Annotated in this window: 416 protein-coding genes, 19 tRNA genes, 3 rRNA genes, 1 other RNA gene, 17 pseudogenes, 3 riboswitches and 1 other annotated feature (2 of these 460 running past the window's edge); of the genes and pseudogenes, 362 read left to right on the plus strand and 94 right to left on the minus strand. The window is 39.0% G+C overall.

The window, feature by feature from the left end; all coding sequences use genetic code 11:
* From H7992_RS03570 to H7992_RS03670, 21 genes are all read left to right on the plus strand, one after another.
* Positions 1–1,767, plus strand: a 23S ribosomal RNA gene (locus H7992_RS03570) (it extends 1,165 nt beyond the left edge of the window).
* 146 nt (positions 1,768–1,913) lie between these two features.
* Positions 1,914–2,029, plus strand: a 5S ribosomal RNA gene (rrf, locus tag H7992_RS03575).
* 44 nt (positions 2,030–2,073) lie between these two features.
* Positions 2,074–2,148 (plus strand) — tRNA-Asn (locus tag H7992_RS03580).
* A 4-nt stretch (positions 2,149–2,152) separates the two neighbouring features.
* A tRNA-Ser gene (locus H7992_RS03585) sits at positions 2,153–2,244 on the plus strand.
* Between the two features lie 23 nt (positions 2,245–2,267).
* Positions 2,268–2,342, plus strand: a tRNA-Glu gene (locus H7992_RS03590).
* 165 nt (positions 2,343–2,507) lie between these two features.
* A tRNA-Val gene (locus H7992_RS03595) sits at positions 2,508–2,583 on the plus strand.
* Between the two features lie 68 nt (positions 2,584–2,651).
* Positions 2,652–2,726: transfer RNA gene (locus H7992_RS03600), tRNA-Met, on the plus strand.
* Between the two features lie 81 nt (positions 2,727–2,807).
* Positions 2,808–2,882, plus strand: a tRNA-Met gene (locus H7992_RS03605).
* Positions 2,883–2,885: 3 nt separating this feature from the next.
* Positions 2,886–2,961: transfer RNA gene (locus H7992_RS03610), tRNA-Asp, on the plus strand.
* A 59-nt stretch (positions 2,962–3,020) separates the two neighbouring features.
* Positions 3,021–3,096: transfer RNA gene (locus H7992_RS03615), tRNA-Phe, on the plus strand.
* Positions 3,097–3,109: 13 nt separating this feature from the next.
* A tRNA-Thr gene (locus H7992_RS03620) sits at positions 3,110–3,185 on the plus strand.
* A 13-nt stretch (positions 3,186–3,198) separates the two neighbouring features.
* Positions 3,199–3,283 (plus strand) — tRNA-Tyr (locus H7992_RS03625).
* A gap of 5 nt (positions 3,284–3,288) precedes the next feature.
* Positions 3,289–3,362: transfer RNA gene (locus H7992_RS03630), tRNA-Trp, on the plus strand.
* A gap of 27 nt (positions 3,363–3,389) precedes the next feature.
* A tRNA-His gene (locus H7992_RS03635) sits at positions 3,390–3,465 on the plus strand.
* A gap of 36 nt (positions 3,466–3,501) precedes the next feature.
* A tRNA-His gene (locus tag H7992_RS03640) sits at positions 3,502–3,577 on the plus strand.
* Between the two features lie 34 nt (positions 3,578–3,611).
* Positions 3,612–3,687, plus strand: a tRNA-His gene (locus tag H7992_RS03645).
* A gap of 10 nt (positions 3,688–3,697) precedes the next feature.
* Positions 3,698–3,769, plus strand: a tRNA-Gln gene (locus H7992_RS03650).
* 4 nt (positions 3,770–3,773) lie between these two features.
* Positions 3,774–3,848, plus strand: a tRNA-Gly gene (locus tag H7992_RS03655).
* 8 nt (positions 3,849–3,856) lie between these two features.
* A tRNA-Cys gene (locus tag H7992_RS03660) sits at positions 3,857–3,930 on the plus strand.
* A gap of 41 nt (positions 3,931–3,971) precedes the next feature.
* A tRNA-Leu gene (locus tag H7992_RS03665) sits at positions 3,972–4,052 on the plus strand.
* A gap of 178 nt (positions 4,053–4,230) precedes the next feature.
* Positions 4,231–4,683 carry an SRPBCC family protein gene (locus H7992_RS03670; protein ID WP_187046656.1) on the plus strand — a complete coding sequence of 151 codons (453 nt, stop codon included), beginning with the start codon at positions 4,231–4,233 and terminating at the stop codon, positions 4,681–4,683.
* Positions 4,684–5,016: 333 nt separating this feature from the next.
* On the opposite strand, the gene H7992_RS03675 is transcribed toward H7992_RS03670, so the two are convergent.
* Entirely contained in the window at positions 5,017–5,532 is a 516-nt protein-coding gene (locus H7992_RS03675) for a hypothetical protein (RefSeq protein WP_187046657.1), read from the minus strand.
* Positions 5,533–5,561: 29 nt separating this feature from the next.
* Entirely contained in the window at positions 5,562–6,254 is a 693-nt protein-coding gene (locus tag H7992_RS03680) for a B3/B4 domain-containing protein (protein WP_067205854.1), read from the minus strand.
* Between the two features lie 56 nt (positions 6,255–6,310).
* Here H7992_RS03680 and queG point away from each other — a divergent pair, with 56 nt between their 5' ends.
* The 3 genes from queG (at position 6,311) to H7992_RS03695 (ending at position 8,659) form a co-directional block, all read left to right on the plus strand.
* Positions 6,311–7,450: a tRNA epoxyqueuosine(34) reductase QueG gene (gene queG, locus H7992_RS03685; protein WP_187046658.1), complete on the plus strand. Its 1,140-nt coding sequence runs from the start codon at positions 6,311–6,313 to the stop codon at positions 7,448–7,450.
* Between the two features lie 117 nt (positions 7,451–7,567).
* Positions 7,568–8,041 carry a tRNA (uridine(34)/cytosine(34)/5-carboxymethylaminomethyluridine(34)-2'-O)-methyltransferase TrmL gene (gene trmL, locus H7992_RS03690; protein ID WP_067205859.1) on the plus strand — a complete coding sequence of 158 codons (474 nt, stop codon included), beginning with the start codon at positions 7,568–7,570 and terminating at the stop codon, positions 8,039–8,041.
* Between the two features lie 324 nt (positions 8,042–8,365).
* Positions 8,366–8,659, plus strand: coding sequence for a hypothetical protein (locus H7992_RS03695; protein WP_067205862.1), 294 nt, complete (start codon positions 8,366–8,368; stop codon positions 8,657–8,659).
* Between the two features lie 48 nt (positions 8,660–8,707).
* On the opposite strand, the gene H7992_RS03700 is transcribed toward H7992_RS03695, so the two are convergent.
* Positions 8,708–10,009: an NCS2 family permease gene (locus H7992_RS03700; protein ID WP_067205864.1), complete on the minus strand. Its 1,302-nt coding sequence runs from the start codon at positions 10,007–10,009 to the stop codon at positions 8,708–8,710.
* A 156-nt stretch (positions 10,010–10,165) separates the two neighbouring features.
* On the opposite strand from H7992_RS03700, the gene H7992_RS03705 reads away from it, so the two are divergent.
* Both H7992_RS03705 and H7992_RS03710 read left to right on the plus strand, forming a co-directional pair.
* The gene (locus H7992_RS03705; protein ID WP_255428573.1) at positions 10,166–10,990 is read left to right on the plus strand and encodes an aldo/keto reductase; all 825 of its coding nucleotides are present in this window, start codon (positions 10,166–10,168) and stop codon (positions 10,988–10,990) included.
* A 136-nt stretch (positions 10,991–11,126) separates the two neighbouring features.
* Positions 11,127–12,062, plus strand: a complete 936-nt coding sequence (locus H7992_RS03710) for a methyl-accepting chemotaxis protein (protein WP_067205870.1) — start codon at positions 11,127–11,129, stop codon at positions 12,060–12,062.
* A gap of 123 nt (positions 12,063–12,185) precedes the next feature.
* On the opposite strand, the gene H7992_RS03715 is transcribed toward H7992_RS03710, so the two are convergent.
* The 3 genes from H7992_RS03715 to H7992_RS03725 form a co-directional block, all read right to left on the minus strand.
* Positions 12,186–13,037: an RluA family pseudouridine synthase gene (locus H7992_RS03715; protein ID WP_187046659.1), complete on the minus strand. Its 852-nt coding sequence runs from the start codon at positions 13,035–13,037 to the stop codon at positions 12,186–12,188.
* Positions 13,038–13,152: 115 nt separating this feature from the next.
* Positions 13,153–13,632 carry a thioredoxin family protein gene (locus tag H7992_RS03720; protein WP_187046660.1) on the minus strand — a complete coding sequence of 160 codons (480 nt, stop codon included), beginning with the start codon at positions 13,630–13,632 and terminating at the stop codon, positions 13,153–13,155.
* Between the two features lies 1 nt (position 13,633).
* Entirely contained in the window at positions 13,634–14,059 is a 426-nt protein-coding gene (locus H7992_RS03725) for a disulfide oxidoreductase (RefSeq protein WP_187046661.1), read from the minus strand.
* Positions 14,060–14,192: 133 nt separating this feature from the next.
* Between H7992_RS03725 and H7992_RS03730 the strand changes: the two genes are divergently transcribed.
* The gene (locus H7992_RS03730; RefSeq protein WP_067205879.1) at positions 14,193–15,737 is read left to right on the plus strand and encodes a bifunctional GNAT family N-acetyltransferase/carbon-nitrogen hydrolase family protein; all 1,545 of its coding nucleotides are present in this window, start codon (positions 14,193–14,195) and stop codon (positions 15,735–15,737) included.
* A 278-nt stretch (positions 15,738–16,015) separates the two neighbouring features.
* Here the strand turns inward: H7992_RS03730 and rsgA are convergent, their stop codons facing one another.
* Positions 16,016–17,095 (minus strand): ribosome small subunit-dependent GTPase A, encoded by a 1,080-nt coding sequence (gene rsgA, locus H7992_RS03735; RefSeq protein WP_370569991.1) that lies wholly within the window; start codon positions 17,093–17,095, stop codon positions 16,016–16,018.
* Positions 17,096–17,450: 355 nt separating this feature from the next.
* The gene (locus H7992_RS03740) at positions 17,451–18,776 is read right to left on the minus strand and encodes a hemolysin family protein (protein ID WP_067213830.1); all 1,326 of its coding nucleotides are present in this window, start codon (positions 18,774–18,776) and stop codon (positions 17,451–17,453) included.
* A 1,309-nt stretch (positions 18,777–20,085) separates the two neighbouring features.
* Here H7992_RS03740 and H7992_RS03745 point away from each other — a divergent pair.
* The 4 genes from H7992_RS03745 (at position 20,086) to H7992_RS03760 (ending at position 25,389) form a co-directional block, all read left to right on the plus strand.
* Complete coding sequence (locus H7992_RS03745; protein ID WP_187046663.1) at positions 20,086–21,825, plus strand: ABC transporter ATP-binding protein; 1,740 nt, start codon at positions 20,086–20,088, stop codon at positions 21,823–21,825.
* A gap of 1 nt (position 21,826) precedes the next feature.
* Positions 21,827–23,584, plus strand: coding sequence for an ABC transporter ATP-binding protein (locus H7992_RS03750; RefSeq protein ID WP_067205885.1), 1,758 nt, complete (start codon positions 21,827–21,829; stop codon positions 23,582–23,584).
* Between the two features lie 223 nt (positions 23,585–23,807).
* A complete protein-coding gene (locus H7992_RS03755) occupies positions 23,808–25,091 on the plus strand; it encodes an MFS transporter (protein WP_255428575.1) in 1,284 nt (427 codons plus the stop codon).
* A gap of 61 nt (positions 25,092–25,152) precedes the next feature.
* Complete coding sequence (locus tag H7992_RS03760; RefSeq protein WP_187046664.1) at positions 25,153–25,389, plus strand: hypothetical protein; 237 nt, start codon at positions 25,153–25,155, stop codon at positions 25,387–25,389.
* 35 nt (positions 25,390–25,424) lie between these two features.
* Here H7992_RS03760 and H7992_RS03765 read toward each other — a convergent pair whose 3' ends face one another.
* Positions 25,425–25,577: a hypothetical protein gene (locus tag H7992_RS03765; RefSeq protein WP_156475954.1), complete on the minus strand. Its 153-nt coding sequence runs from the start codon at positions 25,575–25,577 to the stop codon at positions 25,425–25,427.
* A 53-nt stretch (positions 25,578–25,630) separates the two neighbouring features.
* Positions 25,631–25,834, minus strand: coding sequence for a YheE family protein (locus H7992_RS03770; protein WP_067205894.1), 204 nt, complete (start codon positions 25,832–25,834; stop codon positions 25,631–25,633).
* Between the two features lie 71 nt (positions 25,835–25,905).
* Here H7992_RS03770 and H7992_RS03775 point away from each other — a divergent pair, with 71 nt between their 5' ends.
* The 5 genes from H7992_RS03775 to H7992_RS03795 all read left to right on the plus strand — a co-directional run bounded on the left by H7992_RS03775 (position 25,906) and on the right by H7992_RS03795 (position 30,417).
* Positions 25,906–26,298 (plus strand): ferritin-like domain-containing protein, encoded by a 393-nt coding sequence (locus H7992_RS03775; RefSeq protein WP_067205897.1) that lies wholly within the window; start codon positions 25,906–25,908, stop codon positions 26,296–26,298.
* A 63-nt stretch (positions 26,299–26,361) separates the two neighbouring features.
* Positions 26,362–27,519, plus strand: coding sequence for a DUF445 domain-containing protein (locus H7992_RS03780; protein WP_335339515.1), 1,158 nt, complete (start codon positions 26,362–26,364; stop codon positions 27,517–27,519).
* A gap of 12 nt (positions 27,520–27,531) precedes the next feature.
* A complete protein-coding gene (locus tag H7992_RS03785; protein WP_067205901.1) occupies positions 27,532–27,879 on the plus strand; it encodes a YlbF/YmcA family competence regulator in 348 nt (115 codons plus the stop codon).
* A gap of 112 nt (positions 27,880–27,991) precedes the next feature.
* Positions 27,992–29,497, plus strand: a complete 1,506-nt coding sequence (locus tag H7992_RS03790) for a coproporphyrinogen III oxidase (protein ID WP_067205904.1) — start codon at positions 27,992–27,994, stop codon at positions 29,495–29,497.
* Between the two features lie 140 nt (positions 29,498–29,637).
* A complete protein-coding gene (locus tag H7992_RS03795; RefSeq protein WP_187046665.1) occupies positions 29,638–30,417 on the plus strand; it encodes an enoyl-CoA hydratase in 780 nt (259 codons plus the stop codon).
* A 306-nt stretch (positions 30,418–30,723) separates the two neighbouring features.
* On the opposite strand, the gene mgsA is transcribed toward H7992_RS03795, so the two are convergent.
* Together mgsA and H7992_RS03805 are read right to left on the minus strand one after the other, a co-directional pair.
* Complete coding sequence (mgsA, locus tag H7992_RS03800; RefSeq protein ID WP_067205909.1) at positions 30,724–31,128, minus strand: methylglyoxal synthase; 405 nt, start codon at positions 31,126–31,128, stop codon at positions 30,724–30,726.
* A gap of 99 nt (positions 31,129–31,227) precedes the next feature.
* Positions 31,228–31,413 (minus strand): YhzD family protein, encoded by a 186-nt coding sequence (locus tag H7992_RS03805; RefSeq protein ID WP_067205911.1) that lies wholly within the window; start codon positions 31,411–31,413, stop codon positions 31,228–31,230.
* A gap of 182 nt (positions 31,414–31,595) precedes the next feature.
* Here H7992_RS03805 and H7992_RS03810 point away from each other — a divergent pair, with 182 nt between their 5' ends.
* The 8 genes from H7992_RS03810 (at position 31,596) to yhaM (ending at position 40,488) form a co-directional block, all read left to right on the plus strand.
* On the plus strand, positions 31,596–31,793 hold the full coding sequence (locus tag H7992_RS03810; protein WP_067205914.1) for a helix-turn-helix transcriptional regulator: 198 nt from the start codon (positions 31,596–31,598) through the stop codon (positions 31,791–31,793).
* Positions 31,794–31,795: 2 nt separating this feature from the next.
* Positions 31,796–32,107 (plus strand): DUF2178 domain-containing protein, encoded by a 312-nt coding sequence (locus tag H7992_RS03815; protein ID WP_067205915.1) that lies wholly within the window; start codon positions 31,796–31,798, stop codon positions 32,105–32,107.
* 74 nt (positions 32,108–32,181) lie between these two features.
* Positions 32,182–33,081 (plus strand): ABC transporter ATP-binding protein, encoded by a 900-nt coding sequence (locus H7992_RS03820; RefSeq protein ID WP_187046666.1) that lies wholly within the window; start codon positions 32,182–32,184, stop codon positions 33,079–33,081.
* On the plus strand, positions 33,074–34,339 hold the full coding sequence (locus H7992_RS03825) for an ABC transporter permease (protein WP_067205921.1): 1,266 nt from the start codon (positions 33,074–33,076) through the stop codon (positions 34,337–34,339). Before H7992_RS03820 ends, H7992_RS03825 begins: the two co-directional genes overlap by 8 nt.
* A 330-nt stretch (positions 34,340–34,669) precedes the next feature.
* The gene (locus H7992_RS03830; RefSeq protein ID WP_187046667.1) at positions 34,670–35,089 is read left to right on the plus strand and encodes a hypothetical protein; all 420 of its coding nucleotides are present in this window, start codon (positions 34,670–34,672) and stop codon (positions 35,087–35,089) included.
* Between the two features lie 333 nt (positions 35,090–35,422).
* Positions 35,423–36,643, plus strand: a complete 1,221-nt coding sequence (locus tag H7992_RS03835; RefSeq protein ID WP_187046668.1) for a metallophosphoesterase family protein — start codon at positions 35,423–35,425, stop codon at positions 36,641–36,643.
* Between the two features lie 9 nt (positions 36,644–36,652).
* A complete protein-coding gene (locus tag H7992_RS03840) occupies positions 36,653–39,553 on the plus strand; it encodes an ATP-binding protein (RefSeq protein WP_187046669.1) in 2,901 nt (966 codons plus the stop codon).
* Entirely contained in the window at positions 39,550–40,488 is a 939-nt protein-coding gene (gene yhaM / locus H7992_RS03845) for a 3'-5' exoribonuclease YhaM (protein WP_187046670.1), read from the plus strand. The genes H7992_RS03840 and yhaM overlap by 4 nt, the downstream gene beginning before the upstream one ends.
* 909 nt (positions 40,489–41,397) lie before the next feature.
* On the opposite strand, the gene H7992_RS03850 is transcribed toward yhaM, so the two are convergent.
* Complete coding sequence (locus tag H7992_RS03850) at positions 41,398–42,309, minus strand: peptidylprolyl isomerase (protein WP_067205930.1); 912 nt, start codon at positions 42,307–42,309, stop codon at positions 41,398–41,400.
* 105 nt (positions 42,310–42,414) lie between these two features.
* Here H7992_RS03850 and H7992_RS03855 point away from each other — a divergent pair, with 105 nt between their 5' ends.
* Positions 42,415–42,555 carry a YjcZ family sporulation protein gene (locus H7992_RS03855; RefSeq protein ID WP_370569964.1) on the plus strand — a complete coding sequence of 47 codons (141 nt, stop codon included), beginning with the start codon at positions 42,415–42,417 and terminating at the stop codon, positions 42,553–42,555.
* A gap of 84 nt (positions 42,556–42,639) precedes the next feature.
* Here the strand turns inward: H7992_RS03855 and H7992_RS03860 are convergent, their stop codons facing one another.
* The 5 genes from H7992_RS03860 to H7992_RS03880 form a co-directional block, all read right to left on the minus strand.
* A complete protein-coding gene (locus tag H7992_RS03860) occupies positions 42,640–42,825 on the minus strand; it encodes a hypothetical protein (protein ID WP_067205932.1) in 186 nt (61 codons plus the stop codon).
* A 60-nt stretch (positions 42,826–42,885) separates the two neighbouring features.
* Positions 42,886–43,494 carry an HTH-type transcriptional regulator Hpr gene (locus H7992_RS03865; RefSeq protein WP_067205934.1) on the minus strand — a complete coding sequence of 203 codons (609 nt, stop codon included), beginning with the start codon at positions 43,492–43,494 and terminating at the stop codon, positions 42,886–42,888.
* A gap of 361 nt (positions 43,495–43,855) precedes the next feature.
* Entirely contained in the window at positions 43,856–44,218 is a 363-nt protein-coding gene (locus H7992_RS03870; RefSeq protein ID WP_067205937.1) for a YtxH domain-containing protein, read from the minus strand.
* A gap of 349 nt (positions 44,219–44,567) precedes the next feature.
* On the minus strand, positions 44,568–45,092 hold the full coding sequence (locus H7992_RS03875; protein WP_067205940.1) for a tryptophan transporter: 525 nt from the start codon (positions 45,090–45,092) through the stop codon (positions 44,568–44,570).
* Positions 45,093–45,205: 113 nt separating this feature from the next.
* Positions 45,206–45,631, minus strand: a complete 426-nt coding sequence (locus H7992_RS03880) for an HIT family protein (protein ID WP_187046671.1) — start codon at positions 45,629–45,631, stop codon at positions 45,206–45,208.
* Between the two features lie 312 nt (positions 45,632–45,943).
* On the opposite strand from H7992_RS03880, the gene H7992_RS03885 reads away from it, so the two are divergent.
* From H7992_RS03885 to H7992_RS03910, 6 genes are all read left to right on the plus strand, one after another.
* The gene (locus H7992_RS03885; RefSeq protein ID WP_067205945.1) at positions 45,944–46,693 is read left to right on the plus strand and encodes an ABC transporter ATP-binding protein; all 750 of its coding nucleotides are present in this window, start codon (positions 45,944–45,946) and stop codon (positions 46,691–46,693) included.
* Entirely contained in the window at positions 46,677–47,888 is a 1,212-nt protein-coding gene (locus H7992_RS03890) for an ABC transporter permease (protein WP_187046672.1), read from the plus strand. Before H7992_RS03885 ends, H7992_RS03890 begins: the two co-directional genes overlap by 17 nt.
* A 228-nt stretch (positions 47,889–48,116) precedes the next feature.
* On the plus strand, positions 48,117–48,353 hold the full coding sequence (locus H7992_RS03895) for an IDEAL domain-containing protein (RefSeq protein WP_067205951.1): 237 nt from the start codon (positions 48,117–48,119) through the stop codon (positions 48,351–48,353).
* A gap of 155 nt (positions 48,354–48,508) precedes the next feature.
* On the plus strand, positions 48,509–50,491 hold the full coding sequence (gene uvrB / locus H7992_RS03900) for an excinuclease ABC subunit UvrB (RefSeq protein WP_067205953.1): 1,983 nt from the start codon (positions 48,509–48,511) through the stop codon (positions 50,489–50,491).
* Positions 50,492–50,498: 7 nt separating this feature from the next.
* Entirely contained in the window at positions 50,499–53,372 is a 2,874-nt protein-coding gene (gene uvrA / locus H7992_RS03905; protein WP_067205956.1) for an excinuclease ABC subunit UvrA, read from the plus strand.
* Positions 53,373–53,553: 181 nt separating this feature from the next.
* Positions 53,554–54,759, plus strand: coding sequence for a DUF4097 family beta strand repeat-containing protein (locus H7992_RS03910; RefSeq protein WP_231885761.1), 1,206 nt, complete (start codon positions 53,554–53,556; stop codon positions 54,757–54,759).
* A 400-nt stretch (positions 54,760–55,159) separates the two neighbouring features.
* Here H7992_RS03910 and H7992_RS03915 read toward each other — a convergent pair whose 3' ends face one another.
* Positions 55,160–55,240 carry an N-acetylmuramoyl-L-alanine amidase gene (locus H7992_RS03915; protein WP_187047783.1) on the minus strand — a complete coding sequence of 27 codons (81 nt, stop codon included), beginning with the start codon at positions 55,238–55,240 and terminating at the stop codon, positions 55,160–55,162.
* A 253-nt stretch (positions 55,241–55,493) separates the two neighbouring features.
* On the opposite strand from H7992_RS03915, the gene hprK reads away from it, so the two are divergent.
* From hprK to H7992_RS03985, 15 genes are all read left to right on the plus strand, one after another.
* Positions 55,494–56,420: an HPr(Ser) kinase/phosphatase gene (gene hprK / locus H7992_RS03920; protein WP_067205961.1), complete on the plus strand. Its 927-nt coding sequence runs from the start codon at positions 55,494–55,496 to the stop codon at positions 56,418–56,420.
* 30 nt (positions 56,421–56,450) lie between these two features.
* Positions 56,451–57,260 carry a prolipoprotein diacylglyceryl transferase gene (gene lgt / locus H7992_RS03925; RefSeq protein WP_187046673.1) on the plus strand — a complete coding sequence of 270 codons (810 nt, stop codon included), beginning with the start codon at positions 56,451–56,453 and terminating at the stop codon, positions 57,258–57,260.
* A 15-nt stretch (positions 57,261–57,275) separates the two neighbouring features.
* On the plus strand, positions 57,276–58,220 hold the full coding sequence (locus tag H7992_RS03930; RefSeq protein WP_187046674.1) for a nucleoside recognition domain-containing protein: 945 nt from the start codon (positions 57,276–57,278) through the stop codon (positions 58,218–58,220).
* A complete protein-coding gene (ppaX, locus tag H7992_RS03935) occupies positions 58,213–58,866 on the plus strand; it encodes a pyrophosphatase PpaX (protein ID WP_187046675.1) in 654 nt (217 codons plus the stop codon). The genes H7992_RS03930 and ppaX overlap by 8 nt, the downstream gene beginning before the upstream one ends.
* Positions 58,863–59,387: an acyltransferase gene (locus H7992_RS03940; protein WP_067205970.1), complete on the plus strand. Its 525-nt coding sequence runs from the start codon at positions 58,863–58,865 to the stop codon at positions 59,385–59,387. Before ppaX ends, H7992_RS03940 begins: the two co-directional genes overlap by 4 nt.
* A gap of 85 nt (positions 59,388–59,472) precedes the next feature.
* On the plus strand, positions 59,473–60,993 hold the full coding sequence (locus tag H7992_RS03945) for a tetratricopeptide repeat protein (RefSeq protein WP_067205973.1): 1,521 nt from the start codon (positions 59,473–59,475) through the stop codon (positions 60,991–60,993).
* A gap of 415 nt (positions 60,994–61,408) precedes the next feature.
* A complete protein-coding gene (gene trxB, locus H7992_RS03950; RefSeq protein ID WP_067205976.1) occupies positions 61,409–62,359 on the plus strand; it encodes a thioredoxin-disulfide reductase in 951 nt (316 codons plus the stop codon).
* A 196-nt stretch (positions 62,360–62,555) separates the two neighbouring features.
* Positions 62,556–63,038: an NUDIX hydrolase gene (locus H7992_RS03955; RefSeq protein WP_067205979.1), complete on the plus strand. Its 483-nt coding sequence runs from the start codon at positions 62,556–62,558 to the stop codon at positions 63,036–63,038.
* Positions 63,035–63,925, plus strand: coding sequence for an RNase adapter RapZ (gene rapZ / locus H7992_RS03960; RefSeq protein WP_187046676.1), 891 nt, complete (start codon positions 63,035–63,037; stop codon positions 63,923–63,925). The genes H7992_RS03955 and rapZ overlap by 4 nt, the downstream gene beginning before the upstream one ends.
* 4 nt (positions 63,926–63,929) lie before the next feature.
* Positions 63,930–64,913 (plus strand): gluconeogenesis factor YvcK family protein, encoded by a 984-nt coding sequence (gene yvcK / locus H7992_RS03965; protein ID WP_187046677.1) that lies wholly within the window; start codon positions 63,930–63,932, stop codon positions 64,911–64,913.
* 25 nt (positions 64,914–64,938) lie between these two features.
* Entirely contained in the window at positions 64,939–65,886 is a 948-nt protein-coding gene (gene whiA / locus H7992_RS03970; RefSeq protein ID WP_149582292.1) for a DNA-binding protein WhiA, read from the plus strand.
* Positions 65,887–65,922: 36 nt separating this feature from the next.
* Positions 65,923–66,180, plus strand: coding sequence for an HPr family phosphocarrier protein (locus tag H7992_RS03975; protein ID WP_067205987.1), 258 nt, complete (start codon positions 65,923–65,925; stop codon positions 66,178–66,180).
* A 576-nt stretch (positions 66,181–66,756) separates the two neighbouring features.
* Positions 66,757–67,025: a binding site (T-box leader), on the plus strand.
* Positions 67,026–67,123: 98 nt separating this feature from the next.
* Positions 67,124–68,449, plus strand: a complete 1,326-nt coding sequence (gene lysS / locus H7992_RS03980) for a lysine--tRNA ligase (RefSeq protein WP_255428577.1) — start codon at positions 67,124–67,126, stop codon at positions 68,447–68,449.
* A complete protein-coding gene (locus H7992_RS24570) occupies positions 68,431–68,577 on the plus strand; it encodes an amino acid--tRNA ligase-related protein (RefSeq protein WP_255428578.1) in 147 nt (48 codons plus the stop codon). Before lysS ends, H7992_RS24570 begins: the two co-directional genes overlap by 19 nt.
* Before the next feature lie 957 nt (positions 68,578–69,534).
* A complete protein-coding gene (locus tag H7992_RS03985; RefSeq protein WP_187046678.1) occupies positions 69,535–70,665 on the plus strand; it encodes a serine hydrolase domain-containing protein in 1,131 nt (376 codons plus the stop codon).
* Positions 70,666–71,175: 510 nt separating this feature from the next.
* Here the strand turns inward: H7992_RS03985 and H7992_RS03990 are convergent.
* Complete coding sequence (locus H7992_RS03990; protein ID WP_187046679.1) at positions 71,176–71,445, minus strand: hypothetical protein; 270 nt, start codon at positions 71,443–71,445, stop codon at positions 71,176–71,178.
* 127 nt (positions 71,446–71,572) lie between these two features.
* A tRNA-Arg gene (locus H7992_RS03995) sits at positions 71,573–71,644 on the minus strand.
* Between the two features lie 190 nt (positions 71,645–71,834).
* Here H7992_RS03995 and clpP point away from each other — a divergent pair.
* The 15 genes from clpP to ssrA all read left to right on the plus strand — a co-directional run bounded on the left by clpP (position 71,835) and on the right by ssrA (position 86,778).
* Positions 71,835–72,455, plus strand: a complete 621-nt coding sequence (gene clpP, locus H7992_RS04000; RefSeq protein WP_067206000.1) for an ATP-dependent Clp endopeptidase proteolytic subunit ClpP — start codon at positions 71,835–71,837, stop codon at positions 72,453–72,455.
* A 179-nt stretch (positions 72,456–72,634) separates the two neighbouring features.
* Entirely contained in the window at positions 72,635–73,213 is a 579-nt protein-coding gene (locus H7992_RS04005; RefSeq protein ID WP_187046680.1) for a LemA family protein, read from the plus strand.
* Positions 73,210–74,010 (plus strand): TPM domain-containing protein, encoded by an 801-nt coding sequence (locus tag H7992_RS04010; RefSeq protein WP_187046681.1) that lies wholly within the window; start codon positions 73,210–73,212, stop codon positions 74,008–74,010. Before H7992_RS04005 ends, H7992_RS04010 begins: the two co-directional genes overlap by 4 nt.
* 95 nt (positions 74,011–74,105) lie before the next feature.
* Entirely contained in the window at positions 74,106–74,333 is a 228-nt protein-coding gene (locus H7992_RS04015; protein WP_255428579.1) for a glutaredoxin family protein, read from the plus strand.
* Positions 74,334–74,469: 136 nt separating this feature from the next.
* Entirely contained in the window at positions 74,470–75,504 is a 1,035-nt protein-coding gene (locus H7992_RS04020) for a sugar-binding transcriptional regulator (RefSeq protein ID WP_082786484.1), read from the plus strand.
* A 118-nt stretch (positions 75,505–75,622) separates the two neighbouring features.
* Complete coding sequence (gene gap, locus H7992_RS04025; RefSeq protein WP_067206007.1) at positions 75,623–76,630, plus strand: type I glyceraldehyde-3-phosphate dehydrogenase; 1,008 nt, start codon at positions 75,623–75,625, stop codon at positions 76,628–76,630.
* Between the two features lie 117 nt (positions 76,631–76,747).
* Positions 76,748–77,929 carry a phosphoglycerate kinase gene (gene pgk / locus H7992_RS04030; protein WP_187047784.1) on the plus strand — a complete coding sequence of 394 codons (1,182 nt, stop codon included), beginning with the start codon at positions 76,748–76,750 and terminating at the stop codon, positions 77,927–77,929.
* Between the two features lie 15 nt (positions 77,930–77,944).
* The gene (gene tpiA, locus H7992_RS04035; RefSeq protein WP_187046683.1) at positions 77,945–78,706 is read left to right on the plus strand and encodes a triose-phosphate isomerase; all 762 of its coding nucleotides are present in this window, start codon (positions 77,945–77,947) and stop codon (positions 78,704–78,706) included.
* The gene (gpmI, locus tag H7992_RS04040) at positions 78,699–80,225 is read left to right on the plus strand and encodes a 2,3-bisphosphoglycerate-independent phosphoglycerate mutase (RefSeq protein ID WP_067206019.1); all 1,527 of its coding nucleotides are present in this window, start codon (positions 78,699–78,701) and stop codon (positions 80,223–80,225) included. The genes tpiA and gpmI overlap by 8 nt, the downstream gene beginning before the upstream one ends.
* Before the next feature lie 15 nt (positions 80,226–80,240).
* A complete protein-coding gene (gene eno, locus H7992_RS04045) occupies positions 80,241–81,536 on the plus strand; it encodes a phosphopyruvate hydratase (RefSeq protein WP_187046684.1) in 1,296 nt (431 codons plus the stop codon).
* Positions 81,537–81,711: 175 nt separating this feature from the next.
* On the plus strand, positions 81,712–81,939 hold the full coding sequence (gene secG, locus H7992_RS04050; protein ID WP_067206024.1) for a preprotein translocase subunit SecG: 228 nt from the start codon (positions 81,712–81,714) through the stop codon (positions 81,937–81,939).
* A gap of 656 nt (positions 81,940–82,595) precedes the next feature.
* Complete coding sequence (locus H7992_RS04055; RefSeq protein WP_067206026.1) at positions 82,596–83,342, plus strand: alpha/beta hydrolase; 747 nt, start codon at positions 82,596–82,598, stop codon at positions 83,340–83,342.
* A 92-nt stretch (positions 83,343–83,434) separates the two neighbouring features.
* Positions 83,435–85,717, plus strand: a complete 2,283-nt coding sequence (gene rnr / locus H7992_RS04060) for a ribonuclease R (protein ID WP_231885816.1) — start codon at positions 83,435–83,437, stop codon at positions 85,715–85,717.
* A gap of 152 nt (positions 85,718–85,869) precedes the next feature.
* Positions 85,870–86,337: an SsrA-binding protein SmpB gene (gene smpB / locus H7992_RS04065; protein WP_067206031.1), complete on the plus strand. Its 468-nt coding sequence runs from the start codon at positions 85,870–85,872 to the stop codon at positions 86,335–86,337.
* Positions 86,338–86,417: 80 nt separating this feature from the next.
* Positions 86,418–86,778: a transfer-messenger RNA gene (ssrA, locus tag H7992_RS04070) on the plus strand.
* A 123-nt stretch (positions 86,779–86,901) separates the two neighbouring features.
* Here the strand turns inward: ssrA and H7992_RS04075 are convergent.
* Both H7992_RS04075 and H7992_RS04080 read right to left on the minus strand, forming a co-directional pair.
* Positions 86,902–88,074, minus strand: a complete 1,173-nt coding sequence (locus H7992_RS04075; protein WP_187046685.1) for a site-specific integrase — start codon at positions 88,072–88,074, stop codon at positions 86,902–86,904.
* 105 nt (positions 88,075–88,179) lie between these two features.
* On the minus strand, positions 88,180–88,440 hold the full coding sequence (locus H7992_RS04080; RefSeq protein ID WP_187046686.1) for a helix-turn-helix domain-containing protein: 261 nt from the start codon (positions 88,438–88,440) through the stop codon (positions 88,180–88,182).
* Positions 88,441–89,671: 1,231 nt separating this feature from the next.
* On the opposite strand from H7992_RS04080, the gene H7992_RS04085 reads away from it, so the two are divergent.
* The 8 genes and pseudogenes from H7992_RS04085 to H7992_RS04120 all read left to right on the plus strand — a co-directional run bounded on the left by H7992_RS04085 (position 89,672) and on the right by H7992_RS04120 (position 101,848).
* Positions 89,672–90,010, plus strand: a complete 339-nt coding sequence (locus H7992_RS04085) for a helix-turn-helix domain-containing protein (RefSeq protein ID WP_187046687.1) — start codon at positions 89,672–89,674, stop codon at positions 90,008–90,010.
* 108 nt (positions 90,011–90,118) lie between these two features.
* Positions 90,119–91,156, plus strand: coding sequence for a hypothetical protein (locus H7992_RS04090; RefSeq protein WP_187046688.1), 1,038 nt, complete (start codon positions 90,119–90,121; stop codon positions 91,154–91,156).
* Positions 91,157–91,917: 761 nt separating this feature from the next.
* Complete coding sequence (locus H7992_RS04095) at positions 91,918–92,955, plus strand: TIR domain-containing protein (protein ID WP_187046689.1); 1,038 nt, start codon at positions 91,918–91,920, stop codon at positions 92,953–92,955.
* A 277-nt stretch (positions 92,956–93,232) separates the two neighbouring features.
* Positions 93,233–96,018: pseudogene (locus H7992_RS04100) on the plus strand (DNA methyltransferase).
* Complete coding sequence (locus H7992_RS04105) at positions 96,015–97,970, plus strand: DEAD/DEAH box helicase (protein ID WP_187046690.1); 1,956 nt, start codon at positions 96,015–96,017, stop codon at positions 97,968–97,970. Before H7992_RS04100 ends, H7992_RS04105 begins: the two are co-directional and overlap by 4 nt.
* Entirely contained in the window at positions 97,957–99,111 is a 1,155-nt protein-coding gene (locus tag H7992_RS04110; protein WP_187046691.1) for a GIY-YIG nuclease family protein, read from the plus strand. The genes H7992_RS04105 and H7992_RS04110 overlap by 14 nt, the downstream gene beginning before the upstream one ends.
* A 247-nt stretch (positions 99,112–99,358) precedes the next feature.
* The gene (locus H7992_RS04115; RefSeq protein ID WP_187047785.1) at positions 99,359–99,664 is read left to right on the plus strand and encodes a hypothetical protein; all 306 of its coding nucleotides are present in this window, start codon (positions 99,359–99,361) and stop codon (positions 99,662–99,664) included.
* Between the two features lie 1,191 nt (positions 99,665–100,855).
* Positions 100,856–101,848 (plus strand): DUF3592 domain-containing protein, encoded by a 993-nt coding sequence (locus tag H7992_RS04120; RefSeq protein WP_187046692.1) that lies wholly within the window; start codon positions 100,856–100,858, stop codon positions 101,846–101,848.
* 243 nt (positions 101,849–102,091) lie between these two features.
* On the opposite strand, the gene H7992_RS04125 is transcribed toward H7992_RS04120, so the two are convergent.
* The gene (locus tag H7992_RS04125) at positions 102,092–102,280 is read right to left on the minus strand and encodes a hypothetical protein (RefSeq protein WP_187046693.1); all 189 of its coding nucleotides are present in this window, start codon (positions 102,278–102,280) and stop codon (positions 102,092–102,094) included.
* A 480-nt stretch (positions 102,281–102,760) separates the two neighbouring features.
* Here H7992_RS04125 and H7992_RS04130 point away from each other — a divergent pair, with 480 nt between their 5' ends.
* The 8 genes from H7992_RS04130 to H7992_RS24580 all read left to right on the plus strand — a co-directional run bounded on the left by H7992_RS04130 (position 102,761) and on the right by H7992_RS24580 (position 108,590).
* Positions 102,761–103,000: a hypothetical protein gene (locus H7992_RS04130; protein ID WP_187046694.1), complete on the plus strand. Its 240-nt coding sequence runs from the start codon at positions 102,761–102,763 to the stop codon at positions 102,998–103,000.
* Between the two features lie 277 nt (positions 103,001–103,277).
* A complete protein-coding gene (locus tag H7992_RS04135; protein WP_187046695.1) occupies positions 103,278–103,673 on the plus strand; it encodes a DUF4181 domain-containing protein in 396 nt (131 codons plus the stop codon).
* Positions 103,674–104,016: 343 nt separating this feature from the next.
* Positions 104,017–104,592, plus strand: coding sequence for a TetR/AcrR family transcriptional regulator (locus H7992_RS04140; protein WP_187046696.1), 576 nt, complete (start codon positions 104,017–104,019; stop codon positions 104,590–104,592).
* 113 nt (positions 104,593–104,705) lie between these two features.
* Entirely contained in the window at positions 104,706–105,551 is an 846-nt protein-coding gene (locus H7992_RS04145) for an alpha/beta fold hydrolase (protein WP_187046697.1), read from the plus strand.
* A gap of 92 nt (positions 105,552–105,643) precedes the next feature.
* Positions 105,644–106,705: an alkene reductase gene (locus tag H7992_RS04150; RefSeq protein ID WP_187046698.1), complete on the plus strand. Its 1,062-nt coding sequence runs from the start codon at positions 105,644–105,646 to the stop codon at positions 106,703–106,705.
* Between the two features lie 98 nt (positions 106,706–106,803).
* On the plus strand, positions 106,804–107,802 hold the full coding sequence (locus H7992_RS04155) for an NADP-dependent oxidoreductase (RefSeq protein ID WP_187046699.1): 999 nt from the start codon (positions 106,804–106,806) through the stop codon (positions 107,800–107,802).
* Positions 107,803–107,922: 120 nt separating this feature from the next.
* Positions 107,923–108,366 (plus strand): PaaI family thioesterase, encoded by a 444-nt coding sequence (locus H7992_RS04160; RefSeq protein WP_187046700.1) that lies wholly within the window; start codon positions 107,923–107,925, stop codon positions 108,364–108,366.
* 89 nt (positions 108,367–108,455) lie between these two features.
* Entirely contained in the window at positions 108,456–108,590 is a 135-nt protein-coding gene (locus tag H7992_RS24580) for a hypothetical protein (RefSeq protein WP_255428582.1), read from the plus strand.
* Between the two features lie 202 nt (positions 108,591–108,792).
* Here the strand turns inward: H7992_RS24580 and H7992_RS04165 are convergent, their stop codons facing one another.
* A complete protein-coding gene (locus H7992_RS04165; protein ID WP_187046701.1) occupies positions 108,793–109,338 on the minus strand; it encodes a cysteine hydrolase family protein in 546 nt (181 codons plus the stop codon).
* 121 nt (positions 109,339–109,459) lie between these two features.
* On the opposite strand from H7992_RS04165, the gene H7992_RS04170 reads away from it, so the two are divergent.
* Positions 109,460–109,900, plus strand: a complete 441-nt coding sequence (locus H7992_RS04170; RefSeq protein WP_187046702.1) for an Lrp/AsnC family transcriptional regulator — start codon at positions 109,460–109,462, stop codon at positions 109,898–109,900.
* Positions 109,901–110,162: 262 nt separating this feature from the next.
* Here H7992_RS04170 and H7992_RS04175 read toward each other — a convergent pair whose 3' ends face one another.
* The 3 genes from H7992_RS04175 to H7992_RS04185 all read right to left on the minus strand — a co-directional run bounded on the left by H7992_RS04175 (position 110,163) and on the right by H7992_RS04185 (position 112,502).
* Positions 110,163–111,344: an MFS transporter gene (locus H7992_RS04175; protein ID WP_187046703.1), complete on the minus strand. Its 1,182-nt coding sequence runs from the start codon at positions 111,342–111,344 to the stop codon at positions 110,163–110,165.
* A gap of 40 nt (positions 111,345–111,384) precedes the next feature.
* Positions 111,385–111,837, minus strand: coding sequence for a MarR family winged helix-turn-helix transcriptional regulator (locus H7992_RS04180; RefSeq protein ID WP_187046704.1), 453 nt, complete (start codon positions 111,835–111,837; stop codon positions 111,385–111,387).
* Positions 111,838–112,166: 329 nt separating this feature from the next.
* Positions 112,167–112,502 carry a winged helix-turn-helix transcriptional regulator gene (locus H7992_RS04185; RefSeq protein WP_255428583.1) on the minus strand — a complete coding sequence of 112 codons (336 nt, stop codon included), beginning with the start codon at positions 112,500–112,502 and terminating at the stop codon, positions 112,167–112,169.
* A 211-nt stretch (positions 112,503–112,713) separates the two neighbouring features.
* Here H7992_RS04185 and H7992_RS04190 point away from each other — a divergent pair, with 211 nt between their 5' ends.
* The 12 genes and pseudogenes from H7992_RS04190 (at position 112,714) to H7992_RS04245 (ending at position 123,697) form a co-directional block, all read left to right on the plus strand.
* Positions 112,714–113,580, plus strand: a complete 867-nt coding sequence (locus tag H7992_RS04190; protein WP_187046705.1) for an SIR2 family NAD-dependent protein deacylase — start codon at positions 112,714–112,716, stop codon at positions 113,578–113,580.
* Between the two features lie 36 nt (positions 113,581–113,616).
* Positions 113,617–114,489, plus strand: a complete 873-nt coding sequence (locus H7992_RS04195; RefSeq protein ID WP_187046706.1) for an SIR2 family NAD-dependent protein deacylase — start codon at positions 113,617–113,619, stop codon at positions 114,487–114,489.
* Between the two features lie 85 nt (positions 114,490–114,574).
* Positions 114,575–115,420: an SIR2 family NAD-dependent protein deacylase gene (locus H7992_RS04200; protein ID WP_187046707.1), complete on the plus strand. Its 846-nt coding sequence runs from the start codon at positions 114,575–114,577 to the stop codon at positions 115,418–115,420.
* A 39-nt stretch (positions 115,421–115,459) separates the two neighbouring features.
* Positions 115,460–116,038, plus strand: coding sequence for an HD domain-containing protein (locus H7992_RS04205; RefSeq protein WP_187046708.1), 579 nt, complete (start codon positions 115,460–115,462; stop codon positions 116,036–116,038).
* A gap of 60 nt (positions 116,039–116,098) precedes the next feature.
* On the plus strand, positions 116,099–117,562 hold the full coding sequence (locus H7992_RS04210) for a nicotinate phosphoribosyltransferase (protein ID WP_187046709.1): 1,464 nt from the start codon (positions 116,099–116,101) through the stop codon (positions 117,560–117,562).
* Positions 117,563–117,603: 41 nt separating this feature from the next.
* On the plus strand, positions 117,604–118,146 hold the full coding sequence (locus H7992_RS04215; protein ID WP_187046710.1) for a cysteine hydrolase family protein: 543 nt from the start codon (positions 117,604–117,606) through the stop codon (positions 118,144–118,146).
* A 30-nt stretch (positions 118,147–118,176) separates the two neighbouring features.
* On the plus strand, positions 118,177–118,395 hold the full coding sequence (locus H7992_RS04220; protein ID WP_187046711.1) for a DUF896 domain-containing protein: 219 nt from the start codon (positions 118,177–118,179) through the stop codon (positions 118,393–118,395).
* A gap of 371 nt (positions 118,396–118,766) precedes the next feature.
* Positions 118,767–119,540, plus strand: a complete 774-nt coding sequence (locus H7992_RS04225) for an MBL fold metallo-hydrolase (protein ID WP_187047787.1) — start codon at positions 118,767–118,769, stop codon at positions 119,538–119,540.
* Positions 119,541–119,909: 369 nt separating this feature from the next.
* A pseudogene (gene mnmA / locus H7992_RS04230) lies at positions 119,910–121,024 on the plus strand (tRNA 2-thiouridine(34) synthase MnmA).
* A gap of 221 nt (positions 121,025–121,245) precedes the next feature.
* A complete protein-coding gene (locus H7992_RS04235; RefSeq protein WP_187046712.1) occupies positions 121,246–121,965 on the plus strand; it encodes a cytochrome c biogenesis CcdA family protein in 720 nt (239 codons plus the stop codon).
* A 533-nt stretch (positions 121,966–122,498) separates the two neighbouring features.
* Positions 122,499–122,840, plus strand: a complete 342-nt coding sequence (locus tag H7992_RS04240) for a transposase (protein WP_187045315.1) — start codon at positions 122,499–122,501, stop codon at positions 122,838–122,840.
* A gap of 5 nt (positions 122,841–122,845) precedes the next feature.
* Positions 122,846–123,697, plus strand: a complete 852-nt coding sequence (locus H7992_RS04245) for an IS3 family transposase (RefSeq protein ID WP_187045316.1) — start codon at positions 122,846–122,848, stop codon at positions 123,695–123,697.
* 282 nt (positions 123,698–123,979) lie between these two features.
* Here the strand turns inward: H7992_RS04245 and H7992_RS04250 are convergent, their stop codons facing one another.
* Complete coding sequence (locus H7992_RS04250) at positions 123,980–124,645, minus strand: hypothetical protein (protein WP_187046713.1); 666 nt, start codon at positions 124,643–124,645, stop codon at positions 123,980–123,982.
* 94 nt (positions 124,646–124,739) lie between these two features.
* On the opposite strand from H7992_RS04250, the gene H7992_RS04255 reads away from it, so the two are divergent.
* On the plus strand, positions 124,740–125,072 hold the full coding sequence (locus H7992_RS04255) for an SDR family oxidoreductase (protein ID WP_187046714.1): 333 nt from the start codon (positions 124,740–124,742) through the stop codon (positions 125,070–125,072).
* A 458-nt stretch (positions 125,073–125,530) separates the two neighbouring features.
* Here H7992_RS04255 and H7992_RS04260 read toward each other — a convergent pair whose 3' ends face one another.
* The gene (locus H7992_RS04260; protein ID WP_187046715.1) at positions 125,531–125,761 is read right to left on the minus strand and encodes a hypothetical protein; all 231 of its coding nucleotides are present in this window, start codon (positions 125,759–125,761) and stop codon (positions 125,531–125,533) included.
* A 316-nt stretch (positions 125,762–126,077) separates the two neighbouring features.
* Here H7992_RS04260 and H7992_RS04270 point away from each other — a divergent pair.
* The 10 genes and pseudogenes from H7992_RS04270 (at position 126,078) to H7992_RS04315 (ending at position 134,035) form a co-directional block, all read left to right on the plus strand.
* A pseudogene (locus tag H7992_RS04270) lies at positions 126,078–126,687 on the plus strand (ribonuclease YeeF family protein).
* Positions 126,688–126,734: 47 nt separating this feature from the next.
* Positions 126,735–127,880, plus strand: a complete 1,146-nt coding sequence (locus tag H7992_RS24585; protein WP_255428585.1) for a hypothetical protein — start codon at positions 126,735–126,737, stop codon at positions 127,878–127,880.
* Between the two features lie 6 nt (positions 127,881–127,886).
* Positions 127,887–128,585, plus strand: coding sequence for an SMI1/KNR4 family protein (locus H7992_RS04280; RefSeq protein WP_067206123.1), 699 nt, complete (start codon positions 127,887–127,889; stop codon positions 128,583–128,585).
* A gap of 378 nt (positions 128,586–128,963) precedes the next feature.
* Positions 128,964–129,167: an HNH/ENDO VII family nuclease gene (locus H7992_RS04285; RefSeq protein ID WP_067206126.1), complete on the plus strand. Its 204-nt coding sequence runs from the start codon at positions 128,964–128,966 to the stop codon at positions 129,165–129,167.
* Positions 129,164–129,607 (plus strand): SMI1/KNR4 family protein, encoded by a 444-nt coding sequence (locus tag H7992_RS04290; RefSeq protein WP_067206129.1) that lies wholly within the window; start codon positions 129,164–129,166, stop codon positions 129,605–129,607. The genes H7992_RS04285 and H7992_RS04290 overlap by 4 nt, the downstream gene beginning before the upstream one ends.
* 957 nt (positions 129,608–130,564) lie before the next feature.
* A complete protein-coding gene (locus H7992_RS04295) occupies positions 130,565–131,524 on the plus strand; it encodes a T7SS effector LXG polymorphic toxin (RefSeq protein ID WP_187046718.1) in 960 nt (319 codons plus the stop codon).
* Complete coding sequence (locus tag H7992_RS04300) at positions 131,505–132,053, plus strand: DNA/RNA non-specific endonuclease (RefSeq protein WP_187046719.1); 549 nt, start codon at positions 131,505–131,507, stop codon at positions 132,051–132,053. The genes H7992_RS04295 and H7992_RS04300 overlap by 20 nt, the downstream gene beginning before the upstream one ends.
* A 5-nt stretch (positions 132,054–132,058) precedes the next feature.
* On the plus strand, positions 132,059–132,538 hold the full coding sequence (locus H7992_RS04305; protein ID WP_067206134.1) for an immunity protein YezG family protein: 480 nt from the start codon (positions 132,059–132,061) through the stop codon (positions 132,536–132,538).
* Between the two features lie 203 nt (positions 132,539–132,741).
* A complete protein-coding gene (locus tag H7992_RS24590; RefSeq protein ID WP_231885766.1) occupies positions 132,742–133,608 on the plus strand; it encodes a hypothetical protein in 867 nt (288 codons plus the stop codon).
* 1 nt (position 133,609) lies between these two features.
* Positions 133,610–134,035, plus strand: a complete 426-nt coding sequence (locus H7992_RS04315; protein WP_187046720.1) for an SMI1/KNR4 family protein — start codon at positions 133,610–133,612, stop codon at positions 134,033–134,035.
* Between the two features lie 412 nt (positions 134,036–134,447).
* Here H7992_RS04315 and H7992_RS04320 read toward each other — a convergent pair whose 3' ends face one another.
* On the minus strand, positions 134,448–135,299 hold the full coding sequence (locus H7992_RS04320) for an IS3 family transposase (RefSeq protein WP_187045316.1): 852 nt from the start codon (positions 135,297–135,299) through the stop codon (positions 134,448–134,450).
* Positions 135,300–135,304: 5 nt separating this feature from the next.
* Entirely contained in the window at positions 135,305–135,646 is a 342-nt protein-coding gene (locus H7992_RS04325; RefSeq protein ID WP_187045315.1) for a transposase, read from the minus strand.
* 282 nt (positions 135,647–135,928) lie between these two features.
* Here H7992_RS04325 and H7992_RS04330 point away from each other — a divergent pair, with 282 nt between their 5' ends.
* From H7992_RS04330 to H7992_RS25005, 5 genes are all read left to right on the plus strand, one after another.
* Entirely contained in the window at positions 135,929–136,654 is a 726-nt protein-coding gene (locus tag H7992_RS04330) for a 3'-5' exonuclease (protein WP_187046721.1), read from the plus strand.
* A 322-nt stretch (positions 136,655–136,976) separates the two neighbouring features.
* The gene (locus H7992_RS04335) at positions 136,977–137,225 is read left to right on the plus strand and encodes an NUDIX hydrolase N-terminal domain-containing protein (RefSeq protein WP_067206142.1); all 249 of its coding nucleotides are present in this window, start codon (positions 136,977–136,979) and stop codon (positions 137,223–137,225) included.
* 169 nt (positions 137,226–137,394) lie between these two features.
* A complete protein-coding gene (locus tag H7992_RS04340; protein WP_187046722.1) occupies positions 137,395–138,132 on the plus strand; it encodes a hypothetical protein in 738 nt (245 codons plus the stop codon).
* Positions 138,133–138,667: 535 nt separating this feature from the next.
* Complete coding sequence (locus tag H7992_RS04345) at positions 138,668–139,099, plus strand: hypothetical protein (protein ID WP_187046723.1); 432 nt, start codon at positions 138,668–138,670, stop codon at positions 139,097–139,099.
* A gap of 223 nt (positions 139,100–139,322) precedes the next feature.
* A complete protein-coding gene (locus H7992_RS25005) occupies positions 139,323–139,436 on the plus strand; it encodes a DUF3953 domain-containing protein (RefSeq protein WP_370569992.1) in 114 nt (37 codons plus the stop codon).
* Between the two features lie 205 nt (positions 139,437–139,641).
* On the opposite strand, the gene H7992_RS04355 is transcribed toward H7992_RS25005, so the two are convergent.
* Positions 139,642–139,806, minus strand: a complete 165-nt coding sequence (locus tag H7992_RS04355; RefSeq protein ID WP_187046725.1) for a DUF6440 family protein — start codon at positions 139,804–139,806, stop codon at positions 139,642–139,644.
* A gap of 201 nt (positions 139,807–140,007) precedes the next feature.
* Here H7992_RS04355 and H7992_RS04360 point away from each other — a divergent pair, with 201 nt between their 5' ends.
* Positions 140,008–140,541, plus strand: a complete 534-nt coding sequence (locus tag H7992_RS04360; protein ID WP_255428586.1) for an SRPBCC family protein — start codon at positions 140,008–140,010, stop codon at positions 140,539–140,541.
* A gap of 66 nt (positions 140,542–140,607) precedes the next feature.
* Here the strand turns inward: H7992_RS04360 and H7992_RS04365 are convergent, their stop codons facing one another.
* The gene (locus H7992_RS04365; protein ID WP_187046726.1) at positions 140,608–140,862 is read right to left on the minus strand and encodes a hypothetical protein; all 255 of its coding nucleotides are present in this window, start codon (positions 140,860–140,862) and stop codon (positions 140,608–140,610) included.
* 622 nt (positions 140,863–141,484) lie between these two features.
* On the opposite strand from H7992_RS04365, the gene H7992_RS04370 reads away from it, so the two are divergent.
* The 9 genes from H7992_RS04370 to H7992_RS04405 all read left to right on the plus strand — a co-directional run bounded on the left by H7992_RS04370 (position 141,485) and on the right by H7992_RS04405 (position 153,912).
* Positions 141,485–142,723, plus strand: coding sequence for an ABC transporter substrate-binding protein (locus tag H7992_RS04370; RefSeq protein WP_187046727.1), 1,239 nt, complete (start codon positions 141,485–141,487; stop codon positions 142,721–142,723).
* Positions 142,724–142,800: 77 nt separating this feature from the next.
* The gene (locus H7992_RS04375) at positions 142,801–143,745 is read left to right on the plus strand and encodes a carbohydrate ABC transporter permease (protein ID WP_187046728.1); all 945 of its coding nucleotides are present in this window, start codon (positions 142,801–142,803) and stop codon (positions 143,743–143,745) included.
* Positions 143,742–144,563, plus strand: coding sequence for a carbohydrate ABC transporter permease (locus tag H7992_RS04380; protein ID WP_187046729.1), 822 nt, complete (start codon positions 143,742–143,744; stop codon positions 144,561–144,563). Before H7992_RS04375 ends, H7992_RS04380 begins: the two co-directional genes overlap by 4 nt.
* 44 nt (positions 144,564–144,607) lie before the next feature.
* Positions 144,608–147,664 carry a glycoside hydrolase family 2 TIM barrel-domain containing protein gene (locus H7992_RS04385; protein ID WP_187046730.1) on the plus strand — a complete coding sequence of 1,019 codons (3,057 nt, stop codon included), beginning with the start codon at positions 144,608–144,610 and terminating at the stop codon, positions 147,662–147,664.
* Between the two features lie 244 nt (positions 147,665–147,908).
* Positions 147,909–149,573 (plus strand): amylo-alpha-1,6-glucosidase, encoded by a 1,665-nt coding sequence (locus H7992_RS04390; protein WP_187046731.1) that lies wholly within the window; start codon positions 147,909–147,911, stop codon positions 149,571–149,573.
* Positions 149,574–149,585: 12 nt separating this feature from the next.
* Entirely contained in the window at positions 149,586–150,467 is an 882-nt protein-coding gene (locus H7992_RS04395) for a DMT family transporter (RefSeq protein WP_187046732.1), read from the plus strand.
* 114 nt (positions 150,468–150,581) lie between these two features.
* Positions 150,582–151,580, plus strand: a complete 999-nt coding sequence (locus H7992_RS04400; RefSeq protein ID WP_187046733.1) for a LacI family DNA-binding transcriptional regulator — start codon at positions 150,582–150,584, stop codon at positions 151,578–151,580.
* 806 nt (positions 151,581–152,386) lie between these two features.
* Entirely contained in the window at positions 152,387–152,515 is a 129-nt protein-coding gene (locus H7992_RS24595; protein ID WP_255428587.1) for a hypothetical protein, read from the plus strand.
* Positions 152,516–152,946: 431 nt separating this feature from the next.
* Positions 152,947–153,912, plus strand: a complete 966-nt coding sequence (locus H7992_RS04405; protein ID WP_187046734.1) for an aromatic acid exporter family protein — start codon at positions 152,947–152,949, stop codon at positions 153,910–153,912.
* A gap of 348 nt (positions 153,913–154,260) precedes the next feature.
* Here the strand turns inward: H7992_RS04405 and H7992_RS04410 are convergent, their stop codons facing one another.
* Together H7992_RS04410 and H7992_RS04415 are read right to left on the minus strand one after the other, a co-directional pair.
* Entirely contained in the window at positions 154,261–154,626 is a 366-nt protein-coding gene (locus H7992_RS04410) for an SLAP domain-containing protein (RefSeq protein WP_187046735.1), read from the minus strand.
* 84 nt (positions 154,627–154,710) lie between these two features.
* Positions 154,711–155,682, minus strand: coding sequence for a tRNA dihydrouridine synthase (locus tag H7992_RS04415; protein ID WP_067206162.1), 972 nt, complete (start codon positions 155,680–155,682; stop codon positions 154,711–154,713).
* Positions 155,683–156,009: 327 nt separating this feature from the next.
* On the opposite strand from H7992_RS04415, the gene H7992_RS04420 reads away from it, so the two are divergent.
* The 6 genes from H7992_RS04420 (at position 156,010) to H7992_RS04445 (ending at position 158,752) form a co-directional block, all read left to right on the plus strand.
* The gene (locus tag H7992_RS04420) at positions 156,010–156,186 is read left to right on the plus strand and encodes a hypothetical protein (RefSeq protein ID WP_187046736.1); all 177 of its coding nucleotides are present in this window, start codon (positions 156,010–156,012) and stop codon (positions 156,184–156,186) included.
* Between the two features lie 185 nt (positions 156,187–156,371).
* On the plus strand, positions 156,372–156,653 hold the full coding sequence (locus tag H7992_RS04425) for a hypothetical protein (RefSeq protein WP_187046737.1): 282 nt from the start codon (positions 156,372–156,374) through the stop codon (positions 156,651–156,653).
* A 291-nt stretch (positions 156,654–156,944) separates the two neighbouring features.
* Positions 156,945–157,310 (plus strand): ArsR/SmtB family transcription factor, encoded by a 366-nt coding sequence (locus tag H7992_RS04430; RefSeq protein WP_231885767.1) that lies wholly within the window; start codon positions 156,945–156,947, stop codon positions 157,308–157,310.
* 20 nt (positions 157,311–157,330) lie between these two features.
* Positions 157,331–157,828: an SRPBCC family protein gene (locus tag H7992_RS04435; protein WP_067206166.1), complete on the plus strand. Its 498-nt coding sequence runs from the start codon at positions 157,331–157,333 to the stop codon at positions 157,826–157,828.
* A 70-nt stretch (positions 157,829–157,898) separates the two neighbouring features.
* Positions 157,899–158,297 (plus strand): VOC family protein, encoded by a 399-nt coding sequence (locus H7992_RS04440; RefSeq protein WP_067206169.1) that lies wholly within the window; start codon positions 157,899–157,901, stop codon positions 158,295–158,297.
* A gap of 104 nt (positions 158,298–158,401) precedes the next feature.
* The gene (locus tag H7992_RS04445; protein WP_067206172.1) at positions 158,402–158,752 is read left to right on the plus strand and encodes a DUF2200 domain-containing protein; all 351 of its coding nucleotides are present in this window, start codon (positions 158,402–158,404) and stop codon (positions 158,750–158,752) included.
* 142 nt (positions 158,753–158,894) lie between these two features.
* Here H7992_RS04445 and H7992_RS04450 read toward each other — a convergent pair whose 3' ends face one another.
* Positions 158,895–159,464 (minus strand): dihydrofolate reductase family protein, encoded by a 570-nt coding sequence (locus H7992_RS04450; RefSeq protein ID WP_187046738.1) that lies wholly within the window; start codon positions 159,462–159,464, stop codon positions 158,895–158,897.
* 261 nt (positions 159,465–159,725) lie between these two features.
* Here H7992_RS04450 and H7992_RS04455 point away from each other — a divergent pair, with 261 nt between their 5' ends.
* The 8 genes and pseudogenes from H7992_RS04455 (at position 159,726) to H7992_RS25015 (ending at position 167,288) form a co-directional block, all read left to right on the plus strand.
* Positions 159,726–159,902 carry a hypothetical protein gene (locus tag H7992_RS04455; protein ID WP_187046739.1) on the plus strand — a complete coding sequence of 59 codons (177 nt, stop codon included), beginning with the start codon at positions 159,726–159,728 and terminating at the stop codon, positions 159,900–159,902.
* A 106-nt stretch (positions 159,903–160,008) separates the two neighbouring features.
* Positions 160,009–161,487, plus strand: coding sequence for an S-layer homology domain-containing protein (locus H7992_RS04460; RefSeq protein ID WP_187046740.1), 1,479 nt, complete (start codon positions 160,009–160,011; stop codon positions 161,485–161,487).
* Between the two features lie 1,091 nt (positions 161,488–162,578).
* A complete protein-coding gene (locus H7992_RS25010) occupies positions 162,579–162,725 on the plus strand; it encodes a DUF4181 domain-containing protein (protein WP_082786491.1) in 147 nt (48 codons plus the stop codon).
* Between the two features lie 422 nt (positions 162,726–163,147).
* Positions 163,148–163,495 (plus strand): cell division protein FtsK, encoded by a 348-nt coding sequence (locus H7992_RS04470; protein ID WP_187046741.1) that lies wholly within the window; start codon positions 163,148–163,150, stop codon positions 163,493–163,495.
* 290 nt (positions 163,496–163,785) lie between these two features.
* A pseudogene (locus H7992_RS04475) lies at positions 163,786–164,614 on the plus strand (GNAT family N-acetyltransferase).
* A gap of 94 nt (positions 164,615–164,708) precedes the next feature.
* Positions 164,709–165,140 (plus strand): NUDIX hydrolase, encoded by a 432-nt coding sequence (locus tag H7992_RS04480; RefSeq protein WP_187046742.1) that lies wholly within the window; start codon positions 164,709–164,711, stop codon positions 165,138–165,140.
* A 783-nt stretch (positions 165,141–165,923) separates the two neighbouring features.
* A complete protein-coding gene (locus tag H7992_RS04485; protein WP_187046743.1) occupies positions 165,924–166,964 on the plus strand; it encodes an alpha/beta fold hydrolase in 1,041 nt (346 codons plus the stop codon).
* A gap of 186 nt (positions 166,965–167,150) precedes the next feature.
* Positions 167,151–167,288, plus strand: coding sequence for a hypothetical protein (locus H7992_RS25015; protein WP_187046744.1), 138 nt, complete (start codon positions 167,151–167,153; stop codon positions 167,286–167,288).
* A gap of 12 nt (positions 167,289–167,300) precedes the next feature.
* Here H7992_RS25015 and H7992_RS04495 read toward each other — a convergent pair whose 3' ends face one another.
* Positions 167,301–168,086, minus strand: coding sequence for a hypothetical protein (locus tag H7992_RS04495; RefSeq protein ID WP_255428588.1), 786 nt, complete (start codon positions 168,084–168,086; stop codon positions 167,301–167,303).
* A 216-nt stretch (positions 168,087–168,302) separates the two neighbouring features.
* On the opposite strand from H7992_RS04495, the gene H7992_RS04500 reads away from it, so the two are divergent.
* Together H7992_RS04500 and H7992_RS04505 are read left to right on the plus strand one after the other, a co-directional pair.
* Positions 168,303–168,650, plus strand: coding sequence for a VOC family protein (locus H7992_RS04500; RefSeq protein WP_187046745.1), 348 nt, complete (start codon positions 168,303–168,305; stop codon positions 168,648–168,650).
* Positions 168,651–168,799: 149 nt separating this feature from the next.
* Positions 168,800–169,615, plus strand: a complete 816-nt coding sequence (locus H7992_RS04505) for a lipid II flippase Amj family protein (protein WP_187046746.1) — start codon at positions 168,800–168,802, stop codon at positions 169,613–169,615.
* Between the two features lie 287 nt (positions 169,616–169,902).
* Here H7992_RS04505 and H7992_RS04510 read toward each other — a convergent pair.
* A protein-coding gene (locus tag H7992_RS04510) for an IS3 family transposase (protein WP_187046747.1) occupies positions 169,903–171,050 on the minus strand; the annotation gives its coding sequence in 2 pieces (ribosomal slippage) (positions 169,903–170,804 and positions 170,804–171,050; 1,149 coding nt in all).
* A gap of 613 nt (positions 171,051–171,663) precedes the next feature.
* On the opposite strand from H7992_RS04510, the gene H7992_RS04515 reads away from it, so the two are divergent.
* Positions 171,664–172,248, plus strand: a complete 585-nt coding sequence (locus tag H7992_RS04515; protein WP_187046748.1) for a hypothetical protein — start codon at positions 171,664–171,666, stop codon at positions 172,246–172,248.
* A 419-nt stretch (positions 172,249–172,667) separates the two neighbouring features.
* Here H7992_RS04515 and H7992_RS04520 read toward each other — a convergent pair whose 3' ends face one another.
* Complete coding sequence (locus H7992_RS04520) at positions 172,668–173,210, minus strand: tetratricopeptide repeat protein (protein WP_187046749.1); 543 nt, start codon at positions 173,208–173,210, stop codon at positions 172,668–172,670.
* A gap of 662 nt (positions 173,211–173,872) precedes the next feature.
* On the opposite strand from H7992_RS04520, the gene H7992_RS04525 reads away from it, so the two are divergent.
* Positions 173,873–174,367 (plus strand): hypothetical protein, encoded by a 495-nt coding sequence (locus H7992_RS04525; protein WP_187046750.1) that lies wholly within the window; start codon positions 173,873–173,875, stop codon positions 174,365–174,367.
* A gap of 594 nt (positions 174,368–174,961) precedes the next feature.
* Here the strand turns inward: H7992_RS04525 and H7992_RS04530 are convergent.
* Together H7992_RS04530 and H7992_RS04535 are read right to left on the minus strand one after the other, a co-directional pair.
* Positions 174,962–175,942, minus strand: a complete 981-nt coding sequence (locus H7992_RS04530; RefSeq protein WP_187046751.1) for an iron-siderophore ABC transporter substrate-binding protein — start codon at positions 175,940–175,942, stop codon at positions 174,962–174,964.
* Between the two features lie 509 nt (positions 175,943–176,451).
* Positions 176,452–177,876 carry a purple acid phosphatase family protein gene (locus H7992_RS04535; protein ID WP_187046752.1) on the minus strand — a complete coding sequence of 475 codons (1,425 nt, stop codon included), beginning with the start codon at positions 177,874–177,876 and terminating at the stop codon, positions 176,452–176,454.
* A gap of 621 nt (positions 177,877–178,497) precedes the next feature.
* Between H7992_RS04535 and H7992_RS04540 the strand changes: the two genes are divergently transcribed.
* Both H7992_RS04540 and H7992_RS04545 read left to right on the plus strand, forming a co-directional pair.
* On the plus strand, positions 178,498–179,139 hold the full coding sequence (locus tag H7992_RS04540) for a YfbR-like 5'-deoxynucleotidase (protein WP_067206211.1): 642 nt from the start codon (positions 178,498–178,500) through the stop codon (positions 179,137–179,139).
* 203 nt (positions 179,140–179,342) lie between these two features.
* Positions 179,343–179,852, plus strand: a complete 510-nt coding sequence (locus H7992_RS04545; RefSeq protein ID WP_187046753.1) for a YfiT family bacillithiol transferase — start codon at positions 179,343–179,345, stop codon at positions 179,850–179,852.
* Positions 179,853–180,101: 249 nt separating this feature from the next.
* Here H7992_RS04545 and H7992_RS04550 read toward each other — a convergent pair whose 3' ends face one another.
* The gene (locus H7992_RS04550; protein ID WP_187046754.1) at positions 180,102–182,129 is read right to left on the minus strand and encodes a carbohydrate-binding domain-containing protein; all 2,028 of its coding nucleotides are present in this window, start codon (positions 182,127–182,129) and stop codon (positions 180,102–180,104) included.
* Positions 182,130–182,419: 290 nt separating this feature from the next.
* On the opposite strand from H7992_RS04550, the gene H7992_RS04555 reads away from it, so the two are divergent.
* From H7992_RS04555 to H7992_RS04570, 4 genes are all read left to right on the plus strand, one after another.
* Entirely contained in the window at positions 182,420–183,106 is a 687-nt protein-coding gene (locus H7992_RS04555; protein WP_187046755.1) for a response regulator transcription factor, read from the plus strand.
* Positions 183,099–184,397 carry a sensor histidine kinase gene (locus H7992_RS04560; protein ID WP_187046756.1) on the plus strand — a complete coding sequence of 433 codons (1,299 nt, stop codon included), beginning with the start codon at positions 183,099–183,101 and terminating at the stop codon, positions 184,395–184,397. The genes H7992_RS04555 and H7992_RS04560 overlap by 8 nt, the downstream gene beginning before the upstream one ends.
* A gap of 115 nt (positions 184,398–184,512) precedes the next feature.
* Positions 184,513–185,322 carry a polyphosphate polymerase domain-containing protein gene (locus tag H7992_RS04565; protein WP_187046757.1) on the plus strand — a complete coding sequence of 270 codons (810 nt, stop codon included), beginning with the start codon at positions 184,513–184,515 and terminating at the stop codon, positions 185,320–185,322.
* On the plus strand, positions 185,291–185,977 hold the full coding sequence (locus H7992_RS04570) for a DUF4956 domain-containing protein (protein WP_255428591.1): 687 nt from the start codon (positions 185,291–185,293) through the stop codon (positions 185,975–185,977). Before H7992_RS04565 ends, H7992_RS04570 begins: the two co-directional genes overlap by 32 nt.
* Before the next feature lie 537 nt (positions 185,978–186,514).
* Here the strand turns inward: H7992_RS04570 and H7992_RS04575 are convergent.
* Positions 186,515–188,899: a polyprenyl synthetase family protein gene (locus tag H7992_RS04575; protein ID WP_187046758.1), complete on the minus strand. Its 2,385-nt coding sequence runs from the start codon at positions 188,897–188,899 to the stop codon at positions 186,515–186,517.
* Positions 188,900–189,250: 351 nt separating this feature from the next.
* On the opposite strand from H7992_RS04575, the gene H7992_RS04580 reads away from it, so the two are divergent.
* Positions 189,251–189,886 (plus strand): general stress protein, encoded by a 636-nt coding sequence (locus H7992_RS04580; protein WP_187046759.1) that lies wholly within the window; start codon positions 189,251–189,253, stop codon positions 189,884–189,886.
* Positions 189,887–190,011: 125 nt separating this feature from the next.
* Positions 190,012–190,509: an LURP-one-related/scramblase family protein gene (locus H7992_RS04585; RefSeq protein ID WP_187046760.1), complete on the plus strand. Its 498-nt coding sequence runs from the start codon at positions 190,012–190,014 to the stop codon at positions 190,507–190,509.
* Positions 190,510–190,550: 41 nt separating this feature from the next.
* Here H7992_RS04585 and H7992_RS04590 read toward each other — a convergent pair whose 3' ends face one another.
* The 3 genes from H7992_RS04590 to H7992_RS04600 form a co-directional block, all read right to left on the minus strand.
* Positions 190,551–190,961, minus strand: coding sequence for a hypothetical protein (locus tag H7992_RS04590; RefSeq protein WP_187046761.1), 411 nt, complete (start codon positions 190,959–190,961; stop codon positions 190,551–190,553).
* Between the two features lie 224 nt (positions 190,962–191,185).
* Positions 191,186–191,878, minus strand: coding sequence for a hypothetical protein (locus tag H7992_RS04595; RefSeq protein ID WP_187046762.1), 693 nt, complete (start codon positions 191,876–191,878; stop codon positions 191,186–191,188).
* A 210-nt stretch (positions 191,879–192,088) separates the two neighbouring features.
* Positions 192,089–192,523, minus strand: coding sequence for an SMI1/KNR4 family protein (locus tag H7992_RS04600; protein ID WP_187046763.1), 435 nt, complete (start codon positions 192,521–192,523; stop codon positions 192,089–192,091).
* A 752-nt stretch (positions 192,524–193,275) separates the two neighbouring features.
* Here H7992_RS04600 and sstT point away from each other — a divergent pair.
* The 8 genes from sstT (at position 193,276) to H7992_RS04640 (ending at position 201,755) form a co-directional block, all read left to right on the plus strand.
* Complete coding sequence (gene sstT / locus H7992_RS04605) at positions 193,276–194,508, plus strand: serine/threonine transporter SstT (RefSeq protein ID WP_187046764.1); 1,233 nt, start codon at positions 193,276–193,278, stop codon at positions 194,506–194,508.
* A gap of 188 nt (positions 194,509–194,696) precedes the next feature.
* Complete coding sequence (locus tag H7992_RS04610; protein WP_187046765.1) at positions 194,697–195,617, plus strand: HNH endonuclease; 921 nt, start codon at positions 194,697–194,699, stop codon at positions 195,615–195,617.
* 567 nt (positions 195,618–196,184) lie between these two features.
* Entirely contained in the window at positions 196,185–196,916 is a 732-nt protein-coding gene (locus tag H7992_RS04615; RefSeq protein ID WP_187046766.1) for a class I SAM-dependent methyltransferase, read from the plus strand.
* A gap of 380 nt (positions 196,917–197,296) precedes the next feature.
* On the plus strand, positions 197,297–198,106 hold the full coding sequence (locus H7992_RS04620; RefSeq protein ID WP_187046767.1) for a MerR family transcriptional regulator: 810 nt from the start codon (positions 197,297–197,299) through the stop codon (positions 198,104–198,106).
* Between the two features lie 122 nt (positions 198,107–198,228).
* The gene (locus tag H7992_RS04625) at positions 198,229–198,996 is read left to right on the plus strand and encodes a CPBP family intramembrane glutamic endopeptidase (RefSeq protein ID WP_255428665.1); all 768 of its coding nucleotides are present in this window, start codon (positions 198,229–198,231) and stop codon (positions 198,994–198,996) included.
* A gap of 550 nt (positions 198,997–199,546) precedes the next feature.
* On the plus strand, positions 199,547–199,849 hold the full coding sequence (locus tag H7992_RS04630; protein WP_067213845.1) for an ArsR/SmtB family transcription factor: 303 nt from the start codon (positions 199,547–199,549) through the stop codon (positions 199,847–199,849).
* 159 nt (positions 199,850–200,008) lie between these two features.
* A complete protein-coding gene (locus H7992_RS04635) occupies positions 200,009–201,022 on the plus strand; it encodes a zinc-dependent alcohol dehydrogenase family protein (protein WP_187046769.1) in 1,014 nt (337 codons plus the stop codon).
* Between the two features lie 175 nt (positions 201,023–201,197).
* Positions 201,198–201,755 (plus strand): NUDIX hydrolase, encoded by a 558-nt coding sequence (locus tag H7992_RS04640; protein WP_067206256.1) that lies wholly within the window; start codon positions 201,198–201,200, stop codon positions 201,753–201,755.
* A 464-nt stretch (positions 201,756–202,219) separates the two neighbouring features.
* On the opposite strand, the gene H7992_RS04645 is transcribed toward H7992_RS04640, so the two are convergent.
* Positions 202,220–202,474 carry a hypothetical protein gene (locus tag H7992_RS04645; protein ID WP_067206259.1) on the minus strand — a complete coding sequence of 85 codons (255 nt, stop codon included), beginning with the start codon at positions 202,472–202,474 and terminating at the stop codon, positions 202,220–202,222.
* A 387-nt stretch (positions 202,475–202,861) separates the two neighbouring features.
* Between H7992_RS04645 and H7992_RS04650 the strand changes: the two genes are divergently transcribed.
* The 8 genes from H7992_RS04650 to H7992_RS04685 all read left to right on the plus strand — a co-directional run bounded on the left by H7992_RS04650 (position 202,862) and on the right by H7992_RS04685 (position 209,818).
* Positions 202,862–203,176: a hypothetical protein gene (locus H7992_RS04650; RefSeq protein WP_067206261.1), complete on the plus strand. Its 315-nt coding sequence runs from the start codon at positions 202,862–202,864 to the stop codon at positions 203,174–203,176.
* A gap of 357 nt (positions 203,177–203,533) precedes the next feature.
* Positions 203,534–203,983, plus strand: a complete 450-nt coding sequence (locus H7992_RS04655) for an NUDIX domain-containing protein (RefSeq protein ID WP_255428592.1) — start codon at positions 203,534–203,536, stop codon at positions 203,981–203,983.
* Positions 203,984–204,543: 560 nt separating this feature from the next.
* Entirely contained in the window at positions 204,544–206,040 is a 1,497-nt protein-coding gene (locus H7992_RS04660) for a hypothetical protein (protein WP_187046770.1), read from the plus strand.
* Between the two features lie 218 nt (positions 206,041–206,258).
* Positions 206,259–206,600: a hypothetical protein gene (locus H7992_RS04665; protein ID WP_067206265.1), complete on the plus strand. Its 342-nt coding sequence runs from the start codon at positions 206,259–206,261 to the stop codon at positions 206,598–206,600.
* A 476-nt stretch (positions 206,601–207,076) separates the two neighbouring features.
* On the plus strand, positions 207,077–207,556 hold the full coding sequence (locus H7992_RS04670) for a hypothetical protein (protein WP_187046771.1): 480 nt from the start codon (positions 207,077–207,079) through the stop codon (positions 207,554–207,556).
* 75 nt (positions 207,557–207,631) lie between these two features.
* Entirely contained in the window at positions 207,632–208,012 is a 381-nt protein-coding gene (locus H7992_RS04675) for a hypothetical protein (protein WP_187046772.1), read from the plus strand.
* A gap of 260 nt (positions 208,013–208,272) precedes the next feature.
* The gene (locus H7992_RS04680) at positions 208,273–208,710 is read left to right on the plus strand and encodes a hypothetical protein (RefSeq protein ID WP_067206270.1); all 438 of its coding nucleotides are present in this window, start codon (positions 208,273–208,275) and stop codon (positions 208,708–208,710) included.
* A gap of 97 nt (positions 208,711–208,807) precedes the next feature.
* A complete protein-coding gene (locus tag H7992_RS04685; protein WP_370569993.1) occupies positions 208,808–209,818 on the plus strand; it encodes a serine hydrolase domain-containing protein in 1,011 nt (336 codons plus the stop codon).
* 65 nt (positions 209,819–209,883) lie between these two features.
* Here H7992_RS04685 and H7992_RS04690 read toward each other — a convergent pair whose 3' ends face one another.
* The 3 genes from H7992_RS04690 to H7992_RS24600 all read right to left on the minus strand — a co-directional run bounded on the left by H7992_RS04690 (position 209,884) and on the right by H7992_RS24600 (position 213,435).
* Positions 209,884–210,582 carry a ZIP family metal transporter gene (locus tag H7992_RS04690; RefSeq protein ID WP_187046773.1) on the minus strand — a complete coding sequence of 233 codons (699 nt, stop codon included), beginning with the start codon at positions 210,580–210,582 and terminating at the stop codon, positions 209,884–209,886.
* Positions 210,583–210,754: 172 nt separating this feature from the next.
* Positions 210,755–212,269 (minus strand): glycine betaine uptake BCCT transporter, encoded by a 1,515-nt coding sequence (locus H7992_RS04695; RefSeq protein ID WP_067213849.1) that lies wholly within the window; start codon positions 212,267–212,269, stop codon positions 210,755–210,757.
* Positions 212,270–212,472: 203 nt separating this feature from the next.
* Positions 212,473–213,435 (minus strand): hypothetical protein, encoded by a 963-nt coding sequence (locus H7992_RS24600; RefSeq protein WP_255428594.1) that lies wholly within the window; start codon positions 213,433–213,435, stop codon positions 212,473–212,475.
* A gap of 1,014 nt (positions 213,436–214,449) precedes the next feature.
* Between H7992_RS24600 and hutU the strand changes: the two genes are divergently transcribed.
* Genes hutU through hutH form a run of 3 tightly spaced genes read left to right on the plus strand, consistent with a single transcriptional unit; the run spans position 214,450 to position 218,884 of the window.
* On the plus strand, positions 214,450–216,126 hold the full coding sequence (gene hutU, locus H7992_RS04705) for a urocanate hydratase (RefSeq protein WP_187046774.1): 1,677 nt from the start codon (positions 214,450–214,452) through the stop codon (positions 216,124–216,126).
* Positions 216,123–217,382, plus strand: coding sequence for an imidazolonepropionase (gene hutI, locus H7992_RS04710; RefSeq protein WP_187046775.1), 1,260 nt, complete (start codon positions 216,123–216,125; stop codon positions 217,380–217,382). Before hutU ends, hutI begins: the two co-directional genes overlap by 4 nt.
* A 26-nt stretch (positions 217,383–217,408) precedes the next feature.
* Positions 217,409–218,884 (plus strand): histidine ammonia-lyase, encoded by a 1,476-nt coding sequence (hutH, locus tag H7992_RS04715; RefSeq protein ID WP_187046776.1) that lies wholly within the window; start codon positions 217,409–217,411, stop codon positions 218,882–218,884.
* 103 nt (positions 218,885–218,987) lie between these two features.
* Here hutH and H7992_RS04720 read toward each other — a convergent pair whose 3' ends face one another.
* Entirely contained in the window at positions 218,988–220,226 is a 1,239-nt protein-coding gene (locus tag H7992_RS04720) for an NAD(P)/FAD-dependent oxidoreductase (protein WP_187046777.1), read from the minus strand.
* Between the two features lie 117 nt (positions 220,227–220,343).
* Here H7992_RS04720 and H7992_RS04725 point away from each other — a divergent pair, with 117 nt between their 5' ends.
* A complete protein-coding gene (locus H7992_RS04725; RefSeq protein WP_187046778.1) occupies positions 220,344–221,231 on the plus strand; it encodes a 5'-3' exonuclease in 888 nt (295 codons plus the stop codon).
* 371 nt (positions 221,232–221,602) lie between these two features.
* On the opposite strand, the pseudogene H7992_RS04730 reads toward H7992_RS04725, so the two are convergent.
* The 6 genes and pseudogenes from H7992_RS04730 to H7992_RS04760 all read right to left on the minus strand — a co-directional run.
* Positions 221,603–221,892 (minus strand): annotated as a pseudogene (locus H7992_RS04730) (transposase); the annotation flags it as partial.
* A 252-nt stretch (positions 221,893–222,144) separates the two neighbouring features.
* Complete coding sequence (locus H7992_RS04740; RefSeq protein ID WP_231885772.1) at positions 222,145–223,554, minus strand: sensor histidine kinase; 1,410 nt, start codon at positions 223,552–223,554, stop codon at positions 222,145–222,147.
* A gap of 46 nt (positions 223,555–223,600) precedes the next feature.
* A complete protein-coding gene (locus tag H7992_RS04745; RefSeq protein ID WP_187046780.1) occupies positions 223,601–223,810 on the minus strand; it encodes a hypothetical protein in 210 nt (69 codons plus the stop codon).
* A gap of 775 nt (positions 223,811–224,585) precedes the next feature.
* Positions 224,586–225,098, minus strand: a complete 513-nt coding sequence (locus H7992_RS04750) for a C39 family peptidase (protein ID WP_187046781.1) — start codon at positions 225,096–225,098, stop codon at positions 224,586–224,588.
* A 683-nt stretch (positions 225,099–225,781) separates the two neighbouring features.
* On the minus strand, positions 225,782–226,246 hold the full coding sequence (locus H7992_RS04755) for an STAS domain-containing protein (protein ID WP_187046782.1): 465 nt from the start codon (positions 226,244–226,246) through the stop codon (positions 225,782–225,784).
* Positions 226,247–226,361: 115 nt separating this feature from the next.
* Positions 226,362–226,682, minus strand: a complete 321-nt coding sequence (locus H7992_RS04760) for a thioredoxin family protein (protein ID WP_187046783.1) — start codon at positions 226,680–226,682, stop codon at positions 226,362–226,364.
* Positions 226,683–226,897: 215 nt separating this feature from the next.
* Here H7992_RS04760 and H7992_RS04765 point away from each other — a divergent pair, with 215 nt between their 5' ends.
* From H7992_RS04765 to H7992_RS04775, 3 genes are all read left to right on the plus strand, one after another.
* Entirely contained in the window at positions 226,898–229,282 is a 2,385-nt protein-coding gene (locus H7992_RS04765; protein WP_187046784.1) for a 3-hydroxyacyl-CoA dehydrogenase/enoyl-CoA hydratase family protein, read from the plus strand.
* A gap of 32 nt (positions 229,283–229,314) precedes the next feature.
* Positions 229,315–230,490, plus strand: coding sequence for an acetyl-CoA C-acetyltransferase (locus H7992_RS04770; protein ID WP_067206302.1), 1,176 nt, complete (start codon positions 229,315–229,317; stop codon positions 230,488–230,490).
* A 278-nt stretch (positions 230,491–230,768) separates the two neighbouring features.
* On the plus strand, positions 230,769–232,556 hold the full coding sequence (locus H7992_RS04775) for an acyl-CoA dehydrogenase family protein (RefSeq protein WP_187046785.1): 1,788 nt from the start codon (positions 230,769–230,771) through the stop codon (positions 232,554–232,556).
* Between the two features lie 27 nt (positions 232,557–232,583).
* On the opposite strand, the gene H7992_RS04780 is transcribed toward H7992_RS04775, so the two are convergent.
* Positions 232,584–232,730 carry a hypothetical protein gene (locus H7992_RS04780; RefSeq protein ID WP_187046786.1) on the minus strand — a complete coding sequence of 49 codons (147 nt, stop codon included), beginning with the start codon at positions 232,728–232,730 and terminating at the stop codon, positions 232,584–232,586.
* A gap of 525 nt (positions 232,731–233,255) precedes the next feature.
* On the opposite strand from H7992_RS04780, the gene H7992_RS04785 reads away from it, so the two are divergent.
* The 14 genes from H7992_RS04785 (at position 233,256) to sufB (ending at position 245,523) form a co-directional block, all read left to right on the plus strand.
* Positions 233,256–233,615, plus strand: a complete 360-nt coding sequence (locus H7992_RS04785) for an arsenate reductase family protein (protein WP_067206307.1) — start codon at positions 233,256–233,258, stop codon at positions 233,613–233,615.
* A gap of 75 nt (positions 233,616–233,690) precedes the next feature.
* Positions 233,691–234,074, plus strand: a complete 384-nt coding sequence (gcvH, locus tag H7992_RS04790) for a glycine cleavage system protein GcvH (RefSeq protein WP_067206310.1) — start codon at positions 233,691–233,693, stop codon at positions 234,072–234,074.
* Between the two features lie 74 nt (positions 234,075–234,148).
* Positions 234,149–234,490, plus strand: coding sequence for a toprim domain-containing protein (locus tag H7992_RS04795; protein ID WP_067206312.1), 342 nt, complete (start codon positions 234,149–234,151; stop codon positions 234,488–234,490).
* Between the two features lie 14 nt (positions 234,491–234,504).
* A complete protein-coding gene (locus tag H7992_RS04800; RefSeq protein ID WP_067206314.1) occupies positions 234,505–234,804 on the plus strand; it encodes a thioredoxin family protein in 300 nt (99 codons plus the stop codon).
* 54 nt (positions 234,805–234,858) lie between these two features.
* Positions 234,859–234,964, plus strand: a riboswitch (SAM riboswitch).
* Positions 234,965–235,188: 224 nt separating this feature from the next.
* Positions 235,189–236,214, plus strand: coding sequence for a methionine ABC transporter ATP-binding protein (locus H7992_RS04805; protein ID WP_067206317.1), 1,026 nt, complete (start codon positions 235,189–235,191; stop codon positions 236,212–236,214).
* Positions 236,207–236,875 (plus strand): methionine ABC transporter permease, encoded by a 669-nt coding sequence (locus H7992_RS04810; protein WP_067206320.1) that lies wholly within the window; start codon positions 236,207–236,209, stop codon positions 236,873–236,875. Before H7992_RS04805 ends, H7992_RS04810 begins: the two co-directional genes overlap by 8 nt.
* 69 nt (positions 236,876–236,944) lie before the next feature.
* The gene (locus H7992_RS04815) at positions 236,945–237,805 is read left to right on the plus strand and encodes a MetQ/NlpA family ABC transporter substrate-binding protein (protein WP_067206323.1); all 861 of its coding nucleotides are present in this window, start codon (positions 236,945–236,947) and stop codon (positions 237,803–237,805) included.
* Positions 237,806–237,879: 74 nt separating this feature from the next.
* A complete protein-coding gene (locus H7992_RS04820; protein ID WP_067206326.1) occupies positions 237,880–238,716 on the plus strand; it encodes a MetQ/NlpA family ABC transporter substrate-binding protein in 837 nt (278 codons plus the stop codon).
* A 149-nt stretch (positions 238,717–238,865) separates the two neighbouring features.
* The gene (locus H7992_RS04825) at positions 238,866–240,089 is read left to right on the plus strand and encodes a dicarboxylate/amino acid:cation symporter (protein ID WP_067206328.1); all 1,224 of its coding nucleotides are present in this window, start codon (positions 238,866–238,868) and stop codon (positions 240,087–240,089) included.
* Positions 240,090–240,337: 248 nt separating this feature from the next.
* Positions 240,338–241,117, plus strand: coding sequence for a Fe-S cluster assembly ATPase SufC (sufC, locus tag H7992_RS04830; protein WP_067206330.1), 780 nt, complete (start codon positions 240,338–240,340; stop codon positions 241,115–241,117).
* 19 nt (positions 241,118–241,136) lie between these two features.
* On the plus strand, positions 241,137–242,444 hold the full coding sequence (gene sufD, locus H7992_RS04835; protein WP_187046788.1) for a Fe-S cluster assembly protein SufD: 1,308 nt from the start codon (positions 241,137–241,139) through the stop codon (positions 242,442–242,444).
* Positions 242,444–243,673, plus strand: a complete 1,230-nt coding sequence (locus tag H7992_RS04840; RefSeq protein WP_067206336.1) for a cysteine desulfurase — start codon at positions 242,444–242,446, stop codon at positions 243,671–243,673. The genes sufD and H7992_RS04840 overlap by 1 nt, the downstream gene beginning before the upstream one ends.
* Positions 243,663–244,103, plus strand: coding sequence for a Fe-S cluster assembly sulfur transfer protein SufU (sufU, locus tag H7992_RS04845; protein ID WP_067206339.1), 441 nt, complete (start codon positions 243,663–243,665; stop codon positions 244,101–244,103). The genes H7992_RS04840 and sufU overlap by 11 nt, the downstream gene beginning before the upstream one ends.
* A gap of 22 nt (positions 244,104–244,125) precedes the next feature.
* The gene (sufB, locus tag H7992_RS04850; RefSeq protein WP_067206342.1) at positions 244,126–245,523 is read left to right on the plus strand and encodes a Fe-S cluster assembly protein SufB; all 1,398 of its coding nucleotides are present in this window, start codon (positions 244,126–244,128) and stop codon (positions 245,521–245,523) included.
* 81 nt (positions 245,524–245,604) lie between these two features.
* Here sufB and H7992_RS04855 read toward each other — a convergent pair whose 3' ends face one another.
* Positions 245,605–246,774 carry a tyrosine-type recombinase/integrase gene (locus tag H7992_RS04855; protein ID WP_187046789.1) on the minus strand — a complete coding sequence of 390 codons (1,170 nt, stop codon included), beginning with the start codon at positions 246,772–246,774 and terminating at the stop codon, positions 245,605–245,607.
* A 99-nt stretch (positions 246,775–246,873) separates the two neighbouring features.
* Positions 246,874–247,362, minus strand: a complete 489-nt coding sequence (locus tag H7992_RS04860) for a helix-turn-helix domain-containing protein (protein WP_187046790.1) — start codon at positions 247,360–247,362, stop codon at positions 246,874–246,876.
* 138 nt (positions 247,363–247,500) lie between these two features.
* Between H7992_RS04860 and H7992_RS04865 the strand changes: the two genes are divergently transcribed.
* From H7992_RS04865 to H7992_RS04950, 18 genes and pseudogenes are all read left to right on the plus strand, one after another.
* A complete protein-coding gene (locus tag H7992_RS04865; protein ID WP_187046791.1) occupies positions 247,501–247,674 on the plus strand; it encodes a hypothetical protein in 174 nt (57 codons plus the stop codon).
* Between the two features lie 40 nt (positions 247,675–247,714).
* Positions 247,715–247,981 (plus strand): group-specific protein, encoded by a 267-nt coding sequence (locus H7992_RS04870; RefSeq protein WP_187046792.1) that lies wholly within the window; start codon positions 247,715–247,717, stop codon positions 247,979–247,981.
* A 129-nt stretch (positions 247,982–248,110) separates the two neighbouring features.
* Positions 248,111–248,344, plus strand: a complete 234-nt coding sequence (locus H7992_RS04875; RefSeq protein WP_187046793.1) for a hypothetical protein — start codon at positions 248,111–248,113, stop codon at positions 248,342–248,344.
* 267 nt (positions 248,345–248,611) lie between these two features.
* On the plus strand, positions 248,612–249,130 hold the full coding sequence (locus H7992_RS04880) for a hypothetical protein (RefSeq protein ID WP_187046794.1): 519 nt from the start codon (positions 248,612–248,614) through the stop codon (positions 249,128–249,130).
* Positions 249,131–249,229: 99 nt separating this feature from the next.
* Positions 249,230–249,568: a hypothetical protein gene (locus H7992_RS04885; RefSeq protein WP_187046795.1), complete on the plus strand. Its 339-nt coding sequence runs from the start codon at positions 249,230–249,232 to the stop codon at positions 249,566–249,568.
* Between the two features lie 19 nt (positions 249,569–249,587).
* Positions 249,588–250,169: a Rha family transcriptional regulator gene (locus H7992_RS04890; RefSeq protein WP_187046796.1), complete on the plus strand. Its 582-nt coding sequence runs from the start codon at positions 249,588–249,590 to the stop codon at positions 250,167–250,169.
* A gap of 31 nt (positions 250,170–250,200) precedes the next feature.
* Complete coding sequence (locus tag H7992_RS04895) at positions 250,201–250,353, plus strand: hypothetical protein (RefSeq protein ID WP_187046797.1); 153 nt, start codon at positions 250,201–250,203, stop codon at positions 250,351–250,353.
* 125 nt (positions 250,354–250,478) lie between these two features.
* The gene (locus tag H7992_RS04900) at positions 250,479–250,829 is read left to right on the plus strand and encodes a hypothetical protein (protein ID WP_187046798.1); all 351 of its coding nucleotides are present in this window, start codon (positions 250,479–250,481) and stop codon (positions 250,827–250,829) included.
* Between the two features lie 302 nt (positions 250,830–251,131).
* On the plus strand, positions 251,132–252,124 hold the full coding sequence (locus tag H7992_RS04905; protein WP_187046799.1) for a hypothetical protein: 993 nt from the start codon (positions 251,132–251,134) through the stop codon (positions 252,122–252,124).
* A gap of 78 nt (positions 252,125–252,202) precedes the next feature.
* The gene (locus H7992_RS04910; protein WP_187046800.1) at positions 252,203–252,361 is read left to right on the plus strand and encodes a hypothetical protein; all 159 of its coding nucleotides are present in this window, start codon (positions 252,203–252,205) and stop codon (positions 252,359–252,361) included.
* A gap of 451 nt (positions 252,362–252,812) precedes the next feature.
* A complete protein-coding gene (locus H7992_RS04915) occupies positions 252,813–253,307 on the plus strand; it encodes an ArpU family phage packaging/lysis transcriptional regulator (RefSeq protein ID WP_187046801.1) in 495 nt (164 codons plus the stop codon).
* Between the two features lie 807 nt (positions 253,308–254,114).
* Positions 254,115–255,020, plus strand: coding sequence for a DNA cytosine methyltransferase (locus H7992_RS04920; protein ID WP_187046802.1), 906 nt, complete (start codon positions 254,115–254,117; stop codon positions 255,018–255,020).
* 1,245 nt (positions 255,021–256,265) lie between these two features.
* Positions 256,266–258,251 carry a group II intron reverse transcriptase/maturase gene (ltrA, locus tag H7992_RS04925; protein ID WP_187046803.1) on the plus strand — a complete coding sequence of 662 codons (1,986 nt, stop codon included), beginning with the start codon at positions 256,266–256,268 and terminating at the stop codon, positions 258,249–258,251.
* A gap of 571 nt (positions 258,252–258,822) precedes the next feature.
* Positions 258,823–258,933: riboswitch (cyclic di-GMP riboswitch) on the plus strand.
* Between the two features lie 203 nt (positions 258,934–259,136).
* Positions 259,137–261,188, plus strand: coding sequence for a methyl-accepting chemotaxis protein (locus tag H7992_RS04930; protein ID WP_187046804.1), 2,052 nt, complete (start codon positions 259,137–259,139; stop codon positions 261,186–261,188).
* Positions 261,189–261,369: 181 nt separating this feature from the next.
* A pseudogene (locus H7992_RS24605) lies at positions 261,370–262,851 on the plus strand (amidase); the annotation flags it as partial.
* A gap of 81 nt (positions 262,852–262,932) precedes the next feature.
* Positions 262,933–263,418, plus strand: coding sequence for an S-layer homology domain-containing protein (locus H7992_RS24610; RefSeq protein ID WP_255428666.1), 486 nt, complete (start codon positions 262,933–262,935; stop codon positions 263,416–263,418).
* A 566-nt stretch (positions 263,419–263,984) separates the two neighbouring features.
* Positions 263,985–264,170, plus strand: coding sequence for a hypothetical protein (locus tag H7992_RS04945; protein ID WP_187046807.1), 186 nt, complete (start codon positions 263,985–263,987; stop codon positions 264,168–264,170).
* A gap of 159 nt (positions 264,171–264,329) precedes the next feature.
* A complete protein-coding gene (locus tag H7992_RS04950; RefSeq protein WP_187046808.1) occupies positions 264,330–264,482 on the plus strand; it encodes a hypothetical protein in 153 nt (50 codons plus the stop codon).
* Between the two features lie 14 nt (positions 264,483–264,496).
* Here H7992_RS04950 and H7992_RS04955 read toward each other — a convergent pair whose 3' ends face one another.
* Entirely contained in the window at positions 264,497–264,706 is a 210-nt protein-coding gene (locus H7992_RS04955) for a helix-turn-helix domain-containing protein (RefSeq protein WP_187046809.1), read from the minus strand.
* A 272-nt stretch (positions 264,707–264,978) separates the two neighbouring features.
* Here H7992_RS04955 and H7992_RS04960 point away from each other — a divergent pair, with 272 nt between their 5' ends.
* From H7992_RS04960 to H7992_RS05150, 39 genes are all read left to right on the plus strand, one after another.
* Positions 264,979–266,049: an S-layer homology domain-containing protein gene (locus H7992_RS04960; RefSeq protein WP_187046810.1), complete on the plus strand. Its 1,071-nt coding sequence runs from the start codon at positions 264,979–264,981 to the stop codon at positions 266,047–266,049.
* Positions 266,050–266,125: 76 nt separating this feature from the next.
* Positions 266,126–267,412 (plus strand): hypothetical protein, encoded by a 1,287-nt coding sequence (locus H7992_RS04965; protein ID WP_187046811.1) that lies wholly within the window; start codon positions 266,126–266,128, stop codon positions 267,410–267,412.
* Positions 267,413–267,626: 214 nt separating this feature from the next.
* Positions 267,627–270,611 (plus strand): RHS repeat domain-containing protein, encoded by a 2,985-nt coding sequence (locus tag H7992_RS04970; RefSeq protein ID WP_187046812.1) that lies wholly within the window; start codon positions 267,627–267,629, stop codon positions 270,609–270,611.
* 348 nt (positions 270,612–270,959) lie between these two features.
* The gene (locus H7992_RS04975) at positions 270,960–271,778 is read left to right on the plus strand and encodes a hypothetical protein (protein ID WP_187046813.1); all 819 of its coding nucleotides are present in this window, start codon (positions 270,960–270,962) and stop codon (positions 271,776–271,778) included.
* A 290-nt stretch (positions 271,779–272,068) separates the two neighbouring features.
* Entirely contained in the window at positions 272,069–272,245 is a 177-nt protein-coding gene (locus H7992_RS04980) for a hypothetical protein (protein WP_187046814.1), read from the plus strand.
* A 60-nt stretch (positions 272,246–272,305) separates the two neighbouring features.
* Complete coding sequence (locus H7992_RS04985; RefSeq protein WP_187046815.1) at positions 272,306–272,500, plus strand: hypothetical protein; 195 nt, start codon at positions 272,306–272,308, stop codon at positions 272,498–272,500.
* 3 nt (positions 272,501–272,503) lie between these two features.
* Positions 272,504–272,740: a pilin gene (locus tag H7992_RS04990; protein ID WP_187046816.1), complete on the plus strand. Its 237-nt coding sequence runs from the start codon at positions 272,504–272,506 to the stop codon at positions 272,738–272,740.
* A gap of 91 nt (positions 272,741–272,831) precedes the next feature.
* The gene (locus H7992_RS04995) at positions 272,832–273,812 is read left to right on the plus strand and encodes a hypothetical protein (RefSeq protein WP_187046817.1); all 981 of its coding nucleotides are present in this window, start codon (positions 272,832–272,834) and stop codon (positions 273,810–273,812) included.
* Positions 273,799–274,827, plus strand: a complete 1,029-nt coding sequence (locus tag H7992_RS05000) for a toprim domain-containing protein (RefSeq protein ID WP_255428667.1) — start codon at positions 273,799–273,801, stop codon at positions 274,825–274,827. The genes H7992_RS04995 and H7992_RS05000 overlap by 14 nt, the downstream gene beginning before the upstream one ends.
* Positions 274,828–274,922: 95 nt before the next feature.
* Positions 274,923–275,345, plus strand: a complete 423-nt coding sequence (locus H7992_RS05005; RefSeq protein WP_187046819.1) for a hypothetical protein — start codon at positions 274,923–274,925, stop codon at positions 275,343–275,345.
* Positions 275,346–275,427: 82 nt separating this feature from the next.
* Positions 275,428–276,240, plus strand: a complete 813-nt coding sequence (locus H7992_RS05010; protein ID WP_187046820.1) for a DUF6612 family protein — start codon at positions 275,428–275,430, stop codon at positions 276,238–276,240.
* A gap of 106 nt (positions 276,241–276,346) precedes the next feature.
* Entirely contained in the window at positions 276,347–276,694 is a 348-nt protein-coding gene (locus tag H7992_RS05015) for a hypothetical protein (RefSeq protein ID WP_187046821.1), read from the plus strand.
* A 23-nt stretch (positions 276,695–276,717) separates the two neighbouring features.
* Positions 276,718–276,897 (plus strand): hypothetical protein, encoded by a 180-nt coding sequence (locus H7992_RS05020; RefSeq protein ID WP_187046822.1) that lies wholly within the window; start codon positions 276,718–276,720, stop codon positions 276,895–276,897.
* Positions 276,898–279,153 (plus strand): VirD4-like conjugal transfer protein, CD1115 family, encoded by a 2,256-nt coding sequence (locus H7992_RS05025; RefSeq protein WP_187046823.1) that lies wholly within the window; start codon positions 276,898–276,900, stop codon positions 279,151–279,153. It begins immediately after the preceding gene.
* A 1-nt stretch (position 279,154) separates the two neighbouring features.
* Positions 279,155–279,859 carry a flagellar assembly protein FlaJ gene (locus tag H7992_RS05030; RefSeq protein WP_187046824.1) on the plus strand — a complete coding sequence of 235 codons (705 nt, stop codon included), beginning with the start codon at positions 279,155–279,157 and terminating at the stop codon, positions 279,857–279,859.
* Positions 279,860–279,898: 39 nt separating this feature from the next.
* Positions 279,899–280,135: a YdbC family protein gene (locus H7992_RS05035; RefSeq protein ID WP_187046825.1), complete on the plus strand. Its 237-nt coding sequence runs from the start codon at positions 279,899–279,901 to the stop codon at positions 280,133–280,135.
* 22 nt (positions 280,136–280,157) lie between these two features.
* The gene (locus H7992_RS05040) at positions 280,158–281,276 is read left to right on the plus strand and encodes an ATPase, T2SS/T4P/T4SS family (RefSeq protein WP_187046826.1); all 1,119 of its coding nucleotides are present in this window, start codon (positions 280,158–280,160) and stop codon (positions 281,274–281,276) included.
* Positions 281,273–282,016: a hypothetical protein gene (locus H7992_RS05045; RefSeq protein WP_187046827.1), complete on the plus strand. Its 744-nt coding sequence runs from the start codon at positions 281,273–281,275 to the stop codon at positions 282,014–282,016. The genes H7992_RS05040 and H7992_RS05045 overlap by 4 nt, the downstream gene beginning before the upstream one ends.
* 77 nt (positions 282,017–282,093) lie before the next feature.
* Positions 282,094–284,877, plus strand: coding sequence for a pLS20_p028 family conjugation system transmembrane protein (locus H7992_RS05050; RefSeq protein ID WP_187046828.1), 2,784 nt, complete (start codon positions 282,094–282,096; stop codon positions 284,875–284,877).
* Positions 284,874–285,212, plus strand: a complete 339-nt coding sequence (locus H7992_RS05055) for a DUF5592 family protein (protein WP_187046829.1) — start codon at positions 284,874–284,876, stop codon at positions 285,210–285,212. Before H7992_RS05050 ends, H7992_RS05055 begins: the two co-directional genes overlap by 4 nt.
* The gene (locus H7992_RS05060; protein ID WP_255428595.1) at positions 285,209–285,889 is read left to right on the plus strand and encodes a TraC-like domain-containing protein; all 681 of its coding nucleotides are present in this window, start codon (positions 285,209–285,211) and stop codon (positions 285,887–285,889) included. Before H7992_RS05055 ends, H7992_RS05060 begins: the two co-directional genes overlap by 4 nt.
* Positions 285,890–285,904: 15 nt before the next feature.
* Positions 285,905–287,857, plus strand: a complete 1,953-nt coding sequence (locus H7992_RS05065) for a VirB4 family type IV secretion system protein (RefSeq protein WP_222618003.1) — start codon at positions 285,905–285,907, stop codon at positions 287,855–287,857.
* A gap of 1 nt (position 287,858) precedes the next feature.
* Positions 287,859–288,527, plus strand: a complete 669-nt coding sequence (locus tag H7992_RS05070; protein ID WP_187046830.1) for a hypothetical protein — start codon at positions 287,859–287,861, stop codon at positions 288,525–288,527.
* On the plus strand, positions 288,524–289,606 hold the full coding sequence (locus H7992_RS05075) for a peptidoglycan DD-metalloendopeptidase family protein (protein ID WP_255428596.1): 1,083 nt from the start codon (positions 288,524–288,526) through the stop codon (positions 289,604–289,606). Before H7992_RS05070 ends, H7992_RS05075 begins: the two co-directional genes overlap by 4 nt.
* A gap of 25 nt (positions 289,607–289,631) precedes the next feature.
* Positions 289,632–290,615, plus strand: coding sequence for a hypothetical protein (locus tag H7992_RS05080; protein ID WP_187046831.1), 984 nt, complete (start codon positions 289,632–289,634; stop codon positions 290,613–290,615).
* Positions 290,616–290,830: 215 nt separating this feature from the next.
* Positions 290,831–291,208 (plus strand): hypothetical protein, encoded by a 378-nt coding sequence (locus H7992_RS05085; protein ID WP_187046832.1) that lies wholly within the window; start codon positions 290,831–290,833, stop codon positions 291,206–291,208.
* Entirely contained in the window at positions 291,208–291,540 is a 333-nt protein-coding gene (locus H7992_RS05090; RefSeq protein WP_187046833.1) for a hypothetical protein, read from the plus strand. Before H7992_RS05085 ends, H7992_RS05090 begins: the two co-directional genes overlap by 1 nt.
* The gene (locus tag H7992_RS05095; RefSeq protein ID WP_187046834.1) at positions 291,533–291,991 is read left to right on the plus strand and encodes a hypothetical protein; all 459 of its coding nucleotides are present in this window, start codon (positions 291,533–291,535) and stop codon (positions 291,989–291,991) included. The genes H7992_RS05090 and H7992_RS05095 overlap by 8 nt, the downstream gene beginning before the upstream one ends.
* 15 nt (positions 291,992–292,006) lie before the next feature.
* On the plus strand, positions 292,007–293,263 hold the full coding sequence (mobP2, locus tag H7992_RS05100) for a MobP2 family relaxase (RefSeq protein ID WP_187046835.1): 1,257 nt from the start codon (positions 292,007–292,009) through the stop codon (positions 293,261–293,263).
* 325 nt (positions 293,264–293,588) lie between these two features.
* Positions 293,589–293,951 (plus strand): hypothetical protein, encoded by a 363-nt coding sequence (locus tag H7992_RS05105; RefSeq protein WP_187046836.1) that lies wholly within the window; start codon positions 293,589–293,591, stop codon positions 293,949–293,951.
* A gap of 631 nt (positions 293,952–294,582) precedes the next feature.
* The gene (locus tag H7992_RS05110) at positions 294,583–294,984 is read left to right on the plus strand and encodes an O-methyltransferase (RefSeq protein ID WP_187046837.1); all 402 of its coding nucleotides are present in this window, start codon (positions 294,583–294,585) and stop codon (positions 294,982–294,984) included.
* Positions 294,985–296,484: 1,500 nt separating this feature from the next.
* Positions 296,485–297,711 (plus strand): MFS transporter, encoded by a 1,227-nt coding sequence (locus H7992_RS05115; protein ID WP_187046838.1) that lies wholly within the window; start codon positions 296,485–296,487, stop codon positions 297,709–297,711.
* A 34-nt stretch (positions 297,712–297,745) separates the two neighbouring features.
* Positions 297,746–298,972: an ATP-grasp domain-containing protein gene (locus tag H7992_RS05120; protein WP_187046839.1), complete on the plus strand. Its 1,227-nt coding sequence runs from the start codon at positions 297,746–297,748 to the stop codon at positions 298,970–298,972.
* A 7-nt stretch (positions 298,973–298,979) separates the two neighbouring features.
* A complete protein-coding gene (locus H7992_RS05125) occupies positions 298,980–300,119 on the plus strand; it encodes a Rossmann-fold NAD(P)-binding domain-containing protein (RefSeq protein WP_187046840.1) in 1,140 nt (379 codons plus the stop codon).
* A 10-nt stretch (positions 300,120–300,129) separates the two neighbouring features.
* Positions 300,130–301,377, plus strand: a complete 1,248-nt coding sequence (locus H7992_RS05130; protein ID WP_187046841.1) for an ATP-grasp domain-containing protein — start codon at positions 300,130–300,132, stop codon at positions 301,375–301,377.
* A complete protein-coding gene (locus H7992_RS05135; protein WP_187046842.1) occupies positions 301,364–302,554 on the plus strand; it encodes an ATP-grasp domain-containing protein in 1,191 nt (396 codons plus the stop codon). The genes H7992_RS05130 and H7992_RS05135 overlap by 14 nt, the downstream gene beginning before the upstream one ends.
* Positions 302,551–304,077, plus strand: coding sequence for a pyridoxal phosphate-dependent aminotransferase (locus H7992_RS05140; protein ID WP_187046843.1), 1,527 nt, complete (start codon positions 302,551–302,553; stop codon positions 304,075–304,077). The genes H7992_RS05135 and H7992_RS05140 overlap by 4 nt, the downstream gene beginning before the upstream one ends.
* Positions 304,058–304,729, plus strand: coding sequence for an HAD family hydrolase (locus H7992_RS05145; RefSeq protein ID WP_187046844.1), 672 nt, complete (start codon positions 304,058–304,060; stop codon positions 304,727–304,729). Before H7992_RS05140 ends, H7992_RS05145 begins: the two co-directional genes overlap by 20 nt.
* 160 nt (positions 304,730–304,889) lie before the next feature.
* Positions 304,890–305,756, plus strand: a complete 867-nt coding sequence (locus tag H7992_RS05150; protein WP_187046845.1) for a GNAT family N-acetyltransferase — start codon at positions 304,890–304,892, stop codon at positions 305,754–305,756.
* 1,097 nt (positions 305,757–306,853) lie between these two features.
* Here the strand turns inward: H7992_RS05150 and H7992_RS05155 are convergent.
* Together H7992_RS05155 and H7992_RS05160 are read right to left on the minus strand one after the other, a co-directional pair.
* Entirely contained in the window at positions 306,854–307,150 is a 297-nt protein-coding gene (locus H7992_RS05155) for a hypothetical protein (protein ID WP_187046846.1), read from the minus strand.
* A gap of 470 nt (positions 307,151–307,620) precedes the next feature.
* Positions 307,621–308,768, minus strand: a protein-coding gene (locus H7992_RS05160; protein ID WP_187046747.1) for an IS3 family transposase whose coding sequence is annotated in 2 segments (ribosomal slippage) — positions 307,621–308,522 and positions 308,522–308,768 — 1,149 coding nt in all. Because the reading frame shifts where the segments join, the coding sequence is not laid out codon by codon here.
* A 158-nt stretch (positions 308,769–308,926) separates the two neighbouring features.
* Here H7992_RS05160 and H7992_RS05165 point away from each other — a divergent pair.
* The 4 genes from H7992_RS05165 to H7992_RS05180 all read left to right on the plus strand — a co-directional run bounded on the left by H7992_RS05165 (position 308,927) and on the right by H7992_RS05180 (position 310,937).
* Positions 308,927–309,208, plus strand: a complete 282-nt coding sequence (locus tag H7992_RS05165) for a hypothetical protein (protein ID WP_187046847.1) — start codon at positions 308,927–308,929, stop codon at positions 309,206–309,208.
* 3 nt (positions 309,209–309,211) lie between these two features.
* Complete coding sequence (locus tag H7992_RS05170) at positions 309,212–309,847, plus strand: ArdC family protein (protein ID WP_187046848.1); 636 nt, start codon at positions 309,212–309,214, stop codon at positions 309,845–309,847.
* A 93-nt stretch (positions 309,848–309,940) separates the two neighbouring features.
* The gene (locus H7992_RS05175; protein ID WP_187046849.1) at positions 309,941–310,306 is read left to right on the plus strand and encodes a hypothetical protein; all 366 of its coding nucleotides are present in this window, start codon (positions 309,941–309,943) and stop codon (positions 310,304–310,306) included.
* Between the two features lie 220 nt (positions 310,307–310,526).
* The gene (locus tag H7992_RS05180) at positions 310,527–310,937 is read left to right on the plus strand and encodes an N-acetylmuramoyl-L-alanine amidase family protein (RefSeq protein ID WP_187046850.1); all 411 of its coding nucleotides are present in this window, start codon (positions 310,527–310,529) and stop codon (positions 310,935–310,937) included.
* Between the two features lie 506 nt (positions 310,938–311,443).
* Here H7992_RS05180 and H7992_RS05185 read toward each other — a convergent pair.
* Positions 311,444–314,050: a heavy metal translocating P-type ATPase gene (locus H7992_RS05185; protein WP_187046851.1), complete on the minus strand. Its 2,607-nt coding sequence runs from the start codon at positions 314,048–314,050 to the stop codon at positions 311,444–311,446.
* A 13-nt stretch (positions 314,051–314,063) separates the two neighbouring features.
* Positions 314,064–314,384, minus strand: coding sequence for an ArsR/SmtB family transcription factor (locus H7992_RS05190; protein ID WP_187046852.1), 321 nt, complete (start codon positions 314,382–314,384; stop codon positions 314,064–314,066).
* A 271-nt stretch (positions 314,385–314,655) separates the two neighbouring features.
* On the opposite strand from H7992_RS05190, the gene H7992_RS05195 reads away from it, so the two are divergent.
* Genes H7992_RS05195 through H7992_RS24615 form a run of 4 tightly spaced genes read left to right on the plus strand, consistent with a single transcriptional unit; the run spans position 314,656 to position 316,009 of the window.
* Positions 314,656–315,021, plus strand: coding sequence for a copper resistance CopC family protein (locus tag H7992_RS05195; RefSeq protein ID WP_187046853.1), 366 nt, complete (start codon positions 314,656–314,658; stop codon positions 315,019–315,021).
* A 16-nt stretch (positions 315,022–315,037) separates the two neighbouring features.
* Positions 315,038–315,607, plus strand: coding sequence for a metal ABC transporter ATP-binding protein (locus H7992_RS05200; protein WP_255428597.1), 570 nt, complete (start codon positions 315,038–315,040; stop codon positions 315,605–315,607).
* The gene (locus H7992_RS05205; protein WP_255428668.1) at positions 315,550–315,861 is read left to right on the plus strand and encodes a metal ABC transporter permease; all 312 of its coding nucleotides are present in this window, start codon (positions 315,550–315,552) and stop codon (positions 315,859–315,861) included. The genes H7992_RS05200 and H7992_RS05205 overlap by 58 nt, the downstream gene beginning before the upstream one ends.
* Positions 315,862–315,892: 31 nt before the next feature.
* Positions 315,893–316,009: a metal ABC transporter permease gene (locus H7992_RS24615; protein WP_255428669.1), complete on the plus strand. Its 117-nt coding sequence runs from the start codon at positions 315,893–315,895 to the stop codon at positions 316,007–316,009.
* A 403-nt stretch (positions 316,010–316,412) separates the two neighbouring features.
* Here H7992_RS24615 and H7992_RS05210 read toward each other — a convergent pair whose 3' ends face one another.
* Positions 316,413–317,762 carry a PepSY-associated TM helix domain-containing protein gene (locus H7992_RS05210; protein WP_187046855.1) on the minus strand — a complete coding sequence of 450 codons (1,350 nt, stop codon included), beginning with the start codon at positions 317,760–317,762 and terminating at the stop codon, positions 316,413–316,415.
* A gap of 586 nt (positions 317,763–318,348) precedes the next feature.
* Complete coding sequence (locus tag H7992_RS05215) at positions 318,349–318,933, minus strand: SCO family protein (RefSeq protein ID WP_255428598.1); 585 nt, start codon at positions 318,931–318,933, stop codon at positions 318,349–318,351.
* A 1,316-nt stretch (positions 318,934–320,249) separates the two neighbouring features.
* Here H7992_RS05215 and H7992_RS05220 point away from each other — a divergent pair.
* The 4 genes from H7992_RS05220 to H7992_RS05235 are packed head-to-tail and all read left to right on the plus strand — an operon-like array spanning position 320,250 to position 324,448.
* Complete coding sequence (locus H7992_RS05220; RefSeq protein ID WP_187046857.1) at positions 320,250–321,848, plus strand: spore germination protein; 1,599 nt, start codon at positions 320,250–320,252, stop codon at positions 321,846–321,848.
* Between the two features lie 29 nt (positions 321,849–321,877).
* Positions 321,878–323,077: a Ger(x)C family spore germination protein gene (locus H7992_RS05225; RefSeq protein ID WP_187046858.1), complete on the plus strand. Its 1,200-nt coding sequence runs from the start codon at positions 321,878–321,880 to the stop codon at positions 323,075–323,077.
* A gap of 5 nt (positions 323,078–323,082) precedes the next feature.
* On the plus strand, positions 323,083–323,316 hold the full coding sequence (locus H7992_RS05230; RefSeq protein ID WP_187046859.1) for a hypothetical protein: 234 nt from the start codon (positions 323,083–323,085) through the stop codon (positions 323,314–323,316).
* Positions 323,317–323,362: 46 nt separating this feature from the next.
* A complete protein-coding gene (locus H7992_RS05235) occupies positions 323,363–324,448 on the plus strand; it encodes a GerAB/ArcD/ProY family transporter (RefSeq protein ID WP_187046860.1) in 1,086 nt (361 codons plus the stop codon).
* Positions 324,449–324,573: 125 nt separating this feature from the next.
* Here H7992_RS05235 and H7992_RS05240 read toward each other — a convergent pair whose 3' ends face one another.
* The gene (locus H7992_RS05240; RefSeq protein ID WP_187046861.1) at positions 324,574–325,296 is read right to left on the minus strand and encodes an SDR family NAD(P)-dependent oxidoreductase; all 723 of its coding nucleotides are present in this window, start codon (positions 325,294–325,296) and stop codon (positions 324,574–324,576) included.
* 355 nt (positions 325,297–325,651) lie between these two features.
* On the opposite strand from H7992_RS05240, the gene H7992_RS05245 reads away from it, so the two are divergent.
* Positions 325,652–326,437, plus strand: coding sequence for a PhzF family phenazine biosynthesis protein (locus tag H7992_RS05245; protein ID WP_187046862.1), 786 nt, complete (start codon positions 325,652–325,654; stop codon positions 326,435–326,437).
* A gap of 325 nt (positions 326,438–326,762) precedes the next feature.
* Here H7992_RS05245 and H7992_RS05250 read toward each other — a convergent pair.
* Positions 326,763–327,293, minus strand: a pseudogene (locus H7992_RS05250) (transposase); the annotation flags it as partial.
* Between the two features lie 146 nt (positions 327,294–327,439).
* Between H7992_RS05250 and istA the strand changes: the two are divergent.
* Together istA and istB are read left to right on the plus strand one after the other, a co-directional pair.
* Positions 327,440–328,894 (plus strand): IS21 family transposase, encoded by a 1,455-nt coding sequence (gene istA, locus H7992_RS05255; RefSeq protein WP_187046863.1) that lies wholly within the window; start codon positions 327,440–327,442, stop codon positions 328,892–328,894.
* Positions 328,891–329,616 carry an IS21-like element helper ATPase IstB gene (gene istB, locus H7992_RS05260; protein WP_255428599.1) on the plus strand — a complete coding sequence of 242 codons (726 nt, stop codon included), beginning with the start codon at positions 328,891–328,893 and terminating at the stop codon, positions 329,614–329,616. The genes istA and istB overlap by 4 nt, the downstream gene beginning before the upstream one ends.
* Before the next feature lie 69 nt (positions 329,617–329,685).
* On the opposite strand, the pseudogene H7992_RS05265 reads toward istB, so the two are convergent.
* Positions 329,686–330,375, minus strand: a pseudogene (locus H7992_RS05265) (transposase); the annotation flags it as partial.
* 522 nt (positions 330,376–330,897) lie between these two features.
* On the opposite strand from H7992_RS05265, the gene H7992_RS05270 reads away from it, so the two are divergent.
* Entirely contained in the window at positions 330,898–331,944 is a 1,047-nt protein-coding gene (locus H7992_RS05270) for a flavin-containing monooxygenase (protein WP_187046864.1), read from the plus strand.
* Positions 331,945–331,966: 22 nt separating this feature from the next.
* Here the strand turns inward: H7992_RS05270 and H7992_RS05275 are convergent, their stop codons facing one another.
* Positions 331,967–332,221 (minus strand): DUF2545 family protein, encoded by a 255-nt coding sequence (locus H7992_RS05275; RefSeq protein ID WP_187046865.1) that lies wholly within the window; start codon positions 332,219–332,221, stop codon positions 331,967–331,969.
* 668 nt (positions 332,222–332,889) lie between these two features.
* Positions 332,890–333,495 carry a hypothetical protein gene (locus H7992_RS05280; RefSeq protein WP_187046866.1) on the minus strand — a complete coding sequence of 202 codons (606 nt, stop codon included), beginning with the start codon at positions 333,493–333,495 and terminating at the stop codon, positions 332,890–332,892.
* 100 nt (positions 333,496–333,595) lie between these two features.
* Between H7992_RS05280 and H7992_RS05285 the strand changes: the two genes are divergently transcribed.
* Positions 333,596–333,982 carry a hypothetical protein gene (locus H7992_RS05285; protein WP_187046867.1) on the plus strand — a complete coding sequence of 129 codons (387 nt, stop codon included), beginning with the start codon at positions 333,596–333,598 and terminating at the stop codon, positions 333,980–333,982.
* A gap of 68 nt (positions 333,983–334,050) precedes the next feature.
* Here H7992_RS05285 and H7992_RS24490 read toward each other — a convergent pair whose 3' ends face one another.
* Complete coding sequence (locus H7992_RS24490) at positions 334,051–334,308, minus strand: hypothetical protein (RefSeq protein WP_222618004.1); 258 nt, start codon at positions 334,306–334,308, stop codon at positions 334,051–334,053.
* Between the two features lie 877 nt (positions 334,309–335,185).
* Between H7992_RS24490 and H7992_RS25020 the strand changes: the two genes are divergently transcribed.
* The 14 genes and pseudogenes from H7992_RS25020 (at position 335,186) to H7992_RS05355 (ending at position 345,582) form a co-directional block, all read left to right on the plus strand.
* Positions 335,186–335,287, plus strand: coding sequence for a DUF3885 domain-containing protein (locus tag H7992_RS25020; RefSeq protein ID WP_187046868.1), 102 nt, complete (start codon positions 335,186–335,188; stop codon positions 335,285–335,287).
* Positions 335,288–335,502: 215 nt separating this feature from the next.
* Positions 335,503–335,826, plus strand: coding sequence for a PadR family transcriptional regulator (locus tag H7992_RS05300; protein WP_187046869.1), 324 nt, complete (start codon positions 335,503–335,505; stop codon positions 335,824–335,826).
* Positions 335,819–336,379, plus strand: a complete 561-nt coding sequence (locus tag H7992_RS05305) for a DUF1700 domain-containing protein (protein WP_187046870.1) — start codon at positions 335,819–335,821, stop codon at positions 336,377–336,379. Before H7992_RS05300 ends, H7992_RS05305 begins: the two co-directional genes overlap by 8 nt.
* Positions 336,372–337,235 (plus strand): DUF4097 family beta strand repeat-containing protein, encoded by an 864-nt coding sequence (locus H7992_RS05310; RefSeq protein ID WP_187046871.1) that lies wholly within the window; start codon positions 336,372–336,374, stop codon positions 337,233–337,235. Before H7992_RS05305 ends, H7992_RS05310 begins: the two co-directional genes overlap by 8 nt.
* A 62-nt stretch (positions 337,236–337,297) precedes the next feature.
* Positions 337,298–337,912 carry a DedA family protein gene (locus H7992_RS05315; protein WP_187046872.1) on the plus strand — a complete coding sequence of 205 codons (615 nt, stop codon included), beginning with the start codon at positions 337,298–337,300 and terminating at the stop codon, positions 337,910–337,912.
* Positions 337,913–337,932: 20 nt separating this feature from the next.
* On the plus strand, positions 337,933–338,466 hold the full coding sequence (gene pssA, locus H7992_RS05320; protein WP_187046873.1) for a CDP-diacylglycerol--serine O-phosphatidyltransferase: 534 nt from the start codon (positions 337,933–337,935) through the stop codon (positions 338,464–338,466).
* A complete protein-coding gene (locus H7992_RS05325; protein WP_187046874.1) occupies positions 338,457–338,945 on the plus strand; it encodes a DedA family protein in 489 nt (162 codons plus the stop codon). Before pssA ends, H7992_RS05325 begins: the two co-directional genes overlap by 10 nt.
* A 219-nt stretch (positions 338,946–339,164) precedes the next feature.
* Positions 339,165–339,266 (plus strand): annotated as a pseudogene (locus H7992_RS24620) (spermidine acetyltransferase); the annotation flags it as partial.
* 548 nt (positions 339,267–339,814) lie between these two features.
* On the plus strand, positions 339,815–339,985 hold the full coding sequence (locus tag H7992_RS05330) for a hypothetical protein (protein ID WP_187048041.1): 171 nt from the start codon (positions 339,815–339,817) through the stop codon (positions 339,983–339,985).
* Positions 339,986–340,130: 145 nt separating this feature from the next.
* Positions 340,131–340,589 (plus strand): annotated as a pseudogene (locus H7992_RS05335) (reverse transcriptase domain-containing protein); the annotation flags it as partial.
* 575 nt (positions 340,590–341,164) lie between these two features.
* Positions 341,165–341,839, plus strand: coding sequence for a response regulator transcription factor (locus H7992_RS05340; RefSeq protein WP_187046875.1), 675 nt, complete (start codon positions 341,165–341,167; stop codon positions 341,837–341,839).
* On the plus strand, positions 341,836–343,203 hold the full coding sequence (locus H7992_RS05345) for a sensor histidine kinase (RefSeq protein ID WP_187046876.1): 1,368 nt from the start codon (positions 341,836–341,838) through the stop codon (positions 343,201–343,203). Before H7992_RS05340 ends, H7992_RS05345 begins: the two co-directional genes overlap by 4 nt.
* A 314-nt stretch (positions 343,204–343,517) precedes the next feature.
* Positions 343,518–344,468 (plus strand): alpha/beta hydrolase, encoded by a 951-nt coding sequence (locus tag H7992_RS05350; RefSeq protein WP_187047797.1) that lies wholly within the window; start codon positions 343,518–343,520, stop codon positions 344,466–344,468.
* A gap of 172 nt (positions 344,469–344,640) precedes the next feature.
* Positions 344,641–345,582 carry an alpha/beta hydrolase gene (locus tag H7992_RS05355; protein ID WP_187047798.1) on the plus strand — a complete coding sequence of 314 codons (942 nt, stop codon included), beginning with the start codon at positions 344,641–344,643 and terminating at the stop codon, positions 345,580–345,582.
* Between the two features lie 332 nt (positions 345,583–345,914).
* Here H7992_RS05355 and H7992_RS05360 read toward each other — a convergent pair whose 3' ends face one another.
* Positions 345,915–346,766 (minus strand): GNAT family N-acetyltransferase, encoded by an 852-nt coding sequence (locus tag H7992_RS05360; protein WP_187046877.1) that lies wholly within the window; start codon positions 346,764–346,766, stop codon positions 345,915–345,917.
* Positions 346,767–347,397: 631 nt separating this feature from the next.
* Here H7992_RS05360 and H7992_RS05365 point away from each other — a divergent pair.
* The 53 genes and pseudogenes from H7992_RS05365 (at position 347,398) to H7992_RS05625 (ending at position 405,305) form a co-directional block, all read left to right on the plus strand.
* Positions 347,398–348,066: a helix-turn-helix transcriptional regulator gene (locus H7992_RS05365; protein ID WP_187046878.1), complete on the plus strand. Its 669-nt coding sequence runs from the start codon at positions 347,398–347,400 to the stop codon at positions 348,064–348,066.
* Positions 348,067–348,236: 170 nt separating this feature from the next.
* Complete coding sequence (locus H7992_RS05370; protein ID WP_187046879.1) at positions 348,237–348,860, plus strand: superoxide dismutase; 624 nt, start codon at positions 348,237–348,239, stop codon at positions 348,858–348,860.
* A 100-nt stretch (positions 348,861–348,960) separates the two neighbouring features.
* Positions 348,961–349,464, plus strand: a complete 504-nt coding sequence (locus tag H7992_RS05375) for a YwhD family protein (protein ID WP_187047799.1) — start codon at positions 348,961–348,963, stop codon at positions 349,462–349,464.
* 4 nt (positions 349,465–349,468) lie between these two features.
* Positions 349,469–349,975: a flavin reductase family protein gene (locus H7992_RS05380; protein WP_255428600.1), complete on the plus strand. Its 507-nt coding sequence runs from the start codon at positions 349,469–349,471 to the stop codon at positions 349,973–349,975.
* Between the two features lie 270 nt (positions 349,976–350,245).
* Positions 350,246–350,503, plus strand: a complete 258-nt coding sequence (locus H7992_RS25025; RefSeq protein WP_187046880.1) for a DUF1189 family protein — start codon at positions 350,246–350,248, stop codon at positions 350,501–350,503.
* A gap of 19 nt (positions 350,504–350,522) precedes the next feature.
* Positions 350,523–350,762 (plus strand): ferredoxin family protein, encoded by a 240-nt coding sequence (locus tag H7992_RS05390; protein ID WP_187046881.1) that lies wholly within the window; start codon positions 350,523–350,525, stop codon positions 350,760–350,762.
* Positions 350,763–350,796: 34 nt separating this feature from the next.
* Entirely contained in the window at positions 350,797–351,090 is a 294-nt protein-coding gene (locus H7992_RS05395; protein ID WP_187046882.1) for a HesB/YadR/YfhF family protein, read from the plus strand.
* 39 nt (positions 351,091–351,129) lie between these two features.
* Entirely contained in the window at positions 351,130–352,113 is a 984-nt protein-coding gene (locus tag H7992_RS05400) for an NAD(P)/FAD-dependent oxidoreductase (protein ID WP_187046883.1), read from the plus strand.
* A gap of 366 nt (positions 352,114–352,479) precedes the next feature.
* Positions 352,480–352,847 (plus strand): annotated as a pseudogene (locus tag H7992_RS05405) (cupin domain-containing protein).
* An 842-nt stretch (positions 352,848–353,689) separates the two neighbouring features.
* Complete coding sequence (locus H7992_RS05410; protein WP_187046884.1) at positions 353,690–354,484, plus strand: ABC transporter ATP-binding protein; 795 nt, start codon at positions 353,690–353,692, stop codon at positions 354,482–354,484.
* 93 nt (positions 354,485–354,577) lie between these two features.
* A pseudogene (locus tag H7992_RS05415) lies at positions 354,578–355,629 on the plus strand (FecCD family ABC transporter permease).
* Positions 355,630–355,637: 8 nt separating this feature from the next.
* Positions 355,638–356,645, plus strand: coding sequence for a FecCD family ABC transporter permease (locus H7992_RS05420; RefSeq protein ID WP_187047801.1), 1,008 nt, complete (start codon positions 355,638–355,640; stop codon positions 356,643–356,645).
* A 207-nt stretch (positions 356,646–356,852) separates the two neighbouring features.
* Positions 356,853–357,815, plus strand: a complete 963-nt coding sequence (locus H7992_RS05425) for an ABC transporter substrate-binding protein (RefSeq protein ID WP_187046885.1) — start codon at positions 356,853–356,855, stop codon at positions 357,813–357,815.
* Positions 357,816–357,865: 50 nt separating this feature from the next.
* On the plus strand, positions 357,866–359,581 hold the full coding sequence (locus tag H7992_RS05430) for an ABC transporter ATP-binding protein (protein WP_187046886.1): 1,716 nt from the start codon (positions 357,866–357,868) through the stop codon (positions 359,579–359,581).
* A 26-nt stretch (positions 359,582–359,607) separates the two neighbouring features.
* Positions 359,608–360,666 (plus strand): NAD(P)/FAD-dependent oxidoreductase, encoded by a 1,059-nt coding sequence (locus H7992_RS05435; protein WP_187046887.1) that lies wholly within the window; start codon positions 359,608–359,610, stop codon positions 360,664–360,666.
* A gap of 97 nt (positions 360,667–360,763) precedes the next feature.
* Complete coding sequence (locus H7992_RS05440; protein WP_187046888.1) at positions 360,764–361,771, plus strand: ABC transporter substrate-binding protein; 1,008 nt, start codon at positions 360,764–360,766, stop codon at positions 361,769–361,771.
* Between the two features lie 230 nt (positions 361,772–362,001).
* Positions 362,002–362,253: pseudogene (locus tag H7992_RS05445) on the plus strand (thioredoxin reductase); the annotation flags it as partial.
* 103 nt (positions 362,254–362,356) lie between these two features.
* A complete protein-coding gene (locus H7992_RS05450; RefSeq protein ID WP_187046889.1) occupies positions 362,357–363,319 on the plus strand; it encodes an ABC transporter substrate-binding protein in 963 nt (320 codons plus the stop codon).
* 165 nt (positions 363,320–363,484) lie between these two features.
* Entirely contained in the window at positions 363,485–364,573 is a 1,089-nt protein-coding gene (locus H7992_RS05455) for a hypothetical protein (RefSeq protein ID WP_187046890.1), read from the plus strand.
* On the plus strand, positions 364,521–364,916 hold the full coding sequence (locus tag H7992_RS05460) for a hypothetical protein (protein WP_187046891.1): 396 nt from the start codon (positions 364,521–364,523) through the stop codon (positions 364,914–364,916). Before H7992_RS05455 ends, H7992_RS05460 begins: the two co-directional genes overlap by 53 nt.
* A 240-nt stretch (positions 364,917–365,156) precedes the next feature.
* Positions 365,157–365,546 carry a GNAT family N-acetyltransferase gene (locus H7992_RS05465; protein ID WP_370569967.1) on the plus strand — a complete coding sequence of 130 codons (390 nt, stop codon included), beginning with the start codon at positions 365,157–365,159 and terminating at the stop codon, positions 365,544–365,546.
* 47 nt (positions 365,547–365,593) lie between these two features.
* A pseudogene (locus tag H7992_RS05470) lies at positions 365,594–365,994 on the plus strand (cytidine deaminase).
* 271 nt (positions 365,995–366,265) lie between these two features.
* Positions 366,266–366,709 (plus strand): annotated as a pseudogene (locus H7992_RS05475) (ASCH domain-containing protein).
* Between the two features lie 1,845 nt (positions 366,710–368,554).
* Entirely contained in the window at positions 368,555–369,124 is a 570-nt protein-coding gene (locus H7992_RS05480) for a recombinase family protein (protein WP_187046892.1), read from the plus strand.
* 403 nt (positions 369,125–369,527) lie between these two features.
* Complete coding sequence (locus tag H7992_RS05485) at positions 369,528–371,936, plus strand: ATP-binding protein (protein ID WP_187046893.1); 2,409 nt, start codon at positions 369,528–369,530, stop codon at positions 371,934–371,936.
* 12 nt (positions 371,937–371,948) lie between these two features.
* The gene (locus tag H7992_RS05490) at positions 371,949–372,647 is read left to right on the plus strand and encodes a sensor histidine kinase (protein WP_187046894.1); all 699 of its coding nucleotides are present in this window, start codon (positions 371,949–371,951) and stop codon (positions 372,645–372,647) included.
* Positions 372,628–373,713 (plus strand): BTAD domain-containing protein, encoded by a 1,086-nt coding sequence (locus H7992_RS05495; RefSeq protein ID WP_187046895.1) that lies wholly within the window; start codon positions 372,628–372,630, stop codon positions 373,711–373,713. Before H7992_RS05490 ends, H7992_RS05495 begins: the two co-directional genes overlap by 20 nt.
* 243 nt (positions 373,714–373,956) lie before the next feature.
* Positions 373,957–374,559 (plus strand): class D sortase, encoded by a 603-nt coding sequence (locus tag H7992_RS05500; RefSeq protein WP_187046896.1) that lies wholly within the window; start codon positions 373,957–373,959, stop codon positions 374,557–374,559.
* Positions 374,560–374,571: 12 nt separating this feature from the next.
* A complete protein-coding gene (locus H7992_RS05505; protein WP_187046897.1) occupies positions 374,572–379,464 on the plus strand; it encodes an LPXTG cell wall anchor domain-containing protein in 4,893 nt (1,630 codons plus the stop codon).
* Positions 379,465–379,604: 140 nt separating this feature from the next.
* Positions 379,605–380,911 (plus strand): annotated as a pseudogene (locus H7992_RS05510) (IS3 family transposase); the annotation flags it as partial.
* Between the two features lie 422 nt (positions 380,912–381,333).
* Positions 381,334–381,906: pseudogene (locus tag H7992_RS05515) on the plus strand (transposase family protein); the annotation flags it as partial.
* Between the two features lie 210 nt (positions 381,907–382,116).
* A complete protein-coding gene (locus H7992_RS05520; RefSeq protein WP_187046899.1) occupies positions 382,117–384,138 on the plus strand; it encodes a PAS domain S-box protein in 2,022 nt (673 codons plus the stop codon).
* A 103-nt stretch (positions 384,139–384,241) separates the two neighbouring features.
* Positions 384,242–384,910: a vWA domain-containing protein gene (locus tag H7992_RS05525; RefSeq protein ID WP_187046900.1), complete on the plus strand. Its 669-nt coding sequence runs from the start codon at positions 384,242–384,244 to the stop codon at positions 384,908–384,910.
* Positions 384,911–384,968: 58 nt separating this feature from the next.
* Entirely contained in the window at positions 384,969–385,772 is an 804-nt protein-coding gene (locus tag H7992_RS05530) for a hypothetical protein (protein ID WP_187046901.1), read from the plus strand.
* Complete coding sequence (locus H7992_RS05535) at positions 385,769–387,004, plus strand: glycosyltransferase family 2 protein (RefSeq protein WP_187046902.1); 1,236 nt, start codon at positions 385,769–385,771, stop codon at positions 387,002–387,004. Before H7992_RS05530 ends, H7992_RS05535 begins: the two co-directional genes overlap by 4 nt.
* Complete coding sequence (locus tag H7992_RS05540) at positions 387,001–387,969, plus strand: hypothetical protein (protein WP_187046903.1); 969 nt, start codon at positions 387,001–387,003, stop codon at positions 387,967–387,969. Before H7992_RS05535 ends, H7992_RS05540 begins: the two co-directional genes overlap by 4 nt.
* A 390-nt stretch (positions 387,970–388,359) precedes the next feature.
* Positions 388,360–388,545, plus strand: a complete 186-nt coding sequence (locus tag H7992_RS05545; protein WP_187046904.1) for a hypothetical protein — start codon at positions 388,360–388,362, stop codon at positions 388,543–388,545.
* Positions 388,542–389,102, plus strand: coding sequence for a vWA domain-containing protein (locus H7992_RS05550; RefSeq protein ID WP_187046905.1), 561 nt, complete (start codon positions 388,542–388,544; stop codon positions 389,100–389,102). The genes H7992_RS05545 and H7992_RS05550 overlap by 4 nt, the downstream gene beginning before the upstream one ends.
* A gap of 378 nt (positions 389,103–389,480) precedes the next feature.
* Positions 389,481–389,975: a transposase gene (locus H7992_RS05555; RefSeq protein ID WP_187046906.1), complete on the plus strand. Its 495-nt coding sequence runs from the start codon at positions 389,481–389,483 to the stop codon at positions 389,973–389,975.
* A 1,166-nt stretch (positions 389,976–391,141) separates the two neighbouring features.
* The gene (locus H7992_RS05560) at positions 391,142–392,005 is read left to right on the plus strand and encodes a DUF72 domain-containing protein (protein ID WP_187046907.1); all 864 of its coding nucleotides are present in this window, start codon (positions 391,142–391,144) and stop codon (positions 392,003–392,005) included.
* The gene (locus tag H7992_RS05565) at positions 392,005–392,829 is read left to right on the plus strand and encodes a sulfite exporter TauE/SafE family protein (RefSeq protein WP_067206346.1); all 825 of its coding nucleotides are present in this window, start codon (positions 392,005–392,007) and stop codon (positions 392,827–392,829) included. The genes H7992_RS05560 and H7992_RS05565 overlap by 1 nt, the downstream gene beginning before the upstream one ends.
* Positions 392,830–392,832: 3 nt before the next feature.
* A complete protein-coding gene (locus tag H7992_RS05570) occupies positions 392,833–394,209 on the plus strand; it encodes a bifunctional metallophosphatase/5'-nucleotidase (RefSeq protein ID WP_067206348.1) in 1,377 nt (458 codons plus the stop codon).
* A gap of 41 nt (positions 394,210–394,250) precedes the next feature.
* Entirely contained in the window at positions 394,251–395,012 is a 762-nt protein-coding gene (gene yunB / locus H7992_RS05575) for a sporulation protein YunB (RefSeq protein ID WP_187046908.1), read from the plus strand.
* Positions 395,013–395,067: 55 nt separating this feature from the next.
* Positions 395,068–395,249: riboswitch (Lysine riboswitch) on the plus strand.
* A 143-nt stretch (positions 395,250–395,392) separates the two neighbouring features.
* Positions 395,393–396,964 carry a Na+/H+ antiporter NhaC family protein gene (locus H7992_RS05580; protein ID WP_187046909.1) on the plus strand — a complete coding sequence of 524 codons (1,572 nt, stop codon included), beginning with the start codon at positions 395,393–395,395 and terminating at the stop codon, positions 396,962–396,964.
* A gap of 399 nt (positions 396,965–397,363) precedes the next feature.
* Positions 397,364–398,557: an ABC transporter substrate-binding protein gene (locus tag H7992_RS05585; protein WP_187046910.1), complete on the plus strand. Its 1,194-nt coding sequence runs from the start codon at positions 397,364–397,366 to the stop codon at positions 398,555–398,557.
* A 133-nt stretch (positions 398,558–398,690) separates the two neighbouring features.
* Complete coding sequence (locus H7992_RS05590) at positions 398,691–399,566, plus strand: branched-chain amino acid ABC transporter permease (RefSeq protein ID WP_067206357.1); 876 nt, start codon at positions 398,691–398,693, stop codon at positions 399,564–399,566.
* Positions 399,567–399,579: 13 nt separating this feature from the next.
* Positions 399,580–400,530, plus strand: a complete 951-nt coding sequence (locus H7992_RS05595) for a branched-chain amino acid ABC transporter permease (RefSeq protein ID WP_067206360.1) — start codon at positions 399,580–399,582, stop codon at positions 400,528–400,530.
* Positions 400,520–401,299: an ABC transporter ATP-binding protein gene (locus tag H7992_RS05600; RefSeq protein WP_067206363.1), complete on the plus strand. Its 780-nt coding sequence runs from the start codon at positions 400,520–400,522 to the stop codon at positions 401,297–401,299. Before H7992_RS05595 ends, H7992_RS05600 begins: the two co-directional genes overlap by 11 nt.
* A gap of 2 nt (positions 401,300–401,301) precedes the next feature.
* Complete coding sequence (locus H7992_RS05605) at positions 401,302–402,009, plus strand: ABC transporter ATP-binding protein (protein WP_067213852.1); 708 nt, start codon at positions 401,302–401,304, stop codon at positions 402,007–402,009.
* 142 nt (positions 402,010–402,151) lie between these two features.
* The gene (gene lipA, locus H7992_RS05610) at positions 402,152–403,111 is read left to right on the plus strand and encodes a lipoyl synthase (RefSeq protein WP_067206365.1); all 960 of its coding nucleotides are present in this window, start codon (positions 402,152–402,154) and stop codon (positions 403,109–403,111) included.
* Between the two features lie 18 nt (positions 403,112–403,129).
* On the plus strand, positions 403,130–403,441 hold the full coding sequence (locus H7992_RS05615; protein WP_187046911.1) for a YutD family protein: 312 nt from the start codon (positions 403,130–403,132) through the stop codon (positions 403,439–403,441).
* A gap of 647 nt (positions 403,442–404,088) precedes the next feature.
* Positions 404,089–404,538 carry a DUF86 domain-containing protein gene (locus tag H7992_RS05620; protein ID WP_067206369.1) on the plus strand — a complete coding sequence of 150 codons (450 nt, stop codon included), beginning with the start codon at positions 404,089–404,091 and terminating at the stop codon, positions 404,536–404,538.
* 2 nt (positions 404,539–404,540) lie between these two features.
* Positions 404,541–405,305 (plus strand): TIGR01457 family HAD-type hydrolase, encoded by a 765-nt coding sequence (locus H7992_RS05625; RefSeq protein WP_187046912.1) that lies wholly within the window; start codon positions 404,541–404,543, stop codon positions 405,303–405,305.
* Positions 405,306–405,344: 39 nt separating this feature from the next.
* Here H7992_RS05625 and H7992_RS05630 read toward each other — a convergent pair whose 3' ends face one another.
* Positions 405,345–405,581, minus strand: coding sequence for a YuzB family protein (locus H7992_RS05630; RefSeq protein WP_067206374.1), 237 nt, complete (start codon positions 405,579–405,581; stop codon positions 405,345–405,347).
* A gap of 332 nt (positions 405,582–405,913) precedes the next feature.
* Here H7992_RS05630 and H7992_RS05635 point away from each other — a divergent pair, with 332 nt between their 5' ends.
* Positions 405,914–406,981 (plus strand): NAD(P)/FAD-dependent oxidoreductase, encoded by a 1,068-nt coding sequence (locus tag H7992_RS05635; RefSeq protein ID WP_187046913.1) that lies wholly within the window; start codon positions 405,914–405,916, stop codon positions 406,979–406,981.
* Between the two features lie 378 nt (positions 406,982–407,359).
* Here H7992_RS05635 and H7992_RS05640 read toward each other — a convergent pair whose 3' ends face one another.
* Positions 407,360–407,689 (minus strand): YuzD family protein, encoded by a 330-nt coding sequence (locus H7992_RS05640; protein ID WP_187046914.1) that lies wholly within the window; start codon positions 407,687–407,689, stop codon positions 407,360–407,362.
* An 85-nt stretch (positions 407,690–407,774) separates the two neighbouring features.
* On the opposite strand from H7992_RS05640, the gene H7992_RS05645 reads away from it, so the two are divergent.
* Positions 407,775–408,011, plus strand: a complete 237-nt coding sequence (locus tag H7992_RS05645; RefSeq protein WP_187046915.1) for a NifU family protein — start codon at positions 407,775–407,777, stop codon at positions 408,009–408,011.
* Positions 408,012–408,048: 37 nt separating this feature from the next.
* Here the strand turns inward: H7992_RS05645 and H7992_RS05650 are convergent, their stop codons facing one another.
* Positions 408,049–408,726 (minus strand): DUF2225 domain-containing protein, encoded by a 678-nt coding sequence (locus tag H7992_RS05650; RefSeq protein ID WP_187046916.1) that lies wholly within the window; start codon positions 408,724–408,726, stop codon positions 408,049–408,051.
* 130 nt (positions 408,727–408,856) lie between these two features.
* Between H7992_RS05650 and H7992_RS05655 the strand changes: the two genes are divergently transcribed.
* From H7992_RS05655 to H7992_RS05670, 4 genes are all read left to right on the plus strand, one after another.
* Positions 408,857–409,219, plus strand: coding sequence for a HesB/IscA family protein (locus H7992_RS05655; RefSeq protein WP_067206387.1), 363 nt, complete (start codon positions 408,857–408,859; stop codon positions 409,217–409,219).
* Positions 409,220–409,470: 251 nt separating this feature from the next.
* Positions 409,471–410,688: an NAD(P)/FAD-dependent oxidoreductase gene (locus H7992_RS05660; RefSeq protein ID WP_067206389.1), complete on the plus strand. Its 1,218-nt coding sequence runs from the start codon at positions 409,471–409,473 to the stop codon at positions 410,686–410,688.
* A gap of 362 nt (positions 410,689–411,050) precedes the next feature.
* A complete protein-coding gene (locus H7992_RS05665) occupies positions 411,051–411,548 on the plus strand; it encodes an NUDIX domain-containing protein (RefSeq protein ID WP_067206392.1) in 498 nt (165 codons plus the stop codon).
* Positions 411,549–411,694: 146 nt separating this feature from the next.
* On the plus strand, positions 411,695–411,982 hold the full coding sequence (locus H7992_RS05670) for a YuiB family protein (RefSeq protein WP_067213853.1): 288 nt from the start codon (positions 411,695–411,697) through the stop codon (positions 411,980–411,982).
* A gap of 49 nt (positions 411,983–412,031) precedes the next feature.
* Here the strand turns inward: H7992_RS05670 and H7992_RS05675 are convergent, their stop codons facing one another.
* Positions 412,032–412,508: a divergent PAP2 family protein gene (locus H7992_RS05675; RefSeq protein WP_187046917.1), complete on the minus strand. Its 477-nt coding sequence runs from the start codon at positions 412,506–412,508 to the stop codon at positions 412,032–412,034.
* Positions 412,509–412,665: 157 nt separating this feature from the next.
* On the opposite strand from H7992_RS05675, the gene H7992_RS05680 reads away from it, so the two are divergent.
* Both H7992_RS05680 and H7992_RS05685 read left to right on the plus strand, forming a co-directional pair.
* On the plus strand, positions 412,666–414,177 hold the full coding sequence (locus tag H7992_RS05680; RefSeq protein ID WP_187046918.1) for a leucyl aminopeptidase: 1,512 nt from the start codon (positions 412,666–412,668) through the stop codon (positions 414,175–414,177).
* 63 nt (positions 414,178–414,240) lie between these two features.
* Positions 414,241–414,516, plus strand: a complete 276-nt coding sequence (locus H7992_RS05685; protein ID WP_187046919.1) for a hypothetical protein — start codon at positions 414,241–414,243, stop codon at positions 414,514–414,516.
* 185 nt (positions 414,517–414,701) lie between these two features.
* Here the strand turns inward: H7992_RS05685 and mnhG are convergent, their stop codons facing one another.
* The 7 genes from mnhG to H7992_RS05720 are packed head-to-tail and all read right to left on the minus strand — an operon-like array spanning position 414,702 to position 420,475.
* Entirely contained in the window at positions 414,702–415,085 is a 384-nt protein-coding gene (gene mnhG, locus H7992_RS05690; protein ID WP_067206403.1) for a monovalent cation/H(+) antiporter subunit G, read from the minus strand.
* Positions 415,069–415,350 (minus strand): Na(+)/H(+) antiporter subunit F1, encoded by a 282-nt coding sequence (locus H7992_RS05695; RefSeq protein ID WP_067206405.1) that lies wholly within the window; start codon positions 415,348–415,350, stop codon positions 415,069–415,071. The genes mnhG and H7992_RS05695 overlap by 17 nt, the downstream gene beginning before the upstream one ends.
* A complete protein-coding gene (locus H7992_RS05700) occupies positions 415,347–415,826 on the minus strand; it encodes a Na+/H+ antiporter subunit E (protein WP_067206407.1) in 480 nt (159 codons plus the stop codon). Before H7992_RS05700 ends, H7992_RS05695 begins: the two co-directional genes overlap by 4 nt.
* Positions 415,827–415,833: 7 nt before the next feature.
* Positions 415,834–417,321: a Na+/H+ antiporter subunit D gene (locus H7992_RS05705; protein WP_187046920.1), complete on the minus strand. Its 1,488-nt coding sequence runs from the start codon at positions 417,319–417,321 to the stop codon at positions 415,834–415,836.
* Positions 417,314–417,655, minus strand: a complete 342-nt coding sequence (locus H7992_RS05710) for a Na(+)/H(+) antiporter subunit C (RefSeq protein WP_067206413.1) — start codon at positions 417,653–417,655, stop codon at positions 417,314–417,316. Before H7992_RS05710 ends, H7992_RS05705 begins: the two co-directional genes overlap by 8 nt.
* Positions 417,655–418,077: a Na(+)/H(+) antiporter subunit B gene (locus H7992_RS05715; RefSeq protein WP_067206416.1), complete on the minus strand. Its 423-nt coding sequence runs from the start codon at positions 418,075–418,077 to the stop codon at positions 417,655–417,657. Before H7992_RS05715 ends, H7992_RS05710 begins: the two co-directional genes overlap by 1 nt.
* Entirely contained in the window at positions 418,064–420,475 is a 2,412-nt protein-coding gene (locus H7992_RS05720; protein WP_187046921.1) for a Na+/H+ antiporter subunit A, read from the minus strand. Before H7992_RS05720 ends, H7992_RS05715 begins: the two co-directional genes overlap by 14 nt.
* 394 nt (positions 420,476–420,869) lie before the next feature.
* On the opposite strand from H7992_RS05720, the gene H7992_RS05725 reads away from it, so the two are divergent.
* A complete protein-coding gene (locus H7992_RS05725) occupies positions 420,870–421,445 on the plus strand; it encodes a YufK family protein (RefSeq protein WP_067206421.1) in 576 nt (191 codons plus the stop codon).
* A gap of 12 nt (positions 421,446–421,457) precedes the next feature.
* Here the strand turns inward: H7992_RS05725 and H7992_RS05730 are convergent, their stop codons facing one another.
* Together H7992_RS05730 and H7992_RS05735 are read right to left on the minus strand one after the other, a co-directional pair.
* Positions 421,458–423,311 carry a transglycosylase domain-containing protein gene (locus tag H7992_RS05730; RefSeq protein ID WP_187046922.1) on the minus strand — a complete coding sequence of 618 codons (1,854 nt, stop codon included), beginning with the start codon at positions 423,309–423,311 and terminating at the stop codon, positions 421,458–421,460.
* Between the two features lie 76 nt (positions 423,312–423,387).
* Positions 423,388–424,620 carry an MFS transporter gene (locus H7992_RS05735; RefSeq protein WP_067206427.1) on the minus strand — a complete coding sequence of 411 codons (1,233 nt, stop codon included), beginning with the start codon at positions 424,618–424,620 and terminating at the stop codon, positions 423,388–423,390.
* A 129-nt stretch (positions 424,621–424,749) separates the two neighbouring features.
* On the opposite strand from H7992_RS05735, the gene H7992_RS05740 reads away from it, so the two are divergent.
* Both H7992_RS05740 and H7992_RS05745 read left to right on the plus strand, forming a co-directional pair.
* Positions 424,750–425,499, plus strand: a complete 750-nt coding sequence (locus tag H7992_RS05740) for a peptidylprolyl isomerase (RefSeq protein ID WP_269465605.1) — start codon at positions 424,750–424,752, stop codon at positions 425,497–425,499.
* Positions 425,500–425,542: 43 nt separating this feature from the next.
* Complete coding sequence (locus tag H7992_RS05745; protein ID WP_231885773.1) at positions 425,543–425,761, plus strand: hypothetical protein; 219 nt, start codon at positions 425,543–425,545, stop codon at positions 425,759–425,761.
* An 86-nt stretch (positions 425,762–425,847) separates the two neighbouring features.
* Here H7992_RS05745 and H7992_RS05750 read toward each other — a convergent pair whose 3' ends face one another.
* Complete coding sequence (locus H7992_RS05750; protein WP_187046923.1) at positions 425,848–427,023, minus strand: MalY/PatB family protein; 1,176 nt, start codon at positions 427,021–427,023, stop codon at positions 425,848–425,850.
* A 75-nt stretch (positions 427,024–427,098) separates the two neighbouring features.
* Between H7992_RS05750 and H7992_RS05755 the strand changes: the two genes are divergently transcribed.
* Positions 427,099–427,359 carry a DUF1871 family protein gene (locus H7992_RS05755; protein WP_187046924.1) on the plus strand — a complete coding sequence of 87 codons (261 nt, stop codon included), beginning with the start codon at positions 427,099–427,101 and terminating at the stop codon, positions 427,357–427,359.
* A gap of 502 nt (positions 427,360–427,861) precedes the next feature.
* On the opposite strand, the gene H7992_RS05760 is transcribed toward H7992_RS05755, so the two are convergent.
* Positions 427,862–429,184 carry a sodium-dependent transporter gene (locus tag H7992_RS05760; protein WP_187046925.1) on the minus strand — a complete coding sequence of 441 codons (1,323 nt, stop codon included), beginning with the start codon at positions 429,182–429,184 and terminating at the stop codon, positions 427,862–427,864.
* Between the two features lie 152 nt (positions 429,185–429,336).
* Here H7992_RS05760 and H7992_RS05765 point away from each other — a divergent pair, with 152 nt between their 5' ends.
* From H7992_RS05765 to yugI, 4 genes are all read left to right on the plus strand, one after another.
* Positions 429,337–431,082, plus strand: a complete 1,746-nt coding sequence (locus H7992_RS05765; protein WP_187046926.1) for an RNA polymerase sigma factor — start codon at positions 429,337–429,339, stop codon at positions 431,080–431,082.
* Positions 431,072–431,284 carry a hypothetical protein gene (locus H7992_RS05770; protein ID WP_187046927.1) on the plus strand — a complete coding sequence of 71 codons (213 nt, stop codon included), beginning with the start codon at positions 431,072–431,074 and terminating at the stop codon, positions 431,282–431,284. Before H7992_RS05765 ends, H7992_RS05770 begins: the two co-directional genes overlap by 11 nt.
* 227 nt (positions 431,285–431,511) lie before the next feature.
* Positions 431,512–433,680: an RNA polymerase sigma factor gene (locus H7992_RS05775; protein ID WP_187046928.1), complete on the plus strand. Its 2,169-nt coding sequence runs from the start codon at positions 431,512–431,514 to the stop codon at positions 433,678–433,680.
* A 113-nt stretch (positions 433,681–433,793) separates the two neighbouring features.
* The gene (gene yugI, locus H7992_RS05780) at positions 433,794–434,168 is read left to right on the plus strand and encodes a S1 domain-containing post-transcriptional regulator GSP13 (protein WP_187046929.1); all 375 of its coding nucleotides are present in this window, start codon (positions 433,794–433,796) and stop codon (positions 434,166–434,168) included.
* Positions 434,169–434,273: 105 nt separating this feature from the next.
* On the opposite strand, the gene H7992_RS05785 is transcribed toward yugI, so the two are convergent.
* Positions 434,274–435,590 (minus strand): AAA-type ATPase lid domain-containing protein, encoded by a 1,317-nt coding sequence (locus tag H7992_RS05785; RefSeq protein ID WP_354314875.1) that lies wholly within the window; start codon positions 435,588–435,590, stop codon positions 434,274–434,276.
* A 133-nt stretch (positions 435,591–435,723) separates the two neighbouring features.
* Here H7992_RS05785 and pruA point away from each other — a divergent pair, with 133 nt between their 5' ends.
* The 3 genes from pruA (at position 435,724) to H7992_RS05800 (ending at position 440,155) form a co-directional block, all read left to right on the plus strand.
* Complete coding sequence (pruA, locus tag H7992_RS05790; protein ID WP_187046931.1) at positions 435,724–437,268, plus strand: L-glutamate gamma-semialdehyde dehydrogenase; 1,545 nt, start codon at positions 435,724–435,726, stop codon at positions 437,266–437,268.
* Positions 437,269–437,637: 369 nt separating this feature from the next.
* On the plus strand, positions 437,638–438,831 hold the full coding sequence (locus H7992_RS05795) for an ornithine--oxo-acid transaminase (protein ID WP_067206454.1): 1,194 nt from the start codon (positions 437,638–437,640) through the stop codon (positions 438,829–438,831).
* A gap of 79 nt (positions 438,832–438,910) precedes the next feature.
* The gene (locus H7992_RS05800; RefSeq protein WP_067206457.1) at positions 438,911–440,155 is read left to right on the plus strand and encodes a Glu/Leu/Phe/Val family dehydrogenase; all 1,245 of its coding nucleotides are present in this window, start codon (positions 438,911–438,913) and stop codon (positions 440,153–440,155) included.
* 43 nt (positions 440,156–440,198) lie between these two features.
* Here the strand turns inward: H7992_RS05800 and H7992_RS05805 are convergent, their stop codons facing one another.
* On the minus strand, positions 440,199–440,435 hold the full coding sequence (locus H7992_RS05805) for a DUF378 domain-containing protein (RefSeq protein WP_067206459.1): 237 nt from the start codon (positions 440,433–440,435) through the stop codon (positions 440,199–440,201).
* Between the two features lie 118 nt (positions 440,436–440,553).
* Between H7992_RS05805 and H7992_RS05810 the strand changes: the two genes are divergently transcribed.
* Entirely contained in the window at positions 440,554–441,717 is a 1,164-nt protein-coding gene (locus H7992_RS05810) for an iron-containing alcohol dehydrogenase (protein WP_187046932.1), read from the plus strand.
* A 48-nt stretch (positions 441,718–441,765) separates the two neighbouring features.
* Here H7992_RS05810 and H7992_RS05815 read toward each other — a convergent pair whose 3' ends face one another.
* Together H7992_RS05815 and H7992_RS05820 are read right to left on the minus strand one after the other, a co-directional pair.
* Positions 441,766–442,776: a cation diffusion facilitator family transporter gene (locus H7992_RS05815; protein WP_067206465.1), complete on the minus strand. Its 1,011-nt coding sequence runs from the start codon at positions 442,774–442,776 to the stop codon at positions 441,766–441,768.
* A 12-nt stretch (positions 442,777–442,788) separates the two neighbouring features.
* Positions 442,789–443,511, minus strand: a complete 723-nt coding sequence (locus H7992_RS05820; RefSeq protein WP_067206468.1) for an MgtC/SapB family protein — start codon at positions 443,509–443,511, stop codon at positions 442,789–442,791.
* Between the two features lie 114 nt (positions 443,512–443,625).
* Here H7992_RS05820 and H7992_RS05825 point away from each other — a divergent pair, with 114 nt between their 5' ends.
* On the plus strand, positions 443,626–444,528 hold the full coding sequence (locus H7992_RS05825; protein WP_067206471.1) for a DMT family transporter: 903 nt from the start codon (positions 443,626–443,628) through the stop codon (positions 444,526–444,528).
* Between the two features lie 396 nt (positions 444,529–444,924).
* Positions 444,925–445,000 (plus strand): 16S ribosomal RNA (locus tag H7992_RS05830) (it continues 1,476 nt past the right edge of the window).

A 445,000-nucleotide genomic window follows, 5' to 3' on the forward strand; every position in this document is an offset into this window, starting at 1 on the left:
GCGCCGAAAATGTACCGGGGCTAAACGAATCACCGAAACTGTGGATTGACATCTTAGATGTCAGTGGTAGGAGAGCGTTCCAAGGGCGTCGAAGCTAGACCGTAAGGACTGGTGGAGCGCTTGGAAGTGAGAATGCCGGTATGAGTAGCGAAAGAAGGGTGAGAATCCCTTCCACCGAATGCCCAAGGTTTCCTGAGGAAGGCTCGTCCGCTCAGGGTTAGTCAGGACCTAAGTTGAGGCCGAAAGGCGTAGACGATGGACAACAGGTTGATATTCCTGTACCACCTCCCCGCCGTTTGAGCAATGGGGTGACGCAGTAGGATAGGGTGAGCGCGCTGTTGGTTATGCGCGTCTAAGCAGTGAGGTGTGGAATGAGGCAAATCCCGTTCCTATAACATTGAGCTGTTACAGCAAGGGGATTTATCCCTGAGTCCCTGATTTCACGCTGCCAAGAAAAGCCTCTAGCGAGGCGGGAGGTGCCTGTACCGCAAACCGACACAGGTAGGCGAGGAGAGAATCCTAAGGTGATCGAGAGAACTCTCGTTAAGGAACTCGGCAAAATGACCCCGTAACTTCGGGAGAAGGGGTGCTCTGGTAGGGTGTTAAAGCCCGAGAGAGCCGCAGTGAATAGGCCCAGGCGACTGTTTAGCAAAAACACAGGTCTCTGCAAAACCGCAAGGTGAAGTATAGGGGCTGACGCCTGCCCGGTGCTGGAAGGTTAAGAGGAGAGGTCAGCGCAAGCGAAGCTTCGAATTGAAGCCCCAGTAAACGGCGGCCGTAACTATAACGGTCCTAAGGTAGCGAAATTCCTTGTCGGGTAAGTTCCGACCCGCACGAAAGGCGTAACGATCTGGGCACTGTCTCAACGAGAGACTCGGTGAAATTATAATACCTGTGAAGATGCAGGTTACCCGCGACAGGACGGAAAGACCCCGTGGAGCTTTACTGTAACCTGATATTGAATTCCGGTGCAGCCTGTACAGGATAGGTAGGAGCCTTGGATTCCGGAGCGCTAGCTTCGGATGAGGCGTTGGTGGGATACTACCCTGGCTGTATTGGACTTCTAACCCATGCCCCTTATCGGGGCAGGAGACAGTGTCAGGCGGGCAGTTTGACTGGGGCGGTCGCCTCCTAAAGAGTAACGGAGGCGCCCAAAGGTTCCCTCAGAATGGTTGGACATCATTCGTAGAGTGCAAAGGCATAAGGGAGCTTGACTGCGAGACCTACAAGTCGAGCAGGGTCGAAAGACGGGCTTAGTGATCCGGTGGTTCCGCATGGAAGGGCCATCGCTCAACGGATAAAAGCTACCCCGGGGATAACAGGCTTATCTCCCCCAAGAGTCCACATCGACGGGGAGGTTTGGCACCTCGATGTCGGCTCATCGCATCCTGGGGCTGTAGTCGGTCCCAAGGGTTGGGCTGTTCGCCCATTAAAGCGGTACGCGAGCTGGGTTCAGAACGTCGTGAGACAGTTCGGTCCCTATCCGTCGCGGGCGCAGGAAATTTGAGAGGAGCTGTCCTTAGTACGAGAGGACCGGGATGGACATACCTCTGGTGTACCAGTTGTCTTGCCAAAGGCATCGCTGGGTAGCTATGTATGGACGGGATAAATGCTGAAAGCATCTAAGCATGAAGCCCCCCTCGAGATGAGATTTCCCATTACGCAAGTAAGTAAGATCCCTCAAAGAAGATGAGGTTGATAGGTCTGGGGTGGAAGCACGGCGACGTGTGGAGCTGACGGATACTAATCGATCGAGGACTTAACCAATTTTGAAAAGGGCTTGATTACCCTGATTCTGTGTAGCACAATGTCTGTTTTATTCAGTTTTGAGCGAACAAAATTAATTATTTTGTAAAAACGCTTGCAAGTAACAACAAGACATGATATAATTAGTCTTGTCTTGTGGAAAATAGTTCAGTGACGATTGCGAAGAGGTCACACCCGTTCCCATACCGAACACGGAAGTTAAGCTCTTCAGCGCCGATGGTAGTTGGGGGTTTCCCCCTGTGAGAGTAGGACGTCGCTGGTCTGTTAGTCCAAAAGAAGATACTTAATGTATGTTCTTAATATTATTCCGCAGTAGCTCAGTGGTAGAGCAATCGGCTGTTAACCGATCGGTCGTAGGTTCGAGTCCTACCTGCGGAGCCATTTAGGAGAGCTGTCCGAGTGGCCGAAGGAGCATGATTGGAAATCATGTAAGCGGCTAACGCTGTTTCAAGGGTTCAAATCCCTTGCTCTCCGCCAGATTCATATAAATGATAAATTAAGGCCCCTTGGTCAAGCGGTTAAGACACCGCCCTTTCACGGCGGTATCACGGGTTCGAATCCCGTAGGGGTCACCATAACTTTTCAGAAATTCATCATTAAGCACGTTGACTTTAATTCAGTAATTCGAGCATAGCATACTCTCGTTGAAATTGGGAGAAGCAAGGAGCGTACATTAGTACGTGACTGACTGAGCGAATGAAGCTGACAAAGAGATGCGCCGCTTATCGCAATTTTACCCAGGAGGATTAGCTCAGCTGGGAGAGCACCTGCCTTACAAGCAGGGGGTCGGCGGTTCGAGCCCGTCATCCTCCACCATTAATTTCTTTAAGCAGATTCACCGCTTGAATAAAATTCCATATATTTAATTATATAAATACTATTGTCGCGGGGTGGAGAAGTGGTATCTCGTCGGGCTCATAACCCGAAGGTCGCAGGTTCAAATCCTGCCCCCGCAACCAAATTTTATCATGATGCAGCAGATCATATAGCTGACATGTAAATGATTAGCTCATTATCAAATGAATACATTATATTGTTGTCGCGGGGTGGAGAAGTGGTATCTCGTCGGGCTCATAACCCGAAGGTCGCAGGTTCAAATCCTGCCCCCGCAACCAAATGGTCCCGTGGTGTAGCGGTTAACATGCCTGCCTGTCACGCAGGAGATCGCCGGTTCGATCCCGGTCGGGACCGCCATTTTTATTTTTCCTATAAGGTTTAGAATAAGCTAATATCTTAATGTAAACCAAATATGTGGCTCAGTAGCTCAGTCGGTAGAGCAAAGGACTGAAAATCCTTGTGTCGGCGGTTCGATTCCGTCCTGAGCCACCATTTTAATATTTGTGCCGGAGTAGCTCAACTGGTAGAGCAACTGACTTGTAATCAGTAGGTTGAGGGTTCAAGTCCTTTCTCCGGCACCATTTACACCTATATGGTGGGGTAGCGAAGTGGCTAAACGCGGCGGACTGTAAATCCGCTCCCTACGGGTTCGGCGGTTCGAATCCGCCCCCCACCACCAGTTTTAGGGGCATAGTTTAACGGTAGAATAGAGGTCTCCAAAACCTTTGATGTGGGTTCGATTCCTACTGCCCCTGCCATTTTTTTTAGTATAATCTAATATTATGGCGATTGTGGTGAAGTGGTTAACACATCGGATTGTGGTTCCGACACTCGAGGGTTCGATTCCCTTCAGTCGCCCCATTTATCTATCCAATTAAAACAAACTTATATATCATGGCGATTGTGGTGAAGTGGTTAACACATCGGATTGTGGTTCCGACATTCGAGGGTTCGATTCCCTTCAGTCGCCCCATTTTATATTCAATTAAAACAAACTAGATATCATGGCGATTGTGGTGAAGTGGTTAACACATCGGATTGTGGTTCCGACACTCGAGGGTTCGATTCCCTTCAGTCGCCCCATTTATCTTTTTGGGGTATAGCCAAGCGGTAAGGCAACGGACTTTGACTCCGTCACTCGTTGGTTCGAATCCAGCTACCCCAGTTTCGCGGAAGTAGTTCAGTGGTAGAATACGACCTTGCCAAGGTCGGGGTCGCGGGTTCGAATCCCGTCTTCCGCTCCATCATCTACGGCGGCATAGCCAAGCGGTAAGGCATGGGTCTGCAACACCCTTACCACCGGTTCGATTCCGGTTGCCGCCTCCAATTTTCTTATGTATCGTTGTTCGTAAACTAAATAGTGTTATGCCCGAGTGGTGGAATGGCAGACACGTCGCACTCAAAATGCGATGCCGTAAGGCGTGCCGGTTCAAGTCCGGCCTCGGGTATCAGATGAAAAACACAACTTCGGTTGTGTTTTTTTGTGTTTAATTTCTACTATATAAGTTGACTTAACTGAGCGAACGTGGGCTTTGGCTACCCCTAGCACTTTAAAGAATTCAATGTAATTTAATTCTTTATTTCAATATATATTTAGATAAAAGAATAGAGAGTAGGGGAAACATTATGCCATTAATTGAACACCAGGAGTTCATTCAAGCCTCGGTAGAACGTTGCTTTGATCTTGCACGAGACGTGGATATTCATACCCGTACAACAGAGGGGACGAAAGAGAAGGCTGTCGGTGGGGTGACAACAGGTTTATTGCTGGCCGGGGATATTGTTACATGGGAGGCCGTTCATTTCGGTATAAGACAAAGACTAACTGCCAAAGTAACGGTGATGGATATACCGTATATGTTTGAAGACATAATGGTGAAAGGAGCATTCCAATCTTTTCACCATATTCATGAGTTTATTGAGAAGGATAATGGCACTCTGATGATTGACAGATTTCAATATAGATCACCCTGTGGAGTGATTGGTGTTATTGCGGATAAGTTGTTTTTGGAAAGCTATATGAGAAACTTTATTGTGAGTCGAGCAAGAGCTCTGAAGCATATTGCAGAAAATGAGTAAGAGGCATTTCATCAGGAAAAGTCGACTTGATAAACTTGGTGGCACAAGTTTTCTAGAGAGTGGAACCTGGACGTTACTAATCGATTGTGAGAAAACACAGCGCTTCAAAAATGGGTAGTAAACAAAATCGCTCCTTACCGCCGAAGCGTAAGGAGCGATTTTCATAGAGGGGATCCGATGACACTAGTTTGGGTTGTCCATTGCAATTGCCTTGGTTGGTCATTGGGGATTGGTCACAAAGTAAATGGTGACAGGTTATTGGTTTGCCTGCAATTTAAATTGGATTGATCCCTACTCTATGCCCTGGAGAGGAGTCTCACCTTTCCAAGGGCATTAAAAGTACTTCGTATCATCAAATTTCAAGACAATCGAATAGTTTTTTGCATTAATAGAATTAGATAACTTATGTGCATCCTTTTCTGTTTGCAATGATTTCACCCGATAATCCTCAGGATCGAATAAAGCAACACGGTATACGACCGTACCTTCAGAGTAGCCGTATTGAATCTCTTCTTTTTCTGCCATAGAGAGTTCTTTGTAAAAGCGGGCTTTTGCACGCAATTGTATGGCAAGTTCAATCGCTTCGACAATCGCAAGTTGTTGCCCTTGGAACTCGATTTCATTATCGATATTGGCACGATACATGAGACGGTCGAGCACTCGACTATCTAAACGGACTTCATCCAATTCTATTTCTACGATTTTAAGGCTACGTGGTCCTTGATCAGGGGTGTTGCCTTTTTCTACATTCGTAAAGGCTACGCGTCTCATTTCATCTTCAAGCTCATGAATTCGTTTTGTTAAAACACTTTTTAATTTTACAGCTTCAGCGAGTGTTATGTTGCTCACTTGTTCATTCCCCCCATTTAGAAACATTGTCAGTCAACTATAATGGAAGTTTGTCCCTCGTGCAAAACATATGAACGAACATCTCCACCACTAAGACTAGTAAACATGTTCCCACATGCTGTTGTCAGTTCAAACGCTTCAGTAGCATCCATGGACGGGCGTAGGAAGAAGATATGTAACGCGTCTGTCGTATCTTCTGTTACAGCGCTACGTATAGAATCGACATATGGACTACCGAATGGGCTATAATCATCTTTTAACAGTAGAATGTTTTGTAATGAATTAAAACGACCATTCAATCCATCATATCCATCCTCTTCTGTCCCTGAAGTAACGACTATATCGCCGACAATTTTTTCGAGGTCATAGATGCCTACTGGAATTTCGTGCTGCAAGGAAAAGAAGTTATTCAAGTCGACAGCATTGTGGAATGGATCGATGTAGTTTTGCTTCTTAATCCGGCGCATAAGTGCTTCTGTAGAATGACGGTATCGATTAGGGTCTGCGCCAAGTGCTTTCCACACAGTACGCCATTCTTTAATGCCAGGGAATTCGGGGACGGACTTGTTCTCCAGCTCAAAGAAAAGTTGCTCTTGGAATAATTGCAATTTTCCTTTTAGCATTTGAGGCGATTCTGACACTGTAATTTTGGTATAATGGTTAATGCCCAATTTTAATCCGGGTACGGCACCTAAAAGCTTCATATCCATTTCAATAATCAATGACTTCACCCTTTATATAGTTTAATTCAATAGTAGCATAGTGGAGGCGATACAGTGTGAATGCTGTTCAGTTGCAACAGTCAGTGAGGGACTATGCGGAGTCAATCGGCATCGACAAAATTGGTTTTACAACAGCTGCACCATTTCGTGAGTTGAAAAACCGCTTGAAGCGGCAGCAAGAACTAGGCTATCAGTCGGGTTTTGAAGAAAAGGATTTAGATAAACGGACAGAACCTGCTCTTTTGCTTGATCAAGCAGAAAGCATTATTGCAATTGCTGTAGCTTATCCATCCAAAATGGCAGATTCTCCGAGAGGAAAAAAAGGTGAGCGACGGGGCATTTTTTGTCGTGCATCGTGGGGGACAGATTATCATACGGTCCTTCGTGAGAAGCTGAGACTGCTTGAGGAATTTATACTGGAACATGCACCTGAGGCAAAGGTTCGCTCGATGGTAGATACGGGTGAGCTTGCAGACCGCGCTGTTGCAGAACGGGCGGGGATTGGATGGTCGGCAAAAAACTGTTCAATAATTACGCCGGAATTCGGTTCGTATGTGTACCTGGGTGAAATGATTACCAATATCCCTTTTGCGCCGGACGTTCCAATGGAAGATGAATGTGGGGATTGCACACTTTGTCTTGACGTATGTCCAACTGGTGCATTGATTCAGGGAGGCCAATTAAATGCGCAGCGTTGTATTGCTTTCCTTACACAGTCGAAAAAGCCAATTCCGGAAGAATTTCGTGCGGAGTTTGGTAATCGGATATACGGGTGTGATACATGTCAAACGGTATGTCCGAAAAATAAAGGAAAGCATAATTTGCATCAGCAAGCATTCCAAGCAGACCCTGAACTGGCGAAGCCGCTTCTTCAACCAGTGCTCAGGCTGTCGAATCGAGAATTTAAAGAGAAATTTGGACATGTATCAGGATCTTGGCGCGGAAAAAATCCGATTCAGCGAAATGCAATTATTGCACTCGCACATTTCAAGGAGGAGTCTGCGGTACCAGAATTGATCAGTATGTTAGAGAACGATCCGAGACCCGTCATTCGTGGTACGATTGCATGGGCACTTGGTCGAATTGGTTTGGAAGAAGGATATGTAGCGATTAAGGAAGCATTATCGAAAGAGGAAGATCCGGAAGTGCGTGCTGAATTAGAAAAGGCAGCGGATACTTATATATTAAAGAAATGAATGCCTATATAAACTAAACGAAGGCTCCTTACAAGAGGCAGCAGAAGTAAATTCAATGGGGTTCTATATTTCAACAAATCTATAGTAAGAAAAAGTTTAATTGGAGGAATCACTGAGATGGCCATACACGTAGCGTTATTTGAACCACAAATCCCTGCAAACACAGGGAATATTGCAAGGACATGCGCAGGAACAGGAGCGAAACTTCATCTTGTGAAACCGCTTGGATTTTCGACGGATGACAAAATGTTGAAACGTGCGGGGCTCGATTACTGGGAGCACGTCGATATTACATATCATGAAGGAATTCGTGAGCTATTCGCGGCGAATCCCGATGCTGTTTTTTACTTTTTGACAAAACACGGTGAAAGGACTCATACTGCATTCGATTATTCTGATGGAGCAACAGATATATTTTTCGTCTTCGGTAAAGAGACGAGCGGACTTCCTGAAGAAATTTTAGAGGAGAATAAAGAACGGTGTCTACGAATCCCGATGAACGACAACATTCGGTCGCTTAATTTATCGAACACGGCGGCGATACTTATATATGAAGCGCTTAGGCAACAATCTTATCCAGGATTGGTATAAAAAAACGGGGCAGCCTGAAGGCATGTCCCGTTTTACTTATTGTTATTTTTTTAGGCCAGGTATCTTAACCTTGCCCGGTTTATCATCGTATCCGCCTGTGAAAATTGCAGATAGGAATGCAAAGCAAACACCTATAATTAGAATTACTGTCATGATAGGTACCTCCTGTAAATTCATTAGTAGCTTCGTTAAGTATACCCTATTTTAAATGGAATTGAAACGACCGTCAGGAAAAATTGTGACAGAGCCAAGAAAAATGAAACTTTTTGTCGGCTTGTCCGTATATAACATAACGACTTAAATAATATGGAGGTAGAATATAGTATGAAAAATTACTCGACAGGAATGAAATGGATCACGGCAATTGCAGAAGGTTTTCTTGCAATTCCAATCATTGGAGGAGTTTTTGTTATAAGCTCCGGATATTCAGTGCTGGGTGTCATGTTCGTTTTACATGCAATTACGTTACTGCTTTCAATTCGGGACATGCAGGGTAAGGCAGCACCCATCCTAGGTCTCGTAACGAGCATAGTGAGTGCTATTCCGTTCATTGGCTGGTTCATGCACCTACTAACTGCAGGAGCGCTCGTAATGTCAGCTATCACTTCTAGACGCTAAATCAATATGTAAAAAATACCCTTCCGAATACTAACGGAAGGGTATTTTTTAATGTGGTAAATAGAGCAGCTGATAGGTGAACAGTACTGCGAAAATATATAACAGGATAGGAACTTGTTTTCCTTTCCCTTTCACAACTTTCAATAGCGGGTATGTGATGAAACCAAGAGCGATTCCTGTCGCAATGCTCGATGTGAGTGGCATTGTTAGAATAACGAGGAATGCTGGGAATGCTTCATCGAATGAATCCCAATCAATATCTTTCACTGCGCCAATCATCAAGCTTCCGACGATAATCAAAGCAGGAGCTGTGATTGCAGATACACCAGACAATGTACTGACGAGTGGACCGAAAAATGCCGCGACAAGGAAGAGGATAGAGACAGTCAGTGATGTCAATCCTGTCCGGCCACCTACTGCAACACCAGATGAAGATTCGATGTACGCCGTTGTTGGGCTCGTACCGAACATCGATCCGAATGTTGTTGCAACAGAATCTGCAAGTAATGCATGACGTGCACGTGGCAGCTTATTGCCTTTCATAAGGCCAGCCTGTTTTGCAACGCCAATCATCGTGCCGGTGGTATCGAACAAGGTAACGATGAGAAAGGCAAAAACCACCCCATACAAACCATGTGAAATGACGTCACCGAATGCAGTAATCGGATTCCAAACAAGAATCCCTTCCGGCAATTGAGGCATTTTCCATAAGGCACCTTCAAATTTGAGCTGACCCGTAAAGACTGCGACAATTCCGGTTAGAACCATTCCAATGAAAATCGAACCATAGATATTCAAAGTCATAAGAATAACCGTCACGAGAAGGCCGAACAAAGCGAGTAGAACGGGCGGAGACGTAAGGTCGCCAAGCTTAACAAGGTTCGCCTCATGTGGAGCGACGAGTCCAGAAAGACGCAAGCCGATAAAGGCGATGAATAACCCTATCCCAGCTGTAATCCCGAGCTTTAGACTCTCAGGAATTGATTCAATTAATTTTTCACGGAAAGAAGTCAAGGACAACAGAACAAATATTAATCCAGCTATGAATACTGCAGAAAAAGCAGTCATGTAGTCGAGTTGACCATCAGATGCGAGAACAACCGATGTAAAATAAGCATTCAATCCCATTCCTGGTGCAATTGCAATTGGATAATTGGCGAAAAGTGCCATCCAAAGTGTACCGATAACCGCAGCGATAATTGTCGCAATGAATACTTGCTCAAATGGTACGCCGGCGTCAGCAAGAATAATCGGATTGACGATGACAATATAGGCCATTGTCAAAAAAGTTGTCATACCTGCCAATACTTCCGTTTTCACAGTGGTATTATGTTTTTTTAAATGAAACAATGTAAATCTCCTTTCAGAATACGAACGAAATGAAGTACATTTACAATAATATTCGTTTTTACGTTAAAATTCAACTCTGAAATGCAATCAGGTAATTCGTAATATTCGAATGCCGCTTGTACAATTAAAGAATAAGTTTCGAAAGGGGAAATTCAAATGACAAAACGATTCAACGGAACACTTGAGCTAGCAAATGGTGTGAAAATGCCACAATTAGGACTTGGCGTCTATAAGATGACGGATCCGGGTCAGACTGTCGAAGCAATTACATACGCAATAGAAACAGGATATCGCGCAATTGACACAGCGGCAATCTATGAGAATGAAAGGGAAACGGGGGAAGCGGTCCGTCACTCTGGTGTTCCAAGGGAAGAGCTGTTCATCACATCGAAGGTATGGAATACTGATCAGGGCTATGACGGGACACTCCGCGCATTCGAGACTTCATTGAAGAAACTAGGCTTAGATTATTTGAATCTATATTTGACACATTGGCCTGTGTCAGAAAAATATGTCGACACTTATAAAGCGATTGAACGGTTGTATGACGAAAAACTGATCCGTACAACAGGTGTCTCCAATCATCATGCCCATCATCTTGAAAAAATCCTTGTAAAAGCAAATGTTGCGCCAATGGTGAACCAGATTGAACTCCATCCGTATCTAACACAGGAACCGCTCCGTGCGTTTTGCGAAGAGAATGGAATTGCTGTGACGTCTTGGTCACCGCTTGCACGTGGGAAGCTACTTGCAGAACCAACGCTTCTTACTATCGGCGAACAGTACGGTAAAACACCTGCGCAAGTTATTATCAGATGGCATTTGCAAAATAATCTCATCGTTATTCCAAAGTCGGTGACACCTGAACGTATAAGTGAAAATAATGAAGTTGCCGATTTTGAACTGTCATCTGAAGAAATGGCATCGATTAACGCACTTAATCGCGATGAGCGGACGGGAACCAATCCGGATTCATACTAATTTCATTAGCGTGCCTGATATGTGTCATAAGTCTTAATTCTATTCATAGTATTGCAACTTTTAGCACAAATACTACATTCAAAATGAGGTATTTTATGGTATGATGAAAAAAAGGGTGTAGGAGGAATTGATTACCATGTTCAGAAGCAAGAAAAAGGGTATCGAGGATGATCGTCTTCAACTAGAAATTGACCGTTTGAAGTTGGCGTATTCAGATAAAGAACAACAGGATCAAGGACGTTTAACTGACTTAAAAAGCGAGCTGAATGCTGCTGTTAATCAGCATGAAAAAGTAAACGCGCAACATAACGTATTAGGTGAAGCAGTTAGTCAGATTGAGACAAGGTTTGAAAACGTAGGTGAACTAAGCGAAAGAACTTCGGAAAAGTCACAGGACTTGTTTGAAAAAGGTCGTTCACTTGAAGAACAATCACATAGCATGGTTAAAGAAGCATCAGAAGGAACGAAAGAGGTAAAGGCGACAGCCGATGTAATCAAAGATTTGGGAATCCAAATTCAAGCTTCCGAACAGAACATGACGAACTTAAGCGCTAGATCAGTTGAGATACAGTCAATTGTCGGCGTCATTGAAGATATTGCAGCGCAGACAAATTTGCTTGCATTGAATGCGTCAATCGAGGCGGCACGGGCTGGAGAATCCGGAAAAGGGTTCGCGGTCGTTGCCCAAGAAGTAAGGAAACTTGCAGAAAGCACGTCGGATAGTACGGCAAACATCCAAACATTAACTTCTTCACTTCGCAATGAAATCGAGCAAGCGCTTGCCGCTACAAGGAAAAGTGCTGAGCTCGTTGAAAAAGGAGTCGAAGTAAGTTTGGCAACTGCATTAAAAATTGAAAGCATCCTAAGCACGATTGAGGTAAGCCAAGGTGACATTGGTGCTATTCAAGAAATGATTGAAGAACAGAAAAAACTGTCCGAAGAAGTGAAACATGAACTTCACGGTGCGAAAAGTTTATTCTCACAAGCACATAATCTAATTGTGGAACATATTGAAGATGCAAAAGAAGTTGATGAGCGTCTTGAGAATGGAATCCGTCAACTAGCGTTTTAATTTGATTCTGCAGGAGCGAACTTAAGGGTACCCTAGACTAAAATTGCCGCGTTCTGAGGATGTCACAAACTAAGTGCAATTGATTAAAAAAATGCCATGGAGAAATACTCTCCATGGCATTTTTTAGATATTTTTCATTTCAATAAGCGTCTGTTCTTCTGTAAATGGATGGATGAACGATAACGCAGTTGCAGTTAACCGATAATGACCGTCTTCCGTTTCACTGCCGTCATATAGTGTATCGCCTGTAACTGGGTATCCAATATGCGATAAATGTACGCGGATTTGGTGTGTCCGACCTGTTTCAAGATCAGCCTCTACAATGGAAGTCTCTTCTTTACGTTCAATAAGTCGGAAGTTTGTAACAGCAGCTTGTCCAGACATTGAAACAATTCGTTTGGCTGGATGATGGCGGTCTTTTCCAATCGGAAGTCTAATGGAACCTTTAGGTCGTTTCAAGTAACCGTCAACTTCTGCCGTGTATTTCCGCGAGATGTCGTTATTCTCAATCATACGGTCGAAGAGTGCCTTCGCAATTGGATGCTTCGCAACGAGAACAACACCGGAAGTTCCTTTATCAAGACGATGGATATGTTCGGCATAATCCCCGCCATTGTTTTTAACATATGCCATGACAGCATTCATCAGTGTACCTTTGTCCCTTGGACCATCGGGATGTGTTGTCATGCCAGCAGGTTTAACAGCTGCCAGGATATGCTCGTCTTCAAAAAGTACGGTAAGTTCAACTTGTTCATCAGCAATATACGTGGAAGCTGCATCAGGGAAAGTAAACACCAATTCCGTACCTTCCGCGAGAGGTAAGCGCCAGTCGTCTACGGGTTCGCCGTTCGAATCTAGTACACTCTTGGCCATACGCATAAGGTGGACCGTCTTTTTACCGCCTTGCCATTTATCTTTGAGCAAATATTCAACCGTCATATTGTCTTCTTGTGTTTTATAATGAAATAAAGCCATTTAAATCATTCCTTCCAGTCGTGGGCCTACAGGATGTAGGTCATGAAGCGTGAGGGATTGTACTTCATCCCTCCTAGTTGCCGCAGGACGCAGCGAACTTAGACTTCGTTCCATATTATTTGCCTTCGAATTCATTGAAAAATGCACGGATATTTTCCTCGGGTTGTGCGCCGAGCATACGTCCGACTTCTTTACCATCTTTGTAGTGGACGAGGGCTGGCCAACGTTCAATTTTATAGTCTGTATCCATTCCGGCTTTATCACCAAATTCCATCATGTTATATTGCAGTACGTTGACATCCATCTCTTTTGCAATTGGCATCAAAACAGGTGTCATTTCCATGCAAAATTGACATTCAGGGTGGAAATAATAGGCCGTTACTGATTCACCGGCCTCGATTTTTTTGAACAGAGTATCTGGCAAGACGATGTTGCTGTAGTTTTCATTGCCGATCAAATCGATTGTTGGTTTTTTAAGATTATCCGTTCCATATGGATTGTCTTTCATTTTTGCTTGGTCCGCTTTGTTCGATAATACGACAATGAGGATGAAGACCGCGACAATAGCACCGCCAATGATTAATAATTTTTTCAAGTTACTTCGACTCCTTCTGCCATTTCATCATGAAAAGGCTTGTAATAAAGATGATTAAAAATGCCGTAAGCGCCAAGAAGGGAATGGTAATAAATCCAAGATAGTTGATGTACTGTCCGGTGCAAGATACATTCCCGCAAACCGGTGCGTTATTGCCCAAAAAAGTCAGCTTTTGAATTCCATAATGATAGAGGGAGATACTTCCACCAACAATCGAGAAAACAGCTAGAGTCAAGGCAATTCGTGCGTTTTTTTGGAACAGGGCGACACCTGAAATGAGTACGATTGGATACATCAGAATCCGCTGGTACCAACAGAGCGTACAGGGCTCATATCCGCGTACTTCCGAAAAGTATAACGAACCGAGCGTTGCGACAAATGAAACTGTCCAAATAATAATGAGACTGTTTTCTAGTCGTTTTTGCATACAATCATCTCCTGCTTGGTAAACTACATACACATTTGATTATAGGGTGTCGTATTAAACAAGTAAAACATTATTAACTGTAGGGGCAACTGCGGTATAATGGAGAGATACAGGTTGGGAAGAGGTGTTTCGGATGAGTGAAGAATTTGATTTGTCTGAGTTTGAAATAAGTATGGTTATTCGTCAGATGAAATTTGAGGATATAACGAGGCTTTTAAGTATGCAGGAATTATGTTTCCCTGGTATGGAACCATGGGAAGAGGGGCATCTAAAGAGTCATTTAGAAAATTTTCCGGAAGGACAGATGGTTGCTGAATTGGATGGGGAAATCATCGGTTCATGCTCCAGTCTAATCATCAATTTCGATGAGTATGACGACCGCCATACATGGGATGATGTCACTGATGAAGGTTACATAACAAACCATAATCCCGACGGTTATAATATGTACGGCATCGAAGTTATGGTGCATCCTGGCTACCGCCGTATGAAGGTCGGACAGCGTTTGTATGAAGCACGTAAAGAACTTGCGAGAGAGCTCAATTTGAAGTCGATTATCCTAGGTGGTCGGATCCCGAACTACCATAAATTTGCCGAAGAAATGTCGCCGCGTGAATATGTAGATTCTGTGTCGCGCCATAAAATCTATGATCCTGTACTGACGTTCCAACTGATGAATGACTTTACGTTGATGAGGGTTAATCCAAACTATCTACCGGACGATAAAGCATCGAAGAAATATGCAACACTTATGGAATGGAATAACGTTGATTATAAACCGCTGACGAAGCGTCATTTCAAGACAAGTTATCCAGTACGTATTTGCGTTGTCCAATACTTGATGCGCAAGATTTCATCATTCGACGACATGGCTCATCAGTGTGAATATTTCGTTGACGTCGCGTCTGATGCCAACTCCGATTTCGTCGTCTTCCCGGAAATATTCACGACTCAGCTTATGTCATTTATGGATGAAATATCGCCGAGCCAAGCAGTACGTAAAATGACTGAATATACGCCGCAATATATTGAGATGTTCATGAATCTTGCAGTCCGTTATAACGTGAATATCATTGGTGGATCTCACTTTGTCGAGGAAGAGGATGAAGAAATCTACAATATTTCGTATTTGTTCCGTCGTGATGGGTCAATCGAAAAACAATATAAGATTCACATTACGCCAAATGAACGAAAATGGTGGGGAATTAGTGCAGGAGATGCGGTTCGCGTCTTCGATACAGACTGTGGGAAAATCGCCATCCAAATTTGTTATGATATCGAATTCCCCGAATTGGCACGTATTGCAACAGATATGGGTGCCAATATTATCTTCACACCATTTTGTACAGAAGATAGACAAGGGTATCTGCGCGTCCGTTATTGTGCCCAAGCCCGAGCGATTGAAAATCAGATTTACACTGTTATTTCTGGCACGGTCGGAAACTTGCCACAGACGGCAAATATGGATATCCAATATGCACAATCAGCTATATTCGCTCCATCCGATTTCGAGTTTGCTCGGGATGGCATCGTAGGAGAAACGAATGCAAATTTAGAAATGGTACTTATTGGAGACGTCGACCTCGAGATATTACGTCGCCAGCGTCAGGACGGTACCGTGAAGCAACTAAAAGATCGTCGTCATGATGTGTACCATATCGAGTATAAAAAGGATTGAAAGCAAAAATGCCACGCATACCGGTAAACCCGGTGTACGTGGCTGTTTTTTGTAACGCAAAAAGTAGTTTCCGACTTACTAGGAATTCCATGGCGGTGATAAACTCGTTTAAGACGGTGATAAACGGGTCCATGGCGGTGATAAACCTCCCGATGACGGTGATAAAGCAAATCAACGCGGTGATAACAATCAATATACATATCAAAAAAAGGGCTGTTCTTGTTAGTCGATAATTTATCGACTAACAGATCAGCCCTTCTCATATAGTGACTCTTTACTTATTTCTTCTTCGAAGGATGATTGCGCATACTTTTTGTTATCTTTTTCCACTTATTCCGTTCTTCGGATCGAGCGGCGGCATCCATTTTTCGTTCAAGGAATGCCAACTCTTTTTGGAGTTTCAGATAGCTCGCATAGCGGTCTTCAGGTAAAGCACCTGTAGCAAGTGCTTCCTGTACTGCACATCCGGGTTCATTGTTATGCTGACAGTCATTGAACTTGCATGAATTGGTGAATGCTTCCACGTCTTTAAAACCTGAATCCAGGCTCTCGCTGTTGTCCCACAGCTGAAACTCTCTCATCCCTGGCGTATCAATCAATACACCGCCGCCAGGAATCTTAACGAGTTCACGATGGGTCGTCGTATGCCGGCCCTTATCGTCATCATCACGGATATCTTGAACGAACATCGTTTCACCGCCGTAAATGGCGTTTGTAAGAGAGGATTTCCCTACACCTGAAGAACCTAATAAGGCCGCTGTTTTTCCACCATCTAACAGTGCGGTCAATTCGTCAATTCCTTCACCGGTAACATTGCTCACGGCGAAAACATCAGCGCCCATAGCTATATTCCGTGCTTCTTCAATGTAGTGGGAAGGGTCATCACATACGTCTTTCTTTGTTAATACGACGACGGGACTTGCGCCTGAATCATAGGCGGCAACCAGATAACGCTCGAGTCGTCTAGCATTAAAGTCTTTATTCATCGACATGACCAAGAAAACGATATCGATATTTACTGCGATAATTTGTTCGGAAATCATTGTGCCAGCGGATTTTCTGGAGAACAGAGATGTTCTCGGTAATATGTCATGGATAATACCACGTTCTTCACCAGGCATTTTTTCCACTGCGACCCAATCACCGACAGCTGGAAAGTCTCGTCGCTCATCGGCTTCGTACTGCATCGCACCCGAACAGACAGATAGCCATTCACCTTCAGCTGTGACAACCCGATACATTCTTTTATGCTCGAGTGTGACACGCCCAGGCGTACATTTTTTCATTTTTAATCCGTCTTTTATATCATCCCAGTTCGTTTCATGGGATAAATTCCAACCGTACTCGTTTAAATTAATCAATTTATATTCCTCCTGTTATGTGCGTACTAGAAAAGCGCAAGGCGCCTGTAGCTAGACAATAAAAAAGCCGTGGGTCCTTTGATCGGACACCACGGCTTTCACGCGCATAACAGAATAAGCATGCTTATTATAAAAGCACGGCAGGTGAAAGTATGGGTCCGATCAAATTAGCAATAGGTACAATGATAATAGCCATAAAACTTCACCTGCTTTCTGTAAGTTGAATTAATAATAACAAGACGCAAGAAGAAAGTCAATACAGACTTTTCAGGTCATTTGAAATATAGCTGAGAAGGTGGGAGCATATCGTATCGGACAAAAAAAGCGTCCTCCATAGGGAAGACGCTTTTAGTTAGGATTCCATTGACAATTCTGAAGTGCTGTCAGTGGAGTCCTGTTCATATTTGATGACTTCTAGGTAGAGAATATGATGACCATCCACATCTTTCACCATGAATTCAAACCCTTGTTCAATAATTTTTTCACCTTGGATTGCTTCGAAGCGTTGGGTCATGATCCAGCCGCCGATTGTATCGATGTCCTCTTCGTTAATGGAAATACCGAGAATGTCATTTACATTTTCGATGCGCATCTTCGCGTCTAAAATGTAATGGTTTTCCCCGAGAATTTGAATTTCTGGTACTTCATTCATATCGAATTCGTCTTGAATATCACCGACGATTTCTTCTAAAATATCTTCGATAGTTACAAGGCCTGAAGTTCCACCATATTCATCCATTAGAATCGCCATATGAATGCGTTCTCGTTGGATTTTGAGTAGAAGGTCGGCGATTGGTATCGATTCGATGACATGTATAATCGGTTGCATATAATTAACAATTGGTTGATGGCCAGCTGTGTCTGGTTCCTTAATGAATGCTGTCAATAGGTTTTTCATGTTGACCAGACCAATAATATGGTCTTTATCGCCATCCGTGACAGGGTAGCGTGTATATTGTTCAACACCCATCACATCGAATACTTCACGTAATGTCATATCTTTTTCGATTGATATCATTTCTGTCCGAGGGGCCATGATTTCATTGGCAATCCGGTCATCAAATTCGAAAATCTTATTGACATATTTATATTCGGCTTGGTTAATCTCGCCGCTTTTTAAACTATCTGATAAAATCATTCGAAGTTCTTCTTCTGTATGAGCGACTTCTGATTCAGAAATCGATTTATAGCCAAGCAGTCCAACGAAGAAACGTGCAGAACCATTCATACCTTTAATAACAGGGTACATGAGGCGATAAAATAAAATAAGCGGTTTTGCAAATAACAATGTAATGGCTTCCGCTTTTTGAATCGCGATCGTTTTAGGAGCCAATTCACCTATAACAACATGCAAAAATGTTACCGATGTGAATGCGATAATGAATGAAAGAATACTGGAAGTACTAGCTGTTAAATCGAAATAAGAGAAAATCGGTTTTAACATTAGTTTTACAGTTGGTTCCCCGAGCATCCCGAGTCCGAGAGCAGTTATCGTAATCCCCAATTGGCAAGCGGACAAATATTCGTCCAGATTACTAATTACCTTTCTCGCAATTACGGCACGCTGGTTACCCTCCGCAACCAGTTGGTCAATCCGTGTTGATCTAATCTTCACAATTGCAAATTCACTCGCAACAAAAAATGCGGTGAGAGCGATCAAGACAGCAAATGCTGTCAATCGTATGGCAATATCCAAATAATTACTTTGTTCCGAACCCAAATGAGGGGGAGAACAAAGTGTACACCTCCTATAGTGGTAAAATCCTTAGTTAACTCTATGATAATTTATTTTCAAGAAAAAAACAAATAGATACTCTTGTCTTACGTATATTTGCTGGTAAGGCGGTATAGCAGGACTTCTGAAAAAGGATAAGAAAAAGTTCATAGAAGTTGTTCAAGCCTCAATGAAATTCGGGGTGTGGATTGTAGAACGCTTGACGCTTTGGGGATGCCTGCGCTAGGGTGTTCATTATCGAGGAAAATATGATTTTGAGATGTATATGCCGAGATTATACTGTGATTACTAGTTGATACTATATAAATTGAAATAAAGAATTCCATTGAACCGCTGCGACGCTCGGGGATGCCTCCCGCCCTAAGCCAAGCAGCTTCGCCGCCAGTCTTATGGCTTCGGCTACCCCTGTTAAGGCGCCTTCGCTCAGTATATATACCAGATTCAACATATATAATTATCTGGGATGAAATGCGCTTTCTCAAATAGACCATCCAGCGAAGGCGCGACTTCGTGGTAGCCGGAGCGATAAGACTGAAAGTGGTCTTCTTTCTGGCTTATCGCGGGAGGCATCCACAAAGCGTCGAAGCGGTATTGGTAGGAGTTCTATTTCACTCCAATTATTGGGACCTTCTCAGTGGCCTACCAAAAGCTCTTGTAAAGCGCATACGCTGTATTCATTTGTTTAACATCTATAGTAGCTGTTATTCATTACGTATTTCTCTGTTGGTGTCATATTCAATTTAACTCATTCATATATTTATCCAATATTAACGAACAGTAAGATTCTCACTGACTTGAGGATTACATCATAGAAAATGGTTGAAGTAATTCTGTTTTCGAAAAGTATTGACAACTCTGAAATGGAAATGATAACCTACAAGTAGTTAGTTACTCGAAATAGAAAGGGAGGTACGGAAAATGAAAAAAGTATACGTGTTCCAAAACAACAACAATAAAATGAAACCGTACCTATCCGTGTTTTAGTTTTTAACACTAAATAAACCCGGACCGGCGCGCTTTGCCGTTCCTTTTATGAGCACACGCTTATCTTAAGAAGCGTGTGCTCTTTTTTTGTTTTAATCTAAAGAGAAATTAGTGTTTCCACGCATTGCGTGTTGCATAAAGTTGGACTAACTAATAGGAAAAGGAGTGTTGACGATGTTAATGATCAAACAACAAAGGAAAATATTGAAAAAGGAATCTCTCGAAAGCGGATAGCTGTAAGAGAATAGGGAAGAAGGTTGATTGAATTATGTTTTCAGTGCTATTTAAATTAAAATGGTTTTTTAAAGAAAATCGTAAGAGGTACACAGTTGCGCTTATTCTGCTGATGGTGACGAATATTCTTGTTGTTATTCCACCTTGGCTAATCGGGCAGGCAATTGACTCGATCTATACACAGACGTTGACAGCAAGATTACTTGTTATATTTATTGGTTCTATGTTTTTAATTATGCTTTTCAATTATGCAAGTAACTATGTTTGGCAATACCAATTATTTGGCGGGGCTTATGTAATCGAACGGCAATTACGGGGAAAGCTTATGCATCATTTTCTGAAAATGACCCCCACGTTTTATGAGAAAAATAAAACAGGCGATCTGATGGCCCGTTCTACAAATGACTTACGGGCAATATCTGAGACGGCAGGTTTCGGCATCATGACGCTTGTCGATTCGACGCTCTATTTACTGACGCTAGTCTTGACGATGGGCTTTCTCGTTTCGTGGAAATTGACGCTTGTGGCGATTTTACCGCTTCCGATTTTGGCGTTTATCATGCAGGTTTTAGGAAAGAAAATTCACGAAAGATATATGACGGCACAGCAGGCGTTCGGTGATTTGAATGATAACGTCTTGGAAGCAGTCGCGGGTGTAAGGGTTGTTCGTGCATACGTCCAGGAACGTGCATCTGAAAAAGGGTTTGCTGATATGACGGAAGATGTCTATCAGAAAAACATGCACGTCGAGAAGATTGACGCGCTGTTCATGCCAATTTCGAAAGTACTGACAGGTCTGACGTATATGATTGGGCTCGGTTACGGGGCCTACCTTGTATCCATTGGTGATATGACGCTAGGGAATCTCGTTACCTTTAATGTCTATCTTGGGATGATTGTTTGGCCGATGTTTGCAATCGGTGAATTGATTAACGTTTTACAACGCGGAAATGCGTCACTCGACCGGGTGACAGAGACGCTTGATTATGAGGAAGATGTGAAGGATCCTAAACATCCCGTGAATGTTGAACAACCTAATAGTGTAGGTTTCCAGGATGTTACTTTCACTTATCCGACGTCGCATTCGGTCAACTTGGATGCTATTAAGCTCCATTTGAAACGTGGCGATACGCTTGGGATAGTTGGAAAAACCGGTAGTGGAAAGACGACATTCGTCAAACAGCTACTGCGTGAATATCCATCCGGAGAAGGGGAAATCGTCTTCTCGGGAGTACCAATGCAGTCAATGACAAAAGATCAGGTAAGGGATTGGATTGGTTACGTCCCGCAAGATCACGTTCTGTTTTCACGGTCAGTCAGGGATAATATCTTATTCGGACGACCCGATGCAACCGAAGCGGACATTGCGGAAACGATTCGTCTGTCCTATTTTGAAAAAGATCTTGAAATGCTTCCTGAAGGACTTGAGACACTTGTCGGAGAGAAGGGTGTTGCATTATCCGGAGGGCAGAAACAGCGAATATCCATTGCACGAGCACTTGTGAAAAATCCGGAGATTCTTATTTTAGATGACTCGCTTTCTGCGGTCGATGCGAAAACGGAAGCGAAAATCATAGAAAATATTCAAACGGAACGTTCTGGAAAAACGACAATTATTACAACACACCGACTGTCTGCTATTCAGCATGCAGACTGGATTATCGTACTTGACGATGGGCGTGTTATTGAAGAGGGAACACATGAGGACTTACTTGGAATGAACGGCTGGTACAAAGAACAATTCGACCGCCAACAGATTGGGGAGGTTGAATAATATGGGTACCGGTAGACGCTTACTCCATTACGCACTTGACTATAAAAAATTATTACTGACAGGTATTATTCTTCTCGCGTTCGCAGTCGCTGCGGATCTAATGGGACCAATGATTGCCAAGAAAATCATTGATGACCACATTGCAGGGGCTACTGGCGGGGGCATGGATTTCGCTCCGATTGCCAAGCTGCTTGCCATCTTTTTCGGGCTCGCCGTGGTAACTGCGATACTGAGGTATTTCCAGTATTTATTGATGCAACAGGCGGCAAATCGTATCATACAGAAAATGCGTAATGATCTGTACGAACATATTCAGACATTGCCAATCCGCTATTTTGATAATTTGCCTGCTGGGAAAGTTGTTGCAAGAATTACAAATGACACGGAAGCGATCCGTAACTTATATGTGACGGTCGTTTCACAGTTCGCAATTAGCGGAATGTACATTACAGGAATCTTCATTGCAATGTTCATTTTGGATCCTAAAATGGGTGCTATCACGTTATTTGTCTTACCAATACTTTATATTTGGATGAAGGCATACAGAAAATTCGCTTCGAAGGTTAACCATATCATCCGCGGAAAAGTGAGTGACATGAATGCGATGATTAATGAATCAATCAATGGCATGACAATCATTCAAGCATTTCGTCGTGAAAAGCAGATGGAAGAGGAATTCCGTGACTTGAATGATGAACACTTCCGCTATCAGAACAAACTGCTAAAAGTGGAGGCGGCGACTTCACATAACCTTGTCGACGTAATCCGGTCATTGACCTTTGTGTTCTTTATCTGGTATTTTGGCGGTGCTTCGATCTCCACAGAAAGTTTCATTTCAGTTGGGATGCTCTATGCTTTCGTAGACTATATTACACGGTTGTTCAACCCGGTGACGGGCATTGTAAACCAGTTCGCACGTCTCGAGCATTCACTTGTGGCGGCAGAGCGTGTCTTCAAATTATTGGACCGTGAAGGGGAGCCGGTAAGCGACGACAAAATCGCCCGTTACCAGGGAAATGTCCGCTTTGAGAATGTCTGGTTCGCTTATAAGGATGAAGAATATGTCTTAAAGGATCTTTCATTCGGAGCAAAGCAGGGAGAAACGGTCGCACTTGTCGGCCATACTGGATCGGGAAAAAGTTCAATCATGAATTTACTGTTCCGCTTCTATGACGCTTCGAAAGGGAAGATTACGATTGACGGACTAAACATCAGTGACATGCCACGTCAGACTATTCGTGATCATATGGGTATTGTTCTGCAAGACCCTTACTTGTTTAGTGGGACAGTCGAGTCGAACATTAGCTTAGGTGACTCACGCATTACACGCGAAAAAGTGCAACATTCGCTAGATGCAGTCGGTGGGGAACTGGTATTGAAACATTTGCCAGGCGGAATTGACGAGCCAGTTGTGGAAAAAGGGAGTACGCTCTCTTCTGGACAGCGCCAGCTTATTTCATTCGCACGGGCGCTTGCGTTCGATCCTGCCATTCTTATTCTGGATGAAGCGACGTCCAACATCGACACGGAAACAGAGGAAATCATCCAACATGCGATGGACGTACTGAAAAAAGGGCGTACAACGTTCATCATTGCCCATAGACTCTCTACTATTAAGAACGCGGATCGTATTTTAGTGTTAGATCGCGGGGAGATTGTTGAACAAGGCTCACATGATGAGTTGCTTATGCTTGGTGGGCAATATGCTCAAATGTATAAATTGCAGGCGGGAACTTCTGGTACTCCGAAAGTTGAATGACAAGGATATGACGAAGGGGACTTCCGTGTAAGTGGGAAGTTCCTTTTTTCTTTGTGATTAAGCTCCAAGTGACTGCTTTATTGTTGCCCGTACTACCCGGTGTGTGGTCCAGCTGTTGCCACAATTTGAAGGGTACAAATGGTGTCAATAACTGGCACGATGCATTTGAGTTGTTGAAAAACTATTCTGAAAGACGTATCTTTAGAGTAACGAAGTATCTCGTATGGAAAGTTGGAGTAGCATGGGGAAATGGTATGCGGATTGGAAGTTGAAAATATCTTCATTCAATAAAAACGTCAGGCTGTTCATGCTAGCGAACGTGCTCATCCAGATCGGGATGGGTGTATTCATGGTCATGTACAATCTCTATATAAAAGAGTTAGGAATGCCTGAAACTATCAACGGAAAAGTCATTTCTATGACGGCGTTGGCTTCGGCAATTATGCTCGTTCCAGCCGGATTTCTAAGTGATAAATTCGGTCGGAAATGGATGATTGTCGGCGGTGCAATTTTCGGAGGAATGACATTGTTTTACCGAAGTGTCGCTGTTGCTGAAACGCCAATTATTTACGCAGCATTTCTGACGGGGTTATTCATGGCATTCGTGCAAGTTTCGGGTGTGCCATTTCTCGCTGAAAACTCAAAGCCCGCCGAACGGGTCCATATGTTTAGTATCCACTTCGCCCTCATGACGGTTGCGAATGTTATCGGCAGTTTGCTTGGGGGCGTTATCGCTGACGTACTAGAAGTCCTCTTGGCTCTCGATGCAGCTGATGCGATTCGTTGGGCGCTTCTAACGGGGGCAACCATTTTTATAATTGGTTTACTTCCCTTATTTAAACTTCAAAACAAGCCACCTAAACCGGTGCAAGTGAAGAAAACGTCCGTTGAACCTGTGGACGAAGAGATTGAGAAAGTCGACAGCAGCTTCAGACGGAATATCATTCTGATTTTCCATTTCTCATTTGCGAGTTTGCTGATTGGTTTTGGTTCAGGTCTTGTTGTGCCGTACTTGAATTTATATTTCTCAAACCGATTTGATGCCTCAAATGCATACATTGGTCTTATTTTATCACTTGGATCTGCGATGACGGCGGTAGCTATGCTTATTGGTCCGGCATTAGTGAAAAAGGTTGGGAAAGTGAAAGCACTTATCCTATTCCAAATGCTGTCTATTCCATTTTTACTATTAACGGCCTATACGACATCCCTGTTGTTAGCATCACTCGGATTCCTTATGCGCCAGGCACTCATGAATGCGGGGAATCCGATTCAAAGTGCTATTGCAATGGAAATTGTTGCGGATAAATACAAAGGGCTTGCTAACTCAGTGAACCAAACTGTATTTAATATTGGATGGGCAGCGATGGGGCCTGTAGCAGCGGGGCTTGTTATTGCAAGTGGTTCGTATTGGGGCTATGCCTATGCATTCACAATCACAGCAGGACTCTATGTTGTTTCCTCGACGTACTATTACTTCATTTTTGGCAGAAGAAATTTGTCGTAGGAATAGGGTGTCAGAAAAATCTGGTTCATTAGTGGTATAATAAATAAAAAGGGGTGTTCTTATGGGCATTACCATTATAGCTGTTGTTGCCATTGTATTGGGACTCGGAGGTATGGTGTTGATTGGTTTTGCAATCTACAAGACACTTTTTAATAAGAAGAAGTCAGGAAATATGTTTACGCCTTTTACGCCTTATGACGATATGACGAGGGGAACAAATGACACGAACAGTAATAAGTACTTGGAAGAAGATACAAGGCACGCGGTTGGCATAGAGGAAACGAGAAATGTAGAATAACAAAACTCCCTGCATACAATATGCAGGGAGTTTTGTTATTCACCGCGTCTGGCTTGTGTTTCTTTCCAGGCATTTTGTTCTTCTGGTACTCGACTCTTATCTTCAAAGACATTTTCAGTTTTCTGATCTTGTACTTTTAACTGTTCCTTTTCTTTACGCAACTCTTCAGGGGATTTTTCTTTATTCATACTGCGCCTCCTTAATACGTCATGGAGGACAGTATTCCCGAAGTTTTCACGAATCAATCATAGACGTGAAAAATCATCAATTCATGAATCATTTTTTTCAAATTGTCTTCTTCAGGAGGCGTTTCTCCTGTCCAAACAATGACACCCTCAGGTAAATAGTCACCGGTATACCTCGTATTGCGGAAGAAAAATGAGAATGTCCAACCCGGTAATTGTGTATTGTCAAACATCGGTTTAAAACTGAAATGTTGTAGCATGTAAATAACTCCTCTCATAAGACGCTACCCGACCGCATAATATCAAGAAAAGAAAGCGAAAGGGTGCTGACTTGTTTGTTGATAAATTAAAGCAGGCCATCGAGGATGAGTACAAAGATTATTATTTTTATAAATCAATGCACGACATGACCAATGATCCGCTTTGGCAAGACTTCCTCAGACATATGTATGAAGATGAAAAAAGCCATTATGAAATGTTTCAACAGCTCTATTATATGATGACGGGGACATTTGTACCAAATCCAAAGAGACCGTTGCCTTGTTATAACTTAAAAGAGTGTGTTCAGCGGGCATTGGTGAGTGAGCTTGAAGCGGTTGAAATGTATAAGGAAATGCTACTAACCGTTCCTTTTCAACAGGCCTACAATCCATTTTTCATCGCAATGCATGATGAAATGGAACACGCTATTCGCATGTCGACAATGTACAACGCACTAAGATAAGTCTTTGAATTTTTCCGTTCGGTTTAGTTCTGCTATAATTAGGACTTAACGATACGGAAAAAGGTGAAGCATTTGGGTATTTTATGGACATTGTTATTCATGGCTTTTATTGGTGCATTAATCGGGGGACTTACAAATCATCTGGCGATTAAAATGCTGTTCAGGCCACATGAAGCGAAATATATTGGGAAATGGCGTTTGCCATTCACGCCGGGATTGATACCGAAACGGCGCGATGAACTGGCAGTGCAACTCGGTAAGACGGTGACGAATTATTTATTAACACCGGAAACGTTCAGAAAGAAATTATTGACGCCTGACATGGAGAAGAAAGCAGAGGATTTCCTCCAACAAAAACTTGAGCAGCATATCCTTCTCTCTGATAAAACATTGAATGACTGGCTTAATACTGCCGGCGCGATGAATGTTGCAGAGAAAGCAGAGCGGAAAGTGTTGGAAGTACTCGATGCCCAGCTTAACGCCGTTCGTGTAAAAATGACGACGGGATCGGTAGAAGAGGTGCTACCGCAAAAGTGGCGGGTAGAAGCTGCAGGGCGCATTCCAGCCATAACAACCTATATTCTAGGAAGGTCGGAAACCTACTTCGAATCAGATGAAGGAAAAGCAATGTTCCATAAAATGATTGATGATTTCCTAGCATCAAAAGGTACACTTGGAAGTATGGTAAATATGTTTTTTGGAGAATCAGAATCGCTTGTTGTAAAAGTACAGCGTGAAGCATTGAAGTTTGTCGCAGCACAAGGGACGTACGATCTTGTGAACACAATTATACTTAATGAATGGGAAAAGCTTCAAAAACGTCCCGTTGAAGAACTTCTCTCAGGATTTGATTGGGATGGGTTGTTCAATTCAGTCCGATCTTATGCAGAAAAAGAACTTGTACTGGAAGCTCGCTTGAATAAGACGATACAGGATTATTGGCCTGCAGGGGCGGAATGGACAGCTGTTAATCTGACGCCGGCGCTGACTAGCTTTGCATTCGAACAGGCAGAAAAACAAATGGAGATATCGCTCCACAAACTTAAATTAGATGATATGGTTAGAGAGCAAGTCGATGCGTTTCCAGTTGCAATACTGGAAGATCTAGTGCTCGGCATTTCAAGACGCGAATTCAAGATGATCACCGTACTTGGAGCATTTCTCGGCGGTTTGATTGGAATCGTTCAAGGCCTTATTGTCTTGGCAACAAATTTATCCTAGGGGGAACAATACATGACAGTGAATATTTACGATGATTTAAACAAATTGGAAGCAACATTCCGAAAAACTGCAGAGTTTTTAGAAGTACAGCAAGCGGTAGAAGAAGTGAAGGTGGATGACGATGCACTAGCGTTGTTCAAAAACTTCCGTAAAATCCAATTGAGCCTTCAGGAAAAACAGATGCAAGGTGAAGAGCCAGTAGCTGAAGAGCTTGAGTATGCTCAAAAGACTGCACAACTTGCGCAGCAAAATCCTAAGATTATGAAAATGCTTGAAGCAGAAATGAAATTGAGTGGCTTGATTGAAGAAGTAAACCGTGTACTGATGAAACCAGTACAACAATTATACGAATCCATCTAAAAACCGGCCTAGGCCGGTTTTTCTTCTTTCACTCCGTAAATTTGCTATAATGATTTTATGTTTATCTAGAGAAAAAACTTCGGTTTTATAAATAGAAAGTTGGGTACTTACAATGCAAAAAATCATCATGAAAGAAAACTACGAACAGGGTTGGATTAGGATGTTTACGCATCTAGCAAACCTTTTCTTTGAACAATCGAAAATAGTCGATGAAGATGAAGAGGGTGCGATACTGGCAAATTTGACGTTGGAACGGACGCTTGATGGACAACTTGTCGGAAAGGCAATCCTTACATGGGACGGTGTGGAATATTCTGCTGAGTTTTCTGAGATAGAAGAGACGGACGATGATAAAGCGATTACCCGCCAGTTAAAGCGGATTTATTCACACGTTTTCCTTGAAACGCTTGAACAAGCAACAGGGATGCATCAATCGTGGGGAATTCTGACAGGGATTCGCCCGATGAAACTGTACCATAAATATCGCCACGAAGGACACAGTACGGAAGAGGCCCAGCAATTGTTAATGAATCGCCATCGGCTCTCGAGCGAAAAAAGCGAACTTCTAGCAAAAATAGCGAATGTGCAGTTGCGAACGGTGCCTGATTTACACGAATTAAAAAATGAAGTAAGTATTTATATAGGCATTCCATTTTGTCCGACGAAATGTGCGTATTGCACATTCCCAGCCTATGCGATTAATCGAAAAAATGGACGAGTCGAAACATTCCTAGACGGATTGCATGAAGAAATCCGAGAAATGGGAAAATGGCTGACAGAGCGAGACATGGCCATTACGACGATTTACTTCGGTGGAGGAACTCCGACATCTATAGAAGCGGAAGAAATGGATGCGCTATATGAAACGATGTATGCTTCATTCCCTAATATGGATAAAGTCAGAGAAGTAACGGTAGAGGCAGGTCGTCCTGATACGATTACGCCCGCTAAAATCGAAGTTCTGAAAAAATGGGGTATTGACCGGATAAGCGTCAATCCGCAATCCTATACAGATGAGACACTAAAAGCAATCGGTCGTCACCATACTGTTCAAGAAACAGTCGATAAGTTCTGGTTGTCACGCGATATGGGCATGAAGAATATTAATATGGATCTCATCATCGGTTTGCCAAATGAAGGAATGGAAGAATTCAAGCATTCACTTGCAGAGACTGAAAAAATGCAACCTGAATCGCTGACAGTTCATACATTGTCATTCAAACGGGCATCTGAAATGACTCGTAATAAAGACAAATACAAAGTTGCTAATCGTGAAACAGTCGAGCAGATGATGAAACTCGGAGAAGAGTGGAACGCTGCAAATGGCTATGAACCGTACTATTTATACCGTCAAAAGAACATTTTAGGCAACTTGGAAAACGTCGGGTACGCAAAGCCTGGTGAAGAAAGTATCTATAACATCGTTATTATGGAAGAGGTACAGACGATCATTGGAGTAGGTTGTGGGGCTTCAAGTAAGTTCATTGACCCTGAAACGGGGAAAATTACGCAGTTCTATAATCCGAAAGATCCGGCAGCTTATATTCTGACGTATGAGGATTCAATCGTGAAGAAGCTCGCTCATCTTGACGCGATTTTTCCAGAGATGGTTAAGTAGAAAAGCGCAAGTGCCTTGATAGACCCTACTCTAGGTAGAAAAACGTATACTTTCTTAGCTCTTAAATAAAGGGTTTACTGAAAAAACACCGAATCTAAGAAGTGAATGGTAATTCATTTCTTACGAAGGGGTGTTTTTTTATGTATACAACTGTCGAATTAAAAAAAGAGGGACGCCTTGCGCATCTTACGTTGAATAGGCCTGCGTCGATGAACGCGATGGATAGTGTCATGATGAAGGAACTAGCAGATGTTTTCGAGGAATTGAAAAGCGATGTGTCAGTTCAAGTTTTGGTAATCCAAGGGGCCGGTCGTGCATTTTCTGCGGGTGGGGATATTAAAGCGATGTTAAATCCGGATAGCCCAATGGATATTGGTAGCGTAATGGTAGACGTGTCACGTCTTGCGAAGGCACTTTATACATTACCGCAAGTTACGATTGCGGTCGTCCATGGTGCGGCGGCAGGACTTGGATTTAGCCTTGTACTTGGCTGCGATTATATTATTGCGGAAGAGGATAGTAAACTTGCGATGAACTTTATCGGCATTGGTCTAATTCCGGACGGAGCAGGTCATTTCTTCTTGAAAGAACGCGTAGGTGTGCCTCAAGCGAAAAGCCTTATTTGGTCAGGTAAAGTGATGAATGGTCAAGAAGCACTTGAAAAAGGGCTAATCGATGAAGTGACTGCGCAAGGTACTGGTGCTGAACGCGGCGAAGCGTTTGCTCATAAACTGCTTGCGTCGCCGATTGCAGCAATGATTGCATCGAAAAATATTCTGCACGCGCAAAAAACGAAAGAACTTGAAAGCGTATTGGCAATGGAAAGCGAAGCACAAGTGGCAATGCGGAAAACAGCAGATCACCTAGAAGGTATTCAGGCATTTGTAGGAAAACGTAAGCCAGAATTTATAGGAAAATGATTTTTATGTAATATGGACACTGTTTTAGGGGTGAGTTTTTACACCATCCTGAATCAGTGTCTTTTCTTGTACTAGACATTTTGTGCGATTAACATGTGGCGGTCATAACACGGCTGATGCCGGTCATAATGGAAGTCGTGGCGAGCATAACAGTGCTCATGGCGGTCATAAGGAAGAAAGGAAATCAACAATTTGATCCAGCGCTTGCAGTCTGAATCAGCCTGCGTAATTAAAAAAGTACCAAGCATGCATCCGTTGAATAAAAGGATCAGTGCTTGGTACTTTTTATTTTATTTTGAAATGAACTTACTTATATTTATCAAGCATTTCACGCCACGAAAAGTACCCTTTTTCAACAGCGCGAAGTAACAGCTCAGCCGTTGCAATATTCGTAGCGAGTGGGATGCCATAGACATCACAAAGGCGTAATAACGCACTGACGTCGGGTTCATGTGGTTGAGCAGTTAGTGGGTCACGGAAAAACAAGATTAAGTCCAGCTCGCCAGTTGCAATCATTGCACCAATTTGCTGATCACCACCCAAAGGTCCCGAATTAAGTCGGGTTACAGATAAATTGGTTTCGTCCATAATTCTTTTTCCCGTTGTACCGGTAGCAAATAATGTGTATTGCGAAAAGATATATTCGTAGGCAATTGTGAAATTGACCATTTCATTTTTCTTTTCGTCATGGGCAATTAATGCGATTTTCATTTCTCAACACCCTGTCTATTTGTATGATGGAAATGCTTTGTTTCTGTTTAGGATTACATAATAAGTGAAGGGAAGTAAACATCTGAAGTGCAATTTTATTTAGGAATGGAACAATATTAACTTACCTGCCGGAGATGCAAGGCGATGTGTCTTTTCAAGAAGACCCTTATCCTCAAGCATTACTTGGCCTTTTTCTTTTGCTGCTTCGTCCGTTTCAGCTGTGAATGTATCTTCTGTAATTAATTCCCCCGTTGGTTCAAAAGCTGTTAGTTTATATGTTCTCACATAATTCACCCTTTCCACTCTATTTCATTCATTATACTATGAAAAATTCTAAAAGGAAATTTGTAAAGGTTACTTGACATCTCGAGTATGGTAAAGTAACCTTTACGTAAAGCAACCTTTACAATAGTCGGTGTCTAGACTCCGGGTGCCCTGCGCTTTTCGTATGAAAGGGGAGCATTGAAATGAATAACTTGATAAAGGAAATGCGGACTGCGATGGGGCTAACGCAAGATGATCTGTCGGAGAAACTGGAAGTTTCGAGACAGACGATTATTTCCCTCGAAAAAGGTAGATATAACCCATCACTGACATTAGCGTTCAAACTTGCGAAGTTATTCAATTGTCGCATTGAAGATATTTTTACACCAGAGGAGGATTGAAAATGTACGAAGGGTTTAATATATGGGTATTTCTTGCAGGGCTGCCGCTTGCTGTAGTCATTATTTTCATTACTATGTTAATAAATCGGAAAAGGGGAAAGAAAGAACGATGGTTTGACGAACGATATAGAACGATTCATCAACATGCCCGTTCAATTTCGTGGTGTGCGACAACCGTTGCGATACTCATTGCTTGGGCAGTTATCATTATTGTTGAAGGACCGCAACTTGCATTTTTCATTCTAACGGGAATCTGGGTAGTGCACATGGCGTCGTATGCTATTGGTACAGCAATCGCCAGTAGTAAAAACTGAAAAACTAAAAAAGTGAAACTTCAGAGTGCTAGATACGTATAGTTAATATTGGGTAAAACGAAAGGGGTAATCGAATGTCATTGCTACTTGAAAATGTAACGAAACGATTTGGAGATTTCACGGCGGTTGATGATTTGACGCTGTCTGTTGGTAAAGGCACGATGTACGGGTTTCTTGGAGCAAACGGTGCAGGTAAGACGACGACATTTCGGATGATTCTTGGTCTATTAAATGCGAATGAAGGACGGATTACGTGGAATGGGAAACCGATTTCTTACGCTACAAGTCCTGAGATTGGTTATTTACCGGAGGAACGCGGCCTTTATCCGAAAATGAAGGTGGAAGAGCAACTGATTTTTCTAGCACAATTACGTGGTATGACAAAGTCGGATGCCAAGACAGCTATGAATAAATGGCTGGAACGAATGGAAATCACTCACTATGCCAATAAAAAAGTGGAAGAACTATCAAAAGGAAATCAACAAAAAATCCAAGTAATTGCATCTCTCATGCATAATCCGCAATTGTTAATTCTAGATGAACCATTTTCAGGGTTGGATCCAGTAAACGTTGAAATGCTGAAAGAGGCGATAATTCAATTTCGTAATGAGGGAGCAACTATTGTATTCTCGAGCCATCGCATGGATCATGTCGAAGAATTGTGTGAGCAACTTAGTATCATCGATAAAGGTAAGCAAATCGTGAGCGGGACACTCCGCGATGTGAAGCGGTCATATGGCAAGCAGAACGTACGCATAAATTCAGACAATGATTTAGCACATCTGAATGCGATTGCAGGTGTTACATCTGTCCATAAGTCGGTTGAAGGGGCACTCTACCAGGTCGAATCTGAACAAGTGGCCAATGATTTGTTGATGGCCGCATTAAAGTCGGGCCCGATTCGCCATTTTGGGATTGAGGAACCTTCGCTACAAGACATTTTCATCGAAAAGGTGGGGAAACAGCATGCGTGAATTCATGATCATTTTTAAACAGGCATTTACGACAAAAGCGAAAACGAAATCGTTCATTATAACAACATCCATCATGATTGCGGCGGTTTTCCTTTTTGCTAACATGGAAAAAATCATTGATACCGTTAAAGGTGCCACGGGCGGAGATAAAGATTCGGCGGAAGTGCTGCAAGTACTCGATGAAAGCGGTGTTCTTGCGGAGCGGTTGAAAATGCAACTAGAGTCAAATGAATCAGGTATTAAGGTAGAACTGTCCAGTAAATCGGAAAATGCGCTTACAGAACAAGTGAAAGAGGGAGAAATCGATTCGTTCGTGACGCTTGGACTTGATGACACAAATACAATTCAAGCGAACTACATCTCGATGAGTGCCATGGACTTTTCTCTTCCAATGATGCTAGAAGAAGCACTTAAGTCGATTCAAACGGAAATGAAAGCGGAGGAGCTCTCACTGTCTGGTGAGCAAGTACAGACACTATTCGCACCTATCCAATTTGAACAGCAATCTGTATCTCCGTCAGCGAAATCACAAGAAGAATTGAGCCAGGCACGTGGTCTCGTCTATGTACTCATGTTTCTTATTTACTTTGCAGTCATCGTATATTCAAGTATGATCGCGACAGAAGTTGCGGCGGAAAAATCATCGCGTGTGATGGAAATTCTTATCTCAAGCGTATCACCAGTTAAACATATGTTTGCAAAAGTACTTGGCATTGGATCGCTTGGTCTTTTGCAAATGGTATTATTGGGTCTGGCAGGATATATTGCATTGAAAACAACAGGTTCTGAAATGGCAGATGGCTTCTTTTCCGTCTTCGGCTTTTCGAATATGAATGTGGGAACGCTTGTCTATGCGCTAGTTTTCTTCCTGTTGGGCTATTTCCTCTTCGCGACGCTGGCAGCTCTTCTTGGCTCACTTGTCAGCCGCACGGAAGATGTACAGCAGATTATCATGCCAATGACGTTGCTGATCGTGGCAGGGTTCATGATTGCGGCAACTGGGCTCGGAAATCCTGAAATGGCCTATATAAAATATGCTTCGTTTTTCCCGTTCTTTGCGCCACTCGTCATGTTCTTGCGCGTTGGTATGTTGGAGTTACCAGTATGGGAACCGCTATTGTCAATTGCGATTATGCTTGTGACAATTTTCCTTTTGGGCTTCTTCGGAGCACGTGTTTACCGCGGTGGTGTTCTCATGTACGGACCGTCTCGTTCGTTGAAAGATATAAAAAAAGCAATCCAGCTCGGAAAAGAATAAGTAAAATATAGAAAGACTCTGATTAATTCGTAACGGGTTCGGTACATGGGTGAAAACGTTAAAAAGCATGGCATATGGGGACGCAATTCGCACATGAATTGTTGTCCCCATTTTTGTTGTTGTATCAACGTTTAAGGAGGATATCGATAGTAAATCGCATTAAAATTGGTTGGTGGTATTGTTTCCTTGGAAACAATTTTGAAATAATTGTAAACGTCGAAGAGAACAAGGTATTTTGTGCTAAAATAGATTATAAGAGGACGGCTTAATAGACAAATGAGCCAAAAAAATGATTGTTTTATTAAAATTATTTGAAGGGATTGTGAAAAGTTGAGAAGACTTTTAGTCCTAATCTTAGTGATCGGTAGCATTTCGTCTGGGTGTAGTAATGATGAAGTATCTTTTTCAGAAGTAAGTATAGATAAAGTGAAAAAGGATGTAAAAGATTTTATTTTGCATATAGAAACTTCCGAAAGTAATAAGGGTAATGGCATTTATATGTTCAATGATTCAGAAAAAAATCACTATCTGTATCTTAATCAAGACTTTTTGGAAAGCAAAAATGGTTTTGGGAGTTTGGATATCAAGGTCGATGATAATTCTTGGAACTTATATTTAAGCGAAGGTTCTGAAGTAACGGAGTTAGTAGACGAATATAAATTATACAAAATAAAGTTGAATGAGGAATATGAATACATGAAAGTATTTAAAAATGGTGAGGAAACATATTTTCAGACAATAGGTGCATAAAAGAATTAAAGCAACTCTTGTACTAAACTAGACACGATTCTAGCATAAAGGCACTGCTCGTATTCAATAAATGGGTGCGATTGTGAAACAAGTGATATGAAATTTATATTAGGAAATACGGTAAGTAAAAAACGCACAGGCTTAATAGTCTGAGCGTTTTCTTTTGCTTTTTCTATTGTTAATTCATATATATAACATATGCTAAATCGGTTGTTATTTGACTAGTTATTGTCGATTTTCTCCCCATCAACCGAACCCGTTAATTAAATCGCAGAGTCTTTTTATTTATGCTAAAATAAGAACAAGTATTCGTTTAGTGAAGGAGGGACTAACTTGTCAACAATCCGATTTATCCACACAGCCGATTTGCATCTCGACAGCCCGTTCAAAGGCGTGACTGGCTTACCAACAGATCGCCTGAATAATTTACGTGACAGTACCTTTGCAGCATTTACTAAGTTGATTGAGCACGCAGTCAAAACGAAACCGGATTTCATGTTAATCGCGGGTGATATTTACGATGGGGAAGATCGGAGTTTGCGTACGCAGATGAAGTTTCGGGAAGGGATGGTGCAGTTGGATGCGGCCGGCATTCCGGTATTCATTTCACACGGCAATCACGATCATCTTAGTGGAAGGTGGACTCGATTTGACTTGCCGTCGAATGTATATGTTTTCGATGAGCATGTTGAAACAGTGCGTCTGACCGTGGATGGTCAAGAAGTGTTGATTTCTGGGTTTAGTTATAAGGAAAGGCATATCCGTGATAAAGTGATTGACCGTTATCCTCTAGCTGAAGATCAGGATGTGATACATATCGGGATGTTGCACGGTAGCTTGGCGGGTGATGAAACACATGCCGTTTATGCGCCATTCACTAAAAATGAGTTGCTAGCTAAGCGGTATGATTACTGGGCGCTCGGGCATATCCATGTGAGGCAACAGCTGCATGAAACGCCTCCAATCGTTTATCCGGGAAATTTACAGGGGCGTCATCGCAATGAGCGTGGTACAAAGGGATTCTATGAAGTTGAACTCTCGAAAACAACAGCATCTCTTCATTTCATCCCGGCATCAGCAATTGTCTTTGATAGACTCGAATTGCCTTGTGCAGGAATGAGTCATGCGAATGAGTGGCTGACGGCATGTTCGGAAGTGCTAGAGTCATTTAAAGAGCACAATGGCGCGGGAATTGTGGAGCTGTTGCTGACTGATATCGATCGTGAAGCTGCGAATCTATTCAGTCAATCGCCGGAGGGAGAATGGTTGGAGGTCCTGCGTGATTATGTGGGTGAAAGCGAACCCTATGTCTGGGTGCAGAAGATTACATTTGCGAGTCAGTTGAATCCATCTATGGCATCAAGTGCACTGATGCAATCAGTTGCTGGGATGATTGATGGTTGGACGACGGAAGACTGGAAGGATGTTTTAAAAGATGTTTACCAGCATGCGCGTGGCGTCAAATATCTGGATGTTTTGACTGAAGATGAAATAGATGAAGTGAAAGCCGGAGCAACAGCATTGTTGGCGGCGGAAATGTCAGGAATGGAATGAGGTGTTTACATGAAAATTGAAAAACTAAACATTTATGGATTTGGAAAACATGAAAATGTCACGGTGGATTTTGGACAAGGGATCTCTGTAGTTTATGGATTGAATGAAGCTGGGAAAACGACTATTCAGCAATTCATCCTGCATATCTTATTTGGATTTCCACCAAAAAATAATGCGCTTTTACGCTACGAACCGAAATCGGGCGGCAAGTACGGTGGGCAAGTTCATCTTATAGATGAAACATATGGGAAATGCATCGTCGAACGGAACCGTGGAAAATCTGCTGGTGATGTTACCGTCTATTTCGAAGATGGAACGAAGGGCGGAGAAGAGCAATTGAACACGCTACTTCGCCAGTATGACCGTGCTTCATTCGAATCCATTTTTTCATTCTCTTTGTTACAGTTGCAGGGATTTGAAAAAATGGATGAAGACGAATTAAGCAGGACACTTCTTGCTTCGGGGACTACTGGTGTTGACTCTTTGTTACAGCTTGGAAATCGAATGGAAAAAGAACTGGGGGATTTGTTCAAAAAGTCGGGAAGAATTCCGGAGATGAACGTCAAGATCATGGAACTTCGGGAATTGGAAATAGAGTTGAAAGAAGAGCAGGAAAAAGTGGGAGAATATGCACCCTCGATTGAACGAATACGGGAAATCGATGACTTGCTTACAGAGTTGCGAGGACAGGAAGCGGAACTTATGCAAGAATCACAGAAGCTCGCTCTCGTGCGACAGCTACTCCCCCTTCATCAAAAGAAACAAGCATTGGATGCAAGACTATCGCAATTAAGTGAAATAAACTTTCCCACAGATGGTATCAGGCGCTATGAAATGCTTGCGGGGAAGTTAACGGAAGCCGAAGTTACTAAACGACGATTGGAAGAAGAATTAGCAGAGCTAATGACACGAATGCCTGAACAGCACGAATTTGAGCGCATTGCTGAACTTGAAATTTTACTGGCGAAAGAAACAGAGTGGCATAGATGGCAAACAGCGGTTACTTTTGAAGAAGAAAACGTGAGTCAGCTAACTAGTTCAAAGAGACGTCTGCTTGATAGACTTGGTGTCAAAGGGCTTGAAGCGGAAAATACTATTTTGGAGGCAGATGTTTCAATCCAAAAGGAAGAACAGATGCACAAAATTATTCAAGAACTTACTGAAGGCGATCAGCAAATTGGCTTTGTGAATCGCCAACTCATCCAAGTGGAAAATGAGTTAGGTGATACGGAAACTGAAATTGGTGGAATTGAACGCACTGCACCTGCCGTAGAGGAATTAGAACGTGTACTGCAGTGGCCGAAAATTCGTCAGCAACTTGCTGAAGCGAAAGCCTATATTTCACTAAGCAGAAGACCGGTTGAACAGAAATCACTGATGATACCTGCACTTCTTGTCGTACTTGCTGTCGCGTTCATCGTTTTCGGTTTCATCCAAAAAGAATGGTTCATAATTATAGCTGGTGTTATTGTTATAGGATTAGGTATTCTAATTTATTCGAAAAAACAGCATCAAACGCCCGATTCAGCAAAACTGAAGCAGATGGAAAAAATCATTGCCGCATATGATGGAAATGAGCATCAAATGGAAGAACTGACAGACCGAATTGGCATGTACAAGCGCAAGAAAGAAGATTTACAAGAAGCGTTTATGGTACTTGAAAGGAAATTTCAATCGTTGACATCCGAGCTTGAAAATACCTATAGCAATAGACGGAAAACCGAATTTGAGCTGGTCGAATTTTTAGGACTTTATGGTTTCGATGAAATACCTTCAACCGGGATTATCCCGGAATTATTCCGTATGATTCGAGAAGTTCAGGAAGTTACTAGAGAGTTGAATGATGCCTTGTTACGGCGACAAACGATTCAACAACAGATTGCTGAAAGGGTAGCAGAAGCTGAAAAAATAGTGCGGAAATTTGCACCACAAGAAACAGTTTATGAGATGCTGAGAAGGGAATTCATTCACCTAAATGAACAGGCAGAAACAATCAGGTCATTGACAGTTGCTTTGGAACGCAAAGAATCAGCGCTGAAAGAGACATCCAGCCTTGTAAACTCGTTGCTGGAAAAAGTGCAGGCTCTGCTTGCTGAAGCAGCAGTAGAAACGGAAGAGGCCTTTTACGCTGCATACAATAGCCACCAGGAAGCGTTTCGTTTAAAGGGGCAACTTGAGGATGTCAATGCTCAATTAGCATCATATGGCCCTCTTGAATTGCCTGATGGCGTTGTGGATGAAGAGTTGCGAAAAAAAGTGAATGATATTAGCGGAACACTATCGTCGATTAGCGAGAGGCTAAATGTCTTAATCAATGACAAGGCGGCGCTTGTTAACAAAACGGAACGACTACTGACAGATGAAAATTACGGTCGTAAACTGCAACACTTCGAAATGAAAAAATCGGAGCTCGCAGATCTCGTAAAAAAATGGTCTGAGCGCAAAGCGATTACTGAAGCAATCAGAAGAACAATGTCGGAGTTGAAAGAAAAGAAATTGCCAGAAGTACTTGAAGCGGCAGAAAAAATGTTCTGTGAACTGACGGGTGGGAATTATGAATCACTGAGTGTAACGGAGACGGGTCATTTCGAAGTAGTAGCGAAAAATGGAATGCGTTATCCCATTGTAGAGCTGAGCCAGGCTACAAAAGAGCAAGCCTATATTTCGCTTAGATTGGCGCTTGCGGCATCTATAATGAATACGGCACCTTTTCCATTAATGTTGGACGATCCATTCGTTCACTTTGACGAAGAGCGACTTTCGCGTATGATTGAACTACTAGACAATCTACAAAACAAGCATCAGTTCATTTATTTTACATGCCACGAAGCGATGAAGGATAAATGGCAGGGGGCAACAATACTAAACGTTTCCGATATCGGAAGCGAACAGGGAGCGATGGTCTTATGAAGAAAATTGCAGAATATAATGCAGGCGAGCCGTTTGATCTTTTCATGCTAATTAAGCAATCAACAAAAGGAGTTACCACACAAGGTAAACCGTTTATGACGCTTATTTTGCAGGATAAAAGTGGGGATATTGAAGCGAAGTTATGGGATACAACAGATGAACACGCGAAAACATATGCCGCAGCATCGATTGTCAAAGTTGGCGGGGAAGTACATGAATACCGTGGGAAAAATCAGTTGCGCATTAAAAGTATACGTCCCGTAAAAGAGGATGAAGGGGTGGCGATTGCCGACCTAGTTCCGTCATCGGCAACAAGTAAAGAAGTGCTATACGAAGAGCTGATGCAGTATTTCTTTGAAATGCAAAATCCACAAATCCAACGAATTACGCGTCATTTATTGAAAAAGCATCAGACAGCTTTCATGACGTACCCTGCTGCGACAAGAAATCACCATGATTATGTATCGGGTCTTATTGATCATGTTGTTTCCATGCTGAAACTTGGAAAATCGTTAGCAGATCTGTATCCGTCACTCAATAAGGATTTATTGTACGCGGGAATTATTTTGCATGATGTTGGGAAAGTAATTGAACTTTCAGGTCCAATTGCAACTCAATACACGATTGAGGGGAATCTGCTAGGTCATATTACGATTATGGTCAATGAAATTTCAAAAGCGGCTGACGAACTTGAAATTACAAGTGAAGAAGTTATGCTGTTGCAACATATGGTTTTATCTCACCACGGTAAGGAAGAATGGGGAAGCCCGAAACGTCCAATGCTGAAAGAAGCGGAAATTCTTCATTACATCGATAATATTGATGCGAAGATGAATATGCTGGACCGTGCACTTGGCAAGACGGCTCCTGGTGAGTTCACTGAAAGAATTTTCCCGCTGGATAACAGGTCATTTTATAAACCATCAATTGACTAACCAGTAAATAACGCAATCAACCACAAGGCGCTCCGAGTACAGTTGTTTTAGATCACTTTGGATTAAACGGCTCCTACACAATTACCGTGATATCTTAATCTATAGGGATGCGACTTTGTCGTATCCCTATAGATTTTTTCGGTAATCGTATGGTGGTCATTCATCCGTCGCCCTTCTAAGACACAAGTACACGAAGTGCTAAAGCTTTTTGGGATGAAAGAATAGTTGGTTCTTATCTGGGTAAAGGCCGCCAAAGATACAATTTTGGCGGCTCACTCCTTCTTTATGGTTTTTTCTTTTTTATTGTCTAAGAGGTTATAAAATCTCGTACCGTGGATGAGTTAGAACATTGAGATTTTACGTCCAGACACTAGTACTTTAGATCTTTTAAGGAAGTGTCAATTTCTACAGGATATCACATGTTGCCAAGCCTGATTTTGCTAAGAGTAAGTAAGGAACGCATTGTAAAAAATGCAAGCGTGCCCGAAATTGTATCTTCGGGCACTTATACCTTCTGTGAAAAGTCATCTATTCTTATTTTCCAAGGAATCGTAATTTTCACTAGAACGTTGTAGGTACGCGACAGGCAACTAATCGCAACAGAATTATCGAAAAGGGGGTGGCTAGAAGTGACGAAGTCACTTCTAGCCACCCTTGTCCCACGATAAAAATGTAGTGATTAGTTTAGCCGAAAGCGAGCCGGAAACGAACTAGTCCAAATGAAGACTTTTACGCCTACCTTACCAGTATCTTATGCAAGAAAATGGTTACTCAAGAGACGTGGAACAACATATATTGAACTAGCAAACACTTCCGAAGGTCAGGCGTCTTTCGGAGGTGTTTGTTTGTACGTTTAAATACCCCAATAAAAAAAGACCCCTGAAAAGGAGTCTTGAATTGTTATTAGTATTACTTAGTTTCTTTTTCTGTTTCTGCTTCTTTTTCTACTTTAGGTTCTTCCAAGAATACATCAAGTGCTGATTTCAAATCTTTATCTTCAACTTTTACATCAGCATCTTTCATTAGCTTAGATACTTTCGGGATAATTGTACTTGGATCTGCTTTCTCAAGTTGTATTTCTTTAGTGAGTTTTTCTTTCTCTTCTTTAGTCATTTCCTTAGCTTCGATGTCACGTTTTTCTGTAACTTTAATAATGTGGAACCCGTGTTCCGATTGGACCGGCTCACTGATTGTGTTCACTTCAAGTGCATATGCAGCATCCCAGAATTCTTTGACCATTTTACCGTAGCCAAACCACCCAAGATCCCCACCGGATTCTTTTGCAGCCGGTTCAGTCGAATTCTTTTTCGCTACTTCAGCAAAATCAGCTCCGCCTTCAAGTTCCTTTTTGACTTTAAGTGCAGTCTCTTCATCCGCAACTAGGACGTGTTTGGCATTCAATTCTGTAGCCATCATTTTAACGCGCTCTTCGATTTCCTTATCTGTTACTTCAACGCCATCAGTAAGAGCCGCTTCTTGTAACATGTTGATACGAAGGATTTTTTTCAAGCTCTTCTCAGTGTGACCTTGTTGAGCGATATAAGCATCGAAACCTTCACCTAATTGTTCTTTCATTTCATTGATTGCTGTATCAACTTGCTTATCAGAGATTTTATATTTTGCATCTAATACTTTTTCAAGGACGAGTAGTTGTAATGTTTGTTCACCTTGAGCATCCTTCATTTCGTTATAAAGTTCACTTTGTGTTACATTTCCGGCTTTTGATTTGACAAGAACTTCATCACCGGCATTCTTGTCGCTGCACGCTGAAAGTGCAAGTACAGATGCGGCCATTGTAAGTGCTAAAATAGTTTTTTTCATTTTGAAATCTCCCCTAACTTTTATGTGCAACAGTAGACACTATACCATAAAAACGTATCTAAAACAAAAAGGTTCCCCTAGAATATACTGCCTACAACGAGCCAATTGTTTTGCATAGGATACATAGAGAGAGGGGGTGCTCCTATGAGCGGATATGACCAAGGTTCCCATGGTACTTCGGGATTTGCGTTGATTGTTGTTTTGTTCATTTTATTAATCATTGTCGGTGCAGCCTTCCTGAATTAATTCCAGAAAAGCTCAAGGCGTTAGGCGCTGAGGGTATCGATAATGGAAAAAGTCCATTTCCCGTAAAAAAGGGAATGGACTTTTTTATACTTGTAACAGAATCTCGACGTAAAATGACACGATTAAAATGGTTACAAGAACGTTAACGGTTGTGTATATTTTCTGTTGCTTCTCTTCAGGGATTTCCTTAGATTCGCATAGTGCATACGTCATTTTATTGATTTGAAACAGATATAATAACGAGAACAGAATTGTAATAATAAGGATCAAATCTATTCCTCCTCTTTAACTTCCCAAGGCAATCATAGCAGAAGTCCTTCTAAAATGAAATTAATTTTCCTCTGCGCTAAATACTGGGTTTTTAAGTTCTTCGTTACTTTTCGTATGATTAATAGCCATCATTTCACCGGTGGAGTCATCATATGATTCTTTGATTTTCTCAAAGCCGCGCTCAAATATTTCCATAAAATCTTCCCCATAAATATTTCGGACAACGGACATTACTTCGAGGAATTCTGGGAACTTTCCGTAAAGGTCTTTAATAGGGAGTGATCCCTCTAAAATATCATGTTTAGAATCATAGTAGTTCATGTTCATCTCGAGTATCAGTTTTTCCCCTTCTTCTGTAACTTCAACATATGTATTTCTTCTGTCATCATCTTTTTTATAAAACCGTAAATAATTACGTTCTTCTAGCTTCTTCGAAAAGTTGAAAGCTGTCGAAACATGCATGACTCCAAATTTAGCGATGTCAGAAATGGTTGCGCCTTGAAGATGGTAAGAAATCCATAAAATATGATGCTCATTAATATTCAAGTCATAAGGTTTTATCCACTGCTGCCAATCTTTTTCTACTGCTTTCCAAAGAGCTTTAGACATCTGTGCAACCCTTTGACTGAAAATCATTGCTTCTTTCGGAGAGTACTTTTGCTCTGACATTGGAAACACCTTCTTTCTATATTTTCCCGCTTCTTTTATTATAGCAGGAAAGCAAAGAAGAGAAAAGTAAAAATTGTGAAAAAGCTTTCGGTTCAATAATAATATTTGGGGAAATGGGTATGAAAATAAGGAATGCGGCCGTATCCACTAGTTAAAACCTATATAATGTAGGTCTCTCGTGGAGGGTTGACTGCATTCCTTACTGGTGGATAGTATTTACTTTTAACTTTTAACTTTTAACTTTTAACTTGAATTAGCATTCAACCCCAGCTTTTATAAGTGGGAACAAATTCCCTGCTGGTCCAAGCCTCCGAGGGATATTACAAATTTTGGACGTAATTACGCCGAGGCATAATTGACATTACTTTTGCTGTTTTGCGAAGTTCTGCTCAAGCTCTTCAATAGCGGTTTGGATTGCTGCAATTTCTTTTTCCATGCGTTCCCGATTAGATTCCGTTGATTGTTGCCACTGATCTACTGAACCTTTAATTCCATCAATTGCTGTTGGAACTGTTTCTTTTGCTTCTTTCGTAAGGTGGGAAATGGACTCTTTTAAATCATCGACTTTTACTTTTACATCTTTGAACAAAAATTTCATGTCGCTTGAAGCATCCCTGACGGATGTCCGAAGTTGACTTCCCGATTGGGGAGTCGAATACAATACCGTAACAGCAGCTGCAACTGAACCTGCTGCGAGTCCGATGAAAAATGTAGATGCTTTCATTGTATAATACACTCCTTCCTGTTATGAATAGTATTCCTTACTCTAGTTTTATTAAAACATTTAAAAAGTGCCTGAGCAATAAAAACAAGCGCAAGTGACCTGTTTAGACGCTACTTTATATTTTAAACTACATGTGTTGAGTAACCAGTAAATGACTGCTTACTCCTTCTCTATAGCATTTCCTTTTCGAATTGGGGGCAGTGTCACTTTCAATATAGCGTAGCACTGTTACTTGTATGATCTTTTCTTTAGTAAAAGCGGAGGGGTGCCCGAAATTTCATCTTCGGGTATATTATACAGGCGACAAAAAAAGCTCTCCTCGTGGAGACGGAAAGCTTTCGCTAAAATTTCAATTGGAAAATGCAGTTTTAAATGAGGAGCGTTTGACCAAGCCCTTAACAATCGGGTATATCAAGAAAAATGCAATTCCGTTCATCGCAACAGCTGGAAGTACAACCCCCAAGAACAAACCACCGAACGGTAAATCTACTCCAAGAATGAAAATGGCGATTGAAAGGAAGATGCTTCCTGACAATACAGTTCCAATACCTGCGACAACAGTGGAAGCAATCAAGTTACCTGTAACTTTTTTTAGTGAGATAATAATTGCGTAGATTACGAATGCGGTAATGAACTTATCAATTACATTGGGGATGAATCCGCCAGGGAAATTTGAAAAAATACCTGATATAATACCTGTTGTTCCAGCAAGTAACAAAACATTGCGTACTTCAGGGAACAGGAATATGCTGATAAACATCATTGTCAGCATGAAATCCGGTTTCATTCCTCCAGCAATCGGGGGAATAATCAGGTAAAGTGCAGCACCTACAGCAGTCAATAAAGACATTAACACAAGACTTTTCGTTTTCATTTCTAATCTCTCCTCGGCTCATCTAGTATTTTGTGTTTTTCCTGTCGTATCCTCATGATCGACAGCGAAAAACTTATTATGAATCATACACGGTATTCAGATAATTCACAAGCTTATTTTTGTAATTTCATTCGAATTCCAGCTGCAACTTCCTGAATTCGTCCCATACTTGTTTCAGATTCCTTCGTTTCAAACGTAAGTTGGAAGCCGTCAGTTTCATCATAGCGAGGGATGAGGTGTAGGTGTGAATGAAAAACGGCTTGTCCCGCATATGCGCCATTGTTTTGTAGTAAATTCATTCCAGCTGGTTTGAATTCATCTTTTATGGCATTGGCGATTTTGGGTACGACGGAAAATAGTTGTGCCGCTTCTTCAGCAGTTAAATCATAGATATTTTCACGATGTGTTTTCGGGATGAGAAGGACATGCCCTTTCGTTACAGGTACAATATCCATGAAGGCAAGAACGTGCTCATCTTCATAAACTTTAACGCTAGGGATCGTACCTTCAATGATTTTACAAAAAATACATTCAGTCATTTTCAACACTCCTGTTCATATTTTCATGAATGGGACAAGTGTAGCATAATTTTAGATATAGGTTGAAATATTGAATACGGTAAACTAGCGTAGGAGCCTTACAGGGGGAGACGAAGGCAGTCTAAGTTCGCGACGTCGTGTCGCAACAAGGAGGGATGTAGGTCAATCCCTCCCTCCCCACTGCATGACCTGCATCCTACAGGTCCAAGCTTTATTCGATTGCAATCATTTAATACTATATCGGTTGATTATGAAGGAAAAAGCTTTTTGTAGCGTTTTTTGCTAAAATGAATGAAAGAATGGAGGATGGATATGGAAATTCTTGAATTACAAGACGTAACAGGCGGTTATACACGTAAACCTGTTCTGTATGATTTGTCATTTAACATCGGACAAGGTGAGTTAGTAGGTTTGATTGGACTAAATGGGGCGGGAAAAAGTACAACCATTAAACATATCATTGGATTAATGAATCCTCATAAAGGAGAAATTCGTGTCAACGGGGTGACATTCAGTGAGGATCCCGAAAAGTATAGAAAAGCGTTTACTTATATACCGGAAACGCCGATACTTTACGAAGAATTGACGCTTAGGGAACATCTTGAACTGACAGCAATGGCATATGACCTTGATAAAGAAGTGTTTGAAGCGCGGTCCGATGAGTTACTCCGGGAATTCCGGATGGAGAAACGCCTAAATTGGTTCCCAGCGCATTTTTCAAAAGGGATGCGTCAAAAAGTAATGATCATGTGTGCTTTCCTCGTTAATCCATCTTTATATATTATTGATGAACCATTTGTGGGTCTCGATCCAATCGGCATCAAATCACTTTTAGAGCAGATGACGCAGAGAACAGAAAATGGGGCTTCCATTCTCATGTCAACGCATGTATTGGCAACTGCGGAAAAATATTGCGACAGGATCATCTTGCTGCACGAAGGACGGGTGCGAGCAGAAGGAACGATGGATGACTTGAGAAATGCATTCGGACGTCCTGGCGCGTCACTGGACGACTTGTATATCGCGATGACAGAGGAAACTGACAATGAACAATTTGCGTGAAATATGGGGATCCCGGTTCGTCCATTATATAACCGAGCTTCAAAAGTATTTGAAGTATGTATTTACAGGCCATTTGGCAATTGTCCTTGTCTTCACAATTGGGGCGGGGGGCTATACGTATAGCGAATGGTTGAAGGAAGTGCCAGCAGAATTCCCAGCGGCGTTGCTTACGGCTCTTATACTTGGATTAGCGCTCGCCTTTTCACCGCCAGTGACGCTATTGAAACCTGCCGACACGGTTTATTTCCTACCACTGGAACAAAAGCTTATTACGTATATGAAACGGGCTTTGAGTTGGAGCTTCTATTCACAATTGCCAGTACCATTTATTTTATATATTGTGGCGTTGCCGTTACTTTCAGCTACAGGGACCGGTTCGAAGATGGAGTACATCGTTATCGCAATTTTGATACTAGTCATTAAGCGAGTATTCATTGAATCGGAATATAATTTCAGACATGTATTGGATGGAAAAGGGATCTTGCTAGATAGGACCGTCCGATTTTTATTGGCGGGAACCATAATTTATGCAGGTCTTGAAGGAAGTCCAATTATACTTCTGATTATTGGTGTACTCATTGTACTGTACAACTTCTATTGGCGAAAAAAGAGAATGCTAAAACCATTCCCTTACGATCATTTCATATCACTCGAACAGAATCGGATGATGCGTTTTTACCGTTTTGCCAATTACTTCACAGACGTCCCGCATTTGAAAGGATCCATTAGTAGAAGGGCGTGGCTCGGTTTTGCGATGGGATCCCCGAATTACGGTAAGCCTGTAGCACAACCGTATTTAATAAGACGTACATTTATACGCACGGATGATATTTTTTGGTTATGGGTAAGGCTCACTGCTTTATCGGCGCTTGGAGCGATTTTTATCCCATTTCCGATTGTCGTATTTATTTTCGCAGGAGCGCTTGCATTTGCCTCTGCCGTACAACTTATCCACGCATTGCGGGCAGGGGACGATTTTCGGATGGATATGCTGTTTCCTGAAAAGGAAGACACCCGTCCCGATGCAATTAAAAGGATCGTTCGTACAGTCCAATGGATTCAGGCGGCAGTAGTTACATGCGCTGCACTGTATCTTTATGGGGTTTCTGTAACACCTCTTCTTGTCGGGGCTGTCATTCTCATCATCTCTGAGGCTACTATCAGATTGACTGTAGAGAAAAAAGAATATGATTAAGAAAAGTCGCCCCGTTTGCAATCAATTGCAGACGGGGCGTTTGTTTGTAGAAAAGGAAGTATGAATTTCTCGACATGGAACAGTGTCTAGACTCGGGGGGGCTTAACGGCGCCTTACGCTTTTCTATAATAAATTATGACTAAATTTAAAAATAGAATATTCCAATAAACCTTGCAACTTATCTCTGAAATTAGATATACTAAATAAAAGGCATCAGGGGTGATAGGGATGGAGAACAATTATTCATATGCCGAGTTTTTAAAAGCTGTAGGGAAAAACAGTACTTCGCTCCAAGCGGAAAAACTGCTGAATGAAATTTATTTAGATCTTTTTTTGAAACATATACACAGAGAGCAGACAAAGAGTAGGTTCATGGGATTGATTGACCTTGCGCTTGACAGTAGGGATGAAAGCGCATTCCTACTGTATTCCAAAAGACTGGGCAAACTTGAAGAGAATGATTGAAAAATGCAAGGACGCTACATGTTGAGTAGACATGCAGCGTTTTTTTGTGTGTTTATAAAAGTGAAAATTAGTGAAAAAACGTACGTTCGCTTTTTACTCGTCAAAAGATGGGTAAAGTGATAAGATAGATGTAACTGATAGAGGAGGTTTTTCCGATGGTCGGAAAATTCAATTTGCAAGCCCCTTATACACCACAAGGCGATCAGCCGTCTGCAATCGCACAACTATTAGAAGGACATAACCGAGGTGAGAAGCACCAAACTTTGCTCGGTGCAACCGGGACTGGAAAAACATTTACCGTGTCGAATGTCTTGACGGAGATTAACAAACCGACTCTCGTTATCGCTCACAACAAAACGTTAGCGGGTCAATTATATAGTGAATTTAAAGAGTTTTTTCCTGACAATGCAGTCGAATACTTTGTCAGTTTCTATGATTATTATCAGCCAGAAGCGTATATCGCGCATACTGACACCTTCATTGAAAAAGACTCAAGCATCAATGATGAAATTGATAAATTACGTCACTCTGCAACATCTTCCTTATTTGAAAGGAATGACGTACTCATTGTTGCATCTGTCTCTTGCATTTATGGTCTAGGTTCCCCAGAAGAATACAGCGCACATGTTGTTTCTCTTCGTCCAGGTATGGAAATCGGACGCAATGAACTGCTTCGCAGATTTGTAGATATTCAATACGAACGCAATGACGTAAGTTTCACTCGAGGTACGTTCCGGGTACGCGGCGATGTTGTTGAACTTTTGCCAGCATCCCAGGATGAACATTGCTTACGTATCGAGTTTTTCGGTGATGAAATCGAACGAATTCGCGAAGTGGATTCACTGACAGGCGAAATCCTCGGTGAACGTGAACACGTTGCCATATTCCCCGCATCTCACTTTGTTACTGGTGAAGAAAAAATGGTGAAAGCAATTGAAAACATTGAAATTGAACTGGAAGAACGTTTGAAAGAGTTTCGTGCCCAGGACAAATTATTGGAAGCGCAACGTCTTGAACAACGGACACGCTATGATCTTGAAATGATGCGGGAAATGGGCTTCTGTTCGGGTATTGAAAACTATTCCCGTCATTTAACACTTCGTCCTGCAGGAGCGATACCGTATACATTGCTTGACTATTTCCCAGATGATTTCCTCATTATTGTAGATGAAAGTCATGTCTCATTGCCACAAATCCGTGGTATGTATAACGGTGACCAGGCACGGAAAAATGTCCTTGTTGACCATGGTTTCCGTTTGCCTTCAGCACTCGACAACAGACCGCTTACATTCCAAGAATTCGAAAACCATGTCCACGAGGCGATTTATGTTTCTGCGACACCAGGTCCTTACGAAATTGAGCATACTCCTGAGATGATTCAACAGATTATCCGCCCGACTGGTCTACTAGATCCGACAATTGAAATACGTCCGATTGAAGGACAGATTGATGATTTGATAGGTCAAATAAGAGAACGGACTAAAAACAATGAACGTGTTCTAATTACGACGTTAACAAAGAAAATGTCCGAAGATTTGACCGATTACTTGAAGGAAATTGGTATAAAAGTTCAATACCTTCATTCTGACATTAAAACACTTGAACGAATTGAAACGTTAAGAGAACTGCGAATAGGCACATATGATGTCCTTGTGGGCATTAACCTCTTAAGAGAAGGGATAGACATTCCTGAAGTATCGCTTGTTGTAATCTTGGATGCTGATAAAGAAGGGTTTCTACGTTCTGAGCGAGCGCTTATTCAGACGATGGGTCGTGCTGCCCGTAATTCCAATGGACATGTCATTTTATATGCAGATCGAATGACGGACTCCATGGCGAAAGCAATTGGGGAAACGGAGCGACGTCGGGACATTCAACGAAAATATAATGAAAAACATGGCATAACACCGACGACAATCAAAAAGGAAATCCGTGATGTGATTCGTGCAACAGCAGTATCAGAAGAAGCTATTTCCTATTTAGAAAAAGTAACACAAGGTAAGAAGTTGACAAAAGACGAAAAAACAAAGCTGCTTGTAACCTTGGAAAAAGAGATGAAAGAGGCAGCGAAAGCACTCGACTTCGAACGTGCTGCTGAATTAAGGGATACAATCATGGAATTGAAGGCTGAAAGGTAGGGTTTTTATGAAGAATAAAGAAATCATCATACAAGGCGCACGAGCGAATAATTTGAAAAATATTAACATAAATATCCCTCGTGACAAATTGGTCGTCATGACAGGACTTTCGGGGTCAGGGAAGTCCTCCCTCGCTTTCGATACAATTTACGCGGAAGGGCAGCGAAGGTACGTTGAATCATTATCTTCTTATGCACGACAGTTTTTAGGTCAGATGGACAAGCCGGATGTGGATGTCATTGAAGGGCTATCACCGGCAATTTCAATTGATCAAAAGACGACGAGCCGCAATCCCCGCTCGACCGTAGGAACTGCAACGGAAATATACGACTATCTACGTCTTCTTTATGCACGTGTTGGCAAACCAATCTGCCCGATTCACGGAACGGAAATTTCGTCCCAAACGATTGAGCAAATGGTTGACCGCCTTATGAAATTACCAGAACGTGCGCGTATTCAAGTTCTGGCACCGATTGTTTCAGGTCGTAAAGGAACACATGTGAAATTAATCGAAGATATTAAGAAGCAAGGGTATGTACGAATTCGAGTCAACGGTGAAATTATAGATCTTGACGACAATATTGAATTGAACAAAAACAAGAAGCATACGATTGAGGTTGTCATCGACCGGATTGTTATGAAGGAAGACATTGCGCCACGTCTGAGCGACTCTCTTGAATCGGCTCTACGTCTCGCGGATGGTACTGTTTTGGTTGACGTCATGGACGGGGAAGAAATCCTGTTCAGTGAACACCATGCTTGTCCATTATGCGGTTTTTCAATTGGCGAACTTGAACCAAGAATGTTTTCGTTCAACAGTCCGTTTGGCGCTTGTCAGGAATGTGATGGACTGGGGACAAAGCAAGAAGTCGACCCGGAATTAATCGTGCCAGATCCAACGCTGTCGTTAAAAGATCATGCAATTGCGCCATGGGAGCCGACAAGCTCTCAATACTATCCGGAACTTTTAAAAACTGTCGCGAATCATTTTGGCATATCAATGGATGTACCGGTAAATGAATTGCCAGACGATGAACTTGATAAAATATTAAATGGCTCGAAAGATGAAAAAATTCGATTCCGTTACACAAATGAATTTGGTGGAACGCGGGATAGCAATATTTACTTTGAAGGTGTTTTGGCAAATGTAGAGCGCCGCTTTAAAGAAACTTCTTCAGATTATATCCGTGAACAGATGGAGAAGTATATGTCACAGCGGCCATGTCCTACTTGCGCTGGCTACCGGTTGAAGGAAGAGTCACTTGCGGTAAAAGTGAATGGCGTCCATATCGGAAAAGTGACGGAATTGTCCATTACTGAAGCAGACCAGTTTTTCAAAAACCTTGTTCTATCTGAAAAAGATACACAAATTGCAAAGCTTATATTGCGTGAAATTGAAGAACGTCTCGGATTCCTAATTAATGTTGGACTCGATTATTTGTCGTTATCGAGGGCGGCAGGAACGCTATCCGGCGGAGAAGCTCAGCGAATTCGATTGGCAACGCAAATTGGTTCAAGGCTGACAGGCGTTCTTTATATTTTAGATGAACCATCAATTGGACTTCATCAACGAGATAATGATCGGCTTATCGGTACATTGAAAAGTATGCGCGACATCGGCAATACACTGATTGTTGTTGAGCATGATGAAGATACGATGATGGCTGCCGATTATTTAATTGATATCGGACCCGGCGCTGGTGTTGCTGGGGGGGAAATCGTTTCTGCAGGAACGCCTGAAAAAGTTATGAATGACCCTAACTCACTGACGGGTCAATATTTGAGTGGTAAGAAATTTATCCCGCTTCCATTGGAAAGACGTAAACTGGATGGACGAAAAATCGTCATTAAAGGTGCATCTGAAAATAACTTAAAAAATGTAAATGTAGATATTCCGCTTGGACAATTCATCGCCGTAACGGGTGTTTCAGGATCAGGGAAAAGTACGCTAATCAATCAAGTTCTTTATAAAGTACTCGCACAGAAATTGAATCGTTCTAAGCAGAAACCGGGACAATATAAATCTGCTATAGGTCTTGAAGAGCTTGAAAAGGTCATTGAAATCGACCAGTCTCCAATTGGACGGACGCCTAGATCCAATCCTGCTACTTATACAGGCATGTTTGATGATGTACGGGATATGTTTGCTTCTACGAACGAAGCTAAAGTCCGCGGTTATAAAAAAGGTCGTTTCAGCTTTAACGTTAAGGGTGGTCGTTGTGAAGCCTGCCGTGGCGATGGAATCATTAAAATCGAAATGCACTTTTTACCGGACGTCTATGTACCTTGTGAAGTTTGTCATGGGAAACGATATAATAGAGAGACACTGGAAGTTACCTATAAAGGGAAAAACATTGCGGACGTACTCGCTATGACAGTCGATGATGCACTCGTGTTTTTTGAAAATATACCGAAAATTAGCCGTAAGCTTCAGACGATTGTCGATGTAGGGTTAGGTTATATTAATCTAGGCCAGCCGGCAACAACATTATCAGGTGGGGAAGCACAACGGGTGAAACTTGCTTCTGAGCTGCACAAACGCTCCAATGGAAAGTCGTTTTATATTCTTGACGAACCGACGACGGGTCTTCATGTCCACGATATTGCCAAACTACTTATCGTATTGCAGCGCCTTGTCGATACAGGGAATACGGTACTCGTTATCGAACATAACCTGGATGTCATTAAAACCGTCGATTACATTATCGATATAGGTCCTGAGGGTGGTGATAAAGGCGGGAAAATTATCGCGACAGGTACTCCGGAAAAAGTCGCGGAATCGACAGTTTCCTATACAGGTTATTATTTAAAACCGGTACTTGAGCGAGAACGAAAACGAATGGACATGATGATTGAAGATGCAGAAAAGGTTTCGAAATGAAACCTTTTCCACATCCATTCGTATATATAGTATGTTGAACAAATGAATACCTATATAAACTGAGCGAAGGCGCCTTATAAGGGGAGCAGTAGCGAATTTAATGGGATTCTTTATTTCAACCTTTAATAGTTAGTCATAAAATAACGGAGAAATCCGGAACACCACAATACTAGGAGGCGTAATGATGCAAAATGAACGGAAACGGATTTTAGCAATGCTGGAAAACGGTACGATCACGACCGAGGAAGCATTGACACTTCTAGAAACATTAGGGAAAACTGGTCAAGTGGAAAAAAGCCCAGAAGCTAAACAGACCACTGTAAAGGCACAAGAATTGGAAAAACAATATAGTGAACCAAAACAGCAAGAAAAAGTAGATCCATTCGAAAAGGCTGAGCCTATTATCGAAGACAAGGATCAAGATCAGCCTTCTATGGATGAATTCCTTGAAGATTTGACTAAAGATTTTACCAACGTCGGCGATAGATTCATGCAATTCATGCAGAGCGCTGTTCAAAAAGTGAAATCATTCGAATTTGATTCTCCATTTGGCAATACGGTTACGTTTGACCATACAATAACTAAGCCAGCAACCGAAATCGACGAAGTTATCATTGATATCGACAATGGAAAAGTGACAATCCATACTGGTGAAACAGAAGAAATACGAGCAGATTTCACGGTGAAAACCTACAATAGTGAGTCAGAAGAAAAAGCGAAAAAAGATTTTCTTGAAAAGTTATTGTTTGTTAATGACGAAGGGAAAATTAGAATTTCAAGCGATTTGAAAATGGTTCAAGTAAATGTTGAATTATTCATCCCGAAAAAGGATTACGCGAGAATTTCCGCACGTTTGCTGAACGGCTCATTTAAAATGAAAGATGCCACCGCTGAAAAGGTAAAAGTGAAGACTGCAAACGGGAAAATCGAGATTGCTGGCTTGACGTTCAAAAATGGTGAATTTGAAACTGTGAATGGCTCAATCGGTCTAAACGATGTGACTGCTACTACAATTGAAGCAGAAACACTCAACGGCCGTGTGTACATCGATGGCGCTGTGAAAGATGTGGAGGCACAATCTTTAAACGGACATGTTGTGGTTACAACGACAGATCTTGCAGCTGAAAAAATCGAAGCAAAAACAATGAGCGGTACAGTTGAAATTTACATTCCAATAGGAGTCGCTCTATCAGGTGAAATTGCATCCAATATGGGTCGGTTGGACTTAAAGCTTGAAGATGTCGATCGAACTGTCGAGCAGGAACAATTGCTACATCGGACAATTCGTTTTAAAAAGGATGTAGAAGGAAATCCATCTCCGTTACACATTTTTGGTGAAGCGAAAACGGGTTCTGTTCTCGTTTGTTATAACGCGAAAAAAGAATAAAGAAATAAAAAGGACTGTTGCTACACCGATTTCGGTGTAGCAACAGTCCTTTTTAATTGAAATGAAATTGCCGATTATATATTCGGGACTACCTATTTGGAGTTAACTAGGTGGTATACCTCAATAGTATAATGAACAAATCTAGCGAAGGAGCGACAAGCGTGAGGCCATCACCAAGCGATAAAGCGGTATTGGAAGAACATTCTATTTGATAAGTGCTGATTATAGAGCCATTAAATCGGGAAAAGAACTCTGTCGGTTTTGATAGTTACCACGACAATTGCTTTCTCCCTATCAAAAAATATTTATTCTCTTGATAAATATAAGTTGATAGTGCGTGAGCAATTGCCCTTGCACACTGAGGTCTATATACTTTCTTCATTAATAACGCGGCTTCTTCTCAATTTGTCATGAATGCGCACTCAATAAGTATCGCAGGCGTCGGGGTTTCACGTAGGACAGCGTAGTTCGCTTTCTTCACGCCGCGGTCTGTTCGATTACAAGCTGTAAAAGCGGAATTCCCGCATTAGTCCATCTGTTTAGTGTGTTCCCGCTGTCTTGGGACCGTGCCCTGCATCAATCATTATTGTCGTCAAAATCTTCCCCTCCTTATCCTCTATATATGGAAAAAGAGTTTAGAGGTGGACAGTTTCGGCACTAAATCATTTCATTTGAAAAAGAGCATGGTAAAATAGGCTATAGACGTTTGGAATATATAGAAAAGGGGCGAGTTAATGTCTTATGTAACAGTAAAGGACGCACAAGAAAAACTTTTTCTTGAACTATGCGCAGGCGAAGCCGGCATCGAGCGTGAGATACATACGAGTGATATTTCAAGACCAGGCCTTGAAATGGCTGGTTATTTCAATTACTACCTAGCGGATCGTGTTCAACTATTGGGCAAGACAGAGCTATCATTTTTCGCGAACTTAACCGAAGCAGAACGGATAGATCGGATGAAAAGACTCTGTTCAGAAACTACGCCGGCCATCATTGTGGCACATGAAATGGAAGTGCCGGTTGAATTGATTGAGGCTGCTGAAAATCAAGGCATTCCTGTCTTGAAAACGGATGTTCCAACGACGCGATTTTCGGGTATGCTGACGAATTATCTAAGTGGCAGACTTGCACCAATGACAGCCATTCATGGAGTGCTTGTAGATGTTTATGGAATAGGGATACTGATCACGGGTAAGAGTGGTGTAGGTAAAAGTGAAACAGCGCTTGAACTTGTGAAAAGGGGCCATCGACTTGTGGCTGATGACCTTGTGGAAATTAGACAGGTAGCAAAAAATGTGTTGATTGGAAATGCACCAAAACTACTTGAACATATGCTTGAAATCCGTGGAGTCGGGATTGTAGATATGATGACATTGTTCGGAGCCAGCGCCGTGAAGAGCGATAAACGAATTTTAATTATCGTCGATCTTGAATTTTGGGATCAGGACAAGATTTATGACCGGCTTGGTATTGATGAAGAAAAGATGAAAATTATGGATTCAGAATTGACGAAGCTGACTGTGCCGGTAAGACCTGGGCGTAACTTGTCCGTTATTATTGAAGTTGCGGCAATGGATTATCGAATGAAAAAACTTGGAGTCAATGCAGCAGAGGAGTTTACGAAAAAACTTGCTGATGAAATTAAAGTGAATCGAAAGTAAATGATTGATAGAGAAAGGATAGGTTAATACATGTTTAATGTACTGGCAATAAACCCGATTGCATTTTCGCTAGGTTCGCTTGAAGTCAGGTGGTATGGGATTTTAATTGCGCTGGGGATTGTCCTCGCATTCATTGTTGTTCAAAAGGAAATGGTTAAGCGCGGGATGCATCCGGACTTTTTGACGGATCTGCTCATTTGGGCCGTTCCAATCGCGATTGTTAGTGCGCGAATCTACTATGTTATTTTCTCGTGGGATTATTATAAAGACAATCCGGGACAAATTATTCAAATTTGGCAAGGCGGCATCGCTATCCATGGTGCATTAATTGGTGCCTTCATTACGACATACTTCTTCACGAAAAAGAGAGGTATTTCATTCTGGAAAGTGGTCGATATCGCAGCAGCTGGACTGCTGATTGGTCAAATTATCGGTCGTTGGGGCAATTTCATGAATCAGGAAGCGCACGGAGGTCCTGTTTCGGAAAAGTTCCTTGAAACAACGATTATTCCTGATTGGATTATGAACCAAATGACGATTGAAGGCGTGACGTATCATCCGACATTCCTTTATGAATCTATGTGGAATATTGTGGGACTTATCATCATTATCTTGTTGCGCAAGGTGAATTTGAAGCGCGGCGAAATGTTTCTATTTTACCTTGTCTGGTATTCTGCTGGACGCTTCTTCATTGAGGGGATGCGAACAGACAGCTTATATGTCCTCGGTGAACTTCGGGCGGCGCAGCTAGTATCGGTTATCACAATCATTGTTGCTATCGCGGTATTCATAGTAAGAAGATACGTTCAAAAAGTAAATGTGAAGTATCAAGATAAATAAGAAGGAGTTTGGGGAATGGGGACGCTTCAAAATGGATTAAAGGCAGGACTTCGGACAACGTGGACGCTGGGGAAAATCATCTTTCCAATCACAGTACTCGTCGTCATTTTACAGCATACACCTGTGTTGCCGTGGCTTATTAAACTTGTTGCACCGTTTATGGGGATATTCGGTCTTAGTGGAGAAGCTGCAATCCCGTTAGTGCTTGGTAATGCACTCAATTTATATGCGGGAATTGCAGGGATTTTATCGTTGGAAATGACTGTGAAGGAAGTATTCATCATCGCCATCATGTTGTCATTTTCACATAATCTATTCATTGAAACAGGCGTTGCACTGAAAGTCGGCGTGAAGTTATGGATTGTGCTCGTGGTACGTTTTGGGCTTGCAGCGATGTCAGGTATTATCATTAACTTGATGTGGCAAGGCGGAGGAGAGACAGCACGTTACGGAATGACTCCGAAAGTTACGGATATACCAGATGGTTGGGTAGAAATTGGACTGTTAGGTGTTCAGAAAGCGTCATTTGGAGTTCTTCAGCTTGCCATAATTGTTATTCCACTTATGATTATTGTTCAGTTCTTGAAAGATCGTAATTATTTGCAGAAATTTTCGGAGAAACTGGCACCCTTCACGAAAGTAATTGGCGTACAATCCAATGCGTCGATGACACTTGTTGCCGGTTTGGTTATCGGTCTCGCTTATGGTGCTGGCGTTATGATACAGGCCGTACAAGAGGATGGTGTGAGCAAGAAGGACGCAACACTGGCATTCATCTTTCTAGTCGCCTGTCATGCAGTTATAGAAGATACACTGATTTTTATCCCACTAGGCATTCCGATTCTGCCATTACTGATTATCCGGGTCGTAACAGCTTTCGTGTTGACGATCATTGTCGCATATGTCTGGAAACGGGCTGAACAACAGAAAAAAAAGGAGGTTCCGGTTGCAGATGGCTAAACCAATTACTACACTACTATTTGATTTTGACGGAACATTACTGGATACGAATGAATTGATCATCCAGACATTCCAATATGTCCTTGGTAATCATTACCCGGGGAAATATGAACGAATCGATATACTACCGTTTTTAGGGCCAACATTGTATGAATCATTCGATTCGGTTGAACCTGAAAAGACGGAGCAACTGATTGAAGAATATAGAGCATGGAATAAATCAATGCATGACGAACTTTCAATTGAGTTTGACGGTGTATCTGAAACGATGAGGTTGTTGAAGGCAGCGGGCATGAAAATGGCGATTGTCTCGACCAAGAGAAAAGATATGATTATGAGAGGGTTAGAACTCCTTGATGTGGAAGGGGTTTTTGACGAAGTCATTGCAATGGATGATGTAACGAAAACGAAGCCTGATCCAGAACCGATTTTACTAGCACTCGAACGATTGGGAGCCAACGCGGATGAAGCCCTTATGATCGGGGATAACTACCATGACATAGTTGGTGGGCAAAATGCAGGGGTCCGTACAGCGGGTGTCGCATGGTCGGCAAAAGGGGAAGCCTTTTTACAAACATTCAACCCAGATTACATGTTGCAGCATATTTCGGAACTACTCCAATTGGTTAAAGGCGAAAAAGATTGAGACGTACTGAAAGGTATCCCGCACGAGAGGGAGCAAATTCACTTTGGCATATTTACAAGACGGTTCCTTTTTTCAAAGTTGCAAAAAACTTTGCTGTTATCCAATTATCGAGGTACACACCTTTCATCCCGATGAAGAACTTTTTGTTCCGCACATTTTTGAAAATGGAAGTTGGGAATAAGACATCTTTCGCCCTTATGGTGATGCCTGATGTCATGTTCCCCGAGAGGATAAAAGTCGGTGACAATTCAATCATTGGCTTCAATACGACAATCCTTGCACATGAATACTTAATAGATGAGTATCGTATAGGAGATGTCATTATTGGAAAGAACGTATTAATTGGAGCAAATACGACAATTCTTCCCGGAGTGGAAATTGGAGATGGGGCAATTATTTCTGCTGCTTCTCTCGTAAACCGTGATATCCCACCAGGTGTGTTTGCTGGTGGCAATCCGGTTAAGATCATCTTTACACTGGAGCAGATGATTGAGCGACAACAAAAAAATGAAAACGGATAGTGCCGATGTATCTTATGGTATAATGGGGGACAATACGAGAAGGAACGTGCTTTGCGTTCCTTCTTATTTTTTCGGGGGAATATGATTGGATAAACTACGTAACAAGCATGATAAAAAAATTATTTCGTTCATTCCAGACGGTGAATTTTATTATAATAAAGCGATTCAGGCGATGCAACGCGATCGTTTTGAAGATGCACAGCGGTATTTGAAAAGAGCATCAGAGCTTAGTCCTGAAGATTGGAAAATCCTCATGGAATATGGCGTGCTCGTCATGGAAGAGGGACGTTTTGAGGAAGCGCATGAACTGCTAATGACTGCAAACTCATTCGCACCTTCGGAAGAGGAAATTATATTCTATTTGGCAGAAGTGCATGCCCATCTTGGTATGCTGCGGGATGCAAAAATGTATGCGGAAAAATATATATTAATTGATCCTGATGGTCCATTTGCTGATGATTCAATGGAAATTATTGATTTCGCAGAACAGGAAGAGTCATTTAATGATGATGAGATGCCGGACGGTGAAGTATTCTTTTTACAGGAAAAGGCACGCCGACTTATGGAGTCAGGTGAATTCAAGGCGGCCGTGGAATTACTTGAGTCGATTATTGTCGATTATCCGGAGTTTTGGGCCGCTTATAATAATTTAGCTCTGGCTTATTTTTATATCGGGGAAAACGAGCGAGCTAGTAAGTTACTTCATGATGTTTTAAATCGTAATAAAGGAAATATCCATGCACTTTGTAATCTGGCGGTCTTTTATTATTACGAAAAGAAGGAAGAGGAATTGGAGTCTCTACTTGCTTTGCTTGTGAAAATTAAACCGTATCAATTTGAAAATCGCTATAAACTCGGCGCGACGTTTGCGCTTATTGGCAGACATAAAGAAGCTTATAATTGGCTCAGAAGTCTACAAAAGAGAGGGTTTGAAGGGGACACAGGCTACTACTTCTGGCTGTCCCATTCCGCTTATTTCTCTGGACATGAAAAAGTGGCACGAGAAGCATATGCAAAGCTGATTGAACTGGATCCATCGAAGGCTGGTTACGAGCCGTGGAATGGTGTCCAAGAGATTATCACGTCAGATTCACTTGAGCAGGATAGGGAGTTTTTACTAAGTAAAATTGCCAATACCTACAGAAGTGAAAGGATGTTTGGTTTTTATCTTCTTGGAAAGTCAGGTCATAAGCAGGAAATTATCTCACATCCATCTTATATTGAAATGGAAAAACTGAGTGACTACGAGCGGCTTTTTCTGGCAAGTGGTCTCGATTATGAATTCATGCCGGAAACCAACTTTGATAAGTCATTTATGCGAGCGCTTGAAACGACCGACTTACTTTACAACAAATATTGTCCGCTCGATAAACAAGCATCTCATCTGTTTCAAATGTGGTTCACACTTTGCGAAACTGCATTAAGTCGTTCTTATTTGTTTAGAAACCCGGCGGCACTTGCAGCTGCAGCAGATTATATGTTCCAGTCATCCCGTTATCCGGATGTAACCAAAACAGCGATTGCAAAGGAATTCGGTATCTCAGTTCCGACACTGACAAAGTATGTCGGAGAATTGATTGAGTATTTACCACAGTTTGATGCCTAATGTCCTACGCTTGTCTTATTATATATGTTGACATAAAGAATCCTCTCAACAACGCTCGGCGCTTGGGGATGCCTCTCGCAATAAGCCAGACAGAAAACCGCTGTCAGTCTTATTGCTTCGGCTACCCCTATGAGGCGCCTTCGTTGGAGATTATATAGAATCATTAGTTCGACATATATTGGTAAGAGAGTATACATTTTTTTGACTTAGAATAGTGTCTAGCTCCAGGCGCCAACTCCTCGGGACATAAGTCAGTCAGTCAGGCTATTCGGCAAAGAACGCCGCTTAGCCCGCCCGTCTTATGCCTGTCGGGGCTGGACGGCGCCTTACGCTTTTCTTGTAAGCAGAAAAGTTGAATGGAACTTACGTATCCTATACGATTTGGTGTGTAAATGTTGTAGAGGAGGAAATTCACATGACAACTGAAAAAATTTATGATGTCATTATTATTGGTGCCGGCCCTGCGGGGATGACGGCTGCTGTCTATACATCTCGTGGGAACCTTTCAACGTTAATGCTTGAACGGGGAATTCCAGGCGGTCAAATGGCTAATACGGAAGAAATTGAAAACTACCCAGGATTCGAACATATATTAGGTCCGGACCTTTCTACAAAAATGTTTGATCACGCGCGTAAGTTTGGTGCTGAATATGCTTATGGCGATGTTACAGATGTTATTGATGGAGAAAGTTACAAGACGATAGTCGTCGGGGATAAAGAGTATAAAGCCCGTGCGATTATTATTACGACAGGTGCTGAATACAAAAAAATGGGTATTCCCGGAGAAGCTGAACTTACAGGCCGTGGCGTAAGCTATTGTGCGGTTTGTGATGGAGCATTCTTCCGTAAGAAAGAGCTCGTTGTTGTAGGCGGTGGCGATTCTGCCGTAGAAGAGGGAACTTATTTGACACGGTTTGCAGATAAGGTGACAATTGTTCATCGCCGCGGTGAATTACGTGCACAAAAAATTCTTCAAGACCGTGCATTTGCAAACGACAAGATTGAATTCATCTGGAATTCATCTGTGAAAGAAGTAAATGCTAGAGAAGGAAAAGTTGGTTCCGTGACACTTGTTTCAACTGTCGATGGTTCTGAAAGGGTATTTGAAGCGGATGGCATGTTCGTTTATATCGGAATGGACCCGTTAACTGCTCCATTTGCTAAACTTGGTATTCTTGACGAAAATGGTTACGTTGCAACAAACGAAATCATGGAAACATCTGTACCTGGTATTTATGCTGCAGGGGATGTTCGTGAAAAATTATTGCGTCAAGTTGTAACGGCTACTGGAGACGGTAGTATTGCTGCGCAGGCTGTCCAGAAATACGTTGAGGAATTGATGGAGAAATTAGGCGCAAAAGCTTAATGTAACCTTAATGTAGCTGTAACAGAAATGCAATGTCTAAAGGGTATAGTAAAAGTATCAATTGACCCCCCTTTTGATAAAGTAAATTTTGAAAGGCAATTTATCGGTTTATCCGATGGGTTGCCTTTTTTTTGTCGTTTTACAACGGTTCGATGTATAATGATACTATGCGTTTATAAAAAGTGGGGTTAGACAAATGCAGAGAATCGTAAATTTACTTGTAGTAAAAGATAATCATGTATTACTGTTAAAAAAACCTCGTCGCGGGTGGTATGTAGCCCCTGGTGGAAAGATGGATCCGGGTGAATCGGTTTACGAAACAGCCGTCAGAGAATTCACGGAAGAAACCGGTGCTGTACCGATTAGCCCATTGTTAAAAGGCGTCTACACAATGATGATTACAGATGAAACTGGGGAGACTGTGAAAAACGAATGGATGCTCCACACATTCATTGCTTTTGACTTAGTGGGTAAACCGTTTGAAACGACAATTGAAGGAGTATTGGAATGGCATCCTGTTGAAAGCTTAGAGACACTTCCGATGGCAGAAGGGGATCGAACCAATTTACTGTTTGCAGTATCTCAGAGTGGGATACAGTATGGAACGTTCTTTTATACCGAAGAATTTAAACTCTTGAAAGAGGAAATCCAAAATTCTGTGGAAGGTGATGGACAATGACTGAAATAGGGAAGCCAAGCAGCGATATTGAAATAGTTATTATTACGGGGATGTCGGGTGCAGGTAAGACGGTTGCAGTGCAGAGCTTTGAAGATCTTGGATTTTATTGCATCGATAATTTGCCTCCAGAGCTATTAGTTATGTTTCTGAATTTGATGATGAAATCGGAAAATCAAATGAAACGGATAGCCGCTGTAATGGATACGCGTGGAGGTGACCTATTTGATTCGCTCATTGGTGCTCTGGATGACCTTTTGGAAATGCAGGGTGTATCATCACGAATATTATTCCTTGATGCAGACGATGAGACGCTTGTTCGACGCTATAAGGAATCGAGAAGGTCACATCCATTATCGGCAGGCGGATTGCCTCTAGCAGGTATAAAGAAAGAGCGCCTGCTGTTGTCTGAGATGAAAGGCCGTGCACGCTCGATTTTCAACACATCAAGTTTAAAACCAAGGGCATTGAGAGAAAAAATAATGGCTGAGTTCTCCTCTAAGGATGATCTTGGTTTTACACTAAACTTCCTCTCTTTCGGTTTTAAGCATGGCATGCCAATTGATGCAGATGTCGTGTTTGACGTGCGTTTCCTACCCAATCCTTTCTATATTGAGGATTTGAAACCGAAGACGGGACTCGAGAAAGAAGTCTATGACTATGTACTGAAATGGAAAGATACTCAAATCCTTATTGAAAAACTCACGGACTTATTCAAGTTCTTAATTCCACAATATAAAAATGAAGGAAAATCACAAGTTGTGATTGCATTCGGCTGTACAGGAGGTCAACACCGCTCTGTAACACTCGCTGAATTTTTCGGAAGCCGGTTCAAAGACGAGTACCGGACACTCATCACCCATAGGGATATTGAAAAAAGAAAGGATTGACGCTATGCTGAAATCCGGGAACTTGAAGAAAGTCGTTGTGTTAGGCGGCGGAACTGGTTTATCCACTTTGCTACGCGGATTGAAAAATTACCCTGTCGATTTGACTGCGGTCGTTACAGTAGCTGATGATGGCGGCAGTTCGGGCAGACTTCTTGACGAATATGACATACCACCTCCGGGTGATATTCGTAAAGTGATGGCAGCGCTTTCAGATGTTGAGCCATTAATCGAAGAAATGTTTGAATACCGCTTTGCTACTTCAGAGGATTTGAAAGGTCATTCACTCGGCAATCTTATGCTGGCTGCTATGACGGATATCACAGGTGATTTCGCACGAGCAGTCGAACAAATGAGCAGGGTACTAAACATAAAAGGGAAAGTATTACCAGCCGCTAATCAGCGGATCACATTGCACGCAGAACTCGAAGACGGTACAATCGTGACGGGTGAATCGAAAATACCGGTTTACGAACGTAAAATTCGCAAAGTGTATTTATCACCACAAGAAGTTGAACCGTTACCTGAAACAATAGAGGCAATCAATTCTGCTGACCTGATCATTATTGGCCCAGGCAGCCTATATACAAGCATCTTGCCCGCACTGCTTGTCCAATCAATTCGTAAAGCGGTCTTGTCATGTAAGGCAAAAAAGGTGTATATTAACAACTTGACGACGCAAGCAGGAGAAACACACCGCTATACAGCTTCGGAGCATGTGCAGGCATTGTATGATCATGCGGGTGAACCTTTCATCGACACGGTTTTGTTGAACGGCACAGAATTTTCTACGTTGCAGGGTGGAAAAGAATGGACGGGGCCTCCCTGGCCTGTCGAAAACGATTTGGAAACGCTTCAACAACTTGTACCAAATATCGTAGTAAAAGACATTTGCTTATTATTAAATGGAACAATCATACATGATTCCGAAAAAGTAGCTAAATGGCTTATAGAATATATGGAAAATGGGATCGAAACGGAACAGACGTGATCGTCGCCGAGAAAGGGGAAGAATCATGTCTTTTGCTTCAGAAACAAAAAAGGAAATGACACAGATAGAAGCGGATGACTGTTGTATAAAGGCGGAAGTAGCGGCGTTCATAAGGATGAATGGTGCACTTTCCTTTTCTAATAAACAGTTAAGTTTGGACGTACAAACTGAAAATGCAGCGATTGCCAGACGCCTGTATACGAATTTAAAACGGTTGTATCCTTATAAAGTAGAGTTGCTTGTTCGAAAAAAGATGCGCTTGAAAAAGAATAACGTTTACATTTGCCGAATTCGAGGTGGAGCAAAAGCTCTTTTGGAAGAACTTCTAATCCTGACGGGAACATTTCAATTTAAAAATGAAATCTCAAAGGAATTGGTTAAAAAGAGATGCTGTCAACGCGCTTATCTACGGGGGGCTTTTCTGGCAGGGGGTTCCGTGAATAACCCGGAAACATCTTCCTATCACCTTGAAATATTTTCGATATATAAAGAACATAGTGAAGACTTAGTCGATTTGATGAACAAATACCATTTGAATGCGAAGTCGATTGAACGGAAAAAAGGGTATATTGCTTATTTGAAAGAAGCTGAAAAAATATCGGATTTCCTTAGTATTGTCGGCGCGCACGTGAGCTTAATGAAGTTTGAAGATGTACGAATTATACGCGATATGCGAAATAGTGTGAACAGGCTTGTGAATTGTGAAACCGCGAATATGAATAAAACAATTGGTGCAGCACAGCGCCAAGTTGAAAATATAAAGTTTATTGAAAGTACGATTGGACTTGCTGAATTACCAGATAGATTACAAGAAATCGCAAGGCTTCGGGTCGACAATCAGGATATTACGTTGAAGGAACTTGGAGAACTGGTTTCGGGTGGAATGGTAAGTAAATCAGGTGTGAACCATCGCTTAAGAAAAATCGAAGAAATTGCGGAAAATCTTCGCAATGGGGGAATCGGTAGTCGGTAAATCCGCTGTCGAACCAAGAGAGGAGCTGGCGCTGTCATGGCAGAACGAATAGTTGAAGTGAAGTTGAAATCAGGATTGCAAGCAAGGCAAGCAGCACTTTTTGTCCAAGAGGCAAATAGGTTTTTGTCCGATGTATTTTTGAAAAAAGAAGAACGCCAAGTAAATGCTAAAAGTATAATGGGGATCATGAGCCTAGCCATCGCGCGCGGCACGACTGTTACGTTGATTGCAGAAGGAATTGACGAAGAACAGGCTCTAGAATCACTCGCAGTTCTTGTTGAAAATGGCAATTAAATAAAACGATCACCGTTAGCGCTGTCAAACGACAAGTGGTAACGGTTTTTTTATGGAGACTGGATTGTATTAGTCATGAGGATACGACTTGAAGTCATGGTAGCTTGGTGAATTGTAAGGGGAAGGTCGGGAACTATCATGGCATCCCGACAAACTGTGAGGGCAAGGTCGAACTGTCATGGCATACCGGTAAACTGTAAGGGCAAAGTCGGCAACTGTCATGGCATCGCGGTAAACTGTGAGGGCAAGGTCGAACTGTCATGGCATTACTTCAAACTGTAAGGGCAAAGTCGACAACTGTCATGGCAACACGGTAAACTGCGAGGGCAAGGTCGAACTGTCATGGCATCCCGACAAACTGTGAGGGGAAAGTCGGGAACTGTCATGGGATCCCAGCAAACTGTGAGGGCAAGATCAAACTGTCATGGCATACCGGTAAACTGTAAGGGGAAAGTCGGGAACTGTCATGGCATCGCGTCAAACTGTGAGAGCAAGACCGAACTGTCACTGCAACCCATCAAATAGAAATTGACTATTCCATTTAATTATGCTAAATTATTTTCAATCAATATATAATGTACGGCTATGAAGAGAAGAGTAATTTTGATTAATTATTTTCAGAGAGCTCCGGTAGGTGGGAAGGAGTAATAATGATCTTAATGAAAAAAAGTCTTGGAGCTTCGCACGAATCTAAGAGCATTCTTAGTGATACTGCGACGGGATCTCCCGTTAAAGAGATAGGGTATAATCAATTATTAGAAAATTGACGTACTCGAAGAGGTTGATATGGCGACATATCAATAAACTGAGGTGGTACCGCGGAGCTATAAACTCCCGTCCTCAAGACAAATGTCTTGGGGGTGGGAGTTTTTTTGTTGTTTGGAAATTTAAATCCATAACATAAAAAGCCTTATAAACAAACTAAAAGAATGGAGTGAAAAGAATGAGCAATGAACAAATAGCTTTAAGAATAGAGAAATTAGAGACTTTAAAATCGCAAGGGATTTCAGTATATCCTGAAAGGTTTTCTACAAATAATGAAATTTATGCAGCTGCTCAACTCGAAGACGGAACTTCTGGGGTCCGAGTTGCTGGAAGAATAATGAGCATTAGAAATTTCAGTAAATTAAGTTTCATTACTATTTCAAACATACAAGGAAGCTTACAACTTCTGTTGAAAAAGGATGAGATTGGTGAGGAACCTTATAATCAGTTTCACAATTTATTGGATATGGGAGATTTTATCGGTGTGGAAGGATGTATGTATACGACTAAAACGAATGAGAAAACACTTCGTATCGAAAGTTATGTGTTTCTTGGGAAGGCGTTACGGACTCTTCCAGAAAAATGGCACGGTTTAAGCAATGTTGAACTTCGATATAGACAGCGTTATTTAGATTTAATGGTGACAAAAGACACACAAAGTCGCTTACTAGCTAGAACCAAAATGGTACGTGCCATTCGCAGGTTCTTTGAGGACCAGGAATTTTTAGAAGTAGAAACACCAGTTTTACAGCATACTTCCTCGGGGGCGTTAGCTAAGCCTTTTAGGACCTATCATAACTCTTTAGATACAGAACTAAATTTACGTATTGCACCGGAAACCTATTTAAAAAGGTTAATTGTAGGTGGATTTACCAAAGTTTTTGAATTTGCAAAGTGTTTTAGGAACGAGGGGATTAGTCCTCAACATCTTCAAGAATTTACAATGGTTGAAGGGTATGCGGCATATTGGAATTATGAGGATACAATGAAATTAATGCGTAATATGGTTCTGTTTGTCCTGGATCAAATCTTTAATACGACTACCATTACCATCCAGGGTCAAACAATAAACTTTTCACTAGAATGGGACATTGTCTCTTTCAGGGATTTAATCTTAAAAGACACAGGGATTGATATAAATCTTTTTCCTGATGTTAAGGATTTATATCAAGAAACATTGAGGGTTAATATGGATTTGGAACATCCTGATATTGAATCTTTAGGGAGAGGTAATTTTATTGATCTTCTTTACAAAAAAATGTGTCGGCCACAACTAGTTAAACCGACATTTCTAATCCGACATCCTATTGATTTATCCCCACTAGCTAGGGCCAATGATCAAAACCCTGCTCTTACAGACCGTTTCCAATTAGTGGTGAATGGTGCGGAAATAATAAATGCCTATTCAGAGTTGGTTGACCCACTTGAACAAAGAAGAAGACTCAAGCTCATCTTAAAAGTAACGGAGATTTGGAAGCTATGGAGATGGATGAGGATTATCTAACAGCTATGGAATATGGAATGCCACCCATTTCTGGTTGGGGATTTGGAATTGAACGATTATTAATGGTACTAACGGATAGTGATACGATTAAAGACTGTGTTTTATTTCCATTAAATAAAAAACTATAGTCAATCCTTAATAATATTGAACAATAAAGTTATTAAGATACAGTTCCTTGTTTCACTAACTGGCACTTTACTTGAAGATCATTGAGCTGATAAAAAGGTATATTTGGAAGGATGCAGAAATAGTTACCGTAAGGGGAGGTAGCTTGGATGAAGAATATTTCTAAGAGCATTTTTATCATCTGTTTAATGTTGATGTTAGTTTCTTGTGAAAACAATAGTGGTCTTATATTCAAGTGAAGGTGTAAATTGGAGTGGCGAACTAATTACTGAATATAGTTTTTGGGGAAAAGAGATTCAGAGTATAAGGATTACCTATAAAGGTGAAAATCCTGAACAGCTAAACATACCTAATTTTATGTAGAAAGTACTGATTTCTTGGGTTGGGGTATAGGCGATATAAAATTAGATGAAAAAGGGATTTATTATAGTGGGGATGTTATCGAACTGGAAACTAAAACTCCTTCTTCGTCTAAGATAATATTAACTTTAGAAGGCGAAGAGTTTGAAACTATAACATTAAGTTCAAGTTCATAAAACATAGTTCTATTTTATTGAGTAATGGAGTCAAGCACTTCCGTGAAGTGACGTTATTTTAACCTGGTGTGTACAGCATATACAAGCCGACTAATGAAAGGATTTTTTATATGAGACGATGGGGGAAATATATAACTTTAGCTTTTTTGGTATTTCTTTTCAGTTATCTTAGAAGTGTTTTTGAATTACCTAAAAATATTTATTTTATTTTTGGAGTTCCTCTACTTTTTGGAGGGGTATTATTAACCCTTTATTTGTTTGAAAAAGGTAATAAAAACAAACAATGATTTTTGTTCAACTAACGATCCAGGATAATTGAACAATAAGCTGATAATTATGTTTTACTTGAAATATTAAATATCATTTGTTTAACGGATAGAATCGGAAGGGATACTTAGTATTTATTTAAGAAATGGAGAAATAATGGAGACATTAACTAATAGAATTAAAAAGATAGATAATATGATAAATGATATTATGGGAGAACATACAGTAGGCATGAGTGTGTCAATCGTAAAAGAAGATAGAGTGATCTTTTCCAAAGGATTTGGTTATTCTCAACTTGAACCAGTTAAAAAGCCGATTGATGAGGACACCATCATGAGTATACAGAGTGTAACAAAGAACTTTGTTGCAACCTGTATCTTGCAACTGGCTGAAAAAGGATTAATTAATCTTGATGTACCACTTGTTGTTTACTTACCATATTTTAGAACACAAGACAAACAATTGAGTGACCAAATCACAGTAAAACATATACTAAGTCATACGGCTGGATTTCCGTCCGATTTAGGCATTGCAAATTTAATTGCTCCCAATGTGATGGAAGTTTATTCAGACACCCCAACTGAGTGGAGTGAAGCTTTAGCTCATTACGATTTGTCAGAACAGGAGATAGCAAGCATACAATCTAGAGAGGATATCACTCGGTGGTTTCGTAAAGTAGACCTAGAATATCTTCCAGGAGAGGGTTGGAATTATTGTACCGACGCCTTTGTTATTCTTGGTGATCTAATCGAAAAAGTGACCGGGGAAAATTGGGAGTTTCATCTGAGGAATAATGTACTAACACCGTTGCATATGAAGCGGACTACATGGGATTCCCAAGCCGTTATTGAGGATAGCAACTATGCTAAATATTATTTAGGGTTTGAAAAAAATGAAACTCCCTATCCAATGAACCCGGTTGCGGCACCCATAGGTTTTCTATATTCAACAGCAAATGAATTAGCTTCATATATGTTGTTTCACTTGAACTTTTCATCACCTGCTAATCTAGAGCTGTACAGTAAAAAACAAATGCAAAAACCAGTAAGTCTCGTATCAAAACCTTGGAATAATGAAGATAATACGATTTATTATGGAATAGGCTGGTTTATAGAAAAATATAAGGGGCAAACAATTATAGAACATGGGGGAGGTCAATTAGCAGTACGAGCGTTACTTTCGTTAGTACCGGAAGAAAGAATGGGTGTAGCTGTATTGTTAAACTTTGATAGTACTATCCATCGTCTAGTTAGTCGTAGAATTATCGATATTCTGTTAGATATATAGTAAGGATGATTTTACAAGTATCAAAGGTGGATTTGAATATGATTATTATACAAATCAGCTGCCTTTACTTGGCAGCTTTTCTTATTGAGTAATGGAGTTTATTACTTCCGTGAACGGGTGTTATGTCTACTGAGGTGCATGTAGCATACACCCTTGCTTATTTATTTTATTCAAGATAGGAAAGAACGATTTTTCGCTTCACTCAAAACCGGAGAAAAACCAAAAAAAGAGCATTTGAGTTTTATTAAAGGTCAAGAGTTAAAGTGAAAACTTATAAATGACAATATCTCTATAGAATGTGCAACGTTACATAGAAAATGAAGCGGACCATTTGTTTGTAATTAAAGACAACGAGAAAGTTAATTTAGTTATTCGAAAAATTGTTCATATTGCTGAAAGTTATTAAACTAATGGATTCGTTAGGCGAAGAAGAATACTTCAAAAAAGGACCGTAAATGGTCTTTCTTATTAATGAATCATCAACAATATTATTTAACTTCTATATCACAATTATGCTTCCATGTGAAAAATTATGCGGATGAATACTTTTTTTCTTTTGGCTAGTCGTTCTTCATACTGTTTGCTTCCGTACATTTGTTTACCCCACGCTCGCATTGCATAAGATGAAATTGTCCATTCCGACAAACCTTTCGCCATGTTGAATCGGTGGAATTCGTCAATGACTGATTGGATCGATAGAATTGTTTGCGGCTTGGCTAGATTGGTAACCCTTAGAATGTCGTTTAATAGCGCTGAATCAATTTGGTTTCGTTTTTTCATATTCTCATCACCCGGTCAATTATTTCTGCGGATGACTGTAACCGGTGCGTTTTGAATTCGTGGTGATTGGGAATAGAAAATACCCGCCATTGAATGAACAATGACGGGTAAAATTGTTGTAATCATATGCCCTCGGCGAGAATCGAACTCACATCTTAAGCTTCGGAGGCTCACGTGCTATCCGTTGCACCACGAGGGCGTTACAAATCGGCTATCTTTTGCAGCAGACTAGACTTATTATACTGGTGTAGCTCAATGAATGCAATGCTTATTTTGAAAGCGTTATATTTGACCTTCGTTGACCATACTATGTATGATAAAGTTACAGTTGAAACGAAGTTATGTTTCAATAGGTAGACAACACTATCCAGCTTGAAGGAGGAAATAGAATGAATCTAATACCTACAGTAATTGAACAGACTAGCCGCGGTGAGCGTGCTTACGACATCTATTCACGTCTATTGAAAGACCGTATCATCATGCTTGGAAGTGGAATCGATGACAACGTTGCGAACTCTATCGTTGCTCAACTCCTATTTTTAGAAGCAGAAGATCCGGATAAAGATATTTCCATCTACATTAATAGCCCCGGGGGAAGCGTCACTGCTGGTATGGCGATTTTTGACACAATGCAATTCATCAAACCTGACATCCAAACAATTTGTATGGGGATGGCTGCATCTATGGGATCGTTCCTACTAGCGGCGGGTACTAAAGGGAAACGTTATGCGCTTCCTAACGCAGAAGTAATGATTCACCAACCATTAGGTGGAGCACAAGGGCAAGCAACAGAAATTGAAATTGCTGCAAAACATATCCTTTTCACTCGTGAAAAACTAAACTTGATTCTTGCTGAGCGTACTGGCCAATCGGTTGAAGTAATTGCGAGAGATACGGACCGCGACAACTTCATGACAGCTGAACGTGCGAAAGAGTATGGTTTAATTGACCATATTATTACACGCAGTGACATGAAAGACGGAGCTAAAACTAAACCTGAATCTAAATAAGTTCTACAAAAGTCGGCTTTCCATTATGGGAAGCCGTTTTTTTGTGGCTATAAAAAAACGTTGCCTTAGAATAAATGAAACCTTTTCAATAGTCATACTGTATATACTACTGTAGAAAAAGTTTCGACACGGTGTTCGAGAGGGTAAATGAAAGTAACTAACTCGTGAGGAGTGTTAACATGAAAAAAGTTTTAGGACCAATTGCGGTAATCGTAATCATACTTGCAGTTTTGGCTATGATACTGGTTCCAAGTTATAACAAATTCGTTAATTTAGAAGAAGATGTGGACCAGGCGTATGCACAAGTTGAAAATCAACTACAACGGAGGCTCGATCTGATACCGAACTTGGTAAGCACGGTTAAAGGTTTCGCGAGCCATGAAAAAGAGATTATCAGTGACATTGCAGATTCCCGTGCAAGACTTGCCGGAGCAAATGGGCCCGCAGAACAAGCGGATGCAAACGCTGACTTAGCGGGTGCGCTTAGTCGTCTTCTTGTCGTCGTTGAGAATTATCCTGATTTAAAAGCAAATGAAAATTTCACTAAGCTGATGGATGAACTGGCCGGAACTGAAAACCGTCTGGGCGTTGCGCGTAAGGATTATAACGACGTAGTCGCCAATTACAATAGGCAAGTGAAAAGATTCCCAGGAAAAATCGTTGCATCCATTTTCGGATATGATGAAAAGGAATACTTTAAAGCCGATGCAGCTGCAAATGAAGTGCCGAATGTCGATTTTGGAGATGACAAGGAATGATTAGAAAAGCTGTCCGCATACTGGTGACGGCATGTCTGATTGTTTTTACATCGTTAAACTCAGCAGTGTTTTCGGCTGATGCTGCTGTTCCGGTCGTTCAAGATACTGCGAATGTGTTGTCCGCTGAACAGAAATCGGAACTTGAGCAATATGGGATTCAATTAAATAATGCTACGACAGCGGAACTTGCGGTATTGATTCTCCCGAGCATAGGCGATAAGCCAGTTGAGGAATATTCAGTAGAGAAGCTTAGGGAATTTAAATTAGGCAATAAGGAAAAAAATAACGGAGCTTTGCTAGTCGTTACAACGGAGAAAAATTCCGATGGTAAACGACATTTCGAACTATCGGTCGGGTATGGATTAGAGGGTGCCCTTCCGGACGGAAAAGTCGGACGTATAATGGATGAAGTAGCTGTTCCATATTTGAATAAGCAACAGCCTGACATGGCGATCATGGAAGCATATAAATCATTCTACAATGAAATCGCAGCTGAATATGGATGGGATGGCGCGGATGTGCCCGTCACAACTATAGATTCCGACTCAAGTGATGGGGGATTCGGTATTCCATTCCCCGTCATCCTTTTCATCATTATTTACATTGTCTTCCGTGTCATCAGTAATAGAGGAGGCCGAGGAGGCGGAGGCGGTTCGGGCGGACGGCGTAGCGGAGGGCCAATTTTCTTCCCTGGTTCTTTTGGGGGCAGAAGTGGTGGCGGTAGTTCCGGCGGCGGTTTTGGTGGTTTCGGTGGCGGTGGTTCCGGCGGTGGTGGCGGAGCAGGCCGAAGCTGGTAAAGAATAATGGGCGGTATGCACAGGCAACATCCTGTGCATACCACCTGTTATTCATTTATACTAAAGGTATTATAAAAGTAATGAGGTGCATTAAAGTGCATGTGACATTTTACACAAAACCAGGTTGTCACCTTTGTGATGAAGCTGAATTAATGATGAAACTTGTCCAAGAGGATTTCCCGCTGACGTGGACGATAGTAGATATAGAAACTGATGATGAAAGTCATGAGAAATATATGTTTTTGATTCCTGTCATTGAAAAAGATGGCGATGTGATGCTTTACGGGTCAATTGGCTACGCTGATATCATTGATTTATTCTGATAATTAATGCTGTATTGTTTGTAAAGTCGAATGAAAAGAGCTATAATGAAGTTAGAAATATTTTTTTGCTTTATGTGGGACGCTATTCAGTATGTAGGGTCGTTAAATGTCCCTATGGTAAAGAGGAGGGCAGCCATTGGACGTTTTGATGGATGCACAGAGTAAACTCGTACCAGAAATGATGGAGTTAATGCAGCAAAGATATCGGATATTAAAGCTTGTAAAAATGGCTGGTCCAATTGGAAGGCGTCCACTCGGTCAGATGGCTGGTTTATCGGAGCGGGAAACGCGAACCATGATGGATACGCTAAGGGGTCAAAATCTGATTACTATTGCAAAAGACGGAGCTTCAATCACCACTGAAGGATTGACTGTCTTACTTGCTCTTGAGTCTTCAATGGAAGACTGGTCGGGCCGTACGTCAATTGCAAAGAGACTAATGGAATTCCTTGGCATTCAATCAGTCAAAGTTGTTGCAGGTAACTGCGATACCGATACCGCTTCGAAAAGCTTACTTGGTATGGAGGCAGCGAAACAATTTTCTTCTAAAATTGACGAGGGCAAAGTAGTCGCCGTCACTGGAGGAAGTACAATTGCATCGATTCCACTTCATATCGAAAAGTTTAGCGGTACCAATAATCTGCTATTCATCGCTGCAAGAGGCGGTGTAGGAGATGATATTGGTTTGCAAGCGAATGTCATTGCGGCCTCTTTCGCCTCGGCATGTGGAGGTACGTATAGTACATTTTATTATCCAGAGTCGTTAAGCGAAGAAGCCCATGAAGCGTTCCGAAAAGAACCTTCCGTCTTGAAAATGCTTGAACTTTATGACACAACAGATTGTGTTCTGCATGGAGTAGGCGACGCGCAAACAATGGCAATTATGCGTAATTCGCCTACAGAAGAGCGAGATATGATTCAAGACAATGGAGCTAAAGGCGAAGCATTCGGTTATTATTTTGACCAGGATGGTAACGTTGTCCACAGATTACGGACAATCGGTATCCAAACTGGCCATCTCGAGAAGATTCCGCTTATCATTTCAGTCGCAGGCGGCAGCAGTAAAGCTGAAGCTATCTTGGCTTATATGGCAAGTGCGCCTAAACAAACGATTTTAGTAACTGATGAAGGTGCAGCAACTGAAATGCTGAAAATACTCGTCAATAAATAAACGCATAAATGACTAAGACGGGTATTTTCAGGGAATAGGTTTAGATGGGCTTTGTGTAAATGTAGCTATAAGAAATTTTTTAACTATAAACTAAAAAAACAACATGGAGGAATATATTATGACTTTGAAACTTGCGATTAACGGATTTGGACGGATTGGACGTAAAGTATTCCGCGAAGCTTTGAAACAAGAGGAAATTGAAATTGTAGCAGTGAACGATTTGACGGATGCAGCAATGCTTGCACATCTTTTGAAGTATGACTCTGTACATGGCGTATTTGACGCGGAAGTCAGTTTTGATAATGACACGCTAATTGTCGATGGCAAAAGAGTGAAAGTATATGCAGAAAAAGATCCAGCAGCGCTACCATGGGGCACACTTGGGGTTGACGTTGTAGTTGATTCGACAGGCGTATTTACGGACAGAGCTGGACTGAACAAACACCTTGAAGCGGGTGCGAAAAAAGTTATCTTGTCATCACCGGCAAAAGGCGATATCACGACACTTGTAATGGGTGTTAACCACGAGTCATACGATCCGGCAAATGATAACATCGTATCGAATGCATCATGTACGACAAACTGTCTTGCTCCAGTTGTAAAAGTACTTCACAACGAATTCGGTATAAAACGCGGTCTAATGACAACAATTCACTCGTACACAAATGACCAACGCATTTTGGATTTACCGCATTCGGATTACAGACGTGCTCGTGCAGCTGCAGAAAACATGATTCCAACGACTACTGGCGCAGCTTCAGCTGTAACGAAAGTTATTCCTGAATTGAAAGGTAAACTTGACGGTATGGCTGTCCGCGTTCCAACACCAAACGTTTCACTCGTTGACTTTGTCGCTGAACTTGAGAAAGATGTGACAATTGCTGATGTGAACAATGCATTGAAAAACGCGTCTGAAAATGAGCTGAAAGGTTTCTTGGCTTATAATGAACTCCCACTAGTTTCTAAAGATTATAACGGAAATACTTCATCATCTACTGTAGATGGTCTTTCAACGATGGTCCTTGAAGACAACATGGTGAAAGTAATTACTTGGTATGACAACGAATCAGCTTATTCTGCACGTTGTGTGGACTTGGCACTTTATATGTTTGGTAAAGGTCTATAATTCAGTTAAATATAGCCATAAACAATAAAACCCCTTATAATGTAGTTGGGTAAGAGGAGCGGGGGTTACCCCGTTCCTCATTTTTTTTTAGTATATATGGAGGTGGGCGTTTTCATGGTGTCGAAAAAGACGATGAAAGATATGCAGCTTGAAGGGAAACGCGTTTTTTGCCGGGTAGATTTCAATGTACCTATGGAAGATGGGAATGTAACGGATGATACAAGGATCCGTGCAGCAATTCCGACCATCAATTATATGGTAGCTCAGGGTGCGAAAGTTATTCTCGCGAGTCATTTAGGACGTCCAAAAGGCGAAGTGAATGAAGACATGCGGCTTACTGCTGCAGGCGAAAAACTTGCGGAATTGATTGGCAAGCCGGTAACAAAGCTCGATTCATCCATTGGAAAAGAAGTGGAAGAAACCATTTCGACAATGAAAAACGGCGATATCATTCTGCTTGAAAATGTTAGGTTCCATGCTGGAGAAGAAAAGAATGATGCAGGACTAGCGAAGCAATTTGCGGAACTCGCTGATGTTTTCGTCAATGATGCATTCGGTGCTGCACACCGTGCACATGCTTCTACTGCGGGCATAGCGCAACATATTCCGGCTGTATCTGGCCTCCTTCTTGAAAAAGAATTGGATATTCTCAGTAAGGCATTATCAGAGCCTGACCGTCCGTTCACAGCAATTATTGGCGGAGCCAAAGTGAAAGACAAAATTGGCGTCATCGATCATCTATTAGACAAAGTGGATAATTTGATTATCGGCGGCGGATTATCATATACGTTTGCAAAAGCACAAGGCCATGAAATAGGAGATTCGCTCCTTGAGGAAGATAAAATCGACCTGGCGAACTCATTTATTCAGAAAGCCAAAGAAAAAGGCGTTAATTTATACTTACCAATCGACGTTGTTATAGCGGATGCGTTTTCAAAAGATGCAGAGACAAAAAACGTGAATATCGATTCCATACCAGAAGGATGGATGGGTCTGGATATTGGACCAAAAACAGCTGAACTTTACGCAGACGTTATTAAAGAGTCGAACTTAATCATTTGGAACGGGCCTATGGGTGTGTTTGAAATGGAGCCGTTCGCGGGTGGCACACAACGAGTTGCAAAAGCGATGGCTGAAACAAAAGCATATACAGTTATTGGTGGGGGCGATTCAGCCGCTGCTGTCGAAAAGTTCGGCGTAGGAGATAAAATGGATCACATTTCAACTGGTGGAGGCGCTTCTCTTGAATTCATGGAGGGAAAAGACCTACCGGGCCTCACTGCACTGAACGATAAATGATCGGGGGGAAACATTTTGCGAAAACGAATAATTGCGGGTAACTGGAAAATGTACAAGTCTCTTGAAGAAGCGAAAAGTTTCGCGATAGAAGTGCAAGAAAAAGCAGCAGCTTCAGAAAAAATGGAAGCGGTTATCTGTCCACCCGCTTTATACCTTTCAGAACTTGTACAAATTACAAAAGGTTCAGCAGTAGGTATTGGTGCACAAACGATGCATGACGTAAAAGAAGGTGCTTTCACGGGCGAAATCAGTCCAGCGATGCTGTCAGAAATCGGCGTTGGCTATGTTGTCCTGGGTCATTCTGAGCGTCGTCAATACTTCAACGAAACAGATGAATCCGTCAACAAGAAAGTCCATGCTGCATTTGACTACAAGCTTACGCCAATCGTCTGTGTGGGAGAATCACTTGAAGATCGGGAAAGTGGACAAACAGTTGAATTAGTAGCGGGACAAGTGAAAAAAGCATTCGAAGGCGTCAGCGCTGATTTAGCGGCACAAGCAGTCATAGCTTATGAGCCAATCTGGGCTATCGGTACAGGTAAAACAGCAACTGCACAAGATGCCAATGAAGTATGTGGAGCAATCCGTACGACAATCGGCGAATTATATAATGAAACAGTTGCAGACCAAATTCGTATTCAATATGGCGGTAGCGTTAAACCGGACAATATTGAAGAACTTCTCACAATGGAACATATCGATGGCGCACTTGTCGGCGGCGCAAGTTTGGATCCTGCATCATTCTTGAAATTGCTAGAGGCTGGAGCACATGAGTAAAAGTCCGGTAGCGCTTATCATTTTGGATGGCTTTGGCCTTCGTGATGACAAGCTAGGAAATGCAGTTGCACAGGCGAACAAGCCGAATTACGATCTATTATGGAACAACTTCCCGCATTCAACGCTGACAGCTTGTGGGGAGGCGGTAGGTCTTCCTGAAGGACAGATGGGTAACTCTGAAGTAGGGCATCTGAATATTGGAGCTGGTCGCGTCGTCTATCAAAGTTTGACTCGTATTAATAAGTCAATCAGGGAAGCTGACTTTTTCGATAACGAAACGCTTTTGAGAGCAGTTACACACGCGAAGGAAAACGGCTCAGCACTCCATCTGATGGGGTTACTATCCGACGGTGGTGTACATAGCCATTATGAGCATCTATTCGCGCTTCTTCGCCTAGCGAAGTTGAATGGACTTGATAAAGTATTTGTCCATGCCTTCCTGGATGGTCGTGATGTGAGCCCACAATCTTCTCTTGATTACATTGAAAAGACTGAAACATTCATGCAAGAGTTGGGTGTTGGCAAGTTTGCAAGTATTTCAGGACGGTATTATGCGATGGATCGTGATAAGCGCTGGGAGCGTTTGGAAAAGGTCTACCGTGCAATTGTTGAAGGCGCTGCTTTAACGGCAGCTACGCCGACTGCAGGCGTACTAGCGTCGTATAAGCAAGGCGTTCATGATGAATTCGTTGTACCTTTCCTTATTGAAGAACTTGGTAAACCGGTTGCGACGGTTGAAGATGGGGATGCGGTTGTATTCTTTAATTTCCGTCCAGACCGTGCCATTCAGCTTTCACGCGCCTTAACAGATTCTACTTTTGATGAATTTGAAACAGGAACGAAAAGATATAAAGATTTGAAGTTTGTGACGTTCACACATTATAGTGACGACATTGTTGCAGATGTCGCTTATAGTAGTGACAACTTGGAAAACACTCTTGGAGAAGTTATCGCCCGCAACGGTTTGACACAACTGCGCATTGCAGAAACCGAGAAGTTTCCACATGTCACTTTTTTCATGAGTGGCGGACGAGAAGACAAGTTCATAGGTGAAGAACGAATCTTGATAGCTTCACCGAAAGTTGCAACGTATGACTTGCAACCGGAGATGAGTGCTTACCAAGTGACGGAATCGCTTATTGAAGGAATTGAGGCGAATCGTTTTGATGCAATTATTCTCAATTTCGCAAATCCCGACATGGTCGGGCATAGTGGAATGCTGGAACCAACCATCAAAGCGATTGAGACGGTTGATATATGCCTTGGCAAAATTATCGACGCAATCCATGCTAAAGGCGGTACGGCAATCGTAACGGCTGATCATGGAAATGCTGATGAAGTAACTACGCAAGACGGGGCTCCGATGACGGCGCACACAACGAATCCGGTTCCGGTTATCGTTACGAAGGCGGGAATTAGTTTGCGCGAAGGCGGTAAACTCGCAGACTTGGCACCAACAATGCTAAAATTGTTACAAGTAGAACAACCGGTAGAAATGACCGGCACACCATTATTTTAAAAAGGGGAGAATGACATGCCAATCATTACACTTATCCAAGCGAGAGAAGTACTTGATTCACGTGGAAATCCAACAGTAGAGGTTGAAGTATTTACGGAAAGCGGTGCATTTGGTCGGGCAATCGTTCCATCTGGCGCTTCAACAGGCGAATATGAAGCAGTAGAACTACGTGACGGTGATCCGGATCGCTACTTGGGCAAGGGTGTTCTTCAAGCGGTTGACCATGTTAATGAAGTTATTTCGGCGGAATTGGAAGATGCTTTTTCAGTTCTTGATCAAGTGACGATTGACAAAGCGTTGATTGAAATTGATGGTACTGCCAACAAAGGTAAATTGGGCGCAAATGCAATTCTTGGCGTATCGATAGCTGTCGCACATGCTGCTTCTGATTATCTTGATATTCCCCTTTATCAATATCTAGGTGGCATTAACGCAAAACAATTGCCAGTGCCAATGATGAACATTCTAAACGGTGGCGAGCATGCGGATAACAACGTGGATATTCAAGAGTTTATGGTAATGCCAGTCGGCGCTACTTCATTCCACGAAGGTCTTCGTATGGGCGCGGAAATTTTCCATACCCTTAAAACTGTTCTACAGGCAAAAGGCTTGAATACATCAGTGGGTGATGAAGGCGGATTCGCTCCGAACTTATCTTCCAATGAAGAAGCTTTGTCTATTATCCTTGAAGCAATCGAAAAAGCAGGCTACAAACCAGGCGAGGAAGTTCTCCTTGCAATGGACGTTGCAGCATCTGAGTTTTTCAATAAAGAAGATGGTACGTACAATCTTGCTGGCGAAGGTATCGTAAAAACATCGGCAGAAATGGTTGATTGGTATGAAGAGCTTTGCAGTAAGTATCCAATCATCTCTATCGAAGATGGTTTGGATGAAAATGACTGGGCGGGTCATAAACTATTGACGGACCGCTTAGGCAAAAAAATTCAACTTGTCGGAGATGACTTGTTCGTAACGAACACAGAAAAACTGGCACGAGGAATTGAAGAGGGTATTGGTAACTCAATCCTTATCAAAGTGAACCAAATCGGTACATTGACGGAAACGTTTGATGCGATTGAAATGGCGAAGCGCGCTGGCTATACGGCAGTTATTTCCCACCGTTCAGGTGAATCAGAAGATACGACAATTGCTGATATCGCAGTTGCAACAAACGCTGGACAAATCAAAACGGGTGCACCATCTCGTACGGACCGCGTTGCGAAATACAACCAATTGCTTCGTATTGAAGATCAGCTAGATGATACTGCTGAGTATCTTGGTGTTAAAACGTTTTATAACTTGAAGAAATAATGATTGCTAAAAACCCGCTTCGGCGGGTTTTTCTTTGGTTTTTAATAGATTGAGTGGAAACTCACTGAGTGACTATGAGAACTTCTGTCTTAAAATTAGAACAATAGGTTGTAACACCAGTCTGTTTTTGGTAAAATAGAACTGTTGTGAAGTTCGAATCGGGAGGTGGAACAAAATGCATACTTTGCTGATGACACTGCTCGTAATCGTAGCACTATCATTGATCGTAGTCGTATTATTGCAATCTGGGAAAAGCGCAGGTCTATCAGGAGCCATCTCTGGCGGAGCCGAACAACTTTTCGGAAAACAAAAAGCACGTGGACTTGACCTCGTACTTCAACGGGTCACTGTTGTACTTGCCGTTTTGTTTATCGTATTGGCAATCGTCATTATGAAAGTATAATCTTAAATAGACCATTATCGCCTGACCTTCCGACTGGTCGGGCGTTTTTTATTAAAAGTAGGGAAGTATAAGTTTTCTACTGGGGTCGTTGTCTAGACTCCAGGCGCCAGCCGCTTGGTCATAAGCAATCCAGCTATGTGGCAAAGAGCGCCACGTCGCTGGATCGACTTATGCCTGTCGCGTCAAGCGGGCGCCTTGCGCTTTTCTTAGTGTCCAGACTCCAGGCGCCTAGCCCCTCGAGTCGCTTCAGTCCTTAAGTTAAAGGCAAAGAGCGCCTTTATCTTAAGGCCCTCCAGCGCTTTTCGGGTCTACCGAGGCGCCTTGCACTTTTCTTAGTGTCTAGCTCCAGGCGCCAACTCCTCGGGACATAAGTCAGTCAGACTATTCGGCAAAGAACGCCGCTTAGCCCGCCCGTCTTATGCCTGTCGGAGCTGAACGGCGCCTTGCACTTTTCTTAGTGTCTAGACTCCAGGCGCCAGCCGCTCAAGTCAAAAGCAATCCAGCTATGTGGCAAAGAGCGCCACGTCGCCGGATCGACTTATGCCTGTCGCGGGCCTACAGGATGTAGGTCATGCAGATGTTGCCACAGGAAGTGGCGTACTTAAGCTGCTATCCTTTTTTGGCGCCTTGCACTTTTCTTAGAAAGGATGATCTAAATGAGAATTGCACAACCGAAACCATTCTTTTTCGAAAGAGGGAAGCGTGCAGTTTTACTGCTACATGGATTTACAGGTACCTCAGCGGACGTACGGATGTTGGGACGGTTTCTTGAAAAGGAAGGCTACACCTCGCTTGCACCCCATTACAAAGGCCACGGTGTTCCCCCAGAAGAATTGATCCACACAGGTCCCGAAGAGTGGTGGGAAGATGTTCTTACGGGTTATAATCAATTAAAGGAAGCTGGATACGATGAGATTGCAGTTGCTGGATTGTCATTAGGAGGCGTATTTTCGCTCAAATTAGGGTATAACAAGCCAGTGAAGGGTATTGTTACAATGTGCGCGCCAATGTCGATGAGAACAACTGACATTATGTATGAAGGTGTCCTTAAATATGCACGGGAGTATAAGAAGTTTGAAGGGAAAGCCGAAGAAGACATCGAAAGAGATATAGAGGCATTACGTGCGCAAAATATGCCTTCTCTCGAAGAACTTCGTGCACTTGTCTATGATGTACGAGATCATATCGATCACATCTATGCACCGCTATTTGTTGTGCAGGCCACAAACGATGATGTTATCGATACCGATTCCGCAAACGTTATTTATGACAATACCGAATCAGACATAAAAAATATTAAATGGTATGAACAATCGGGACATGTCATTACACTCGGACCCGAAAAAGTGAAACTTCATGAAGATATTTTGAAATTCTTGGAATCATTGGACTGGAATGAGTGAAAGATAAGACCAATGACCATACTATAGACTTATAAGGAGTGATGCAATTGGATAGCTTAGAACAAGACATACAGCAAAAATTGCTGTCTTTAATGAAAGAAGAATCGTATAAGCCGCTAACCGTACAGGAAATTCAGGAAGTATTGGGATTTGAACAGGCGGCGGAGTTTAAGGAACTAGTGAAAATGCTTGTTGACCTTGAACAAAAAGGGCAAATTATTCGCTCGAAATCGAACCGTTATGGCGTGCCAGAAGGCATGAACCTCCTTCGTGGAAAATTCATCGGGCATGCAAAAGGATTTGGTTTTGTGGCACCGGATGTAGAAGGAATGGATGATGTATTCATACCACCACATGAAGTAAATGGCGCGATGAACGGAGATACTGTCCTCATACGTGTCGTTAATGCCACATCAGGCGGTAGACGTGAAGGGGCAATTACACGTGTCGTGGAACGCAAAACAACAAAGGTAGTGGGCATGTACCAGAACAATAAAGGCTTCGGTTTCGTTGTTCCTGATGATAAAAAATTACCAATGGACGTTTTCATCGGTAAAGGAGATTCACTTGATGCGGTTGACGGTCACAAAGTCGTTGTTGAAATAACAGACTGGCCTGTAGACGGGAAATCAGCAACAGGTATGGTGACACAAATCCTTGGTCACAGAAATGATCCTGGCGTGGACATCTTGTCTATTATTCATAAGCATGGAATTGAAGTTGACTTTCCGCAAGCAGTACTAGACCAGGCAAATAAAATACCTGAAGAAGTTCAAGAAGAAGATTTGTTCAAACGTCGTGATCTCCGTGAAGAACTTTCGATTACAATTGATGGCGCGGATGCCAAAGACCTTGACGATGCCATTTCAGTTGTGAAAAACGACAATGGTAGCTATATATTATCTGTTCATATTTCGGATGTCAGTTATTATGTGACGGAGAATTCTGCAATGGGTGATGACGCTTATGACCGTGGAACAAGCGTGTACTTGACGGATAGAGTTATCCCAATGTTACCGCATAGATTATCGAACGGAATCTGTTCATTGAATCCAGGTGTCGATAGGCTTACGTTATCTTGTACAATGACGATAGATCGCAACGGGAAAGTCGTCGAGCACGAAATATTTGAGAGTGTTATTCGCTCGAAAGAACGTATGACTTATAATGAAGTTTATAAAATCATCGAAGAAAAAGACGAAGAACTTTCAGAGAAATATGCACATGTTGTTCCTATGATTAACCATATGGCAGACCTCGCGGCTATTTTGAAACAGAAGCGAGAAGATCGTGGAGCCATTGATTTCAATTTCAAGGAATCGAAAATCCTTGTTGATGAAAAAGGATGGCCAACGGATGTTGTCATTATGGAGCGTACTGTATCAGAACGCCTGATAGAAGAATTCATGCTTGCTGCGAACGAAACAATCGCGGAACATTTCCACTGGCTTAAAGTACCGTTCATTTACCGAATTCACGAAGATCCGAAAGCTGAGAAATTACAACGTTTCTTCGAATTTCTAACGAACTTTGGTGTTGTTGTAAAAGGAACGGGTAATAAGGTCCATCCAAAAGCGTTGCAGGAAATCGTAGAATCAATTGAGGGACTACCTGAAGAAACAGTTATTTCGACAATGCTCCTGCGTTCAATGCAACAGGCGAAGTATTTAGATCAAAGTCTGGGTCACTTTGGTTTATCCACAGAATTCTATACTCATTTCACGGCACCAATCCGCCGCTTCCCAGATTTGATTGTCCACCGTTTGATCCGGACATATCTAATTGAAAAAGACATGTCGACACAGACACTTGCGCATTGGAGTGCGATATTAGCTGATATTGCAGAGCATACATCTGAACGGGAACGTCGTGCAGTTGAAGCAGAACGTGATACAGAGTCACTGAAAAAAGCTCAATTTATGCTCGACAAAATTGGCGAAGAATTCGAAGGCGTTATTTCATCGGTTACAAACTTTGGTTTGTTTGTCGAACTGGAAAACACAATCGAAGGACTTGTTCACGTTAGTCATATGACAGATGATTATTATCGATTTGACGACAGACAAATGATGATGATTGGTGAACGTTCTGGCAAACAATACAGACTCGGCGACGAAGTAACCGTGAAAGTGATTGCTGTGAAGCCTGAAGAATCGACAATCGATTTTGAAATCGTTGGCATGAAACAAGACTTCCGTCGTACACGTAAAGAAACTCCGAAAGTCATCCATGCAAAGAAAAAGGATGGCGACAATAAATCCGGAGATAAATCAAAAGATAAAAAGAAAACAGGCACATATAGTAAAAAGAAAAAGTTCTATGAAGGCGCAGCGAAAAAAGCGGGTACTAAACCTAAGCCTAAAAAGAAAAAGTAAAGAAGGAGCGGTCTAGGCCGCTCCGCAGTTTTGCTTCCGGCTGTATTGTCACAAACTTTGAAAGGTTGCTTACCTGCGTCCAGCAGGCACAAGCGCTATTCAAAATTTGTATGCAATTACGCCGGGGCGTAATTGATTAAGGGGTGAAAGAAATGGCGAAAGGCCAGGGGAAGGTAGTCGCCGTTAATAAAAAGGCGAATCATGATTTTGCAATCGAAGAAACAATTGAGGCAGGTATTGTTCTACAAGGTACTGAAATCAAAGCAATCCGTACTAGTAAAGTTCAACTGCGAGATGCGTTTATAAGAATCCGCAATAACGAAGCGTGGATTACCAATATGCACATTAGCCCATATGACCACGGGAATCAGTTCAATCATGATCCGGTGCGTTCTAGAAAGTTACTTCTTCATAAAAAACAGATTAGCAAATTGATTGGACAAACGAAAGAACAGGGATCTGCGATTGTACCGATTAAGATGTATTTAAAAGACGGCTTTGCAAAAGTGTTAATTGGTGTTGGGAAAGGTAAGAAAGATTACGACAAACGCCAAGATCTGAAGAAAAAAGATGCGAAGCGTGAAATCGATCGTGCACTTAGAGATAGGCAGAAGTATTGAAAATTTAGTGGAAATGTGATATACTAATTTGTGTTCAAGTAGTTCAGAAGCCTTTAAATAGGTTCTCCTGACATCCCTTTGGGGACGTTACGGATTCGACAGGGGTCGTCTTAGCTTGAGTTGCGCGTCGGAGGGCTCGGCTCCGTCAGAAACGGCACCTTATAATAACAGGCAAAACTAACAACAACCTAGCATTCGCAGCGTAAGCTGTTGAATCTGCCTTACATTTCCATCGCCCATGTGGCATTTGTAGGGCTCAACCTTTAGTGGGATACGACGGCTGTTGCCTCTTGAGGCAGTCGGAAGAGACTTCCAAGATAGCGTACATGACGCCCTGATTGCCGGCATAATGCCACGCGAATCCAAATAGACAATCTACACGCGTAGATGCTTAAGTGTTAGAGCCTCTGGACGCGGGTTCGACTCCCGCCGTCTCCATATTACGATTTCATTGAGTTTCAATGAATGTCAAAGCCCTTGTATATCAAGGGTTTTTTCTTTTGCACTGTTTCATATGATTTCACATAATATCAATAGAACGTAGTCAAAAACGTAGTCATCCATCTACATTTCAATATAGTTGGCGAACTTCAGTATTGCTTCTTCTTTCGCCTTTTTCGTAACGTGTGTGTAGATGTTCATCGTCGTTTGTACATCACTATGTCCTAAGCGGTCTTGCACTTGCTTCAAACTAACACCCGCTTCAAATAACAATGAACAATGTGTATGACGTAAACCATGTGTTGTGATAGTGCCAAGGTTAAATTTCTTCTGCACATGCAAAATCCACTTACGAGTTTTTGTAGGCTGCATGTATTCGTTGTGCTCATTGCTAAATATAAGTTGCTTCGGTTGCAACGTATTAAAGCCCAGTTTCAAATAATCTTGCTTCTGCTTTTTCTTCCACACATTTAAAATAGCCAACGTCTTGTCGTCCATATCGATTGTACGAGCAAGACCTGTTTTCGTAGATTTCACATATAGCTGATTAGCTTTACCTCGTGCAAGGGCTTTGCTAATACGTAGCTGCATTGTTGAGAAGTCCAGGTCATTCCACGTAAGAGCTAACGCTTCACCTTTACGCATACCACTGAAAGCGAGTAATCGGAATAGGGCGTATGCTTTGTAGTTACTTTCTTGTCCTAAGCATGATAAGAACTCAATAAGTTGCTCACGAGTGTAGAAGTTCTCCGCCTCATCTTCATCATTCACAATAGTCTTCTTACAGGCAGTGGCGGGCATATCTACGTGTGCAAAAGGATTTGTTTGTATATAGCCACGTTTAATCGCAAAGTTTAACACCTTCGCAGCATACGCTTTTACCATGCGGAACTTCTTTAACTTCGCCGCCCATTCATCCACATGCATCTGACATACATCGACATGTATCTTTTCGATTTTATAAGCACCCATTGCAGGAAGAATATGGTTTTTGAAGATGCCTGTTGTTTTTACAAATGTGCTTTCCTCAACAGTCTTTTCATATTGCTTTACCCATAAGTTGTAAATTTCATGATACGTTTCGGGACGTTCTTGTTGGTACGTACCATTTGCAACAGCTAGCTTAATACGAGCTAACGCTAATTCCGCTTCCTTACGTGTTTTAAAGCCCCGCCTCTTTGTGCGCTTCTGTTTCCCTGTTAGTGGATCAACACCTAAATATGCTGGGAACTCGTATCGTAAATCACCGTTTTCAAGCTTGTAGCTGTTAATTGGTGATACTTTTTTCTTTACCATAATAAGTCCTCCTGAATCAGTGGCGGGGGCAATTGATTTAAGAGAGGATTTACCTCTAGTGATATTATAACCAAGTCTAAAGATAAATTCTCTCCTAAACTATTTTTAATAACTGTAACTTTCTAAAAACTTATCTATCTCTTTTCGCGATACCCTTTTAACTCCATCTATCTCGCAAACCTTTAAACCCATTTCACGAAATTTCATAAATGTGTTATATGAAACGTCAGCATATTTGGCAGCGTCTTTGAGTGTCATCCATTCATTTTTCACAAAAGCATGTTTGGTAGAAAGTAGTGCTTTATTTAGTGTGTTTACAATCAATTCTTCGATATTAGTTTCTGTGTTGTTAATAGTTGAATTCATTTTAATCTCTCCTTGGAAATAAATTTGATTTGCTGTATCCTTTTATGGGCTAAGTGTCTTTAGAATCGGTGTTGATTTTTTGAAAATAGTATATGTAGTAGCTCGTTTTTCGAAAGGAAGAAAAAGTGAGCAACAAAAAAGCAACCAATAGAGCTTGCAGTATAAGATCAGTTAAATAATCCAGACGAAATTACTTGTTCGTGAAAGATTATTTAATGGTACAACATCACTCTTGAAAACCTGTGTGAAAGTTTTCAGTAAGTTCAGTTGTCTATATCTCTTATACGCAATGCTATATCAGTTGCGTCTTTATCATTAAGTGAGTGAATGCGAGACGAATCAAGTGCGTCATCTCTTAGATTAACTGTAAGTGAATGGGACTCGAAATGTCAACTTGAAATTTAATTACCAGAGTGTGAAAATTATTGCTTCTACTTATATGCCAAAAAGTTTTTTCGTTTCTCAAAGCAATTAGGCAAATATACGAAAAAGGGCTTGCAAATTTCAGGGAATGTGTTTAATATGAAAAATACACAAGCGCTACTAAAAAATTGTGTCCAAAAAAACATACACTACACTTAAGATAAAACGCTATTCGGCGTCAAGTAACTGAACAGGTAAGATACTTTCTCCATTTCATTAGAGAAGGTCCCTTCCTGTTTTCTTGACACTGGATAGCGTTATTTTTTTTATTACATTTGAATTGGAGGAATAATAATGTCGACTTACTAAGCTATAAATCCAGTAGCAAACATGAAACCTATTACAGATCCGTGTAAATCAGATATAAGGATAAGTCGCTCTTTATACGACCGCCTAAATAGCTAGATTTGATGAACGAATATATCGAACTACAAGAAAATCAGCTGCAACAAAGCTATAACTTCTTTGAACGAATAATGGAGATATGTATGCATTATAAAGTAGGAAATAGCTTCCAACTAGGTGTCGGTTTAGAAAATGACACTGATTATTAAAAACGGGCAAAACGTGATGAAGTCAAGGGTTCTTTTACACAGCGAAAATCCCTTTAGATTGGCGTCCCATGGCTACTAGCATAGTACTAGCGTACTTCACTATTTTTGTGCTGTATGTGCATTGAATATGAATTAGTGCGTAATGTAATAGTTTTGGCTACAATTATGTAAAAAACGCAACGAACTATAGTGTTTATAGCACCCTAGTATGTGTAATATGTCTTTTAAGGACATAACATAACAGGAGGTTCGATATGCAGTTCAATCATTATAAACTTAAAGCCGTTCGTTGCTTAAAGGGCTACAGCGTAGAAGAGATTGCAAGAAGGACAGGAATTGATGTATATGCTTATTGGCGTATAGAAAGTGGTAAAACTCAATTGAAGGTACAACATTTTTTGAAGATTGCTAGAGCTTTGGATGAACCAATCACTTACTTTGTTGAAGAAAATGAATTGATTACTGATGTAATGGATCGCATTATCGATTTGCACGTCTTATTAGACCGTTTGGATGATGATGGAAAAGATGATTACTCGACTTTAATACAAGCCTTAGAAGCTGTTTCTGCTAAGAAGTTGCAGAAAATATAATTTCTTCTAGCGTTCTATTATGTATATATGAATTTTTGGATTGTAATAGGAATTTAAAATAAGTACGTAATACGCCGGGGAAAAGTAGAGAGAGGAGGGGGATCTTAGATGCTTGATACATTTGAAATTGCATTAGAAGCAGGTTATTCAACTGTTAAGCTATTAGAGGAAGCATTAGAAGTGGATATCAAGTTCACTAATAACTTCTATAGGCTCATTAATCCACTTGAACAGCCTGGTATGAGAGCCATCAATATAACGAAACAACAGAACAGCCAAAAGTACAGGATTGCGATTGAAGTGAATCCTAGGGAGTTGTTAATAGAAGAAGAAAGCATCGACTTGTTTCTCTGTAACAAAGAGAACGTAGAGGTCCTGTATCGAAAACTAGAAGAAGAACTTACTTACATTCATAGATACTTCTCACTAACAAATGGAAAGTGGTGTCTATCTCGTATTGACTATGCAATGCAGTTCCGTACACCTTATGTGGAGCTGTACACAACACTTGAAAGTAAAGGACCGATTCGTTATCACTATGAAGGATTACAGAAGCCAGGAAGCACCTACAATAAGTGCAAGAGCTCAACGATCAATGCTTATAATAAAGACGATCAGCTTTCTAAAACGAATAGTTCAACACAATTAAAAACAGCAGCTAAGAACTTGTATCGCTTTGAGTGTCAATGTTTAAAAACAAACTACTTAAGGAAGAAGTTCGACATTTATTATAACGACTTGTTTGGCTTGTTCCGTGAAGATATAGCACTTTCTGTTTTAAAAGCACAGCACCAACGCCACATTAAGACAGGTGACTATTACAGTTATGATGAAGCTGAGAAGCAAATCAGGGAAATGAAAGGTAAACAGCAACGAACAAAAAAGAAAGTACTTGAAGTCTTGAGATTTATTGAAGCTGCTGGTTCTCTTCCTAGTGCATTACAAGCAATTCGAAATGATGGTGATAGTGTACCAGAACAATTCAGAGGAGCATATAGCGAGCGTAGCTATGAAATACTTAAGGACAAGTTTAACGCGCTTATCAGGGAGCAGCTTTGCAAAGAAGGTATCAATCCAATACTATTGCCAAATGGTTGCGGATTTACGACTTTACCAAATACGTACGCAGAGCTATTTACAGCTTAACTTGACATCCATGAGCCCGAAGGGAGTAGTGAAATGACTACCCCGGGGCTCTTTTTATTATGAATACTGGGATAATACAATACTAGGTAGGGCTAGAAAATATATTTAATTTCATTTACTACAGAAATTTATAAATTGTGAATAACATAACATTACACACTATCGCTCCAGTGTAATAACAATACTTGTTAAAATTTTTTTATGAGTAAAACTCCCTCCTATAATTGAAGGAATATTCTTCTCTCTAATAGTGTAAGAGTGTTTTAGAGCGTGGGAGATAAAGAGTCATATCACTCATTAAAAGAGCGTTTTAATGAGTTTATACGCCATCCTCTATGTAAAGTGGGTATTAATTCGATCTTGCTATCTGAACACTGTAGTACATCATACACTCCTATACTGAGCTGTCGGAAGCTAAGTATTCTATAGGTCCTGGGATTTGAAATGACTACACTGGGGCTACTTTAATTTGAAATGATGAAAAATATGCTACTAAGTAGCTCGGGCATTTTCAGCATATATGAACTGCATCAGAGAATTCACATGAATTAGTGAACGATTTGACTAATATGTGAAGTACTTATTAATACACTAAGACGACTGATTATACGCGAAAGCTAATCAATTAAGGAATTTACCTCATTCGGCTGAGGCTGATGGAGATTTATAGCGCTTTGGAACATTAAGATTGTTTAGGCTGTGTCAGGCCTTTGTCTAGTGACTTCGCATAATCTAATAACAAAATAAAAGGTGGAGTTAAATTGGTGGAAATATATTTCGCAGGACCAATAAATGCTAGATATTGGAGAAATGATGTTTTAGGATTTAACCCTTTAGAAGGTTTGAATAAGGACCTATATGCTGATGGCTATAAATATGCAGGACCTAAAATAGCTGTAAAAATAAGTGAGCGTGTAAAAAGGCATGATGACTTAGTGTTTTTTGATGATGGTACATTAGATATAAAAGAAGAGTTATTTGAACGCTGCATAAGAGACATAGACAGTGCAGATGGAGTTTTTGCTTGGATTGATAATGAGAATAGACATGGCACATTAGCAGAAATAATGTACGCTTTTTCAAAAGGATTATACATCTATGTAGTAATATCTCCCTCTGTAGAAACTGAGGAACTATGGTTTCCTCTCGAAGCTGCAGATGTAGTAGTAACGACGAATAATATTAGATCGGCATGGCAGGGTTTTATAGAAAATAGCCCGTTCAAAGAAAGATTGGAGATTACAGAAAAGCAAGTGTATCTATTATCATTAGAACTTTCTAAACATAAACTTGAGTTGATACCAGATAGTTTTAATAAATATGAAGCGAGAAAGTTAATTGGTGCTTTAGTGAGTTCATCAAGTGGGTTGGACAAAATGTTATTACAACATATTGAAGATAAGAAAGTGCGCTATAAGAATTCTAATGCTGTTAATGAAATTAAAAAAATGAAAATTGAACCGAGAACCCAGAGACTGCTTACTCCGGAGCAAGCTGAAATAGAACGACTAACTATAGAACGGATAAGGAAAGAGAATATGGAAAGAGCTGAGCAATCTAGAGTGAAAAAAGAAAAAAAAGCGGCTGCTCTACGCTATAACTTAAAACATATAGGATTACAGAAACTTGTTTGTGAAGGATTAGGTGAACGTATAACAGAGAAGCTATTACTTAAAGCCATAGAAACGTTGAAAATTCGCCGCAACTCCAAATATTATAATGCAAGAAAACAATGTTATACAGATGAAGCTGTTGTGCCATTAGTTGCGTATTTCAAAGAACAAAAAAGTGGAAAGTAGACACAACGAAGTTGACTTGTATCGCTTCGAATATCAATGCTTAAATCTGTACTATGCAATCGTCAAGTTAGTATAGCGGTTAAATTTGAAAACTGCCGTATGGTAGTGAAAGGGAGAATGTGCGATAAGAAAGATTGGCTGTTGCCACAGGCAGGGGGCACGGGTAGGTCTAAGCTGTTGCTAAGCTAATCAATCACTAATTACTGCTTACTACTTTAGCCGCCGCTACTTTGCTATAATAGTATCAATACTAGCTGAGTAAAGGACTGTAGGCCAAATGCCAAAAAAATATTTATTATCTATCACGGAAATCGAAGATAAAGCTAAAAAAATTATTGAAAATTTAAATGAAGAGACTTTTATTGAAGAGTTTTTAGGGCTTTTTGATATTCCTAAAACAAGTATCACACGTGCAAGATCAAGTGAAGGCGATTTTTTGATACGAAATAAAGTTCGTTATCGAAAGGTTGAAAATAATCCACTACGCGCTATTGATGAAATCGAGCAAGAAATTGTATCTCAAAATCAAAAGCCTCGCTATCTCATCACAACTGATTTTGAAATGCTTTATGCAAAAGATACAAAAACAAATGATTCGCTTGCTATTAACTTTAAAGACTTACCCACTTCTGCTGATTTTTTCCTTGCATGGAACGACATTGAGAAAGCAGATTACCAAAATGAAAGTCCAGCAGATATTAAAGCTGCTAAGCGTTTCACAAAACTCTATGATGAGTTGGTCAAAATCAATCCTGAGCTTGCAAAAGAGGAAGCTGACGGCAAATCATTTAACCTTTTTCTGATCCGCTCTCTATTCTTGTACTTCTCTGAAGATACAGAAATTATCACTAGAGGTTCTTTTACTAATATCCTTAAAACAAGGACTGAAACCGATGGAAGTAATCTAAACTCAGTCATCAAAGATTTATTTTCAATTTTAGATATTCCTGAAAACCAAAGACATGACATGCCTGAATGGTTGAAAGAATTTCCATATGTAAATGGAAAACTTTTCAAAGAACCGCATCACGACTTAAACTTCAGCACTTTTACTCGAAAACTACTCATCGAAGCAGGCGAATTGCTCAAATGGAATGAAATCAATCCCGATATATTGGGAGCAATGATTCAAACTGTTGCTAACAAAGAAGAACGTCAAGTCTCAGGCATGCACTACACGAGTGTGCCAAATATCATGAAAGTGATTAAACCACTATTTTTAGATAATCTTCAAGCAGAGTACCAAAGGCTTTCTGACCGTTCAGATGATTACAAAGAACGCGAGATTACCGAAAAAAAAAGACGTGAACAACAACGAGATATTATAAAACAACTGGATAGCTTACTTGAACGAATGAGTAAAATTAAGTTCTTAGACCCTGCCTGTGGTTCTGGTAATTTTTTGATTATTACTTACAAAGAACTTCGCAGACTTGAAATCCAAATCCTTGTTAAAATCCGTGAAATTCAGGAAGCCTTAAATGAAAAGAATGTTTATCAAGGAGAATTGCTCAAGCGATCTAAGATAAGACTCAACCAATTCTCAGGTATTGAGCTTGATGATTTTGCACATGAGGTAGCTAGACTTTCTCTTTATATTGCTGAACATCAAATGAATGTAGAAATGATTGAATCTCTTGCGGACTATCAACCTAGAATCCTTCCACTTCAAGAATCAGGGAATATCGTACACGGTAATGCCTTACGTGTGGATTGGAATCAATTTGTTCCTCATGAGACTAATGATGAAGTTTATATTATGGGGAATCCACCTTATATTGGTGCAAAACTTCAAAGTAAAATCCAGAAAAAAGATTTAGAAATCGCAATTAGCCCAGTTTTAAATTATAAGAAACTAGATTATATTTCCGGCTGGTTTTATAAAGCAACAAAATATATTTTTGAGAAAAATGCTCAATATGCTTTTGTAACGACAAACTCGATAAACCAAGGCGAACAAGTGAGCCGGCTTTGGATTGAGTTGTTAAAATATGGTGAAATTCCATTTGCTTATCAATCATTCAAATGGGGAAATAGTGCTGCACATAACGCTGGAGTAACCGTTGCAATTATCGGATTCTCAAACAAAAATGAAAATCAAAAAGTACTTTATATTGATGAGGTTGCAAGTTATGGTACCAATATCAATCCATATTTAGCATTCGGAAACAATGTTATAGTTGCAAACTCAAATAGTAATTTTGCTCACTTCCCTCAAATGGTCATGGGAAATATGCCAAGAAGCAAATACCTAATTTTCAAGCGAGAAGAAAAGGATAGTTAGTTGACAAACACCCTGAAACTGCTCGTTTTTTTAACAAATATATTGGTTCAGAAGGTTATATTAAAGGTGAATATCGTTATACTCTCTGGTTAGAAGAAAAAGATTATCTTACGCTAAAAACTATTCCAGAGTTTGCTCAAATTTTTAAACAAGTTTCTGCGGAACGCTCAGGAGAAAAGTCAGCAGAATCTACAAAAGAATATGCAAAGAAACCATGGCTATTTGTTCAACGAGGAGAATGGGATAATGCAAATGAAGCTGGAAAAATTAAAGGAAAGCAAGCATTAATTGCACCAAGTGTATCATCAGAAGAACGTGATTATGTCCCAATGGGATTTATTGGTTCAGACACAATTATTTCTAATCTCGCTATGGTAATCTACGACGCCCCAATTTGGCTCCTAGGCATCCTAGAATCTCGCATGCATATGACTTGGCTCCGCGCAGTTGGTGGAAGACTGAAAACGGATTATCGCTATTCAGTAGGTATGGTTTACAATACTTTCCCAATTCCCACGCTTTCAACAAATCGTAAAAATGTCCTTGAAGAAGCCGTTTTAGAGATGCTGGATGTCCGTGAGGAAGAAGGTGGTACACTTGCTGAGCTTTACGGTGGTGCGAATAAACTAATGAACGCACGATTACGCGAAGCACACGAAAAGATTGACGGCATTGTGGAGCGTGCTTATAAGCAAGACCCTTTCAAATCCGATGAGGAACGATTGAGTGTATTGCTGAAACTTTATCAAGAAATGGTAAGTGAGGAGGAGAAAAAATGACATCAAATATTTTTGAAATTAATTATAATGGTACTGGACAAAGCCAAAATACAAACGCATTAGGGATGCGTGAGATGCAAGCACGTGTCTATGAGAAACGTGCCTCACAATATCTATTAGTTAAAGCTCCCCCTGCATCAGGGAAATCACGCGCTTTGATGTTTATAGCTTTAGATAAGCTTACAAATCAAGGCATAAAAAAAGTAATTATTGCAGTTCCAGAACGCTCAATTGGAAAATCATTTCAAACTGCGGAACTAGTAAAATTCGGATTTTCCGCTGATTGGGTTATTAATCCGAAAAATAATCTCACGGATCGTGGAACAAGCGAAAGTAAAGTGTCGCAGTTTGTTAATTTTATTCGTTCGACAAATTCAGAAGATAATATCATGGTTTGTACCCACGCGACTTTACGATTTGCTTTTGAGAAATTGAATCATTCGGACTTCGACGATGTTTTACTTGCCATTGATGAGTTTCATCATGTATCACAAGATGAAAATTCTGTACTAGGTAATGCGATACGTAATATTATGGGAAATTCTTCTGCTCATATCGTTGCGATGACTGGCTCCTACTTTCGCGGTGATTCAGTCCCGATTTTAGAGGCTACTGACGAGCAAAAGTTTGATAAGGTAACTTATACTTATTATGAACAACTTGAAGGATATAAATATCTAAAGAGTTTTGCGATGGGTTATAGCTTCTATCGAGGTCGATATACTGATGCACTCTCAGAAGTTTTAGATACCGCGAAAAAGACAATTATTCATATTCCGAGTCCAAATTCTGGTGAATCGACAAAAGCGAAATATGATGAGGTCGATCGTATTCTTGATGAACTTGGAGAGGTACAGTTCAATTCAGAAACTGGTCTCTATTTCGTAACAGAGTCATCGGGGCATATTTTAAAAGTAGCGGATTTAGTGACTGAGGATGGTGTGGAAGGCCGAGAAAATGTTGGACGTGGGAAAGCACAAGAATATATCCGAAATATGTCTGAACTTGATGACTTGGATATTATCATTGCGCTTGGTATGGCAAAAGAGGGATTTGACTGGCCTTTCGCAGAATATGCTCTAACAATTGGTTATCGTAATTCATTAACTGAAGTTGTGCAAATTATTGGGCGCGTGACTCGTGATAGTTCAAATAAAACTCATGCACAATTTACCAATTTAATTGCTCAACCAGATGCTCAAGATGATGAGGTCATGTTTGCGGTTAATAATGTCATGAAGGCAATCACTGCAAGTCTTTTGATGGAATCTGTATTAGCCCCAAACTTTAACTTTAAGCGTAAAGATAATGATGACCAAAAATCAAAAGGAGCAGATATTTTCATCAAAGGCTTAAAAGAGCCAAGTACTGAGCGTTCAAAAAGTATTATTCAAAACGATTTGAATGATTTGAAAGCAACTATTTTACAAGACAGTCAAATTCAGCAAGCTATTGCTGCTGGCGTCGATGCAAAAGTGATTAATAAACAACTTATACCGCGTGTGATAATGAATAGCTATCCTGATTTGTCAAATGATGAGACTGAGGAAGTTCGACAGCACTTAGTTGCACAAGCTGTCATTCAGTCTGCGGAACGTGAAGAAGGAACAGGCGGAAATCAATTTCTTAGAATGGCAAATAAGTTTATAAATATTGATGAAATTGCCATTGATTTGATTGATGAAGTGAATCCTTTCCAGCGTGCTTATGAGGTTATTTCAAAGGAAATTGATGCACCAACTTTACGCTTTATTCAAGATTATATGGATGGTATAAAATTTACTTTTTCTGAAGATGAATTGGTTATGTTGTATCCTCAAATTGTTCAGTTTAAAAGTGAAAATGGTAGAATTCCAGTTAAGTCTAGTTCAGACCAATACGAACAAAGATTAGCTTATGCATTATTACGTTTGGAGCAACTAAGGAGAGAGAGACGAGATGGACAAGCTTAATCTTGATGATATTTTTTCAGACCCAATTTTTGATGAACTAATAGCCGAAACTCCTAATAAACAAGTTAAGCGAACTGACTCGGAATTTGAAAAATTTCAAGAGATTATCGGATGGATAAAAAATCATAATGGAAAAGAACCAGAAAAATCTCGGGATATGACCGAAAGAAAATTATTTTCCAGACTTAAAGGCTATCGTGACAAGCCAGAAATGATAAAGAAGCTCGCTGAGATTGATGAACTAAACTTGCTTGATAGCCCAAATACAGTTTTAGAAAATCCGATAAAAAATCCCGAGTCTCTTGATGATATTCTTAATGATGACACACTTTTCGAGAAAAAAGATAAAGTTGATTCACTACTTGATTTGTCGAGATATAAGAGAACAATTAGTGCGGCTGATAAATACAGCGTTCGGAAACGTGCTAGCCATTTCGAACAATACGAGCCTCTATTTAAGTTTGTTCAAAAAGAAATCGCAAATGGCACTCGAAGAATAATTCCTGTTGATAGCGAAAACAACATTATACCAGGTAAATTTTATATTGATAATGGGATTCTTCTTTATGTTCTATCCGTAGGTAATTATTATGAAGATAAACATGGTTATCGTAACGCAAAGCTTCATCTTATTTATGAAAATGGAACTGAAAACAAAGGGATTTTACTGAGATCATTTGCATCAAATCTCTTTGATAAGACCCGTCATGGTCGAATGGTAACCGAAGTAATGAGTGATGTTATGGGAGAAACAACCGTTGAAGAAAGAGCTGCTGAATATCTGACTACTGGATATATTTATGTAGTCAGATCTCTTAGCTCAAATCCTGAAATATCAAAATATCAAAATCTTTATAAGATTGGTTTTGCTGGTGGAGGTGTTGAAAAACGCATTGCTAATGCTGAAAATGAAGCTACTTATCTATATGCATCTGTAAAAATTGTTGCGACATGGGAAGTTCAAAACTTTAGTGCTCAGAAACTAGAAACAGTAATTCATCATAGATTTGAAGATAAGCAATTACAAATTTCTGTTCCAACAGCAAATGGAAAAATTGAAAATCCTAAAGAATGGTATTTAGTTTCTTTGGATGAAATTGAAGCAAGCATAAATGAGATTATTGTGAAATTGAATAGTTAATTCAAATTTATGATAGTTGTTAAAGCATCTTTGCCATAATGGTGATGATGCTTTTTATATGTATTTATTTAGCTTTTTTAGTATAGAAAATGGGGAAATTGAATAATATTGTAGAAAAACAAGGAATCCAAACAAATATTGACCCAGATTCCATTGCAAAAAAATACAAAGAAAATAAAGAAATTCGGCGGGTAAGGAAGGCGTTCGACTAATAGAAGAACTGATTACGGAAAAAAAGAATTTTTCAATGGAGACTACATTATCGGGCCACCTTTCCTTGCGACAAATGCGCTCTGCAAAGGAAAATGGATTTAGGGTAATTATCTACTACATGGGTGTCGAAAAAATAGCTATTAACCTTAATCGAATTCGTCAGCGTGTTGAACAGGGCGGGTATAATATTCCGCAGGAGGATGTACTACGCAGAGAAAGTCGATCCTTAAATAATTTTTTGAAAACTATCCCAATAGCTGATGAAATATACTTGGTTGACAACACATATATGCAGGCTGCTATTGTAGCCTGCATTCGCAATACAAATTATAAGGAATAAGATGCCTCAATGGGTTCATCATATACTGAAAGAAATTGATCTGTTGCCATTTGATAAAGAAATTGACTAGTAGATAGATATAGGCGTCGATTCAATGAAAAGTGATTCTTTTATCGGTTAGCTTGTAGCTAGAAATTTAGCTTTAGAATACAGTCTTTTGAATAACATGGATTACTCAAACTCTGTGTGTATTAAATAAAAAACTGCCCCCGCAACACGAATTTTTATCGAACGTAGTCAAAAGCGTAGTCAAACGTTTTTTATAGCAGCTATAAACCCTTACAAACACCGGTATTATAGCCTTTCTAGGAATGGTTGGTTCGACTCCCGCCGTCTCCATAGAGATATGGCTGATAATGTAGTCGTATTAACGGTTTTAGAGAGTAGGGATATTGAACGGGAGGTAAATTCCTGTGCAATATCCCTATTTTTATTGCTTAGGAAAAGAAACACATTTTGTGGCACGTTAATTTGTTAATAATAAACTGGGTGACAAAGTTGAATGGGGCAACTCTGACATAATGGGTATGAAGGCTTCGGAGCATTAATTAATGTGTTTTATGTAACGAGTTATGAAGCTTAGCTTGTTGAAGAATGGAGTGCGTGAAATGTATTTAAAGAAAAGAAGGTTCGCGCTATTGATGGTTATTACTACTGCGTTGTTTTTAACAGCTTGTGGAGGCGGAGACGTGAAGCACTGAAAATGCAACGAAAACAGACACTTCAAAAGTAAATGAAGCTGGAGAAAATGAATTTATACTGATAAGTAAGGGTTTTGAAAAGTATCCAGTTTGGTTCATAGCGAATCAAGATCTATGAAGAGATAGTCGTATTGATGAAGTGTTTGTTTTTAAAGATGGGGATGTAACAACATACTCTGGCTACACAACGCTAACAATTGAAGAAAATGAACGAACTAAAGGATGAAGAAATCATTCAACATGCAAGTGAGGGTGCTACTTCAATAGTGAACGGAACTATTCTCTGAATATCATTCTAGACGGTTATGGTCATGACACTAAAGAAGTAGAACTTCTTGTAAAGGATGATTCTATAGTGCAGAAATTTTGAAACAACCATACGGTGAATTTTAAGTAGACCTGCCATCAGAGCATTTGCTGGTAGTTTTTTTATGCTTGTATTTTAACGTCTGTTTGATATGGTGGTGGAAGGATGGTTATGGAGGAAATTATGACAAACATCAAAGAATTAGCTGGGCTTCTAGTTTTGGGCTTATTTTTCAGCCTTTTCACTTGGGTAATGATCGATTCTTATCTGGATGAGTACGATTTAGCTTCAATTCGATCAGCAGAAGCGACAGTCATTGAAAAAACAGCAAGCAAAGGGTTATTCACCCCTCCTACCTATTTTGTTTGGGTCGAATTTGCTGGCGGAGAAGAGATTAAATATCGCAACCGTGTTTCCAAAAGTCAGATAGAGAACATTGAAATTGGCGATACGATTAATGGTTATTTGACAGGTGCTACAACCTTTTCGACACTGCGCGATATACTCATTAATGGCCTCTATTACTTGATTGCTATTTTTGTTTTTGCGTTTATAGCTTTCTGTTTACTCGTGGCCTTTTTCTTATCCATTCCTGCATTGGAGCGCTTAGAAGAGAAGATATCTTCTGAGCGATTTAAAAAAAGGAAAAGAATGAGGAAAAAGAAACGAAAGAAAAAAGTAGATTCGAGACAAAGGGCTTGGAGAAATGCAGGTATTGTCATTGCAATTTTTCTTTTCATTGCCAAAAGTTTTGTAGTGAACCTGATTCGAACAGTGCAGCCATTCGGAAAGACAAAAACGGAAGCTACAGTCGTTGACCGATTCGAGTATACGACTTATCGGAAATACGAAGACTCAATTCGGGATTTAACCATCTCTTATAAAGATCATACGGGCAGAACTTTTGAAATGGCCAAAGACGTAACGCGACACACCTATCGGCAATATGGCATAGGAGACAAACTACCAATTAGCTATCGAAATGCCGATCCGTATGATGTGTTTGTTCGAGGGAATTCTATATGGGATTACCTTCTGTTATTTACATACTGGGAATTGTCTGTTTATATTGGTTTGATTGCTGTGAGTGCATTCTCTATTTGGGCTTTTCTTGATGATCATAAAGGGAAAAAAAGGTTTTGGCAAAAGTTTAATAGGAAGGTCGATAGATTTTAGCGTAGTGGATAGTCAACATTTGCAAGTATATTTACTTAAATATGTAAGTCTTTAGAGGCAGGTTCGACTCCCGCTGTCTACATATTTGATGTCACAGCAACGTTTAAGCGATGTGTGGCATCATTATGGCAACAACATATATAACAAAGACGATTTCATCTTTTGATGTGGTCGTTTTTTGTTTTGGAAATTTTGCGGTACCTGGCACTCGTTTTGTTTCCCGTTTTGAAATGCGATAAAATCTTATATACCATTCACTCGATACGCCATTTTACTAATGCTTGTTAAGCCTGCTGCCGTGTCTTCAACGGATGTATGGAAATCTTCATCAATCCATATCGTTAAGTACCCGATTGTTCCGAATGCTGTAAAGGTTGAAAGTGCTTCATTTTTAAAGCTTACTTGGAGCGTCTCGTATAAATGTTTATACAAGCGAGTTATAAATAATCTATCAAGGATTCTTCCCTTATAAAAATCTGGATTTTGATGAATATGCTCACAAATTCAGTGAGTGCTGCCTGTGCACTGTTAAATTCATACACGATTCAGAATCAATTCGAATTGTGTGATGCACAGGCAGACAAAACTTTACATCAATGGACAAGCCAAAATGTTAACTGGCAATAGAGATGAATATTGACGAAAGACTCAGTTTTCGTCTGCGCTTTTCATAAGGAAGCTCCTTTCTGTAGAGTAGATAACTGATTAGTCGTCAGTTTCATTTTACAGAAGGAGCCCTTTTTTCGTATTAATTTAACTTTATTTCTGATTCCAATCCTTTTTTACGTTATTTTACTGCTATGCAACGCTAGTGGGCAACTGGTACTCTTGTAGAAGGGGAGTCAATCCGCAACTCTTTTCCCACCAAACAATAAAAGAACATTTCATTTAAAAATGAGAGGATGAGTAAAAATGGATAATTCACAAGAGAGAATCTGTAAGTTTCTAACTCAAAACAAGTTAAAATTCATCAGTGAAGATCAAGTAGCTAAAAAGTTCGGATACAAGAACATACTGACTTTTTACATTGGGAAAGAAGGATGGTCAGCCTATGGTATTGATGGAAGAGACTTTAAAGGTCGAAACCATCAAACATCTAAGGTTGGATTTCTTATTACTGAGTATAAAGAATTTGAGGATGGTGTATATTAAAAAGCTGAATTTATGGGAGGGGAAAGAGTTATCTAATAGAAAATAAAAGCAATATTTTACAGCGATAATAGCACTTTGTGACACCCGTTTAACCCCTATAATGGGCTTTAGCAAGTTCATATATTGGGGTAGGCGGTACGGGGCTATTTCCCTTACAATTATTCCTGAACCATTGCCATATTGAGTAAGTGCTGCCTGTGTACGTTGCAATAATATAGTTAGTGGTAGAAGTAGAAGGAATTTAGAATGGAGTTGATTTTAAATGGGGTACCCTGGAATGCCACCCGGGTTTTGGATAGAACTTATTAAAATACTATCAGTTGTTATTTTACTGGTTGGCGTTATTCCAGCTGTTTTTCGTTATAGAATGGGTGCAAGTAAAAAGAAATGGTTTTCATATAATCATATAAATGAATTTCATAAAAAAGTCGATTGGACACTCCGTATAGTTTTTGCGATTTCTCTTATAATTAGTGGAATCCTTTTTATTAGTCAGCCCTTTATAACATATATAGTACTTGGGTTTTTCACACTAACTCAAATCGGTGTTCAAGCATATATAGAATGGAGATTTTCGGATAACAGAAAAGACTTTCAGGTATCACTAATCCAGCTTACCTTAACTTTTATTACCTTACTTGGATTCGTCTTCTGGTTAAAATATTTTTCATAGGAACAGTTACTTTAAGTAGATTTAATAAAGCAAACGAACGCGATTGTTGGCTAAATACTTTTTTGAAAGGGGAGCTTTGGCTATTCTTTTTTTGTGTTGTTTGCGGGTTCCCTTAGTTAGTGCTGCCTGTGAACGGTGCAATTCAGACACGATTCAGAATTAATTCGAATTGTGTGATGCACAGGCAGACAAAACTTGGAGTTTAATTTATTCTATGTTTTTTCTTATTCTTTACTAATCGTTCTAGAAATGATATTCTAAAAGAAGTTAAATTAGTTGCAGTTAAATGTCCTATAATTAGAATGTTCATTCTTGTTAAGGTGCTCGTATTTAGGGAGGAATTATGGCTAGAAGTAAAGAGTTTGATGTAAATCAAGTATTAAGAAAAGCCATGGAGCTTTTTTGGCAACAAGGGTATGAAAAAACATCTATGCAAGAGCTAGTAGACTATATGGGCATTCATCGCAGAAGCATCTACGATACGTTTGGCGACAAACGTACATTGTTTTTGAGTGCCTTATCTCACTATGAAGAGTTAATTACTAGTGAAACGAAGAAGAGAGTAGTTTCAAAATTACTGGTAAAACAAGGGATACGAGAAGTGTTTAACATGATAATTTACCCAAATCTTAATTTGCCAAAAGGATGTTTGTCTGTAAATGCAGCTGTTGAATTATCTTTGCTTGACGAGGAAATTGCAACAAAGATTGCAGAAATGTTTACAAAGACAGAAGCTCTCTTTTATGAGCTGCTGAAACATGGGCAGAAAAACGGAGAAATATCTAAGAATCATGATCCTGAAGTATTGTCTCTTTTTCTTCATAATTCACTTGTAGGGTTACGCGTATTAGTGAAGATTGAGGCTGATAAAAAGAAATTAGAAAGCATTGTTGACATGACACTTTCAGTGTTAGACTAACTTTCTTTTTTTTTACTTTTCTAGAACGAACATTCTAGAAGTGCAGATGAAATTGAAACTAATTTATAATCTATCAAATCAATCCGAACTCACCGTTCGAAAGGGGAAAAATGATGTCAAAATTTACAATTCCAACTGAATCAAGTTATATCGAAGCTGGAGGGATCCGATTTGCCTATAGAAAGTTCGGCCAAGAAACAGGAATTCCGCTAGTTTTCTTCATTCACTTCCGCGGAACAATGGAAAATTGGGATCCTAATATGATTGGTGTTTTAGCTGAAAGTCGACCTATTATTCTTTTTGATAATGCTGGTGTCGGTGAATCCAGTGGTGAAACTCCGACTACTGTAGCTGAGATGGCAAAGGATGCAGCGACTTTCATTAAAGCACTTGGCTTAGAGAGAGTCGATATCCTTGGTTTTTCAATTGGCGGATTTGTTGCACAGGAGTTAGTATTGCAGCAGCCAAATATGGTACGACGCATCGTCTTGGCGGGAACTGGTCCACAATCTGGTGTCAATGATCCTAGAAAAGACGTGTATGAAGCGATGACTCAAGTTGGTGGAGATGAAAATGATGCTCTGGAGAATTTCTTGCTCCTATTTTACGGTCCGACCGAAACGAGTCGGACGGCTGGAATATCTTCATATAAACGAATCTTGAGCCAGAAAAAAGTGGAAAGTTCACCTCAAGTGCTCGATGCGCAATTACAGGCAATCTCCCAATGGACTGAGCGGGATCCTGAACAGAAATACGACTGGTTGCAGAAGATTACGCAAGCGGTACTCGTGACTAATGGGGTTAAAGACGTCATGGTTCCGACCGAAAACAGTTATATTCTTACGGAAAACTTACCTAATGCCCAACTCATTATTTATCCAGACTCCGGACATGGACATCTATTCCAGTACCCAGAACAGTTTGCTGGACATGTAAAGCTATTTCTTGATTCTAAGTAATTAAGGGGGGAGAAGACAATTAGTCATAGATAATCAATTATTACTAACCACTTTATGCTTAGACTATATGACAACAAAAAAGGAGAATGAAAATGAAAAAAATATTTGAAGAGGTTCGTATTGGAGACGTTATATTGAAAAATCGCCTAGGTATGTCACCAATGACGAGAAATAGAGCTTTACCTGATGGTACCCCAGGCGAGTTAGCGGCTGAATATTATGGTCAACGTGCTTCTTTTGGTTTAATCATAAGTGAAGGTACACAACCTTCAAATGATGGTCAAGGGTACTTAAATACACCTGGGATTTATACACCATCTCACATAGAAGGTTGGAAGAAAATAACGAGTCGTGTACACAATGAAGGTGGCAGCATATTCATTCAGCTCATGCATGTAGGGCGTGTTTCACATCCTGACAATACACCACATCATCGACAAGCAGTTGCACCTTCTGCTATTGCACCTGGCACAGAAATGTTTACAGGTGAGGGGATGAAAGATATCCCGACGCCTAGGGAATTAGGTCAAAATGAGCTAAAAGAAGTCATTCAAGAATTTCGTACAGCCGCAGCCGCAGCAATTGAAGCTGGAGCTGATGGAGTCGAAATTCACGGGGCAAATGGGTATCTAATTCAACAGTTCCTTAGTGAGAACTCAAATCATCGTCAAGATGCCTATGGTGGTTCAATTGAAAACCGGGCTCGATTTGCAATTGAAGTAACTAAAGCAGTCATTGATGAAATTGGTGCAGAAAAAACGGGAATTCGGTTCTCGCCTCAAGGGACATTGAACGGAATTGAGGAAGGTGATACAAATATTGAGATGTATCGATATTTAATAGGGGAATTAAATAAGCTTGATTTGGCTTATCTTCATATTATGCACTTTGGCAATGAACCCTTATTACAAGAAATACGTCAATTGTGGACACAACCACTAGTGGTAAATAGAGCGGGACGTCCACTTGAACAACTTACTGTGGACTTGGATAATGGTCTAGCAGATGTCGCAACAGTAGGGATTTGGGCACTAGCTAATCCGGACTTCATTGAGCGTATAAAGAAAAACGCTCCCCTAAATGAACCGGATGTAACTAAGCTCTATGCTGGTGGTGCACAGGGTTATACAGATTATCCTAACATGGAAGAATAAAAATCTCAATAGCAGTAAGAATAAGTGAAATGATGAATGGCGTACAACTAAAAATTGTACGCCATTAGATTTTTAAGTGGAAAGGAAGCTAGAAAAGTATGAAAGCTGCTCAAATGCAGAAATACTCAAAAGGAATTCAAGTGGAAATAAATAATGTGGAAATACCGGAAATCGATAATAACGAGGTGCTTGTTAAAGTAAAAGCAGCAGGTGTAAATCCATTAGATATTCTGATTTTAAATGGCAGTGTCCGAATGATTGCTGATTATGAGTTTCCACTAACATTAGGCAATGAACTATCTGGTGTTATAGAGGCGGTTGGTAAAGATGTTGTTGATTTTCAGGTTGGCGACAAAATTTATTCGAGATTGCCGGTGAATAAAATAGGAGCTTTTGCTGAATATGTGGCGGTCAAAGATGATGCTATAGCTAAAATGCCTGAAAATCTATCCTTTATAGAAGCGGCTGCGGTCCCCCTTACTGCTTTAACAGCTTATCAAGCATTGAAGGATTTACTCCATGTTCAGCCTAATACAAAGCTATTTATTCCTGGAGGAACCGGTGGCTTTGGTGCTATGGCAATTCCCATTGCTAAATCAATGGGGTTATATGTGATTACAAGTGGCAGTGAAAGAGGTCGATCACGTACACTGTCGATTGGGGCAGGTCAATATATAAATTATAAGGAAGAAAACTATGCTGAGGTTCTATCCAATATAGATTACGTTATAGATACCTTAGGTACAACTGAAATAAAAACGGAACTTGGTATTTTAAAACCTCATGGAAAATTAGTATCATTGAAGGCTACACCCAATTATCGCTTTGCCGTTGAAAATAACCTTCCAATGTGGAAAAGAATGTTGTTTGGTTTAGCGGGTGCTCGTTTAGACCGTTTAGCAGCAAAAGATAAAAAAGAATATCACTTTTTATTTGTGCAAGCCAATGGAAGACAGTTACAAGAGATTACTAGTCTTATTGAAAATGAGGATATTACGGCTTCAATTGATTCAACTTATAAATTTGTCGACATTAATCAGGCATTACATAAAGTTTCTACTGGCCACTCGCAAGGGAAAGTTATTGTAACTTTCTAAGGGAAGGGGCGAATTTGATATCTATCAGCTCATCATTTACCCAGACGATGGACATCTTCACCTGCGTCGTTGAAAAATACGCTTAAAAATTTAAAATTTATTATTTAGGAGACGTGGATAATGAATCACTTAGAAAACTTAAAGAAAATGATGACGGGTGAAATACCTGAACCCCCAGTTGCACAAGTACTTGGTTTTAAGGTGGTAGATGTTGAAGAAGGTAGAGTTGTTATAGAAATAGAAGCTTCTGAAAGATTGCATAATCCGATGGGCACGCTGCATGGTGGGATACTTTGTGATATAGCTGATGCTGCGATGGGATATGCTTTTGCTAGTACGCTTGCTGAAGATGAACTTTTTACAACAATGGAAATTAAATTAAATTTCCTTAAACCTATTTATGAATCGAAACTTCGAGCTGAGGGAAAATTAATTAAAAAAGGCGCCACAGTTGGACTACTGGAATGTCATGTATATGATGAAAATGGAAGTCTTGTTGCTCATTCAACTAGTACGTGTATGATTTTAAAAGGAAATTCTAAACAAAAAAGAGTGAAGAAATGAAGTTTTGAATGAATAGAGAATTTAACTCTTTTTTCACGAATCGTTTATGTATACAAATAAAACGAAGATTAAATTCACGAAGGGATCTGGTGAAGAAAATGAATAATTTTCTAGCAATGGTATTAGATAAAGTAAATGATCAAACAAAGTTAGAATTCAAACAATTAAGTATGGATGATCTTCCAGAAGGGGAAGTAACCTGGATTTCAGGATTTGATCAGTAATTTACCCTTAAAAAGTTAAATTAGATGTGGTAGTAAAGGAAGCCATTACTGTATACATCACAATAAATACGTAAAACTTCGTATAGTTATCCGACTAATATCCGATGACCGTTTCTGTAAAACGAAAAAGTTAAAAGGCGTTTGGGAATAAGCGCATTCCCAAATGCCTTTTACATTTATTTGTTCTTTAAGATTGTGTTTCTTATTGCAGGAAATCCTCAGTCGAAGTTACAGCGCAATACATACCGTTAAGTGCGCCGACAAATGCATAATGAACCTGTTCTGCTGGAACGGCCTTACCTTCATAAGATAAGTCCCTTGTCGCACATGCATCTTCAATAAGAGTTGTTTCATAGCCTAAATCCACTGCAGCTCTAACTGTTGCATCAATACACATATGAGTCATCATACCGACAACCACTACCTTTGTTATTCCTTTTTCTTTTAATTTGCTTTCCAAATCAGTCTTTAAAAAACTATTAGGGAAATGTTTGATAATAATGCTTTCGTTTTCCAAAGGTTGAACAGTTTCATGTATTTCAGCACCTTCCGTATCTGGAAGGAAAAATCCTAATGCTGGATCAGCTGCGATATGCTGAACATGGAAAATGTTTTCATTGTTGTTCTGTCTAAACGATTCAAGAACTTTCGCAGCATTAGCGGCCGCTTTATCTGGATTAACTAATTCCATCTTTCCATTTGGGAAATAGTCATTTTGAATATCTACAATAATTAGAGCTGTGCTCATTATTCTCCACCTCATTTACAGTATTTTGATACACTATAATCATAACTCGTATATTGATTTGTATCGATAAGTTGATGAAACACTTTTGTCTCAAAAAATTTCACGGTGAAAGGAATGTATTATGGAACTTGATAACATTGATTTTCAGATCCTTCAATTATTATCCAATAATTCACGTATTCAATGGAAAGACTTAGGTGAACAAATTCATATGACGGGACAAGCAGTAGGGAATCGTATTAAAAAACTTGAGGAAAGTGGTGTAATTAAAGCTTACACTCTACTAGTTGATGAAATGAAATTAGGATTTTCTTATACAGGGTTTGTAATTATTTATATGAAATCAGCAAACCATGATTCATTTATACGTTTTATTAATAATCAAAATGTGGTAGTTGAAGCTCACCGAGTATCGGGAGAAGGCTGTTACCATTTAAAAGTAAAGGTAGATTTACATGAAACGTTAAATGCATTTTTAGATAAAATTTTAGAATTTGGGAACTATAAACTATATCTTTCAATTAATGAAATCAAGCATACGCATCCAATCAATGCTAAATAAGTTGGTTATTTATCTCGGATAGGGTCGTAGTAAACTTTCACAATTTCTAGTGGTGAGCTTCGTTTTATTTTATCTAAGGACTCATGCAAGTTGAAAAAAGCAACTGAGAGTAACGGATTACTCAAGGTTGCTTACAATTTACTTGTTATTAGATTCGAAGCGTTTATAAGGGAGTATAGCGACAATGCCCAAAATAGGTCCAATCGCTAAGAGTGTAACTACCCATTCCCAGCTAAAGATTTTTTGGGAAATAGGCATTAGTTTAATCGAGTTGAGGCTTCTTTAATTTTGTACTTGAAATAACAAACGCGATGACAAGCACAACTGCGGCAAATGCATACGGCATATCGATGTTGATATCAAATAAAATACCGCCAATAATCGGTCCTATTATGATGCCTAAGCTAGTGTAAGCAGAGTTCATTCCCGCAATATACCCCTGGTTTTCCCCAGCGATTTTTGATAAAAAGGATGTCACAGCAGGGCGTAAAATGTCACCAGAGAAAAACACAATGCTCGTAATGACAATCATCGTCCAGTAACCGTCTATTAAAATCGTAATAAAGATAAAAATAGCGGAAGATAGTAAGGTTAAATTAATCAGCATTCGTTCACCAATTACGTTGACCATCTTATCAAAGAATAAAATTTGAGCGACAACCCCAGCGATTGAGCCGACTGTAATAATGATCGAAATATCACGGACCGTAAAGCCAAGCTTTTCGTCGACGAATAAGCTAAACATCATTTCATAAACGGCAAGTCCAAACGCTAGTACGAACACGACCAGTAGTGGTGTGAAGTACTGTGGCTGAAAAGATTTTTTAAACTCCTGAATAAACGCTGGTCGTACAGCGGATGCCCGATTTTTTTGTAGCTGCTCTGTTGAAATCGAATCGTCTAATACAAGGGAAATAACAATGGCAGTAATCAATGAAATGGCAGCAGCAAAGAAGAACGGTGCGCGTATCCCAAACTCTGCAATAAATCCGCCAATTCCTGGTCCAATTATAAATCCTAAACTAATCGCAGCCGATTGGTAACCTAACGCTTTTGCACGATTTGCTAGCGTCGTTTTATCGGCAATATACGTAACAACGGCGGGCATAATAAAGGCGGCACCTACACCGCCAAGTAGACGGCTCACAAATAATAGCCACGTTTCATTTGAAAAGCCAAACAGTGCCTCTGAAAATGAAAATAACAAAAGACCGATGACCATCATTTTTTTACGGCCGATTGAATCGACCCATGCACCTGTAAAAGGGGAAGCCAGAAACTGCGCAAGGGCCATCGCGGCGAACAAGTAACCGACAACGGCACCACTTAATCTTAGGTCCTTCGCAATCGATGGCATAACTGGTGCGGCAAGTCCCATCCCCACAAAAGCAATAAATAAACTAGATAATGCAAGTGCAATAGACACTTTCTCTTTTCGATTCATAATTGATTACCTCTATTTAATGGTCAAACAATTCACGGTCCTATTTGTTGGAGGATGAAATGGATGCATTCACTTTCTTCATTGTTTGCAATACATTTTGCAATTGTTCTAAATCGATGTCAGCGAAGTGCTCCATCATAAATTCTTTATCTGCTTCTTCGCTTAATGCCTGATAAGCGAGACCTTCCTTTGCTAGTACGATGAAAAACTCGCGATGATTAGTTGGATTGGCCTCACGTTTGATGAAATTTTGTGCTTCGAGCTTCGATAATACTTGGCTCACAGCACTTTTAGAAATCGCGAATTTCTTGGCGATTTCATTTGCTGTGATACGTGGATTGTCCTTCACAAAAAATAAAATCGTATCTTGCTGTGTTGTTAAATTGTAAGCATTGAACTTTTGCGCGTTTTTATTGTATAAAAGATAATTTAAGTAATATTCACTCAAAACGACAGTAAGGTCTTTTAACATTATTTGATAATTTGCAAGCATAATATCCTCCTTTTACTTCGGTTAAGTAAACTGAACTTAACTGACGAAATGTATCATATATGTTAAAGAACTTTTTGTCAATAATTTTTTCATTCCACATAAAACGTATAGAAGGTTCATTTGGTTATATGAAAAATATAAAAATAGCTTGTAATAAACCAAAAACGAAAGATAAATGCCAAGCACTACTTACGGGAATGGAATTCACCAAAAGTCAGTGGAAATAATCCAAATAAAAATGGTTCCAATCATCAAATACTGATGATTGGAACCATTTTTTCTTTGACTCTTCAGGATTAACCTTGCAATATACCAGGGATTTCACGCTCTTATATTTCCTTATTATGATCTCCCCATTGGCACATCGTCTGGATAATAGGCCAAAGCGTTTGCCCCTTTTCAGTCAGGCTATACTCAACCTTTGGAGGAATTTGTGGATATTCCTCACGATGGACTATACCATCAGCTACCATATCCTTAAGTGTAGAACTGAGCGTTTTATAAGTTATTTTCCCCATCATACGCTGAAGTTCATTATAACGAACTGGACCATTTTTTGATAAATTGTAAATAATTAGCAGCTTCCATTTTCCGTTAATAATAGAAAGTGTGTAGCCGAAAGAGGTTTCTTCGTTGTCAGCAACAATCATTTTAGAATTATTCATATCTACACTATCCTCCTGGATAGTATGCGTCATAAAAGTGCATACTTGTTTGTTGGTTCATATCAACTATATAATATATTTAGATTCAAGTAAAGGAATGCTTTACAGGCAAAACATGTATTGAACCTCTCGCACTTTAAATTTGTTTTTGAGGGAAAACTATATATGCGTGAATGTCTACAAAGAAAATCAATAGGAGGACAAATATAGTATGTTAACACAACAATATCAAGACAACTTAGACACACTACTTCAGAAAATCGAAGAAGCTGAGGCGGTTGTGGTTGGTGGCGCTGCTGGGATGTCTGCTGCCGCCGGGTACAACTGGTATCAGACAGATGAAATCTTTCTGAAGTATTTTGGAGAATTTGCCGGTAAGTATGGGATTGAAAGTATTTTTTATGGTTTTTATCACCATTTTGCAACAAGAGAAGAACGCTGGGCTTATATTGCTACTCTTAACAAGTTTGTCTATGATGCCGAAGCCGGAAAGCCCTACCTTGATTTATTGCAACTGCTACAAGACAAAAATTTTTTCGTTCTAACAACGAATCAAGATACTCAGTTTTCAAAAGTTTTTCCTGAAGAGAAAGTGTCTGCGATTCAAGGAGATTGGCGTTACTATCAATGTAGCAACCGTTGTCACGATCATGTTTATTTTAATAAAAAGCAAGTTGAGGAAATGTACGCAAACATAGAGGGAACTAGAATTCCCACAGAGTTGATACCTACTTGTTCAGAATGCGGGAAGGATATGGAACCGTGGGTGCGATCCCGTGTTTTTCTGGAAGGAAGCCATTTCAGAAGCGAATTAATGAAATTTCAAGCATACCTTATGAAAAATAAATATAATAAGATCTTATTTTTGGAATTGGGCGTAGGGACGATGACACCGATGTTTATTAAAGAACCATTTTGGGAGATGACTCATAGTTTGCCGAATGCATACTATATCAGCATCAATCCTAAAGATGCGGTGGTTCCTAGAGAGATAAGCGAAAAAGGACTCGCAATTAACGAAGATATTGCCCGAGTGCTTGAAGATGCCCTGAACGAGAAGGCGAAAGTAGTTCAATGATAGAAAAGCAAAAAATACTAAGGAGGACAAAAAAATATGTTAACACAACAATATCAAGACAATATAGCAACATTACGGGAAAAAATTGAAGAAGCTGAGGCAATTGTGGTAGGTGGCGCTGCTGGGATGTCTGAGGCGATCGGACACAGTTTTTATCATACTGATGAAAATTTTCTGAAGCATTTTGGGGAATTTGCAGATAAGTATGGTATTAAAAACCTTTTTGAGGGCTTTTATTACCGTTTTTCTACAAGTGAGGAACGCTGGGCTTTTCTTGCTACTGAAATCAAGTTTTTACATGATGCCGAAGCTGGTCGCCCTTACCTTGATTTATTGCAACTCCTTCAAGGAAAAAACTATTTCGTTGTTACAACGAATCAAGACGCACAGTTTTCCAAGACTTTCCCCGATGAGAAAGTTTCCCCAATTCAAGGGGATATGCGTTATTTTCAATGTGGCTCCCGTTGCCATGATCAGGTTTATTTTAATAAAGAGCAGGTTGAGAACATGTATGCAAACATAGATGGAACCAGAATCCCAACAGAGTTAATTCCAGTATGTCCAAAATGCGGACAGGAAATGGAACCATGGGTGCGCTCTTATGTATTTCTTGAAGGAAGCTCTTACCAAAGTGAATTAAGAAAATACAATGAGTTTCTTATAAAAAACAAAGATAAAAAGATTCTCTTTCTGGAATTAGGCGTTGGAACAATGACACCAATGTTTATTAAAGAGCCGTTTTGGAACATGACTTACAGTTTTCCGGATGCCTACTATATTACAATAAATCCTAAAGATGCGGTCGTTCCTCAAGAGTTAAGTGAAAAAGGACTTGCCATTAAAGAAGATATTGCACGTGTCTTACAAGATGCTTTGAGCGGGAAGGAAAAAAGAGATTCGGCTATTTGATAAGTAGGGAGCAATTCGACTACGCATTACACGAATTCATTAAGTAAAATAGATTCATCAAAATTTTATATAAATGGAGGATCATATGAAAGAGAACTATCAAGACGTTTTAAGCAAAATCAAGAATGCGGACAGTGTTCTAATTGGCGCAAGTAACGGCCTCGCCATTTCTGGAGGTACTAATATTTTTGCTGAGGATTCGTCCTTCATAGAACATTTTGGCGATTTTCGTAAGAAATATGGTTTTCGTAGCATCCTACAGGGAGCTTTTTATCCATATCCTTCTGAGGAAGAGAAGTGGGCATTTTTCAGCCGTATGTACGCCTACTTTTTAAACAACAAGGAAGCTAGTCCTGTTATGAAAAACCTTTATGAACTGGTGAAGGATAAAAATTATTTTGTGGTTACTTCTAATACAGATTCTCATTTTAAACTGACAGGATTTCCAAAGGAACGCCTTTTCGAACTAGAGGGCAATAGTCGGTATTTGCAATGTTCTCATGGTTGCCATCATCAAATTTACCAAGGTGACGAAATATTGAGTGAAATGGCCCGGAACCAAGAAAACGGAAAAGTTCCTTCAAGCCTTATTCCTAAATGTCTAGAATGTGGTGGTCCAATGCAAGTCCATGTAGAAGTCGATCGCAATTTTCTAAGAGGTGATGCATGGCAAGCCAGCTTTCAAGCTTATCAGGATTTTATCGATAATGCTCATGGCAAAAAAATAGTCTTACTGGAATTAGGCGTAGGTGCAAGAAATCAATTGATTAAAGCCCCATTTATGAATATAGCTAACTCAGAAGAAAATGCTACCTATATTACCTTTAATAAGGGGAGAGAGCTTTATATTCCAGATCTCATTGCTGATAAATCCATTGGTATCGACGGTGATATTGCGGAAGTGTTAGAGCAATTAGTTCAACTGAAATAAGCTGATTTACCTTAGTAGAAAAGAGAGGGAGAATGACTAATGTTTCTGTCAACTATTCTGGATAAACCTGTCTGCCAACCAATCAAAAAGCCTTATGAACGATGGTATACATTCATGGAGAAAAATGTAGAGTTTTGGCTGCCGGATAGTGAATGGCATACGAAAGCCCATTGCGCCCGCGTTCTGTTACTGGCCCTCCTCATCGGCCATCAAAAAGGTCTGAGTGAGGAGGAAAAGGACGCGCTGGGTATGGCGGCTGTTTTCCATGACTCTCGACGCCACGATGATGGGATTGATAAAGGACATGGTAGTCGTGCGGCAGCGTATTACAAAGAGTATTGCCGTGAGCACGGTTTGTCCTACGATGCACAAACCTACTACATTACCTATTACCATGACCAGGATGATTCGCTAGGTTTGTCAGAGATTGCGAAGTCTTCCGATTTAAGTGAACAGGCTGTGCTGCTGTATCAGATTTTCAAGGATGCTGACGCACTGGATCGCTTCCGTCTGGGTCCTGATGGTTTGGATGAGAATTTTCTTCGGACCGAAGAAGCACGTCAACTTGTTGACTTTGCAAAAGATCTCTTACAGAAAAGTAATGAAACTAATGCATAAAAAAGTCTATTTATCGTAAGCAGGTCCGAGCGCATTTTGTTAGGTTAGGAGGTAAGTGTAATGAACAAGTATATAGATGATAGCTTCGCCCTTCACACGGACTTGTACCAAATCAATATGGCGAAAGCTTATTGGGATGATATGATTCATACCAAAAAAGCTGTATTTGAATTGTATTTTCGGAAATTGCCGTTTGGAAATGGCTATGCGCTTTTTGCTGGATTGGAACGAATCATTGATTATCTCCAAGCATTTCATTTTTCTGATAGCGATTTAGATTATTTAATAGAACTTGGCTATCAGGAGGACTATGTTGACTTCTTGCGAACTATACGTTTTACAGGAACTGTTCGTGCCATGAAAGAAGGGGAAGTTGTATTTGGCAACGAGCCCATTCTTCGTATCGAAGCACCGTTAGTTGAAGCGCAACTTATCGAGACGGCCTTGTTAAATATCGTGAACTATCAAACGCTCATCGCAACCAAAGCTTCTCGGATTAAACAAGTCGCGGGTGACCAACCCGTTTCAGAGTTTGGTACACGACGCGCACATGAATTTGATGCTGCATTATGGGGGACAAGAGCTGCTTATATTGGTGGATTCTCTAGCACAAGCAATGTTCGGGCAGGAAAACGATTTGGTCTTCCTGTTACAGGAACACATGCCCATTCCTTTGTTCAAGCGTATCAAGATGAATACACTGCTTTCCATAAATATGCGAAAAGTCACAAAAATTGTGTCTTCTTAGTGGATACCTATGACACGCTAAAATCAGGAGTTCCTACAGCAATCCAAGTCGCCAAAGAACTAGGCGACAACATAAATTTTGTAGGCATTCGCTTAGATAGTGGAGATTTGGCTTACCTTTCCAAAGAAGCAAGAAAGTTATTAGATCAAGCAGGATTTGTTGACACTAAAATTTATGCTTCGAATGACCTTGATGAATATACCATTATGAGCTTACACGCACAAGGAGCGAAAATCGATGCATGGGGAGTTGGTACCAAAGCCATCACCGCCTACGATCAACCAGCTTTAGGTGCTGTGTACAAACTGGTCTCGATTGAAGATGACAACGGCCAGATGCGTGACACGATTAAAATTTCTGCAAGCCCTGAAAAAGTCACAACACCAGGATTAAAAAAGGTATACCGTATTATCAATAATCTGACGAAAAAATCAGAGGGAGATTATATCGCCTTAGCCAACGAACAACCTGAAAAAGAAGCCAAACTTCACATGTTTCATCCTGTGCATACCTACATTGGAAATTTCGTCACCAATTTTACGGCAAAAGACTTGCACGAAGATATTTTCGATAATGGCACGCTTGTCTATGAATGTCCGTCAATTCACCAGATTCAATCGTATGCTGGGCAACAACTAAATCTTTTATGGGACGAATATAAACGTTCATTAAATCCAGCGGAATATCCTGTAGATTTAAGTCGGGCTTGTTGGGATAACAAAATGAAAAACATAGAGCAAGCAAAAAAACATAAACGAAAAGCTGTACTCGTATGAGGAGAGAAAATATGAGGAATTTATTTTGGAGTTGAATTAAAATGGCAAATGAAGCTCTATTAATTGTTGATATGAGTAATGATTTTGTAGCTGATAATGGAACATTAACTGTTGGTAAAACAGCACAAGAAATAGTGGCCTATATTAAGGATTTGGCAACAAGTTTTTTAGAAGAGGGAAATGTAGTTGTCGTATCAATGGATGCACACCAACCAAATGACCCGCATTTTGAATTATGGCCACCACATAATATTGTAGGTACAGAAGGGCAACAATTGTACGGAGATTTATATGATTGGTTTCAAAACAATAAAGATAATGAAAGTTTAATTTATACGCCTAAAACGAACTATAATGCATTCTTTCAAACAAATTTGGCTGAAACGTTAAGAAGTTTAGGCGTAGAAAAGGTCCATACTGTTGGGGTAACGACGGATATTTGTGACTTTTTAACAGTTGCAGGAGCAGACGCAGAAGGATTCAAAACAGTCATTCATAAAAGAGGGGTAGCAACATTTACTGATCTGGGAGAAACAATGGTAAACCATACGAAACGTTGCTTCCATACTCAAGTTATTGAATAAATACAAAATCAATTAGGACGGTGAAAAAACATGTTGGACTTGTTACCACGAATTAATGAATTAGCGAAAAAGCAGCGTGAAGAAGGGTTAACAAATGTAGAAAAAGCCGAGCAGCAAGTGCTTCGTGAAGATTATTTAGGTGCTATACGCGGGCAAGTTCTCCATACTTTCTCAGGAATGAAGATAGTGGATTCGCTTTTAAATGATGTAACACCTGAAAAGATTCGCGAATTAAAAACAAAAGATTAAAAGTGAAAAAATGGGACATGCCGCCGCGATAAGGGCTGTTTTGCCAGGTTCCCATTGTATCGGGTACAAGTCCCCCCTCTGTTGCTGTATGTGTACTAGTAATCCGGACTTGACGATTCAAGTTGTTGGTGGTTTTATTATTCGGCCGATGCCGAACACAAAAGACGAGACAATTTGTTTCATTATGTTGTGTATTTAAATGGAAAATAATTATTAAATTTAAGAAATGAGGTTTTATTAAAATGAAGAAATTTAAAAAGACATCTATGCTTTCAATGACGGCGCTTCTGATGAGCGCATTATTAGCTGCTTGCGGTAGCCCTCAGGAGAGCCAACCTGAGCAAAATACTTCTCAACAACAAGAACAGGAAATGACTATCCAACAAATCCGAAATGCTACATTAACTGTAGAATACGGTGGGCAAAAGTTCTTGATTGATCCGATGTTTTCCAAAAAAGGCGAATTCGATCCTTTCCTTCCTGCCGAAAGAGATGATCGAAATCCAATCGTTGAATTACCAATGTCCGTTGATGAGATTCTTGATGGTGTAGATGCTGTCATCATTACTCATACACATGAGGATCACTTTGACCAAGCAGCAAAAGAACAGCTGCCTAAAGACATTAAGATGATTATGCAAGATGAACAGGATGCTGAATTAGCCAAAGAATTAGGATTCACGAATATTGAAGTCATGGAAGAAGAAGTAGGTATAGACTTTAATGGAGTTGAACTTACTGAAGTTGATGGTCGACACGGACATGGAGAAACGGCAAAGCTCATGGGAAACGTTATGGGGATTGTCTTCCAACACACGGATGAAAAAACATTGTATGTAGCTGGTGATACCGTCTGGTATGAAAAAGTACAAGAGATTATCGATACCTACAAACCAGAAGTTATTATGCTAAACGGTGGCGAAAACCAATTTGTTGAAGATGGCCCTGTTGGCCCTCTTATTATGGGGAAAGAAGACATATATGAAGTATACAAGGCTGCTCCTGAAGCCGACATCATTGTTAGCCACATGGAAGCAGTTAACCATTGGGGATTGTCCAGAGAAGAATTAAAGAACTTTATCAACGAAAAAGGAATCAAGTCTAATGTATTAGTTCCAGACGATGGAGAATCTTACTCATTTTAAGGTGGAAATTGAAAAACGTGTAGTGAATTTTAATTTACAATACAAGAGACCCATGAAGGGTCTCTTGTATTATTCTTACTAAAAATATTTTGTTGTTAAACTACATTATTCAAATCTCTTTTTCAGACAGGTGGGTAAGAGTTTGAAGTTATCGCTCACTGTTTACTCCGACGTGCGGCTTTCACTGCATACGGCGTTCCAACTAATTCAATTCAATTCAATTCTATTCTATGTACTTGTAGAATTGAATTTTGTTTTCTTCAGAAATCAAAAGGAATGATAATGGATAGTGTAATTCTTTTTCTCCACTAGCAGCAGAAATTACGATTGATGATAGAAAGTTTTTATAAAAAGATAGGAGGAATACAAATGGAGAAAGCACCAAAAGACACACGTGTCGTAGTAGGAATGTCAGGCGGAGTCGATTCTTCTGTTGCTGCGCTGCTTCTAAAAGAGCAAGGCTATGACGTAATCGGGATGTTCATGAAGAACTGGGACGATACAGACGAATTTGGTGTTTGTACGGCTACAGAAGACTACGAAGATGTTATCCGCGTCTGCAATCAACTGGATATCCCCTATTATGCCGTGAATTTTGAAAAGCAGTATTGGGACAAGGTTTTCACCTATTTCTTAGAAGAATATAAGACGGGAAGAACGCCAAATCCCGATGTGATCTGCAATAAAGAAATCAAGTTCAAGGCATTTTTAGATCATGCCATGAGCATTGGAGCCGATTATGTCGCTACAGGACATTATGCACGTGTGGTCAGAGAAAATGGAAAAGTTCACATGTTGAGAGGGAAAGATGAAAATAAGGATCAGACATATTTCCTTAATCAATTAACTGAGGAGCAGTTAAGTAAGGTGTTATTCCCAATAGGTGATATGGAAAAACCAGAAGTAAGGGAAATAGCAACCAAAGCTCATTTGGTGACCGCATCCAAAAAAGATAGCACAGGCATTTGCTTTATTGGTGAACGAAATTTTAAAGAGTTCTTGAGTGGGTATTTGCCTGCTCAAAAGGGGAATATGGAGAAATTCGACGGGAAAGTTGTCGGACAGCATGATGGAACTATTACTATACAATTGGACAGAGGCATGGATTGGGGATCGGAGGAAACGGCGATCCTTGGTTTGTAATTGGAAAGGATATTGAAAGGAATGTACTATATGTTGGACAAGGCTTCAACCATGAATTGCTATACTCAGACAGTATCATTACTGATAATGTAAGCTGGATTTCAAAGGAATCTATACCTGATACATTTGAATGTACTGCAAAATTCCGCTATCGCCAACCGGACAATAAAGTAACGGTAGAACGCTTGGATGATTCGCAATTTAAAGTCACTTTCCACGAACCGATTCGTGCCATAACGCCTGGACAAGCAGTTGTCTTCTATCAAGGAGAAGAATGCCTCGGTGGAGGAACCATTAACCAAGTATATCGTGACGACAAACAACTAACATATGTTGGCTAAAAAGGGCACTGAAAAAGTTCTTTTTTATAGTAAGAACTAGTTGATTGTAGTGAAGAGCGGCGACTCCAGCGGGAACAGCGCGAGCTGAAGACCCCGCAGGAACGCAGTGACGAGGAGGCTGAAGCCGTGCCCGCGGAAAGCGTCCGCTCGGAACGGAAATCAACGAGATTGAAGGAAATCGGTCTTTTTCAGTGCCTTCGGCTAAAATGGAGGGATCGTTGATGGCGGACATTTCTATTTTACTTGCATTCGGTGCAGGTGCACTAACTTTCATATCGCCTTGTGTATTTCCACTTTATCCTGCATTTTTATCGTACATTACAGGAATGAGTGTAGCTGAAATACAACTGGGTGAATTAAAAGGACAGCGCAAAGCAATTTTGCATACAATTTTCTTCTTATGTGGATTTTCAATCATTTATTTAGTATTTGGTTTTGGAACAGTAGGAAGTGCAACTCTCTTAGAGACGTGGTATTTTCAATATGGAGATGTAATTCGACAAATTGGTGCTATTTTAATGGTGCTCTTTGGATTGATTACGATTGGGTTACTCCAACCAAAATTTTTGATGAAGGAACATAAACTGCATATTCAAAACAAACCAGCTGGTTATTTAGGTTCAGTCGTAATTGGATTTGCTTTTGCAGTAGGATGGACACCTTGTATGGGTCCAATTTTAGCAGCTACATTAGCACTTGTAGGTGCAAATCCATCACAGGGTCTATGGTATATGGCAGCTTATGTGTTAGGTTTTAGTATTCCTTTTCTTTTAATGGCATTCTTCATTACTAAATTTACTTGGGTAAAAAAATACAGTGGCCCTGTAATGAAAATTGGCGGAGGAATTATGATAGGTATGGGAATTATTCTGTTTTTTGATAAACTTACACTTATCAATTCATTAGTAGAACCGATATTCGGAGATTTTCAAGGATTTTAACCTATCGAGAAATAAAAGTGTGTTAATTGAATGGAAGCGTCAAATAAAGTCCAACTGTTAACCCGGGGCATGGGCTAAATCGTGCGGGAATGAGCTATTGAAACATGAAATGATTAAATTCACAACAGGGTTTGTAAAATCACTGGCATAAAATTAGCATACTATATGATATAAAACGAATATTTTTTGCAATCTTGAAGTCGTGCTCCATCGTGAGTACGGCTTCTTTTCCTATGGACGGATAGAGGTTAGAATACGTGTAGAGATCGTTGCTACGTCGATATGCTACCATAGATATGATGATCCCTTTTAATTGACGCTGTGCAATAAACAATAATGAACAACTCACCAAATTGTATAAAAATATAGGAAGATTAGATATTGATGTAAAATCCTAATCCACTCCTTATAAATATGTAATTGTAGTGAATTGCCGTAATAGTATCGTGTACAGTGGTCGCCCCCCTTAAAACGGACAAAATAGGGTATAGAATATACAAAGCCTTATTATTCTATTTAAAGGAGAGGTTATTATGTATATCCGGAAAAAGTTAAAAAAGCGTCGTTCAACATTTGAAACAAAATTATATGCGGTTACACAAGTGATAGAGTTCAACCGAAACAAAAGGCTTGTTGCCGAAGAAATTGGCTTCAGTGTAAATTCAGTAATTAATTGGGTCAAAACCTTTGAACAGCACGGTGAGACTGGTCTTCAATCGAAAAACCCAGACTTACTATCAGATGATAGGATTGAATTAGAACGCCTACGTTGCTTTGAGACGAAATATTATCAACAACAAGAGGAGATTGAAATTCTAAAAAAGTTCCAGGTCTTTCTCAAGGAGAACGAAAACAAAAGTCATATGATGCCATAACTTCTTTGAGAAAGGAATATTCGGTTGAAAGACTTTGCAAGACACTTGGTGTATCAAAAAGTGGGTATTATGATTACATGAAGCGCCCACAACAAGGACCATCAGAACGCGATCTTCGAGATATTAAAGCTATAAAACGAACGTATAATAAGAGCAAAGGTACTTATGGTTGTAAACATATTGCAGGAGAACTTAAAGAAAGAGGCCATATTATAAACCATAAACGCGTGGCCAGATTAATGCATGAATTGAATTTAGCATCTAAGATAAGAAAGGCAAGAATCACTAGAGAAACAAGAACAAACCTTGTTGGCCATGTTTATCCAAATATATTAAATCGAAATTTTGATGTAGATTCTCCGAATCTAAAATGGGTTATGGACCTCACCGAAATCAAAGCAGAGGGCGCAAAACTGTTCATTTCAGCTATTGTTGATTTGTTCAATCGAGAACTAATTGCGCTGGCTGTTGGTTCCAGGCCGATTTATGAGCTAGTGGAAGCTACTATTCATATGGCAATGAACGAACGTGATCTTCAGTCAATGAAAGGCATTCTCTTCCATACCGATCAAGGAAGTGTCTTTACATCACTTCAGCACCATAAGAAATCAAAGGAACTTGGCTTTACGCCAAGTATGTCGAGAAAAGCAAACTGTTGGGACAACGCGGTCATTGAAAGTATCTTTTCTCACTTCAAAACCGAATTTGATTTTCATTATCCTTTGAATAATTATGCACAGGCTAAAATCGACTTACTGGCCTTCCGCAACTACTTTAACGATGAGAGAAGCCAAAAACGTTTAGGGTATAAGACACCTAAAGCCTTCTTGGAAGCGCACTTGTTACCTCAAAGCTAGTATTTAACTGCGTCCGATATATAGGGGGCAAACCACAGGTACCTAAAATTAAATCGCTACAATACAGTATTCTTTTTCCTTTTCTTCTCGCGTTAGACGGTTCCAATGACTTCCGTTCTTCCCCTGAATATGATTACATGATAGTGTAACCATTGTTTTCAGCTCCTCCTATTTGGTGGGGATCGTATATCGGGAGTTCTGTGATTGGCACTTCTCCAATACCCTGAAAACAATGGTTTTTTCATTCGCCAACTAGCTAGTAACATAATAGGTACGCGAAATTCAAACATGTAGCTGTTTTGTTATCAATCTTCGTTTAGTCCAAATCAATGTAAATATCAAAATTAGCTCAAATGCGTTCGTCACTGCTCCACTATCTATATTTATAGGTATAGCACTTCCAATAGTCATAACAACGGCACCTATAAAGAAAACTGGCCATTTCGTTTTTTTCCATAAGATCGCACTTGCCACAATGAGAATTAGTGTAACTAATAACACCATAATAGGGGGGCCTGTCGCTTCTTCTACATTTGAATAGCTGATGGCTCCGTATTCTTTCACTACTTCAAGTTCCAACCCCATCACTTCTATCGAAAATTCTAATACGATTAAGCCAACTGTATAAAGAATACCTAAGATGACTAGCCACTTTTTCTTTGCCCATTCAATTCCACTTTCCCGTAACGTACCAATCGAATACATAACGAGTAAGGGTGTTAGTAAAGCATGTAAGCAAAAACGAGAGAAGTTTAAGCTTTCTAGTAACCCTCCTTCACCAATCCACTTACCTGTTGGCAGTAGCAAGTTATCATAAATAAGCGGCAATATTACTATATAAATAACACTAGTCCATCTTGCTAAATCTTGTTTTCTAATGCCGTATAATCCCCAAATCAATAATATCGCATATAAAGCAGCATAAAGAAAATATAAAAACGTGTCCATTTAATCCACCTCCTTTCTAATCCATTCCCAAAGTCCAATAGTTATAACCAGCAAATTTAATAAGGGTACCCTACCCACAAGCGTTTCGTAAGCTATGGGCCGTGCCGAAAAAGAAGAAAGCGATATGATGGCCGTATTACTTGCACATACACCCTTACGTCGAGAAGGCGAAGCTGAAGAAATCGTTAAAGTTGTAGGTTTCTTAACAAGTGATGCGGCATCTTACGTAACAGGTATCAATAAATCAAAAAGCAGGCATGCCAGCGCATGTCTGCTTTTTACGATGTATGAGATCCGTCCGGATGAACTTCCATGGCGGCCGGTATATACTACTGAAATCAATAAAGCAGCTCTGGCTCAGACTAAGAGAGGGGATGCAGATTTTGGGGTACACGTTACTCATTCAATCAAAGATAAAAAAGCCTAATCCCTCCGTATCTTAGACGAGGAATTAGGCTTATCATTTTCAACAATAGCACCCGATGATTGAATAAGTATGTTCATCACCTATTTTCTTTTTTGTCCCTATTGGTGAAAAATGTAGACATCAAAACTATAAAAACAGGCAATATACTCCATAAAAAGAATCCCCAATTATGTGTAATTAAAGATAATACTAAGAAAAAAGCAAGTGCTACAATTGAAATGTAAACCGTACGTGCTTGATATTTATTCAACATACACACCCCTTTTTGAGTATTGGAAATATTTTTCGTGAAATATAACATACATTCTCCATTAAATGGTCCTATTACTGCACAAATTTATTTCGTTATCGTGCACGTTTTTGAGAAACTCCTGCGTTATTCAACAAAATGACTCTATTACTAATTCGGTGCAGTACCTCATTCTAGAAAAGAGCCTATTTATCGAACAAGTTGAAACTTACTTTTTAGGCATAGCGTATGTCGCAGAAATACCATTGATTTCCTCGATTTTCTTAAATATTTCATTAAGAACTTCTAATGCTCTTTCATTTGATTCATACTTCCCTAAATCTTTACTCCATTCGTCTAAAGACGAACCGCTAACAAAACCTTTTATTTTTTTCCCGTTTACAGTAACTTCTTTTACATTTATCAAACTGTGCTTATCTTGTGTAGAAATCCATAACATAGAAAAACTCATCCCCTTCGTTCGAATTTATCCAAATTATACCACAATTTAGCCCGATTATTGAAGACAGTTCTTCTTGAAATTCAATCAAACGAGTACAATAAGTATGTAAGCGCCTATTTGACGCTTACGGGACAAGTCACTCATTCAATCATGAAAGTTCACACAAACTTGTTTGTTCCATTAATGATCGCGTGAATCCGCTTTGAATAGATATGAACAATAACTCCATCTTTTTTAAACGCTTAATGAGGCAATGCCTATGAAAATATTGGCTGTAGATTTATTTCAGGATGGGCTACAGTGCAACATTACTATGTTGGACAGGTTAAGCGGTGAGATGGAAGCGATCCACCATGCAGTGGAGGGTCTAGTTCAGATGGAGGAACAATTTAAAGGAGCCGGGGGTAATGCCACCCGTTCCTTTTACCAGGAATGTCATTTACCATTTCTTTTCCGAACAGTTCAAACAAGTGCTTCAGCAGATGGAGGCAGCACTTCATTCACTCGAACCTGATTCATCTGGGTATATAGAAGAACAATTCCTTGAGGGAGAGCTAGAACAGGGCATTACGCTTATTGGTCATCTCACGGATAGTTTGACGGATGAGGCAAACAGTATCATGGATCAGGTGAGTGATATTGTAGGACTGCCCCACTTAGATGATAGCGGAGTGCAGGAGGGAGTCATTCGTTCTAAGAGAAAACGTGATGATACCAACTCACAACTTTATGAATTTGATGCAACTCAGACTACTACACTACATCCCATTGAACAAGATTTGCAGACGATGAACACGTGGCTTACGGATATGGAGGGACTGTTCCAAGCAGGAGTAAAGGACATCAGCTTCGTGCCGAGCCGATGGAATGTTCTGACATTTAGAAGTGAATTTGAACAGAACTGTTCCCAAAAGTGTACTTAAATCCAAATGACTTATGGGTAAAGGAACATCAACAGCTGATTGGTACGATGATTACTCCAGCGACTTTTCAAACCCTTGAAGGGAAAAAAGTGAACACTGTCGAAGAGAATCTGGATGAAAATATAAAATACCATATGTATGAAAATGGTTTACTCATTAAAGAGTATGTTGTTGGCCAAACAGTTTACTATGAAGTTGTTTCCCAAGTTGACTATAAGGAAGAAGAGACCGTTAAAGTCGATAAACCGAAAGAAAACAAATTACTTGATTCTTTTCAGTTTGGGTTAGATTTAGCAGGGCTTATACCTGTTGTTGGTGAAGTAGCAGATGGCGTAAATGGTGTTATCTATACGGCAAGAGGGGATGCATTAAATGCGGCCCTTTCTTTTGGAGCGATGATTCCAGTTGCTGGCTGGGCAAGTACGGGTGGGAAATTAGCCTTAAAAGGAAACGATTTAAATCAAGTAAGAAAAGTGGTAAGTACAGAGAAGGTGGCGTCCATCTATTCCCCAATCTACCAAGATGTCGTCAACAGTCCATTAGGAAAAACTCAAAATCAACTAGATATCTTAACTAATACTCATTACCAATTGGGTAAGCCAAATGCCCTTGCATTCAATATGCCATTTCCAAAAACAGATATTCCTACGAGTATCAAAGGTGGAGATGTCGATGTTAAGGTTGAAGTGAAGAATGTGGATGTTGGGGCTAAGGGTACGGATAAAAACATTACGCAAGGTGCAAGATATGGGGAAAGGAAAATTTCCGATGAGACATATGCTAAATTAAGAAGAGCATCGCCATCTTCTAAAATACAAAAAGAAGTTAATAAAAATATTGATGATATTATTGGAACTGAGGATTTTGCTTTACCCGGAAAAATAATTGAAAAAAAACTGCATGCAGATCATATTGTTTCTCTAGAGAAAATAGCTCGTTTGGAAGGTTTTGAGACATTGACTTACCAACAACAGAAGGAAATTGCCAATTTTGTAGAGAATTTTAAAGGTCTTAGTGAAGCAGCTAATACATCTAAAGGTTCAAAATCATTTGCAGATTGGAACATCTACAAAAAAGAAAACATTTTGGTGAATCCTGTATTTAGGGAAAAAATGATATTAAAAGAAAAAGAACTAGAAATTGAGATACAAAAGATGACAGATGAATTTAATAGGATAAATAAAAAGGAGTGAATTCGGGTGGATAAGTTATCTTCATTAAAACAATACAGAAAAAGTATAGAGTTTGTATCTAACAAAAACTTACTCAATATAGAAAAGGAAAATATGCCTGAAAAATGGATAGAGATATTTAAAGAAACAGATAAAGCTAGAAAGAAAGATAAATTAATAGCTTTATGGAATGATGTGTGTGAAAAAGAATTGAGCAATACTATATCATACTTGAAAGAGAATTTATTAGAATTTGAACTAATTGTAGATAATGGACAATATGCAGTACTATACAGCGTAAAGAGTGAAAATGACGAAATTCTTTATTACGAAGGTGGTATACCGACCAGTTCTATTTATATTTCAGAAATGCAACAAGATTGGTCAAATGTTCCAGAATCTATTAAGAGGTTCTATGAAAAGTTACACAATGGGTTTTATTATCTGCCAAGTAGAGCTATGGGACTAGTACCAGTGGAAAGCAGTACTCATTTTGAGGATTATGAATGGGGAATACTTGAAGAATTAGATGAACCATTAGGAATTAATATGGCTACAACATATGGTTTTTTTGAAAACGGCATGGGAGGATATGTTGCTATAGATTTAAACAACTGTATCGATGATGTAGCGACATTATGGTTTACCAATGATAAGCCTGAATATAATGTGGATTTCTGGGATATTGTAGATGAATGGATTGTAATAGGGCTTCAAGATAATTAAAAAAACATGCAAATAATTAGAAATAGCAATATTCTATTAGTCTACCACTCACAAAGTAATCTTACTGAGGTTAGTCAAAATCTATAACTCATGTAGATTGTACCAAAGAATACTTGGGTTATGAAAAATAAATATGATAACTGGCGATATGACATTTGAAACATACGAAATATTGTTGCAGGGAACTAGCCAAAAACTTACGTAATTAAACAAGCTCGTGGGTTTACAGATAGAATTAGTAATGAATTACTTTATATAGCTAACCATAAAGCACCTGATTGCCTTTTAGGCAACAGGTGTTGTTTTTTGTGAGCAATTTAAGGATAAAACAATGAATGAGACCAGCTTGAAATTCAGAACCCATGAAGGGTACTGTTAATGGTAACTGAACAAAAAGTTGAGGGACCAATAATTGAGATGCCTAGTAGATACCATGATCTAGGAAACAAAAGACAGCATCCATTTGGAAATAAGGGAGGAGTTGGCGGCGGAGAGGCTAGGCAGGAATTCAATAAATGGCGTAAAGAATATTGGAAAGTAAGATATGCCAATGAAATGATTAAAAGGGGGATAATTGAATGAAAATAGAATTGTTAAATGCGATTGATGAAGAGTTTGAAATGTGCCCTGAAGCCTTTGGTGGGCCCGTTAATATAGAGGAAGTAATACAAGCTGAAGATGAACTCAAAGTAAAATCACCAGAGGATTTTAAAATGTTTCTTTTGAGATATGGTTCGGAAGCAGTTGGTGAAGCAATTGTTTTAGGATTGAGAGAGGCGGAATTTTTTGCTACACCATCATTTGTAGAGAAATCTCTACAGTTTAGAAATATTCTTCCCGAAGGGCATGAGAGTTTTATTGTTATTGGAATAGACGGTGTAGGAAATTCGGTAGGTTTTAATTCTTCTAATACAGAAATTATTACATTTGACTTTGATTTTGGTGGAAAAGAAATAATAGCAAGAAGTTTTGAAGAATATTTAGAAAAAGCGATTCGAGAAGATTTGAATATACATTTTTAATCAAGAGTTTATAAAAATGTTCTATTGGAAAGTATTATGAAAAAATAAATTGTGCGGATGAAAGCAATAAATTAAGTGAGATGACATTTTTAACATACGAATTATTATTACTGGTAACAAGACAAAAATTTACGAAATTAAATAGGCTTGTTGGTTTAATAATGAATTACTTTATATAGCCAACTTTAAAACACTTGATTGCCTTTTAGGCAACATGTGTTTTTGTTTTTTTGTGAGAAGTTTAAACTTTGGACGGCATGGATGATGCTTTACTGAAATTCATAGCACATGAAGGTTGTACCATTATGAAGTAGTGTTGTAATACTTAGGCATTTCGAAAAGTACGATAATTAGACGAGATGACATTTTACATATCCAATATCGATGTAGATTTAATAGTGCGACAACTGAATTTTCATGCCAGGACTCGAATTAGATTTCCCAATCGTTTCTTTGGGTGAAGATTTAGCAAGGAAGGACGAAGAATGGTCGTCTGAAAATTAGTGAAATCCAAAAGCGAAGGATGTGCATCTCCTTCAAATCAATAGTTACCGCGTACTTTTGACGAGGGGAGGGACGGTATGATAATTTATATACCGCAAGATCCGCAATAGGATGAAGACATATACGCTTTTTGAAATGATTGGCTTAGAAGTGATGTGAACTACTTTGTAGCAGTTGGGTGTTAGAAATGCCAAGGTAACTATGTAAGGGAAAACTTGATTGTTCGAACTTTCATGTTTGTTTGACGCACAGGCACCTCGATTTAAAGCTCGTAGTCTATAATCATCTTTTGCAACATGATCCAATAAGATTTTTTCAATAAATCTTTTAAACCATAGTTCAGATTCAGATGATAGTTCTTCTGAGTAACTGATTTTTACTACTCGATATTGTTCGTTCATTTAGTTCCCTCCAGTCTTATTTTTGTATTCATCTTTGACTGGAAGGGAACAAGTGCAAGAGGGAGTCATTCGTTTTAAGAGGAAACGTGATGATACCATCTCTCAACTTTATGAATTTGATGAAACTCAGACTACCGCACTACATCCCATTGAACAAGATTTGCAGACGATGAACACGTGGCTTACGGATATGGAAGGACTGTTCCAAGCAGGAGTAAAGGACATAAACTTCGTCCCGAGCCAATGGAATCTTCTGACGTTTAGAAGTGAAATTAGAACGGAACTGTTCCCAAAAGTGTACTTAAATCCAAATGACTTATGGGTAAAGGAACATCAACAGCTGATTGGTACGATGATTACTACAGCGACTTTTCAAACCCTTGAAGGGAAAAAAGTGAATACTGTCGAAGAGAATCTGGATGAAAATATAAAATACCATATGTATGAAAATGGTTTACTCATTAAAGAGTATGTTGTAGGCCAAACAGTTTTCTATGAAGTTGTTTCCAAAGTTGACTATAAGGAAGAAGAGACCGTTAAAGTCGACAAACCTAAAGAAAACAAATTACTTGATTCTTTCCAGTTTGGATTAGATTTAGCAGGGCTTATACCTGTTGTTGGTGAAGTCGCAGATGGCGTAAATGGTGTTATCTATACGGCAAGAGGGGATGCATTAAATGCGGCCCTTTCTTTTGGAGCGATGATTCTAGTTGCTGGCTGGGCAAGTACGGGTGGGAAATTAGCCTTAAAAGGAAACGATTTAAATCAAGTAAGAAAAGTGGTAAGTACAGAGAAGATGGCGTCCATCTATTCGCCAATTTACCAAGATGTCGTCAACAGTCCATTAGGAAAAACTCAAAATCAACTAGATCTCTTAACTAATACTCATTACCAATTGGGTACGCCAAATGCCCTTGCATTCAATATGCAATTCCCAAAAACAGATATTCCTACGAGTATCAAAGTTGGAGATGTTAAGGTTGAAGTGAAGAATGATGGATGTTGGGGCTAAGGGTACGGGAAAAGGTATAGTCAACGAAGTTAAAGAAATTGACTTCGGAAAGCACATAATAAAAGGTGAAAATGGTAAGAAACAACTACTCCCAAATACTAAGTATGTAACCAATAATAACTACAAATATACTACTGATGAACTTGGAAGTATAGTAAATGTAAATGCTCCTGAACTTGTATTGAAAAAGGCTGATAGAAATAAATATGCCCAGGCAAATGTAGGGGGAAAAGACAGATTACCAGATGATGATGGCGGACATTTAATAGGAGCACAATTTAATGGTCCTCCTGATATTGATAATCTTGTACCACAAAATAGTCAAATTAATAGGAGGGGTGGAGTTTGGTACGAAATGGAGACTGAGTGGGCCAATGCATTGAAAGAGATACCACCGAAGAAAGTTTCTATTAGCATTGATCCAATCTATTCTAATAATTCAATGCGACCTGATTCCTTTATGGTCGAATATGAAATTGAAGGACAATTCCCAGTGATTCGTGAGATTGCAAATAAATCAGGAGGCTGATATTGATGAGTTTTGAAATAGAATTAAACAAGTTATATAATAAAATTGCACAACAGGTTAATGATATGATTCCAACTGAATGGGATAATTTCTATTTTAATGGTGAAGTTAAGGAGAGAGAAGGAGGAGTTTTCTTCTTTTTTACACCCCAAGGTGAGGAGCAACACGTTTATTCACATTATATTCCAAAATTATATAGTATAGATAAGAGGGCTTATAATAAAGAACTACATAAATTATTGCAACTAACTGTTGAACTTCAAAAAGTTTTTATTGATAACGACCAAGAACCTTGGTTTTCAGTGACATTATTAATAAATGATACAGGAAAATTAAATGTACATTTTGATTATACAAATTGGCATGAAAGTGAATTTGGCCCAACAGCTAGAATTAAGTATTTTGAATATAAATATGTAAGCCAAAACAAAGAACAGCCAGATTTAGATTTAATAGAGAGAATGAAGGAATTTGAAAAAAAGTAAACAATAAAGCACTTGATTGCCTTTTAATAGGCGACAAGTGCTTCTTTATATTTTTATACTTATTGTAATTAAGTGGGCGTTAATCCGAGACCTAGTACTTTTCACAGCTCTATAATAAATTCGTCTTCTACTGAAAGTGACTTCTTACTCCAAGGAAAACAAAGTACTAGATACTTTTCAGTTTGTCTTAGATATTGCCGGGCTTGTGTGAAGTAGCAGATGGCGTAAATGGAGTTATCTATGCTGCGAGAGGGGATACATTAAATGCAACCCATTCTTTGGGAGCGATGATTCCCTTCGCTGACTGGGCAAGTGCGGGTGTGAAATTAACCGGAAAAGCACAAGATCTAAATCAAGTAAGTAAAGTGGTAAGTACAGAGAAGATGGAGTCCATCTATTCTCCAATTTACAAAGATGTCGTCAACAGTCCGCTGGGCAAAACTCAAAATCAACTAGATCTCTTAACTAATACTCATTACCAATTGGGTACGCCAAATGCCTTTACATTCAATACGCCATTCGCAAAAACGGATATTCCTACGAGTATCAAAAATGGAGCTACCGATGTTAAGGTTGAAGTAAAGAATGTGGATATCGTGACTAAGGGTACGGGTAAAGAAACTTATCAATATCTAAAGGACTATAAGAATAATAAATATTTTACTCGAAGTGTAGAGTATAATGCAGGTAAAGATGGCACAGGGTTTACTTATAAGGTATATCAAAGAGGAGATATTAATTGGGATATGGTCCGAACACAAGGTGCTAAAAAAGGTCGCGGATTAACAAATGCTGAAGCATCTGCGAAATACGGACTTGCTCCTATTCTTGATGATGCAAGTAGTGTTGCAACGTTACATCATTCACAACAAAAAGGTATTGGGCCATTATATGAAGCTTCAACTAGGTACCATAATATCAGTAATGCTAAAAGAGCTCCACTACATCCTTATAAAGGAAAGTTAAACCCATTTTATCCAATGGATGAGACAACTAGAGGAGCATTTCAAAAAGTAGATTCTATTAATTATTTGAAAATACGAGGAGAAGAGACACTAGGAGGAAAATAATATGAGTTTGCCTGAGAGACTAGATGAAGTTCTAGGAGAAGAAATATATAAACGTGAAGATAGCAATCTAGTACAAGATGCTTTAATAAGGCTAGGTGTAAACGTATCAGATACTTTCCAAGAATTTTATATCCAGTATGCAGGATCTTTTTGGGAAGAGCATGTACCCTTTGAATTATTAGATATAGCAGATGAAGAAAATAATATTGAATCATACACACTCATTTCTAGAAAAGAACATGGTTTTCCGAAGCAGTATCTGGTTTTAAGTGAAATGTCAGCAAATGCTGTATTAGTGCTGGATACTGTAACAGATAAAATTTATATAGTTAATTTTGAGGGTGGAGATGAACTGCTTTTAAAAGGAGAGCTAAAGGAAACTTGGTCATCGTTTTTTGATTTCTTGAAGGCATATTTTAATTGTTAATTGTGGATCAATAAAAGATACTGAAATTGTAGGTTTTTAAAACGGAGAGGTGATAATTGCCTATAGTGCAACTGGATTTAGTTATTCAATTGGAACAAAGATGGGTCTAGGAACCTCAGTATCAGGTTTATTGTTTTCGGCAGTAGGTTGTTTTAACAACGATAGCAAGTGTTTTAGAAAGGGAAAAGTGTTGGTGAAGAGTTGACGAACATAAAAATTAGAAGTGCGACAAACGTTTTTTGCATTTTAAATGCCATCTCCTTTACCGTAGGTTACTATACTTAAAAATACATATTGTGAGGTGGGAAAATATAGCTTTAGCTATTATTATTACACTATCGTTAGTACTTGGAGCGGCGGTAAATTTCAGATACCTGTGGTTTGCCCCCTATATATCGGACGCAGTTAAATACTAGCTTTGAGGTAACAAGTGCGCTTCCAAGAAGGCTTTAGGTGTCTTATACCCTAAACGTTTTTGGCTTCTCTCATCGTTAAAGTAGTTGCGGAAGGCCAGTAAGTCGATTTTAGCCTGTGCATAATTATTCAAAGGATAATGAAAATCAAATTCGGTTTTGAAGTGAGAAAAGATACTTTCAATGACCGCGTTGTCCCAACAGTTTGCTTTTCTCGACATACTTGGCGTAAAGCCAAGTTCCTTTGATTTCTTATGGTGCTGAAGTGATGTAAAGACACTTCCTTGATCGGTATGGAAGAGAATGCCTTTCATTGACTGAAGATCACGTTCGTTCATTGCCATATGAATAGTAGCTTCCACTAGCTCATAAATCGGCCTGGAACCAACAGCCAGCGCAATTAGTTCTCGATTGAACAAATCAACAATAGCTGAAATGAACAGTTTTGCGCCCTCTGCTTTGATTTCGGTGAGGTCCATAACCCATTTTAGATTCGGAGAATCTACATCAAAATTTCGATTTAATATATTTGGATAAACATGGCCAACAAGGTTTGTTCTTGTTTCTCTAGTGATTCTTGCCTTTCTTATCTTAGATGCTAAATTCAATTCATGCATTAATCTGGCCACGCGTTTATGGTTTATAATATGGCCTCTTTCTTTAAGTTCTCCTGCAATATGTTTACAACCATAAGTACCTTTGCTCTTATTATACGTTCGTTTTATAGCTTTAATATCTCGAAGATCGCGTTCTGATGGTCCTTGTTGTGGGCGCTTCATGTAATCATAATACCCACTTTTTGATACACCAAGTGTCTTGCAAAGTCTTTCAACCGAATATTCCTTTCTCAAAGAAGTTATGGCATCATATGACTTTTGTTTTCGTTCTCCTTGAGAAAGACCTGGAACTTTTTTAGAATTTCAATCTCCTCTTGTTGTTGATAATATTTCGTCTCAAAGCAACGTAGGCGTTCTAATTCAATCCTATCATCTGATAGTAAGTCTGGGTTTTTCGATTGAAGACCAGTCTCACCGTGCTGTTCAAAGGTTTTGACCCAATTAATTACTGAATTTACACTGAAGCCAATTTCTTCGGCAACAAGCCTTTTGTTTCGGTTGAACTCTATCACTTGTGTAACCGCATATAATTTTGTTTCAAATGTTGAACGACGCTTTTTTAACTTTTTCCGGATATACATAATAACCTCTCCTTTAAATAGAATAATAAGGCTTTGTATATTCTATACCCTATTTTGTCCGTTTTAAGGGGGGCGACCACTGCGCACGAAGCTATTCCGATAATTCACTACAATTATATATTTAGTAACTGGAGATTAGATAAGTGCATGATAATCTAATCTCCATTGTTTTTTTATGCAAGTATGTGAATTGTTTGTTATTTATTAGTTGCACAGTGTACCTAACATTATATCTGGAAAAGAGATATGCTTGTTACAAGCTAAAATGAAAGAGGTATTATCATGCAATATATAGTTTTCGATTTAGAGGCAACGATGTCACAGTATATAATTGAAATTGGCGCTGCCAAAGTCTCGGATGTCGAAGGTGAATTAAAAATCATTGATAGGTTTCAGTCTTACGTAAAACCCCCACAAATGGATTTACTTGATAAGAGAACATTGAAATTTGTAGGGCTAACTACTGATCAGTTCATTGATTCACCGAACATGGTAGAGGTAATGCAAAGATTTTGTAAGTGGATAGGCGAGGAAGATTACTATCTATGTAGTTGGAGCAATAGCGACCTTCGACTCCTTGTCAATCACTATGCGAAGGAAAGATATGATTTATCGTGGGTAAAAAACTTTAATGATATACAAAGACCTATATGTGTGGATGTTTTTCAAGAAAACAGACAAATTTCACTGAAAGAAGCATTAACGATGAGTGGAATTGAACAAGATGGAGAACTTCACTCTGCTGGTGATGATGCGGTTAACACAGCAAAACTTCTTGTGAAAAATATAAAAGATATCGTAGCCACTACATCTGAAGATCCGTTTGCTCAAATAATTTGCGCTCTGTATAAGAATTGTTTCATATGTGGTAAAACTACAAGGCATAATGACCTTCACTTGAATGAAAAAGGCAAGAAGACTAATAGATGTAATACTTGTTGGGAAAGAATAAACGAAGAAAATCTAGCGAAAGAGTTAGAGGGAAAAGCCAATATCAAAGTACAATAAATCGGGTGCCTGTGCGCCACACAGATACAAGCAATTCACACCTCTGAATTAATATAAAAAAAAGCAGACGTTCTACAATTTTCCTGATTTATACTATATTATAATACAATTATAGTGAATTAACTAATTAGTTCTGCGCACAGTTACCTGAGAAATTCAAGATCTCCGTATATTGTCGGATTATACGAATAGTTTAAAGGGCTGAGATCTATAAAATTCAGCTCATTTTTTATGAGGCGCTTAATTACAAGAAAAGTTTGCAACTTTAGAAATGAGTGAATCGTCTAGATAACGGATCAAACAACGAAAGCAGGTGCACTTCATGGGTTATCAATGGTTGGGATGGGCACAACTCATTCAAGCCTTATCGCAATCCAGCTTAGCCTTTTTAAGTAATATTTACGATATCGAACGCTACGAAGAATTACGCATGATTTGTGCAGAAATCAAGGAAGAGCGTACGGGATTAGACATGCAGGAAATCAAGGATTTATTCATGAATGACACAGGCTATCAAACGCCTAAAGTGGATGTTCGTGGGGATAGTTTTCAAGTGATGAAAGTGTTATGAGTAGCCTTCCTAACGATTTTTATAAAGATGTTGATGGTCATATGAGTGAGTTGGAAGAGTATGATGTTGTTTACCTTCTGAAAACAGAGTTTAAATAAGGGTTTTAGACAATTATGGATATAGTGATGGAATGCTATCCTTTAAAATACATTTTTGCGAGGTGAAAGATATGGCTCTAGCTATTATTATTACACTATCGTTAGTACTTGGAGCAGCGGTAGTATTGATTTGTGGGAAAGGGAATTTCAAGGGGATGATTGCTCTGTTACTTATGTTATGGGCAGGCGATTTCTTGTTTCTGTATGCAAAATTTGTAGTGGGTGACCCCTTCTTAACGTCAATTATTTATTTACCTGCGATGATTTTGGTGGGAATTCCCGTAATTGGGTTGATTATTATTGTTGTGAAAAGTAATGGAGGAAAAGATAGTGAGAAAATAGTTCGTGCGATTGTATTTTCCATAACGATGACAATTATCATTGTTTTTGTACCGTCATTAAAATCAGAGGGTAAATTCAAATTATATCAAAACGATTTTTATGCCGTTTCAGATGCGGTTTTTCAAGCGTACGACGATGGTAAAGTATCAGTTGGAGATCATTTTTCTTCATGGTCATCTAACACAAGCGATTTAGAAAACACGGATTCTGTTTTTTCTAGCAATGAAATTGTGAAGAAAATGGAAAAATTAAAACAGTCCGCTGGCGTATATGGTTATGATTTTGTAGATAAAGATGTCATCTATTTCAGTTTCGGTGCTGTTTTCCAATCAATTAGCGGAATTGCGATCAGTAGGAACGGTAAAGATCTTTCCACAAATGAAACACTGGAATCGCAACCCTATGATGGTGTTCCTACGTATAGGTATATAATGGATGGTGTCTATCATTTTACCGATGGGTTATAAGTAGTTATTTCTTTGGTAAATACTTATTCGTTCTAATAAAAGTACGAGGGGGTTTTTGTATGGAATTTTTAGGATTGTTCTAGGGGCATTATTGGGAACAAGTGGTTACGTGTGTCAGTTGACGTATATGAAAAATTTACACGAAGGAAAGGATATAAAAAATCCAAGGTTATTAGGCATTCTATCTATATTTTTTGCCCTTGTAATCGTCATGATGTTTATTGTATTTGGGTTGATGTGATTTAGTGATAAGATAGTTATTAAACTGGTGATTATTGTAAGACCCAAACAAAATATATTCTATTTATACTTAAAAAAATTTCAGGTACCTGTGTGCGAAACTATTGTAGTAATTAATTTAAATTACATATTTATGAACTGAAGATTAGATAGGTACATGATAACCTAATCTCTATTGATTTTTTAAGAAATTGTGTGAGTTGTTACTTGTTTTTTATTGCGCAGGTACCATACACTCAGGCAGTTTTTATCCTATTAAACTATCGGACAGATTAGTTCAATAAGAAGTAGAATATTGGAGAATTTCACTAATAAATTGATTGTGGGGATCTACTTGATTATTAGAAAACTTTTTTCGGGATTAATTGCTGGTATTTTGCTCATGTTAATTTATTTTCTATTAGAACAGTCTGGATTTGTCCTCTTAATAGGTGTTTATCTCTTACCCATTCTTTTGATTTATGGAGTGCTATCATCTATTCTTTCTGATTTCGTTACAAAAAGACTAAGAGGATTGCTCAGAGGAAGTTTGGCGCTATTCATTCATTTATTCTTTGCTGCTTCGTTTGTTTTAATGCCAATCTTAGAAATGGAAAGGAGATTTAATCGCTTAGTTTTAATTACCGCTCTTTTATCATCAAGTCTATTTTGGTGTATAGATGAGTTCCTTAGGTCTAAAAGAGCTAAAGATATATGCGAAAAGATAGATGAATTAGAAATTTATTGAATATCCATTTTAACATTCAACAAACGCGGCAGTTTAGCTTAAAAAGGTATCTATTGAAGTTGATAGATTATCAGTGGAGGTATAAAAAATGGAAGAAAGAAATTTTGATACATTAAAGTTATTTCAAATGTTTTTTGCAATCCTTTTTATGTTACTTATTATTTATGGTAAGGTTACGGGAAAATATAACTTATTACCGTTGACGTTAATACTTATGAGTGTAATGTTCCTTATAATAGGAATACGAGAATACAAAAAAACACAGAGTTTAATGTGGGGGATCTTCTATTTATGCACTTCGTTATTCATTTTATTCGTTGGAGTTAAGGCATTATGATTAATTTAATAGAAGTAAAGTTCAACTAACTGGTATTTTGGTGTAACAACAGTAATGCTTTTCTTATTGTGCTAGCGGAGCTTTAGTTCAATAAGAAAAATTGGAACATTTATTCGTTTAAACGTATTAAAGTAAAAGGGCAGGCTAGTTTAAGTGTTCCCCCTATAAGCTGTTAGAAGAATCCAAAGAAACTTTTATTTAGATATTAATCAATCACTATTTTCCCATCTTTATCTAGTAAAGGAGTCATTCCACTCAATCCCAAACCACTTGTCATGAGATAATTTACACCTGTTTCAGTATCCACTACAATTTTAATAATGCCTCCGCTTAGATGTTCTTTTAATTTCACTTTAAATCTTTTTTTCATTTTTACATACCCCTTCCAATATTTATCATTTTACATGAAGTTATTAATAGGTACCATTTTGTACTCAGCAGATGTAGGTATCATTTAAAAAATTATATATAATGTCCATCTTGGGCTCACCTAAAAAGGAAACCTTCAATTTTAAGGTTTCCTTACTCATTATTTAACTTATTAAACTTCTTTTTCGGAAGGGGATTAAATGTGGATCAATACAGTAAAAATGCTATTATGTTAGTAGTAGATTCACATTATAAATACATAAAGAAGGAAGTAGTGAAATGTATGGCAATTGCATCGCATTCTGTAATCATTCCAGCACCTGTAGAGAACGTATGGGAATACGTTAGTCAAATTGAAAACTGGGCAATATTGGTTCCTGCCTATAAGGAGCATGAACAAATCGATGAACAAAAGTCGGTTTGGACATTCGAAGGGAATATTAAAGGATTTAAAAAGGCTGTAAAAATGGAGTTAAACATCACTGAATTTCATGAGCCAACGATGATTCGGTTCGAGTTAAAAGGGTTAACGGACAACTTTACAGGTAGTGGCCAGTTTACTGCTGATGAAACGGCTGGGCAAACAACGATGACAGGGACAGTTGAAGTAAATGCAGGCGGCTTAACAGGCGCTGTGTTGACACCTGTTATTAAAATGGTGTTGCCGAAAGTGACAACACGCTTAACGGAGAAAATTGCACGCCAAGTTAAACAGGAAAAGTTGTCGGTTCGGTAAAGAAGGTTTTACTTATTGAGGTGACAGGCAATCATGCAATCGTGAAAGTTTGAACAAACATGTTTGTTAGAGTGCCCGTACTTTTATATAAAAGAGGTATTGTAGGAGAAGTTGAAGTGTGTGGTGCGCAGGAACTACCACAATTCGAAGGGCGTGAATTGTGTGGAAACCAGGCATCAAACTACCGTAATCAAGCACATTATTCCAGCCACTCATTTTCACTTTAATCCAGTGAAATAGCTGAAGTAATGTGCCTATTCTTTTGCGACCTGTTAAATCAAGTACGGCGATTCCACTAATAGTGCTACGATCTTTCTCCATAAGCCAAACAATTGCGTCGGCAGTATTATGGCTGAAGCTCCACCAGATCCTTCACAATTCCGGCATTTTTTTTACAACTTTGGGGTAACTGAGATTTTATTTGGCGGTCCTATTGGTATTGGCACGATATTGATAGCACTGTTTTTGTGGCAAATGATTCATTACACCTTACCGAAATGCAGAAGATTTTTGCTGAAAATCATTGATGAACAAGAAATAAAAGTTTTGCTTTAGTATTTCTTCTAAGCACGGGCTACTCTGCCGTGCTTTTTTTGTTGCCTTTCAAAGGTTTATTGTGTGTAAAGAACGGGTGGACTAGCTATTTTAGTAAAACTGAATATCGATAGACATTTTGAAACGCTGAGTGTCACTCTTTTTCTGTTGATTAAGTAGAAAAACCCATACTTTAAATGAGATGGTTGATTTTCGGGAGGGATTTTAACGCTAGTGATCATACATAAAAAAACAGTATCTATTATACGGATACTGTTTCTTTATGAAATAACGGACACTTTAACCTGTCCTTAGAATCGTTTATTTTACTAAAAATGATGAAAAAATAGTTTACTTTTAGTAAAACACAGAATATAATGAAAGTGTTCAAAAAAAAGGGGGGTATATTATGAAGTTTATAAAGTTTAAATCTGTTTTCTTTTTACTTATTGCAGTTATGTTGCTTTTAGTGGGGTGTAGTTCATCAGCTGGCGAAAAAAGCGGTACCACGAAAGATGGTAAAGTTAAACTCCGTTTCGCCACTTGGGACGTTGGCGATGACGTTACCCTGCAGCAAGATATGATTGACAAATTCAATGAGTCACAAGACGATATCAAAGTTGTTTTAGAGTCTTATGGAAGTGAATATGATACAAAAATCACAGCTGGTATGGGGGCAAATGATGCTCCAGACATTATGTATATGTGGAACTACCCGCAATATAAGGATGCGTTAGAACCACTCGACTCCTATCTTGAAAAAGAAGGTGCTGAGTACAAAGACAATTTCTATGAAACACTGTGGAACTATAATTCAGCAAATGGAGAAATTCTGGGATTACCAGTTGGTTATACGACACATGTTGTTTACTACAACAAAGCATTATTTGATGAAGCGGGTGTCGAATATCCAAAATCGGGTTGGTCTTGGGAGGATCTTCAAGACACAGCTAAGAAAGTAGCAAACAAGGATTCAAAAGTAAGCGGTTTCGCGTTCTCAGGAAAACCGGATCCATACGATTTCGAAATGTTCCTATGGAGCAATGGGACATCTTATGTGGATAAAGAAGGGAATTTGAAAGGTAACTTAAACTCAGAGAAATCAGTAGAAGTATTTGAGATGTTCCAGAACATGGCGAAAGATGGCTATGCTATTACGACAGAAGGCTCTGGAACAACAGAAATGAAATCTGGTAAAGTTGCAATGTTCGTCTACGGGGCATGGGGATTAACGCCGTTAAAAGAAGCGGGCATTGACTACGGTGTCGTAGAATTACCAGCATTTAAAAGTGGGAAAAGCGTCAGTATCTTAAGTTCTTCTGGTATCTCAATCTCTAAAAACTCAAAACATAAAGATGAAGCATTCGAATTTATCAAATTCTGGACAAATGAAGATGCGAATAAGGAAAGAATTGGTTTTGAACTACCTGTTTTGAAATCAGTCGTAGAAAGTGAACAACTTGAACAAGATGAAGTGAAAAGTGTGTTCTATTCTATGCTTGAACAGAGTGATGGCTATACGCCAGCATCTTTCATCGTTGAAGACTGGAGTAAAGTATCCGAGAATTTGCAATATACGTTTGAATCGATGTTAAATCCAAGTACATTAATGAACCCGAAAGAGGCATTAAATAGTGCTGTAGAGTAAAAATATTAATCTTTAATGCGGTAAAGCACTTTTTAAGTGCTTTACCCTATTTTCTAATCTGATGATGGGGGCATTTTATGCGAAATACAACAACGAAGAAAACGAAAAGCTATCAGTTAGTAAATAGAAAAGTGCCCTATTTATTTATTTTACCGTGGATCATTGGTTTTTTGGTATTCACCCTGGGACCACTGATTCTCTCGTTAATTATGAGCTTTTATAATTGGCCAATTACAAGTGAACCAACATTTGTGGGGATCGATAACTACAAAACAATGTTCACTGCAGATCCGCAGTTTTATAAATCTATAATTATTACCCTTAAATTTGCTGCAATATTTGTACCCTTAAACTTAGCTATTGCATTAATTTTAGCACTTCTCATTACTCAACCATTAAAAGGAATGAAATTTTTCCGTACGATTTTCTACTTACCTGCGGTTGTTTCAGGTGTTGCCATTTCGATTATTTGGGGTTGGATTTTTAACTCAGAGTACGGAATTTTAAATTACTTACTATCGTTTCTTGGCATTGAAGGTCCAAGATGGCTTGTAGATCCGAAGTGGGCACTTCTCACAATTGTCATTGCGAGTGCTTGGGGCGTCGGAATTATGATGCTAATCTTTTATACCAATATAAAAGGGATCCCAGCTGAATTATATGAGGCGGCAGCGATTGACGGTGCTGGTCCGTTCCGTCAGTTTTTCAGTATTACGATTCCTAGTATTACGCCGACCATTCTGTTTAACGTCATTACATCAGTCATCGGAGCACTGCAGCAGCTGACCTTGGTCTTACTGTTAACTGGTGGTGGCCCCTTAAAGTCCACCTATTTCTATGGTTTGTACGTGTATAACAACGCTTTCAAACACCATCAACTGGGATATGCAAGTGCAAACGCATGGTTCATGTTCATCGTGATATTAGTCTTAACAATGTTAATCTTTAAGACATCATCTGCATGGGTGTTCTACGAAAATGAAGTGAAAAAAGAAGGGAAGAAAGGGAGGAGAAAAAAATGAAAATATCAAAAGGATATAAAATCATCATGTACAGCCTTCTAGGACTATTTTCACTTTACTTCGTATTACCATTTGTGTGGGTAATCCTTTCTGCATTAAAAACAGAAACCGAAGTGTTTAGCTATCCTCCAAAGATTTTTCCAGAAGTACTTCAGTGGAAAAATTTTGTTGATGCTTGGACTAGTCAACCATTCGGCGTCTATTTAAAGAACTCCGTCATCGTTACAGTGATGACAACGATAGGTCAGCTACTATCCTGTTCATTAATTGCCTATGGATTTGCTAGATTTGATTTTAAATTTAAAAACACTCTTTTCGTCTTGATGCTTGCGACAATGATGATTCCTTGGGACGTCACAATGATTCCGTTATATATGGAATTCAAAATGTTTGGTTGGATTAACACATTAAAGCCATTGATTGTCCCATCATTTTTTGGATCGGCATACTATATCTTTTTGTTAAGACAATTCCTTATGAGTATACCGAAGGATCTTGAAAATGCAGCAAGAATCGATGGTGCAAATGAATTCCAAATCTTCTATAAAATATTCATACCTGTTATGAAAGCTCCACTGATCTTAATCGCGGTGCTCAATATGTTATCAGTATGGAATGACTACCTGGGTCCATTAATCTATCTTCAAGATCAATCGAAATATACATTAGCACTAGGATTAGCAGCATTTAAAGGAGTTCATGATCTTCAAATTCTACCAATTATGTCGATTACTTTAGTCATGATCGTTCCACCAGTTGTGATATTCCTATTTGCGCAGAAGTACATTGTTGAAGGAATCAGTGGTTCTGTTAAGTAAGAAATACTGAAATACCAATATAGTATTATATGGGGGAAGATAATATGCGTCGCGAAATGAAGAGATGGGAAGATATCAGGATAATGGGTATCAATAGACTTCCCGCTCATGCTGATTTTTATAGATATGAATCGAAAGAAAATGCACAAACATTTACGAAGGAAAATAGTATAGGCTATACATTACTAGATGGCGTATGGAAGTTCTTATTTTTAAATGCACCTGAGCTTTCACCGAAAGGCTTTGAAAAAGAGGACTTTAGCATCGATAGTTTAGACGATATGGAAGTTCCTTCAAGTTGGCAAATCAAGGGCTATGGCAACATGCATTACACAGATGTTTTATATCCGTTTGCTATCAATCCACCGTTTGTACCACAGGAAAATCCAACGGGCATCTATTTTAGAGATCTTGTTGTTTCTGACTTAGCAGATGATGAAGCACTTATTTTAAAATTCAATGGCGTGGATTCTGCATTTGATTTATATGTCAATGGACAGCATGCTGGTTTTAGTAAAGTTTCAAGATTACCGTCTGAATTCGATATCACAGAATTCGTGAAAGTTGGCAGTAATCGTCTCACTGTTAGAGTCTATCAATTTTCTGATGGAACTTATATAGAAGACCAGGATATGTGGTGGCTGTCTGGTATTTTTAGAAGTGTTGAACTGTTTAAAATCAACAAAGAGACACTTTGGGATGTCCATGTTGAAACACTTCCCGATGAAAACTATGAGAATTTCGCATTAAAAATAGGCGGAGCATTTTTAACAGACCAGGTAAAAGATGTAGTAGCTACGCTTTACCATCATGACAAACAAGTTGACCAGTTTGACATGGAAGTCGTTGACGGGAAATTCGAAGTAAGTAAAGTTCAGGAAAAACCGCTTCTATGGAATGCAGAGGAACCAAACCTCTATACACTTCACCTCGAGTATAACTTGTTAGGTGAAAAGGAGGTTGTGCCACTGCGCATAGGGTTCCGTGCCATTGAGGTGAATGACAATGAAATCCGTGTCAACGGAAAACGCGTTTTCTTTAATGGTGTGAATCGCCACGACGCACATGCGAAGACTGGTAGAACAGTCAACTACGAGGATATGCTTCAGGATATTAAAATGATGAAACAGTTCAATATCAATGCTGTTCGTACAGCGCATTATCCAAATAATGATGTATTCTATGATTTGTGTGATGAATATGGTCTTTACGTCATTGACGAAGCAGATCTTGAATGTCATGGTTTTGAAAATACCGGAAATTACAATTGGATTTCTGACAACGAACTATGGGAAAAGCAATATGTAGATCGAGCAGTACGTATGGTACAAAGAGACCGTAACCATCCAAGTATCATCATGTGGTCACTCGGAAATGAATCAGGTGCTGGAAGAAACTTTACGGCTATGTACAATGCCATCAAGACGATTGATTCTACTAGATTAGTTCATTATGAGGGAGACAGAAATGCTGCATACAGTGATGTGTACACAACGATGTACACTCGCTTAAACAAACTCGAAGAAATCGGTAAGGATTCAGAAGGCAAGAAGCCTCATATTTTATGTGAATATGGACATGCAATGGGGACTGGCCCTGGAGGCTTAACGGAATATCAACAACTGATGAGAAAATATCCTAGATTGCAAGGTGGCTTCATCTGGGAATGGTGTGACCATGGAATTGAAACGACAAACGACAAAGGTGAAATCGTTTATTTATATGGCGGAGATTACGGCGACTTCCCGACAAACACCAACTTCTGTATTGATGGGCTTGTGTTCCCGGATAGAACGCCGTCACCAGGACTTTGGGAATATAAAAAAGTAATTGAACCAATTGTCACGGAGGAAGTAAAACTAGCTGAAGGTGAAATTCGTATTAACAATCTATACGATTTTAGAAACTTAAGCGGAGTAACCCTGCGTATTGAAGTAAAATCAATTGGTACACTGATTGAATCACATGACATGCAGTTACCAAGTATCGGAGCACATGAATCGTTGGCTATTACGCTTCCAGTAGATATAGTAAAAGCTGCCCAGCATGACGATGTTCGGATCTACTTAAGCTATCTGGAGACTGAAGATACTCTCTATGCGGGTAAAAATCATGAGATTACAAAAGAAAGCTTCTTATTAGCATCTACAAAAATTGAAAAAGAAGTGCGGTCTATCACTTCAGCAGGATCTGACTTTGTCATTAAGGATGAAGGTGCTCTACTGATAGTTGAAAACGACCAGTTCGAGGCTGTTTTCTCAACTGTGTATGGCACACTGGAATCGTTCAAATCTGAAGGGGAAGAAATTATTAACAAAGGACCTGAAGTAACCCTTTGGAGAGCGATTATCGACAATGATATGTACAAAAAGGATGACTGGGTCAATAAGTACTTCCTTAAAAATACCAAAGAACAATTAGCAGAAGTGACGTACGAAGTGACAGCAGATTTCGCGGATGTCAAAATCACGAAGTACTTATCTACTGTCAATCAAGCATGGGGCTTCCATCTGACATATCACTATCGTCTGACGAAAGATGGTGCCTTGAATATTGATTTGCAAGGTGAAAAAGTATTACGAGGTCATGAAATTCCAGAAATGCTGCCACGCATCGGCGTAACGATGCATTTGAACGAGGATTACAACAAAGTTAGCTGGTATGGTCGCGGTGATTCTGAATCGTACCAGGATACAAAACGCAGCCAACCAATTGGTTTATATAATAAAACCATTCAAGACATGCATACCGATTATGTATACCCGCAGGAAAATGGTTCACGGTGTGATAGTTCTTTCTTAGCTGTAGCAAACGATAAGCAAGCATACTTGATTAATTTTAAAGAAACGTATGATTTTACAATCCATGATTACGAAACAAGTGCGCTTGAAGAGGCCAAACACCGCGGTAATATTAAGAAGTCACCATTTACAGTGCTGACTATTGATTACAAGCAAAGTGGTGTGGGAAGTAATAGTTGCGGTGAGGAGCAGTTACCTCCATACAGAACAGTGATTGAGGACTTCAATCTTCAATTTGAACTTAGAAAAATAGACAAGAGCAGCCTAGTGGAAGAGAGTAAATTTTTCGCGGTTCAGTAAGAAGTATGCAGGGGAAACCCTGCTTCTTATTTCGATCAATTACGCCTCGGTGAAACTGCGTCCAGATTTTTTCGAGCTAGAGGACTATAGGAAGTAGGTCATGCAGTCGTTGCGACAGGACGTCGCGCACTTAGACTGCCTTCTTAAGCTCCTCTGAAAATCTGTGACATCCGGCTTCCATCCCGCCACTTATAGAAGTGGTGGACTTCTGCTGATTCAAGTTAAACAAAAGGAGCGAAATTCCATGAAATTAAATATTAAAGAAATCCCTTTTTCTCGATTTGGTTCTTACTTTTGTGTATCAAAGGAATTGGATACAAACGAAGTTTATATACGTGATGTTCATGGCGGAGATGATGCGCCATCAAAATTATTTAAATTGGATTTGTTACAGGATGGAGTTGAACAAGAATTTGACATCGCCGCTACAGAAACGTGCTTGCGCTTTTTTCTAGTAAAAGATACAGAGAAATATGCAGAAATCAATATTCCGGAAGAAGATGAACTTCATATTGAGTCAAATGGGGTTGAAGTTCGTTTACAAGCTAGTAAAGTGAAGTACGATACCCTTCACGAATATAAGGATGGCATGTATGAATATCATATCTATCCGAAGGAATTAAAGCTGATGATTAGCAAGCTTTCAGGCGAGATGTCTGTTGACGCACCGTGGAATGTGATTGGCAATGATTATATTGACATTCGTATAAGTAATGGCCACTTCGTCATCGAAAGCTATCGCACTGTGTTTAAACCGAAAGAGTATGCAAGCTTTCAAGCAGGAAAAGAAAAGGTTGAGCATCTCTATCAGGAGTGGGTAGAAAATAATACCGAGAAAAATGAAGTATACCAAGCTTCAATTGATCGTGCGGCGTATATTACTTGGTCAAGCATCGTTCACCCGGATGGACTATTAAAAAATTATGCCATGTATATGTCAAAACTTTGGATGTATAACATCTGGTCTTGGGACAATTGCTTTAACGCATTACATATAGGTGCGAAGTATCCGGAGCTATCCTATTCTCAGCTGAAGATCTTTATGGACGCGCAGGACGAATCAGGCGTATATCCAGACTTTGTGAATGATAAGTTTGTGTCTTATAACTGTATTAAACCACCGGTCTTCGCATACGCTTATGAAAAATTAATGGAAGTGAATGACTACTTTAAGGAAGAAAGTCGTCTAAGAGAAGTGTATGAATCTACTAAAAAAGTAATGCTTTACTTCGATTTATACCGAACGTACGAAGGGAGACTTCCACATTATAAGCATGGTAATGACTCGGGTTGGGATAATTCCTCCTTGTTCCATAGTGGAATGCCGGTAGAGGCACCAGATCTCACTAGTTTTTTAATTAGAACGTATGATATTTTAACGAAATTTGCTGGTCTTCTTGGCGAAGAGGAAGAAGCAAAGCAATTTACTGGAAAAGCAGACACACTTTTCTCCTTATTAATGGAGCGCCTTCATGATGAAGATGGCTTCTTTGGTCGTGTTGGTAAGGATGCTAAGAAAATTGACACACGCTCCAGTCTAATTTTACGTTTACCGGTTTTAATCGGATATCGCTTAGAAAAACAAATCATGGACCAACTTGTAGATGACCTTGTGGAAAACTTTGAAACGAAATATGGATTTGCAACGGAAATGCCATCAAGTCCATTATATAAGGAAGATGGTTATTGGCTTGGACCGATTTGGGCCCCTGTTACTTATCTTTTTATTGATTCATTAAAGAGTTTTGGCTACGGTGAGGTTGGAGAAAGAATTAAAGAAAAATATCTAAATCTCACGCTTGTTGGCGGTATGGCAGAAAACTTTGATCCGCATAGCGGAAAAGGGCTCGTCGATACTTCCTTTACGTGGACATCAAGTGTGTTCCTATCGTTAATCGAAAGTAAGTAGGTGGAGGATACAATGCGGAAATATATTGGAGAACTAGGGCTCGCGGTTGTCGCCGTTATTTGGGGAAGTGGGTTTGTTGCAAGTGCAGTGTCACTCGAGCACTTTACACCATATCAAATACTTGCAATCCGTTTCCTTATTGGTATTATTTTGTTAAGTCTTGTCTTTTTTAAGAAACTAAAGAATATTAAAAAGAGTACAATTATAAAAGGTTCCATCATTGGAATTTTTTTATACTTGGCATTTGCTCTACAAACGGTTGGATTGGTATATACGACGCCTTCGAAAAATGCTTTTTTAACCGCTGTCAATGTAGTCATTGTACCATTTATTGCGTTTTTCATTTTTAAACGAAAAATGGACAAGTTTGAGTTGTTTGGTGCATTACTTGCGATCATTGGCATCGGTGTGTTATCACTACAGCTTTCGGGTGGCATTAATTTTGGGGATGTACTTACATTATTATGTGCAGTAGCGTTTGCGTTCCATATTTTTTACACAGCGCAGTTTGTAAAGAACGAAGACCCCGTACTATTAACAGTGGTTCAAATGGCAGCTGCAACAGTGTTAGGATTTATTGTAGTCCTTTTCAAAGGAGAAACGAATTTTGTAGCAAATTTTGAAGGAGTATCGGCTGTTTTATATTTGGGTGTATTCTCCACCACGATTGCTTTTTTACTGCAAACAGTCGCTCAAAAGTTCACAAGCGAAACAAAGGCGGCAATCATTTTATCGACAGAGGCATTCTGGGGGATGGTTTTCTCCGTCATTATTTTAAGCGAGGTTTTAACCGCCAAAATGGCTATCGGAGCGATACTAATCCTTGTAGCTATTATTATTTCGGAAACAAAGCTGAAATTCCTCAAAAAAAATTACCGTAAAGAAGCAGTGTAGCAAAAGTGTTTACGAAGAACGGCTTTTGCGAACCAAAGCAAAGTGTTGAAAGCAAGTCGGCATAAGTTGGAATTAATTTATATATAGAAGTAAAAAACAAAGTAGGTATAAAAAATGGCGACGATTAAAGATATAGCATACTTAGCGCAGGTTTCTATGGCAACGGTTTCTCGAGTGTTAAATTATGATGAAACACTTAATGTGACCCCAGAGACAAGAAGACGAGTTTTCGAAGCAGCAGAGGAATTAAACTATGTTAACACCTCAAAACAGAAAAAGGCGAAAAAGAAAGGGAACATTGGGCTCTACTATTCGTATTCGCTTGAAGAGGAATTGGTTGATACGTATTATCTTTCGATTCGGGTAGCACTAGAAAAAAAGCTTAAGAGTATGGGAATGGACTATTTTAAAATCACCAAAGATGACACTAAAAGAAGTCTTCCGAAATTAGACGGAATCATCTGTCTGGGGACTTTTAAAAAAGTAGATATTGAATTGATAAAAAGCTTTGATAAACCGTCTGTGTTTGTAGATGCAAACCCCGATGAAGATTGTTTTGACGCAGTAGTGATTAATTTTAATTCGGCAACGAAAAATGCGCTCAACTATTTAGTAGATTTAGGTCATAAAAATATTGGTTTTATCGGTGGCATAGAGACTGATATGTTTGGTAATCGATTCAAGGACTTACGGCAGGACGTCTTTGAAGCCTATTTAAAGGAAAAAGGAATTTACAAAGAGGAATTCGTTAAAATTGGAGGCTACAATCCAAAAGATGGCTACCAGATTTTAAAGGAAATGCTTAGTCAAAATGAAAAACCAACAGCTTTATTTGTTGCAAATGATTCAATTGCAATCGGGTGCTACAAAGCGGCCTATGAACTGGGTGTTAAAATCCCAGAGGATCTCAGTATCGTTGGTTTCAATGATGTTTCATCTGCGCAATACATGGTTCCACCGCTTACCACAGTTAAGCTGTACACAGAAATTATGGGAGAATCCGCAGTCGACTTGCTGCTAGAGCGGATCGCAACGAAACGGGAAATATGTAAGAAAATAACGATTCACACGAAGCTGATTGAAAGAGACAGTGCAACGAAAGTGAAGAAATAATCCAGAGAATCACGAGACATAAGTTTCGTGATTTTTTATTGTATTTTTTAAAAAATTTAGTAATGGTGTCATCAAACAATTAATGAAATGGACAAAGGTGGATTTGTACATTCACTTACTCTTTTTTTAGTAGTAGAACAGCGCATGACAAAACAATAGAATCTGGAAGACCGTGGAAATGTGAGAAAGACTATGAGGAGTGAAGATTCATGGCAGTTTTTATATTGATGTTGAAGGAGTTTGAGGACGAAGATAGGGTAGTATATCTATATGGAACAAATGAGAATTCGATGGGACAAATTGAATATGATAAAAAAAATAGGGTTATAAATCAGTTTTGTCCAATAAATTCATAGGAGTTTGCTGATGATTTCTTCTTTAAGCGGTCAGGAAGACGTATTTCAAGAATGATTATTAAAGAGAATGAGAACCTTGTTGATTGAATCACTATAGAATCTTGAGAATTGCTAATGATTTTGTGATTTTTTTTCGAATTTATATTGCAAGAAATATAGTATAGCATTTGAACCTTGATTGGCTATATGCCTTTCAAGGTTTTTTAATAATCATTTGATTTATATTTACACACGAAAACTCAAGAATAATCTAACGAATAGTCAACAGGTCAAGAAACTGAAAAAGACAATGAAGAAAACAGTGCTGGAAGCCAAAGGGATCAATGGAAAAGAAACTGCCTCTGACAAGGCAAATCAATGGGCTGCCTTGTCGTCAAAAAATACACTTAAGACGGATTTGGCGCAACATACAGTAGCTATGGCAGGCCTTCCTGTGATGACGGGTGGTGAATGGTCATCCCTACAACGATGCTTGGCACGCTGTTAGCTAGTGAAGATCGGATTGAGTTTAGCTATATATTTGTGGATGGACCGAATCTGCTTTATGAACTAGGTGTTTTATCATTTTCTTACACGTAAATTTATGGAAGACTGATTGCCACCGTGAATGGAGACCTTAATACCAATGAAGAACAAGTAAACGGGTTCATACCGAGAGCAAGGAGCAAAGTGCAGAAGAAGTCGCTCAACTAATTTTGAAAATACCCTAAGCTCGGACATTCTCGATAAAGACATCTACATCGAGACGACAGAAGGTGCGAATATCCTTCTTAATGCGTCAGATAGATATCACGATTCATTAGCAACGTGTTAAACTATAGGCAGATGAATTTCGAGGTATAGTCCAAAAAATATTCTTAGAATACACTATAAATGGATTGATATTCATCAAAGCTGATGCCATCCTGTTATGGTGTCTATGCTTGTACATATATGTGAATTAACGCGTATATTTGTAAAAACAGGAAACCTGCAAGGATTTACAGAGAAAATAATAGGATGGTGCTTCCATGATTGGTATGGGCTATCGGACGATAAAGACTGCTGTAGGAGCAGGGCTGGCCATTTGGATTGCGAGTTTATTGGATTTGGAATTTGCAACATTTGCAGGAATTATTGTTATTATGTGTATCGAGAAAACGAAGAAAAAGACATTAATTACAATGAAGGATAAATTCTTGGCCTCTCTTTTATCTTTGATTCTTGGTGCATTGTTTTTTGAAGTATTAGGTTATAATCCCATTGTTTTTTCCTTATTTATTTTATTATTTGTTCCAATCCTTGTAAGAGCTCACATCCAGGCTGGTTTTGTCACAAGTATGGTTGTCGTATTACATGTTTATACGGTAAAGGATGCTACCTGGGCTCTGTTTCTGAATGAGCTCTATATTATTTTCATCGGTATGGGAATTGCTCTTCTCGTCAATAGTTTCATGCCAAATTTCAAGCGAGATATTGAAAACTTTAAGAAGGAGATTGAACAAAAGTTTGAAATTATTCTCTTTGAATTCTCTGCCCATTTAAGGGATAGTATGCGGAAGTGGGATGGGAAAGAGATTCTTGAGGTAGAAGATTTGATTAATCAATCTAAAAGCATTGCCATTCAAGATGTAGAAAATCGTCTGCTGCGAAAACAAAATATAGATTATTATTATCTGGAAATGCGAGAGGATCAACTGGAACTTCTAAAACATATGATGAAAATCGTTGCTATTTTCTCTTCATTCAGCCTAGACGTTAAACAGAAAGAAATGTTTGCAGAGTTCTTGGAGAACTTAAGTCGAAACGTTCATTCGGGAGATACAACGGACATTTCATTAAATGAGTTAGAGGAATTAAATGCCTTAATTCGCGAGATGGAGTTGCCGAAGACAAGAGAAGAATTTGAAATACGGGCGAATCTATTTTATTTGATTTTTGAAATGAAAAACTACTTAAACATAAAGAAAAAACTTTTTGCAAAAAGAATTCGATAGTGGAAAGTGCCTGTGAGAGGATATTCATCACGATTTCATAAAATAAACGGCGGATATCGATTATATAACGCTCTGTCGATATCCTCTGGATTTTTAATTGCAAGTAAGTGTTGTTGCCATACATTCATGAGGTATTGGTTCGCCCCGCGCCGTCTGCATAGTTTGTTTCATTGATTTTCAATTAACGTCAAAACCCTTGATTCAGCAAGGCTTTTGACGTTTTTTATATCATACAATATCATTGAGTATTTTAAAAATAGTAGCACAAACCATGTCCGTGGTTTGTGCTACTAGTGTAAATTTGTTTAGCTTTTATTTTAAGTGCTGACTAATAGACACCACTTTGTTTTAATTCCAAATCATATATTGCGGGTCTGCATTTGTTTCATTCGTTTCTGAAAATATAAACGTCCATGGCATAGAAGTATTGCCGGCAATTTCACAAGGTAAGCTAAACGTAGCATTGGTCCGTTGTATGCCTTGTTCATAATAGGAAATGACTGTATTGTGTAAGCGGAGATTTATGTCCTCAAAATTGTGAATGAGTACGGCAATCAGCTGTTCACCTTTATGATTGCGAGCGTTCCATAAAAATAACAAATGGACACCGCCTTGTAGTTGTTTTGTTTGTTGTTGGAAATGATGAGTAATTTTTTCGCGATCAGCAGGGGCAATTGTTTTGTCCCATGCAGGTTCAAAATAGAGCTTTTGCATCGTCATCGCCTCCAGTTACTCTTCCAATGTATTTAGTTAGTATTATTTGGGACGCGGAACCTATCTCCGTGTCTCGTGCTTGACTTAGTCTAATTCTAAAACTGGCTGTACTAAACGACGGACTTCATCCGTTGAATTTGTATTCATTAATTGGTTTCTTAATTCAGCTGCGCCTTCAAATCCTCGAATATAGATTTTGAAAAAGCGATGAAGTTGCTTAAATGAACGAGGTTCGATTTCGTTTGAATATTTATCGTGAAGATCCAAATGTAAAAGTAATAAAGTGAGAAACTCTTTCACACTATGTTCTTTAGGTTCTTTTTCGAAAGCAAATGGATTGGTGAAAATGCCGCGGCCAATCATGACACCATCAACGCCGTATTGTTCCACTAATTTTAATCCTGTTGCGCGATCAGGAATATCTCCGTTAATGGTTAACAACGTATTTGGAGCAATTTCATCGCGTAGTTTTTTGATTTCAGGGATTAGTTCCCAGTGTGCATCTACTTTACTCATCTCTTTTTTTGTACGAAGGTGAATGGAAAGATTCGCAATATCTTGTTTCAATACATGTCCTAACCAATCGAGCCACTCGTCAACATTTGTGTAACCCAACCTTGTTTTAACACTAACTGGTAATCCACCTGCTTTTGCTGCTTGAATAATTTCTGCTGCAACTTCAGGATGTCGTATTAATCCAGCACCCTTACCATTGGCTGCGACGTTTTGTACGGGGCATCCCATGTTTAAATCGATACCTTTAAACCCTAGTTTTTTCATATCAATACTCATCTGTTCAAAAAATGCTGGTTTATTGCCCCAAATATGAGCGACAATCGGTTGCTCATCTGCTGTAAACGTTAACCTACCACGTACACTGTCTCTTCCTTCAGGGTGACAATAACTTTCTGTATTTGTGAATTCCGTGAAAAATACGTCGGGTTTTGCTGCTTCACTAATGACGTGGCGAAACACCACGTCTGTGACATCTTCCATTGGTGCTAATATAAAAAACGGCTTCGGTAAATCAAGCCAAAAATTATCTTCGTTATTCATTCTATATCCTCCTGTTGCAACAAATAAAAACCATATTTATCGATTGCATAATCCTTTGCCCATTATACATATTATCATTTCTTGTAGTTGGATGCACTGATACACTTCCCAAATATGAACCCAAAAGAGAAGTCGTTTTTCGCACGGTATTGTATATGGGAGATATTTCAAATGGTGTCATAGTGTACCGGGCATGCTAATTGAAAAAAACTGCGATGCAGAGGGGGATTTTATCACAGAAACAACCAAAAAATAACTATGATATAATTATTTGTAAAAGAAAGTGTCGATTCACTAAGGGTGCAATTAAAAATATAGGAGGACAGTATGATCAAGCAGGCTTTAGTTTATAGTGTGTCGTTTTTTATATTCCCAACAGTTTTACAATTTTTATTCAAACCAGAGATAAACTGGGTAGACAATATTGGACTTTCTATTTTTGCATTCTTTGGTTATATTTTCATCGAATGGATGATCAAATCAGCAAAGAAAGATAATAAATAGAATATCTCGCTATCTTGCAATTGGGCGCGATAACTGGATAATAACTGGGACATCTAGAATTGGCCCAGATTATAAATGGAAATCAGGAGATCAGAAAGGGTACTGATATGAGACTAATTCAGTTTGTATATATAGTGTTACTATGGGGGCTACCCATTCTGTTTGCGTGGCGTTCTTTCAACAAAATGGAAGAAGAGAAACGGCGCGTGGTTATAAAAGAAATTAAAGAACCTTTATTTATTTTTGGAGCTGCACCTATAACTATTGGTTTGCTTGTGTTTTTTACTGGTTCTGTTTCGGCACCGGGAATAAAAGTCTTACAACATTCGGGAATGGGTTTAGTGTTCCTTGGTTGGTGTGTAGCGTGGGTGGAGGAATTGGTAAACAGAAATAAAAGTACGTTGAAAAGTATTGCTATGATTGCCATGGGGATATTCGGAATGGTCGCTTATATTTATCTGTATTAAACAAACGGCACGATTGTTGGGGAAAGCTTTCTCACATTTATATAGAAAGATAATTGGAGTTTATGAAGAGATGTATGTATGGTATTGGACCAAAATTTTGGTTAGGGATACTGTTTATATTGGCTATAGTGAAAGGTACCAGGTTCTCGTTCAATTCTGAATTGCTTAAGAACCTGGCACTCGACACTGTGAAGGAACCAAAATGCATAACACTTTATTAAAAGGGTAATAATTTTGATAAGGTAGAATGTATTATATTGAAATCATTTAACTAAATGGTTGAATGTGAAAGTGGGAACTGATATATTAAACTACATGGTTAACCATAATGAAAATCAATTAAATGAAATATTTCATGCTTTAGCTGATCCAACAAGAAGAGAAATCATTCATATGATGGCTCAAAAAGAAAGAACAGTTTCAGAGTTAGCAGAGCCTTTTGATATGTCTTTAGCAGCTATTTCTAAACATATAAAGGTTCTTGAACGAGCAAATTTAGTAGAAAGGAACATAACCGGACGAACGCATATATGTAGCATAAATGCAGAGTCACTGTCTCGAGCTTCTGAATGGCTCCGTTTTTATGAAAAATTTTGGAGTAATCGTTTTGATATTCTGGAAAGTGAGTTATTGAAAGCCAAGAATAGAGAACACTAAATCATGGGAAGGGGAATTTTATGAACAACATCTCAACAAGAACATTAATAATGAAAAGAGAATTCAATGTAAAACGTGAAAGGGTTTTCGACGCATGGCTGAACCCAGAAATGATGAGAAAATGGTTTTTTACATTGGAAGGCACGAATAAGGTGACACGAAATAATCCTCAAGTAGGCGGTACTTGGGAAATTGTTGACCATCGGGAAGGACAAGATTACCGTGCGATTGGGGAATATCTCGAAATTGATCCTCCGAAAAAAATTGCGTTTACTTTTAAGATGCCACAATTTAGCGAATTAGAAGATACGATTACAGTTGAACTACAAGAACTCCAGCAAGGCTGTGAGATGACGTTCACACAAGTGATCCATGTTTCTCAAGAAGAGAATTGGACAGAGTCAGATGTAGAAAAAGCTCTTGGCGAAACGCATGATGGCTCTGAACATGGCTGGAATTATATGTTTATGGGACTTAAAGAATTAGTTGAGACAGGGAAAGTCAGCTATACAGGTTAAAAACCGTTTGAGTAATTAGTTGAAATAGGGAGGCAACATTACAATTTATGTGAAGAAGGGGAAGTTAAATATGAAAAACGTAACACCATTTTTAATGTTTCAAGGCGGTATTGCAGAAGAAGCTATGAAATACTACATATCACTCATCGAGGATTCAGAAATTAAAAGCATTGCTCGATACGGGGCTGAAGGACCTGGTAAAGAAGGTACAGTTATACATGCTGTATTCTCGTTAAAGGGGCAGGAGTTCATGTGTATCGACAGTCATGTTGACCATGAGTTTTCGTTTACCCCGTCTTTTTCTATCTATCTTACTTGTGAGACCGAAGAAGAAATTGACAGCCTTTACGATAAAATGATGCAAAATGGCACAGCACTCATGCCTATCAATAACTATGGGTTCAGCAAAAAATTCGGATGGCTGAATGACCAATTTGGCATATCCTGGCAGTTGAACTTGCCAGAGTAATCTGGTTGCCAATGGAGTGTGAGATATTTTACAAACGGGCGCTTATCTCGAATAAAGATCAGCGCTCTTTTTCATTTATAGAAATCATTTAGGGAGGATGTATCATGGCGAAACATCAGATTTATACAATGAGTGTCGCAAGAGTCTATCCCTGTTATGTTACGAAGGCGGAGAAAAAAGGACGTACGAAAACAGAAGTCGACGAAATCATCCGTTGGTTGACAGGGTATAGCCAGGAAGAGTTTGAAGCGCAGCTAAAAAATCAGCCAGACATTGAGACCTTCTTTGCAGAAGCTCCCCAACTGAATCCTTCGCGGGCTTTGATCGAAGGTGTGGTCTGCGGTGTCCGAGTGGAGTACATCGAAGAACCAACTATGCGGGAAATTCGCTATTTGGATAAGCTGATTGATGAGTTAGCAAATGGCAAAACGATGGAGAAAATTTTGCGGACATAATAATTGAATATGAAGAAACACTTGTTGCATTGGAATAAAATTTAATTAATAGTATCCCGAAAAAACTCATTCTGGGGAAAATAAAAAGAATCCATTTTGAAAAAAATGATCAAAATGGATTTTTTCCTTATGAAATAGATTATTAATTTCTATTCAAATGATAGATTAGTTGAACAACGCCGGAGGAGAAAGTTCTTGTATTAATCAATTTTAAATTCAACCTCTGTTTTATATCAATAAACAACGGTCTTCCTTCTCCCAAAACAACAGGATGTACAGATAATCTAAATTCATCAACAAGTCCTAAATCGATAAAAGTTGTAATAAGACTTGCTCCACCGTATAACCAGATATCTTCACCGGGTTTATTCTTTAATTTGTTTATTTCCCTTGGTATATTTTCATTTATGAATATTGCTTTATTATCAATCCCTGTTTGTGTTCTGGAAAACACATATTTCTCTTTACTGTGAACCAATTCCCACATTTCTTTTTCAGTATTAGTATCTTCATTTTTTGGAGTATATTGTCCCCATAAGTCGTAACTTTTTCTTCCATATAAAATAGTATCAATTTGATTTAGGAAATCATTAAACCCCATATCAGGATCCATGACACACCAATCAACTTCCCCATTTTTCCCTTCAATAAAACCATCTAAAGTAACTGCTAAATCTAAAATTATTTTTCTTGTTCTTACGTTATTGGACATAATTTTTCCTCCCTTAATTGCTCAACTTTCTGCCCGGTTGCTGAATTTCGTTATGTTATTTTCAACATATATATTCCTACTAAGCCAACAGATGCTTATATACAGTATACAAAGAAGTAGTGCTTAACGCTTGCAAAGTTAAGCACTACTTCTTTTTTATGTTTAAAAACAGCTTATATTCAGTGATGATCTACAGTATTTATAGTTTTTATAAGTAAGGTTTTCTAAAATAAATTATTATCAGTTCTTGAGGTGATGTTGATGAAAGTTCAAGAAGTTTTAATTGATAATATAAAAAGAAATGTGCTAATTGGTGAAAAAATAGACTGGTATTTCCTGGAGTTATATACCTTAAGAACCTTGATGAGTAAGCGTCAAATATGCGCTTACTCTATTTTGGCGATACTTAATTACACCAGTGATATGTTAGATGAATAGAGTGAACGAATACATAGTACCACAATCTAGTCTGAAAGGCAGTCGTTTTAGACGGCAGCCTCCTATACAATGAAAACTACTTACAGGACTGAAAGGATATGAGCAAATGAAGAAGAAACTACTTATTCTATTCTGTGCACTATTGTTGGTATATAGCCTGCCTTTATCCGGCACGTTCGCTGCAAGCACAGAGCGATTTTCAGATGTACCGTCATCAAAGCATTTTGCAGAAGCTGTTTATGATCTGGCAGAACGCAATATTATCGGAGGCTATCCGGACGGCACATATAGACCCGGCAATTCTATCACGAGAGGACAGGCGGCCGCAATCATCGCAAAAATGATTAAATTGGACACTTCGAATGCAAAGAATCCGGGGTTTAAAGACGTCTCGAAAGCGAACGGCTACTACAAAGCCATCGCAGCTATGGCAGAAAAAAGCATCATCAGCGGCTATGGAGATGGACGTTTCGGTCCGAACGATCCTATTACGCGGGCACAGATGGCTTCGATACTTGTCAAAGCGTTCGATCTGCCACGCTATGACTTCACGTCGTATAAAAGTCCATTCGAGGATGTTAAACGAGGGGCAGGTCATGATCCGAACATTCTTATCATCTATAGACTCGGCATCACGACAGGAACGTCTACTGACAGATTCAGCCCGAACGAGTCCATCACAAGAGGACAAGCGGCTAAAATGCTGAAGGCTACAGAGGAAGCAAAGTCGCCGATTGTTACGTTGCGGGCTAGCGACTACCAATGGGAAGAATTTAAAATGTACGATTCCAATCATGAGGATTACGGTTTGTTCAATGCGGTTGTAGGACGCGATACAGCAAATAGCTATACTGCGGATAAAATCCATTTAGTCCCGCTCCAAGAAGGGACGGGAACATTTAGTGTCGCTTTAGTGTATACGGGAAATCCGGATAAGAAATACTACCAAAAGTATTATGTGCACATCAAAGAAGTGGATGGCGAGCTGAAGTTGACACTGGAAGAGACAGACGATTTTCTAACTACACCAGCTATAATCAGTGTTAAAAAACAAGTCCAGAACGTTTCGCTCTCCACAATGGACGGAAAGAAGCTGTCTGACAATGTGGATTTCAGAAAATGTCTTTCGACCAATCGCTCTGTTTGCCGCGATACCGATCAGACCGATACTGAGGGTAAGTATAATAATATCCGCATTCCGATCGATAAGCCAGGTCTATATATTGCCACTGTCCATTTCGCTGGCGGAGAAGAAGTAAGGTACGGGATCGAAGCGATAAGTTCTGCTCCGAACTTTTACTATAACCTCCAAGTATTGGAGGAGAAGCCGACTGCGTCAGTAGATTTGGGAGCGACATACAACATAGGAAAGCATATACTACCGAAAGATGCTGAGCAAATTGCCACGGTCACAAGAGACGCGGGAACCAACTTGTTCCATGCAGTAGCAAAGAAAACAGGCTCCTTCGATATTAAGCTACCAGACCACAAAAAGACTGATCTTATAAATATCGGTGTACGTGTTCAGGAATTGGGTCCCATTATTCATGTCGAGATATATGAATCGATCGACACGTATATGTGATTAAATGAGGACTACTAAAAAAGCAGACATGCTCAGCATGTCTGCTTTTCGTAATGCGTGTTACCGGTCCGGCTGAAAGTTCACTGCTACCATCAGTACATACTGCACTGAAATTAACAAAACAGTTCTACCACAAACTAAGGGAGGACATACAGATGAACATGGATGAAATAAAGGGACTTTAGAAAACGGACTTACTATTGACAAATATTCCACTACTAGGCTTATTTTACGGTTTAATTCCTCTAGAGTCTTTTCCCATGGCTCTAATAAATAGTGTTGGATAAGTTGATGAAATTCTCATGCAGTATTTTTAGATTGCTTTTCGACGCGCATGATTTCAACCAATCCTACCGTAATTAAAGCAATGAAAAGCAATGAAAAGCTGGTTCTAGATCCCTTTAGGTGAGTGGCTGAACAGATGATCTAGCTCGATATACCAACGACTTTTATACATGTCCAGTATCTATTTCTCAGTCAATTCCAATCGACTGGTTAGCAGGCTATATATGGAATCTTCCTTGTCCGTAAACTTAAACAGTCGCAGTATTTCCGGGCGAGTTAGTATGGAGACAAGGTCAAAGCACGTGACAGAATCCAGCTCCATTTCGATTAAGGTAGCCAGTTTAGCGCGGATTCTTTGTTCAATTTCCTCACAACTTCTCCAACGGAATATAGTTGCAAGAATCATGGATTTGACTAATGTGTATTCAGATAACTTGTCATAGACATAATTGACTAATGGACACGCCAATACGCCTCGGGGCAATATAGATTAGTATTGACGAAAGACTATGTCTTAGTCTACACATTACACATTACACATTACATATGAAATACTCCTTCATTTATAGTGTAGGGAACTGATATTGTTGTCAGTATCTATTCTACAGAAGGAGCTTTTTACTGTATACTCGTATAGATTACTATACTTATAAAGGTTGTAATTACTTTTATTTACTGTCGAGCAATGCTATCGGGGACTTGAAATTACCATGTCAATGAAAAACAATCGAAAATAGGTAGGAAAATTAGAATTACCTTCATAGTCCTCATCATTATCGTTTATTATTAATATCTCCAGATTACCAATGGATTCGATTTGGTTTTTTGAAACGTGGTTTTTGCTGTTAATACTTAGTATTTGGACAGAATTAGCTAGAACAGTTATGGAGTGGAAATATGCAGAAAATCGAAATTCCTACAAATTAACAGTTTTTCATTTTATATTGGACTAATTTTTTCGGAAGAGTATAAACAAAGGAGTATATCCTAACTTAACTTACAGGGAGAAATCCTTGGATAAAGGTTAGTGCCAACATTGAACAATCGGGCGCGATTATTGAAAACGTAGTTTGAAAACACTAAGCAACCGAACAACCAGAATCGAACGGGTGCCTGGCACTTCAAGGAGGCTTCAAATTGAGAAGAAAAAGAACGTTAGGGTTAATTGTAATCATATGCTTAGTTTTGATGACGTTGATTTTTCCGTATTCTTTTTTTAGTATATATAAGCCAATTGCCTTTAAACCGGATCCTATCTTTTTTAAGGACTATCGAAATGAACTGAAAGAGTTAAGGAATGTCAATGAACAAAACGAGTGCAAAAGATTGTAATTAAATGATAGAGGCTGGATTAACGGGAAAGTAGGTGCGATTTATGAAGGCATTTAAAAAAATTATCGAATTCCTAAATAGAATGAAAGTCATCGACATATGGGGGGACAGAAACGAGGGCTTATCCAATGATGATAAAGAATATATAGACAGAAAAAAATCTCAAAATCCTTATGGGCTTATAGGAATGATATTGGGTGGAATTGCATTCACATTTGGACCTCAGTATGGTTTTATTCCTGTTATTACCCTTATCTTTTGCATAGTTACCTTTTTTACATTTGATAAAGAAAAAGAAGATAATCCTTGGCCATTTTACGTAGGTATAATGCTCTCATTGATCGGCTTAATCATGGTTATTACTGGGGAAGTACACGATCTGATAATTTAATATCTTTTCTTGAAAGGCTTCATCCTCATAGGACATGCCTATCTCATTTCTGTATATTTACTGGCTAACTATGGATTAGCAGCTTATTAAATGAACGGGCGTGATTATTGAATAGAACATCTTCGGCGATGGGGCTGCCCTAAAGCGAACCGTATAAAGCAAATGGGCCATATTGTTGAAGAACAGGTAGATTGTAAAGTGAAGGGATGTACTTAAACAAACAAAGAAGGATTGTTAAAAAAGAAAAGGTTCCTGAATTAGTTAATTTCCGGCAGATAAGGAGGTAAGTAATGATATCAGAATTAAAAAAGTCAGAATTTTTTAAGTGCAGATATATGTTATATGAGCAAGGTCAATTAGAAGCTAAAGCAGTCGTCGAAGGGATAAATCCAGGTCGTATTTTTGTAGATGATATTGAATCTCCTGCTTCGGGACTTATTTGGTTAGGTAATAATGACGGTTTTTTCTTTATTGGAGATGAAAGAAACGAAGGGTTCAATACCGAATTAAATCATTTTATTGATACAGTAATCATTCTAGAAGCAAAGAAGGTGGGATTAACTTGGTTTGAAGGGATTGGTAATCATAATAAGTGGATGAGACTATTATAAAGGTGTTTGAAAACCGCAATTTAGGAAGTTGGAATCAGAGGGTTTATACTTTACAAAAAAAGATTATAAAGGCAACTTCGAACTTACTATTGAAGAAGGATATAAAATTGTGAAAATTAGTAAAACACTTTTTAAAAACAGTGATAAATCAATTGAAAATATTGAGTTTTTACATTCCAAAATAGTAGAGTTCTGGTCTTCACCCGAAAGGTTCTTTAATGAAGGCTTTGGATACGGTATAGTTTGTAAAAGTAAAATTGTTAGCGTCTGTTTTTCGGTTTTTGTAGTTGATAATGTACATGGTGTTGATATTGAAACCTTGGAAGAGCATCAAGGTAAAAAGTTAGCACAAAAAGTAGCCATTGCTTTTGTAAAAGATTGTTTGGAAAATAATCTTGTTCCTTATTGGGATTGTATGGAATCTAACAAACCTTCAATTGCGGTCGCAAAGAGTATAGGATTCAGAAATGTATTTAACTATATAGGTTATGAATTTAAGTTTGAGTAATTTATACTTCAATTGAATAGAGCAGTTACTGGAGGAAGAATTATTGAACTGATGGAGATGAAAAGTTAACTAACACAAAAGAGGGGGCAACGTTTTGGGACAAAACACATCACATATTTACACACCATCTAAGCACTTTGTTTCAGCTGCAACGATTGTACTCAACGATCAAAAGGAAATTCTGCTAATTAAAGGACCAAAGAGAGGTTGGGAAATGCCAGGTGGAATAGTCGAGGAAGGTGAGTCTCTGAAGGATGCTGCAATTAGGGAAACTAAAGAGGAGTCAGGTATTGATATTGAAGTTCTTAAATTCTGCGGAATATTTCAAAACGTGGATAAGTTAATTTGTAATACACTCTTTTTAGCTAAGCCGATTGGTGGTAAATTAACAACTTCGCCAGAAAGTTTAGAAGTGGGATTCTTCCCTATTGAGCAAGTTCTGGAAATGGTGACTTTTGGGAACTTCGGACAAAGAATAGAACACTGTCTTGATAACAGTATTCAACCATTTTGTGTAGAGTTTTAGGTCCTATGGAAATTAGTAATAACGGTATTGCTCATTAAAATTACGCTGTTAGTTGAACAAGACGAGTACGATAATCTTCCACAATCGGGTACGAAGGTTGAGTAAAAATCAATTGAGTGGGGTGATTACTATAGCAAATATAATTCGTGAAACTGGATTTAAAAGATCAATTATTTTTTTTATATTCGCTGTAGCAAAATAAGAAATGTATTTAAGGCAGAGGAAGTAGGAACATCTCTTATTAAAAAAGTTCTAGAGACTATAAAGATTTACACCATTTTAATTTCACCGTTAATTATTATGGCTGCATTTTCAGAAACTTACATTGCAGATATAATATTTAGCCTGTTTGAATAGCGAAATTCAAAAAATGGACGCGATTCTGGGTGCAAAACGTTCCTGGCTCAAATGAAATGTGGTCACACAATTTCGGTAAAGGTTAGACAGTTATAGTGTTCTAAAACTGAAGGGGGATGTCGAGGAGTCGAATGAAGAGGTAACGCTCTGAAAGGCTCCTCTTGCGTCGAGTAGCACACTGATTGGTAAGATATTGCGTGGTATAAGCTAGGCTATTAGCGGCGAAAACTGGTGATAAATTCAAAGGCTTACCAATCATTCTAATTAACTCTGTTCAATCAACTACAAATTACTCTTTATTAAATTATGGCACCTTTTTGCAAAAGAAATTCAAAAATAATCAATATCCATCACATTTATTAAGAGCATGTTTTGTTCAATCGTATATTGGGATGGTGTTAAATAGAAGGGAATAAACTAAATTAGATGAAACGTATAAAGAAATTAATGAAATATATTGCAATCACTATCGTAACAGTACTCGTAATAGCGCTCTTCTTTCCTACATGGACACCCAATATAAAAGGAGATAACAGTATAAGTACATTAGAACAAGTAGAGATAAATGGAAGTGGTCACGAAATTATGATACGTGGCAACGATAAGGATAATCCTGTCATCATTGTCGTACATGGAGGACCTGGGGCTCCGGAAATACCATATGCCACTAAATACGCAGACTTATTGGAAGCCAATTTCACAATTGTTAATTACGATCAAAGGGCAAGTGGAAAATCATATCACTTTTTTGAGGACTATTCTACTCTTTCAACAGACTTATTGGTAGATGATTTATTAGCTTTGACCGAATATATATCAGAACGGCTTGAAAAAGAAAAGGTTATACTGATGGGGCATTCTTCTGGTACATACATTGGAATACAAGCTGCTTATAGATCCCCCGAAAAATATGAAGCATATATTGGGATTGGGCAAATGGGTGAAACAAAGGAAAGTGAGATTGAAAGTTTAAAATACTCTATTAGCCAGGCCCAAAAGGATGGTAATGCGGATGATGTTTTAGATTTACAAGGACTCACCGAGCAAATTAAAAATGGCGATACGGTTACACCAAGAAACTATGTTATGAAATACGGCGGGGCTGTTAGACTCATTGATAACCCCGATGGTGATAATATAGGTGTTTTATTGAGCAGCGAGTATAACTTATTGGACGTTATTCGTTACAACTATGGTATGGGGTATTCCCAAGAAAAGTTGTTAAGTGATCTATTAGAAAATCCAATACCTACCATTGTAACAAAACTTGAAATTCCTTTGTATTTCGTCATGGGTAAATACGATTATATGACTTCCTCTAATGCAGCAAAGAAGTATTTTGATATGATTGAAGCCGAACATAAGGAATTTATTTCTTTCGAGAAATCAGCACATTATCCACAATTTGAAGAGAAAGAAAAATTTAATGAATGGATGTTAGATACATTCATCAATAAAAATAAGTAATGCGTCATTTTACTTACTTTGAAAGGAAGATTGTTGTCAAAACTTGTACTTAAGCTATAAAAATCAGATTACCGGTAGGCGAATTTCCGTTAAAGAGTGCGAAAATCGAATAGATTTTCTTAAGGCAATGGGACTGTTCTAAAGGATACCAGACATGGAGAGACTATATGGAATCCACAAAAAAGGATGCAAGGTTGGAGCGACTCTGAGTTAACAAAGAGTGGAGGTAAAAGTGCGATAGCGTTAGAGGAAAAGTTAAGGAGATTGATTTTATTGCAATCTATTTTAGTCCGAGTAAAAGAACAGCCTTATCAACTTACATGATAAGGCAATGGTTCACTGTTTTTTAGATTTTTCACGTTCATTTTTTTGTTTTAGCTTTAACCAAAAATCGGGTGGTTGATAACTAATTAAAGAATAATCGAGTTCGGCTCCATTAGTTGCTAACTGAACTAACAAATATTTCTCCTTATTACTCGGGTATATATCTGCTGTTTTAATGTTTATAACCTCAACTCCTGTTCGTTTAGGTGTCCCAACAACAACAACTTGATTTCCTTTTGTATAAACATCTGTGATATTTGTTTGGAACACAACTATATACAGATCAAGGTCTGTTTCATTTGTAGCAGTATTAAAAGCAATACCTACATCCTGTTGAAAATTTAATTCAGCTGAAATACCAATGGCATAAAAAGGGAATATCCGGTGGAGAGAATAGTGTATTCGAGAAGGAATATAGCTCCATCTTCCACCCCAATATGTGCTATGCCAGTTTTCTTCATATATTGGTCTAATATAGTTCGGTTCGCTTTTAATTACTTTAAAAGGGATTTTTGTTCCTTCTTTTAACACTTGTGAAATAGGGATGACATCAGTAGGGAAATGCACCTCTGTTCCTTTTTCGAATGGAAAAGGTGAATCAAGAATTGTGGTAGGCTCGGGTGGTTCGAGACTATCTAAACGTTGTTCCAATTCGTGAATTCGTTCCTGTTCATTTTTATCACTATTCGGTTGCGAGAAAGATAACTCCATCGATTTTGTATTTATGGACTTACTGTAAACAAATAAGCTTAAAATAATTGAAAAACAAACAATATAACCAATCCTTGTTTTTAACATATTCTAATCACCTCACCATATTATCTGCTCTTACGAGGGAGTTATGCGTAAGATTAGTTATTAAAAAAACGGGGGCTTTACTTCATTTAGGGGCTAAACACCCTTTTCAATTCAACTACAGGGGCAGTATAGTAGAAAAAGGAACTATAATTTAAATCTCGTATATCTAATGTAATCGGTTAGCTAAAATTTGATGACAGACAGGAGTTAGAGACGATGATTAAAGGTTTCGGAGGAATATTTTGGAGAACTAATAATCTTGAAATTGTGAAAAAATGGTACAGTGAAGTGTTGAAAATTGAAATAGACAATTGGAATGGGGCTGTGATAAAACCCCAATTAGGAAATGAGACTATCTTTTCATTCTTTACGGAGAATGACAGTTATTTTCCAACAGAACAACAAGTGATGTTAAATTTCCAAGTACATGATCTAAACGAGACTATAAAGCATCTTGAACATATTGGTGTACCTCTTGTTAAGAAAAAAGAGGTTAGTGAATTTGGAAAGTTCATTTGGATTAAAGGTCCTGAAGGTCGACTGATCGAGCTTTGGGAGAAGTAGCGGGTTGTAATCATTAACTAGTAAGCTAACGGGTGCGCTTCTACAACAAGTAGAGGCGCATTTTTACTAACTGGGCAGTTGAGTTAAACAAGAAATTTGATTATGTGGTATTATTAGGTAATTGTAAAAGCTGAAGTAGGGGAATTTATTTGGAATTTATTTCAGAAAAGTTATTGTTTATATTTTTGTTTATTTTTGTAATTCACTCAATAGAAACCCTCGCTTATGCTGTTAGGTTATCGGGTGCAAGGGTAAGATTGATTGCATCTGCTCTATCTCTATTTAATTTAATGGTTATTATTTCAAGACTAGCTAATATGATGCAGCAGCCTTTTACAGGAAGCCTTATAGATACTGCACCTACTGAAAATACTTTAGAATTTGTAGAAAGCCAATATAGAATACTAATAAGCGCTTCAACATTTGGGACATTAGTTGGTATCCTTTTATTACCCACTTTTATTGCCATATTTTCAAGAGCTATAATCCATTTATCAGAAGAAAGAGGTTCAATTCCAAGTTTAGTTAAAAAGGGAATATCCTTTGAATATATAAAGCGTGGGATAAAACATTTTAGTTTACCTAAGCTAAGTTATTTGAAAGAGATTAGGATAAAAGAAATTCCTCTAAAATTATTTTTTGTAAATATGATAATCACTGCAATATATACCATTGGGGTACTATCTGCTTTGTACGCATCATTATTGGCACCAGATAGAGCTTCAACAGCCATTATGGCATCTGGACTCATAAATGGTGTTGCGACTATTCTTCTTGTAATATTTATTGACCCCAAAATTTCTGTTCTTGCTGACGATGTAGTTAATCAAAGGGGAAGCTACTTTACACTAAAGAGCATTTCTTTAATGATGATTGCTTCAAGATTATTTGGAACTCTACTTGCGCAGGTATTATTTATACCCGGTGCTAAATATGTAGCATGGTTTACAAAATTTATGATTTAATAATTATCGAGGTTGTTCAACTAACAGGGGGGTTACTGTAACAAGATTCAATAAGAAAAGTCGATTCCTCAATATATAGGAATTCGACTTTTTTGTTGTAATTCAATTATTGTACAAACTTTACAAAATGCTGACTAACATCCTTTCTGTCTATTCAGTTGGCGTTGTAGGACGTACGGCAGCCCTTTCGTCATTCAACTGAAGAAAAGTATGTACTCCAGCCGTTGCAACGGTGTACCCCCTATTAAAAAATAGCCCTGTTCAACTTATGGTATGTCAACACTAAATCAAACGATATTATTAAGGGCTGTTTTTTTATAAGCAACCGGACTTAGGTAGCCTAATGTACTGTGCGAACGGATATTATTATACCAATTGACATAATCGAAAAGCTCAAGTGACAGCTGGTTAAGGGTTTGATAGTGTGCTCCGTTGATCAATTCTGTTTTTAAAATCTTAAATGTTGCCTCTGCCACCGCATTATCATAAGGATTCCCTTTATGGCTGAGTGATCTTTTAATTTTGTATCCACTTAATAATTCATCGATCCCAACGTTTTTAAATTCAGAACCGCGATCTGTATGAAATAAGTTCACGTTTCCCAATGGGTATTTAACAGAATCGAAGGCACGCTGAACTAAAGCAGCGTCTTTTTGTGCTCCGACGCTCCACCCGACAATTTCACGATTGTATAGATCGATTAAGAAACAAACGTAACTCCAACGGTATCCTACTTTTACGTATGTTAAGTCGCTGACTAACACGGACATCTCTTTGTCCACTTCAAATTCTCGATTTAATACGTTTCGAACGGATTCTTCATTTGGTCTTGTTACCATTGGTTTATAGGAAGGTTTGGCGTATTTTGATTGAAGTCCAAGTTCGCTCATCAATCTTCCAATTCGGCGTCTCGAGATTGTAAGGCCTTCTGTCTCTTTATCTAGTTCTATTTTTAGTTTCCGAGTACCATAAACGTGTCGGTTTTCATTGAAAACCTTAGCGATCTTTTCTTTTAATACGCGTTCTTCTTCCTGCTTTACTTGTTCTTTTTGAGCGGATACTTCAGTGTCATAATAGAAGGTGCTACGCGCAATTTTCAGGACTTTACACATTGCTGATACCGAATAGGTGTGACGGTTTTGTTGAATCACATCTATTTTCGTCCCATGATCAGCGCTGCTTGCTTTAAAATATCTACTTCCATTTCTAGTTGCTTATTTCTCTTCCGTAAGGCAATCAATTCTTGTTCCTCTGGAGATTGATTATCTTTCTCTAAGAAAGAACCAGACTGCCTGAATTGTGTAATCCACCTATCAAGAGCAGATGCGGTTAATTCATATTCTTTGACAATATCTTGTCGGCTTTTCCCATTTTCATATAGGGCTACCACTTGTTTTTTGAAATCTGTAGAAAATGTTCTTCTTTTTACGGACATAGTAGATCTCCTCACTTCTTGTGTATTATTCTACTAGACCTTAATTTAATTGTCCAACTAAGTGTAACCTATCCACTTATGAGAGAGTAACTGTTTAGTTTGAATTGGTGAAACTTTCCAGTCGCAATGAACGTATTAGTAGTAGAAAGATACCTTATTCAAGTAACGGACAGTTCAGTTAAAGATAAAAGGGGTGAGGTATATGAGTGACCGATTTGAACTAAGTTTTAAAAACAAGGTAGTTAGAATGTGGTTGATTATTATGGTGCCAGCTGTAATAGCAGAAATATTAATTATGCAATTTACTGTAATTCCAGTATTTCCTTCAATATCTTGGACAATCTTTTTTATTTGGCTTTATTTTTATAAGAGGAAACAGAAGAAAGAGCATTCCGTTTCCTCGTGATTTTATTTTAAAAGGATTGGTTAGGTCCTATTTTTATTAACCTAACGGTGGCTTTAGTTCAACAACAGGAGCTCCTTAGCGAGCTCTTTTTCCTTCTTAACTTACGGGACAGTTTAGTTGAACAAGCAGGTTATATTTAGATTGGTGTCGAAGTACTTTATTTAGGATGAAGAAATAATAGTATGCATACGGAGTAGGTGATAATAAATGACTTTCTTATATTTTATAGTTGGCTACTGTGCTTTATATTTAGTGATTTGGTTACATGAAGTTGGACATGGGGTCGTATATGCAAAATATAAATGCAAAGACAATCCTTTTAAAGTTCATGTGCCATTCTATTTATTCTTCTCTACTCCCCAGCCTATTGATGAAAAAAAGGCACAAACTCTAACTAGTAAACAGTATTTTAATGTTGGTATAGCGGGAATAATAGTGAATCTTCTTATTGGTATCCCTATATCCTTCCTTTTCCTAAACATTGAGCTTAATAACTCTATTTTAATTTTCTTTTTTTATTCTTTTGCCTTATTTCATTTAGTGGAGGCTGCAAGTTACTTGACAATTAGCAATATTTTTCTTGCAAGTGATATGATAACTGTACAAAACTACAAACCAAAATTAAGAATACCCTTATTTTTAATAGGAATATTCTTAGTTGTCCTAATCACTTTCATGCTAATCAAAAGTCCTGATAGTTGGAAACTGGGATACATTATTTCAATTATAATCATGATTTCATGCATGGGATTAGGAAGAATGGTCTTTAGCCGAAGAACACGGACTGCGTAGGTAACTCGTGTTCTTATTGCACTAACGGAATGCTTTAGTTGAAGAGTTGACTACCTTTACAAGACACTTTTTTCTTGTTGCGTATTGGAGTTAACTACTTCTGTGATTCGGTGTTATGTTTACCTGGTATGCATAGCGCATGCAAGGTCATTCAGCGAGCGAATCGATGGTTCGCGTATGAAGATAATTATATTCTTGTTCAACAAACGGGACATTTTGTGGAATAGTGGTTTGAATTCGATACGTTTGTTGAAAACAACCCTTATAAAACTTTTGTATACATAAAAAAACGCAGTAGGAATTCATTCATGAATTGCACTGCGTTTTAATTTAATTATTTTAAAATAAGTTATTTAACAATCTAAAAGAGAACGAATTAGATTCAAATCAGAACATCTAGTCTTAATAATTTTCAATCATCACCAGGTTTCATCAAGGTGATCAGCATAGTACGAAATCCCTCTTTTGAAGTATTGAAGATTTTCATCAGACGTTGTTTCCATCAAATTAGTCAGAACAATTTCCATTGCCTGTTTATAGTTTTTTGAATTGTACAGAGCCATTGAGTAAAAAATTTGAAGGCCGCGGTGTTCAGGAAACACTGTCACACCTCGACGTAAAGTTTCAACTGCTTCTTGATAGTAACCCAAAGCACGGTAGGTACTGCCAAGACCGAGTAAACATCTTTGAAGATCTGGTCCTGCGAGACCTTGCTCGAGAGCCTTTACATAATAGGGGATAGCTTCCTTGCCTAATCCAGAATTATCATGAGCAATTCCCGCCTGATAGTTGACTTCAGCATGATCTGGATAGGTAGCAACCATTTCTAAAAGGAGAGTACGTGCTTCCTTCAGAATGTCTTGGTCTTGCTTAGCACGCCCATCTTCACGCAATTCAATAGCTTTGTCTAAAAGTAAACGCAAATTTGTTTTATCCGTATTATTTACTATTTTATCATTCATTTTTTTAACTCCCTCAAATGTAGTACTGCAAATGGCAAAGTGACGATATAATCACAATACTCGCGGGGAATTTATTAATTTTGAAAGTGGTTTTGTAAAAACAGTATCATTGTCCTTTAATCCTCCTTAGAAATCAAGAATGAACATTAGGTTCTTTTTTATAGTAATGTTTATGCTGATATATGTCAAATAGCTTTTAGAATAATCAGTCATTTTGAAAGTGACAATAAAAACCGTCAAGTAATAGGAATTTAAGAAATAGTAGATCCTGGCCATTATCCTTTGAATGATTTAGATCAGTTGATTTTTATTAAAGGGCTTCCCTCGAATAGTATATTGTTTCGCAAACGGGTGCGATTTGTGGCATAAGCGTCGCTGTTCTTATTAAACTAATAAGTGTTTTAGTAGAAATTCGGCTGTTTTTCATGGCAGCTTTTCTTATTGAGATAGTGGAATAAAATACTGTCGTGAACTGGCGTTATGTCAACTTGGTGTGTATGGCGTATACAAGCCCTTTCATCGACCTACTTCGCCAGCCATAGTATCCAATACTCGTTCTGTCCACATTTTCATCCCCTGTGGTGTAGCGCTGATTTTGCGCTACATATATGACTAACGGGGCTGTTTGGGTTTAATTTACAAAGGAAGGTAAGGTGGGGAAAATGGAGTGGAAGAGTTTTAAACCTGTACAAGGGTATTGTTTGGCTGGAATTTGGTCAAATCAACTGGTTGTTAATCAAAGAGGAAATGAATGGGATTATAGTTTTGGAGATCTAATATTAAATATAAAAAAAGATTTTAAAACGGATGAATCCTGGTACTGGAGATTATTTGGGTCCGAAAATGAAGAGGGGGATGACTTACTAATTATAGAAGAACAGGAAACACCTGAACCCCTCGAATACTTTTACGAAGCTGAATTATCGAAACAACCTATGATAATAGGTTCTAAAATATCTTTAGATCATTCCCTCATTAAGAAGGTAAGTGGTTATGGATTCAAAGATGGCGATTATGAAATCTTAACGACTCTTATTTTTGAACTTGAGAAATTATACGTTACATTTAAAATATCAGGTCCTATCGTAACTGCAAATATAAGTGAAACGGAAATTGAAAAATTGGGAGATTTATTTTTTCTTCTTGAACTTCCATGAAAGTGGAAATACTCTAATTATTAACAATAGCGCATAAGAAAAAAGGTCGAAAAAGATTGGTTCAAACTCTAATGATAATAGTCAAAACAAAGAGAGATACAAGGTCATGATAGAATATATAACCTTTTAGAGGAAGGTCAAGAATATTTCGTTTTATACAAGATACAAAAAAGAATATCAATCTGATTATACATATACTTTTGGACAATTAGGTTTGCCTGAGGGTGCTCAGTTAGTTGGAAATGGCATAATTGATTAAAATATAGCTGTTTAAAATTCCTTGTTCAACCTGCAAAAAGTCTCCCTTTTATGTAAAAAGGGAGACTTTTTTTAACTATTGGAGGTGTCATAAATAGACCGGAAAATGGGACAGGATTGGAGCTATTGATGATTCTCTTGATTTGTTTAAGGTACGTGGATCTGATAAAACCCAAAATTGTTTTAGTATGAGTTACTTTTTTATTTTGAGTCTTATTCCTGGATGACTTACATACAATCACGATACCTCCTTCGCATTCAAAGGACTGTAAGGTGATGTGAATGTCTAAGGAAAGCGTACTGTCGCACCTTTTTCTTTAGCTTGGTAATTCTCTATCACTCGACGTTTGTTAACTCTTGAACGATCAAATTCAAAGAGTTTTCCTTAATCAGCGGATAATCACTGATGGTCCAATGGGGCACATTGTAGACCTGTCCTGATTTCACAGCGGTGAGGTTTTTCCAGACAGAAGTAGCGGCATACGTCTCTAGATCCGTTTGCGCTTCCAGATCTTCTTCAGAGTTGCCTACTTCTAGGAAAAGATGATCTGGATTAAAAGAAGGCAGTGATTCCAGCGAAATTTGTTCTGCCTTATCAATACTTTCGATTCCGGGAGCAGGGGTGAGTTCCAACCCCGAGAACAGAATTTCCGCAAAGCCATGATTCGGTCCATATAATCGGATGACTTTCGGTTGAATGCGTAAATACATGAACGTTTCACCAGGTTTCACATGTGTAGCGATGAGTTTTCGGGCTTCGTCCAATTTTTGTTCATATTGCTCGATCCATTGCTGCGCTTCCTCTTCCTTTTGCAAGACTACACCCATTTTAATAAGTCCTGTTCGCCAATCATCAGAATTTTCGAGGATCACTGTCGGAGCGATTTTACTCAGATCATCGTTAATCTTGGAATCCCGGGATATGATTAGATCCGGTGCCATTTCCACTAGAGCTTCTAAATTAGCAGAGTCACCAAGCGGAATGACGCCGGACAATGCATCGCTGTCCAAATAAGGAAGCTCTAGAGACCCTATGTATGTAGTGGAAGCATACGGCTTTATGCCAAGTGCCAGCATTTGATCGGCCAGTCTGTAATCGAGTACAACAATTTTCTCCGGCTTTCCTACAATAGTGGTTTGACCGGCGGCATGTTCAATGATCCGCTGCTGTGGCGCGGATGCCGCTTCTTGAATAGTGTCTACTGAGTTTTCTGCTTTGGGAGAGGTACAGCCCGAGAGTAAAAAGAACAGAAGCAGCAAGGATAGGATGATTGGCAATCGTGAACTTGATGAACGATCTAGGTTGTTTTCGTACATGTTAATATAAGTAACCTCCATTATGATTAATTAAGTTTGTCTACTTGATAATGATAATCACTATCAATTATTTAGTCAAGAAGAGATTATCCTGAGTAAGATAAATACAGGCCATTTTTAAGCTCTATAAACGGGCGTTATGTCTACTAGGGGTGCATGTAGCACCCTACTTGAATTAAAGAAGTGGATATATTAAGTGTGTTTAAAAAACTTACCGATCTAACACAATCTAACTATGTAGATTCACAAAAACAGCTTCATCCCTTGTGTATCAAGGGATGAAGCTGTTTTTTTAGCCGTTTACTAAAAAGCAGTTACGTTAATGAAAGAATTTGTTGTAGAAATCAAGACTTAATATAGCAAGCAAGAAAAAAAGGTCGGTGTTTACACACAGAAACTGTTCGTAAAATTGTACTTTTACGAACAGTTTCATATTGCATGTTTAAAAGGATGCTATTAATATAGATTGCTATTTACTTTTTCAATGTCCTTTTGTACTGAAAGGGCTATTATTTCTTGATAATCCCAAATTGATCGACAATGTAAGGTTCTGCATTATTTTTGCTTTGATCGATCTCGTAAGTTATTGCAGTCAATTTGTCTTTATTAATAGTGATACCGACGAAGTTTTGAATTTGGCCGCGTACTGGACGGCGGTTATCGTTCGGATCTGGACCATAGATAGCTGCATGATTCTCATCTGCCACTTCAAAGAGATTATAGTAAGCTGATCCAAGTTCGGGCGCTTGATTTTTGTAATACACTTTTGGTCCAGCTGTAGCAGGTATCAAATAAATCGTACCATCTGGATTTACGGTATATTCTACGGTTTGTCCTTTTTTAGTCCAAATAATTTTTTCGGTTTCTGAAGCCGTACCATCACTCTTGATAGGCTTAGTACGTGCATAGATATGGTCATGTCCTTGAAGAACAAAGTCGATGTCTAGTTCCGCCATGAGTGGTGCCACCTGATTTCTCACACCGTTTGGATCTAGGATATCATCATCTGTTGCATGGTTAGATGTCGTGTAAGGACCCTTGTGAATATTGACAATAACCCACTTAGCTCCATCAGCTTTGGCTGCCTTCACATCATCTTTCAACCATTCAATTTGCTCTTCTGAAAAATTGGCGTATTTTTCGGAGTCTTCGTTGCTATTAAGTACGACAAAGTGAGCGTTACTATAATCGTAAGAATAATAAGCACCTGTCTCAGTTGCAGAATTTTCAGGTGTATCAAAGTTAAAATGATCGATAAAAGCAAAATTTTCATCCTCGTGATTCCCTGCGGATGGTGCAAACGTCGTGTTTAGCAAACTTTCCTGTGAATGTCCTAGAAGCCAATCCCATTGTTCCTCTTTGACTCCATCGTCAACTAAGTCGCCATTGTGAACAATGAACTCAGCATTAGGGACAGTATCTAGAGCCTTAGAGATAGTCTGGGATGAAAGAATTGCTTCATCTTCTGTTTTAGCCTGGGTATCAGCCAAATCAATAAATGTAAAAGTTCCATCTTTTGGAGATGTCTTAAATGAACCCATTTCACTCCAGTTATTGAGTTCTTCATCTCCAACACGGAAGTAGTATTCAGCATCTGCTTTAAGCCCAGTTGCTTCAGCTTTGTGTACATACTCTTTCTTGGAATTAGTAGAGAGGGAAGCAGTACCTGAAAATTTCAAGGCTTTATTAAAATCAGGTTTCTTCGCTCCTTTCCTTTTCACTACCTGCAAATCACTATTCTTGTAATCTAGTGATGTATACCAAGTGAGTCCCTTAGAATTGGTCGTATCCCCTTTAAATGTGACAGTTACCTTGCTGACTTCAGTATGATTTGGACTATCTGTTGCAAAAGAGAGCGTACTGCCAACTCCGCCCACTATGGATAAAGCTAGGGCAACTGAGATGATTTTTTTTTTGATTTTCAAGAAGATCATCCTCCAATTATATTGTAATAGTCCATCCTCATGGACAGTAATTTCACTATAACATTTTAATATATAAGGTTTGTTAACCCTATATATTGATAGTGTAAAGAATTGTTAATACTATTTTATTTGTTAATCCGGAATAATAGTGGGGTAACTGAATAAAAACTACGTCCTTCAGATTCGGGCCAGATAGTCGAAGAAAAAAGGGAATTAGAAGGTTCCTATTGAAAGTTAAAGGGTTAGATAGTCCTTTTAAAATACTGAGAAGGAGTGAAGATTCTGAAAAAATGGCAATAATAATCAAAAATAGAAGTTGGTCTTTTTGTATTTGTAAAAAGGAAACAATCCAGATGCCCCAGTTAATCATAATAGTGAGAAGTAGCAGTACAGACTACCGAAGCACGTCAATTTGACTAAATTGACCGATTAAATTCTTTGTTGTATGTTGTTAATCCCTTTCCTGCATAATTTAGTTAGAATTAGGGAAAGTAATTATAGACAGTGCTTAAAGTGAACATAGCTCTGTTTTTTTAAAAAAACGTGTTATTCTAGTCGTAAATATGAACGTCTGTGTGACTATTTTTTTTATACGAAAGCCCTGAAAAATATAGAAAGGTGATGAGTAGGATGGGTGTACATCAATATTTTAAAAGTTTATCTGATTTAGAACAAATTATTCGTTGTCCAGGAAAGTTCAAATATCAGGAGCATTCCGTCGCCAGTCATTCATTTAAGGTGACAAAAATTGCGCAATTTCTTGGAACAGTCGAAGAGGAATCTGGGCAGAAAGTGGATTGGAGAATCTTGTATGAAAAAGCATTGAACCATGATTACGCGGAACTTTTTACAGGAGATATTAAGACGCCTGTAAAATATGCATCGAAAGAGTTGAAGCAACTCTTCAGTGAAGTAGAGGAAGAAATGACAAGAAAGTTTGTAGAAAAGGAACTTCCAATTGAGTTTCAAGCCATTTATTTGGAACGACTTAAAGAAGGTAAAGATGAGACATTGGAGGGGCGCATTTTATCTGTGGCTGATAAAGTTGATTTGCTTTATGAAGCATTTGGTGAGATTCAAAAGGATAATCCAGAACCATTGTTTTTAGAGATATACGAAGAAGCATTAAGGACAATACTGCTGTTTCAAGATATGAACTGTGTAGAATACTTCCTAGAACATATTCTTACGGATATGCTTAGTGAACGATTTACTGAACATGGGGAGTTAACGGGCATTGCAATGCGGATAATTGAAGAACACGGAGGTTGATAAAATACATAAAAATGTCCAGTTCTAAAGCAAACTAACGTACAAGGCTAAACTTCCACAAACGGGCCATTTTCTTGAATAACACTGACAACGGTTTTCTGTCTGGCTTAATTGCGGGAGGCATCCCCAAGCGATGTTGAGAGGATTCTTTATGTCAACATATATAGAAAGAGAAATAACGAATTTGGAAAAGGGGATTGAAAATGGATGTAAGATTTCCAATTGGAGAATTACAAGTTCCTGAAAAAGGTACAGTAGAAAATAGTCAAGAATGGCTAAAGGAAATCGAAACTTACACGATTCGATTAAGAGAAACTGTTGATCCATTATGTGATGATGAGTTAAGCAGAACATATCGGGATGGTAGCTGGACAGTTCGTCAACTTGTTCATCACATTGCAGACTCTCAGTTGAACATGTATCAACGTTTGAAGCTGGCTTTAACAGATGAGAATCCAACAGTACCAGATTTTGATCAAGAAAAGTGGGCCATTCAACCGGATACAAAGCTTCCAATAGAAAGTTCGATTAAAATGTTAGAAGGTATAAATGAGCGCATCGTATCTTTAGGATATAGTTTAACTGAAGAGCAATTAAATCGAGCTTTTACACACCAGAAGAACGGTGAAATAACAGTTGCAACAAAAGTTGCAAAATTAGCTTGGCACGAAGAGCACCACTTAGCCCATATAAAAATTGCATTATCAAAATAATACAAGATGTATGGAATTGGCTTATCAAACTCCGGTAAACCATTTTTATGTAACGATGTTAATTAGCCTGTTAATTCACATACCAATTAAGCATGAAATAACTGTAAACATTGCTATAACAATAAAAAGAAGGGACTAAAACCATCGCGGTTTTGAGTCCCTTTTCTATTGTTTCTAAATGGTTTGGACCTCTGAAGAGAACCCTTTAATTTATTTTATAGAACTTTTTATATTTCCTTTTCCTCTATTTCATTTTCCTTCTGGCTCCATACCCTCGGGAGCTTTCATCCCTTCTGATGGCTCCATCATCCCTTCTGGTCGTTCCATACCTTCGGGAGCTTCCATCCCTTCCGGTGGTACCATATCCCCGTGCGCTCCCTTACCACCTGGACCTCCCATACCGCCAGGACCAGAAGTTTTTGCAGTGGTGATTCCAGATTCATCAAGCCATGTTACGGTGTCGGAAATTGTGAACTCCACAACTTTCGTGCCGCCTTGATAGTCACCATCTTCAAAAAGACCATCACTTTCTTTACCAGACGTTGTCCCTTCTGAGTAAAGGGTGTAGGAAGCATCTTTCGTTAGTTTTGGCAAACTAATGACGACCGATTGATAGTCTTTTGCGGGCGCAAATGTCACAATCTCATTTCCTTCGCTATCTTCTAGATGCAGTTTGGTTCCTGCAGATTGTGTCTCCGGATAAGTCATCAAGATCGTATGCTGTGATGAGTCTTCTGAAGTGGCCATCGCCATACCAGAACTTCCAGTAGCGATGAGAACTCCGCCACTTATTTCAAAGTCTTCGTCATAATCCAAAGCACCATTGCCATTATTCGTAGGTCCATTAACGATCACGGTACCGCCTGTCATGGATATGGAACCATTTGAATCGAGTCCATCACCGGCTGCATCGACATAAACATAGCCACCATTTATTGAAAGCAGAGGATCTTTCGCTTGTTCAGTAGTCGTGTCAGAATTATCGTCGGCTTCGCTAATGTTAATGCCATCATCAGTTGCTTTAACATGAATTTTCCCGTCCAAGATTGTGATTGAATTACTTTCTATCCCTTCATTACTCTTCGTGATGTCGATGTTCCCGCCTTTGATCAGAATGGACGTATCTGCATGAATGCCGTCATCGCCGGTAGCCATTTTCAAATCGCCACCAGTTATGGTGATCGAGTTGTCGCTGTGTATCGCATCATCTAATGAATCCAGTTGAAAGCTTCCCCCGCCAATTGCCACTTCTTCATTTGCCTTAAGCCCTTTGCCACTAGATGTCTCAGAGCTAGCGTCAGTTGTGCTTGTTTCCGTTTCTCCAGGGGTAGGCCGACCCATTTCAGCATTTGCTATTTTTTCAGGACTGCCGCCGCCAGATGAAATGTTGAACTCTCCGTCTGCGATTAGAAGTGAAGTCTCAGCCTGAATGCCATCATCAGCTGCCTTGATATCGAAACTGCCTCCTTCAATGGCGATGACCCCTTTTGAAGCATCTGTGTCATTCGTGGACTTCATGCCGTCGCCACTCGCTTCGATACGGATATTGCCATCTTTAACAGCGAGGAGGTCTTTTCCCTTTAATCCATCATCAGCTGAATTAATTTGGATTGTTCCTCCTGTAATTTTCAATTCGTCTTTACTGGTGATTCCGTCGTTGTAATTGCCTTGCACGATTAGTTTCCCACTGCCGTTAATGGTGAGATCGTCTTTGCTGAACAACGCTGCATTCGGCTCATCTTCCTCTGAATTCTCATAAACATATTTTGCTCCGTCAGATAACACGTTTTCAGTTCCTTCTTCTAATGAAACAATCGTTTTTTCTGCTTGTTTCACGTAGATTGCTGAAGTAGAGGAAGAATGGATTTCCGCACCATTCAAAACGAGCCGAACGATGCCATCGTCTTCTGTGTCCACAATGATTTGCCCGTCATCCAGCTTTCCTTGGATTGCATACACGCCTGAAGTATTTATCGTGATGATGCTCTTGTCGATGACGACTCCGCCATCACCTTCAAAGCTGGCACCACTTCCATTCAACTGAATAGACGTTGCGTTTTCCCAATCCTGGTAAAAATCTTCATCGGAATAGCTTACATACTCGCTAATAACACTAGCTATTTCTTGATCCCCAATCGTACTTAAGCTTTCACCTTTTGCAGTAGACGCATTATTGGTACTTACCTTTTCTGAATCATTGCTGCAAGCAAACAAAGATGCGGTGAACATAAGAGAGGCGGCTACCTTCATAAATTTAGAATTTTGTTTTTTCATCATAAGCTCCTTCTTGCAAATGAAATTTCATCCGTTTTTCAGATGATGTTTTGCTAAGAACCCTATTATTTAGGATGAACCTTAAACAAAGCTTAAAAAAGGAAATGCGAAATTAAAGTTTGCTTTTATTTCAGTTGGACCTATAATCTATCGTAACGATATCAATCACGCCTCGGCGTGATTGCGTCCAGATTTTGAAGGCATATCTAGCATTCATCTCACCACTTATAGAAGTGGGGGACTTCTGTTGAATTAAGTTAAAACGTTGATAAATGATACAAGGGGGGCACTATATGAAATTACTAATCATTGAAGATGACAAGTATCTCTCTGAATCAATATGTGAAACAACAAAGGAAATGTTCGATACCGAGCAGGCTTTCGATGGAGAGGAAGGACTGTTTCTTGCACAGCAAAATATTTTTGATGTAATTATTTTAGATATTATGCTTCCGTATATGAACGGTTATGAGGTATTAGAAAATTTGAGAAAGCAAAATATCACGACTCCTGTCATTATGCTGACAGCCAAAGATGGAATTGATGACAAGATTAAGGGTTTTAAAATGGGAGCAGACGACTATTTAGTGAAACCTTTCCATCGAGAAGAACTATTAGTTCGGCTAGAGGCAATGATAAGGAGATCAGGAGGTTTATTAAAGGAAAATATTCTAACTTTTAAGGAACTACATTTGAATATCAAAAATAAAACTGTGGAAATTAATGGGAAAACACTTAAATTGAATGGAAAACAATTTGATTTACTGGAGTATTTGATGAACAATAAAAACGCTATTTTGACTAAGGAACAGATTTTTGATCGAATTTGGGGATTTGAGTCTGATACTTCTACAACAGTTGTAGAGGTGTACGCCAGTAATTTACGAAAAAGTCTCAAGAAGTTTGGTTATGATCAATACATCAAAACCTTCCGTGGGCTAGGTTATATGCTGGAAGACCATGGTGAAGGGAATGTTTAATAAACTAATTTTCAAGAAACAGCAGCTAAAATTTATGATTTTCAACTTGATTGCTTTTACTGTGATTTTCACGATCTTTAGTATTATCATTTTCGGCCAAGTTCAAAATACATTATTTTCGAAGACAGACGAGGAACTGTTATCATTTAAAGAAATGATGATAGATAACAATCCAAAGGGGTTACGGCTGCCTCTTAAAGATGGAGACTTAGATCAGCCTGTGCCGGATGAAGAAAGACGGAAAAATGCACCAAATCCCAGGGTGATTGTCATGCATTGGGATAACGCAGGAAATATACGTAATGAAAATGAAATCGGAACCTTATTTTATGAAAACTATCTAACCGATTATAAGCTGGATAAAACAACTATGGACAAAATTACAATGACGAAAATCAGTGAACTGTATCACTTTAGATATATTCTTTTTGAATACCATAATGATGAGGATGAAATTGCCTATACACAACTGATGATCAACGTGGATGCTGAACAAACCATCATTTCCAACTTTGAGAAACTGTTCATTATCTGGTCGGTCATCTTCATCGTCCTCTCTATTTCTGCAAGTTTCATCTTATCTAAAAAGATGATGAAACCAATTATTCATTCTTGGAATAAGCAGGCGGAGTTTGTTGAAAATGCTTCACATGAACTCAGGACGCCTTTGACGATTATTCAAAATAAGCTGGAGCTTCTCCTAACAGCACCGCAAGAAAGAATTTCAGATAGGTTTGAAAATATAGCCCTAAGCTTGTCTGAAACAAGGCGTTTGTCCAAACTCACTTCGGATTTATTGACCTTGGCAAGAGCAGATTCGGCAGAAACACAGATTATGAAGCAATCCATTCATATCGATACATTCATCCGAAGCGTATGTACGCCTTATAAGGAAATTGCTGAGTCGCAGGATAAGCATTTTTCACTAAATTGTCAAAGCCCTTTTACTATAGAAGCAGATGAAACTCGGCTGCATCAACTGATAGTAATTTTAGTGGACAATGCTTTAAAATATACGAGCGAAAACGATAGTATTCGTGTGAAAACATATGGCGAGGATCAGAAAGTTGTAATTGAAGTGAGCGATACGGGGATCGGGATCAAAGAAGAAAATATCCAATATATTTTCGATCGCTTTTACCGAGAAGACAAAGCCCGAACTAGGGAAACTGGAGGCATGGGCTTAGGATTGTCCATCGCCCAGTGGATCGTATCGATGCACAATGGAACGATTCATGTGATAAGTAACCAGAATAAAGGAACCACTTTTATAGTCAAACTTCCAAAGTAAGAGATCACATCATCGTGATCTCTTTTTTTGTGTTGTTAAATTGTTTTAAGGTTTGTTTAAGGTTCTTCTTTTAGTATTTAGTTCATAGAGCGACAGCAAAAAGGAGTAGATAGATATGGCGATCGAAATCTTCAGTCGGAAAGAGCAAAAGTATTTAATCACTCGCCGCCAATACGAAGAACTTGTGGAACGGATTGGACCAGAGATGCGAAATGATAAGAATGGCGTCGATGGAAAATATTCAGTCACTAGCCTGTACTTTGACAATGCGGAGAAAGGCATTTATTTTGAGACCAAAAACAAACTAAAATACCGCCAGAAATTACGTTTACGCGTATACGACGATGCAAATCTTAAAAGCGTGGCATTTTTTGAAGTGAAGCAGAAACATAAGAAAGTCGTCAATAAAAGACGGATGCTTTTGCCGCTAGGGGAGGCGTATCGCTATTTAGAGGAAGACGGTCAAGCGGGCTTGGATCACTACAAAACGTCCAATTCGCAAGTCATGAAGGAAATTGATTACTTCCGTAAGTTCTATCAGTTACGTCCCGAAATGGTCGTATCGTATAGCCGTCACGCATTGCACGGTATTCATGATTCAGAACTGCGAATTACCTTCGATTTCGACTTACGTTGCCGTAAAGAAGATCTGCATATCGAGAATGGTTCGTACGGAACGCATTTCATCGATCCAGATCTCGTCGTGTTAGAAGTGAAAGTCGATCACAGTGTGCCGCTTTGGCTAACACGTATTTTACAGGAGCTTCAGTGTGAGCAGCGCAGTGCATCAAAGTTTTGTACCAGTATGGAACTGCTGAGTGGAGATGTATTACCGCAGGTAGGATACTTTGAACCGAAAGAATTGGAAAAACAACTAACAGGAGGAATAGAAAATGGATCAGATCACGAACTTGTTTTCATCTAATGGATTGGAGGGAGCCACTCCGACCATGTGGATGAGTATTACCGCGATGGCACTTGCTGCGGTCCTCAGTTTAATCATTACGAAAGTGTATCAAATTACATTTACAGGAGAGCGCTATTCACAAGCGTTCGTCCATACAATCATTATGATGAGTGTTGTCGTGTCAGTTGTTATGAACGTAGTAAGCGGAAATGCCGGTGTGGCGTTTGGTTTATTCGCCGTATTCTCCCTCATCCGCTTCCGAAGTGCCGTGACGAACGCCAAGGATATCGCCTACATCTTTTTCGGATTATGTGTCGGGATGACAGCAGGACTGTTTCAATTCCCTCTGGCCATTGCATTGACGTTATTCTCCAGTCTGATTTTCTATATACTATACAAAGTGGACTATGGAAAAGGGAAAGATATGCAAATCCTTAAAGTAACTGTCCCTGAAAATCTAAATCACGAAAATTTATTCGACGATATCTTGAATGAAAAAACCGAATACTTCCAACTTCGACAAGTTGAAACAACGAACTTGGGGACGATGATTCTCTATACATTTGCCATCCGAAGCAAGACCGATACAAAAGATCAGGACTTGCTGAATGAAATTCGTGTACGCAACGCGAATTTGAAAGTATCCCTATCTTATCTTGAGATGCGAGACTGAACTGTAAGACCGAATTATGAAAAAAGCCGTCTACTACGATTTTTAAAAATCGAGGAGACGGCTTTTTTTTCTTGCTGTACTTTAATGTTTATAGTTTGGCCACAGCAGGTAATGATCAAAACCTTAAGGGACAATTCTCCCCCTCCATGTTAAAGACTTGGAAGCTTTGGTTGGACACTTTGCCGAGTTCGTTGGACAGCTATGGGCTTTGGTTGTAGACTTCGAAGAGTTTGTTGGAAACCTCGTTGTTAGTAGGACACTTTGAAGCTTTGGTAGGACACTTGGCCGAGTTCGTTGGATAGCTCTGGGCTTTGGTTGTAGATTTCGAAGAGTTTGTTGGAAACCTCGTTGTTAGTAGGGCTCTTTGAAGCTTTGGTAGGACACTTTGCCAAGTTCGTTGGACAGCTCAGGGCTTTGGTTGTAGACTTCGAAGAGTTTGATGGAAACCTCGTTGTTGGTAGGACACTCGGCTGAGTTCGTTGGACAGCTCAGGGCTTTGGTTGAAGACTTCGAAGAGTTTGTTGGAAACCAACAAACTCAACGGTCTCGGTTCACGAGATAATTCAATAAATGCTTCAAAAAAGTCGTATTACGTGGTATTTCTTGTAACGTTTCCATTGCAAAACAATAATGTTCCCACATCGCTTTTCTGGCACCGATAGCACCTAGGATTGATACAAATGTCGTATTGTTGTTTTCAGCATCTTTTCCAATGGGTTTCCCGAGTACGTTCTGATCTCCTTCCACATCAAGCAGATCATCCTTAATCTGAAATGCAATGCCGGCATGACGGGAGAATCTTTTCAAAGCTTCCATTTCCAACTCCGTTGCATGGGCCAGAATTGCAGGCATTATAAGAGAAGCTTCAAATGCGATTCCGGTCTTATAAAAGCACATCGTATTCAATTGTTCCAGCGTCAATTGTTTCCCTCTGGAATCCAAGTCCATCGCCTGTCCTCTACACATATCCCCTACAATTTGGGACGAATATCGAATCAAGCGTAGCACCGTTTTTGGATCGTACTGGTCAAGAGATGTTTGTTCTTCAACCGCTTTTTGGGTCAGGAAAAGTCCAGTTAATTCAGCTGTGGCAACGTCATACACCTGATGTAAGGTTGGACGCCCTCTACGCTTGGGCGCATTATCTTGGGATGGCATATCATCAAAAATGAGGGATGCCGTATGCATATATTCCAATGATCTCAGAAGCGGGACGATTGATGACTTATCCAATCCATATTCGTTCACACCCATGACCCAAGTCATGATTGGCCTTAGTCGCTTTCCATCACTTTTCAGACTGTAATTTGCCGCATCGATTATCGGTTCACTCATCGAAGAGGTATTTCCTATTTCGGAAATAGATAATACGTCGTTGATCTGGTCACGTACAGTTTCGATTGTATCTAAAAAGGCTTCCTGCTCTTTCCGTTCACTTTTCAGATTCGTAATCATATGATCTCGAAGCAGTTTATCAAAGAAATCCACATCATCCGCTTTTCGAACCATACGTTGGAGGACTTTGTTGAATGTAGGATTTCCCGAAGCAAATAACTTCATAACTTCGTTGTATTTATTAGTGCCCATTCGTTTTTTAAATCGTTTCAGCCCGTTTATGGCACGATCGAGTATCACCTCACGCGTCTTGCTATCAGAGCGATAGACATTATGGATCAAATTATAGATGACTGTCCAGTACAATTCAAAGGGATTTATGAGGTCCGAGCGCTTATCGTGATATTTCAAATAATAGGTATAGGGTGTTACTCTTTCTTCATTTAAGTCATCAAACATATCCGCAAAATCATCCGCTAGCTGGTTGTAAATGCCATATAAAAATGTTCGGTTATGGAAGCCCTCATCCTCAGGAGCACTTATGACTGAACGGGTAATCAAACGTGAAGAAGAGGATTTTAAAATGACAGGTATATAAAGTTCTTCATTGGTGTAATTGGCATTGGATAGATCCTTTACACGATCCACTTCCTGGGAATTGAAAAACACATAAGACTGCTCGAAAAAACTATTTCTTGTCTCTGGTCGTTGAAGGCTCTTAATATACTCAAAGGCATCTCGGAGTTCCGAATGGGCAAATCTGATGAATTCCGCGTTTTTTCCAGTCCACTGATCCAATTCAGGAACAGATCCTGTGATAAGTGTGGACCGTATTAAATCGGAATATCGTTTTTTCTCTTGATTTGATAAAACACCGGCATCCAGAAGGTCGTCAATGAATGGATACGTCAGACCATAGGAATACCCCAGCCTAATCGCTTCTTCGAGCTTCCGGGTACGTTCTTCAGGCGTAATCTCAGCGTCCATCTCTTCAACCACATGCAGGATGACCCCGGCTATGATTTTGATAAGTTTCCGCTTGGCTTCCTCAGCATCCATCCCCTCTGGAATATGGGATGATACAGTCTTTAATTTATCCATCACCCAGATCATGGTGGATTCAACGCCTTCCTTCTGGGCAAGCCGATACATCCCAGCCATAGTAAACATCTCCAATTTACTTCCAGGGTTTTTCGGATTGGAATCAATTAGGTGATTTTTTAAACTATCAACTGTACGTTGAACCCTGGTCTGTGTGTCAGGTGAGTCCAAGGCTTTACCCAAATCTCGCATGTAAATATAGGAAATGCTCCGATCCAAATAATTATCTAGTTTACCTGTGTAATCCAGCCATTGGATATAAGTGTGATACCCTTCTGAACCAGTTTTTCCCTTTCCACGCGAAAAAATAGATAATAACGGGAAAGGATGAATATGGTTCTGTTTCCAAGACTGTATATCTTTTATCAAAACAGGGGCAACCATGTTTTGCACGAGCTGTTCAGAAAGTGATTTAAAATAATGAGCAGCCTCCTGCTCAGCCAACCGATAGCATGCATCGGCATTTTTTAGTAACTTCTCATTCATACTAATCAATACCTCTACTTTAAGTTTTCATATATATGTATGCAATATTGATCAAATCAATGTTAATAATCTAAACACTATCCCAAACTTTTCACAAAAACTAAATTTATTTTATTCAAAATAACATTTTCATCATAAGAAAGCTATACACAGCCTCTAACAACCCTACGATTTACCATTGCTCCTTACTCAATTTCTCTATCCAACACTAACACTTTTTTATTGAATATTTCAGCTGGGGGCTTTTCATGATGATATATTACTGAATTTTTGTTGAACAACTCCCGGCTTTTGATGGAACCATGGTCATGGTAAGCGTAAAATAATAAAAATCTTAGGAGGCAAATTGATATGGCTTACAAAAAGTTTGTAGGCACATTCCAAAATGAAACTGAGGTTTTGAATAAGATCGACGAGTTAAAAACACAGGGGTATTCTGATAATGATATTTACATTGTGAGAAATGATGCGGATGTGATCGGTTTTTTATACCGTTACAATTACTATAATAAAGAAACAGATATGCCGGGCCTATTAGAAATAAATATCGCAACTGTACAAGACCTGTTTCAGTTGGCCCATCGGACTTTTTGGGCAATTGCCGAGGGGGAAGTGAAAGTGGAGGAAGATTCCGAATTACTGGATGCCATCGACTATGACGACGAGGCAATTTCGAAAATGGTTGCACGAAATCAGTTAAGTATTGGCAAGATTAAGCTGTACGTCATTGAAACTAGAGAGCCAGAACTATTCGCATTTTATTACAGTGCGAATGTTTTGGAAGCGCACGCACTCCATCAGGACATGTTCCGAGAGACGCCAAAACGAATGACCAATGCCTCCCATTTAATGCCGAAGCTTTTTCATTTCGATGAAATGGATGCTGCGAATATATTATACTTCCACCGTAACAAAGTTGTCGCATATCCGAATCATTTAGGACATGCTAGGGCGGGGGAGCGGGTGTTGGCACGGATGCGGGCTTGAGTAGAGTAGCAAGACTATATGTTTTCCCCATATATTTATGGAGAAAGTGAAACGCATTGTCATCCGATACGTAGTAGAGAGAACGGGTTTTACTGAAAAGGGGTTTCTAGTACAGGGGGGATTACATGAGACAGTTGTATATTAAGCAAAAGGTATTTAGTTTGAGCGGCAAGTTTTCGGTGAAGGATCAAGAAGAGAATGAAGTGTATTTCGTAGAAGGAAGCTTTATGCAAATACCGAAGACGTTTTCGATTATGGATGTGGCTTGTCAAGAAGTGGCGATGATCACGAAAAAAACGTTTAGTTTTCTACCGACTTTTTTTGTCGAAGTACATGGCCAAGAAATGGTAACGATAAAGAAGGAATTTTCTTTTTTAAAAGCACGGTATTCAATTGACGCGGCAGGGATAGAAGTACAGGGGAATTGGTGGGATATGGATTTCGAAGTATACCGAAATGAGGAACTGATTGGTGCTGTCAGCAAAAAGTGGTTCACATGGGGCGATAGCTACCAGTTGATAATTGTAGAGGATGAGATGGAACCACTTCTCGTGTCGCTTGTTGTGGCGATTGACTGCGCAAAAGCAGCCCAGTCTGCTACGGCGGCTGGGGGTGGGGCGTGACCAGACCAGACCAGACCAGACCAGTAAAGTGTCAATATCAGCTATTTTTTAATAATTAATAGATCATTCTTTGGTGTCAGCATACCGTTCTTTTCGTAATAATTACCTACTTTTCTTGAAAGTACCACCGTTTTTATAGCATGGTTTCCCTTAGCAAATACGAGTAGAAAAATATCTTCTCTAAAATCAATTCCATTGATACTACCCTTAAATTCAACATTCAATGATTCTTCTATGACATCTACTGTTGTATATGGTCCATAGACTGATGCCTTCTCCCAGTCAAAATCAGTTAAAGTAGACAGTGAGATTTCTGTTGTACCACTTTCCGCCTGCTCTAAAATCTTTCTAGCGAGCATGGGATCTTCACTAGCCCTATTAACAAAAAACAAACTAAGTATTAAAGAAGTTAATGCAGCTCCACCAATTAATAAAATCCATTTTCTTAACATAAATTACACCCCTATTAAACTGTGACTTTCTTATTTACAAAAACTACGGCAAGGTAAATAAAAAGAAGATATTCAACGAGATAGATTGACCGTAACAGCAGACGACCGGATAAGCTCAATCGCTTCACCTTTGAGCTACTATCGATCCCCTTTGCTAATACTGCCTAATAGCAACGAAAAGCCTTTATAAAACGTAACATCCCATAAATATTCAAGTCATATTGTTATTTAAATATAAATTTTCTCTTACCATTGTCATTCTGCAATTCAAATAATGTTGGTTTACTAACGAAGCGCTCTAGAAGCTCATAGGCCCTATAATCCGTTATTTCATCAGGAATAGTAATACCGCTAAATGACGTAGAAGAAATTAATGCATGAAAATCATATCTGAACTCGTAATCACCTGTATAAGCCATCGCCAACTTACCTTTCCAATCAATTTGATAAGACTGGCCTTCTTCCTTAGTAAACTTAATAATATGATAGGCTGTCGCATCGTGACCGAGCAAATAAACATCAAATGCAGTCAAATCTAGATTCAAGTTTTCCTGTTCATCCTTGGATAGGAAGTCAATTTCATATGCCTTCCCATCTAGTGTCTCTAGGTCAAATGGTGCCTCATCACTTCCTACATGAAAACCTTTATAATCCCATTCTTGAGATGACATAGTACAACTATGATAGTTGTTCCATACAATCTTAGCGTGCCAATCGTCTACTTCTTCATCGTCATTCTCATCTAAATCTAAATCTTCCTCATAATAATCTGCAGTTTCCAAATGTAAATCGAAATACAATCCCGTTCTTTCTTTCAATACTTCCTCTTCTTCATATTTGAAATGTGCACTCCACTTAAAGTTGATTATTCGATGACCATTAGGCCAAGGATTGTCTACAAAATAAATTCGATCCATAATTATAGGCTCCCTTTTCATCGTAATTAGTCTATCCTACCTTGTCTCCTTCTTATTAAACTACCTTGCCATGTAAGTTGAATAATTAATTTCACCACATAAATCCAATCCACTTATTGAACTATTCTGCTCTTTTAGTTGAATAAGAAAAGGGTGCTTAACCCCTAATTGAAGCAAAACACCCGTTTGGTTAAGAACGAAACCTCCTATTTATATAGAAATTTCGGAAGTAATCCAACCTTTTATAAAATCTTCTAACGAAGAAGCAATCCAAGTTCGGCTATCATCCTCATGATTCCATACATATATGTCCTCTTTTTGAATACTCCCATTTAATATGGCAAAACCGAACAAATCCCCATTTCCCCCATCAGAAAAAAACATTAAATTATCAAATGGCATATAAATATCTTTATAATCATCAAAATTTCTAAAAAACAAGTTGTCTTCTATTATTTTTCCAGTTGACCAAATCAAAGGACAATCAAATTTGTCAAATACTCCATTTGTTTCATTTAATAGGTCTAATAATTTTTTTGGTAATTCAATATTTAATTCTTTTTTAATAAGAGTTATTTCAGAATTGGTTGCTGGGGCTTTGAAATGATATTCTTTCGATATTTTCTCAATGTAATTCTTCCACATAATTTAATCCCTGCCCCCTTTAAAGTTTTCTAACATTCAATAATTCACCACTGTTCATATGTTATCCTTGTTGAACTATCGTGCCGCGTTAGTTGAACAACGGGCATATCAGTTCATGATACAGTATAACTTATTTACAAATATTGGTGTAGGGAAGTGAGTAAGCCTAGCCAGTTTGTTTACCTGTTATTTCAACGAGACGAGCAGGTTTAAGTGTCTTAGAATCATTTATGATGAACTACACGTAGAACCTGTACAGATTGCTCTTATCGAATGAGATGTCATAGAGTAGCGTTAAATAGGTTAAGTGGGTGAGATTTCAAAGATTCGATACTCGAAATATTATTTGATCTGGTTATTAATCGTATTTTTGAGAGTTATAATGGCTTTCTTTTTTACTGTCCTAGGCGGGCCCAATTCCCACCATATCCATAAAAACATTCGTGAAATTGAATGTAATTTATGGGATTTAAAGCAATAATTACTGAAGGAAATTCAGTGATTGTTGTTTTTTTGTTTTCATTATGTACCTACACTGTCCATATGATCCAAAATCTTTGACTAGCGCCCAAACGATTTTAATAGTAAACCACAAAAAGTATTCTAATATAATGCACAATTCTAAAAAGGATGTGTTAAAATAAAGTTTCAGTCTACTTCAAGGTGAAATAAGTACATTTTGCCTCAACGTGGAGAAGTGATTGTGCATTTTTTATAATACGAGTTTAAAGAAAAATCTGGAGGATAGTATAATGAAAAATTTATTTGTTAAATGGAATCAAATAAGTCTAGTAAAAAGGATAGTTATTGGTATTATTGCCGGTCTTATTTTAGCTTTAATCGTTCCTACTGCAGCAAGTTGGGTATCCATTTTCGGTTCTTTATTTGTCGGTGCATTAAAGGCAGTGGCACCAGTCTTAGTATTATTCTTAGTGATGCACGCAATTTCCGTGCATAAAAGCGGTACGAAAACGAATATGAAAGCGATTCTTGGGCTTTATGCGATTGGTACACTCCTAGCAGGGGCTGTCGCTGTCGCTGTGAGTTTTATGTTCCCGGTTACACTAACATTGACAACAGGAGCAGAAGGGCTTTCTCCACCAGAAGGTATTGTTGAAGTTCTTGAAACATTACTCTTTAACATAGTTGCGAATCCAGTTAATGCATTACTCAATGCTAACTATTTAGGTATTTTAATGTGGGCAGTTGTTCTTGGACTTGCATTGAAAAATGCCAATCAAAATACAAAAGACGTGTTAGGTAGTTTTTCAGATGCAATTACTAAAGTCGTGCAATGGGTGATCAATTTAGCACCGCTTGGTATTATGGGGCTTGTTTTTGATGCTATTGTAACAACTGGCTTTTCTGCTTTACTTGTATACGGTAAATTAGTTTTAATTTTAGTTGGATGTATGTTGTTTATCGCACTTGTAGTGAATCCGTTAATCGTATATGTCTATATACGCAGAAATCCTTATCCAATTGTTTTCAAGGTTTTAAAAGACAGTGGTATCACGGCATTCTTTACACGCAGTTCAGCTGCAAATATTCCTGTAAATATGAAGTTATGTGAAGAACTTGGCTTAGATGAGGATACTTATGCAGTATCAATTCCTCTAGGTGCTACTATTAATATGGCAGGTGCAGCCGTTACAATTGCTGTACTAACTCTCGCAACAGTCCATACGCTTGGGATTGAAGTTGATTTTGTGACTGCACTTCTTCTTACTGTTGTTGCGGCTGTGTCTGCAGCAGGTGCATCAGGTGTTGCAGGCGGATCACTTTTGCTTATCCCGCTAGCGTGTAGTTTATTTGGAGTTCCAAATGATATTGCTATGCAAGTGGTTGGCGTAGGCTTTATCATCGGTGTTGTTCAAGATTCTTGTGAAACTGCACTGAATTCATCTTCTGACGTACTGTTCACAGCTACAGCTGAATATGCTAAGGAACGTAAAGAGGGTAAAGTAGTTACTGTGAAGTCTTAAGAATTACGATGAAAAATTAAAAGCCACGATTACCGAAGATGATTCGGCGATCGTGGCTTTTGGTTGTGCAGAAATCATTTTTTTACTCATTCAGGTCAATTTGAAACTACAATAAGCAGCCTAAAGGAAAAAAACAGCTATAATGAGTATAGAGCTAGTTGAATTGCGATTTAGGGAGTGTTCCATACATGCAAAGTTTCGTTGTGATGCAAGGTCAGACATATCAAGAAGAAAAAGAATTAGGAATCATTTGGTCACTGCAACAAGACAGTAGTGGGAAAGAACGTCATTCACGGCTACGAATGATAGAGGTAAATGAAGGGGATCGCATATTTCATTATGTAAAAGGAAATATTGTGGCGATTAGTGTTGCTAAAACAGGATGCTTGATAGCGAGTAATCCGTCAACTATGCAAAATCAAGAACGTTTGATTGATGATGGGTATTTAGTGGAATTGGACTATCATGAACTTGAAGTACCTGTGAATGTACTCTCGAAATTTGATGACATTTTGCCGCTTCTGCCAATTAAGTATTCACCATTTCAAACAGATGCAAATGGTAATCAAGGGTATTTATATCCTTGCAATGAGGAATTAGCAATAAAGTTAATAGAATTAATTGGCGACCTTAATATTTATCAAGTAGATGAAGAGCAGCTCGAATTAGCAATTGGTACGGTGCTTCAAACAGAGCGTAACACATTCATTCCCATGATTGCTGAAACAGAATCGGAATTGAAAACAAAGATTCGTTTAGGGCAACAAAAGTTTAGGGAAGGTTTACTACCACTCTGGGATCACAAATGTGTTCTTTGTGAGATTGAGTTACCTGCACTGCTTCGCGCAAGCTACTCTAAGCCATGGAAAGACGGTACGAGTTTTGAAAGAGTGGATCCTTATAATGGTGTCCTTCTATGTTGTAATCATGATGCGCTCTATGAGAATGGATTTATCGCATTCGATGGACAAGGTAGATTGCATATTTCATCACAGATTTCGGAAGAGGATTATGAAAAGTACAGTATGCATTCAAAAATGAAAATCGCCCGAACTGAGGAGAACAAGCCTTATTTCAAGTGGCATAAAAAAAATCTATTTAAAAAATAAGATAGTGTAGAAGCTATGGCTGTCACTTTTGGCGTCATTTTGCACATCCAACTTTACAACCAATTATTAAAGAACGATTCGAATCTGGCTAGTAAAAATGCGCCTGCACATTGTTCGACAATCGTGTCCCTTAACGGCAGACTGTTTACTTTTCTATATCCGATAAGAACAAAAAAATTAACTTTCATTCTTATTTATTTGCGTTCTTTACGATTTTTAAAGTCCTTCGATATCCGAGAAATAATAAAAGAACAAGTGTATATAAGTACACCACAAATCGAATAGATAGCTGTTAATTTGGTCGTTATTGGAAAAAACACTATGAGCATTATAATGCCATTCTACGTTAGCGTATCCTAACCAAATGCAGCTCTTTGTTCTTCTGGAACTAACGCGGCAGGTGAGTTCAATAAGGAATCGTTATAGCGAAATTTTTTATATAAATTTTATTGAAAAGTAAATAACTGGCTAATTGTCAATTCTAGAAAACAACTGATAGAATAAATTAATTTGTGTATGTGGCGATGATTCGCCCGACATCTCAAGTTTTAGAGGGGAGACGTTTCGATGGAATTTAAAGGACCTAGCGTCTACGATCAAACCGATTTTTTGAAAAATTACATGATTAGAAGAAGTAGAAACGATAGTCCAAATAATGCAATTGAAGGACCAATTATCTATGAGTTAATTGGGATTTTTCAAGATAGTAGCGTCTTAGATTTAGGGTGTGGTGATGCATCGCTTGGAAAAGAACTCTTACATTTAGGAGCAAAAAACTACACAGGAGTAGAAGGTTCGAAACAAATGGTGGAAGTGGCACGCTCTAACATACTTCAACAAAACGGGACAATACACTTTGAAACAATGGAATCTTATGATTATCCAAAAGAAGCATTTGATCTTGTGACATCTCGATTTGCAATCCATTATGTTTCAGACATTAATCGCCTGTTTCGAGATGTTCATAAAACACTTAAAGAAAACGGGAGATTTGCTTTTAGTATCCAGCATCCACTTACAACTTCGTCTTTTGCTAGTAAGCAATCTGGAGATAAACGCGGTAATTGGATTGTCGATGACTACTTCCATGAGGGGGAAAGAAAAGAGCCTTGGATTGACCAAATAGTGGTTAAGTATCATCGAACAATCGAAAATTATTTTATAGCACTTAAACAAGCTGGATTTTCAGTTCTAGATTTACGCGAGGGTACACCAAAGCGTGAACATTTTAGTAGTGAAGATGAATTTTTTAGAAGACAACGAATTCCTATTGTACTGGCTTTTTCTTGTGTGAAGTAAAATAGATATCCTAATACTGAATGTTGAACTAACAGGTGCTTTACTTCATTAATGAGTAAAGCTTTTTTTTATTCAACTAACTGGGCAGGTTAGTTGAACAAGAATAAAAAGAAAACCTACTTATAGTTTTTTAAAAGATTATTCATTTAATACGAAGTTTGATTATATAAATAAAGATTTATTATTTTTTAAAAATGATTAAAGTTATCTCCCCTCTAAAGGATGGCTTAGAGGGGAGATAAACTTTAATTGAATATTTATGTTAACATAATTATGAAGATTGAGAATAAATATTCGATCATATTAATAAGGTCCGTGATTGTATAGTAATTATTTAAAATTACTCACTGAATATTATATCTTTAGGAGGTCAATATGAAATGGAAAGGAATACTTATAGAACAAGTCAATTATTTGAAATTCTGGGTGTATCAAGAGATGCACTTAGGTATTACGAGAAACAAGGAATTGTAAAACCAAACCATGATGAATCAAATAATTATCGACAGTATAATGATTATGATATATATACATTATTGGTAGCGGATTTTTATATAAAGAGAAACTTATCGATGAAAGAAGTTAGAAAACTACAAGAAGGAAGAGCAATAGAAGAACTGGAAACTTTATTAGAAGTAAAAGCCGAACAATTAGAAGAAACCATACGAAATAAAAAATTCATGCTTCAAAAAATAAAAGAAACAAAAGTATTCTGTGAGGAATTAAAAGAACACTTAAACCAATACTCCATAAGGAAATTCCCAACCTATGAAGTAATTGATGAGTTTTCTGACTTTTATTCCTTTCTGGAGTATCCTGCTTTATTGCAAAATATGGATATGATGAAGGATGATATTCTTAGCAAAATCATGAGGAAATTTACTTTTGATGAAAACGGGTTTCTAGATTCCAAGATGTATATTGTTGAAAAGCATGAAACAATACATAAGGAAAATATCGGATGTTATTTACAATATTCTAAATGCATCTATACAATTGTTGAGGATGGCAGGTATCAAAATGGAAATAGTGATATTAAATATAAAGTTTTTGAATCTACTGTGGAATGGGGAAACGAACAAGGACTTAAACCAAAAGGGGTTGCTTTTGTTAATACTCGTCTTATTACATATCTTGATAACAAAGAACGAGCCTTCTTAGAAATATATGTTCCTGTTGAAGAAGAGTAAAATACTTTTTATTGATATTGACCTGGGGGTAACACCATAGTTTATCTTTATAACCAATGGAACAAGTGCAAACTGTTCTATTGGTTATTTATATAAATAGGAGGGTGTTTGGTTTGAGTGGAATGGTAAAAAAATATATTATATGGACCTATGTCATGTTCTTTGTATTTCTTCTTGTCATAGGGCTGACGATGTTTTTTTTAAAGTCTCAGCTCGTAGTAGATATATTAATCGTGCTATCATCATGGACGTCTACATTTGTCTTCGTAACAATGTTCCGTAAAATCTATCCCCAATGGAACCTATGGAACTTTATAAAAAGCCAATTTAGGGAAAGAATCAGAATATCGACTGTATTGTGTATCGTTCTTATTCAATTTTTGCTTTTAATTGGTAGTTTATTAATGACAAACAAAGTATGGAATGTGCCCGTATATGAACAATTTACTGCTTCATGGACTTCACTTCTTATCTTATTTGGCTACAATTTAATTCTTGGACCACTCGGGGAAGAATTAGGGTGGAGGGGATTTGTATTAAATGATTTGCAAAAAAGATTCAGTCCATTAAAATCAGCCATTATCGTTGGATTGGCTTGGGGCTTCTGGCATACACCGTTATGGCTTATGTCAGGATACTCAGGATTACAATTGGTGCAATATATCATTTATTTCTTGTGTGGCATTGTTGCTGTATCAATCATCATAACTGCATTTTATAACTTGAATCATAATCTCATTATTCCTATTATGATTCACCAACTTTTCAATTATTTTTTGGTCATTCAAGTTGGAAACGTACTTAATATTCTTACAGTTACCTCTGTAATATATTTAATAGTGGCTATAGTTTTAGTTTTAGTTAATTATAAAAAGTGCTTATTGAGGTAATTAAATGGAGCATCTGGTTTGTGCAAAGTTTGTATCGAAAAAATAGTACACTAAAAGTAAAGTAAGTTTTTTTATGTAGACCTCCTTCAACTAACAGGGGCTTTAGTTGAAGAAGGGACTGCCTCTACATAGTAGTTTTTTTCTAAAGTATTTAATATTACTTCACTAAAATATTTCCAACATATTTAGCCGTTCCAAAATCAGCAGTAAGATTTACCTCAATTAAATGGTCACCTTTTTCATTTGGGTAATTAAAAGTTTGACCATTAAACATTAATAGTTCTTCTTCACCAGCCTTAACTGCTACTTGTAGTTCTTTTGCTAATTCTAAACTGTCTGCTGTTTTTATCGTACTTCTTTTACCTAGCTTATATCGATTTGTAAATAGTCTCTTTTATTAAGAAAGGGGGACTTTTTAAATTATTGGAGGTGTCATAAATAGACCGATAAAAGGTCAGGAACGGTTTTGGGGGGAGATAGATTTCAACCTATAGAGATATTAATGTTTATTAAATTGACAAATTGGTTTTTGTCGATGTATAATGTGAACATGGATAAGATAAATATTTTTAAATCACTTTCAAATGATGCTCGGCTGCAAATCCTAGAATGGCTTAAAGATCCTTCGGATCATTTTGAACCACAGGATGGGATTGATTTAGTTGAAGTTGGTGTTTGCGTTAGTCAAATAACAAATAAGTTAAACATGACTCAATCTACTGCTTCCCAATACTTGTCAACCTTACAAAAAGCGGGTTTAATTGAGGCCACAAGGTTAGGTAAATGGACTTATTACAAAAGGGATGAGGAAGCAATAAGAAACCTTGGTATATTCATTCAAACAGAACTATAACAATAACCAAATTCCGTTATGAATTTGGTTATTGTTATCACTTACACATCGACAATTCGGGATATGTATTTCTGTGTTGCGAGTCGTTTAGACTAATAAGTGGTTATAAATAATATTCTTATTGCAAATATATATTTAAGGAAAGAGGAAAAGATGAATATGAAAGCATGGAAAAAGCAAGGCGTAGGATTGGAAAACTTAAAATTAGTAGATGTGGATATTCCGAAACCAGGTCCTAAACAACTGTTGGTACGTGTGAAGGCTGTATCCCTCAATTTCCGGGATAAATCAATTATGGATGGTGATTATTTACCAGACTTAATGAGTAAACCTTTCACACCCGTATCGGATGCAGCTGGAGTTGTAATCGGTGTGGGTTCAGAGGTAACAAAATTTAATGAAGGTGACCGGGTGGTTTCCCATCTTTACACAAAATGGACTGATGGAGCACCAACCGAGGACTATGGCCCAACTGCAGTGGGTGGACCTAATGATGGTGGTCTTGCGGAATATATGCTCCTAGACGAAGACGCAGCGGTAATGACACCTTCTAATATGACAGATGAAGAAGCGTCTACACTTCCGATTGCAGCCTTAACAGTTTGGTTTTCTTTAGTTGAATATGGAAAAATAAAAGCCGGCGATACAGTACTTATTCTTGGTACGGGGGGAGTATCAATCTATGCGATTCAAATCGCTTCTGCACTAGGGGCAAGAGTTATTGTCACAACTAGCAGTGACGAAAAGGGCGAACGAGTAAGGGCTCTAGGAGCAAAAGAAGTTATAAACTATGTGAAAACACCGGATTGGGAAAAAGAAGTATTAAAGCTCACGGATGGTAAGGGAGCTCAGCATATTTTAGAAGTTGTTGGTGGAGATAGTATTAACCGTTCCATTGATGCTCTTGCACAACAAGGAAATATCTATGTCATTGGGTTCCTGAAGAGTATGATGGCAGAAGTAAATTTGTTTTCATTGTTGTCCAAACAAGCGCGTATACAAGGTATCTTTGTGGGGCATCGGAAAGCTTTCGATGAAATGAACAAAGCATTTAATGAACTGAACATTAAACCCGTGATTGACACAGTTTATCCCTTTTCTGATGCAATCCAAGCCTATGAGCATCTGGGTCGTGGAGCATTCGGTAAAATCGTAATCAAAGTATCTGAATGAGGAAGCATATATTCAAACTTTATATTGGTTTATAGCCCGACTATTTATCTTAATTTATTTCAATCAAAAAGTAACAACGCTAAATAAATATAAAAGTCCTTGGAGCATAGTATCCTCGGGCTTTTGTTATTTATCTGAAAAAAATAGTTATGACGAATTATATGGAGGTTTTTATATGGGAATGAATTATTGCTCGAACTGTGGAGAAGTGTTAGAAATACGTGTCATTAATGATGAAGAGTATAAAGCATGTTCAAGCTGTTCATTTATTCATTGGGGAAATTACAGTGTAAGTGTTGGAGCTTTAGTCATAAAAGAGGAAAAAATGTTACTCGTTCGCCGTAAAGATAATCCTGGGAAAGGGAAATGGACAAACCCCGGTGGTTATATTGGTCAAACAGAACTTATTGAACAAAGTGTCATACGTGAAGTATTAGAAGAAACAGGTGTAACTACAAAAGTGAAATCGATCGTAATGTTGGGGGATTATCCAGGTCGAGTACATAATATTTATATTGGATTTTTGATGGAATATTTAGAAGGGCAGCCACAACCAGATGAAGTTGAAGTAGATGGTGCAGGCTTTTTCTCATTGGAGGAAATGGAATCAATGAATGTTGCTGATATGACTCGTGGACTGGTACGAATCGCTTTTGATCATCAAACGATTGGATTAAAATTGAACCCCTTACCAAAAACAGAATTTAATGGCTACACGTTTTTTAATGTATAACACTAATTATAGGAAGGATTCGGATTCCGAACGATTTATTGAAATAAAACATCGGTATAAGTGTATTCAAAAAAACTTGCGAATCTAACACAATAGAACTATGTTAGATTCATAAAGACAGCCTCAGCTCTTGCTACATAGGGGATGAAGCTGTTTTTTAGTCATCCATTTTTTTCGGTGCTCATTTGAATCTAACTTAACGCATTTTAGAATTAACTTAAGTTAGATTGGGGGGGCGTTAAAATGCGTGAGGTGAGGCATTAAAATGAAGGTTGCTCATTTTATAGCTATGTTGTGCCACAATTTCGCCTGATAGCTTAACAAGTTATACATTTCCAATAATTTTTCATCTCTGGAAGATCATACATTCGTTTGTTCTAATTTGTTGTAAATGTTTCTTGCCTTATGAGGTATCCTCCCTGTTCCAGTTTCCGTCTTACTTCCTGATGCAATATCTTTTTAAATTATTTCTCCTTCTTCCTGTTCAATTTTATGAGATTTACTTCGAGAACATTATTAAGTTCATCAGGACCATACGCTGTTACAATTACTCTTTCCTCTACTAGTTCAGCGCGGTGATCTGTCAAGTAGTCTCTTAATAGTTTCGTAGCTGGTTCCGCATCCATATATTCTTTTTCTATTTCCGTTATTTCATTGCAAGCTGTAAGCCATAGTAAAAGCAGGTTTACAAACAACGATTTAGAATAGATTGAGTTCATCTATCTTACCCCTCCTGAATACCGAATACTAAATCAAATAGCCCGATTATTGAATTGTCAAAGTTCGTCTTGTCTACGTAATTAAATCGAATTTTTTACAAAATTTGTTCAATATTGGCAAGGCTGGTACATTAACTATAATAGGATTTATTTTCCGGAAATACCGCCCGTATTGGGTGCGACAGTCTGTGATGCCACAGTGGTCGTTGGAGTATAACTAACGGATAGGGTTCTATGGCACCATAGTTCATCGACCTTCTTCGCAAGCCGTAGTATCCAATAACAGTTCTGCACATATTTTCAACTTCTGTGGTGTAGCGCTGATTTTGCGCTACATGTATGGCGGTTAGTTGAAGAAAAGTGTCAAATGACCGGGGGTTCTCAAGGATGAACAAATTAGGAAAAGTGCTTCAATGGTTAGGTTTTATTCTTATTGCTTTAGGACCGTTTTTTGACTTAGAAGATACGTATGCAAACTACCTTCCTATACTTATGATAAGTGGTTCAACTCTTGCTCTGTTAGGGAGTCTGCTGAGTAAGCCAAAGAAGTTAGAGATTTTGGCAATTTGTTTAGGCATTTTGTCTTTAATAGCTTATTTTTATTTAGATCAACGGTTGATATACAAAATTTTAATCATAACAATTCTTGTGTTAGTTGTAGTACATGGCATTTTGGATAAGAAAAATCATCATTTAAAATGAATAACCTAGGAACTCAGTATTATAAAAGTCTGAATTACCGGTCTTATCGAAGTGGCGGGGAAGACTAAAGGGGTAGTTCAGTTGAAGAAGGCTTATTGAAATGATCAAATTTTTTATGAAAAAGGTGAACCGGAATTTCCTATCTCTATATAGAAGGGATTTCGGTTTTACCTGTAGATCAGGTACCTGTTAAGTAATAATAATGTTATTCCATTGAAGGGCCATTATATGTAGTAGGATTTTTGATCGTATAATGCTCTTTTAGTTTAAAAAATAATTGTAGAATTAGAGAGGATGGTATTATTGGAAGTCCGACAAATGGCTACTGCATTCTTAATTCATCAAGGAAGTGTACTAATGATGAAAAAGAAAAAAAGTAAAATCTTTAATTTTGAATTTTGGGGTGGAATTGGAGGTCATATGGAATCCGATGAACTTAATTCTCCAATGACGGCAAGTTACAGGGAAATTGAAGAAGAGACAGGATTTAAAAAGGATGACATCAAAAATTTCAGGCTTGAATACATACTGCTTGAGAAGAATAGCGGGGAAATACGTCAGCAATATGTCTACTTTGGAGAAACAAAGCATATGAACTTTATTCCTTCAGACGAAGGGGAATTATTTTGGGTTCCTAAGAATGAATTATCAGGTTTATACACCTCAAAAGTTATCAGTTCAACTATTGAACACTATTTGAATAACATAACTAATACCGATGATATATTTGTTGGAACGATGATGACTAGCAATGAATTTAATCCCAAAATTCAATGGTCAACTATCAAAGAGACCGTTGATTTTTAATTTTTTTATCCTAACTAGTTATACAGAAACTTGTTTTTTTTAACTACTGAAGTCTTATTTTCAATAGTTCAACATAAAGGATCTCCCGTAAAAGGGAGTTTTTTTAATGGAAGAAAGAAGGGCCTGGATTTTCATTATCAGGCCATTTTATTGAAAATCAAAAGAAATTAATAGGATGATAATTATGAAAGAGGTTCATTCGGAAAGCATTCACTTACAAGAGAGCTGTCATCTTATTAAGCAAACGGGTGCGTTAGCGGAGCGAGTCTATAACTGCTCATGCGGTTCTGTGCTTAATAGAGACTATAACTCTACCTAATAAATTTTTGATTTAGTTAGTTAGTCAGATTAACTAGTTCAATAATTTTTAAAGACATATGCTATCCAGACAGGTTGATTATTATTTTTCAACTTGATCATTATTTAGAAAGGAGGTACAAAAATGAGTAATTGGAAATGTGAATATTGTCATTACAAAAGTGAAAATCTTGAAAAATTTTGCAGACGATGCGATGCTCGGTATCCATGGATAGTTAACACTGACGCTGACGCAACTGCTGATGCTGACGCAACTGCTGATGCCGACGCAACTGGTGACTCCGACGCAACCGCTGATGCCGACGCAACAGCTGATGCCGATGCAACTGGTGACGCCGATGCAACTGGTGATGCCGATGCAACCGCTGATGCCGACGCAACAGCTGATGCCGACGCAACAGCTGATGCCGACGCAACAGCTGATGCTGACGCAACAGCTGATGCAACAGCTGATGCCGACGCAACTGCTGATGCTGACGCAACTGCTGATGCCGATGCAACTGGTGACGCCGATGCAACTGGTGATGCCGATGCAACCGCCGATGCCGATGCAACTGGTGATGCCGATGCAACTGGTGATGCCGATGCAACTGGAGACGCCGATGCAACTGGTGATGCTGATGCAACTGGTGATGCCGATGCAACCGCCGATGCCGATGCAACCGCCGATGCCGATGCAACTGGTGACGCCGACGCAACTGGTGACGCCGACGCAACTGGTGACGCCGATGCAACTGGTGACGCCGATGCAACCGCCGATGCCGACGCAACTGCTGATGCCGACGCAACTGCCGATGCCGATGCAACTGGTGATGCCGATGCAACTGGTGATGCCGATGCAACTGGTGACGCCGATGCAACCGCCGATGCCGACGCAACAGCTGATGCTGACGCAACAGCTGATGCCGATGCAACTGGTGACGCCGATGCAACTGGTGACGCCGACGCAACTGGTGATGCCGATGCAACTGGTGACGCCGATGCAACTGGTGATGCCGACGCAACTGGTGATGCCGATGCAACCGCCGATGCCGATGCAACTGGTGATGCCGACGCAACTGGTGATGCCGATGCAACCGCCGATGCCGATGCAACTGGAGACGCCGATGCAACTGGTGACGCCGATGCAACTGGTGACGCCGATGCAACTGGTGACGCCGATGCAACCGCCGATGCCGATGCAACTGGAGACGCCGATGCAACTGGAGACGCCGATGCAACTGGAGACGCCGACGCAACCGCCGATGCCGATGCAACTGGAGACGCCGATGCAACTGGAGACGCTGATGCAACTGGTGATGCCGACGCAACTGGAGACGCCGATGCAACTGGTGATGCTGATGCAACCGCCGATGCCGATGCAACTGGTGATGCCGATGCAACTGGAGACGCCGATGCAACTGGTGATGCCGATGCAACTGGTGACGCCGACGCAACTGGAGACGCCGATGCAACTGGAGACGCCGATGCAACTGGAGACGCCGATGCAACTGGAGACGCCGACGCAACTGGAGACGCCGATGCAACTGGAGACGCTGATGCAACTGGAGACGCTGATGCAACTGGTGATGCCGATGCAACCGCATCTGGTGATGCAACTGCGACTGGAGACGCCGATGCGACTGGTGATGCCGATGCAACTGGAGACGCTGATGCAACTGGTGATGCTGACTCAACTGCTACCGCAAACGCTGGAAACAATACCTTTACAAATGGAAACAATACCGTTATCAACGTAACCGATAATAGTGCTGGATTTATGGCTATGACTCTATCTAATCTTATTATGATGGAAAGCTTAATGGGTAACCAGAATTCAGACAATATAGAACCTCTAGTTTCTAAATTCACTAATATAATGAATGAGTTATTACAAAGTGAATATAGTAATCGCAAAGCTATCCTTGACGCTATTAATTCTCTCAAAAAAGAATAGAAAAGAATCGGAGGAGGCTACATGACAAAAACAAATGTCTCACGCTGTATGATTTCTACGGAGGAAGATAGCGATAACCTATATGTAAAAGTTAAAAATAAGAACCAAGAACTTAGTCGTCAATTCACCATAAATGCATACAGTAAAAATTCACCGACAAAGGAATTATTACCTGTTTATGTCGATAATCAACCTGCACATATAGATACCCTAGATCCTGATGCAGAAAAAGTCTATAGAATAGACGTGTCAAATGTAAAGGGGCAGGTTATTTTCGAGATTATCCAAAAAATGGGCAGCTCAAGTATTAAGGTTTCCAAAAACAGCAAAAACCCCTTTTCGGTAGAATTACACATTAAATAAAAATAGCTTGGATTTTCGTGGCAACTAAATCCACCTAAATAAAATGATAGACATAATTTTGATCTGAGAATATTTTTCTTGAAATATAATTTCTTCAACTAACAAGTTACTTTAGTTAAACAATCGGCTGCCTTTACAGGGCAGCTTTTTCTTAATGAAATTAAATATTTCCTAAAACGGGCATTGCGTCTACTAGATCTGCTTGAAAAAGTTATGAATCAAACACAATATAAATATGTTAGATTTGCGAAAAGTCCCTCTTTCATTTACATAGGAAGACTTTTATCTATTGCATGTGTCATAACTTATTGAGTAATGAAGTTAAATATTTCCATGAACGGATTTTAAGTTGATCTGGATTGGAGATGTATAAGGTTTGATCTCATGGAGACAATCCTTTACCTTCTACTTCAACTAACGCAGCAAGTTAACTGAAAGGGTTAACCATATTAAGATAATTAAAGGGTGCGAAGGAAATGACAAAAGAAAATATTAATGTTGATTTCACTATGAACACATTTGATACAAGTAAAATGGACATGTGGACTAAAGAACAGTGGAAGGAATGGGTTGGGGATCAAGAGGATAATATAGGAATTCAACTATTGTTGATTAATGATACTAAGTTTTATTTGAAAGTAATGGGGATTTATTATAACGAAGAAACAGGAGACATGTTTTTTGGTTTTGATACACAAAATAAACTTGATCGAGACATAAATATTCAATTCGGCAAATGGGAAATAGATGAAAGTATTAATGATTTATCCCATGAAAAGCCCCAGTATATGGAGAAATACTCTGAAATAAGAGGTTTTCAAAGGTTTGTGAAGCGTACATATTTGGAAAGTTGGGATACGATAACAATAGAAATAAGTATTCTCGACGCAGAAACAAACTTAAGTATTAGAGAATTTAAATTTAAAATAGAAAAGCATTTAATCCAGGTTTTTTAGTAAAGTATCGTAGGATTGCCATGGGTAATTCTAATTGATTTTTCATACAACGCGGCAGTATATAGGAGGAAGTGAATGACAATATCTATTCACGATGGTGTGTTAATTGGGTACTCAGTAAATTTTCTTGAAAATGAATTGCTATTAGATATCGAAACGGTGGCAGATGAAATTGTAACAGTTACATTCGAGGATTACTTAGCACATTATTTCGATCATGTAATGGCGGGAAGTATTTTATTTGATATTGAAGAAGTAGATTTGAATACATTTTTCGTAGGGAACAGAGAACAATTTGAGTCCCATAAATTATATGCTTGGCCGATTTGCTACGATGATACGAATGAACTCGAAAAATACTTACAAAAGAATAATTATAAATGCTATGTGATTAGTGCGTCACTAGGATTAAGTGGTTATGTATTTGCAAAAACGCTTAAAAGTAAAAGGAAATGATAAGTTGGAGGAGAAAAAAGTTTGTGAAGTATTCTACTAAACTCCCATGAAAATAAAAAAACAGCCCCATTCTTCAGAGAATATAGGCAAGGCTGGTGCAATAAGCAAGGGAGGATTAATCGCCCGTAAGCGCTACTCGTATTGGGTGCGACAGTCTGTGATGCATCATGGTCGTTGGAGTTAGCCTAACAGGTAGGGTTGTTTAATAAGAATGAAAAGTTAAGGTGCATTGTAAAGTGAAGTGAGGCTGATGAATAAAAATGAAAGAATGTTGTTTTAAAATTAATTTATCTTTAGAAGAAGCTAAAAAAAAATATTGTAGTTGGATGAATGAAGAGATTGAATTTGAGTTGGATGAGTACGGGGATTGTGTTGATAAATCAGTACACATTTCTGAAACTGAAGATGGATGGACATATTTTGTGGACTTTGAAGGAGGAGCATTCTTTGGTTTATCGAATCAGGCATGGACGAAACTGGCAAATGGTAGATCTGTTATCTATGCTTACTATGATGAAGATTTAAATGCAGAACTTATAGTAATAAAAAATGGTACGTTAATAAGAGAGTTTTCACTTTATGAAGATGAACCAGATGCTAATGTGAATTTGGGAGCATTTGAATATGAAGAACATTCACCAATAGTAGATTGGAAAGATGTAGTTACTTTTCTTGAAAAAGAATTCACACTTAATTAATAGGTGCTTATTGTAACTAACGGGGTAGGTTCGTTTAACATGGTTTAATCTATTTTTTGTTGAATTTGACAAAAGAAAGGAGGACACAAAGTTGGATATTAGATATCAAAAATTAATCTCATGGGTTGAAGATATAAAGGAGCTAAATCACTGCTCCGCATCGGCATTGCTTATACTTAAGGATGATGAAATGGTACTAGAGCATTACAGTGGAAGCCACTCTAATAGAGAAGGTTCATTGCCTATAACGCAATTTTCACAGTTTAATGTTGCATCGGCGAGAAAAAGTTATTTAGGGCTAGCTGTTGCATATGCAATCCATGAAGGTAAAATTAAAAGTCTTGATGATTATGCAGTAAATTACTTTGAAGAATTTGATAAAGAATTACTTGGTAGAACAACCATTAGAAATTTAATTACGCATTCTCATGGTTTAAATGAGGACGAGTATGGAATGGTTTATAGAGAGTTTGACCCAGGTCAAGGGTGGGCGTATAGAGGGATTAATGTATTAATGATGACACAATTAATTAAACAACTATACAACCAAAGTGTTTCTGAATTGTTACACGAAAGAATCTTTTTACCTTTAGGTTATAAGGAAACAGCTTGGCAAACAAAAGAAAATGAAAATTTAGTTAAAGTTATTGTTAATCCTAACGAAGAGGCAACATCTAAACTGGGCAATTCAAATGATGGAACTGAGTCTAACCTTTATGTCTCTGCTCGAGAATTTGCACATTGGGGCAATCTTCATTTAAGAAAAGGAAATATAAATGGAGAACAAGTTGTTCCAAAAGAAGTAATTGAAATTGCAACACAAGTTCAAAGCCCTACATATAAAAATGCAGAAACCCCATTGAATGGTGCGTTTTGGTTTGTTCAAGGAACTCCGTCATTAAAAAGCGAGATTGGAGACCGAGTGCCTAAAGGTGCTTTTCAAATAATAGGGGTAACAGGTCCAACTTTATTAGTAATACCTGAATATAATGTTGTTGTTGCAAAGATGTATAACAAAAGATATAACTATGAAGGAATTGACGGGAAAAATTATCTCTATTATTTAAGAGAATTTAGTAATTTAGTAGCTGATATATTTTCTGAATAATTTCTCATTTAACTAACAGGTGCTTAAGTGAAGAGTCGGCTATCTTTCATCCATATTGCCTAAAATTATAACAACAGATGAAATAGAGTACTTAGTAAATAACCCGTAAAAATATAGGTGATAAAAGATCTTGGAGGTACCAGCTTTAGATTATGCAGGATGAATTCACTAATGCTTGTAGTTGCAATGAGGCCAATGGAGATCCCCATTAGAACACCTTGCTCTTTGGTAGACAGATTTACGTAATGCCCGATCCAGATGAATAGGCTAAAGCATAGCGATAAGCTGAGGAAACCTAAAAATAACTTCCATGGCTTTTTCCTTTGCGAAAGAAAAGCAGTTGTAAGTGCAAAACCTTCCGGAAGATGATGCAGAATTACAGAAGCTGTAATTGTGATGCCGACTATTGAACTCTCCATTAAGCTGCCAATGGTCATACTTAGCGGGATTGTATGGATGAGTATGGCAAGCATGAGCAAGTAAACGGAAGGACTTTGACCAGCAGATGGGTGGAATAAATTGCGAAGCACTAGAAAAAATAGGTATCCAATGAATACCCCCAGTATGATACCGAAAGACTTATACATCTTCAATGCGCTTGGAATGATATCAAGTGCCAGTAATCCTACTAAAAATCCACCGCATAGGAGTGATAATCCTGCGGTTGAATTGTGGAATAGTTTAGATACTAGCCAAGCAATTCCACCTCCGAAGCTTACACTTAAAAAAAGAAAACTGCCAAGTAATATTGCACTCACTTTCATCACCTACCCATTATAATTCGTAAAACCTCTCTACGAAATATATGCAGATTGCTCGCATCTATGAAGTACAACTTTCAAAGCAATAATGTGGGAGAGGCATTTAAATAAGTTGGAGAACATAAAAAGAAAAGCCAAGGTTGAGCACACGGCTCAGTCTTGGCTTTTCAAATTACTATTTCCTCTTCTTCGAATAAGGTCTCACCATCAGTCCCATCTCCGTTCGTTCTTTATCAAGAGCCTTATAAAACGAAATCATCATTAAAATGATGACGAAGGAGAAGGGGAATGCAGCAATAACCAATGCATTCTGCAGTGCGGTTAGCCCGTTGGCAGAGAGCAGAATGATGGAAACTGCTGCTTGTGCAACACCCCATGTCAGTTTCACAATATTTGGCGGATTAAGCGATCCGTAAGTTGACTGCATTCCGAGCACGAATGTGGCAGAATCTGCGGATGTGATGAAAAAGATGGCAATGAGGATAATTGCTAAAATCGATAGAAACATTGACATTGGCATCCCATTGAAAATGGCGAAAAGTGTCTCTTCTGTTTTCAATCCAGATAAGTCAGTTCCTTTCATTTGTACATCCATTGCCGTGGCACCGAAAACGGAAAACCAGAAAAAGCTAAGCAATGTGGGGAGCATCAAGACACCAACTAAGAATTCCCGGATGGTTCTTCCACGTGATACGCGGGCAATGAAGATACCAACAAATGGGGACCATGAAATCCACCACGCCCAATAAAAAATAGTCCAACCATTAATCCACGTACGATTGGCATCATCAAGCGGTGCTGCCCGGAAACTCATACGGGGTAAGTTTTGCAAGTAAAGACCGATTGTATCGGTAAATGTATTGAAGATTAACATAGTAGGTCCAAGTATGATAACAAGTATCAGTAAGATGACCGCAAGTACCATATTGATATTAGATAAATATTTAATTCCTTTACCTATACCTGACCAAGCAGAAGCAACAAATAAAATTGTTACGATAATGATGATGATAATTTGAACGGTAAAATTGATGGGGATATCGAATACATAAGATAATCCGCCGTTGATTTGAATAGCTCCAAACCCTAGAGTCGTTGCAACCCCTACTACCGTCGCGAAGATAGCGAGTAGATTGACCAATGTGCCTAAAGGACCGTTCATCCGATCTCCAAAAAGGGGCTTCAAAGTTGAGGAAATCAATCCAGGTTCCCCTTTACGGAATTGGAAATACGCAAGTGACATGGCAACTACAGCGTAAATCGCCCATGCATGAATACCCCAATGGAAAAATGTGAAGCGCATCGATTCACGAAAAGCAGCGTCGGTTCCTGGCAGTTCAGTTGCGGGGTCTATAGCAAAATGGGATAAAGGTTCGGCTGCTCCCCAAAAGACAAGTCCAATCCCCATTCCTGCTGAAAACAGCATTGCGAACCAGCTCATTCGAGAATACTCAGGCTTCTCATCAGGTTTTCCGAGCGTAATCTGCCCAATTGGACTGACGATAAAGAACAGGCAGAACAGTACAATTCCAGTGACAACGAGTAAATAATACCAGCCGAATGATGAAGTTATGAAGTTTTTCATATTCTCTGTTACGTTTTCGAAGCTTTCAGGTGCAAATGCTCCGAATAAAACTATCAAACCTATTAGACCGACCGAAATCCAAAAAACACCTGATACCTTTTTCATCAAATCACCTATTTTTCTTATAAGATAATGGTACACATCATTTAGACTAATCTTGTCCATTATTCTTCATTACCATGCACGCACCTCTAATTACATTCCCTCTCTCTGTCATTGTTAAACAGATAAGCTCAATAAAAAACGATTCCATCGGTGATGGAATCGTTTTTTTCATTAAGTGAGCATAGATAATAGAAAGTAGCTAATTAAAAACAGGAGAACTTGTCGATTCGATTAAGGTCGATCCCCATGTATTCCCATCTTCTTTGCCTATTACGCCATCTGTAACCGGCGACAGAAGTACGTCCGACAAAGACTGGGAAAAACCAAAAACCTTGTCTTCTGGATAGCCAGACATAGGTATAGCGGTAGAGACAACCACGGATTGCACCTGGATCTACTGCAAACAACTGGGTACTTGGATAAGCTGGTATGGTATTTGGTGGCGGAGATGATGGGGCTTGTTGTCCGCCCGGTTGTCCTTGGCCCGGTGGTCGTCCTGGAGGACCAAATCCCGGCATTCCTGGTCCCGGTGGCCATCCTGGAGGACCAAATCCAGGACTACCTTGGCCCGGCGGTCGTCCTGGAGGACCAAATCCGGGCATTCCTGGCCCAGGTGGTCGTCCCGGCGGACCAAATCCGGGCATTCCTTGGCCCGGCGGCCGTCCTGGCGGTGCAAACCCCTGCATGTCGTGTCCTGAGTGGAAAGCAACCATTTCCTGTTCAGGCATCCCGTAACCTGACATCTCTTGCTCTGGAGAAAAAGCTTGCATGTCGTAGCCCTGTGCCTCTTGCCCTGGAGAAAAAGCTTGCATGTCGTAGCCCTGTGCCTCTTGCCCTGGAGAAAAAGCTTGCATGTCATAACCTTGCATCTCTTGCTCAGGAGAGAAAGCTTGCATGTCGTAGCCCTGTACCTCTTGCCCTGGAGAGAAAGCTTGCATGTCATAACCTTGCATCTCTTGCCCTGGAGAGAAAGCTTGCATATCGTGTCCAGACATCCCTTGCCCAGATGAAAAACCTTGCATCCCCTGTCCGGACATTCCCATACCTGGTGACCAGCTATCATTCGCATACCCAGACGTATCTTGCGCCCGGTTTGCTTCATATCCTTCAGGTAATTTAGGGTACCATTGCTGTTCCCCTTGACCACCTGGTTGCATGTTGACCATTCGTTCACTCCTTCCAAGCGATTCTCTTTATCCTATGCGACGATGGGTGAAAGGGAATGGACTTTTTTTTTCGGAAGGTTTTTTAGTTTCGCCGGACTAATCTGACAAAGGGAATGGGGGTGGGTTTGGACTGACTTGGAATTGGTGGGAAAAGAGATTGCGGGAAATGATAATGCTTACTATAGATGTTGACCAAATGAATCCGGCGTTTGGGCTTTACAAGGGCTTTCCAGAGGTCGCTGAAAAGTTCTGATACTTGGAATGAAATAGAATTCCTACCAATACCGCTTCGCCGCTTTGTGGATGCCTCCCGCGATAAGCCAGAAAGAAGACCACTTGGAAGGGATTGAACTGCATCCTTCCTTAGTCTTATCGCTACGGCTACCACGAAGACGCGCCTTCGCTGGATGGTCTATTTGAGAAAGCGCATTTCATTAGCTGTGATCAAATTCGCAACCTGGAGTGCGTCTTTCTTGAATATAGCAAGCAACTGCAATTTTCACTTGAACGTTGTAGGTACGCGACAAGACGACCAAGGAGGAATGAACTGCAATTCCTCCCCAATTGGTAAAACTGTCGTGATTAGTTTAGCCGAAAGCGAGCCGAAAACGTACTGGTCCAAATGAAAATTTTTGCGCCTACCTTATTAGTATCTTTTGAAAGAAAATGGTTAATCAACAGACGTGTTTTGTCGATATAGAATTGTCGCTGTTGTAGAGTATCCAACTCCTGTTGCACGGTGCGTGCTATGGATTACTCAGTTTATCAAAGCCACTCCAACTATATATCCGGTACTACCTACTTGGAATTAACTAGGTTGCATACCTCGCTAGTTTAACGAAAAAGCGGTGTTAGAAGAACATTCTATTTATTAAGTGCCGACAATATAGTAACTTCACTGCTTTATCTCACTACAATAGCACCCTATTAGCACGGACTAAATTTTCTGAATACCGAACAATAAAGCGCTTTCATCGTGTACGATACTAGTAGAATAGTAAGGAGGGGTTCATAGTGGGGAAAGCATCTGAAAAGGTTATTCGTTACCGTGGGACTGAGTTGAACACGAAGGGGTGGCAGCAGGAGGCGGCGCTTCGTATGCTGATGAATAACTTAGACGCGGAAGTGGCTGAGCATCCGGATGACCTTGTTGTTTACGGTGGCATTGGAAAGGCGGCACGAAATTGGGAGTCGTTTGACGCAATTGTCCGCTCGTTGAAAGAACTTGAAAATGATGAAACATTACTTGTGCAATCGGGGAAACCAGTTGCGATATTCAAGTCACATACAGACGCACCAAAAGTATTGATTGCGAACTCGAATCTAGTCCCGGCCTATGCCAACTGGGAACATTTCCATGAGCTCGATAAAAAAGGACTTATGATGTACGGACAAATGACGGCGGGAAGCTGGATTTATATCGGTTCACAAGGAATCGTGCAAGGGACATACGAAACGTTTGCGGAACTGGCGAAACAGCATTTTGGAGAGTCGCTGAAAGGCACGATTACACTAACTGCTGGGCTCGGGGGGATGGGGGCTGCACAGCCGCTAGCGGTAACGATGGCCGGGGGAGTCTGTATCGGTATCGAAGTAGATGAAACGCGAATTGATCGCCGAATTGAAACACGCTATACCGATGTGAAAACAGATTCACTTGAAGAGGCGATCCGTCTTGCTGAAGAAGCAAAAAAAGAGGGCCGTGCACTGTCAATCGGTCTGTTAGGTAATGCGTCGGAAGTGCTTCCTGCGATGCTTGCGATTGGATTTATCCCAGATGTGTTAACTGATCAGACATCTGCACATGATCCGTTAAACGGTTATATTCCATCTGGAATGTCACTAGAGGAAGCCGCGAAACTGCGAGCGGAAAATCCGGAGGCGTATATCAAACGGTCGAAAGCATCGATGGCAAAACATGTCGAAGCAATGCTAGACATGATGGATAAAGGTGCGATTACGTTCGACTACGGTAACAACATTCGTCAGGTGGCGAAAGATGAAGGCGTAACTCGTGCATTCGATTTCCCAGGATTTGTTCCCGCCTATATCCGTCCACAGTTTTGTGAAGGAAAAGGGCCATTCCGCTGGGTTGCTCTATCAGGAGATCCTGAAGATATTTATAAAACAGATGAAGTTATTTTACGTGAATTTGGTGATAACAAACATTTGTGCAACTGGATTCGAATGGCGCAAGATAAAATTCAGTTTCAAGGACTGCCGTCACGGATTTGCTGGCTAGGGTACGGAGAACGTGCCCGCTTTGGAAAAATCATTAATGATATGGTCGCTTCGGGCGAATTAAAAGCACCGATTGTCATTGGGCGAGATCATCTCGACTCGGGATCAGTTGCATCGCCAAACCGTGAGACGGAAGCGATGAAAGACGGTTCGGATGCAGTAGCTGACTGGCCGCTGTTGAATGCAATGATTAACGCAGTCGGCGGAGCTACTTGGGTTTCCATTCATCATGGGGGCGGCGTTGGGATGGGTTACTCCGTTCACGCAGGTATGGTTATTGTCGCGGATGGAACCAAAGAAGCAGAAGCTCGAATCGAACGTGTATTAACGACAGATCCAGGAATGGGTATCGTCCGTCATGTTGATGCGGGCTATGAACTTGCCGAAAAAACGGCGCGGGAAAAAGGGGTCAACATTCCGATGATGGCAAAAGAGGCGATTGAAGAATGACAAAAATTATATGGATTAAACATGCAGCGCAACTTGCGACGTTAGCCCAAGCTGGTACAGCCCCGCGAATAAAAGAAGCGATGAATGATTTATCAATTATAGAAGACGGCAGTATCTGGATAGAAGATGGGATCATAAGAGCAGTCGGCACGACTCAACAATTAGAAGAGCAGTTCAAAGACCGCGCCCATGAAGCGGAAATCACAGACGCAACTGGTCATCTCGTTACGCCAGGCATCGTCGATCCGCATACACATGTCGCCTATGGTGGCAGTCGCGAACGTGAATTTGAAATGCGACTTGAAGGCGCGACCTATATGGAAATTATGAATGCAGGTGGCGGTATTCATGCGACAACAAAAATGACTCGTGAAGCAACTGAAGATGAACTTGTTGAGCAGACGAAGAAACGCCTTGATTCGTTTCTGAAACACGGCGTCACAACTGTCGAGGGGAAAAGTGGGTACGGCTTAGATTTGGCAACGGAACTAAAACAGCTCCGTGTCATGAAACGCTTGCAGCAAGAACATGCGATTGACCTTGTGCCAACGTTCATGGGTGCACATGCAGTGCCGACAGAATTCAAAGGACGGGAAGACGAGTATATAGATCTTGTCGTCAATGAAATGCTTCCTGCCGTTGCCAATGAAAAGCTAGCAGTCTTCAATGATGTATTTTGTGAAGTCGGTGTTTTCACACCTGAACAATCACAACGGATTTTAGAAGCAGGGAAAAAGTATGGTCTGATACCAAAAATCCATGCGGATGAAATTGAACCCTATGGCGGCGCGGAACTGGCGGCGAAAGTTGGAGCGATTTCAGCAGAGCATTTATTGAAAGCGTCTGATGAAGGAATTAAAGCGATGGCAGATTCCGGAACAATCGCTTGTTTATTGCCAGCAACCGCGTTATATCTTAGGGAGCAAGCAGCACAAGGGCGCAAGATGATTGACGCTGGCGTACCGGTCGCGATATCGACAGATTGTAATCCCGGATCTTCACCGACGACATCGATGCCACTTGTTATGAACTTAGCGTGTATATCGATGCGACTAACACCGGCAGAAGCGCTTACTGCCGCGACGTATAACGCGGCTTGTGCAATCCAAATGGCAGATAAAACAGGATCATTGGAAATAGGTAAACAAGGGGATGTCGTTCTATGGGACATTTCAAACTACCAAGAACTTCAATACTTGTTCGGGGTGAACCATGTTAAGTCCGTCTGGAAAAAAGGTGTAAAAGTCGTTGGATGATTAATATTAATTAAAGGATGGTTGTCATGATTGAATTAACAGGATCGTCACTAAATCTGGCTCAAATGAACGACATCATATATAAAAAAATCGGGGTTTCATTGAACGATGAAGCCTTGGAACGTGTTAATAAAAGCCGGGCTGCGGTTGAGAAAATTGTTAGTGAAGACCGGACCGTATACGGGATTAATACGGGGTTTGGTAAGTTCAGCGACGTTAAAATCGATGAAAAGGATACGAAAGCATTGCAATTACACTTGATCCGATCGCATTCATGCGGCGTTGGAGAAGCGTTTCCTGAAAACGTTTCGCGTGCGATGGTGGTACTACGTCTGAATGCGCTTTTAAAAGGTTTCTCCGGAATCCGTGCAGAAGTGCTAGAACGGTTTGCTTATATGGTGAATAATCGCATTCACCCGGTCATTCCACAGCAAGGTTCACTTGGTGCATCAGGTGATCTGGCGCCATTGTCTCATCTCGCGCTTGTTTTACTTGGCGAAGGATTTGTCTGGCAAGACGGCTTGCACGTTCCAGCTGCAACTATTTGGAATGAGCATGGCATGTCGCCAATTGTGCTCGAAGCGAAAGAGGGGCTAGCGCTCATTAACGGGACGCAAGCAATGACTGCGCAAGGCGTTGTCAATTATTTGGAGGCAGAATCACTTGCGTATGCTAGCGAGTGGGTTGCTGCAATGACAATGGAAGCGCTCTATGGAATTACGGACGCATTTCATCCGGCGATTCACGAAGCGCGCGGTTATCCGGAACAAGTGGATGTGGCGGCGAGGATGCTGGATTGGTTGAAAGGGAGTCGTCTGACAACCATTCAAGGCGAAAAACGTGTCCAAGACGCTTATTCAATTCGTTGTATTCCACAAGTGCACGGCGCGAGCTGGCAAGTACTTGGTTATGTAAAAGAGAAGCTAGAGATTGAGATGAATGCCGCGACGGATAATCCACTTATTTTCGATGATGGCGATACGGTTGTATCTGGCGGTAACTTCCATGGTCAACCGATTGCGTTTGCGATGGACTTCTTGAAGCTGGGCGTAGCAGAACTTGCAAGTATTTCCGAACGTCGTATTGAACGGCTCGTTAATCCACAATTGAATGAAGGATTGCCGCCGTTCCTGAGTCCAGAACCTGGGTTACAATCGGGTGCAATGATTTTACAATATTCAGCAGCCAGCCTTGTTTCTGAGAATAAAACACTTGCACACCCAGCGTCCGTTGACTCGATTCCATCTTCTGGCAACCAGGAAGATCATGTATCAATGGGAACAATCGGTGCCAGGCATGCACATGCCATCATAAAAAATGCGAGAAATGTACTCGCAATTGAAGCGCTTTGCGCACTGACAGGCTGTTCCATTAGAGGGGCAGAACAAATGGCACCAAAAACCCGTGTCAAGTTCGATCAATTGCTGGAAATCGTGCGACCAATTGAAGAAGATCGTATTTTTACGCCGGATATTGAAAAGCTTGCTCAATTTCTAGTCTGATAACTAGCAAAAAACCGAAGCGGATTTTAGGAGGCTTCGGTTTTTTGTATTGTCTCTCTTTGAGAACTTTGAACTTTTTACTCGTTATCATCATGTTCATTGGTCAGGCAATTCCGCTTCTTCCACCAGCTAAAGCGGTTGCGGAGCGTTCGAGTTGAACGATATGCGCATCAGAATTGGCTTTGCCCGTCATAATATCAGCGAGAATTTTTGAACCAAGCATACTGTAAACAGTTCCATTACCTCCATAGCCAAGTAGATAATAATGATTTCTTTTTGATGGATGCTCTCCGATGAATGGTAAGTTGTCCAGAGATTCTCCAAATGTTGCACAATAAGCGTAGTCAATTTCAATCGGAAGTTCGGGGAAAAGTTCTTGCAGCTGTTTTTTTAAGATTGCACCGTGCTTCATAATCGATTCATTTGAAAGAGGGGCTTGGGGTTTGTCCTCGTCGAGCCCGCCTACAATGATTCGGTTGTCCTCCGTTGTCCGCATATAGAGATACGGACGCTTTGATTCCCAAATGAGCGCATTTTTATGCCAAATCGGAGAATCGTCAATTGGCTCAGTGACAATGACGTACGAACGGTTAATGTCGACACCAATTCGTTTTCCTACAGGAAGGGTCTCGTATCCAGTTGTAAAAAGAACATTATCCGCATAAAATTCCCCGGCAGATGTGGAAATGTGCAACAGTCCATTTTCGTCGTTTATGTCCGTCACTTCTGTAAATTCGAAGAGATGGACGCCCATTGATTCGACCAATTGTAATAGTCCGTTGACGAATTTGTAAGGGTTCACTTCAGCATCACCGTATGTCACGATTGCTCCCGGTTTCGAAAACGGCAGATGCTTGCAGATTTCTACCTCGTCCCAAAAATCGCAAGGAAATCCATAATGCGTTAATGTATCATATTCTTTCCTAATGCGTTTTAAATCATTTTCGTCACTTGCATAATAAATGCTTGGCCGACTGATGAAATCAGGGTTAAGCGGCAGTCGTTCAGCTGTCTTTTTTAGGTTTTCCATTGCTTCCAAGCATAACTGATAAAAACGTACAGCATCCTTTTCTCCAATTTGTTCGATTAATTCATGGAGCATGATGTCATTTGAATATTGAAGCAATCCCGTATTTGCCATTGTGCTGCCAGTAGCCATCTGCCGCTTGTCTAGCACTGCGATCGAATGACCTTTGTCAGCCAATGCAAGTGCCGAAAGAGCTCCCGACATCCCTCCACCTACAATAATGACATCATAATGTGACGCGATTTCTACTTTTTTTCGTTCGGGGGGAATTGGCATCGTTCCTGGCCAATACAATGAACCTTCGTGAATATGCATACTTACAACCTCCTCTATGAAATCTATTATTCTTTACCCCAAAACTACTGATTGAAAGCATGTTATCATTGATGAAGTTCTACTAATAAAGTTTGGCAGATGGAGGAAGAAGATTAAATGACTATAGAAGAAAAACCACATATTTTAATAATCGACGGAATGGCACTCTTATTCCGCTCCTTTTTTGCAACTTCGGCGATGGGGCATTATTTCCCGAATGACGCTGGAATTCCGACGAATGCAGTGCAGGGGTTTGCCCGTCATACTATGACAGCGACCTCGATATTCAAACCTACACATATGGCGGTTTGTTGGGATATGGGCGCGCAAACGTTCCGCAATGACTTATTTGAAGGATATAAAGAAAACCGGCCTGCACCGGCGCCGGAGCTCGTACCGCAGTTTGATATGGCAAGAAGTGTTTCTGAATTAATTGGTTGGAAAAACTACGGAGTGCCAGGCATGGAAGCAGACGATCTGATTGGTTCATTCGTTCAGGCTTGGGAGGGGAAAGCGGAGATTACAATCGTGACTGGCGATAAAGATATGTTGCAGTTGCTTAGACCGGGTGTCCGTATTGCATTTACGAAAAAAGGTTTTAATGTTTACGATATTTACACAGAGGAACGTTTCATTGAAGAGTATGGAATTACCCCTATCCAGTTTATTGACACAAAAGCATTCACTGGGGATACAAGTGACGGCTATCCTGGAGTGAGAGGCATCGGACCAAAAACTGCACTTAAACTCATTAAAGAATATGGATCGGTGGAAGGCGTGATTCAATCATTGCATGAGTTGACGCCGGCAATACGCAAGAAAATCGAGGAAGAGATGGACATGCTCTTATTATCCAAAAAACTTGCAGAAATCCATTGTGAATTAAAAATGGATGATCCAATCGAAACCCTGAAAATACCTGTTTATGATGGAGTTGTAAGGGAACTGATAGATAGAGAAGGTTATTCCATGATTGTTAGACAAGCGGATTCGCTATTGCTATAAATATACGAGGGGGATGCGTGTGAAAAAAGTTTACAATATATGCGCATAAAAATCGCGGCGGAAGCCAAGAAAATAGTTCAAGCTTGGGCTACTTGTCCGAGGGCATTTCTACAAAGAAAGGCGAAGTGTCGACCCACTGAAGGAATTTCACCATGGTGCAAAAGCGAACGCGATTTGTTTGAGCATTGCAGAAACGGTTAAAAGCAAGGGCATCGAATTCTATGAGGATGTTAAGAAAAATTTAACGGTTCTAAGTATTCAACAAATTATGAGGTTTTAGTTCAGTACTTGCCCTCAACGAAAAACATTAAAGCCACTTGTAGCACTAAATAAAATAGCCGTCTATACGATTAAAAAAATCGTATAGACGGCTATTTGTCATGCGTACCGTGATATGCTTTGTTTTGTTTTAACTTGGGACGTGGCAATCTGTTGGTAGGGTCTTTGGCGAGCAGTTGATCAAGCGCTTTGGAACCCGTTAGATTGATTACAGGCAACTGTTCAAATACGTAGGTTACGTAAATCAACGGATTTAAGTGATTTTCTTTGGCAGCTTCCACGATACTATAGGCGATTGCTTTTGCGTCTTTCTTCGATTGAGAGAAAAGCAATTTTTTCGACCAATCACGAAGGGCTTAATTGCTCGTTCACTTCGATTATTATGCGGCCATCCTGTTAAAAGCACACTAATCCGTGCCAAAAGAGAAGTAACTAAAGGATTACTTTAGTTTAAGAAATGGAGCTAAATACTTCCGTGAATTGGTGTTATGTCTACACATTGAATACGGAATACATATGAATAATCATTCGAATTAAGAAAGCACAAAATAAGAAAATTAGTAGCATAAACCAGCGAGATAAATGAAAAAACTCCCCACAACTAGTAGTAGGGAGTTTACAATTTCATTCAAATTTACTTTAGAGGGATTCCCACAAGGGCTATAGTCTCTAAATCATTTATTGAATCAATTGAGATTTCCCCATTATATCTATTCACAACTTCCTTCACTATAAATAAACCTTGCCCTCTTATCTTTCCTTGTTCTGCATTTTTTGTTGAATATCCTTGTTTAAAAATATGTTCATTGTCACTAATTTTAGGTCCAGTATTCGTTATCTTAAATAGATACTGCGTAACATCCGTTTGACAGCTAATTGTTATTTTACGTTCAGCTACAGGTAATGCAACTGTTGCATCAATTGCATTATCAATTAAATTCGACAGTATTATGATTAAATCTGTTGTTTTTATTTTATCGAATGCATCATGAGAAACCGTAAAATTCATATCAATATGATAATTTTGTGCAGCCAGTTTCTTTGTTTGCAGTAAGATTGATAGACCAGGATGATCTATATTTAATTTTAGACTTTCTAGCGCCAGAACTTCTTTTGACAAAGATGATATGTATTGCTGAGCTTGCTTAGATTCCCCTAGTTGAAGTAGTCCGTGTAAAACCTGAATATGATTGGTGAAATCATGTCTTAAAGAAGATATGGAAGTGATTAACGTTTTAAGTTCAGCTTGGTATGTATCTTCTGTATAGCCGACTTCCTTTGCCACTTCTTGTTGATACCATCTTTGCAAAAATAAAAAAGATCCGATTACGACCAAAATAAAGGCACCATTAAAGACGAAGAGAAGGATATTATTTTTCAGTACTGTCCCTTTAATATAATCAAGTGTATCAACACTAATATCGATACCTAAGTATCCCATGACAATTCCTGCTTCATCCTTTATAGGCACTCCAACAGAAAGAAAAGTGCCATAAACGGCATCCTCAATTACATCTGTAATATAGGTATTTCCTTCAAAGGCTATTTTGACCTGCTTTTCGGGCACTGTACCAACCGATCCAATGCTATAGCTCTCTTCTAATTCCTTGGGTAATCCGCCTATCATTGAGTTCGATACTATTGGATTATCGATTTTCAGTGTATACACAAATAATGCACCCAGTTTTTCTCTTGCATCAACTAGGTAGTTTGTTAATTCCCAATAATAGTCGTTTTTCGCAGGATTATTCAAAAATTTCTGATACGTTTCTTTGTCTATCGCAGACGCAATGGATTCTGCTGCTGCAAGACTTTGATTGGCGATTGACTCTTCAACTGTCTTTTTTATCTTCACATAAGAGGTGAAGACATTTAAACTTGTAAACAACAATAACAAGATAGCAGATAATACTAAAATAAGTTTAATTTTACTATTTTTCATAAAAATTAGTACTTCCTCATCTGTTTTAATTGAAAAGCATAGATTATCCGAATCTACTATAAAATATTCTTTTGCCAATGAAATTAAAAATTCGCTTTTCACAAATAGCATTACTATCATATTTTCTTGAAGACATTCCTTGTTTAACCTACTGTAATAGAATCACGAAATCTAATAAGGTCAGTCGCTTCTCATTAGGTTCGATGTTTGTTGAAGGTACTATGATATCGCTATTTAGTTCTTCACTTTCATAAGTGTAGTCATTTGTGGCAGTAATAATGACTTTATATAAACCACTCGTGACATTTGAAACAATGATGTAAAAGTCGTTTTGATTTTCATTATTTGTTGGACTCACTTCAAAAGCTGCTGATAAATGTTCAATGATAGTTTTTTAGGTGAATTGACTTGTCCCTCGACTAATGCGGAATAATTCACTATTAAAATAGAAACGATTAATAGAATTGTTACTATAATTACCACCTTTTTTCATCATAACCATCATCACTATAAGATTATTATAGCAATTTTTGGGGTATTTACCTAATCGTACTATACAAATTGATGTTTTTCTTATTGAGTAACAAAGCTAAATACTGCCGAGAACGGGTGTTATGTCTACTAGGGGGGATGCAGCATTCGAACTGGAATTAGAGCACTTTCAAATCTAACACAATACTTCATATTTATATTTACAATTTCTTTAGATGCGTTAAACCTATTAACTATTTAAGGTCGTCAATGAATCAATATATTTCTGAATTTAACAATTAAATACATGATAAATAGTGCATTATGTGAAATAATGTCAGGATAGTGTTGTAGTAACTCATGATCAGTTGGTTAACTAATTTAAAAAAGGTGGGAACTATATATGTTAAACAAATGAATACGACGTATACGCTTTACAAGGGCTTTTGGGAGGCCACTGAAAAAGACCTAGTAATTAGAATGAATTAGGATTCCCACTAATGCCGCTTCGCCGCTTTGTGGATGCCTCCCGCAACCATAAAACGCTCGTACAGCTAGGATCAAAAGTTTGGCCACGCTGAAGCAGACTTTAGCGTATATAGAAAAATGAAAAAATCCTTATCCGAGTCGGAAACTGATTCGGGTAGGGATTTTTGGATTTACTATTCAGTAGGCTCAATCTTTATAAAAGATAAAATTGACCTATTCATCTTATATGAAATATGCCGGACCTGGCTATCCCGGTTTCTTCCCCCGTTGTCATGAATAAAGAGAAAAATATCGTCAGTTGTCTCTTCATAGCCTATGACAGGTACCCAATGATAGTCGAATCCATACTTGCCGCGCCAACGAAATGTAAACCATTTATCAAATTTTGCAGCGACGGGCCGGCCGTTGTCGAGTTGTCTTTTCACTTCATCAATAGTGCACCCCGCAACTGTCCATTCTACTCCAAGCACTTTGCGCATATTTCGGATGAAGCGGTATTTGAATAAACCAATTTTTGTGCTACCTAGGAGACGATATAATTCATTTGTTGTGTAAGGGCACCCCTGTGGAAAAAGATGTTGAGTCATTACAAATGCTGTTACCGGTCCGCATGCTGATGATCGAATCGATTGTTCAACATCCTCATCAAATTGGGATTTTCCTTTGACGTTCAATATAGTTTTCATTCATCTACCTCCAGAAAAAAAGAGCTCTACCTAGCGTGAGATCACTGAAAAAGTTCTAATACTTAGAACTAATTAGAATTCCTGCCAATACCGCTTCGCCGCTTTGTGGATGCCTCCCGCGATAAGCCAGAAAGAAGACCGCTGGGAGGGATTGAACTGCATCCCTCCTTAGTCTTATCGCTCCGGCTACCACGAAGACGCGCCTTCGCAGGATTAACTATGTGCGAAAGAGCATTTCATTAGCTGTGATGAAATCTGCAACCTAGAGTGCATCTTTCTTGACTATAAGTAGTATCAACTAGAAATCACATTAAAGTCTCGGTATATAAATCTCAAAATCACATTTCTCTCGATAATGAATACCCTAGCGCAGGCGCGGCAAAGGGGTCGCCGAAGCCGTAAGACTGGATGCGAAGCGCTAATCCAGGCTTAGGGCGAGAGGCATCCCCAAAGCGCCAAGCGATCTACAATCCAAAAACCGAATAACATCTCTCTCATTAATTGAGCGCCACGGCAGATTCAATAGGATTCTGTAATTCAACATATATAGTTAGTAGATTATCACCGTAGCTCTCACGGTGATAACACGAAAGTTTGTACGTTGAAATACTTATTGCAATACAGTATAGTCTTCCTGGTAGCAAGTGAAGGTATTCAAATTTGGTAGAAAAAAACTCACTTCATTAAAACAATTGAAGTGAGTTTCCTGTTTCTTTAAGTAATACTGCTAATGAAGTTCTGAAGTTTACGTAGGTTTCAATTTCCAAGTGGATGCCGGCAGATACGATTTCTCTGACAATCCTCGGATTAAAACCGACAAAAATTGGACGTACCCCCATCAGTTTTAATGTGTTATTCAGTTGATTGATTTCAAGAGTAAGTATATTAAAATCATATTCCTCAACGTCTTTGAGACCTACCCCGGTGAAATCGAATACTGCACACACCGTACTTCTATGAATTCCAACATAATCGAGAACGCGGGTGCGGATCAAATTAAAGCGATCCTGACCGGTGTGACCCGAAATCGGGACGAGAATCGTATTTTCGACGATTGAAGGAATGATTGGTGCTGATGTTTCAAGTATAATCTTTTCATAGGAAGCAATTTTAGCTTTAAGCAGTTGGATTTCATTCTCGTAGTCCACTAATACACACCCCGTTATCATTTTTTTTAGTATACTTCATCTAGATAAAAGGTGCACCGAAAATGAAAAAACGGATAGACATAAGTCCATCCGTTTAGGTAAAGCTTCTATACAGTTACGCTTTTACGCCTTCAAGGAAATCCGTCACTTGTGATGGCGATTTTGCATTTGCACTATGCAGATGCGCTTGCTTTTCACCGTTTTGGAAAATCAGTAAACTAGGAATTCCCATGACGTCATACTTATCAGCGATTTCCGGCAGTACGTCACGGTCGACATCATACCATGTGTATTCATCATATTTCTCGACGATTGGATCAATAAACATATCCATACGTCTGCAGTCAGGGCACCATCCTGCCTGGAATTTTACAAGTGCTTTAGAATCGCCGACAATAATTTCATTAAATTGTTCAACTGTTGTAATTGGTTTCATAATATATATTGACCTCCTTTATATGGACAGTGTACAACGTAATCACTTTAGTCGGGTAATGATATGTTTCAGATAGGAAGTTGAAAAAATTTAGATTTAAATATTGCGAAAACTAGCAATATGTTCTACACTGAGAGATATAGAAACGGTTTCTATTTTTTTTGCCCATTAAATGAATGAGTGTTCATTCAAACGAAAAAAGGGAGGCTTCGCAAGTGACTTATCAAATTAAAAAAGCGGCAGTTTTAGGTTCAGGCGTTATGGGTTCGGGTATTGCAGCTCATCTCGCTAATATAGGAATTCCAGTTTTACTTTTGGATATCGTTCCTGGAAAGTTAACTGAAGAGGAAGCTACAAAAGGGCTTACGCTTGAAGATGGCATCGTACGAAATAAAATTGCGGCAGGTGCTTTGCAGAAATTAGTGAAACAAAAACCTGCACCCCTAACGAAGAAAAGTAATCTGTCCCTTATTGAAGCAGGGAATTTCGAAGATGATCTGGATAAATTAAAAGAAGTTGACTGGATTATTGAAGTGATTGTTGAAAATCTTGATGTTAAAAAAGGTTTGTATGAAAAAATAGATGCAGTTCGTAAACCAGGTACAATCATCACTTCAAATACATCGGGTATTAGTATTGAAGCGATGGCGGCAGGACGTTCGGAAGATTTCCAAAAACATTTCATGGGCACACATTTTTTCAATCCACCGCGTTACTTGAAATTACTTGAGATTATTCCAGCGAGCACAACGGCTCCGGAAGTTATAGAGTTTATGACCCGTTTTGGTGAAGATACGCTTGGTAAGGGAGTTGTCATTGCAAAAGATACGCCGAACTTCATCGCGAACCGAATCGGTACATATGGCCTTCTTATCACATTACGCGAGATGGAGAAACGCGGCTATTCGATTGGAGAAGTTGACTCGGTGACGGGTACCTTGATTGGCCGTCCGACATCGGCAACATTCCGTACGCTTGACGTTGTTGGACTAGATACGTTCATGCATGTGGCGAAAAACGTTTACGACAAGACGGAAGGCGAAGAGCAAAAAGTGTTTGAATTGCCGCCATTCATGAAGAAAATGATTGATAATGGCTGGATTGGTGCCAAGGCAAAACAAGGATTTTATCTGAAAAAAGGTAAAGAGATTCTTGAACTAGATACAGAGACATTTGAATATAGTCTAGCTAAAAAATTGAAAACACCTTCTATTGAAATGGCTAAACAACAAAAAGGACTTGCTAATAGAGTGAAAACGCTCGTCTATGCGGATGATCGCACTGGTGAAATCTTGTGGAATATCCTGTCACCAACATTGCTTTATTCTGCAGAACTAAACGGTGAAATTGCAGATGATATCGTTGCAATCGACAATGCCATGAAATGGGGCTTCGGATGGCAGCAAGGACCATTTGAAATCTGGGATGCAATCGGCGTAGCAAAATCTGTTGAGAAGATGAAAGATGAAGGCGGGAAAGTTCCAGCATTCGTTCAAAGTTTGCTCGACAAAGGCTATGAAACTTTCTATAAAGAAGAAGACAATGAACTTTACTTCTTCGATGGAGAAGATTACAAGCTTGTTCCTGTTAATGAAAAAGTAATTGACTTGAAGCGCTATAAGCAAAAACATGGCGTTATCAAAAAGAATTCAGGTGCTAGTTTAATCGACCTTGGCGATGGAGTGGCACTTCTTGAATTCCATTCACAATCGAATTCAATTGGTCCTGACATCATTCAAATGATCAACTTCGCCGTTGATGAAGTTGAGAAAAATTTCAAAGGGCTTGTCATTGGAAATCAAGGCAAAAATTTCTGTGTAGGTGCAAACCTTGGAATGATTCTAATGGAAGCGCAGGATGACAATATCTTTGAACTTGATTTCACTGTTCGCTCATTCCAAAACGCCATGATGAAAATCAAGTATTCCTCAAAACCTGTTGTTGCAGCGCCATTTGCAATGACGCTTGGGGGAGGGACTGAGGTTTGTCTACCGGCAGCTCATATTCAAGCTTCAATGGAAACGTATATGGGACTTGTTGAAGTCGGCGTTGGTTTGATACCGGGTGGTGGCGGAAACGTAGGACTTTATACGAAACATTTAAAAGGATTGCCAAAGGGCGTTCACATTGACTATCAATTTGTTGCCAATAAAGTTTTCGAATCAATCGCGACTGCAAAAGTGTCTACTTCAGGAGACGAAGCATGTGAAAATAACTTCCTCGATTTCGCAGATGGTATTAGTGTCAATGCAGATCACTTAATCTATGATGCGAAACAGGCAGCTATTGCATTGTTTGACATGGGTTATAAAGCACCTAAACGTGAGAAATTCCCTGTTACAGGTGATTCGGGTTATGCAACGATGCTTCTCGGGGCAGAGGGCATGTTCCTATCTGGCTTTATCAGCGAGCATGATCTGAAAATCGCGAAGAAGCTGGCGTTTGTTTTATCCGGCGGAAAAGTACCATACGGAACACTTGTTGACGAACAATATATGTTGGACCTTGAACGTGAAGCTTTCCTTAGCCTTGTGGCGGAACCAAAATCACAACAGCGTATGCAACACATGCTCGTAAAAGGTAAACCGTTACGTAACTGATTTAAAGTGCATAGCAAAGAGGAGGAAATTCAATGCGTGAAGCAGTACTAGTAGCCGGTGCACGGACACCGGTGGGAAAAGCGGGTAGAGGTTCTCTTGTAACCGTACGCCCGGATGACTTAGGGGCACTTGTAATTAAAGAAACGTTGAAACGTGCTGGGGGCTATGATGGCCCAATTGATGACTTAATTATTGGTTGTGCGATGCCTGAAGCTGAACAAGGGATGAACGTTGCGCGAAATATTGGTGCACTTGCAGGTCTTCCTGATACGACGCCTGCAATTACGGTAAACCGATTCTGTTCATCAGGTCTTCAATCAATTGCTTATGCAGCTGAACGCATCATGCTCGGTCACTCGCAAGCAATTATTGCAGGCGGCGTCGAGTCAATGAGTATGGTACCGATGATGGGGAATACAATCCGACCGAATGCTCACTTAGCAGAAACGGCTCCACAATATTATATGGGAATGGGTCACACTGCTGAGCAAGTTGCAGTAAAATACGGTATCACGCGTGAAGAACAGGATGAATTTGCTGTGCTGTCTCACAAAAAAGCAGGTGCAGCGATTGCAGCTGGAAAATTCGATGATGAAATCGTGCCAGTCGAAGTCGTAAAGCGTTCTGTAGATGATAACGGAAAATATAGTGAGAAGAATTTCACATTTAAAATGGACGAAGGAGTCCGTCACGGAACAAGCGTAGAGGGATTAGCGAAATTGCGTCCGGCATTCTCCGTAACAGGTACTGTTACGGCAGGTAACTCGTCACAAACATCAGACGGAGCAGGCGCAGTACTTGTGATGGACCGCGAAGTGGCAGAAGCGCAAGGCTTGAAGCCAATCGCGAAATTCCTGTCATTTGCTGTAGGCGGCGTGCCACCTGAAGTGATGGGAATCGGCCCAATTGTAGCCATTCCAAAAGCACTTAAAATTGCAGGGCTTTCTATTGAGGATATCGATGTATGGGAGTTAAACGAAGCGTTCGCGTCTCAGTCACTTCAAGTTATCCGTCATCTAGGCCTTGATATAGATAAGGTGAATTTCAACGGCGGAGCAATCTCCCTCGGGCATCCACTCGGAGCAACAGGATCTATCTTAACAATTCGTATGATGAGTGAATTAAAACGTCAAGGTAAACAGTTCGGAGTCGTTACAATGTGTATCGGCGGCGGAATGGGCGCAGCCGGCGTGTTTGAGCTTTTGTAAACACTATATATTCGGCACCACTTATTTAGAATTAACTAGGTGATATACCTCACCAGTATAACGAACAATTCTAGCGAAGGAGCGACAAGTGTGAGCCGAAGCAATCAGACCGACAATGCTCTTCTGGCGGGCTTATTGCGTGAGGCCATCACCAAGCGACAAAGCGGTGTAGGAAGAACATTCTATTTATTAAGTGCTGACTATCTAGTAAACAAACCAGTGAATTTTATATTAATAGTGGACATATAAACCCTTAAGATTAAAAGGAGGAAACAACATTGACTGAATTAAAAACAAACGAACTGATTAAAGGTGGAGCTTTTCTAACGGAAGACATTGAAGCAAACCGTGTATTTACGCCTGAAGATTTTACTGATGAACAGAAAATGATTGCGAAAACAGCAGAAGACTACGTGAAAAATGAAGTTCAACCTGTTGTCGAAAATCTTGAAAACCATGAATTCGAGCACTCTGTAAGACTACTGAAAACTGCGGGGGATCTTGGACTTCTAGGAGCGGATGTACCAGAAGAATATGGTGGTCTTGGACTCGACAAAATTGCGTCTGCACTTATCTCTGAAAAGATGTCCGTAGCAGGCGGATTCTCGATTACTCATGGCGCACACGTTGGTATCGGAACCCTACCAATCGTACTTTTCGGAAATGAAGAACAAAAGAAAAAGTACTTGCCAAACTCTGTATCAGGTGACAAAATCTCTGCATATGCACTAACTGAGCCAGGCTCTGGTTCTGATGCATTGGGTGCGAAAACAAATGCGAAATTGAATGCTGCTGGAACACACTACATCTTAAATGGTGAAAAACAGTGGATTACGAACGCAGGATTTGCAGATATTTTTGTTGTTTACGCGAAAATCGATGGCGATAAGTTCTCTGCTTTTATTGTTGAAAAAGAATTCCCAGGTGTATCTGTCGGAGCCGAAGAGAAAAAGATGGGTATCAAATCTTCATCTACTCGTACGCTAATCTTACAAGACGCAGTAGTACCAGTTGAAAATTTGCTAGGTGAAATCGGTCGCGGACATATTATTGCATTTAATATCTTGAATATCGGTCGCTACAAATTAGGAGTCGGCACAATGGGCGGATCTAAACGTGCGCTTGAGCTTGCAATTACTTATACAAATCAACGTCAACAGTTCAAAACACCAATTTCTTCATTCAACTTGACGAAACAAAAACTATCAACAATGGCATCTAAACTGTATGCGGCTGAAAGCTTGATTTACCGTACAGTTGGTTACTTTGAAGAGCGTCAAAGCCAGTTGAGTCTTGAAGAGCAAAAAGATGGTAAAGCAATTGCGGCAGCAATCGCAGAATACGCAATCGAATGTTCTATCAATAAAGTCGTGGGATCTGAGGTATTGGATTACATCGTTGACGAAGCAGTTCAGCTTCACGGCGGATACGGCTTCATGCAAGAATATGAAGTAGAGCGCATTTATCGTGATTCACGCATCAATCGTATTTTTGAAGGGACGAATGAAATCAACCGTCTGCTAGTACCAGGTACATTCCTGAAAAAAGCAATGAAGGGCGAATTGCCATTGCTTCAACAGGCGCAAGCACTTCAAGAAGAACTTCTTATGATGATGCCTGAAGAAATCGGTGACGAAGCACTTGCACAAGAAAAAGCACTTGTGAAAAATGCTAAGAAAATCGGTTTGCTTGCTGCTGGTCTTGCTGCACAACGTTTTGGCACGAAGCTTGAAGCAGAGCAAGAGGTACTTGTAAATATTGCAGATATCGCTAATAATGTTTTTGCGATGGAGTCTGCACTTCTACGTACAGAAAAAGCAATTGCACGCAGCGGAGAAGAAAAAGCGCAACAGAAAATCCTTTACACACAAATCTTCTGCCAAGAAGCATTTGAAGAGATTGAAAGAGATGCAAAAGAAACACTTCTTGCGGCTGTCGATGGTGATAATCAACGCATGATGATTTCAGCGCTGCGTAAATTGACTCGCTCGAATCCGTATAATATCATCGCTAAAAAACGCGAAGCTTCAGTTAAGCTAATCGAAGCGGAGAAGTATATCGTATAACACGTCTGTAGATTAAAATTACCTTGATCACACACTGGGCGTTACGTGTAGTTGTTTTTGTATCGCTTTGAATTGAACAATTTCAATACCATTATCGAGATGTATTGATAAGTAGGGATGCGACTCTGTCGCATCCCTACTTATTCTTTCGGTAATCGCATGGTTTTTGTTCATTTGCCGCTCTCGAAAGACATTGATACAAGAGGTGCCGAAGTTTTTTTGGACGAAAGAATGGCTAGCTTCTCACCTAGAGATAAGCGGTCAAAGATATAATTTTGACCGCTCAATCCTTCTCTATAGTATCTCCATATTTATTTTAAGGAAGTGTCAATTTCCTATAAGGCATCACATAATCTTTGCAAAAGTAAGCAAAGAACGCAATGTACAACGTGCGAGAGTGCCCGAAATTGCATCTTCGGGCACTTACAATCTCTATAGAAAGTCATCTTTTCTATTCTTTCAAAGCACCTGCCCCACGGTAATAATATCGTAATTAATTCGCCGAAAGCGGGCCGGAAATAGTAAAGGGTTATAGCGGTTTACAAGCCCTACTCGCTATCGTATTATGCAAGTCAATAATTAATCGACAGACGTGATTGTTTAATGAAGTAAAATTGACGATCTCACTTTGACGTCCAGGTACCAATAGGCGCCCAGGTGTTTTTTCTGTTATAATGGCGAAAATGGAGGCGTTGCGGTATGGGATTAGTTTATTACGGTTATCCAAAGTGCGGGACATGCAGAAAAGCAAAAAAATGGCTTGAGACGAACAACTTGGACTTTCAGGAAGTGAACATAGCGGAAGCTCCTCCTTCAGTAGAAGAACTTGGCAAAATGATTGCGGCATCGGATTTGGAGTTGAAAAAGTTTTTCAACGTTAGTGGGACGAAATATAGAGAGCTAAACTTGAAAGACAAATTGCTCACAATGACAGATGAAGAGAAAATTAGCTTGCTGTCATCTGACGGTATGTTGATTAAGAGACCAATTGTCTTCGGTGATGGTAAGGTGACTGTCGGATTCAAGGAAGAAGAGTTCGACAAAGTATGGACTAACTGATTTCCTATCTTGTCTTTATTCGAGAAATATGACAGAATTGAAGAGAATGAAACTATTTATTTGGAGGGATACGGAATGAGCACACCAAAAGATCTGCGTTATTCTGAAGAGCATGAATGGGTAAAAGACGAAGGTGGTAACTACCGCATCGGTATTACTCACTTTGCACAATCTGAACTAGGCGATATCGTATTCGTTGAACTTCCATCTGTCGGAGATGACATCAAAGCGGACGAGCCTTTCGGAAGCGTTGAATCTGTTAAGACAGTATCAGAACTTTATGCACCAATCAGCGGAAAAGTAATTGAAGTGAATGAAGGACTTGAAGACAGCCCTGAATTTGTCAATGAATCACCGTATGAAAATGCATGGATGATCGTTGTTGAACCTTCAAATGTTTCTGAACTGGATGAACTTATGTCAGCTGAAGCGTATGAAAAAATGACTGTCGGAGAATAACTAAGACAAGGCGCCGGTACTTTTTCGGCGTTTTTTGCATCTTTATATAAAAAAGAGCGAAGGAGGGGCCTCTTGTGTCGGATGAAAGAGTAATTATCGTCGAGGGCGGTTCGGATAAGAAACGTTTGGCACGAATACTTGTTGAGCCTGTCGAAATTATTTGTACGAACGGCACAGTAAGTCCTTATCGGCTTGAAGAATTGCTTGCACCTTACGAAGAACATGAACTATTTGTCTTCGTTGATGCGGATGAAGATGGAGAAAAGACCCGTGTTTTATTCAAAAGAGAGTTCCCGGCAGCAATCCATTTGTACACAGAAAAGGTTTATCGGGAAGTGGAGACGACCCCATACAAAGTGTTGGCTACAATACTACAAGGTGCGGATTTTAAAATCAGACCGGAATTTCTAATTTAAAGGATGTAGAATTAATGGAAACTTGGACACGCGAACAATGGGAGATGGCTTTGAAAGAGTCTTCAGTGGCAGCGTTTTATTTATATACACCAATGTGTGGAACTTGTGCAGTCGCATCTAAAATGATGGAAGTTATTACCGTCATGAGACCGGGAATACCAATCGGGAAAGCAGATTTGAATTACGTACAAAATATTGCAATTGACTATGAAATCGAAAGCGTTCCTTGCCTTCTTATACAAAAGGATGGCGTTTTAACCCATAAAATTTATGCATTTCAATCAGTACCGTATCTACTTGAAGAAATAGATTGACAATAGATATGGAACTTTGATATACTTCGTCTTAACATTCAATTGAATAGGTCACTCTTATTAAGAGAGGTGGAGGGATAGTGCCCTGCGAAGCCCGGCAACCGTCACGTAAGTGAAATGGTGCCAAGTCACACAAAGCATACGCTTTGAAAGATGAGAGATTGGACAACGTTTATTTTCGATAACGTCAAGCCTTTCTGCCCGTCTGCAGGAAGGCTTTTTTGTATTGAAAAGCGGAAGGCGCCGCTCAGCCCCGACAGGCACAAGTCAGATTGCGAAGGGGGCGTACCTAAGCCACCACAGCGAACTGCCTTGTGACCCGAGGGGGTGGCGCCTGAAGCTAGACAAAATTAGTAACAAAACAATTTTTCTGAGGTGAAAAAAATGATTTATTTAACGGATATAAATAAACGATACGGTGAAGGGCCAGGCAGTATTTCAGCAGTCGAAAATGTATCGCTTGAAATTACTGACGGTGAGATTTTTGGAGTCATCGGCTATAGTGGGGCAGGAAAAAGTACGTTGATTCGACTACTGAACGGTCTTGAAATGCCAACGTCAGGTAGCGTTAAAATAGGAAGTCTAGAAATATCAGCAATTAAAGGGAAAGAGCTAAGGGAAGCACGACAAAAAGTGAGTATGATTTTCCAACACTTTAACTTACTGTGGTCTAGAACAGTGAAGGAGAATATCGCTTTCCCTCTTGAAATCGCGGGTGTACGAAAAGCCGAGCGTGATAAGAAAGTGGCGGAACTGATTGAATTAGTTGGTTTGGCTGGTCGCGAAAATGCATATCCATCCGAATTGTCTGGAGGTCAGAAACAGCGCGTAGGGATTGCTCGTGCGCTTGCAAACGACCCTGAAGTCCTTCTTTGTGACGAAGCGACTTCAGCCCTTGATCCAGAAACAACGGATTCAATACTAGACCTTCTAACAGGAATTAATGAACGACTTGGACTGACAATTGTGCTTATCACACATGAAATGCACGTTATCCGGAAAATTTGCCACAGAGTTGCAGTTATGGAGGCAGGGAAAGTTGTTGAGTTGGGAGATGTCCTGGATGTGTTCCAATCACCGAAGGAACCGATCACAAAGCGGTTTGTCTCTCAAGTGACGGAACCCGTGGAGGCGAAGCAGGCAATGGCGCATATTAAGGAAGAATTTCCTGCCGGCACGCTTATCAAGCTTGTATTTGTAGGGGAGCGGACAGAACAACCTGTCCTCGCAAGTCTTATTCGGAAATTCACTGTCGATGTGAATATCGTGCAGGGAAACATATCCCATACACATGGCGGGGCATACGGCACACTGATACTTCAGTTGCTTGGAGATTCCTCAATCATTGAGGAAGCAATTCAATACCTCAATGAAAATGATGTTCAGACGGAGGTGATCGGTAATGATTGAAAACCTTTTTCCGAATGTCGACTGGACTAAAATGTGGGAAGCAACAGTGGAAACACTCTATATGACTGCGGTTTCTACATTGTTCACTTTAGTTATTGGGTTAGGACTTGGAATTTTACTCTTCCTATCTAGTCCCGGTCAACTTTGGTCGAATAAGTTGGTCAATATTATATCAGGAGCATTCGTCAATATTTTTAGATCCATTCCGTTTATCATATTAATCATTTTACTTATTCCGTTTACGAAATTTCTTCTTGGTACAATCCGCGGACCGGATGCAGCGATGCCGGCACTTATTATTGGAGCGGCTCCGTTTTATGCAAGAATGGTGTTGATTGCATTACAGGAAATTGATAAAGGTGTAATTGAAGCTTCGAAGTCAATGGGAGCGAAAACGAGAACGATTATTTTTAAAGTTCTTATACCGGAATCGATGCCTGCACTTATTTCAGGAATTACTGTAACAGCGATTGCACTCGTCGGGTACACTGCTATGGCTGGGATTATCGGAGCAGGTGGACTTGGGACTCTTGCATACTTAGATGGATTCCAGCGTAGCCGGGAAGACGTTACACTTGCTGCAACAATCCTTATTTTAATTATCGTTTTCATCATTCAATTCATCGGGGATTTTGCGGTGAGGAAATTCGACAAGAGATAATAGTTAGTACAGTAATATCAGGCCTAGCCTGTAAATTATATAAAACATAGAAAAAGGGGAGAAAAAATCATGAAAAAGCTTTTAGGGGGAATAGTATTAGCAGTACTTGTATTGGCATTGGTAGCTTGCGGAGCGAAAAATGACAGCGATGATAAAAGTACAAGTGGGGAAGACAAAGCTGACAAAGAAACTGTTGAAGAAACGGAAATTGTCATTGGTGCATCTAACACACCGCACGCAATCATTTTAGAAAAGGCAGCACCGATATTGAAAGAAAAAGGAATTGAACTTGTCATTGAAACATACCAAGACTATATTTTGCCAAATAAAGATCTAGAATCAGGCGAATTGGATGCGAACTTCTTCCAGCACATTCCTTATTTAGATCAACAAGTAATTGACCACGGTTATAAGTTTGCGAATGCAGGAGCTATCCATATCGAACCGATGGCTGTTTACTCGACGAAATATAAATCAATTGATGAACTTCCAGACGGTGCAGTTATTATTTTTAGTAACTCAGTAGCTGAACATGGCCGTGTCCTATCTTTGTTAGAGTCGGCTGGGTTAATCAAATTGGCTGACGGAGTAGATAAAGTAACAGCTGAAGTGAAAGACATTGTTGACAACCCTAAAAATCTGGAATTTGATGCGAATTACGAACCATCACTTTTACCACAATTGTATAAAAATGATGAAGGCGATGCAGTAGTTATCAACGCAAACTATGCAATCGATGCAGGTTTGAATCCACTTGACGATTCTATCGCGATTGAAGAGACAGAGTCGCCATATGCAAACATCATCACAGTAAGAGAAGGCGATGAAAATACTGAAGCAATTAAGATTTTGGTTGACGTGTTGAAATCGAAAGAAATCCAAGACTTCATTCTCGAAGAGTGGGGCGGCGACGTCATTCCTGTGAAGTGATTTGATGATGAAAGTGGACAACTATCTTTACCCATCACCTAGATTGTCATCTTAGAAAAAAGGGAGATTATGAAATGAAGAAATTTCTAACAGGTGTTTTATTAGCAGTACTGATACTCGCGCTTGCAGCTTGCGGAACAAAAAACACTAGCGGCAGCAATAATGTAGGCGAAAAAGAAACAACTAAGATTGTTGTCGGAGCTTCCAATACACCGCATTCGATCATTCTAGAACAAGCAAAACCATTGTTGAAGGAAAAAGGTTATGACCTTCAAATCGAAACATATCAAGACTATGTGTTGCCGAATAAAGATCTTGAATCCAGCGAACTCGATGCAAACTACTTTCAGCATATTCCTTATCTCGAATTACAAATTGAAGATGCGGGATATGACTTTGTAAATGCAGGCGGCATTCATATTGAGCCAATCGGCGTTTATTCGAAAAAGTATAAATCACTTGATGAACTTCCAGATGGTGCGACGATTTTAATGAGTAGCTCTATTTCTGATCACGGACGAGTGCTTGCGATGCTTGAATCAAAAGGGCTTATCAAACTTGACGAAAGTATAGATAAAACAGCTGCTGAACTGAAAGATATCGTTGAAAACCCTAAAAACATCAAATTTGACGCAAACTATGAGCCGGGATTAATGCCGCAGCTTTACTCAAATGATGAAGGCGATGCATTGCTGATCAACTCGAACTTTGCAATCGATGCGGGTTTAAATCCGATTAAAGATTCTATTGCTATCGAAGACGCGGATTCACCTTATGTAAATATCATCGCTGTAAGAAAAGGTGATGAAGATAAAGATTCGATCAAAGCTTTGATTGAAGTATTGAAGTCAAAAGAAATTCAAGACTTTATTTTAAAAGAATGGGATGGCACAGTCGTTCCGGTAAAATAAGTATGAAGAAAACTCCGCCGAAGATTTTGAACTCGGTGGAGTTTTCTTTTTTCCAATAGATGTTAATCACAAATAGATGTTCCAATAGCAAAAATATTATGGTATTGTTGTCTCTTAAATACATATATTTATCATAGGGGGATATGGTTTTGAAGTTCAAAATTGGTCTAATATGGCGTATCGTTATTGCCATTGGATTAGCAATTGTACTCGGTGTACTTCTACCGAAGATACCGACAATCGGAGCAGCCTTTACGGACTGGTTTGTCAGTCTTGCCGCAACATTTAATATGATTTTTGGAGGTTTCCTGAACTTTATAGTGCCTCTAATCATTATTGCGTTCATCACGCCCGGAATCGCTAAGCTTGGCAAGGGATCTGGTAAGCTCCTTGGACTGGCAACAGCATTTGCATATATATCTACAATTGTAGCTGGTATTATTGCATATTTTTCGGCAACAGCATTATTGCCAGGATTTATCGGAAGTCTTGGAGACGGCAAGGTAGAAAAAGCAGGTCGAGCTGCCGCGGAATCCTTTTTTGAACTTGAAATGACACCGATTATGGGTGTTATGTCAGCGCTCCTTCTCGCATTCGTACTAGGTATAGGTATGGCATCCATTGGTAGTAAGGCAATGCTCTCTGTATTCGAGGAATTGAATGTTCTAATAGAAAAGGTGATTGCATTCGTTATCATTCCGCTGTTACCATTCCATATTTTCGGGATTTTTCTAAATATGACATATACCGGTGAAGTTGCGAAGGTTCTTTCCGTGTTTGCGCTGGTATTCGTTATGATTATCGTTCTTCATTTCATCATGCTAACGATTCAATATACGATTGCTGGTTCTCTTTCAAAACGCAATCCGTTTTTCTTGATGAAAACGATGGCACCTGCCTATTTCACTGCACTAGGGACACAATCGTCTGCAGCGACTATCCCGGTTACGTTAAGTCAAGCACGTAAAACAGGTGCGTCGGACAAGGTGACTGATTTCACGATTCCACTTTTCGCGACAATTCACCTATCGGGAAGTACAATCACACTTGTATCATGTTCAATCGGTGTCATGCTTATGAATGGAATGCCAGTTGAATTCAGTGATTATCTTCCATTCATCTTCATGCTAGGTGTTGCAATGATTGCAGCTCCTGGAGTCCCAGGAGGTGCAGTAGTAGCGGCAACTGGACTACTCGTTTCGATGCTAGGTTTTGATCAGACGATGGTTGCACTTATGATTGCACTTTATATGGCACAAGACAGCTTCGGAACAGCAACGAACGTCACAGGTGATGGCGCACTCGCTATTATCGTTGACAGATTCACGGATAGTGACGATGCTAAAACAAATTTAGAGCCAGATCAATACTAATAATTCGAGTTTGAACCGGTACATTACGTGCCGGTTTTTTGAATTGTGTGGTTTCTCATTAAAACTGGATAATTGAAAATGAGCGAAGTCTAGAAGAATGTATGCATACAAGTCTTGAATTAAGGGCATTCCTTTCAAATGAAACGATTCTCAATGATTTGCAAGGCAATGCTTATTACGTTAAGATTAGAATGATACTAAATTGAGAATGGATATCCGTTCATCTTTAATATATTGGAGGTATTGGAATGGCTACTTTAGAAATTAAAGACCTTCACGTTGAAATTGAAGGCAAGGAAATATTGAAAGGCGTCGATTTGACGATTAATACAAATGAGATCCATGCAATCATGGGTCCAAATGGTACAGGTAAATCTACACTCGCGCAAGCGATTATGGGGCATCCCAAATATGTTGTGACATCTGGCACAATCAAACTTGATGGTGAAGATGTACTTGAAATGGCAGTGGACGAGCGCGCTAGAGCGGGTATCTTCCTTGGCATGCAATATCCAAGCGAAATTACAGGCGTAACAAACGCTGACTTCCTTCGTTCTGCAATCAATGCTAAACGTGAAGAAGGCGACGAAATTTCACTGATGAAATTCATCCGTGAACTCGACAGCAAAATGGAATTCCTTGAAATGGACGAAGACATGGCTACACGTTACTTAAACGAAGGTTTCTCAGGTGGAGAAAAGAAACGTAACGAAATTCTTCAGCTTACAATGTTGAAGCCTAAATTTGCAGTGCTTGATGAAATTGACTCCGGTCTTGATATCGATGCATTGAAAGTTGTTTCAAAAGGCATCAACGAAATGCGCGGCGAAGATTTTGGTTGCCTAATCATCACTCATTACCAACGTCTTCTTGACTATATTACACCAGACAAAGTTCACGTTATGATGCAAGGCAAAGTTGTTAAATCCGGTGGAGCTGAATTAGCACATAAACTTGAAGAACAAGGATATGACTGGATTAAAGAAGAACTTGGCATCGAAGACGAAACTGTCGGGCAGGAAGTTTAAGAAAGGAGGACGATTCAAAATGACGGTTGAAACAAAGTTGGCATTAACCGAACAGGACGTCCGTTCCTATTCCGCTAAGATGAATGAAGCAGATTGGATGGCGGATTTCCGCGCAGACGCATTAGTGAGAGCGGAACAGCTTCCAATGCCAAGACCAGATAAAACGAAAATTGACAAATGGAACTTTACGGAATTCCCTGCCCATACGGTAGAGAGTACTGTGTATGCTTCCTTGGACGAGCTTTCTGAAGAAGCGCGTGCCCTTGTTGATAAAGAGCAACAGAACAGTATTTATGTACAGCACAACAACACACCAGCTTACTTGTTTTTATCTGAAGAGTTGAAAGCTAAAGGTGTCATCATGACAGATATTTTCACAGCATCACGTGAACATAGTGATCTTATGAAAAAATATTTCATGACAGACGGTGTGAAGGTAGACGAGCATAAACTGACTGCACTTCATGCAGCACTTATAAACGGCGGCGTTTTCGTATATGTTCCGAAAAATGTTGTTGTAGAAGAGCCAATTCAAGTGTTGTTTTTACATGATGATGAACAAGCTTCACTCTTTAACCACGTTCTTATTGTGGCAGAAGCGAATAGTTCAGTGACGTATGTCGAGAACTATTTATCGACTGTAGAAGAAGCAAAAGGATTAGCTAATATCGTATCTGAAGTATTCACAGGTGATAATGCACAAATTACTTACGGTGCGGTTGATGTACTTGCGAAAGGATTTATAACTTATGTGAATCGTCGTGGAGTTACAGGACGCGATAGCCGAATTGATTGGGCACTTGGACTGATGAATGACAGTGATACGATTTCTGAAAATATCACGCATCTTGTTGGTAACGGATCTCATTGCGACATGAAGACAGTTGTTGTTGGACGCGGTAAACAGCGCCAAAACTTCACAACTGAAATCGTTCACTGGGGAACGGATACAGAAGGATTCATCTTGAAACACGGTGTTGTTAAAGAAGAATCTACATGTATCTTTAACGGTATCGGAAGAATCGCAAAAGGTGCAACAAGAGCGAACGCTGTCCAAGAGTCACGCGTCCTTATGTTAAGTGAAAGGGCACGCGGAGACGCAAATCCAATCCTTCTTATCGACGAAGATGATGTAACAGCAGGACACGCGGCATCTGTTGGTCGTGTTGATCCACTGCAACTATTTTACTTGATGAGCCGTGGGATTACTCAACATGAAGCAGAACGCCTTGTCATTCATGGTTTCCTTGCGCCTGTAGTCAGCAAATTGCCGATTGAAGGCGTTAAGAAACAATTGACGGAGGTTATCGAAAGGAAAGTGCGCTAATGCTCAGTACAGACATCCGCAAACATTTCCCTATATTGGACCAAGAGATAAACGGGCATCCGCTCGTTTATCTAGATAGTGCTGCGACTTCTCAAAAGCCGCGCCAAGTAATAGAAGCAATAAGCAATTATTATAGCTTTGATAATTCAAACGTCCACCGTGGTGTGCATACGCTTGGTAATCGTGCGACGGAAGGGTATGAAGGAGCGCGCGAGAAAGTGCGCAACTTCATCAATGCGAAGTCGACTGAAGAAATCATATTCATGCGCGGTACGACAACGGCTTTAAATACAGTTGCACAAAGTTATGGACGGGCGAATGTCGGTGAAGGTGATGAAATCGTCATCACATACATGGAGCATCATTCAAACATTATTCCATGGCAACAGCTGGCAAAAGAAAAAGGGGCAGTGTTGAAGTACGTCGACCTTGAGGAAGACGGCACACTATCACTTGAAAAAGTCCGAGAAGTTGTTACAGACCGGACCAAAATCGTGTCCATCATGTACGTATCGAACGTACTTGGTACGATGAATCCAGTTAAAGAAATTGCAGAAATTGCACATGCACATGGAGCTGTTATGGTTGTCGATGGTGCGCAAGCTGCTCCGCATCTGAAAATCGATGTACAGAAACTAGATTGTGACTTTTTCGCTTTTTCGGGACATAAGATGTGCGGTCCTACCGGTATCGGTGTTCTGTACGGTAAAAAAGATTTACTTAACAAAATGGAGCCGGTCGAGTTCGGCGGCGAAATGATTGATTTCGTTGGTTTGTATGAATCGACATGGAAAGAGCTTCCTTGGAAGTTTGAAGGCGGTACGCCGATAATTGCAGGTGCAATTGGTTTAGGCGCAGCAATCGACTTTCTTGAAGAAATCGGGCTAGATAACATTGAACGGCATGAACACGAACTTGCTAAATATGCAATGGAACGGATGTCGGAAATCGATGGACTTAAGATTTACGGTCCACTCGATCCTGAGAAACGTGCCGGACTTGTTACTTTTAATCTGAACGATGTCCATCCACATGACGTTGCAACCGTGCTCGATATGCATGGTATTGCCGTCAGAGCAGGTCACCACTGTGCTCAGCCGCTTATGAAATGGCTCAATGTATCATCCACGGCACGCGCAAGCTTCTATATTTATAATACGGAAGCTGACGTTGACCGCCTCGTGGACGGACTCCGTATCGCAAAGGAGTATTTCGCAGATGTCTACTAACAAATTAGATCAGTTATATCGTTCGGTCATCATGGACCATTATAAAAACCCTAGAAATAAAGGCGTCATCGAAGAAAGTAGCATAACTGTCGATATGAATAATCCGACATGTGGCGATGTGATCCATCTGACTTTACAAATAGATGATGGCATTGTTCAAAATGCAAAATTCGAAGGCGATGGCTGTTCAATTTCAATGGCATCTGCGTCGATGATGACGCAGATTGTTAAAGGTAAAAAAGTGGATGAAGCATTAAAAGCGGCCTCTATCTTTTCGGACATGATGCTGGGCAAAGATGTTGACGACTCCATCGACCTAGGTGATATTGAAGCACTTGCGGGAGTATCGAAATTTCCTGCCCGTATTAAATGTGCAACATTGGCATGGAAGGCGATGGAAAAGGGAGTCGGAAATGACTCCGAACAGTAACTAAAAGGACGGAGGAATAGTAATGGCTAAAAAAATGCCGGATATCGGCGATTACAAATATGGGTTTGCTGACAAAGACGTTTCCATTTTCCGTTCGGAACGTGGTTTGACAAAGGAAATCGTTGAAGAAATTTCAGGTATGAAGAACGAACCTCAATGGATGCTTGACTACCGCCTGAAATCATTGGAAATGTTCTACAAAATGCCAATGCCACAATGGGGTGGAGATCTAAACTCCCTTAAATTTGACGAGATTACTTACTATGTTAAACCTTCTGAAGGGGCGGAACGCTCTTGGGATGAAGTACCAGAAGAAATCAAGCGTACGTTTGATAAACTTGGTATTCCTGAAGCTGAACAAAAATACCTTGCAGGTGTTTCTGCACAATACGAATCTGAAGTCGTTTACCATAATATGAAACAAGAACTTGTCGACCTTGGAATTGTGTTTAAAGATACAGATTCAGCACTAAAGGAAGACGAAGAACTGTTCAAAAAGTATTGGGGAACAATCATTCCAAACTCAGATAACAAGTTCGCTGCATTGAACTCGGCTGTATGGTCAGGCGGTTCGTTCATCTATGTACCACCGGGCGTTAAAGTTGAAACTCCACTTCAAGCCTATTTCCGTATTAACTCGGAAAACATGGGTCAGTTCGAGCGTACTATGATTATTGTTGATGAAGGAGCAAGCGTCCATTACGTTGAAGGATGTACTGCACCTGTTTATACAACGAATTCACTTCACAGTGCTGTCGTTGAAATCATTGTTAAAAAGGATGCGTATTGCCGTTATACAACAATCCAAAACTGGGCAAATAACGTTTACAATCTTGTAACGAAGCGTGCAGTTTGTGACGCAAACGCAACAATGGAGTGGATTGACGGGAACATCGGCTCTAAATTGACGATGAAATACCCTGCAATCATTCTTAAAGGCGAAGGCGCACGTGGTATGACACTTTCTATCGCACTAGCAGGAAAAGGTCAGCATCAGGATGCCGGAGCGAAAATGCATCACCTTGCACCAAATACGTCTTCTACAATCGTGTCGAAATCAATTTCACAACACGGTGGTAAAGTAACGTATCGCGGAATCGTTCACTTTGGACGTAAAGCAGATGGCGCACGCGCGAACATCGAGTGTGACACGCTGATTATGGATGACTTGTCGACATCTGACACGATTCCATATAACGAAATCCTGAATGATAACATTTCACTTGAACATGAAGCGAAAGTTTCTAAAGTATCAGAAGAACAGCTCTTCTACTTGATGAGCCGCGGAGTTCCTGAACTTGAAGCAACTGAAATGATCGTTATGGGCTTCATCGAACCATTCACAAAAGAATTGCCGATGGAATATGCTGTAGAAATGAACCGTCTTATCAAGTTTGAGATGGAAGGCAGCATTGGTTAATTCGTTATAAACGTTGTTACATCAACGGTTATACGATTTATATAGAGCAAGGAAAATCAGGCGTGCCGATTTCGTGCCGATTCAGATTTTCCGCGCAGTGTAGGAGGCGAACTTTTTTAGTTCGTCTTCTTCTATTTTTTCCGTGATATCCAAGTAAGTGTCTGTTGTTGTTTTGGTAGTTTTATGGCCTAAGCGGTCGGCAACAAACTTAATACTTGCTCCAGACTCCAACAAAAGAACGGCGTGCGTGTGCCTGAATCCGTGGGTGCCTTTGTAATCCACACCGGCTTTTTTACAGTAATCACGAATAGTGTCCCTGACTGTTGACGGTGTTAGATAATTACCAAGGTAGTTTTGAAATATAATTCCTTGGTCATTTTTATGAAATCTTTCGTCGCCAAGAATTAATTCATATTGTCTCAATTTGAATTTCTTGAGTTCTCGCGAAAGATCCTCATTCAACCCAATCGTTCTATATGATGCTGTATTTTTTAAAGTCGTTAATTTTAATCCGTTATTTTTATCCCTCTTCGTTTGTCGCTCTACAGTCAATTTACCATCCTCAATGTCCGTCCACTTTAAAGCAAGACTTTCACTAATCCTTAACCCTGTTTGACTTAAAAAGTACATAAGTGTGTGGTAAATTTGGTATTCGGGAAACCGCTGGTGCTTGTAGCGTTTCATGTAATCAAGCAATGTGTTTAATTCATCAAGACTGTAATATTTCAAGTCTTTTTTAAGTGCCACAGAATCTTGCACTGGCACCTTTAAACGGTCCGATGGATTTTTCTCTAAAATTTCTAGTTCATGAACAGCGTAGTGAAGGATACTTTTCAGTGTTGATAAATATTTCACAACAGAATCAAACACATATTTATTGTTTCCGTGTTCATCCTCCATGTCCACATACAGTTTAATCCACCGTTTAATTTCCGCGCGCTTAATCCGCATGATTCGCTTGTCTCCGAAGTGAGGCAGTATGTGCAACCTTACGATCACTTCCAATTGCTCAAACGTGGATTCTTTGACGTTTGCTTTTTTATGTTCATGCAGCCATTCCCCTACAACTTCTTTCATCAACATGTTTCTGTCATTCAAGGTTTGCCCGTAGTAGATCCGTTCTTCAACTTTAGCAGCTTCAATTCCAGCTTCTTTCTTAGTTCGGAACGTACCTCCGACGCTAAACTCAGTGCCATCCTTCGAAACCCTTGCTTGCCATCTTCCACTTTTTAACTGTCTAAATGTAGCCAAAACCAACACTCCTGTCTTTTTGATACAAAGAAAGAGTAGCATATGAGCTACTCTTTTTTAATTTCTAGCGCTAGAAATTAAGTTCCATTGACTTATTTTTTAGCTGGATTTCCATCTGTGCTCTCCTAAAGCTAATAATGTTTCCCCTTTTTGCTCATCTTCCAATTCGCGGCGATATTTTTCGACTTCTGTATTGATGTTGTCTTCTACCGTGGCAACCGTTTCCGAATGATTGCTAAATTTGGCTTTAAAATGCGTCATAAGATTCTTGCGAGTATCGCTGTCTAATTCCATATACCCTTTGATGATTTCGGTTTCCAGCGCGCTGAGGCTGTTTTTTTTTGCATACTCATCAAGTGAGAAGGTGGCGGGTTGAACAAACATTTCACCTTCTCCACATCGAAGCCATTCCTCATTCACGTTAAATTCGCCGCAAATCAGCTTGACATGTTGGTCAGTCACTTTACGAATTCCGTTTTCTATATTAGAAATACCGGATTTCGACAAACCCATCGCATCACCGAATGCCTCTTGGTTGAGCTGTAATATACCTCTTAACTCCTTGAATCTTCTGTTTTCATCATTCATTTTATCCCTCCTCTCAGAATTAACAATACAGTATGCAGTTCTGTATGTAAACTTTTAGCGGGGAAATTCTTGACTTGGTTCTCTTAGTGTACTATTATGTATACAGGCAGAATTATTTGAGTCGAAAGGAGGAAAAAAATGGATGCAATCTTGAACATCGAACAACAACCAGATGTAGAAGAAATGGATGCTTTCTTGAAGAGTTTACCTGAACAGCTACGATTGCAAATTTTCGGGATGATTCAAGGGGTTCGGTTAGGGCTTCATTTCTCTGAAGAAGCAAATAAAACTGAAAATAACGTAGCTAATTAAGCACGATTTCTAACTTGGCGAAACGAAAAGGGGTGAAAACATGATTACGTTCCAAGTTGATGGTGATCAGTTGAATCAAGCTTTCCAAGATGAGTTGCAAAAAAAAATGGATAAACTAGAACACGCACACACTTTTTGGGATACAAAAGAACTTAAACGAAGAACTTGTATGAGCTGGAACACGATTCAAGATAATTTCTTCCATCACAATGATTTTCCGAAAGCAAAGGTCGGGGGGAAGTGGTACTTCCCAGCTGAGGCGACGAATAAATTTTTAATCAAGTGGTTGCAAGGGCAAGCAAGCTGAAAGGTCTGTTTTATAAAAGAATGTTGATTCCATCAAGAGGCGCCGGGAAGCCATTACTGGTTATTCATCCCCCTGTATCCCGGCACTCTTGATGGGATCGACAAAATATAGAAAGGTAGGCGAACAGAAATGACGGTAGATATTAATGGAATTTCCCCATCATATTTTCTATCGGAGTTCGATAGATTTGATATCGAGGTTTCCGAAAATACGGATTATCTATTTAAGCTTTCAAAATGTGTGGGTGACGTGGAATTCAATACGATTATGACTGCATCGGAAATTGTCGATTTGAAGAACACTATGCCGGATAAGTGGGAATATATCCAGTTGCAGTTGCAGAGAGGTGAGAGGGATGTTTAAAACTCAAACCTCATTGGAACGAGGGGAAAAAATTAGGTTGCAAAAAGCGGTCGCTTAAAAGGGTTACTCGATTGAATCGACTTTAAAGTCTAGACCTGTTCAGGGAGCTGTATCGCATATTTAAATCCACTTAGGTGTTGATTCTCATAAAAATATAAGTTTGGGAGTTACGGAAGGACAATGGTGAATCGTTGCAAAAAATGGACTATTACTCTTTGCATAGCTTACTAGAAATTTTAAAAGTGGTAAATGAGAGGTGGACATGAGATGGAAAAAACATATTGCTTTAAATCTAATAGAGATTCCGCATACGGGTTGGAAATCAGAAAGTATATGAAATTGCTTCCGTTATGGGGAGAGGTAATAGCTAAGGTCGGGGGATTGCTTGGAAATCCGATTACAGCAATCGCACACGAAGTTGACGAATTGTGGATTGATGTTGATCAAGTAAGTCCTGAAATCGCTAAATTGTTTACCAGAGATGGGAAGTTGAAGAAGAATTCCAAAGCCGCAAATGACATTAGAAAAAAATACTTGCAGATCATTGAAGATGTCGGCCTTGAAGGATTCATGGATAAACCCCGCATCAACTTCATATACGGAGTTATGAGGACAAGCCAACAACAAAGTCTAGCATCATTTATCAGCAGTGAACACGATGTGTATTTTAAAGCTAATTACGACATGCTCGACAGGGAAAAATCCAACGGTTACATCGAACCGATTACGCAAATTCAATTCGAAGAAAAGCACCTCGAAGGATTGAAGAAAAATGACGAATTTTAAAGGTCTAGATTGATAAAATGAAAAAAATTCACGTATTGTTAATGCAGTTTTCTAGGTTTGACTGGCCTCAAAAATGACTTTGTGAAAGGAGAATAAACCATGCTTTTAGTAGATATTAGAGAAACGATTATTCGGATGGACGCAGCTCTTGAAAGAGGTGCGTGCGGAAGGCTTGTTGTTTATGACAATCAAGTTGAACTACATGACGATGACAATTCTATTATTTCTGTGTTAGAAAATGCTGAAATCAAGGTTTCTAGTTGGTGTGAAAATGGCGAGTTAGTATATCACTCAATCACACATCAAGAGGCCTTAACTGTCATGTCAACAGACGGATGGCCATTGTACGCGGGGAAAACGTCAATTGTTTTTCAAGGTGATGATCAAGTACGAACGAATGCGAAAAAGCGTTCTTTTCAACAGGAATACGAACGGTAAAAGAAAGGGTGGAAGAGGGATGACTTTACAACAAATCATTGAGGGTAGTGGGATTGTTTATGTGGCAGGAAGCAAAGCGTTTACGGACAGCCTATTGATTGCGGAAGTGTTCGAAAAAGGACATGACAAGGTGCTGCGGGATATTCGGAATCTGAAGTGTTCAGAGGAATTTCTACTCGCCAATTTTGGAGAGTCCTCATATACGAACAAGCAAAAACGGGTTATGCCTATGTTTATTTTGACTTTCGATGGATTTGTCATGCTCGCTATGGGTTATACGGGGGAGAAAGCCATGCAGTTTAAAGAGTTGTACATAGCGGAGTTTAATCGGACTCGTCAGATTTTGGAGAATCAAAAAAATACGCTAATTTCAATGGAGCAGAAATTAGTTCGGTTAGCCGTTCGTGAAGTAATTCATTCACGGTATCCGAATTTAACGGATGGGGCACGACGTAAATATTTTACGCGGTTGCATAAGGAATTGAAAGAGCGATTTAATGTTTGCTCCTATAAAGATGTTCCGAGGAGCGAATATCAAGATGTGTTGACGTTTATTCACGGATGGGAGTCGCCACTTTTGGTTAGTGGTATCTATCACTAATTCCTATCTTTTTTTTAGGAAGGTGGTGTTATTGCAAGATAATCTGGTGGAAACGATAATGCGTTTCCACCATTCTTTTGATGAAGTACCAAAAGGATATGTGATGAAAACGAATTCGATTCCATTGGAGAAACCTGTGAAACGAGAGGAAGCGCCGGAGGGGTATTATTTGCGTCGGGCGTGAAGCGGTTTTTTCCTTTATATAGGCGCTAAGTGGACTATCCAAAATTGGCGAGTGCTATTTAATCGAAAGGATTTTGTTGAATGAAGGAACAAAAAAATGTATGAGAACGGAAGGTGCTTTGATTGATGAAAGCTTACGACATTACGGTGGAAGAAATGGATGCTTCGAGAAAATTAATTGAAACCATACTTTTTGATCCGACGCATCCACTTATTCAAAAAGGTGATTGGGTTATGGGGTACGGTGATATTGTCTATTTGGTTGATGAAGTTGGGTCGAAGGGAACATATACAGGTTTGCGGTTTAAAGAAGATATGTGTGTGCTTCGGGCAAATTTATCGGTACGAAGAATACAACGGTTCGCGTCAGAGAAAGAAATTGATGCATTGAAGGTATTATGCGTTTACCAGGAATGGGAACGAGGGGGAAGGGGTGTTGGAAATACGAGTCATTTGTCCGAAGTGCGGAGGGCGTGAAATAGCAGATGTTCGATATGAAGAGTCTCTGAAAGGGTTTCAACTGCTGAAATGCATGGAATGTTCGTGTGTATTCTTGGTGATTATCTTTGAAGGTTGGGTGTTGGTATGAATACGTCGAACGTGAAGGGATGTTCGGATTGCGGAAAAGTATTTTGCCATGGGGAAATTGTTTACTATGACTTGACTGAAGACAGGACGTTGTATGGGCTGTGTAAGTACCATACGATCTTCATCCACTCATTCGAAGCGCGTATGAGTGGACGATACTTAAACCGAAAAGGGTGAGACATGTGAGCAAGTTGCTACTGAATGAACAACCGCTTCTAATAATGCCGAAATTAGCCCAAATAATCGGGTTGAATGAAGCGATTGTTTTACAACAAATAAATTATTGGGTTGAGATTAACCAGAAAGCCAATAAGAATTTCCATGACGATTTTTATTGGGTATACGGGAGTCTTGATTACTGGGAAACACAATTTATTTTTTGGAGTCGAAACACAATTAAAAGAACAATTACTAGTTTAGAAAAGAAGAAATTGGTGATTGTTGGAAATTATAATCGACTTAAATTTGACCGAACGAAATGGTACAGAATAGACTATGAAGTCCTAAAAGACCTTGAAAATCAACCATTAGCTCAAAATGGGCCAATCGAAGAAAATAATGTGAATAATGCATTGGCCCAAAATGAGCCAATGGATAAGACCAAAATGAGCCAATCATTGTACCAAAATGAGCCAATCTCATTGGCCCAAATTGAGCCAATGGATAAGCCCAATTTGGGCCTGACAATACCTAAGATTACTAAAGAGACTAAAAAAGAGATTACTAAAGAGACTACAGCAGAGAATAAGTTGAATGCTTCTGAATCTTTACCACAGGATGATTCCAATGAAAAATATATAATGCCGCTGCTTGAGCGATTTGTAAAATTACGTGGTTATGGTTCTGATGCGAAACCGTTGGATGTACAAGCGGCGAAGGAATTACAACAAGCGGGTGTAACTTTAGCGGATGCAATGATCGGATTGGAAGAAGTGTTTCGGAATTATAATTCAAAGCACCCAAGAGATCGGATTCATTCTTTGTCGTATTGTATCGGCTATATATTGGACCAACGTTTCCCTGGGAAATCTACAAAAAAAAATAATGGACGAGAAGAGATAATTCCAGAATGGTTTAAAAAACAAGTTCCCGAAAAGTCTACAAAAAGTAATAAGGAGGATATTGAACGTAAAAAATTTGAATTGGCACGAGAAGAATTAATACGTGAATTGAGGGAGGAATAATTTTGAGCATTCCAGTATCGCAAAGAGGGCGTCTCGTAACGTTGATTACGCTTCAAACAGCAGATGGAATCTTACATCATGGGAATGGTTGTATCGAAAGAAAGGAAATCTGGTCATCTTTCAGCCGTTTTAAAACAAGGAGCTGCTTCGAAACGGGCTAGGCTGTCGCCTTATGGTCAGTCGTTGTTTGATTCTTGTTTTAAGAAATGGACGGTGACTAATTTGGAAGAGAACTGAAATGTCCTAAGTGTGAAAATAAAATAATAAAGTCGGATTATTTTTATACAGAAGACAAAAGAAGAATTCGGGATTATGGAATGTGCTTCTCTTGTTGCAGATTTTTCTTAGGTCATGCTGGATGCGGAGAGTAAGAACGAGAACTGATTAATTGAAACAATTGACGAAGTGAGAGGATGAAAAGTGAAGACATGATAGGGTCGAGAAATACATTTGGGGATGAGAAACTTACAAAAATAGAACGAGTCGATGTGATATGTCAAATTGATGATTTATTTGAAGCTTTTTGTCGATCTGACTGCCCTTTTGAAAAGGTAAGTTCGGTAGTATCTAAGGTTTGTTGGAATTGTCCAGTTAGTCATAGATTACGAATACTTGGGACGCAACTGTCAGTTGGGGAACAGCTTTCAGCGTGTGATTGAAGGTGATTAGCATAAAAGGGGGAATCGATTTGAAATTAAATTTTGAATTTGAAGGTGATATTCAAGGTGTGAAACAGAATCGTGAAAAAGGAGTGGAGACGGAAAAGAAACTTTTGATCGATTGGGTGTTAAAAGAGTGTATTGGTATGTATTTCGAGATTAAGCTGCAATCAAGACGCCAACATTTACCGAGCGTGACAAGCAATTTGACTGATATGCCCTTTTATTCTAGTGGTGGGTTCCATAGTTCAACAGAATCGACTGCGCTTAAAAAAGTTTCTGCTTTTGAATGGCTTAATACATTTCATGAACACTTGGATAAATTACCACAAATACACAAGGAGATAATTATGAATAAATATCTAAAAAGAGATTCGGGCGGGAGATTCCCCTTGGACGATTTTGTTTATTGTGAACTGCATATTACCAGGAAAAATTACTATGTGCTAAAGAAAGAAGCATTGTATTGGCTAGGACTACAGTTGATAAAACAGGAAGTCATGCATTCTGAAGGTGTGATGTAGTTATGAAGGAATCTGACGCAAGTGAGTGAATATAAAACATTGCAGATTATCAAACACGCATAAATGCATTACGTCGATAGACCAGGCGCTTCGGAAATGGATATTGAAGCGGAAAAACGTGTGCTAGTGAAAGTTACAAATGATGTTGAGGAATTGAAAGAAAAGTATGGAATTAAGTAATAGGAAGTAGACACATATAGCGTAATCGAGGTGATGAATTTGACGATTGGTGAGTGCCATAAATGTGGTGAGCAGATTCAAGAGTGTACTCAATGGGACACATCTATGGAGTTAGGATTTATCTGCGACAACTGCAATAAAGAAAGGTTTCAATCGCATAAGGGCTACCTAGAAAATGCGGTTTGGTTAAAAGAACATAATCGTAAAGTAAGTAAACAGTTAAGCGGTATATAACACAAAGAGTGAAGGAGAGACAGGGGGGTCACAGAGTATTTAGTTCTCAACAAGGAAGTAGTTGAAAATGTTCTAATGCAAGAAGAAAGCAAGGTTCCTGTCCTACTGATATGTCGGTTGAAATAAATGATTTCCTCATAGTTGAGTAATACGCTGTTCGAACAAACTGTAACTCAGATAAACAGAAAAAAGACCTTCATAACAGAAGGCCTTGAAAAAACTGAGATAACAAGGAGATTCATAAAACATCCCAGCTTTACAATAGCATATGCAAATTATCATTTATCGAGCGTGCTTTTGAAAAATCATTCTCTTTAGGCGCATATGTCGAAAAAATAATGAACGATTAATACGAAGTTCGAAGAAAATGAGCAGCATTGAGAGGTGAAAAGAATGATTAAATTACTATCACTTTACGGTGGCATTGGCGCGGATGCCAAAGCCGCTAAACGCCGAGGTGTGAAAGTAAAAACGATAGATTACGTGGAATGGGCAGCAAATCGAGTGAAGGCGTATAACGCGATGAACCCTTTTCGTTATGAAACGCAGGATGTGCGCACGTGGGATTTAAAGCCGGATATCCTCGTACACGGAAGCCCTTGTCAGGATAATTCGGCCGCTAACCAAAATGATGAAGAAGGGCGTTCTGAATTACTGCTTGAAACGATTCGGATCATTAAAGAAATGGGTGAATGGCGACCTAAATTCGTTATTTGGGAAAACGCTATGGATTACGGCCTTCCACAAACAAGGGAAAGAGTATTTTGCATATCAATACTCGGTAATGAAGTATTCGATTTCAGCAAGCTGAAGAAGCGACCGCTACGTCCAATGAGTGAATTTCGGCAACTGGAAAGCGAAATCGAAGACATAGAAAAATATGTGGTGAAAATACCGTCTATGTTGAATAGTTTAGAAGATTTAGCGACCGCGGAAGAAATTGAAAGCAACAAATCGAAATTTCGTTATGTGAAAACAATTGTCGATGTCTGCAATACGATTACCGAGCGACCTGATCGTTGTCCTGCTGCTGGTGTATTCAAAATGGAAGACGGTCGGTACAGATATCCGACTGAGCGCGAGTGGTGGCGTTTGATGGACTTCGATGATGACGACTTTGATTTAATGTTGGATGTATTTCCAGTCAAACCGAACAATCGAAGTGCAACGCTTTATGCGCTTGCTGGTAACAGCATTGCTGTATGTGTTCTTGAAGCAATATTTGAAGTTATTCTTTCGGGTGATTATGCAACAAGCTTCACTACTGATGACGCGGGGCAGTTGCAATTGATTTGCTGAACATAACGTTTGTGAGGTGAGAGCGATGCATTGGGAGTGCAGATATTGCGATACGGGTTTTTATCCAGTAAGTAACGATGGGGATCTTGTGTGTGTAGGATGCGGCGCTGAATGGGAAGCAGCCAAAATTCTTGTCGAAGATGAAGATGAGTAATTCACAGTTCAAAAATACGACGACGTGGTAGACACAAAATGCGGTGCGAAGCGTTTCCTTATAAGTGCTTACGCATGAAATAGGAGGGTCACATTAGTGACAACAACTGATTAACTGAAAGTAGGAATGAAAGCCGTCATGTTGAGCTGAAACTACTTATCTAATACTCCTACATGCACTCATAGATTAGTAGATTAATAGTGTATGAAGCTAGGCGAAGTCGGCTGAAACAAACCTAAGTTCTTTTATGGATATGGTTTGTGATAGGCCGGGATGCTATAAAATATCTATGGTGAGAATGTCCGCTGAGGACTGACGAACTTGCGAATGGTGCGAGACGTTGTTCTCAAAAGTAAAGCTAATAACTTTACGGGGAGAGAACTGCTCTAAGTAACTCAAACACGAGTTACAAAGAGAAAAACTTTTTCGATGAGAGAATGAAAAGATAGGGTAACGCCTTGAAGCTTCTCCAGTAAGATACCCTAACCTCTAGTCGATTGCAGTCGGCTAGGGCAACCATAGCTGGGTAATGAAGGTTGAAACTACCGTAGTGCCGTAAAGGTAACCGAAAGCCAAAGGGAGTAATAACCTCAATGGAATTGTAGTGAATACTCTCTGTCGTTTAAATATGGTGAGAATGTCATACCAATGGCTGACAAATCTCCGAAGGTAAACTTCGATAGAAGTACGGTTTAGAAATGAATCGGGCGTGAAAATATCGCTTGTCTAAAGGGTTGGAATTTTCTTTCGGAGAGTAAATCCTAACGCAGTTACAGGCTGCGGAGCTAGACACGGAGAAAAGGAGACACCTAAGTTTAAACAATGATAGTCGGAAAGGAACGTCGGAAGCGGTCAACGTTGCTCGTTAGAGCGAGGGGTACCTCAAGTTAAACAGGAAACGTATAAACGAGGGAACTGTTTTAATGACCGATGAAAGTAGTGGCACAACCGATGACGGCTCTTGTAATGAGAGAAGGAGGAACAGCCACAAGTCGAAAATTATGGAAGGAATATCTATTATTCAATCCTTGCATGGATTCTGGTGTGACTCAAAAGGTCACCTAAATTCTTATGAAGGAAGGTGATAGACCATGAATGAACAACCTAAGGACAGAATACTCAAGGACAATAAAAGCAGGCATGCAGAATATTATGGTATGCAAGCAGTGTTTGATGAATTGCACAAAAAGTCTAACGAAGGAAAAAAGTTCAAACAGCTCATGGGAATTATCGCATCAAAGGAGAACATCCTTCTTGCTTACAGAAATATTAAGCGCAACAAAGGAAGTTACACACCTTCGGTGGATAGAATAACTATTGAGAAGATTGAACGGATGCCACAAGATCAACTTCTAAAGAATATTGAAAATCGATTTAACAACTACCAACCAAACAAAGTTCGCAGGAAGGAAATACCTAAACCAAATGGAAAAACGAGACCTCTCGGAATACCATCGCTTTGGGATAGACTCATCCAACAATGTATATTGCAAGTCTTGGAACCAATCTGTGAGGCTAAATTTAACACTAGAAGCTACGGTTTTAGACCGAACAGAAGTGCAGAACACGCTATCGCAGATGCAAATTTCAAGATAAACCAAACAAACCTAACATATGTGGTTGATGTGGACATTAAAAGCTTCTTCGATGAGGTAAATCACGTGAAACTGATGCGTCAATTATGGACGTTTGGGATACAAGACAAACAGCTACTTGTAGTACTACGAAAGATATTAAAGGCACCAATACAATTGGAAGATGGGACAATCGTCAATCCCACAAAGGGAACCCCTCAAGGGGGGATACTCAGTCCCCTATTAGCTAACGTCAATCTCAATGAGTTTGACTGGTGGATAAGCGACCAATGGGAAACAGCGAAAACCCGATGCAGTTTCAAATATAAAAACAAAGAAGGTAGAACAGGTAGAGACAACAGAGCTTTGAAGAAAACTAAGTTGAAGCCAATGTACATTGTACGTTATGATTTCAAAATCTTCACAGGTTCACGAATTAACGCAGAGAAAATATTTAAAGCGGTGCAATTGTGGCTTGAAGAGCGTCTGAAGTTACCAATTTCAAAAGAGAAATCAAAGGTAACAAACCTAAAGAAGCAAAAGAGCGAATTCTTAGGATTTACGCTTAAAGCAACTAAAAAAGGCAAAACCAAAACAGGTAAAACAAAGTACGTGGCGGAAACACACATGTCCCCAAAAGCAATAAAAACAGCTAAAGCGAAATTAGCTAAGCAAATCAAGAAGATACAAAAACCCCTAAACAACTCAAGCCGTATTAAGGAAATAGCGAAGTACAACAGCATGATAATTGGTATACATAATTATTATGAAATTGCTACGCATGTGAATCTGGACTTGAGAAGAACAGGGTACGACATACAGAAACAAATGTACAATCGTCTTCCCAAAAGCAAGCCGAACGACAAGAACACAAATTGTTTTACTAGACATGGCGAATATATGGGCAAAGACAAAGGGATAGCGAAATATGTTAAGCGAAGGAACAAATATATTCGGTATCTCATGAAAAGGCCAATACTTCATCTCGCGGATGTCAAAAATAAAAATCCAATGATGAAACGTAATGCCATCAATAAGTACACTGAAGAAGGACGAAAGTTAATTCATAAGAATCTAACAAATGTATCCGAAACAGAACTTAAGTGGTTACGAGAACACCCTATATTAACAGGCAGGGCGACGGTAGAATACAACGACAATCGCATGTCACTTTATGTGGCTCAGAACGGAAAATGTTCGATTACTGGAGAACAGTTAGATCTATTAGATATGCATTGTCATCATAAAATACCGTGGCAAATAACACGTGACGATAGCTACGAAAACCTAACGTTAATCAAATCAGACGTTCACTATCTGATACATGCAACAAAAGCAACAACAATGAGTGCTCTTCTGATAAGGCTTAATCTGAATAAGAAAGCCATTCAAAAGTTGGACAAATTAAGAATGTTAGTGGGGAACAATTGTATCATTGAAAAAGAAATCAAACGAAATATTGTTGCCAACCAGGTTAGAAATGAACAACTAACGTTGTTCTAAATACTAAAATGAAAATCAGAGTGTCCAAAGGGAAATTCATGATTGAATAGTAAAGAAAACATAATTTTCGAGGGAGCGCCGTGTGAGGTGAAAGTCTCACGCACGGTGTGGGACGGGGGAAAGCCGAAAAGAGAATGGAACTCGAAAGAGTTTTACACTTAGTAGGTTACCTATCGTTATTACGGGTCTAAACATTTACTATGATTGAAAAACATAGTCTGACAAGCTCAGAGTTAAACACCGAAAAGTAAGATTATGTCGTATGAAATTCGGAATATCCTACAATGAGGATATATTTTAACAGGCTCATAGTAAGCATCTAATGTACTTTGCATATCGTAATATTCAGCGTGCCGTAATGCAGTACTCACTGATGGATTGTTCAACAACGTCGTAACTTTCTTGGTAGTGGCGTTTTTTTCTGAAGATATTGATCCATTCTTATAAATCTTTTATCACAGGTTAATAATTATAAATAGTCTAATAGTCTAATAGTCTAATAGTCTAATAGTCTTGAAGTTTGTAGAGTTACGTGAGATTATAAGTGAGGGTAATTTAAAAATAAAACTATAGAAGTTAAAGGCAAACTGTTCTGAAAGGGCAGGACGCAAAGCTTAGGGTCTAAAGTTTAGAGATTAATCAAAAGTCCTACAATCTAAACAATGATCGCCTGGTTACCAAATTTATGGATTAATATATATAATCCTTTGGCTATTCTATATTGAATAGAATAGTTTTTTTTATGTGTAAAACCACCTGGAATGAATTTGGCGAAAAGACTTAGTTAGAAAGGATTAAAATATTCTTGAAGTGAATAATTTAAAATCTTTGAAGTGGCAGGCGCCTTACGCTTGATTCACTACTAAGGGAAGGAAAATGTGGAAAATGAATAAGAGAAGGTTTTCGTTCAGAACAAAGTTATTAGTTTTCTCTTTATTGCTATCGGTAGTACCGATTGTATTTGTTGGCGTCTCAGTAAATAAAATAGTTAGCCAAAAAACCAAGGACGATTATATCAGTTTTAGTGAGAAAGAAATTAAACAGGTGGACAATGGAATTTCGTTATACTTTGAAACGATTAGGGAAAATGTCCAATTACTAGCAAATGACCCAGCCGTTTTAAACGCTGATTCAAGTATTACATCTTATAAAGATATAGCGGGAGAAGATTCCATTGATATGACACCTTCAAAAAATGAAGAAAAGGAAAAATCTATCTTCGATGTGTTTGCTCAATTTAGTAATAGTCATCCTAAGGCCCCTTATGTTTATATGGGTACATCGGATGGAGGTTATATTCAATATCCGGAGGGGCCCGTGAAAGCTGGTTTCGATGCTAGAGACCGTCCTTGGTATACCGCTGCTATTGAAGAACCAGGAGAAGTAAAATTAACAAGTGCCTATGAGGCAACTGGTATAGAGGGAATTATCGTCAGTAATGTAGTGTCGATTGAAAAAGATGGCAAACAAACAGGTGTGCTAGGCCTGGATGTAAGTTTGGAAGGCTTAACAGGTATTATCAAGGAAATTAGTATCGGCAAAAATGGGTATGTCATTCTTGTGCAAGAAGATGGAACAATCCTTGCGCACCCCAAAAATCCCGATTTGAACTTCCAACCAATTTCTAAACTAAACGTTCCGGAACTAACAGATTTAAGCAAAGACGGCCCATTTGAAACTGAGCTAAATGGAGAAGACTATGTATTGAACACAATCACTTCAGAAATTGATGGCTGGAAGTATATTGCTGTCATTAAGAAGGCCGAAATTTTAAGTACGGCGACTTACATACGAACTATGCTTTTCATTGTAGGTGGGATTTTTGCTATTCTAGCTGTAATCGCATCTATTGTTATGAGTTTACGTATAACGAAGAGCATTAAAAAAATTAGTGATTTGTCTTTAGCGATGTCAAAAGGTGATTTGACTCAACAAGTTGCAATAAAAGCGAATGATGAAATCGGGGATATGGGCGATAATTTCAATACCATGTCTAACAGTTTGAAAGAAACTATTCGTAAAATTTCACAGGAATCTCAACAATTATCTGCGACATCTGAGGAGCTGGCAGCGTCTTCGATTCAAAATCAAACAGCCTCCACCGAAATATCCGAGTCAATCCAATTGGTTGCCACTGGAGCAGATGAACAGGATGCTGCTATGAAAAATGCTGTAGGTATTATCAATGAAGTATTTAAACGTGTTGATGATGTGACAGTGAGTATGGGCAACGTAAAAGATTCCATTCATTATTCAACGGAAACTGCCAAACAAGGTAGTGAAGTCGTTGAACAAACGGTAAGTCAGATGAGTGAAATTGATAAAAATGTAAGCTCTTCCGCTGAGAAAATTAGCAAGTTAAATGAAAAATCGAATGAAATTAGACAAATTAGCTTGATGATACAGTCTATTTCAGAGCAAACGAATTTATTAGCTTTGAATGCTGCAATTGAAGCTGCAAGAGCTGGTGAACATGGAAAAGGATTCGCAGTAGTGGCAGATGAAGTTCGAAAACTTGCAGAGCAATCTAGCAACTCAGCATTGCAGATTGATTCCATCATTCACGATATTAATGAAGGAATTGAAGATTCAATGGAGCTTGTAAATCTAGGTGTAAGTTCGGCTAAAGAGGGAATGAAACTCGTGAATGAAAGCGGGAAAGCATTTGGAGAAATTATGGATTCCATTCTCACTGGTACAACAAAAATATCCGAGGCCAGCATAGCAATGGAAAACATGAAAAATCATATTGAAGAAGTTGTCGTTCACATAGAGGAAGTTTCAAAAACGAGTATTGAAGTAAATAATTATTCCCAAAACGTCGCGGCATCCTCCGAAGAAATGAGTGCCTCTATGGAAGAGGTTTCAGCGGTTTCTCAAGAGTTAGCTAGGATGTCAAATGAATTGGAAGAAGCCATCCAGCAATTTAAATTGTAAAAGTATGATTTCTATCAAATCAATAACTAAAGGAATATGTTGGGTTTCCCGACATATTCCTAGATTATTCAATAACGCCAAGGTGTAATTGGCGTTTCATTCATCACATTTAGAAAAAGGAGGAAACGCCATGTTTAAAGTATTGAATCGTGTTATAACCTTGTTAGCCCTTGTAGCAGTAATGGCCGTGCTTCCATTGGAAAGTGTTTCTGCAGAAGAAATCGAATTCGATCCATTTGAAAAGAGTATTAGAGAAATTTCGGATGCTTTGGATAGCAATCAAATTACTTCTGAGAAGTTGGTTAAGTATTATCTAGAACGTATAAAAGCATTTGACAAGCAAGGCCCTACGATTAATTCGTTCACTAACATTAATGAGGAAGCTATAGAGATTGCAAAACAATTGGATGCAGAGAGACAAAGTAAAGGTCCAAGAGGTGTACTACATGGTATTCCGATCGTTGTTAAAGATAATTTTGACGTAAAAGGAATGCCTACAACAGCAAGTTCTGTTGCACTAAAGGAAGCTTTCCCTGAAAAAGATGCTTTTACTATTCAGAAGCTTAAGGATGCAGGAGCCATTATTATTGGGAAAACAAATATGTCAGAGTTCGCAGCATCATATGGGAGGTTAGGATATAGCTCTTTGGGTGGTTTAACCTTGAATCCTTACAACCTTAAACGTGATGCTTCCGGGTCCAGCAGCGGAACTGCCGCAGCAATCACAGCAAACTTCGGTGTATTTGGATTAGGTACTGATACCTCTGGATCTGTTAGAGGACCATCCCATGTTACGGGGCTAGTCGGGATTAGACCGACGCTAGGTTTAATCAGTCGTGACGGAGTCGTGCCTTCCTCGTTAAATTTCGATACGCCAGGTCCAATAGCTAAATCTGTAGAAGATGTAGCCATTGCATTAAGCTTCATGGCTGGAGTCGATGAGAATGATGAGCAAACATTATAGGCAAAGGGACATATTGTTGAAGATTATAGTAAGTCTTTAGACAATGCTGCCCTGAAAAATGCAAGAATTGGAGTAGCCGTTGATTTTTTTGGAGATAACGCCGAAGTGGATTCGATTACGAATGAGGCCTTAAAGAACATGGAAGGAATGGGGACAGAGCTTATCCCAGTATCTTTCTCAGAGACGACACAATATCTCTGGACACCAATTATTGGGCCAATTAACGAAGCGAATTTCAAGGTTCAGCTGGAGAATTATTTACAACAGTTCCCAGAAAGTCAGCCAAAAACGCTAGAGGAAATCATCAGAATCAGTGAATCACCAAAAGTTTTGAATTCAGCAACGCCAGTAAATCCAGCGAGTTTGGAAGGTCTAAAAACGAATTTGAAACAATCGTCTTTTAAAGACACACCAGAATACAATGATTTAGTAATAAAAGATATACCTAAAGTACGTGCTGAAGTGCAATCAATAATGGAAAAAGAAAACTTGGATGCAATTGTTTTTCCGACGATGTCATGTCCTGCATCACCAAGATTCGATATGGAAGACCCGACATATGTATGTGAAGCGTATGACACGTATGCCGCGAGTTATGTAGCGACGGCTACAGGATTCCCTGAAATTACTGTTCCTGCCGGTGCTACGGGAGAAGAACTACCCGTTGGGATATCTTTCTTGGGATTGGCATACAGTGAACAGTCTCTATTAGATATAGCTTATTCTTTTGAACAAGCAACCAAAGCTAGAACGCTACCTAATACAACGCCTAATTTCGAAATGAATGTAGATGAAAAGCCTACATTTAAACCAAATGATCCAATTACACGTTTACAAGCTATACGATTGATTTTGAAAGAAAAGGGAATTGTCGATTCTTTCGATGTCGCCAACCCAGGATTTGTTGATGTTTCACCTGACGATGTTGGATATGAGGAGATTGCCATGGCTGCTGAATTAGGTATCATCAACGGAAAAGTTAATGCCCAGGGGAAAAGATATTTTGACCCTAACGGAAAATTAACTCGCGCACAAGCGGCTGCAATCCTAGTGACAGCTTATGACTTAAAAGGAACCGTTCCAACCGATTTTAAGGACGTTCCAAAGGGGAATTGGGCTCACAACTATATTTCTACCTTGGTAGCAAATAATATTACTACAGGTTATTCCAACGGTGAATTTAAGCCAACTATTAATATAACAAGTCAACATTTTGCTACATTTATGGCCCGATCTCTAGATGATCATTTTAAGCCCATGAAGTAAAAGTCGATAGAGTACTATCTTTAGGAAAGATAAACGTTACACAAAAATTATAGAAAAGATTTAGGCTTCTCATAAGCAGTTCCAACTTATGAGAAGCCTTTTGTACGTAAAGAAGACAAACGTGTCCTTGGGAAAACAGAAAATCTGCTTTTACAAATGGTACTAACTCTCGGGATGGATCGTATGTCGGAGTCGGATATTATAGGCGTGCAGATTGCTGAATATAACAGGTAAAGGCGACCGCTCCGTAATGGAAGGGTCGCCTTTTCAATCTGACAACTTTCGACAGGATCAGATTGACTCTAATTTAGAACATGACTCATACATAATATATAAAATATACAGTAATATGTCAAAATTTAGAAAACTACCAATCCTATTTGCGATACAACGAAATAAATTCATTCATACAACATCCGATGCTGTCCTCGTTTCCTCATCGAAAATTTCAGGAACAAAGTCGAGTGGTACTTGGGAGGGGGAATTACAGAACCTAAAACTGCAATGGTCTCCTCTTTTTGTTATTTGGAATAGTGAAGGTGTTGAAAGGCTAAAGGCTGACGGCAATGCTATTCCTATTTCGAGAAAGTGAAAGTGAAAGTGAGAAGCCTGATTGGTGTATTGCCTACTACGATGAATTATCACCAAAAGAGAAATCTGATGTTGAACTAATAGTTGCGCGTTACTTTTCAATGTATTATCGAAACGAAACTAATCGTTGTAAGATTGAATATTTAATTTACGAAGAATAATTGCAGTAGACACATAAGGCATACTAAAAGAAGGTGAGGAAATGAAGTTCAGTTGCCTTTGGTGCAGTACGGGCTTCCGAAGATATAACAATAAAAAATACTGCAATTCCCTTTGCAGTATACAGGCGAAATGTGCGAGGGAAGGTAGGGGAAATAATAGTGGAATTACGAATTTGGGATTTGAATAAAGCTGTTGATGATAAACATGAAGAAATGGATTTTGTAGCGCATTACCCGCTTGAAATGTATAAGGACTTGGATAAGGAAGTGAAGGGAGTTAGCCCCTTCCCTTCCTTTTCTTTTCAAAGTTAAGAATGACTTCTGATTTACACTTTATCGTTATCCCCCAGGAAGAAAAATCCTTCGTATTTAACATCTAGTGCTTGGGCGATTTCTTGAAGCTCATTTTCAGAGAAGTTGTCGCGCTTGAATTTGTTATAAAGATTTTGGGGTTTTGTCTTGAGCAGGTCTGCTAGTTGAACGGTCGTCATTTTTTTCTTAATTAACAGTATCTTTATTTTTTCAGTCATTGCCATAATTGTTCACGCTCCTATTTCGAAAGATTATACATCATTATATATGATAATGATGTATAAAGCAACTAGATAAACACCTATTAACGTTGTTATATAATGTAAAATATGATATAATAAAACTATCAAGTTACATGTAAGTGGAAGGTTATTAATCGTAGTGATACTATTTTGGTACAATCTTGATACTTTTTAGATACTTTGTTAATGAGAATGTCGTGTATAATTTTAAGTGAAACCGATTAACCAATATTTTGTAGAAAAGGGAGAGATTAATGATGAAATCAAGAACAAAAAGTTTGTTTATGGCAGTGTTGGCTTCAAGTATTGTAATTCCAGCGATGGTGGTTCCGATTCAAGCGGATGCGGCTGTACAAAAACCGTTTAAGGATGTAAAGGAGAGCAGTCCGTATTATGACATTATCCATGAAATGCGGGATCAGGGGATTATTAGTGGGTATGAGAATGGCACGTTTAAATCAAGTGAAACGATTACTCGTAAGCATGCGGCTGCTCTTGTGAGTCGCGCGAAAGATTTGCCGGTAGTAGAGCCGTTCGTGAAGTTCAAGGATGTATCAGAAGAAAATGCCTATTTCAATGATGTGAAGAAATTGCAGCAAGCAGGTATTTTCGCTCCTGACAGCAAAGGGAATTTCAATCCCAACAAAGCACTTACTCGTGCTGAGATGGCTAAAGTGTTAGTGATTGCATTTGACTTGAAGGTAAAAGCGGATTATGAATTTCCGGATGTTCCGTCAAATCATGCATCGAGCAAGAATGTTAAAGCATTGTATTCCAACGGGATTACGACAGGAGACGATGGTTACTTTTTACCTACGGAATCGTTAACACGAGCACATTATGCGGTCTTCATGCACCGTGCGATGAACTTGGACACAGACTTTGTAGCAGAGCCAATTCCAAAATCGAGTAAACCAGTACCAGTACCAGTACCAGTACCAAAGCCAGATCCAGTAAAACCAACACCGAAGCCAGACACAGTTAATCCGGGTACGGGTATACTAACAGCTATGTATGATCACTTTTTAGATGTACCTTTACCACAAGGTGAAGAGTATAAGACATTAAGAGAAAAGCAAGAAAAGGAGCAAGCGAAAATTAGGGTAAAGGAAGTCCATAATAGAACAGGAGCTTTTTCAGTAAGTAAGTCGCTTGCGGAAGATAATCTTGTTAGTAATAGTGAAAAATTAGGAATTAAAAAAGAAGAACTTGTAGAAATTATTAACCAAGCGGTTGAGACTGGAAATGTATACGATGGAGGTAATTTCTCTCTATATTATAATTTCACTAAAGGGTCAGTGATTACAAGTTGGATTAATAACTAACTAAGAAGAAGGGATGATGTGCGTGAAAGGGACTATGAACAAGGTTGCTATATCCATAATGGTGGGATTTTTGTTATTGACACTAATATTTACAGGAGAAAATCAACAAGCCAATGCCGCAGTTGAAAAAATAACGATTAGAGGAATTCTTGCACATGATGCTGTGGGGATTGGGTTTGGAGCAGAACCAGATTCATATAACTCACTTAAAAGTATGATTGCGAATGATCCAGACAATCGAACGGGGTGGAGTGGATTTATCTCAGTATGCAATAACTCATTGAGTGTTGGTACAGATGGTAAACCTATATTAGACCCGGAAACGGGGAAACCGATATCACCGTGGGAAGAGAAAGATAGAGGTAATACCGATGATAGTGGACGGGATAAAATCTACAATGTATCCGATTATCAAAAGGAAATTGTTGCGAAATACGGACCAGAAGTCTATGAAAAAGCACTCAAATCAGGCAAATCGTTAGGGTATGAGACTGGTACAAAGACAGAAATATACAGTAAAAACCACCACCCATTGCCATGTACAGACGGGCAGGAAGGTTTCTACTACAACAACTTCGATTTCAACCTAACGATGACGTTTGAAGTTAAGATGGAAGAACCTGTGATCCCACCGCTTTCTGATGCTAAAGTGACGGGCAAAGTGTATTGGGAGTTGCAACGTTTGAAGGATGATGAGCCAAGTTATGTGGTCATATCCTCAGCGTTTCAAATACCAGAAGGAAAGCATTATGCGACACGAGAGGAATATCATTTGGCTTCATACGAGGGAGCCGTTTTAAAGGAACCAAGTCCGATTTCTGTTGAGACGCCTGGAATGCCATTGAAAGGAAGTACGTTGTCATATGGTTTTGAGTATGAATATACGGATGAACCGATTGGCTGGGAGTGTCATGAATGGGAAGAAGATGAAGATGGCGATGAGGATTGTGTGGATTGGCAATTTAACAAGGACCCTGATTGGGAAAAAGTTGAGTACGCCAATTTTTCAGATTCTATGAAAATTGATCACTCACAAGGAGAAAAGATTAAAGCCAGTTCACTTACAGAAATCTTAAAGAAAAAATGGGTTGTAGGAAGGATGGACGTTTTCGGACCATCAAAAACAAGTTCAGTCTACCATGAACGCTACCGAAAAGCGGATGATAATGATCGGAAAGATGTGTACAACCTGAAAACACAAACAACGCTGCCGATGACGCCAGGTAAGTTGATTTATGAGGTGGAATTGCCGTCGGGTGCACATGAAAATGCCGATTTTTATCCGTTGAAGAAGTCACAAAGTTCAGGGTTCTATCGTCCTGTTGAAGTGGATGAAAGCTTGAGAGAAGATTATAAAAAATAAGGTGTAACAGAAAGTCTGACTTGTCCTTTGGGATGGGTTAGGCTTTTTGTTTTGGAAGTAGGTACTTTCTTGATACTTTCCGGATACTATTTAGATACTTTTTTGGTACTCGGGATAGGTAGAAATGGTGTTACGGTAATGGTATGTAGGGAATTTATAATAGAAGAAGGGATGTGTTGGGGTGTATGCATTAGGGAAGAAAAGGAGGGTACTCGTGAGGGAGAAATCAGATTCACTTGTTGGGAGAAAGAAGCGTGGGCCTTTGTATAAAGTAGGGGCTTGGTTGTTGGTGTTACAGGTATTATTGGTGTCATTGGTTACAGATGTTGTTCCGGTGGCTGCTGCGGGAATGGGGCAGCAAAAAATATTCACCACGGCGGAAAGTGTTGATCAAACGCAAACACAAACGTTTACGATTCCTGGCTTGAAAAAGTTAAATGGGGCTACGGTAAATACGGGAAGTGTTGAAGTGGTCACTGTTGATGGGGAAAAAGTGACGGTTAAAGTTACAAATGGAGTTCGGACAAGGCGAGTTCAGACGGGTGGGGCATACACTCCGGGGACAAACCAAACAGAAATAGATTCCCGGACCAGTTCAGTAAATAGTTTTCCGGCTTCAATTGTAAAGAACGGTGTAACTCTAACAAAGGATGGAGGACCTTCCAGTTATCAGACTGGGGGTATTTACACACCAGCAGAAACGGAGTCATTTTATGAATATACAATGGGTTGGCCAGATGACGAGTACATGACCTGGGGTGGACCTAACGGGGCAGTGTATCATTTTAATACGGGTAGTGAGATCGTAGATATGATCTACGTCGGTGGTGGAGACAATATGCTGACGTGGTATGGACACAAAACAATAAAACCAGCAGTAGATACGCGAACCTATAGTTACATTCAAAAATATAAAGGCACGAAAATAATCAAGGAATCCGATACACGTACTTACGATAATTATTATCAGTATGCTGTGACGTTTGATTACAAAGGGGACACTACTGCTCCAACGATTGTCCTAACAGCTAATCCAACAGTACCGACGAATCAGGATGTTACGATAACGGCTAAAATTAAGGATATTGAGAAAACAACGTTTAACTCGTATGAAAGTACAAAAAATACACAAACACAAACGTTTAAAATTCCTCAAATGAAAAAGCTGGATAAGGTTACAGTGAACAACGGAAATGTTGAAGTGGTTAGTGTCGATGGGGAAAAAGTGACGGTTAAAGTTACAAATGGAGTTCGGACAAGGCGTGAGCAAACAGGTGGGGTTTACAGACCTCCATCAACACAAATAGAAATAGATTCCCTAACTAATACGACAAATAGTTTCCCAGCAACAGTTGTAAAAAACGGTATAACGCTGACAAAGAGTGGTTCTGTGACGACGAAAATAGTTGGGGGAATGGGGTCTGTAAGTAAACACGAGCGTATAGAAAGATGGAATGGTTCGAATGATTTCCCGAGCCATTTAAGTTACGATAAAGATGGGTATACAGGTACATTAAGTAAGAATGGGGATTATATGAAAGATGTTTCCTATAGTGAGTCTATGGAACCCTGTGGTTGGGGTCATGCGTTAGATGGGTGTGGAAAGTGGCGTACTGTTAAACATACACAGTACGGACAAGAATATTCAGGTATAGTGACAAACCCAAATGTAGATACAAGCACTACTCATTACACACAAAATTATAGAGGTGAAAAAGTAATACCGGTTGTAGATACGAGAACATATCAAGATTATTATCAGTATGCGGTTACGTTTGTATATGAGGGGGAGATTGCGGAGAAGAAATGGGCGAAAGGGCCGCAAGATATTGGGTATTTCAAAACTGCGGGCGAAACGCTTGTGAATGATCAATTTACGGTCAGTGAGAACGGAACGTATACAGTTTATGCGCGGGATGCTGCTGGGAATGAAGCCGTAGAAACGATAAAGATTGGCAATATATATAAAGACCCACCCACAATTACATTGAAGGCAAATCCGGTCACACTTACAAATAAGGATGTTGTGGTCATGGCTCGGGTCGTTAGTCCGATTGGGATTGCGGAGAAGAAATGGGCGAAAGGGAATCACGATACTGTCTATTTTGAAAAGAAAGGGACTGCACTGGGTGGAAGTTTTAAAGTCACTGAGAATGGTGTGTATACGGCGTTCGCGAAGGATAAAGTGGGGAACATGTCGGTAAAAACGATTCCGATTACCAACATAAATAAAATCCCACCTGCGATTCCGACATTTACAGCTACACCAACAACGGAAACTAAGGGACCTGTAGCAGTAACGATTTATTATTCGGGTGAATCAGTGTTGAAGCAGTATCGGACAGTAACAGGGACTGGATCAGGTGTTTGGAAGGAATATTTAGAACCAATTTCGCTGACAAGAAACGGTATTGTGGAAGCAAGGGGACAAGACCAAGCAGGAAACTGGTCTGCTGTTTCAAGAATTGTGATTACAAATATTGTGAAAGAAAATAATGGGGGAAATCCTCCTGGAGACGGGAGTGGCAGCGGAGGGAATTACGAGGTTCCGTTGCAACAAAAGCCGATGGATGATAGTGGGATGCAAGGATCGAACCGAACGTTTAAAGCTGAGTTTGTGTCAGACTTGTTCTTTACGACAAAGTATACAGGATTTATGACGGGCTATCCCTACGCAAACAAAGTGAGAGAATCAATTCTGAATGGTGGAGCAATGCCGAGTTTGAATGCTGTTGTCAACGAAGGAACAGCAAAATCGAAAACGGCTTATGAAAGTAAAACAGGACAGACATTTAAGGATGAATGGATGTTTACGGAGTCCGAAGAGAATGTGGAATCATTGCAGCGATATGCCATTCCAATTACTCCGTTGTCTGACTTAAAGCCAGGTGAAACTTATCAGAATGATATGGAACTAGTTGATATGGGGCTTAGCGATTTGGGTTTTGAGTATGATCAGACGTTTAGCTTTGATCATTATCTGTTCGGTTCGGGCGCTGACGAAGCATGGGTTATTGAGCAGCCCGAATCACGAGTGAAAGTGGATAGTGCGGATGTGAAAACGATTGTAATTACGAAGGAACAGCGTAACAAAATTATAGGAGAGGTAAAAGAGCGACCAACTGAGGATAAGCTTCATAATTTCCGTGTGACGGATCGTAACTTTACGGAAATGATTCGGAAAATAGTTGGATTTTAATAGAGTTAAAATATAGAGTCAGACTTGTCCTTTAATGGACGGGTCGGGCTTTTCTATTTTTGTTTTCGATTGATATTTTATAGATACTTTTAGGATACTTTATAGATACTTTGCTAGTGAAGTACGATGATAAGCTAATAGTATCAATGGAAACGTGACTGGCTGAATTAAAAGAGTCTGCTTATCCTTTGGTTATCTAAGAAATAAAAGGAGGTAGAACGGGATGGATCTAAAAAAAATGAAAGAAGTGATGAAGCCTTTCAGTTAAAAAGGACAGGTTATTGGTGAATTTTCAGTTTTGGAAAACGGAAGTTAATACACTAATAGAAACGTAGGAGGAATTGTGAATTGGAAATAATGAAAAAAGTGAAAAACGAAACGGTTTTTGGAAAAGTGAAGAAGGTTGCTCTTACAGGTACGGCACTTGCAATGATGGGTGGGCTGTTCATGGCTGGTGGTGGTCAGGCTTCAGCAAGTGAATTGAAGGTGAATCAAGGAAGTTATAATCACATCGAGTATTTGGATGCTGAAATATTGAAGCAGAAGAATCGAGAAAGTGCTGAACCCTATGTATCCAATGGAGAGGATACTGTGCGTAGGGCAGCCTTGGAGAAGAAATTTACTATCAGACTAGACGAATCGGACACATGGGTTGATAAACATCTTGAAGACCCTGCGTATACTTCGCACGAAGTATTAAAAGAAATAGCGAATTATGGTGTAAACGCTTCTCGTCAAGAACTAATCAAATACGGAATTCGTGCAGATAACTGGCAACCATATTATGCATTTTCGGCTATCGAGAGTCCCGCGTATTACGAACTCATTGACGGTAAATTCGTACAAAACAAAGTGTATTACGGAAACCTGATTGAATCTACATTCCGTTCGATTAATCAGTTGAAAGCAGAAGATAATATGCGAACGAGTAAAATCAACGTGGATTCCATTAAGGTGTTAGAGAAAACACTTGAAATCCGAATTGCTGATTATAAAGAAGCACCAGGCATTACACCTTATGTCTTAGGATTGAATCATAATGCTTCCGTAGCGAAAGAAAATGGCGTAGAAACGGTTGGCTCTGATTTCTATAACAGTAAGTGGAACCATATTGATGTAATGGATAAAGGGCAATTCAGAGATAAGGAAATGAAAAAAGTTGACTGATAAGATATTAAAGAAAGAAAAATTAGATTACAAATGACTGTAATAAAAGCCAAACCTTGTTATTAGAACAGGTTTGGCTTTTTTTGTTTGCTTATAAGCTGGTTCATGTTAGTAGATACTTTTTGGATACTTTTTCGGGACTTTTAAGGTACTTTTTTGAAACTTTTGTGCTGGAAATCGATGCTAAGCTATTAGTATCAAAGGAATATGCGTCGTGCGAATTATTGAAGGCACAGATCAAGACGTCCTTTGGTGGGAGGAAAATGAAAAGTAAAGGGGGTGGAAAATGAATGTCAAACTACAAGGCCGAAATTACGCTTATGATAGTAGCACTACTATGTTTTGGGATATTCGTACTATTTGCAAATGGTGTTATCGATCCGTTGGTTCAAACAATTGGTCAAGGATTTAAAACGATGGTTACTAACGTGTTTGGTGATGTTGGGGATTTACGTCCTGGAAAGTAAGGTAGGGGGCAACCCCTTCTTTTTTTTTTGAAAAACTAATCAGGTAGGAGTGAAGGTTCATTGTCTGGACAGAAAAAACGAACGAATGTGAAGCCAGATGGGTTTCAAGAGTTTGAACAGTTGGCGAAAAACATCATGGATGGACAAGGCGTCTCATATTTTGACTGGGTTCATCAAAAGCACCAAGAAGTGGTACTCAATTTCAATTTAACAAATAAAGATGAAATTGCAGAACTTGCAAAGGAGGTTGATTAATAGATGGATGATGTAATTGCAACGATTACGAATGTGACGGACGGGATTAAACCGGTTGCTCCGATACTTGCAGGACTAGTTCTTGTTATTATCGGTCTTTTGTGGACGTTTGCGAAAGATCCGCAAAAAAAGGAAGGGTATACAGGTTGGATGGTTAACGTCTTTATTGGATTTGCAATTGTGTATCTTGCAGCGTCCCTAGTTTCTTGGGCCGGTGGTAAAGTTGTAGGGTTTGGTTGATGAATGCCTGCCATGTAGAAAAGGGTCATCAAGCCTTGGCTTAAAGTCAATGCTTGATCCCTTTTATTTTTAGGGAAAGGATGGGATGTGGTTGTTACGGAAGTTGATGATTCGCTTTACTGGTGATGGCGATTATTTTCGAGAGATTGATGAAGAGCGAAACTATTTTTTGATTGAAGCAGAAGAGATTGTTGAAAAGATACGGAACCGTTTAGTGAAAGAAAAAAGAGTAGCAGCTCCAAAACCGTTCGAATTTTGGATTAATGGAAAATTAGCGGTCATCAGCCATGTGAATTTTGAAAGAAAAGAGAGTCTTCAAAAACAACTGGAACAGACGATTTTGACGTTTGATAGCTGGGATGAGGGCATTCGTTATAAATACGTGAATCTGTTAAAAGAATATGCGGAAGAGGAACGGCAATTGTTTTTAAACAGGGAGTTTCATGCGTTTGCTGTTCGATATGACCAGATGTTTGGAAATCCGGCTTATGAACCATTCCCATTAATACTGGATATCACGCATTTGAATCAACTATATGGGGCTGTTCAAAAGCATGTAACAACGGGGTTTTATTCAGAGTTGGAAAAGATTATGGAATCTATACAAACAGCATTTAATAAGTTGGCGATTGATGCATATGAAAAAGAAAGCGTGAATCAGCAAGAGGGATTCCAAAAGAAAAAAGAAATGACGGAAAAAGAAGTGATTGCCACTATCCGTGATGAAGCGGGGTTTCAACGGATTATACAGTATTTAGTGGCGTGTTATCAGTCGGTGACAAAAAGTCGTATTGAAGCATTATGTCCGCATTTTAGACCGTATCAGGAATTGCAAGATGTGTTGTTTAAGAAGGTGACGAAAGTAAGGAAGTTTTCGGATGCGTACAACGTTCATGTCTTGATGAATAAAGAAATTGAAGAAAAGTTTGACTCGATTATGTATCAAGGATTTGCGCTCGGGACGGATGAAATGGTGGAGTCGCTTGTGTTGAGTCCAGTCGTTCAGAAATATAAAGGAATAGTGAAAGGGCTATTGGAAGGCGGTGTTCTTGTTGGTGATGGGAGCAAGTAAAGCACAGGCATTGGTTTATCGTAGTGTTGAAGATGCATTGATGGAGTTGAATGCAAAGGATAAAGGAAGATACTTTCTTTGTACTTGTCCTGAGTGTAAAGAACAAGAAGCATTTATCTATAAAAACAATATTGGTTTGATTCAATGTAACCGTGAAAGTGAATGTGGGGAACGGTTGTTGTTAAGGTATGAAGAGAACCAAATGATGCCCGATTTGGTTAAGGAAGAAGAAAGAGGAGTGTTGACCAGGAAGCAATCGGAACAGTTGAAAAAATATACGAAAGTAATAGAGTTGTTTGTTAATAATATGTCGAGTGACCAATTAGATGAAAGCTATCGAGGGCTATCGAGGGAAACGACGACACCATTTATTGCAGATTTTTCAAATGAAAAAGGTGTCAAACGTATGTTTGAATTTGGAAGAGACTTGTTCCCGAAAGATTATTCGACAAATAATTGGATGTGTAAGCGGAATATCATGTTTCCGATATTTGGAGAAGATGGGATGGTAGACCGTGTGGTGCTGAGGTCAACGATTGAACCTGGTATTGAACCGAAAGAATTGCAGTTGATTGTCAATCCTTCGAGAGATACGAGGGATTTTTTTGTGGACATTTCGGATGATGGGAAAATAGTCGTCATTGGAGAAGCGTTATTAGATACGTTATCCTTTCGTGAAATCGATAAAGAAGTTGGGGTTCTCGCTTTAACGGGTGCTGCAAAAACTAGAAAACTGTGTGAGTATTTGGTTCAACATAAAGAGGAGTTAAAAGGGAAAAAGTTTGTACTTGCACTCGATAACGATGTGGCGGGACGCAAAGCGACGGAGAAGATTAGCAGGGTTTTGGATGATTTGAAACTGACCTATCAACCGTTTCAATTCCCTTCATCTATAAATGATGCAAATGAATTTTTGAATGAAGATCGAGCTGCGTTTGAAAAGAAGTGGAATGAAACGGCGAGGTTTTTTGACAGGAAACGGAAAGGAAGGGGGGAAATGTTTTCTGAACGCTGATGGATTGGTTTGGTAATGATGGCTGTGTGATGAACTGAATCATTTAAGGGATTATATCACAGGAGGGAAAAACTAAAAGTGGGTGATACGAATTGATGACGCCGTTTAAGTGGTTCATGGTTTCAATTGTTGCGATTATGTTTGTATTGATTCTATTGTATGATTCGTCAGTTCAAAATATTGCAACGAGGACTACAGCGGAAGTAGATGTGTTGTCGGATACAGTAGGGGCTGGGCTTATTCGTGCAAGTTTGAATGAGGACGGGGCGTTGGAAGAGGGAACGACTTATTTGGATAAGGATGAAGTTGTTGCGAATTTAGTAGCGGATATTGTGGCAGCACAAAAAAATCTGAACTATGACGTTAAATTCGATTATGTATTTGTTGATGATAGTGGAAGCGTGACGACGGATGATAAGAAGATTCGTGGGATACAGTTTCGGGTTCAATATGTGAATGATAAAGGGACAATAAAAGGGACAGCCGAACGGCATTTGACATTGAACCAGTTGAAATAACGGAAAACGATGGTCGCTCGTTTAGTTGAAAAAAGTTGAGGACTAGACAAAAATGGCGAGTCGAAAAGGGGGGATTGGGAAGATGAAAAGAGGAAGGAAATGGTTGACGTTAGGGTTAGTGGTGTTGGCCCTTGTGGGGTGTGAGGAAAAGAAAGAGTCAAAGGAAGAGAAAACGGTGTTAAAGGATGACGGGAAAGCGGAAGAGATTTACGGAGAGATGAAAACCGTTGTGAATGAAGCAGGAAGTATGAACATCGTGATGAAAGCAGATCAGTCTATTGTCACGGTGGATATGGGTGAGGAATTAGAAACTAATATCGAAGTGGAAACTGTATTTACGAAAGAACCTGCTGCTGTGTATGAGGAAAAGCAGTATTCAAACGCACTTTACGGAGATTTTTCGTTTGAAAGGTATGTAACGGAAGCTGTAATTTATGATAGTGGTTACTTGGATGAGGAGGGGGTTGTGCAATGGAGAAAGTCAAAGAATGAGGAAGAACTTGTGATTGCGGAAAGTTATCAAAGTTTGCAATCAATGATTGATGCGTTTATTCCGTATGCTGATTCCTTTTCAATAGAAGAAAAAGAGAATACCATACAGTTAAATTTGGCTGTTCAAAGTGGAAAGAATAAAAAATTGGATGAACTCGTGAAGATGTTGACCGAAAATGAATTTGAAGAGGGAACAGTAAAGGAATTGAAAGCGGAATTCTTAGTTGAAAAAAAGACGTTTGAATTACTCTCGTTCGTAAATGAATTGGCTATGGATGTGGAAAATGAATCTGGGAAAGTAACATACGAACATGTTATTGATATGAAGATTAATCAGTATAACAAAGTTGAGAAAATTGATGCGCCGAAGAGTGTTGTTGATCAAGCAGTGGAAGTAAAATAGTAGTCAATAATACGCATAAGCGTAGAAGTGGGGGCTTATTATTTGAGTTGTTAAAAAGTAAATGGTCTTTAAGGAGATTGTTAATAGAAAGGAGTGTAGGTGGTTTATGTCGCAAATGAAAGGCGCGATTTTTGCTATGGCGGTTTTTGTTGGGGTTGTTATTCCATTTTTTCTGATGATGGGTATTGGCAGCTTACACCAACATGCATTTTTGAAAACGACTACTGAACTTTCTGAATTAGTGAAGGAAGAAGGGGGCGTTTCGGAAAAAGTGAACCAGGTGGTTGATCAGCTTGGTGACAGGGGATATTCTATTAGTTTTTCGAAGACGGGAATTGTGGAGTTTGGGGAAGAAATAGCGATTTATTATCACTATGAATATAAAGGCGTAAGGGGAGTAGAAGAGTTAAATACAAGTAATACTGTGACAATAGCGAAACGAAATAGTGGATAAAAGTGATGAAAAAGAGAGTGATTGTGACAAACATGATACTAGTCCTATTTTGCTTGATGACAGTTTTCACGCTGTTTGTGGGAATTTTAGTGAAAGAGAATGCGAAAGAAAATATATATGAAGAAGAACACGATTCAAGCGTTTTTGTCTTGGAAATGTGTTCTTTTTTGATGGCGAAAAATGTTTGGAAAGGAGAAGGGTAGATGTCCAACCAGAAATTTTTAGAGAGATTGTCTGAACCGAAAATATTAGTTGTCTTTACGCTGTTATATCTCCTAGCAATGTTCTTTGTAGCAAATTTGTTGTTAGCATTCTTGCAAGCGATCATATCTACGGTACAACAATTTTCGGCTAATGCGGATAACGCGACGTTTAGTTTAGATTGGAGAAGTGTATTTGTATACCAAGCCGCGTTGATTGGCTATTACATCGGATTTTACATTGTTGTCGGGATTGGACTAGTGAAGTTCATTTTTAATATGCGGATGAACTTTGTCGATTTGAATAAAGGGCAACATGGTACGAGTGAATTTGAAAAAGTAAAAGAGTTGAAGAAGCAATATAAGATTATCCCTGCTACTAAAAATGAATATGACGGGGATGGGGGCGTGATTATTGCAGGATTACAAGAGAAATGGAAACCCTATCAACTCATGATTGATGAAGGGCCGATTCATACAATGCTTATCGGTATAACTCGCTCGGGTAAAGGGGAAACGTGGGTTATCCCAATGATAGATGTGCTAAGCCGTGCAAAGAATAAACCGTCTTTGGTTATCAATGATCCGAAGGGGGAACTTACGGCTAGCAGTTACGATAAATTGATTGAACGTGGGTATGAAGTGCATGTCTTTAATCTGATTCAGCAGCATATGGGAATGGGTTTTAATCCATTGCAATTGGTGGTAGATGCATGGAAAACAGGCAATACAAGTTTGGCACAACAGTATGCGAATAGTGTGGCGTTTAGTTTGTATAATGACCCAAATGCAAAGGACCCATTTTGGTCGAACTCGGCAAAGTCGTTAGTAAACGCGATAATTTTAGCCATGACCGAAGATGCGATAGCGATGGGGAAAGAAGAAAAAATCAATATGTATTCGGTCGCGAACTTTCTATCTACATTTGGTAGCGATAATGATGAAGAAACGGGAGATAATGCACTTGATTTGTTTTTCAAAGCAAGGGATGAAAACAATCCGGCTCGAATGATGTATGCGACGTCGAACTTTGCTGCGGGGAATACAAGGGCGAGTATATTCTCCACTGCGATGGATAAGTTACAGATTTTCACGTTAGAGCCAAATGCGAAGTTGACAAGTTATAACAGTATGAAACTAACGGATATAGGGTTTGGGGAGAAGCCCATTGTTGTATTCATGGTAACGCCAGACTTCGATTCATCGAATCACGTTCTCGCTAGTATCTTTGTGAGTCAGTTGTATCGAGTTAATGCGGAAAAGGCGACCATGAGTCCGAGTGGAAAAATGAATAGACACGTTCATTTTCTATTAGATGAGTTTGGAAATATGCCGACGATTCATGGGATGGCGGGCATGGTTACCGTTGGTGCGGGACGTGGTTTCCGGTTCCATTTAATTGTTCAAGCGTACTCGCAATTGAAAGCTTCATATGGAGATGATTCCGATACGATTATCGGTAACTGCTCAAATCAGATTTATATCTTGACGAAGGACAAAGCGACTGCTGAACAATATTCCGCTTTGATTGGGAGCAGAACGATTACAGATGTGAGCCGAAGTGGAAAGTTGTTATCAACCGATAAGTCACATAATGAATCTGTGAAGGAACGACCGCTTCTTATGCCTGATGAGTTGATGCAGTTAAAAGAAGGGCAGTCCGTTGTTGTCCGTGCAAATAAGAGACAAGATAACAAGCGAAGAAAAATCATTCCGAAACCAATATTTAACCGTGATGTGACATCACATAAGTTTAGGTGGGAATATTTAGCGGATGACTTCGACAACTCGAAATCTATTTTATCTTTACCGTTAATGTCCACACAATATCATGATCTTAATATGACAGAAATGGTGTTTACGTCGAAAAGTGAAAAGGATCAGTATCAGCGAATGGCATCTGTAATGGGGAACGAACAGTTCGCTAAATTATTCAAGGCGTTAAGGAAGGGAATAAAAACGGAGGACTTGATTGAGAAATATAATGAGGACTTTCAACAGTGGACATTCCTTCATTTATTGAGTTACTTGACCTATGAAACCGACGCTCCTATTAATTTTATTAGAAGCCAGGTGTATTCGAATATTGAACAATTCATGCCAGATTTGGTGTTAAGGGAGTGGATGGATAAAATCAACATGATTCGAGTCGTTCAACGTGAAGCGGCTTTAGAAGAATTGAAGAATGAACAGTCAGTAGAAGAGGGTGTAAATGAAGTAGATAGATTGAAAAAAGAAATAATGGAGGGGGATTCGTAAGATGCTTGCAGAGTTGTGGAAAGAACAACAATTAGAAGGGTATTTGAGTTATTTTAAAAGAGAAAAAAAGAGTTTTACTCTCTCACGTTTGATTTTTGGTGTGATAATAACGTTTCTCTTCTTAATAATTATTCTGATGACAGGGAAGAATTTGTTGTATATTGCTACACCAGTAGCTTTTTTTGTTGGCTATAAATATGCGTACTTCAATCTAATGATGAGTCGAAGGAAAATGGACTTGATGAACGCTTTTCTATTCCCTGAATTCCTTCAAAGTTTTATGGCGTTGTTGTCGTCGTCAGGCAACGTGTATCAGACGCTGAAACAGTCTGTTACGTATACTTCTGAACCGTTAAAAAGCGAGTTAGAAAAATTGGTCTTGAAAATTGAAGATGGGAATAAGCGGAACGATTATTTGACATTTGCGGAATATATCAGTTCAAGTGAAGCTTATATGATTATGGATATGATTTATCAGTTTAGTGAGTTTGGCGTGAAAAAAGAAGCATTGCAGGAGTTGGATCTCTATATTCAAAATTTACAAGAGAACAAGATTGATGATTTGATTGTGAGTAAGATGGGAGCGATGGATAATTTCGGGATGATTCCGATTCTCATTGCATTGTTTCTAACGGGTGGATTTGCGGGGGTAGTTTTTATGTTCTTTATGGGTGATCTTACGGGTGCGTTGAATGTTATGCCATAAAGCTAATTGGTGTGATGGAGAAAGGAGGGAGGAAGGTGGATGCGACGGGAGTTTGAGGTTGTTAAGGAAATCGCTGTGTTAAGAACGGCGGAAACAGGGTGGACGCTCGAATTTAATTTAGTTAGCTGGTATAGGAAAGAACAGAAATATGATATTCGCTGGTGGTCACCTGGTAAGGAGAGAGTAGGGAAAGGCCTTGCATTATCGAATGAGGATATTAATAATTTGGGAATTCTATTGAAACAATTACAAGATGTAAAAGTAGGTCACCAATAGGTGAAAGGGGAAATCAAAACTTATGAAAGAACAAGAAAATAGAATTCAAGATACTTTGCAGAAAAGTTTTATCGGAGACTATTTGAAAGATGAAGAGATTACGGATATTAGCTTTAATGGAACGTCGTTACGGTTGCAACATAATGAAAAAGGTCGTTACCCAGCAGACAAACAGCCTTCGATAGAAGACGTAAAGCGTCTAATTAAACAGATTGCAGATGCTCAAAAGAAAACATTTACAAATAGTGAACCTGAACTAAACACGGAAATCGGTTTTTTGCGGTTAAATGCGATGCATGAGGCAATTAGTCCTGATGGGATGACATTTGCTATTAGGGTGTCACGACCGAGGTTGGTTGTTTCCTCGATTGCAGAGTTTACGATAGGTAAAGGTGATGAAGTAGAGGGTTTGTTAAAAGTTCTTATACTTTCCGAAAGTAATGTCATTATAAGTGGGCGTACAGGAGTAGGGAAAACGGAGTTCCAAAAATTACTTGTCAGTTTTATACCTGATGACTCTAAAATTACTTTGATCGAGGATACAAGGGATAGCCATATAAAATCGATCTTTCCAGAAAAAGATATAAATAGTTGGCAGACGATTCTGGGTCTATTTACTATGTCTGCTGCTGTACAAGCGGGATTACGAAATAACCCGGACTGGGCTATTATTGCAGAAACACGTGGAGTGGAAGCAGCGGACGTGTTGGATAGTGCGAAAACTGATCACGCTATTATTACTACCCTTCACGCTAAAGGTGCTATGAATATTCCCTCCCGTTTTATTCCAATGATTCGTCAATCATCAGCTTACGCAATAATTGACGATCAACTGATAGGAAATGAAATCGTTGAGTTCTTACGTTTCGGGATTCATTTACATTCGTTTATGGAAGATGGCAAGAGAGTTAGAAGAATTAAAGAAATTGTCGAATATACAGACTTTACTAAGAAAGGTGCAGAAGGTGTTTATTTGTATCGACATTTAAATATGTATGAAGAAGCGACGAATACGTATGTGTCCAAAGAGTTTTTTGAACCGTTATCGGAGCAGTCACTTGAAAATTTAAAGGATAAACAATTGTATCATTTGTTGTCGGATGTGTTTAAACAGAATAACAGCAAGGAGGAATCGCTGTGAATACACAAACTCGGAAAGAATTACTGACTCTTTTTAGAGGGTGGGAAATCCTGTTTTATATGATTGGCTGGTTTATTGTAAATTACTTGTTTTTTTATGTGGCTTCAAAAAATCCATTGGTTAGCGTTTGTGTTGGGATTGTAGGAGCACTGTTTTTCTTTTTCGTGTTTTCGTATAAGAATCTACGATTGAAAACCTATCAATTTCAATTGAATGAACTATTGAAGTATGTGACGAATATGTCGTTTTATTTGAAAACCGGAGAGAATGTACTACATGCGTTAGAGAACGTGAAAGAAACACTTCATACTTCAATTCAAAAAGATGTAGAGAAAAGTATTCAAGGTATGCGGAATGATGCAGTTTTACAAACCGGCCACTTCGGAAAATATGATTTTCCTACGTTAAATCAATTTCACCAAAACTTGGTAATTAAATATGAACACGGTGGCGATCCGGGAGAGTTGTTTAGTCGTATTCAGAAGAATATGATTACAGAATTGAAAAAACGGGATGAATTGTACCGAAAACGAAAAGCATTTGCGTTTAGTGTGTATATGCTACTTGGGATGGTTATGTCGATTGAGTTGATGTTACGATTTGTCGTTCCAGAGTTGTGGGATATGTTTTTGAGTTTTGAATTTGCGAGTATGGCTGTATTGTTAATGGCTCATCTTTTTGCGTTTTTGAATTTGTTTTTTTTGCAGAAGAAAACAGTTGATATATCTGTTCGTTATTAAAAACAAGGGAAAAGAAAAAATCTACCATATCGTGTAGGTTTTTTTGTTTTTCTTTAAAAAGAAAGGGGTGAAACACTTTGGACGAACAGGAAATTGTTGAACAGCACAAGTTACTAGATTATATATTGCATGTGAATGACGGCTTTTTGTGGCAAGATTTATTCCGTGCCATTGGGGGAGGATTAGTCTATTTATTAAGTTGGCTAAACAACTTTCTGGAAGATATTGTGATGAAGATAATTACGTTGAATGATTTTTATTCGACAGGTGCAATGGGAGAGTTTATGCAAGTTGCACGTCCAATTATATGGGGCGTGTTTTTTATTGCCCTTTTTGTACTTGGTTTTCAAATTATGATGAATAAAATTGAGAAACGAAACGAAGTGTTGCTGAATGTTATCATGGCGGTTTGTTTTATCGTTGTGATTCCCGATTTAATGACGAATATGGGGAAAGTGCTAAACGTTGGTGTTCATGCGTTGAATCCCGATAAAACGACATTAGCGGGAAATATGGTAAAAAGTAATGTTGCGGACGTTCTATATTATGCCGAGAACGATTTTCAGTTTGCCGAGGGAAGAGGGAGTGAAAGTTTACCGCCAAGACCGGCAAGTAAAGAATCAAGTTCAATTGGAACAACCGATTTTACATATGCTAATCGGCTGACAGAAAAATCGGCTTTACATGTTCCGTTTACACAAAAGTTGGATTTTCATGAAGATGAAGGTTGGTTTAGTTGGACGACGGAAGATTGGGTAAAAGGGTTAAGTGATGATGCAAAAGAAGTTTTGAAAAATGAGACTGTTTCTACAGGAATAGGTGATGGGTACTATATTGAACCGTTAGAAAAAAATGCGATTAGTATGACGAAAATTGGTCGTGAAACATATTATAGATACCACGTTAACTGGTTTTCACTACTTTTTTCATTATTTGTTACCACCATTGCATTAGGCATTACCATTATAAAAATTGGTCGCGCGATTTTTGATTTGGCGTTTCACCAACTTTTCGGCATGTTTATTGCGGCCAGTGATTTGACAGGTGGGCAACGAACGAAAAAAGTGATGGTTGAAATTATGAATACGTTCGCCGTGATGTTCATTATGATGCTGCTGTTGCAAATGTTCATCCTGTTTAGTACGTGGGCGAATGGATTGAAAACGGATATTGGGTCAATTGGAGTTCTAATCCTGTTAATTGCGGGGGCTTGGGCGTTAATTGATGCGCCTGATATTGTGCAACGAATGTTAGGTATTGATGCGGGATTGCGTAGTGGGTGGCAAGCTGCAATGGGTGCATATGCGGGTGTCAAAACTGCGGGAGCTGTTGGGAATGGTGCTTTAGGCATTGGGAAAAAAGCATTGGATGTTGGGAAAGGTGGAATTGGTGCGGCTGCTGGGGGAGCGAATTTTGCGAAACGAGCTGTTGAAGGGATGCGGAGTGAAACACCAGGGGAATTAGCAGGAGGACAGGGACCGAGAACGCCAGTGAAGGATATGCCTGGTAAAGTGGATGCTGGAGATAAGGATGAGGATCAAAATCGAGGAATGGATGAAAATATGTCAAGTGGTCTGACACAGGAAGATGATGGGAGTAACCGAGCTGACCTAGTACCGTTGAGAGATAATGATGGCAAAGTGATTCCTTCGAGTGATACAAATCTTTTAAGTGCGGATAGTGAAAGTGTAAGACCTAATAAAAATGCCGAATCTTCCGCAGGGGATTCGCGAGGGCATGTAATGAAACAAGCGAATCCTCCACGATTAAAAGGAACACTAGAAGCGTTGCGACAAGCTAGGAAGATGAATGTGTCGAAGGGTCAATTAGCAACGATAGCGGCGGTGACTGGTGGGGCTGCGGTTGGTGCGGCGGTTGGTTCAAAACTTGGAGGTAACGGTGGAAATGAGCGGCAAAATGTCGCTAGTATGCCAGACGGAATGCAAACATCGGCTCAAGGGCTACCTATTGAAGCAGCGGATGCAACAGCCGGGCTATTGGGTGGAAATGCTGATAGGCAAGATGTAGGGCAGGTTCCTGAAAGCGGAGTTTCGCCGGGTTCGGGTACTAGGGCTCAAGCAGGTTCAGGTCAACAAGCCGAAGTGATGAGAATGTCTGAACAAACCCCGATAATTGCGGGTAGTCATAATGCCCAAACAGGTTCTTCAGCGCCTGTAGTTAAACAAGCAAGTCCTCAACGTCTTCAAGGTTCACAAGAAACGTTGCAACAAGCTAGGAAGATGAATGTGTCGAAGGGTCAATTAGCAACGATAGCGGCGGTGACTGGCGGGGCTGCGATTGGTTCGAAACTCGCAAGCCGTGGTAAAGCAAGGGGGAATGTGAAGGATACTGTTAATGGATCGCAACAATCAATGGGACAAGTGCAACATACGGGACCACGACAAGAGATTTCTAGTATGCCAGTGCAGACAGAGGGCCTTGGTAGTCGTACAGGTTCTTCGGGGTCTGTAACGAAACAAGCGAGTCCTCAAGGCCCACAAGAAACCTTCAATGGTGGTATGGGTTCAGGAGCGCCTAAATCGGATAGTGGTGGTCAACGACAAGGTGGGCAAGGAGTTGTTCAAAATGGTGCAAGAACTGAAACTAATTCGGGGACATTCACTCCAGGAGAAAAAGCGCGTTTTGGTCATAAAGAAGTGGTGCATACAAACACAGTTCTTGGAGCGAGGAAGTCTGTGAAACAATTAAAAGAAACGGTGAATCGTGCCGGAAATAGTGGATTTTCATTAGGACAAAATATGCGCCGTCTTGGAAAACGATTCGAGAAACAAGATCCGACTAAAGTAAATAATCCGTTGGTGCGAGATACAGTCAGAAAAACGGGGGATGACGATGAATGAGGTATGAAATTCCGAAAGAAATAAAGGCTAAGCCGAAAATTGTTGGATTGGAAATGAAGGAGCTAGTGATTTTACTCATTAGCTTCTTTCTTGTGTTTACGATGTTGAAAGATATGGTACATGGCGTGTTTATGATTCCATATTTTGTTGTTGTGGGTTCAACTTTATTTTGGATTGTGATGCCTTCCCGAAATAATCCAAGATTAAAAAATTATATGTCGATTTATTTGTATTTCAAACAGGATAAACAGACGTACCACGCTATGGATACCCAAAAAATCATGAATGAATATATGTTTGGGGAGAACGAGGAGCGAGAGGGGGATGAACGGTGAATTTGGATTTAGATAAGCACGGAGAAACAGAAGAATTGAAACCGATAATCGTACCTACGTATTCGGAGGAAAAGGAAGAAAAAGTGGGGTTGATTGATAAGGTTCCGCTCTTAAAAAAGTTAAAAGGGGCTGCAAAGAAAAAATCAGCACCTACGAAAACACAAAAAAAGGAAAGGGTTTTGCGGCAAACATCGCATATTCTTCCTTTCGTTCAAATTGAAGAAGAGTGTATTACGCTCAAAACAGGTGTGATGGATATTTTTCAAATTACAACGAAGGATTTATATTCGTTAAATGATGATGATATGCAATTTTTGTTGTTGTCACAGGCGCGGTTTTATCGGAGCTATGCGTCGTCGTACAAAACAGTAGCGTTGAATTTCCCATCAAATACGGAAAAGCAGAAGAATTATTGGTCAAAGAAAAAAGAAAAAACGACGGATTCGTTACGTATTCGCTTTATTGAACGAAAGTTATTCGAATTAAATTTCTTGGAGAGAGAACGGACGAATCGTGAGTTTTTTATGTTTGTATATGCAGATACACCGCAACAATTGGAAGAAGAAAAAAATCAATCCCTCCGAGGTATGCGACAGTCCTTTCCGTTAGAAAGTTTGTCGATTGATAAGAAACAAGATGTGCTATTTATGCTTGCGAACCAAAATTCGAAGTTATAAGGGGGAAGAAATTAGATGAATTTTCTCGGGAAAATTAAAGGGACGAAAAAAGGGGCTCAAAATGAAAGGAAGGGTATACGAACAAAAGGTGACCCTGCTTTCTTGGCTGCTATCCAACCGCAAGGGGGCGTTAATTTTAAAGACAAGTACATTCAAAAAGGGGATGGGTATGAAGGGTGTATCCATATTTGGGATTATCCGAGTTCGGCAAATGAATTATGGTTAGAAAAGATTATGTCGATGCGTGATGTAATCGCTGTTCAAGACGTGGCGACGATGAAAAAAGATGAAGCGGTGAGCGCCATTAACAAAAGCATGCTCGAACAGCAAGTACGCTATTCGAGTGCGAAACAAGAATCGGAAAAAATGGACGCACAAAATAGTCATCGGGAATTGGAAGGTTTATATCAAGAAATATCGCAAATGGGCGAAGTCGTTAAAATGATTGAAATCCGTTTATTTGTTCATGCGCCAACATTGATTGAATTGGAAAGAAAAGTGCAAACAGTCGAATCTGATTTGAATTCGTTTGGATATAAAGGGGGCATATTCTTAAATGAAACGGGTTGGGAATGGCAGTCGTTGTTTGCGTCCTATGAAGAACAGCAGAAAATGCCTAATAAACGTGAGGGGAAAGGGTTGCCTGCCCTCACACTAGCAGCGGGATTGCCGTATCACTTTTCGGAGTTGAATGATAAGAATGGAAGTTATTTAGGGGCAACGTTTACTGGCGGGAATGTGTTGTTTGATATGTTTCATCGGGATAAAAAAAGGCGGTTCTATAACGCGGTTGTCGTTGGGACGATGGGTGCAGGGAAATCGACATTGTTAAAAAAGTTAATGATGGACAATGCGTGTCGGGGGAATTTCATACGAGGGTTTGATGTGACAGGTGAATTTGAGACACTCGTTCATGAACTAAATGGACAAAATATTAGCTTAGATGGTAGCCAAGGCATTATTAATCCACTTCAAATTTATCGGTTACAAGACGGGGAAGATACGAAAAGTGAAGAGTTAAGTTTCATGCAACATTTATCCAAAGTCGCTACGTTTTACGAGTTCCTAGCAAATGATCCGGCGACGGAAGAGTTAGAAGAGTTTAAAAAAGTATTGCGGTCTTTCTATGAGTCGTTAGGCTTTACAGAACGGATTCAAACAACTGGTGTAACGAATTTGGCGAACGATGCGTATCCGATATTCAGTGATTTTCTTTCGTTTGTACAGCATGAGTTGTATGAAAAACCCAAAAAACGAATTATCCGAACTGAACTTTCAATAGCGAGGGCGAATCGGTTAGAGAAAATTGAGTTGGTTCTGGATAACCTGGTGCATAGTTATTCGCATTTGTTTAACGGTCATACGACGTTGCCAGAATTTACGAATGAACAGGTCATTTTCTTTTCGATTCGAAATTTAACAAGGCTGGCAAAAAATGTGTTCAATGCGCAAATGTTTAATGCGTTGACGCTTATTTGGGATAACTTGATTCAAATTGGCGCGCCACAAATGAAGGGGATTTATGAAGATAAAGCCTTTAATGAAGATGATGTGGCACGGTTTTTAGTCATTATAGATGAAGCGCACCGCTTGGTTAATTCCGAAAATATGTTGGCCGTTAGTTTTCTAACAGACTTTTCGAGAGAAGCAAGGAAGTATTTCGGTGGGTTAATTCTTGCCAGTCAATCCATTCGAGATTTTGTACCTGATCATGCTGATACGGAAGTCGTGACGAAGATTCGGACGTTGTTTGAGTTAACTCAATACAAGTTTATTATGCAACAAGACTCGAATACGTTAGATGCCATGCGTATGATTTTCGAAGGGCAAACGAGTGAAAGTGAGTTGGCGCAAATACCCCAATTTCAACAAGGAGATTGTTTGTTGTCTATTAACGGGGTTGGAAATTTGATGTTTAGTGTGGAAGCATCCGATGAAGAATTAGCTATGTTCAGGGGAGGTATGTAATGTGGATTGTGCAACGATGACGAAATTTGTGTTATTGGTAGTTGTTGCTGCGACAATTGTGTTTGTCAGCATAAAAATGTATTTTGGGACGAATGAACAAGCGCCGGAAGGCTTTGAAGGTGATAATGGATTTGGTAAGGCTGCCTTTACGGAAACGATTACACTAGATTTAGTGGATTCAGATTTTGAGGGTGATAAATCTTCGAGTGGTATGAACGATAGCGAGGCTGATTCGAATGAAGTAGCGGGGGAAACAGATTCGAATACACTTTCGAAAATAGAAGAGACGGATTTCATGAATGACTATGTTCAAGCGTTTGGAGATAAGGCGTTTGAAGAGGGGAAGGAAACTGCAAAACAAATTGTTCGCTTGCGGTTGGAAGAAGTGATGGATAAGACGGAGTGGGAGCCATACGCCACTACGTCTTTTTTTGATGACTTGATGAAAGATATACCGCCTTATTCGGATGGGTTAATGAGGGTGGTGAAGGATTTGAGTGTTTACCCAACGGAAGCCGAAAATGAAATGGAAATGAAGTTTGGTGTTATGGCAACATGGAATCTATCGGATGGGGAACACACAATTAAAGAGAAGACAGGCTTGTATTATATAACCCTTGTACAAGATTCAAATAAGCGTTGGGTTGCAAAGGCGTTGTTTGAAACGTGAATAATTTGATTGCAATGGCAAAGAAAATGGTACAACGGAAAATCGTTCTGTGGCTCGGTGGGCTGATTGGTATTTCAGGTTTTGGGATTATCGTGCTGGTCATGATAGTGGTGTTGTTGATAGTTGGAATCGCGGGAGGTTCGGCTTCGCAAACTGTAAATGGTGGAGGCTCCTATTGTTCCGTGACGGGGGAAGTGAACCACGACTTAATGGATTCTACGTTAGCGGGTGCGGGTAAACTTGCGGGAACAAAAGACATGATTATTCAGCTATCGAGTGAAAAAGGGATTGATCCAGTTCTCTTTGCGGCGATTGCGATTCATGAAACTGGTTACGGTACATCGAATGCCATAGTGAATAAAAATAATCCAGGCGGGCTAATGAATCCTGCTACGGGTAGTAGAGAATTGTATGTGTTTGACACACTTGAAGAGGGGTTACGGGGGATGGCGAATACCCTTCATAACCGAATTATTAAGGATGGATTGGTGACCATTGAAGATTTAGGAAGTGTCTATGCTCCTGTTGGTGCAGGAAATGACCCTAACGGATTGAATGGGCATTGGGTTCCGAATGTTACTTCCATTGCAGAGGAATTGGGCGGACTCACGATGAACTGTGAACAAGGTGGCGATGTGTTAATTGTCGGGGATAAAGCATGGCCAGTTCCCTCTACAAAAACGATTACGTCTGTATATGGCTTCCGAACAATCAAAGTAAATGGCGTGTGGCAATCACGATTACATGCAGGTGTAGACATTGCGGGGGGGAATGTAAACGGTAAACCAATCGTTTCCTATGCTGCTGGTGTCGTGACAAAATCACAGAATCATGCAGGTGGTTGGGGAAATCATGTTGTCATCGATCATGGCGGTGGTGTTCAAACATTATATGCACACATGATAGAAAAAGGAGTTCCAGTTGGAACACAAGTGAATGCCGGAAGTTACTTAGGTCGGGTCGGTTCAACAGGTAATTCTACGGGGCCGCATTTGCATTTCGAAGTCTATGTGAATGGACAAACGGTTGATCCCATGCTGTACTTAACGCCGATACTTGCGGGTGCGAGTGAATCATAATACTGGTAAAAGGAGTGGGGAAATTGTGAAGTTAAAGATTAATAAAGGCTTCGAAAACAAATTTTATACAGGATTGATTGGTTTTCTGATTGCCTGTTGTTTTGTTTTTTTTACGTCGAAGTTGTGGATGTATGACGATAATTCAGTCAATCAAACACCATTTTATAAAGAAATCCCTGGGCTAGATCAGACGAAACTTGTGTTGAAAAAGTGGGAGTACAACCCTGAAAAACAATTGATGGAAGTTTTACTCGAAACCAAACATACAGGTACGGATAACGTGAATCCAACATTTTCTTTCACGGCAAAAGAACAAAAAACGTTGGTAGAATATCCGGTGAAAGTAGTCTATCAAAATGAAAATAATGTGGTTGTTCAAATTAAAGATGTACCGAAAAAATATCGAGTAGTCGGAGTGTTTGTAAAAGAAATTCGAGATGAAAAGGTACTCGAAAGTGAAGTGAAAAATAAAATGTTGGGTGTAACTGGTTCAGTTGATCAAAATGGAGAGGAAGTGAAAATAGAGTTGCCGAAGCCGAAAGAGAAGGTGATTGTAGGTGATTATCGAAAAGTGAAAACGAACAATATACTAGGAATAAAAGGGGAACTGGATTATCAAAAAGAACAAATTGAAATTGAAATTGGACAGGTTGTAAAGAAAATTCACCTGTTGGAAAAAGAGCAAATCCCGTTACAAGATGACATTGTTTTATCTATTCAAGCCGAAATTAAAACGCTTGAGAAAGAGATGAACTATAAAACGGAAGCAGGAAAACTAGAAGTGGGACGACAAATAGCGAACAAAAAAACGGCGATACTCAATGAAAAAGAGCAACAAGAAAACTATCAAAAGATAGCCAATGAATTGAGAGATAAGCGGAAAATGCTACTAAAAAAATTAGATGATATTCACTCCAGTGCATTGGAAAAAGGTGATATGGAAACAGGGAAAGAAGGAACTGGTGAAGTAGGAAGTGATGATAGAGAAGAACAGGAGAATGAAGATTAAGAGGGTAGGAAACGGTGAAGATTGGGACATTCGAGGTGATGATGGGAGGGTCGATTTTTGGGGTTTTTGAGGTCAGAAATACGGTTTTGGATGTATATCAAATGTATATTTCCCTTGAAATTAGCGATAGCGTCGGAAAGTTAGGCTCTGCCTAACCCCACAACATCGTTGGGGGCACTTTCCCCTTATGCTCTTCATTCAATATCCCTAGGGTCTTGGGATATTTTCAATCATTGTCGTTTGATCTCGTCTGTTGGTTGTCCGTTGTTAAATTATTGAAAGGTGTTGGTTGTTTAGTGGATGTGTTGATAAGAAATCTGGATATCGTTGCGGTGAGTAAAATAGACCAAGAAGCAAAGAAAAAAAGGTTGTCACGGAATGAATTATTGAAAGTGTATATAGACAAGTTTGCTTTGGTTGATATGCACAATGAAGAACGAATCCTGTACAAAGAATCTTTTGAAATGAATACACGAATGTTGCATGCGTTCGGGGAAACACAAAAGAATTTAGTAGGCCGTGTAGGAAATATCGAAAAAGTACTAGTGAGGATGATTGAGTTGGAAACGAATGAAAAGGAGTGTGCTGACTAATGGATATCAAAGTGCGAGATGTAGATGTAGTATCTGTGAAAAAGATTGATCAGGAAGCAAAGAAGAAAGGCCTATCACGAAATGAATTTTTGAAAAGGCATCTTGATAAATTCGCTCAATATGATGTGTTTAAAGAAGAACGAAATGAATTTGAAAAACTGTGGAAAGAAAATACGAAGGTTATGGAAGAGTTTCTGGAAGCTCAAATAAATTTGTATAAAAAGATTGAACGTTTTGAAGCAATCGTGTTGTTACTAATGGATGTGGATGAAGAGGAAGTGAATGAAAGATTAGCAATTGTTGGTTTGGGTAGTGATCGCGATAATGAATGACGAAGAGAATAAAGTTGGCCGATATTATCGGTTGTCCAAAAAGACGATTGGGAAAATACAGGATTACTCCAAGGAAGAAAACATGTCGAATGCAGCCGTCATTGAATATGCGGTTAAACAACTATTTGAGAATCGGACGGAAGAACATAAAGTGTTGATAGATTCGTTGGATATGTTGTTGGAAAAGAAATTCGACGACAAGTTGGCTGGTGTACTAGAAGGTTTAAATAGGGTGCGGGTTGCATCGAATGTGATTGACCGAAACGTTCAAATGGGATTAGAGTTTTGGAATCACTATTTTGTTGTGAATAACGCAAAGGCTTTAGGTTCAACTGACAAACATAAGACGGTACAAGTAATCGAGGCCGAAGAATTGATTAAGAAACGTATCGGTCATAATCGACAAAAGAAAATTGATTGGGAGAATAAACGAATGAAAAGTGGTGAATAAGAAGGGGATTAACGAATGGGTAGTACTCCAGGTGTTGTTTTGAAAAGCAAGTTTGTGATGCCAAGTTCGAAAGGATTCAATGATTACGTTAGTTATATTGATCGTGATGACGCAAAAGTGAAACAAGAAATCGTTGTTAGTCGAGATGCCAATGCGACGGAGGATTTTTCGATATTCCATTCGTATTTGGATTACATGGGGGATGATGAAAAGCAAGGTGCTTTGTTTACCCGTGATAAGAATCAATTGAACGAAGAAGGAAAAAACGAGATAAAAAAGAAATTTGAAGTGGCAAAAAAAAACGGTTCCCCGATGTGGCAGGATGTAATTAGTTTTGATAATGCATGGCTTGAAAAGAATGGGCTTTATATTTTTGAAACAAGACAATTGGATGAAACGAAGTTAAAAGATATAGTACGTGAAGCTGTAGAGGAAATGTTGAAAGCGGAAAGAATGGACAAATCGGCTGTGTGGACAGCGGCCATTCATTACAATACGGACAACATTCATGTTCATATTGCGACTGTTGAACCGTACCCTTCTCGCGAAAAGAAGAAGGTACTTAATAAAGAAACGGGGCAATGGGAGGAACAGGTTCGGGCGAAAAGGAAACAAGGATCGCTTGATAAAATGAAGTCGAAGGTTGCGAACTTAATTATGGATCGGACCGAAGAACGGAACCAAACGACGAACCTGATTCGGGGAAGTGTTGCTCATAAGAAGAATAAAGGGGTTGATCTTTCATCATATCGAAAAACGCGGCGTTTGTTTAGGAAAGCTATAGATAATCTTCCTGATGATCGTCGCCAGTGGCAGTACGGTTATCAGTCTTTTAATGAAGCAAGACCTCATATTGATCAAATAGTTGAAGTATATTTGGAAACGTATTACAAGAAAGAAATGAAGGAATTGTATTTATTACTAGATGACGAAGTGCAAGTAATGAAAGAACTGTATGGGGAAGGAAGCAACTATAAAAACTATCAGCAGACAAAGTTGGATGATTTGAAAAAACGAATGGGGAATGCTGTACTTGTTGAAATGAAAGTCTATAAGAAAAAGGAAGATGCTTCCCTGTTCCAACAATCGAAACAGGGAATCAATCGAAATGGTTATTCGGCGACTAATCGGCAGTCCAGAAAAATGCAAAACGGGGAAGTGAATAGTGCGTTGCAGAATTTGAATTATCGGTTGCGGAAAACGTATCATGATTTTCAAAAGGACAAGAACTTGGAAGAATTTGATCGGATGTTGGATGAGTACGAACGTTAAAAGTATAGAAATGCGAACGAGGACTTCCTGTATATAGGAGTCTTTTTTTTTCGAAAAAGTATGGTTGCTCATTGCTAATGGAAGTTGTGAAAAAATATCTTGAAGATGAAGGGTATGTGTATTTGGGTGTGGAATAAGGATTGGTTTTTTATCGGGATGATAAGGGATCTGTTTGGGGTGTGGATGAATGGAACGTTATTCGAAATGTAATAGAGGGTAGGGGTGGTGTAATTGCTGGTTCCAGATAAGCACCGAGGGCTTCCGTCACTAGACGGAAATGGTGAGTCCTCGTTTAGCTGAAAAAAAGGAGAGGGAGGAATGGTAAGTGAATCATATTCAGTATAGGGTTCTGTATAAATGTTTTGTGTTGGAACTGAAACATGTGGAGTCAGTGAAGTGGATGGATGCGTTCAGGCGGGTGAAAAAAGGAGAAGGTTTTTCGAATGAGGATATTCAGTTGGTCGCGGGTTATTATGCGAAACATGAAAGCCGAAATTTTAGAATGGAACAGTCTAGCCGATTGTCGATGGAAGATAGTATTACTACACTAGATTTTGAAGTGTCAGGGCAGAAGGAAGGTCTAGCTAGTGTTCAAAAGAAACTAAAAGTGAACGGGATTAATTTAGATTTGATACGGCGGCAAATACGATTAAAAGTGCAGAAGGAACGAGTGAATATTGCCATCTGAAAGAGCCACCTCGGACATGTTTTAAAGCCACTAGAGACAAAAAATAGAGCCACTATAGGACAAACGAGAGCCACCCATTATACTTTAGGTGGTTCTCATTTGTATTTAGTCATTTAGAATGGCATTTCCCCAAGTTTAAATTTTAACTCGCTATTTATATTTTCTAATTCTAATACCCTACGTTTAAGGGCATAGACTTCATCTAGTAATCGCTGAAGTTTAGTGGAATCATCAATTCCGCGTTCGATACCGTTCCATTGGCAATCGTATAGAAATTGGTGAAATTAATTTCTTATATACCCTATTTAAATTTGTCTTTTGTTCCTGTATGGATCTGGATAAGGAACTAACATCTTAAAAGGGACGATTACATAATGGAGTTTTCAGAAATCAGGAAATTTGAACAATTTGATTTTGCAATGACAAAGATAAATGCTCATCTTTGTCAAAAGGGAGTTTGAGGACCCGAAAGTTTTGACGCAGACTAATTTTATGAATTACATAAAATTCTTCAAGAGAATTTTATTATATCAAAAACCAGTATTACAAAGATTATGTCGCGGCTTTTACTCAATATCGGTTACAGTACTGAAGTAATGGTTGGTGCAGGAACCTATACAGGACATACATTATGGGGGATTCACCTAACCCTGTTAGAATTTATGGACTAGATATTTCTCCTGAAGCAACTAAAATTACAAAAAACAATTTCTCGAAAATCAATGCCCAAGATGTTAAATTATTCGAAGCGGATGCAATTGACTGGCTTAAGGATACTTCGGAAAAAATAGACTTATTGTATATTGATATTGTTACAATGCAAGATGGTAAAAGTGAATATTTGGATGTATTGGATGCAGCGTATCCAATGATGAATGAAGGAAGTTTAGTAATTGCGCATGATATTAATGAGGAGAAATTTAAAAAAGATTTAATTCCTTTTGTTGAAAAAGTATTAAATCACACTAAATTTAAATCAATTATTAATTTAAATTTTGATTCATATGGCTTATCAATTTCAATCAAGAGGTGATGTTAATGAGCATACATGAAAACAGACTAATAAGACTGGTTATTGATTTCAACTTTACAACGGAGGATAGGAATCATGAAGCCATGTTTCCTGAAACTATCCCATCAATACTCCTGCACGCGTCATGAGGTGTGAGGTACAGGTAGATTCGGTTGAACGAAGGCTGAAGCCATTCTTATGGAAAAGGTATGCCGAAGGATAGACCGCATGGCTGAAAAACTAGATATGGTGAGAATAGTTCCTATATAAGGGAACTGACTAACTTTCAAAGGTAAGGATCTAAAGTTTGAACATAAAGAAATTTGTGTACCATCCAGTGAGGGGGTGAGTGGTATAAAAACCTCTGTAATGGAGATGGAGAAACAGAAACAGAAACAGCCTCAATTCTAACGGGATGGAATGATTATGTTCCAAACGTTCATCGCGCCGATCGGGTAAGAATGTGGGATTTCCACAGTGTGAGCTCTTTTCAGGAATAATTTGGGAACTATATTTAACTAAGGGGAACAAGGAACTTATACTCTAGTACAAATCGTTAGATGAAACGCGGAATGACGAGAAACTGTCACGTTCCGTGTGGAGCAGGGGAAAAGCTGGAGATAACATATGGGAATCCCACCCGCTATATGATACAACCTAGGCTCGGCCGTACAAGTTGGCAATAGGTAAGCATTTGTCGAGAAAGAACTATCCATTCACTCGTAGCGAATCTTGGAAGGATAATGGGGCAATCATCCTTTAAGCGTAGACAGTTATGTGGCGCCCGAAAGCCAAATGGTTGAAGGGATTGATAGTAAATCAGGAGGGCTGATGCCTTTCCAGCAGCAGAAAGCTACATTTTATCCTCCGTTAAAGGCCAGAAAGATAAAATCTCTCTGGAGTCAGAGACCTTGGCGTGTTACACATTATTTCCAATTTATACCTCTATTATGTTCTGGACATATGGTTTGAGAAGAAAGTTAGGAAACAGTGTAAAGGGCAAGCATACATAGTTAGAGATGCAGAGTAATTTGTTTGTTGCTTCCAATATAAGAGCGAAGTGGAGGAATTCTTTTAATCATTAAAAAGATAAACACTTTCCGGTATAAGAAAGGATTTTGCTTGGAGTGGTGCAATTTATTATCTGTAAAAATACAATATAAAAAGTACTTCTGTAGCTAAAATAATTTTAAAAGGGCTACACCCATTACGTACAGTTCAATAGCCTTCGATAATAATTTGAATTAATGAAAATTAAAGTCTATCAAAATACTATATAATATTGTTAATAATGGAAAACAATAGCAAAAAAGGTCGATTGATGCTATAGTTGGAAATGTTAGATTAATTATCTCGTGAAATAGGAGGTAAATTAGAATTAATGCAATAATACTGTGAAAGGAAAAAGGAATTTCAAATGAATAGTGATTCATTGAAAGAATATCTCTAGCGCATAAAAATTCCTTAGATTAAGTGTGATTTTATAAAAATCACAATATAAAGGAGTGGAATGATGGGGTTATGAAATTCAGAGATTTACATATAAATATTCGAATAAGGATAGCAGTAGATTTTGTCCAAAAAATATTCAATAATATGATTATTCCTTTTATGGCAATTTATTTAACAAACCATTTTGGATTAAAAATTGCCGGAATTCTAATGATATTTGCAATTTCGATGGGTATTTTATCAAGTTTTTATGGGGGATATTACTCAGATTTAAAAGGGAGAAGACGAGTATTACTTATTGCAGAATTTATCAATTCCATTGTATTTATTTCCATGGCGATTGTGAATTCTAGTTGGTTTATCCTACCATTCATAACGTACATATTGTATGTGATTCATAACATTGTGGTATATAGTGCGACTCCAGCAGCGGACGCTATGCTGATAGATGTAAGTACTCCGGAAATAAGAAAATATGTATATAGCATTAGTTACTGGGTTGTTAATTTTTCATTTGGAATAGGTTCAATTATGGGTGCTTTTTTCTATAACGAATATTTCTTCGAAGTCCTTATTGCATCAGGTATAAGTACGATGATAATTTTCTTTATTTATCTATTTTTCATTATGGAAACTAAACCAATCGATAGTAACGTCAAAATACATAAGGTAAATTTGTTTTTGATGGCAAAGAGTTATAAAAAAGTACTTTCAGATAAAATTTTTCTTGTATTTGTAATCGCTTCCTTACTTTTAATGAGTATAGAGTTGCAATTAGCAAATTACATATCCGTACGTTTAACTTCAGAATTTCCAAAACAGAATCTCTTCGGTTTTTTCGAAATTTCAGGAATAGAGATGTATGGACTATTGCGAGCTGAAAATACCTTCTTAGTAATTTCTTTAGCATTTTTAGTTGAAAGAATTTCGAGGAAATTTGATGATGTTAAGAGATTATGTATAGGTGCAATAATATTTACTTTGGGATATATGGTAGTTGGAGTTAGTAATAGTATATGGGTATTAATAATTGCAACTTTTATATTTACAATTGGAGAAATGCTTTATGTTCCAATTAAACAAACCTTTTTATCTATTCTTGTAGATGAAAATTCAAGAACACAATATATGGCAGTTTATAGTCTTCACTTCCGGTTTGCATTAATCATTGCTTCTTTTTCTATTACTCTAGGTGGTTATATTTCATCAATAAGCATGTCTCTTATATATGCGGTTTTAGGCAGTATTTCTACTTTACTATTTTATAAACTTATAAAAAATAGTAAATTAGTATAAATATAAAAGTACCTGAAGAAGGAGAAGATGATATATGAAAGTTTTAATGATTGGATACAACGCTTCATTACTTAAGAGCATATCTGAAAGTGATTTCAAATTCGATATTATTGTATTAGAGGAAGAGGAATTATATGTTAATAAAAAATTACAAAATAAAAATTTCAGATGTTTAAAAGAAGTGATATTTTCTGAATATCAACAATCAAAGAATTACTTAAAAATAGTAGACAAGTTAAAAAGAATGGATTTCGACTCAATAATTCCAGGTCTTGAATATGCTGTTACAGCTACTAATGACATAGCAAAAGAATTAGGGCTGCCTTTCGCCGGAGATGGTGTTGAACATTTCTTAACAAATAAAATCATGTTAAGAAATCATTGCAATAAAAATATAATTAAGCAACCTAGATATAAAAAAGTCAATAGTAGAAGTGATATAGAAAAATTTTTCGATGTTAAACCAATTGTTTTAAAACCTGCAAATCGCCAAGCGAGTCTAGGTGTTATTAAGATTCATAAAAGAGAAGAAATACCTAAAGCTTGGAAAGAGGTCACTAACTTAATTGAGAAAAACCAAAATGCAAGTAGAATAATGGAGTGGGAATACCTAGTTGAGGATTATATGGAAGGTGTTGAAATTAGTTCAGAAGTATTTGTGAAAAATGGAGAAATACTATTTGTGAACAACACCGAGAAAATAGTCTCTGAAGGAAGATATTCAGTCGAACTTGCACATATTATTCCAGCTAGAATAGAAGAAAGTACAAATCAAAAAATACTAGATTATGTTGAGAAACTGGTTAAGAGTTTTAAATTTGAAAATGGAATCTTACATTTTGAGATAATGATTACAAGAGACGGCCCTAAGATAATTGAAGTGGCAGGACGACCTCCTGGAGATATGATTTTCAAGTTGATTGAACATTCTTATGGTTTTAATCCCTATAAAGAGTTCATTGAAATTCTTTCCAAAAAAAGGGTGAAGAATCTATTTCCAAAAAAACATAATAAGGGTACATGTATTTATTTTTTAGATCCAAAAATAAGAGGAGTCTGGAATGGGGAAATCGATGACTTCCTTTTAAAGGATTCCGGTATTTTAGAATGGAGTATGTATTTAAAGCCGGGTGAGATTATTAGAGAAATAAAAAGTTCGTGGGATAGAGTGGGTTATGTATTAACAACAGGGGTTGATTCTAATGAAGCCTATCTCAAAGCTGTAAAACTAAATGAAAAAGTATTTATTTCGAAAGGGTAGGGTTAATTTGTCTAAAAAAATTCTGATTTTCGGGTTAGGAGTTTTAGGGAGTAACGTGCTAGATATGCTACTACAATCCGCAAACAACTATGAGATTACTGTCGTTGGGAGAAGTGAAGATAAGATTCACGAAAGAATTAATTTAGCAGACCTAGTTGCTTCAAATTTGGGTTTTTATAAAAATGTATCTTATGAGATAGTGGATGTGAATGACATATCTAAAACAGCCGACATTATTTATAAGGAAAATCCAGATATCATTTTCAATGCAACAACTAAAATGAGTTATTGGGTACCTACTAAATTACCAAAAGAAGTTTTTGGAAAACTATATTATGCTTTTACTGGGTGGCAAGTTCCTATGCATTTAACACTTACATATAAACTAATGCAGGCTGTTAAAGCGTCGGGAAGAACGGTAAGAGTAATTAATGCTAGTTATCCAGATGTAATAAATGTTGCATTAGATAAAATAGGTCTTGCACCAGAGGTTGGTATTGGAAATCTTGCAAATGTTGTTCCAGTCATAAAAAAAGCTATTTCATTACATGAAAATATACCAATTGAAAAATTGGATATTAGAGCATATGGACATCATCATTTTAGTTATATGCTACCCTCATTAGGAAGTGCAGAAAATCTACCATATCATTTAGAGGTATATTACGAAAAACTTAACATTACAAAATATCTTAACTTCCAATCCATATTTAACTTACTACCAACTAAACTAAAACGAACAAGAGGATTAGAGGGTATGATTATGACTGCTGCTTCAGCAGTAAATATAATTAATAGTATGGCTGTAGGAAATAAAGAGGAAATTATGCATGCCCCTGGACCAAATGGACTGCCTGGTGGATATCCAATCATTATTAACGAAGATTGTACTGAAGTTGTGCTACCAAACGATTTAAATTTACAAGAAGTTATCGAAATAAATCTTCTAGGGCAAGTTATGGATGGTATTCAAAAAATAGATAGTGATGGAAATATATATTATTCAAATAATGAGATGGAAATAGTGAAGGAAATATTTGGATATGAGTGCTTGGTGATGAATGTCAATGATTGCGAATTATGGTCTGAAGAATTACACTCCAAGTTCTCGGAATACTACAAAAAAACAATGCTACAGCATAGTTAGGAGCTGGAAAATGAATGACAATACAGTGTATATAATTGAAAGTAACAGTGCGGGAAATGGAGTAAATGCGATATTAAATGCTAAAAAAGAGGGGTATTTAACACATTTTGTAACAAATTTACCCGATAAATACCAATATATGGAACCAAATCCTATGGAAATTGCTGAAAAGGTCACTCAAATTGACACCATGGATGTAATACAAATGTTGCACTTCTTTGAAGACAAGAAACCAGCAGCAATAATGACTTTTGATGATTTTCATATATTACCTGTAGCCGTAGTTTCAAATACATTTGGTCTTATTGCTCCACCAATAGATGGTCTAATAAATGTAAGATTTAAAGATAAAACAAGAGAAAAAACTAAAGGATTAGGATATCCTATAAAATTTGTAGCTATACACACTGAAGAGTTATCTACATCTTCTCCTATAGGTTATCCTTGTGTAGTTAAACCGGTCGATGAAAGTGGAAGCGTAGGTGTGAAGCTCTGCTTAAATGATAACGATTTTATTGAAGCGTCAAATAAAATAAAGAATTTCCAATCTAATATAACAGGATATAAATATATGAAAAAACTTCTAGTGGAAGAGTATATTGTTGGTGATGAGTTTAGTGCTGAGATGTGTTGGGATGTCGAGGGAAATAAATGGAGAATTATTGGTTTCACAAAAAAACTACTTTCAAAACCTCCTTATTTTATAGAAATGGGGCACATATATCCGCACTTTTTTTCTAATGATAGTTTAATAGTAATTGAAGAAATATTATTGAAATGGTTGAAAGCAGTAAATTTAACTCGTAGTTTTGCACATATTGAGTTTAAATTGGTAAATAATCAGCCAGTACTGATTGAAATAAATCCTAGACCAGCTGGTGGATTTATAAATAAACTAGTAGAAATGGTTAGCAAAAATGATTTAATCAAGCACTATATGGATCTTTCATTAAATAAGCCTTTAGACCTAGAGAAGTCGGAAAAAAGTGAAAAAATTTCAAGCATTAAGTTTGTCCTACCTCCTAAAAAAGGCTATTTAATAGATGTCGAAAAAACAGTTATTTCTGATGAAGTAGAAGAATTCAAAATTAATATTAAAGAAAAAATCATTGAGGATATTACAAATGGAGACGATAGAATTGGGTATGTAATTTCAATCGGTCCTACGGTTGCAGATGTAGAATTAATAAATGAATCTTTTATTAATAGTCTTATTTTTAAATATAGAAATGAGAGTGACGAGAATGTTAAAAGTTAAGCATAATAGAGTGATTATTATCGGAGGTACTACTGACATATATAAATATGCAAATATTCGAGGTTTAGAAATATTATCAATTCAAAAAAAAGATAATCTTAATAAGAGTATGATGAAACTTTCAGAAAAAACTTTTGTATTGGATTATAGAGATATCCAGAAGACCCTTGAATTTGTTCTAACAATTTCTTCTATTTATCCGATTGATTCTGTTCTTTCATTTACTGAAGATGCACAAGAGATTACAGCAATACTTAATGAAACAATGGGTTTGCCAGGGATACCATCCAAAATAACAAGGTTAGTAAATGATAAATCAATGATGAGGGATTTACTCCGAGATTTTTCTCCTATTAAATCAAGACTTGTATCTACTGAAAGTGAATTAAGTAGTTTTATTGAAGAATCGGGATTACCAGTAATCTTAAAACCCAAAGATGGTGTTGGTAGTATAGGAATAAAGTTAATTACTAGTTATGAATATATTAATCAGTTTAAAAGTGAAATGTTAGTCGAAGAGTATCTAGTTGGACCAGAATACTCTGTTGAATCTTTTAGTTTTAATGGAGATCATAGAGTCTTTTCCATTACAGAAAAACATGTCAATAACACAAGATTTGTCGAGGAAGCTCATTTAGTTCCAGCAAAACTAAGCATGGATAAGCAGAAGGATATTATTAATTTTGTAGTATCTTTCCTAAACAAAATAAAGCTATTTGACGGGCCTGCTCACACGGAAATAATTTTAACCGAAAATGGTCCAAAAGTAGTCGAGACTCATACAAGACCAGGAGGAGATTACATACCTGAATTAGTTGACTTAAGCTGTAAAGTTAACATGTACGAACTAGCAATTAATTGGTTTACTATGAATGAAAAACTTGATAATGACATTAATATAAATTATCAAGGTGCAGCTATTAAATACTTGAAATTTAAACCGGGTAAAGTGGAGCAAGTATTAGGATTGGCAGAAGCATCACAATTCAGAGATGTGATACGTTTAGAATTAAACTTAAATAATGGAGATTTTATAAAACCTGTACTTAAGTCGGCAGATCGTCGTGGTTATATTATAGCGATAGGTAAGGATTCAGCAGAGGCATATCAAACTTGCGTAAAAGCAGAAAAATTATTAAAAATAATTTATGCGGTAGATCAGGAGGAGCTTCTATGATAGTTAAGATTCAAGTTCAAACTCAAGAAGCTATACAAAATCTAATTAGGGCTAGAAATGTGTTATCAGGATTAAATGATGAAGGACAAGTTAACCATCCTAATCAGTTTAATAGTGATGTTATCTCCTTTGCTGATGGTGAAGGAATGAGACGGCCCTATCCTGAAGTTATTGTTTCAGGAGTAACAGCGTTATTAGAAACTAAAATTACATCCCTTGAAAAATACTTTTTCTTAAGTAGGTTTAAGGAATTAGATGAAAAAATTAAAAATATGTTTATTGACGAAGGAATTAGTGAGGATATAGCCAACAACATATGTATTACAACAGGAACTTCCCACTTATTTAATGCTTTTTTTAATAGTTTGAAATTAGATAAAGACGTTGTTATAACAGCTCCAGGGTATTATCATTCACTAGCAAACTGGTGTGATCTAAATAATGGGATTCTCGAAATAGTTCAGACGGAAAAAGAAAATAATTATAAACTACTTAAAAGAGAACTATATAAATGGATACAGAGTAATAAGATAATACCGAAAGCTTTAGTTATCTTTAATCCAACTTACACTGGTGCTTTTTATACACAGGAAGAATTAATGGGTATTGCAGATTTCGTGGAAGAATTTGATATTAATGTAATTGAGGATTCTTTATTTATGTACACGAAATTTGATGATTCAAAGGAAATACATCATTTATCTCAGCATATAAAAGAGAATGTTATTACAGTTCACGGTGCTTCAAAATCATATGGATTAGCTAATATGAGAATTGGATGGGCATGTGGGAGTTCTAGGATAATAGACAAAATGAATTTTTATGTTGGTGCTACACAGGTTGATGCTCCACATGTCTCAAAAGTAATGGCTTTAAAAGCGTTAGATGGTCCAGAATCATATATAAATGCTAACAAAAATGAGTTGCAAAGAAGAACAAAGCTAATTGAATTTCTTATTGATGATATTAATACTATAGTTGAATTCGAGTTTAAAGATTTCATATCTGGTGATTTATTAGATATTCCATATATTCCAGAATCGGGTCACTCTTTACTAATATCATTTAATAAATTAATAGGTTTGAGGACTGAGTATGGTTTTACAATAACTGATAGCATTGATATATCTAAATATTTCTTGTTGAAATCAAAAATAGCGCTTTCACCTGGACTTTCCATGGGTTTTATTGATGCAACAATGAGAATGTCATACGGTTGTTTAGGCCTTAACTATTCTTATGAAAGCTCTATTGAAATAGAGAAAATTCTTATTCTAAAAGATTCTTTAAAGAGAACTAATTTAATTGAAGAATTTCCTTATTTACTAAATAAAATTAATAAACAAGAGAAAAACTTACTGTTGGATTATACAAATGAGCAAGGAAAAGCTTTTGACTTGGGAAGAAAGATTATTGAAGAAGGAATATCACAGAGGTTAAAACCTGCAATAGTCGAACTTTTGAGATTTAACTATCAATCATTGTTTAGTAAGGAGAAAAAAAATGAAAGCAATAGTTTTTGATTTAGATGAAACTTTAATTAGTCATAGAAAACAGTTAGAGAACTTCATTGATTTTCAATATAATCATTTTTACAACAGACTTAAGTTAATACCTTTTGAAGACTGGAAGAACAACTTTATTAAACTTGATAATAATGGTTATGTCACTAAAGAAGTAGTCTATGATAATCTCTCTAATATTTTCAAGTTGGAGATTAGTGTAACTGAACTATACCAGCACTTCTTACAGAATTTCCATTTTTACATTTCACCTTACAAAAGAGCAAATGAATTATTACATATACTAAAAAAATATAATTTAAAGTTAGGTCTTTTAACGAACGGTGGGACACTAATACAAAATAATAAAATAAATATGTTGAAGTATGAAAACTTTTTCGATGAGATAATTATTTCTGAATCGGTAGGAATAGAAAAGCCAGACCCAAGGATTTTTGACATGATATTAGGGAGATTAAAAGTTGAACCTAAAGATTGTATTTATGTAGGAGACCATCCATTTAATGATATAATAGGAGCAAAAGAAGTAGGTATAAAAACGATATGGATGTCACATAATAGAAAATGGGAACATGAAAATAACAATCCAAATTGGATTGCTAATGACCTTTATGGTGTCGAAGAAATTATTATGAGTGAGTTTAATTGGTAAATTACTAGGTAATATAACTAATTATTTTAAAATATTAACCACCCATTATTTCTACGAATATATTCATATTACTTATTCATGGAGAATTCTTAAAAAGGAATTATACTCAATACACTTATTTCGCTATGCCGAAAATAAGTAAAAGATTGGAGATAATATTTTGGAGAATATTTATGTAAATAATATAATACGGTTAATGGAAAAAGATCTTCAGAGTATTATAAGGTTATCTGAAAGTGTAGGTTGGGATTACGATGAAAAAGAGATTAAAACTATATTGTTATCAGGTAAAATCTTTGGACATATAGACCAGAATGGTACAATTATATCAAGTGCAGCAATTATTCCTTACGAAGAAAATTTAGCATCATTAGGTATGGTAATAGTAAACCCAAAATATAGGAGGAGAGGGCTAGCTAGTTCAGTAGTGAAGAAATGTTTATCCGTTGTACCAAAAGGGACAAAAATATTATTGATATCAACGGAAAAAGGACTATCTTTATATCGGAAATTGGGGTTTGTTAAAGTGGGTTATGTAAGCAAGTATATTTGTGAACAGTGGAGAGACACAAATAGAATAATAAATTGTAATAAAAATAAAGTTGTGAAAATGGAAGAAAAACATTTCTCTGACGTATGTGTTCTAGATAGAGAATCGTTTGGTGCGAGGAGGAGTACTTATCTATATAACAGAATTAAGCAATCAGAAAAATCCTTTGTTTCATTAGATAAAGAGGGAAACATTAATGGATTTGGTCTTTCGATATTAGGGAAGGAAAATCTAATCCTTGGACCAATTATAGCCAATACTTATGAAATAGCAACATTAATAACTGAAAGACTGGTAAACGGATACTTAGGTAGAGTTAGAATTGATGTCCCCTCAGGAAATGAAGAATATATGTCATTTGTAGAATCAAAAGGTTTTAGTATAATTAATACTCCTCCTGTAATGATATTAAATTCGAAAGACTTACCAGCTAGAAATCAAACTCTGTATAGTATTTCAGCACAAGCCTTTGGTTAATTAAAAGGATACTGGTAAGACCTTTTCATCTGAACAGTTCTCTGATACCTTAAAAAGAGTATTTCAGCATCGAAATCACTGAGATCGATATACATTTTTACCCTTTTATAATAATTTAGTTTTCCTTCTACATTATTACTTTCTAATCATTTTATATGTGAAAAACCCCTACTATCATTCCAATCGAATCAGTAGTTCACTGTTCAAAACTGTAGAATTGTAGTATCATAATTGTATATTTATTGCACTCGTTTTTTTATCACCCACGGGGTGTGAAAGAAGTTAAATTTATAGCACTTTTTCTTTGTGTTCATCTGTCATTTTTTGGCGAATATACATTTTAGATAAAGTGCTTTTTTGCGTGCTATAACAGAATTAATTTTTGGATATGCAAGCCTTATGAAAAAACAACCACTAATAATGAAGGCGTTATATCAATTTCATATTCTTGCCGCCACAATCAATGGATTGAAATAGTTCACTTTCAGAAATATTTACAGGCGGTATCCATAATTGTAATATCCACTAACTACTGGTAACACTATTCGAGACGCATGATCACTTGTTCTAATCTGACTTGTCAAACTAACAGAAAGAGGTTCCATCTAATTCCTCATTATCCGAAAAGTGGACGGATTTCAGTGGCTTCAATTGAAATCGGATTAGTTTTGCAGCCATATCTGCTTACAGTTCTTCAGTTGTGGTTGAGGTTACCACTACATATTTTCCATATAAAAAGAATTCGACATGACTGGCCGATATATGGGCTTGTTTTTATTCATGTGCTTTCATGACCTTTTTGATAGTTTCCATCTCCTCATGCCACAGCTAATTCATCGGATAACTGTCCTTCTTTTCCATACAATTTTGGATGAGATGCGATTCTAAAATTCTTAAAGAAAATCTCTATCATCGTTCTAGTGATGCGTACTTTTACTTGATGTTTGATATATTCGTAATGAACTGAGTAATACATTCTTTCCACTGATATGTTATTTTACGAATTGAAGATGGCAAATTGAAGTTTGAGTTTCCAAAAAAGTAAAATAGTGAAAAAGCGGCTTATCCATAAAACTGGATGGGTCGCTTTTTTTGAATTAAAAGAAACGTTCGCTGATCCAAAAAATTAGGGCAAAGAATGTGAACAACGATACAATCCCTAGTAAAAAGGCAAACGTATAGAAAAAAAGTTTAAAGACAAAGTAACAAACAATAATTGCGCAAAAAAATAGGAATATAATCGTGATGATGGCGGGAATCAGTTTGATAAGCACGAAACCGAATTTTATAATAATGATTAATCCGATTAGGGCAATTACTGCGATAAAAAGATGTTTCATTATTTTTTTTCCATGATCGATACGAGTATTTTTAACTAAAGTATTCAATTCCATGTAGACTCACTCCCTTTTGTATAAAGAGACTATATAATATATATTATACCATGATATTCCAATTAAGTAAATGAATTAGTTTGTTTAATAAACTAAAATATAATGAGTTAAATACTTATTAGTTACAATTAATGGTACTTGATGATTCGGAAAAAACTTTAAATTTCACGAAAATTATAGAGGCGTTCAGCAGTTCGATAAATACAAAGATACTTTTTGGATACTTTTATGAAACTTTCTAGATACTTTTTTGGTACTTGGACGTAGTTAATCGTTGGTATACTAATAGGGTAAGGTTATTCCCTCTTACACCCCCTTTGATTAAATCTTTGACTTGAAAGGACTCCTACATATATAGGAGTCCTTTTCATGATTTAGGGTGATGATGGGAACTTGGGAACTGATAGAATTTAGGGCTGGCAGTTATGCGTTGGTACTGAAAAGAGTGATTCTGGTATGTCAACACTAAATCAAACGATATTATTAAGGGCTGTTTTTTTATAAGCAACCGGACTTAGGTAGCCTAATGTACTGTGCGAACGGATATTATTATACCAATTGACATAATCGAAAAGCTCAAGTGACAGCTGGTTAAGGGTTTGATAGTGTGCTCCGTTGATCAATTCTGTTTTTAAAATCTTAAATGTTGCCTCTGCCACCGCATTATCATAAGGATTCCCTTTATGGCTGAGTGATCTTTTAATTTTGTATCCACTTAATAATTCATCGATCCCAACGTTTTTAAATTCAGAACCGCGATCTGTATGAAATAAGTTCACGTTTCCCAATGGGTATTTAACAGAATCGAAGGCACGCTGAACTAAAGCAGCGTCTTTTTGTGCTCCGACGCTCCACCCGACAATTTCACGATTGTATAGATCGATTAAGAAACAAACGTAACTCCAACGGTATCCTACTTTTACGTATGTTAAGTCGCTGACTAACACGGACATCTCTTTGTCCACTTCAAATTCTCGATTTAATACGTTTCGAACGGATTCTTCATTTGGTCTTGTTACCATTGGTTTATAGGAAGGTTTGGCGTATTTTGATTGAAGTCCAAGTTCGCTCATCAATCTTCCAATTCGGCGTCTCGAGATTGTAAGGCCTTCTGTCTCTTTATCTAGTTCTATTTTTAGTTTCCGAGTACCATAAACGTGTCGGTTTTCATTGAAAACCTTAGCGATCTTTTCTTTTAATACGCGTTCTTCTTCCTGCTTTACTTGTTCTTTTTGAGCGGATACTTCAGTGTCATAATAGAAGGTGCTACGCGCAATTTTCAGGACTTTACACATTGCTGATACCGAATAGGTGTGACGGTTTTGTTGAATCACATCTATTTTCGTCCCATGATCAGCGCTGCTTGCTTTAAAATATCTACTTCCATTTCTAGTTGCTTATTTCTCTTCCGTAAGGCAATCAATTCTTGTTCCTCTGGAGATTGATTATCTTTCTCTAAGAAAGAACCAGACTGCCTGAATTGTGTAATCCACCTATCAAGAGCAGATGCGGTTAATTCATATTCTTTGACAATATCTTGTCGGCTTTTCCCATTTTCATATAGGGCTACCACTTGTTTTTTGAAATCTGTAGAAAATGTTCTTCTTTTTACGGACATAGTAGATCTCCTCACTTCTTGTGTATTATTCTACTAGACCTTAATTTAATTGTCCAACTAAGTGTAACCTATCCATTCTGATTAAGAGAGGTAATAGGACTAACCAAAAATGGTGAGTCCTTTTTGTTGTTCATTAATACAAAAGGAGTGAGTTGATTATGAATATGTGGGTGATTCAAAATGGAGAACAATTGAAGGTCGCGTTGGGAGTAGTGAAAGGGGTAGGGGAAACATCGGTGGTGTTGGAGATTAAAGGAGAACCGGTGGTTGTTCAAGTGGCGATGCCGACAGCTTTGAAAGTTGCGAGGATGTTGGAGGCAGCTGGAATCATGTTATTGCCGGTTCATATAGAAACGTTGTCGTTATTACTGGATGTAGATATACCGGAAGTGAAGTTGGAGGAGTTGGAAGGTGCGGAGTTTAGCGAGGAGGTAGTGTGATTTATGTCGAAAAGAGAAACGGATTTTAAGAAAAGAACATGGGAAGAAAAGAAACAAGAGATTGATGAATTGACGAAAGGGATGGAACAGCAAATCCCAAGCTATTTTCGTAGTCCCGAAGGTATGAAAGCGTATTTGGATTTTATGGGGAAATTTCATAACTATTCACTGAACAACACTTTGCTAATTGAAGGTCAGTTTCAGGGAGCGGAAGCAGTCGGTTCGTTTGCGTTTTGGAAGTCGAAAGGGTTCTTTGTGAATAAGGGTGAGAAGGGGATTAAAATTCTTGTTCCCAAAACCACAACTTATTTTAATCGGGGAGATAAGGAAGTTCAGTTGAAATTTGCGACAAAGGAAGAAAAAGAAAAAATAGCAACTAAACAGATTGCTACAAATAGGCGCACGTATTTTGATATTGGGAATGTGTTCGACGTATCGCAAACGAACGCGACGGTTAAAGATTTACCTGCGATTTTTCCGAATCGGTGGTTGGAAGGGTCAGTTGAGAATTATCAAACGATGTTCCAAGCCCTTGAAAAAATTGCCGATAAACACGGGGTTCAAATTATTGATCCACGAGGAGAATTAGGTGCTGCGCTTTCCATTTTAAGTTGTATAATAAATAGAATTGAAAAATAAGTTAAATGGGAGATAGGGATTTTTACATTTACGTAACTTTTTTTGTCTTCCCATCGTTGTATTTATTACTACGCTTTATTTAGGAGGATATTTATGAAGAGATTACTTTTCACATTGTTGGTTTTAAGTTTAAGTGTACTTTTGGTAGGATGTAATAACATTGAAGAGCAACGAGCCGAAAATTCAATAAAACAGTACTACCAAGCCCTTATAGAAGGGAATTACGAAACTGCTTTTCAGGAATTATATCTGTATGAAGAAAGTTATTCAAATGGGCAAACCTCGCTTTCTAATTCAGAAGCGCAAACTATTTATCAGGAGAAAATAAAGTATTTAAATGACCAAAGTTACAAGGTCAAAGATTTTGAAATCACTGAATTAGAATACGAGGATGGGAATTCTTTTTGGCATCATGTCAACATTGGAGTTGAACAAAATGGGGGTAACTTTCAATTATGAGGAGAAAGCTTTCTACCATGAAGAAAAATTAAAAGTTAGCGGAGACGATCCGTACATTCAATTTAGAGATGGAAAAATGAATCTTGAACTAAATAAATAAGTACTTTTGTTTACTCTGTATCTTTCCAGAGTAAACTTTTTTTAATTTGAGTTGTATTTTCATAAAGAAATTCACCTTCTATTTTGAAGACCGGTTTACAAAAAAAAGGTGGTATTTCAAATGAGTGTAAGAGGTAAATCATTTATTATTGATGCAGGTCACGGTGGGGCTTTTGACGGTACAGTTTCTGGTACTCGAAAAGAAAAAGTAGTCATAAATATGGCGAAAATTCTTCAAACAAAATTGATTGGCAAGGGTGCAACTGTTTATATGACTCGTACCACAGATAAGGATTTTGGTGGTAAAGACTTAGATGATGATGTTAACAAGAGAGTAGCTTACATCAATTCTAATTTCCCGTCAGTTAGTGAATTTATCAGCGTTCACTGTAATATAACACTTGCTAGCAGTAAGTATGGTCCGTTTTATCAAAAAGGAAAACCTGTTTCATTATCATTTACCAGAGCACTTTCGAATCGTTATGGAACAGCGCCGCATGAAGGTGATTTTACAGTCCTCCGTGTCCAGTGACATTATAGTTGGTAACTTTACATTATAGTTGGTTACTGTTGTGCTTCAAAAGGATTGATGAATTATTTTAAAGCCTAACTAAATCAGTTAGATGGTTAATAAATCACAAATTTAAGTTAGAAAGTGACTACCGATATTATTGTCGGTTATTTCACTATAAAGTTGCGTACAAAAAATCGTCTTCAAGGGATTCATTTCTCCTGAAGACGATTTTTTTAATTTTAATCGTTTTGAAAATCAAGTAATAAAGAAAATAGATCCGTAACAGTTTCTTATGCTAGATGAATATTTTTCAATGTTCTATGATCTGTAATACTATTTAGAATTAAATTCGGTTCAAATGGTATTGTTTCGAAGTATTAACGTCGAATAAACAACACAAAAAGCGCCTAAAACCGTAAAGGTTTTAGGCGCTTTTTGACTCAATACCATTCTGTTTAGCATGTACGAAGAGATTTCAAATGACGATTTAAATGGCATCCGTTTCGTCAAGGATTATGGAGTTACTATCCTTTGACCTTTAATAGACGAAGTGCATTTAAAATAACAATCAGCGCAGCACCAGTATCGCTTAATACAGCGACCCATAATGTTAACCAGCCAGGGATAATTAATAGTAAAGCAACGACCTTTACGATTAACGAAAACCAAATGTTTTGTTTGATAATAGACAATGCTTTTCGGCTTAGCTTAATTGTATGTGGCAGTTTCTCTAAGTTGTCAGCCATTAAAACGATATCCGCCGTCTCCATTGCAGTATCTGTACCAGCACCACCCATTGCTATCCCAAGATTTGCAGTAGTTAAGGCAGGGGCATCGTTTATTCCATCGCCAACCATGGCTACACGATATCCTTCTTCTTGCAATTGTTTTATCGCATCCACTTTTTCTTCCGGTAATAATTCAGAGAAATAGCGATTCACGCCGGCTTCTAAAGCGATTGCTTTGGCCGTCCCTTCGTTATCACCTGTCAGCATGACAACATGTTCAACGCCTATTTTTTCTAGGTTTGCAATCGCTACTTTAGTTGCTTTTCGGATTGTATCTGAAACACAAATTATCCCTAAAATCTTTTCGGCCATCCCTATAATTATAATGGTTTTCCCTTCATTTTGCAGTCTTAGAATTTCTTCAAGATGATTATCAATAGGGGTGTTGACCTCTTCAAACAATTTTTTGTTTCCTGCAAAGTAGGGCACATGATTGATTGTTGCTTGGATCCCTTTTCCTGCAAGGTTCTTAAACTCTGAACCACTCTTTGCTTGAATGCCTTTCCTTTTCGCGTAATCCACTATTGTTTTAGCGATGGGATGTGTGGAGTATTCCTCTAACGTTCGAGCGATCGATAACATGTTTTCTTCTGAATCATTAAAAACTACTACATCAGTAACTTTTGGTTTTCCTTCAGTGAGTGTTCCGGTTTTGTCAAAGGCGATGGCATTAATAGTTCCCGCATTTTCTAAGAATGTTCCACCTTTAATAAGAACGCCATTTTTGGCAGCATTTCCAAGAGCTGAAACAATGGCAACTGGGGTCGAAATAACGAGTGCGCAAGGACATGCAATCACTAACAGCGTTAGTCCTTTATATATCCATTCATCCCAAGTACCAAATCCAAGTAATGGGGGAACGATCATGACTAAAAGAGCAAGTATGAATACAACAGGTGTATAAATACGTGCGAATTTATCAATAAACGCTTCTGTAGGCGCCTTTTTCTCTTGAGCTTCTTCAACTAAATGAATGATTTTAGAGATAGTTGTATCCTCTATTAGTTTCGTAACTCTAACGCTCAGTGATCCATGCTCATTTATAGAACCTGCATACACGAAACTACCTTTTTCTTTATCGACAGGGATGGATTCCCCTGTTATAGCCGCTTGATTGACACTAGATTCACCTTCTATCACATCTCCGTCTAATGGGATTCTATCCCCAGGCTTCACGACAATCACGTCATTAATGGATATCTCTTCAACAGGCTTTTTGATTAATTCATTGCCAACTTTAACCCAAGCTTCTGGTGGGGTTAACTCCATTAGACCACGAATCGATTTGCGTGTTTTTTCGATTGCCCGATTCTGTAAGTTAAGCCCTAACGCAAACAGCCAAACAACGGTGGCCCCTTCAAGCCATTCGCCTAGAAAGGCAGCTCCGATTGCAGCAGCTGACATGAGGACGTTCATGTCTAACGAACGACTTCTAATCGCATAATAAGCACTCTTCACAGGCTTATACCCGCTTATGATCATTGCAACTGCATACATTGTTATCGTTAGATAAGGAGAAATTCCCATGTAAGATCCGATAAATCCTAGCGCAATTAATATACCTGAAAAAATGACAGCCCCATTTTGATTACTAGAACGTGTGGAGGAAGGTGTCTGTTTATTGGTAGTGATGAGTGACGCTTTAAATCCCGCTTTAGATACTTCTTTAATAATTTCTTCCGTGCTATTTACATGTTCAATTTTCATTTTTCCAGTTGAAAAGTTCACCTGAACGTGTTTGACGGAAGGGATATTATTTAAGTGATTTTCAATTGTTAAAGCACAGGATCCACAATCCATGCCTTCAATAAAGTAATTCTTCAAGTTTTTATTAACTTTTATAGGTTCAACTTCAAAACCAAGCTTTTTCATTTGTTTTTGGATGGATTCAAATTCAAGTTCTTCAGTCGAGCTAACCTGCATTTTTCCTGTACTATAGTTCACGTTCACTCCATTGATACTTTGTTGAGTGCTTAAACTTTTTTCAATCGTTACCGCACAGGCTGGACAATCCATGCCATAAACTCGAAATTCCTCTTTTATTCCCCCATCAAGGTTTATATTAACCGAATCTAAAGTCTTTCCTGAACTACTGCAACAATCGTTTTGAATACTCGAGTCCTTGTCGTATTCCTTACTGTTGCAACAAGTCGTTATTTTAGTGTTTTCTTCCTCAATCATCGAAGGCAACTTACAACATTCATCTTCGATTACTGTATTTATCGTGTTACTACTGCAACAATCTGTCTTTTCACTTTGCTTTGCTTGGTTACTACTGCAGCAGGTTGTTTGTTCCTCTACTTTAGGGGATTCTGCTTTGGTCGAACAGCATTTTTTATCCATTTTAAGCACACCCTTAACTTATATGATTTTTACAACTAGCAACATTGTTTTCAATCTGACTAAGTACATTATCAAATGTGTCTAACAACTCTTTAATTTGCTGATTACGCAATCCGTAGTAGACGTATTTTCCCTCTGGCCTTCCTGTAATGATTCCACATCCTCTGAGACAGGCTAAGTGCTGCGAAATATTTGACTGATTACCTTCTATACTTTCGACAATTTGTGATACAGTCTTTTCTTCATATTTGATACACTCTAATATTTGAACCCTTGTTTTATCTCCGAATGCACGTAAAAACTTTACTTTAAGATCTAAATCTATCTGAATCATAATATCTCCCCTTATATATTAGACAGCACTAATATGTTTTGTTATTATCATATTAGCTAAAGCTAATATGTGTGTCAATTATTATTACATTAGTGGAAACTAATATGTGTGTCGATTTTATGTCTATATCTACAGAAGTTGTGAATTAAGCATGTTTTCTCTGTAAAAATTGTTTTAATATGTGGGGTTTCTTGTACAATAAATTTGATTGACGTTATTACTATTACTATTACTATTACTATTGCTATTGCTATTGAAAGGAAGAGAAGAAATGAAAAGGATTATTAGCGCAACATTGATTTTGTTGTTCGCATTTACAACTACTGTCTCTGCGCATACTGGTTTAACTACTTCATTACCAGCTGATGGGGAAGACATAACCGAAGACGTTCATGAAGTCGTTTTGGAATTTAATTCGAAAATTGAATCATCGAGTACTGTAAAAGTCTTTAACGAAAATAAGGAGGAAATCATCGTTAATAATATCCAAACCAGTGACAATGTGATGACAGGAGCCTTCATGTCGCCACTGGATAATGGTACATATACAGTGGAATGGAAGATTATCGGTGCGGATGGTCACCCGATACAAGGAACTTATACCTCCACCACTACCAAAAGACAGGTTTTCGTGTGAGGTGCTTCGAAATATTTTGGGCTTATTGAAACCTTCAAAAGGAAGCTTCCAGCTCTTACCTAAAAATTTTCGCGGAGAGAAGTTGGTCGTCGGATACGTCTCGCAGCATGTTTTAGCTTTTAATACAGGATTTCCAAGGACGGTTTTGGAACTGGTACAATCCGGCCGTTATCAAAGAGAAAAATGGTTTAAACGACTTGGGGCGGAAGACAAGGAACAGGTGCGTCGTTCACTGGAATCAGTTGGGATGTGGGAGATGCGCCATAAAAAGATAGGGGAACTGTCGGGTGGACAAAAGCAACGGATTTCGATTACAAGAGTGTTCGCAACAGATCCTGATCTCTTCATATTGGATGAACCGACGACTGGGATGGACACACGTTCCCGGAAGGAATTTTATCAATTATTAAAGCACAATAGCGAAAAGCATGCTAAGGGAATTTTAATGGTTACACATGATCATGAAGAAATTCGACATTACGCATATAAACATATTGAGCTGGTGCGGAAGCAGGACTCCCCGTGGAGATGTTTTTCCATGGATTCATACAAAGAGCTTTCCAAGCCACCTTCCTTATCTCATTAATCGCACCAGTGCTGGGATTGTTTCTGATTTTGCGCAGACAGTCTCTGATGGCAGATACCTTATCCCATATCTCTCTAGCAGGAGTAGCATTAGGGTTGCTGATCGGGGTAAATCCAACTTTGACCAATATCTTAGTAGTGGTGCTGGTGGCCGTGCTTTTAGAATATTTGTGGCAAATCTATCGAACTTATTCAGAAATTTCTATTGAGATTTTAATGTCAGTAGGAATGGCATTAGCGCAGGGGATTAAATGAGAAGGGGGCTACCTTGAGTATAAGTCAGTTTTTGTTCGGTTCCATTATCACCATTAACGTTCAACAAGTATGGGTGTTGCTAGGGCTGACTGCTATTATTGTCCTCCTGTATTTCCTATTTCGCAAGCCGATAAGCCGAGGGCACTGAAAAAGTCCATATAATCTACTTAGCGAGGTACTCGACGATTGAATCGTCGAATACCTCGCTTTTGTACGCCCAGCATGGGCGTAATCTATAGGATGGGAGAAATGGATTCACGGAGCAATTCAGTACATGACGCCACAACAACTAGAAGATTCATGTCGCAATTCAATTAGGGCATAACTTGATGAGAGAAGCTGCTTATCAGGTCGTCTGATTAGTCTGTATATTCGGAGCCTACACTCATTTCCTGTATCTAGAAAAACTAATTAAAGGTTCCTTTTTCATTAATTAGTTTCTCTGGATACAAGGCAGACAATGAGTTGATGCTGGTTTGAAAAAGACTTAACTTTATCGTGTCCATGATATTGACTTAGAACCAACTATAGTAAAGTTTAATTTGTAATGGTCACTTTTTTTCTTTATTGGCGAGATAAAGAATTCCTTCGATAATAGCCACCACGAATAAAGAAATTCCGAATAATGGCATAATTAGACCCAAAACCATCATAAAGATAATAAAACCAATAGAAAGACCACTTGACGCTTTTGGTGGAGCTGAGAATTTACCCTCTTTTTTACGTGATAGCCACGTTTTAATTCCCCAAAAGATGACGAATAGGAAGGAAAGACAAACAGATAAGTTAATCAGTTTATTTGGCCAGCCGAATAAATGACCTTCATGTAATGGTATCCCCCATGTAAACCATTTTGCTAAAATGCCATAATCCTGATAGCCCACTAGTGAAATTAAGTTCCCACTATATTGATCGAAATAGGTTGTCATTTCATCATACGGGCTAACGTCTAAACCGGTGACACCAGTATTACTCCCCTTAGATACGGTGTATACACCTTCTTCAGTCGCTGGATAAATAATTGAATATGGTTTCGAAATATGGGCTTGCTCAACCTTATTGCTCAATTGTTCGACACTTAACATACCGCTGTCCATTGACATACCTGGCATAGCAGACATATCACCATGATGTGCATGAGATTCGTTTGATGTGGGTGCCTTATTTTTACGAGTAGCCCATGGAATTTCATTCATATCCGAAGTTGGCGGCTGTTGTTGTAATGTCGGACTCCCAATAGAAGGATGCTTTTGGGCTGCTGAGTATATAAAATTGCCCATAAATGCAGACCATGGTAAGCCGGTGAAAATAATGATGATCATGGGAATTGTAATAATTGTTCCCACTAACGCATGCAATTTTTTATTTTTTTGTCGCTTCGTTGGATTCTGTGTCTTCTTCAATGCCCTTCCCTTAAAGGTCATGTAAAGACCAGTAAACAGCAAGAAGATTGCCCAACATGCAGCTAATTCAACTAAATAATTTACAATAGTTCCACCTACAAAAAGTGAACTATGTATTTCTCTCATAACATTTGAAAATGTATGTTTCGCATTTTGACTACCGATCATTTCATAATTATTATCTAAGAATACATATTTTTGGTCGCCGTCATCATTTGTCATCGTTAAGCGCGTATTGTACGGGTCATCTAATACAATCACCTTTGAGACAAAATAGCCTTTGTATTGCTCTACAGCTTTTTCAATGCCTTCATCAATCGTTAATTGTTCTGTTTTTACGCTTTCTCCAAAGAATAAGTCACCGTAAACTTTATTTTCTACATCTGTATAAAATAAATATCCAATGCCACTTAGTGTTAATGTAATCAGTAGTGGCGTGATAAATAATGCTGCATAGAAATGCCATTGCCATAAACGATTATAATTGCTTTTTTTCACTTCCAAGCCCCCATTAAGAATTTAATTCAGTATATTTTTTGTCTTGTATCTACTTCTGTTACTATTTTTCCTACTGATTCAAACTGCAGGGGTCCATTTCGATTGTTATAGCTTGAACTGTTTCTTTAAAACTATATATTTGCCCGCCAAAACCTAACTGGAATTGCTAGCTTGTTTAATAGATACAATTAGTATTTAAATATTTACCTAATGGCTTATTTTAATGAACATATAGGCTCTAAATAGTCTTACAATCTATGTACCGAGTAAATGCACATTTAAAAGACCAGAATTCACCTTTCGATTCGGATCAACAGTTTTGGGAACTTCATTCACCTGCGGGGTTTTAGAACCCTATACTTTTATCTCCACATTTATTTGAATACAGAACAGCCCGAACGAAGATCATAATATACATCTAAATTTTTTTCTGATTTATCACTTCAATTTCCCCCTAGCTCTAGAATAACCCTTGTATCGGAGGAAGGTAGGGTTACTCTAGGAATGAAAAAGCCTACAAAAACTAACAGTACGATTAATATAGGTAAAACAATCAACAATATGCTTTTCATTTTCCACATAAAATTTACTCCTTTGAATTTAACAGTTTAACATCATTGATAATTTCATCAAAAGGGGCATCAAGACCACTATAATCTTTCATTACAGTACCTTCTTTATTTATTAGATAAAAAGAGGTACCATGTATGACTTGATCGCCTGTTTTAGGTTTAATAGCGATAGCCTTAAAACTTTTTGCAGCAAAATCTTTTATTGTATTTTGTGAGTAACCCGTCAAAAAGTTCCAGCTAGATAAATCAGCATTATAATTTCCCGCGTATTCCTTTAACACTTCAGGTGTATCTATCGCTGGGTCAACACTAAATGAAATTAGTTGTACATTTAAATCCTCTTCTTTTAATTTCCCTTGAAGTTCGGTCATATTTGCCATCATCGGTAGACAGACCGTTGTACAATTTGTAAATACAAAATCGGCGATCCATACTTTTCCTTTTAAATCATCCAAACCCAATTTTTTTCCTTCTTGATTTGTAAAGCTGAATTCACTAACCTCCAAATTTAGTGGATTTTTAATTCCTTTCCCTTGTACGCAACCAACAAGCAACAAGCTGAACAGTGAAATTAAAATAAAACATAAACTTTTTTGCAAAACATCATCTTCCTTTCGCTCTTTATTTTGGTATGAAAATAAAAGATGCACCTCCATATATAATTTTAATACAAAAGGGTGAAAGAATAATGAAGTGCTGTTTAGTGCACCATAATCGAACGTTTATTTGACAATAGACGACTATCTGCTAGCCTACCAAAGATACCTTGTTTAGCGGACTTTTGGCTGGAGTAATCCGAGTTACAACGATTTTGTGTGGGATCCAATACTCGCTTTTTAATTGCAGATGAAATGATAATAATGGTCGATACAATCCCACAAGCTCCAATTTGGCATGCAGTTCTTGAAATTGCCAAAGAGAGGGAGATGGGCATAATCATTTTTAGCCATGAAGCGAAGCTGATTCAAAGACTTTGTCATCGAGTGATTGAGTTGAATAGTTTTATTTCACATTGATGTCTCACGGTTATCTTTTACCTAGTTACAGAGTCAAGGATACAAATGTCTACTTAGTGGTGATATCCTAATTTCTCCTTAAGTCATGAGGAGAAATCAGGATTTTTTCTCGGCATCGAAAATTAGCATTCTCCTGACGCTATCTCAATAAATTGAATCATCGTACAACGGAAGACGGATTCACTGAGCTATTAACTATTTAACACTCCGGCAAGTAGAAGACTTGTGCCGTCTTGAAGCGGACTTTACTTTTTTTTGACCAAGATATTGATGACGATCCAGAAAGGTTAGAGTGAACAGGCAGAATGTCTATTTAACTTGTATAATTCTGTTTTTTTATATCTTAGAAGTGCTTCGTATACAGCCATTCTGTTTTGAGCATTTAAAAAAGTAAATTTCAACATTTTATTTTGGATATATTTCAGAGATATTTACTCCTTCTATTGTTGCTTTTTTAAAGTGTTCTTAATATCCATTGAATTCTTGAGAATAGTGATTTTTAGATCTTGATAGATAAGATTAGGATTATGACTTACCCAATATTCATCATCTTTATAATGAAAGTTTAGTTCATCATCCATTGCGATGATGCTTTTGAATTCTAAGTATACTTTTTCCGTTTTGTATTTAACTCCTTTTTAATACCACGAGCCTCGGACTTTACTATTCTGGTATCATACAAATGTTCCGGTATTTAACAATCCTGAATTCGAAGCGGATTACCCAATTGCATCATTCAATTGTTGTTAAAAGTCAATAAAAAATCTAAACAGACTAATTTTTCGTAGCAGAATCACTTAATTTCGTGGCAGTTTATTCACGGTAATCTCTTCATGTTTAATCGTGATCCCCATCGGACATACTAAGGAAACAAGTTATATATGCGAGGGGAAGAATTGATGAACTTTTTTGAAAAGTGGGCATCAAATGGGCTGAAAGAATCTTTTGAAAAAGACACAAACCCAAAGTTAGATGAGTCCGAGATACCCCTAAGTACAAGTCTTCAAAAAAATATTAAACAAATTAAAGAGACGCTTGGAAATAGTACGGATATTGTAATTAGGGAAGTGTGTATAGGGAGATCGGGTAATTTGTCAATCGGACTTATTTATACTGATGGCTTGGCAGATCAAAAGGCCATCACGGACTTCATCATGGAGTCGTTGATGTTCGATATTAAAGGAACCCGTTTAGATAAAGAGATTCAATCATCTCGGGATGCTGTTCAGATTATTAAAAAATACACCTTAACGATTGCTGGTGTTAGTGATGTTTTAGACTATAGAACGTTGTACCACTCCGTTTTATCTGGTGATACGGTTATTCTAGTGGACGGACATATTGAAGGGATTGCGGCAAGTACCAAAGGTTGGAAGGATCGCGGGGTTACCGAAGCAACAGCAGAGACGGTTGTTCGTGGTCCGCGTGAAGCTTTCTCAGAAAGTTTACGTACGAACACCGCACTCATTCGACGCAAAATTAAAGATTCGAATCTCTGGCTTGAAACAATGCAAATTGGACGGATCACGCAAACAGACGTTTCAATGATGTATATCAATGGAATCGTCAATGAAGATATTGTCACTGAAGTTCGCACAAGGCTAAAGCAGATTGATATCGATGGCATACTGGAAAGTGGGTATATAGAAGAGCTAATCCAAGATGATACGTTTACGCCTTTCCCTACGGTGTACAATAGCGAACGTCCGGATGTCATCGCCGCGGAACTGATGGAAGGAAAGGTGGCTATCCTTATAGATGGAACTCCCTTTGTTCTTATCGTCCCGGCTCTGTTTATTTCGTTCATGCATTCAGCTGAGGATTACTATCAGCGGTCAGATATTAGCAGTCTTGTGCGGGTCATTCGGTATATTGGCATCTTTTTTTCTTTGCTTGGACCGTCCTTATATGTCGCCATTACAACGTTCCATGCCCATATGCTTCCCACATCGATGTTTATAAATATTGCTGCACAGCGGGAAGGTGTTCCGTTCCCGGCCTTCGTGGAAGCGTTACTAATGGAATTGGCATTTGAGATTTTACGGGAAGCAGGACTTCGCATGCCAAGAACGATTGGAACTGCGTTATCGGTCGTTGGAACATTGGTTATTGGTCAGGCGGCAGTGGAGGCAGGATTCGTTTCTGCTGTAATGGTTATCGTTGTTTCCTTAACAGCGATTAGTGGTTTTGTTTTCCCTGCTTATGGTATGTCTAGTGCATTCCGTATTCTTCGGTTCCCTATGATTGTACTAGCCGCCACATTCGGTTTATTCGGGATTATTGTCGGACTTTTCGCTCTAATTCTTCACGTATGCAGCCTTCGAACGTTCGGAGTTCCGTATATGAGTCCTTTTGGGCCTTTTAATCCCGCGGATCAGAAGGATGCAATTCTTAGATTTCCTAGATGGGCTTTACTATCACGTCCACGTCTCATCAATAAGAAAAACCCGATTCGGATAAAAGATGAGCTTACTCAGAAACTGAAGCCAGAGGGGTAAGAAACGAACTTTTGAAAGGGGTTGTAAATGTGAAACGGGTGATGCTCTATTCATGTGTACTCATTGTCATAACTCTTTTAATGACTGGTTGCTGGAGCAAGAAAGAACTAAATGAATTTGCAATTGTCGTCGCTGTCGGAATCGATAAAGTCGAAGAAGAATATGAAGTCACGGTCCAAATCGTGAATCCGAGTGAAATTGCTTCAAATAAATCGAATGGAGGGCGTACGCCAGTTGTCCTTTATCATGCAAAAGGAGGGTCCGTGTTTGACGCAATCCGAAAGTTGTCAACAATAACTCCAAGAAAGCCTTACTTATCTCATCTTGGGATGATGATTCTAGGCGAAGAATTAGCCGAGGAGGGAATTGCTCAAACATTAGACTTATTCGCAAGAGACCAAGAAATACGGGGAAACTTTCTCGTCGCCGTGTCCGATCAAGCACCGGCAAAAGACATACTGAGTATCTTGTCGCCACTCGAGAAAATTCCAGCAAATAAAATGTACAATTCCCTTAAAAATTCATCAGAAGTATTTGCAACCTCTACTCCCACCAAATTTGATGATTTACTCAAAGATCTTGAGGGAAAAGGAAAGAATACTGTTTTAACAACGATTCGTATTATGGGAAACCCCGAAGAAGGTGCAAGCAATGCCAATGTGGAGAAGACTCGTCCTGCCGCTTATTTGCACTACCCAGGTATGGCCGTATTCAAAAACGAAAAAATGGTTGGCTTATTGAACGAAGAGGAAAGTAAGGGCTATAGCTACATTAAAGACATGGTTAAAAGCACGGCGACCATTATTGCATGTCCCGAAGAAGGAACTATAACTACAGAAGTGATGGATTCTAAAACAAAAGTGAACGGGAAAATGGTTAAAGGAAAGCCTAGTATTGAACTAGAAATCCATTCAAATCAAAATGTAGCAGAAGTGGATTGCCCTATTAATTTAGGAAAGGAAAAAACGATTGCCGAGTTAGATAAAATATCGAGCAAAACACTTAAAGGAATTGTTACAAATACGCTTGATACTATTCAAAACAAATATGAAGCCGATGTGTTTGGGTTCGGTGAAGCGATTCATCGTGCAGATCCAAAAGCTTGGAAGAAGTTAGAGAAGGACTGGGAGAATATTTTCTCGGAACTTGAAGTACATGTAAAAGTTGATGTGAAAACAAAAGGGTTGGGTACCATTGTTAACACAATAACAAAAAAGCAGAAGGAGTAAACACTATGTGGATGATCTTAGGGATAGTCATCGCGGTCGCAGGAACTTTCATAACTGAAGCTCCTGCTTTATTAAAGAAGGAAAGTATGAAGGATTTCCGTGTGTTCTCGGTTCTCCTCTTTTTCGGGACAGGCCTCAGTTTTGCACTGAGTTTTAACGTAGCCGTTCCAAATCCAATTGACTGGATTGAATTCGTTTATAAACCCATTACAGTCTGGTTCCAAACGACTTTTAAATAAATTAATCTTTCACAAAGTACAGTAGCCTAAAAGAGGTAGGTAAACAATGGAAACCATAAAAATAAGTGTTCGTCAATTCACAATCTTAATCATTTTATTCTTAACAGGCTCTTCTATTTTACTTATACCAGGAATTTTAGCCCAAGTAACAAAACAAGATGCATGGATTACCGCTATTCTTGGTGTAGGTATCAGCCTATTGTTAGTATTATTATACAATGCAGTGGGAAGTATTGAACCGTCAATGACTCTTGTCGGGATGAATGAGAAAGTATTTGGCAAATGGGTTGGAAAAATTGTTACGACTGTTTTTCTATTCTTTACATTAGTCGTCTCCTCAGAATTGCTCTATTTTATGGGTTCTTTCATGAAAATACAAATCATGCCAGAGACACCCCTGATAGCTTTCCATCTGCTATTTTTCAGCGTTGTCATTATTGGTGTGCGTTACGGGTTGGAAACCATTGCTCGTTTTGCGGAAATCATTTTCCCTTTTTTTATTTTACTATTCATTTTAACTGTCCTCCTCCTTTCTCCGAATATCGAGATTCAAAATGTTCAGCCCATTTTAGAAACAAAGCCGAAACCGATGATATACAGTATCCTCCTGTTTGTAAGTTTTTTTTCATTTTCTCCAATTGTACTATTAATGATTTTCCCCAATACTGTGAATAACCTACTACTTGCAAAGAAAGCTTTTTTTAAAGGAACATTGATAGCTGGAATCATTATAATTATCTTTACTTTACTTACTATCTTGGTTTTAGGTGAGAAGGACACTTCTCAATTAATGCATCCTACCTTTACTTTAGCAAAAAGAATCGAAATCGGAAATTTTATACAAAGACTAGAAATGATTGTGGCATTCATATGGATCGTCACACTTTTCTTCAAGCTAATTCTCTATTTCTATGCAACTGTAGTAGGATTTGCCCAACTAGTAAGCATAAAAGATTATCGACCGCTTACGCTACCTTTGGGACTGATTGTCGTTGCACTATCTGTCATTGTACATCCTAACATTGTTCACTCAATGGAATATAATAAAGGCGCTTGGCTCCCTTTTGGTGCTACCTTTGGTGTTTTACTTCCCTTGTTGCTGTTGGTAGTAGCAAAATTCAAAAAGAATTAATAATAATTTGGGTGCCCACTAGCGTTAACGCAACGGTGTCCATGATTGATCAAAATGGGAGCTGTATGTAGTACCGAATGATTAATTAATAATATATGGAAAGACTCTACTCATATGCTATACAATCATGCATTTAAGTCTGTTATGGCAGGAATATTTATTTCCTTTACACATGAAACAGGCGATAAATTAATAACGCAATGGACAATAGCTACAATGTCTTGTACAGGAATACGTGTACCTTGATACATCATAATTGCCTTTTCTACACCTTCTTCATAAGGTATTTCAGCAGCAAGCTCTCCTGGATTAATACACGTTACAGAGATCCTATCTTTTCTCGTATGCTCGCGTAAAGCATTTGTAATACCACGTAAGCCAAATTTAGATGTGACAAATGAAACTTGTGCATTATTCGTATTATCTAAACCTGCTGTTGAACCCATTAATATAATTTTTCCGTTTTTCGCTTGTCTTAAATTAGGTAAAAGCGCCTGAATATAAGTGATAGTCGAAGTTAAATTAATATTAATTATGTTCGAAATTTCCCCAACTTCATCCTTATCAAACGTATAGTCATCTTCAAAACCACGCTTTTCCCATACTCCGACATTATAAATTAATACATCAATAGGAATGTCGTTTAATGTTTCTTTTAAAGAAGGAATTTGTTGTTGACTAGATAAATCAATTGTAAGCCATTTACGATTTACGCCATCATTTATATCTAAACTACTTGGTCGTGTGCGTGACACCACCCATACTGTATCTCCCTTAGTGGGTAAGCCTTTTACAAATGCATCGCCTAGCCCATGGCTTGCTCCAAATATAATAAAGTTCTTGCTCATCCTATCACCCCTTCTAAATAACTATTCTTATTAAGAATAATTATTATAAAAATAAGTAACAACTAAAGTGCTTTATTGAAATGTTGGTTTTGAAAAATATAGATTAAGAATAATTCATCATTTTTTTCCATAGTAGGATTAATCTCTCTATGGTGGCTTTTTTTGCTGCATGGATGGCTAACGGGGGCTTTATTGTAACAACGGAAAATCGTCTATCGACGGTCTTTTTTATTTGTCGAATTAAAGAGGTATTGGTATGAATAATGACGAAAAAAGATATAGAGCATTGTTCTTATTCAACTAACGGGGTAAGAATTATTAGGAAGAAAAGGTTAAACCAAACGGAGGAGTCAAAATGAAATTATCTAGCTTTAATACGTTTACAGAAAAAGCTTTTAAAGGAAATCCTGCCGCTGTGTGTTTGTTAAGTGAGGAAAAAGCTAGAAATTGGATGCAGAATGTTGCAAAAGAAATTAATTTACCGGTTACTGCTTTTATTAATCGCAATAATAATGAATACCATTTACGCTGGTTCACTCCTTCTACAGAAATACCTATTTGTGGACACGGAACACTAGCAAGTTCCTTCTTTTTATGGAAAAACGGGTACGTGGAAAAAGAAAAAACCATTAATTTTTATACAAAAAATGGTATTCTCAAATCACGATTTGTAGATGAATGGGTTCAATTAGAGTTTCCTTCGATTCTTGAAGAGAAGTCGATTGCTCCTGATTTATTGATTGAGGCTTTAGGTGTTGAACCTACATATGTTGGAAAAAACCAATTAGATTATTTAGTGGAAGTAAAATCAGAAGCTATTATAAGGGATTTAAAACCAAGGATAGACCTGATTGCCCAATTACCAGCCCGTGGAGTTATTGTTACAAGTCATTCAAGTTCAAATGAATATGACTTTGTTTCACGTTTCTTTTCCCCAGCTCAAGGTCTTAATGAGGATTATGTGACTGGTTCAGCACATTGTTGTTTAGGTCCATATTGGAAGGGGAAATTACAAAAAAGTGAGTTTACTGCTTACCAAGCTTCCGATAGAGGGGGCATTTTAAAAGTTAAAGTTATAGATGATAAAGTTTTACTATCAGGAAAAGTAGTGACAGTATTTGAAGGTGATTTGACTATTTAATATTAATAATCCCTTATTCAACTAACGGTTGCTTTAGTTGAACAACTGGAGATCGTCTATAGATGTTCTTTGTATTTGTAGTTGTTTGCAGAATGGTTAAGTAAGTACAGAGTAAAAAGCGGTCCTCACAGATTATTGTGGAAGGGCCGCTTTTCTTACGATTAGTCAAGTATCTTAGATAACTTTTCTCATTTCCTCTGAAGAAATTTTTTCATGAACATTCATGCATTATGAGGATTTTGATTGTTGATCCACACCAAATAAGCCTAATGACTTTTCGTTTTTTCACAAGGCTTGAATATGTTAAAATGATGCTACGGCTATACTAGGGGGCTAACCTGTAGTCGTAGTTTTGATTATGTGTTACAAGAAAGAAAATCGTCTTTAACAACTTGTTCACGCATGCGATGGAGGCAACCTTATGACATTTATTGTAGGGTTGCGCTTTTAATTTATCGTAATACTCCACGATATGATTTCCACCGAATCGTCGCTGTTTAATCATGTTCTGAACGTTTAGATACATGATTTTACGCAAGTGCTTATTCCCACGTTTATTGATTTTATCTCTCGCTAAAAATTTCCCTGATTGGTATCGTCTAATATCGATACCTGCATATGCATTTAGCTGTCTGTTGTTGTCAAACCTACGAATGTCGCCAATTTCCGCTATGATTCGGACGGCCGTGTTCGCTCCAATAGCAGGGAGACTACGTAAAATTTCATATTCTTTAAGTGCCTCGGCAAGGGACTCCATTTTGTCGATGCATTGATTCTTCTGAAGAAGGAGCTCTTGATATCGTTTTGCATATACACGTACTTGATCACACAGTACATCAGTTGAAGAGGCGGCTGGTGTGTAGTGCAAAATAGAAGTACATAGAATTGCAAAGGAAAAGTACATAACGTTGCAACACAAGTTTCAACAAAAAAAGGCTTGCCAGCCTTCCAAAATTTCTCTACTGTATTGGTGTCGAATCAAATCAGTGGAGGTTGAAAGGAATGCTGGCAATGCCTGAAATTAATTGTATCAAATTAATGAGGAATCAGAAATCATTATCTATTAATCACATATCAAAAACTCTTGGAATCAATTGGAGAACTGCTAAAAAGTATGCAGATGAAGATGATTTGCCTGTAGAAATAGAAAGAAAAAAGTCAGGAATGATGTATGAACAAAAATGGGGAGAAATTGTTGGAGATTGGCTTTGGGAAGATCAAAAGCTCAAAAGAAAAGAAAGAAGGAATAACAAAGGAATCTTTTCTGCCTTACAAGAAATGGGGTTTAGGGGGTCCTACCGGACTGTCTCATATTTTATTAAAGAATGGCGCGAAGGAAGAGAAGATGTTGAAGATGAGACTAAAGATAAAAACTACGAGCGCTTAATCCACCCTCCCGCTGAGGCACAATTAGATTTTGGATTGATGCAAGCTGTTCAAGATGGAAAATATAAAGACATCCATTGCCTAGTCATGTCACTTCCCTTTAGCAACGCTGCTTATGTAATTCCATTACCGGCGGAAAATCAAGAGTGTCTTTTACATGGCATGAAAATGATATTCAAACAACTAGCAGGGATTCCTAAGAAAATCCGTATTGATAACATGAAAACAGCCGTCATTAAACCAAGGAACAGAAATGAGGAGGCTGTATTCACAGATGAATTTCTTCACTTTTCGAATCATTATGGATTTGAACCCCAAGCCTGTAATCCTTATTCCGGCAACGAAAAAGGAAGTGTAGAAAATAAAGTCGGCTACGTTCGATATAATTTCATAACTCCAGCACCCGTCATAGAGGATTTGGAATATCTAACCCGGCTACTTGAACAACAGCTTACAACGGATCGTCAACGCATACACTATAAAAAACAAGTACCGTTACAAGAGCTATTGGAGGAAGAGCATCAATATCTTTTGGAGTTACCTGAAGAAGAGTATCCTGTTTTCAAAGAAGAAAAAGTGAAAGCAAATAAATATGGAGAAATCACTTTAGACAAAGTAAAAGTCTATGTTCCGAAAGCTTACAATTATACAGGTTTATCTGTCGTAAAATATTGGAATCGATTCAAGGTACTATCTCCCCATGGAGAAGTCTTGTATGAAGATAATCGTCCGTATATGCACAAGAATCGTGAGATTCCGTGGAAATCCATCTTAAAAGCGTGGTTAAGTAAGCCGCGTTCAGTACCCTATTCTCGTTTTTCAACTTATCTTCCAGGTCGAGTATATGAATACTTTAATATCTCGAATCTTTCGATTCGTAAGGAACGCATAAATTGGGTACTAGCACTACTAGCCACTCATGATATGAATGAAATCAATAATGAGTTTTATGAGCTATTGAATGGACAAACAGACGCTTTAAAAGACCCGGAAGCACACCCTTATGACGTTGATTGGAACAAGTATGATCAGCTTCAGAAAGCACCAGAGATTGAAGGTGAGGTTCGTTGACTACAAATTTAGATACTATGTGTAAAACTTTACGTTTAGCTCATGTCAACGATATTTATTCTGGTATATCATATGAAAATCCAGCTCAATTTCTAGAAGATTTATTTCAAAAAGAGCTTCAGCTGCGAGAAGAAACGAAAGTCGAACGATTAATAAAGCAGGCGAAATTTCATCAAAAGAAGTCACTTTCATCATTTCAATGGAAAGAACAGATTCATTTCCCCGCTCACATTGACTCGCATGAGCTATGTACACTAAATTTTATAGGCCGTAATGAAAATTTAATTTTAACCGGTGCTCCTGGAACTGGAAAGTCTCATTTAGCGACCGGTATTGGATATGAGGCCTGTAAGCAAGGTTTAGAGGTTCGCTTTTATAGAGTTTCGGACTTGGGAGAAGCGCTCGAAAGAGCATGGCGAGATGGCAAGCTATCTCAGTTTAGATGCCGCTTTAAAAATGTGGATTTAATTATATTGGATGAAATGGGTTACGTTCCATTCAATAAAGAGGGAGCAGAGCTCCTCTTTCAGCTCATCTCGGATTGGTACGAACAGAAAAGTTTAATTATCACTTCAAATTTAGAATTTAGCCAATGGAATCGTGTTTTTAGCGATTCTAGATTGACTGCTGCATTGGTAGATCGAGTGATACATCATGCTCATATTTTGAATTTTACAGGAGATAGTTTTAGAGTAACAAACGCTTTATCACGTCAGAAATAAATACTGATTTGAAGGCTGGCAGGCTTGTGTATTTTCCTTTGCAATCTTCTGCACTTTTATCTTGCAAAACACAGCTGGGTAAGATTGTTTTGCTGCCTCGAGTAGTTCAACTGCCTTTTCCTCCGCTTTTTTAACGGACAATCGTTTATTTGTATTGGCAAGTATCCGATTTTTAATGACCGTCTTTGATTGATTTATGACAAGATCTGGATGCGGATATAATTGTACTACGTTCAGGAATAGCTCGGATTTGGTTGTGAATATCTTCTCGAGCTCAGGAAAGGTTTCCTGAATGACCTTATGCATTCGGCTCCGGGCGACGCTCAATTCATCGTCCAATTCACTGTAATGCCTAGACATTCGTTTCAGTTGTCTGTAAACATCATCCGACACTGTTTCAATCCGTCTTTCGGTCGTAAAGTGTGTGAGTGCCAATTGATGTGCATCACTTCGATCCGTTTTGTGCATACGCAAAGAATCGCATTGGAGTTTTGCTTCCAAGGGATTTAAAAGACAATACCTGTATTTGTTCTCTATCATAAAACGTTCCAGAGGCCTTGAGTAGACACCTGACGCTTCAAATACGATGTGAGGATGCTCTCCATATCCGTCAATTAAGTCATCGATCAAAACTTTGAGTTCGATGAACTCGGGACGATTGTGCTCGATTTCTTTCTCCAACTCACACTTCTTCAGCGCGTTATAAACGACCATATAGCTCTTTCCCATACTGACATCAAATGCGATGACGTGTTTCATATTCACCCTCCTTGTGTGTTTTAAAGACCTCACCTTCACCTTATCGATTCCCATTTCTTATACACGATCTCGATGGATCCAACATACTTAAACCTGATTCAAATAAGGGGAGTGAAGTAGGTCGGTTTTTTATACGGATTCAAGACCCCAAAGCTGCCACGACCTATTCTTCACCTCTACTATATAAAAAAATAGTAGTGCTAACCAATGCCTTGGTCTGCACTACTGATCTTAGTATGTTTCTTATTGAGTAATGGAGTTAACTACTTCCGTGAACAAGCGTTATGTTAACCCGATATGCATGCAGCATACATTCACGTTCAACATTAAATGTGTTGCGGATCTCGTTTTGCTAAATCGATTTTCTTCTTCAACTAACCCGCAGGTTAGTAAAATAAAGATATAGATAGAAAAAAGCTGTTCATCCAAACTTATTGATTGTTTGAATGAACTTTTATATACTAACATACAAATGACTGTTTGAATGAAGAGTTTAGAGACTAAATCGAGGAGGGTAAATAAATGGACTATTATGATGTAGTTATAGTTGGAGCAGGGCAAGCAGGGATTGCTATGGGGTCCTATTTAAAGCAAGAAGGGCTTTCATTTATTCTATTAGACTCTAACGTAAGAATTGGAGATTCATGGAGACAACGATACGATTCATTAGAATTATTTACCTCTAGAAAGTACAGTTCTCTACCAAAGTTACAAATGAATGGTTCATCAAATGGATTTCCTACAAAAGATGAAATGGCCGATTATTTAGAGCACTACGCCACTCATTTTGGTTTACCTGTGAAACTCAATACCAGCGTAATTAATATGAAAAAGAACCGTGAAACGTTCAAGGTAGAAACAAATCAAGGAATCATTGAAGCAAATCAAGTTGTGATTGCATCAGGTGCGTTTCAAAAACCTTTTGTTCCACCAGTTATACTAGATAAAAGGGAAAAGCCATTTCAAATTCATTCTTCCTCGTATTTTTCCCCTAAGCAAATTCTAAAAGGTTCGGTATTAGTGGTGGGGGGGGGGAATTCAGGGGCACAAATTGCAGTTGAATTAGCACAAGAGAGAAATGTAACCTTAGCTGTAAGTCATCCATTTAAGTTTTTGCCACTTCGTTTTTTAGGAAAAAGCATATTTTACTGGTTAGAACTTTTTGGACTATTGTATGCTGGAGTCAATACAAAAAAAGGAAGTTGGTTTAGGAAACAAAGTGATCCTATCTTTGGATACAAATTAAAAACATTAATAACTGAACGTAAAGTTAATGTAAAGCCAAAGGTAGTAAGGGTCGAGGGAAATGAAGTTCTGTTTGAAGATAATAGCGTACATTCATTCGAAAATATTGTATGGTCAACCGGTTTTATTCCTTCCTATGATTGGATTCGTATAGATGGTGTTACTTCATCAAATGGAAAACCTGTTCAGGAAAGAGGTATAAGTCCGATTAAAGGTCTTTATTTTATAGGTTTACCTTGGCAGTATCAACGTGGGTCAGCCTTGATATGTGGTGTTGACCGTGATGCAAAACATCTAATTCCCTATATTATTGAAGCAAATTAATTCTCATCTTGAATACAACAGCTTATGATTTGGTTTGTTTCTTCTTGGAAATCACTACATCAATCACGATACCAATAATTGTTATTTTCCCGAGGATTACAATTATATACTTTAAAAGCTTTGACCCATTATGTGTCATAAGGGCGTTTATTATTATCGCAGCCACCAATATAGCCATTCCTAGTTGTGCCACGAATCCATTATTTGGGCGCTTCTTCTTAAAAATCTTAATAGATAAAAACAGAATTATAATCACCAGTAAAAATAGATTACTCATTTTCTGCCACCTCATTAATTTACAGATGTTATTCCACAAAAACGACCGATTTTCGAATTATCAAAATCCAACTTATCTACGTAATTGTATCAAACTTTTTGATACGTTTTCGAGATTGGCATCAATTCACCCTATCGCATTTCTGATTTAATTAGGGTGCAATTTAAACATGTACTGGATCCTATAAACAACGTGCGTGCGCACTTGATTGAACAAAAAACCGGGAAGGAAATTAAGGTCGCCCTTTCTAAAGGGGTCAAAAAAGCGATCGAGGCGTATGCTGATCAGCATTACGAGGGGGATCCGGAAGCCTGTTTATTCAGGAGCCGTAAAGGTACGAATCAAGCGATTAGCTGGGTCCAAACCTAGACAATTATAAGTGATGCAGCGAAAGAGTTAGGTCTTGAAAACATCGGGACGCATTCCCTAAAAACGTTCGGCTACCATCAGATAAAGAGAGGAACCAATATTACGCTCTTGATGAAGATATTTAACCATAGTTCCGAGGGTGTTACGTTACGGTATATAGGCATCACACAGGACGATATGGATGTAGCTGTTCAAGCCCTGGATCTTTAAGGGCATCCATCCGAATGATTCTTAACGTGTGAACTGTATAGGATAAAAAAATGCCTTAAGGGAACCTTAAGGCATTCACTAATAACTACTTACGGGATGTTTACAGTAAAAGAAAGACTTGCAAAGGGGATATTCACTCCTACATTAACTTGTCTTAGGCCCTGATTGACTGCCCATCCAACTACACCAGCCGTTGAGGCAGTGATAGCAGCAGCTGCGCCCATACCCCAGGGGCCCGCAGCGGCAATCTGTTTCACGTGCCAACCAACGTACCCTCCTGCAAATGGACCCGCTACTACAGCATTCATTGCTCTAACTTTTGGACCTAATTTGAGGTGTAAACCTACAAAACCTTGAAGTTGTTGTTCTCCTTCGTTTTCGTTAAAAGTTAAATCACTTGAACTAATTGAAGTTATTAGTTCAGCATCACTTTCTGAAATTCCCATTTCCATAAGAGTTTCTTTATCGGCAGTAAAAATAACATTTCCGTTTACGTCTTTTTCAAAGTAGTCGGATAGTTTTTCTGCCATCTGAATTTGGTTTTTATCTACATTAATATCATCCGTGGCAAATTTCCAATCAATGGAGTTTTTACTTTCACCATAACTAACTCCACTAGCATGACTGTTCATTGGAAAAGAAAAACTAAAGGCAATGGCAACAATGCTTAATACAGTGAAAAATCTTTTAAACATACGAACCCTCCTAGTTATTTTTTTAACAATGGAAGCACATACATCATGATGTAAATTTATGGTACACTTGTAAAAATTAAATAGCAAGGAGAATGGTAAAGTGTATTTACTTTTATTCACCATAATTTATTGCGTAATAACGCAGGTTTTGGATATATCTTATGAACTTGCTATGGGAGTTTTTATAATAGGTTTAGGTCTTGTAAAAGGATTTTTAAGCGAAGAAAAACAAGATATCTTTAATTTAAAAAAGGCTAAGTACTTGTACGAAAAAATCGGATTTAAAGACTCTGTAATAGAGCTATTGTCTTTAATATTAATTTTTATTAATTCATATTTAATCGAATATGAACACTTCTCCATTTTTGAATTTGTTTATATGTTTTTTCTTATTGCACTTGTATACCGTTTTCTATTTTGGGGCATAACACGAAAAATAAGAAAAAGAGTCCAACTTTATGTTGTAAAATCCAATGGTAAACTGTGATTTTAGCATAAGTATTAACTTATGCAGCCTTAAAATAACTTCAAGTAAATACAAAATAACCTTAATAATTAATCTCTCGTTGAACGACTGATTGCTTTTGAAGCAGTAAAGAAAAGTAAGCCGCTTAGAGCATAAACCCACCATTCCAAGCTGATGTCAGAGCCAAAGTCAGGTACCAGCCAGATTGTTGAAAAAATAACACCGAATGTAACAACTCCGAAAACCCCACCTTGCCAATATGCATTACGCTTCTTTTTCTTCGGCTTAAATAACGTTGCTCGGATCATTTTAAAGATGATTATAATACCGAAAAAAGTTAAACCCATTGTTACAACTAGCAGAGTTAACAAATTTCCAAGAGAAACGGTAGAATCTACCTCTGTAAAAAGTGATAGAAGTCCAAAGATAATTCCATAGGTTATACTGAACCAGCCGGCCAAACCCAATATCTGAGACAGAACAAATAGTGCAACACTACGTTTTTTCTCCTGCGGTAAATTTTCAATCAGCTCATCAGCATAGTCTATCGGACGATTACCAAATACTTGCGCAGTACGAGGCTTGTCGATAGTTTAGTAGCTCAAGAAATACAACTTATACCTTTTGTCGGAGGAGCTCAAGCGCTTGGAGAACTAACAAAGGCTATTGGAAATGGTAATGTGACATTAGCTACTTTAAAGTCAGTTCTCAAGAAACTTGGTAAATCTATACCTGCAGTTGGAACACTTGTGTCAATGGTTACATATTTTAATACGAATCATAAAGCCAATGTTTCTAGGGATGGTCTCAATGGAAATTCAGTTCGTAGAGGATTTGTTTGTTGATGTTAGAGATGAGTAAAAAAAAGAAGATTTTTTATTTTGTATATTGTACTGTTTTGTTAATCTCGAGTATTGGATTTATCATCTTTAACTATACTAACGGGTATCCTATTGGAGGAATGGTGTTTCTTTTAATAGGTATGTTGATTGCGATAACGTTGCTTATTATCAAGTAGGCGAGATTAGTAATATATATTTTAATAAAATATATATAACGTTTAGTATGTAAAAAACAGGGACCTTTGTGAAAAAGCGCAAAGGTCCCTGTTTTTTTATTATGGCTTGGCAGTGGATATAGGGAAAGTGTCAACGGTAAATGTCTGACTGAAGCAAAGCGGAAGGAATTTAAGGAGTTGATACGAGAGATTGTTTTCACACTCCTTTGTTCTTCCAACCCCCGTACCGTGGATGTGAGGTAATCGCACGGACAGTTGAAAAATTACGTCCACTTTATGAAAAACACTATGACTGGGTAGATTTATAATCTTCAACAAACGGGCCAAATTCGCGGGATCACCTTAGGAAGAATTCGGGCATTTATCGACAAAATTACGATCAGGTTAACTAGTGGTTAGTTAACTCGCTGAGAGTTATTTTAGTACCTTGCATTGGTTAATACTATGTGATATTATTAATTACATAAAGGTACTGGATAATGTGCAGTAGTGAATAATGTGGTGGAGGAGGTAGGAATAAATAATGAACGTACAGTTTAAAAAGGGTGTTTTAGAACTTTGTGTACTGGTTTTATTAGATAAGCAAGATAGTTACGGATATGAACTCGTTCAAAAAGTCTCGGAGCAAATTGACATCTCTGAAGGCTCTGTATATCCCCTATTAAGGCGGTTAACAAAAGAAGGCTACTTTACTACGTATTTAAAGGAATCATCAGAAGGACCGCCCCGTAAATACTACAAGCTAACGGATAATGGAAGATTATTTCTCCACAAACTGCTCCAAGAATGGAAGGAATTCTCCAATGGAGTAAATCAAATAATAAAAGAAGGTGTTAATTTTGAATAAAAGACAATTTTTATCCAGTTTAGATTCTTCGTTAAAAAAACTCCCTTCAAACGAACGTCAAGATATTCTACAAGATTTTGAGGAGCATTTTACCATTGGTTTACACGAAGGGAAAACAGAAGAACAAATCTCAGATTTACTTGGTTCCCCACATCAGATAGCAAAAGAAATGGCTGCATCGTATCATCTTGAAAGAGTGGAAGGAACAGCAACGATGGGAAATATTATGCGAGCAGTATGGGCCACTATTGGATTAGGATTTTTTAACCTAGTAATAGTGCTTGGGCCATTTATTGCGCTAACCGCTGTAATTATCGCAGGTTGGATTTCGGGAATTGCATTTATTGCTTCTCCTTTAATGATCTTGGTTAATTTCGTTATATCTCCAGAAACATTTGAGCTTTTTAACCTATTCATTTCAATGGTAACCTGTGGAATTGGGTTTTTTATCGCAATCGGGATGTACTTCGCAACCCGTACATTAACGCAAGGTTTTGTTCGATATTTAAGATTCAATGTAAAACTTGTTAAAGGAGGATTAAATCATGAGTAAGATAAAAAAAGCCTCAATCGTTGCTTTAATGCTACTTATAATTGGTATTATCGGAAGTGTCCTAACAATTAAGCCCATGATCCAATCAAAATCAATATCATCTGAACGGGTTATTAGTGAACAGTTCAGCCATATCGATATTAAAACGGATAATGCTGGGGTTGAAATTTTACCAACCACTGATGCAATTGCTAAAATAGATGTAACGGGTAAAGTTGGAGATGCCTCGAATTATCACTTATCCATTGATGTTGAGGGCTCTATACTTTCTATCGGTGTAAAACATGAACAACGAAGTTTGATTAATTTCTTTCCATCATCATTATCGTTAAAAGTATATGTGCCAGAAAACATATATGAATCCTTACAGATAAAAAGTGACAACGGACAAATTATAGCAGGTGATATCCAGGCAAAGGAAATACATGTAGAAACAGATAACGGAAAAATTAAAATGAGGAATGTTGAAGGCGATACGATCATAGCAAAAACGGACAATGGGTCAAGTTATCTTGAAAATGTCAAGGCTTCTATTGCCACAATAAAGTCTGATAATGGGGAAATTGTTTTAAAGGATATTGATGCTCATATTATTGCTAAGGTGAACAATGGAAGAATCTCACTTGTGACAAATCACTTAGATAATCCCATAGAATTTGAAACAAGTAATGGACGTATCAATATTCAAACGAGGGAAAAACCAAAGAATGCTACAATTGATGCAGATGTTAAAAATGGCAGTGTTAAAATTTTCGATAGCTCAAGTAGATATGCTGTTTCTGGAAACGGGGAAAACCAAATAAAGTTGATTTCTACTAATGGAAGTATAATTGTGGAGGAAAAGCAAATCGACTAATAGGGTTTGGTTTTTATCTGCACCTTCAATTTTTTATTCCGCAATCGGGTGCATTCCTGCACTTGGAATGGATTAATGAATTATTTCAACAGTATGGATACTATGTTGTATTAATTGGATTGATGTTAGAATACATAACTCTTCCATTTCCAGGGGAGCCAACATTAATTTATGCAGGATATTTAGTACATACGGGAGACTTAAACTTACTGGTATTAATTTTGTTGGCGTTTATTGGAACAAGTGTAGGGATAACGATTCAGTGCTTTTTAGGTAATAAACTTGGCATGCCCTTTATACAAAAGTATGGAAAATATGTGTTTTTGACACAAAAAAAGATTGATTTAACAAAAAAATGGTTTGAAAAATATGGATACTTCCTGCTTTTCATTGGACTCTTCATTCCAGGTGTACGTCATTTTACTGGATACTTTGCAGGAATAATCAACTTATCATTTCGCCGTTTTGCAATAATCATTTATTCAGGTGCTTTGTTTTGGGTATCTTTCTTCTTAATAGGTGGTTACTTGTTAGGTGAAAAGTTGCATCATATCATTAATATGATGGGACAACACATTGGGAAGATTATTATTGGCGTTATTGTAATTGCAGCTATTATGTTAGGCATTCGTTTCCTTGAAAAATTGAAACGTTTATTTATACAAAACACAAATTAAATTGGAGGTATATTATTACTGTGAAGAATATACCCAGTATGATTACAATCGGAAACTTTATTTGCGGGATTCTTGCAATTTGCTCTTTGTTTTTTCATGATATCTATGCAGCGGCGTTCTTCATTTTTGTTGGAATGTTTCTCGACTTTTTCGACGGCATGGTCGCACGTAAGCTAAATGCCGTTTCGGATATTGGCAAGGAACTTGATTCTTTTGCAGATTTGATAACGTTTGGTGTGGCTCCATCTATGCTCGCTTACAGTGTAACGTTGCATAACATTCCGTTTATTGGGATTTTGTGTACGCTGGCATACAGCATTTGTGGAGTGATTCGTCTTGCCAGATTTAATGTTCATCAAAGCAAGTCTCCGACGTTCATTGGAATGCCGATTCCATTTGCAGGAATCTGTCTTGTTCTATTAAGTTTCATGAATAACTCACTCGTATTAGTAATAGGCATATGTGGACTTTCTTATTTGATGGTGAGCAAAATTAAGTTTCTACACTTTAAAAAATTGGTGGTTGAAGATTCAGAGGAGAGCACATGGAAATAATTCAGGAATTAATTGCATCTTATGGGTATCTAGCAATTTTTATAATGTTGGTTCTTGGAATCGTTGGTATTCCGATACCAGATGAAGTCCTATTGGTGATTGTTGGTTATTTAACAAGTATTCATGCGCTAGATTATAAACTTGCTATTTTTATTAGCTTTGCAGGAGCACTTATAGGGGTGATGATCAGTTATCTAATCGGAAGAAAAGCTGGTCGTCCTTTAATAGTCAAATATGGAAAGTGGATAGGGCTGAAAGAGAAGAGAATAATGAAAGTAGAAAGGTGGATGAAGAAATACGGTGAGTATTCAATTGTTTTCGGATACTTCATTCCTGGTTTTAGACAAATAATCTGTTGTTTTGCAGGAATCGGCAAAATGGAATTAAAAACATTTATTACATTCACTGCAATCGGTTCTTTTTTATGGTGTTTCACTTTTATTACAATTGGAAAGGTCATTGGGATTATAAATGATTAATACAAGCCCATTCCCTATCTTGGGGGTATTTTCATTGTGTGTGAGCCCATGCTATAATGAGAGGCTTAGGATAATTACGGCTTTTACTCATAACTCAACTTTCGCAGAGTGAAATCGGCAAACAAGCCTTGATATAATTACATAAGATTGCCCTTTCGAAATTCACCGGGCTAGCCGAAGCCGAGATAAGAAAACAGGCAAGATACCAATTTAAACAATTTGGTTGAAGGAGAGTTGCAGGATGAGTTCTTTGTGGAAGGTAGCTATCATAACGCCCTAAGAATGTGTATGTTTCAAAAACAGTACCTAGAAATGAAATAATACGTTTCCGTATCTCCCTCCTGAAGAAGGAGGGAGATGTAGACTGTAGACAAATCCCTAAGGTTTAGGGGCTTTTTTATTCTTCTTATGGTGCGATAATTCAAAGGTTTAATCACTTTCTACGAAACCCCCTTTCGAATGTAACATAATATAAATATGTTACATTCGCGAAAAGTCTCCCTCTTATTTAGAAAGGGAGACTTTTTCATCTGTTTAAGGTGTCGAAACTCTTGGAAATTGACACCAAAACGTGAGGGTTTTATTATCAAGCAACAGCCTTAATGATGTAAAAAGAGTGAACCAATTTTTGGTTCACTCTTTTTTGGTGTGTCCAGCATGGACGTAATCTATAGGGTGGAAGTCTCGAACTGTGAAGGTAGAAGTAACAGTTAGCTTAACGCAAGGGTGTCCATGGCGACGTGGAATCTGAAGGAAGCGGGCGGCAAACCTCCGGTCTGAGGAATACGAACTTCATATAAGGTTAAGTACAATTGGGTGAGTTTTCCAAACAAAACAAAGCCCTTTCTACCGAAGGTTGTACGGAGTAAATGAAGCAGATAGGTGGAGGGAAAGATTACGTTCTTACCTGGGGAGGTCTGACTGATACGCCAAGTACACTTGGTAACCTATCCAGTGATGGCGGTCAGAAGTCAGCAGAGGTCATAGTACCGATTGGTCTAGAACAATTGGGAAGGACTGAACGATTAATGAGAGAATAGCCCTTGGCATTCCGAAGTTTACAATGACCACAGAAAACAAATGACCTCACTTGAGAGAAAGTAATGGTGAATTCCATGAGGATCCTCAGGGTGGAGTAAACTCGGGCATAAAGAGAACAGTTATTCACGGAAGGAAGAAATAAAGATGCTTATGAATCAAATCTTGTCACGGGAGAATATGCTTCAAGCACTTAAACGTGTGGAGAAGAATAGAGGGAGCCACGGAGTAGACCTGATGCCCGTACAAACCTTACGTCAGCACATCCTCGAAAACAGGACAACCTTTCAGGAGCAAATTCGAAATGGAACTTATGAACCGCAACCAGTCCGCAGAATCGAAATCCCGAAACCTGACAGCGGAATGCGTTTATTAGGTATCCCAACTGTAACAGACCGTTTGATTCAACAAGCAATTGCGAAAGTGCTATCTCAACTATATGATCCAAGCTTTTCAGACCATAGTTATGGCTTTCGAGCAAATCGAAGTGCACATGACGCGGTAAGAAAGGCAAAAGGATATATAAGAGCAGGATATCGTTGGACGGTAGATATGGACTTGGAGAAATTCTTCGATAAGGTGAACCACGACCGACTGATGGGTCTGCAATGCCTAATCGAATAAGATTCTTCACTTTGGTTTTGGGTTTCTTCCAATTCTGGTGGTGTGAGAGGTCGGGAGTTAATCACTCCCTCCTACTCGATTATGTCCAGCTCGATTTTTATACAATATTTCGGCTCAACGCCAAAAAATGCACTTGACTTTTCAATAATTAAGAATTGCTACGTTATATTCTAATAAAAACCGGATATTGAAGTACTTCGAATCCTGAGTCCTGTAATTAGTTTAAAGTATGACAATAGTGTCATTGTCAAAATACCCCCCAAAAAAATACTGCTACTAGCAAGTTTATTGTATGATTATGGTGAAAAGATTTAAAAGAACTTCTAATTATATAATGCTCATTTGTTTAATCGTGAACGGATACAGCGATTATCTTACTTATATTAGGCTTCACATTAGTTGAGGGAAGTTCAGCGTTTCGGTAATCGGGTAAGCAAATCAGGGTGCATGTAATGATATTCCTGTCCCTTATTATAGGAAGGATAGGGGAAATTCAATTTTATTTATTGTATAATGGGTACACTATGTGGGATGGAAAACGGGAAAAGAGGGAACGGATGTCTACTATACTGGTTGCTGATGACGATGCGAACATTCGCGAACTTGTCTGTTTATTTCTACGCAATGACGGATTCGATACAGTCGAAGCCACGGACGGTAAGGAAGCACTGACCGTCTATGCCGCGAAGCATGTCGATCTTGTCGTGCTTGATATTATGATGCCGAATATGGATGGTTGGACGTTATGCAAAAAGCTCAGAAGGGCCAATCCTGATCTTCCGATACTTATGCTGACTGCGAAGGGCGAAACATGGGAAAAAGTGAAAGGGTTTGAACTCGGGGCGGATGATTATTTGACGAAACCATTCGATCCGTTGGAGTTGACGGCTCGTGTTAACGCACTACTGAAACGATACCGGATTAGATACACTCAGACAATCCAGTTCGGCAATATCATTCTTGATCGGCAGACTTATAAGGTGATAAGAGGGGAGGAGTCGCTCTCATTACCGCTTAAGGAGTTCGAACTACTTTATAAGCTCGCTGAAACACCTGGCCAAGTCTATACGCGCGAGCAGTTGATTGATCAAATTTGGGGGATTGATTATGCTGGAGATGATCGAACGATAGACGTACATATTAAACGCTTACGCGAACGATTCGCAACCACATCCGGTTTTCGGATTGAGACAGTTCGTGGGCTTGGTTACCGGCTTGAGGTATACGAATGATCAGCTCCTTATATATACGCGTCGTTTTGATATTTCTAGTCTCAGTGATTGGAGGCACAATCATTTCTTTTTTTGTGTCAACTTGGATATTCGAAGAAAAATTGAACGAAAACGCTCAAATCAACATACGTAATTTTGGTCAAGACATTGTTCTGATTTACAAGACCATTCCGTTACATGAAGCGGACTCGTTCGTAAGTGAAATGAAGCAGCTTGATTCCTATCATATTCGAATTTACGAAGCAGCGGGTCAGTCCCAGTCTTACGGAAAACTCAACGGACACAAACCTAGCACTGTGACGATGGAACAACTAAAGAAAGTAGTAAATGGAGGAGTTGTTCAAGATACTCCGAATGGGATTGGTACGGTTCTCTTAGGGTTGCCGTTGAAAACGGAAATGGGAACGAAAGCAATATTTTTTGAAACACTCGCTCCTCCTTCTACCTCTTTTGTTGTAAAGTGGGGATTGACTTTTGTGACCTATTCGTTGATTACAGGAAGCTTATTTATTCTGGTTGCCTCTATATTCCTAGTAAGACCAATCAAGAAACTGACTAAAGCGACTAGGCGTATAGCAGCTGGAGACTTCAACGTCAAACTGAATATTAAGCAAAAAGGTGAGCTAGGTACTTTGGCTCGCAGCTTCGAAGGAATGATGCACGATTTGCAGCAACTGGAGCAGATGCGTAGGGAATTCGTATCGAATGTGTCGCACGAAGTTCAGTCGCCGCTCACCTCGATATCCGGTTATGCTTTAGCCCTCAAGCAAGTAGACATCACAGATAACAAACGAGGCCATTATCTTGATATTATCATCGCTGAAGCAGATCGGATGTCCAAGATGAGCGATGGCCTGCTCAAGTTGAGTTTGCTTGAATCGCGGTCACAGCAACTACAGCTGGTCGCGTTCAGCCTTGATGAACAGATTAGAAGAGTTGTCGTCGCTATTCAGCCGCAATGGTCAGCCCGCAACATCCGTTTCAATCTCGATTTGAAGACTGTTAGCTTACTTGCAGATCATGATCAATTAAACCAGGTCTGGACAAACATCCTCGGCAATAGCATCAAGTTTTCCGAGGATGGCGGCGTTATTAACGTCAGCATCAAAGAAGATATGAAAAACGTAACAGTTCGAATATCCGACGTTGGCATTGGTATTTCCCTAGAGGATCAGAAGCGTATATTCGAGCGTTTTTTTAAGGCTGATCGTTCCCACAGTCGTAAATATGAAGGTAGCGGACTGGGGCTTGCTATTGTTAAACAAATCGTATCGCTTCATCAAGGTGACATCCAAGTGGAAAGTGAACCCGACCGAGGAACAATTTTCATTGTCACTTTGCCCATCACAACGCCAAAAGAGTAGTTAGATTAATATAGCATCAATCAGATTGTCTAAACCTTTTTTTCCATGCTACGGCATCATGTGCAAGATTCCTTGCATGTGACGCAGTAGTATTTTTTTGCCTGTTCATACTCCGTTCATATTGTCGTCACATAGGGTCCATCTTCGTCGTATAAACTTACCTTAACATCTCATTAAGGTAGCACAATAAATAAATGAGGAACAGGAGAAGATAGTGGTAGAAACAATGAGAGGGAATTAAAATGAAAAGGAGGGCAGGCACGAGTACAGGTAGAAACCGAGCTTCAATTGTCGCTCTACAACCTCGTGCATACATGATGAAAAAAACGTTTAAGATCATACTTAAATCGATGGGAGTCATAGCTGTATTAATCGTGCTTTTTCTAGCCATTGTTTTTATAGTTAATCTAATCAGCAACAAATCGGAGCAAGGGAAAATTGAATCTTATGGTCAGTCCGTAACCGTCGATGGAAAAAATATGAATGTGTTGATTCAAGGACGAGGCGAAGAAACTGTCGTGCTACTTCCAGGATATGGAACAGCGTCACCAGCACTAGACTTTAAACTGCTCATAGATGAATTATCCTCATTTTACAAAGTGGTTGTGATCGAGCCTTTTGGTTATGGATTAAGTGATGAAACTGAAAAAGAGCGAAGCACGGAGAATATTGTAAGTGAAATTCACGAAGCTTTACAGCAACTTAATATTGACCGTTACACGCTAATGGGCCACTCCATTGCAGGTATTTATGGACTGGATTATGTGAATAAGTATCCAAACGAGGTAAGTGCATTCGTCGGAATCGATAGCAGTGTTTCAACGCAACCTGGTATGGATGTTAAATTCCCGATAAAGGCATTCGCCTTTCTTGAACAATCAGGTCTTCTAAGATTGGTCAAGAAACTAAGTGACGACCCATATGCAGGACTAGCATTTGATGATCAAACAAAAGAACAAATGAGACTGATTTCGAATAAAAACTCGAATAATGACACTACCTTGAATGAAATGAAAAATATTTCTATTAATTTTAAAGCGGCTCAACATTTGGCATTCCCAGAAAATCTTCCTCTTATTTTGTTTATACAGGCGAATAATACGGGCGTAGAAGGATGGATTCCACTGCATGAAGGGCAAGTCAAAGATTCTGTACATGGAGAAGTGATGAAAATGGAAGGGGGACATTATTTACACCATACGAAATCCAAAGAAATCGTTGAAAAATTTAAAGAGTTTATGGAGGACATAAAATCAGGGCATTGAAAAGCTTCCTTGCTTGTGACGCTGTACCATTATTTTGCTTGTTCATATTGTCGTCACATGGAGTACTTCTTCATTGTGTAACCAAGGAAAAATATTGGAAATAAGAAGGAGGGCAGGCACGAGTACAGGTAGAAAACGAGCTTCAAATGTCGCCCTACAACCTCGTGCATACATGATGAAAAAAACGTCAAAGATCATACTTAAATCCATAGGAGTTATAGCTATATTAATCGTTCTTTTTCTAGTCATTGTTTTTATAGTTAATCTAATCAGCAACAAATCGGAGCAGGGAAAAATAGAATCTTATGGTCAATCCGTGGTCGTCGATGGAAAAAATATGAATGTGTTGATTCAAGGACAAGGCGAAGAAACTGTCGTTCTACTTCCAGGATATGGAACAGCATCACCAGCACTAGACTTTAAACCGCTCATAGATGAGTTATCCCTATTTTACAAAGTTGTTGTGATTGAGCCTTTCGGTTATGGTTTAAGTGATGAAAGTGAAAAAGAGCGAACGACGGAAAATATTGTAAGTGAAATTCACGAAGCTTTACAGCAACTTAATATTGACCGTTACACGCTAATGGGCCACTCCATTGCAGGTATTTATGGACTGGATTATGTGAATAAGTATCCAAACGAAGTGAGTGCATTCGTTGGGATCGACAGTAGTGTTCCAACGCAAGGCGGTACAGATGATGAATTTCCAACAGAAGTTTATAAAATTCTCAAAAAGTCAGGGTTCTTCAGATTGCTAATGAAACTAAGTCCTGACCAACTTGTTACCCCAACAGTTGATGATGAAACAAGAGAACAAATTAGAATTCTTTCTCTCAAAAACACGTTTAATCCCAACAACTTAAGTGAAGGGGAAAATTTTTTTCCAAATTTTAAAGCAGCTGAAAATTTAGCATTCCCGAAAAGTCTTCCTGTTATTTTCTTTTTACAAGCGAATGATACAGAGACTGAAGGGTGGATTTCACTACATGAAGAGCAAGTCAAAGAGTCTATACATGGAAAAGTGATAACAATGGAAGGAGAACATTATTTACACCATACGAAATCCAAAGAAATCGTTGAAAAATTTAAGGAATTTATGGAAGTCATAAAATAAGTGCACTGAAAATCATTAAAATCATAAAGAGATTGAGCTAACCAATTTTCCATTTTGTTATTTTGAAAAATTGAAGGGTTGGGGAAGGCATTGTACCTTCGCTTTCCCCTTTGAGATTCTGGTTGAAGTAGTTTCGGATATAAAGAGCCTAAACTACTTCAGTCGGCTATATTATAAGATTATCCCGCATTAACGGGCAATAAGACCCCCACTTCAATTGTTTGAGGAAACAAGAAGATTAAGTGGGGAGTCAACTGTCCGAAGTGCGGCGGAATGGTTAAACTAATAATCAGTAGGGGATGAAGAACCTCCCTACTGATTGAAGATTAACTTTATAAAACAAGATACATTTCATATTGTGTCAAGGAGCCTTTTTCAAAATGCAGTTTCTTTAAAAATCCTTCTAACAAACTGTTATTAGGAAATCCAATGGAAAGATCTAAAAGTTGTAGTTTTTCACATGCTGTCTGAATCAGTAAAGAAGCAATCCCTTTTTCCCTAAATTCTTTGTCTACAAATAAAAAGCTTATTTTTCCACTTGCATTTACACAAAGACAACCCAATAATTCGGTGTTGAAATAAGCACTATAATATGTATTATTCACTGATTTCTCCATGTAATCAATATCATTCTGCCAATTCATATGGAAATTCAGCCACTTCTTCATTTCTTGTTGAAATTCATTAAACTGGATTTGCTTAATTTCTATATCTTCATCGCTTTTCATTATTAATTGCGATACGTCCTTCAAATTATAGTAAGATAAATCATATACTTTTTCATAGCCTAACTTTTTATAAAATTGAATGGCCCTTTCGTTTCCAGCAATTACTTCAAGAAATAGTTGTTGGCATCCGTTGAGTAATGCTTCTTCCTTGTGTAGTTCAAAAAGTTTATGGCTAATCTCCATGCCTCTAAATTCAGGATGTATTGCTAACGTTCCGCAGCGCATTGTTTGGATTCCTTCATAATTTTTAACACCACCAAGAATGATTCCGATGGGTTCATGATTGCTCATCGCAATAAAAGAATGTTCTAAGCGATTCCCTTCTAGACCAAAAAATCTTTTTATAAAATCCTCTTTTGAAATATCGAATTTGATCATATAATCGACATAACCAACTTGGAAAGCTTCATACACCAAATCTATCTCTACTTCGCTACATTTTTTATATTGAATCATACTTAAAGAATAAGCAGGTTCTATATCTACTTATTCATTCACTTCCTTTCCTCTTATAGGGCAGTTGAACACTAAATTATAAAGTTGTCTGATTCCTTTATTTTATGAATAATTAAATTATATCTTAAATCTATATTTGTCACAAGCAAGTCAGTTTTCCAACTCTTTTTAAAAAACTAAGCATACATTAAGAAGAAGAAAATGGAAATTAAATCAAAAAAACCATTTTTGTAAAAATGTTTACGGGAAAAAGTTTGGTATAAATTGAGCAATCTTTGCACATATTTCGTATTTTCTCCTGGATAAAGTGAAATGAGTATCTGGGATATTGTGCTCGTTTACATTTTATCTTACCTCATCTAACTGAGGCGGAAACTAGTATTGATCCACAGATTAAAATCCATCTTTACTTGGGTAATTGTGTGAAAAATCTTCATCTCGCACATCCCATTATAATAGCTAACCTTACCGATACTCTAGATATCAAATGATCTTAATAAGCCTCAACGATATTGAGGGTATCTTGTGACTCCTTGCTATAAAATGAGTCATTTTCGGGTGAGAAGTCAATTTACTACAAGTTGTGAAATTTCCCTGCTATGATAAGATATTGGACTCCGGAGGTGAAAAAATGAAGAACGCTCGTTTAACAACAAAAGATAAATTACTTGATTTATTAAAAAAAGAAACTGAAATGACAGTAAATCAAATGGCTCAAGCATTAGAAATTACAGAAATGGCGGTCAGAAAGCATCTTAATATTCTTGAACGAGACTCTTTTATTCATATAGCTGAAATAAAACAACCCTTAGGTCGACCTGTTCAAGTTTTTTCATTAACACAGCAAGCAGATGTACTCTTTCCTAAAAATTACGATAATCTTACTGTTGATTTTCTGAATGATCTTATGGAAATTCAAGGGGATGAAATAATCGATCGTCTATTTGAAAAGAGAAGTAAACGACTAGCTGGTAAATACTCGGATTATATGAAACACAATTATTCAAATGAAGAGATGATTGAGACGTTGAAAGATATTCAAATTGACAAAGGATATATGGCTGATGTCATTAAAATAGACGACAATCAGTTTGAATTAATTGAGCATAACTGCCCTATCTTTGAGGTATCTAAAAGTTTTAAGCAAGCATGTAATTGTGAGACAAATATGTTTAAAGAAGTATTAAATACGAATAGTGTAGAACGAACAAGTTGCAAAGCTGATGGCGATAACCATTGCCATTTTCTTATCAAATTTAATGAGGATAGCTTATCTGTTAAAAGAAGGGCTAAGTTATAATCTAACTGCCTTTTTTTCTTCAGTTGCTTTTCCAAGAAAAAAGAATAAGTATGTTGAGGTAAATTTGTTGACTTTAGCGGATTACTTATTCTATTATCATAATACACACTTCTTATACTAAAAGGTATATTAAGTATAAGAAGTGAACAAAAAACTTTGGGGGAATTTAAATGACGAAATTTACACTACCAGCACTAAGTTATGGTTTTGATGCATTAGGACCAGTAATTGATCAGCAAACTATGGAGATTCATCATGGAAGACATCATCAAACGTATGTAAATAATCTAAATGCTGCACTTGAAGGGCATAAAGAGTTAAGCGAAAAAACATTAGAAGAACTTCTTACAAATCTAGACGCGCTACCTGTATCAATTCAACCAGCTGTTAGAAATAATGGGGGTGGACATTTAAACCACTCGTTATTTTGGGAAGTACTTACCACCCCTACAGAAAACAATCTACCAACTGGTGATTTAGCAACAGCTATTGACAAGCGTTTTGGTAGTTTTGATAATTTCAAGGAAGAATTTGCTAAGGCTGCAACAGGAAGATTCGGGTCTGGGTGGGCTTGGTTAGTCGTCAATAATGAGAAACAAGTCGATGTAACGAGTACTCCAAATCAAGACAATCCGATTATGGAAGGCAAAATTGCTGTTATGGGATTAGACGTTTGGGAACATGCTTATTACTTGGCGTATCAAAACAGAAGGCCTGATTATATTTCAAACTTCTTTAAGATTATTAATTGGGATGTAGTCTCCACTAAATATGAAGAAGCATTGAATAAATAATAGATATCTATAAGATAAGATGCCTTTTAGGCTCTTATCTTGTTCATTATAAAGTGAAGGAGGAAAACCATCATTGCCAGAACGAGAAAATAAGCAAAAGATGTCCTTTACAATTTTAAGTGGTGATTCCACCGATGGGGATGGCGGATTTGGTATCGGTACAATTAGTCTTGATAATGTTACTCCAGTCATCATAGACCCTGAAGAAAATGACATTTTTATTGATATGGATGCTTTGCATGCTAAAAGCAAGATAGAAAAAAAGGTCCGATTCAAACCCGATAAAGAACATGCAGGGCTGAATCCGAAACGCTATTGGATTGTGTGGCTAACGCTTCAAAATAGTGGTTCAGGTCCTTATTATTCAGGTGCAACAGCTTGTGAGGTATTAGTGTCGAGGGAAGAACGTCGCATTAAGTTAGGGTACAAATCTTTACCCGAACATGTAAACCATATGGATAAGTCGTTAAAAAGTCAAATCATCCTTTCTCATATGGACGAGCAATCGTTGAGCATATTAAGAGTATATCTAAAAGAATATGATGCAGGATACTGGCAGCGGTCCACTGAAGAGTTAAAGGGTCAACTACAGTTAAGGAAGTGAGAAAATGCAAATTAATTTTGATAAAGTCAATTCTTTTAAAGAAGCGATGGCAAATTACCCTACTGGTGTTACGGTTGTTACGGCAATCGATGAAGAGGATGCCCCGATTGGATTAACGGTGAATTCGTTTGCGTCCGTATCATTAGATCCACTGCTTATTTTGTGGTCAATTGATAAAAGGGTTTCTACATATGAAGCATTTAAAAAGGTAGATAAGTTTGCGGTTAATATTTTAGCCGACAATCAAGCGGAAATTGCTTCTTTATTCGCAAGTCGGACTAGTAATCAAGATCGGTTTGTGAATTGTGATTGGGATCTTTCGAAATACAAACTACCTATTATAAAAGGTACAATGGCCACGTTGCAATGCAAGACATTTAAACAAATTGAAGCGGGAGACCATACAATTTTAATTGGAGAGATATCCGAAATCACTGTTGAAAAGAAAAGGCCACTCGTTTACCACGGAAGGAAGATGGAAGCATTGCCAGAAAACTTCCATGAAAATTAACGTTTCATTCTGTTAGAAGTATCTATTGGGGGAGTAGTATGGGTGTTTTACATGCATTGAAACTAAGCCTATTGCCAAGTCAACGTGCTGTTTTTCAATTGAATCGTGTAAAAACAAAAGACTTTCTAATCTACATACTTTTACTTCATTTGTTTATTTCCTTTCCAAATGGAGTACGATTAATTAGCAACTCTTTAAATAGCGGGGAGTTTGGAAAAGAGTCTTTTTTAATCTTAACTATTTATTCATTATTCATTATTCATAATCCTTTTGGGAATCGTAGGTATTTTACTGCTCGCATCAATAGGTATATTAATTAGAGCAATTATTAAAAGAAAATTAGCGTATCAACTTTTATGGAAAATGACCGTATATGCATTGACGTATCCAATTATGCTTTACACTCTTTTTGATGTGTTTGGCATTACACATTGGGTTGTAAATCTCTTATTGCTATTAATATTTCTATTAATTTTTTTGAAAATGATTTTGGCTTATCCAAAAATCAGAAAAAAGATTATTAAATAATATGAAAGGAGTTTTTAAAATGACGTTTTTTATAACTTCGGCGTGTATAACGGAACGGGCGGCAGATTGCGTAGAGGTTTGTCCAGTGGATTGTATTACATTAGGCGATGATCAGTTTCTGATTGATCCAAATACATGTATCGATTGTGGTGCCTGTGAAACTGTCTGTCCTGTTGAAGCCATCTACTATGAAGATGATGTCCCTGCGGAGGAGCGAGCATACATTCTTAAAGCAAAGGAATACTTTGGAGTTGCTTAGTAGCTAACAAAACTTCAATTAGAGGGTGGATTGTATGAAATTAGTTGTAACCAATCATGCCATACATTGGCTGCTAGAAGAAGTTGGTTTGAACAGAGGAGATACGGTCAAATTCCATGCAAGATATGGGGGTTCAAGCCCTGTTCAACTTGGATTTTCTTTAGGATTTACAAGGGATACACCAAGTCATGTAGTTGCAAGCTATGAGAAAGAGGGAGTTTTATTTTTCATTGAAGAGACAGACTTATGGTATTTTGATGGGCATGATCTCCAAGTAGACTACGATGAAAAACTGGATGAAATTCACTATTTGTATTTAAAGGAATGACCCAGGGGCGTCAAATTATGTAGATTGGAGTGTTTGCAGATGAAGGAGGAAATCGTTGATATTACAATTGTTGGAGGTGGGTCGACGGGCCTTTTTGCTTCGTTTTATGCAGGTATGAGGGAAATGTCAGTAAAAATTATAGATAGCTTGCCGCAACTTGGGGGCCAACTCATCGAACTCTATCCGGATAAATATATCTATGATATCGGTGGATTTCCCAAGATTCTGGCTAAAGATTTTGTTGCCAACCTTGTGACGCAGGCACATTATGCAAAGCCGGAAATCGTGCTCGGTGAAACGGCTTTGTCTGCGGAGCGTGATGGAGATCATTTTATTTTTACAACTGATAAAGGTGTTCATTTAACGAGGGCAATTCTGTTGACAGCAGGAATTGGCGCTTTTCAACCACGAAAAATTGGCTTGAAGGATGAAACGCGGTTTGAAGGGAAAACACTTCATTATGGAATCAAAGACCTTTCGATATTTAAAGATAAAAAAGTAGTTGTCTGTGGTGGTGGTGACTCAGCGGTAGATTGGTCACTGATGCTTGAAAATCTAGCTTCATCCGTTACGCTCGTTCACAGAAGAGAGCGTTTTACTGCTCATGAAACAAGTGTAAATCAGCTGATGAAATCAAGAGTAAATGTAAAAACATCATTCTCTGTGAAAGAAATTGAAGGAGCAGACGGAGAGGTTAGCAAAGTTATGCTTGCATCCCGAGATGGTAATGAAGAGTGGGTTCCAGCTGATCACCTTATTGTCAATTACGGAAATATTTCATCACTTGGTCCGTTGAAAGAATGGGGTATTGAATTAGAACGAAATTCAATCAAGGTCAATACGCGTATGGAAACAAATATTGAAGGTATCTATGCAGCAGGTGACGTTACGACATTCGATGGAAAAGTGAAGTTAATCGCAACTGGACTAGGTGAAGCACCTATAGCTGTGAATCATGCGAAAGCACATATAGATCCGAAAGCGAGACTCCAACCACTTCATAGTACAAGTATTTTTAATTAGCAATATGCACGCGATAGGATTCAATCGAGAAGCATTTCATCGAAATCAGTCTTGTGCAACATTCGAATGGTAAATAGAGATGCTGGTTGGCCCTTGCGTGTACCTGTGACGGAGACGAATAACAAGAAGCGTCTTCTTATTAAAAGTTTTTAAAACATTCCTGTGCGTTAAATAATTAGATATTGTATCAGGTTCGATAGTTTAATCCGTGCTATCAGTAAAAAAGTATACGTCGTCATGATAAAGACGCTAAAAACAATTATACGAACTGTGATGGATAGTAACAGTCCATCAGCCATATCTGCTTTAGACACCGAATAAGGAGAGCAAAAAGTATAGTGAAAACAACAATAAGGAGTGATTAATATGGATTACCAATCTATTAAACTGCATGAAGAACTATCCAAATTCAATGATCTTTGGTCTCCGAAGGTCATTGCAGAAATGAATGACTATCAATTTCAACTTGTTAAAATTGATGGGGATTTTGAATGGCACACTCATGAAGATGCGGATAAAGTCTATATCGCGCTCGAAGGGGAGCTGTTCATTGATTTTCGTGATGGTCAGGTTAAAGTTTCCAAGGGGGAAATGTATATTGTCCGAAAGGGAGTCGAAGTTAAGCCTTCATCCGAAAAGGAATGCCATATCATGTTATTGGGGCCTAAAGGTGCGTAGTTGACACTGGCGGTACTGAATCCGAATTAACAATTGCCAATGATATTTGGATCTAGTATTTGTTACTAGTACAATCCCAATGCATTTTGGGGTGCCTGTGCAACACACTGTTCTGGTGAATTAGTCGTATAGGGAGAGAATATAAAAGTCATTGGATTGAGAAAACAATCCGATGACTTTTCTTTCTAGTTCCAGCATATAGATTCTCAACTTTCGCACCTCGATAGAACCCTTCCCCCCCTTAAAAGTTAATCAGGAATTTGCCGTAAAGGAATTGGAAATTTCGCTCCATTGTTGTGCTAAGAAATTCCTAGTTTAAAAGCGGCATTGGTAAAGTGAAGTTCATTGCATAGCATAAGAAAATATTCTAACTGTCTAATCTCCATTCAGCATCCTCCTTTAAAATTTATCTTAAAAACTTAACAACGATAATCTTTTTGACTGTTGGAATGTATTTGTTCAAGAATAGCATATCGCCTGGTGAAAGTATTGAGTGCGACCCAACTTGATCCATTCATGAACGATGCCAGATTCTAAAAATATTCGAGATTCGATTGGAACCCAAACTAAGGAATTGAATTGAAATGAGTGAATTTATAAAATACCGTTAAACTGCAGTATTTAAATGTAAGGAATTAAAAAATCAAAAAAACAGTCATGAAGAGCAAATCCTTTGACTGTCTTTTTTGTGGGTTATTATCCAACTAAATCAAAAATACGGATACTCAATTGAGAAATGTTTCTGGTATGCGATTTTTTTCAATATATGTTGACAATGGATGAGAAATTATTTAGTATACTCATTTTTAATTGATAATCATTATCAATTAAAAATGAGTATATAACACAAAATTTAAAGATTGATAATTATGATTTATAATTGGAGGACGTATAAAAAATGACAGCATTTAAAGTAGATCAAGTTGCAATTGGCTTTTCAAACACTCTTATTATTGATGATTTAAGTGTGTCTATTTCTAAAGAAAAAATCACGACGATCATCGGACCGAATGGTTGTGGGAAATCGACTCTGCTGAAGGCCATTTCGCGGATTTTAAAAACGAAAAGCAGTGCCGTTTATCTTGACGGGCGGGCGATTCATCAGTTGGAGACGAAAGAAGTTGCGAAGAAGATGGCTATTTTGCCACAAACAGCCGAGGCACCGGGTGGACTTTCTGTCTTTGAACTCGTTTCTTATGGTCGTTTTCCTCATCAAAGTGGTTTCGGCTCTTTAAAAAAAGAAGACTATGAATATATATACTGGGCATTGGATGTAACTGGATTAAATGAGTTTAAGGATCGTCCGATTGAAGCCTTATCGGGTGGACAAAGACAGCGCGTATGGATTGCGATGGCACTTGCACAGGGTACGGAAATACTTATTCTGGATGAACCGACTACCTATTTGGATTTAGCACATCAACTGGATATTTTACTACTTTTACAGCGCCTAAACGTGGAGGAAGGTCGGACAATTGTCATGGTGCTTCACGATTTAAATCATGCATCACGCTTCTCCGACTATATGATTGCCATGAAGGGCGGTACATTAATGATGGAGGGAACACCAGAAAAAGTGATGACTTGCTCAAATCTGCAAAGTGTATTTAATATAGACGCTAGCATCGCAACATGTCCATTTAGTCACAATCCGATATGTCTTTCCTATCAATTGTGTCAGAAAAACAACTAACCCTTGTTCACCTATAATTAAATATGAAGTATGCGTTCTTAAGAAGAAGAACCAAACAAATAAAGAGAGAGTTTGGTTTGAAGGAGGAAATACATGTCTACTCCAGCTGAAGTTGCTGCAGAAATAGAAAAGTTAACAGAAGTTAAAAAACATTCACGTCCGATTATGGCAATTGTTATTTTATTTGGAGGAATTTTTTACTGGTTGCAATTGGCCTTTCGATTTCATTTGGAGCCGCGGACATTCAGCTAGCCACTGTGTGGGCGGCTGTGTTTAATTTAAATCCTGAATTTAACACCCCATCAAATTATACGAGAAATACGTATGCCACGTGTTCTTGGTGCTGCATTGGTGGGATCTTGTTTTGCGGTGGCCGGGGCACTGATGCAAGGAATGACCCGAAATCCGCTGGCTGATTCTGGCCTATTGGGGCTTAATGCGGGTGCTGCGTTTATGCTTGCACTTTGCTTCGCTTTTTTCCCCGGATTACCGTATATATATCTGATTATGTTTTCCTTTTTGGGTGCTGGACTGGGTGCCGGAATTGTGTATGGAGTCGGTTCGATATCGCGCGGCGGTTTGACACCTATGCGTCTTGTGCTTACCGGGGCAGCAGTAAGCGCATTATTGGGCGCGCTTAGCGAGGGGGTCGCACTTTATTTTCGCATTGGTCAGGATTTGGCTTTTTGGTATGCGGGCGGAGTGTCTGGTACGAAATGGATCCATCTTCAAATCATGTCTCCTTGGATACTTGCGGCCATGATTGGCGCAGTGATTCTTTCCCGCTCAATCACCTTATTAAGCCTGGGGGACGAAGTGGCGATAGACTTGGTCAAAAAACAAAGACCATCAAAGTGTTTGGAATGCTCATTGTGCTCATTTTAGCTGGGGCTGCTGTATCAGTTGTAGGTGCAGTTGGTTTTGTCGGGTTGATTGTTCCACATCTTACCCGTTTGCTGGTCGGTCCTGATTACCGGTGGATTATTCATTGCTCAATTGTACTTGGTGCTCTTTTAGTAGTTCTAGCCGATCTTGGGGCAAGGATGATTAATCCTCCGTATGAAACGCCGATTGGTGCATTGATTGCCTTAATTGGGGTTCCGTTCTTCCTCTATCTTGCACGAAAAGGAGGAAAAGAGCTGTGAAGAAAAAGATGCATACGACAAAGACTCGGAATTTGATGGTCATTGGAATTCTGGGGCATCTCATTATTATTGCTTTCATGATCAGTATGAATACGGGGTATATTAAGTTATCGCCGCTTGAGGTGATTCGTACGCTATTTGGCAATGGGATAGATAAGCAACGACTCAATTTATTTGAATTTCGATTACCACGTATTGTTATTTCAGTTTTGGTTGGAATGGGACTTGCAGTATCGGGTTGCGTTTTACAAGGGATTTCTCGTAATGCGTTGGCTGATCCAGGAATATTGGGAATTAATGCGGGCGCAGGACTCGCTGTTATGTTATACATATCCTTTTTTCCATCCACTACTGCGGCGCCCGTCTTTTTCCTACCGATTCTGGGATTTGTAGGCGCGGGCGTAACAGCAATTATTATTTATACGTTAGCTTATAAACGCAATGAGGGAATTTCGCCAATGAGGCTGATCCTTACAGGTGTTGCGGTTGCAGCGGGGATTGGTTCAATCATGATTGTTTTAACACTGCGACTCAGTCCAGAGAATTATCAATTTGTTGCCACTTGGATGGCGGGGAGTATTTGGGGATCGAATTGGAAGTTTGTCCTATCTTTATTGCCTTGGATAATCATACTCATTCCATTTGTATTTTCGAAAGCGCGTGTATTGAATGTGATGAATTTGGGTGATTTAACGGCGACCGGACTGGGTGCATCGATTGAGAAAGAGCGGCGTCTGTTGCTTGCTGCGGCTGTTGGGCTAGCAGGAGCAAGTGTATCGGTTAGTGGCGGAATCGGTTTTGTGGGACTTATTGGGCCCCATTTGGCGCGTCAATTAGTCGGGTCCAGACATCAGTTTTTAATCCCTACTGCTGCTTTGGCGGGAGGACTATTAGTTCTGATTGCCGATACAATCGGTCGGTGGATTTTACAACCATCCGAGATCCCGGCTGGAATTGTCGTTGCTGTGATAGGTGCGCCGTATTTCCTATACTTGCTTTCGCGTTTGAAAGATTGAATAGTTATTTTGGGCAAGTATGATGTGGGATGAAAAATCCGTAAGACCGCTACTTATCCCTCCCAATGGTAGAAAGGAACAATTGGAAATGTTCCATTTACACCTACAAATCTAGCTAAATAATAGACATATTTAAAAATTGACGTCTTAAAATTAACCTGTTACTCTAGTTGAGAATGAAAGTCATTATCAACTAGGAGGATTATAATGTTTAAGAATAAAACCCATCTCATATTTTGCTTACTACTCGCTATGCTCACTATACTGGTTGCGGCTTGTAGCAGTACGGGCAATGAAACACCTGAGAGTAACAAAAAGGTTGAAAGTGAAAAGCCGGAAACGAGAACAGTCAAAACGATTCACGGAGATATTGAAATACCGGCAAATCCCAAACGAATTGTTGTCGATGCTTACTTACCTACGCTGCTTGTATTAGGGGATAAGCCTGTGGGTGCAACAAAGCAAGACCTTGATAACGTACATATACAGGATTTAATCTCGGGAATTGAAAGTACCGGAGAGAATTCTATGGAGAAAATATTGGAACTGCAGCCGGATTTAATTATTAGTGTGGATGCTGAGCGGAGTACATTTGACAAACTGTCCAAGATAGCCCCTACCGTGATTATTCCTTACAGTACCTATAGCGGTGCCCATGAGGAAGTTAGAGCCATTGCAGAAATGCTAGGAAAGAATAAGGAAGCGGAAGAATGGTTGGCTACTTTTGATGAAAAAATACAACAACAAAGGGAAAGAGTCCAGGCGGTAATGGGTGAAGAAGAAACCGTCTCTATCTTTGGGGCTTTTGGCAAGGATTCATACATTTATGCCGACGGTATTTACAAGGGTGGGCAAGCAATCTATAGACAACTTCAGTTAGCACCACCAGAACGTATTAAAAAAGAGTTACTAGATGCTGGAGAGTCAACCAAACGAGTCTCCTTTGAAGTATTGTCTGACTATGCCGGTGATTATATCTTTTTCGATCAATCAAATGGCGGTACGTTAGATAAACAAGATCCTGTTTGGAAATCTGTAGATGCGGTTAAAAAGGATAATATTTTCTACCTAGACCAAAAAAGATTTTGGCCGTATGATCCGATTGCTGTACTAGCCCAAGCGGAAGAAGTTGCTGATATGCTTGTCGCCAAGAAAAAGGGTAGGAAATGATTTGTTTTTGAGTTTATAAGTTTATAAGTCTGTTAGGAGTGTGGTAGTCATTGTTAAAACGTTTTTTCTCTTACTATATACCGTATAAAAAATTATTTATCTTGGACTTTTCCTGTGCAGTCATAGCTGCATTATTGGAACTTGCCTTTCCATTAGCCGTCCACCGTGTAGTAGATGATTTATTACCCAGTTCAAACTGGAATTGGATCATATGGGGATGTGTTTCGTTACTCGGAATTTATATTATCAGTGCAGTACTTCACTTTGTTGTCACCTACTGGGGACATAAACTAGGGATAAATATAGAGTCCGATATGCGAAAAGATCTTTTCACGCATGTACAGAAGTTATCTTTCCGTTTTTTTGACAACAATAAAACAGGTCATTTAGTTTCAAGAATGACCAACGATTTAATGGATATTGGTGAAATCGCACATCATGGGCCCGAGGATTTATTCATCGCGCTAATGACGCTCACGGGTGCCTTTGCAATCATGTTCTCGATAAACTGGCAGTTAGCTGTACTTACATTTATTGTTGTACCACTCATTATAAGCCTTTCCTTGTATTTCAGTAAAAAAATGTCTATTGCATTTAGACGCTTTTTCGAAGACATTGCTGACTTTAATGCACGTGTAGAAAACAATGTGAGCGGAATGCGCGTTGTTCAAGCATTTGCTAATGAAGACCATGAAATCACTCAGTTCAATGAAAACAACGGTCGTTTTCGGGATTCAAAATTAATCGCTTACCGAATCATGGCATGGAATTCATCCGTTAGCTATATTCTTATGAAAGTTGTTACGTTATTTGTTCTGTTATGCGGTGCGTGGTTTGTTATCAATAAAGACATGACAAATGGAGAATTCATAGCTTTTGTGCTCCTATCGAATGTATTTTTAGGACCGATTCAACAAATCAATGGCGTTATTGAAATGTATCCAAAAGGGATTGCTGGATTTAAGCGATTTGTTGAAATGCTTGAGACAGCACCAGATGTAGCCGATGTAAAGGATGCAATTGCTGTCCAACATTTGGAAGGGAATATAAAGTACGAAAATGTGTCGTTTGGTTATGAGGGCAAAGAGAATGTGTTGGAGAATATTAAATTAACAATCCGTGCAGGTGAAACAGTAGCTCTTGTTGGACCATCGGGCGCTGGGAAAACGACAATTTGCAGTCTGTTACCTCGTTTTTACGATATAAACAGCGGCTCATTACGGATTGACGGAATCGAGACCCGGCAAATGACACTCGCTTCCCTTCGCTCTCAGATTGGAATCGTCCAACAGGAAGTTTTCCTCTTTGATGGGACGATTCGGGAGAATATCGCTTACGGCAAGCTAGGTGCATCAGAAGAGGATATCTGGGAAGCTGCAAGACGAGCTCAATTGGAAGATGTCATTCTTGCCCAATCAGAAGGGATGGATACATTGATTGGTGAACGGGGCGTCAAACTGTCTGGCGGACAAAAACAACGTCTTTCCATTGCTCGAATGTTTCTTAAAAATCCATCTATACTGATTTTAGATGAAGCAACATCCGCACTGGATACAGAAACAGAGGTAGCGATTCAACAGGCCTTAACGGACTTGTCTAAAGGACGTACGACGCTTGTGATTGCGCACCGTCTAGCAACAATCAAAAATGCGGATCGCATTGTAGTTGTGACAAAGGACGGCATTGTCGAGCAAGGAAGTCATGATGAGTTATTGGCGGTACAAGGAGCTTATAACAGGCTTCATCAGGCCCAATTTGGGGTATAAAATGATTGAAAACATGGGGGATTGACATGACAGAACAATTGGAATTATATGATGTAACGATTATCGGCGGAGGACCGGCGGGATTGTATACAGCTTTTTATAGTGGCATGCGTGATTTGAAAACGAAAATTATTGAGTACGAACCAAAGCTTGGCGGGAGGGTGCTCATTTATCCGGAAAAAATGATTTGGGATGTTGGTGGAATAACTCCGATTTTAGGAGGGGCATTAATTGGCCAGCTTGAAGAGCAAGCGATAACATTCGACCCTAAAATTGTGTTAAATCAACAAATTGTAGGATTGGAAAGACTGGCGGATGAAACCATACAATTAACTTCCGCGACAGGTGAAAAACATCATACCAAAACGGTGATTTTAGCCATTGGATATGGAATGGTGCAAATGCGGAAGTTAGAAATAGAAGGTGCGGATCGGTATGAGGTAACGAATTTGCATTATACCGTACAGGAGCTGGACGTTTTCAGAGGGCAACATGTTTTAATATCGGGAGGCGGGAATTCAGCGGTTGACTGGGCGAATGAATTGGAACCCATCGCAGCAAGTGTAACCGTCGTGCATCGACGTGATGATTTTGCTGGACACGAAATAAATGTGATCAAAATGAAAGAGTCTTCGGTGGATGTGCGAACACCTTACGAGGTGGTTCAGCTACACGGCGAGGGCGATTCGATAAACGAAGTTTCGATTTTGCATTTGGAAACGAGAGAGGTCGAGAGAATCGTTGTGGATGCTGTTATTGTTAATCATGGATTGAAATGTGATTATGGTGCGCTAGCTGCATGGGGGATAGAAATGCAGGATGATACAGCAAGTGTGAATGCAAAAATGGAAACGAATATTCCGGGTGTATATGGTGCGGGTGATTTTGTTAACTATGATAGCAAAATTCAGTTGATTGCTGGTGCATTTACCGATGGAGCGCTTGCTGTAAACAGTGCGAAGCAATATATTGACCCGAAGGCACCGAAAGTTGCGTATGTCTCGTCACATAATATCCGGTTCAAGGAACGAAACAAACAGCTTGGCCTAGAAGACGACGATCATTATAGAGATGTCGAAGGGTAATCAGGAAATACGCAACATTTGGTTTTCTATAACCATTCTTACACACAAATGCTATGCTTCAAGAAGTTGCGAATCGTATAGGGAAGGGGATTCACCTATGAACAGGAGAAAAAAAACATCCATTGTAGCAACTGCATTACTTTGCATCACCTTATTGCTGAGTGGCTGTTCTAGTGGGAAAAAATCTACAAATGAGGGATCGACGGTACAGGGGCAAATGGAAACCAGTTCCATGACGGCGGAAGATCAAAAAAGCGCCTCATCGGAAACAAGAATATACAAGGACAGTCAAGGACATGAGGTCAAAATTCCAACGAATCCTAAACGTATTGTCCTGCAAGGCAATCCGATTGGCGATTTACTAGCACTTGGAATAGAGCCAGTAGGTATTGATCGTCGTTTTGTTGATATGAGTAGTGCACTAGATAAGGAAGCAATCACTGCGCAGGATATTGGCTATCCAACAAATCTAGAGAAGGTACTCTCCCTAGAGCCGGATTTGACGATGCTATCTTATGTATTAGACAAGGAGTATGAGGAAGCCTCCAAAATCTCACCAGTCGTTACTTTTGATGGATCGTTGCCTCTAAAGGAACGTTTCCCGGTAATCGGGGATATTGTAGGAAAAAAAGTTGAGGCCGAGCAATTGCTACAAGACTATGATCTTAAAGCTGAAGCAATGTGGAAGGAATTAAGGGCAAACGGCAAAATTGTTGAAGGTGAGACCGCCGTTGTGCTTCAATATTACTGGAATAAATCGATGTATGTGATGAAAACCGGAGGACTTGCCGAATTGCTCTATCAGTCTTCCGGATTCGGGATGGATGACAAGGTGAAGGCGTTGCAGCCAAATAGTGGACCTTATATAGAAGTTTCTAATGAATTGATGCACGAGATGCTGATTGGTGACCGATTAATTGTGTTGCACTCTGCTGACAAGGATGCAGAGAAAGCTTTTGAGGAATTATTGAAGACCGACTTGTGGAAGTCGCTTCCAGCAGTTAAAAGCGGAAAGATTAACTTTATCGAGGATAAATGGAATTATAATGATATGACAACAAGCGGTATGTTGCTGGATGAGTTTCCGAATGTTATGGAACAGTAGAGGAGTGACTTGACTTACTATTACTAGCCAGTGAGTGAGGATTATTAGGATATATTTATTTATAAAAGAAGTTTTATGGAAGTATACCTTTCTTTAAAGCTTTTACTTCCTGTGTGAGGGTGCATTTAATTATATTCCTATCCTTTATTATAGCAAGGATAGGGGTAATTCAATTTTATTTATTGCATAATGGGTACACTGTATGGAATCGAAATGCAGGATGATATAGTGTGAATGCAGAAATGGAAACGAATATTCCGGGTGTATATGGTGCGGGTGATTTTGTTAACTATGACAGCAAACTTCAGTTGATTGCTGGCGCATTTACCGATGGAGCGCTTGCTTTAAACAGTGCGAAGCAATATATTGACCCAAAGGCACCGAAAGTTGCGTATGTCTCGTCTCATAATATCCGGTTCAAGGAACGAAACAAACAGCTTGGCTTAGAAGACGACGATCATTATAGAGATGTCGAAGGGTAATCAGAAATTGATTCGAAAATATAAATATACATTTTACGACTAGTTTTTGTAGGTGAATAGTACATGAGGATATGGAAGTATTCATAAAAGGGGATATATAACAATGTTTCAGCAATTAAAAGCTGTTATGGGAAAGTCATTATTACTGTGCCTTATTTTGATACTTGGTGCTTGCTCCACTGGAAGTGATGATCAAGATCAATCGACAGACAAGAAAACAGGTAGTGAGAAAACCCGGATGATTTCTACGGTAATGGGAGATGTTGAAGTACCTGCTCATCCCGAACGAGTTGTTGTCGATTGGCATCTTGGACAAGTGATGGCTCTGGGGCTCATGCCAGTTGGGGCACCATCGACTTTAACGGATTATGGGGAGTTTTTGAAGCCTTTAGTATCGGATAAGGTTGAGGATATTGGTCAAAATGGTGCCGTTTCATTAGAAAAAGTCTTGGAACTTGAACCCGATTTGATTATTACTTGGGATCAGGATGCCGCTGAGAAATATTCAAAAATTGCCCCTACAGTTGTCTATGATTCTACGAATTACAATACAATTCATGAGGAAATTACAGCGATGGGCGAAATTCTAAACAGACAAGAAAAAGCGAAAGAATGGTTAGTCGATTTCGATCAACGCGTGGATGCCGCTAAAGACAAAATTAAAGGCGTTATTCCCGAAGGAACGACTTTCACAATTGCTGATTATTTCATGAAGAAAAATGTGATAATCATGGGCGACCAAGGGGGACGTGGCGGTAAAGCAGCATATAAATTGCTAGAGCTGACGCCTGCTCCACGGGTTAAAAGTGATATTATTGATCAAAATGAGGGGCGTATAGACGTATCTTGGGAAACGGTCGGGGATTATATAGGAGACTATGTAATTGCGATGAAAAGTGAAGCAAGTGAAGCGGTAGATTTGCCAACTACATGGACGACTTTAGATACAATAAAAAAAAATCGCGTGTATGAATTTGATATGAAAAAGTTTTTTAGTTCTGATCCTATATCAGTGTTGTACCAAACAGAGGAAATTGCAGACGAGCTAGTTAAACGAAATAAATAATCGTATGATAAAATGAAATTCGTTAGTTCTTTGTTTAAATGCAGTTCCGATAAGGATTGATTTATTAGTTTAGGGCAAGTTCACTATGAATAGTGATCTTAACGTGAATTCTCTATTTTTAAAAAATGCCAACAACCCATTGGTACCAAGGGGTATTGGCGTTTTTTGTTGTTTTCGAACACTAATATAAAGGCGATTAACGCTACTACTGTTGAAGTAACTTTCAAAGAGAAAGTTGAAAACGTTGGCGATTTCACTATCGAAGGATTGGCTGTTTCTAACGCAGCAGTTAAACAAACTGACGATAAAGTGGTTGTATTGACAACTGCAGTACAAGAAGGCGGCAAGAAATATACTGTTTCTCACGCTGGAAAAGAGATTGGTAGCTTTGAAGGTCTTTCTGCGGTAATCCCAACGAAAATCGACATCACTACTCAATCTGTACAAGGTAAAGTTGGAGCTCAAGCAATCCTTTCTGCTGATGTAGGTGTTAAACAAGCAGGTATTCCTGTAACGTTCAACGTGAAAGCTGATACAACTACTACTCTTAACAAAGACCAAGTATTTGAAGCAGTAACAAACGCTGACGGTATTGCAACATTCTCTTATACACAATATGCTGCTGGAACTGATTCAGTTGTAGCTTATCCAACAGGCGCACCAGCTGTTCGTAGCCTAGGTTATGTATTCTGGGGTGTTGATACAATCCTTGCAATTGAAGACGTAACTAAAGAAGTTACTGTTAATAACGGCGCTAACAAAACATACAAAGTGAAATACCTTGATCCTAAAACTGGTAAAGCAGTAGCAGGTAAAAGATTCGCAGTTTCATTTAAAGAAAATATCAATGTAAACGTCAACCAATTGTCAAACGCTAAAGTGAACAACGTGAACCCAACACAATTGTTGAATGGTACTGCACCAAAAGTAGCTGTAATCATTACAGACGCTAAAGGTGAAGCAACTTTCACAGTAACTGGTGAAAATACGGCTGTTACACCAATCGTATTTGAACAAGCGTTCGCTTCTAATACAGCAAACGCTACAGTATACTCTGAAGAGTACAAATCAGATGTATTGCAAGCTACTGCTTCTAAAGTAACATTCGGCGCGATTCAAGCAGATTACAAAATCGAATTGAAACGTGATGGTCTTGAAGAAGCTGCTAAAGGTTTAGCTAACGGCCGTGAGTACAACATTGTTGTTAAAGACAAAGACGGTAAAGTGTACGATTTATTCGAAAAGATTAAGTAATGCAGGTTGGACAAGCTCGTCTATTTTAGCGCATCGTTTTTACGGTATTGTCGTTATCTCATTTTTGATGACGTACGATATCTTGCAAACGTATTTGATGGCGAATATAGATTGGATTATACTTGTAACAATTTTCGGTGTAGCGATTCCAACATTTTTGTTGCAAAAAGGTATTCAATATTGTGAACCGTTTGTTGTCATGATGTCCATCTGTTTTATACCTGCTTTCACATTTGTTTTCCAACTTGCCGATCCGCGTATAGAGTGGTCTACAACTTCATTGATTGGTGTTTTAATGCTATTTACATTAGGTGTTGCGAGTATTTTTTCGGAAAACAAATAGCAGTAATATTCGATAGTTAACTGGTGTCATGTCTACCTGTTGTATGAGTAATGGAGTTAACTACTTCCGTGAATCGGTGTTTTATTAAATCCTTTCTATATTTATAACTGGTTCTTTGGTTTTTTTATGGTAAAATTTGTAGTAACCGTTATTTGAAACATCAAATAATTTAGATGAAGAGAAGAAGTAGTATTGAATCACTAGTTTCAAGCAATGACGCAAAAATAGGCAGAAGAAATCGTGAATAACTGGCATTATGATGGTGAGGATTCCTTTAACGATATGGATGTAGATCAAGAAGGCTTGCAGGAATTCCTTGATCCGGAAAAACGAAAAGATTCTTATTTTGTAGTCGTTAAAAATATTGAAGTTATAGGCTTTTACAGTTTCAATCAAACTACTGACGACACAATTGATATAGGGCTAGGAATGAAGCCGAATTTAACCGGGAATGGAAATGGTTTTGATTTCTTGAAAGCCGGATTAGACTTCGCGGAATCCAAATGCAGTCCGGAAAAAATTACTTTATCAGTAGCTACTTTCGATAAAAGAGCAATAAATGTCTATAAAAAGATAGGCTTTAAAGAAGTTGAATGTTTTGTACAAATTACGGTAGTTTTGAATTTTTAAAGATGATTTATCACTGTGAAAAAACATTTCATATTAGGGAGGACAAAATGAATATAGAAAAAAGATTATATGAAGCAGCCAAAGAACTTATTCAAGAAAGATATCCTTCTGGGTGGGGAGGTGCTGCAGCCTTGTATACCCAAAACGGAACTATTTTGACGAGCGTTGCTCCGGAAGTCATCAATGCATCTACAGAATTGTGTATTGAAACAGGAGCCATACTAGAAGCACATAAACTAATTACTGCCGTAACGCATTCCATTTGTTTGTTCGTGAAGATGAAGACTCAGAGTATGTAACCTTGACTCCATGTGGAGTTTGTCAGGAACGGCTTTTTTATTGGGGGGAAGATGTAAAAGCCGCTGTTACAACTTCTGAGAACAATCTGATTTATAAAACATTAAAAGACATGCAGCCTTACCATTGGTTTAACGCATATAAAGAGTAATCTGTGTTAAAGCACAACCTTGACTAACCTGGAACGGGTTGTTCATTTAAAGAATGGTTTGAGGTGACGGAAGTTCTAAGTAAAACGAACAAAGTCGTTATGTTCCACCGTCTGGAGGATTGTGTATCCAGCATTCACAAAGTTGTATCCCGATAAAGCGAGATCCTTTGCTCTGGTAGATTTCCCTTTTATTTGCAGTTATTTTACATTTAACTTCATAAGATTTAACACTACAGAATCGCAAAATTATATATGAATCGAGGTTTTATTAATGAATGAACAAACATTAAAGTTTTGGAATGATTATTGGACAAGTCAAGAGCAAACCTAATCAGAAGAGGTCGAGGCATTTCAATTCGGATCTGATGCTGATTGGTTAGCTAGTTTAGTAGTCGAAGGTAAAAAAACAGCTACATGTTCAGCTCACATATGGTATGAATTGGAGAACGAAGCATTGCCGCAGATAGGCCAGTATAACATTGTATTAAATTCAAAAGAGTTACCCGTTGCAATTATTAAAGTGACAGATGTATCGATTTTATCCATGAATGAAGTTCCAGTAGCCTTTGCTTTAGCAGAAGGTGCAGGAGATTATACATACTGGTGGAATGCTCATGAAAAATTTTTTAAAAGCGAGTTAGAAGTGCATGGTTTAACATACTCGGAAACTATGCTGCTTGTATGTGAACGATTTGAAGTCGTCCATAAATCATAGATTTATTGGAGTAACTACTTGATAATGTCGCATTATTGAATGTAACTTAATGTGAATTAAGTAACTCTTGAAAACTTAATACCATTGTCTTACTAGAAAAAAAGAGATTCTCTAAGTTATCTGAGAAAATAAGTTGCATTTATATTATTGATTTTAAAAGTTCTGCAAGTGACATCTAAGAATATACAATTAATTAGACCACTAACTAACGTTAGTGGTCTGATTATGTCCTGAAGGTTTGTAAAAGTGAGTAAGAATGAACTATATAAAAATCCATCTTGTGTTACAGGCACATGCAAGGCTAACAGGCTCATAGGAAGCACTTAAGCTTGTTCCATAATAGATGTAATTCAACGTTGTAAGCTGATAACGTGGAGAGCTTACTCTCGGTGAAGCGTTGGAAAGGAAAATAGTCGTGAGAGTAGCGACTGTATAACTTTTCTTCATATCAGTGAAAGTGGTGGCACAGTACGTCGAAGCGTGTAATGAACGTGGAGGGATAGCCACTAGACTAATGAAAGATTCATTCAACCATGCAAGACATTTCTTCAACGATTAATAAGGTTCTTGTAAGACTAATAGAGGTTCACCTTCCACGGAAAGCACCGACTTATTGAAACAGAATTGGGACACTAAGGATATTACAATTCCAGAAGTGTTGATGATTGAATCGGGTTGGATTAGTTGGAACGCCGTATGCGGTGAAAGTCGCACGTACGGTGTGAAATGGGGGAAAAGCTGACGATAACGTCAAAGGCTTACCTATCACTATAACAACAGGGGCTTCTAAGGGAGCTCTTTTCTTCTTCAACTAACGAAGCAGGTGTGCGGCCGAGCCTAGGTCGTATCATATAGCGGGTGGGATTCCCGTCGAGAAAGAACTAGCCATTCACTCGTAGCGAGTCTAGGAGGGCTACTGGTACCAGTAGCCTTTAAGCGTAGACAGTTAGGTGGCGGGCCGAAAGCCAACTGGTTGAAGGGATTGAGCTCCATAATGTTAGTCATTCGAGAGGGCTGATGCCTTACCTGCGGCAGAAAGCTAAATTTTATCCTCCGTTAAAGGCAAGAAGGATAAAACCTCTCTGGAGTCAGAGACCTTGGCACGTCACACATTGATATGATACGGCAACTCGGGAGACCCTACCGGTCTTTTCTGCTTATAGAAGAGTATGGTGTACAAGCGATAATAAGCAAGGAAGCCAAATGCCGTTGTAGGGAGTAGAATAGCAGCGTAGTACCAATGAAGTTGGGTAATGCCGATGGAGGAAAGGCTGCTACCAAGTTATCACCCTTACTAGGGACACATTTACTACACACAGAGGTAGGGATACTAAATGGAAACAAAACTAGTAAGGATAGCAGAATTAGCAAAATCTGAGCGATAGAAGACTAGCTACATTTTGTGAATGGTGACTAGGAAGAGCCGTGTGCGTAAATAGCGCAAGCACGGTTCTGTGAGGGGGGAGGAACACAATCTACCGTAAGGTAGAGAGGTTCCCTTCTACTCGACTAATTCAAGAACAGGACTGTCAATAGATGGTCTTTTTTCATGTCTTAAAAGTGTTATAACTTTTGAAAATTGACACCAAAACGTGAGGGTTTTATTATCAAGCAACAGCTTTAATGATGTAAAAAGAGTGAACCAATTTTTGGTTCACTCTTTTTTGTATCATTGGAGTGTATCCTATTGAGGCACACTTATATTAAACCACCGTTATATAGACAATTAAACAGCCTATTCAAATCAATGTTTGAGTAGGCTGTTTTTAATTGTTTTTGTCTATTTACTCGTCTATAATAGATATTACGTAAAACGTATGGTTATAGACTTTCAGGAGTGATTTTATGAGTAGAATTATCGGCTATGCCCGCGTGAGTACCGAAGATCAAAATTTGGACTTACAAAAAATTGCTATTGAAAAATATGCCAAAGAGCAAGGAATGAATCTCGTCCTGTATGTCGAGAAAGTTTCAACGCGGAAAACGGAGCGCAGCGAGTTGAATCATGCACTTAAAGCAGCTGCTCCCGGTAATCGCTTCGTTGTATATAAACTAGACCGGCTTGCTCGCAGCACAAAGGAGCTTTATCAACTAACAGACGAAATGGCAAAGCGACAGGTTGATTTCGTTAGTATTCATGATAAATTTGATACAACTACTCCAACTGGACGTGCCATGTTCGGGATGCTTGCCGTCTTTGCCGAATTCGAGCGCGATATTATCCAGCAGCGTACAAAAGCTGGGCTGGAGGCTGCTCGTAAACGTGGGCGCATCGGTGGACGACCTGCCATAGATCCCGATATGAAACGTCGTATTGTAAAGTTGTTTAACAGTGGAGAAAGTGCCTTAGATATTGCAAAAGAGTACGGAATTGGACGTAGTACGGTTTATAAAATTTTGAAGGAAAATCCATAAGGATAATGAGATTTGATTCATCATTAGAGTGGAAGAACGATTTACACCGTTCTTCCTAATTTTTTATTCAACAATACAATGGTCATTTACAATCGTTGCATCACGCATATTTGGACCAATCCAAATACGACCATACTTTGTATCCCTAAAATGTGTTATTAGTATTTTTAGTCTTGAAATATAATTTTATTAATAAATCATCGAAGAAATGTACTGACATAGAACTCTATTCTAGTCGCCACAAAAATTCTTATATTAATTGGAAATAAATTTCCGAACTTAGATATTACGTTCTTCCTACGATAAATACTGTTCGTGATAATACCATATATAACTTAAATTATTCCAAGTAGAGAGATTTTCATAGTATAGAAAAAAAGAGTTTGGCAAAAGGAATGATTATGTGAAGAGAATAAAAATATTTAAAATCGTATCAATCTTGATTATTCTAATGACTAGTTTAAGCGTTGTTCAAGCACTTGGATTATTCGATTCGAACACTTTTCTAGCCGAAGATGGTAAGATTTCTTTACAAAACTGGAATTCGCAAGAAGAGGAGATTGTGAAGCTTGATGGGGAGTGGGATTTTTACCCAAATGAATTAATCACCCCTAGTCCAAATGAGGATGTTTTTAAAAACTATGAGCGAATACATAAATCTATTAATGTGCCCGAAGAATGGGACAGGTATATAGCAGAAACACCCACACCATATGGGGTTGGTACGTATCGATTACGCATTACTGTTCCAGAAGAAGACCGTTATGGGATAAAACTAAATACTATTCGGAATGCCAATAAAGTATATATTAACGGTAAAGAACTTGGTTCCGCGGGTGTTCCGTCTAAAAGCAAGGAAGAATATCGCTTTGATTTCAAAAAGTATGTAGTTATAGAAGAAAGTAAAGATGAACAATTTGAAATTGTCATTTTAGTCGCGAACAAAGAGTATGCAAGAGGTGGGATTGTCACTTCGATACAATTTGGGAAGGCCGATCAAATATTGGCGAGCAAGAGCATAGGACAATTTATTGAAGCATTTCTTATTACTGGATACTTACTATTCTCGTTTATTTACATTACAACATATTTTCGACTTAAAAAAAATACAATGCATGAACTGTATTTTAGTCTTTTTTGCTTATTTCAAGGACTTTATGTCTCTACGGCAAATGAAAGGTGGATTTATTTACTGTTTCCAAGTATTAGTCCAAGTATACAAGTGAAAATTCAGATGGTTGCTATTAGTTTAGCTGTATTGTTTTTTCTATTATTTGTGTATCACTTTTTCAATACAAATATTAATAAAAAAATTGTTGCTATTTTATGTACCATATTGAGTTTTCAAGTATTTGCGCTGGGTATACTTAGTCCAATAATGGATTTATTTCAATACTTACCATTCCAACTTATCCAACTAATAGTAACATCGACTTTGGGTGTCAGCTATATATATATTTTTGTTATTTTTAAAAAGGCTTTTATACAAAAAACGGATGAGTCTGGATACATATTGATCGTATTACGATCTTTTACATCCTACGGAATATTACTTTGTTGTGAATTACTTTTCGAAGTCGAAATAGGAAGTCCATCACTCGTATTATTTTTAATCATGGCCATGAGCTTGTCCTTATTAATGAGCCATCGTTCTCAGCAAGCCTTTCATAGAGTGGAAGAATTGTCTGAGGAACTGCTCGTATATGATAGATTGAAAGACGAGTTTCTTGCAAAAACGTCACATGAGCTTGGTACACCTCTCCACGGCATTATCAATTTGTCCCAATCACTAATGGAGGGAATGGAGGGACCATTAAAGAAACAACAGCAAGAAAGCATTATTTTAATAAACACAGTTGGAAAACGGTTAGCGAGCTTAGTAAAAGATTTTTTATTTGTATCCAAAATCAAACAAGGTGAAACACAGGTAGCACCGAAACCCATAAATATTCATCTAGTAGAAGAAGTACTTGCCGAGATGGTGTACATCATGCCACCAATACAACCGGTCCAGTTAATAAATGACATTCCAAGCGATTTGCCACTAGTCTATGTTGATGAGCAAAAACTCAAACAAGTATTTTTTAATCTCACATATAATGCGATTAAATTTACCAAGCATGGAACAATCACTATTTCCGCCAAAATAGTCGATGAAGAAATGCATATATCTGTTCAGGATACTGGTTCAGGTATAGAAAAAGAACATCTCGACTTTATCTTTTCGACCTTCTATCAAGTAAAAAGTAGTAAATCTGGCGAATCAACGGGGCTTGGTTTGGGATTAAGTATTACAAAACAAATTGTAGAAGACTCGGGTGGACGTATTTGGGTAACATCGGAAATTGGAAAAGGTTCTTGCTTCATCTTTACAATTCCACTCGCAAATGAGCAACAATTGCTGGAACAGGATGAAATGGAACGTAACGAACTATCTGAACAAGTTATTTCTACACGGATAAAAGAACTGGAAAAACAAGCATTACATCCGATATTACCTAAAAAGGTTACTGGAACAAAGCCGTATACAATACTTGTAATAGATGATAAGCCGTCCAACTTAAAAGTGCTTATTACCGTGATTCAATCGTTAGACTATAGCGTAATTGCAGTCGGTAGCGGGCAGGAAGCATTAGAATTATTGGAAAGTGAAAAGGTGGATCTAGTCATTTTAGACTTAATGATGCCGAACATGACGGGGTATGAAGTGTGTAAAACGATTCGGCAAGATTACGACATAGTAGAGTTACCTGTAATTATATTAACAGCTGCAGGTCAACTATCTGATTTGGTTATTTCTTTCCAACTATGAGCAAATGATTTTTTGCAAAAACCAGTTAATATGGAAGAGTTAAAAGTGCGAATAGAATCCTTACTGCTCATGAAAAAATCAGCTCAAGATGCAGTGCATAATGAATTGAATTATTCCTATGCTCAAATAAAGCCGCATTTCTTGTATAACACACTAAATACAATTATTGGTCTAAGTTATTCGGATGAAGAAAGAACGCGGGAGGCACTGGGACATCTTGCCACTTACTTCCGAGCGAAATTAAATTTCAGAAACAAGCGTTCGCTTGTTCCTTTAGAGGATGAAATTGAATTAGTATTAGCCTATTTAGCAATTGAACAAATTCGTTTCGGCGAAAAGTTACATATTGAATACGATATCGACAACACAATCGAAACGTATATCCCTTCGATGACACTTCAGCCTTTAGTGGAAAATGCCGTTCAGCATGGAATATCCAAAAACAAAGATGGTGGCATACTACGGCTAACGATTGAACGAGAATTGCAGAACGTAAAAATCACAATTGAAGATAATGGCATTGGAATTTCCGAGGCAAAACAACAGGAATTATTAAGCAATAAAAATGGTGGTTTGGGCTTTACAAATCCTTTTAATAAACTAAGTTTAGTAAAAGGGACTAGCTTTCAATTGAAAAGTAAAGTAGGGAAAGGGACGAAAATCACGATTCGGATACCTGAGGTGAAAAACAATGAGAGTATTATTAATTGATGATGAGGAGCTTGCTTTAAAGGTAAATGAAAAGATGCTAAGTGAAGTGGAGAACGTGGAAGTAGTAGGGAAATTCACAGACCCATATTTGGCGCTAAAAGAAATGGAAACATTGCAAACTGATGTTGTTTTTTTAGATATGGAAATGACAGAATTACACGGTCTTGAAGTTGCCGAAATGATTATGAGTGAACATCACCACATCGAAATTCTATTTGTTACTGCATATCCTCAATATGCAGTAGAAGCATTTGATGTGAATGCTATTGATTATTTATTAAAGCCTATCAATAAAGTACGTCTTAAAAAAGCAATCAAAAAAACACAAGAGAAGCTAGACTTATATAATTCAAGCAAGGAAATAGCATTTTCTTATGCACATACAATGGGAAGTTTCTATCTGCTAGACACCAAACAAAATATAGTCAAATGGAGAACGAAGAAAGTAAAGGAGCTACTATTATATTTAGGTCATCATAGGGGATATCCAGTGCATAAATCAATTGTAGTAGAGCAACTTTGGCCAGAGGCTGACGCTGAAAAAGCATTTACACTATTACACTCAACCGTTTATCAACTTAGAAAAACATTAAAAGAGAGTGGAATAGAAAATTCGGTACAGTTCATCAATGATCATTACGCATTAAACGTATTCGTTCAAAGTGATTATGCAGATTTAGAACAACTTATAAAGTCAAAAGAAATGAATACTTCTATTGTGGAGCAGGTTCTAACTTTATACCAAGGAGATTTCTTAGAAGAAGAAGAGTACAACTGGTCAATCCAAAGCCAACGTTACTTGAAAAATTCAGTGTTACAGTTTCTAGAAAAAGTGATATTGACGGAAGAACATGCTACCTTAAAAGAAAAATGCTTAGAAAAAATGCTAGAATTAGATATGTATAATGAGACGTATATGTACAAACTTCTAGAGCATTATATTCAGGCGAAAAACAAAGAAAAAATAGATAGTTTAAACAAATTAATAAAAACTAGACTCAGTGATGACTTAGGAATAGAAATTCCATTCGCTAATAATAGTCTATATACGTCGATTGAAAAATAACTAGAAACACTTATTTCTTTGGTATGAAGGAATAAGTGTTTTTATATTGAAAAAAATAATGGGTAATAGATAATGTTCAGAAACCGTTCAGAATGAAATGATATTTTTATTATTAGGTATTTATAGGCAACAGCGATATTGGCTATACCAATAGTTTGCAATAGTAGAACGTACAACATATTAATAACTTAGTAAATACCTAAGGATAATTGGAACGTATTAATGCGGTAAAGGGGTGTAAAATTGCGGAGAATCATCGGTATTGTTTTTTTGCTTTTGGGTTTTTTCTTACTTTTCTATCCTCAGATTGAAAAGAAAGCTTCAGATTCTAAGCAAACACAGCTTATAGAAGCGTTCGAAAATCTAGGAAATACAAGTACAATTGAAGAAACTGTTTCACCAGCAAAAGTACAAGATTATACGGATGAAAAGAAACTAATATTATTAGATGGTGCAAGAGGTATTGTCGAAATTCCTAAAATTGATTTGGAAATGGTCATTTTTGATGGGGCGAATGAAAATCCCTTGAAAAAAGGAATTGGCATGATAGAACCAGATAAAGAATTCGGCGTTAATAATGTTGGTCTCGCGGGGCATCGGGCTACAACTCATGGAAAACAATTCAACCGCTTAGACGAACTAGTTCCACGTGACCTAGTGAAAGTCAAAACAGAAACAGGCACGTACGAATATGAAGTTTTTCGAACTTTTGTTGTAGATCAAACAGAAATAGAGGTCCTAAAAGATGGGCAAGAACCACTCTTAACATTAGTAACTTGCACACCACTCGGCAAAAAAAATCCAACTGATCGGTTAATCGTTCAAGCAAAGCTAATAAAACAATAACAGGAGGTAGCCATGAAAAAATTAAGTTTTATCACACTAGTATTTCTACTAGTCTTTCAAAGCTTCATAGGTCCAATAGCAGCAAGTGCAGATGAACTCGTGCCAAGTGAATTGGAACAGAGCTTTACAATTGATAACATCACAATAGATAAAGAAACTAACATTGCAAGTATCGCTTGGTCCTTTGTTGCAGGCAATAAGACAGAAGCGGTAGAGTACACACATCAAAGTGATCTTAAGTTAAACGATGAAGTATCTAATGAATTAGATAATGGAATCGGTAGCTATAAGATTATGGCAGATGGATTGATGATATTTACAATCAATCCAAATCAGTCAGAAGATGCAACAGGTTCATTTGAAGTTGCTGTCGCACAACAAGAAGCAGCTACAGAACTTGAATCAACAGAGCCACTTGCAGACGGAAATGTAATCGAAGAAAAAGTAGAAAATCTAGAAATCAATCCATCAATGGACGAAAAAAATAAAGTTGGTGACGCTGAAGGAACAGAAGAAGAGACTAGTAAATTGCTAACCGCTTCTGGGATGTTTAGTCCACTTGCAGTCATAGCTAATCCAATACCGGTCAATTCTATGGACTTTAGTTTAACAATTAGCGGTGTAGAGCTCGATGCCGCTTCGGCTGCAACGATGGAATTAGAGCAAAATCAACAAGCTAAATACAATTTAATATTTAATGTAGATTTATCCACGTTACATGTTGCAGGGGATTCATTCGAGTTTACTCTTCTACCATCTATTTTGGACTTTGGTGATAATTTCAATGGACCTGTTAATGGACCAGAGGGAGATCCGAAGTTTACTTATAGTAGAAATGCTCAAACAATAATAGTAACTTTGACTGAGGATTTATTGCCGGAACAAATAACTTCTAATTATCCAATTAATATGGAATTTGAATCGGGATTTGAACTTTTGGATGATAGTCTAGTTCAGGATATTATCATTCCAGACGGCAATGATCTGAACAATACACAAACAGTTTCATTAACCTTTAAACCATCGACAAGTAATGAGAAAATGTCCAAAAGAAACGATGGCTTTAAAATAATGGATGGTGACCGCATTATTGATTGGGAGATTTGGGTAAATACAGCTGGAAAGCAATTGGATAGTGCTACTCTAGCGGATACACCTGATTCAAAGCATGAGATAATATCAGGATCTATTCAAGTGGCGCAGTATGACATTGGCTTGAATGGTGTAGTTAATAAATCTGGAGCTGGAACGCCCTATCAAACTGCTGCAAATTTTTCCGATATTAGCTTAACTGGAAAAAATGCGTACAAGATAACGTATCAAACAAAAGTAACAGCAGAAAGCCCAGCAGGAGCACAAACATTTACGAACACTGCGACATTAACCAACGGTCCGGCTATAGAAACGGCTACAGGTTCACAGGGCATTACTTATGGTGAGGCACTTGCCAAAAGTAAAATAGGTACTAATAATAACTATGAATCAAACTGGGAAATTAAGTATAACTATAACTTAGCGAAAATTGATGCTCCAACTGGGGCAAACTATAATATTCGAGATACTTTCCCAGGTCCACAAAACATCGATTTAACAACTATTCAACTCTTCAAAATGGATGCGGTAGATGGAACAGTGACAGCTGGTTCTGGTACATTAGTGGATCCTTCTGAATATAATATTGTTCCAATTACCGATGCAGATTCAGATGCGGGTGTAGATGGCTTTGAATTGAAATTTATATCTGATATTACAGATGCATATAGAATCACGTACCAAGCCAAATATGAGAACGATGATCCAACTAAAAATGATTTCTATACTGGGACAGATGGAAATTTAACGAATACTGTCACAAACGGAACAATTCCGAAAACTGTGGGACACAGAGTTTACCAAGGGATTCTAACAAAAGGGTACACATTAGATTTAAATACTCAAAAACTAACGTGGACAATTAGAATTACAGCGGATAATGAGGGAATTAGTGGTTTAGAGATTACCGATTTATTTAGTAATGGGACACAAACGCTTACTGAAGGTCTTGATACATCTGCAATTAGAGTAATTGGTATGACTGGTCAAACTATTTCCATAACGGATCCTTCTCAAGGATTCACATTAACAGGCGGTAATATCGCAAAAGGTAGCACAGCAACCATTACGTATACGACCGATTACGATATTAAAACAGCAGGTGTAGTGGCAGAAAAATATACAAACACCGCAACTGCTAACTGGTTATATGGTGTTAATCCTTATTCTGTTTCCGAATCAAGTACGTATACACCCACAACAACAACTGTTAATAACGGAAGTAAAGCAGGAACGTACAATTATGACACGCAAGAATTTACTTGGGGTGTAAAAGTAAACTTCAACAAAAGAAATATACAAGGTGCGATATTGACGGACACTCTTGGACCAGGTCATGAAATTGTGGACGATTCATTCACTATTTATGATTTCACGCCTACAGGAGGGGATGATAATACTGGGATTATAGGGCCTACAGAAGCTCTTGTAAAAGGTGTCGATTACAATGTAGTAGTAAATCCGGATAACAAAAGCTTTACTTTAACTTTTGATGCTAGTTTACCAACAGCTAAGAACGATAGAGCTTACTATGTTCAATATAAAACAAAAGACTCAGATGACATAATTGGTATTAGTAAAGATGAGTTAGATGTAGCAAGTAAACCATTAGCAGATGCTAATAAATATACAAATTCAGCGACCTTTGAAATCCCGGGGACCAAGCATACTTTAGAGTCTTCTCCAGTAACTGTAAATGATGCAAATCATTTAGTATCGAAAAGAGTTAGTAGTACTAATCAAAGTCAAGGGACATTTACTTGGACGATAGATGTAAACAAATCTCTTTCCAATTTAGGGGAAGTTATATTAACAGATAAGCCTTCTGATAATTTAATGCTTATTTCAGATTCAATTGAAATTACTGAAATGTCCACTAATTCATCGAATGGTGTGTCAGCTGGTACTACTTGGATTAAACCAAATAGCACTGATTTAACAGTAAACAGTGACGGTAGCTTTACATTAAATTTAGGTGATTTATCCAAAAAAGCAGTTCAAGTAAGATATACAACATTTGTACTTGGTCTAGCAGGTGAACCATATTCAAATGAAGCTACTATTGCATATAGTTTTGCTGATCAAACGAGTGCCAATCAAGAAAATAAAGATGTAGTGAGTGCTTTCTTTAGTTTCAGTAGATCGAATGCTTTTTCTTCATCAACAAGAGGGACAGTAAAACTTCAAAAAATTGGTTTAGATACTATTACTAACATTGAAGAAGAACTTACAGGTGTTAAGTTCCAACTAGTAAAAACAATTGGTGGTATAGAATATATTATTAAGAAAGCAACTTCTGGTATAAATGGTTATTTTGAATTTGAAAATATTGGTTATGGTGAATATGTTATTAAAGAAGACACAACGACTATACCAGTTGGCTATGTAGCAACGAATATTAGTTTCAAAATGGATGTAGATACGGACATTTTGTTAACTGGAAATGAAGACAATGTTGTAAAAGTAGTTAATGAAAAAGTTAACCAAGCTGTCAAATTAACAAAAGAAGACAAAGCAGACTCTGCTATAAAGCTATCTGGAGCAGAATTTACATTGCATCTTGCAGATGGAACCCTTGTTGATAAAGATAAAGATGGAAACGATCTTCCAGATATTATTACAAATCCACTAGGTGAAATTGCAATAAATAACTTGGAGGCAGGTTTCTATTACTTTGAAGAAACAGTTGCCCCAGAAAATTATGTGTTTGGTGCAAGTAAAAAAACCGTTGTCTTTGAAATCAAAGCAAACCAAACTATTTTTTCTGAAGTCACGATGGAAAATGAACGTGGTATTGGTGAAATAATCATTACAAAAGTGGATGCTTCAGATAATTCGATTCTTATAGATGGTGTAAAATTTGAACTTTCTAGAGATGGAGTTCCTGTAGATACACAGACAACTGTAGATGGTCTTGCAACATTTAGTAATCTACCATATGGCACATATACATTAGTAGAAACTGAAGCACATACAGATTATCTTCTTGATCCTACTGTAAAAACAGTTGTACTTGATTCTGAAACAGGAACAAATGAAGAAATCAAAAATCTAACAGTTGAAAACAGTAAAACAAATCATTCTGTTACATTAACGAAATATAATTCGAACAAATCACTAGAACTTAAAGGTGCTAAATTCGAATTACGAAAAGAGACGGCTATCTCAGGTATCTATGAAGTTGTTACTGGAATTGACGATGAGAAGTTAACGACCGATGACAATGGTGAGATTAATCTAAAAGATATGCCGGTTGGTAAATATAAATTAATTGAAATAAAAGCACCTGCTGGTTATAGATTAAATAGTGATCCTGTAGCTTTTGAAATTACATTGAAACAAGAATCTGCTGTTATAGTTGAAAAAACTAACGTTAGAATTCCAGCAGGTAGTGGTGGCGGATGGTTCCCAAGTGAACCAGGCACACCGGGTAACCCAGGAATACCAGGCACACCAGGCACACCAGGCACACCGGGTAACCCAGGCACACCGGGTAACCCAGGAATACCAGGAATACCGGGCAATCTAGGGACACCAGGCGATCCAAACAACCCTAGCACACCAGGAACGTCGGGCAACCAAGGTAATGCGAATAATTTAGGGAATCTAGGCACATCTGGAAACCTAGGAAATCAAAATAATTCAGGTAATCCGTCGAATCTTGGAAATCCTGATGCACTAGGTGCTAATGGAACTAACATATTACCTCAAACAGGTGATACGTATCCAGTTGGAACATTATTAGCAGGTCTTGCATCTATTTTTGCGGGACTTTGGATTATGTTTAGAAGAAGAACAATTTCAAAAGCATAGTATGAAAAAGTACTATTAGATGGTGTATTGAACTGAACCCCAAATGGTAGACACTTTTAAAAAAGCGACCCCATTTGGGGTTTTTTCTGTCTGAAAGCTTAGGTATACTGAAGTAAAATAGCCTGACAGGAGTGTTTTCAATGAGTAAAATACTTTTCAATGAACTCCAACGTAGATTATTAGAAGCGAATCCTAATGTGAACTCAGTTTCAGATCGCTCTATCCAATATAAACCTGAATTTAAAGTATTAGCTGTCAAAGAGAATCAGAGCGGTAAAGGTCCTTCTCAAGTTTTTATTGATAATGGATTTGACTTAGAAATGATTGGTACGAAAAAAGCTGAAGAATCACTTAGTCGTTGGAGAAAATCCTATCAGCTCCATGGAGAAGACGGATTCTTTGAGGAGCGTCGCGGAAAAGGAAGTACTGGTCGTCCATCAACTAAAGGATTATCTCCTGAGAAAAAACTTGAAAAAGCTGAAGCACGTATTAAATATCTTGAAGCAGAGGTCGAATTGTTAAAAAAGCTCGAGGAACTAGAGAGGTAGGCGAAGAAAAAATACTAACATCAGCCGAAAAATATCAGGTGATTAATGAAGTGATTCGTAAGTTTCAATTAAAGAGGTTCACAGCTCACCTATGCAAAGTCGCAAAAGTACATAGAAGTGGGTACTATGCATGGCTTGAAAAAACTGAGGTCCATGCTATACGTGAGGAAAATGATTATCAAGACTACCTTTTACTTAAATGTGTTTATGATGCGTTCAAAGGGAAAACGGGATATCGTGGCCTTTACATGGCGTTAGAGGAATTACTTGAGATCCCCATGAATCATAAGAAGATTCTTCGTTTAATGCGTAAATTTAATCTCTTTGCCAAAATAAGAAGAAAAAACCCTTATAAGAATACAGCTAAGGCTACCCAAGAACACCGTACGGTGCCAAACCTCTTGAATCGGCAATTCACTCAAGATGAACCTGGCAAAGTTTTTGTTACCGACATTACTTATCTTCAAATGAAAACTGGACAGACTGCTTATCTTTCCTGTGTGAAGGATGTAGCCAGCCGTGAAATTATCGCTTACGAACTTTCGGTTAGCTTAAGTATGGGTATTGTGTATCGAACTTTGAGGAAGCTTAGCGAAGCATTAGCAGGAAATATACATCCAGAGGCGATGATTCACTCTGATCAAGGTTTTCATTATACGCACCCAGAATACCAGACACGCGTTAAAGCGATTCAGCTCATACAGTCAATGTCCCGAAGGGGAAATTGTTTGGATAACGCACCGATCGAATCATTTTTCGGTCATTTTAAAGACGATGTAGACTACAAGAAAGCATCCAATCTGTTAGAGTTGAAAAAAATGGTAGATGAATATATGGAACACTACAACTGTACACGTAAGCAATGGGATTTAAAAAAGATGACTCCGGCTCAATACCAGGGCACTGAAAAAGTACAATTTCCTTCAATACCGTTGATTTCCGTTCCGAGCGGACGCTTTCCGCGGGCACGGCTTCAGCCTCCTCGTCACTGCGTTCCTGCGGGGTCTTCAGCTCGCGCTGTTCCCGCCGGAGTCGCCGCTCTTCACTACAATCAACTAGTTCTTACTATAAAAAAGAACTTTTTCAGTGGCTTCGCTCAATACCGAAGTCATCTCATAGCAGCATAGACTAAAACGTCACTTTTTTAAACTGTCCATTAAATGGGGCTCAGTTCATATAGCCACTAATAGTTCTTTTTTTGGGCTCTACAATAAATGTTGGGGTCATCAAACAATTAAGTGCATAAAAAAATGCACAACATCTTCCAAATCTTTTATACTTGAATTGTCGAGAAACAAGTAAAGATTGGAGATGTGTGCAAATGAATTTTAACATGTTTTTACCAGGATTAGAAGAAGTTCTAGTAACGAAAATGGAGAAAGTGGAAGGTCGAATTTGTTTCCATGTGGAGATGCCTATTTCTACACATACTTGCCCTACTTGTAAGGAAAGAACAAGAAAAGTTCATGACTATAGAATACAAAAAATCAAGCGCTTAAAGATGTTCGAAAGACTTACGCTTATTTTTTATCGTAAACGCAGATATGTGTGTTCATGTGGGAAGAAATTTGCGGAAAAGAATACTTTTATTCAGCGCTACCAACGCTTTTCAATAGAATGGAATCAAGCGGTAAATGTACGGTGTGTAAAGGGCAAAACATTTAAAGAAAAAGCGACTATTTATGGTACTTCATCATCAAAGATTGTCCGACGTTTTGATCGTCTATCAACGAGTGAAATTCAAAAAGTAAAAGAACTTCCGAAGGTAATTGCCATTGATGAATACAAAGGAGATACACGTGATGGGAAATATCAATTAATTATCGCTAATGGAGAAACCAAAGAGCCCATTGATATTTTACCAAATCGTTATAAAAAAACGATTTTGCAATTCAAATTCGAAAAAACTCTCGACTACATGGCTGTAAATTTTTGGATGTAGAAAAATTTCAATACTTGGCTACTATTAAAGGGGACTAAACTTTTAGGCTTTGTTTATGCACTATTTCAATAGGGTATCGCAAAAAAAATATTGTTCATTTAGAAAGAAGATTCCGCGGTTATGAAAAAGTAGTTTAATCATTAATGGAAGTAGATGACACTTATGGGGATATTATTTAAAAGTATATCTGTTGATGTCTATCGCTCTTTAATAAGTAATAATCCTGACGCTATTTTCTTACTAGATGAGCATGGAAATATCTTGGATACGAACATGGCGGTCACGGATTTATTCGGATATTCTTCTGCCGAATTAAAGAAAATGAGCAATACCAGTATAGTGGTGCCTGATTCGGATTACGATGTTAGGCAGTTATTTGTTAAAACTATAGGTGGTGACTCATGTACCTATCAAGCTAGTGCCTACCATAAGAATGGACAAGTAATTCATTTACAAGTAAAGAATGTTCCAATGGTAGACAACCAAAAACTCGTTGGTGTGATGGTTGTCGCGAAAGATGTGACGGATCTTGTTGATACGAAAATGGCTTTACAAGAAGCTTCCGAAAGACTCCGTTCATTCTATGAGTCATCTGCTGATGCCATGGACATTATGGATTTGAACGGAAATGTCTTGGCGGTTAATTTGGCTTTCGAGAAAATGTATGGGTGGAAGGCTGAAGAACTTATTGGAAAACCGATGCCGACGATTCCCAAGGAGCGATGGAAATCGGTAAATGAAAGACGTGAAAAAGTGACAAATAATCACTATATAAAAGGGTTAGAAGTAGATTGCTTAAAAAAAGACGGTTCATCGATTGAAGTTAGCATAACTATATCCCCTTTGCATGATGAAAGTGGCAACGTCATTGCGTTTTCCGGAATATCACGAGATATTTCAGAAAGAAAAAAATGGGAAGTGGCTCTTCTAGAAAGTAAAAGTAAGTATAAGTCTTTATTAAATGATTCACCTGAGCCCATCTATGTTCATAGTAAGGGCGTTATCCGTTACGCTAATGACGTTGCGATAAAAATGTTTGGCTATCAAAATCCTATAGAACTCCTTGGCCGGAAAATATTGGATTTCATTCACGCTGATTCTGTAGAACTCGTAAGGGATAGAATACGAAGAGCGGCTATAGACAGCGACTTTCCAAAAGAAATGATGGAACTAAAAATGCTGCGTACAGATCGCTCATCTTTTATCGCAGAGGCGACTTTTCTAGGAATTGATTATGAAGATGAACCAGCGATACAAGTCATTTTTAGGGATATTTCAGAAAGAAAAGTAATAGAAGAAGCTTTGATTCGTAGCGAAGAAAAGTACAGATTAATCGCAGATAATATGACGGATTTGGTTTCCATAGTTGATGCAAATGGAGTCTTTAAGTATGTATCTCCTTCTTATTTCCCTCTGTTAGGCTTTCCTGCAGAATCATATGAAGGAGCAATCGCATTTGATAATGTGCATCCAGAGGATTTAACCAGTCTACATGAGACGTTTAACTACTTATTAAGCACAAAAGAATCGGACAGTTTAGAGTTTAGAATAAAACACAAAACAAAGAACTTTATATGGGTTGAAGCAAAAGTGTCCTTTTTTATCGACGAAGAAAATGGAAGTGAGCATTTGTTAATCGTTGCCCGTGAAATTGGAGAAAGAAAAGTCCTGCAAGAAAAGCTAAAAGAAATGGCTTTTCACGACGAGTTGACTGGATTGCCAAATCGCAGACTATTCCAAGAAAAAATGGAACAAACGATAAAAGAAGCAAAAAGACGGAATCGGAAATGTGCGCTACTATATATAGATATCGATAAATTCAAATGGGTGAATGACCAACTAGGTCATAATATCGGCGATAAGTTATTGAAACAATTTAGCGAAAGAGTTATGTCGTGCCTCCGTAAAAGTGATATTTTAGCACGCCAAGGCGGTGACGAATTCCTGGTACTTTTACCTGAAATCGACGATGAAGAAAATGGACAAACATGTGCAGAACGAATAGTAGAAAGTCTGCAACACCCCTGGGTGATTGACGAAGACACCTTCACAACCACTTCCAGTATTGGAATAGCCGTTTATCCTAAAGATGGGTTGACCATGGACGAGTTGATGACGAATGCAGATCGTGCCTTGTACGAGGGGAAAAAGAACGGTCGCAATACGTTCAAGACATATTCTTAATAAAAAATAAATTCTGGCGATGCAAAGGCAACTTCAAAAGTAGGAACAACAAAATGGGGCTGGAAATGGTAGTGAGAAGCTACAAGAGGAATTAAAAGAAGCAATGTCAGACTTAGACGGGCAACTTCAACAGACGTTGGAAAGTAACACCCATAGTTTCTCTCAAACGATGGCACAAGCTATGCAGGAAACGAAACATACTAAAGATAGCTTGAAATCATTACTTGGAGGCACGAGTGCTGGTAGTGGTGACGCAGAACGGAAAAAAGTTCCTTTACGGGATCAAATATCATTAGCCGAAAAAATCGCATCCAATAAACAGATGAAAGAGATTGCGAATTGGGCTGGTCGATTTAAGCAGATTGCTCGTAAAAAGCAAAAATCCAAGCATAGTGATTCGATGGAAAGAAGCGGGGTTACGTTAGGCAACGACATTGAGAGACTGTTGCCGATGGAATTAGGCTTATATACACACCCGATAACGAAGAACGACTTCCTTCGTCGTTTTGTGGAAGGTCAGACCATGCAGTATGAGCAGAAAGGACAAGAGGTATTGGGGAAAGGTCCAATCGTACTTTGTCTGGACCAGTCAGGCAGTATGAACAAACTAGATACCCAATCAAAAGGCTTTACATTAGCTCTCATGCCGATTGCAAGAAAACAGAAAAGGGATTTTTGTTTAATCTTGTTCTCTACTCGGACACAGATCTTTAAATATGAGAAAGGGAAAATTAAAGGCTCAGATATGGTTAATCTTGCTCAAACAAATTGAAATTGATTAATAGGGGTATTATGGGGAACGAAAAAACAAGAAGGAGGGTGTATAGTGATTGAAAAGTACGAAGACAAATTACGCAAAAGAATGGATACCTATGAATAAGACTCTTACAATTAGTTTACTCATTTTATTAATGTTAGTAGCTGGTTTGGTTTATCTCTACTTGGAGTTACCTTTTTTTGAATTCGGATTTGCATTAATGGGGACATCATTAATAATTATGGCTTTTCTTCGTGAAAGATTTGTTTTTCTCTATGCAATTATCATTGTTCTTGGATATGGGGCTTTATTAACAACCTATGCGTTTAGTCAGAACTATCAAAATGCCATTCAGAGTTTGTATATTTATTCACATTTGCTTGTTACCAGTTTTGTATTCCTTTATTGGATTTTGTTAACTCTGCTTAAGCAAACACACTATGAAAACGAAGAACTAAGACAGAAAGTTAAGTCGTTAGAGAAATACAGTCCGAACACAAAAGTGCTAACTATCAATGAATTCCGAGATCAAGCGCGATATATGTTTAGACTTGTTGAACGACACAAAGAAGAAGCGTGGCTCGTTACTCTAACTCTTCTTTATGAAAATATAAAAGTACGAGAAAATTTACAAGAGTCTATAGAAAGAGTTTCGCTTCAAACAATACGGCAAGAGTATGATTTAGTAACAGGCACTGAAGGCCGTATTTACTTATTATTAATGAGTACAACGATTGACGGGGCCAAAGTTGTTGTAAATCGACTTCGAGACAACTTAAAAGCCGAACTTAATTTCTTAGAAGAGCCATATGAAGAGGATTTTATGCTTTATGAAGAGCTCAATTTGATGGACGACTTAATGGGAGGAATTAAATGACTAGTGTTTTGTACATAATTATGTCGTTTTTTTGGGCTTTACTGTTATTTTATTCAGCCGTAACGATTGCTGGTATTTGGTACCGTCTCAGTTATAAGTCGCCGCAAGAATTGGATTATTATCCGAGTGTAGCTTTACTAATTCCTGCCCATAATGAGGGTGTTGTTATTGAGAATACGTTGAGGGCGATGGTACGATTGGAGTACCCTGGCGAACTCAATATCTACTTGTTGGATGATAATTCTACTGATGATACGGGATCAATTGCTATGGAGTTTTCGACAGTGTTTTCACGAATTCACTATATCGAGGTTCCATCTGGTGAACCGAAAGGGAAATCCCGTGTGCTCAATTATGGTCTTAGTATTTCCGAATCTGATTACTTTATCGTATACGACGCAGATAATCAACCCGAACCCAAAGCGCTTAGAAAATTGGTGGAAACCGCTGAAAACACACCGAAGGCTGCTGGAGCTGTCGGTTATGTAAAAACAATTAATGAAGGTACAAATAATTTGACACGAATGATTGCGCTTGAATTCCAAGTGTTCCAACTGTTGATGCAGTGTGGTCGCTGGGCATTGTTTAAGTTAGGATCCCTTGCCGGAACAAATATGCTTCTACGACGATCCGTATTGGTAGAATTAGGTGGTTATGATGTCTATGCCCTGGCTGAAGATGCCGAATTAACGGTACGTCTCACTGCATCCGGTTATTTATTGCCTGTCGTACCTGATTCCAGAACATGGGAACAAGAACCCGAGCGTTTAAGCGTTTTTATAAAACAGAGAACGCGGTGGTTAACGGGAAACATTTATTTACTTGAGAAGTCGATTCATGATTTTTCACATTGGAAAGGGAAAACATTCATTTTAACGCTTCAGCATTTATTGACTTATTTAGTTTTTGTATTACTTTTGTTGTTCTCACATGTATTTTTCATAATGAGTATTCTCGGTTATGTATTACCGAATATGAGTGCACCTTTACTGATTTTATGGTTTATGAGTTATGTCGTTTACACATCTCAGTTGTTAAGTTCTTTAGTTGTAGATAAAAATGTCACGATGAAAAATGTGTTATTTGTCCTCATTATGTATTTCACGTACGCACAGATATTTATTGTGTTGCTTGTCCGTAGCTTTTCCTCCTATCTTTGGAACCGGGCTCGTGGGCAAACAATTGCATGGGATAAAACGGAACGTTTCAAAGGGAAAGAAGAAGTCTCGTGAGAAAATATATGTTTTTATTACTCGTGGTAGCTATTGTTGGTGGGGTTGTTTATGGAATGAGTCATTTTTCGAACAATGAAAAAGTGCAACGGACGGTGAGCGAACGTTACACTACAAATGATGTCATTTATTCCTATCCGAATGATTCGGAAAGTCAAGTATTATCAGAAAGCCTTGGATTATATTTGGAATTCCTTGTGGATGAAAATGATTCAGTTAATTTCCAGAAGAATTTCGAGCAGTTGAGAGATAAGTTCATCATTGAAAAAGAAGGGTTGTTGTATATTCAGTGGGTTATAAATGAAGGAACAGTTGTCAATGCGCTCATTGATGATGTGCGTATTATTTCAGCGTTGCAAAAAGCTAGCAAAGTGTTTGACAAACGTAAGTATGGTACTTTAGCAGATGATTTGGTGAAATCAATAGGTGAAGTTCAACAACAAAATGGAATCATCGTTGATTTTTACGATTGGGAGCATGAACAAGCTGCGGACCGAATTACACTTAGTTATTTGACACCAGATTTTTTTGATTTAATCACACCAATTGCTGAAAATAAAAAATTGCTACTTGAAGCCACAGGTGTTTCAATTTTTTTTCCGGAGTACTATGATACTAATCAAGGTGAATATGTCGAAAGTGAAGAAGTACACTTAGTTGATCAATTACTTATCGCATTGAATCGCACAGAACTTGGGCAGACCTCACCAACTTTTGAAAAATGGGTAAAAGCAGAATGGGAGTCAACTGGGAAACTTAGAGGAAGATATTATCGAACGACGAAAAAAAGTTCAGTTTCCTATGAGTCAGCAGCTGTGTACTATTATTTATACGAGTATTTTAGTGCAATTGAAGCTTATGAACTAGCGAAAGAAGTACGTAGTCGTACAATTGAGATTATGGAGGAGAATGTACTGAATAATGCTCATTTTTTTGACTATCTCCATTACGAAAAGTTTAAATAACGACTTTTTTAAAAATGACTGCAAGATAAAGCCGTTTAAGCCGGTTAATCTTGTACCTTTTTTTCGCGGAATAATTGTATTATGAGTAATGCGAAAATTGTAAGTTAACCTAAATAATAACACTAAATTCATTAAACTTTGAAAGCACACACAAACCGTGGTTTAGGTTATGTTAGTGTCAGAAAAAGAAGCGATTGCTTTTCCTATCGGGATAAAACGACGCATTAATTCATTATGACGTTCAATTTTCCCGGTTCTCAAAATAGTTCTCTGTACCTTTACTTAAGACTGAGATATCATGCTGAGTTAATTCGGATCCGTTATCAGCAGTAATTGTCAAAGAGGGGCTGGAAATGGTAGTAAGGGGTTATATGAAGGATTTAAAAAACAATGTCGGACTTAGACGGTCAACTTCAACAGACGTTGCAGAACAACAGCCATAGTTTTTCGCAGTCGTTGTCACAAGCTATGCAGGAAACCAAACAGTTGAAAGATAGCTTGAAATCATTGCTTGGAGGCACAAGTGAGGGCAGTCGTGACGCAGAACTGAAAAAATCGCTTCAAATAAACAGATGAAAGAAATTGCGGATTCAGCTGGTCGATTTAAACAAATTGCTCTCAGAAAGCAGAAATCCAAGCATAGTGATTCGACGGAAAGAAGTGGGATTGCGTTAGGAAGTGATATTGAGCGACAGTTGCCGATGGAGTTGGGCCTTTACGCACTTCCATCAACGAAGAACTACTTCCTACGTCGCTATGTAGAAGTCCAGACGATGATGTATGAACAGAAAGGACAAGAGGTATTGGAGAAAGGTCCAATCGTACTTTGTTTGGACCAGTCAGGCAGTATGCACAAACTTGATACTCAATCAAAAGGGTTTACTTTTGCTCTTATGTCGATTGCGAGAAAACAGAGAAGGGATTTTTGTTTAATCTTATTCTCTACTCGGACACAGATCATTAAATATGAGAAGGGAAAAATTAAAGGCTCTGATATGGCTAATCTTGCTCAAACTTTCTTAGGTGGGGGTACAAACTTTGCACTGCCTCTTGATAAGGCGATGAATGTCATAAATGAAAGTCGTTTAAACAAGCAGATGTCGTGTTTGTTACGGACGGCGAAGACAGATTAAGGGATTCATTTTTAGAAGAATTCAATAAGAAGAAAAAAGAGAAAGCCTTCAATGTACTTTCCCTTGTAATAGGTAGTAGTACAAATACGGTGACACAGATTTCCGATAAAGTTGTCCAAGTTATGGATTTAGATGATAAGGAAAGTTTTACTGCGTTTGAAATCTAAAGAATAAAGCTTTACATTTTCGCACTGTCTTAGGGTAGTGCTTTTAATTTTTTATTAATCAAGGGATTCTAATGTTTTATTAACTGAGCAAATTCCATAATTACGAGCCCTTATGTACCAAGGCTTTCATGGCATAAAAAATAGAGCACCTCCCCAAATCCTGTATAATGTAAGTTACGACACAAACATAACAGACTGGAGAGATGCCCCTATGTCCATTATACGACAACAAAGCCTGTTTGATATGCATGAATTATATAAGATGGAACCCACCCATCATTTTGAAGCAGTTTTTACAACAGTTAACTTAAATCCTCTCTGGAATCTATTCGATAAACCGAAAAAAGTAGGTGCCCCTAGGGAATTGAATTACGGTGCCATGGTCTATTCACTTATCGCTCGTGTGGTGGAGCGTATTGTGACAATCAAGGATCTTGTCAGACGGTTGGATCGTGACCCCATTTTTCGTTATGACTGTGGTTTTCTTCACTCCGACCCACTTTTCCTTGAATCAATATCCGTAACTTGTAATCCAGCTAACTCATTGACACGGATTCCACTTCCTTGGAAGAGGGAGATAATCCCCTTGCAAGTATTCATAATTGTAGCTTGGACAGTGCAGCACATAATTTCTCCCGTGTTTAATCATGTTCTGAACGTTTGTGAAATACATCGTCTTTACGCATATGGATTTGACGATGTATGAATCGGACTTTCAGATTGTGGAGAATATTACGATGCCGTTCTCACTCGCGGTCCTTGCGGTGTAATTTCTGTCTTACGTTTCTTGTAATCGCTTTGCCTTTTCCAAATCCAATTTACTTCCTCCTATTGGCTATATGTGGGCAAAAGAAAAACAGACAACGGTTATTAGTTATCTGTTTTCATATGTTTCGCGTGCACTTTTAATAGAAGAGACTTAAATTCTGGTGATGGTTTTTTCAATTGTTTCTTCTTGGTTTATTTTTCGTGTGGCAATCACGATTTGGTAAATCAATATTCTAATGGTTTGTACGTAATCAGTTTTGAGGGAGTACTTTTCTTGTTGTGCAGCGCTCATCGTTGTGATGTGTTTCGCATACTCTTTTAAATAGAAGAGATTTATATTATTAATTTTTTTTCCATCGTAAAGTGTGCCGATTTCGTGCCGATAGGGTTAGATATATTATGAAACGTTTTGAAAGGTCATAATTTAAGAACATTGATTTGAAGCAGTTTGAACACTATTTGAATCGATTTGAAATCACTCGTTAATCAAGTTTGAGATGGAAGGTTCAATCGGGTAATTATCATATCGAAAAAACCGGCCACTAGGGTCGGTTTTTTCGTCTTTACATATATATTCGGCCACACCATAGTCGCTACGTGTATAGTTGCTTTAGAATGCTTTGGATTGAATGACTTCTATACTCTTAACTAAAAGTAAGCAAGAAACGCATTGTACAATGTGCAAGAGTGCCCGAAATTGCATCTTCGGGCACTTACAATCACTATAGAAAGTCAACTATTCGTTTCATTCAAACATAACTGCACTTTTCACTCGAACATTGTAGGAACGCGACAGGCAACTATTCACAACATGATTGCTGAAAAAAGTGTAACTAGAAGTGACGGAGTCACTTCTAGTTACACTAGGCCCCCCTCAGTAAATCTGTCATGAATAATTCACCGAAAGCGAACCGAAAATGATCCAGTGAAAATGGATTTTCCCAAGCCCTACTCACCAATATTTCATGCAAATAAATGGTTAATCAACAGACGTGATATTCGGCACTACTTATTTAGAATTAACTAGGTGGTATACTTCATCAAATCTGTTGTCTAAATATGTTAATATAGATAGTACCGATTCATTTGAAAGGAGGCAGAGGAATGATCCAAATCGGATTAACCGGTTGGGGTGACCATCCGGACGTATATAACTCTTCCTCTTCGAAGAAAGAAAAATTAATTGATTATAGTGCACACTTTCCAATCGTCGAACTGGATGCTACTTTTTATGCCATTCAGCCGGAGCGTAATATTCGCAAATGGATTAAAGAAACGCCAGATAACTTCCGATTCATTGTCAAGGCTTACCAGGGTATGACTGGGCATCATCGGGGTGAACTCCCGTATGCATCTGTGGATGAAATGTACAATCTTTTCCGGCTATCGGTTACACCACTTCAAGAAGCAGGCAAACTCGCGATGATTCTTGTCCAATTCCCTCCATGGTTTGACTGTACAAAAGAGAATGTTGAGGAAATTCGCTTCGTTTGCGCTAAATTGCATGGATTCGATATCGCCGTTGAATTTAGGCATCAGTCATGGTATTCACCCAAATTTCAACTAGAAACTCTGTCTTTTTTGAAGAAACTGAACGTAATTCACTCGGTGTGCGATGAACCGCAAGCAGGGCAGGGGAGTATTCCACTAATAGCAAATACCACTCGTCCGGATAAGGTTCTTGTTAGATTGCACGGCCGTAATGTAGCAGGGTGGCGCAACACTACGGGTGATGATAAAGCATGGCGTAAAGTTAGATATCTGTATAACTACAATGACACTGAGCTGAAGGAGATTCAATCAGCTGTTCAAAAATTAAAACAAGAAACGAATGAGGTTTTCGTCATTTTTAACAATAATTCCGGCGGACATGCAGCACAAAACGCGAAACATTTTCAAAAAATGCTCAATATCAACTACGAAAGTCTGACGCCGAAGCAGCTTGACTTTTTTGAAGGAGAATTTTGATGGAATTTATTTTATTGGCCGTTATCGGTCTAGCATCTGGAATTGTTGGGGCACTTGTCGGATTAGGTGGTGGTATCATTCTGGTGCCAGCAACACTTTACGTTGGCATTAACCTTGGCTTAATCGATGGAATTACACCGCAAACCGTCGTTGGGCTATCTGTTATTATGATGATCTTTACGGGCTTGGCGTCGACAATTTCCTATATGAAGACAAAAACAATTGATTTCAAAAGTGGGTTCATCTTTTTCTTAGGAAGTGTTCCCGGGACACTTATCGGTGCATTTGTGAATAAAGGACTTGACCTGCCATCATTCAATCTCTATTTTGGTATTTTACTTATTCTATTATCGACGCTTCTTCTGGTACGTAAATATTTGAAACCGGTCAGCTGGTTTGTCAATCACGGCAAAAAAAGAACTTTCACGGATAATACAGATCAGACTTTTATTTATGGGTACCCTGTTTGGTTTGCATTATTGCTGACATTTGGCGTCGGATTTGCATCGGGTCTTTTCGGCATCGGAGGAGGTTCAATCCTCGTACCAGCGATGATTCTACTCTTCTTATTCCCACCGCATGTCGCAGTCGGTACATCTATGTTCATGGTGTTTTTATCAGCTCTCGTCAACTCAATCACGCATATTTCACTTGGCAATGTACCGTGGCTTTATACGATTCCAGTCATTCCAGCAGCATATATCGGGGCTAAAATAGGTGCTCGGTTAAATCAAAAGATGAAATCGGAAACGCTTGTTGTTGCACTGCGAATTATCCTGCTCTTACTAGGAATCAGATCGATTATTGACGGACTTATGGGGTGACATATGAATCACAAGGTTGAAACAATTCATTTCTATCATACAAATGATATCCACAGTCATTTTGAAAGCTGGCCGCAAATTAGTAGGCTTCTTTGTGACAAAAAGCGCGAGCATTTAATAGAAGGAGATGCTTGTTACCATTTTGACATCGGAGATCACGTTGATCGTTCTCATCCATTTACGGAAGGGACGAAAGGTCAAGGAAACATCCGATTGTTGAATGAAGCAGGCTATGATGCGGTAACAATCGGCAACAACGAAGGAATTACCATGTCGAAAGAGGCTTTATCTACTCTTTATAAGGATGCCAAGTTCGATGTCATTCTAAGTAATTTATACGAAGAAGATGGTAGTCGTCCAAAATGGTTGTTACCTTATAGAATCTACGTTACTGAGCAAGGGACAAGAATTGGTGTTATAGGAGCTACTGCAGAATATAAAGCCTTCTATTTGAAGCTCGGCTGGCAAGTGACGGCGCCTCGCCAAAATTTAAAGCTTGTTGCTGAAAGCATTGCTGCTGAGACGGATGTAATTGTTTGTCTATCACATATGGGAATCCATGAAGATGAAAAGCTTGCAGAAGAATGTTCAGAAATCGATGTCATTTTAGGCGCGCATACGCATCATCTATTTCATGACGGCAAATTGATTGGTAATACACTTTTGGCTGCAACAGGTAAATACGGTGAGTATGTTGGTCATGTAACCGTGAAATTTAACACGGATGCTAAAGAACTTTTACAAATGGATGCGGAACTTGTCAGGACAGATTCGATTGAAAGCAATGAAAAAGATATTGAAAAAGTAAATGATCTAATCAAAATAGGAAAGCAGGCAATGGAGGAACAAGTTTTTTATAATCCTTCTCACTTATCTCAAAATCTATTTGATGTTAGTTCGCTGTCCTCTTTCTTTGGTAGAGCGCTCATTGCGTATTCTCAAGCGGATTGTGCCATGTTTAACGCAGGAATATTTCTAGGTAGTCTCGAAAAGGGGTGGGTGACAAAAGAGGATTTACATTCACTTCTACCTCATCCAATCAATTTATGTCTCATTACACTCGATGGATCAGAATTGAAAGAAGTCTATGAGCTGTCATTAACGAAAGAGTGGCCGCAAATTGAAATCAAAGGACTTGGTTTCCGTGGCTCGTTAATGGGTGCGATGATTCATGAAAGACTTTATAAAAATAGAAATGATCAGCTTTTTGCGGGCAATCGGGAGGTTGTATCAGGTCAAAAATATACACTTGCAACACTGGATATGTTTACTTTCGGTTTTTTCTTTCCATCGCTTAAACATGCAGAAATAGAGTACTATATGCCTGAATTAATCAGGGATGTGCTTGGTTGGTACGGAACCACACTAATTAAAGAATGAACGACTACCTTCCTGCATAACGTATAGTAGGAGGAGTCGTCTTGAGATTTCACGGCCAAGTTACTAGAAAATCCAGGAAGAAAAAACGCAAATTGTTACCCCTTCTTATTCCTGCAATTCTTATCGCAATTGCCCTTTTTATTTACATTATTAATGCAAGGCTTGCCCCAATTTATATTCAATATGCAGAGGTACAGACAGAAAAAATCGCGGCCCATGTTATCAATAAAGCCATCAATTCCAGGACTGCCAATGTACTTGATGTCAATGATATCATTGTAAACGTCCCGAACGATTCTAAAGGGATGGTGAAATTCAACACTGAAATCATCAACAGAGTATTAGCGGAGACACATGGTCTTGTCGAGTCCCATCTTCAACAGGCTGAAGCGGGCAATCTAGCTTTATTACCAACAGATGAGATAGAATTTGATTCGCAAGCAATGAAACGTGAAGAGGGAATTGTCTTTTTTGTCCCTCTTGCTCAAGCGGCAAATATTCCACTACTAGGGAACTTAGGGCCTAAAATACCGATTCGTTTTCATGTCATAGGTCAAGTACAAGCGACTATAGATACAAAAATTAGTGAATTTGGTATTAACAATGCCGTTGTTGAAGTGAATATATTATTAACAGTAAATGTCCAAATCATTGTCCCACTTGCAACAAAGAAAAGTGTAGTGACACAGAAGATTCCGGTAGCTATGGGACTAATTCAATCAACAGTACCTCAAATCTATACGACTGGTGGTGGGGATCCGCCATCGGTCGAAGTTCCAGCCCCTCCCGCGATAGAGGAATGAAAAGGGACTTGAAAATGGTGTGGATAACTGATAGGCTAGTAGAGGATTGAAATATCGATTGGGTAGAGGCTGCATTGCTTATTAGTCACACACGCGAGATTGACACCGATGACCGTGTGTAAAAGGAAGCTTTGCCGAAGTTTGGTAAGATCGTCGGGATCTATCAGGCTGGGGTTATTCCGAATAGGGATAACACTGTCATACATTTTTGAACATGTATGATGAGCTACAAGTCGTGAGTTAGATAAGCAGTATTAGTTATCCAACAAACGAAACGTAGATAAAGCCGGCTCCTGATGCACTCTGCTGAGTGTAATTAGTAGCCGTTTTTTTATTCCCCCTATACAGGGCCTCAACCCGACTAAATGGAGGAATAGTAGATGATAGGAACATGGGTATCAATTTTACCACCACTAATCGCAATTATTATGGTGTTTGCAACTAAACGGGTGCTGTTGTCGCTCGGAGCAGGAATAGTCTCAGGTGCTCTGCTGGCGGCGTCGTTCGGACCTGTTGAATCATTAAAAAATTTATTGGAGTCAGTTAAGGCTACATTTTGGGATGGTGGACTGAATACAGGGAACATTTACATTATCCTTTTCATCCTTCTATTAGGGGTTATCACTGCATTTGTTAGTTTATCCGGTGGAAGCAGGGCATTTGCAGAATGGGCAGTGCGGCACATCAAAACAAAACGTGGTGCAAAACTGCTCACAGTATTTCTCGGTATAGCTATTTTTGTGGATGACTATTTCAATGCATTGGCAGTTGGCCAAATTGCTCGTCCGATTACAGATCAGCATCGAGTTTCAAGAGCAAAACTAGCTTATTTCATCGATTCAACCTCAGCACCGATTTGTGTCATTTCACCAATTTCAAGTTGGGGTGCCTTTTTAATAGGCCAACTTGCACTTATATTTGGTGGTGCTGCAGCGATTAGCTATTCACCACTATCTGCCTTCATTATGATGGCGCCTATGAATTTTTACGTTATTGCAACACTTGCAATGGTGTTTTTCCTTGCGTGGACCAATTTCGATCTATTCGAAATGAAGAGACATGAACAACTTGCTACAGAAACAGGTCAATTATTTGATCCTGCTAAAACAATTCCAGGTCAGTTAAAAGAAGACTTCCCAGTACACGCACATGGCCGCGTTCGGGATTTAGTCGCACCAATCGTCACACTTGTTGCAGTGACATTTGCGGTTATGATTTGGACAGGTTATTTAGCCGGCGGATCAATGAACCTTTTGTCAATTTTTGAAAATACGGATGTCTCTCTTGCATTACTGTCGGGTGGAATTATCGCCACGCTAATAGCGGTAGTATTATATATGCAACAGATGAAAAATAATGAAACGGCAAGCTATTCTCTTATTGGCAGTGCCTTTATAAATGGATTGAAAGCAATGATGCCACCTGTGCTGATTCTTATTTTTGCGTGGTCATTATCATTCCTGATAGGAAAATTGGAAACAGGCTTATATTTATCAGAGCTTGTGTTGAAATCGAATATATCGGTTTCATTCCTGCCGGTCATCATGTTTATCCTTGCTTGTATTATGGCCTTTTCGACAGGTAGCTCATGGGGGTCATTTGGTATTCTTATGCCGATTGCAGGAACCATAATGATTGACGCGGCACCGGAAATGTTACTGCCAGCACTTGCAGCAGTACTTGCGGGAGCAGTTTTCGGCGATCATGCTTCACCGATTTCTGACACAACGATTCTATCTTCTACAGGTGCAGGCTGTAACCATATAGATCACGTTGCGACACAGTTTCCTTATGCATTAATCTGTGCATTGGTGGCCACAATGGGCTATATCATCTTAGGTATCACAGGCTCCATATGGATAGGTCTAGTTGGTGTTATTGTTATTCTTGTAGTATTGTTTTCTGTTTGGACGATGAAAGCTAAAAAAGAGGCAACACAGCTGTCTTTATAATAGTAAATGATTGGAAGCGGTGAACTTTTTACCGCTTCTTTATTATGTTTAAAATAGTTTTCTAACAAAAAAATGTTTTGACAATAGTCAGATAGGTATATATACTAGGCGTTAAGACTAAAGTAATCAGAAAATGGTGAACTTCCATTCAATGATTAGTTAAAAGTATTAGGAAAGGATGATATTGTATAACTGATCTTTCTATTAACTGTTAGACTTATTCGAAGAAATTAAACTTCGAAAGATGAGAACTGAAAACTCTCTATAGACCGAATAGAAAGTTTGTTTTACAATAAGCATGTAAGCGGAAACAAAATGATATCTTTCGGAATGCTAAATCGTTTGTCGTACTAGTTCGATTTAAATTGTCGGAAGTATCAATCAAAAGGGGGATTTTATATGAAATTGAAAAAGTTTGCAAGTGTATTTGCCGCTTCCGCTCTAGCAGTCGGATTGTTGGCAGGGTGTGGTGCAGGGGACAAAGCTGAGGAAGGAAGCACAGGTGGATCTAAGGGCGGCGATACGATTAAAATCGGAGTCAACCTTGAATTATCAGGTGCTGTTGCCTCTTACGGTACTTCCGAACTATCGGGAATTGAACTTGCAGTTGAAGAAATTAACGCTGCAGGCGGTATTGATGGCAAGGAAATTGAACTTGTCAAAGTCGATAATAAGTCTGAGCCTGCCGAAGCAACGAGTGCAGCGCTTAAATTGATCACTCAGGATAAAGTAATTGCAATCATCGGAGCAGCTACAAGTGGTGCTACTGTTGCACAGGCTGAAATCGCTAATGGCAACAAAACTCCACTTATCAGCCCATCTGGGACAAGCCCGAACGTAACAGTTAAAGATAACGGGGACGTTAATGAATTCGTATTCCGTACGTCATTTATTGACCCATTCCAAGGAACGGTTGCAGCAAACTTTGCAGCGAATGATCTTGGTGTTAAAAACGTAGCGATTTTCTCTGATAATGCAAGCGATTATTCAAAAGGTCTTGCATCATCGTTCAAAAAAGATTTTGAAGCTGCAGGTGGTAAAATAGTTGCTGAAGAATCTTACGTAGGTAAAGATTCTGATTTCCGTTCAACTCTTACACGCATTAAAGCAGCAAATCCTGAATTCATTTTCATCCCTGGATACTATGAAGAAGTAGGATTGATTGTTAAACAGGCTCGTGAAATGGGTATCACTGTTCCACTTATGGGAGCAGATGGTTGGGATTCTCCAATTCTACTTGAACTTGCCGGTGCAGAAGCATTGAATAACACATTTACAACAAATCACTATTCATCTGAAGATCCAGACGGTATCATTCAAGAATTCAACAAAAAGTTCAATGACAAATATAGTAAATCACCTGACGCATTTAATGCACTTGGTTATGACACGGTTTATCTATTAGCTGATGCTATTAAACGTGCAGGCGGTCCAGATTCTGTGAAGATTAAAGATGCTCTAGCTGAAACAAAAGATCTTGAGCTTGTAACTGGCTTGTATTCGGTTGATGAAAACCATCACCCTGTCAAATCGGCTACTATTCTTGAATACAAAGACGGCGAACAAGTCTTCAATACAAAAGTTAATCCTTAAATCAATCACGCAACTAATAGAAGTGGTAAACTTCTGCTGAATGAAGTTAAAACTGTAGGAATGGAGGGAGGATGTCCTCCCCTCATTCCTTTTTTAAGCCTTATTTTAAAGCTGGAAAAGGAGTGAAAAGTTAATGGAATGGTTACAACAGCTAATAAACGGTATTTCACTCGGCAGTATTTATGCGTTAATTGCACTCGGCTATACAATGGTTTATGGAATTATCAAACTCATAAACTTCGCACATGGTGAAATCTTTATGATTGGTGCATTTATTGGGTATTACTCCATCGCGGGTTGGGGTCTTGGATTCATCCCTGCCCTACTATTATCAATGGCTTCCTGCGCAGTTATTGGCGTTCTTATCGAACGAATAGCCTACAAAAGATTACGAAATGCGACAAGAATCGCGGCGTTGATTACTGCAATTGGGGTGTCACTTCTTATTCAAAATGGTGTCATTTATATGCGTGGTGCGCAACCTAATGCGTATCCAGAAGTACTACGCAATAAATCATTTGATTTTTTCGGTGCTCAAATAAGCAGTCAGTCAATCCTAATTCTTTCTGTTTCTGTCACATTGATGATCATTCTTCAATTTGTTGTACATAAAACGAAAATCGGAAAAGCGATGCGAGCTGTTTCCTATGATGCTGAAGCAGCTAAGCTGATGGGAATTAATGTTGACAACACAATCTCGGCTACGTTTGCGATTGGATCAGCTTTGGCTGGTGCAGCGGGCGTTATTTTCGGTATTTATTATACAAAGATTGACCCGTTAATGGGTATTATTCCTGGTTTGAAAGCATTCGTCGCAGCTGTCCTTGGTGGAATTGGAATTATTCCCGGAGCCATGGCTGGAGGTCTTGTGCTTGGAGTAGTAGAAACATTTGTCAGTGCGCTTGGTTTCTCTCTTTGGAGAGATGCTGCGGCATTCGTCATTTTGATTTTAATACTCATCTTCAAACCGTCGGGACTCTTTGGTAAAAATACACGTGAGAAAGTGTAGGTGAAACAATATCATGAAAAAGTCAAAACAGTTTTGGTCATTTATTGCTTCATCTCTAATCGTTTATACGGTTATTCAAGTGCTCATAAGTGTAGGTATATTAAATGATTTTCATTCTAATACATTAATCTTTATGGCAATTAATATTATGTTGGCCGTCAGTTTGCACTTAGTAATTGGTGTTACAGGACAGTTTTCACTTGGTCATGCAGGATTCCTAGCAGTGGGAGCCTATATTTCGGCAATCGTGACGATGAAATTCCAACTGCCATTTCCAGTTGCAATTTTAGCGGCAGGGGTTATTGCTACAATTGCAGGGCTAATCATTGGGATTCCAAGTTTACGGCTACGCGGCGATTATCTAGCAATTGCTACACTTGGATTTGCGGAAATCATTCGTATTGTTTTCTTGAATATTGAATATGTAGGTGGAGCGGCAGGGATGCAAGTGACGCATTTAACTACATGGACCTCTGCGTTTATCTGTCTTTTCGTTACAATAGTAGTTATCGTCAATTTTACAAATTCAAGGCATGGTCGCGCGTGTATTTCAGTTCGAGAGAATGAAATTGCGTCGGACGCTATGGGCATCAATACAACGTATTACAAAGTTTTAGCTTTTGCAATTGGTTCTTTCTTTGCGGGAGTTGCTGGGGCTTTGTATGCACATAACTTTTACATTATTCAACCTGCTAACTTTGGATTCTTAAAGTCAATCGATATTTTGATCTATGTTGTGTTGGGTGGTTTAGGAAGTTTGTCAGGAGCAATTGTTGCAACAATATTATTAACAATCGTTTCCACATTCTTACAAAGTTATCCTGAAACACGCATGATTATCTATAGTCTAGTACTTATCATTGTTATGCTTTATCGTCCAAAAGGCTTAATGGGCACAATGGAAATAACGGATTACTTCAAGTTATGGAGAGGTTCGAAAGGAGGCAGCCAGCATGACAAGTGAACCGTTACTGAGAGTGACAGATGTAGGTATACAGTTTGGCGGGCTGAAGGCAGTTTCGAATTTCAATATGGAAATCAATCAAGGTGAACTTATTGGGCTCATTGGTCCAAATGGAGCGGGTAAGACAACGAGTTTCAACTTATTGACAGGTGTTTATAAGCCTACGGAAGGCGATATTTTATTCAAAGGGAAACGTATTAATGGTATGGCTCCTTATCAGGTAACACGCAGGGGGATTAGTCGGACATTCCAAAATATTAGGTTGTTCAATGAACTATCCGTTTTGGATAATGTTAAAGTTGCTTATCACTCATTAGCGAAGCATTCAGTTCTAAGTTCTATGCTACGTCTTCCATCCCATTTTTCTGGGGAGAAAGAAATGGAAGAAAAAGCAATGGAATTCCTCAAGATTTTTGAATTGGATAAATATAGAGATGAAGATGCAAAAAATCTTGCATATGGGAAGCAGCGGAGGCTTGAAATTGCACGCGCATTAGCCGCAGGCCCGGAGTTGTTACTACTTGATGAACCAGCTGCTGGGATGAACCCGCAGGAAACGAAAGAGCTAATGGAGTTAATTGCATTTGTCCGTAAGAAATTCAATCTAACCATTTTATTAATTGAACATGATATGAATTTGGTAATGGGGATTTGTGAACGTATTTACGTATTGGATCATGGTGTACTTCTTGCTGAAGGAACTCCTGAAGAAATCCGTAATAATCCGAAAGTAATCGAGGCTTATTTAGGGGAGGAAGTTGACGAATGAGTATGCTGAAAGTTGACAACCTCAACGTCTATTATGGTAGTATCCATGCGCTTAAAGGTGTATCTTTACATGTAGATCAAGGTGAAATTGTGACATTGATTGGTGCGAATGGTGCTGGGAAAAGTACGTTGTTGAAAACATTATCAGGTTTATTAAAACCAAAAGAAGGCACTATAGAGTATTTGAATGATTCAATAGCGGGTAAGCAAGCCCAAGCCATTGTAAAAGCAGGAATCTCCCATGTACCTGAAGGAAGACGAGTGTTTGCAGATATGAGCGTTGAAGAGAATATTGAATTAGGTGCTTTTTTAAGAAAAGATAAAGCGGGTATTCAACAAGATTTCCAAAAAGTCTATGAGATTTTTCCACGCTTGCATGAACGACGCAAACAATCAGCGGGAACGCTGTCTGGCGGAGAGCAGCAGATGTTAGCGATGGGTAGGGCTATCCTGGCAAGACCGAAATTGTTGTTGTTGGATGAGCCCTCAATGGGACTGGCTCCACTAATGGTTAAGACGATTTTTCAAGTCGTCAAGGATATTAATCAAGAGGGAACAACGATTCTCCTCGTAGAGCAAAATGCCAATATGGCCTTGTCAATTGCTAACCGTGCGTACGTTATTGAAACGGGGCGTGTCATTCTTTCAGGGACTGCTGAGGAGCTGCATGCCAGTGAAGAAATCAAGAATGCTTACTTAGGTGGCCATTAATTGAAAAGAGACAGTGCTTGGTAACTGGCACTGTCTCTTTCTTTGTAAAGGTAATCGAATTAGACCCTAGGGATGGTTGTTTGAAGTCTGAATATATGATACATTAGCAACAGTAGTGAAAACACTTTATAAGTTTGTAGGAATGGAGTCGGTCGTCGTGTCATGCAAACCGGAACAGGGAAACAGAACGGAACACGTTAGAAAACCCGATTGGTTGAAAATCAAGCTAAATACGAATGATAACTATACAGGCCTTAAAAAAATTATGCGTGAGAATAATTTAAATACTGTATGTGAAGAAGCTCGTTGTCCAAATATCCATGAATGTTGGGGAGAGCGCCGTACTGCTACATTTATGATTCTTGGTGCAGTTTGTACACGTGCATGCCGTTTTTGCGCCGTTAAAACAGGTTTACCAACAGAACTAGATCTTGCAGAACCAGAACGCGTTGCAGATTCTGTTGCGCTTATGAATTTAAAGCATACAGTTGTTACAGCAGTAGCGCGTGATGATCAGAAAGATGGAGGATCTGCGGTATTTGCAGAAACAATCCGTGCAATTCGTAGAAAAAATCCATTTACAACAGTTGAAGTTCTGCCATCTGATATGGGCGGCGTTTATGAGAACCTTGAGCGACTCATGGATGCTAAACCAGATATCTTGAATCACAATATCGAAACGGTACGTCGCCTAACACCAAGGGTTCGTGCGCGAGCGACATATGACCGTTCACTTGAACTATTGCTTCGTGCAAAAGAAATGCAACCTGATATTCCTACAAAATCTTCTTTGATGCTTGGTCTTGGTGAAACACATGAAGAAATTCTCGAGACAATGGATGACCTTATTGCGCATAAAGTTGATATAATGACAATAGGCCAGTATTTACAGCCTAGTAAAAAACATTTAAAAGTACAAAAGTATTATTCGCCGCAAGAATTTGGCGAGTTGAGAAAAATTGCAATGTCCAAAGGGTTCTCACACTGTCAGGCAGGTCCACTCGTACGCTCGAGTTACCATGCTGATGAGCAGGTGAACGCGGCTGCAAAAGAAAGGCAGCGTCAAGGTGATGAACAACTTGAAACAACACTGCAAAGTTAAATTGGCGGTGAAAGTTGATTGATAATTTTAGAAAACTGGCAATTTGATATACTGACAGACTACCGTGAGGGATTTAATGAAGAGGCTTTGCTTGCAAGATACAGTGATGTTCTCCTCAAATACGACTACATACTTGGGGACTGGGGATACGGACAACTCCGTTTAAAAGGGTTTTTCGAAGATACAAACCAGAAAGCAACGTATGAAACAAAAATCAGCACCTTACAGGATTATCTTTACGAATACTGTAATTTTGGCTGTGCCTATTTTGTATTGAAAAAATCAGGCCGGGTTAAACTGGAAGCAGAGACTCCTGAAGTATCTGAATAACTAGGCTCGCGCGTGGATCTTGAATCTGCCCGCGAGTTTTTTGTTGTATAGAAATTGATAAAATTCACGACCTATGGATAACCTTTGAAAAATGATAGTCCACGAACAGAATCCTGCGGCTGGAGGTTCTTAGGTTGGAATGTATATATGATTGGTTGCGGGACGTAAATGCTCGTTTGCGTGTATATATGATTGGTTGCGGGACGTTAATGCTTGTTTGTGTGTATATATGATTGGTTACGGTATGTAAATGCTCGTTTGCGTGTATATATGATTGGTCGAGGGATGTAAATGCTCGTTTGCGTGTATATATGATTGGTCGAGGGATGTAAATGCTTGTTTGCGTGTATATATGATTGTTAGCGGGAAGTAAATGCTCGTTTGTGTGTATATATGATTGCTCTCGGTATGTTAATGCTCGTTTGTGTGTATATATGATTGCTCTCGGCATGTTAACGCTCGTTTTGCGGGATATATATAATCAGTCTCGCTTACGCTTTCATTATCTCCTATATATAGAACAAATGAATACCTATTTATACTGAGCGGAGGCGCCTTACAAGGGGATATCTGTATTTCAAAATATCTAGTATCGCAAATATGGTATCATAAGATGAAAATAGTTGAACAATCAGGAGGGAAAGTCCATGTATTTTGTTGACCGAAACCAAATCAGTGAATCGCTAAATCATATGGAAGTTTTACTTGAATTGTACAGAAATGAAAAAGAGTGGCAGAAGGATATTATCCATTCACTTGCGCTTGAACGGATAGCGAATGTACTTATCGAGTCGATTATTGACGTCGGAAATTCGATGATTGACGGTTTTATCATGCGTGACCCAGGGAGTTACGAAGATATTATTGACATAATGGAAGACGAGCGTGTTATCACTTCCGAAATAGCAGGACCGTTAAAAGTGGTAATTGAACTTAGAAAAATGATTGTGCGTGAGTTCACTAAAGTAGACGTTGGGATGATAATCGAAGTATTGAATGCCTCAATGGATGAACTCCTTGAGTTTCCAAAAAAAGTGCGTCATTATCTTGAAAATGAGCTTGGTCCAGTATCTGCCTTCTTACCGGAAGAGAAATGATTATGGATAAATACAAAGCAATCTGTCTTGATTTAGATGGAACTGTTTACCGTGGGACTGAACCGATTTCGGAAGCGGTCTCTTTCATTGGAAATATGCAACAAAATGGAATCGATCCCTATTTCATCACAAATAATTCTTCAATGACACGTGTGCAGCTTCGGAAGAAACTGGCATCATTCGGAATAATCGCAGATTCTGGCCGCATCATGACATCTGCGATTGCTGCCGCAAAGTACTGTAAAGAAAATTATAGCGGTGCATCTGTTATGATGATTGGTGAAAAAGGGTTGGAAGAAGCATTAGCGTCTGAAGGGATAGCAATCACAGCAACGAATCCCGATGTTGTTATCATGGGGATTGACCGAAGTATAACGTATGCGAAATTGGCGGATGCTTGTCTGGCGTTACGGGGAGGCGCGCATTTCATTGCAACAAACAGTGATAAAGCATTTCCCACGGAAAGAGGACTTGTTCCGGGGAATGGATCGTTTGTCACCTTAATGGAAAGTGCAACTGGGGTATTGCCGCTATTTGTTGGGAAACCTGAGCCGCATATGCTTGAATTCATTCAGGTAGAAAACGGCTTTCGAAAAGAAGAGATGGTTATGATTGGTGATAACTACGATACAGATATACAAGCGGGAATTCGTTTTGGCATTGATACGATACATGTTGCAGGAGGCGTCACTTCGCCAAAAGAAGTACTCTTGAAATCGCAGCAACCGACTTATTCGTACCAGACATTACTTGATTGGATAATATAAAAAAGCTAGCCGCCTGAAAAGGGCGGTTAGCCATAATGCTCAAAAGAGCGGATTGTCTTCTATATATTGATAGATGCGCTCGGTCAGCTCGTCGTTTGTATCTGCTTCGACGATTTCACCATTGACGATTGCATACAGCGATTCTGAACATTTTGTACAGTAACTTAAACAACCATACTCAAGAACATCAAGATTTGGATCTTTCTCCAATTTTTCAAATGTTTCTTGTGAATAGTTTGCGATATTACTCATGCAAAATTCGACAATCGGATTCACGATGATCACCTCACCTATTTGAAATCCTACTCTTTTTTTCTTCGCACGTCAACAATCTGGCATTACCGGATGGACCGACTAAATTAACCACGTTCTATGGGGTGAGACTAAATAATTATATGTGTTGAACGTATGAATACCTTCATAAATACAGCGTAGATGACCTTGTATGGGGGAGTCGAAGCTGATTTAAAGGTTTTTTAAAATCATAAAGAAATTATTCATGTTGATTAAAATTGCACTTTACCGTGAATCATTGTGAAGCATGTCACAAACTGATATAATCGTAATTGGGAAAACAACGGATTAATGGATTACGAAGGAGAAAACTTATGAGAAAACTTGTATTATTAGGTGCCGGATATGGGAATATGCGCATTTTACTACGTTTATTGACAAAAGAATTGCCGAGTGATGTCGAAATAACGCTTGTCGATCGGACTCCGTTTCATAGTTTGAAGACGGAATTTTATGCGCTTGCATCTGGAACTGTATCGGACTCAGTCGTGCGTGTTCCACTTCCGGAACATGATAGGCTGAAAGTTGTTGGCGGAGAAATTATAGAAATCAGGCCGGATGAGAAGTGCGTCTATCTTGATGATGGCGTGCAAATCATGTATGACGAATTGGTAATTGGGCTTGGCTGTGAAGATAACTATCATGACGTACCAGGAGCGGCAGAGTACACGTATAGTATTCAGACGATTGGTAAATCCAGGGTTACGTACGAAAAACTTCTTGGTCTTGGTAGTGGTGCAACGATTGGTATTGTTGGAGCCGGCTTAAGTGGGATCGAACTTGCAAGTGAACTTCGGGAAAGTAGACCCGATTTGAACATTAAGCTGTTCGATCGCGGCCCACGGATTTTGAGGGACTTCCCTGAGAGACTTAGTAATTATGTTAAAGGGTGGTTTGACGAACATAATGTAGACGTCGTTGCGAGTTCTAACATTACAAAAGTGGAACCGACGACCCTGTTTAACCACGAAGAAACAATCGCGGTTGATGCGGTTGTCTGGACAGCTGGGATTCGCCCGGTTGCACCTGTGGAAAAAATTGATACGGAAAAAGACGGATCAGGTCGGGTTGTACTGAACAAGTATCATCAGTTGCCTGAATTTAACGATGTCTATATCGTAGGAGACTGTGCGGCGCTTCCTTATGCTCCAAGTGCGCAAGTAGCTGAGGAACAGGCGGAACAGATTGTACGCATATTACGTAACGTTTGGAACAACGAACCACTTCCGGAAACTATGCCGGAAATCAAGCTGAAAGGGTTCCTTGGATCCCTTGGTAAGAAGCAAGGATTTGCATACCTTGCTGACCGTACTGTAACAGGCCGTATTGCACGATTGTTGAAGTCTGGTGTGCTCTGGATGTACAAATGGCATAATGGTTGACAAAAAAACCTTATTCGCATAGTCGCGAATAAGATTTTTTTTATTGTCTAGGAAATTATAAATCTCGTATTGTGGGTAAGTTGTAACGTAGTGATTGTACGTCTATATATTCGTCACTACTTATTTAGCATTAACTAGGTGATAAACCTCATCAGTATAACGAACAAATCTAGCGAAGGAGCGACAAGTGTGAGTCGAAGCAATAAGACCAAGGAGGGATGCAGTTCAATCCCTCCCAAGGGATCTTCTGGCGGGCTTATTACTTGAGGCCATCACCAAGCGACAAAGCGGTGTTGGAAGAACATTCTATTTATTAAGCACCGACCATATAGACTTCAGCGCTTTTGTTCTTCTCATTTATCTTGAAATTTTATCAGTTTAAGATTCAGCTATATAGCCGTTCTTTTCAAGCGCAGCAAATACCGGTTTTAATTGAATATAGCCTTCACCAATCATTTCGTCGTTGATCATGACTAGCGGATAGAAGAACTCATCGTCCTGTATTTGCTGGACAATTTTTTTGTGTTTGTCGTCGGATACAGTAGACTCGATATCAATGTAAGTGATATCGTATGGCTGATTCGGGTACTTTCTATCGATAGCAGCTTGAAGCCATTCGTATGTGTCATTGGATGAAGGTGAATTGACACAGCTTGCACAGATGATATCTGCACCATAAATTTCAATGATTGTAGTAGTGATACTCATATTAATTGTCCCCTCCCGATTGATTGTTGGATTTTTTCTTCTTTCCAGTTTATAATAAGTATAAGGAAAGGAGAGTTAAAAAACAATGACAGATACAGCGTTAACTGAACCAGTACAAGAAGTATTAGATAAATTACGTCCATTCCTCCTACGTGATGGGGGAGACTGTGAACTTGTGGATATCGAGGATGGCATCGTGAAACTTCGCCTTCTTGGTGCTTGCGGTACATGCCCAAGCTCGACGATTACACTAAAAGCAGGGATCGAACGAGCACTTTTGGAAGAAGTTCCAGGTGTCGTTGAGGTAGAACAAGTATTTTGATTTTAAGTGGGACGGTCCGAATTTCGGTCCGTCTTTTCTATTTTATTGCCCGAATATCTTGCCATCGTTCTTTTGTCATCTCGATGAGCTTCGGTTCGGAGGATGTGCGTTGGCGTTCTAGAATGCGCGAAAAGCTTTTTATTGCCTCATTCTCATCACCGATTTTCCAAGATAATTCTGCAATCAAATACAATACCCTTGTTTCTGACATTTGGGTTCCAGTGAAATCTCCTTCTGAAAACGCTGTAGTATAGAAATTTCGTGCGATTGTTAGAAAACGTTGTTCTTCTACCTCCGCTCCTTTATCACGATATAACCAAGCAATTCGTAAGGTAAGTCCTGCCAGTGTAAGAACATTTTCCTTTTTGAACATGGCGCTTAAATAGGCAAGTTTATAAGTTTCAATGGCTTCATTGATATCACGTGCTGCACTGAAAGATCGGCCATTCCATTGAGATGTGATTCGTGCAGCTATGTCTTCTTCTGTGCCAGGAGCAAAATAAGAGGAAAAATCATCGGTAGAAGAGAAGCCACAGTGAGGGCAGACTGCAACGTTATAAAAGATTGGATTTACCTCTGGATTTGAGTAGACAGGTTTGAAGTCACTTTCGTGGGATGAAACCCGAATGAATCTTGAGCGAATTTTTGTGGTAGTGAAGTTTTGCTTACAATAAATGCATGCAACTTTTTTATCATAAAAAGGGCTGATTTCCATGTAGACCCACCTTTCGTACTAGTCAACTCATTATAGCGTATATCCTTCAACACTGGAGTTAATATGATTGCGTTCTGCTCGATTTAATTGCTATTATAGAAGGAAGAAAACAAAGGGAAGGTGAACACGAATGACACAAGTTGTTGAGGTTACTAAAGCTGCAGCAATTCATGTAAGAGAAATGATGCGTCATAATGAGGAAGAAGGGTCATTCCTGCGTGTCGCTGTGAACGGCGGAGGATGTAGTGGTTTGACATACGGAATGGGTTTTGAAACTGAAAAGTCACCGGATGATCTTCTGCTTGAACAGCATGGTTTACAAATTCTTGTTTCTAGTGAAGATGCCGGAGTTCTTGAAGGCACACAAGTCGATTATAAAGAGTCCCTTATGGGGGGCGGATTTACCATAAATAATCCCAATGCAATTGCTTCTTGCGGTTGTGGAACATCATTCAGAACGGCTAAGAAAGAAGGAACTCCAGCGGACTGCTGATTCCTTTTCTAGCTCTCCTAAATCATACTTAGGAGAGCTTTTTTTGTCGAATTATAGTTGTGTTTTTTTAGTCAGTATTTTCAAATATTTGCTATTTCAAATATACTATTGAAAAGCCCCATCAAAAGGGCTACTATAAGAGATAGAAGTTTGTCGAAAAAAATGACAAAGGCCGGGACTGTGTAAATCGTCGGTGTACCGATTTCACGTGGGCCGGGCACATAAAAAAATCAAAGGTGGTTTCGATCTTCGTGAAAAGACCGACAATTTTAGTATTAGGCGCGGGTTATGGCGGTTTAACAACAGTTGTTAACTTGCAAAAATCTCTTGGAGCAGACGATGCAGATATCGTTCTTATAAACAAAAATGAGTATCACTATGAATCGACATGGCTTCATGAAGCAGCTGCAGGAACAATGTCTCCTGAATCAGTGCGTTATGATATCAAAGATGTTATTAACAGTAATAAAGTAAAATTCGTCCAAGCTGAAGTTCAAGCAATCGACGTTACTGGGAAAGTCGTAACGACAAATGTTGGTACACATACATACGATTACCTTGTTATCTCACTTGGTTTTGAAGGCGAAACATTTGGTATTCCAGGTCTTGATAAATATGCATTTTCTATTGCCAACGTTAAAGCAGCACGTCAAATTCGCGAACATATCGAATATCAATTTGCGACTTGGTCAACTGAAGAAGTTAAAGACGATAGCCGTCTGACAATTATCGTTGGAGGAGCGGGCTTCACAGGCATCGAGTTCCTTGGCGAGCTTGGTAACCGTGTACCTGAACTTTGCAAAGAGTTCGACGTTCCACAAGAAAAGGTACGCGTACTATGCGTAGAAGCAGCGCCAATGGTCCTTCCAGGATTTGACCCTGAGCTTGTAGATTATGCTGTTAAGCATTTGAACTCTAAAGGAATCGAATTCTCGATTGGTACGCCAGTTGTAGAAGCTACTCCTGAAGGCGTTAATATTAAAAAAGGCGAAGACGTATTTGAATTCGTCAAAGCTGGCACAGTCGTTTGGGCTGCAGGTGTCCGTGGTAACCGTCTAATCGAAGAAACGGGTATCGAAAACATGCGTGCTCGTGTCAAAGTAGACAAAGATCTTCGTGCACCAGGTCATTCCGATGTATTCATCGTTGGAGACTGCGCACTTATGATTAACGAAGCAGTGAACCGTCCATTCCCACCTACTGCACAAATTGCTATGCAACAAGGTGACATGTGTGCGAATAACATCATCGCGCTTATGAAAGGTGAACCAACTTCTGACTTTACACCTGATTTAAAAGGTAGTGTTTGTTCACTTGGAGATAGCGATGCAATTGGTGTCGTATTCGGTAAAAAAGTAACGGGTACTAAAGCTTCATTCATGAAGAAAATGATTGATAATCGTGCGCTCTTCATGATTGGTGGAGTAGGTCTTACACTGAAAAAAGGTAAATTCAACTTACTTAAATAAAACACTTCTGAAGCACTCGCCCGTCCTTGACGGCGGGTGCTTTTTTAAAAGATAAGAAAGTATTAGTTATTCACTTGGAGTGGTTTCTAGGCTCCAGGCGCCAACCCCTCGGGTCATAAGCCGTTTTGCTGTGGAGGCAGAAATACGCCTCCTCGCAAACCGTCTTATGCCTGTCGGGGACGGACGGCGCCTTACGCTTTTCTAATTGTCTAGACTCCAACGCCTAGCCCCTGGGCCCACACGACGTGGGTCATGCAGCTGTTGCGACAGGATGCCGCGATCTTAAGCTGCCTTCCTCTGTCCCTCCAGCGCTTTTCGGGTCTACCAAGGCGCTTACGCTTTTCTTATGAGGAGGATCCTAAATGTCACGAAAAATGCGAGGTAATGTATGGCTTGGCGCGGCAGGGCTTGTTGTGAATAGCGAAGGACAGTGGCTTGTTGTTAGGAAAAACTACGGTGGTTTAAAAGGTTTATGGTCCATACCGGCAGGATTTGTTGATGGTGATGAAACTGCAGATTGCGCAGCGATTCGTGAAGTAAAGGAAGAAACAGGTGTTGTCTGTCAGCTCGAAGGAATGATTGGGTTTCGTACAGGCGTATTGAATGGAGAGGTGAGCGACAACATGGCCATATTCTTGTTGACGCCTACTACTAAAGGACAGATATTAATTCCGGAGTTAAGAGAGATTTCAGAAGTCGCATGGAAGAGTCCATTCGATTTAAAGGAAGATAAGGACGTCTCTGTGATGATTCATGAAATTGCGGAAAAGGTGATCGAATCAGGGTTTGATGAAATTGAAAATATCAACCCGGGCGATCAATTCGGTTATACTTCTTATAAACTATTTTTCAAAAAGTGATCTATTACAACAGGGATAAAATCGACAAATTATTGAACGAGTCGTGTAATGTTGAAAGCGTTCATTCGTTCCTGTAAAATAGTGAATGGAAAACGGAGGTAGTCACATTGGGAACGATTTCATTAACGCACGTCGTTTTATCTATAATGATTTTCATAGTAATGTTTTTTGGAATAGGATTCTTATTGAATATGCTTCTTCGAATGACATGGTTGATGGCCATCATTTATCCAATTGTCGTCATACTAATTATTGATGAAGTACGTGTATATGAATATGTCACGAAACCGAAATACGCGTTCCAGCTTCTTGGTGACAAAGCTATGGCACTTCATACAGCTGATATCCTCATTTTAGCAAGTGGACTTGTCGGAGCGATTATTTCAGGTTTTGTTATTAAGTTATTAAGAAAACAAGGTTACCAAATGTTTTAAGAAAAAGGTGTGTTCAAGCGATTATGCTTGAACACACCTTTTTTCGTAGTTAGATAATGAATGAATAGATAATAACAGAGATAAGGATACCAGTTACAGCTCCTGCAAACACTTCACTTGGTTTGTGACCTAGCAACGTTTTTAACTCTTGAATTTTTTGTTGTCCATCTTTCTGCTGCCAGCCTTTTGCTTCTTGAACGAACGTTTGGAAGTCTACTCGCATTTGATTGATAATCAGTGCTTGTTGTCCTGCCTGGTAACGAATTCCCGTTGCATCAAACATGACGATGACAGCAAAGATGGCAGACACGGCAAACATAGGTGAATCTAATCCCTCTTCATAAGCGATTGCAGTCGTCAATGATGTAACTGCAGCCGAATGAGAGCTGGGCATCCCTCCTGTTGAAGTCATTAATTTCCAGTCAAGTTTACCTTCCAGGAAATAATGAATCGGGATTTTGACGAATTGAGCAAAGATAATACCGAATAATGCCGCAATTAACGGGGTATTTTGTAATAAGGCCATTTACTTCGACTCCTCTATAATGTACAAAAATTGTGTATTCAGTATACCATAATGACGTGCTATAAAAACAAGTTAGTACGGATTCCGAATGAAATACTACGAAGGGCTGAAAATTTAGGCTATACTAAAGAATGTAGGTAAAATTGGAGGTTGTCAAATGAAAACAATAATATTGGAACCGAATTTTGATAATGTAGAAGCAGAAGTACTTGTAATTGGTGTACCCGAACATCCGGAAAATATAACAGGCTGGGACGGCTTCGTCAGTTCATTCAGTTCCCGTTTACCAGAATGGGTTAAATCTGGAGATGTTAAAACTGAGTTCAAAAGTATTGTTAAAATGCCATCCGTAGAAACTGGAGGCTACAAGCGTGTAATATTTATCGGACTTGGTTTGCATAAGGAATTGACGGAGGATCGTTTGCGTCAAGTATTTGCGGCGGTCGGAAAAGAGCTTGCAAGCATGAAAGCGGCCTCTGCCGCTATTTGGACGGCTCCATTCACGAATGACAAGTTAACGTGTGAGGATGTTGTTTTTGCGGCAACGGAGGGTATTGGACTTGGCATGTACAAGTTTGAAGGATACCGCACGGATTCAAATGAACGCGATATTGCACTTGAAACGTTGTCATTCTTATCTTCATTTGATGAAGATGAGCTGAAAGCGGCCTTTGAAGTAGGGAAAGTACATGCATACGCGGTTAATGAAGCACGAAATCTAGTTAATATGCCGCCTAATATATTAACGGCGACTAAAATGGCTGACTATGCACGTGAAGTCGCTGAAAAATATGATTTTGAAATTGAGGTACTTGGTAAGAAAGAAATGGAAGAACTCGGTATGGGCGCTATTCTAGCAGTCAATAAAGGTTCAGTGGAAGAGCCTAAGTTAATCGTCATGAAGTATGCTGCAACTGAAAAATGGGAAGATGTTATCGGTCTTGTTGGCAAAGGAATTACCTATGATACAGGCGGCTATTCATTGAAAACGAAAGACGGAATGGTTGGTATGAAAGGTGATATGGGCGGTGCGGCTGCAGTCCTAGGGGCAATGACAATCATAGGAGAGCTGCGTCCTGCGAAAAATGTCATCGCTGTGATCGCGTCAACGGACAATATGGTTTCCGGGGATGCTTTTAAACCAGATGATGTTATCACATCACTTAGTGGGAAGACGATAGAGGTGCTCAATACAGACGCTGAAGGACGTCTTGTTCTTGCAGATGCGGTTACATACGCTAAGCAGGCAGGCGCAGACTGTCTGATTGACGTTGCGACACTGACAGGCGGCGTTATCGTCGCGCTTGGTATGGACAAGACAGGGGCGCTTACAAATGATGAAGAATTCTTCGAAGAGTTCATGCAGGCATCCATGGAAACGGATGAATTCGTCTGGAGACTTCCGTTAACGGAAAACGATAAGAAAAGACTACGTAAAAGTGATGTGGCAGACCTGAATAACTCGCCAGGAAGAGACGGACATATGATCTTTGGCGGTGGATTTGTAGGGGAGTTTGTTGGCGACACGCCTTGGATACATCTTGACATTGCGGGGACATCGGATGCGGTTGCTGCACATGATTTAGGGCCTAAAGGTGCAACTGGAGTCATGGTACGGACGCTAGCGACGCTTGTTGAACGGCTAGCCGAAACCGATAGAGAAGTGTAATAGGCGATTGCCTCTTTCCTATTAGTCTTATTTGAATAGGATAAGTAGGAGAGGGGAATGATTATGACTAGAGGATTTCACGGTGGTGGCGGATATGGTCGAGGTCGAGGTGGAGGTTTTGGCCGTGGTGGTTTTGGTCGCGGTGGCTTCGGTCGAGGATTCGGTTTTGGTGACTTTGGCGGACCTTTCATTGGCGGATTTGCTGGTAGTTTATTAGGAAGTGCATTGTTTCCTGGTGGCGGATACGGATATGGCGGCGGATACCAATCCTATCCATACCCACCGTATCCATACCCATACTATCCGTATCAACCATACGGATATTACGGGCCATACTAAAAAGATGAAAATGCCTGTCAACTGAGTTTTCGGCTGGCAGGCATTTTTTTAGTGGGGAAAATCGGTATGACGGTCATAAAGTCATCCATGGCGAGCATAACCCACCTCATGCCGAGCATAACTATCATCATCCAAAAAACGCACCCCTTATCTAATAAGGGGTGCGTTTTTCACTCATTCAAAGCTTAGTCTTCCTTCTGATGAGTTGGAGGATTCTTTAGTTTAGCTTGCTTGATAACTTCTGCAAGATCATCACCAACAGTTAGTTCTGTCGGTTTGACGCCCGATATATAAGCTGCGCGGCTCATAAGATGTCCGCCAATCGGAGAGGTAATGAACAGAAATGCAATTGCCAGTAGAAGTTGAATACTAAAATGGCCTTCCTTCAACCAAAAGTGAAAAAACACACCTAGCAGAATACTAAGCACACCCAAAGTTGCACTCTTAGAAGCGGCATGCGCCCTCGTATAGACGTCCGGTAAACGAATGATGCCAATGACGGTTACGATAGTGAAAACGATGCCAACGACGATTGTAAGGACGATGAGGCTATTAGCTAGTACGATCACGTTCGATTATCTCTCCTTTCTCAATGAATTTTGAGAATGATACGGTTCCAATGAATGACATAATCGCAATAAGCAAGATGACTTCCATGAAAAATCCGGTATCGAAGATGACTGATAGTAGAGCGATTGCTGAAATAAGCATGACACCAATCCCATCCAGTGCGACGAGCCGATCCGGAATAGAAGGACCGCGGAACACACGGTACAACATACCGGCAATCGACAGCAGGACAAGGATTAGACAAACCCATATGAATGTCGTCATGGTCGGCTTACCTCCTTAATGGCTTTTTCGAATGAATTTTTGATTGAATCAATTGCGTCATCAACATCATCGACGTCAATGGCATGGATATAAAGCGTTTTTTGATCATCAGAAACGTTCAACACAATTGTTCCCGGTGTCAATGTGATCAGGCTCGATAGCAATGTAATCTCCCAGTCATGTTCAAGGTCAGTTGGCAAAGCGAAAATCATAGGTTGAATATTCATCTTCGGCCGTAAGACGACTTGCAGCACTGAAATATTAGACAAAGTCAGCTCCTTGAAGAAGAGTAGTGCTAGTTTAAACGTTGCCCAAAGTCGCCAGATGTATAGTCTACCAGGGAAAAAGCGTCTCGTCATAATGATCAAAAGCAGACCAATCAAGAACCCAATGATGAATGTTGAAGCGGTGAATGAGGTGCTCATGAACATCCAGACGAGAGCGATGAAAAAGTTCAATAATAGTTGAAATGCCATCGTTCATCTACTCCTTTAACACCGCATCAATATAGATGGATGGTTGTAGTAATACGTCTGTTGCGTCCGTCATATAGGGAATGAGCCATTCAGTACCAACCCCATAGAGCACAGAGAGAATGACTAATGCTACAGCAGGTATCATCATCTTCCGGTATGTCCGTCGGTTTGTCGTTGGCAATTCCACAGTTGTGGGGTCTCCCCAGAATGCATAGATGAAAATCCGGATGACAGACAACAGGACCACAAGGCTGGATGCCAGGATGATTATACTCCCCAAGACATTGCCTGCCTCGAATGCCCCTTTAACAATAAGAAGCTTACCGACGAAACCGCTTAATGGCGGAATGCCCGCTAGTCCAAATGCAGCAATTAGGTACATCCAGCCAAGTGGCGCATGGGTTTTCATTAACCCACCCATCTTACGTAAGTTAGAGGTTCCGGTTACGTAAACAATAATGCCGATCAGAAGGAACAAAGCCCCTTTAATGAGCATGTCATGGATCAAATAGAAAACGGCACCCGTTAAACCAGCCTCGTTCATTTGTGCAGCACCGAATAAAATAACACCCACTGCAATGACGATATTGTAAATAATAATTTGTTTTACATCGAAATAGGCAAGGGCACCAATGCAGCCGGCAATAATCGTGAGCAATGCCAGTGCAGATAATAAACCATGTGTAAATCCGATATCGTGTACGAAGAACAGCGTATACGTTCGGATGATTGCATAGATACCGACTTTAGTCAGCAATGCACCGAATAGTGCCAGCACCGGTATTGGAGGCGCTGCATAAGATCCTGGTAGCCAGAAGTAAAGCGGGAACAGGGATCCTTTTACGCCGAATACGATTAAAAAGAGCACTGCAATCACGGTTATAATACCGGGTTGTCCAATCTCTGCAATCTTCACTGAAATATCGGCCATATTTAATGTACCAATAACAGAGTAGAGGTAAGCAACTGTAATAACGAATAATGCAGATGAAATGACATTGACGAGTATGTACTTCATTGATTCACGAAGTTGTATTTTCTCGCCGCCTAAAACGATTAATAGGTAAGAGGCGATGAGCAGTACTTCGAAGAATACGAACATATTGAAAATATCACCTGTTGTAAATGCGCCATTGATGCCTGTAATCATGAACAGGATGGCGGGGTAATAAAAGAAGCGCTCCCGCTCTTCGCCAATTGCAGTGAAACTGTATAGTACAACAAAAAGTGTGATCAAGATTGTTGTGGTAACAAGTAATGCAGACAGCATATCGGAAACCATTGAAATTCCGAAAGGTGCGGGCCAGCTTCCAAGTGTAATTGCCTGAACACCATCCGCTTTCACTTTTGCAACTAGGAAAAGTGCAGCAACCAAGCTAATAAGCAGGCCGACACATGTTAATGATCGTTGTACCCTGACGTTCTCCTTGAAAAACAGAAGAATAATTGCGAACAGGAATGGCAAAATGATTGGAAATAGAAGTAGATTAATCATGTTCGTCATTTCCCCTCATAAGATTCATATTGTCTGTCTGATGCTCAGCATACGTCCGATAAGCTAATACAAGGATGAATGCTGTCACACCGAAGCTAATAACAATCGCTGTTAAAATAAGCGCCTGTGGCAAAGGATCTGCATAATCTGTTACGCCTTCTGCCACGACTGGCGGAGAGGTGCCACCAAGACCGCCCATTGTAAGAATGAGCAAGTGAGCACCATGGCTCAATAGGCCTGTCCCGAGTATGATTTTGAGGATACTCCTGGAAAGAATCAGATAGACAGCTGCCATGAAAAGAATTCCGATGACGATGGCCATTATAAACTCCATTACGCATCTCCTCCAATCGATTGAATCATTGTAACGGCTGCCCCAACGACAACAAGGTAGACACCTGCATCAAAAATCATTGCTGTATGAAGGGAAGTTGTTCCGAACAACGGCAAAGTGAAATCGTCGAAAGCATGTGTAAAGAAAGGAACGTTGAAAAAAATTGAGCCTGCTGCCGTTCCTAGAGAAAGCAATAAGCCGATGCCTGTCATAATCGTGAAGTTGAAAGGCAGTGCTTTTTGTACCGTTTTCAAATCGAAAGCGAGTAAGAGAAGAACGATTGCTCCAGTAGTAAGCAATCCTCCAACGAAACCGCCACCTGGTGTATAATGTCCCGCAAAGAAAATGTGGATTGAAAAAAGGAAGATGATGAAGAATACGATTTTTGTTGTAGTTTGTAAAATGACATCATTTGTTTTCATCCGTATTCTCCTCCTTTTTTGACAATTTCAGGCGAATCATTGCAATGACGGCGATTCCGACGATTGATAGAACGGTGATTTCAAATAATGTATCAAATCCACGGTAATCTACAAGAATAACGTTGACGATATTCCCGCCACCCGCTTCTGTATAAACTGTATCTTTGTAATACTGCGAGATAGATGGAATCAATTTTTGTGAATGAGCCGATAAGGCAACCAATGTCACCGTTATTCCGACACCAGCCGCAATAATCAAATTGCCAATCTTGTTGCGTTTTGTTTGGCCGTGATTGTTCAGAGACGGTAGATGTTTAAAGGCTAACAAGAATAAAGCAACAGATATCGTTTCAATAACGAGTTGTGTAAGCGCTAAATCCGGTGCTTTGAAAATAACGAAGAATAAAGCAACCGAATAACCGACGGCACCTAGAGCAATGATTGCTGACAGTCTTGTCTTCGCAAGTAGAACCATACAAACTGCGATAACCAGAACAATAGCAGTCAGAACTCCATATAAGTTGACAGGGGCAAAACTCTCCATATCAACTATGAAAGCTTCTTTGATGAATAACGTCGCCGCTGTAATGGCAGCAATAAAAGCAAACATATAAATCAGATATGTGCGGATTAAACCAGTCATATAGAAGCGGGAAAGTTTGTTCATTCCACCTTCACTAACGAACATGGCTGAGTCATACAGGGCATTCAATGACAAGTATTCAGGTTGAATGTCATACAGTTTCTGCCATCTCGCCAAGGTCAAGAATAGAACGAGACCGACTCCGACAAGCGAAACCGTCATCCATAATTCTGGAGCAGCAATTCCGTGCCATGCTGCGACGTGAACGGCAACTTCAGAAGGATGGCTGTATAAATCAGGCTGGACAGCCATGACAGCTGGTTTTACAAACCATTTTCCAATCAAGTTCGGTATGAAGAAGATGCCAACAACGAGCGTAGCAAGAATGACGGGAGATACAAGCATCCCGACAGGCGCTTCATGCGGTTTAGTAGGAAGAGGTTCACTTTTTTGTTTTCCAGCGAACGTCTTAAATACAAAGTAAAAGCTATAAATGAATGTGAAAACACTGGCAATCCAAGCGATAACAGGGAAGATAATTCCCCATGTTGCAAAGTTGAACAGTTCAAAATGGCGAATGGCCAGCATCGACTGAAGGAACATTTCCTTACTCAGGAAACCGCCGAATGGCGGCAGACCTGCCATCGACATTGAACCGATGAACGCAACCGTGAAACTGACGGGCATAATGCTCATCAATCCGCCGAGTTTTCGGATATCGCGCGTACCCGTTTCATGATCGACAATACCGGCAATCATGAACAAGCTCCCTTTGAAGACTGCGTGGTTGATCAAATGGAAGATCGCTGCAAATGTTGCGAATTTGAAAATGGGGTCATCCGAGTGATAGGCAAGCGCACCTGCTCCGAGCAGAGACATGATAAGTCCAAGCTGACTGACTGTCGAGAAAGCAAGAATCGCTTTTAAATCAGTCTGTTTCACTGCAAAGAAAGATCCCCAGAATAATGTCAGAAGTCCGATACCAGCTACGAGCCAAATCCAAACTTCAGAAACAGCGAAAATAGGTGTAAATCGGGCGACGAGGTAAAGACCTGCTTTCACCATCGTTGCTGAATGTAGATAGGCACTGACCGGTGTAGGCGCTTCCATTGCATCCGGTAACCAAATATGGAACGGGAACTGTGCTGACTTTGTAAAAGCACCAAGTAGTACGAGAACGAGCGCCAATGTAAAGAATTCATGTCCTACAAAAGTGGGGGCGTTAGCGATAAGTTCGCGGATGGAAAACGTATCTCCCATAATCCCTAACAGAACGAATCCTCCGAGCATCATTAGTCCACCAAATACAGTGATCATCATTGATTTCAATGCACCAAATCGTGAACCGTCACGTGTATTCCAATAGCCAATAAGTAGGAATGACGAAATGGATGTTAGCTCCCAGAATAAATAAAGGGATATAACGTTATCAGATTGGACAACACCTAACATGGCGCTCATGAAAATGAGCAGGTAAACGTAAAAGTGATTCAGCTTTTCTTTACGCTTATCAAGATAAAAGATGGAGTAGAGCACAACGAGTGCACCGATGCCTGTAATAAGCAAGGTAAACAGCAGGCTGAGTCCATCAATATACGACACGAACGAAATGCCGAGTGAAGGAATCCATTGCAATTCTGCTATAGCATGCCCGCCGTCCATTGTTGTTTTAAGAAATCCTATGTAAAAAATGAAGAGGGAGACAGGGACGAGTAAAACGAACCACCCAGTGTGTATGTCTTTCAGTTTCCTAACTAGCAATGGAACGAATAGGGCTGCCACAATCGGCAGGAAAATCAGTAATACAAAATTCAAGAAAATCCTCCTTCCTAATGAATGAAACAGTTATGTATAAACGTGATGCTAAGCAAAAGGGATCTAATAGTCATTGGCTGTTCTGAATTCATACATCATTTTCAACGTCGGGACGGTAAATTTTAAAATTGTTACGATTACCTTATCTTTTCTTCCTTTCATTGTTTTAATCAAAAAATGCAAAAAGTCCATCACAAAAGGGCATAGATACCCCCTGGTGACAGACTCCTCCAAGTACGTTCATTTATTTGATTGAGGTAACTATATCACAGCATGCGGAAGTTGTCTAATTGAAAAATAGTAAGTGTGGGACGATTCTGGATTTTGTTGCCTATTCGGTCTCTCTTCTTATAGTATAGAAACGAAGAACTAATTTGCGTTTGAGGTGTTAGAAATGAAAAATCCATACATATTTGGTTATTTACCGTTTGTAACAATTGTCTTATTCAGTTTAACATTCGGAGTATACACAGTTGGCGTGTCAGTGGAACTATTTAAAGGAATTGGTTTGTATGCCGGCATGCGAGAGTTTTTGACCGATATACAATTACGTATTTTTCTGCTAGTTATCTATGCATTGTTATTTTTTATGGTTTTTTCAGCGTTAAAATTGATTGCGGAAACGATTCATGAAACCGCGATGTTATTCTTTTCGAAGGATGTGGAGGGGAAATCGTATAGCGAAGCTCGCGGAGGCAATGTCATCTACTTTTTCGGCGCGCTTGCATCGGTAGGTGGCATCAATTCGATTAGCCTATTAACAGCTGTATTTTTACTGACAACGTTCATCTACTTCGTGTATGTCGTTTTCAAATTAAGCAAATACATGACAATCGTCAGCACGATTGGACTTCTCGTTTTTGAAATTCTGGTTTGGGCGATACTAGTTTCAACCATCATCTATATTCTGTTGAAGCTTTATAATGGGGTAATTGCGAGTTTGCCTTTCATGGGTAGTAAAACGGACTAGCCTTGTGAATGGCTAGTCCTGGAGTAGTGTGGAAAATATACGCAAATGAAGTTTCTGATCGCTCAAGAGCTTTAGAGATTGCGGACTATCATAGCCGACCCAGACAGCGGTTGTATAGTTATCGTTCAACCCTCCAACCCATAGATCTTTATAATGATCTGTGGTGCCGGTTTTTGCTCCCGTATACGAAGTTGTATAGGGGATACCCCGGCCAGTTCCGTTCAATACGACATCTGACATCATGCCGCGAATTTTGGTAACAGTAGTAGGAGACCAAACGTCCTCTTTGTCATCAGGCCATTCGTATAAAATAGTCCCAGCTCTATCCTTTACAGCGCGTATGGCATGGGGAGGGGTATATTGCCCATCAATGAAACTCGAATAAGCCCCCGCAAGTTCAAGCGGCGTCATCCCTTTTGCAAACCCACCGAGAGCAGCTGCATAGTTCATATCCTGTTGTGTAACTGATTTGAATCCGAATGGTGCTATATAGCTGAATGCCTCTTCCACTCCAATCATTTGAAGCAATCTGACCGCTGCTGTATTATGACTTTGTCGAAAAGCCTCTTTTACCGTAACATTGCCATAAACGTAACCGCCGATATTTGTCGGGCAGTACGAGCCGATACAAATAGCACCACTGTTAATGGGGGTGTTTTCTGTATAGGAACTACTTTCAAACAGTGGAGCATAGACCAGAAGTGGTTTCATAGCCGAACCAGGTTGTCTGACAGCCTGGAATGCACGGTGAAAATCAGCTTTTTTATAGTTCTTACCGGCGAATAGGCTGATGATTTCACGGGTTTCATTGTCGATAACCGCGGCACCTGCTTGCACGCCTTTAGGGTGTAAAAGGGAGGAGATCGTTTGGTCATTTCGGCGCTGCTTTCCAGGGTTAAGTGCCGTTTCGATAATCAATCCTTTGGACAACACTTCAGCTGTCCGTTGTTTAATAATCGCTTCAAGGGCTATTTTTTCTGCATCATCTTTCGCATACGTCATTTTTTCAGATAAACCTTCGGACTGTGCTATGAGATCAGTAAGTTCCGCAAGTACATATGTACTGTAGGCAGGAAAGGCATTCGCTTTTTCCTTCAGATTTAATTGGATAGCTGTGTTTTTATGCACTTTAGATTCCTCGGAAGTCAGAACTCTATTTTTTGTCAGTATAGACAATAGGCGTTCCTGTCTTACTTTTGTCTGATCGAAATGGTTCAGTGGATCATATAAAGAAGGGTTGTTTGGGATCGCCGCAAGGAAGGCCATCTCCGCCTCATTCAGTGCATCTAAGGGTTTGCTGAAGTAATATGTCGCAGCGGCACCAATGCCGTACACTTGATGGCCAAAATACATTTCATTCATATACATTTCCAAGATTTCATCTTTTGTCGATTGTTTTTCAAGCTCGGCTGCGTAAAAAAGTTCCGTCAACTTACGTTCATAGGTCTTTTCAGTCGATAGAAAACGCATTCGCACGACTTGCTGTGTAATGGTAGAAGCACCTTGTCTGACATCGTCCGTTGCGGTATTGACAGCGAATGCACGCACGATTGCGGCTACATCATAGCCTTTATGCTCGAAAAAACCCGTGTCTTCACTTTCTAGGAACAGTTGACGCGCGAATAAGGGAATGGACGACAGCGGGAGTGGATCGCGCCACTCTATATATTCTTCTGCAAAAATGAGCCCATTGCCATCTTTCAACGTCACGGGGACATTGATCTTTGGGGATGACAGTTCAATGGAATCATTGATCTGGTCATTGAAGGATCCAGCGCTTTTCAATTCGACTGCAATGGCTTCTTGGACAATAAAGAGAATTGGTATGGTTAGAAGAATAAAGATGAAACCAATAACATGTTTCAATGGATTTGCACTCCGTTCAAGAAATCATTCACTAACAAAAATATAGCACACTCCGTCTAGTGAAGTGTGCTGTTTCTTAACTATGTGTCCTTTTATCCTCAGCAGCAAGAAAGTCCTCAAAGTCCTGTACGGGTTTTCGTTTGGCATAATAGAGAAAGGCAAACCCAACCAGGAATAGAACGCCAGTGACGATGAAGACAGACGAAATACCGATGAAACCACTGACGATTCCGCCAAACATTGGACCTATAATATTCCCGAGAAAACGGAAGCTGGTATTATAACCCATGACTTCTCCTTGAATATCGACTGGTGCCTCACGTCTAACTAGTGCAGTCGTTATAGGGATCATTCCACCGAGCGCAATACCGAACAGCAATCGCCAAAAGATAAGTTGCCACAGCTGTGTTACAAAAGCTTGTGGGATGATAAAGATAAATGATAGGAGTAGCAGAATTGACAACACTTTTTCGTAGCCAATGTCGTCACCAAGCTTGCCCCAGCGGCGTGCGAATAATAGATTGCCGACCCCTGCTGCACTGAAAGTAATCCCAGCTAGGAAAGCTACGTCTTTTGCATCCGTCAAATGAGAAACGTAAAGCGACAGAAGCGGCTGGATACTGAAGTTGCCTACTTGGATAAGTGCCGTAACAATCATAACGTTCAACATGAGCCGGTGATGTAGCAAGCCGCTAATAATCGCTTTACGGGAATACTGGATAGCTTTCGGATTTTTTACCCGTTTTTGTTCCTTGATGCCGAAGAGAACGATAAGTGTAGCGACAATTACGGAGATGGATGTAATGACAAAGGTATATTGGAAACCGAATGCATCTGCCAGTAAACCTCCAAATACAGGGCCGAATAATGTGCCTGTCACACTGCCCATCTGCAGAGTTCCTAGCATTTTTCCAGCTTCCTTCTTCGCAGTCTGTGAAGAGATAAACGCGAGTGAAGTTGGTATGAAACCTGTGACAACACCATTCAGTAGCCGAAGCAGGAAGAACATCTCTACGGAATCCACAAATCCCATTAGGAAAACGGAAGTTGCAATCCCGAAACCATTGATGATAAGAATAGGCTTAAAGCCATATTTATCGGCAACTCGGCCCCAAATCGGTGACATAATGAAAGCCGTGACAAATGAAGCGCCAAAAATAAGGCCAGACCATTTTTGAACATATGCTTCGGGATGATCGCCAAATGTTTCGATATAAAGGGATAGGAAGGGCATGATCATCGTCATTGTCCCTGCAACGAGGACGTTGGAAATCCAAATGATGATGAAATTCCGTTTTTGCACGTCCATTTAGAAAACCTTCTTTCTGTGTCGTGCTTTTCATTCAGTATAAAACAATTCGGAAAACGAAGGAAGTATCATGCTTATTCGTCGAAATAGATTGTTCAATATGATAAACTGATTCAGGGTGAATGTTAAATGAGGAAAATGTATTTCTCCCTTCTGACAATCGTTGGTCTCGTCTTACTTTCCGCTTGCGGAAATAGTACGTCTGAGAACAAAAAAACAGAAGAAGTAGTGTCTGCTGGCAAAGCGCCAGTGGAAGAAAATAGCACGAAGAACTCAGAGGAGGCAACAACAATGTATCCACAATTATCAAAAGAAGTAGCAGCAACTGAAGCATTAGTTATTATGAACACAACAATGGGGCCAATCAAAATCAAGCTTTTCCCTGAACAAGCACCAAAAACAGTTGAAAACTTCTTAACACATGCAGAAAACGGCTATTATGACGGTATTATCTTCCACCGTGTTATTGAAGACTTCATGATTCAAGGCGGCGACCCAACAGGAACTGGTATGGGCGGAGCAAGTATTTTCGGCGATACATTTGAAGACGAATTTACTATGGATCTATTTAACTTAAAAGGCGCTCTTTCAATGGCGAACGCTGGTCCAGGAACAAATGGCAGCCAGTTCTTCATCGTTCATGCTTCAGAAGTACCTGCTTCAGTTGATCAGCTGAAAAAAGGTGGATATCCAGCTGAAATCGCTGAAGCATATGGCGAAATGGGTGGAACTCCGCACTTAGACCAAAAACATACAGTATTCGGCCAAGTTATTGAAGGCATGGATGTTGTCGACAAAATTGCTAAAGTTAAAAAAGGGCGTCAAGATAAGCCTGTTGAAGATATTTCTATTGAATCAATCGAAATCCTTCAAAAGTAATTCGAATCATATAGAAATTTACAATGTGAGGAAGTGGATGTAAGTGAACGCACTATTAATGCCGTTCCTTTACTTTCCTGAAGACAAATCAGAATATATACCAGCCGCGATTTCAATGTTTTTCTTTGCGATTCTATTGGTACTTACATTCATGTGGATTCGACGCAAGTCGAAGAAACAGGAATTAGAAGCGAAAGAATTTGAAGAACGTATTTTACGTGAACGCCGCGAACAAAAAGAAAACGAGCATCCTCAAAATTGAGGATGCTCGTTTTCTTTTAAAAAATTGTAACGTCAACGTCGCGATCGTAACGTCAACTCCGTGATTGTAATCACAACTGTGCTAAATCACTCGCTTAATGCAGTGATAAAACGGTTAACGCCGTCTTGAACAACTGAAAGCGGTGTTGCGACATTCATGCGAAGGAAGCCGCGTCCTGCTTCGCCGTATTTTGTACCTGGATCAAGGGCGAGTTTACCTTTATTCAACAACTTGTCCATTATTTCCGACTCGGTAAATCCAGTACCACGGTAGTCAATCCACAGAAGGTATGTACCATGCGGCTTAGCAATTTTTAAGGCAGGAATTGCAGCTGTTAGTTCATGAATTGCATAGTCCATATTGGTAGAAACTGTTTCCAGTAATTGTGCTAGCCATGGGCCTCCATCTTTATAGGCGGCAGTCAAAGCTGCGGCTGCAAAAGAGCTCAAATCCATTTGACCATGTGCCATTGCATTCAACGTAAGTTTCTCTCTCACACCTTCATCTGTAGCGATCATTAATGCTGCTTGGATACCTGCGAGATTAAACGATTTTGTAGGTGCAACACACGTAATGATACGTCCTGCTTCTTCGTCAGCAAGCGTTGCGAGCGGAATATGTTTATGCCCTGAGAAGACTAGATCGGCGTGGATTTCATCCGATAAAATCAAGACATCATATTTTGTACACAGTCGTAACATTTCTTTCAATTCGCTTGCAGTCCAGACAATTCCACCAGGATTATGCGGATTGCATAAAATGAATAGCTTTACGTTTTGTTGCAGGCATTTCTCGAATTCTTCAAAGTCGATGGAGTACACACCGTTGTCCTCTTTCATAATACATTCGACCATATTTCGTCCTTGACGTTTAGGGACTTGGAAAAAGGGCGGATAGACTGGAGATGTGACAAGAATGCCGTCACCTGGATTCGTAAACGTTTCAACGACTGAAGCGATTGCCGGAACTACACCATGGTGGAATAACATCCATTCATTTTTGGTTTCCCATGCATGGCGTTCAGCAAGCCATGTACTTACTGCGTCTTTACAGCCTTCGCAAATATATGAGTAGCCGAAAACGGGATGATCGAGACGTTCTTTCAGCGCATCGATAACCACTTCCGGTGCAGCAAAGTCCATATCTGCAATCCACATCGGTAAAATATCGGATGCATCTTCGATTCCATAGATCATTTCCATTCGGTCCCATTTTACAGAACGTGATTTACGTCGTTCAATTACTTGTTCAAAGTTATTCATGGAAATCTCCTCTTTCCTTTTTTCTCTACTATGTTATCATAATCTAGACTATTGAGAAAAATAAGGTGACTCATTGTGCAAACTATAGAAATGAACAAAAAGGCAGTAGCACTTCTTGAACAATGGGACCCATTTGACGTAGGACCAAAAGCGTATGTACACGAAATCGTTGATGTCGTATCGGACTTACAACGTCTTGATCACCCAACCGACCTTGCAAAACGAATTCGGGAAATTTACGAACAATCTTATAAATTATGGATTCCAATCGAAAAGTGTGTTCAAATTTCTTATAAGCTGTTAGCGATTAAATACGAGGCGAAATGTATCGTCTGATTTTGATGTGGCTGTACCCATTTTAATACGGGTACAGTCTTTTTATACAATAAAACACGAAACCTGTTGATTAACCAAAAGTAACCAGTGAATAACATGATTACCAACTGGGCGCTACGTGTATAGTTGACTTTGGGTTGCTTTGGATTGAATGACTTCCATACGATTACCGAGATGTCTGGATATGTAGGGATACGACAAAGTCGCATCCCTACATATTTTTTTTATAGAATATCATCTACTTTTTTCTTCCAAAACAACTGCGTTTTTCACTTGAATAGTGCAGGAACGTGGCAGGTAACTATTCCCAACAGAGCTACACTAGGACCCCTCAGTAAATCTGTCATGAATAGTTCGCCGAAAGCGTACCGGAAATGATCCAGTGAAAATGAAGGTCGTCAAGTCCTTCTCACCAGTATTTTATGCAGCTAAATGGTTAATCAACAGACGTGAAAAACACCCGCAAATCCAGTAACTGGATTTGCGGGTGTTTGCAGTACCATTAAAGTCCGAAAATCGATACGATGAAAATGACGATGATGGCGACAGGTGCGGCATACCTGACAAGGAATTTCCAAAGGCTGTTCATCACAGGATGCATGCGCAGCTCGTCGTCTGTTTGTGATTTCGTCAACACAAAGCCCGCGAATATCGAAACGAATAACGCACCTAAAGGCATACCGATTTTGCTCGTCAATGTGTCTGCAAAGTCAAAGATGGAACCGCCGAATATTTTCACGTCAGACAGGACACCGAATGACAGCGCACTTGGAATACCAACGATGAAGATAAGAATTCCAAATACCCATGCAGCACGTTTTCTACGCTCGATTTTCTCGCGGATCCCACTTGACACGACAATTTCAAGCATCGCAATCGATGAAGTAAGTGTAGCGAAAAGCATCAAGATGAAGAAAATAATCATAAACATATTGCCAAACGGAATCTGGCTAAAAATGGCTGGTAAAACGACGAAAATTAGCCCCGGTCCTTCTTCAGGTGAATGGCCGAGTGCGAACACTGCGGGAAATATAACAATACCAGCTAAAATTGAAATGGTAATATTTAAAATCGCAACGTTCATTGCCGATTGCCCTAACTTTTCTTCTTTCGGTAAATAAGATGCATAGGTCATCATTGCTGTCACCCCAACGCTCAGTGAGAAGAAAGCTTGACCAAGTGCAAGTAAAAACGTAGAACCTGTCAAGTGAGACCAATCAGGCACAAATAGGAATCGAACACCTTCCATTGCACCATCCAATGTTAATGAACGGATTGCAAGAATGATGAAGAATATGAACAGCATTGGCATCATCCACCTGCTCGCCCGCTCAATACCTCCCTTAATACCACTTTGTACAATCCAAATTGTCAGCCCCATGAACACGGCCTGAGCAAATAGAACTTCTACTGGATTGGCGATGATTGTATTGAAAAGATCGCCATGATTCGTAGCATCGAGTTTGAAGAAAATAGCTCGTGTTAAATAGGAAAGAATCCAACCCCCGACCACGCTATAAAATGACAGGAGAATGAATGAAACTGCAAGTCCCATCCAGCCAATCAAAGGCCACTTTTTACCTGGCGCCAATCGTTTTAGTGATGTAATTGCATCAGCCTGACCCATACGTCCGATGACGAACTCTGCAAGCAAAATTGGAAGTCCGATTGCAATTGTACAAATAATGAACAGTAGAATGAAAACACTTCCGCCGTTCATCCCTACCATGTATGGGAATTTCCATATTGCACCGAGTCCGATCGCACTGCCGGCAGCAGCGAGAACGAAACCAATTTTTGACGACCATTGATCACGTTGTTTCATAGATATTCACTCATTTCATTAGGATACAGATTTTCTAATTGTACACTAACTAAAAACGAATACCATGGTAATTTGAAACAAATTACGATGTCAATCTATCTTTGGTATAATTGAAATAATTAGACATTTTGTAATGAAGGAGTGGGTTGCCTGTGGAAGAATCTGAGTTGATGCAAAAGGTGAGAGCTGGAGAGAAGGATGCTTTTGAAAAATGGATGGACATTTATTCAGGAGACATTGAACGTTTCGTCATCCAGTATGGTTGTACGTTAAAACAGGCAGCTGATTTAGCGGAAGAAACGTTTAGAAATTTACATAACCAGTTAGATTCCATTAGCAATGAAGAGTCGCTTGTGTGCACGTTATATAAAAAGGCATTAAAAAGTCTAGCATTTGTTCAACAAACTGATGCACCGAATGAAACGCTATTTCCTTTTGAAGAGGATCAGGAATTGCATGACCAGATTGGAAACCTTGAAATGGAATATAAAATACCGTTCATTCTTTCGCAATTCCACAAGCTGGATGATTCAGAGATTGTGAAAATTACGGACACCTCCCTAGAAACAGTTGAACAAGCTATCACGGTGGCATTCCGTGATATGGGAGATGCGCAATTGAAAAAGAGGCTGGAATTCCTTAATAAGTCGTATGGGCGCATGAAGTCTTCATTCAGAAAAGAGCAGGTTTTTGCAAAGTCTCAAAAAGAGTTGCTGGCGACTGGAAAGTTAAAGCAATCGATATCAAAGAAGCCTATGATTTCATGGATTGCGGGAACCCTAATCCTCTTGTCGCTTATACTAGTTCCCGTTGTAACAAGTGAGGAATATAAAATGGCATCGGATGAAAAGTACTTAGAACAACTGGGTGCCTCATTTGAAAAAGAAATCGGATATCGGTATACCGAATTGGGCCTTAAGGAATCAACCGAGGAGGATATTTTGGATTTCAATCCAAATCAGTATGGTAAACAGCAACGCGAAGATTTTGAGTCAATGGTACGCCGCTATGAAAAAGTTTTAACTAAAACTGGTACATTAAATAAAAAAAGGATTAAGAAGGATTACCAAGCAATAATAAAATCATTGGAATTGCCCTCTGAAATGACTGCGCAGTTGTTTAAGAATCCGCTTACAGATGACGTGAAAAAAAGTGACGAATTCATGAAACGCTATTTGAAGCAGTTTACTGTAATTCAACAATCCTATTACACGGTACTTTTTAAAAGCAGTAAGATTATCGAAGATGAAATCGTCGACGGAGAGTTAGATATTGACAAGTTTATGGAAAAGAAAGATACGTATCCAGAAGAATTACAGTTAGCATTGAATGGCATGAGTAAACAGAATATTTATCCTGAATCCGTTACGAATTGGGGTGCAATTGTTCCCGTATTCCAAAAGAATAAGCTAGGTGCAAAGATTCGATCATCAATCCACCCCGATCTTGGCGGCTTCCTAACCGTAATGGAAGTTGTGCCATTGCTAACGTATCCGGGTCTTGCACATTCGCTTGCGGATTCGATTGATTATTTGCTAGAAATAGAAAAGACATTATTAGCAACGACTCTCAATGATGAAGCAACTAACCACTTAAGTTGGACATATAGTGAACTGTTTCATGAAATCAGCGGTGGGGCAGACCCCGATAATATTTTTGGTACTGATGGCGTAGTAAAAGATGAGTTTCGTGAAGGGTGGAAAAGGATTACTTCTGCCAAAGAAGGTTCTCCAACGGCATTTATCATGCAAATCATCATCTCCGAAATGGAAGCAACAGATTGGACTGGGTCAAAAAGCCTCAAACGTTTAGGAGTATATGATGTTCAACAAGCATTGGAGCTTGCGAAAATTGGGAAACTTGAAACGTTCAGCTTGAGTTCGGACTATGCAAACTGAAACAGATATGGAAATTGTGACGCTCCCCAATCCTGGTTTTGAGAACATTGTTCAAGAGGTATATTATTCATTCTCCTCTAATCATGATCTATCTGTATTAAAAGGAGTCAGTCCCTTGGTTATTATTGGTGTTTACTTTTACGTGAATGAACAAAAAGATCCAGAGACGATGTGGCATCTTTATAGTACAAAAAAAATGTAGTCAAACTTGAAGAATTCGTTGATGAATGGAGTCAATTTGATATAGATCTTTATAGTTTCGATAGTCTGCAATTTGATGGTAGCGAAGAAACGGCGGGTTCAATCGGGTTTCAGCGTGGAAATTCTCTTTCTGTTAGTACGCAGATGACTTTGAATGAAGATTTCGTATGGGAAATCGAGCAGATTATTTTAAGTCCGATGTTTTTTGAATAAGGGGGGACTTCGTACATGGAAGAATCTGAGTGGATTGAAAAAGTGAAAAATGGGGATCTTGTAGCATTTGCAGAGTGGATGGACATTTACTCGTGTGACATTGAACGGTTTGCATTTCAGTACGGCTGTTCTCCAGAACAAGCTGGCGAAGTGGCTGAGGACACATTTAGAGAAGTAGTTCAGCTAATGAAAACTTATGTAAATGAAGATAGTGTACAGCTTGAATTATATAAAATAGCGATTAAAAAGTTCTCGGATTTTGAATTGATTAGTCCAATTCCGAGTAGCATTTTGGCCTTTGAAGAAGACGAACAGCTACATCATCAGATTGTCCAGTTAACGAGTGAAGAGAAGCTCGCGCTCATTCTTTCTCAGTTTCATGGCATGAATGACGAAGAAGTGGCAGTGATTATCGGAATTCCAGTTGATGATGCAAGGCGTACACTCACTGCTGCCTTCGATCAACTTGAAGGAGGAAATTTTGGGAAAAGGCTTGAATTTCTCGATAAATCACATAGGCGAATTCGTTCTATGTTCAGAAGAGAAATAGTTTTTCAGGACCCAGTTGAAAGTCTGATAGAAGTTCGAATTGAAAAGAAATCAATGACAAAGAAGGCTCTTTTTTCATGGATTGCTGGCGTTAGTCTACTGATTATCCTGCTTACAATTTCAGTCGTGACAAGCGAAGAATATAAGAGGTCTTCCGATGAAAAGTACCTAGCACGCTTGAAAACTTCTTTTGAAAATGAAATGGCAACAAAGTACATGACACTAGGACTCGTTGAACCTAAAGGGGAAGAGCAAGAATTCTACAGTGACATGTTTGGGTATGACGAACGTCAACAGTTTGAGGGAGTAACGAAGAAAATTCAAGAGCAACTAACTAACAATGAAAAGATAAATAGAAAAAATGTGCAAGAACAGTACGGAGAAATTATGGGGAATTTGGAACTCCCTTCAGAAATGGTTGTGAAGCTGTTAAAAAAACCATTATCGGATGACAGAGCTAGTAGTGAGGTGTTTATAAAAGCATATATAAATAAAGTCAATTGGATTAGTGATTTGTATAGGGTTGCGTTATACGAACATAAAGGAGTAATTACTGAAACAGTTGAAAATGGAGCGATAGATGTTGAAGAACTTCTTCAGAAGAAAAATACATACCCAGAAGAAATTAGAACAGTTTTGGGAACAATGGGAGACCAAAACATTGGGCTTGTCAAAGAATCTGAATGGGATTATTTCCATCCCATATATCTGAAAAATGAAGTGGGTTTGGCAATAAGAGATTCAATTCATGAAGATTTTAGAGGGTATTTGACATTTTTGGGGACGAATCCATTTAATTATTTGGCAATTCAATCGGGATCCACACTTCAACAAACCGTAGATTACATCGTAGAACTAGAGAATACATTGCTTGTTGATCAACAAGAGGATCAATTATATCAAAATGTACTGGGTTATTATAACAATGTATTTTATGATAGGTTTATTTTAAACGAAGATGGTCGGTTAACGGGGAGTGATGGGAAGTTGAAAAAAGAGTACCGTTTAGCTTGGGAGAAACTTGCTAACACGGGAGAAAACTCTCCGTCGGCATATATTATGCAACAAATCGTGAAGGAAATGGAAGAGAGTGACTGGGAGACATCAGATAGTTTAGAACGGCTAGAGTACCATCATCTTTATGATGCTGTTGGTTTTGCTAAAAGAGGGGACTTACAATTATTTATTCTTGAAAGTGTAATGCAAGAAAGCGGTAACGAAGTGGCTGTCAATAATCCAGAGTACATTCAAGAAGTCGAGAGGACATACGTGAAATTCACTAAGGGACATCGGCTGAATGCTTTGGTTGGCGTTAAACCAGTAGTCATACTCGGTGTCTATTTGTATGCAAACGAACAAGAGGATCCAAAGACGATGTGGCATCTGACTAATCGTGAATCTCTTTCGCTTACACTGAACGAGTACGTTACTACTTGGAGGAAGCAAGAATATCAAATAGAAAAAGCTGACATTTTGGTAGAGGAAATAGGGAGCAATGTATTAAACGGGGTTCCTCTTACGCCAATTAGTTATGAGTACAAAGCGGATTTCGTCTATGATAGTTGGCTAATTTTGGATGAAGGGACTGGGGCATGGTTGATTGAAACAGCTCCTAAAGTCATTGTTAAGCAGTGATTGTGTATGGCTAACAGACTGCCAAATTTTTGCTTGCCCTCTATAAACATGATATAATTTTAAGTGGCCTTAAGGGCAGAATCGATAACAAAATAGATTGGGAGCTGTTTTAAATGGCGCGAAAATATGAAGTAGGCGAAGAGTTTTCGGGCAAAGTGACAGGTATCCAGCCGTATGGTGCATTTGTTGCTCTCGATGGTGAAACACAAGGACTTGTACACATATCTGAAATCACATACGGATTCGTAAAAGACATTAATGAATATCTAACTGTGGGGCAAGAGGTCCAAGTGAAAGTACTGGAAGTCGACGAAGCTGCAGGTAAGATTAGTCTATCAATTCGTGCTCTTCAAGAAGCACCGGCTGTAACACGAAAAGAAGACCATCCGCGCAAGTCACTGCAAGCGCGTGTTGACGAAAGTGATGCAGAAGGATTCAATTCGTTGAAAGACAAACTTCAAGACTGGATCGAAAAGTCTGGGCAGTAATGGAACACAGCCAAAGTTCGCGACGTCCTGTCGCAATGGCTGCATGACCCACATCCTGTAGCTAGACAATAAAAAGTGAGGAAAAAGGCATAATTGCCTTTTTCCTCACTTTTTTAATTTCCGCAGTCGGTACTGCAAATTCTGCCTGCTCATACCAAGCGCATTTGCAGTTTTTGTGACGTTCTTATCATTGAGTTTCATCGCTTTTTGTAAGTAATAGGCTTCCGCCTCGCGCAAAAACTGTTCAAGCGGTAGTAGCTCTTTGCCAGGTTGGACGATGAAATCAGCAGCCTGCGTCGGTTCGTCGGTGATTTCCGCGCTTTTCATCCGGAAATGAAAAGGAAGCAAATCATAGGTAATGGCAGTCTCTGTCATCGCTAGAGAAGAGATTTCGTCGAGAAGAAACTCGAGCTCCCGGGTATTTCCGGGCCATTCATACCCGAGGAAAAGATGTTCAACTTCGGGTGTAATATCTTTAAGTGTGGAACCGTAGCGTTCATTACGCCGTTCCAAATAAGCGGAAATGAATGGTAATATATCTTCTTTTCGTTTTCGTAGAGGTGGAATTCGAATTGTGAATGAAGCAAAGAAATAATATAAGTCTTTTAATAATGTGCCAGAAGCGATTAATTCGACAGGGTCATCCCCGATACTTGCGATGAATTGCTTATTACTGTTAGGTGATTTTAAAAGTATCGATAGCAATTTTTGCTGTAATGGAATGGATAACAAATCGATTCTTTCACAAAATAATGTAAGAGGATCCTCTACATTTAAATCTTTATCTAAGCGTCCTATAAGTATTGGGTCTGAACTATGACAGAACAGGGTATAGAGTACGGTGCTGGAAGGTGATAATTCATTATGTATGCTTTCAGCGATAAGATCCTTACCTGTACCTGTTTCACCGATTAACAATACCGGTAATTTTGCTTTAGCTGCTTTTTTTGCAGTCGCAATAACCACTTTCATAGGCGGGGAGGAAGCAATTATTTGATTGAATGTTACAGGATCACTACTTTTTCGAAATGGCTGAAGAACGAATTTCTCGAGAGCTGTTACGTCACGGGCTAATTCAACAGCTCCAATGAGAGTTTGTTGGTTAAAGATTGGATATGTGTCATTAATGGATGTGATTTCTGTACCTTTTCGGTTCCAGTACGTTTGTTTTACATTTAGTTGTTCTTTGCCGCTTTGCAAAACTTTTAACAGTGTACTTTCTTCTTGGTCGAAATTGAAAAGTTCTAAAATTGAACGATCACCCACATCTTCGAGTGCAAGTCCTTCGATTTCTTTCATCTTTTCATTATAGATGACAGTTCGACCATTGTTGTCAACGGCATGTATACCAACCGCGGCACGACGCACTGCAAACTCATAAAAAGGGAAGAGTGAATCGTCTATATTCTTCAAAATAATCACCTTCCAAATACTTTTTTTGAAAAACTAATGAATAATGCTTGATATCTGCAACAATCTTTTGCATTATTATATATGTAATCAATTACTAAGTGCAAATAATATTTGCGTTTCATAATTAAAGAGGAGGAATAATATGATTCCATATAAACATGAACCATTCACAGATTTCACGGTAGAAGAGAATAAACAAGCTTTCCTTGAAGCTTTAAAGCAAGTTGAAGGATACCTTGGTCAAGACTATCCACTTATTATTGGTGGAGAGCGCATCATGACTGAAGAAAAATTAGTATCAACAAACCCTGCAAACAAAGAAGAAGTAATCGGTAGCGTTTCTAAAGCAAGCAAAGACCTTGCTGAAAAAGCGATGAAAGTTGCTGACGAAACATTCAACACGTGGAAGAAAGTTAAACCTGAATTCCGCGCAGACGTATTATTCAAAGCTGCTGCAATTATCCGCCGCCGCAAACACGAATTCTCAGCATTACTTACTAAAGAAGCAGGTAAACCTTGGAATGAAGCAGATGCTGATACAGCTGAAGCAATCGATTTCCTAGAGTTCTATGCACGCAAAATGCTTGAACTTAAAAATGGTATCCCTGTTGAAAGCCGTCCAGGTGAATTCAACCGTTTTGACTACATTCCTCTTGGAGTTGGCGTTATCATCTCTCCATGGAACTTTGCATTCGCAATCATGGCGGGAACGACTGTTGCTGCTCTTGTAACAGGAAATACAGTACTTCTTAAACCTGCATCGACAACACCAGTTGTTGCATACAAATTCATCGAAGTACTTGAAGAAGCGGGCATGCCAACAGGCGTTGTCAACTACATCCCAGGTTCTGGTGCTGAAGTGGGCGACTATCTAGTTGATCACCCAAGAACACGTTTTGTGTCATTCACTGGTTCACGCGAAGTAGGAACACGCATTTACGAACGTGCGGCTAAAGTGAACGAAGGCCAAATCTGGTTGAAACGCGTTATCGCTGAAATGGGCGGTAAAGATACAATTGTTGTTGATAATGAAGCAGATCTAGAACTTGCTGCACAATCAATCGTGAAATCTGCATTCGGATTCAGCGGACAGAAATGTTCAGCTTGTTCACGTGCGATCATTCACGAAGACGTTTATGACCAAGTCGTTGAACGTGTTGGTGTATTGACGAAAGAATTGACGTACGGTGATCCAACTGAGCTATCAAACTTCACTGGCCCAGTAATCGATCAAGCGTCATTCGACAAAGTTATGAGCTACATCGAAATCGGTAAAACAGAAGGTCGTTTAATCGCAGGAGGAACAGGCGACAGCTCGAAAGGATTCTTCGTTGCACCAACGGTTATTGCGGATCTTGATCCAAAAGCGCGCGTTATGCAAGAAGAAATCTTTGGCCCAGTTGTCGGTTTGTCGAAAGCGAAGAGCTTCACTGAAGCTATCGAATTTGCAAACAACACGGATTACGGCCTAACTGGCGCTGTCATCACAAACAACCGTCATCACATCGAACAAGCTCGTGAAGATTTCCATGTAGGTAACTTGTACTTCAACCGTAATTGCACAGGTGCAATCGTTGGTTACCAACCGTTTGGTGGATTCAACATGTCGGGGACAGATTCAAAAGCTGGCGGACCGGATTACCTACAACTTCATATGCAAGGTAAAACAACTTCAGAAACACTATAAGAAAAGCGTAAGTGCCTTGGTAGACCCGAAAAGCGCTGGAGGGCCTGAAGATAAATGCGCTCTTTGCCTTTAACTTAAGGACTGAAGCGACTCGAGGAGCTAGGCGCTGGAGTTAGACACTAAGAAAAGCGGAGGGCGCCTGCACAAAAAGGAATGCAGCCTAAGTGCGCCACTTCCTGTGGCAACAGCTGCATGACCTACATCCTGTAGGCCCGCGACAGGCATAAGGCGGACCGGCGACGCGGTGAACTCCCCGCATAGCTGGGCTGACTTATGACCCGAGCATCTGGCGCCCGGAGCTAGACACTGATTTATCAGACCCATCTATTTGGGTGGGTCTGTCTTTACATATAAAGGGGAGGGAAATGTATGTCGGTATCAGAAAAAGTAATTGTTCAAACGGAGAAATTTGGGGCAAACAACTATCATCCACTGCCAATCGTTATTTCTGAGGCACAAGGGGTTTGGGTAAAAGATCCTGAAGGTAATAAATTTATGGATATGCTTTCCGCGTATTCAGCAGTAAACCAGGGGCATCGTCATCCGAAAATTATTCAAGCATTGAAAGACCAAGCTGATAAAGTAACGCTTACTTCCCGTGCTTTCCACAATGACCAACTTGGTCCATGGTATGAAAAGATTTGTGAACTGTCAGGCAAAGAAATGGCACTTCCTATGAACACTGGAGCTGAAGCTGTTGAAACAGCTATTAAAGCAGCACGCCGCTGGGCTTATGACGTTAAAGGGATCGCAGAAGACCAAGCAGAAATCATTGCGTGTGAAGGCAACTTCCATGGTCGTACAATGACAGCTGTTTCACTTTCTTCAGATGCTGAATATAAACGTGGATTTGGTCCAATGCTTCCAGGCATCGACCTTATTCCCTACGGAGATATCAAAGCACTTGAAGCAGCAATTACACCAAATACTGCTGCATTCCTTATCGAACCGATTCAAGGTGAAGCAGGTATAATTATTCCGCCAGCAGGTTATATGAAAGCAGCACGTGAACTTTGTAAAAAGAATAACGTTCTATTTATTGCAGATGAAATTCAAGCCGGCCTGTGCCGTACTGGAAAAATGTTTGCATGTGAATGGGAAGACATGGATCCGGATATGTATATCCTAGGTAAAGCACTAGGTGGCGGCGTATTCCCAATATCTTGTGTACTTGCTGACAAATCTGTTCTTGGTGTATTCAATCCAGGATCACACGGTTCAACTTTTGGTGGAAATCCTATGGCGTGTGCAGTATCAATCGCGTCTTTAGAAGTGCTGGAAGAAGAAGAACTGGCGAAAAAATCTCTTGAACTCGGAAATTATTTCATGGAAGAGTTAAAGAAAATTGAACATCCGTCGATTAAAGAAGTACGCGGACGCGGATTGTTCATAGGTGTTGAGTTAACTGAAGCTGCTCGTCCATATTGTGAAGAGTTGAAAGAGCTTGGATTACTATGTAAAGAAACACACGATACAGTGATTCGTTTTGCTCCGCCACTCATTATCACAAAAGAAGAATTGGACTGGGCAATAGGTAAAATTAAAAAAGTTTTCGTTAACTAAAATACTTAACAATATAAGTGTCCGATATGTTACAATATATGCATAGAAAACATTATGAATCAAAGAGGCGAATCATTAAATGACTGAAAACCTGAATCTGTTTACGTCTACACAAGCTCTTTTTAAAGATGCACTTGATAAACTAGGCTACGATGAAGGAATGTACGAACTTCTAAAAGAACCACTTCGTATGATTGAAGTACGTATTCCTATAAAAATGGACGATGGCAAAGTAAAAGTCTTCACGGGTTACCGTGGACAGCATAACGATGCAGTTGGACCAACAAAAGGTGGCGTACGATATCACCCGCAAGTAACGCTAGAAGAAGTAAAAGCACTTTCTATGTGGATGACATTAAAAGCTGGCATCGTCGACCTACCATATGGCGGCGGTAAAGGTGCAATCGTTTGTGATCCACGTGAAATGTCTATGGGTGAACTTGAACGACTAAGCCGCGGTTATGTCCGTGCCTTAAGCCAAGTAATGGGACCTAACAAAGATATCCCAGCTCCAGACGTCTTCACAAATGCGCAAATAATGGCATGGATGATGGATGAATATAGCCGTATTGACGAATTCAACTCACCTGGCTTCATTACAGGTAAACCAATCGTTCTTGGTGGATCGCAAGGTCGTGACCGTGCGACTGCCGAAGGGGTAACAATCATTATCGAGGAAGCGGCGAAACGTCGTGGAATTGATATGAAAGGTGCACGTATCGTAATTCAAGGTTTCGGAAACGCGGGTAGCTTCCTATCTAAGTTCCTTCATGATGCTGGCGCGAAAGTAATTGGAATTTCCGATGCTTATGGTGCCCTTCATGATCCAGAGGGTCTTGATATCGATTACTTACTAGACCGTCGCGATAGCTTCGGAACAGTAACTACACTTTTCGATAACACGATTTCGAACCAAGAATTACTTGAACTCGATTGCGATATTCTTGTGCCTGCGGCAATCTCTAATCAGATTACTGAAAAAAATGCACATAATATCAAAGCAACGATTGTTGTTGAAGCAGCAAATGGGCCGACTACAACTGAAGGAACTAGAATTCTTAAAGAACGTGGAATTCTACTTGTTCCCGATGTTCTTGCAAGTGCGGGCGGCGTAACAGTTTCATACTTTGAGTGGGTCCAAAACAACATGGGCTACTATTGGACTGAAGAAGAAGTGCGCGAAAAAATGACGAAAAAAATGGTTGAAGCATTTGAGAACGTATATACAACTGCGGAAACTCGTAATATCGACATGCGCCTAGCAGCATATATGATTGGTGTTCGTAAAACTGCGGAAGCATCACGTTTCCGTGGTTGGGCATAATCAAAACAATAAAGGCATCTCCCGGTTTAAACGGGAGATGCCTTTATACTTTTTCAGGAACCGAAACAATTACCTCATCGTGATCCTGCCGCTGATTAAATAGCAAGCCAAGGTTGATGAGACCTGAAACTCCTATGATGATATAAATAAATCGTGCGAGCGGTTCCGCGGAACCACCTGCGAATTGTGCAACAACGTCGAAACGGAATATTCCTGCTACTCCCCAATTGAGTGCACCGATAATTGTCAGTGCTAGAGCTATTTTATGAACTTTACTCATTTTGCAACACCTCCTTAAATTACTATGCCCAGAAGACTGATTTTCATACGCGCACCTTTATTTTTGCAAAATGGTTTATTGTTTCGGATAATGAAAGAATAAAGGGAGGCAATATAGAATGAATGAATTTGTATTCCATAATCCAGTTAAGCTTATTTTTGGAAAAGGCCAACTTCAGAAATTATCACAAGAACTAGCGAATTACGGTAAAAAGGTGCTTGTCGTTTATGGGGGCGGCAGCATCAAGAGAAATGGTCTATATGATGAAGTAATGGCGATTTTAAAAGAGAATGATATGGAGGTACATGAACTTTCAGACGTTGAGCCAAATCCGCGTGTGTCAACTGCGCGAAAGGGTGCGGAGATTTGTAAGGAAAAAGACATCGACGTTATCTTAGCAGTTGGCGGAGGATCAGTTATCGACTGTGTAAAACTTATTGCATCGGCAGCGAAATATGAAGGTGATGCATGGGATCTTGTAACAAGGAAAGCGTTCGCGGAAGATGCAATCCCATTTGGTACAGTTTTGACACTTGCAGCAACAGGTTCGGAAATGAATGCCGGATCTGTTATTACTAATGAAGAAACGGAAGAGAAATATGGATGGGGCGGTCCGTTTAATTACCCGAAATTCTCTATTCTTGACCCAACCTATACATTATCTGTACCCAAAGACCAGACGATTTATGGGATTGTTGATATGATGTCCCATATTTTTGAACAATACTTCAATAATGCAAAGAACACGCCTGTACAAGATGAGATGTGTGAAGGTGTGCTACGTGCAATAATGGATAATGCACCAAAGCTTGTCGAAGACTTGGAGAATTATGATTTACGTGAGACGATTTTATTTGCGGGTACTATAGCGTTGAATGGCTTCCTTCAAATGGGCTATCAAGGAGACTGGGCGTCACATGATATCGAACATGCTGTGTCCGCGGTTTATGATATCCCGCACGCAGGTGGGCTTGCGATTCTTTTCTCACATTGGATGAATCATAATGTTAACGTTAATCCTGCGCGATTTGCCAAGCTTGCTGTCAACGTATTTGGAGTTGCACCAGAAGGTAAGACGCAGGATGAGGTCGCGTTTGAAGGGATCGCACGTCTAAGAGCATTTTGGACGTCTATTGGAGCGCCTGAAACGCTTGCCCATTATGACATCGATGATTCGAAACTGGATTTGATGGCAGAAAAAGCAACAGTCAACGGGCCACTTGGGCAATTCAGCAATCTAAATAAAGAGGATGTACTATCAATTTTAAAAGCTTCATTATAAGAGAATTAAAAACGTCACGCCGGGGTTATCTCCGGCGTGACGTTTTTGTTATTCAGGGAATTTTGAACCGAATTGCTTAATTGCATCAGTGGAATTGGACCTTTTCCATGTTGACACACCGTCATCTTCATCAAAAGAAATTAAAACGTCCTGTACACCTTTTTGATTGAGGATAATAGTCATGAGTCGGTCCCGCACATCGTCGACATAGGCGACTGTATGGGATGGGTCAACTTCTGCGACAATTTCAACATGAAGGAATTCGCCTTCTTTGATAACTTCAATACGTTGAATATCTTTTACATCGGGATCTTCAGCAACAAGTAGGGAAATGTGATTGAGCATTTCCTCGTCCGTTTCCCCGATTGCACCACGTGCATTTTCGAGAAATACTTTACCAACCACATAGAACATCATCATACCAATCATAATGGATGCAATGCCTTCCGCTACAAGTAGCCCAAGGAAATGAGCCAACAGGACAGCGAAAAATGCGAGAAGTCCGCCTAGTGTTGCGACAAAATCTTCCATGAATACGAGTTTTGTTGCGGGTTTAGCACGATTGAGGTTTTTAAAACCTAGTGTAATGGGAGCCATCCCACCTTTATCAATCCCTGCTTCATGAAGTATCTCTTTACCCGCCTTGTAAAGTACAATGCATTCCAAAATGATACCTATACCAAGAACAGAGAGATTTATAATTAAATTTCTCATTCCGCCTGACTCAGATGGATTTACGATATGATGCCACCCGCCTATGATAGCCTCATAGGACATGATTCCAACTATAATGACAGCGCCCAGACAAACTAAATTTACGACACGGCCGAATCCATTAGGATATTTCGGGGTGGGTGCTTTTTTCGAAAGAGCAGAACCAACGAAAACGAAAAACTGGTTCGCTGCATCACCAAATGAGTGCATCATTTCTGCAAACATAGCCACATTTCCAGTGAAGAAGAATGCAATGGCTTTTAAACAAGCGATTACTGTGTTAACAATTGCTGCGAGTAGTGAGGGCTTGTTGCCTTCTTTTAAAAGTTTTAGTATGTCTCTCATAATTTTCCTCCGTTATGGGAATATTTCGATTTCAACCGATTCGATATAAGGTAGTGTCGACAACTCGATATACAAATTAGACGTATGTCTTTTGGGAAGTGCTGAGATTCGAAAATGAAGTTCGTGCTGTACTTGAAGATCCCTTGATAGAATTTGCCGAATCCGCAAATTCTCGATTGTCATGCTTTCTATCTTCAGGTAAGTAATGAGATCTTCAATCTTTGATTTGTCCGATAACACTACAATGAAGGAAGCTTCTTTTGTACGAAGTCTCTTTGGCCCCAATTTATCAAGTGCAGGTGCAAGGACTTCGATGACAAACATCACGGCTAGTACAGCAAACGCAGCTTCAATATAAAAACCGGCCCCAACAGCAATCCCGATACTTGCCGCTCCCCAAATCATAGCTGCCGTCGTTAACCCAGTAATGCTGTCATTACCTCTACGCAGGATGGCTCCAGCTCCGAGGAATCCGATACCGCTGACAATTTGGGCAGCTAAGCGGAGCGGATCCATCGTTACGTTAATATCATTCCGCGCTGGAACGAGATAAGCTGCTTCTATAGAGACGACAGTCAGAAGGCAGCTAAAAGTGGCGATAACAGCACTCGTTTTTAATCCAATCGGTTTCTTCTTTATTTCCCTCTCCACACCAATAACTAAACTTAAAACTAAAGCGAGCGTGATTTTAATTAACACTTCGGGATACATCGCTTCATTTGCAATCCAAGTCATAATCGTTCCCCCCTAGTAATGTCCTCTCTTAATTACCATGTTATACTTACAACTATCTATTGTCTAAAAAGATAGAGATGTAACCTAATTCCTTTTGAAAGAGATGTGTTAGAAATGGAAAAGCCTCGAATTCATCCGTATATCCCAATTATTATAGGAGTGATATCAGTAGCACTATCGGCGATATTCGTGAAACTCGCCACAGCAGATGCTGGTGTGATTGCATTTTATAGAATGTTCTTCTCTGTGCTAATTATGTTACCGCTCTTTCTTATGAAGTATAGGAAGGAAGTATTGACGCTCAGTAAAAAAGATTGGATCTTTTCGGCAATTGCCGGAGTATTTTTAGCCTTTCACTTCATTCTATGGTTCGAGTCATTAAATTACACATCGGTTGCTAGTTCAACGGTGTTAGTTACCTTACAGCCCATATTTGCTTTTGTAGGAACGTACTTCTTCTTTAAAGAGAAGTTATCGTTCAAAACAATTTTATCTGCTTTGATTGCTGTAACGGGAAGTGTAATCATTAGCTGGGGAGACTTCAAGCTGAGTGGCACTGCTTTTTATGGAGATATGTTGGCGTTAATTGCATGTGCGCTTATTACTACCTATCTGCTATTCGGACAAGATGTACGTAAACGTCTTTCTCTTATTACATATACATTTGTTGTTTATTCGATAAGCACAATTACGTTGTTCTTCTATGTTCTCATCAAAGGGGAGTCATTTGGCCCTTATCCAGGATCTGATTGGTTCTGGTTTATAATGCTCGCACTCATACCGAATCTGTTAGGGCATACACTTTTCAACTGGGCCATTAAGTGGGTAAGTACCAACGTTATATCTATAGGTATACTATTTGAGCCAGTTGGAGCTGCAATCTTGGCGTTCTATGTCTTTGATGAAACCTTATCCATATCCCAAATTGCCGGCGGAATGGTTGTGATAGCGGGGATAGTGCTCTTTGTAATTGATGGTGAAAAGTTGCGGAATAAATTCTTTTCGAAAAAGGCTTGATTTCTTATAACGTTCTGTAGTATATTAATACATGTCCTCAGGGAGCGAGAAACATCAGCGAAAAAGAAATTGAAATAAAATGTTGACTCGTTCCGGAAGAGATGTTATATTAAATGACGTTGCGCTTTAAACATTGTTTAAACAATGAAAAAGAAATTGAAATTAGTTGTTGACAAAGAAAGCGTAAGTTGATATGATATAAGAGTTGCTGCTGAAACACTGGTAGCCAAATGAACCTTGAAAACTGAACAGCAAAACATCAATGAAATACAGCGAGAGTGCTAACGCACTTGAGCAAAACGTTTCTAACTAAGTCAGCTTCGGTTGGTTGAAAAGAAACACACACAAGAATCTTCGGATTCGAGTCAGCAAGAAATGAGCTATTCATTATCTTCTATTATGGAGAGTTTGATCCTGGCTCAGGACGAACGCTGGCGGCATGCCTAATACATGCAAGTCGAGCGGAATGACG

The sequence above is a fragment of the Sporosarcina sp. resist genome, assembly GCF_014302295.1.
Taxonomy (GTDB): domain Bacteria; phylum Bacillota; class Bacilli; order Bacillales_A; family Planococcaceae; genus Sporosarcina; species Sporosarcina psychrophila.

Bases quoted from the DNA above. Each gene is read 5' to 3' on its own strand.
- H7992_RS05600 (WP_067206363.1), top strand. From the start codon at position 400,520: ATGACAAGTGAACCGTTACTGAGAGTGACAGATGTAGGTATACAGTTT.
- H7992_RS05555 (WP_187046906.1), top strand. From the start codon at position 389,481: ATGTCCATTATACGACAACAAAGCCTGTTTGATATGCATGAATTATAT.
- H7992_RS04880 (WP_187046794.1), top strand. From the start codon at position 248,612: ATGGAAAAAACATATTGCTTTAAATCTAATAGAGATTCCGCATACGGG.
- H7992_RS05355 (WP_187047798.1), top strand. From the start codon at position 344,641: ATGATGAAAAAAACGTCAAAGATCATACTTAAATCCATAGGAGTTATA.
- H7992_RS05230 (WP_187046859.1), top strand. From the start codon at position 323,083: ATGTGGATGATCTTAGGGATAGTCATCGCGGTCGCAGGAACTTTCATA.
- H7992_RS04820 (WP_067206326.1), top strand. From the start codon at position 237,880: ATGAAGAAATTTCTAACAGGTGTTTTATTAGCAGTACTGATACTCGCG.
- H7992_RS05380 (WP_255428600.1), top strand. From the start codon at position 349,469: ATGCAAATTAATTTTGATAAAGTCAATTCTTTTAAAGAAGCGATGGCA.
- H7992_RS04485 (WP_187046743.1), top strand. From the start codon at position 165,924: ATGAAACGTATAAAGAAATTAATGAAATATATTGCAATCACTATCGTA.
- H7992_RS05015 (WP_187046821.1), top strand. From the start codon at position 276,347: ATGTCGCAAATGAAAGGCGCGATTTTTGCTATGGCGGTTTTTGTTGGG.
- H7992_RS04770 (WP_067206302.1), top strand. From the start codon at position 229,315: ATGCGTGAAGCAGTACTAGTAGCCGGTGCACGGACACCGGTGGGAAAA.
- H7992_RS05705 (WP_187046920.1), bottom strand. From the start codon at position 417,321: ATGATTAATCTACTTCTATTTCCAATCATTTTGCCATTCCTGTTCGCA.
- H7992_RS05715 (WP_067206416.1), bottom strand. From the start codon at position 418,077: ATGAAAACAAATGATGTCATTTTACAAACTACAACAAAAATCGTATTC.
- H7992_RS05770 (WP_187046927.1), top strand. From the start codon at position 431,072: ATGCAAACTGAAACAGATATGGAAATTGTGACGCTCCCCAATCCTGGT.
- H7992_RS05565 (WP_067206346.1), top strand. From the start codon at position 392,005: ATGGAATTTATTTTATTGGCCGTTATCGGTCTAGCATCTGGAATTGTT.
- H7992_RS04785 (WP_067206307.1), top strand. From the start codon at position 233,256: ATGGGATTAGTTTATTACGGTTATCCAAAGTGCGGGACATGCAGAAAA.
- H7992_RS04220 (WP_187046711.1), top strand. From the start codon at position 118,177: ATGTTGGACTTGTTACCACGAATTAATGAATTAGCGAAAAAGCAGCGT.
- H7992_RS04670 (WP_187046771.1), top strand. From the start codon at position 207,077: ATGACAAAAGAAAATATTAATGTTGATTTCACTATGAACACATTTGAT.
- H7992_RS04600 (WP_187046763.1), bottom strand. From the start codon at position 192,523: ATGTGGAAGAATTACATTGAGAAAATATCGAAAGAATATCATTTCAAA.
- H7992_RS04425 (WP_187046737.1), top strand. From the start codon at position 156,372: ATGGAAGAAGAGAAACGGCGCGTGGTTATAAAAGAAATTAAAGAACCT.
- H7992_RS05425 (WP_187046885.1), top strand. From the start codon at position 356,853: ATGTTTAAGAATAAAACCCATCTCATATTTTGCTTACTACTCGCTATG.
- H7992_RS03870 (WP_067205937.1), bottom strand. From the start codon at position 44,218: ATGAAAGCATCTACATTTTTCATCGGACTCGCAGCAGGTTCAGTTGCA.
- H7992_RS04890 (WP_187046796.1), top strand. From the start codon at position 249,588: ATGACTTTACAACAAATCATTGAGGGTAGTGGGATTGTTTATGTGGCA.
- H7992_RS24490 (WP_222618004.1), bottom strand. From the start codon at position 334,308: ATGGGTTTAACTTTTTTCGGTATTATAATCATCTTTAAAATGATCCGA.
- H7992_RS03880 (WP_187046671.1), bottom strand. From the start codon at position 45,631: ATGACTGAATGTATTTTTTGTAAAATCATTGAAGGTACGATCCCTAGC.
- H7992_RS05025 (WP_187046823.1), top strand. From the start codon at position 276,898: ATGTCCAACCAGAAATTTTTAGAGAGATTGTCTGAACCGAAAATATTA.
- mobP2 (WP_187046835.1), top strand. From the start codon at position 292,007: ATGGGTAGTACTCCAGGTGTTGTTTTGAAAAGCAAGTTTGTGATGCCA.
- gpmI (WP_067206019.1), top strand. From the start codon at position 78,699: ATGAGTAAAAGTCCGGTAGCGCTTATCATTTTGGATGGCTTTGGCCTT.
- H7992_RS05135 (WP_187046842.1), top strand. From the start codon at position 301,364: ATGTTAAAAGTTAAGCATAATAGAGTGATTATTATCGGAGGTACTACT.
- H7992_RS05245 (WP_187046862.1), top strand. From the start codon at position 325,652: ATGAAATTATCTAGCTTTAATACGTTTACAGAAAAAGCTTTTAAAGGA.
- H7992_RS04575 (WP_187046758.1), bottom strand. From the start codon at position 188,899: ATGAATGAGAAGTTACTAAAAAATGCCGATGCATGCTATCGGTTGGCT.
- H7992_RS04870 (WP_187046792.1), top strand. From the start codon at position 247,715: ATGATTACGTTCCAAGTTGATGGTGATCAGTTGAATCAAGCTTTCCAA.
- H7992_RS05695 (WP_067206405.1), bottom strand. From the start codon at position 415,350: ATGACGACATTCATATGGGTTTGTCTAATCCTTGTCCTGCTGTCGATT.
- H7992_RS04760 (WP_187046783.1), bottom strand. From the start codon at position 226,682: ATGAAACCAATTACAACAGTTGAACAATTTAATGAAATTATTGTCGGC.
- H7992_RS04190 (WP_187046705.1), top strand. From the start codon at position 112,714: ATGTTAACACAACAATATCAAGACAACTTAGACACACTACTTCAGAAA.
- H7992_RS05410 (WP_187046884.1), top strand. From the start codon at position 353,690: ATGACAGCATTTAAAGTAGATCAAGTTGCAATTGGCTTTTCAAACACT.
- H7992_RS04680 (WP_067206270.1), top strand. From the start codon at position 208,273: ATGAAAGAATGTTGTTTTAAAATTAATTTATCTTTAGAAGAAGCTAAA.
- H7992_RS04630 (WP_067213845.1), top strand. From the start codon at position 199,547: ATGGATAAGATAAATATTTTTAAATCACTTTCAAATGATGCTCGGCTG.
- H7992_RS04470 (WP_187046741.1), top strand. From the start codon at position 163,148: ATGAAGGCATTTAAAAAAATTATCGAATTCCTAAATAGAATGAAAGTC.
- H7992_RS04910 (WP_187046800.1), top strand. From the start codon at position 252,203: ATGGGAATGGTTGTATCGAAAGAAAGGAAATCTGGTCATCTTTCAGCC.
- H7992_RS04570 (WP_255428591.1), top strand. From the start codon at position 185,291: ATGGATCAGATCACGAACTTGTTTTCATCTAATGGATTGGAGGGAGCC.
- H7992_RS05700 (WP_067206407.1), bottom strand. From the start codon at position 415,826: ATGGCATTTCAACTATTATTGAACTTTTTCATCGCTCTCGTCTGGATG.
- H7992_RS04370 (WP_187046727.1), top strand. From the start codon at position 141,485: ATGAAGTTTATAAAGTTTAAATCTGTTTTCTTTTTACTTATTGCAGTT.
- H7992_RS04170 (WP_187046702.1), top strand. From the start codon at position 109,460: ATGGAACTTGATAACATTGATTTTCAGATCCTTCAATTATTATCCAAT.
- trmL (WP_067205859.1), top strand. From the start codon at position 7,568: ATGGCCATACACGTAGCGTTATTTGAACCACAAATCCCTGCAAACACA.
- H7992_RS05115 (WP_187046838.1), top strand. From the start codon at position 296,485: ATGAAATTCAGAGATTTACATATAAATATTCGAATAAGGATAGCAGTA.
- H7992_RS05185 (WP_187046851.1), bottom strand. From the start codon at position 314,050: ATGGATAAAAAATGCTGTTCGACCAAAGCAGAATCCCCTAAAGTAGAG.
- H7992_RS04120 (WP_187046692.1), top strand. From the start codon at position 100,856: ATGACAAACATCAAAGAATTAGCTGGGCTTCTAGTTTTGGGCTTATTT.
- H7992_RS04175 (WP_187046703.1), bottom strand. From the start codon at position 111,344: ATGAATCGAAAAGAGAAAGTGTCTATTGCACTTGCATTATCTAGTTTA.
- H7992_RS04010 (WP_187046681.1), top strand. From the start codon at position 73,210: ATGATTAGAAAAGCTGTCCGCATACTGGTGACGGCATGTCTGATTGTT.
- H7992_RS04520 (WP_187046749.1), bottom strand. From the start codon at position 173,210: ATGAATGATAAAATAGTAAATAATACGGATAAAACAAATTTGCGTTTA.
- H7992_RS05240 (WP_187046861.1), bottom strand. From the start codon at position 325,296: ATGAGCAAGAACTTTATTATATTTGGAGCAAGCCATGGGCTAGGCGAT.
- H7992_RS04445 (WP_067206172.1), top strand. From the start codon at position 158,402: ATGGCGAAACATCAGATTTATACAATGAGTGTCGCAAGAGTCTATCCC.
- H7992_RS03790 (WP_067205904.1), top strand. From the start codon at position 27,992: ATGCAAAAAATCATCATGAAAGAAAACTACGAACAGGGTTGGATTAGG.
- H7992_RS03705 (WP_255428573.1), top strand. From the start codon at position 10,166: ATGACAAAACGATTCAACGGAACACTTGAGCTAGCAAATGGTGTGAAA.
- H7992_RS03810 (WP_067205914.1), top strand. From the start codon at position 31,596: ATGAATAACTTGATAAAGGAAATGCGGACTGCGATGGGGCTAACGCAA.
- H7992_RS05605 (WP_067213852.1), top strand. From the start codon at position 401,302: ATGCTGAAAGTTGACAACCTCAACGTCTATTATGGTAGTATCCATGCG.
- H7992_RS05495 (WP_187046895.1), top strand. From the start codon at position 372,628: ATGAGAGTATTATTAATTGATGATGAGGAGCTTGCTTTAAAGGTAAAT.
- whiA (WP_149582292.1), top strand. From the start codon at position 64,939: ATGTCTTTTGCTTCAGAAACAAAAAAGGAAATGACACAGATAGAAGCG.
- H7992_RS04075 (WP_187046685.1), bottom strand. From the start codon at position 88,074: ATGGTAAAGAAAAAAGTATCACCAATTAACAGCTACAAGCTTGAAAAC.
- hutI (WP_187046775.1), top strand. From the start codon at position 216,123: ATGACAAAAATTATATGGATTAAACATGCAGCGCAACTTGCGACGTTA.
- uvrA (WP_067205956.1), top strand. From the start codon at position 50,499: ATGAAGAATAAAGAAATCATCATACAAGGCGCACGAGCGAATAATTTG.
- H7992_RS04355 (WP_187046725.1), bottom strand. From the start codon at position 139,806: ATGAAAAAAAGATTTAAAGTGAAATTAAAAGAACATCTAAGCGGAGGC.
- H7992_RS04135 (WP_187046695.1), top strand. From the start codon at position 103,278: ATGCCACCCGGGTTTTGGATAGAACTTATTAAAATACTATCAGTTGTT.
- H7992_RS03795 (WP_187046665.1), top strand. From the start codon at position 29,638: ATGTATACAACTGTCGAATTAAAAAAAGAGGGACGCCTTGCGCATCTT.
- H7992_RS24570 (WP_255428578.1), top strand. From the start codon at position 68,431: ATGGATGAGGATTATCTAACAGCTATGGAATATGGAATGCCACCCATT.
- H7992_RS04155 (WP_187046699.1), top strand. From the start codon at position 106,804: ATGAAAGCTGCTCAAATGCAGAAATACTCAAAAGGAATTCAAGTGGAA.
- H7992_RS04005 (WP_187046680.1), top strand. From the start codon at position 72,635: ATGAAAAAAGTTTTAGGACCAATTGCGGTAATCGTAATCATACTTGCA.
- H7992_RS03865 (WP_067205934.1), bottom strand. From the start codon at position 43,494: ATGTCAGAGCAAAAGTACTCTCCGAAAGAAGCAATGATTTTCAGTCAA.
- H7992_RS24595 (WP_255428587.1), top strand. From the start codon at position 152,387: ATGGTCATCCCTACAACGATGCTTGGCACGCTGTTAGCTAGTGAAGAT.
- H7992_RS05665 (WP_067206392.1), top strand. From the start codon at position 411,051: ATGTCACGAAAAATGCGAGGTAATGTATGGCTTGGCGCGGCAGGGCTT.
- H7992_RS05155 (WP_187046846.1), bottom strand. From the start codon at position 307,150: ATGGAATTGAATACTTTAGTTAAAAATACTCGTATCGATCATGGAAAA.
- H7992_RS03765 (WP_156475954.1), bottom strand. From the start codon at position 25,577: ATGAATAAAGAAAAATCCCCTGAAGAGTTGCGTAAAGAAAAGGAACAG.
- H7992_RS05670 (WP_067213853.1), top strand. From the start codon at position 411,695: ATGATTTTCATAGTAATGTTTTTTGGAATAGGATTCTTATTGAATATG.
- H7992_RS04290 (WP_067206129.1), top strand. From the start codon at position 129,164: ATGAAAATAGAATTGTTAAATGCGATTGATGAAGAGTTTGAAATGTGC.
- H7992_RS05035 (WP_187046825.1), top strand. From the start codon at position 279,899: ATGCGACGGGAGTTTGAGGTTGTTAAGGAAATCGCTGTGTTAAGAACG.
- sufB (WP_067206342.1), top strand. From the start codon at position 244,126: ATGGCTAAAAAAATGCCGGATATCGGCGATTACAAATATGGGTTTGCT.
- H7992_RS04225 (WP_187047787.1), top strand. From the start codon at position 118,767: ATGACTATCCAACAAATCCGAAATGCTACATTAACTGTAGAATACGGT.
- H7992_RS04090 (WP_187046688.1), top strand. From the start codon at position 90,119: ATGCTTGATACATTTGAAATTGCATTAGAAGCAGGTTATTCAACTGTT.
- smpB (WP_067206031.1), top strand. From the start codon at position 85,870: ATGGCGAAAGGCCAGGGGAAGGTAGTCGCCGTTAATAAAAAGGCGAAT.
- H7992_RS04780 (WP_187046786.1), bottom strand. From the start codon at position 232,730: ATGAACAAAAACCATGCGATTACCGAAAGAATAAGTAGGGATGCGACA.
- H7992_RS05340 (WP_187046875.1), top strand. From the start codon at position 341,165: ATGTCTACTATACTGGTTGCTGATGACGATGCGAACATTCGCGAACTT.
- H7992_RS05590 (WP_067206357.1), top strand. From the start codon at position 398,691: ATGGAATGGTTACAACAGCTAATAAACGGTATTTCACTCGGCAGTATT.
- H7992_RS04195 (WP_187046706.1), top strand. From the start codon at position 113,617: ATGTTAACACAACAATATCAAGACAATATAGCAACATTACGGGAAAAA.
- H7992_RS04500 (WP_187046745.1), top strand. From the start codon at position 168,303: ATGATTAAAGGTTTCGGAGGAATATTTTGGAGAACTAATAATCTTGAA.
- H7992_RS04585 (WP_187046760.1), top strand. From the start codon at position 190,012: ATGAGACAGTTGTATATTAAGCAAAAGGTATTTAGTTTGAGCGGCAAG.
- H7992_RS03730 (WP_067205879.1), top strand. From the start codon at position 14,193: ATGAGTGAAGAATTTGATTTGTCTGAGTTTGAAATAAGTATGGTTATT.
- H7992_RS05165 (WP_187046847.1), top strand. From the start codon at position 308,927: ATGAATATGTGGGTGATTCAAAATGGAGAACAATTGAAGGTCGCGTTG.
- H7992_RS04530 (WP_187046751.1), bottom strand. From the start codon at position 175,942: ATGTACGAAAACAACCTAGATCGTTCATCAAGTTCACGATTGCCAATC.
- H7992_RS03985 (WP_187046678.1), top strand. From the start codon at position 69,535: ATGGAGACATTAACTAATAGAATTAAAAAGATAGATAATATGATAAAT.
- H7992_RS03715 (WP_187046659.1), bottom strand. From the start codon at position 13,037: ATGGCTTTATTTCATTATAAAACACAAGAAGACAATATGACGGTTGAA.
- H7992_RS05310 (WP_187046871.1), top strand. From the start codon at position 336,372: ATGAGTAAGATAAAAAAAGCCTCAATCGTTGCTTTAATGCTACTTATA.
- H7992_RS04610 (WP_187046765.1), top strand. From the start codon at position 194,697: ATGCAAAGTTTCGTTGTGATGCAAGGTCAGACATATCAAGAAGAAAAA.
- H7992_RS04805 (WP_067206317.1), top strand. From the start codon at position 235,189: ATGATTTATTTAACGGATATAAATAAACGATACGGTGAAGGGCCAGGC.
- H7992_RS04750 (WP_187046781.1), bottom strand. From the start codon at position 225,098: ATGAAAACTATATTGAACGTCAAAGGAAAATCCCAATTTGATGAGGAT.
- H7992_RS04800 (WP_067206314.1), top strand. From the start codon at position 234,505: ATGGAAACTTGGACACGCGAACAATGGGAGATGGCTTTGAAAGAGTCT.
- H7992_RS24610 (WP_255428666.1), top strand. From the start codon at position 262,933: ATGAATGTAGATGAAAAGCCTACATTTAAACCAAATGATCCAATTACA.
- H7992_RS03745 (WP_187046663.1), top strand. From the start codon at position 20,086: ATGTTTTCAGTGCTATTTAAATTAAAATGGTTTTTTAAAGAAAATCGT.
- uvrB (WP_067205953.1), top strand. From the start codon at position 48,509: ATGGTCGGAAAATTCAATTTGCAAGCCCCTTATACACCACAAGGCGAT.
- H7992_RS03770 (WP_067205894.1), bottom strand. From the start codon at position 25,834: ATGCTACAACATTTCAGTTTTAAACCGATGTTTGACAATACACAATTA.
- H7992_RS03825 (WP_067205921.1), top strand. From the start codon at position 33,074: ATGCGTGAATTCATGATCATTTTTAAACAGGCATTTACGACAAAAGCG.
- H7992_RS05220 (WP_187046857.1), top strand. From the start codon at position 320,250: ATGAACTTTTTTGAAAAGTGGGCATCAAATGGGCTGAAAGAATCTTTT.
- H7992_RS05775 (WP_187046928.1), top strand. From the start codon at position 431,512: ATGGAAGAATCTGAGTGGATTGAAAAAGTGAAAAATGGGGATCTTGTA.
- H7992_RS05640 (WP_187046914.1), bottom strand. From the start codon at position 407,689: ATGAGTATCACTACTACAATCATTGAAATTTATGGTGCAGATATCATC.
- H7992_RS04300 (WP_187046719.1), top strand. From the start codon at position 131,505: ATGATGGATGTTGGGGCTAAGGGTACGGGAAAAGGTATAGTCAACGAA.
- H7992_RS05280 (WP_187046866.1), bottom strand. From the start codon at position 333,495: ATGTTTAAAAGATTTTTCACTGTATTAAGCATTGTTGCCATTGCCTTT.
- H7992_RS05120 (WP_187046839.1), top strand. From the start codon at position 297,746: ATGAAAGTTTTAATGATTGGATACAACGCTTCATTACTTAAGAGCATA.
- H7992_RS03840 (WP_187046669.1), top strand. From the start codon at position 36,653: ATGAAAATTGAAAAACTAAACATTTATGGATTTGGAAAACATGAAAAT.
- H7992_RS05095 (WP_187046834.1), top strand. From the start codon at position 291,533: ATGAATGACGAAGAGAATAAAGTTGGCCGATATTATCGGTTGTCCAAA.
- H7992_RS05090 (WP_187046833.1), top strand. From the start codon at position 291,208: ATGGATATCAAAGTGCGAGATGTAGATGTAGTATCTGTGAAAAAGATT.
- H7992_RS04660 (WP_187046770.1), top strand. From the start codon at position 204,544: ATGCTGACGCAACTGCTGATGCCGACGCAACTGGTGACTCCGACGCAA.
- H7992_RS05550 (WP_187046905.1), top strand. From the start codon at position 388,542: ATGAAAGAAATTGCGGATTCAGCTGGTCGATTTAAACAAATTGCTCTC.
- H7992_RS05680 (WP_187046918.1), top strand. From the start codon at position 412,666: ATGAAAACAATAATATTGGAACCGAATTTTGATAATGTAGAAGCAGAA.
- H7992_RS04440 (WP_067206169.1), top strand. From the start codon at position 157,899: ATGAAAAACGTAACACCATTTTTAATGTTTCAAGGCGGTATTGCAGAA.
- sstT (WP_187046764.1), top strand. From the start codon at position 193,276: ATGAAAAATTTATTTGTTAAATGGAATCAAATAAGTCTAGTAAAAAGG.
- H7992_RS04695 (WP_067213849.1), bottom strand. From the start codon at position 212,269: ATGAAAAAGGTATCAGGTGTTTTTTGGATTTCGGTCGGTCTAATAGGT.
- sufU (WP_067206339.1), top strand. From the start codon at position 243,663: ATGTCTACTAACAAATTAGATCAGTTATATCGTTCGGTCATCATGGAC.
- H7992_RS04385 (WP_187046730.1), top strand. From the start codon at position 144,608: ATGCGTCGCGAAATGAAGAGATGGGAAGATATCAGGATAATGGGTATC.
- H7992_RS05435 (WP_187046887.1), top strand. From the start codon at position 359,608: ATGACAGAACAATTGGAATTATATGATGTAACGATTATCGGCGGAGGA.
- H7992_RS05545 (WP_187046904.1), top strand. From the start codon at position 388,360: ATGTCGGACTTAGACGGTCAACTTCAACAGACGTTGCAGAACAACAGC.
- H7992_RS05065 (WP_222618003.1), top strand. From the start codon at position 285,905: ATGAATTTTCTCGGGAAAATTAAAGGGACGAAAAAAGGGGCTCAAAAT.
- H7992_RS05420 (WP_187047801.1), top strand. From the start codon at position 355,638: ATGCATACGACAAAGACTCGGAATTTGATGGTCATTGGAATTCTGGGG.
- H7992_RS05110 (WP_187046837.1), top strand. From the start codon at position 294,583: ATGGGGGATTCACCTAACCCTGTTAGAATTTATGGACTAGATATTTCT.
- H7992_RS04545 (WP_187046753.1), top strand. From the start codon at position 179,343: ATGGATGTAAGATTTCCAATTGGAGAATTACAAGTTCCTGAAAAAGGT.
- H7992_RS03990 (WP_187046679.1), bottom strand. From the start codon at position 71,445: ATGAAAAAACGAAACCAAATTGATTCAGCGCTATTAAACGACATTCTA.
- H7992_RS04810 (WP_067206320.1), top strand. From the start codon at position 236,207: ATGATTGAAAACCTTTTTCCGAATGTCGACTGGACTAAAATGTGGGAA.
- H7992_RS04255 (WP_187046714.1), top strand. From the start codon at position 124,740: ATGGGCCGTGCCGAAAAAGAAGAAAGCGATATGATGGCCGTATTACTT.
- H7992_RS05570 (WP_067206348.1), top strand. From the start codon at position 392,833: ATGAATCACAAGGTTGAAACAATTCATTTCTATCATACAAATGATATC.
- H7992_RS05300 (WP_187046869.1), top strand. From the start codon at position 335,503: ATGAACGTACAGTTTAAAAAGGGTGTTTTAGAACTTTGTGTACTGGTT.
- H7992_RS05710 (WP_067206413.1), bottom strand. From the start codon at position 417,655: ATGGAGTTTATAATGGCCATCGTCATCGGAATTCTTTTCATGGCAGCT.
- H7992_RS04865 (WP_187046791.1), top strand. From the start codon at position 247,501: ATGGATGCAATCTTGAACATCGAACAACAACCAGATGTAGAAGAAATG.
- clpP (WP_067206000.1), top strand. From the start codon at position 71,835: ATGAATCTAATACCTACAGTAATTGAACAGACTAGCCGCGGTGAGCGT.
- H7992_RS03875 (WP_067205940.1), bottom strand. From the start codon at position 45,092: ATGAAAACGAAAAGTCTTGTGTTAATGTCTTTATTGACTGCTGTAGGT.
- H7992_RS04365 (WP_187046726.1), bottom strand. From the start codon at position 140,862: ATGGAGAAAGATCGTAGCACTATTAGTGGAATCGCCGTACTTGATTTA.
- H7992_RS04145 (WP_187046697.1), top strand. From the start codon at position 104,706: ATGTCAAAATTTACAATTCCAACTGAATCAAGTTATATCGAAGCTGGA.
- H7992_RS04405 (WP_187046734.1), top strand. From the start codon at position 152,947: ATGATTGGTATGGGCTATCGGACGATAAAGACTGCTGTAGGAGCAGGG.
- H7992_RS05620 (WP_067206369.1), top strand. From the start codon at position 404,089: ATGTATTTTGTTGACCGAAACCAAATCAGTGAATCGCTAAATCATATG.
- H7992_RS04400 (WP_187046733.1), top strand. From the start codon at position 150,582: ATGGCGACGATTAAAGATATAGCATACTTAGCGCAGGTTTCTATGGCA.
- H7992_RS04920 (WP_187046802.1), top strand. From the start codon at position 254,115: ATGATTAAATTACTATCACTTTACGGTGGCATTGGCGCGGATGCCAAA.
- H7992_RS05800 (WP_067206457.1), top strand. From the start codon at position 438,911: ATGACTGAAAACCTGAATCTGTTTACGTCTACACAAGCTCTTTTTAAA.
- H7992_RS04725 (WP_187046778.1), top strand. From the start codon at position 220,344: ATGACTATAGAAGAAAAACCACATATTTTAATAATCGACGGAATGGCA.
- H7992_RS04540 (WP_067206211.1), top strand. From the start codon at position 178,498: ATGGGTGTACATCAATATTTTAAAAGTTTATCTGATTTAGAACAAATT.
- H7992_RS04815 (WP_067206323.1), top strand. From the start codon at position 236,945: ATGAAAAAGCTTTTAGGGGGAATAGTATTAGCAGTACTTGTATTGGCA.
- H7992_RS04560 (WP_187046756.1), top strand. From the start codon at position 183,099: ATGTTTAATAAACTAATTTTCAAGAAACAGCAGCTAAAATTTATGATT.
- H7992_RS04335 (WP_067206142.1), top strand. From the start codon at position 136,977: ATGGGTTATCAATGGTTGGGATGGGCACAACTCATTCAAGCCTTATCG.
- H7992_RS05440 (WP_187046888.1), top strand. From the start codon at position 360,764: ATGAACAGGAGAAAAAAAACATCCATTGTAGCAACTGCATTACTTTGC.
- H7992_RS05040 (WP_187046826.1), top strand. From the start codon at position 280,158: ATGAAAGAACAAGAAAATAGAATTCAAGATACTTTGCAGAAAAGTTTT.
- H7992_RS04675 (WP_187046772.1), top strand. From the start codon at position 207,632: ATGACAATATCTATTCACGATGGTGTGTTAATTGGGTACTCAGTAAAT.
- H7992_RS05395 (WP_187046882.1), top strand. From the start codon at position 350,797: ATGAAATTAGTTGTAACCAATCATGCCATACATTGGCTGCTAGAAGAA.
- H7992_RS05820 (WP_067206468.1), bottom strand. From the start codon at position 443,511: ATGACTTGGATTGCAAATGAAGCGATGTATCCCGAAGTGTTAATTAAA.
- H7992_RS05195 (WP_187046853.1), top strand. From the start codon at position 314,656: ATGAAAAGGATTATTAGCGCAACATTGATTTTGTTGTTCGCATTTACA.
- H7992_RS04285 (WP_067206126.1), top strand. From the start codon at position 128,964: ATGGTAACTGAACAAAAAGTTGAGGGACCAATAATTGAGATGCCTAGT.
- H7992_RS04655 (WP_255428592.1), top strand. From the start codon at position 203,534: ATGATGAAAAAGAAAAAAAGTAAAATCTTTAATTTTGAATTTTGGGGT.
- H7992_RS05000 (WP_255428667.1), top strand. From the start codon at position 273,799: ATGGGAGCAAGTAAAGCACAGGCATTGGTTTATCGTAGTGTTGAAGAT.
- H7992_RS04260 (WP_187046715.1), bottom strand. From the start codon at position 125,761: ATGTTATGGATTTCTACACAAGATAAGCACAGTTTGATAAATGTAAAA.
- H7992_RS05145 (WP_187046844.1), top strand. From the start codon at position 304,058: ATGAAAGCAATAGTTTTTGATTTAGATGAAACTTTAATTAGTCATAGA.
- H7992_RS05365 (WP_187046878.1), top strand. From the start codon at position 347,398: ATGAAGAACGCTCGTTTAACAACAAAAGATAAATTACTTGATTTATTA.
- H7992_RS05235 (WP_187046860.1), top strand. From the start codon at position 323,363: ATGGAAACCATAAAAATAAGTGTTCGTCAATTCACAATCTTAATCATT.
- H7992_RS05635 (WP_187046913.1), top strand. From the start codon at position 405,914: ATGAGAAAACTTGTATTATTAGGTGCCGGATATGGGAATATGCGCATT.
- H7992_RS04235 (WP_187046712.1), top strand. From the start codon at position 121,246: ATGGCGGACATTTCTATTTTACTTGCATTCGGTGCAGGTGCACTAACT.
- H7992_RS03850 (WP_067205930.1), bottom strand. From the start codon at position 42,309: ATGAAAAAAACTATTTTAGCACTTACAATGGCCGCATCTGTACTTGCA.
- H7992_RS04495 (WP_255428588.1), bottom strand. From the start codon at position 168,086: ATGTTAAAAACAAGGATTGGTTATATTGTTTGTTTTTCAATTATTTTA.
- H7992_RS05750 (WP_187046923.1), bottom strand. From the start codon at position 427,023: ATGAATAACTTTGAACAAGTAATTGAACGACGTAAATCACGTTCTGTA.
- H7992_RS04205 (WP_187046708.1), top strand. From the start codon at position 115,460: ATGTTTCTGTCAACTATTCTGGATAAACCTGTCTGCCAACCAATCAAA.
- ppaX (WP_187046675.1), top strand. From the start codon at position 58,213: ATGGCTAAACCAATTACTACACTACTATTTGATTTTGACGGAACATTA.
- H7992_RS03910 (WP_231885761.1), top strand. From the start codon at position 53,554: ATGATGCAAAATGAACGGAAACGGATTTTAGCAATGCTGGAAAACGGT.
- H7992_RS05005 (WP_187046819.1), top strand. From the start codon at position 274,923: ATGACGCCGTTTAAGTGGTTCATGGTTTCAATTGTTGCGATTATGTTT.
- rnr (WP_231885816.1), top strand. From the start codon at position 83,435: ATGAAAGAAGAATCGTATAAGCCGCTAACCGTACAGGAAATTCAGGAA.
- H7992_RS04380 (WP_187046729.1), top strand. From the start codon at position 143,742: ATGAAAATATCAAAAGGATATAAAATCATCATGTACAGCCTTCTAGGA.
- eno (WP_187046684.1), top strand. From the start codon at position 80,241: ATGCCAATCATTACACTTATCCAAGCGAGAGAAGTACTTGATTCACGT.
- H7992_RS05180 (WP_187046850.1), top strand. From the start codon at position 310,527: ATGAGTGTAAGAGGTAAATCATTTATTATTGATGCAGGTCACGGTGGG.
- H7992_RS05580 (WP_187046909.1), top strand. From the start codon at position 395,393: ATGATAGGAACATGGGTATCAATTTTACCACCACTAATCGCAATTATT.
- H7992_RS25010 (WP_082786491.1), top strand. From the start codon at position 162,579: ATGGATTCGATTTGGTTTTTTGAAACGTGGTTTTTGCTGTTAATACTT.
- H7992_RS04885 (WP_187046795.1), top strand. From the start codon at position 249,230: ATGCTTTTAGTAGATATTAGAGAAACGATTATTCGGATGGACGCAGCT.
- lgt (WP_187046673.1), top strand. From the start codon at position 56,451: ATGTTTAATGTACTGGCAATAAACCCGATTGCATTTTCGCTAGGTTCG.
- H7992_RS04410 (WP_187046735.1), bottom strand. From the start codon at position 154,626: ATGCAAAAGCTCTATTTTGAACCTGCATGGGACAAAACAATTGCCCCT.
- H7992_RS05330 (WP_187048041.1), top strand. From the start codon at position 339,815: ATGAAGCAGATAGGTGGAGGGAAAGATTACGTTCTTACCTGGGGAGGT.
- H7992_RS05010 (WP_187046820.1), top strand. From the start codon at position 275,428: ATGAAAAGAGGAAGGAAATGGTTGACGTTAGGGTTAGTGGTGTTGGCC.
- H7992_RS04085 (WP_187046687.1), top strand. From the start codon at position 89,672: ATGCAGTTCAATCATTATAAACTTAAAGCCGTTCGTTGCTTAAAGGGC.
- H7992_RS05390 (WP_187046881.1), top strand. From the start codon at position 350,523: ATGACGTTTTTTATAACTTCGGCGTGTATAACGGAACGGGCGGCAGAT.
- H7992_RS04525 (WP_187046750.1), top strand. From the start codon at position 173,873: ATGGAGTGGAAGAGTTTTAAACCTGTACAAGGGTATTGTTTGGCTGGA.
- H7992_RS04375 (WP_187046728.1), top strand. From the start codon at position 142,801: ATGCGAAATACAACAACGAAGAAAACGAAAAGCTATCAGTTAGTAAAT.
- H7992_RS04455 (WP_187046739.1), top strand. From the start codon at position 159,726: ATGAAAGTTCAAGAAGTTTTAATTGATAATATAAAAAGAAATGTGCTA.
- ltrA (WP_187046803.1), top strand. From the start codon at position 256,266: ATGAATGAACAACCTAAGGACAGAATACTCAAGGACAATAAAAGCAGG.
- H7992_RS04635 (WP_187046769.1), top strand. From the start codon at position 200,009: ATGAAAGCATGGAAAAAGCAAGGCGTAGGATTGGAAAACTTAAAATTA.
- H7992_RS04115 (WP_187047785.1), top strand. From the start codon at position 99,359: ATGGAGACTACATTATCGGGCCACCTTTCCTTGCGACAAATGCGCTCT.
- H7992_RS04875 (WP_187046793.1), top strand. From the start codon at position 248,111: ATGACGGTAGATATTAATGGAATTTCCCCATCATATTTTCTATCGGAG.
- H7992_RS05525 (WP_187046900.1), top strand. From the start codon at position 384,242: ATGTCAGACTTAGACGGGCAACTTCAACAGACGTTGGAAAGTAACACC.
- H7992_RS04515 (WP_187046748.1), top strand. From the start codon at position 171,664: ATGACTTTCTTATATTTTATAGTTGGCTACTGTGCTTTATATTTAGTG.
- H7992_RS03755 (WP_255428575.1), top strand. From the start codon at position 23,808: ATGGAAAGTTGGAGTAGCATGGGGAAATGGTATGCGGATTGGAAGTTG.
- H7992_RS04665 (WP_067206265.1), top strand. From the start codon at position 206,259: ATGACAAAAACAAATGTCTCACGCTGTATGATTTCTACGGAGGAAGAT.
- H7992_RS04955 (WP_187046809.1), bottom strand. From the start codon at position 264,706: ATGGCAATGACTGAAAAAATAAAGATACTGTTAATTAAGAAAAAAATG.
- H7992_RS04110 (WP_187046691.1), top strand. From the start codon at position 97,957: ATGGACAAGCTTAATCTTGATGATATTTTTTCAGACCCAATTTTTGAT.
- H7992_RS04395 (WP_187046732.1), top strand. From the start codon at position 149,586: ATGCGGAAATATATTGGAGAACTAGGGCTCGCGGTTGTCGCCGTTATT.
- H7992_RS04565 (WP_187046757.1), top strand. From the start codon at position 184,513: ATGGCGATCGAAATCTTCAGTCGGAAAGAGCAAAAGTATTTAATCACT.
- H7992_RS04580 (WP_187046759.1), top strand. From the start codon at position 189,251: ATGGCTTACAAAAAGTTTGTAGGCACATTCCAAAATGAAACTGAGGTT.
- H7992_RS03785 (WP_067205901.1), top strand. From the start codon at position 27,532: ATGACAGTGAATATTTACGATGATTTAAACAAATTGGAAGCAACATTC.
- yvcK (WP_187046677.1), top strand. From the start codon at position 63,930: ATGCTGAAATCCGGGAACTTGAAGAAAGTCGTTGTGTTAGGCGGCGGA.
- H7992_RS05170 (WP_187046848.1), top strand. From the start codon at position 309,212: ATGTCGAAAAGAGAAACGGATTTTAAGAAAAGAACATGGGAAGAAAAG.
- H7992_RS05375 (WP_187047799.1), top strand. From the start codon at position 348,961: ATGTCCTTTACAATTTTAAGTGGTGATTCCACCGATGGGGATGGCGGA.
- H7992_RS05055 (WP_187046829.1), top strand. From the start codon at position 284,874: ATGAGGTATGAAATTCCGAAAGAAATAAAGGCTAAGCCGAAAATTGTT.
- H7992_RS04860 (WP_187046790.1), bottom strand. From the start codon at position 247,362: ATGAATGATGAAAACAGAAGATTCAAGGAGTTAAGAGGTATATTACAG.
- H7992_RS05740 (WP_269465605.1), top strand. From the start codon at position 424,750: ATGAGGAAAATGTATTTCTCCCTTCTGACAATCGTTGGTCTCGTCTTA.
- H7992_RS03975 (WP_067205987.1), top strand. From the start codon at position 65,923: ATGGCAGAACGAATAGTTGAAGTGAAGTTGAAATCAGGATTGCAAGCA.
- H7992_RS05760 (WP_187046925.1), bottom strand. From the start codon at position 429,184: ATGAAACAACGTGATCAATGGTCGTCAAAAATTGGTTTCGTTCTCGCT.
- H7992_RS05535 (WP_187046902.1), top strand. From the start codon at position 385,769: ATGACTAGTGTTTTGTACATAATTATGTCGTTTTTTTGGGCTTTACTG.
- H7992_RS04325 (WP_187045315.1), bottom strand. From the start codon at position 135,646: ATGTATATCCGGAAAAAGTTAAAAAAGCGTCGTTCAACATTTGAAACA.
- H7992_RS05370 (WP_187046879.1), top strand. From the start codon at position 348,237: ATGACGAAATTTACACTACCAGCACTAAGTTATGGTTTTGATGCATTA.
- H7992_RS04720 (WP_187046777.1), bottom strand. From the start codon at position 220,226: ATGCATATTCACGAAGGTTCATTGTATTGGCCAGGAACGATGCCAATT.
- rapZ (WP_187046676.1), top strand. From the start codon at position 63,035: ATGACTGAAATAGGGAAGCCAAGCAGCGATATTGAAATAGTTATTATT.
- H7992_RS05645 (WP_187046915.1), top strand. From the start codon at position 407,775: ATGACAGATACAGCGTTAACTGAACCAGTACAAGAAGTATTAGATAAA.
- H7992_RS05140 (WP_187046843.1), top strand. From the start codon at position 302,551: ATGATAGTTAAGATTCAAGTTCAAACTCAAGAAGCTATACAAAATCTA.
- H7992_RS05345 (WP_187046876.1), top strand. From the start codon at position 341,836: ATGATCAGCTCCTTATATATACGCGTCGTTTTGATATTTCTAGTCTCA.
- lysS (WP_255428577.1), top strand. From the start codon at position 67,124: ATGAGCAATGAACAAATAGCTTTAAGAATAGAGAAATTAGAGACTTTA.
- H7992_RS24585 (WP_255428585.1), top strand. From the start codon at position 126,735: ATGATTACTCCAGCGACTTTTCAAACCCTTGAAGGGAAAAAAGTGAAC.
- H7992_RS04160 (WP_187046700.1), top strand. From the start codon at position 107,923: ATGAATCACTTAGAAAACTTAAAGAAAATGATGACGGGTGAAATACCT.
- H7992_RS04105 (WP_187046690.1), top strand. From the start codon at position 96,015: ATGACATCAAATATTTTTGAAATTAATTATAATGGTACTGGACAAAGC.
- H7992_RS03760 (WP_187046664.1), top strand. From the start codon at position 25,153: ATGGGCATTACCATTATAGCTGTTGTTGCCATTGTATTGGGACTCGGA.
- sufC (WP_067206330.1), top strand. From the start codon at position 240,338: ATGGCTACTTTAGAAATTAAAGACCTTCACGTTGAAATTGAAGGCAAG.
- H7992_RS04165 (WP_187046701.1), bottom strand. From the start codon at position 109,338: ATGAGCACAGCTCTAATTATTGTAGATATTCAAAATGACTATTTCCCA.
- H7992_RS04645 (WP_067206259.1), bottom strand. From the start codon at position 202,474: ATGAACTCAATCTATTCTAAATCGTTGTTTGTAAACCTGCTTTTACTA.
- H7992_RS05325 (WP_187046874.1), top strand. From the start codon at position 338,457: ATGGAAATAATTCAGGAATTAATTGCATCTTATGGGTATCTAGCAATT.
- H7992_RS05735 (WP_067206427.1), bottom strand. From the start codon at position 424,620: ATGGACGTGCAAAAACGGAATTTCATCATCATTTGGATTTCCAACGTC.
- H7992_RS04240 (WP_187045315.1), top strand. From the start codon at position 122,499: ATGTATATCCGGAAAAAGTTAAAAAAGCGTCGTTCAACATTTGAAACA.
- H7992_RS05270 (WP_187046864.1), top strand. From the start codon at position 330,898: ATGGACTATTATGATGTAGTTATAGTTGGAGCAGGGCAAGCAGGGATT.
- gcvH (WP_067206310.1), top strand. From the start codon at position 233,691: ATGAGCACACCAAAAGATCTGCGTTATTCTGAAGAGCATGAATGGGTA.
- H7992_RS04055 (WP_067206026.1), top strand. From the start codon at position 82,596: ATGAGAATTGCACAACCGAAACCATTCTTTTTCGAAAGAGGGAAGCGT.
- H7992_RS05825 (WP_067206471.1), top strand. From the start codon at position 443,626: ATGGAAAAGCCTCGAATTCATCCGTATATCCCAATTATTATAGGAGTG.
- lipA (WP_067206365.1), top strand. From the start codon at position 402,152: ATGGAGTCGGTCGTCGTGTCATGCAAACCGGAACAGGGAAACAGAACG.
- H7992_RS05595 (WP_067206360.1), top strand. From the start codon at position 399,580: ATGAAAAAGTCAAAACAGTTTTGGTCATTTATTGCTTCATCTCTAATC.
- H7992_RS05560 (WP_187046907.1), top strand. From the start codon at position 391,142: ATGATCCAAATCGGATTAACCGGTTGGGGTGACCATCCGGACGTATAT.
- hutH (WP_187046776.1), top strand. From the start codon at position 217,409: ATGATTGAATTAACAGGATCGTCACTAAATCTGGCTCAAATGAACGAC.
- H7992_RS04590 (WP_187046761.1), bottom strand. From the start codon at position 190,961: ATGTTAAGAAAATGGATTTTATTAATTGGTGGAGCTGCATTAACTTCT.
- H7992_RS04550 (WP_187046754.1), bottom strand. From the start codon at position 182,129: ATGATGAAAAAACAAAATTCTAAATTTATGAAGGTAGCCGCCTCTCTT.
- H7992_RS04945 (WP_187046807.1), top strand. From the start codon at position 263,985: ATGCTATTCCTATTTCGAGAAAGTGAAAGTGAAAGTGAGAAGCCTGAT.
- H7992_RS04130 (WP_187046694.1), top strand. From the start codon at position 102,761: ATGGATAATTCACAAGAGAGAATCTGTAAGTTTCTAACTCAAAACAAG.
- H7992_RS04340 (WP_187046722.1), top strand. From the start codon at position 137,395: ATGGCTCTAGCTATTATTATTACACTATCGTTAGTACTTGGAGCAGCG.
- H7992_RS04625 (WP_255428665.1), top strand. From the start codon at position 198,229: ATGGTAAAAAAATATATTATATGGACCTATGTCATGTTCTTTGTATTT.
- H7992_RS03750 (WP_067205885.1), top strand. From the start codon at position 21,827: ATGGGTACCGGTAGACGCTTACTCCATTACGCACTTGACTATAAAAAA.
- H7992_RS05655 (WP_067206387.1), top strand. From the start codon at position 408,857: ATGACACAAGTTGTTGAGGTTACTAAAGCTGCAGCAATTCATGTAAGA.
- H7992_RS03695 (WP_067205862.1), top strand. From the start codon at position 8,366: ATGAAAAATTACTCGACAGGAATGAAATGGATCACGGCAATTGCAGAA.
- H7992_RS03955 (WP_067205979.1), top strand. From the start codon at position 62,556: ATGCAGAGAATCGTAAATTTACTTGTAGTAAAAGATAATCATGTATTA.
- H7992_RS03710 (WP_067205870.1), top strand. From the start codon at position 11,127: ATGTTCAGAAGCAAGAAAAAGGGTATCGAGGATGATCGTCTTCAACTA.
- trxB (WP_067205976.1), top strand. From the start codon at position 61,409: ATGACAACTGAAAAAATTTATGATGTCATTATTATTGGTGCCGGCCCT.
- H7992_RS05725 (WP_067206421.1), top strand. From the start codon at position 420,870: ATGAAAAATCCATACATATTTGGTTATTTACCGTTTGTAACAATTGTC.
- H7992_RS05450 (WP_187046889.1), top strand. From the start codon at position 362,357: ATGTTTCAGCAATTAAAAGCTGTTATGGGAAAGTCATTATTACTGTGC.
- H7992_RS04250 (WP_187046713.1), bottom strand. From the start codon at position 124,645: ATGGACACGTTTTTATATTTTCTTTATGCTGCTTTATATGCGATATTA.
- H7992_RS05650 (WP_187046916.1), bottom strand. From the start codon at position 408,726: ATGGAAATCAGCCCTTTTTATGATAAAAAAGTTGCATGCATTTATTGT.
- H7992_RS04315 (WP_187046720.1), top strand. From the start codon at position 133,610: ATGAGTTTGCCTGAGAGACTAGATGAAGTTCTAGGAGAAGAAATATAT.
- H7992_RS05675 (WP_187046917.1), bottom strand. From the start codon at position 412,508: ATGGCCTTATTACAAAATACCCCGTTAATTGCGGCATTATTCGGTATT.
- H7992_RS05480 (WP_187046892.1), top strand. From the start codon at position 368,555: ATGAGTAGAATTATCGGCTATGCCCGCGTGAGTACCGAAGATCAAAAT.
- H7992_RS05810 (WP_187046932.1), top strand. From the start codon at position 440,554: ATGAATGAATTTGTATTCCATAATCCAGTTAAGCTTATTTTTGGAAAA.
- secG (WP_067206024.1), top strand. From the start codon at position 81,712: ATGCATACTTTGCTGATGACACTGCTCGTAATCGTAGCACTATCATTG.
- H7992_RS04615 (WP_187046766.1), top strand. From the start codon at position 196,185: ATGGAATTTAAAGGACCTAGCGTCTACGATCAAACCGATTTTTTGAAA.
- H7992_RS03815 (WP_067205915.1), top strand. From the start codon at position 31,796: ATGTACGAAGGGTTTAATATATGGGTATTTCTTGCAGGGCTGCCGCTT.
- H7992_RS04200 (WP_187046707.1), top strand. From the start codon at position 114,575: ATGAAAGAGAACTATCAAGACGTTTTAAGCAAAATCAAGAATGCGGAC.
- H7992_RS03820 (WP_187046666.1), top strand. From the start codon at position 32,182: ATGTCATTGCTACTTGAAAATGTAACGAAACGATTTGGAGATTTCACG.
- sufD (WP_187046788.1), top strand. From the start codon at position 241,137: ATGACGGTTGAAACAAAGTTGGCATTAACCGAACAGGACGTCCGTTCC.
- H7992_RS05685 (WP_187046919.1), top strand. From the start codon at position 414,241: ATGACTAGAGGATTTCACGGTGGTGGCGGATATGGTCGAGGTCGAGGT.
- gap (WP_067206007.1), top strand. From the start codon at position 75,623: ATGACTTTGAAACTTGCGATTAACGGATTTGGACGGATTGGACGTAAA.
- H7992_RS04420 (WP_187046736.1), top strand. From the start codon at position 156,010: ATGATCAAGCAGGCTTTAGTTTATAGTGTGTCGTTTTTTATATTCCCA.
- H7992_RS04435 (WP_067206166.1), top strand. From the start codon at position 157,331: ATGAACAACATCTCAACAAGAACATTAATAATGAAAAGAGAATTCAAT.
- H7992_RS05585 (WP_187046910.1), top strand. From the start codon at position 397,364: ATGAAATTGAAAAAGTTTGCAAGTGTATTTGCCGCTTCCGCTCTAGCA.
- H7992_RS03930 (WP_187046674.1), top strand. From the start codon at position 57,276: ATGGGGACGCTTCAAAATGGATTAAAGGCAGGACTTCGGACAACGTGG.
- H7992_RS04595 (WP_187046762.1), bottom strand. From the start codon at position 191,878: ATGGATCGAATTTATTTTGTAGACAATCCTTGGCCTAATGGTCATCGA.
- H7992_RS04215 (WP_187046710.1), top strand. From the start codon at position 117,604: ATGGCAAATGAAGCTCTATTAATTGTTGATATGAGTAATGATTTTGTA.
- H7992_RS04210 (WP_187046709.1), top strand. From the start codon at position 116,099: ATGAACAAGTATATAGATGATAGCTTCGCCCTTCACACGGACTTGTAC.
- H7992_RS04930 (WP_187046804.1), top strand. From the start codon at position 259,137: ATGAATAAGAGAAGGTTTTCGTTCAGAACAAAGTTATTAGTTTTCTCT.
- H7992_RS04140 (WP_187046696.1), top strand. From the start codon at position 104,017: ATGGCTAGAAGTAAAGAGTTTGATGTAAATCAAGTATTAAGAAAAGCC.
- H7992_RS05400 (WP_187046883.1), top strand. From the start codon at position 351,130: ATGAAGGAGGAAATCGTTGATATTACAATTGTTGGAGGTGGGTCGACG.
- H7992_RS03725 (WP_187046661.1), bottom strand. From the start codon at position 14,059: ATGCAAAAACGACTAGAAAACAGTCTCATTATTATTTGGACAGTTTCA.
- H7992_RS04460 (WP_187046740.1), top strand. From the start codon at position 160,009: ATGAAGAAGAAACTACTTATTCTATTCTGTGCACTATTGTTGGTATAT.
- hprK (WP_067205961.1), top strand. From the start codon at position 55,494: ATGTCTTATGTAACAGTAAAGGACGCACAAGAAAAACTTTTTCTTGAA.
- yhaM (WP_187046670.1), top strand. From the start codon at position 39,550: ATGAAGAAAATTGCAGAATATAATGCAGGCGAGCCGTTTGATCTTTTC.
- H7992_RS03895 (WP_067205951.1), top strand. From the start codon at position 48,117: ATGGAGAACAATTATTCATATGCCGAGTTTTTAAAAGCTGTAGGGAAA.
- H7992_RS04535 (WP_187046752.1), bottom strand. From the start codon at position 177,876: ATGATCTTCTTGAAAATCAAAAAAAAAATCATCTCAGTTGCCCTAGCT.
- H7992_RS05795 (WP_067206454.1), top strand. From the start codon at position 437,638: ATGTCGGTATCAGAAAAAGTAATTGTTCAAACGGAGAAATTTGGGGCA.
- H7992_RS05275 (WP_187046865.1), bottom strand. From the start codon at position 332,221: ATGAGTAATCTATTTTTACTGGTGATTATAATTCTGTTTTTATCTATT.
- H7992_RS04620 (WP_187046767.1), top strand. From the start codon at position 197,297: ATGGAAAGGAATACTTATAGAACAAGTCAATTATTTGAAATTCTGGGT.
- H7992_RS04305 (WP_067206134.1), top strand. From the start codon at position 132,059: ATGAGTTTTGAAATAGAATTAAACAAGTTATATAATAAAATTGCACAA.
- H7992_RS04180 (WP_187046704.1), bottom strand. From the start codon at position 111,837: ATGCTTGCAAATTATCAAATAATGTTAAAAGACCTTACTGTCGTTTTG.
- H7992_RS04330 (WP_187046721.1), top strand. From the start codon at position 135,929: ATGCAATATATAGTTTTCGATTTAGAGGCAACGATGTCACAGTATATA.
- H7992_RS04150 (WP_187046698.1), top strand. From the start codon at position 105,644: ATGAAAAAAATATTTGAAGAGGTTCGTATTGGAGACGTTATATTGAAA.
- mgsA (WP_067205909.1), bottom strand. From the start codon at position 31,128: ATGAAAATCGCATTAATTGCCCATGACGAAAAGAAAAATGAAATGGTC.
- H7992_RS03885 (WP_067205945.1), top strand. From the start codon at position 45,944: ATGGAAATTCTTGAATTACAAGACGTAACAGGCGGTTATACACGTAAA.
- H7992_RS04650 (WP_067206261.1), top strand. From the start codon at position 202,862: ATGAACAAATTAGGAAAAGTGCTTCAATGGTTAGGTTTTATTCTTATT.
- H7992_RS05805 (WP_067206459.1), bottom strand. From the start codon at position 440,435: ATGAGTAAAGTTCATAAAATAGCTCTAGCACTGACAATTATCGGTGCA.
- H7992_RS04980 (WP_187046814.1), top strand. From the start codon at position 272,069: ATGTCAAACTACAAGGCCGAAATTACGCTTATGATAGTAGCACTACTA.
- H7992_RS04080 (WP_187046686.1), bottom strand. From the start codon at position 88,440: ATGAATTCAACTATTAACAACACAGAAACTAATATCGAAGAATTGATT.
- H7992_RS04450 (WP_187046738.1), bottom strand. From the start codon at position 159,464: ATGTCCAATAACGTAAGAACAAGAAAAATAATTTTAGATTTAGCAGTT.
- yugI (WP_187046929.1), top strand. From the start codon at position 433,794: ATGGCGCGAAAATATGAAGTAGGCGAAGAGTTTTCGGGCAAAGTGACA.
- H7992_RS04390 (WP_187046731.1), top strand. From the start codon at position 147,909: ATGAAATTAAATATTAAAGAAATCCCTTTTTCTCGATTTGGTTCTTAC.
- H7992_RS05205 (WP_255428668.1), top strand. From the start codon at position 315,550: ATGTTTTTCCATGGATTCATACAAAGAGCTTTCCAAGCCACCTTCCTT.
- H7992_RS05520 (WP_187046899.1), top strand. From the start codon at position 382,117: ATGGGGATATTATTTAAAAGTATATCTGTTGATGTCTATCGCTCTTTA.
- H7992_RS25005 (WP_370569992.1), top strand. From the start codon at position 139,323: ATGTTCCTTATAATAGGAATACGAGAATACAAAAAAACACAGAGTTTA.
- H7992_RS05625 (WP_187046912.1), top strand. From the start codon at position 404,541: ATGGATAAATACAAAGCAATCTGTCTTGATTTAGATGGAACTGTTTAC.
- H7992_RS24600 (WP_255428594.1), bottom strand. From the start codon at position 213,435: ATGGTCAACATGCAACCAGGTGGTCAAGGGGAACAGCAATGGTACCCT.
- H7992_RS25015 (WP_187046744.1), top strand. From the start codon at position 167,151: ATGCAAGGTTGGAGCGACTCTGAGTTAACAAAGAGTGGAGGTAAAAGT.
- pruA (WP_187046931.1), top strand. From the start codon at position 435,724: ATGATTCCATATAAACATGAACCATTCACAGATTTCACGGTAGAAGAG.
- H7992_RS04640 (WP_067206256.1), top strand. From the start codon at position 201,198: ATGGGAATGAATTATTGCTCGAACTGTGGAGAAGTGTTAGAAATACGT.
- H7992_RS05175 (WP_187046849.1), top strand. From the start codon at position 309,941: ATGAAGAGATTACTTTTCACATTGTTGGTTTTAAGTTTAAGTGTACTT.
- H7992_RS04690 (WP_187046773.1), bottom strand. From the start codon at position 210,582: ATGAAAGTGAGTGCAATATTACTTGGCAGTTTTCTTTTTTTAAGTGTA.
- H7992_RS05350 (WP_187047797.1), top strand. From the start codon at position 343,518: ATGATGAAAAAAACGTTTAAGATCATACTTAAATCGATGGGAGTCATA.
- H7992_RS04840 (WP_067206336.1), top strand. From the start codon at position 242,444: ATGCTCAGTACAGACATCCGCAAACATTTCCCTATATTGGACCAAGAG.
- H7992_RS05505 (WP_187046897.1), top strand. From the start codon at position 374,572: ATGAAAAAATTAAGTTTTATCACACTAGTATTTCTACTAGTCTTTCAA.
- H7992_RS04555 (WP_187046755.1), top strand. From the start codon at position 182,420: ATGAAATTACTAATCATTGAAGATGACAAGTATCTCTCTGAATCAATA.
- H7992_RS05030 (WP_187046824.1), top strand. From the start codon at position 279,155: ATGCTTGCAGAGTTGTGGAAAGAACAACAATTAGAAGGGTATTTGAGT.
- H7992_RS04415 (WP_067206162.1), bottom strand. From the start codon at position 155,682: ATGAATAACGAAGATAATTTTTGGCTTGATTTACCGAAGCCGTTTTTT.
- H7992_RS05190 (WP_187046852.1), bottom strand. From the start codon at position 314,384: ATGATTCAGATAGATTTAGATCTTAAAGTAAAGTTTTTACGTGCATTC.
- H7992_RS03890 (WP_187046672.1), top strand. From the start codon at position 46,677: ATGAACAATTTGCGTGAAATATGGGGATCCCGGTTCGTCCATTATATA.
- H7992_RS04900 (WP_187046798.1), top strand. From the start codon at position 250,479: ATGAAAGCTTACGACATTACGGTGGAAGAAATGGATGCTTCGAGAAAA.
- H7992_RS05130 (WP_187046841.1), top strand. From the start codon at position 300,130: ATGAATGACAATACAGTGTATATAATTGAAAGTAACAGTGCGGGAAAT.
- H7992_RS04990 (WP_187046816.1), top strand. From the start codon at position 272,504: ATGGATGATGTAATTGCAACGATTACGAATGTGACGGACGGGATTAAA.
- H7992_RS04960 (WP_187046810.1), top strand. From the start codon at position 264,979: ATGATGAAATCAAGAACAAAAAGTTTGTTTATGGCAGTGTTGGCTTCA.
- H7992_RS03670 (WP_187046656.1), top strand. From the start codon at position 4,231: ATGCCATTAATTGAACACCAGGAGTTCATTCAAGCCTCGGTAGAACGT.
- istA (WP_187046863.1), top strand. From the start codon at position 327,440: ATGCTGGCAATGCCTGAAATTAATTGTATCAAATTAATGAGGAATCAG.
- H7992_RS05360 (WP_187046877.1), bottom strand. From the start codon at position 346,766: ATGATTCAATATAAAAAATGTAGCGAAGTAGAGATAGATTTGGTGTAT.
- H7992_RS05815 (WP_067206465.1), bottom strand. From the start codon at position 442,776: ATGAGAGACATACTAAAACTTTTAAAAGAAGGCAACAAGCCCTCACTA.
- H7992_RS04185 (WP_255428583.1), bottom strand. From the start codon at position 112,502: ATGAATAATTCTAAAATGATTGTTGCTGACAACGAAGAAACCTCTTTC.